Source organism: Bacillus sp. FAU18 (assembly GCF_056033885.1).
Genome location: NZ_JBVYHZ010000003.1, coordinates 570,775 through 1,032,147 on the forward strand (window position 1 = coordinate 570,775; position 461,373 = coordinate 1,032,147).

General features: G+C 43.4%; 475 protein-coding genes, 5 pseudogenes, 10 riboswitches and 2 other annotated features (2 of these 492 cut by a window edge). Of the genes and pseudogenes, 397 read left to right on the forward strand and 83 right to left on the reverse strand.

The window, feature by feature from the left end; translation table 11 throughout:
• A protein-coding gene (locus tag AC0OMU_RS03250; RefSeq protein ID WP_063335070.1) for a uroporphyrinogen-III synthase crosses the window boundary here: on the forward strand, window positions 1–163 show its end. Its footprint begins 653 nt before the window's first position; 163 of the gene's 816 nt are visible here — the last part of the coding sequence; its start codon lies off the left edge, out of view; it ends in the stop codon at window positions 161–163.
• 45 nt (window positions 164–208) lie between these two features.
• Here AC0OMU_RS03250 and AC0OMU_RS03255 read toward each other — a convergent pair whose 3' ends face one another.
• The 3 genes from AC0OMU_RS03255 to AC0OMU_RS03265 form a co-directional block, all read right to left on the reverse strand.
• Window positions 209–961 (reverse strand): ABC transporter permease, encoded by a 753-nt coding sequence (locus AC0OMU_RS03255; RefSeq protein WP_474240900.1) that lies wholly within the window; start codon window positions 959–961, stop codon window positions 209–211.
• A complete protein-coding gene (locus AC0OMU_RS03260; RefSeq protein ID WP_474240901.1) occupies window positions 961–1,713 on the reverse strand; it encodes an ABC transporter ATP-binding protein in 753 nt (250 codons plus the stop codon). The genes AC0OMU_RS03255 and AC0OMU_RS03260 overlap by 1 nt, the downstream gene beginning before the upstream one ends.
• A 119-nt stretch (window positions 1,714–1,832) precedes the next feature.
• The gene (locus tag AC0OMU_RS03265) at window positions 1,833–2,807 is read right to left on the reverse strand and encodes a DMT family transporter (protein ID WP_041337573.1); all 975 of its coding nucleotides are present in this window, start codon (window positions 2,805–2,807) and stop codon (window positions 1,833–1,835) included.
• Between the two features lie 131 nt (window positions 2,808–2,938).
• On the opposite strand from AC0OMU_RS03265, the gene AC0OMU_RS03270 reads away from it, so the two are divergent.
• The 13 genes from AC0OMU_RS03270 (at window position 2,939) to AC0OMU_RS03330 (ending at window position 18,023) form a co-directional block, all read left to right on the forward strand.
• Window positions 2,939–3,436 (forward strand): cupin domain-containing protein, encoded by a 498-nt coding sequence (locus AC0OMU_RS03270; RefSeq protein WP_273796769.1) that lies wholly within the window; start codon window positions 2,939–2,941, stop codon window positions 3,434–3,436.
• Window positions 3,437–3,824: 388 nt separating this feature from the next.
• A complete protein-coding gene (locus AC0OMU_RS03275) occupies window positions 3,825–4,247 on the forward strand; it encodes a helical membrane plugin domain-containing protein (protein WP_003220510.1) in 423 nt (140 codons plus the stop codon).
• A gap of 39 nt (window positions 4,248–4,286) precedes the next feature.
• Window positions 4,287–5,465 carry an NAD(P)/FAD-dependent oxidoreductase gene (locus AC0OMU_RS03280; RefSeq protein ID WP_015383407.1) on the forward strand — a complete coding sequence of 393 codons (1,179 nt, stop codon included), beginning with the start codon at window positions 4,287–4,289 and terminating at the stop codon, window positions 5,463–5,465.
• A gap of 197 nt (window positions 5,466–5,662) precedes the next feature.
• Entirely contained in the window at window positions 5,663–7,084 is a 1,422-nt protein-coding gene (gene uxaC, locus AC0OMU_RS03285) for a glucuronate isomerase (protein ID WP_474240902.1), read from the forward strand.
• A 66-nt stretch (window positions 7,085–7,150) separates the two neighbouring features.
• Entirely contained in the window at window positions 7,151–8,530 is a 1,380-nt protein-coding gene (locus tag AC0OMU_RS03290) for an MFS transporter (RefSeq protein WP_047182470.1), read from the forward strand.
• A 104-nt stretch (window positions 8,531–8,634) separates the two neighbouring features.
• Window positions 8,635–9,648 carry an ureidoglycolate dehydrogenase gene (allD, locus tag AC0OMU_RS03295; protein ID WP_474240903.1) on the forward strand — a complete coding sequence of 338 codons (1,014 nt, stop codon included), beginning with the start codon at window positions 8,635–8,637 and terminating at the stop codon, window positions 9,646–9,648.
• A 5-nt stretch (window positions 9,649–9,653) separates the two neighbouring features.
• On the forward strand, window positions 9,654–10,673 hold the full coding sequence (locus AC0OMU_RS03300) for a zinc-binding alcohol dehydrogenase family protein (protein WP_047182472.1): 1,020 nt from the start codon (window positions 9,654–9,656) through the stop codon (window positions 10,671–10,673).
• A gap of 24 nt (window positions 10,674–10,697) precedes the next feature.
• Window positions 10,698–11,777: a mannonate dehydratase gene (gene uxuA / locus AC0OMU_RS03305; RefSeq protein ID WP_474240904.1), complete on the forward strand. Its 1,080-nt coding sequence runs from the start codon at window positions 10,698–10,700 to the stop codon at window positions 11,775–11,777.
• Window positions 11,774–12,610: an SDR family oxidoreductase gene (locus AC0OMU_RS03310; RefSeq protein ID WP_015383413.1), complete on the forward strand. Its 837-nt coding sequence runs from the start codon at window positions 11,774–11,776 to the stop codon at window positions 12,608–12,610. The genes uxuA and AC0OMU_RS03310 overlap by 4 nt, the downstream gene beginning before the upstream one ends.
• Before the next feature lie 47 nt (window positions 12,611–12,657).
• Window positions 12,658–13,926, forward strand: coding sequence for an MFS transporter (locus AC0OMU_RS03315; protein ID WP_047182474.1), 1,269 nt, complete (start codon window positions 12,658–12,660; stop codon window positions 13,924–13,926).
• Window positions 13,927–14,013: 87 nt separating this feature from the next.
• Window positions 14,014–15,015 carry a LacI family DNA-binding transcriptional regulator gene (locus AC0OMU_RS03320; protein WP_047182475.1) on the forward strand — a complete coding sequence of 334 codons (1,002 nt, stop codon included), beginning with the start codon at window positions 14,014–14,016 and terminating at the stop codon, window positions 15,013–15,015.
• A 75-nt stretch (window positions 15,016–15,090) separates the two neighbouring features.
• Window positions 15,091–16,533, forward strand: a complete 1,443-nt coding sequence (locus AC0OMU_RS03325; RefSeq protein ID WP_474240905.1) for a tagaturonate reductase — start codon at window positions 15,091–15,093, stop codon at window positions 16,531–16,533.
• Entirely contained in the window at window positions 16,530–18,023 is a 1,494-nt protein-coding gene (locus AC0OMU_RS03330) for an altronate dehydratase family protein (RefSeq protein ID WP_327830588.1), read from the forward strand. The genes AC0OMU_RS03325 and AC0OMU_RS03330 overlap by 4 nt, the downstream gene beginning before the upstream one ends.
• Before the next feature lie 38 nt (window positions 18,024–18,061).
• Here AC0OMU_RS03330 and AC0OMU_RS03335 read toward each other — a convergent pair whose 3' ends face one another.
• Together AC0OMU_RS03335 and AC0OMU_RS03340 are read right to left on the reverse strand one after the other, a co-directional pair.
• On the reverse strand, window positions 18,062–18,826 hold the full coding sequence (locus AC0OMU_RS03335; RefSeq protein WP_014476525.1) for a sulfite exporter TauE/SafE family protein: 765 nt from the start codon (window positions 18,824–18,826) through the stop codon (window positions 18,062–18,064).
• A 224-nt stretch (window positions 18,827–19,050) separates the two neighbouring features.
• The gene (locus tag AC0OMU_RS03340; RefSeq protein WP_047182478.1) at window positions 19,051–19,515 is read right to left on the reverse strand and encodes a DinB family protein; all 465 of its coding nucleotides are present in this window, start codon (window positions 19,513–19,515) and stop codon (window positions 19,051–19,053) included.
• 148 nt (window positions 19,516–19,663) lie between these two features.
• Between AC0OMU_RS03340 and yjoB the strand changes: the two genes are divergently transcribed.
• The 3 genes from yjoB to phrA all read left to right on the forward strand — a co-directional run bounded on the left by yjoB (window position 19,664) and on the right by phrA (window position 22,340).
• The gene (gene yjoB / locus AC0OMU_RS03345; RefSeq protein ID WP_474240906.1) at window positions 19,664–20,935 is read left to right on the forward strand and encodes an ATPase YjoB; all 1,272 of its coding nucleotides are present in this window, start codon (window positions 19,664–19,666) and stop codon (window positions 20,933–20,935) included.
• A 144-nt stretch (window positions 20,936–21,079) separates the two neighbouring features.
• Window positions 21,080–22,216, forward strand: coding sequence for a response regulator aspartate phosphatase RapA (rapA, locus tag AC0OMU_RS03350; RefSeq protein ID WP_080030661.1), 1,137 nt, complete (start codon window positions 21,080–21,082; stop codon window positions 22,214–22,216).
• Window positions 22,206–22,340, forward strand: coding sequence for a phosphatase RapA inhibitor PhrA (gene phrA / locus AC0OMU_RS03355; protein WP_003245487.1), 135 nt, complete (start codon window positions 22,206–22,208; stop codon window positions 22,338–22,340). The genes rapA and phrA overlap by 11 nt, the downstream gene beginning before the upstream one ends.
• 29 nt (window positions 22,341–22,369) lie before the next feature.
• Here the strand turns inward: phrA and AC0OMU_RS03360 are convergent, their stop codons facing one another.
• Window positions 22,370–22,627 carry a YciI family protein gene (locus AC0OMU_RS03360; RefSeq protein WP_003232731.1) on the reverse strand — a complete coding sequence of 86 codons (258 nt, stop codon included), beginning with the start codon at window positions 22,625–22,627 and terminating at the stop codon, window positions 22,370–22,372.
• A gap of 119 nt (window positions 22,628–22,746) precedes the next feature.
• Between AC0OMU_RS03360 and AC0OMU_RS03365 the strand changes: the two genes are divergently transcribed.
• Window positions 22,747–23,700 (forward strand): N-acetylmuramoyl-L-alanine amidase, encoded by a 954-nt coding sequence (locus AC0OMU_RS03365; protein WP_015483118.1) that lies wholly within the window; start codon window positions 22,747–22,749, stop codon window positions 23,698–23,700.
• Window positions 23,701–23,738: 38 nt separating this feature from the next.
• Here the strand turns inward: AC0OMU_RS03365 and AC0OMU_RS03370 are convergent, their stop codons facing one another.
• Entirely contained in the window at window positions 23,739–24,116 is a 378-nt protein-coding gene (locus tag AC0OMU_RS03370) for a PH domain-containing protein (RefSeq protein ID WP_047182479.1), read from the reverse strand.
• A gap of 104 nt (window positions 24,117–24,220) precedes the next feature.
• On the opposite strand from AC0OMU_RS03370, the gene AC0OMU_RS03375 reads away from it, so the two are divergent.
• Together AC0OMU_RS03375 and AC0OMU_RS03380 are read left to right on the forward strand one after the other, a co-directional pair.
• Window positions 24,221–24,823 carry a poly-gamma-glutamate hydrolase family protein gene (locus AC0OMU_RS03375; protein ID WP_015252289.1) on the forward strand — a complete coding sequence of 201 codons (603 nt, stop codon included), beginning with the start codon at window positions 24,221–24,223 and terminating at the stop codon, window positions 24,821–24,823.
• Between the two features lie 76 nt (window positions 24,824–24,899).
• Complete coding sequence (locus tag AC0OMU_RS03380) at window positions 24,900–25,736, forward strand: manganese catalase (RefSeq protein WP_003245071.1); 837 nt, start codon at window positions 24,900–24,902, stop codon at window positions 25,734–25,736.
• 43 nt (window positions 25,737–25,779) lie between these two features.
• Here the strand turns inward: AC0OMU_RS03380 and AC0OMU_RS03385 are convergent, their stop codons facing one another.
• Window positions 25,780–26,376, reverse strand: coding sequence for an ImmA/IrrE family metallo-endopeptidase (locus AC0OMU_RS03385; RefSeq protein WP_015483120.1), 597 nt, complete (start codon window positions 26,374–26,376; stop codon window positions 25,780–25,782).
• A 162-nt stretch (window positions 26,377–26,538) separates the two neighbouring features.
• Window positions 26,539–26,880, reverse strand: coding sequence for an HTH-type transcriptional regulator Xre (xre, locus tag AC0OMU_RS03390; RefSeq protein ID WP_003232719.1), 342 nt, complete (start codon window positions 26,878–26,880; stop codon window positions 26,539–26,541).
• Window positions 26,881–27,057: 177 nt separating this feature from the next.
• Between xre and AC0OMU_RS03395 the strand changes: the two genes are divergently transcribed.
• From AC0OMU_RS03395 to AC0OMU_RS03570, 36 genes are all read left to right on the forward strand, one after another.
• Window positions 27,058–27,237: a hypothetical protein gene (locus AC0OMU_RS03395; protein WP_015383422.1), complete on the forward strand. Its 180-nt coding sequence runs from the start codon at window positions 27,058–27,060 to the stop codon at window positions 27,235–27,237.
• Window positions 27,224–28,060 carry a phage portal protein gene (locus tag AC0OMU_RS03400; RefSeq protein WP_327844305.1) on the forward strand — a complete coding sequence of 279 codons (837 nt, stop codon included), beginning with the start codon at window positions 27,224–27,226 and terminating at the stop codon, window positions 28,058–28,060. The genes AC0OMU_RS03395 and AC0OMU_RS03400 overlap by 14 nt, the downstream gene beginning before the upstream one ends.
• Window positions 27,960–28,760: an ATP-binding protein gene (locus AC0OMU_RS03405; protein WP_080030662.1), complete on the forward strand. Its 801-nt coding sequence runs from the start codon at window positions 27,960–27,962 to the stop codon at window positions 28,758–28,760. Before AC0OMU_RS03400 ends, AC0OMU_RS03405 begins: the two co-directional genes overlap by 101 nt.
• Window positions 28,760–28,927, forward strand: a complete 168-nt coding sequence (locus tag AC0OMU_RS03410) for a hypothetical protein (protein ID WP_015383425.1) — start codon at window positions 28,760–28,762, stop codon at window positions 28,925–28,927. Before AC0OMU_RS03405 ends, AC0OMU_RS03410 begins: the two co-directional genes overlap by 1 nt.
• Before the next feature lie 84 nt (window positions 28,928–29,011).
• The gene (xkdD, locus tag AC0OMU_RS03415) at window positions 29,012–29,362 is read left to right on the forward strand and encodes a phage-like element PBSX protein XkdD (protein ID WP_015383426.1); all 351 of its coding nucleotides are present in this window, start codon (window positions 29,012–29,014) and stop codon (window positions 29,360–29,362) included.
• Complete coding sequence (xtrA, locus tag AC0OMU_RS03420) at window positions 29,359–29,565, forward strand: phage-like element PBSX protein XtrA (protein WP_014476537.1); 207 nt, start codon at window positions 29,359–29,361, stop codon at window positions 29,563–29,565. The genes xkdD and xtrA overlap by 4 nt, the downstream gene beginning before the upstream one ends.
• Before the next feature lie 115 nt (window positions 29,566–29,680).
• Window positions 29,681–30,190, forward strand: a complete 510-nt coding sequence (locus tag AC0OMU_RS03425) for a sigma-70 family RNA polymerase sigma factor (protein WP_015483123.1) — start codon at window positions 29,681–29,683, stop codon at window positions 30,188–30,190.
• 117 nt (window positions 30,191–30,307) lie between these two features.
• Window positions 30,308–31,105, forward strand: a complete 798-nt coding sequence (gene xtmA, locus AC0OMU_RS03430) for a phage terminase small subunit (RefSeq protein ID WP_063335085.1) — start codon at window positions 30,308–30,310, stop codon at window positions 31,103–31,105.
• Window positions 31,102–32,403 (forward strand): PBSX family phage terminase large subunit, encoded by a 1,302-nt coding sequence (locus AC0OMU_RS03435; RefSeq protein ID WP_063335086.1) that lies wholly within the window; start codon window positions 31,102–31,104, stop codon window positions 32,401–32,403. Before xtmA ends, AC0OMU_RS03435 begins: the two co-directional genes overlap by 4 nt.
• Before the next feature lie 3 nt (window positions 32,404–32,406).
• Window positions 32,407–33,894 carry a phage portal protein gene (locus AC0OMU_RS03440; protein WP_063335087.1) on the forward strand — a complete coding sequence of 496 codons (1,488 nt, stop codon included), beginning with the start codon at window positions 32,407–32,409 and terminating at the stop codon, window positions 33,892–33,894.
• 19 nt (window positions 33,895–33,913) lie between these two features.
• Window positions 33,914–34,741, forward strand: a complete 828-nt coding sequence (locus AC0OMU_RS03445; RefSeq protein WP_181218948.1) for an XkdF-like putative serine protease domain-containing protein — start codon at window positions 33,914–33,916, stop codon at window positions 34,739–34,741.
• Between the two features lie 25 nt (window positions 34,742–34,766).
• A complete protein-coding gene (locus AC0OMU_RS03450; RefSeq protein WP_181218950.1) occupies window positions 34,767–35,702 on the forward strand; it encodes a phage major capsid protein in 936 nt (311 codons plus the stop codon).
• Window positions 35,703–35,723: 21 nt separating this feature from the next.
• The gene (gene yqbG, locus AC0OMU_RS03455) at window positions 35,724–36,107 is read left to right on the forward strand and encodes a protein YqbG (RefSeq protein WP_015383431.1); all 384 of its coding nucleotides are present in this window, start codon (window positions 35,724–35,726) and stop codon (window positions 36,105–36,107) included.
• Window positions 36,104–36,460 carry a YqbH/XkdH family protein gene (locus AC0OMU_RS03460; protein WP_015383432.1) on the forward strand — a complete coding sequence of 119 codons (357 nt, stop codon included), beginning with the start codon at window positions 36,104–36,106 and terminating at the stop codon, window positions 36,458–36,460. The genes yqbG and AC0OMU_RS03460 overlap by 4 nt, the downstream gene beginning before the upstream one ends.
• Window positions 36,457–36,942 (forward strand): HK97 gp10 family phage protein, encoded by a 486-nt coding sequence (locus AC0OMU_RS03465; protein WP_015383433.1) that lies wholly within the window; start codon window positions 36,457–36,459, stop codon window positions 36,940–36,942. The genes AC0OMU_RS03460 and AC0OMU_RS03465 overlap by 4 nt, the downstream gene beginning before the upstream one ends.
• Before the next feature lie 12 nt (window positions 36,943–36,954).
• Window positions 36,955–37,395, forward strand: a complete 441-nt coding sequence (locus tag AC0OMU_RS03470) for a phage portal protein (RefSeq protein ID WP_322839561.1) — start codon at window positions 36,955–36,957, stop codon at window positions 37,393–37,395.
• Window positions 37,396–37,398: 3 nt separating this feature from the next.
• Complete coding sequence (locus AC0OMU_RS03475) at window positions 37,399–37,614, forward strand: YqzN/YkzM domain-containing protein (protein WP_015383435.1); 216 nt, start codon at window positions 37,399–37,401, stop codon at window positions 37,612–37,614.
• Window positions 37,611–39,011, forward strand: coding sequence for a phage tail sheath family protein (locus AC0OMU_RS03480; protein WP_015383436.1), 1,401 nt, complete (start codon window positions 37,611–37,613; stop codon window positions 39,009–39,011). The genes AC0OMU_RS03475 and AC0OMU_RS03480 overlap by 4 nt, the downstream gene beginning before the upstream one ends.
• 1 nt (window position 39,012) lies before the next feature.
• Window positions 39,013–39,456 (forward strand): phage tail tube protein, encoded by a 444-nt coding sequence (locus AC0OMU_RS03485; RefSeq protein WP_003232677.1) that lies wholly within the window; start codon window positions 39,013–39,015, stop codon window positions 39,454–39,456.
• Window positions 39,457–39,548: 92 nt separating this feature from the next.
• Window positions 39,549–39,995 carry a phage tail assembly chaperone gene (locus AC0OMU_RS03490; RefSeq protein WP_003232676.1) on the forward strand — a complete coding sequence of 149 codons (447 nt, stop codon included), beginning with the start codon at window positions 39,549–39,551 and terminating at the stop codon, window positions 39,993–39,995.
• A gap of 29 nt (window positions 39,996–40,024) precedes the next feature.
• Window positions 40,025–40,174, forward strand: coding sequence for a hypothetical protein (locus tag AC0OMU_RS03495; RefSeq protein WP_003239113.1), 150 nt, complete (start codon window positions 40,025–40,027; stop codon window positions 40,172–40,174).
• 1 nt (window position 40,175) lies between these two features.
• On the forward strand, window positions 40,176–44,174 hold the full coding sequence (locus AC0OMU_RS03500; protein WP_474241183.1) for a transglycosylase SLT domain-containing protein: 3,999 nt from the start codon (window positions 40,176–40,178) through the stop codon (window positions 44,172–44,174).
• Window positions 44,167–44,826, forward strand: a complete 660-nt coding sequence (locus tag AC0OMU_RS03505) for a LysM peptidoglycan-binding domain-containing protein (protein WP_015383438.1) — start codon at window positions 44,167–44,169, stop codon at window positions 44,824–44,826. The genes AC0OMU_RS03500 and AC0OMU_RS03505 overlap by 8 nt, the downstream gene beginning before the upstream one ends.
• Window positions 44,827–44,841: 15 nt before the next feature.
• Entirely contained in the window at window positions 44,842–45,819 is a 978-nt protein-coding gene (locus tag AC0OMU_RS03510) for an XkdQ/YqbQ family protein (RefSeq protein WP_015483129.1), read from the forward strand.
• Window positions 45,819–46,085 (forward strand): DUF2577 family protein, encoded by a 267-nt coding sequence (locus AC0OMU_RS03515; RefSeq protein ID WP_015383440.1) that lies wholly within the window; start codon window positions 45,819–45,821, stop codon window positions 46,083–46,085. Before AC0OMU_RS03510 ends, AC0OMU_RS03515 begins: the two co-directional genes overlap by 1 nt.
• Before the next feature lie 58 nt (window positions 46,086–46,143).
• Complete coding sequence (locus tag AC0OMU_RS03520; RefSeq protein WP_015483130.1) at window positions 46,144–46,569, forward strand: DUF2634 domain-containing protein; 426 nt, start codon at window positions 46,144–46,146, stop codon at window positions 46,567–46,569.
• Window positions 46,562–47,608 carry a baseplate J/gp47 family protein gene (locus AC0OMU_RS03525; RefSeq protein WP_047182489.1) on the forward strand — a complete coding sequence of 349 codons (1,047 nt, stop codon included), beginning with the start codon at window positions 46,562–46,564 and terminating at the stop codon, window positions 47,606–47,608. The genes AC0OMU_RS03520 and AC0OMU_RS03525 overlap by 8 nt, the downstream gene beginning before the upstream one ends.
• On the forward strand, window positions 47,592–48,170 hold the full coding sequence (locus tag AC0OMU_RS03530) for a YmfQ family protein (RefSeq protein ID WP_015483131.1): 579 nt from the start codon (window positions 47,592–47,594) through the stop codon (window positions 48,168–48,170). Before AC0OMU_RS03525 ends, AC0OMU_RS03530 begins: the two co-directional genes overlap by 17 nt.
• Window positions 48,167–48,439: a hypothetical protein gene (locus tag AC0OMU_RS03535; RefSeq protein WP_015383444.1), complete on the forward strand. Its 273-nt coding sequence runs from the start codon at window positions 48,167–48,169 to the stop codon at window positions 48,437–48,439. The genes AC0OMU_RS03530 and AC0OMU_RS03535 overlap by 4 nt, the downstream gene beginning before the upstream one ends.
• Before the next feature lie 2 nt (window positions 48,440–48,441).
• Entirely contained in the window at window positions 48,442–50,523 is a 2,082-nt protein-coding gene (locus AC0OMU_RS03540; RefSeq protein ID WP_474240907.1) for a terminase, read from the forward strand.
• Between the two features lie 13 nt (window positions 50,524–50,536).
• Entirely contained in the window at window positions 50,537–50,866 is a 330-nt protein-coding gene (locus tag AC0OMU_RS03545) for an XkdW family protein (RefSeq protein WP_474240908.1), read from the forward strand.
• Complete coding sequence (locus AC0OMU_RS03550) at window positions 50,863–51,027, forward strand: XkdX family protein (RefSeq protein ID WP_014479563.1); 165 nt, start codon at window positions 50,863–50,865, stop codon at window positions 51,025–51,027. Before AC0OMU_RS03545 ends, AC0OMU_RS03550 begins: the two co-directional genes overlap by 4 nt.
• Window positions 51,028–51,073: 46 nt before the next feature.
• Window positions 51,074–51,913: a phage-like element PBSX protein XepA gene (gene xepA, locus AC0OMU_RS03555; RefSeq protein WP_015383447.1), complete on the forward strand. Its 840-nt coding sequence runs from the start codon at window positions 51,074–51,076 to the stop codon at window positions 51,911–51,913.
• Window positions 51,914–51,965: 52 nt separating this feature from the next.
• Window positions 51,966–52,235 carry a hemolysin XhlA family protein gene (locus tag AC0OMU_RS03560; protein WP_015252265.1) on the forward strand — a complete coding sequence of 90 codons (270 nt, stop codon included), beginning with the start codon at window positions 51,966–51,968 and terminating at the stop codon, window positions 52,233–52,235.
• A gap of 12 nt (window positions 52,236–52,247) precedes the next feature.
• Window positions 52,248–52,511, forward strand: a complete 264-nt coding sequence (locus AC0OMU_RS03565) for a phage holin (protein WP_088325695.1) — start codon at window positions 52,248–52,250, stop codon at window positions 52,509–52,511.
• A 12-nt stretch (window positions 52,512–52,523) separates the two neighbouring features.
• Complete coding sequence (locus AC0OMU_RS03570) at window positions 52,524–53,417, forward strand: N-acetylmuramoyl-L-alanine amidase (RefSeq protein ID WP_063335100.1); 894 nt, start codon at window positions 52,524–52,526, stop codon at window positions 53,415–53,417.
• 36 nt (window positions 53,418–53,453) lie between these two features.
• Here the strand turns inward: AC0OMU_RS03570 and spoIISC are convergent, their stop codons facing one another.
• The 6 genes from spoIISC to steT all read right to left on the reverse strand — a co-directional run bounded on the left by spoIISC (window position 53,454) and on the right by steT (window position 57,926).
• Window positions 53,454–53,591, reverse strand: a complete 138-nt coding sequence (spoIISC, locus tag AC0OMU_RS03575; RefSeq protein ID WP_003232648.1) for a three component toxin-antitoxin-antitoxin system antitoxin SpoIISC — start codon at window positions 53,589–53,591, stop codon at window positions 53,454–53,456.
• 85 nt (window positions 53,592–53,676) lie between these two features.
• Window positions 53,677–53,847 (reverse strand): three component toxin-antitoxin-antitoxin system antitoxin SpoIISB, encoded by a 171-nt coding sequence (gene spoIISB, locus AC0OMU_RS03580; RefSeq protein WP_003232646.1) that lies wholly within the window; start codon window positions 53,845–53,847, stop codon window positions 53,677–53,679.
• Window positions 53,847–54,593: a toxin-antitoxin-antitoxin system toxin SpoIISA gene (gene spoIISA / locus AC0OMU_RS03585; RefSeq protein WP_474240909.1), complete on the reverse strand. Its 747-nt coding sequence runs from the start codon at window positions 54,591–54,593 to the stop codon at window positions 53,847–53,849. The genes spoIISB and spoIISA overlap by 1 nt, the downstream gene beginning before the upstream one ends.
• A 109-nt stretch (window positions 54,594–54,702) precedes the next feature.
• On the reverse strand, window positions 54,703–55,704 hold the full coding sequence (locus AC0OMU_RS03590; RefSeq protein WP_003232642.1) for an inorganic phosphate transporter: 1,002 nt from the start codon (window positions 55,702–55,704) through the stop codon (window positions 54,703–54,705).
• A 12-nt stretch (window positions 55,705–55,716) separates the two neighbouring features.
• Complete coding sequence (locus AC0OMU_RS03595; RefSeq protein WP_003218470.1) at window positions 55,717–56,334, reverse strand: DUF47 domain-containing protein; 618 nt, start codon at window positions 56,332–56,334, stop codon at window positions 55,717–55,719.
• Window positions 56,335–56,609: 275 nt separating this feature from the next.
• Entirely contained in the window at window positions 56,610–57,926 is a 1,317-nt protein-coding gene (steT, locus tag AC0OMU_RS03600) for a serine/threonine exchanger (RefSeq protein WP_015383450.1), read from the reverse strand.
• 388 nt (window positions 57,927–58,314) lie between these two features.
• On the opposite strand from steT, the gene AC0OMU_RS03605 reads away from it, so the two are divergent.
• The 4 genes and pseudogenes from AC0OMU_RS03605 to AC0OMU_RS03620 all read left to right on the forward strand — a co-directional run bounded on the left by AC0OMU_RS03605 (window position 58,315) and on the right by AC0OMU_RS03620 (window position 62,606).
• On the forward strand, window positions 58,315–59,265 hold the full coding sequence (locus tag AC0OMU_RS03605) for a ring-cleaving dioxygenase (protein ID WP_015383451.1): 951 nt from the start codon (window positions 58,315–58,317) through the stop codon (window positions 59,263–59,265).
• A 101-nt stretch (window positions 59,266–59,366) separates the two neighbouring features.
• Window positions 59,367–59,474, forward strand: a pseudogene (locus AC0OMU_RS03610) (hypothetical protein); the annotation flags it as partial.
• Between the two features lie 7 nt (window positions 59,475–59,481).
• On the forward strand, window positions 59,482–61,623 hold the full coding sequence (locus AC0OMU_RS03615) for a glycosyltransferase family 39 protein (protein WP_474222005.1): 2,142 nt from the start codon (window positions 59,482–59,484) through the stop codon (window positions 61,621–61,623).
• 11 nt (window positions 61,624–61,634) lie between these two features.
• Complete coding sequence (locus AC0OMU_RS03620) at window positions 61,635–62,606, forward strand: glycosyltransferase family 2 protein (RefSeq protein WP_322839564.1); 972 nt, start codon at window positions 61,635–61,637, stop codon at window positions 62,604–62,606.
• 516 nt (window positions 62,607–63,122) lie between these two features.
• Here the strand turns inward: AC0OMU_RS03620 and htrA are convergent.
• Window positions 63,123–64,481, reverse strand: coding sequence for a serine protease HtrA (gene htrA / locus AC0OMU_RS03625; protein ID WP_041344803.1), 1,359 nt, complete (start codon window positions 64,479–64,481; stop codon window positions 63,123–63,125).
• Window positions 64,482–64,649: 168 nt separating this feature from the next.
• On the opposite strand from htrA, the gene proG reads away from it, so the two are divergent.
• From proG to AC0OMU_RS03675, 10 genes are all read left to right on the forward strand, one after another.
• Window positions 64,650–65,468, forward strand: coding sequence for a pyrroline-5-carboxylate reductase ProG (gene proG, locus AC0OMU_RS03630; RefSeq protein ID WP_474240910.1), 819 nt, complete (start codon window positions 64,650–64,652; stop codon window positions 65,466–65,468).
• 128 nt (window positions 65,469–65,596) lie between these two features.
• On the forward strand, window positions 65,597–66,421 hold the full coding sequence (gene dppA, locus AC0OMU_RS03635; RefSeq protein WP_014479576.1) for a D-aminopeptidase DppA: 825 nt from the start codon (window positions 65,597–65,599) through the stop codon (window positions 66,419–66,421).
• A 16-nt stretch (window positions 66,422–66,437) separates the two neighbouring features.
• The gene (dppB, locus tag AC0OMU_RS03640; protein ID WP_003245446.1) at window positions 66,438–67,364 is read left to right on the forward strand and encodes a dipeptide ABC transporter permease DppB; all 927 of its coding nucleotides are present in this window, start codon (window positions 66,438–66,440) and stop codon (window positions 67,362–67,364) included.
• Window positions 67,365–67,369: 5 nt separating this feature from the next.
• Complete coding sequence (gene dppC, locus AC0OMU_RS03645) at window positions 67,370–68,332, forward strand: dipeptide ABC transporter permease DppC (protein ID WP_181218967.1); 963 nt, start codon at window positions 67,370–67,372, stop codon at window positions 68,330–68,332.
• 4 nt (window positions 68,333–68,336) lie between these two features.
• Entirely contained in the window at window positions 68,337–69,344 is a 1,008-nt protein-coding gene (gene dppD / locus AC0OMU_RS03650) for a dipeptide ABC transporter ATP-binding subunit DppD (protein WP_367147864.1), read from the forward strand.
• Window positions 69,345–69,346: 2 nt separating this feature from the next.
• Window positions 69,347–70,996 carry a dipeptide ABC transporter substrate-binding protein DppE gene (dppE, locus tag AC0OMU_RS03655; protein ID WP_072174130.1) on the forward strand — a complete coding sequence of 550 codons (1,650 nt, stop codon included), beginning with the start codon at window positions 69,347–69,349 and terminating at the stop codon, window positions 70,994–70,996.
• 87 nt (window positions 70,997–71,083) lie between these two features.
• Window positions 71,084–72,043, forward strand: a complete 960-nt coding sequence (locus AC0OMU_RS03660) for a S66 peptidase family protein (protein ID WP_181218972.1) — start codon at window positions 71,084–71,086, stop codon at window positions 72,041–72,043.
• Window positions 72,040–73,140 (forward strand): L-Ala-D/L-Glu epimerase, encoded by a 1,101-nt coding sequence (gene ykfB, locus AC0OMU_RS03665; protein ID WP_474240911.1) that lies wholly within the window; start codon window positions 72,040–72,042, stop codon window positions 73,138–73,140. The genes AC0OMU_RS03660 and ykfB overlap by 4 nt, the downstream gene beginning before the upstream one ends.
• Window positions 73,137–74,027, forward strand: a complete 891-nt coding sequence (eepC, locus tag AC0OMU_RS03670) for a gamma-D-glutamyl-L-lysine dipeptidyl-peptidase (protein ID WP_015383461.1) — start codon at window positions 73,137–73,139, stop codon at window positions 74,025–74,027. The genes ykfB and eepC overlap by 4 nt, the downstream gene beginning before the upstream one ends.
• A gap of 12 nt (window positions 74,028–74,039) precedes the next feature.
• Window positions 74,040–75,029: an ABC transporter ATP-binding protein gene (locus AC0OMU_RS03675; protein ID WP_474240912.1), complete on the forward strand. Its 990-nt coding sequence runs from the start codon at window positions 74,040–74,042 to the stop codon at window positions 75,027–75,029.
• Window positions 75,030–75,071: 42 nt separating this feature from the next.
• Here AC0OMU_RS03675 and pgl read toward each other — a convergent pair whose 3' ends face one another.
• On the reverse strand, window positions 75,072–76,121 hold the full coding sequence (gene pgl / locus AC0OMU_RS03680; RefSeq protein ID WP_015383463.1) for a 6-phosphogluconolactonase: 1,050 nt from the start codon (window positions 76,119–76,121) through the stop codon (window positions 75,072–75,074).
• Between the two features lie 89 nt (window positions 76,122–76,210).
• Complete coding sequence (locus AC0OMU_RS03685) at window positions 76,211–77,071, reverse strand: dimethylarginine dimethylaminohydrolase family protein (protein ID WP_015383464.1); 861 nt, start codon at window positions 77,069–77,071, stop codon at window positions 76,211–76,213.
• A 159-nt stretch (window positions 77,072–77,230) separates the two neighbouring features.
• Here AC0OMU_RS03685 and AC0OMU_RS03690 point away from each other — a divergent pair, with 159 nt between their 5' ends.
• Together AC0OMU_RS03690 and hmpA are read left to right on the forward strand one after the other, a co-directional pair.
• A complete protein-coding gene (locus tag AC0OMU_RS03690; RefSeq protein WP_003232595.1) occupies window positions 77,231–77,749 on the forward strand; it encodes an acyl-CoA thioesterase in 519 nt (172 codons plus the stop codon).
• A gap of 239 nt (window positions 77,750–77,988) precedes the next feature.
• The gene (hmpA, locus tag AC0OMU_RS03695) at window positions 77,989–79,188 is read left to right on the forward strand and encodes an NO-inducible flavohemoprotein (protein ID WP_474240913.1); all 1,200 of its coding nucleotides are present in this window, start codon (window positions 77,989–77,991) and stop codon (window positions 79,186–79,188) included.
• Window positions 79,189–79,265: 77 nt separating this feature from the next.
• On the opposite strand, the gene AC0OMU_RS03700 is transcribed toward hmpA, so the two are convergent.
• Complete coding sequence (locus AC0OMU_RS03700; protein ID WP_032725555.1) at window positions 79,266–79,490, reverse strand: hypothetical protein; 225 nt, start codon at window positions 79,488–79,490, stop codon at window positions 79,266–79,268.
• A 148-nt stretch (window positions 79,491–79,638) separates the two neighbouring features.
• Here AC0OMU_RS03700 and AC0OMU_RS03705 point away from each other — a divergent pair, with 148 nt between their 5' ends.
• From AC0OMU_RS03705 to AC0OMU_RS03745, 9 genes are all read left to right on the forward strand, one after another.
• Window positions 79,639–80,370, forward strand: coding sequence for a DUF421 domain-containing protein (locus AC0OMU_RS03705; protein WP_041333825.1), 732 nt, complete (start codon window positions 79,639–79,641; stop codon window positions 80,368–80,370).
• A gap of 91 nt (window positions 80,371–80,461) precedes the next feature.
• Window positions 80,462–80,989, forward strand: a complete 528-nt coding sequence (locus AC0OMU_RS03710) for a DinB family protein (RefSeq protein ID WP_174616623.1) — start codon at window positions 80,462–80,464, stop codon at window positions 80,987–80,989.
• Window positions 80,979–81,497, forward strand: coding sequence for a GNAT family N-acetyltransferase (locus AC0OMU_RS03715; protein ID WP_474240914.1), 519 nt, complete (start codon window positions 80,979–80,981; stop codon window positions 81,495–81,497). Before AC0OMU_RS03710 ends, AC0OMU_RS03715 begins: the two co-directional genes overlap by 11 nt.
• Before the next feature lie 32 nt (window positions 81,498–81,529).
• Window positions 81,530–81,641, forward strand: a riboswitch (guanidine-I (ykkC/yxkD leader).
• A gap of 77 nt (window positions 81,642–81,718) precedes the next feature.
• On the forward strand, window positions 81,719–82,057 hold the full coding sequence (gene ykkC, locus AC0OMU_RS03720) for a multidrug efflux SMR transporter subunit YkkC (RefSeq protein ID WP_015383469.1): 339 nt from the start codon (window positions 81,719–81,721) through the stop codon (window positions 82,055–82,057).
• A complete protein-coding gene (gene ykkD, locus AC0OMU_RS03725; protein ID WP_014476583.1) occupies window positions 82,057–82,374 on the forward strand; it encodes a multidrug efflux SMR transporter subunit YkkD in 318 nt (105 codons plus the stop codon). The genes ykkC and ykkD overlap by 1 nt, the downstream gene beginning before the upstream one ends.
• A 70-nt stretch (window positions 82,375–82,444) precedes the next feature.
• Window positions 82,445–83,347 (forward strand): formyltetrahydrofolate deformylase, encoded by a 903-nt coding sequence (purU, locus tag AC0OMU_RS03730; protein WP_015383471.1) that lies wholly within the window; start codon window positions 82,445–82,447, stop codon window positions 83,345–83,347.
• A gap of 87 nt (window positions 83,348–83,434) precedes the next feature.
• Window positions 83,435–83,645 (forward strand) — a binding site (T-box leader).
• 52 nt (window positions 83,646–83,697) lie between these two features.
• Entirely contained in the window at window positions 83,698–84,795 is a 1,098-nt protein-coding gene (gene proB / locus AC0OMU_RS03735; RefSeq protein WP_014479591.1) for a glutamate 5-kinase, read from the forward strand.
• An 11-nt stretch (window positions 84,796–84,806) separates the two neighbouring features.
• Window positions 84,807–86,054, forward strand: coding sequence for a glutamate-5-semialdehyde dehydrogenase (proA, locus tag AC0OMU_RS03740; RefSeq protein WP_015383472.1), 1,248 nt, complete (start codon window positions 84,807–84,809; stop codon window positions 86,052–86,054).
• Between the two features lie 127 nt (window positions 86,055–86,181).
• Window positions 86,182–86,607 (forward strand): organic hydroperoxide resistance protein, encoded by a 426-nt coding sequence (locus AC0OMU_RS03745; RefSeq protein ID WP_003232574.1) that lies wholly within the window; start codon window positions 86,182–86,184, stop codon window positions 86,605–86,607.
• 30 nt (window positions 86,608–86,637) lie between these two features.
• On the opposite strand, the gene ohrR is transcribed toward AC0OMU_RS03745, so the two are convergent.
• Complete coding sequence (ohrR, locus tag AC0OMU_RS03750) at window positions 86,638–87,081, reverse strand: organic hydroperoxide resistance transcriptional regulator OhrR (RefSeq protein ID WP_014476587.1); 444 nt, start codon at window positions 87,079–87,081, stop codon at window positions 86,638–86,640.
• Between the two features lie 142 nt (window positions 87,082–87,223).
• On the opposite strand from ohrR, the gene ohrB reads away from it, so the two are divergent.
• The gene (gene ohrB / locus AC0OMU_RS03755; RefSeq protein WP_015383474.1) at window positions 87,224–87,634 is read left to right on the forward strand and encodes an organic hydroperoxide resistance protein OhrB; all 411 of its coding nucleotides are present in this window, start codon (window positions 87,224–87,226) and stop codon (window positions 87,632–87,634) included.
• A gap of 332 nt (window positions 87,635–87,966) precedes the next feature.
• Here ohrB and guaD read toward each other — a convergent pair whose 3' ends face one another.
• Complete coding sequence (guaD, locus tag AC0OMU_RS03760) at window positions 87,967–88,437, reverse strand: guanine deaminase (protein WP_015483143.1); 471 nt, start codon at window positions 88,435–88,437, stop codon at window positions 87,967–87,969.
• 134 nt (window positions 88,438–88,571) lie between these two features.
• On the opposite strand from guaD, the gene AC0OMU_RS03765 reads away from it, so the two are divergent.
• Entirely contained in the window at window positions 88,572–89,198 is a 627-nt protein-coding gene (locus AC0OMU_RS03765) for a histidine phosphatase family protein (protein ID WP_474240915.1), read from the forward strand.
• A 40-nt stretch (window positions 89,199–89,238) separates the two neighbouring features.
• Here AC0OMU_RS03765 and metE read toward each other — a convergent pair whose 3' ends face one another.
• Together metE and isp are read right to left on the reverse strand one after the other, a co-directional pair.
• Entirely contained in the window at window positions 89,239–91,527 is a 2,289-nt protein-coding gene (metE, locus tag AC0OMU_RS03770) for a 5-methyltetrahydropteroyltriglutamate--homocysteine S-methyltransferase (protein WP_003232565.1), read from the reverse strand.
• A 127-nt stretch (window positions 91,528–91,654) separates the two neighbouring features.
• Window positions 91,655–91,810: riboswitch (SAM riboswitch) on the reverse strand.
• Window positions 91,811–91,942: 132 nt separating this feature from the next.
• Window positions 91,943–92,902, reverse strand: a complete 960-nt coding sequence (gene isp, locus AC0OMU_RS03775; RefSeq protein ID WP_003232562.1) for a serine protease Isp — start codon at window positions 92,900–92,902, stop codon at window positions 91,943–91,945.
• A gap of 222 nt (window positions 92,903–93,124) precedes the next feature.
• On the opposite strand from isp, the gene rsbRB reads away from it, so the two are divergent.
• Complete coding sequence (rsbRB, locus tag AC0OMU_RS03780) at window positions 93,125–93,958, forward strand: RsbT co-antagonist RsbRB (protein WP_003232560.1); 834 nt, start codon at window positions 93,125–93,127, stop codon at window positions 93,956–93,958.
• A 32-nt stretch (window positions 93,959–93,990) separates the two neighbouring features.
• Here rsbRB and thiX read toward each other — a convergent pair whose 3' ends face one another.
• The 4 genes from thiX to thiU are packed head-to-tail and all read right to left on the reverse strand — an operon-like array spanning window position 93,991 to window position 97,563.
• Window positions 93,991–94,755, reverse strand: coding sequence for an HMP/thiamine ABC transporter permease ThiX (gene thiX, locus AC0OMU_RS03785; protein ID WP_015483146.1), 765 nt, complete (start codon window positions 94,753–94,755; stop codon window positions 93,991–93,993).
• A complete protein-coding gene (locus AC0OMU_RS03790) occupies window positions 94,730–96,373 on the reverse strand; it encodes an ABC transporter ATP-binding protein (protein WP_181218977.1) in 1,644 nt (547 codons plus the stop codon). The genes thiX and AC0OMU_RS03790 overlap by 26 nt, the downstream gene beginning before the upstream one ends.
• Complete coding sequence (locus tag AC0OMU_RS03795) at window positions 96,360–96,959, reverse strand: ECF transporter S component (protein ID WP_181218979.1); 600 nt, start codon at window positions 96,957–96,959, stop codon at window positions 96,360–96,362. Before AC0OMU_RS03795 ends, AC0OMU_RS03790 begins: the two co-directional genes overlap by 14 nt.
• A gap of 1 nt (window position 96,960) precedes the next feature.
• Window positions 96,961–97,563 carry an HMP/thiamine ABC transporter substrate-binding protein ThiU gene (thiU, locus tag AC0OMU_RS03800; protein ID WP_181218982.1) on the reverse strand — a complete coding sequence of 201 codons (603 nt, stop codon included), beginning with the start codon at window positions 97,561–97,563 and terminating at the stop codon, window positions 96,961–96,963.
• Window positions 97,564–97,659: 96 nt separating this feature from the next.
• Window positions 97,660–97,772: riboswitch (TPP riboswitch) on the reverse strand.
• 101 nt (window positions 97,773–97,873) lie between these two features.
• Here thiU and ykoG point away from each other — a divergent pair.
• The 7 genes from ykoG to mgtE all read left to right on the forward strand — a co-directional run bounded on the left by ykoG (window position 97,874) and on the right by mgtE (window position 103,289).
• Window positions 97,874–98,560, forward strand: a complete 687-nt coding sequence (gene ykoG / locus AC0OMU_RS03805; protein ID WP_038428855.1) for a two-component system response regulator YkoG — start codon at window positions 97,874–97,876, stop codon at window positions 98,558–98,560.
• A gap of 3 nt (window positions 98,561–98,563) precedes the next feature.
• Window positions 98,564–99,928, forward strand: a complete 1,365-nt coding sequence (gene ykoH, locus AC0OMU_RS03810) for a two-component system sensor histidine kinase YkoH (RefSeq protein ID WP_474240916.1) — start codon at window positions 98,564–98,566, stop codon at window positions 99,926–99,928.
• Window positions 99,925–100,605, forward strand: a complete 681-nt coding sequence (locus AC0OMU_RS03815; RefSeq protein ID WP_474240917.1) for a PepSY domain-containing protein — start codon at window positions 99,925–99,927, stop codon at window positions 100,603–100,605. The genes ykoH and AC0OMU_RS03815 overlap by 4 nt, the downstream gene beginning before the upstream one ends.
• 91 nt (window positions 100,606–100,696) lie before the next feature.
• The gene (locus AC0OMU_RS03820; protein ID WP_474240918.1) at window positions 100,697–101,209 is read left to right on the forward strand and encodes a PepSY domain-containing protein; all 513 of its coding nucleotides are present in this window, start codon (window positions 100,697–100,699) and stop codon (window positions 101,207–101,209) included.
• 82 nt (window positions 101,210–101,291) lie between these two features.
• Window positions 101,292–101,429, forward strand: coding sequence for a transcriptional regulator SplA domain-containing protein (locus AC0OMU_RS03825; RefSeq protein WP_003218541.1), 138 nt, complete (start codon window positions 101,292–101,294; stop codon window positions 101,427–101,429).
• Between the two features lie 107 nt (window positions 101,430–101,536).
• Window positions 101,537–101,702, forward strand: a riboswitch (M-box (ykoK) riboswitch).
• Between the two features lie 91 nt (window positions 101,703–101,793).
• Window positions 101,794–101,916 carry a hypothetical protein gene (locus AC0OMU_RS03830; RefSeq protein ID WP_009967087.1) on the forward strand — a complete coding sequence of 41 codons (123 nt, stop codon included), beginning with the start codon at window positions 101,794–101,796 and terminating at the stop codon, window positions 101,914–101,916.
• A gap of 17 nt (window positions 101,917–101,933) precedes the next feature.
• Window positions 101,934–103,289 carry a magnesium transporter gene (gene mgtE / locus AC0OMU_RS03835; RefSeq protein ID WP_003232543.1) on the forward strand — a complete coding sequence of 452 codons (1,356 nt, stop codon included), beginning with the start codon at window positions 101,934–101,936 and terminating at the stop codon, window positions 103,287–103,289.
• Between the two features lie 42 nt (window positions 103,290–103,331).
• Here mgtE and tnrA read toward each other — a convergent pair whose 3' ends face one another.
• Window positions 103,332–103,664, reverse strand: coding sequence for a MerR family transcriptional regulator TnrA (tnrA, locus tag AC0OMU_RS03840; RefSeq protein ID WP_003232541.1), 333 nt, complete (start codon window positions 103,662–103,664; stop codon window positions 103,332–103,334).
• Between the two features lie 193 nt (window positions 103,665–103,857).
• Between tnrA and AC0OMU_RS03845 the strand changes: the two genes are divergently transcribed.
• The 3 genes from AC0OMU_RS03845 to AC0OMU_RS03855 all read left to right on the forward strand — a co-directional run bounded on the left by AC0OMU_RS03845 (window position 103,858) and on the right by AC0OMU_RS03855 (window position 104,880).
• Window positions 103,858–104,013: a hypothetical protein gene (locus AC0OMU_RS03845; RefSeq protein ID WP_327830052.1), complete on the forward strand. Its 156-nt coding sequence runs from the start codon at window positions 103,858–103,860 to the stop codon at window positions 104,011–104,013.
• A gap of 87 nt (window positions 104,014–104,100) precedes the next feature.
• Window positions 104,101–104,283: a stress response protein YkoL gene (gene ykoL / locus AC0OMU_RS03850; RefSeq protein ID WP_003245766.1), complete on the forward strand. Its 183-nt coding sequence runs from the start codon at window positions 104,101–104,103 to the stop codon at window positions 104,281–104,283.
• Window positions 104,284–104,415: 132 nt separating this feature from the next.
• A complete protein-coding gene (locus AC0OMU_RS03855; protein WP_003232536.1) occupies window positions 104,416–104,880 on the forward strand; it encodes a MarR family winged helix-turn-helix transcriptional regulator in 465 nt (154 codons plus the stop codon).
• Window positions 104,881–104,921: 41 nt separating this feature from the next.
• Here the strand turns inward: AC0OMU_RS03855 and AC0OMU_RS03860 are convergent, their stop codons facing one another.
• Entirely contained in the window at window positions 104,922–106,016 is a 1,095-nt protein-coding gene (locus AC0OMU_RS03860) for an MGDG synthase family glycosyltransferase (RefSeq protein WP_474240919.1), read from the reverse strand.
• A 91-nt stretch (window positions 106,017–106,107) separates the two neighbouring features.
• Here AC0OMU_RS03860 and AC0OMU_RS03865 point away from each other — a divergent pair, with 91 nt between their 5' ends.
• Window positions 106,108–106,659 carry a YkoP family protein gene (locus tag AC0OMU_RS03865; RefSeq protein ID WP_031314982.1) on the forward strand — a complete coding sequence of 184 codons (552 nt, stop codon included), beginning with the start codon at window positions 106,108–106,110 and terminating at the stop codon, window positions 106,657–106,659.
• Window positions 106,660–106,686: 27 nt separating this feature from the next.
• Here the strand turns inward: AC0OMU_RS03865 and AC0OMU_RS03870 are convergent, their stop codons facing one another.
• The gene (locus AC0OMU_RS03870; RefSeq protein ID WP_041850906.1) at window positions 106,687–107,499 is read right to left on the reverse strand and encodes a metallophosphoesterase; all 813 of its coding nucleotides are present in this window, start codon (window positions 107,497–107,499) and stop codon (window positions 106,687–106,689) included.
• 192 nt (window positions 107,500–107,691) lie between these two features.
• Here AC0OMU_RS03870 and AC0OMU_RS03875 point away from each other — a divergent pair, with 192 nt between their 5' ends.
• Entirely contained in the window at window positions 107,692–109,386 is a 1,695-nt protein-coding gene (locus tag AC0OMU_RS03875; protein WP_327830054.1) for a DUF6044 family protein, read from the forward strand.
• Window positions 109,387–109,398: 12 nt separating this feature from the next.
• Window positions 109,399–110,412 (forward strand): glycosyltransferase family 2 protein, encoded by a 1,014-nt coding sequence (locus AC0OMU_RS03880; protein WP_015483153.1) that lies wholly within the window; start codon window positions 109,399–109,401, stop codon window positions 110,410–110,412.
• Window positions 110,413–110,437: 25 nt separating this feature from the next.
• Here the strand turns inward: AC0OMU_RS03880 and AC0OMU_RS03885 are convergent, their stop codons facing one another.
• The 3 genes from AC0OMU_RS03885 to AC0OMU_RS03895 form a co-directional block, all read right to left on the reverse strand.
• Window positions 110,438–112,273, reverse strand: coding sequence for a DNA ligase D (locus AC0OMU_RS03885; protein ID WP_474240920.1), 1,836 nt, complete (start codon window positions 112,271–112,273; stop codon window positions 110,438–110,440).
• A 3-nt stretch (window positions 112,274–112,276) separates the two neighbouring features.
• Complete coding sequence (gene ku / locus AC0OMU_RS03890) at window positions 112,277–113,161, reverse strand: non-homologous end joining protein Ku (RefSeq protein WP_047182526.1); 885 nt, start codon at window positions 113,159–113,161, stop codon at window positions 112,277–112,279.
• Between the two features lie 87 nt (window positions 113,162–113,248).
• On the reverse strand, window positions 113,249–115,651 hold the full coding sequence (locus AC0OMU_RS03895; RefSeq protein WP_047182527.1) for an EAL domain-containing protein: 2,403 nt from the start codon (window positions 115,649–115,651) through the stop codon (window positions 113,249–113,251).
• A 180-nt stretch (window positions 115,652–115,831) separates the two neighbouring features.
• Here AC0OMU_RS03895 and AC0OMU_RS03900 point away from each other — a divergent pair, with 180 nt between their 5' ends.
• From AC0OMU_RS03900 to rsgI, 4 genes and pseudogenes are all read left to right on the forward strand, one after another.
• Window positions 115,832–116,497, forward strand: a complete 666-nt coding sequence (locus AC0OMU_RS03900) for a DedA family protein (RefSeq protein WP_041518224.1) — start codon at window positions 115,832–115,834, stop codon at window positions 116,495–116,497.
• Window positions 116,498–116,544: 47 nt separating this feature from the next.
• Window positions 116,545–116,648: riboswitch (yybP-ykoY riboswitch) on the forward strand.
• 105 nt (window positions 116,649–116,753) lie between these two features.
• Window positions 116,754–117,549 (forward strand): annotated as a pseudogene (locus tag AC0OMU_RS03905) (TerC family protein).
• A 263-nt stretch (window positions 117,550–117,812) separates the two neighbouring features.
• Window positions 117,813–118,568 (forward strand): RNA polymerase sigma factor SigI, encoded by a 756-nt coding sequence (sigI, locus tag AC0OMU_RS03910; RefSeq protein WP_003245855.1) that lies wholly within the window; start codon window positions 117,813–117,815, stop codon window positions 118,566–118,568.
• Window positions 118,565–119,710 (forward strand): anti-sigma-I factor RsgI, encoded by a 1,146-nt coding sequence (gene rsgI, locus AC0OMU_RS03915; protein WP_327830056.1) that lies wholly within the window; start codon window positions 118,565–118,567, stop codon window positions 119,708–119,710. The genes sigI and rsgI overlap by 4 nt, the downstream gene beginning before the upstream one ends.
• A 10-nt stretch (window positions 119,711–119,720) precedes the next feature.
• Here the strand turns inward: rsgI and sspD are convergent, their stop codons facing one another.
• Both sspD and htpK read right to left on the reverse strand, forming a co-directional pair.
• Window positions 119,721–119,915: an acid-soluble spore protein SspD gene (gene sspD, locus AC0OMU_RS03920; protein WP_003218568.1), complete on the reverse strand. Its 195-nt coding sequence runs from the start codon at window positions 119,913–119,915 to the stop codon at window positions 119,721–119,723.
• A 130-nt stretch (window positions 119,916–120,045) separates the two neighbouring features.
• Window positions 120,046–120,747, reverse strand: coding sequence for a transcriptional regulator HtpK (gene htpK / locus AC0OMU_RS03925; protein WP_015483158.1), 702 nt, complete (start codon window positions 120,745–120,747; stop codon window positions 120,046–120,048).
• A gap of 170 nt (window positions 120,748–120,917) precedes the next feature.
• On the opposite strand from htpK, the gene htpX reads away from it, so the two are divergent.
• The 4 genes from htpX (at window position 120,918) to AC0OMU_RS03945 (ending at window position 123,831) form a co-directional block, all read left to right on the forward strand.
• Entirely contained in the window at window positions 120,918–121,814 is an 897-nt protein-coding gene (htpX, locus tag AC0OMU_RS03930; protein WP_474240921.1) for a protease HtpX, read from the forward strand.
• 173 nt (window positions 121,815–121,987) lie between these two features.
• A complete protein-coding gene (gene ktrD / locus AC0OMU_RS03935) occupies window positions 121,988–123,337 on the forward strand; it encodes a Ktr system potassium transporter KtrD (protein ID WP_015383499.1) in 1,350 nt (449 codons plus the stop codon).
• 153 nt (window positions 123,338–123,490) lie between these two features.
• On the forward strand, window positions 123,491–123,646 hold the full coding sequence (locus AC0OMU_RS03940; protein ID WP_003232510.1) for a hypothetical protein: 156 nt from the start codon (window positions 123,491–123,493) through the stop codon (window positions 123,644–123,646).
• Window positions 123,647–123,648: 2 nt separating this feature from the next.
• Window positions 123,649–123,831 (forward strand): hypothetical protein, encoded by a 183-nt coding sequence (locus tag AC0OMU_RS03945; RefSeq protein WP_474240922.1) that lies wholly within the window; start codon window positions 123,649–123,651, stop codon window positions 123,829–123,831.
• A gap of 41 nt (window positions 123,832–123,872) precedes the next feature.
• Here AC0OMU_RS03945 and AC0OMU_RS03950 read toward each other — a convergent pair whose 3' ends face one another.
• Entirely contained in the window at window positions 123,873–124,895 is a 1,023-nt protein-coding gene (locus AC0OMU_RS03950; RefSeq protein WP_015252222.1) for an acyltransferase family protein, read from the reverse strand.
• A gap of 252 nt (window positions 124,896–125,147) precedes the next feature.
• Here AC0OMU_RS03950 and kinE point away from each other — a divergent pair, with 252 nt between their 5' ends.
• From kinE to AC0OMU_RS03965, 3 genes are all read left to right on the forward strand, one after another.
• Window positions 125,148–127,364: a sporulation two-component system sensor histidine kinase KinE gene (kinE, locus tag AC0OMU_RS03955; RefSeq protein WP_015383501.1), complete on the forward strand. Its 2,217-nt coding sequence runs from the start codon at window positions 125,148–125,150 to the stop codon at window positions 127,362–127,364.
• Window positions 127,361–127,858 carry a methylated-DNA--protein-cysteine methyltransferase gene (ogt, locus tag AC0OMU_RS03960; protein WP_309529641.1) on the forward strand — a complete coding sequence of 166 codons (498 nt, stop codon included), beginning with the start codon at window positions 127,361–127,363 and terminating at the stop codon, window positions 127,856–127,858. Before kinE ends, ogt begins: the two co-directional genes overlap by 4 nt.
• Window positions 127,859–127,948: 90 nt before the next feature.
• On the forward strand, window positions 127,949–128,074 hold the full coding sequence (locus AC0OMU_RS03965; RefSeq protein ID WP_003232500.1) for a hypothetical protein: 126 nt from the start codon (window positions 127,949–127,951) through the stop codon (window positions 128,072–128,074).
• Window positions 128,075–128,107: 33 nt separating this feature from the next.
• Here the strand turns inward: AC0OMU_RS03965 and mtnA are convergent, their stop codons facing one another.
• The 3 genes from mtnA to AC0OMU_RS03980 all read right to left on the reverse strand — a co-directional run bounded on the left by mtnA (window position 128,108) and on the right by AC0OMU_RS03980 (window position 131,482).
• Window positions 128,108–129,169 carry an S-methyl-5-thioribose-1-phosphate isomerase gene (gene mtnA, locus AC0OMU_RS03970; protein WP_021479417.1) on the reverse strand — a complete coding sequence of 354 codons (1,062 nt, stop codon included), beginning with the start codon at window positions 129,167–129,169 and terminating at the stop codon, window positions 128,108–128,110.
• 7 nt (window positions 129,170–129,176) lie between these two features.
• Window positions 129,177–130,370 (reverse strand): S-methyl-5-thioribose kinase, encoded by a 1,194-nt coding sequence (gene mtnK, locus AC0OMU_RS03975; RefSeq protein WP_474240923.1) that lies wholly within the window; start codon window positions 130,368–130,370, stop codon window positions 129,177–129,179.
• A 92-nt stretch (window positions 130,371–130,462) separates the two neighbouring features.
• Window positions 130,463–130,619: riboswitch (SAM riboswitch) on the reverse strand.
• Between the two features lie 83 nt (window positions 130,620–130,702).
• A complete protein-coding gene (locus tag AC0OMU_RS03980; protein WP_047182533.1) occupies window positions 130,703–131,482 on the reverse strand; it encodes a carbon-nitrogen family hydrolase in 780 nt (259 codons plus the stop codon).
• 94 nt (window positions 131,483–131,576) lie between these two features.
• Here AC0OMU_RS03980 and mtnE point away from each other — a divergent pair, with 94 nt between their 5' ends.
• The 5 genes from mtnE to mtnD all read left to right on the forward strand — a co-directional run bounded on the left by mtnE (window position 131,577) and on the right by mtnD (window position 136,056).
• Window positions 131,577–132,773 (forward strand): methionine-glutamine aminotransferase, encoded by a 1,197-nt coding sequence (mtnE, locus tag AC0OMU_RS03985; RefSeq protein WP_474240924.1) that lies wholly within the window; start codon window positions 131,577–131,579, stop codon window positions 132,771–132,773.
• A 38-nt stretch (window positions 132,774–132,811) separates the two neighbouring features.
• A riboswitch (SAM riboswitch) is annotated at window positions 132,812–132,912 on the forward strand.
• 84 nt (window positions 132,913–132,996) lie between these two features.
• Complete coding sequence (mtnW, locus tag AC0OMU_RS03990; protein ID WP_181219013.1) at window positions 132,997–134,214, forward strand: 2,3-diketo-5-methylthiopentyl-1-phosphate enolase; 1,218 nt, start codon at window positions 132,997–132,999, stop codon at window positions 134,212–134,214.
• Complete coding sequence (gene mtnX / locus AC0OMU_RS03995) at window positions 134,211–134,918, forward strand: 2-hydroxy-3-keto-5-methylthiopentenyl-1-phosphate phosphatase (RefSeq protein WP_327844339.1); 708 nt, start codon at window positions 134,211–134,213, stop codon at window positions 134,916–134,918. Before mtnW ends, mtnX begins: the two co-directional genes overlap by 4 nt.
• Complete coding sequence (locus AC0OMU_RS04000) at window positions 134,876–135,505, forward strand: methylthioribulose 1-phosphate dehydratase (protein ID WP_029726989.1); 630 nt, start codon at window positions 134,876–134,878, stop codon at window positions 135,503–135,505. Before mtnX ends, AC0OMU_RS04000 begins: the two co-directional genes overlap by 43 nt.
• 14 nt (window positions 135,506–135,519) lie before the next feature.
• Window positions 135,520–136,056, forward strand: a complete 537-nt coding sequence (gene mtnD, locus AC0OMU_RS04005) for an acireductone dioxygenase (RefSeq protein WP_015383508.1) — start codon at window positions 135,520–135,522, stop codon at window positions 136,054–136,056.
• Between the two features lie 47 nt (window positions 136,057–136,103).
• Here mtnD and AC0OMU_RS04010 read toward each other — a convergent pair whose 3' ends face one another.
• Window positions 136,104–136,424 carry a YkvA family protein gene (locus AC0OMU_RS04010; protein WP_181219017.1) on the reverse strand — a complete coding sequence of 107 codons (321 nt, stop codon included), beginning with the start codon at window positions 136,422–136,424 and terminating at the stop codon, window positions 136,104–136,106.
• 202 nt (window positions 136,425–136,626) lie between these two features.
• On the opposite strand from AC0OMU_RS04010, the gene spo0E reads away from it, so the two are divergent.
• Together spo0E and AC0OMU_RS04020 are read left to right on the forward strand one after the other, a co-directional pair.
• Window positions 136,627–136,884: an aspartyl-phosphate phosphatase Spo0E gene (gene spo0E / locus AC0OMU_RS04015; RefSeq protein ID WP_003218598.1), complete on the forward strand. Its 258-nt coding sequence runs from the start codon at window positions 136,627–136,629 to the stop codon at window positions 136,882–136,884.
• 85 nt (window positions 136,885–136,969) lie between these two features.
• Window positions 136,970–137,401 carry a hypothetical protein gene (locus tag AC0OMU_RS04020; protein WP_015383510.1) on the forward strand — a complete coding sequence of 144 codons (432 nt, stop codon included), beginning with the start codon at window positions 136,970–136,972 and terminating at the stop codon, window positions 137,399–137,401.
• Window positions 137,402–137,428: 27 nt separating this feature from the next.
• Here AC0OMU_RS04020 and kinD read toward each other — a convergent pair whose 3' ends face one another.
• On the reverse strand, window positions 137,429–138,949 hold the full coding sequence (gene kinD / locus AC0OMU_RS04025) for a sporulation kinase KinD (protein ID WP_072557174.1): 1,521 nt from the start codon (window positions 138,947–138,949) through the stop codon (window positions 137,429–137,431).
• 192 nt (window positions 138,950–139,141) lie between these two features.
• Between kinD and mhqR the strand changes: the two genes are divergently transcribed.
• On the forward strand, window positions 139,142–139,579 hold the full coding sequence (mhqR, locus tag AC0OMU_RS04030) for a MarR family transcriptional regulator MhqR (RefSeq protein WP_015383512.1): 438 nt from the start codon (window positions 139,142–139,144) through the stop codon (window positions 139,577–139,579).
• 39 nt (window positions 139,580–139,618) lie between these two features.
• Here mhqR and motB read toward each other — a convergent pair whose 3' ends face one another.
• The 3 genes from motB to clpE form a co-directional block, all read right to left on the reverse strand.
• Window positions 139,619–140,404 (reverse strand): flagellar motor protein MotB, encoded by a 786-nt coding sequence (gene motB, locus AC0OMU_RS04035; protein ID WP_003232473.1) that lies wholly within the window; start codon window positions 140,402–140,404, stop codon window positions 139,619–139,621.
• Entirely contained in the window at window positions 140,376–141,188 is an 813-nt protein-coding gene (gene motA / locus AC0OMU_RS04040) for a flagellar motor stator protein MotA (protein WP_003238984.1), read from the reverse strand. The genes motB and motA overlap by 29 nt, the downstream gene beginning before the upstream one ends.
• Window positions 141,189–141,570: 382 nt before the next feature.
• Window positions 141,571–143,670, reverse strand: a complete 2,100-nt coding sequence (clpE, locus tag AC0OMU_RS04045; RefSeq protein WP_047182535.1) for an ATP-dependent protease ATP-binding subunit ClpE — start codon at window positions 143,668–143,670, stop codon at window positions 141,571–141,573.
• Between the two features lie 365 nt (window positions 143,671–144,035).
• Here clpE and AC0OMU_RS04050 point away from each other — a divergent pair, with 365 nt between their 5' ends.
• From AC0OMU_RS04050 to AC0OMU_RS04090, 9 genes are all read left to right on the forward strand, one after another.
• Complete coding sequence (locus AC0OMU_RS04050; protein ID WP_015383514.1) at window positions 144,036–145,079, forward strand: YkvI family membrane protein; 1,044 nt, start codon at window positions 144,036–144,038, stop codon at window positions 145,077–145,079.
• 126 nt (window positions 145,080–145,205) lie between these two features.
• A riboswitch (PreQ1 riboswitch) is annotated at window positions 145,206–145,250 on the forward strand.
• A 129-nt stretch (window positions 145,251–145,379) separates the two neighbouring features.
• Window positions 145,380–146,039, forward strand: coding sequence for a 7-cyano-7-deazaguanine synthase QueC (queC, locus tag AC0OMU_RS04055; protein WP_014476630.1), 660 nt, complete (start codon window positions 145,380–145,382; stop codon window positions 146,037–146,039).
• Window positions 146,032–146,481 carry a 6-carboxytetrahydropterin synthase QueD gene (gene queD, locus AC0OMU_RS04060; protein WP_474240925.1) on the forward strand — a complete coding sequence of 150 codons (450 nt, stop codon included), beginning with the start codon at window positions 146,032–146,034 and terminating at the stop codon, window positions 146,479–146,481. Before queC ends, queD begins: the two co-directional genes overlap by 8 nt.
• The gene (gene queE, locus AC0OMU_RS04065; protein WP_003232460.1) at window positions 146,474–147,205 is read left to right on the forward strand and encodes a 7-carboxy-7-deazaguanine synthase QueE; all 732 of its coding nucleotides are present in this window, start codon (window positions 146,474–146,476) and stop codon (window positions 147,203–147,205) included. The genes queD and queE overlap by 8 nt, the downstream gene beginning before the upstream one ends.
• Before the next feature lie 17 nt (window positions 147,206–147,222).
• The gene (queF, locus tag AC0OMU_RS04070; protein WP_003218613.1) at window positions 147,223–147,720 is read left to right on the forward strand and encodes a preQ(1) synthase; all 498 of its coding nucleotides are present in this window, start codon (window positions 147,223–147,225) and stop codon (window positions 147,718–147,720) included.
• Between the two features lie 320 nt (window positions 147,721–148,040).
• Complete coding sequence (ykvP, locus tag AC0OMU_RS04075; protein ID WP_474240926.1) at window positions 148,041–149,240, forward strand: spore protein YkvP; 1,200 nt, start codon at window positions 148,041–148,043, stop codon at window positions 149,238–149,240.
• A gap of 15 nt (window positions 149,241–149,255) precedes the next feature.
• On the forward strand, window positions 149,256–149,483 hold the full coding sequence (locus AC0OMU_RS04080) for a LysM peptidoglycan-binding domain-containing protein (RefSeq protein ID WP_015483167.1): 228 nt from the start codon (window positions 149,256–149,258) through the stop codon (window positions 149,481–149,483).
• A 95-nt stretch (window positions 149,484–149,578) separates the two neighbouring features.
• A complete protein-coding gene (locus tag AC0OMU_RS04085) occupies window positions 149,579–150,514 on the forward strand; it encodes a glycosyl hydrolase family 18 protein (RefSeq protein WP_474240927.1) in 936 nt (311 codons plus the stop codon).
• A 689-nt stretch (window positions 150,515–151,203) separates the two neighbouring features.
• Window positions 151,204–151,494, forward strand: coding sequence for a YkvR family protein (locus AC0OMU_RS04090; protein WP_015483168.1), 291 nt, complete (start codon window positions 151,204–151,206; stop codon window positions 151,492–151,494).
• A gap of 120 nt (window positions 151,495–151,614) precedes the next feature.
• Here AC0OMU_RS04090 and AC0OMU_RS04095 read toward each other — a convergent pair whose 3' ends face one another.
• Window positions 151,615–151,800 (reverse strand): YkvS family protein, encoded by a 186-nt coding sequence (locus tag AC0OMU_RS04095; protein WP_003232446.1) that lies wholly within the window; start codon window positions 151,798–151,800, stop codon window positions 151,615–151,617.
• Window positions 151,801–151,965: 165 nt separating this feature from the next.
• On the opposite strand from AC0OMU_RS04095, the gene AC0OMU_RS04100 reads away from it, so the two are divergent.
• The 5 genes from AC0OMU_RS04100 (at window position 151,966) to pfeT (ending at window position 157,237) form a co-directional block, all read left to right on the forward strand.
• Entirely contained in the window at window positions 151,966–152,160 is a 195-nt protein-coding gene (locus AC0OMU_RS04100; RefSeq protein WP_015383518.1) for a hypothetical protein, read from the forward strand.
• 298 nt (window positions 152,161–152,458) lie between these two features.
• Entirely contained in the window at window positions 152,459–153,085 is a 627-nt protein-coding gene (locus AC0OMU_RS04105; protein WP_003232442.1) for a cell wall hydrolase, read from the forward strand.
• 117 nt (window positions 153,086–153,202) lie between these two features.
• The gene (gene ykvU, locus AC0OMU_RS04110) at window positions 153,203–154,540 is read left to right on the forward strand and encodes a sporulation protein YkvU (RefSeq protein ID WP_003245552.1); all 1,338 of its coding nucleotides are present in this window, start codon (window positions 153,203–153,205) and stop codon (window positions 154,538–154,540) included.
• Between the two features lie 50 nt (window positions 154,541–154,590).
• Window positions 154,591–155,088: a sporulation thiol-disulfide oxidoreductase StoA gene (gene stoA / locus AC0OMU_RS04115; RefSeq protein ID WP_181219036.1), complete on the forward strand. Its 498-nt coding sequence runs from the start codon at window positions 154,591–154,593 to the stop codon at window positions 155,086–155,088.
• 235 nt (window positions 155,089–155,323) lie between these two features.
• A complete protein-coding gene (gene pfeT / locus AC0OMU_RS04120; RefSeq protein ID WP_047182538.1) occupies window positions 155,324–157,237 on the forward strand; it encodes a metal-transporting ATPase PfeT in 1,914 nt (637 codons plus the stop codon).
• Window positions 157,238–157,274: 37 nt separating this feature from the next.
• Here pfeT and AC0OMU_RS04125 read toward each other — a convergent pair whose 3' ends face one another.
• Entirely contained in the window at window positions 157,275–157,478 is a 204-nt protein-coding gene (locus tag AC0OMU_RS04125) for a hypothetical protein (RefSeq protein WP_014476643.1), read from the reverse strand.
• A gap of 165 nt (window positions 157,479–157,643) precedes the next feature.
• Here AC0OMU_RS04125 and papB point away from each other — a divergent pair, with 165 nt between their 5' ends.
• The 8 genes from papB to splB all read left to right on the forward strand — a co-directional run bounded on the left by papB (window position 157,644) and on the right by splB (window position 166,755).
• Window positions 157,644–158,738 (forward strand): di/tri-peptidase, encoded by a 1,095-nt coding sequence (gene papB, locus AC0OMU_RS04130; RefSeq protein WP_327844343.1) that lies wholly within the window; start codon window positions 157,644–157,646, stop codon window positions 158,736–158,738.
• A gap of 282 nt (window positions 158,739–159,020) precedes the next feature.
• Window positions 159,021–159,986, forward strand: coding sequence for a LacI family DNA-binding transcriptional regulator (locus AC0OMU_RS04135; protein WP_041344834.1), 966 nt, complete (start codon window positions 159,021–159,023; stop codon window positions 159,984–159,986).
• A 62-nt stretch (window positions 159,987–160,048) separates the two neighbouring features.
• Complete coding sequence (gene glcT, locus AC0OMU_RS04140; RefSeq protein ID WP_015383525.1) at window positions 160,049–160,915, forward strand: glucose PTS transporter transcription antiterminator GlcT; 867 nt, start codon at window positions 160,049–160,051, stop codon at window positions 160,913–160,915.
• Window positions 160,916–161,143: 228 nt separating this feature from the next.
• Entirely contained in the window at window positions 161,144–163,243 is a 2,100-nt protein-coding gene (ptsG, locus tag AC0OMU_RS04145; RefSeq protein ID WP_474240928.1) for a PTS glucose transporter subunit IIABC, read from the forward strand.
• 97 nt (window positions 163,244–163,340) lie between these two features.
• The gene (locus AC0OMU_RS04150; RefSeq protein WP_003154654.1) at window positions 163,341–163,607 is read left to right on the forward strand and encodes a phosphocarrier protein HPr; all 267 of its coding nucleotides are present in this window, start codon (window positions 163,341–163,343) and stop codon (window positions 163,605–163,607) included.
• Window positions 163,607–165,319: a phosphoenolpyruvate--protein phosphotransferase gene (ptsP, locus tag AC0OMU_RS04155; RefSeq protein ID WP_003218638.1), complete on the forward strand. Its 1,713-nt coding sequence runs from the start codon at window positions 163,607–163,609 to the stop codon at window positions 165,317–165,319. Before AC0OMU_RS04150 ends, ptsP begins: the two co-directional genes overlap by 1 nt.
• A 90-nt stretch (window positions 165,320–165,409) precedes the next feature.
• Entirely contained in the window at window positions 165,410–165,649 is a 240-nt protein-coding gene (splA, locus tag AC0OMU_RS04160) for a splAB operon transcriptional regulator SplA (protein ID WP_003218644.1), read from the forward strand.
• Window positions 165,650–165,726: 77 nt separating this feature from the next.
• Complete coding sequence (gene splB, locus AC0OMU_RS04165) at window positions 165,727–166,755, forward strand: spore photoproduct lyase (protein WP_003232425.1); 1,029 nt, start codon at window positions 165,727–165,729, stop codon at window positions 166,753–166,755.
• On the opposite strand, the gene AC0OMU_RS04170 is transcribed toward splB, so the two are convergent.
• Complete coding sequence (locus AC0OMU_RS04170; RefSeq protein ID WP_474241184.1) at window positions 166,748–167,449, reverse strand: GNAT family N-acetyltransferase; 702 nt, start codon at window positions 167,447–167,449, stop codon at window positions 166,748–166,750. The two genes, splB and AC0OMU_RS04170, sit on opposite strands and share 8 nt — an antisense overlap.
• Window positions 167,450–167,583: 134 nt before the next feature.
• Between AC0OMU_RS04170 and mcpC the strand changes: the two genes are divergently transcribed.
• The gene (gene mcpC, locus AC0OMU_RS04175) at window positions 167,584–169,551 is read left to right on the forward strand and encodes a methyl-accepting chemotaxis protein McpC (RefSeq protein ID WP_474240929.1); all 1,968 of its coding nucleotides are present in this window, start codon (window positions 167,584–167,586) and stop codon (window positions 169,549–169,551) included.
• 137 nt (window positions 169,552–169,688) lie between these two features.
• Window positions 169,689–170,555, forward strand: coding sequence for an NAD(P)-dependent oxidoreductase (locus tag AC0OMU_RS04180; protein WP_047182541.1), 867 nt, complete (start codon window positions 169,689–169,691; stop codon window positions 170,553–170,555).
• A 38-nt stretch (window positions 170,556–170,593) separates the two neighbouring features.
• Here the strand turns inward: AC0OMU_RS04180 and AC0OMU_RS04185 are convergent, their stop codons facing one another.
• Window positions 170,594–171,367 (reverse strand): CAP domain-containing protein, encoded by a 774-nt coding sequence (locus AC0OMU_RS04185; protein ID WP_015383529.1) that lies wholly within the window; start codon window positions 171,365–171,367, stop codon window positions 170,594–170,596.
• Between the two features lie 336 nt (window positions 171,368–171,703).
• On the opposite strand from AC0OMU_RS04185, the gene AC0OMU_RS04190 reads away from it, so the two are divergent.
• A complete protein-coding gene (locus AC0OMU_RS04190) occupies window positions 171,704–173,827 on the forward strand; it encodes a peptidoglycan D,D-transpeptidase FtsI family protein (protein ID WP_043857405.1) in 2,124 nt (707 codons plus the stop codon).
• Between the two features lie 163 nt (window positions 173,828–173,990).
• Window positions 173,991–175,811 (forward strand): sporulation histidine kinase KinA, encoded by a 1,821-nt coding sequence (gene kinA / locus AC0OMU_RS04195; protein ID WP_015483173.1) that lies wholly within the window; start codon window positions 173,991–173,993, stop codon window positions 175,809–175,811.
• 9 nt (window positions 175,812–175,820) lie between these two features.
• Here kinA and AC0OMU_RS04200 read toward each other — a convergent pair whose 3' ends face one another.
• Window positions 175,821–177,002 carry an aminotransferase A gene (locus AC0OMU_RS04200; protein ID WP_014476653.1) on the reverse strand — a complete coding sequence of 394 codons (1,182 nt, stop codon included), beginning with the start codon at window positions 177,000–177,002 and terminating at the stop codon, window positions 175,821–175,823.
• A 201-nt stretch (window positions 177,003–177,203) separates the two neighbouring features.
• The gene (locus tag AC0OMU_RS04205; RefSeq protein WP_003245246.1) at window positions 177,204–177,365 is read right to left on the reverse strand and encodes a hypothetical protein; all 162 of its coding nucleotides are present in this window, start codon (window positions 177,363–177,365) and stop codon (window positions 177,204–177,206) included.
• 203 nt (window positions 177,366–177,568) lie between these two features.
• Between AC0OMU_RS04205 and cheV the strand changes: the two genes are divergently transcribed.
• Window positions 177,569–178,480, forward strand: a complete 912-nt coding sequence (cheV, locus tag AC0OMU_RS04210; protein WP_014476655.1) for a chemotaxis protein CheV — start codon at window positions 177,569–177,571, stop codon at window positions 178,478–178,480.
• Window positions 178,481–178,523: 43 nt separating this feature from the next.
• Here the strand turns inward: cheV and AC0OMU_RS04215 are convergent, their stop codons facing one another.
• The 4 genes from AC0OMU_RS04215 to AC0OMU_RS04230 all read right to left on the reverse strand — a co-directional run bounded on the left by AC0OMU_RS04215 (window position 178,524) and on the right by AC0OMU_RS04230 (window position 181,893).
• Window positions 178,524–178,988: a YkyB family protein gene (locus tag AC0OMU_RS04215; protein WP_003232406.1), complete on the reverse strand. Its 465-nt coding sequence runs from the start codon at window positions 178,986–178,988 to the stop codon at window positions 178,524–178,526.
• Window positions 178,989–179,113: 125 nt separating this feature from the next.
• A complete protein-coding gene (locus AC0OMU_RS04220; RefSeq protein ID WP_014479656.1) occupies window positions 179,114–180,406 on the reverse strand; it encodes an MFS transporter in 1,293 nt (430 codons plus the stop codon).
• Between the two features lie 75 nt (window positions 180,407–180,481).
• Window positions 180,482–180,976 (reverse strand): L,D-transpeptidase family protein, encoded by a 495-nt coding sequence (locus AC0OMU_RS04225; protein ID WP_072174092.1) that lies wholly within the window; start codon window positions 180,974–180,976, stop codon window positions 180,482–180,484.
• A 56-nt stretch (window positions 180,977–181,032) separates the two neighbouring features.
• On the reverse strand, window positions 181,033–181,893 hold the full coding sequence (locus AC0OMU_RS04230; RefSeq protein ID WP_047182545.1) for a metallophosphoesterase: 861 nt from the start codon (window positions 181,891–181,893) through the stop codon (window positions 181,033–181,035).
• A 142-nt stretch (window positions 181,894–182,035) separates the two neighbouring features.
• On the opposite strand from AC0OMU_RS04230, the gene fadH reads away from it, so the two are divergent.
• The 13 genes from fadH (at window position 182,036) to AC0OMU_RS04295 (ending at window position 191,801) form a co-directional block, all read left to right on the forward strand.
• The gene (fadH, locus tag AC0OMU_RS04235; protein WP_015383534.1) at window positions 182,036–182,800 is read left to right on the forward strand and encodes a 2,4-dienoyl-CoA reductase; all 765 of its coding nucleotides are present in this window, start codon (window positions 182,036–182,038) and stop codon (window positions 182,798–182,800) included.
• A 63-nt stretch (window positions 182,801–182,863) separates the two neighbouring features.
• Window positions 182,864–184,087 carry an EAL domain-containing protein gene (locus tag AC0OMU_RS04240; RefSeq protein WP_047182546.1) on the forward strand — a complete coding sequence of 408 codons (1,224 nt, stop codon included), beginning with the start codon at window positions 182,864–182,866 and terminating at the stop codon, window positions 184,085–184,087.
• A gap of 646 nt (window positions 184,088–184,733) precedes the next feature.
• Window positions 184,734–184,973, forward strand: coding sequence for a YkuJ family protein (locus AC0OMU_RS04245; protein ID WP_003218671.1), 240 nt, complete (start codon window positions 184,734–184,736; stop codon window positions 184,971–184,973).
• A gap of 110 nt (window positions 184,974–185,083) precedes the next feature.
• Window positions 185,084–185,602, forward strand: coding sequence for a ribonuclease H-like YkuK family protein (locus AC0OMU_RS04250; protein WP_003232389.1), 519 nt, complete (start codon window positions 185,084–185,086; stop codon window positions 185,600–185,602).
• Window positions 185,603–185,735: 133 nt separating this feature from the next.
• Window positions 185,736–185,933 carry an AbrB antirepressor AbbA gene (abbA, locus tag AC0OMU_RS04255; RefSeq protein ID WP_010886502.1) on the forward strand — a complete coding sequence of 66 codons (198 nt, stop codon included), beginning with the start codon at window positions 185,736–185,738 and terminating at the stop codon, window positions 185,931–185,933.
• A 137-nt stretch (window positions 185,934–186,070) separates the two neighbouring features.
• Window positions 186,071–186,514: a cyclic-di-AMP-binding protein CbpB gene (gene cbpB / locus AC0OMU_RS04260; protein ID WP_003218674.1), complete on the forward strand. Its 444-nt coding sequence runs from the start codon at window positions 186,071–186,073 to the stop codon at window positions 186,512–186,514.
• 146 nt (window positions 186,515–186,660) lie between these two features.
• A complete protein-coding gene (ccpC, locus tag AC0OMU_RS04265) occupies window positions 186,661–187,542 on the forward strand; it encodes a transcriptional regulator CcpC (RefSeq protein WP_003232387.1) in 882 nt (293 codons plus the stop codon).
• A gap of 112 nt (window positions 187,543–187,654) precedes the next feature.
• Entirely contained in the window at window positions 187,655–188,131 is a 477-nt protein-coding gene (locus tag AC0OMU_RS04270) for a flavodoxin (protein WP_181219059.1), read from the forward strand.
• Window positions 188,121–189,014, forward strand: coding sequence for an exo-alpha-sialidase (locus AC0OMU_RS04275; RefSeq protein WP_181219061.1), 894 nt, complete (start codon window positions 188,121–188,123; stop codon window positions 189,012–189,014). Before AC0OMU_RS04270 ends, AC0OMU_RS04275 begins: the two co-directional genes overlap by 11 nt.
• A gap of 15 nt (window positions 189,015–189,029) precedes the next feature.
• Window positions 189,030–189,485, forward strand: a complete 456-nt coding sequence (locus tag AC0OMU_RS04280; RefSeq protein ID WP_181219063.1) for a flavodoxin — start codon at window positions 189,030–189,032, stop codon at window positions 189,483–189,485.
• A gap of 104 nt (window positions 189,486–189,589) precedes the next feature.
• Window positions 189,590–190,300 (forward strand): 2,3,4,5-tetrahydropyridine-2,6-dicarboxylate N-acetyltransferase, encoded by a 711-nt coding sequence (gene dapD / locus AC0OMU_RS04285; protein ID WP_003218680.1) that lies wholly within the window; start codon window positions 189,590–189,592, stop codon window positions 190,298–190,300.
• A 69-nt stretch (window positions 190,301–190,369) separates the two neighbouring features.
• The gene (locus AC0OMU_RS04290; RefSeq protein ID WP_015383541.1) at window positions 190,370–191,494 is read left to right on the forward strand and encodes an N-acetyldiaminopimelate deacetylase; all 1,125 of its coding nucleotides are present in this window, start codon (window positions 190,370–190,372) and stop codon (window positions 191,492–191,494) included.
• Window positions 191,495–191,555: 61 nt separating this feature from the next.
• Window positions 191,556–191,801: a YkuS family protein gene (locus AC0OMU_RS04295; protein ID WP_003232382.1), complete on the forward strand. Its 246-nt coding sequence runs from the start codon at window positions 191,556–191,558 to the stop codon at window positions 191,799–191,801.
• A gap of 36 nt (window positions 191,802–191,837) precedes the next feature.
• Here the strand turns inward: AC0OMU_RS04295 and mscT are convergent, their stop codons facing one another.
• Complete coding sequence (gene mscT / locus AC0OMU_RS04300) at window positions 191,838–192,641, reverse strand: small-conductance mechanosensitive channel protein MscT (protein WP_003244994.1); 804 nt, start codon at window positions 192,639–192,641, stop codon at window positions 191,838–191,840.
• Window positions 192,642–192,877: 236 nt separating this feature from the next.
• Here mscT and ahpA point away from each other — a divergent pair, with 236 nt between their 5' ends.
• The 3 genes from ahpA to rok all read left to right on the forward strand — a co-directional run bounded on the left by ahpA (window position 192,878) and on the right by rok (window position 194,978).
• Window positions 192,878–193,420 carry a biofilm-specific peroxidase AhpA gene (gene ahpA / locus AC0OMU_RS04305; RefSeq protein WP_003245371.1) on the forward strand — a complete coding sequence of 181 codons (543 nt, stop codon included), beginning with the start codon at window positions 192,878–192,880 and terminating at the stop codon, window positions 193,418–193,420.
• 70 nt (window positions 193,421–193,490) lie between these two features.
• Window positions 193,491–193,937, forward strand: a complete 447-nt coding sequence (ykuV, locus tag AC0OMU_RS04310; protein WP_181219065.1) for a thiol-disulfide oxidoreductase YkuV — start codon at window positions 193,491–193,493, stop codon at window positions 193,935–193,937.
• A gap of 465 nt (window positions 193,938–194,402) precedes the next feature.
• Window positions 194,403–194,978, forward strand: a complete 576-nt coding sequence (rok, locus tag AC0OMU_RS04315; RefSeq protein ID WP_003232378.1) for a transcriptional regulator Rok — start codon at window positions 194,403–194,405, stop codon at window positions 194,976–194,978.
• A gap of 40 nt (window positions 194,979–195,018) precedes the next feature.
• Here the strand turns inward: rok and cse15 are convergent, their stop codons facing one another.
• The gene (cse15, locus tag AC0OMU_RS04320) at window positions 195,019–195,984 is read right to left on the reverse strand and encodes a spore protein Cse15 (RefSeq protein ID WP_100506091.1); all 966 of its coding nucleotides are present in this window, start codon (window positions 195,982–195,984) and stop codon (window positions 195,019–195,021) included.
• 136 nt (window positions 195,985–196,120) lie between these two features.
• Between cse15 and AC0OMU_RS04325 the strand changes: the two genes are divergently transcribed.
• The 16 genes from AC0OMU_RS04325 to sipT all read left to right on the forward strand — a co-directional run bounded on the left by AC0OMU_RS04325 (window position 196,121) and on the right by sipT (window position 212,504).
• Window positions 196,121–196,720, forward strand: coding sequence for a molybdenum cofactor guanylyltransferase (locus AC0OMU_RS04325; RefSeq protein WP_063336155.1), 600 nt, complete (start codon window positions 196,121–196,123; stop codon window positions 196,718–196,720).
• A gap of 50 nt (window positions 196,721–196,770) precedes the next feature.
• The gene (locus AC0OMU_RS04330; protein ID WP_181219068.1) at window positions 196,771–197,790 is read left to right on the forward strand and encodes a molybdopterin-synthase adenylyltransferase MoeB; all 1,020 of its coding nucleotides are present in this window, start codon (window positions 196,771–196,773) and stop codon (window positions 197,788–197,790) included.
• A gap of 17 nt (window positions 197,791–197,807) precedes the next feature.
• Window positions 197,808–199,100: a molybdopterin molybdotransferase MoeA gene (locus AC0OMU_RS04335; RefSeq protein WP_181219070.1), complete on the forward strand. Its 1,293-nt coding sequence runs from the start codon at window positions 197,808–197,810 to the stop codon at window positions 199,098–199,100.
• Window positions 199,061–199,582 (forward strand): molybdopterin-guanine dinucleotide biosynthesis protein B, encoded by a 522-nt coding sequence (gene mobB, locus AC0OMU_RS04340; protein ID WP_003232370.1) that lies wholly within the window; start codon window positions 199,061–199,063, stop codon window positions 199,580–199,582. The genes AC0OMU_RS04335 and mobB overlap by 40 nt, the downstream gene beginning before the upstream one ends.
• Window positions 199,582–200,055: a molybdenum cofactor biosynthesis protein MoaE gene (locus tag AC0OMU_RS04345; RefSeq protein ID WP_181219072.1), complete on the forward strand. Its 474-nt coding sequence runs from the start codon at window positions 199,582–199,584 to the stop codon at window positions 200,053–200,055. The genes mobB and AC0OMU_RS04345 overlap by 1 nt, the downstream gene beginning before the upstream one ends.
• On the forward strand, window positions 200,048–200,281 hold the full coding sequence (gene moaD / locus AC0OMU_RS04350) for a molybdopterin converting factor subunit 1 (protein ID WP_181219074.1): 234 nt from the start codon (window positions 200,048–200,050) through the stop codon (window positions 200,279–200,281). The genes AC0OMU_RS04345 and moaD overlap by 8 nt, the downstream gene beginning before the upstream one ends.
• A gap of 223 nt (window positions 200,282–200,504) precedes the next feature.
• Window positions 200,505–202,262 carry an ABC transporter ATP-binding protein gene (locus AC0OMU_RS04355; RefSeq protein ID WP_181219076.1) on the forward strand — a complete coding sequence of 586 codons (1,758 nt, stop codon included), beginning with the start codon at window positions 200,505–200,507 and terminating at the stop codon, window positions 202,260–202,262.
• An 11-nt stretch (window positions 202,263–202,273) separates the two neighbouring features.
• The gene (locus tag AC0OMU_RS04360; RefSeq protein ID WP_474240930.1) at window positions 202,274–204,088 is read left to right on the forward strand and encodes an ABC transporter ATP-binding protein; all 1,815 of its coding nucleotides are present in this window, start codon (window positions 202,274–202,276) and stop codon (window positions 204,086–204,088) included.
• 109 nt (window positions 204,089–204,197) lie between these two features.
• Window positions 204,198–204,893: a YknW family membrane protein gene (gene yknW, locus AC0OMU_RS04365; protein ID WP_474240931.1), complete on the forward strand. Its 696-nt coding sequence runs from the start codon at window positions 204,198–204,200 to the stop codon at window positions 204,891–204,893.
• Between the two features lie 4 nt (window positions 204,894–204,897).
• On the forward strand, window positions 204,898–206,031 hold the full coding sequence (locus tag AC0OMU_RS04370; protein WP_063336149.1) for an efflux RND transporter periplasmic adaptor subunit: 1,134 nt from the start codon (window positions 204,898–204,900) through the stop codon (window positions 206,029–206,031).
• A complete protein-coding gene (gene yknY / locus AC0OMU_RS04375; RefSeq protein WP_100506084.1) occupies window positions 206,032–206,724 on the forward strand; it encodes an ABC transporter ATP-binding protein YknY in 693 nt (230 codons plus the stop codon). It abuts the gene before it with no gap.
• Window positions 206,721–207,914, forward strand: a complete 1,194-nt coding sequence (skiZ, locus tag AC0OMU_RS04380; RefSeq protein ID WP_077670695.1) for a sporulation-delaying-protein transporter subunit SkiZ — start codon at window positions 206,721–206,723, stop codon at window positions 207,912–207,914. The genes yknY and skiZ overlap by 4 nt, the downstream gene beginning before the upstream one ends.
• Window positions 207,915–208,192: 278 nt before the next feature.
• Complete coding sequence (locus AC0OMU_RS04385) at window positions 208,193–208,948, forward strand: DeoR/GlpR family DNA-binding transcription regulator (RefSeq protein ID WP_014476685.1); 756 nt, start codon at window positions 208,193–208,195, stop codon at window positions 208,946–208,948.
• Complete coding sequence (pfkB, locus tag AC0OMU_RS04390) at window positions 208,945–209,856, forward strand: 1-phosphofructokinase (RefSeq protein ID WP_474240932.1); 912 nt, start codon at window positions 208,945–208,947, stop codon at window positions 209,854–209,856. The genes AC0OMU_RS04385 and pfkB overlap by 4 nt, the downstream gene beginning before the upstream one ends.
• Before the next feature lie 14 nt (window positions 209,857–209,870).
• The gene (locus AC0OMU_RS04395) at window positions 209,871–211,778 is read left to right on the forward strand and encodes a PTS fructose transporter subunit IIABC (RefSeq protein ID WP_181219082.1); all 1,908 of its coding nucleotides are present in this window, start codon (window positions 209,871–209,873) and stop codon (window positions 211,776–211,778) included.
• Window positions 211,779–211,922: 144 nt separating this feature from the next.
• Window positions 211,923–212,504 carry a signal peptidase I sipT gene (gene sipT, locus AC0OMU_RS04400; RefSeq protein ID WP_003232348.1) on the forward strand — a complete coding sequence of 194 codons (582 nt, stop codon included), beginning with the start codon at window positions 211,923–211,925 and terminating at the stop codon, window positions 212,502–212,504.
• Window positions 212,505–212,537: 33 nt separating this feature from the next.
• On the opposite strand, the gene AC0OMU_RS04405 is transcribed toward sipT, so the two are convergent.
• Window positions 212,538–212,807 carry a hypothetical protein gene (locus AC0OMU_RS04405; RefSeq protein ID WP_003232345.1) on the reverse strand — a complete coding sequence of 90 codons (270 nt, stop codon included), beginning with the start codon at window positions 212,805–212,807 and terminating at the stop codon, window positions 212,538–212,540.
• A gap of 180 nt (window positions 212,808–212,987) precedes the next feature.
• Here AC0OMU_RS04405 and AC0OMU_RS04410 point away from each other — a divergent pair, with 180 nt between their 5' ends.
• Both AC0OMU_RS04410 and AC0OMU_RS04415 read left to right on the forward strand, forming a co-directional pair.
• Window positions 212,988–214,610, forward strand: coding sequence for an ATP-binding cassette domain-containing protein (locus AC0OMU_RS04410; protein ID WP_327830076.1), 1,623 nt, complete (start codon window positions 212,988–212,990; stop codon window positions 214,608–214,610).
• Window positions 214,611–214,667: 57 nt separating this feature from the next.
• The gene (locus AC0OMU_RS04415) at window positions 214,668–215,579 is read left to right on the forward strand and encodes a ketopantoate reductase family protein (protein ID WP_251218379.1); all 912 of its coding nucleotides are present in this window, start codon (window positions 214,668–214,670) and stop codon (window positions 215,577–215,579) included.
• Between the two features lie 33 nt (window positions 215,580–215,612).
• On the opposite strand, the gene AC0OMU_RS04420 is transcribed toward AC0OMU_RS04415, so the two are convergent.
• From AC0OMU_RS04420 to mreBH, 3 genes are all read right to left on the reverse strand, one after another.
• Window positions 215,613–216,845 (reverse strand): aminopeptidase, encoded by a 1,233-nt coding sequence (locus AC0OMU_RS04420; RefSeq protein WP_181219086.1) that lies wholly within the window; start codon window positions 216,843–216,845, stop codon window positions 215,613–215,615.
• A 108-nt stretch (window positions 216,846–216,953) separates the two neighbouring features.
• Window positions 216,954–217,088 carry a protein YkpC gene (locus AC0OMU_RS04425; RefSeq protein ID WP_003238865.1) on the reverse strand — a complete coding sequence of 45 codons (135 nt, stop codon included), beginning with the start codon at window positions 217,086–217,088 and terminating at the stop codon, window positions 216,954–216,956.
• A gap of 100 nt (window positions 217,089–217,188) precedes the next feature.
• Window positions 217,189–218,196 (reverse strand): cell shape-determining protein MreBH, encoded by a 1,008-nt coding sequence (mreBH, locus tag AC0OMU_RS04430; protein ID WP_003245743.1) that lies wholly within the window; start codon window positions 218,194–218,196, stop codon window positions 217,189–217,191.
• A gap of 283 nt (window positions 218,197–218,479) precedes the next feature.
• Here mreBH and abhA point away from each other — a divergent pair, with 283 nt between their 5' ends.
• The 5 genes from abhA to ade all read left to right on the forward strand — a co-directional run bounded on the left by abhA (window position 218,480) and on the right by ade (window position 223,694).
• A complete protein-coding gene (gene abhA / locus AC0OMU_RS04435) occupies window positions 218,480–218,758 on the forward strand; it encodes a transcriptional regulator AbhA (RefSeq protein WP_003244728.1) in 279 nt (92 codons plus the stop codon).
• 189 nt (window positions 218,759–218,947) lie between these two features.
• A complete protein-coding gene (gene kinC, locus AC0OMU_RS04440) occupies window positions 218,948–220,234 on the forward strand; it encodes a two-component sensor histidine kinase KinC (RefSeq protein WP_003232333.1) in 1,287 nt (428 codons plus the stop codon).
• A gap of 15 nt (window positions 220,235–220,249) precedes the next feature.
• On the forward strand, window positions 220,250–221,077 hold the full coding sequence (locus AC0OMU_RS04445) for a gamma-glutamylcyclotransferase family protein (protein ID WP_309529626.1): 828 nt from the start codon (window positions 220,250–220,252) through the stop codon (window positions 221,075–221,077).
• Between the two features lie 62 nt (window positions 221,078–221,139).
• Complete coding sequence (ktrC, locus tag AC0OMU_RS04450) at window positions 221,140–221,805, forward strand: Ktr system potassium transporter KtrC (RefSeq protein WP_003222311.1); 666 nt, start codon at window positions 221,140–221,142, stop codon at window positions 221,803–221,805.
• Between the two features lie 155 nt (window positions 221,806–221,960).
• Entirely contained in the window at window positions 221,961–223,694 is a 1,734-nt protein-coding gene (ade, locus tag AC0OMU_RS04455) for an adenine deaminase (protein WP_474240933.1), read from the forward strand.
• A 33-nt stretch (window positions 223,695–223,727) separates the two neighbouring features.
• Here ade and rnjA read toward each other — a convergent pair whose 3' ends face one another.
• Both rnjA and rnpZA read right to left on the reverse strand, forming a co-directional pair.
• Window positions 223,728–225,395: a ribonuclease J1 gene (gene rnjA, locus AC0OMU_RS04460; protein WP_003245660.1), complete on the reverse strand. Its 1,668-nt coding sequence runs from the start codon at window positions 225,393–225,395 to the stop codon at window positions 223,728–223,730.
• Window positions 225,396–225,400: 5 nt separating this feature from the next.
• The gene (gene rnpZA / locus AC0OMU_RS04465; protein ID WP_003222303.1) at window positions 225,401–225,610 is read right to left on the reverse strand and encodes an RNA polymerase subunit omega 1; all 210 of its coding nucleotides are present in this window, start codon (window positions 225,608–225,610) and stop codon (window positions 225,401–225,403) included.
• 385 nt (window positions 225,611–225,995) lie between these two features.
• Here rnpZA and AC0OMU_RS04470 point away from each other — a divergent pair, with 385 nt between their 5' ends.
• Together AC0OMU_RS04470 and AC0OMU_RS04475 are read left to right on the forward strand one after the other, a co-directional pair.
• Window positions 225,996–226,769, forward strand: coding sequence for a Cof-type HAD-IIB family hydrolase (locus AC0OMU_RS04470; RefSeq protein ID WP_015483182.1), 774 nt, complete (start codon window positions 225,996–225,998; stop codon window positions 226,767–226,769).
• Window positions 226,770–226,897: 128 nt separating this feature from the next.
• Window positions 226,898–228,250, forward strand: a complete 1,353-nt coding sequence (locus AC0OMU_RS04475; protein WP_015483356.1) for an IS1182 family transposase — start codon at window positions 226,898–226,900, stop codon at window positions 228,248–228,250.
• A gap of 134 nt (window positions 228,251–228,384) precedes the next feature.
• On the opposite strand, the gene def (AC0OMU_RS04480) is transcribed toward AC0OMU_RS04475, so the two are convergent.
• Both def (AC0OMU_RS04480) and AC0OMU_RS04485 read right to left on the reverse strand, forming a co-directional pair.
• The gene (gene def, locus AC0OMU_RS04480; protein ID WP_003245474.1) at window positions 228,385–228,939 is read right to left on the reverse strand and encodes a peptide deformylase; all 555 of its coding nucleotides are present in this window, start codon (window positions 228,937–228,939) and stop codon (window positions 228,385–228,387) included.
• A gap of 109 nt (window positions 228,940–229,048) precedes the next feature.
• Window positions 229,049–229,207 (reverse strand): YjcZ family sporulation protein, encoded by a 159-nt coding sequence (locus AC0OMU_RS04485; protein ID WP_003232317.1) that lies wholly within the window; start codon window positions 229,205–229,207, stop codon window positions 229,049–229,051.
• A 213-nt stretch (window positions 229,208–229,420) separates the two neighbouring features.
• Between AC0OMU_RS04485 and AC0OMU_RS04490 the strand changes: the two genes are divergently transcribed.
• The 5 genes from AC0OMU_RS04490 (at window position 229,421) to lpdA (ending at window position 235,472) form a co-directional block, all read left to right on the forward strand.
• On the forward strand, window positions 229,421–230,092 hold the full coding sequence (locus AC0OMU_RS04490) for a YkyA family protein (RefSeq protein ID WP_014476698.1): 672 nt from the start codon (window positions 229,421–229,423) through the stop codon (window positions 230,090–230,092).
• Between the two features lie 423 nt (window positions 230,093–230,515).
• Complete coding sequence (gene pdhA / locus AC0OMU_RS04495; RefSeq protein WP_003222294.1) at window positions 230,516–231,631, forward strand: pyruvate dehydrogenase (acetyl-transferring) E1 component subunit alpha; 1,116 nt, start codon at window positions 230,516–230,518, stop codon at window positions 231,629–231,631.
• Between the two features lie 3 nt (window positions 231,632–231,634).
• Entirely contained in the window at window positions 231,635–232,612 is a 978-nt protein-coding gene (gene pdhB / locus AC0OMU_RS04500) for a pyruvate dehydrogenase complex E1 component subunit beta (RefSeq protein ID WP_014113660.1), read from the forward strand.
• A gap of 114 nt (window positions 232,613–232,726) precedes the next feature.
• Window positions 232,727–234,055, forward strand: a complete 1,329-nt coding sequence (gene pdhC, locus AC0OMU_RS04505; RefSeq protein WP_003232311.1) for a pyruvate dehydrogenase complex dihydrolipoyllysine-residue acetyltransferase — start codon at window positions 232,727–232,729, stop codon at window positions 234,053–234,055.
• Between the two features lie 4 nt (window positions 234,056–234,059).
• On the forward strand, window positions 234,060–235,472 hold the full coding sequence (gene lpdA, locus AC0OMU_RS04510; RefSeq protein ID WP_003232309.1) for a dihydrolipoyl dehydrogenase: 1,413 nt from the start codon (window positions 234,060–234,062) through the stop codon (window positions 235,470–235,472).
• A gap of 44 nt (window positions 235,473–235,516) precedes the next feature.
• On the opposite strand, the gene slp is transcribed toward lpdA, so the two are convergent.
• Window positions 235,517–235,891: a peptidoglycan-associated lipoprotein Slp gene (gene slp / locus AC0OMU_RS04515; RefSeq protein ID WP_003245672.1), complete on the reverse strand. Its 375-nt coding sequence runs from the start codon at window positions 235,889–235,891 to the stop codon at window positions 235,517–235,519.
• 417 nt (window positions 235,892–236,308) lie between these two features.
• Here slp and AC0OMU_RS04520 point away from each other — a divergent pair, with 417 nt between their 5' ends.
• Window positions 236,309–236,428 carry a GapA-binding peptide SR1P gene (locus tag AC0OMU_RS04520; protein ID WP_015383564.1) on the forward strand — a complete coding sequence of 40 codons (120 nt, stop codon included), beginning with the start codon at window positions 236,309–236,311 and terminating at the stop codon, window positions 236,426–236,428.
• 38 nt (window positions 236,429–236,466) lie between these two features.
• Here AC0OMU_RS04520 and speA read toward each other — a convergent pair whose 3' ends face one another.
• A complete protein-coding gene (gene speA, locus AC0OMU_RS04525) occupies window positions 236,467–237,939 on the reverse strand; it encodes an arginine decarboxylase (protein WP_014479695.1) in 1,473 nt (490 codons plus the stop codon).
• A gap of 184 nt (window positions 237,940–238,123) precedes the next feature.
• On the opposite strand from speA, the gene AC0OMU_RS04530 reads away from it, so the two are divergent.
• Window positions 238,124–238,390 carry a UPF0223 family protein gene (locus tag AC0OMU_RS04530; RefSeq protein ID WP_003245382.1) on the forward strand — a complete coding sequence of 89 codons (267 nt, stop codon included), beginning with the start codon at window positions 238,124–238,126 and terminating at the stop codon, window positions 238,388–238,390.
• A 32-nt stretch (window positions 238,391–238,422) separates the two neighbouring features.
• On the opposite strand, the gene AC0OMU_RS04535 is transcribed toward AC0OMU_RS04530, so the two are convergent.
• Window positions 238,423–239,061 carry a YktB family protein gene (locus AC0OMU_RS04535; protein ID WP_015252167.1) on the reverse strand — a complete coding sequence of 213 codons (639 nt, stop codon included), beginning with the start codon at window positions 239,059–239,061 and terminating at the stop codon, window positions 238,423–238,425.
• A gap of 239 nt (window positions 239,062–239,300) precedes the next feature.
• Here AC0OMU_RS04535 and AC0OMU_RS04540 point away from each other — a divergent pair, with 239 nt between their 5' ends.
• From AC0OMU_RS04540 to AC0OMU_RS04550, 3 genes are all read left to right on the forward strand, one after another.
• Window positions 239,301–239,489, forward strand: a complete 189-nt coding sequence (locus AC0OMU_RS04540) for a hypothetical protein (protein ID WP_009967148.1) — start codon at window positions 239,301–239,303, stop codon at window positions 239,487–239,489.
• Between the two features lie 139 nt (window positions 239,490–239,628).
• The gene (gene suhB / locus AC0OMU_RS04545; protein ID WP_015383566.1) at window positions 239,629–240,426 is read left to right on the forward strand and encodes an inositol-1-monophosphatase; all 798 of its coding nucleotides are present in this window, start codon (window positions 239,629–239,631) and stop codon (window positions 240,424–240,426) included.
• Between the two features lie 25 nt (window positions 240,427–240,451).
• Window positions 240,452–240,880: a GNAT family protein gene (locus tag AC0OMU_RS04550; protein ID WP_080030727.1), complete on the forward strand. Its 429-nt coding sequence runs from the start codon at window positions 240,452–240,454 to the stop codon at window positions 240,878–240,880.
• A 77-nt stretch (window positions 240,881–240,957) separates the two neighbouring features.
• Here the strand turns inward: AC0OMU_RS04550 and AC0OMU_RS04555 are convergent, their stop codons facing one another.
• Both AC0OMU_RS04555 and nprE read right to left on the reverse strand, forming a co-directional pair.
• Window positions 240,958–241,872, reverse strand: a complete 915-nt coding sequence (locus AC0OMU_RS04555; protein ID WP_015483184.1) for a class I SAM-dependent methyltransferase — start codon at window positions 241,870–241,872, stop codon at window positions 240,958–240,960.
• Between the two features lie 350 nt (window positions 241,873–242,222).
• Window positions 242,223–243,788 carry a neutral metalloprotease NprE gene (gene nprE, locus AC0OMU_RS04560; RefSeq protein ID WP_003245026.1) on the reverse strand — a complete coding sequence of 522 codons (1,566 nt, stop codon included), beginning with the start codon at window positions 243,786–243,788 and terminating at the stop codon, window positions 242,223–242,225.
• 284 nt (window positions 243,789–244,072) lie between these two features.
• Between nprE and AC0OMU_RS04565 the strand changes: the two genes are divergently transcribed.
• The 4 genes from AC0OMU_RS04565 to ylaD are packed head-to-tail and all read left to right on the forward strand — an operon-like array spanning window position 244,073 to window position 247,083.
• Entirely contained in the window at window positions 244,073–246,013 is a 1,941-nt protein-coding gene (locus AC0OMU_RS04565) for a hypothetical protein (protein ID WP_474240934.1), read from the forward strand.
• Window positions 246,003–246,272, forward strand: coding sequence for a hypothetical protein (locus AC0OMU_RS04570; RefSeq protein WP_322839600.1), 270 nt, complete (start codon window positions 246,003–246,005; stop codon window positions 246,270–246,272). Before AC0OMU_RS04565 ends, AC0OMU_RS04570 begins: the two co-directional genes overlap by 11 nt.
• Window positions 246,272–246,793, forward strand: a complete 522-nt coding sequence (gene ylaC / locus AC0OMU_RS04575) for an RNA polymerase sigma factor YlaC (RefSeq protein WP_322839634.1) — start codon at window positions 246,272–246,274, stop codon at window positions 246,791–246,793. The genes AC0OMU_RS04570 and ylaC overlap by 1 nt, the downstream gene beginning before the upstream one ends.
• A complete protein-coding gene (gene ylaD / locus AC0OMU_RS04580; RefSeq protein ID WP_015383572.1) occupies window positions 246,790–247,083 on the forward strand; it encodes an anti-YlaC sigma factor ylaD in 294 nt (97 codons plus the stop codon). The genes ylaC and ylaD overlap by 4 nt, the downstream gene beginning before the upstream one ends.
• A gap of 38 nt (window positions 247,084–247,121) precedes the next feature.
• Here the strand turns inward: ylaD and AC0OMU_RS04585 are convergent, their stop codons facing one another.
• A complete protein-coding gene (locus tag AC0OMU_RS04585; protein ID WP_047182566.1) occupies window positions 247,122–247,733 on the reverse strand; it encodes a hypothetical protein in 612 nt (203 codons plus the stop codon).
• Window positions 247,734–248,005: 272 nt separating this feature from the next.
• Window positions 248,006–248,194 (reverse strand): YlaF family protein, encoded by a 189-nt coding sequence (locus AC0OMU_RS04590; RefSeq protein WP_003245500.1) that lies wholly within the window; start codon window positions 248,192–248,194, stop codon window positions 248,006–248,008.
• A gap of 112 nt (window positions 248,195–248,306) precedes the next feature.
• Here AC0OMU_RS04590 and typA point away from each other — a divergent pair, with 112 nt between their 5' ends.
• Window positions 248,307–250,145, forward strand: a complete 1,839-nt coding sequence (gene typA, locus AC0OMU_RS04595; RefSeq protein ID WP_003232278.1) for a translational GTPase TypA — start codon at window positions 248,307–248,309, stop codon at window positions 250,143–250,145.
• 56 nt (window positions 250,146–250,201) lie between these two features.
• Window positions 250,202–250,519 (forward strand): YlaH-like family protein, encoded by a 318-nt coding sequence (locus AC0OMU_RS04600; protein WP_003232274.1) that lies wholly within the window; start codon window positions 250,202–250,204, stop codon window positions 250,517–250,519.
• 55 nt (window positions 250,520–250,574) lie between these two features.
• Here the strand turns inward: AC0OMU_RS04600 and AC0OMU_RS04605 are convergent, their stop codons facing one another.
• Both AC0OMU_RS04605 and AC0OMU_RS04610 read right to left on the reverse strand, forming a co-directional pair.
• Window positions 250,575–250,784: a YlaI family protein gene (locus AC0OMU_RS04605; RefSeq protein ID WP_003232271.1), complete on the reverse strand. Its 210-nt coding sequence runs from the start codon at window positions 250,782–250,784 to the stop codon at window positions 250,575–250,577.
• Between the two features lie 82 nt (window positions 250,785–250,866).
• A complete protein-coding gene (locus AC0OMU_RS04610; protein ID WP_003232269.1) occupies window positions 250,867–251,496 on the reverse strand; it encodes a YhcN/YlaJ family sporulation lipoprotein in 630 nt (209 codons plus the stop codon).
• A gap of 154 nt (window positions 251,497–251,650) precedes the next feature.
• Between AC0OMU_RS04610 and AC0OMU_RS04615 the strand changes: the two genes are divergently transcribed.
• Entirely contained in the window at window positions 251,651–252,979 is a 1,329-nt protein-coding gene (locus AC0OMU_RS04615) for a PhoH family protein (protein ID WP_003245272.1), read from the forward strand.
• Between the two features lie 2 nt (window positions 252,980–252,981).
• On the opposite strand, the gene AC0OMU_RS04620 is transcribed toward AC0OMU_RS04615, so the two are convergent.
• The gene (locus AC0OMU_RS04620; RefSeq protein WP_015383578.1) at window positions 252,982–253,467 is read right to left on the reverse strand and encodes a hypothetical protein; all 486 of its coding nucleotides are present in this window, start codon (window positions 253,465–253,467) and stop codon (window positions 252,982–252,984) included.
• A gap of 102 nt (window positions 253,468–253,569) precedes the next feature.
• On the opposite strand from AC0OMU_RS04620, the gene glsA reads away from it, so the two are divergent.
• From glsA to pyc, 4 genes are all read left to right on the forward strand, one after another.
• Window positions 253,570–254,499 (forward strand): glutaminase A, encoded by a 930-nt coding sequence (gene glsA, locus AC0OMU_RS04625; RefSeq protein WP_003245206.1) that lies wholly within the window; start codon window positions 253,570–253,572, stop codon window positions 254,497–254,499.
• Between the two features lie 97 nt (window positions 254,500–254,596).
• Window positions 254,597–254,878 carry an Fpa/YlaN family protein gene (locus AC0OMU_RS04630; protein ID WP_003245286.1) on the forward strand — a complete coding sequence of 94 codons (282 nt, stop codon included), beginning with the start codon at window positions 254,597–254,599 and terminating at the stop codon, window positions 254,876–254,878.
• Window positions 254,879–255,083: 205 nt separating this feature from the next.
• On the forward strand, window positions 255,084–256,295 hold the full coding sequence (ftsW, locus tag AC0OMU_RS04635) for a cell division protein FtsW (protein ID WP_128992788.1): 1,212 nt from the start codon (window positions 255,084–255,086) through the stop codon (window positions 256,293–256,295).
• A gap of 74 nt (window positions 256,296–256,369) precedes the next feature.
• Window positions 256,370–259,816: a pyruvate carboxylase gene (pyc, locus tag AC0OMU_RS04640; RefSeq protein WP_322839601.1), complete on the forward strand. Its 3,447-nt coding sequence runs from the start codon at window positions 256,370–256,372 to the stop codon at window positions 259,814–259,816.
• Between the two features lie 413 nt (window positions 259,817–260,229).
• On the opposite strand, the gene ctaA is transcribed toward pyc, so the two are convergent.
• Window positions 260,230–261,150, reverse strand: a complete 921-nt coding sequence (ctaA, locus tag AC0OMU_RS04645) for a heme A synthase CtaA (protein WP_015483190.1) — start codon at window positions 261,148–261,150, stop codon at window positions 260,230–260,232.
• A gap of 354 nt (window positions 261,151–261,504) precedes the next feature.
• Here ctaA and cyoE point away from each other — a divergent pair, with 354 nt between their 5' ends.
• From cyoE to ctaG, 6 genes and pseudogenes are all read left to right on the forward strand, one after another.
• Entirely contained in the window at window positions 261,505–262,422 is a 918-nt protein-coding gene (gene cyoE, locus AC0OMU_RS04650) for a heme o synthase (RefSeq protein WP_003232250.1), read from the forward strand.
• Between the two features lie 239 nt (window positions 262,423–262,661).
• Window positions 262,662–263,732, forward strand: a complete 1,071-nt coding sequence (gene coxB / locus AC0OMU_RS04655; RefSeq protein WP_014663859.1) for a cytochrome c oxidase subunit II — start codon at window positions 262,662–262,664, stop codon at window positions 263,730–263,732.
• A gap of 32 nt (window positions 263,733–263,764) precedes the next feature.
• Window positions 263,765–265,633, forward strand: coding sequence for a cytochrome c oxidase subunit I (gene ctaD, locus AC0OMU_RS04660; RefSeq protein ID WP_003232245.1), 1,869 nt, complete (start codon window positions 263,765–263,767; stop codon window positions 265,631–265,633).
• Window positions 265,633–266,256, forward strand: coding sequence for a cytochrome c oxidase subunit III (ctaE, locus tag AC0OMU_RS04665; RefSeq protein ID WP_003232244.1), 624 nt, complete (start codon window positions 265,633–265,635; stop codon window positions 266,254–266,256). The genes ctaD and ctaE overlap by 1 nt, the downstream gene beginning before the upstream one ends.
• A gap of 2 nt (window positions 266,257–266,258) precedes the next feature.
• Window positions 266,259–266,592 (forward strand): annotated as a pseudogene (gene ctaF, locus AC0OMU_RS04670) (cytochrome c oxidase subunit IVB).
• A 26-nt stretch (window positions 266,593–266,618) separates the two neighbouring features.
• Entirely contained in the window at window positions 266,619–267,512 is an 894-nt protein-coding gene (gene ctaG, locus AC0OMU_RS04675) for a cytochrome c oxidase assembly factor CtaG (RefSeq protein ID WP_046664162.1), read from the forward strand.
• A gap of 31 nt (window positions 267,513–267,543) precedes the next feature.
• Here the strand turns inward: ctaG and AC0OMU_RS04680 are convergent, their stop codons facing one another.
• Entirely contained in the window at window positions 267,544–267,903 is a 360-nt protein-coding gene (locus tag AC0OMU_RS04680; RefSeq protein WP_003245228.1) for a YugN family protein, read from the reverse strand.
• A 142-nt stretch (window positions 267,904–268,045) separates the two neighbouring features.
• On the opposite strand from AC0OMU_RS04680, the gene AC0OMU_RS04685 reads away from it, so the two are divergent.
• The 8 genes from AC0OMU_RS04685 (at window position 268,046) to coaD (ending at window position 272,760) form a co-directional block, all read left to right on the forward strand.
• Complete coding sequence (locus AC0OMU_RS04685; RefSeq protein WP_003221362.1) at window positions 268,046–268,492, forward strand: CBS domain-containing protein; 447 nt, start codon at window positions 268,046–268,048, stop codon at window positions 268,490–268,492.
• Window positions 268,493–268,575: 83 nt separating this feature from the next.
• Entirely contained in the window at window positions 268,576–269,616 is a 1,041-nt protein-coding gene (locus AC0OMU_RS04690; RefSeq protein WP_015483195.1) for a CAP domain-containing protein, read from the forward strand.
• A 231-nt stretch (window positions 269,617–269,847) separates the two neighbouring features.
• A complete protein-coding gene (gene ylbD, locus AC0OMU_RS04695; RefSeq protein WP_003232233.1) occupies window positions 269,848–270,246 on the forward strand; it encodes a YlbD family protein in 399 nt (132 codons plus the stop codon).
• A 15-nt stretch (window positions 270,247–270,261) separates the two neighbouring features.
• Complete coding sequence (locus tag AC0OMU_RS04700) at window positions 270,262–270,501, forward strand: YlbE-like family protein (RefSeq protein ID WP_003232231.1); 240 nt, start codon at window positions 270,262–270,264, stop codon at window positions 270,499–270,501.
• A 115-nt stretch (window positions 270,502–270,616) separates the two neighbouring features.
• A complete protein-coding gene (gene ricF / locus AC0OMU_RS04705) occupies window positions 270,617–271,066 on the forward strand; it encodes a regulatory iron-sulfur-containing complex subunit RicF (protein WP_003221370.1) in 450 nt (149 codons plus the stop codon).
• A gap of 54 nt (window positions 271,067–271,120) precedes the next feature.
• Window positions 271,121–271,393 (forward strand): YlbG family protein, encoded by a 273-nt coding sequence (locus AC0OMU_RS04710; protein WP_009967171.1) that lies wholly within the window; start codon window positions 271,121–271,123, stop codon window positions 271,391–271,393.
• A 322-nt stretch (window positions 271,394–271,715) separates the two neighbouring features.
• Window positions 271,716–272,270, forward strand: a complete 555-nt coding sequence (gene rsmD, locus AC0OMU_RS04715; RefSeq protein ID WP_015483196.1) for a 16S rRNA (guanine(966)-N(2))-methyltransferase RsmD — start codon at window positions 271,716–271,718, stop codon at window positions 272,268–272,270.
• 4 nt (window positions 272,271–272,274) lie between these two features.
• Window positions 272,275–272,760, forward strand: a complete 486-nt coding sequence (coaD, locus tag AC0OMU_RS04720; protein ID WP_003245283.1) for a pantetheine-phosphate adenylyltransferase — start codon at window positions 272,275–272,277, stop codon at window positions 272,758–272,760.
• Between the two features lie 10 nt (window positions 272,761–272,770).
• On the opposite strand, the gene spoVV is transcribed toward coaD, so the two are convergent.
• Window positions 272,771–273,997, reverse strand: a complete 1,227-nt coding sequence (gene spoVV, locus AC0OMU_RS04725; RefSeq protein WP_015383588.1) for a dipicolinic acid transporter SpoVV — start codon at window positions 273,995–273,997, stop codon at window positions 272,771–272,773.
• A gap of 180 nt (window positions 273,998–274,177) precedes the next feature.
• Between spoVV and AC0OMU_RS04730 the strand changes: the two genes are divergently transcribed.
• Both AC0OMU_RS04730 and ddcP read left to right on the forward strand, forming a co-directional pair.
• The gene (locus tag AC0OMU_RS04730; protein ID WP_015383589.1) at window positions 274,178–274,960 is read left to right on the forward strand and encodes a patatin family protein; all 783 of its coding nucleotides are present in this window, start codon (window positions 274,178–274,180) and stop codon (window positions 274,958–274,960) included.
• 1 nt (window position 274,961) lies between these two features.
• A complete protein-coding gene (gene ddcP / locus AC0OMU_RS04735; RefSeq protein ID WP_014476730.1) occupies window positions 274,962–275,987 on the forward strand; it encodes a protease DdcP in 1,026 nt (341 codons plus the stop codon).
• Window positions 275,988–276,003: 16 nt separating this feature from the next.
• Here the strand turns inward: ddcP and AC0OMU_RS04740 are convergent, their stop codons facing one another.
• Window positions 276,004–277,251, reverse strand: coding sequence for a nucleotidyltransferase (locus AC0OMU_RS04740; protein ID WP_474240935.1), 1,248 nt, complete (start codon window positions 277,249–277,251; stop codon window positions 276,004–276,006).
• Window positions 277,248–277,433 carry a hypothetical protein gene (locus AC0OMU_RS04745; protein WP_003232215.1) on the reverse strand — a complete coding sequence of 62 codons (186 nt, stop codon included), beginning with the start codon at window positions 277,431–277,433 and terminating at the stop codon, window positions 277,248–277,250. The genes AC0OMU_RS04740 and AC0OMU_RS04745 overlap by 4 nt, the downstream gene beginning before the upstream one ends.
• A 27-nt stretch (window positions 277,434–277,460) precedes the next feature.
• Between AC0OMU_RS04745 and AC0OMU_RS04750 the strand changes: the two genes are divergently transcribed.
• The 3 genes from AC0OMU_RS04750 (at window position 277,461) to gerR (ending at window position 278,907) form a co-directional block, all read left to right on the forward strand.
• Window positions 277,461–277,979, forward strand: a complete 519-nt coding sequence (locus tag AC0OMU_RS04750) for a YceD family protein (RefSeq protein WP_014479718.1) — start codon at window positions 277,461–277,463, stop codon at window positions 277,977–277,979.
• Window positions 277,980–278,000: 21 nt separating this feature from the next.
• Window positions 278,001–278,180, forward strand: a complete 180-nt coding sequence (rpmF, locus tag AC0OMU_RS04755) for a 50S ribosomal protein L32 (protein ID WP_003154457.1) — start codon at window positions 278,001–278,003, stop codon at window positions 278,178–278,180.
• A 145-nt stretch (window positions 278,181–278,325) separates the two neighbouring features.
• Window positions 278,326–278,907, forward strand: a complete 582-nt coding sequence (gene gerR / locus AC0OMU_RS04760) for a sporulation specific transcriptional regulator GerR (RefSeq protein ID WP_015383592.1) — start codon at window positions 278,326–278,328, stop codon at window positions 278,905–278,907.
• Window positions 278,908–278,963: 56 nt separating this feature from the next.
• On the opposite strand, the gene AC0OMU_RS04765 is transcribed toward gerR, so the two are convergent.
• A complete protein-coding gene (locus AC0OMU_RS04765) occupies window positions 278,964–279,446 on the reverse strand; it encodes an N-acetyltransferase (RefSeq protein ID WP_474240936.1) in 483 nt (160 codons plus the stop codon).
• Window positions 279,447–279,605: 159 nt separating this feature from the next.
• Here AC0OMU_RS04765 and AC0OMU_RS04770 point away from each other — a divergent pair, with 159 nt between their 5' ends.
• The 53 genes from AC0OMU_RS04770 to sirC all read left to right on the forward strand — a co-directional run bounded on the left by AC0OMU_RS04770 (window position 279,606) and on the right by sirC (window position 338,285).
• Window positions 279,606–280,502 carry a 2-dehydropantoate 2-reductase gene (locus AC0OMU_RS04770; RefSeq protein WP_474240937.1) on the forward strand — a complete coding sequence of 299 codons (897 nt, stop codon included), beginning with the start codon at window positions 279,606–279,608 and terminating at the stop codon, window positions 280,500–280,502.
• Window positions 280,503–280,572: 70 nt separating this feature from the next.
• Window positions 280,573–282,192 carry a bacillithiol biosynthesis cysteine-adding enzyme BshC gene (gene bshC, locus AC0OMU_RS04775; protein WP_327830085.1) on the forward strand — a complete coding sequence of 540 codons (1,620 nt, stop codon included), beginning with the start codon at window positions 280,573–280,575 and terminating at the stop codon, window positions 282,190–282,192.
• A gap of 125 nt (window positions 282,193–282,317) precedes the next feature.
• On the forward strand, window positions 282,318–282,749 hold the full coding sequence (gene mraZ / locus AC0OMU_RS04780) for a division/cell wall cluster transcriptional repressor MraZ (RefSeq protein WP_003221402.1): 432 nt from the start codon (window positions 282,318–282,320) through the stop codon (window positions 282,747–282,749).
• 69 nt (window positions 282,750–282,818) lie between these two features.
• Window positions 282,819–283,754 carry a 16S rRNA (cytosine(1402)-N(4))-methyltransferase RsmH gene (gene rsmH / locus AC0OMU_RS04785; RefSeq protein WP_015383596.1) on the forward strand — a complete coding sequence of 312 codons (936 nt, stop codon included), beginning with the start codon at window positions 282,819–282,821 and terminating at the stop codon, window positions 283,752–283,754.
• Between the two features lie 39 nt (window positions 283,755–283,793).
• Window positions 283,794–284,147, forward strand: coding sequence for a cell division protein FtsL (gene ftsL, locus AC0OMU_RS04790; protein WP_003232200.1), 354 nt, complete (start codon window positions 283,794–283,796; stop codon window positions 284,145–284,147).
• 5 nt (window positions 284,148–284,152) lie between these two features.
• On the forward strand, window positions 284,153–286,297 hold the full coding sequence (pbpB, locus tag AC0OMU_RS04795; protein WP_474240938.1) for a penicillin-binding protein 2B: 2,145 nt from the start codon (window positions 284,153–284,155) through the stop codon (window positions 286,295–286,297).
• A gap of 115 nt (window positions 286,298–286,412) precedes the next feature.
• Window positions 286,413–288,353, forward strand: coding sequence for a stage V sporulation protein D (locus AC0OMU_RS04800; protein ID WP_015483201.1), 1,941 nt, complete (start codon window positions 286,413–286,415; stop codon window positions 288,351–288,353).
• Between the two features lie 175 nt (window positions 288,354–288,528).
• Window positions 288,529–290,013, forward strand: a complete 1,485-nt coding sequence (locus tag AC0OMU_RS04805) for a UDP-N-acetylmuramoyl-L-alanyl-D-glutamate--2,6-diaminopimelate ligase (protein ID WP_003245326.1) — start codon at window positions 288,529–288,531, stop codon at window positions 290,011–290,013.
• Window positions 290,014–290,124: 111 nt separating this feature from the next.
• Window positions 290,125–291,099, forward strand: coding sequence for a phospho-N-acetylmuramoyl-pentapeptide-transferase (mraY, locus tag AC0OMU_RS04810; protein ID WP_003232192.1), 975 nt, complete (start codon window positions 290,125–290,127; stop codon window positions 291,097–291,099).
• Window positions 291,100–292,455: a UDP-N-acetylmuramoyl-L-alanine--D-glutamate ligase gene (gene murD / locus AC0OMU_RS04815; RefSeq protein WP_003232189.1), complete on the forward strand. Its 1,356-nt coding sequence runs from the start codon at window positions 291,100–291,102 to the stop codon at window positions 292,453–292,455.
• Between the two features lie 60 nt (window positions 292,456–292,515).
• Entirely contained in the window at window positions 292,516–293,616 is a 1,101-nt protein-coding gene (gene spoVE / locus AC0OMU_RS04820) for a stage V sporulation protein E (RefSeq protein WP_003244810.1), read from the forward strand.
• A gap of 120 nt (window positions 293,617–293,736) precedes the next feature.
• On the forward strand, window positions 293,737–294,828 hold the full coding sequence (gene murG / locus AC0OMU_RS04825; RefSeq protein ID WP_015383602.1) for an undecaprenyldiphospho-muramoylpentapeptide beta-N-acetylglucosaminyltransferase: 1,092 nt from the start codon (window positions 293,737–293,739) through the stop codon (window positions 294,826–294,828).
• Between the two features lie 31 nt (window positions 294,829–294,859).
• A complete protein-coding gene (murB, locus tag AC0OMU_RS04830) occupies window positions 294,860–295,771 on the forward strand; it encodes a UDP-N-acetylmuramate dehydrogenase (protein WP_021479336.1) in 912 nt (303 codons plus the stop codon).
• 129 nt (window positions 295,772–295,900) lie between these two features.
• On the forward strand, window positions 295,901–296,692 hold the full coding sequence (divIB, locus tag AC0OMU_RS04835; protein ID WP_021479335.1) for a cell division protein DivIB: 792 nt from the start codon (window positions 295,901–295,903) through the stop codon (window positions 296,690–296,692).
• Window positions 296,689–297,384: a DUF881 domain-containing protein gene (locus AC0OMU_RS04840; RefSeq protein WP_015483203.1), complete on the forward strand. Its 696-nt coding sequence runs from the start codon at window positions 296,689–296,691 to the stop codon at window positions 297,382–297,384. The genes divIB and AC0OMU_RS04840 overlap by 4 nt, the downstream gene beginning before the upstream one ends.
• A 22-nt stretch (window positions 297,385–297,406) precedes the next feature.
• Window positions 297,407–298,114 carry a DUF881 domain-containing protein gene (locus tag AC0OMU_RS04845; protein ID WP_009967184.1) on the forward strand — a complete coding sequence of 236 codons (708 nt, stop codon included), beginning with the start codon at window positions 297,407–297,409 and terminating at the stop codon, window positions 298,112–298,114.
• A 17-nt stretch (window positions 298,115–298,131) separates the two neighbouring features.
• The gene (locus AC0OMU_RS04850) at window positions 298,132–298,497 is read left to right on the forward strand and encodes a small basic family protein (RefSeq protein WP_003238683.1); all 366 of its coding nucleotides are present in this window, start codon (window positions 298,132–298,134) and stop codon (window positions 298,495–298,497) included.
• Between the two features lie 173 nt (window positions 298,498–298,670).
• Window positions 298,671–299,993: a cell division protein FtsA gene (gene ftsA, locus AC0OMU_RS04855; RefSeq protein WP_015483204.1), complete on the forward strand. Its 1,323-nt coding sequence runs from the start codon at window positions 298,671–298,673 to the stop codon at window positions 299,991–299,993.
• Window positions 299,994–300,028: 35 nt separating this feature from the next.
• Window positions 300,029–301,177: a cell division protein FtsZ gene (gene ftsZ / locus AC0OMU_RS04860; RefSeq protein WP_021479331.1), complete on the forward strand. Its 1,149-nt coding sequence runs from the start codon at window positions 300,029–300,031 to the stop codon at window positions 301,175–301,177.
• A 302-nt stretch (window positions 301,178–301,479) separates the two neighbouring features.
• Window positions 301,480–305,781, forward strand: coding sequence for a bacillopeptidase F (locus AC0OMU_RS04865; protein WP_474240939.1), 4,302 nt, complete (start codon window positions 301,480–301,482; stop codon window positions 305,779–305,781).
• Window positions 305,782–305,975: 194 nt separating this feature from the next.
• Entirely contained in the window at window positions 305,976–306,905 is a 930-nt protein-coding gene (gene spoIIGA, locus AC0OMU_RS04870; protein ID WP_014479729.1) for a sigma-E processing peptidase SpoIIGA, read from the forward strand.
• A gap of 62 nt (window positions 306,906–306,967) precedes the next feature.
• Entirely contained in the window at window positions 306,968–307,687 is a 720-nt protein-coding gene (gene sigE / locus AC0OMU_RS04875) for an RNA polymerase sporulation sigma factor SigE (protein WP_003221446.1), read from the forward strand.
• A 139-nt stretch (window positions 307,688–307,826) separates the two neighbouring features.
• A complete protein-coding gene (gene sigG / locus AC0OMU_RS04880) occupies window positions 307,827–308,609 on the forward strand; it encodes an RNA polymerase sporulation sigma factor SigG (protein WP_474240940.1) in 783 nt (260 codons plus the stop codon).
• 147 nt (window positions 308,610–308,756) lie between these two features.
• Complete coding sequence (locus tag AC0OMU_RS04885) at window positions 308,757–309,551, forward strand: ABC transporter ATP-binding protein (RefSeq protein ID WP_014479731.1); 795 nt, start codon at window positions 308,757–308,759, stop codon at window positions 309,549–309,551.
• Between the two features lie 12 nt (window positions 309,552–309,563).
• Window positions 309,564–309,665: riboswitch (TPP riboswitch) on the forward strand.
• A gap of 87 nt (window positions 309,666–309,752) precedes the next feature.
• Window positions 309,753–311,036 carry an N-formyl-4-amino-5-aminomethyl-2-methylpyrimidine deformylase gene (gene ylmB / locus AC0OMU_RS04890; protein WP_474240941.1) on the forward strand — a complete coding sequence of 428 codons (1,284 nt, stop codon included), beginning with the start codon at window positions 309,753–309,755 and terminating at the stop codon, window positions 311,034–311,036.
• Window positions 311,037–311,113: 77 nt separating this feature from the next.
• Complete coding sequence (locus AC0OMU_RS04895) at window positions 311,114–311,359, forward strand: YlmC/YmxH family sporulation protein (RefSeq protein ID WP_003232153.1); 246 nt, start codon at window positions 311,114–311,116, stop codon at window positions 311,357–311,359.
• Between the two features lie 162 nt (window positions 311,360–311,521).
• Complete coding sequence (gene pgeF, locus AC0OMU_RS04900; RefSeq protein ID WP_015483207.1) at window positions 311,522–312,358, forward strand: peptidoglycan editing factor PgeF; 837 nt, start codon at window positions 311,522–311,524, stop codon at window positions 312,356–312,358.
• 6 nt (window positions 312,359–312,364) lie between these two features.
• The gene (locus AC0OMU_RS04905) at window positions 312,365–313,057 is read left to right on the forward strand and encodes a YggS family pyridoxal phosphate-dependent enzyme (protein WP_014476752.1); all 693 of its coding nucleotides are present in this window, start codon (window positions 312,365–312,367) and stop codon (window positions 313,055–313,057) included.
• Window positions 313,054–313,509, forward strand: a complete 456-nt coding sequence (sepF, locus tag AC0OMU_RS04910; RefSeq protein ID WP_015483208.1) for a cell division protein SepF — start codon at window positions 313,054–313,056, stop codon at window positions 313,507–313,509. Before AC0OMU_RS04905 ends, sepF begins: the two co-directional genes overlap by 4 nt.
• Window positions 313,510–313,515: 6 nt before the next feature.
• Window positions 313,516–313,788 carry a YggT family protein gene (locus AC0OMU_RS04915; RefSeq protein WP_014479736.1) on the forward strand — a complete coding sequence of 91 codons (273 nt, stop codon included), beginning with the start codon at window positions 313,516–313,518 and terminating at the stop codon, window positions 313,786–313,788.
• A 60-nt stretch (window positions 313,789–313,848) separates the two neighbouring features.
• Window positions 313,849–314,622, forward strand: a complete 774-nt coding sequence (locus AC0OMU_RS04920) for a YlmH family RNA-binding protein (RefSeq protein WP_015383612.1) — start codon at window positions 313,849–313,851, stop codon at window positions 314,620–314,622.
• A 93-nt stretch (window positions 314,623–314,715) separates the two neighbouring features.
• Window positions 314,716–315,210 (forward strand): septum site-determining protein DivIVA, encoded by a 495-nt coding sequence (divIVA, locus tag AC0OMU_RS04925; RefSeq protein WP_003221468.1) that lies wholly within the window; start codon window positions 314,716–314,718, stop codon window positions 315,208–315,210.
• Window positions 315,211–315,272: 62 nt separating this feature from the next.
• Window positions 315,273–315,499: a binding site (T-box leader), on the forward strand.
• Between the two features lie 52 nt (window positions 315,500–315,551).
• A complete protein-coding gene (ileS, locus tag AC0OMU_RS04930; protein ID WP_015483209.1) occupies window positions 315,552–318,317 on the forward strand; it encodes an isoleucine--tRNA ligase in 2,766 nt (921 codons plus the stop codon).
• A 143-nt stretch (window positions 318,318–318,460) separates the two neighbouring features.
• A complete protein-coding gene (gene ylyA, locus AC0OMU_RS04935) occupies window positions 318,461–318,835 on the forward strand; it encodes a sporulation-related RNA polymerase-binding protein YlyA (protein WP_015383614.1) in 375 nt (124 codons plus the stop codon).
• A gap of 102 nt (window positions 318,836–318,937) precedes the next feature.
• Entirely contained in the window at window positions 318,938–319,402 is a 465-nt protein-coding gene (lspA, locus tag AC0OMU_RS04940; RefSeq protein ID WP_003245047.1) for a signal peptidase II, read from the forward strand.
• Between the two features lies 1 nt (window position 319,403).
• Window positions 319,404–320,315, forward strand: a complete 912-nt coding sequence (locus tag AC0OMU_RS04945; protein ID WP_015383615.1) for an RluA family pseudouridine synthase — start codon at window positions 319,404–319,406, stop codon at window positions 320,313–320,315.
• 182 nt (window positions 320,316–320,497) lie between these two features.
• Window positions 320,498–321,043, forward strand: coding sequence for a bifunctional pyrimidine operon transcriptional regulator/uracil phosphoribosyltransferase (gene pyrR, locus AC0OMU_RS04950; protein ID WP_003232127.1), 546 nt, complete (start codon window positions 320,498–320,500; stop codon window positions 321,041–321,043).
• Window positions 321,044–321,216: 173 nt separating this feature from the next.
• The gene (pyrP, locus tag AC0OMU_RS04955; RefSeq protein WP_015483210.1) at window positions 321,217–322,524 is read left to right on the forward strand and encodes a uracil permease PyrP; all 1,308 of its coding nucleotides are present in this window, start codon (window positions 321,217–321,219) and stop codon (window positions 322,522–322,524) included.
• Between the two features lie 145 nt (window positions 322,525–322,669).
• Window positions 322,670–323,584, forward strand: a complete 915-nt coding sequence (locus tag AC0OMU_RS04960; protein WP_015383617.1) for an aspartate carbamoyltransferase catalytic subunit — start codon at window positions 322,670–322,672, stop codon at window positions 323,582–323,584.
• Window positions 323,568–324,854, forward strand: a complete 1,287-nt coding sequence (locus AC0OMU_RS04965) for a dihydroorotase (RefSeq protein ID WP_474240942.1) — start codon at window positions 323,568–323,570, stop codon at window positions 324,852–324,854. Before AC0OMU_RS04960 ends, AC0OMU_RS04965 begins: the two co-directional genes overlap by 17 nt.
• On the forward strand, window positions 324,851–325,945 hold the full coding sequence (locus AC0OMU_RS04970) for a carbamoyl phosphate synthase small subunit (RefSeq protein ID WP_003232115.1): 1,095 nt from the start codon (window positions 324,851–324,853) through the stop codon (window positions 325,943–325,945). Before AC0OMU_RS04965 ends, AC0OMU_RS04970 begins: the two co-directional genes overlap by 4 nt.
• Window positions 325,930–329,145: a carbamoyl-phosphate synthase (glutamine-hydrolyzing) large subunit gene (gene carB / locus AC0OMU_RS04975; protein ID WP_327830092.1), complete on the forward strand. Its 3,216-nt coding sequence runs from the start codon at window positions 325,930–325,932 to the stop codon at window positions 329,143–329,145. Before AC0OMU_RS04970 ends, carB begins: the two co-directional genes overlap by 16 nt.
• Entirely contained in the window at window positions 329,142–329,912 is a 771-nt protein-coding gene (pyrK, locus tag AC0OMU_RS04980; protein WP_015383619.1) for a dihydroorotate oxidase B electron transfer subunit, read from the forward strand. Before carB ends, pyrK begins: the two co-directional genes overlap by 4 nt.
• Window positions 329,912–330,847, forward strand: a complete 936-nt coding sequence (locus AC0OMU_RS04985; RefSeq protein WP_181219127.1) for a dihydroorotate dehydrogenase — start codon at window positions 329,912–329,914, stop codon at window positions 330,845–330,847. The genes pyrK and AC0OMU_RS04985 overlap by 1 nt, the downstream gene beginning before the upstream one ends.
• On the forward strand, window positions 330,816–331,535 hold the full coding sequence (gene pyrF / locus AC0OMU_RS04990) for an orotidine-5'-phosphate decarboxylase (protein WP_181219129.1): 720 nt from the start codon (window positions 330,816–330,818) through the stop codon (window positions 331,533–331,535). The genes AC0OMU_RS04985 and pyrF overlap by 32 nt, the downstream gene beginning before the upstream one ends.
• Window positions 331,532–332,164 (forward strand): orotate phosphoribosyltransferase, encoded by a 633-nt coding sequence (pyrE, locus tag AC0OMU_RS04995; RefSeq protein WP_322839610.1) that lies wholly within the window; start codon window positions 331,532–331,534, stop codon window positions 332,162–332,164. Before pyrF ends, pyrE begins: the two co-directional genes overlap by 4 nt.
• A gap of 144 nt (window positions 332,165–332,308) precedes the next feature.
• Window positions 332,309–332,414: riboswitch (SAM riboswitch) on the forward strand.
• Between the two features lie 161 nt (window positions 332,415–332,575).
• Entirely contained in the window at window positions 332,576–333,277 is a 702-nt protein-coding gene (locus AC0OMU_RS05000) for a phosphoadenylyl-sulfate reductase (protein ID WP_003221498.1), read from the forward strand.
• Window positions 333,278–333,288: 11 nt separating this feature from the next.
• On the forward strand, window positions 333,289–334,353 hold the full coding sequence (gene cysP, locus AC0OMU_RS05005) for a sulfate permease (protein ID WP_047182589.1): 1,065 nt from the start codon (window positions 333,289–333,291) through the stop codon (window positions 334,351–334,353).
• Window positions 334,354–334,401: 48 nt separating this feature from the next.
• Window positions 334,402–335,550 carry a sulfate adenylyltransferase gene (gene sat / locus AC0OMU_RS05010; RefSeq protein ID WP_003245745.1) on the forward strand — a complete coding sequence of 383 codons (1,149 nt, stop codon included), beginning with the start codon at window positions 334,402–334,404 and terminating at the stop codon, window positions 335,548–335,550.
• A 12-nt stretch (window positions 335,551–335,562) separates the two neighbouring features.
• On the forward strand, window positions 335,563–336,156 hold the full coding sequence (cysC, locus tag AC0OMU_RS05015; protein WP_015252120.1) for an adenylyl-sulfate kinase: 594 nt from the start codon (window positions 335,563–335,565) through the stop codon (window positions 336,154–336,156).
• Window positions 336,157–336,254: 98 nt separating this feature from the next.
• Window positions 336,255–337,028 carry a uroporphyrinogen-III C-methyltransferase gene (cobA, locus tag AC0OMU_RS05020; protein WP_474240943.1) on the forward strand — a complete coding sequence of 258 codons (774 nt, stop codon included), beginning with the start codon at window positions 336,255–336,257 and terminating at the stop codon, window positions 337,026–337,028.
• Window positions 337,029–337,030: 2 nt separating this feature from the next.
• Entirely contained in the window at window positions 337,031–337,816 is a 786-nt protein-coding gene (sirB, locus tag AC0OMU_RS05025) for a sirohydrochlorin chelatase (protein ID WP_327830095.1), read from the forward strand.
• A complete protein-coding gene (sirC, locus tag AC0OMU_RS05030) occupies window positions 337,797–338,285 on the forward strand; it encodes a precorrin-2 dehydrogenase (RefSeq protein WP_327830096.1) in 489 nt (162 codons plus the stop codon). The genes sirB and sirC overlap by 20 nt, the downstream gene beginning before the upstream one ends.
• A 39-nt stretch (window positions 338,286–338,324) precedes the next feature.
• Here sirC and rqcH read toward each other — a convergent pair whose 3' ends face one another.
• On the reverse strand, window positions 338,325–340,037 hold the full coding sequence (gene rqcH / locus AC0OMU_RS05035) for a tRNA modification protein RqcH (RefSeq protein ID WP_015383626.1): 1,713 nt from the start codon (window positions 340,035–340,037) through the stop codon (window positions 338,325–338,327).
• A 121-nt stretch (window positions 340,038–340,158) separates the two neighbouring features.
• On the opposite strand from rqcH, the gene AC0OMU_RS05040 reads away from it, so the two are divergent.
• From AC0OMU_RS05040 to spoVM, 17 genes and pseudogenes are all read left to right on the forward strand, one after another.
• Complete coding sequence (locus AC0OMU_RS05040) at window positions 340,159–342,831, forward strand: calcium-translocating P-type ATPase, SERCA-type (protein ID WP_181219137.1); 2,673 nt, start codon at window positions 340,159–340,161, stop codon at window positions 342,829–342,831.
• A gap of 82 nt (window positions 342,832–342,913) precedes the next feature.
• Complete coding sequence (locus AC0OMU_RS05045; protein WP_009967215.1) at window positions 342,914–343,789, forward strand: YicC/YloC family endoribonuclease; 876 nt, start codon at window positions 342,914–342,916, stop codon at window positions 343,787–343,789.
• A gap of 76 nt (window positions 343,790–343,865) precedes the next feature.
• Entirely contained in the window at window positions 343,866–344,135 is a 270-nt protein-coding gene (gene remA / locus AC0OMU_RS05050; protein WP_003154355.1) for an extracellular matrix/biofilm regulator RemA, read from the forward strand.
• 7 nt (window positions 344,136–344,142) lie between these two features.
• Complete coding sequence (gene gmk / locus AC0OMU_RS05055) at window positions 344,143–344,757, forward strand: guanylate kinase (RefSeq protein WP_003232083.1); 615 nt, start codon at window positions 344,143–344,145, stop codon at window positions 344,755–344,757.
• A 3-nt stretch (window positions 344,758–344,760) separates the two neighbouring features.
• Window positions 344,761–344,964 (forward strand): DNA-directed RNA polymerase subunit omega, encoded by a 204-nt coding sequence (gene rpoZ, locus AC0OMU_RS05060; RefSeq protein WP_003221520.1) that lies wholly within the window; start codon window positions 344,761–344,763, stop codon window positions 344,962–344,964.
• Window positions 344,965–345,044: 80 nt separating this feature from the next.
• Entirely contained in the window at window positions 345,045–346,265 is a 1,221-nt protein-coding gene (gene coaBC, locus AC0OMU_RS05065; RefSeq protein ID WP_181219141.1) for a bifunctional phosphopantothenoylcysteine decarboxylase/phosphopantothenate--cysteine ligase CoaBC, read from the forward strand.
• Window positions 346,262–348,679 (forward strand): primosomal protein N', encoded by a 2,418-nt coding sequence (priA, locus tag AC0OMU_RS05070; protein ID WP_327830097.1) that lies wholly within the window; start codon window positions 346,262–346,264, stop codon window positions 348,677–348,679. The genes coaBC and priA overlap by 4 nt, the downstream gene beginning before the upstream one ends.
• Before the next feature lie 26 nt (window positions 348,680–348,705).
• Window positions 348,706–349,188: a peptide deformylase gene (def, locus tag AC0OMU_RS05075; protein WP_015383630.1), complete on the forward strand. Its 483-nt coding sequence runs from the start codon at window positions 348,706–348,708 to the stop codon at window positions 349,186–349,188.
• A gap of 4 nt (window positions 349,189–349,192) precedes the next feature.
• Window positions 349,193–350,146, forward strand: coding sequence for a methionyl-tRNA formyltransferase (gene fmt, locus AC0OMU_RS05080; RefSeq protein WP_181219145.1), 954 nt, complete (start codon window positions 349,193–349,195; stop codon window positions 350,144–350,146).
• Window positions 350,133–351,476 carry a 16S rRNA (cytosine(967)-C(5))-methyltransferase RsmB gene (gene rsmB / locus AC0OMU_RS05085; RefSeq protein ID WP_047182597.1) on the forward strand — a complete coding sequence of 448 codons (1,344 nt, stop codon included), beginning with the start codon at window positions 350,133–350,135 and terminating at the stop codon, window positions 351,474–351,476. Before fmt ends, rsmB begins: the two co-directional genes overlap by 14 nt.
• A gap of 3 nt (window positions 351,477–351,479) precedes the next feature.
• Complete coding sequence (gene rlmN / locus AC0OMU_RS05090; protein ID WP_014476780.1) at window positions 351,480–352,571, forward strand: dual-specificity RNA methyltransferase RlmN; 1,092 nt, start codon at window positions 351,480–351,482, stop codon at window positions 352,569–352,571.
• 6 nt (window positions 352,572–352,577) lie between these two features.
• Entirely contained in the window at window positions 352,578–353,342 is a 765-nt protein-coding gene (gene prpC, locus AC0OMU_RS05095) for a protein-serine/threonine phosphatase PrpC (RefSeq protein WP_123373564.1), read from the forward strand.
• Window positions 353,336–355,282, forward strand: coding sequence for a serine/threonine protein kinase PrkC (gene prkC, locus AC0OMU_RS05100; protein WP_014476782.1), 1,947 nt, complete (start codon window positions 353,336–353,338; stop codon window positions 355,280–355,282). The genes prpC and prkC overlap by 7 nt, the downstream gene beginning before the upstream one ends.
• Before the next feature lie 14 nt (window positions 355,283–355,296).
• Window positions 355,297–356,193, forward strand: coding sequence for a ribosome small subunit-dependent GTPase A (gene rsgA / locus AC0OMU_RS05105; protein ID WP_015383635.1), 897 nt, complete (start codon window positions 355,297–355,299; stop codon window positions 356,191–356,193).
• Between the two features lie 4 nt (window positions 356,194–356,197).
• A pseudogene (gene rpe / locus AC0OMU_RS05110) lies at window positions 356,198–356,852 on the forward strand (ribulose-phosphate 3-epimerase).
• A gap of 72 nt (window positions 356,853–356,924) precedes the next feature.
• Window positions 356,925–357,569 carry a thiamine diphosphokinase gene (locus AC0OMU_RS05115; protein ID WP_015483217.1) on the forward strand — a complete coding sequence of 215 codons (645 nt, stop codon included), beginning with the start codon at window positions 356,925–356,927 and terminating at the stop codon, window positions 357,567–357,569.
• Between the two features lie 72 nt (window positions 357,570–357,641).
• On the forward strand, window positions 357,642–357,722 hold the full coding sequence (gene spoVM / locus AC0OMU_RS05120) for a stage V sporulation protein SpoVM (RefSeq protein ID WP_003221545.1): 81 nt from the start codon (window positions 357,642–357,644) through the stop codon (window positions 357,720–357,722).
• Window positions 357,723–357,794: 72 nt separating this feature from the next.
• Here the strand turns inward: spoVM and rpmB are convergent, their stop codons facing one another.
• Window positions 357,795–357,983, reverse strand: a complete 189-nt coding sequence (rpmB, locus tag AC0OMU_RS05125) for a 50S ribosomal protein L28 (RefSeq protein WP_003221548.1) — start codon at window positions 357,981–357,983, stop codon at window positions 357,795–357,797.
• A 276-nt stretch (window positions 357,984–358,259) separates the two neighbouring features.
• Between rpmB and AC0OMU_RS05130 the strand changes: the two genes are divergently transcribed.
• The 13 genes from AC0OMU_RS05130 (at window position 358,260) to ftsY (ending at window position 373,324) form a co-directional block, all read left to right on the forward strand.
• Window positions 358,260–358,622 carry an Asp23/Gls24 family envelope stress response protein gene (locus AC0OMU_RS05130; protein WP_003232054.1) on the forward strand — a complete coding sequence of 121 codons (363 nt, stop codon included), beginning with the start codon at window positions 358,260–358,262 and terminating at the stop codon, window positions 358,620–358,622.
• 15 nt (window positions 358,623–358,637) lie between these two features.
• Window positions 358,638–360,299, forward strand: coding sequence for a DAK2 domain-containing protein (locus AC0OMU_RS05135; protein WP_015483218.1), 1,662 nt, complete (start codon window positions 358,638–358,640; stop codon window positions 360,297–360,299).
• Window positions 360,300–360,437: 138 nt separating this feature from the next.
• Window positions 360,438–361,100: an L-serine ammonia-lyase, iron-sulfur-dependent subunit beta gene (gene sdaAB / locus AC0OMU_RS05140; RefSeq protein ID WP_003232050.1), complete on the forward strand. Its 663-nt coding sequence runs from the start codon at window positions 360,438–360,440 to the stop codon at window positions 361,098–361,100.
• A gap of 24 nt (window positions 361,101–361,124) precedes the next feature.
• Entirely contained in the window at window positions 361,125–362,027 is a 903-nt protein-coding gene (sdaAA, locus tag AC0OMU_RS05145) for an L-serine ammonia-lyase, iron-sulfur-dependent, subunit alpha (protein ID WP_003232049.1), read from the forward strand.
• Window positions 362,005–364,053 carry an ATP-dependent DNA helicase RecG gene (recG, locus tag AC0OMU_RS05150; RefSeq protein ID WP_014479767.1) on the forward strand — a complete coding sequence of 683 codons (2,049 nt, stop codon included), beginning with the start codon at window positions 362,005–362,007 and terminating at the stop codon, window positions 364,051–364,053. The genes sdaAA and recG overlap by 23 nt, the downstream gene beginning before the upstream one ends.
• A 108-nt stretch (window positions 364,054–364,161) precedes the next feature.
• Window positions 364,162–364,728, forward strand: coding sequence for a transcription factor FapR (gene fapR, locus AC0OMU_RS05155; RefSeq protein WP_003232044.1), 567 nt, complete (start codon window positions 364,162–364,164; stop codon window positions 364,726–364,728).
• Between the two features lie 13 nt (window positions 364,729–364,741).
• Window positions 364,742–365,743, forward strand: coding sequence for a phosphate acyltransferase PlsX (gene plsX / locus AC0OMU_RS05160; protein WP_047182603.1), 1,002 nt, complete (start codon window positions 364,742–364,744; stop codon window positions 365,741–365,743).
• 18 nt (window positions 365,744–365,761) lie between these two features.
• Window positions 365,762–366,715, forward strand: a complete 954-nt coding sequence (fabD, locus tag AC0OMU_RS05165; RefSeq protein WP_015383644.1) for an ACP S-malonyltransferase — start codon at window positions 365,762–365,764, stop codon at window positions 366,713–366,715.
• Complete coding sequence (gene fabG, locus AC0OMU_RS05170; protein ID WP_474240944.1) at window positions 366,708–367,448, forward strand: 3-oxoacyl-[acyl-carrier-protein] reductase; 741 nt, start codon at window positions 366,708–366,710, stop codon at window positions 367,446–367,448. The genes fabD and fabG overlap by 8 nt, the downstream gene beginning before the upstream one ends.
• An 83-nt stretch (window positions 367,449–367,531) precedes the next feature.
• A complete protein-coding gene (gene acpP / locus AC0OMU_RS05175; RefSeq protein WP_003154310.1) occupies window positions 367,532–367,765 on the forward strand; it encodes an acyl carrier protein in 234 nt (77 codons plus the stop codon).
• Between the two features lie 139 nt (window positions 367,766–367,904).
• On the forward strand, window positions 367,905–368,654 hold the full coding sequence (gene rncS, locus AC0OMU_RS05180) for a ribonuclease III (protein ID WP_003232030.1): 750 nt from the start codon (window positions 367,905–367,907) through the stop codon (window positions 368,652–368,654).
• A 100-nt stretch (window positions 368,655–368,754) separates the two neighbouring features.
• Window positions 368,755–372,315: a chromosome segregation protein SMC gene (gene smc, locus AC0OMU_RS05185; protein ID WP_474240945.1), complete on the forward strand. Its 3,561-nt coding sequence runs from the start codon at window positions 368,755–368,757 to the stop codon at window positions 372,313–372,315.
• Window positions 372,316–372,334: 19 nt separating this feature from the next.
• The gene (ftsY, locus tag AC0OMU_RS05190; RefSeq protein WP_015383647.1) at window positions 372,335–373,324 is read left to right on the forward strand and encodes a signal recognition particle-docking protein FtsY; all 990 of its coding nucleotides are present in this window, start codon (window positions 372,335–372,337) and stop codon (window positions 373,322–373,324) included.
• Window positions 373,325–373,359: 35 nt separating this feature from the next.
• Here ftsY and AC0OMU_RS05195 read toward each other — a convergent pair whose 3' ends face one another.
• Window positions 373,360–373,845: an Ig-like domain-containing protein gene (locus AC0OMU_RS05195; RefSeq protein WP_003245834.1), complete on the reverse strand. Its 486-nt coding sequence runs from the start codon at window positions 373,843–373,845 to the stop codon at window positions 373,360–373,362.
• 177 nt (window positions 373,846–374,022) lie between these two features.
• Here AC0OMU_RS05195 and AC0OMU_RS05200 point away from each other — a divergent pair, with 177 nt between their 5' ends.
• The 90 genes and pseudogenes from AC0OMU_RS05200 to yfmH all read left to right on the forward strand — a co-directional run.
• The gene (locus AC0OMU_RS05200; protein ID WP_003238590.1) at window positions 374,023–374,355 is read left to right on the forward strand and encodes a putative DNA-binding protein; all 333 of its coding nucleotides are present in this window, start codon (window positions 374,023–374,025) and stop codon (window positions 374,353–374,355) included.
• Window positions 374,356–374,368: 13 nt separating this feature from the next.
• Window positions 374,369–375,709, forward strand: coding sequence for a signal recognition particle protein (ffh, locus tag AC0OMU_RS05205; protein ID WP_014113771.1), 1,341 nt, complete (start codon window positions 374,369–374,371; stop codon window positions 375,707–375,709).
• A gap of 105 nt (window positions 375,710–375,814) precedes the next feature.
• Window positions 375,815–376,087 (forward strand): 30S ribosomal protein S16, encoded by a 273-nt coding sequence (gene rpsP, locus AC0OMU_RS05210; protein ID WP_003220815.1) that lies wholly within the window; start codon window positions 375,815–375,817, stop codon window positions 376,085–376,087.
• Window positions 376,087–376,332, forward strand: coding sequence for a KH domain-containing protein (locus AC0OMU_RS05215; protein ID WP_014476792.1), 246 nt, complete (start codon window positions 376,087–376,089; stop codon window positions 376,330–376,332). Before rpsP ends, AC0OMU_RS05215 begins: the two co-directional genes overlap by 1 nt.
• 121 nt (window positions 376,333–376,453) lie before the next feature.
• Complete coding sequence (locus tag AC0OMU_RS05220) at window positions 376,454–376,840, forward strand: YlqD family protein (RefSeq protein ID WP_015383649.1); 387 nt, start codon at window positions 376,454–376,456, stop codon at window positions 376,838–376,840.
• A gap of 4 nt (window positions 376,841–376,844) precedes the next feature.
• Window positions 376,845–377,369, forward strand: coding sequence for a ribosome maturation factor RimM (gene rimM, locus AC0OMU_RS05225; protein WP_003232013.1), 525 nt, complete (start codon window positions 376,845–376,847; stop codon window positions 377,367–377,369).
• Window positions 377,366–378,097, forward strand: a complete 732-nt coding sequence (gene trmD, locus AC0OMU_RS05230) for a tRNA (guanosine(37)-N1)-methyltransferase TrmD (RefSeq protein WP_015383650.1) — start codon at window positions 377,366–377,368, stop codon at window positions 378,095–378,097. The genes rimM and trmD overlap by 4 nt, the downstream gene beginning before the upstream one ends.
• Before the next feature lie 139 nt (window positions 378,098–378,236).
• Window positions 378,237–378,584 (forward strand): 50S ribosomal protein L19, encoded by a 348-nt coding sequence (gene rplS, locus AC0OMU_RS05235; protein ID WP_003220825.1) that lies wholly within the window; start codon window positions 378,237–378,239, stop codon window positions 378,582–378,584.
• 142 nt (window positions 378,585–378,726) lie between these two features.
• Entirely contained in the window at window positions 378,727–379,575 is an 849-nt protein-coding gene (gene ylqF / locus AC0OMU_RS05240) for a ribosome biogenesis GTPase YlqF (protein ID WP_015383651.1), read from the forward strand.
• 70 nt (window positions 379,576–379,645) lie between these two features.
• On the forward strand, window positions 379,646–380,413 hold the full coding sequence (gene rnhB / locus AC0OMU_RS05245) for a ribonuclease HII (protein WP_003245658.1): 768 nt from the start codon (window positions 379,646–379,648) through the stop codon (window positions 380,411–380,413).
• 31 nt (window positions 380,414–380,444) lie between these two features.
• A complete protein-coding gene (locus AC0OMU_RS05250; RefSeq protein WP_015383652.1) occupies window positions 380,445–382,175 on the forward strand; it encodes a hypothetical protein in 1,731 nt (576 codons plus the stop codon).
• Window positions 382,172–382,453 carry a FlhB-like flagellar biosynthesis protein gene (locus AC0OMU_RS05255; RefSeq protein WP_003232001.1) on the forward strand — a complete coding sequence of 94 codons (282 nt, stop codon included), beginning with the start codon at window positions 382,172–382,174 and terminating at the stop codon, window positions 382,451–382,453. Before AC0OMU_RS05250 ends, AC0OMU_RS05255 begins: the two co-directional genes overlap by 4 nt.
• Before the next feature lie 172 nt (window positions 382,454–382,625).
• Complete coding sequence (gene sucC / locus AC0OMU_RS05260; RefSeq protein WP_003244732.1) at window positions 382,626–383,783, forward strand: ADP-forming succinate--CoA ligase subunit beta; 1,158 nt, start codon at window positions 382,626–382,628, stop codon at window positions 383,781–383,783.
• 28 nt (window positions 383,784–383,811) lie between these two features.
• The gene (gene sucD / locus AC0OMU_RS05265; protein WP_047182609.1) at window positions 383,812–384,714 is read left to right on the forward strand and encodes a succinate--CoA ligase subunit alpha; all 903 of its coding nucleotides are present in this window, start codon (window positions 383,812–383,814) and stop codon (window positions 384,712–384,714) included.
• A 60-nt stretch (window positions 384,715–384,774) separates the two neighbouring features.
• The gene (dprA, locus tag AC0OMU_RS05270; protein ID WP_474240946.1) at window positions 384,775–385,668 is read left to right on the forward strand and encodes a DNA-processing protein DprA; all 894 of its coding nucleotides are present in this window, start codon (window positions 384,775–384,777) and stop codon (window positions 385,666–385,668) included.
• A 187-nt stretch (window positions 385,669–385,855) separates the two neighbouring features.
• Window positions 385,856–387,931 (forward strand): type I DNA topoisomerase, encoded by a 2,076-nt coding sequence (topA, locus tag AC0OMU_RS05275; RefSeq protein WP_003245599.1) that lies wholly within the window; start codon window positions 385,856–385,858, stop codon window positions 387,929–387,931.
• 75 nt (window positions 387,932–388,006) lie between these two features.
• Window positions 388,007–389,314, forward strand: coding sequence for an FADH(2)-oxidizing methylenetetrahydrofolate--tRNA-(uracil(54)-C(5))-methyltransferase TrmFO (gene trmFO, locus AC0OMU_RS05280; RefSeq protein ID WP_474240947.1), 1,308 nt, complete (start codon window positions 388,007–388,009; stop codon window positions 389,312–389,314).
• 67 nt (window positions 389,315–389,381) lie between these two features.
• Window positions 389,382–390,296, forward strand: a complete 915-nt coding sequence (xerC, locus tag AC0OMU_RS05285; RefSeq protein ID WP_003231988.1) for a tyrosine recombinase XerC — start codon at window positions 389,382–389,384, stop codon at window positions 390,294–390,296.
• A gap of 12 nt (window positions 390,297–390,308) precedes the next feature.
• Window positions 390,309–390,854 (forward strand): ATP-dependent protease subunit ClpQ, encoded by a 546-nt coding sequence (clpQ, locus tag AC0OMU_RS05290; protein ID WP_003238555.1) that lies wholly within the window; start codon window positions 390,309–390,311, stop codon window positions 390,852–390,854.
• Between the two features lie 16 nt (window positions 390,855–390,870).
• Window positions 390,871–392,274, forward strand: coding sequence for an HslU--HslV peptidase ATPase subunit (gene hslU / locus AC0OMU_RS05295; RefSeq protein WP_014476801.1), 1,404 nt, complete (start codon window positions 390,871–390,873; stop codon window positions 392,272–392,274).
• A gap of 39 nt (window positions 392,275–392,313) precedes the next feature.
• Window positions 392,314–393,093: a GTP-sensing pleiotropic transcriptional regulator CodY gene (codY, locus tag AC0OMU_RS05300; protein WP_003220850.1), complete on the forward strand. Its 780-nt coding sequence runs from the start codon at window positions 392,314–392,316 to the stop codon at window positions 393,091–393,093.
• Between the two features lie 379 nt (window positions 393,094–393,472).
• Window positions 393,473–393,862, forward strand: a complete 390-nt coding sequence (gene flgB, locus AC0OMU_RS05305) for a flagellar basal body rod protein FlgB (RefSeq protein ID WP_003245656.1) — start codon at window positions 393,473–393,475, stop codon at window positions 393,860–393,862.
• Window positions 393,862–394,314 (forward strand): flagellar basal body rod protein FlgC, encoded by a 453-nt coding sequence (gene flgC / locus AC0OMU_RS05310; RefSeq protein ID WP_014479779.1) that lies wholly within the window; start codon window positions 393,862–393,864, stop codon window positions 394,312–394,314. Before flgB ends, flgC begins: the two co-directional genes overlap by 1 nt.
• Before the next feature lie 10 nt (window positions 394,315–394,324).
• Window positions 394,325–394,645 (forward strand): flagellar hook-basal body complex protein FliE, encoded by a 321-nt coding sequence (gene fliE / locus AC0OMU_RS05315; RefSeq protein WP_474240948.1) that lies wholly within the window; start codon window positions 394,325–394,327, stop codon window positions 394,643–394,645.
• Window positions 394,646–394,690: 45 nt separating this feature from the next.
• The gene (fliF, locus tag AC0OMU_RS05320; RefSeq protein ID WP_015483223.1) at window positions 394,691–396,301 is read left to right on the forward strand and encodes a flagellar basal-body MS-ring/collar protein FliF; all 1,611 of its coding nucleotides are present in this window, start codon (window positions 394,691–394,693) and stop codon (window positions 396,299–396,301) included.
• Between the two features lie 12 nt (window positions 396,302–396,313).
• Complete coding sequence (fliG, locus tag AC0OMU_RS05325; protein ID WP_003231981.1) at window positions 396,314–397,330, forward strand: flagellar motor switch protein FliG; 1,017 nt, start codon at window positions 396,314–396,316, stop codon at window positions 397,328–397,330.
• On the forward strand, window positions 397,323–398,075 hold the full coding sequence (gene fliH, locus AC0OMU_RS05330) for a flagellar assembly protein FliH (RefSeq protein WP_015383659.1): 753 nt from the start codon (window positions 397,323–397,325) through the stop codon (window positions 398,073–398,075). The genes fliG and fliH overlap by 8 nt, the downstream gene beginning before the upstream one ends.
• Window positions 398,072–399,388: a flagellar protein export ATPase FliI gene (gene fliI, locus AC0OMU_RS05335; protein WP_015483225.1), complete on the forward strand. Its 1,317-nt coding sequence runs from the start codon at window positions 398,072–398,074 to the stop codon at window positions 399,386–399,388. The genes fliH and fliI overlap by 4 nt, the downstream gene beginning before the upstream one ends.
• A 2-nt stretch (window positions 399,389–399,390) precedes the next feature.
• Entirely contained in the window at window positions 399,391–399,834 is a 444-nt protein-coding gene (gene fliJ / locus AC0OMU_RS05340; RefSeq protein ID WP_003231977.1) for a flagellar export protein FliJ, read from the forward strand.
• An 11-nt stretch (window positions 399,835–399,845) separates the two neighbouring features.
• The gene (locus tag AC0OMU_RS05345) at window positions 399,846–400,460 is read left to right on the forward strand and encodes a MotE family protein (protein WP_015483226.1); all 615 of its coding nucleotides are present in this window, start codon (window positions 399,846–399,848) and stop codon (window positions 400,458–400,460) included.
• A gap of 12 nt (window positions 400,461–400,472) precedes the next feature.
• Window positions 400,473–401,936 (forward strand): flagellar hook-length control protein FliK, encoded by a 1,464-nt coding sequence (locus tag AC0OMU_RS05350; RefSeq protein ID WP_474240949.1) that lies wholly within the window; start codon window positions 400,473–400,475, stop codon window positions 401,934–401,936.
• The gene (gene flgD / locus AC0OMU_RS05355; RefSeq protein ID WP_015383663.1) at window positions 401,933–402,355 is read left to right on the forward strand and encodes a flagellar hook assembly protein FlgD; all 423 of its coding nucleotides are present in this window, start codon (window positions 401,933–401,935) and stop codon (window positions 402,353–402,355) included. The genes AC0OMU_RS05350 and flgD overlap by 4 nt, the downstream gene beginning before the upstream one ends.
• A 21-nt stretch (window positions 402,356–402,376) precedes the next feature.
• Window positions 402,377–403,171: a flagellar basal body rod protein FlgG gene (gene flgG, locus AC0OMU_RS05360; protein ID WP_015383664.1), complete on the forward strand. Its 795-nt coding sequence runs from the start codon at window positions 402,377–402,379 to the stop codon at window positions 403,169–403,171.
• Window positions 403,172–403,210: 39 nt separating this feature from the next.
• Complete coding sequence (swrD, locus tag AC0OMU_RS05365; protein WP_015383665.1) at window positions 403,211–403,426, forward strand: swarming motility protein SwrD; 216 nt, start codon at window positions 403,211–403,213, stop codon at window positions 403,424–403,426.
• Window positions 403,423–403,845 (forward strand): flagellar basal body-associated protein FliL, encoded by a 423-nt coding sequence (gene fliL / locus AC0OMU_RS05370; RefSeq protein WP_015383666.1) that lies wholly within the window; start codon window positions 403,423–403,425, stop codon window positions 403,843–403,845. Before swrD ends, fliL begins: the two co-directional genes overlap by 4 nt.
• A gap of 33 nt (window positions 403,846–403,878) precedes the next feature.
• Window positions 403,879–404,877, forward strand: coding sequence for a flagellar motor switch protein FliM (gene fliM / locus AC0OMU_RS05375; RefSeq protein ID WP_003220879.1), 999 nt, complete (start codon window positions 403,879–403,881; stop codon window positions 404,875–404,877).
• Window positions 404,867–406,003, forward strand: coding sequence for a flagellar motor switch phosphatase FliY (fliY, locus tag AC0OMU_RS05380; protein WP_349612087.1), 1,137 nt, complete (start codon window positions 404,867–404,869; stop codon window positions 406,001–406,003). The genes fliM and fliY overlap by 11 nt, the downstream gene beginning before the upstream one ends.
• Before the next feature lie 25 nt (window positions 406,004–406,028).
• On the forward strand, window positions 406,029–406,391 hold the full coding sequence (cheY, locus tag AC0OMU_RS05385) for a chemotaxis protein CheY (protein WP_014476812.1): 363 nt from the start codon (window positions 406,029–406,031) through the stop codon (window positions 406,389–406,391).
• 14 nt (window positions 406,392–406,405) lie between these two features.
• Window positions 406,406–407,065, forward strand: coding sequence for a flagella biosynthesis regulatory protein FliZ (fliZ, locus tag AC0OMU_RS05390; protein ID WP_017694876.1), 660 nt, complete (start codon window positions 406,406–406,408; stop codon window positions 407,063–407,065).
• A complete protein-coding gene (gene fliP, locus AC0OMU_RS05395) occupies window positions 407,058–407,723 on the forward strand; it encodes a flagellar type III secretion system pore protein FliP (protein WP_003245692.1) in 666 nt (221 codons plus the stop codon). The genes fliZ and fliP overlap by 8 nt, the downstream gene beginning before the upstream one ends.
• Before the next feature lie 14 nt (window positions 407,724–407,737).
• Window positions 407,738–408,007 (forward strand): flagellar biosynthesis protein FliQ, encoded by a 270-nt coding sequence (gene fliQ / locus AC0OMU_RS05400; protein WP_003220888.1) that lies wholly within the window; start codon window positions 407,738–407,740, stop codon window positions 408,005–408,007.
• Window positions 408,008–408,014: 7 nt separating this feature from the next.
• A pseudogene (gene fliR, locus AC0OMU_RS05405) lies at window positions 408,015–408,795 on the forward strand (flagellar biosynthetic protein FliR).
• Entirely contained in the window at window positions 408,795–409,877 is a 1,083-nt protein-coding gene (flhB, locus tag AC0OMU_RS05410; RefSeq protein WP_474240950.1) for a flagellar biosynthesis protein FlhB, read from the forward strand. The pseudogene fliR and the gene flhB overlap by 1 nt, the downstream one beginning before the upstream one ends.
• Window positions 409,878–409,909: 32 nt before the next feature.
• Window positions 409,910–411,943, forward strand: a complete 2,034-nt coding sequence (gene flhA, locus AC0OMU_RS05415) for a flagellar biosynthesis protein FlhA (RefSeq protein WP_003231947.1) — start codon at window positions 409,910–409,912, stop codon at window positions 411,941–411,943.
• Complete coding sequence (gene flhF / locus AC0OMU_RS05420; protein ID WP_322839620.1) at window positions 411,943–413,043, forward strand: flagellar biosynthesis protein FlhF; 1,101 nt, start codon at window positions 411,943–411,945, stop codon at window positions 413,041–413,043. Before flhA ends, flhF begins: the two co-directional genes overlap by 1 nt.
• Window positions 413,034–413,930, forward strand: a complete 897-nt coding sequence (gene flhG / locus AC0OMU_RS05425; protein ID WP_327844409.1) for a flagellum location/number ATPase FlhG — start codon at window positions 413,034–413,036, stop codon at window positions 413,928–413,930. The genes flhF and flhG overlap by 10 nt, the downstream gene beginning before the upstream one ends.
• Window position 413,931: 1 nt before the next feature.
• Entirely contained in the window at window positions 413,932–415,005 is a 1,074-nt protein-coding gene (cheB, locus tag AC0OMU_RS05430; protein WP_014476816.1) for a protein-glutamate O-methylesterase CheB, read from the forward strand.
• A 5-nt stretch (window positions 415,006–415,010) separates the two neighbouring features.
• Window positions 415,011–417,029, forward strand: coding sequence for a chemotaxis protein CheA (gene cheA, locus AC0OMU_RS05435; RefSeq protein WP_474240951.1), 2,019 nt, complete (start codon window positions 415,011–415,013; stop codon window positions 417,027–417,029).
• A gap of 21 nt (window positions 417,030–417,050) precedes the next feature.
• Window positions 417,051–417,521, forward strand: a complete 471-nt coding sequence (gene cheW / locus AC0OMU_RS05440; RefSeq protein ID WP_003231938.1) for a chemotaxis protein CheW — start codon at window positions 417,051–417,053, stop codon at window positions 417,519–417,521.
• An 18-nt stretch (window positions 417,522–417,539) separates the two neighbouring features.
• Window positions 417,540–418,169, forward strand: a complete 630-nt coding sequence (gene cheC / locus AC0OMU_RS05445) for a CheY-P phosphatase CheC (RefSeq protein ID WP_003231935.1) — start codon at window positions 417,540–417,542, stop codon at window positions 418,167–418,169.
• Window positions 418,166–418,666 carry a chemoreceptor glutamine deamidase CheD gene (gene cheD, locus AC0OMU_RS05450; protein ID WP_003244852.1) on the forward strand — a complete coding sequence of 167 codons (501 nt, stop codon included), beginning with the start codon at window positions 418,166–418,168 and terminating at the stop codon, window positions 418,664–418,666. The genes cheC and cheD overlap by 4 nt, the downstream gene beginning before the upstream one ends.
• 22 nt (window positions 418,667–418,688) lie before the next feature.
• The gene (sigD, locus tag AC0OMU_RS05455; protein WP_003220911.1) at window positions 418,689–419,453 is read left to right on the forward strand and encodes an RNA polymerase sigma-28 factor SigD; all 765 of its coding nucleotides are present in this window, start codon (window positions 418,689–418,691) and stop codon (window positions 419,451–419,453) included.
• Window positions 419,454–419,481: 28 nt separating this feature from the next.
• Window positions 419,482–419,985 (forward strand): swarming motility protein SwrB, encoded by a 504-nt coding sequence (gene swrB / locus AC0OMU_RS05460; protein WP_014476819.1) that lies wholly within the window; start codon window positions 419,482–419,484, stop codon window positions 419,983–419,985.
• 143 nt (window positions 419,986–420,128) lie between these two features.
• Window positions 420,129–420,869 carry a 30S ribosomal protein S2 gene (rpsB, locus tag AC0OMU_RS05465; RefSeq protein WP_003220918.1) on the forward strand — a complete coding sequence of 247 codons (741 nt, stop codon included), beginning with the start codon at window positions 420,129–420,131 and terminating at the stop codon, window positions 420,867–420,869.
• A gap of 101 nt (window positions 420,870–420,970) precedes the next feature.
• Complete coding sequence (tsf, locus tag AC0OMU_RS05470; protein WP_003231929.1) at window positions 420,971–421,852, forward strand: translation elongation factor Ts; 882 nt, start codon at window positions 420,971–420,973, stop codon at window positions 421,850–421,852.
• 145 nt (window positions 421,853–421,997) lie between these two features.
• Window positions 421,998–422,720 carry a UMP kinase gene (gene pyrH / locus AC0OMU_RS05475; protein WP_003220923.1) on the forward strand — a complete coding sequence of 241 codons (723 nt, stop codon included), beginning with the start codon at window positions 421,998–422,000 and terminating at the stop codon, window positions 422,718–422,720.
• Between the two features lies 1 nt (window position 422,721).
• Window positions 422,722–423,279 carry a ribosome recycling factor gene (gene frr / locus AC0OMU_RS05480; RefSeq protein ID WP_003231927.1) on the forward strand — a complete coding sequence of 186 codons (558 nt, stop codon included), beginning with the start codon at window positions 422,722–422,724 and terminating at the stop codon, window positions 423,277–423,279.
• Window positions 423,280–423,409: 130 nt separating this feature from the next.
• Window positions 423,410–424,192, forward strand: coding sequence for an isoprenyl transferase (locus AC0OMU_RS05485; RefSeq protein ID WP_003231925.1), 783 nt, complete (start codon window positions 423,410–423,412; stop codon window positions 424,190–424,192).
• Between the two features lie 3 nt (window positions 424,193–424,195).
• Complete coding sequence (cdsA, locus tag AC0OMU_RS05490; RefSeq protein WP_003231924.1) at window positions 424,196–425,005, forward strand: phosphatidate cytidylyltransferase; 810 nt, start codon at window positions 424,196–424,198, stop codon at window positions 425,003–425,005.
• A 61-nt stretch (window positions 425,006–425,066) separates the two neighbouring features.
• Window positions 425,067–426,218 (forward strand): 1-deoxy-D-xylulose-5-phosphate reductoisomerase, encoded by a 1,152-nt coding sequence (gene dxr / locus AC0OMU_RS05495; RefSeq protein WP_003245155.1) that lies wholly within the window; start codon window positions 425,067–425,069, stop codon window positions 426,216–426,218.
• Window positions 426,219–426,224: 6 nt separating this feature from the next.
• Window positions 426,225–427,493, forward strand: a complete 1,269-nt coding sequence (gene rseP, locus AC0OMU_RS05500) for an RIP metalloprotease RseP (RefSeq protein ID WP_010886508.1) — start codon at window positions 426,225–426,227, stop codon at window positions 427,491–427,493.
• 32 nt (window positions 427,494–427,525) lie between these two features.
• Window positions 427,526–429,220: a proline--tRNA ligase gene (gene proS, locus AC0OMU_RS05505; protein ID WP_015383678.1), complete on the forward strand. Its 1,695-nt coding sequence runs from the start codon at window positions 427,526–427,528 to the stop codon at window positions 429,218–429,220.
• A 108-nt stretch (window positions 429,221–429,328) separates the two neighbouring features.
• Complete coding sequence (locus AC0OMU_RS05510; RefSeq protein WP_015483232.1) at window positions 429,329–433,642, forward strand: PolC-type DNA polymerase III; 4,314 nt, start codon at window positions 429,329–429,331, stop codon at window positions 433,640–433,642.
• Between the two features lie 329 nt (window positions 433,643–433,971).
• The gene (rimP, locus tag AC0OMU_RS05515; RefSeq protein WP_003231915.1) at window positions 433,972–434,442 is read left to right on the forward strand and encodes a ribosome maturation factor RimP; all 471 of its coding nucleotides are present in this window, start codon (window positions 433,972–433,974) and stop codon (window positions 434,440–434,442) included.
• 34 nt (window positions 434,443–434,476) lie between these two features.
• Complete coding sequence (gene nusA, locus AC0OMU_RS05520) at window positions 434,477–435,592, forward strand: transcription termination factor NusA (protein WP_003231912.1); 1,116 nt, start codon at window positions 434,477–434,479, stop codon at window positions 435,590–435,592.
• Window positions 435,593–435,605: 13 nt separating this feature from the next.
• Window positions 435,606–435,881, forward strand: a complete 276-nt coding sequence (rulR, locus tag AC0OMU_RS05525; RefSeq protein WP_327844410.1) for a glucose-induced regulator RulR — start codon at window positions 435,606–435,608, stop codon at window positions 435,879–435,881.
• Between the two features lies 1 nt (window position 435,882).
• Entirely contained in the window at window positions 435,883–436,185 is a 303-nt protein-coding gene (locus AC0OMU_RS05530; protein WP_003220946.1) for a YlxQ family RNA-binding protein, read from the forward strand.
• 19 nt (window positions 436,186–436,204) lie between these two features.
• Complete coding sequence (infB, locus tag AC0OMU_RS05535; protein ID WP_014479801.1) at window positions 436,205–438,355, forward strand: translation initiation factor IF-2; 2,151 nt, start codon at window positions 436,205–436,207, stop codon at window positions 438,353–438,355.
• Complete coding sequence (locus AC0OMU_RS05540; RefSeq protein ID WP_003231905.1) at window positions 438,352–438,630, forward strand: DUF503 domain-containing protein; 279 nt, start codon at window positions 438,352–438,354, stop codon at window positions 438,628–438,630. Before infB ends, AC0OMU_RS05540 begins: the two co-directional genes overlap by 4 nt.
• Window positions 438,631–438,646: 16 nt before the next feature.
• A complete protein-coding gene (gene rbfA, locus AC0OMU_RS05545; RefSeq protein WP_009967251.1) occupies window positions 438,647–439,000 on the forward strand; it encodes a 30S ribosome-binding factor RbfA in 354 nt (117 codons plus the stop codon).
• Between the two features lie 81 nt (window positions 439,001–439,081).
• Window positions 439,082–440,011 carry a tRNA pseudouridine(55) synthase TruB gene (gene truB / locus AC0OMU_RS05550; RefSeq protein ID WP_327844411.1) on the forward strand — a complete coding sequence of 310 codons (930 nt, stop codon included), beginning with the start codon at window positions 439,082–439,084 and terminating at the stop codon, window positions 440,009–440,011.
• An 18-nt stretch (window positions 440,012–440,029) separates the two neighbouring features.
• A complete protein-coding gene (ribF, locus tag AC0OMU_RS05555; protein WP_160243908.1) occupies window positions 440,030–440,980 on the forward strand; it encodes a bifunctional riboflavin kinase/FAD synthetase in 951 nt (316 codons plus the stop codon).
• 156 nt (window positions 440,981–441,136) lie between these two features.
• A complete protein-coding gene (rpsO, locus tag AC0OMU_RS05560) occupies window positions 441,137–441,406 on the forward strand; it encodes a 30S ribosomal protein S15 (protein WP_003220957.1) in 270 nt (89 codons plus the stop codon).
• Between the two features lie 172 nt (window positions 441,407–441,578).
• A complete protein-coding gene (pnp, locus tag AC0OMU_RS05565) occupies window positions 441,579–443,696 on the forward strand; it encodes a polyribonucleotide nucleotidyltransferase (protein WP_003231897.1) in 2,118 nt (705 codons plus the stop codon).
• 116 nt (window positions 443,697–443,812) lie between these two features.
• The gene (locus AC0OMU_RS05570; RefSeq protein WP_015383683.1) at window positions 443,813–444,772 is read left to right on the forward strand and encodes a polysaccharide deacetylase family protein; all 960 of its coding nucleotides are present in this window, start codon (window positions 443,813–443,815) and stop codon (window positions 444,770–444,772) included.
• A 39-nt stretch (window positions 444,773–444,811) separates the two neighbouring features.
• Complete coding sequence (locus AC0OMU_RS05575) at window positions 444,812–446,041, forward strand: M16 family metallopeptidase (protein WP_003245717.1); 1,230 nt, start codon at window positions 444,812–444,814, stop codon at window positions 446,039–446,041.
• A gap of 77 nt (window positions 446,042–446,118) precedes the next feature.
• Window positions 446,119–446,376, forward strand: coding sequence for a YlmC/YmxH family sporulation protein (locus AC0OMU_RS05580; protein ID WP_003231890.1), 258 nt, complete (start codon window positions 446,119–446,121; stop codon window positions 446,374–446,376).
• Between the two features lie 185 nt (window positions 446,377–446,561).
• Window positions 446,562–447,455, forward strand: coding sequence for a dipicolinic acid synthetase subunit A (gene dpaA / locus AC0OMU_RS05585; RefSeq protein WP_003231888.1), 894 nt, complete (start codon window positions 446,562–446,564; stop codon window positions 447,453–447,455).
• A 2-nt stretch (window positions 447,456–447,457) separates the two neighbouring features.
• Window positions 447,458–448,060 carry a dipicolinate synthase subunit B gene (gene dpaB / locus AC0OMU_RS05590; protein ID WP_003231884.1) on the forward strand — a complete coding sequence of 201 codons (603 nt, stop codon included), beginning with the start codon at window positions 447,458–447,460 and terminating at the stop codon, window positions 448,058–448,060.
• A 125-nt stretch (window positions 448,061–448,185) separates the two neighbouring features.
• Window positions 448,186–449,226, forward strand: a complete 1,041-nt coding sequence (gene asd / locus AC0OMU_RS05595) for an aspartate-semialdehyde dehydrogenase (protein ID WP_003244674.1) — start codon at window positions 448,186–448,188, stop codon at window positions 449,224–449,226.
• 91 nt (window positions 449,227–449,317) lie between these two features.
• Window positions 449,318–450,532, forward strand: coding sequence for an aspartate kinase (dapG, locus tag AC0OMU_RS05600; RefSeq protein ID WP_015483233.1), 1,215 nt, complete (start codon window positions 449,318–449,320; stop codon window positions 450,530–450,532).
• 30 nt (window positions 450,533–450,562) lie between these two features.
• A complete protein-coding gene (dapA, locus tag AC0OMU_RS05605; protein WP_014476832.1) occupies window positions 450,563–451,435 on the forward strand; it encodes a 4-hydroxy-tetrahydrodipicolinate synthase in 873 nt (290 codons plus the stop codon).
• Between the two features lie 177 nt (window positions 451,436–451,612).
• Window positions 451,613–453,280 carry a ribonuclease J2 gene (rnjB, locus tag AC0OMU_RS05610; RefSeq protein ID WP_003231875.1) on the forward strand — a complete coding sequence of 556 codons (1,668 nt, stop codon included), beginning with the start codon at window positions 451,613–451,615 and terminating at the stop codon, window positions 453,278–453,280.
• Between the two features lie 115 nt (window positions 453,281–453,395).
• The gene (gene tepA / locus AC0OMU_RS05615) at window positions 453,396–454,133 is read left to right on the forward strand and encodes a translocation-enhancing protein TepA (RefSeq protein WP_003245712.1); all 738 of its coding nucleotides are present in this window, start codon (window positions 453,396–453,398) and stop codon (window positions 454,131–454,133) included.
• The gene (locus tag AC0OMU_RS05620) at window positions 454,130–454,342 is read left to right on the forward strand and encodes a YlzJ-like family protein (protein WP_003231871.1); all 213 of its coding nucleotides are present in this window, start codon (window positions 454,130–454,132) and stop codon (window positions 454,340–454,342) included. The genes tepA and AC0OMU_RS05620 overlap by 4 nt, the downstream gene beginning before the upstream one ends.
• A 130-nt stretch (window positions 454,343–454,472) precedes the next feature.
• A complete protein-coding gene (spoIIIE, locus tag AC0OMU_RS05625; protein WP_015483234.1) occupies window positions 454,473–456,836 on the forward strand; it encodes a DNA translocase SpoIIIE in 2,364 nt (787 codons plus the stop codon).
• A 143-nt stretch (window positions 456,837–456,979) separates the two neighbouring features.
• The gene (locus AC0OMU_RS05630) at window positions 456,980–457,705 is read left to right on the forward strand and encodes a GntR family transcriptional regulator (RefSeq protein ID WP_003245732.1); all 726 of its coding nucleotides are present in this window, start codon (window positions 456,980–456,982) and stop codon (window positions 457,703–457,705) included.
• A gap of 138 nt (window positions 457,706–457,843) precedes the next feature.
• Window positions 457,844–459,055 (forward strand): bacillibactin exporter BcbE, encoded by a 1,212-nt coding sequence (gene bcbE / locus AC0OMU_RS05635; RefSeq protein ID WP_327844415.1) that lies wholly within the window; start codon window positions 457,844–457,846, stop codon window positions 459,053–459,055.
• Window positions 459,056–459,234: 179 nt separating this feature from the next.
• Window positions 459,235–460,515 carry an EF-P 5-aminopentanol modification-associated protein YfmF gene (gene yfmF / locus AC0OMU_RS05640; protein WP_327844416.1) on the forward strand — a complete coding sequence of 427 codons (1,281 nt, stop codon included), beginning with the start codon at window positions 459,235–459,237 and terminating at the stop codon, window positions 460,513–460,515.
• Window positions 460,512–461,373, forward strand: the 5' portion of a protein-coding gene (gene yfmH, locus AC0OMU_RS05645) for an EF-P 5-aminopentanol modification-associated protein YfmH (RefSeq protein WP_015383690.1). Its footprint extends 425 nt past the window's final position; the window shows 862 of its 1,287 coding nt (coding positions 1–862); it begins with the start codon at window positions 460,512–460,514; its stop codon lies off the right edge, out of view. The genes yfmF and yfmH overlap by 4 nt, the downstream gene beginning before the upstream one ends.

The window sequence follows — 461,373 nt, forward strand, 5'->3', positions numbered from 1 at the left end:
AGTGAAGAAGGTATTCGAAGAACGTGCCATCGCAGCTGCTGTCGGAAAAGTGACTGCTGAAGCACTGCGGGAAGAGGGCATTACGAGACTGCTTGCGCCAGAGATTGAGCGGATGGGTGCGATGATTGTTGAGCTGGCCAAGTATTATGAAGAAAAGGAATAACAAGTACAAAAAGCCGCTTTTCCCTTGGAAAGCGGCTTTTGTCTGTCATTCATTCTGCTTCAGCTGCTGATGAACGGTGAATAATGATGGGTATGTCAGCACGCTTAAGATTACACAAGTCAGCGCGGCTGAAGCCATCGTTGTAAACACGATTAAGAGCTGAAAGCGTACTGCCTGAATCGGGTCCGCGCCGGCTAGAATCTGGCCTGTCATCATGCCGGGAAGCTGAACAAGACCCAGTGTTTTCTGGCTTTCGAGCGTCGGGATCATACTCATTTTCATCGCTGACGTAAGAATGCGCTGTATGGATTGCTTCGGTGTGCCGCCAAGTGACAATATTAATTGAATTTCTTCTTTGCGAACGCCGACTTCTGAGTTGAGCCGGTTTAGAAACAAACTTGAGAGCACCATCGAATTTCCGATGACCATCCCGCTGATCGGAATGACATATCGTGCCGTAAGCGGAATGATATGAAGAGACAGCAGAATTCCCTGCGTCACAATTTCTACGATTGCTAACGCGGCAAACACCCTCCAAAACGAACCGATTGTATTTTTCTTTCGCTTGATGACATTTTGCGCCGCCACCGCGAGCATTAACATCACCATCAGCAGGATAAAAACAGGGTGGTCTCCGCGAAAAATCAGCGACAAAACATAACCGATGATAAGCAGCTGCACCGCGGCCCGGATGGTGGCGATGATCATGTCTTTTTCTACACCGGCTTTAAAGGATTTTGATAAAAACAAGGCGATCAAAACAAAGATCATCGTTAAAGAGAGAGAAAGGTAATTCATTACCGAGTGCCTCCCTTCAAAAATTCTTTCGCTGCTTCATGCTGCGGAGCGGAGAAAAATGTTTCGGTTTCAGCGATTTCAAGCAGCCGGCCATCTGCCATAAACCAAATGGTATCGGCTACTCGTTTTGCCTGCTCCATATTATGAGTGACCCACATGACTGTCCATTTTTTCTCTTGATGCTGACGTTTGATCAGTTCTTCAATCTCAAGAGCAGAAACCGGGTCCAAGGCCGACGTGATTTCGTCCAACAATAGAATGGAGGAAGGATTTGAGAGCGTTCTGGCCAGTGACAGTCTTTGCCGCTGCCCGCCCGATAAGTCTCTGGCGCTTCTGTCTAACAGCTCTGGCGGCAGCCCTGCAAGAGAAGCCAGCTTTTCAGGAGAGTACAGCTGGGATTGATGCAGCCTTTGTACAAGATTTAAATTGTCACGCACTGTCCCGTCGAGCACGGGAGCCGATTGAAATGCGAGGGCTGCCGTTCGCCTCAGCTCATTGACATTCCATTCTCTGATTTCCTTTCCATATATGTTGACTTCGCCGCTGTCAGGCGTTCTCATTAAATTACACATAGAAAGGAGGGTGCTTTTGCCTGAGCCGGAAGGACCTAAAACGGCTACGATTGCACCCTGTTGAATGTCTCCGGTGACATCCTGCAGCACATCATAGGTTTGTCCATCTTGTTTATAGCTTTTTCTGACTGATCTGAAGGAGATGGCTGGTATGTTTTGTGTTTGATCGTTTGCTTCCATTACAATAATCACCTTTCAATATAAGTAGGCTGACATTATATTTAACTATAACGTGAAACAGATCCCTTTTGGTAGCACAAATAAAGGAGAACAGGTTTTCACCCATTCTCCTGCAGATGCTACGCAGTCAGATTTGACTGTGCTTTCTTTTTCGGTTTTCTCGGCTGTGAAGCGAAGGTATGTAACATCATCCCCGCTATTATAATGAATAAACCGGCAAATGATAAAAGAGATGGGAAAACGCCTGACAGCAGAACAATTTCACCAAGCAGCGCGAAAATCACTTCACCGGATTGAGTGGCTTCAACAGCTGCGAGTTTTTGCGGATTGTCTCTTACCATATCAGTGGCCCAGAAAAATAAAACCGTCGCAATGATGCCTGAGCTGACGGCAACGATAAAGGATTGAACGGTTTGACTTGCTGATGGAAGGCCATCTGACCACCAGCCGTAAGCTGCTAATATAAGCCAGAATGGAAGGCTTGCCAATGTCATTCCAAGCACGCGCTGAAATGTATCAAGCCGGCCTCCGTATTCTTCAAGCATTCTCCTGTTTCCTAACGGATAGGCAAAAGCCGCAATGACAACCGGCAGCACACTGAAAAGCAGCATCCTCCCAGAAAGCGACTCTGCATGCTGAAGCTGAATCAGAGCCGCTCCAATCAGGATGATCATGGAAGTGCCAAGTGAAACCAGGGGAATCTTTTGGCGAACGAGCTGCGGACCGCCCGGCATATCTTGTTTGACATAAAACAAAGGAGATAAGAGCACCCCGGCTACAATTGTAATTTGCCAGGTTCCGGCTATGAGCCACCCCGGACCGTATGCAGCCGCAAATGTAATCGGCGCGTAAAAAAGCACGAAGCCGACGAAGCTCCATTTGATCCAATAAAACGGCTTTTTCCTCATCTCTAGTAAGAGAGGCGTGAATGTCCCTCTCATGATGACAATCAAACATAAAAATGGCACCATAAAAATAAAGCGCAGCGAAGAGCTCCAAAGCCAGCTGCCTCCTGATAACTCCATCGCTCTGTTTAATATAAAGGTAACGGCGAAAAAGAGTGAAGCCAATATTCCGATAACGATAGCTTTCATGATATCCCTCATTCTGGCATTATTTTTTTATACTATACTATTCGGTATCATGCAGATCAATGGAATCATGAGAAAAACATCATGTTTTATAAACCACTATATGTGGAAGACAAAAAAGGGAGGTGAAATTGATGGAAAGAGAGACACAGACATACTTCTTTCCGGATGACGGCAGGATTCCGAATCACCCTGATTTTCCGCTCGTGGTGTATCAAAACGCGCTTAAGGACACCGGACTGGCAGAGCGGATCGTCACCCGGCATGGCTGGTCAAACAGCTGGTCAGGGAGTGTTTTTCCATACCATCATTATCACAGCAATACGCATGAAGTCCTGATTGCCCTTAGGGGAGAGGCTGTGATTCAGTTTGGGGGAGAAAAAGGGGCTGCCATCCCTTTCAAATCAGGCGACGCAGTCGTGATTCCAGCCGGAGTCGGACATAAAAAGCTCAGCTCAAGCCCCGATTTTACTGTCCTTGGCGCCTATCCCGGTGGCATTCAGTATGATATGAAGACGGGAAAGCCGAATGAGCGAGAGGAAGCGGTCAAACAGATTAAGCAGGCGGCGTTGCCGGCGAATGATCCGATCACAGGAAAAAGAGAGCCTCTATTGGAAATATGGGTAAAGTGAAGGGGAGAAATTGCTGGATTGTCAATAACTAGTGCCGCAGAAACGATATGACATGAGCTCCATATAAATTAATTTCATAATCGAAGCAATTCACGTTCAAATTTTGTTCAAAAAGTGTTATCATATAGAAGGTAATCGAATTGGAGTTTTTTGTGTTTGCTATTTTCAGAGAGAGTAAAGGATTTTGACTTATTCAATTGTTTATTTTTAGATAAAAATAATACTGAATATGGCAAGATGAAAAACTGGGTAGTAAACATTTATTTTTGTAAATGATTGTGCACGAATTCACAATCCTTATTCTTATGCCTTAAAAGCGTGAGACAGGGAGAGGCACTACCCTTTCCAAAAAAATCAGCAAACTGCTTATAGTAAAGGAGAATTGGATATGCCAGAAACAATCGATCAAACAAATGCGTCTGTCAGCCAAAGCCAGCAAGATCTTATTGATCAGCTATTAAAGCCAGAAGTTCAAGAATCATTGACTGTTTTAGTTGACCAGCTTCCGAAGCTGACTGAGTTAGTGAATATTTTAACGAAGTCTTATGATTTCGCTCAGTCTGTAGCGACTGACGAAGTGTTAAAGAGCGACACAGTCGGTGCGATCACTGAAATTCTTGAGCCTGTAAAAGAAACAGCGAAAGAAGTAGCTGCGACTGCGATCGAAGCAAAAGACCGCGCGGAAGCAAGCAACGAAACAATTGGACTTTTCGGCCTTCTTCGCATGCTGAAAGATCCTCAAGCTCAAAAGCTGTTCCGTTTTGCTAACAGCTACCTTGAAGTCATGAACGAACGCGAAAACCAAAAATAATCTCAGATTCAAATTGATATAAAGGACGGAGGATATACGATGTCAAAACATATTGTCATTCTAGGCGCTGGTTATGGCGGAGTTCTTTCTGCTCTAACAGTTCGCAAACATTACACAAAAGAACAAGCACGCGTGACAGTGGTAAACAAATACCCTACTCACCAAATCATTACGGAATTACACCGCCTTGCTGCAGGCAACGTGTCTGAAAAAGCGGTTGCAATGCCATTAGAAAAACTTTTCAAAGGTAAAGACATTGATCTTAAAATTGCGGAAGTAAGCTCTTTCTCTGTTGATAAAAAAGAAGTTGCGCTTGCTGACGGTTCTACATTAACTTACGATGCGCTTGTTGTAGGTCTTGGTTCTGTAACGGCTTACTTCGGCATCCCAGGTCTTGAAGAAAACAGCATGGTATTGAAATCTGCTGCTGATGCGAACAAAGTCTTCCAGCATGTTGAAGATCGTGTGCGCGAGTACTCTAAAACGAAAAACGAAGCAGATGCAACAATCCTTATCGGCGGCGGCGGCTTAACAGGTGTTGAGCTTGTTGGTGAGCTTGCTGACATCATGCCGAACCTTGCGAAAAAATACGGCGTAGACCATAAAGAAATCAAATTAAAACTTGTTGAAGCAGGTCCGAAGATCCTTCCTGTTCTTCCGGATGATCTTATCGAGCGTGCGACTGCAAGCCTTGAAAAACGCGGCGTTGAGTTCTTAACAGGTCTTCCTGTTACAAATGTAGAAGGAAACGTAATTGATCTGAAAGACGGATCTAAAGTTGTTGCCAACACATTTGTTTGGACTGGCGGCGTACAAGGTAACCCATTAGTCGGTGAATCAGGCCTAGAAGTGAACCGCGGACGCGCGACTGTAAATGACTTCCTGCAATCTACATCTCATGAAGATGTATTCGTTGCTGGAGACAGCGCAGTTTACTTCGGTGCAGACGGCCGTCCATACCCGCCAACTGCACAAATCGCATGGCAAATGGGTGAGCTGATCGGTTACAACCTATTCGCTTACCTGGAAGGCAAAACGCTTGAAACATTCAAGCCAGTAAACTCTGGTACACTTGCAAGCCTTGGACGCAAAGACGCGGTTGCCATCATTGGTGCAAATTCTACACCGCTTAAAGGTCTTCCTGCTTCCTTGATGAAAGAAGCAAGTAACGTACGCTACTTAACACACATTAAAGGACTTTTCAGCCTGGCTTACTAATCCTTTTTATGAATCTGACATTGCCAAAAGCGTTCCTTTCCGAGTGCTTTCTGGCAATGTCTTTTTTTGTTTATATGCCAACGTTAACATTTCATTTTCAAAAAAGAGATTGATCCCAGAGGAATATAAAGGTAAAATGAAAACAAATCAAAATGTTAACGTTAACATTTTGAAATAGAATGAAAGACGGTGAGGACATGGAACCCTTCATGGGCGAAAACTTTTTATTGAAAAATGAAACCGCTGCCAGCCTCTATCACAATTATGCGAAAGACATGCCAATTATTGATTACCACTGCCACTTAAGTCCGAAAGAAATCTATGAAAATAAGACATTTCAAAACATCACGGAAGCCTGGCTGTATGGTGACCATTATAAATGGCGCATCATGAGAGCCAATGGAATTGAGGAGACATACATCACCGGAGATGCGCCTGATGAGGAGAAATTTATGGCTTGGGCAAAAACCGTGCCGATGGCGATTGGCAATCCGCTCTACAACTGGACTCACTTAGAATTGCAGCGTTTTTTTGGCATTTATGAGATTTTAAACGAGAAGTCCGGGCCGGCTATATGGAAACGGACAAATGAACTGCTCAAAGGGGAAGGCTTCGGGGCAAGGGATTTAATCGTGAAATCAAATGTAAAGGTTGTGTGCACCACAGATGACCCTGTCGATTCTCTTGAATACCATCTATTATTAAGAGAAGACAAAGACTTTCCTGTCAGCGTGCTGCCTGGATTTCGGCCGGATAAAGGACTTGAGATCAATCGTGAAGGCTTTCCTGACTGGGTGCAGGCGCTTGAAGATGCCGCCGCCATATCCATTACAACCTATGATGAGTTTTTAAAGGCGTTGGAAAAACGAGTGCGATTCTTCCACTCAGCCGGCGGCAGAGTTTCTGATCACGCGATAGATTCAATGGTATTTGCCGAAACAACAAAAGAAGAAGCTGGACGGATTTTTTCTGACAGATTACAAGGAACAGAGGTTTCTTATGAAGATGAGAAGAAATTTAAGACATATACGCTTCAGTTTCTTTGCGGTTTGTATGCGGAGCTCGATTGGGCGATGCAGTTTCATATCAACGCTTTAAGAAACACGAATACAAAAATGATGAAAAGGCTCGGACCTGATACAGGCTATGATTCAATGAACGATGAAGAAATTGCTAAGCCTTTATACAAGCTGCTGAACTCAGTTGAGATGAAGAACCAGCTGCCGAAAACGATTTTATATTCACTGAATCCAAATGATAACTATGTCATCGCCAGCATGATTAACAGTTTTCAGGACGGTATTACCCCGGGAAAAATACAATTCGGTACAGCCTGGTGGTTTAACGATACTAAAGACGGAATGCTCGACCAAATGAAAGCGTTATCAAACGTTGGCCTTTTCAGCCGTTTTATCGGCATGCTCACCGATTCCAGAAGCTTTCTTTCGTATACGCGTCACGAATATTTCAGGCGGATCGTCTGCAATTTGATTGGAGAATGGGTGGAAAACGGCGAAGTGCCGCGCGATATGGAGCTTCTGAGAAGCATCGTTCAGGGGATTTGCTATGACAATGCGAAACACTACTTTCAATTTCAAGAAGAGAAAGCAAACGTGTAACAAAGTGTCCGCTCAGTATCGCTGAGCGGATCACTATCCGAAAATTCTTAAGACACGAGGTGGAACATGCGAACTGAACTGGCAAATAAGGTTGTGTCGGTCGAAACGGAAAAAAGGCTTTCATTGAAAGAGAAAATGTCCTATGGTTTTGGTGATTTTGGCAACGGTTTTATGTTTGATCTCGGCCAGATTTATTTATTGAAGTATTTCACTGATGTAGCGGGAATCCCCGCTGCGATGGCCGGCGGCATTTTTTTAGTCAGTAAGCTGTTTGCGGCGATAACAGATCCAATTGTCGGCTCATCAATCGATTATCGCAAAAACATCGGCAAACGGGGGAAATTCAGGCCTTATCTATTAATCGGCAGCATCGTGCTTGCGGTGCTTACTGTTCTTATTTTTCTGTCTCCCAATGTATCAACGACCGGAAAACTGATATATGCATATGCATCCTATATGATTTGGGGCATCGGCTATTCGTTTGTGAATATTCCGTACGGCTCATTAGGGGCAGCGATGACTCAAAATTCTGAGGACCGGACCTCCATTTCGACGTTCCGCCAAATCGGATCACTTGGCGCCTTGTTTATTACAAGTGTGGCCGTGATGCCGCTGCTCGTCAAGTTTGATAATCCGAAGGTCGGCTACCCGGTGGTCATGGGCTTATTCGCCGCGCTCGGTGTGTTTTGGTTTTATATTTGCTACCGCAACTGCAAAGAGCGCATTGTCATATCGGAAGCACCCAAAGAAAAATTAACACTCTCATCTGTCGTCAAAACATTTATTACAAATAAACCGCTATTAACCCTTGTCCTGATGACGATTTTTTCAATTTCCGCATACAACATTAAATCCGCCATGCTCGTCTATTTCGCACAATATAACTTGGGCAATGTTGAATTAATGGCTTATATGAACTTCATCATTATTGGTTCTTCCTTTTTGGGCGTCGTATTCCTACCAAAGCTCGTCAAGATGTTTGGAAAGAAACGAACGGCAATGATCGGCTTCGGCATCAGTGTGGCCGCGGATCTGATCAACTTTATGCTTCCATCTAACGTTTATATGTTTACAATTCTCGCCAGTATCGCCTTTATCGGAATCAGTATCCCAAATGGCATCACGTGGGCTCTTGTCTCCGATATTATCGACTATGGCGAATGGAAATCCGGTGAACGGAAGGAAGCAACGACATATTCACTTTTCAATTTCTCAAGAAAGCTTGCTCAATCTTTGTCTGGCTTTCTCTCGGGGATCGGTTTGGGGATTATCGGCTATGTGCCGAATGCAGTCCAGACAGCACAGGCGCTGATTGGCATCAAAGCGCTGCTTCTTCTGTATCCGGCCATTGCTTTGGCATTAGCGATGATCATTATCGGCTTTCTTTATAAACTCACAGACCAGCAGCATGCTCAGATCGTTCAGGATCTTCATCAAAAGATCTGACAATATAATATATAGAATATTTAAAATAATTTGTAAATAAAATGTGTTTGTAGGGGGTTCGCTAGGAGAGTGCCCAAAAAACTGAAAAGGAAGGAGGCACTTACTTGAAAACGATAACAATTGCAGCTGAAGAAGCAAAGGAACTCGTTCGGCAAAAGCTGGCCGGTGCCGGTTTGAATGAACGAGATGCTGAAAAAGTAGCAGATGTTCTCGTGCACGCTGATTTGCGCAATGTACATTCGCATGGCGTGCTGCGCACAGAACACTATGTGAACAGGATTTTAGCGGGAGGGATCAATCCTGGGGCACAGCCTGTTTTTAAAGAAACGGGGCCTGTGACCGGGGTGCTTGACGGAGACGATGGTTTCGGTCATGTGAATTGCGACATGGCGATGGACCATGCAATTGACATGGCGAAGAAAAAAGGAGTCGGCATGGTCACGGCAGTAAACAGCAGCCATTGCGGAGCGCTAAGCTATTTTGTGCAAAAAGCGGCTGACGAAAAGCTGATCGGAATGGCAATGACGCATACAGACAGTATCGTTGTCCCGTTTGGGGGGAGGACTCCTTTTTTAGGGACAAATCCGATTGCTTACGGTGTTCCGGCTAAGCATAAAAAACCGTTTATCCTAGATATGGCGACATCCAAAGTGGCTTTTGGGAAGATTCTGCAGGCCCGTGAAGAGGGCAAAGAAATTCCTGAAGGATGGGGAGTCGATGAAAACGGAGAAGCAGTAACTGATCCTGACGAGGTCGTCTCACTTTCAACATTCGGCGGCCCGAAAGGCTATGGACTATCGATTATGGTGGATGTGTTTTCCGGATTGCTGGCGGGCGCGGCTTTTGGCCCTCATATTGCCAAAATGTACAGCGGCCTTGATCAAAAAAGAAAGCTGGGGCATTATGTTTGCGCGATCAATCCATCCTTTTTTACTGACTGGGATACGTTTTTAGAGCAGATGGATGCCATGATTGATGAACTGCAGCAATCACCGCCGGCTGTTGGATTCGAAAGAGTGTATGTGCCCGGCGAGATCGAGCAGCTGCATGAAGAAAGAAATAAGAAAAACGGAATTTCTATTGCCCGGAGCGTGTATGAATTCTTAAAAAGCAGGTGAGCAAAATGAAAGCGGTTCAAGTGCGAAAAGCGTATGATCTGGTGACAGCGGAGGTGAAGAAGCCAGTTCTTTCAAAGGATGATGAAGTGCTCGTGAAAGTCAAGCGAGTCGGCATTTGCGGTTCAGACATGCACATTTATCATGGAACGAATCCGCTTGCTACCCTCCCGAGAGTTATCGGACACGAGGTAACGGGACAAGTGGAGGTAGTTGGTGCGAATGTACAGAGCCTAAAACCCGGTGATCATGTGGTGATTGAGCCGATTTCTTATTGCGGATCGTGCTATGCCTGCCGCAAAGGGCGGCCGAATGTTTGCGCCAAGCTTTCTGTATTTGGCGTACATGAGGACGGAGGCATGCGGGAATATATTGTGCTTCCGGAAAGGCAGCTTCACGCGGTCTCAAAGGACTTGCCTTGGGAGGAAGCAGTCATGGCCGAGCCTTATACGATAGGCGCCCAGGCAGTGTGGAGAGGCCAAGTGGAAAAAGGTGATACCGTCCTGATCCAGGGAGCGGGGCCTATCGGGATCTGTGTGTTAAAAATGGCAAAGCTGGCGGGCGCTGCTGTCATGATGACTGACTTGAACAACGAGCGGCTGTTATTTGCGAAAGAAAACGGCGCCGATGCTGTTGTAAATGTCCAAGCAGAACATGTTGCCGAGCGGGTCCTTGAATGGACTGGGAATGAAGGAGCAAACGTGGTCATTGATGCTGTTTGCCTGCCGGAGACTTTTGCACTTTCAATTGAGGCCGTTTCACCGGCGGGACATGTGGTTGTGCTTGGATTTGATGAAAGAGCGGCTCAGATTTCTCAGCTGCCGATTACAAAAAAAGAAGTCACGATAACCGGATCCCGATTGCAGACCAATCAGTTTCCAAAAGTGGTAGAGCTTTTGAATGGAGGCCGGTTAGTGCATAACGGGCTGGTGACCCATACATTTTCAGTTGATGACGTTCATCATGCATTTCAGTTTATTAAGGAGCATCCAGATCAGGTGCGAAAAGCCGTCATCACGTTTGATTAAATGACTGAATCCGGAGGTGCGAGCATGAATATGACATTCCGATGGTATGGACGAGGCAACGATACAGTCACACTTGAACACGTGAAGCAAATTCCCGGTGTCAAAGGCATCGTTTGGGCCCTCCATCAAAAGCCTGTTGGCGACGTGTGGGAAAAAGAAGAAATCAGAGCCGAGACCGAATATATTCAATCCTATGGTTTTCATGCTGAAGTTGTAGAAAGCGTGAATGTTCACGAAGCGATTAAACTTGGGAACGAAGAACGCGGCCGATATATTGAAAACTACAAGCAAACGATCCGCAACCTTGCCGGATTTGGCGTGAAAGTGATCTGCTATAATTTTATGCCGGTTTTTGACTGGACACGCACGGACATGTTCCGGCCGCTAGAAGATGGATCGACCGCTCTGTTTTTTGAAAAGGCCAAGGTGGAAAGCCTTGATCCTCAAGAGCTGATTCGGACGGTGGAGGATGCATCTGACATGACACTGCCGGGGTGGGAGCCCGAAAAATTGGCTCGGATCAAAGAGCTTTTTGCTGCCTACAGAACGGTCGATGAAGAAAAGCTATGGGACAATTTATCATTCTTTTTGCAGGAAATTCTTCCTGTTGCTGAGGCCTATGGTGTTCAAATGGCCATTCATCCGGATGACCCGCCGTGGCCGATTTTCGGACTGCCGCGCATTATCACAGGAGAGGCAAGTTATAAGAAACTGCGGGCGATATCAGATTCACTGTCTAATTGTATCACCCTTTGTACAGGTTCAATGGGAGCCAATCCCGCTAACGACATGGTGGAGATCGCTAAAACGTATGCCGGCATCGCTCCATTTTCACATATTCGCAATGTGAAAATTTATGAGAATGGTGATTTTATTGAAACATCTCATTTAACAAAGGATGGTTCAATCAACATTCAAGGCGTGATGGAAGAACTGCATAAGCAGGATTACGAAGGATATGTCAGACCGGATCATGGGCGCCATCTTTGGGGCGAGCAATGCCGCCCGGGATATGGCTTATACGATCGGGCACTTGGCATCATGTATTTGAACGGGCTGTGGGACGCCTATGAAGCAATGGCAAAAAAAGAGGTGGGCGTATGATCCCGCTGCATGAGAACCTGGCTGGTAAAACGGCTGTCATCACTGGCGGCAGCGGCGTGCTTTGCTCTGCGATGGCCCGGGAGCTAGCCCGTCATGGCATGAAGGTGGCGATTTTGAATCGGACGGCTGAAAAAGGCCAAGCGGTCGAGAAGGAGATAACGGCGGCTGGCGGCACAGCGTGCGCTGTTGCTGCGGATGTGCTGGACAGGATGTCACTGGAGCGGGCAAAGGAAGACATCCTTGGCCAATTTGGCGCTGTTGATCTGTTAATTAACGGGGCTGGCGGCAATCATCCTGCCGCGATAACCGATGTGGAGACATATGAAGAAGCGGGAGAAGGCCAATCCTTTTTTGATATGGATGAGAGGGGCTTTCTAACTGTATTCTCCACCAATTTCACCGGTGCGTTTCTGGCCTCGCAAGTGTTTGGAAAAGAGCTGCTGAAAGCCGATTCACCGGCGATTATCAATCTTTCTTCGATGAGTGCTTATTCACCTATGACGAAGGTTCCGGCATACAGTGCCGCCAAAGCATCGATCAATAATTTTACGATGTGGATGGCTGTTCATTTTGCAGAAACCGGGCTGCGGGTCAATGCGATTGCCCCAGGCTTCTTTCTGACAAAACAAAATCATGATCTGCTGATCAACCAAGACGGAACGTTCACCAGCCGATCTCACAAAATTATTGCGGGAACACCGATGAAGCGCTTCGGAAAACCCGAGGATTTGCTCGGTACGCTTCTTTGGCTGGCGGATGAATCCTATTCCGGTTTTGTCACTGGGATCACCGTTCCTGTCGATGGAGGATTTATGGCTTATTCAGGTGTGTAACGAAAGCGATGCAACAGAAACTGAACCAACATAGGGGTGAGGTTGAGATGTTTTCAAAAGATAAGCTTCCCGTTATCCTTTTTTTGTTCCTGGCAGGGGTGATTAATTACCTGGATCGCTCGGCGCTTTCCATTGCAGCTCCTTTTATTCAGGATGATCTCACATTGTCTGCAACGCAAATGGGCTTGATTTTCAGCAGTTTTTCGATTGGTTATGCGATTTTTAACTTTCTTGGGGGCGTGGCATCCGACCGCTATGGGGCAAAGCTGACCTTGTTTGTCGCGATGGTTGTTTGGTCGCTGTTTAGCGGAGCAGTCGCCCTTGCTTTTGGCTTTGTCAGTCTGCTGATTATACGCATTCTCTTCGGAATGGGAGAAGGCCCGCTTTCGGCGACCATCAACAAGATGGTGAACAACTGGTTCCCGCCGACCCAGCGGGCGTCTGTTATCGGTGTAACCAACAGCGGCACGCCGCTCGGGGGAGCCATTTCCGGCCCGATAGTCGGCATGATCGCAGTGGCGTTCAGCTGGAAGGTATCCTTCGTTCTCATTATGATTATTGGATTGATATGGGCAGTGCTCTGGTTCAAGTTTGTCAAAGAAAAGCCGCAAGAGACGATCAAGGAAGCACCGGCAATCAAAGCAGAAACGTCTCCCGGAGAAAAAATTCCGCTTACCTTTTACCTGAAGCAAAAAACGGTCCTGTTCACGGCGTTCGCTTTTTTCGCTTACAACTACATCCTCTTCTTCTTTTTGACGTGGTTTCCGAGCTATCTAGTCGACGAGCGGGGATTAAGTGTTGAATCGATGAGTGTCATCACGGTCATACCTTGGATTTTAGGCTTTATCGGGCTGGCTGCGGGGGGATTTGTTTCTGACTATGTGTACAAAAAAACGGCCCGAAAAGGTGTGCTGTTCTCGCGCAAGGTTGTGCTTGTCACGTGTTTGTTTTCATCAGCTGTCCTGATTGGTTTTGCCGGGCTTGTGGCAACGACTGCGGGGGCTGTCACTCTTGTCGCTCTGTCAGTGTTCTTTCTTTATTTGACCGGTGCTATCTATTGGGCTGTCATTCAAGATGTGGTTGATCAAAACAATGTCGGTTCTGTTGGCGGCTTCATGCATTTCCTCGCCAACACGGCAGGAATTATCGGTCCGGCTTTAACCGGATTTATTGTTGACCAAACAGGCACGTTTTCTGGAGCATTTTTGCTTGCCGGAGGGCTGGCTGTCTTCGCTTCACTTGCTGTGATTCGTTTTGTCCGTCCAATCATTGGCAAGCCAGCGGGAACAGGAGCGGAGAATCCTGTGTCTTATTAATCTGGAAATACAGTGGGAGAGGCGGTATGTTTGATGATACAATATACAGTAAATAATCGCAGCCGGTATGATAAGGAAGGGAATTAGATGGTAACCATAAAAGATATCGCAAAACTCGCAAACGTATCCCACACAACCGTTTCCAGAGCACTCAACAACAGCCCTTACATCAAAGAACATACGAAGAAAAAAATATTAGAGCTAGCAGAGCAGCTCAACTATACACCAAATGTAAATGCGAAAAGCCTGGCGATGCAAAAGTCGCATACGATCGGGCTGTTCTTTACAAGCATTACAAACGGAACCTCACACAGCTTCTTTGCGGACACAATCAAAGGCGTCAATCAAGCCATAAGTGAGGATTACAATCTGTATGTGCGGGGCATTGATGATCTGAAACACTATGACTCCGTTACACCGATGAGATATGACGGCATCATTTTAATGAGCCAAAGTGACATTGATAATTCTTTCATTTACCATATTCGCGAAAAAAATATTCCGCTTGTCGTGCTGAATCGTGATATTGATGATCGCACCATCACGAATATTTTGTCTAATGACAAGGAAGGCTCTCAAGAAGCTGTAGAATACTTCATTCAGTCCGGCCATCAAGACATCGCCATCATCGAGGGGATCGAAGGCTTTAAATCCTCCCAGCAGCGAAAGGAAGGCTACTTATCTGCACTGATTCAACATCATATTCCGATCAAGCATGAATACAGTGTCAAAGGACAGTACGATATGGAAAGCGGCTTTCAAGCGATGGAGCGGCTGCTGGCGCTGCCGAATCCTCCAACCGCTGTTTTTTGTTCGAATGATGACATGGCAATCGGAGCGATGAATGCGATATTCGCAAAGGGCCTGCGCGTTCCTGATGATGTTTCGGTGATCGGGTTTGATGATATTGGGTTTTCACAGTACATCACGCCAAGACTTACAACAGTAAAGCGCCCAGTGGAGAAAATCAGCGTGCTCGGTGCGCAAAAACTCTTGTCTCTGATCAGCGAGCCCGAAACAAAAGCAGAAAAAATCTTGGAAAACACAGAATTCATGGTGCGTGATTCAGTCAGACGATTGACGACGTGATGCCCCGTTTTTCAGCGGGCATTCTTTTATAAAGAAAAATGTTAACGTGTGCATAAAAAGAGGGAGGCAATAAGGATGCAGAAACTGAATAAAAATGTGTACGATCACTATACTCGGTATCCAGAAAAAATTCTCCAATTCGGAGAAGGAAACTTTCTTCGGGGATTTGTTGATTGGCAGATTGATCAATTGAATCAACACGCTAATTTTAATGGGAGCGTGGCAGTTGTCCAGCCAAGAGGCTCAGAAAAAATCAAACGATTAAATCAGCAAGATGGATTATATACGCTTTTTTTACAAGGAATGAAAGACGGAGAAGCGGTAAACGAGCATATGATTATCAACTCAATCAGCCGGGGAATTGACCTGTTTTCTGATTATGAAGCATACAAAGAATTGGCATCAAGCGAAAGGCTTCGGTTTATTATCTCCAACACCACTGAGGCTGGGATTGTATGTGATGAAAAAGATCGTTTAGAGGATAGGCCGCAAAAAACATTCCCTGGGAAATTAACTGCATTTCTCTACTTCCGCTATCAGGCTTTTAAAGGAGATCAGACAAAAGGGTGTGTCCTAATCCCATGTGAACTGATTGAGAACAACGGCGAAAAGCTGAAGGAAACGGTTCTTCATTATGCAGGTCTGTGGAAGCTGGAGGAAGGATTTACACAGTGGATTCATGAGGCCAATACATTTTGTAATAGTTTAGTAGACCGGATTGTTCCGGGTTTTCCCGTCGACAGCATTGATGAGATCACGGCGGATCTTGGCTATCAGGATGATTTGATAGTTGTGGGAGAGCAATATTATTTATGGGTTATCGAGGGGCCTGATTGGATTGGAAAAGAACTTCCCTTTGCGGCTGCAGGGCTCCATACAAAGATCGTCAGCGACCTCACCCCATACCGGACTAAAAAAGTAAGAATTTTAAATGGCGCTCATACAGCAATGACGCCAGTGGCTTTATTATACGGCTTAAAAACTGTTAGGGATGCTGTCGAGCATCCGGAAGTTGGGCGATTTATAAGAGAGCTGATTGACGACGAAATTCTTCCTGTTTTAAAAATGGAAGGTCTTTCTCAGTATGCTGACGATGTGCTGAACCGTTTTAAAAACCCGTATATTAAGCATTACCTGGAAAGCATTGCATTGAACGCCATTTCCAAATTCAAAACGAGAAACCTGCCGACTCTTAAGGAATATGCTGAACAAAAGGGACAGCTTCCAGAACGCTTGGTGTTTTCTTTCAGCGCTCTTCTGTATTTTTATCATAATAATGAGACATTGCAGGATGATCCGGCAGTGCTTCAATTTTTCAAAGAGGTTTGGTGTCAGGAGGATGGCGACATGCTTCGGATTGCATCAAGAGTGTTAGGCGAACAGCGGCTGTGGGGGGCAGATCTCAATGAGATACCGAAGCTGACTGATAGAGTCGCTGTTTACTTGAATCATATTCATGAGCTGGGCATGCAGCGGGCTCTTGAACAATACTGCATACAAGGGGGAGAGGTACGTTGAAGTCGTTTATAAAGATTCATAAGCAAGATAATGTCCTTCTTGCTCTGCGGGATATCCAAAAGGGAGAGAGGCTGCATGCGGACGGCGTGTCGATTGAAGTAAAGGATGATATAAAAAGAGGCCATAAGATTGCATTGCAGTCTATCAAAGAAAACGACAGCATCATTAAATACGGGTTTCCAATCGGTCATGCATCACAAGATATCTCGATCGGAGAGCATATTCATGTCCATAATACGAAAACAAACCTGTCTGATATCCAATCATACAGCTATACACCGAGATTTGATGAAAATCCGTATTCTAATGAGAACCGGACGTTTAAAGGTTTTAGAAGAGAAAACGGAGATGCGGGTGTACGGAATGAATTGTGGATTGTCCCAACTGTCGGCTGTGTCAATGGAATAGCAGAAAAAATGCTGCAGCGTTTTGTCAGAGAAACAGGGGATATTGCTCCATTTGATAACGTACTGGTGTTAAAGCATCAATACGGATGCTCGCAGCTTGGCGATGATCATGAAAATACGAAGCAGATCCTGCTGAATGCCATTCGCCATCCAAATGCCGGCGGCGTCTTGGTGTTAGGGCTTGGCTGTGAAAACAATGAGCTGGCAAGAATGAAGGAAGCACTGCAAGATGTGAACTTGAAGCGGGTGAAGTTTCTGGAATCCCAGTCGGTGACCGACGAAATGGAGGCAGGCGTTGCTTTGCTGATGGAAATTCATGAAGCGGCCAAAGGAGATAAGAGAGAAGACATTCCGCTGTCTGAACTGAAGATCGGGCTGAAATGCGGAGGTTCGGACGGTTTTTCCGGCATAACCGCAAACCCGCTGCTTGGACGTTTTTCAGATTATCTCATTGCACAGGGAGGGAGTACTGTGCTGACGGAAGTACCGGAAATGTTCGGCGCAGAAACCATCCTGATGCAGCGGGCTGCCAATGAAGAAGTGTTTCATAAGATAGTCCAATTAATCAATGATTTTAAACAATATTTTATCAAACATGATCAGCCGGTGTACGAAAATCCTTCACCGGGCAACAAAGCGGGCGGCATTTCTACACTTGAGGATAAATCGCTGGGCTGTACGCAAAAAGCGGGGAGTTCTCCTGTCACGGATGTCTTGAAATACGGGGAAGTGCTCAAGACAAGAGGGCTGACGCTTTTGAGCGCGCCAGGCAATGATTTGATCGCCTCCTCCGCATTGGCGGCTGCCGGCTGCCAAATTGTCCTCTTTACAACGGGAAGAGGCACGCCGTTTGGCACCTTTGTCCCGACGGTGAAAGTAGCGACAAACACCGAGCTGTATGAGGCGAAGCCGCATTGGATTGATTTTAACGCAGGCCTTTTAGCAGAGGATGATGTTCATGAGGAATATGTGCTGCGTGAGTTTATCCACTATATGATTGAGGTGGCAAGCGGCCAGCTTGTGAACCATGAAAAAAATGATTTCAGAGAACTCGCCATTTTTAAATCGGGTGTGACGCTATAATAAGAAAAGGCTATCCTTCAAGCGGATAGCCTTCTTCATTAAATCAATTTTAAACCGCTGACTAAAATAATGGACGCCATAATAAATTGCAGTGGACGCGGGGAGAATCGAGGCGAAAGATGGCTTCCGATCAGCACGCCGGGAATTGAACCAATGAGCAGATTAGCTGCCAGCATGTAATCCACGCTTCCGAAGCTTGCGTTCAAAATGCCTGCTGCCGTAACAAGAAGAAATGCATGCGCGATATCGGTTCCGACAATCTGTGACGCTTTCATGTTAAATAAGTAAATCATGGCAATTGCAAATAATGAGCCGGAACCGATTGATGTTAATCCGACGATAAACCCAAACACAACACCAATAAGAATTGTCAGAGCCCTCTTATTTTCAAGCGGCATCAGCTGCCAGCGGTTGGGACGAAGTTTTCTATCCAAAAACAAACGAACGATGATTGAAATGGCAACCAGCGTTAACACATATCCTAGAGCGTGCTTAATAATTTCTTCCTGATGCTGGTGAAAGGCGGGGAACAAATGCAATATGCCAATGGCTAGCGAAGCACTCGGAATACTGCCGATGGCTAAGTATTTTACCAATTTAAAGTTAATCGTTTTCTGCCGCCAATGGGAGGCAACGCCAAACAGCTTTGTGATCGAGTTATATACAAGATCTGTACCGACCGCGATGGAAGGATTAATTCCAAGCACAATTAAAAGGGGAGTTAATAAGGCCGCTCCACCCACTCCCGTCAATCCGACTAAGGCTCCGACAAACAAACCCATCAATATGATGCTTACACTCATGATAAAGGCCTCCTGAAAACCCGACTATTTTTATCAGATTATATATGATTAGGACGCGTTAATCAATTAAATTTTTTGAATTTTTGCACGTTAGTTGCTTGAAATTTTGGTATGCTCAATATCTCTATTCATTTGCCCTATAATGAGTGTCTGGACGAAATCGAGAAGTACTAAAGGCGCAAAAAAAAGATACCTCTTAACAGGTATCTTTTTTCTTGTTTACGCTACATGCGCTGCTGATAGAAAGGAAGCTCAGTGTGGCCCATTTCCCGCACATACACGAACAGGTTGCCTTTATGGTGAATTTCATGCTCCATTGCAAGCTGAAGCAGCGCGCGGCCTGTGACTTTTCTGCCGAAAGCGGATGTCAGATCAATTTCTCTGTTCAGCTGCTCTTCAGTCAGCTGTTCAAGGATAGCGACCGTTTTTTCTGTATATGTTTTTGCCAGAACATTGAGATCTGTTTCTGTTTCTTCCTGCTTGTTTTGAAATGGTGAGGCATTGCCTTCCTTAATGACATTTGCGAACAAGTGGAAAGACGTAAGAATGTGTTTGACCAGCTCTTCTGCTGACATTGATGTTTCTGCCGGTTTGTAGCTGTAATGGTCTTTGCTGATTTTTTCGGCAAGCTCATTGGTCACGTTTCGATGGGATAAAAAATGGCTGACAATTTGATTGGATTGGCTCATTATGATCTCCTCCATATGTAAAAATAAATGGTGCAATGAAATCCTATATCAACGGTTATGAATTCACAAGTAATATGCTGTGGGATGAAACAAAATGCTATGTCAATCGTATATATAACGTTCACAATACATGAAATGGAGTATAAACATGACTAACATACCTTTCATTTATCAGTACGAAGAAAAAGAGAATGAAAGAGCTGCGGCGGGCTACGGCACTTTCGGTTACCTTATCACACGGATTGAAGAAACGCTTTATGATCAATACGGTGTATTCTATGAGCTCTATGCCAGTGATGATCCAAATACGGAATACTGGGAGCTTCTTGTAGAAGATGTCCGCAGCGGTTCATTGGAGCCTGAGCATGTGGCATATATATTTGAAAAGCTTGAAAAGAAAACCTTTGCTTACGATGAAGATGAGAAAGAACCGGATTATACCGTCCATAAGTCTATAAGAAACAGTGTATACGCGTATCCTGAAAAGGGAGTTGCTTTTGTCAGAATTCCATATTTTCAAGATGGGAGCATTATGAGTTTTGATTGTCTGTTTGCGGTTAACGATGAAAAGATGCGTGCATTTCTGGAGGGAGTCAGACCGCGTCTTTGGGAAAAAAGCAAGCGGAAAGTGACCGTGTTTACGGATGGAGATGGAGGGATTTCAAGAGAGCAGGAAGCCATTGTCAGAGAGGTTCAGCGGAGTCAAGTCATCATGAATCCGCTATTGAAAAAAGAGATATACAGATCAATTGATCAGTTTTTTCATAGTGATAAATCGTTTTATCAAACATATGACATCCCTTACAAGCGCGGCATTCTGTTATATGGACCTCCTGGAAACGGAAAGACGACGTTAGTGAAGTCGATCGCAGGCAGTATCGATGCACCTGTTGCTTATTGGCAAATTACTGAATTTACGTCGAGCGAGACAATAGAAGAAGTCTTTCAGGCAGCGAGACGCCTCGCTCCTGCAGTTCTGGTCATCGAGGATATAGATTCGATGCCGGAAGATGTGCGGTCCTTTTTTCTCAATACGCTGGACGGCGCGACATCAAAAGAGGGGCTATTTCTCATCGGTACGACAAACTATCCCGAAGAGATCGATCCAGGTTTGATGAATCGTGCAGGGCGATTTGACCGTGCCTATGAAATCGGGCTTCCGGATGAAGAGTTGCGGCTGGAATATATGAAAATGAGAGGCTTTGGCATCTTTTTGAGTGAAGGAGAAATAAAAAACGCCGCAAAACTTACAGAAGGCTTTTCCTTTGCACAGCTGGGAGAATTATATGTATCTTCAGCCCTTCAATGGCACCAAGAAGGGAATCACCATATTGAAACCATGGTGAAAGACATGACAGGAGAGCAAAGAAAAAGCCAGCGGGGAAGCTGGATGGAAAGAAACAAAGTCGGTTTTCACTAAAAGAAAGCACGGGTGTTTGAAAAACCCGTGCTTTTTTGTTGCGGTTAGCCGAAATTCGACAATTGCGGTTATTTTGCGTTCTTCTTTTTCTTGTAAATATGATAAAATATGACATATCTCGGGTAATTCAAAAGGGGGGATTAATTGAGGATGAAGCAGACGATTCCGTCCTCTTATGTCGGGCTTAAAATTAATGAATGGTATACTCATATCCGGCAGTTCCACGTCGCTGAAGCCGAACGGGTCAAGCTCGAAGTAGAAAGAGAAATTGAGGATATGGAAGAAGACCAAGATTTGCTGCTGTATTATTCTTTAATGGAGTTCAGGCATCGTGTCATGCTGGATTACATTAAGCCTTTTGGAGAGGACACGTCGCAGCTAGAGTTTTCAGAATTATTAGAAGACATCGAAGGGAATCAGTACAAGCTGACAGGGCTTCTCGATTATTACTTTAACTTTTTTCGAGGAATGTATGAATTTAAGCAGAAGATGTTTGTCAGTGCCATGATGTATTATAAACGGGCAGAAAAGAATCTTGCTCTCGTCTCGGATGATATTGAGAAAGCCGAGTTTGCTTTTAAAATGGCCGAGATTTTTTACAATTTAAAACAAACCTATGTTTCGATGAGCTACGCCGTTCAGGCATTAGAAACATACCAAATGTATGAAACGTACACCGTCCGCAGAATCCAATGTGAATTCGTTATTGCAGGTAATTATGATGATATGCAGTATCCAGAAAGAGCATTGCCCCACTTAGAACTGGCTTTAGATCTTGCAAAGAAAGAAGGCAATCCCCGCCTGATCAGTTCCGCCCTATATAATCTCGGAAACTGCTATGAGAAAATGGGTGAACTGCAAAAGGCAGCCGAATACTTTGAGAAATCTGTTTCTATTTGCAAGTCGGAAAAGTTCGATAATCTTCCGCATTCTATCTACTCTTTAACACAAGTTCTGTATAAACAAAAAAATGACGCCGAAGCGCAAAAAAAGTATCGTGAAGGATTGGAAATCGCCCGTCAATACAGTGATGAATTATTTGTGGAGCTTTTTCAATTTTTACATGCGTTATACGGAAAAAACATAGACACAGAATCAGTCTCACACACCTTTCAATTTCTTGAAGAACATATGCTGTATCCTTATATTGAAGAGCTGGCGCATGATGCTGCCCAATTCTATATAGAAAACGGACAGCCCGAAAAAGCACTTTCATTTTATGAGAAAATGGTGCACGCACAAAAACAAATCCAGAGAGGAGATTGTTTATATGAAATCTAAATGGATGTCAGGTTTGTTGCTCGTTGCGGTCGGGTTCAGCTTTACTCAGGTGATGGTTCATGCAGGTGAAACAGCAAACACAGAAGGGAAAACATTTCATATTGCGGCACGCAATCAAACATGATGCATAAAAAAGACCCTTAGGGGTCTTTTTTATTTCTTCAGCTTCCATTCTTTTATCGTCAGCTCAGAAGATCCACTTGCCACCAGCGGATCCGCATGCCCGATTTCCGCTGCCTCTTCCAGTGAATCTGCTTCGATGACATACGCTCCGCCTGTGGCGTCGCTGAATGGCCCAAACATTTTTAAACGTTTTTCTGCCTGTAAACGATCCAGAAATTCATAGTGCCCAGCCACATGCTCCTGATTAAATTTCTCCGTTCTCATTGTCAGCATTAAATATGTATACATATTCAGACCCTCCGTGAACTTCAATTTAACACATTTATCCATATTACGGTGATAGATATATGAGCTTTTCGTCCTACGAATGCCACCTATTTATGAAAAAAGAAAAGGAGAGATGATAGGTGAGCATTCCAGTAAAGAAAAATTTGGTTTCTGAGGCGAAATACGCGTTGAAGTGTCCTAATGCGATGTCCGCTGAATACATTACCATTCACAACACGGCAAACGATGCGTCAGCGGCCAATGAAATCAGCTATATGATCGGGAACACAAGCTCGACAAGCTTTCATTTTGCAGTCGATGATAAAGAGGTGATTCAAGGTCTGCCGCTTAACCGAAACGCCTGGCACACAGGTGACGGCACAAACGGTCCGGGAAACCGCAAATCAATCGGCGTTGAGATTTGCTACAGCAAATCGGGAGGCCCGAAGTATGAGGCAGCTGAAGCCTTGGCGATTTCATTTGTTGCACAGCTGTTGAAGGAGCGCGGCTGGGGCATCGATCGGGTGAGAAAACATCAGGACTGGAGCGGAAAGTATTGCCCGCACCGCATTTTATCAGAGGGGCGCTGGGATCAAGTGAAGGCGGCGATTGAAAAGGAATTAAACGGTGGCGTATCAGCGAAAAAAGCTGCAGTCTCTTCTTCGGCGTCTGAATATCATGTAAAAAAAGGCGACACACTGTCAGGGATTGCCGCATCACACGGGGTCAGTGTGAAAACGCTGCAAAGCATAAATCATATCTTTGACCCGAACCACATCAAAATCGGACAGGTGATCAAACTGCCTCAGACGGCATCTGCTTCTAAAAGCCATGCCGCATCCTCATATCCGCTCCCATCCGGCGTGATCAAAGTGACAAGCCCGCTGACGAAAGGGACAAAAGTAAAGCAGGTGCAGACCGCTTTAGCCGCTCTTTATTTTTATCCTGATAAAGGAGCGAAAAATCACGGCGTTGACGGCGTTTATGGCCCGAAAACAGCAAATGCAGTGAAACGTTTTCAGTCTGTCAGCGGTTTAACGGCTGATGGGATTTACGGTCCGAAAACGAAAGCGAAGCTGGAGGAAAAGCTGTAATAAAAAGACGGAAGCTGTAAAGCTTCCGTCTTTTCACCTTACATACAAACTGCGGCAAGCACCTTTTGAATATCATAAATGCTTTCATCTTTTTTAAACTGCTTTGAGACGGCGGGAAGTTCCGCGCCGGAGATCCAAATTTTCAGCTCTGAATCAAGATCAAAGCGGCCGGCGGTTTCCACGCTGAATCTGGAAATGCTTTTGTACGGAATCGATTGAAATTCCGTTTTCTTGCCTGTGATTCCCTGTTTATCTACAAGGATAAGCCGCTTGTCAGTAAAGACAATCAAATCGCGAACCAGCTTAAACGCGGCTTCAACATTCTCACTCTCCAGCAAAATATGGGCAAGCTCTTCTTTCACAGCAGCCGTTGAAAGTGTTGACGCATTGCCGAGTAATCCATCAATAAACCCCATCATATACCTCCTCTGCGTATTCTATCAAATCATACTATAAAAAAGGTTTTCATTCATAGATGAGTAGAGTAAACTGGTGCTGACTGGTAAAGGGGGCGTTCAAAATGGAAGATATGTATGACAGCTTTGCGGCCCTTTCTGCTTCTGAGTCGGAGTACCGGATTATTTATGAGGAGAAAAACGGAAGTGAGCTTATCGTCCTCGGTCCTCACGGCGGCAGAATTGAGCCTGGCGTCAGTGAACTGGTGCGGGCATTTTCTGATCGATGTTCCATCTATTTGTTTGAGGGTCTAAAGCAGCGAAACAACCGTTCCTTGCATCTCACTAGCATTCGTTTTGATGAGCCGCTGGCTTTAGAAAAAGTGAATGACCACCATTACGCATTAGCGTTTCACGGGTATTATGATCCGAAAATCCCGCATACATTGGTCGGCGGGGCGGATCGTAAAAAAGCCAAGCTCATTTGTGAGCGTCTGAATGAAGCGGGTTTTAGCGCCGAGCTCACTAATGAGAAAGACCGCCTGGCAGGTGTACACCCAAACAATATTGTCAATCGGACGAAAAGAGAAATGGGACTGCAATTGGAGGTAAGCACGGCGCAACGAAACGCGCTATTCCGCAATTTTGGGTGCCGTGATAAAAGCTACATACAAAACGATTTGTTTGATCGATATGTGGAAGCCGTCAAGCTTGGCTTTTATAAATAAAACTAGACGGGACCTGCACGGTGGGCCTATTCCTTCATACGCTGGGGTTGTGCGAAAGTGTGGGGAGGAATGATTCATGTTTTATCATATAAAAGAGCTTCAATATCAAGCAAAGCCAGCTCATCCCGATCCGGTTTATGCGAAAAAACTTCAAGAGGTGCTCGGCGGCCAATTCGGTGAAATTAGCGTCATGATGCAGTATTTGTTTCAAGGGTTTAACTGCAGGGCGGATGCTAAGTATAAAGATTTGTTATATGATGTGGGGACCGAAGAGATTGGCCACGTAGAAATGCTGGCAACGATGATTTCCAGGCTTCTGGACAATGCACCCGCGGATGTACAGGAGGATGCTTATAAAAGCAATCCCGCTATCGCAGCAGTCATGTCAGGGATGAATCCTCAGCACGCGATTGTGTCCGGATTGGGGGCGATGGCATCAGATAGTGAGGGCTATCCGTGGAATGCAAAATACATTATCTCAAGCGGAAACCTGCTGGCCGATTTTCGCGCTAACTTAAATGCGGAGGCCCAAGGACGCCTTCAGGTGACACGGCTTTATGCCATGACCGATGATCCAGGGGTAAGAGATATGCTGTCATTTTTGATTGCAAGGGATACCTATCATCAAAATATGTGGTACGCTGCCATTAAAGAGCTGGAGGAAAGAGAACGGGATATTGTCGTCCCGACGACGTTTCCGCGTGAGCTCGAAAAGCAGGAAGTCTCCTATGACCTGTTTAACTTTTCCAGGGGGGATGAAAGCTCACAAGGAAGATGGGCACATGGGGAAGCCTTTGACGGCCGGGGTGAATTCAGGTATATCCCGGCTCCGATTGCGTTCGCATCTGCGCCTCATCTTAAACCGGCGCCCATGTGGCTGCATAATACAGTTCCCCCAATGTCGAAATGTTAGGTTCTCTTCTGGGCTGAGGAATATATCCTTAGCCCGTATTTGATCAGATGTTTTTGCCAATATGATATAACGCTTTTTCCTCAGCAACATGCAAGTGCTGCTGATCGCCTTCCTCGTACGCATGTGGCCGCTTGTGGGATAATAAATAAGCGAGCCGCTTCTGAAATTGAATACCTGCTTTACGCCGTTCAAACATGTCAAGCCTTTTATCAGCAAATTCCTTTGTTACCCGGAATACCGCCGAAATTGTGGCGAGTGCCTGGCTTCTCCATTGCGGCAGTTCCATCTGCAACAGCATAAAGGTTGGCACACAGAAGTGGTACATAAATTGATTTGCCTGAAATTCCTGAAGCTCTCTGAAGAGCTTGTTCATCTGAAAATGATTGCCTGCATGCTTTAACACGTGGCACAGCTCATGGCCAAAATCCTCCCATTGCTCTTCCCGTGACTTTTTTTGGTTCAATACGATACTGTACATGCCGTCGTATTTCACCATCATGCTCCCCATATCCTCAAAATGCACCCAAATATCCAGATCCTTTGCGATTTTCAGCATGTCAATGTGATGAGGGGATGTGATGCCCAGCCGGCCGTATAAATTTTTAACGTATTCCTCCAGATGTGATAAGTAATCGCCCAATTGAATACTCCCTTTCGAACATTTGTTCTGTTTTTAGCGAGAAAGAAAAGCCCGTATAGGACTGGAAAGTAGTGTAGAAATCTTTCCCTTTTCTTTAAAAAATAAACACTTTTTTCTTTATATCGGTCTACTTTTTATATGTTTTAGAGAACAGAGAACGATTTATTTATTTTTCGGTTTGCGGTTTTTCTCTTTTTCTTTTAAATAGTTGATAAATTCGATGGCCTGCTGTTTGCTTTCTGGGGAAAAATCCTGCATATCGCGGTATGCAAGCTGCAGGTCCGGATCTGAGAACATATCGTCATCGGATTTTTTGTCTTTTCCCGTTAATAAGTAATCAGTCGTTACTTGAAAGTAATCAGCCAGCTTTTGGAGTGTGTCGTAATCAGGTTCGCTTCGCCCGTTTTCATAGTGGGAATATCGTGCCCGTGACACACCGATGTGTGATGCGATTTCTTCCTGTGTCCTTTTCCCTCTGAGACTCTTCAATCTGCCGCCTATCATACTATGACCTCTCTTTTTTAAACTCCCTAAGTTACTTATGATTATAGATACAATATGTATCAAAATAAAGTTATGATAAAAAAAGTATCAAAAATAACTTGATGATACAGTTTGTATCGTTTATACTTGGTAACATCCGATACAAAATGTATCAAAAAAGATCAGGAGAGTGATCACATGTATCCGATCCAAATCGTTTTTAGTGAAAATCCCATAGATCAGCGCCATCTCGTACAATCCGGCGGCACCATTTCGTTCACCGCTTGCGGACTTCCGGTGTTTCACTTTGAAACGCAGGAACAGTTTCAAGCATACATGATGTTAAAAGGAGAAGCGGCGTACAATGAAAAACGATAAAAGCTATCCTTTTCCGACGTATTCAGGGTTACTGAATTCAGAACATTATGACAAAATCGGCCCGGCGCTATGGCTGTTTCTCTGGTTTATCAGCTCAACAACAAAAGAAATCGAAAAAGACGGCGTAAGCTGGGGCATCGTCCTTGGCCATAAGCCGTTAAAAGCGAGAGAAATGGCGGCAGTCTTCGGCGTAAGTGAAAAAACCGTCAGAAGATGGCTGGAGCTTCTCGAAAACCATGATTACATAAAGGCCGTCCGTGCGCCATACGGACTGATGATTTCGGTAAAGCATTCCAAAAAATTCAGCTTCAGATCGGACAATACTGTACACGGGAGTCTAAAAGAACGGCCATTTTCGCCGCAGACACCGGACACAAACGACCGTACAGATATAGATAAAACAAACAAATATACTGCTGCTGATGATGCAGTGGATCACATTGCGAAGCGGTTTACACAATTACGGTCGGCTCAAGAAGGACGCACCGTGTATCCTTCCTCAAGAGATTATCAAGCCATCGCCCGCATTGTTGCCATCGGCGTTCCTGTCACGCAAACAATCAAATGGCTTGAAGAATGCTTTCAGGCTTTTGAAAACCGGCGGACCGCCGCTTCTGAAACAATCAAGGCTTTTCGCTACTGCTCGAAATTCATTGAAGATCGATTTTTCGTGCAGCAAGCCAAAAAGAATGCCGCAATTCAGAATGAGAGGATGAAAAAACATGACAAAACGAACAATCGAACAGATTTTGGACGAGCTGAGAAGAGGGAGACGTCCATTACTGGTGGACAAACCGGCCGAATCAGACGTAAGCAGGTATGATTGCCTGCGCTGCAAGGATCAGGGAGGTTATCTCGTCAGGCAGAATGGCCTGGAAGTTTGGACGATGTGCAGCTGCATGGCAGAACGGAAAGTGAAGCGGCTGCTGGGTGCAAGTGAGATTACCCACGCTTTCAGACAGCTGGGCTTCAAGGAATTCCGCACGGAGGGAAAGCCGCAGGCCATAAAAGACGCATTTGAGTGTACAAAAGAGTATGTTGCCGATTATGAACAAATCAAGGATTGCCGAAAAAACAGCATTGCTCTTTTAGGACAGCCTGGATCAGGGAAAACACACCTTTTGACTGCCGCTGCCAACGAATTAATGAGAACATGCTATGTGCCTGTCATTTATTTTCCGTTCGTGGAAGGCTTTACTGATCTGAAAAATGATTTTGCCCTATTAGAAGCGAAGCTGAACCGGATGAAGCAGGCGGATGTGCTGTTCATTGATGATCTGTTTAAACCGGTTAACGGCAAACCCCGCGCTACAGATTGGCAATTAGAGCAAATGTATTCGGTACTCAATTATCGCTACTTAAATCATAAACCGATTTTGCTTTCGAGCGAGCTGACAATTGAAGCACTTGTACGGGTCGATGAAGCGCTCGGCACGAGAATCTATGAGATGTGCAGTGACTATTTAGTGATTATCAAAGGAGCAGCCTACGAGCTTAACCATAGATTGGAGGGCATCAGATAATGTGCAAGCTTTGTCAAACAAAGAAAGTCATTGTGGAACATACCGGTATTGGAGTCGTTTTTCATCCATGTCCGAACTGCCGGTCCGGCACTGATTTAACGCCTGTCATTCAAAAGCTGGAGCAAATGCTGACAGCGGGAAAAGCGAGGCTGAATGTCTATGATTAAACAGCTGACTGCACTAATCGCTTTGCTGTTTCGGGCAAAGCGAACAGAAAAAAACATTGAACAATGGTATAAGGACGACGGGAAGTGAAAGTGTTGGCAAAGACAAAACAGGCAGAGAAAAGCCCTGCACCGTGGCGTGCTGTCCCGTGCGGGGATACGAAACCGATCTATATTTATTCAGCTTACAGTGAAGAAGAAAAAGAAAGATTCCCATATTCAAACGGACGGCTGATTGCCGCTGTATTTGACCTCAGCTCTTATTCGCAAAAAAGCAATGCCGCTTTGATGGCCGCTGCGCCTGAATTGCTGGAAGCGTCTAAAGCAGCACTTGATTTTCTGAAGGGAAATTCTGTTCATTCAAAGGAGCGCATCATTCAGCTATTAGAAAAAGCCGAAGCAAGCGCTGCACCGAAAAAGGGAGGAAAAGAAACATGATTCATCCTAAAAAACTGCTACATATCGATTCCATCACGCTTAAGAGCCAGCTGGAGGAAGGGAAAATCCGTGTCATTATTGTGGATGGCATCAAGCAAGAAGCATGGATCACAGAAGCGCCCGAGCATGGAAAAACGCTCGTCGAAACAAGAAAGGGCGATCTTGCCCGTGTGGAATTTGAAATCGGCTACAAATTAAATTAAAGCGAAAACAGAATACGTCCAAGACGGAAAGCCTGCGGACACTGATCAACTGCACAGCATTTGTGCGTTGATTGGTGTCCGTTTTTTATTTGCCAAAAATAAGGAGGATCATAGAATGCAAGACTTACTATTTGAATATAAACGAACGCTCAAACAAACAAGAATGCAATATAAACCGCTCGCTGAGGCAGATGAATCCGCACTCTCAGCTGAAGAGCTGAAGGATAAAAAAATCATCAGAAATATGATTACTGATCTTGAATATGTAACAGAATGGCTTGAAAAAGGAAGGCAGCCCGGCATCAGACGGGCGATTGACCGACGTGATGCCTACCAGCGGCTGATGATCAAGGACCCAAGAATTATCGAATCATTTTCCAGCGCTATGATGTTTGAGCCGGACGGACAGGTATCAGAAGAAGACAGAGAGAGAATTCGAGAAGCATTAGCCCTGTTAACGGACAGAGAAAAGGAAATGTTTTTGCTGCATAAGGTAGAATGTTTTTCTTATGAACGGATCGCCGATCTTCTCGGCGTGAAAAAATCAACAGTGCAAACGACGATTAAACGGGCGAGTTTAAAGATGCAAAGACAGCAGGAAGAAATGAATCGATCACTTGCCTGAAAGCTTGTCATACGTTTGCCACCTATAAGTGAATAGAGCATGACACATAAGCGGCTGGAATGATCAGCCGCTTTTATGAATAAACAACCATGCTGGAGGTGGCGGTGATGCCGTAGCATGAAAACACAACAGCGCGAACAAGCATTAGCAATCTATCAACAACATCAAGGAAAGATCACAAATCGGGCGATTGCGGACACAATCGGTGTTTCCGCGAAAACAATCGGCATCTGGAAAAAACAAGACAAATGGAAAGAGGCCGTGTTTTCTGCGTCCAAAAACGAACAAAAACAGCGACCTATAGACAACGACGAATTAAATGAACGCCAGCGGCTGTTTTGCCTGTATTACGTCAAAAGCTTCAATGCCACACAGTCAGCAATCAAAGCGGGCTATTCTCCGGACAGCGCTCATGTGACGGGCAGCCGGCTCTTAAAAAACGAAAAGGTCGCTGCTGAAATCAGGCGCATAAAAAAAGAAATGGTCAATGAGATGTTTATTGAAGCGATGGATGTGCTGCAGGTTTATATCAAGATCGCGTTTGCGGATATTACGGACTATGTGACCTTTGGAAAAAAAGAGGTCCAGGCTGTCGGGAAATCGGGTCCGCTGTTTGATGAAGATGATAACCCGATTATGAAGGAAATCAGCTTTGTCGATGTCAAAGACTCCGGGCTCGTTGATGGCACCATTGTAACGGAAGCAAAGCTTGGCAAAGAAGGCATTGCCATCAAGCTTGCAGATAAAATGAAGGCGCTTGAGAAGCTATCCTTATATTTTGATTTGTTTCCAGATCAATTTAAACAAAAAATTGAAAGTGAGAAATTGAAGCTTGCCAAACAAAAAGCGGAGAAAACAGATGACAGCCAAGAGCCGATTGAAATTATGATCAAACGAAAAGAGGGCAAGTCATGAATGTAAAAGAAATCAACCCTCATTTCGAAGATTACGTGTTCAATTGGGAGCAGACGTACCAATTTCTTGTCGGCGGCTACGGCTCATCCAAAAGCTATCATACCGCATTGAAAATCGTGCTAAAGCTGCTGAAGGAAAAACGGACGGCCCTTGTGATCCGGGAGGTGTTCGATACCCATCGGGATTCGACCTTCGCCTTGTTTCAAGAGGTGATCGAAGAGCTCGGTCTCACAAAGGCTGTGGTATCTCTTTCTTCCCCGCTGCAGCTGCGATTTTACAATGGCAGCCGGATCATGTTCAAAGGAATGGACAATCCGGCAAAATTAAAATCGGTTCATAACATTTCATTAATATGGATTGAAGAGTGCTCAGAGGTGAAGTATGAGGGGTTCAAGGAGTTAATCGGACGTCTTCGCCATCCTGAGCTAAAGCTTCATATGATCTGTACCACCAATCCCGTCGGCACCTCCAATTGGACGTACCGGCATTTTTTTCGGGATGAACGCAAGAAACGGTTTGTGCTGGATGACAGCGAGCTTTACGAAAAGCGGACGATTGTGAAGGGAGATACGTATTACCATCATTCTACCGCTAACGACAATCTTTTTCTCCCGTCAAGCTATGTGAAACAGCTTGACGGACTCAAAGAGTATGATCCCGACCTGTACCGGATTGCCCGCAAAGGACGATTCGGCGTCAACGGGATCAGGGTGCTGCCGCAGTTCGAGGTACTCCCGCATGATCAAGTGAAAAAATGTATCGCAGCCATCAGCAAGCCAATCTTTCGTACAGGCATGGATTTTGGATTTGAGGAATCCTATAATGCCGTCGTCCGGCTTGCTGTAGATCCTGAAAAAAAATACCTCTACATTTATTGGGAGTATTATCAAAACAAAATGACAGATGACAGGACGGCTGAGGAGCTGCGTGAGTTTATTGAGACACAGGAATTGATCAAAGCCGACTCGGCTGAGCCGAAAAGCATTCAATATTTCCGCCAGCAGGGCTTTCGGATGGTTGGAGCCAGAAAGTTTCCCGGCTCCAGGCTTCAATATACCAAAAAGGTAAAACGGTTCAAAAAAATCTTCTGTTCGGACCGCTGTGAAAATGTCATCTATGAGCTCAAGACACTTACGTATGCCAAAGATAAAAACGGAGCTCTGATTGAGGATGAATTCACAATTGACCCGCATACGCTTTCTGCCATTTGGTATGCGCTTGATGATTATGAGGTTGCTGATATGAAAGAGACAGCACACAAACGAATCCGGCCGAACCGAGAAAGGAGGAGGTCATAAATCATGCACAATCAAACAGTCAGAGCAACTGTATTTAAAGCCAATGCCGCGGCTCCTCAGACAAAGCAAATCTATGAAGATGACTTTTCTGAGCTGTACGGAGAGGACATTATCGCTCCGCCCTACAATATCATCGAGCTCAAAACCATTGCCGAATACTCGACCATTCTTCAGCAATGCATTGATGCGTATAGAGTGAATATTACAGGCTTTGGATTCGATGTTGAGTACACATTTGATGTCAACGCAAGTGATGTCGATCAGGCAAAAAAGAAAAGAGCGGAAAAAGACTGGGCCAGACTCGAAGCCTTTTATAAATGTCTTCACTTTGATGAATCAGCTGAAATGATTTTAGGCTATGCCATCGAAGACAGAGAAAAAACAGGCAACGGATTTATGGAAGTGCTTCGCGACGGGGCGGGAAAACCTGCAGGCATCGAATATTTAGATGTGAAATATATGCGCGTATGCGGAGCAGGCGAGCCTGTAGAGGTCTCATTTGTATATGAAGAAAACGGGAAAATGAAAAGGATCAAAAGGCAAAGACGCTTCCGAAAATATGTGCAGATGATCAATGGAAAGAAAGTATTTTTTAAAGAATACGGCGATCCGCGAAAAATGGATATGCGTACAGGTGAATATGTAAACACATTGGCAGAGAAGTATCAAGCAAATGAAGCCATTCACCTCAAAATTGGAAGCGGCGTATACGGTGTACCCCGCTGGATCGGCAATATTGTCAATTTATACGGAGCCCGAAAAGCAGAAGAGCTCAATTTTATGTATTTTAAGCAGGGGCGTCACGTCCCCGCTGCGATTACAGTGGAAAACGGGATGCTGTCTGAAGCTTCTTACCGGGAGCTGCAGGAATACATGAATGATCTTGAAGGCGTGGAAAACGCCCATAAATTTCTCCTGATCGAAGCGGAAGGAATCGCAAAAGAAAAGGATCTCCATGGAGGCGAGGATATTACGCCGGTTTCCGTGGAAATCAAATCCTTGGCGGAAATTCTCCAAAACGACGCCCTGTTTCTTGAATACGATGAAAAAAGCAGAAATAAGCTGCGTTCCGCGTTCCGTCTCCCGCCGCTGTATACAGGCGAGGCCCAGGAATACAACCGGGCGACAGCGGATACTGCTAGAAAAATTACGGAGGAGCAGGTTTTTCAGCCGGAGCGAAAAACGCTTGTGAATAAACTGAACACGCTGCTTTTGCCGGAGCTGAATATCCATGACGTCAGGCTGACATTAAAAGGACCGGACTTTCGTGATCCGCTTGAGATTGCGAAGGTGCTCGGTCCTTTTATTACAGCCGGAGCAGTCTCGCCGAATGATTTACGCGACCTTGCCGGACGGGTGCTTGGCAAAACACTTGAGGAGTGGCCGGAGGACATTTATAAACGGCCTGCAGGACAGGATGCGGAAAAGACAAACCTGGCTGCGCTCATGGAGGAGTTGAAAGAAAGCATCGAAGCTATCAAAACGTCCTGAAGGGAGGTGAATCAAGCAGGTGGCGCGAGAATTAAGAAATGCCAAAATCAGCTTTGTCAGTTATGTGGACAAGGCGGCTAACCAGACAGAATTTTTCTTTACGAAGTCAGCCGAACCTCCGTCATTTGAAAAAAAGGTTCGGCTGTTTACAAAAAGTGAGCAGGATGAACAAAAGCTCGTGTACGGAATCGTATATGAGCCTGATGTTCCTGATGCCCACGGCGATTTTATGACCGCCGAGGAAATTGAAAAAGCAGCGCACGGTTTTCTCGCGGAGGCACGGGAGATTGATATCAATCACAGCTTTGAGGGCGGGACCGGCGTCGTGGTCGAGTCCTATGTGGCGCCCGATGATTTTATGATCGGGTCAAAGCGGATTACAAAGGGCTCATGGGTACTCGTGACAAGAGCGTCTGACGAGGTGTGGGAACAGATTAAGGCTGGAATTATCACCGGCTACAGCATGGCGGGCACTGCAGATGTGTATGAAGAAGAACCGGTCGAAAAAGCAGGGTTCTTCAGTGTATTCAAGCAAATGCTTGCTGACAAAACAGGGAAGGAGACTGAAGAAATGAGAAAAGAAGACATGAGAGAATCATTCGAGCATGCGCTTTACCCTCTGCTCAAACGGCTTGAACGGATTGAAAAAAACACAGACACGGAGGAAAAGCCGGAGCAGACGGGTGATGACGAGCGTCTGAAAAAGCTCGTTGAAGACATGCTTGCCCCGCTGATCGAACGCATTGAGGCTTTGGAAAAAGCGCGAGGCGCGTCTAAGCAGACAGCGGACGATACGGGCGGCAATACAGAGCAAGTCAAAAAAACAATCTGGAGCGGACTGCTGTAAAACCAGTCAAGGAGGAGGAAATCAATTGAGAAATCAAGAGATCATTCGGAAAGCGGAAATGTCGCTTTCTGCTTTAAAAAGCGGCGGGCTTATGAACCCTGCGCAAGCATCGGCTTTTATCCGCATGGTGCAAAACACGCCGACCATTTTCAGTGAATCCCGCGTGATTCAAATGGAAAATGACTCGCAAAAATTTGAGAAAATCGGCTTCGGCCAGCGTATTCTGCGGGCTGCGCAAGAAGGAAAAGCACTGTCAAACGACGAGCTGACAGTTCCAACGACAAGCACTGTCCAGCTGAACACGAAGGAAGTCATTGCGGAAATTAATATTACGTATGACACACTTGAAAACAATATTGAAAAAGACGGCCTGCAGCAGACAATCATGCAAATTTTAGCAGAGCGCGCAGCCGTTGATATTGAAGAGCTGATCGTTAACGGTGATATAGCATCAGCTGATCCGTATCTGGCACAGCTGGACGGCATCCGTAAACAGGCAGTTTCCCATATCGTTGACATGAACGGTGAAGAACTGTCCAGAGCGACATTCAAGAAAGGCTTAAAGGCAGTTCCGCCGAAATATTTGCGCATCCCTCAGGAATTCAGATTCTATACGTCTCACGGCTTAGAAGTTGAATGGAAGGACCGCGTGGCAGACCGCCAGACAAACCTTGGGGACCAGGCTGTTCAGGGCGGCTTGTCAACAGCATTCGGCGTACCGGTCAAAGGGGTATCCAATATTCAGCCGTACACAGTCGGTGAGGGAGACGCGCAATATGACGCTTCTGATATCATTCTCACACATCCGAAAAATATCATTCTCGGCTTCTCCCGCAATATCCGAATTGAAGTCGACAAAGACATCCGCTCCCGTAAATTCATTATTGTCTTAACGGCCAAGCTGGACAGCAAGTTCGAGGAAGAGGATGCCTGCGCGAAATTAATTAACGTAAAAGAATAATAGAAACGAGGTGGTCAGCTCATGCTCATTGAACCGACTGACGTAGCCTCCTATTCGGTCTATAATCGGGTGAAAAACAGGCCGGAAGAGCTGCTGGCGCAGGATATCATCGAGGCGGAAGCAGAAGCGGCTCTCATCACGGGCCACCGCTTTGAAGACAGCTTGTATGATCCGCTGCCCGGTAAGGTGAAGTTGGCTTTAGTAAAGCTTGCCCAGTATTTTGCGCTTGTCAACAGCGATGAATCTGCCTCATCAAGCTATCAGTCTGAGAAAATGGGGGATTATTCCTACACGGTTTCCGGAGAAGGCGGGATTCAGCGGCCTGAGGTGTATCATTTGCTCGAAGAGTTTATCAAGCCGGGCTACGTCCCTGAATCCTCCAGACTGAAGGTGAGATCTTTATGAGCTACAAGCAGATGCTCATTCACCGTTGCGATATTTATCATGAAGCAGCGCAAGCGCCGTCTGCAGGCCGATTTGGGATTCCGGCAGACAGGCTGCAGCCGGTGATTTCATATCCGGATACACCCGATGAACAAGATGTCCCTTGTTATTTTACCGAAAAAACGCAGCAGCTGATTCAGGAGGAGCCGGATCAAACTGTATATCATAGCTTTCTCGTCCATTTTCCGTTGTCAGCGGACATCCGCGTGAACGATAAAATCATTTGGGAGAATCATAAATATATACTAAAGCTGCCGAAAAGGATCAGACATCATCATTGGGAGGTCATCGCAGTCAGGGATGAAAGCCTATGAAAATAGCGGGATTGAAACAGCTGAACACGGCATTAAAAGAAGCGGCTTCAGGCGGTTTTTCCAGACAGGCGTCCCGGTGGCTTGAGGAGTGCGGGCAAGATTTTCTGGAGATCGTCCAATCTGAACTCATCAGCACACAAACGATTGATACAGAAAAACTGCTCAGTTCCTTTAAGAAAGGCGCAGAGGACAATCTCTGGATTGTGCAAAGCGGCGGGCTTTCGCTTGAGGTGGGGACACAGCTTGATTACGCCTCATTTCTTAATGACGGCCATTGGACGTCAAAACAAGATGTGAGATGGGTGCCGGGGCGTTTTCAAGGCTCACGGTTTATTTATGATCCAGCGGCTTCAACGGGAATGGCGCTCAAGAGAAAATGGATACCGGGCACGGGCTACTGGGATCATGCACTGCTTTTATATGAACAGCTGTTTGAAAAATCGCTGGAAAGCAAACTGGGCCAGTGGCTGAAGAAGCTGTAAAGGAGGAGCAGGATGAACAGTGAAACAGGATCGATCATGGCGTTTTTGTACAGCCGGTGGTCTGTTCCCATTTATGAACGCGAGCTTCCTGATCGCTTTCAGGTGCCGTCGTTATACGTCCCGTCACCATCTGTTTTCGAGGAAACAGATACGGTTTCCACATTTAAAAAAACCTACAGTCTCAATGTAAAACTGTTTCATCTGGACTCCGTTCAGGCGCTGGATGAAGCGGACAGGCTCGCGGATGCCATCAGAGAAGCGAGAAATATGATTCCGCTGCTGAGTGAATCCGGCGAGAAGACGGGGGATATGGTTCGCATCTCCCAAATCGAGACAAGGGTAGGAGACAGAGGCGAGGCGGCCATGGTGATCAGGTGGAGCAGCCGATATTATTATCACAAAACAGAACAGCCTGTCTTACAGGATATCGACATGAACAGCGGGGTGAAATAAACGGTGAAGGACAAACAACAGAAGAAGGCTGTACATACAAAGAGCCGGGAAGCTCTATTTGATACAGCGGATTTGATTAAGCACGCGAAGGAACTGTTCGGCGTTAAGCCGGATATTCTTCAGGGGGCTTTATTTGGCGTGGATCAACCACGTATGACGAAATCAGAAGCCAACCAATTGATTCAAACATTTCTAACCAAGGAGGTCATGTCATCATGAATGGCGGAACATTTACAACAGGCAAAGAAAAAGAACGAGCAGGCATTTATTTTAACTTTAAAACGACGGCACAGGAGCGGGTATCACTCAGTGAACGGGGAACAGTCGCACTTCCGGTCGCATCAAGCTGGGGCGAAGCGAAAACGTTCGTCTCCATTTCCAGCATTGAAGACCTGAACAAAAAAGTAGGCCTCAGCATTGATGACCCGTCTTTATTGCTGCTGCGTGAAGCGAAGAAAAATGCGAAAACGGTATTGATGTACCGTCTAACCGAAGGTGTCCGAGCGTCTGCTGATATTGCTGAAGGCGTCAAAGCAACTGCAGTATATGGCGGAACAAAAGGAAATGACATTATCATCCGCATCAATCAAAATGTGCTGGATGCTAATTCTTTCGATGTGACAACATATATGGACGAATCAGAGGTTGATAAACAGACTGTCAAAAAGGCTGAAGAATTAACAGCTAACGGCTATGTCACTTTTACCGGAACAGGCGATCTTTCTTCAACGATTCCTCTCACTGGATCAGAAGGAGACACTGCAGCTGAGACGCTGAATGCATCCGCGGGCATCCGTTTATCCGGCGGTACGGATAAAGCCCCTGTCAACTCCGACTATACAGATTTCTTAGCCGCGGCTGAAACGGAGAGCTTTGATGTGATTGCGCTGCCTGTTGCAGAAGGTGACCAGTTGAAGGCGACGTTTGCTGCTTTCATTAAACGCCTGCGCGACGGCCAAGGACAAAAAGTGCAAGGCGTCACAGCCAATTATGCCGGTGATTATGAAGGCATCATCAACGTAACTGAGGGTGTGCTGCTTGAAGATGGCACGGAAGTTACACCGGACAAAGCAACAGCTTGGGTAGCCGGAGCGAGTGCAGGAGCAACCTTTAACCAATCACTTACATTTGTAGAGTACGAAGGCGCAGTTGATGTGTTACACCGCCTTGACCACGATACGATTGTTGAACGTTTGGGTAAAGGTGAATTTTTATTTACATTCGACGCCCGCGATAAATCCGTCAGCGTAGAAAAGGACATTAACTCACTCGTGACGTTCACAGCTGAGAAAAACAAGAAATTTGCAAAGAACAAAATCGTTCGTGTCCTGGATGCTGTGAATAATGATTTAACACGCGAGCTGAAAGCCTTAATTAAATCAAGAAAAGGCAGCGGAAGCGATATCCCGGCATCTGAAGACGGACTGCAGTATGTAAAAACGATGATCACGCAATACATGACAACGCTTCAGGATGCGGGCGGCATCACTGGCTTTGATTCCGATGAAGATATCACAATTTCAATGAATGAAGATCGTGACGGCTTCTTGATTGACCTGGCTGTACAGCCTGTCGATGCAGCAGAAAAATTCTACTTTAATGTGGAGGTAAACTAATATGGCATTAAAAGCACAAAACACAATCTCAGGAAAAGAAGGCCGCTTATTTCTCGATGGTGAGGAAATGGCGCACATCAAAACATTTGAAGCAAACGTTGAGAAAAACAAATCTGAAGTCAACATTATGGGCCGCCGCATGACAGGCCATAAAACAACAGGGGCAAATGGAACAGGGACCGCAACGTTCTACAAAGTCACATCAAAATTCGTGCTATTGATGATGGACTATGTCAAAAAAGGCAGCGACCCTTATTTCACACTCCAAGCCGTGCTGGATGATCAATCCTCCGGCCGAGGCACAGAGCGAGTCACGCTGTACGACGTCAACTTTGACTCTGCCAAAATCGCAAGCCTTGATGTCGATTCAGAAGCGTTAGAGGAAGAAGTTCCATTTACATTCGAAGATTTCGACGTCCCTGAAAAGCTATCTGACACGTTTTAATAAAACATGAATCAGCCCATACGCAGACCTTTCTCAGAAAGGTCTGTTTTTTTACAAGATGAAACTAAACAATAGACAAGGGAGTTTTTTACATGAGCGAGAAGAACGAAAACGTATATGATCTTTCCTTTTTTATGCCGGGAAAAACAATTGAAGCTGAGGAAATCAAAGTGCCGATCTCAAAGCGTTTTGTTGATAAAAAAGGGAATGTCATTCCGTTTATTTTAAAACCAATTACTACTGAACGTATTGATGAATTAGAGAAAGAAAACACCACATTTAAAAATGTGAAAGGCCGCGGCCGTGTCAAAGATTTAGACTCTCAGCGCTTTTATGCGAGAATTGCCATCGAATCTACTATTTATCCTGATTTTCGTTCAAAAGATTTAAGGGAAGCATACAAAACTGCGGATCCGGTAGAAGTTGCCAAACGTGTATTATCTGTTGGGGGAGAGTATGCGAACTGGCTGAATAAAGCAATTGAAATCAATGGTTTTGAAGATGATCTTGAAGATCTAGAAGAAGAAGCAAAAAACTAGTAAAGGATGGCGATAAGGAAGCTGTGTATTTGTACTATGCAATGCATGAGCTTCATTACTCGCCATCCCAACTTCTTGAATTATATGAAGCACCAAAACATTTTAAAGCTCTTTTATTTGGGTTGATAGGTTATAAGCTAGATCTATTAGAAAAAGAATCAAGGAGAGGAGGGAACTAATATCGCAAAATTAACAGCCCGTTTTGATCTCGAAGACAAGGTATCTAAAAAACTAAAACGGATACATAAAGGATTCCAAGAGGTCGAAAAAAAAGTCAAAACCATTAATCGGCAAATCAAAATCAGTATCAGAGCGGAAGATCAGGCATTTTACCGGCTGAGAAAAATAAACGACTATATCATTTTGAAATTCGCGAAATCGCTTGAAATTAAAGTTGTACTTGATGACCAAGTCACTTCAAAGCTTGATGCAATTGAAAGAAAACTTAAACGGCTGCCGAAAGAAACGAAGCTGACTGTCTCTTTGGTAGACCGGACAGCAGCTGCGTATAAAAAAATAAAGAAGATGCTTTCTAATCAAAAGCTATCATTCCTTTTGATTCCAGATGACAAGGTTACTTCTACAGTTAAAAGGATTATCGGTTATATTAAGAAAAATTTGAAAAACGGATACACAGTAAAACTAAAGGTCATCGATGAAATCACCAAAACAGTTAATCGATTAACAGCCCTTCTAAGGAAATTTGAAAAAACCTATTATGTAAAAGTGGTTGTTAAGACAAAAATATCAGACAAAATCAATAAAAAAGAAAGCCCGATTAACAAAGAAACTTCTAAGAAAGAATCAGACAAATCCTCAGATAAAGGCTCTGATAAAAACTCAGATCAAAAACCTGGATGGGTCGGAAAAATAAAAGGCTGGCTGAAGGATTGGTGGACAAAATCAGCTTGGCCTTGGATTAAAGATACACTCAATGAAATAGGCAAAGCTTTTTTGGATCGTTTCAAAGAGAGATTGATAGAAAAGCTGAAAAATGACGTGTTTGATAAGATCATTGATAAAATTCTAGGACCACAAAAAAAGGACGATTCTGGTGAAAATTCTGACACGGATAAAAAAGTCCTTAACCGTAATACAGGAGGAAATTGTTGCTGTGACTGCTGTGAAGGCGGTATCAGTCCGGGCACTAAAAATAAAAAAACTTATAGAAAAAAGAAAAGTCCCACAAAGGCTCCAAACAGAACACTCAAGGTTCCTGGAGAGGTGATAAGAAGACGCCAAAGCGGCACACCTGCTGAAAGTGCACCTAGGACCTCGGGTTCCAAGTTAAAGAACTGGCTTGGAGGCTTAAAATCGCTAGGGAAAGATTCATCCAAACTAGGTAAAGCGTTCAGAGGAATGGGAAAGGCTGTTCCATACGTAGGATCTGCTTTAGCGGTGTTTGATTTAGCTGGAATCAATAAAGATAATGCTGGCGAAAAGGTTGGTTCAATTGGAGGACGCATTGCCGGAGCGGAAGCTGGTGCAACAGCCGGAGCGGAAGCTGGTGCAACGATTGGATCTTTCGTTGGTCCGGAAGGTACAGCAATCGGCGGGGCAATCGGCGGAATTGGCGGCGGATTAGTAGGCGGAATTGGCGGCGAAGAAGCAGGTAAGAACATTGGTAAGATGTTTGATACTTCTAACTTAAAGGAGAGCATAAGCAATTCACTATTTAACAAAGAGTGGTGGAGTGGAAAATGGAACTCCATTTCTGATACTGCCAATGGGGCTATTACTTGGATTGAAGATACATGGAGTAAAGTTTCAACTTGGTTTGACCAGTATGTGTTTACACCTATTTATAATGTTGCTGTACCTGTAATTAATTTTATAGTAGGATTGTTTGCCTATGCATGGGATGGCATATTGGCAGTATGGAACATTGTCTACCCGTGGTTTAAGGATAACGTGTGGGATCCAATAAGCGGAGCAGTTACTAATGTTGCTACAACGATATGGACTGGGTTGTGCAACGCCTGGACGGTTATTTCAGGCATATGGTCTACTGTTTCAACATGGTTTATGGACAATGTGTGGAATCCTGTAAGTGAAGCCGTAACCACTGCGGCAACATGGATTTGGAGTAAGATCAATGATGCATGGACAATGATTTCCAATATTTGGACAGGGGTATCGAATTGGTTTTATGATAATGTATGGAACCCAATCGTCAAAAAAGTAGAAGATATTAAAACTTCAATAAAAGAAAAATTCGATGATGCAAGGAAATTTTTTGAGGATGCATGGGATGGAATTGAAACTTGGTTTAATGAACATGTGAAAGATCCATTGGTTAAAGTATCAGAGAAAATTGCTGAGAAATTTCAATGGCTATTCGATTTAAAAGATTCAGTTGGTGGTTTCGTTGCAAAAGTAATACACAGGGGGGAAGAAGTTACTCACCTCAAGAAAAAACCAAGCAAAAAGGATTCGAAAGAGAAAAAAACTAGTTCCAAACCAACTACTAATAACATTTTTGCTCAATCTCCATCAAATAATAATATGACTGTTTTTCAACAAGCACTAGATCAGAACGCCACAGGCGGCTACATCACCAAACCAACCATCTCTTGGATCGGTGAAGCCGGCAAGGAATTCGTTATCCCGGTTGATAACAACCGAGGCCGGGGGAAGATGCTTCTTTCACAAGCGGCGTCTAAGCTGGGTATGCAAGTTGTAGACGACATGGGCGCAGCTTCGTCTTCTGGCGGAAGTCCAGGATCTGTTTCAGGAGGAGCAGCTGTCAGTCCTCTATCAGGCTCAGCCTCCCCAGTAATGAACACTGCAAATCTTACAGGCCAAGCGTCCACACTCGGACAGCAATTTTCAGAAGGCTTTGGTAAAGGCATCAGCGATCAGCCGGTCAAAATGGAAGACTGGAAAAAGAAAAACATCAATACGCCATTTACACAAATGATTTCTGCTTCACCAAATTACGGTAAACAAATGGTAAGCGGGTATGCCAAGGGCCAAAACGGTACAGCAACCGGAACGGACGGCTTTTTGCAATCAAAAGTTAAAACGCCGTATCAAGCCACTGTGAACAAATCGTCTTCATGGGGCACAGGAACGGTCAAAGGCTTTGCGCAAGGACAAAACTCAACCCAAACAGGGACTGCACAGTATGTGAGTACACATGTTGACAAACCGTTCCTGCGTTCAAAAGACACATCGAACAGCTGGGGCTCCGGTTTGATCGGAAACTTTGTGACAGGCATGAATTCTAAATCCAGTGAAGTAAAACAAGCAGCAAAGGATATGGCCAAGAGAGTGGAGCAGGCTTTCCGTGAGGAGCTAGATATTCATTCACCTTCCCGTGTCATGATGAGCTTGGGGCGTTTTGCTTCTATTGGTGTTGTCAAAGGCCTTGGCTCAGTAGATGTAAAGAAATTTGCTGAAAAACAAGCCGGATCACTGGCGGCTGCCTATTCCGGAATGGGAGCCATGGGCGGGAACGTAAAACAATGGATTATGGCTGCTCTCATGGCCACCAAGACACCGGTGAGCTGGCTTCCGGGACTCATGACGATTGCGCAGCATGAATCCGGAGGCAATCCGAATGCAATTAACTTGTGGGACAGCAACGCAAAAGCGGGGCATCCGTCACAAGGGCTGATGCAGACCATCCCAAGCACCTTTAATGACCATAAAGCACCGGGGATGGGTAACATTAAAAATCCGATTCACAACGCAGCTGCTGCGATCGGCTACATTAAAAGCAGATATGGATCAATCAACAATGTGCCGGGTATTAAAAGCTTGAATCATGGCGGACCGTATGTTGGTTACGCAAACGGCGGGCTGATTACAAAAGAACAAATTGCCCGTGTCGGAGAAGGAAACAAGCGGGAATGGATCATTCCGGAGGAGCGAGGCATCCGCGGCCGCTACCTCCTTCAGAGAGCCGCGCAAGCTCTTGGTATGGAAGTGACAGATCCGTCTCAATCCCAGCAGTCTGAGCTTTCTTCAGGACAAGTTTCCGCTGTTACTTCAGCTAGCCAGCCAACCGCAACGGTTTCCGGATCAAAAGAGATTTATATTCAATTTAACGGAGACCAGCACTTCCATAATGGACAGGACGCTGAAACCCTTGCAGCGAAAATCAAGCAGGCACTTATAGACGAACTGCAAAAGGATATCAATATTGGAACGAAGGGAGTCGTTGCATTTGACTAAATCCGTATATGAATTTTGGATTTCACAAGGGAAGGACAAGCTGCGGCTCCCCGTTCTTCCCGACCAGCTGAATATTTCAAATACGGTTCAGAATGAGACGGTTAAAGTAGCCAAGTTCGGTGACCTTACATTTATTGACGAACAAGGAGCGAAAGAAATTTCGTTCTCTTCGTTTTTCCCGAAGAAATACAGCCCAATAGCTGAATATCAAACCTTCCCGTCGCCGGAAAATGCGATATCAAAAATTGAGAAATGGATGAATGCCAAAAAACCGGTCCAGTTTTTGATTACGGGAACTAAAGTGAATTTAACATGCAGCATTGAAGGTTTTTCCTATAGCGAAGGCCAGCAGGATATAGGTGATCGCACCTTTGATATTCAATTAAAAGAATACAAAACCGCTTCCCCGCGGAAAATCAAGCAGAAGAAAAAAACAAAGGCAAAACGTCCGTCGAAGGCTGCGCCGAAGACGTACACAGTGAAAAAGGGAGACACGCTATGGGACATTGCAGGCAGATTTTACGGGAACAGCACTCAATGGCGCAAAATTTGGAACGCCAATAAAACAGCAATGATCAAACGAAGCAAACGGAACATCAGGCAGCCGGGCCACTGGATTTTTCCCGGCCAAAAATTAAAGATACCGCAATGAAACAGGTGATGTATGATGATAGAACTGTTCGTCATTAAAGACACAGAGTGGCTTGAGCTGGTTGCAGAAAGCGTATCGCTTGAGGGCCATCGTTATCAGGCGCCGCGCTCCATTGAAGCGACCATCGTCACCAAACAGGGCGACCAGACGTATTACAGTGTCTCAGAAGGAGATACGGTCTTGTTTAAATGGAAGGGAAAAGAGCTTTTTCGGGGCATTGTTTTTGCAAGAACCCCGGACGAGCATACGCTTGCCTTCAGCGCTTATGACATGCTTCAGTACCTGGTCAAAAACCAGGATATGTACGTGTTTTTCAATCAGCGGGCCGACCAGATCATCAGAAGGATTGCTAGTGACTTCCAGATACCGACAACCTCGATCGCAAACACAGGCCATACGATCAAAAGTCTTGTCATTAAAAATGATACGACATTGTATGACATCATATTAAAAGCGCTGAAACAGACGAAAAGCCAGACAGGACGACATTACCAGCTGTATTCGGAAAAAGGAAAGCTCGGTCTGCGCGCTTGGCCAGATCCGTCAGAAGTATGGGTGCTTGAAACGGGCGTCAATATCACGGGCTACCAATACAGCACTTCTATAAACGACACTGCTACTCGGGTGGTGCTTCGCCGGCAGAAGGACAATAAGACATATAAAGCCTCTGCCAAGGACAGTTCAGGCTTAAATAAATACGGTGTGCTTCAATATACGGAAACGGTCACAGATGACATCAACCAGGCACAGCTTCAGCAGCGGGCAGATGTACGCCTTGCTGAAAAAAAGGGCGTGAAAAAAGAACTGAAAAATATTCAGGCAGTGGGCATCCCGGAAGTGCAGAGCGGCTTGCCCGTCTATATTTCGATTCCGGAGGCCGGCATCAAGAAAACCTATTGGGTAGATACGGACCGGCATGAATTTAAAGGAACGAAACATACGATGACGATCGATGTTGTGGAAAAGAATACGATGCCGGAAGGAGTTTCCTGATGAGATTAAGTGAGGCTATAAAACATTTGGCAGTCGGCGCAGTTGACGCTGAGTCTCCGGTAGAACTGCTCCCGGCTGAAGTCGTTTCGGTTTCTCCTGTGGAAATCAAATTAAAAGAAAACAGCAAACTGATCATACCGGCTGACGCCATCATTATCCCAAAACGGATGCAGTCCGGAGGAGACGATGCACTCGAACCGGGGGATCGCCTCATGACCGCGGCTCTGACTGGCGGGCAATCGTTTTTTATTTTAGATAAGGTATAGACAAAACCGCTTCAATACGAAGGGGTTTTTATTTAGCATGTAAAAAGGAGTGGGCATCATGGCCCTGACACCAGAAGTGGAGTTTGAGGATTTTGAAGATGAGAGCGAAGTCATTGAAACCTCGCAAACGTACAAAATAGATTTTGAAAACGGAAGAATTACGAATGAGCTGATTACAGGGCTTGAAGCGATCAGGCAGTTCGTGTATATCGCCTTACAGACAGAACGCTATGCGTATTCCATATACAGCCATAATGTCGGAAACGAGCTTCAGGACGTGCTGACAGATCATGAGACGACTGATGCCTATAAAAAGATGGAGATCCCGAGACTGATAGAAGAGGCGCTGGTTTATGATGACCGGATATCGGCTGTAACAGATTTTGAGATTGAAAAACAAGGCGACGCGTTTCATGTGTCCTTCGTGGTGGAGACGGATGAAGGAACGCTTGAGATTGAGGAGGTGATTGGCGAAGATGTTTGAAGATCAGACTTTTGAAGCGATTATGGAGCGTATGCTGAACAGCATTTCCGCAGATATTGACACAAGAGAAGGCAGCGTCATTTATAATGCGTTAGCCCCGGCGGCGGCCGAGCTTGCGAAGTCTTATATATGGATGGATACTGTGCTTGAGCTAGTTTTTTCTGATACCGCACAAGGCGAATTTTTAGACAGGCGTGCAGCGGAAGCGGGAATTGAAAGAACTGCCGCGACAAAGGCTGTCAGAGCGGGAGAGTTTACGTCTGGAGTAACCATTCCTGTCGGCTCCCGTTTCTACGTGGATAATCTTTATTTTCAATATACGGCAGACGGGACGCTCATCTGTGAAACACCTGGTGAAGCGGGAAATGCCAATCTGACCGGACGCAATTTACTATCATTGGATACCATTCCCGGTTTAGAAACGGCCATTGTCAAAGAAATCCTGATTCCGGGACGCGAGGAAGAAGGAGATGACAGCTTGCGGGAACGGTATTTTACAAGGGTTCGGCGTGAGGCCGTCAGTGCCAATAAAATGCATTATAAGGAGTGGGCTGAAGAAGTGGACGGTGTGGGGAAGGCAAAGATCTTCCCGCTTTGGAACGGTGAAGGCACGGTCAAAATTGTCGTCACGAATGCAAATCTTGAGCCCGCTTCTCAAATTTTAATTCAAAAAGTGAAAGATTATATCGACCCTGAACCAGGACAGGGAGAGGGACAGGCGCCAATCGGAGCCGTTGTCACAGTGGAAAGCGCGGTCTGGAAAGAAGTTGAGATTTCTGCCGAAGTGCTGCCTGAGATCAATCACTCAATTGATGAAGTGAAGTCAGAAATTGAGGAAGGCGTTTTAAATCTCTTTAAGAAAATGGCGTTTGAAGATAACGTCATCCGCCTTTCTCAAATTAACAATATCGTCTATAATTCACCATCAGTCAGTGACTACTCCAATATTCAAATCAACGGCACGTCTGAAAATCTGGTGCTGAGCGACGTGGAAATTCCTAAGCTTGGGCAGGTGAAGATCATTGAGCAAACAAGATGACATGACAGCGTATCTGCCTCCGTTTCTCACCAGCCTTAAAGAAATGGCCGAGCTGCTGAAAGCGGAAGCGCCTGAGTTTGATAAACAAAATGACAGCATATTTGATCTGACGGATCAGTTATTCGTACCGACGGCGACATGGGGGCTCAGCCGCTGGGAAAAGATTTTAAACGTACCGCGGGAATCAGGCGACACTGATGAGATCAGACGATTGCGGCTCATTTCCAAAATGTCGAACATCCCGCCCATCACATACAGGGCCATTGAGCAGGCGGTAAACCGTTTCTTGAAAAACCCGTCTGCACAGGTCCGCCTGCTTCCCGGCGAATACCGATTTAACGTCGATATCAATGTTGATGACCTCCAGCACATGAATGAGCTGATCGAAGCGATAGAAAACATGAAACCCGCTCATTTGGCGTATACGCTCAGAGGAGGATTGAATGAGACGCTGCAAATCAAAGATACAGTCATCCTGAATCACCGCAGATACCGAACAGCCAGTGAGCTCAAGGTCGGTTATTCTGTCACTCTTAACAACAATGAGGTGGTCTTAACTTGATTTCAACCATATACAGAGAACGCACAGCGGCTGATCTGAAAAGCAGAATCGATCACGTGCTGCTCAACGGCCAAAAAACAGAAATAGTAGAGCTCGCCATTGACGGTGCGACCGTCACCGTTCTGACAAAACGTGAGGAAGACATCAAGCATATCGAAATGGTACAAATTTTTGACGAGCTGGGCAATGTGATCATAGAGAGAAAGACTGACCTGGACGTTAGCGAAAACAGAACACTCGATTTCAGATTTACTTTTGAGGTGGTGTAAACATGGCATACGAAGAAAAAACAGACTGGCTTCCGGACGACCCCATCAACGAAGATGACGTCAACCGCTGGGAAAAAGGCATAAAAGACGCCCACACCGACCTGGCCGCCCACAAAAACGACATGAACAACCCCCACAACACAACAAAGGCGCAAATCGGGCTGGGGAATGTGGATAATGTGCAGCAGGCGGCGAAGAAGGATTTTGACAAGCATATTTCAGATGAAACCATACACATTTCATCCAGTGAGAGGACAAAGTGGAACAACGCACAATTAACTAAGTTAACTGATGAAAACGGAAAATATCTAGCAAGCATCCAAAATGGTCTGGATTTTCACAAAATTGTGGAAGAATTGGATCAAACCTTTTTCTTTTATACTGATAAGACGGGAATCAATACCCCACCGTTTGCCACTAGAGGATTGTATATTGGCTACAAATCTTATGGAGAAGCTTTGGCAATGGATTATGAAGGAGGTACATGGCGAAAAAGCCTGAATGATTCCGGCTGGACTGATTGGGTTCAATTAGAAACTTCAGAAGGCGCTCAATTTAAGGTGAGGAGCCATGAAGAAAAAACTGAAATACATGTAAATAAAAGCGATAAAGACAAATGGAATTCTGGACAGTTATTTAAAGTAACTGCCGATAACGGGACACAAAAGATTAACCTGTCATCTGGATCTTTTTATGATTCGCTCAAAGATGTTGGGACTGTTACTTTCTATGGAACAAACGCGGTCACAGATAACCCGTCAAACACAAGTCTTCGAGGTATGCAATTGGTCGGTCAGCTAGGAATAGGCATGGGGTATGCTGTGGATGTGGGAGGTAATGCTTGGTGGTTTTTCTATAACGCTAACGATAGTGCGATCAATTGGTATCAAATTGAGTCTATAACGGGAGTGCAGTCAAAGATAGATGCACATGCCAATAAAACAGATATCCATGTAACAACATCCGATAAGGACAAATGGAATAATGCACAACTATATAGATTAACTGATACTCAAGGTTGCCGAACTAAAATCCCAGATGGAACTGACTTATTAACGCTGCCCTCTGGCTTTTATTATGCAGTAGGGAATGTCATAATAAACAATCCTGTTTTGGGAGATGGATCATGGTATAACTATGATGTTATTGAAACAGGAGGTGGCGGCCGAAAAACAATTTTGGCCTCTAGAAGTTTCGACGGAACCTTTTGGATGGCAACGATTCATACAGATGGCGTGTTTAAAGGATGGAATAAGATCGAGACCGAGGCAAGTGCTCAAACTAAAGCAGATAAAGCCTTAGATGATGCTAAAAACTATGTTGATGCAAATTATTCTAATCAAAAATTAACTGTTTTAACAGGAACAAATGTAATCCAAGATGCGAGAATAAGCGGAAATGATTACCCAGCTGGTATCACATTCATGGATATAGGAGCTAATAACGCTACCGGTTACCCACTTACCTATGGCATTGTAAAAAATGAAAAGCATAGTAATTATCGCTTTACTCAGTATTTTTATGGAAATGCAGACACAACTAGTGGAAGCTATGATCATGTTGGGACTTGGATCCGCCATTGGTGGGCTGGTACAGGCTGGACAGCTTGGCATAAAATTTCTGGATTTGCACATGCCAATATTCGGGCTAACAGCATACAATATTTAAATAAAGCTAACCATACAAAAATTCAGTTTAAACGCAAAATAAAAGATAGTCATAATGCTTTTGACACAAATAATAGTAGATTCGTTGCCCCTAATGATGGAATGTTTTTAGTGGGAGTTGGACTGTATATGATAAATACACCGGCTTACATCAATTTTCATCTGAAACTCTATCTAAATGGATCATTGTATAAACCAATTGACCATAAGAGAGGGGACTTTGTTGATAAGCAAAATGAAATGTACCTTGGATTAAATGGTAATGTAACCGTTCCTATGAACAAAGGTGACTATATAGAAATCTATTGTTATTGCAATTATAGCGGTGATGATAGAAGAGGTGTATCAGATTTTAACGAGCTATACAACTATATAGACATCCAAGAACTTGGAGGACTTAACTATCCTACGGTATAAGATAGGAGGCAAAATGATGATCGCAGAAGCAATCATGTTTAAATACCCCAGTGCAGACCCAACAAGAGATTTTATCGTTCAAAATGACGGGGAAGGGTCTTATATAGCCGAGTGGAACCTGCGCGCCCCCATCCCAACCCAAAAAGAACTCGAATCCTGGTGGGAAGAGCTGCAAAAAAATCCGCCGTATGAGCCGCCTGATCAAGTAGAGCTTCTCGCTCAGGAGTTGTCGCAGGAAAAGCTAGCACGCAAGCAGCTTGAAGAACTGAACAAAACATTAGGGAACGAGTTGTCAGATATAAAGCTATCATTACATTCCTTGAAAGGAGATCTTGCTGAATGAATTATTGGGTGCTTGCCCTCTATTATGAGTGGGCGACAGCAGATATGGTAAAACAAGCATTAGCATATAAAGACTGTTCAATTGAGGATCTGGCAGAGGGTGTGAACAAAAAGCTGATCACAGCTGACCAGTATAAAGAAATTACCGGTAAAGCCATGTAGTAAGGCTTTTTTATTTTGCCTGTTTTTAGATCAAAGGAGGATGAAGATGGTGAAGTATCAATATGAATTTCCTCTCGATAGGACTGGAAAAGCCGGCGCTGTAAAGCCCTATCGAGGAGGAAAAAATGATTTTGTGACACCTGTTTCGAATTTGTCAGGCGTAGCGGAGATTTTAACAAATGCTTCCTTAAAGGCGACTGAGGCATACAGTCAGCTCGGGCAGGACAGGCTTGGCGCAGTTCTGATTTCGAAAGTGAAGGGCTGGGCGTATGCAGATCGTGAAGGTACGCTCTTTATAGAAGAAAGCGACAACAACAATGTTTGGACAACGACAGCAACAGTTAATGTCGCAGCAGGTGTCCTGACAGCGACGGACTGGGTATACCTTTCTAAACGCTATTACCGTTTCCGTTATGTGAACGGGAATCTTCAGCAATCTGAGTTTGTATTATACCAATCAGTCGGTGCGGGTGAGATGGATGTGCGTGTCAATGGAAAAACGCCTTTACAGATTGACTTTGCGGATAATCAAACACACGATGGACGGCTGAAAGTCGAGGCTCGCAAAACATTTGACTTTGTCTTTCATGAAAATGCAGAGTCCGCCGGCGAGGGTGCTTCTTTACCTGTTGACGGCGCCGCGCATTTACTCGTTGAAGTATATGGCACAGCGGAAATGAGCGAAGTCAAATTTTGGGGCAAATCGGTGTCAGGACAGAAACTGCCGATCAGAGGCGTGAAAACTGATGATGCTACCACTGCCTCCAGTACATTAGGAAAAGCTGAGGCATGGGCCTTTGATATTAAAGGGTTTAAGGAGATCATCATGGAGATTATCAGTATCACCGGCGGTACTCTCTCGGTAAAAGGGACCGCTGTTTCATAACAGTTTTGGCTCTCGGAAGGGAGGTGATCTGCATGTGAAGGAGGAGTGAATAATGCAGCAAGAGGCAGATGTGAATGTGTTTCAGCAGGACTTAGCAGACATAAAAGGCGAGCACAAAGCGCTTGAGCAGAGGGTTTCCGCATTAGAACGCGTGTCTGACCGGCAAGACCAGCAAATCATGACGCTGAACGAAAAATTAAACAAAATTGAAGAAAACACAACGTGGATTAAACGCACCATCACAGGTGCCATCATTACGGCAGTGTCTACAGGCATCATTGGCGGAGCCATCGCCATTATGTACAGCCTGCTGCAGCATTAAAGGGGGATTTTCATGAACACGTTTGACAAGGGCACGGTCATCAGGACGGTGCTTCTTTTAATTGCTTTAATCAACCAGACCATGCTGATGCTCGGCAAATCACCATTGGACATTCAGGAGGAGCAGGTCAATCAGCTCGCTGACGCTCTTTATTCAGCCGGTTCCATTACCTTTACAATTGGAACGACACTTGCCGCTTGGTTTAAAAACAACTATGTAACAGAAAAAGGGAAAAAACAGCGCGACTTGTTAAGGGACAATAATCTGACGAAATAAGGAGAGATGAAAATGGTAAACATTATTCAAGACTTTATTCCGGTTGGCGCAAATAACCGTCCAGGCTACGCAATGACGCCGCTTTACATTACGGTGCACAATACAGCGAATACCGCAGTAGGAGCAGATGCTGCAGCGCATGCCCGCTATTTGAAAAATCCTGATACGACGACAAGCTGGCATTTTACAGTTGATGATACAGAAATTTATCAGCATCTGCCTTTAAATGAAAACGGCTGGCATGCGGGAGACGGAAATGGCAGCGGCAACCGGGCTTCTATCGGAATTGAAATTTGCGAAAATGCCGATGGCGATTTTGCAAAAGCAACAGCAAATGCCCAGTGGCTCATCAAAACATTAATGGCTGAACATAATATCAGTCTCGCCAATGTCGTCCCTCATAAGTATTGGTCAGGGAAGGAATGTCCGCGAAAATTGTTAGATACGTGGGATTCGTTCAAAGCAGGAATTGGGGGAGGCGGCAGCCAAACTTACGTCGTGAAACAGGGCGACACACTTACATCGATAGCGAGAGCATTTGGTGTTACGGTTGCTCAGCTGCAAGAGTGGAACAATATCGAAGACCCGAATCTTATTCACGTTGGTCAAGTATTAATTGTAAGTGCTCCATCGTCCGCTGAAGAACCCGAGTTGTATCCGCTCCCAGATGGTATCATTCAATTGACAACACCATATACCTCAGGAGAACACGTCTTTCAGGTGCAACGAGCACTTGCAGCTCTGTATTTTTACCCTGATAAAGGCGCTGTTAACAACGGAATTGACGGCGTTTACGGACCGAAAACAGCTGACGCAGTTGCCCGTTTTCAGTCTGTTAACGGTCTAACTGCTGACGGTATCTACGGGCCTCCGACGAAAGCGAAGATCGCAGCGCAATTAAGCTGATCAAAGACCATAAAAATCCCGGAGCTGCTCCGGGATTTATTTTTTCTTCTTCAACTTTTTAATAATTCCAGCACTGCGCTCCCTCACCCGAAGCGAGTACCCGGAAAGCCCAAACCTTCCGTAATCAACAAACTTCACACGCCTCACCAATTTTTTCACTGTATCACCTGACATTATCCTCTGTTTGTATTTATTATATGTAACCCTTTAAGAAAAGGAATAAGGACAAGAGCTGTTTTCCCTTGTCCTTTTAGTGTGATCATGCTTTTTTTCGTTTATACTCGTCAATCAGCCGTTCGTTTTCTTTGAAGATTCTTGCTGTATGCGGACTGACTTGATAGCTTGCGACACTGGTGGTTGAACGTTTTTTCAGGATTTTAAACGGCTTCGCCGCTCTGGGCTCGCATCTGTTTTGAAACGCACGTTCCATTATCCTTCACCTTCCTCCTCAATTGGCAGCACCAAATCATATATGCTCGTTAATGACGTAAATAGCAAATAATCAAATTCCGTGACAATGCTGTCAGACGTCAGCTTGATGACATAGTTCTGTGTCTCGATGGTAAAAGGGATGAGAACCACTTTTCCGTATTGGTCGTAATAAACGTCCTTTCGATCGAGCCGTGTTTGTACATCTGCCGGATCATCCATATGCTCGGTTAACCGGTCTTTATCAGCCTGTGTCGAATAGTGGCAAAGAGAAGCCGTTAAGTTCATTTTATCAGCATAGGTTTTCAGCAGCTTATCAATACCTTCAGCATAAGCATCTATACTTCCATAATAAACATGGATCGGTTCGTTTTTCAATAGGTATTGGTATGTTTTCAGCCGATTGAGATACATGTGGAGCATTTCGTTGTTTTCTTCAAGAATTTCTCTTGTGTCTGTTTCAAGCTCGCTGCCGGCCAGTTTTTTGACGTATGCACTTAAGAAGATAAAAGCATCAATCAAAGCAAAACTGACTGCGACAATGAGATACCGTTCCCAGTTGGTAAATAGGGAAGTGGGCTCATATGTCCAGTATACCATAGCACCCAGAACAAACAGCAAATACCAAGTTTTCCGGATGGCGGACATTTTTTCTTTGACCTTCGCTTCGAAACGCCACGTGGCATATACGTATAACCCCAGTCCGGCCACGATGCACCAGACCATGATCTGAAAGAATAAAACCATATTCGAATCCCTCACATCTGAAATAGGTTCTGCTTATTGTATTCGAGAGATCCGGATGGTTTTCCTGTTCCATCAAAAAAACCGCTCCTTTGACAGAAGCGGTGTGACATTAAAATATCATATTTAAAATAAAGTAGGCGATGGCACCAAGCGTAGCTGAAATCGGAAGCGTGATGACCCATGTAATGAGCATTCGCTTGGCCGTACCCCAGTTTACGCCTTTTACCCGGTGTGACGCACCGACGCCAAGAATTGATGAAGAAATGACGTGGGTTGTACTGACCGGCAAATGAATAAACGTGGCACCGAAAATAATGGCTGCTCCGGTTAAGTCAGCGGAAACACCGTTTACCGGACGGATTTTCATGATCTTTCCGCCAACGGTTTTGATGATTTTCCAGCCGCCGATTGATGTTCCGAGACCCATGGCTGTCGCGCAGGCGAATTGCACCCAGGTAGGAATATCATTAGCAGAAGTATGTAAATTCGCTGTGATGAGAGCCATTGTGATAATTCCCATTGCTTTTTGCGCATCGTTTGTTCCGTGTGTATACGATTGCAGGGCAGCTGTTACAATCTGCACTCTGCGGAATTGCTTATTCGTTTTCGCCAAGTTGCTGTCTTTGAAAATCAGCTTAACGATGCTATAAAGAATAAAACCAAGGACAAAGGCAATAATTGGTGATAGGATCAGTGCTTCAATGATTTTAATGAAGCCCTTATAGTTTAACGCTGCAAATCCGGCTGCCGCAATGGCTGCACCGGCAATAGCGCCGATGATGGCATGGGATGAGCTGCTTGGGATACCGTAGTACCATGTGATAAGGTTCCAGGCAATTGCAGCGAGTAGCGCAGCCAAAATGACAACAGAGCCATTTTCCAGCGTATAAGGATCTACGATGTCTTTCGTAATGGTTTTGGCAACACCTGTAAACGTCATTGCTCCGACAAAGTTCATCACAGCCGCCAATATAATGGCATGGCGCGGTTTCAACGCTTTTGTTGATACTGAAGTCGCAATTGCGTTTGCCGTATCATGAAACCCGTTGATGAAATCAAACGCCAGAGCACAAATGACTATTAGTATCGTTAATATTAATAGAATATCCATTTTTACCCCTCGTTACGCGTTTTTCATAATGATGGTTTCAAGATTATTGGCAACACTTTGACAAGAGTCGGCGATTTCTTCAAGCGTTTCGTAAATTTCACGATATTGAATGACTTTGATTGGGTCTGTTTCATTTCCGAAAAGATTCTTTAATGATTTTCTGTGCAAGTTGTCACAGCTGTGCTCATACTCTTTAATTTTGATTGCGTGAGGCTGAATATCCTTTAAGCGATTTTCTGCCAGCAGCTCGATCGTAATCAAAATCTCTTTCGCACATTCTCTGATGTATCCGCTGAATTTATCGATATGCTCGTCTGATGAAGTAATTGAGAAAATCTCCATCATGGCAGAGAAATGTTCGATTCCGTCAAGCACATCATCCAAGCTGTTTGTCAGCTGAAGGATATCTTCGCGCTCAATAGGAGTGATGAACGCTTTGTTAAGCTCTTTAATCATGACATGAACATGATTGTCACCTTTTGTTTCATATTCCTTTAACGTATCTGCAAATTCTTTAAGCGTCGTTTGGTTAGTGACCTTAAAATTCACAAAATATTCTGCAGTTTCGTCTATGTTCTTTGCAATTTCTGTTAAAAGGAGTGAGAACTTATCTTTTTTTCTTCTTATCATTAAAAACCCTCCATAGTTTGAATGAACAATGCACACATCAAATTATTATATAGCCTTTTGTCGAAAAAAAACAGGTAAAGTCGAAAAAAACGTATCTTGACTTTTTTGATAAATCGTGTCTCCTTATTTTGACCTACTTCGCTTTAAAAAAACGACCCAAGTTTGCAAAAACTTTCTGCTTAACGTAAAAAGTATATCAAAAGTTGTGTTTTTCCTGTCAACTTTTATCTTCTGTTTCACCAAAAAACGGTTCCCTAAACAAGGGAACCGTTTTATCAGCTTGCTTTTCGTTTTTTCATCCCGTAATAAACAGGCAGTCCGGCAAGGCCGATGAGAATGGATAATCCGCAGCTCATTGTATCTGTAATGAGTGTGTTGCCTAACACAAAGAAGGAGCCCGCGATTGCCAGAATTGGCATAAATGGATAAAGCGGAACACTGTAGGCGCGCTTTTCTCCCTTTGCTCGCTTGCGGAGAATAAACACTGCAAAAAAGGCCATCACATAAAAAATGTAGATCATGAAAATAGAGATTTCTGAGAGCTTATCAGGGTTGCTGATCAGCATCATAATCAAAGCCAAAGCAATTTGAAAAGAAATCGCAATCCATGGTGTACGGAACGACGGGTGTACATGTGACAGTTTTTCAGCAAATGGAAGCTGTTTGCGTTCCGCCATTGCAAATGAAACACGCGGGAAAGAAAGCACCTTTCCATTTAAGCACCCAAAGATGCTGACGATAATCCCGACACTGATCAGCTTTCCGCCAATTGAACCGAACAGCATGGTTGCAGCGGTGCTTGTCGCATTTTCACCAAGCGTGACAATTTCGTTCGCTGACAGGATGTGAAGCAATGCAAAATTAATGAAAATATAGATCGCCGTTACAATTAATAATCCGCCCGTCATAGCGCGTGGCAGCAGCTTTTCGGGATTTTTCATTTCTCCGCCGAGAGCGGCAAGGAGAATCCAACCGTCATAAGCAAACAATGTAGCTAAAATAGCCGCCCCGAAGTTCATATCGGAAATGCTTTCGTTTACTGCTGTGAAGATGTGCTGATCGCCTTTCCAAAGGCCAAAGATGATGATGCAGGCAATCGGAATCAGTTTTCCAATCGTTGTCAGCGTTTGGACAAAACCGCCGTATTTTGTACCGATAATATTAATGACGCATAAAAAGAGAACTGCTATAATTCCAATGACTTTTGATAGTCCAGATCCCCAGCCGAAAAGATTCGCCATTAAAGATCCAAAATATAAACCAAGCGCGCCAATAATCGCCGGGCCGTAAATGATAATCTGCACCCAGCCGCACAAAAATCCCCAAAACTCGCCGTACACTTCTTCAAGGTACGTATAAAGACCGCCGGTTTTTGGAATCTGCGTTCCGATTTCCGCGATTGTCAAACCGCCCGCCAGTGTTAAAATACCGCCTAACAGCCAGGCGAAAAGCGCCGTTTTTGAATCACCTGAATAAGCAAGCACAGCGCCGGGCTTCATAAAAACACCAGAACCGATAATGGTTCCGATGACAAGAGTAAGGGCAAACAAGAGGCCTATCTCTTTTTTTAAACCGTTGTCTTCAGTATGCATGTCCTTAACCTCCTATGATGTTGAAGCTTCATGTTGAAGAATCTATTTTTTCATATTGTAAACCCTATTTTAGAAAAGTGAAATAAAATAAATTTTCTGATTTTCGAAATTTGCTTTGTGTACAGCAGATAAAACTGTGGAAATACCTGTTTTAACAATCTATAAACGAATAAACTTCATGATTTTTATTTGTAAAGTTCGTGTTTTATGTATTGGGATTTTAGCCGATACGGAGGGGAGGTGAGAATTCAAAGAATGAACGAACCTTCGGTGAAGCTGATATGTTGACTTTCTCATGCGAATAAAATACTTTGTTATTAGAACAATAAATATACAACTATGATATAATATCTCGAAATCGAGATAAAATAACCTGGAGGGACAGCATATGAAAGTTAACGGCATTCACCACGTATCGGCATTAACGGCCGATGCACAAAAAAACTTGGATTTCTATAAGAAAGTATTAGGATTAAAGCTCGTCAAAAAATCCGTCAATCAGGATGAACCGACAATGTACCATCTATTCTACGGAGATGAAGTGGCAAACCCGGGAACTGAGCTGACGTTTTTCGAGATTCCCCGCATTGCACCGTTTCATGCGGGAACAAACAGTATTTCTTCTATTGGATTGCGCGTTCCAAGCACAGAAGCCCTGCATTACTGGAAAGAACGTTTTGAAGAGCAGCAAGTAACGCACAGCGGCATCTCCAAAAGAGCCGGACGTGACATATTGGCATTTCAAGATCATGAAGGGCAGCGACTTGTGCTGACTGCTGATGAGGAAGGAAAAGGATATGGTCTGCCTGTTAAGCAGAGCGGCATTCCGGAAGAATTTTCGTTTCGCGGGTTAGGGCCGGTTGAACTGACTGTGCCATATGCTGAACCAACCTTACACGTATTGACGAATATTCTTGGATTTACAGAAATCAGCCGTGAACCAGTCGAAGGGCAAGGAACTGCCGTTATTCTGGAATCAGGAGAAGGCGGTGCTGCAACGGAAATCCATTTAATAGAAAGAAACGATCTTCCGCGCGAGCGTCAAGGCAAAGGAAGTGTTCACCACGTCGCATTTCGGGTAAGAGATGAAGAAGAACTTGCCGGGTGGCACCGGATCATCAGCCGGGAAGGCTTTAGCAATTCCGGCATTGTGGAGCGCTACTATTTCAAGGCGCTGTATTTCAGAGAACCGAACGGCATTTTGTTCGAGTTATCAACGGACGGACCGGGCTTTATGGTAGATGAAAATCTTGATGAGCTTGGCCAAACGATCGCTCTTCCGCCGTATCTTGAGCATCGAAGAGCTGAAATTGAAGAAAAATTGAAACCGATCCAATAAAATTGTAATTCGTTTGCCTTCCGGTATGCCGGAAGGCTTTTTTATTTTGCTGAAGCAGCATCGCTCAATGGGAAGGAAGTATCGGATTCCGGTTAAGGGAAATGGATGATTGGCATGAAATGACCTCGGCAAAAATATTGTCTTTGTTTATTAATAGTTTATTCATATTTGCTTGTTACACTATTTCAAAGTTAGACAAAAAGGAGTGAAAAATAAGTGGAAAAGAAAAAACGCGAGCTGGATATTTTCCTCATCCTCATTTTGCTCGCATCTGCATTCTTAAATATCTATAACATCTGGAATGATGATACGGTGAATCCTTATTACACCGCTGCAGTCACAAGTATGATGCAAAGCTTTCATAATTTCTTTTATGCTTCGTTCGATGCTGCCGGCTTTATAACAGTGGATAAACCGCCTGTTACATACCAAATCCAAACGATCAGCGCACTGATATTCGGTATGCACGGGTGGAGCGTCATTCTGCCTCAGGCATTGGCGGGTATAGGTTCAGTCCTTCTGATGTACTTGCTGATAAAACCGACATTCGGAAAAACGGCGGCGCGCATTGCCTCATTTGTTATGGCATGTACGCCGATAGCTGTAGCTGTGGCACGTACAAACAATGTTGATGCATTACTTGTATTTTTCTTATTGCTGGCTACATGGCTTCTCTTTAAAGCGATCAGAAAAGGAAAAATGATCTGGCTGTTAGCGGCGTTTTTCGTTGTTGGAGTAGGTTTCAATACAAAAATGCTTCAGGCTTACATGATTTTACCGGCCTTCCTATTGTTCTATTTGATTGCGGCAAATGCCGCGATGAAGAAAAAAATCATTTCGCTGGTAAGTGCGTTAGCTGTATTAGCAGCTGTTTCGTTATCGTGGCCGCTCATTGTCGACAATATCCCTGCAAGCAAGCGGCCTTATATCGGAAGCAGCCAGACCAACTCTGTTTTGGAATTGGCTTTCGGATATAACGGGATTCAGCGGCTGACAGGCCAAAATTCCGGCGGCGGCCAGGGTGCACCAAACAAAGACGCTTCAAAAGAAATGTCTTCTTCTGATAACACTCAAGCACCGCCTAATCAGTCATCAAGCAGCAGCTCATCAAATGATGACAAATCTTCAAATGGCAATATGGCGGCGCCTCCATCCAATGGCCAAATGCCAAGCGGCGGTCAAGAAGGCCCTCCAAGCGGCGGAGATGGCGGCCGAGGCGGACCCGGCGGGAAAGGCGGTACAGGAACCGGTTCGAAAATGCAATCGGGTTCAGGGATGTTTGGAACGGGAACACCTGGTCCACTGCGGCTTTTCCAACAAGAGTTATCTGATCAAATCAGCTGGCTTCTGCCATTTGCAATATTTGGAATCTTGGGCTTACTGATCGCTGGCGCGAGAGAAAGAAGAAGATTATCTATAGAGCAGAAGGAAACGGTGTTCTGGGTTGCGTGGCTTGTACCGATTGCCGGATTCTTCAGTGTCGCAGAATTTTTCCATCATTATTATCTCATCATGCTGGCACCGCCGATTGCGGCTCTTGTCGGTGCGGGATGGGTTGCCCTTGTTCATCTGTATCGCAATCAGACAGGCTGGAAAGCATGGCTTTTGCCGGGATCAATTATTGCGACAACTGGATTTGAATTGTTTATTCTCAGAAACTACAACGATCAAATCGGTGCAGGCTGGAGCATCGGTGTAGGTGTTATCGGCGTGTTGTCAGCGATTGCTTTGCTGCTGTTTAAACAGCGCCAAAAACCGTTCAGTTATTATGTTTCACTTGCAGCTCTCCTCGCATTGCTGGTGATGCCGATTTATTGGGCAAGTACACCGCTTCTGTACGGAGGCAACAGCTCACAGCCTGAAACAGGCCCTCAGCTCGCATCAATGAGCGGAAAAGGCATGGGAATGTCTGATGCCGCTGTAAATGAAAAACTGATCAAATATCTGGAAAAGAATAACTCCGGAGCTGAATACTTATTCGCCACAACCGATTCGAACACAGCGGCGCCATATATTATTAAAACGAAAAAAGCTGTCATGGCTATTGGCGGATTCAGCGGTTCTGACCCGGCTATCACGCTGACTCAATTCAAAAAGCTTGTAAAAGAAGGAAAAGTGAAATACTTCTTGGCTTCTGGAATGGGAAGAGGCGGAAACAATGACATTGTTGAATGGGTTGAGAAAAATGGAAAAGAAGTAACATCAGAAAAATGGCAATCAAGTTCTGATCAAAAAACAGAAAATACTGATTCAGCTGATACATCAAGCAGCAAGGCTTCAGGTGAAAAAGGCAAAATGGGCGGACCTGGCGGAATGAATCAGTCAGCAACATTATACGAATTACATGCTGATGAATAGGAGGCAAAAACATGAGCAGACATATTCAATATTCAATTGTTGTACCTGTGTATAACGAAGAGCTTGTCATTCATGAAACCTATCAGCGCTTAAAAGAGGTCATGGATCAAACGAAGGAAAACTACGAGCTGCTTTTTGTCAATGATGGCAGCAAAGACCGCAGTATTGAGATTTTAAGAGAGCGCAGCCTGATCGATCCGAGAGTGAAAATTATTGATTTTTCAAGGAATTTTGGACACCAGATCGCCATTACGGCGGGTATGGATTATGCACAGGGGAATGCAATCGTCGTCATTGACGCCGATTTGCAGGATCCTCCTGAACTGATTTTAGATATGATTGAAAAGTGGAAGGAAGGCTATGAGGTCGTGTACGCCGTGCGGACTAAACGAAAAGGGGAAACCTTTTTCAAAAAACAAACCGCGGCTATGTTTTACCGGCTTCTCAGCGGTATGACAGATATTGATATCCCGGTTGATACGGGGGATTTTCGCCTCATGGACAGAAAAGTCTGTGATGAAATGAAGAGATTAAAAGAAAAAAATCCATTTGTAAGAGGGCTAGTCAGCTGGGTGGGCTTTAAACAGACAGCGGTCGAGTATGTACGTGATGAAAGGCTCGCCGGAGAAACAAAGTACCCGCTCAAGAAAATGTTGAAGCTGTCAATGGACGGCATCACGACATTTTCACATAAACCGCTGAAGCTGGCAAGCTATGCGGGGATTTTAATGTCAGGTGCTGGATTTCTGTATATGTTTATCGTGCTGTATCTGAAGCTATTCACAGACAGCACGATTACCGGCTGGTCATCACTTATTGTGATCCAACTCCTGTTCAGCGGCATTGTCCTTCTGATTTTGGGCGTGATCGGCGAATATATCGGCAGAATCTACGATGAAGCCAAAGACAGGCCGCTTTACATCGTCCAAAAATCGTATGGAATTGAAAATAAAAGACTCTATAGAGACCAGCATATGTCATAACCTCAAACCCCCTGTCCGTAACGGACAGGGGGTTTTTATGCTCTGAGCACGATCTAAAGCAAAAGATGCTGATAGATATATGGAGATTGGGTAAAGAAGAGATTGTGAGCTTGTAATGCGGTTCAGTCATGCTGAAATAAAAACAGCAAAACTTAAAGATTTCGTCATCGGCTTTGCTGCATATCAGCTGTTATATTGGGGGGCTTGTAAGAAACGCAGATTAGAGCCGTACCAGTTATGTTTAATAGAATACTGGTACCCAATACAATTCCCCACGTCAACGTCGATTCAGAGAGAAGAAAGCTCAGCAAAAGAAAAGCCAATCCTGGGCAGATCATACTCAGTCCAACGGTTTTCATGTTCATGCCTCCTGGTAAACGATGTTTCTAGCATCTGATGAGAATGATGTCAATCTGTATGATATACGGATATCTCGTCTGAAAGTTTCATAGAGCAATTAGGTCTTTTATCTAATAAAAAGCCTCAGACCGCTTTTGCGGCCTGAGGCGTTATGTCTTACGAAGTTTTCTCTTCTTTTTGATCCAGTTTAATTTTTTTCGTCATTTCTTTGCCGTTTCTGAGAATTTTCACTTCAACGGTATCACCGATCTTTGCGTCTTTATATAAGATATTGCGCAATTCACTGCCTGTATCAATTTCTTTACCTTTTAGGCCGATGATAATATCCTCTGCTTTTAATCCGGCCTTTTCAGCAGGAGAGCCTGAAGCGACTTCACGGATGTAAACACCTTTATTCAGCTGGCTGCCGAACAGGCCGAGTGTGCCTTCTTGGTAATTTTGCGGCACTTGTTCTAGATCAAGCATGCTGACACCGATATATGGACGTTCAATTTGACCTTTTGACAGCAGTTCTTCAGCAATCGGTTTTACGTCATTGCTTGGAATGGCAAATCCGATACCCTCAACATCATCCTCACTGATTTTCATACTGTTAATGCCGACAATTTTGCCGTCTGTATTTAACAAAGGACCGCCGCTGTTACCGGGGTTAATTGCTGCGTCAGTCTGAATGACGTTAATGCTCGTTTCGCCGGCTGATGTAGACATTGAAACCGTTCTGTCCACGCCGCTTACAATTCCTTGTGTTACTGTGCGGGACAGATCTTTTCCAAGCGGATCCCCAATCGCAATAACGGTCTCGCCTGTTCTGAGATCAGATGAATCACCGAAGTTTGCCACTTTTGTGACGTGGTCATCACTGATTTGGAGGACGGCTAAATCAGTTAACGAGTCACTGCCTACCAGCTTTGCAGTAACCTCAGTGCCGTCATATAAAGATACCTTCAGTGATGATGCCCCTTCTACGACGTGGTTATTTGTAATGATATAAGCCTTGCCATTCTCTTTTTTGAAAATGACACCTGACCCTGAACCGCTTTCTGTATCTTCGCTGGAATCAGAAGAACTAGAGCCGAACAAAGAGCTGTTTGATTGTGCCTGAAGATTTGTAATACCGACAATCGCTGGTGAAAGGTCTTCTACCATATCTGAGATTTTAGAAGAGTCCTCGCTCTTGAATGCAGATGAGCTGCTTGAGCTTGATGAGCTTTTTTTAGATTCAGAGGAGGTGCTTGTTGCTGTAACAGATTGCGTTTGCTGCTGGCTGGATGATTGTTTTGCAGTGTCCTGAGAATCATGGTCGCCAAGCGGTGTAAACGTATAGATGCCAAGGGCAAGACTGCCGCCGATCACTCCGCCAAGCAACGGTCTGAACCATCCGAATCCTCGTTTTTTCTTCTCCTGATCATGAATGACATTGCGGGCCGAGTAGGAGGCGCTCTGATCGTTCTCTTTCGTTAAAAAGACCTCATTCTCATTACCTTTCGTTCTGTTTTCATCACGATAGTTATCCATCATGTTCACTCCGTTTCTCTATTTTCACATGTTTATTTATATTGATAGGTTTATGACTTGAGTTTATCATAAACAAAAACTGTGGGATAAAAATGAAAAGATTATGGGAAATTGTGAAAAAGTGCGGAAAACGGTACACTTCATATTGTATATGAAAGGACTGAGTCGATGGAACAGATTGGATTGATTGGATATGGCAGCATGGCGGATATGATCGCCAGACAGCTGTTGAAACATGAACAAATAAAAGAGAATGAGCTATTTATTGAGACGAGAACGAAGGGGGAGCGGCTGCGGGCACTCATGTCAGATTATCCAAACGTATCGGCTGATCCGTTGGAGAATTGGGCAAATAAGTGCCAATTGATTTTGATATGCGTCCCGCCGCTCCATGTCATCGAAACAATGCGCCGTCTGCACCCGTATGTGAACAGAAATACTCACATCGTATCCATAGCTGCCGGTGTGCCGCTGCGTCTTTTGGAGGCAGAAACAGAAGCGGGTATCTCACGTGTTATTCCTGCCATTACGTCCGAAGCAGAAGCTGGCATCTCACTTGTCGTTCACAGTGAAGCACTGGCTGCGGAGAAGAAAGAGCATCTGAATGAATTGTTATCGGTTTTCAGCCGTGTACGAGAAATCAAAGAATCGAATTTAGATGCGGCCAGCAATTTAACGAGCTCGGCACCGGGATTCATAGCGGCAATCTTTGAAGAGCTGGCACTGTCTGCCGTCAGAAACAGCAGCCTGTCCAAAGAAGAAGCCTTTGATTTTCTGATTCATTCGCTATACGGAACTGGCAAGCTGCTGATCGAAAAAAATATGTCTTTCGAGGAGACGCTGGAACGTGTCGCAACCAAAGGCGGAATAACGGGAGAGGGAGCTGAGGTGATACGTGCCTCTGTGCCGGACGTTTTTGATGAGGTGTTTGAAAGAACCCTGAAAAAATATGAACTGCTTACAGAACTGGTTGGTAAACAGACATGAATCCTTGAAAAAGGATTCTTTTTTTATCACTGAGTGGTTGAGATTTTCCCCAGTTATATTGCATTTTTCCTCTTTTTTTAATATAATCTGTTAGAATATTCATAATTTAGTAAAAAAGGAGGAGCGTTATGAAATTGTACATGTCAGTAGATATGGAAGGTATTTCGGGTCTTCCGGACGATACCTTTGTGGATTCCGGCAAGCGGAATTATGAACGCGGACGGCTTATCATGACTGAAGAAGCCAACTACTGTATTGCTGAAGCATTTAACAGCGGGTGTACCGAGGTGCTGGTCAATGACAGTCATTCGAAGATGAATAATCTGATGGTTGAAAAGCTTCACCCTGAAGCAGACTTGATTTCTGGTGACGTCAAACCATTTTCAATGGTGGAGGGACTGGATGATACGTTTACAGGCGCTTTGTTTCTCGGTTATCATGCGAGAGCCTCGACTCCCGGTGTCATGTCACACAGCATGATTTTCGGCGTCCGTCATTTTTACATAAACGATCGGCCTGTCGGTGAGCTTGGATTAAATGCATACGTTGCCGGTTATTATGATGTCCCGGTATTAATGGTTGCCGGGGATGACCGGGCGGCGAAGGAAGCAGAAGAGCTTATCCCGAACGTGACGACAGCCGCAGTCAAACAAACCATTTCAAGATCCGCAGTGAAGTGCTTGTCCCCTGCGAAAGCCGGACGGCTGTTGACAGAAAAAACCGCGTTTGCCCTGCAAAACAAGGACAAAGTCAAGCCGCTCACACCGCCTGACAGGCCGGTTCTGAGCATTGAATTCGCCAATTATGGCCAAGCAGAATGGGCGAATCTGATGCCGGGAACGGAAATCAAGACGGGAACTACAACCGTTCAATTTCAGGCGAAGGACATGCTTGAAGCCTATCAGGCGATGCTTGTCATGACTGAGCTTGCGATGCGGACATCATTCTGCTAAAGGGGTGTTTTAGGCTTTGGCGCGATACATGATAAAGCGTTTTTGGGCAATGGCAGCTACGATTTTGGTGATTACCACCCTGACTTTTGTTCTCATGAAGGTCATTCCCGGATCTCCTTTTAACGAGGAGAGAGGCACAAATGAAGCCGTTCAAAAAAATCTCGAAGCCTACTATCACTTAGACGATCCTCTCATTTTCCAATACATTTTCTACTTAAAATCCATCATTACATTCGATTTCGGACCTTCAATTAAAAAACCGTCGGACAGTGTAAATGATATGCTGGAACGCGGATTTCCCGTTTCCTTTGAGCTTGGGATGACAGCGATTGTCATTGCTGTGATTTCTGGGCTGGTGCTGGGCGTAATCGCTGCACTCCGTCGCAATGGCTTTTTGGACTACGCCGCGATGAGTCTTGCAGTACTCGGCATCTCCATCCCGAATTTTATTCTGGCAACATTGCTCATTCAGCAATTTGCTGTCAATCTCAAACTATTTCCTGCTGCCACATGGACGAGCCCGATTCATATGGTGCTTCCGACCGCAGCGCTTGCTGTAGGGCCAATGGCGATCATTGCCAGGCTGACACGGTCGAGCATGGTCGAAGTTCTGACACAGGATTATATCCGCACAGCAAAAGCAAAAGGGCTTTCTCCGTTCAAAATTATTGTAAAACACGCACTCAGAAATGCACTCATGCCCGTCATTACCGTCCTGGGCACACTCGTCGCCAGCATCTTAACAGGAAGTTTTGTCATTGAAAAAATCTTTGCCATTCCGGGAATGGGAAAATATTTTGTTGAAAGCATTAATCAGCGGGACTATCCCGTGATTATGGGAACGACCGTTTTTTACAGCGTCATTCTGATTATCATGCTGTTTTTGGTCGATTTGGCCTACGGTCTCTTAGACCCGCGCATTAAACTGCATAAGAAAGGGTGAGGCGTGTGAATCTCCCTGTACAAACGGATGAACGCCAGCTAGAACAGCACAATCAGGTGCCTGATGAGTGGTTTGTCTCGAATCAGGAAAAAAATCGGGAAGCCGATTCGGTCAAGCGGCCGAGTTTGTCATACACGCAGGATGCCTGGAGGAGGCTGAAGAAAAATAAATTAGCGATGGCCGGACTCTTTATTCTTTTATTTCTTTTTGTCATGGCAGTTATCGGGCCCTTTTTATCGCCCCATAGTGTCGTACGCCAATCGCTGACAGAACAAAATCTTCCGCCCTCAGCCGATCATTGGTTCGGCACCGATGAACTCGGCCGGGATGTGTTTACCCGAACATGGTATGGCGCGAGAATTTCGTTGTTTGTCGGCGTGATGGCAGCACTGATTGATTTTTTGATCGGTGTCATTTACGGAGGCGTTGCCGGCTATAAAGGCGGCAGGATTGACAGCATTATGATGCGGATTATCGAAGTGCTGTACGGACTGCCGTACCTGCTTGTTGTCATTTTGCTGATGGTGCTCATGGGACCGGGACTGGGCACGATTATTGTGGCACTAACTGTGACCGGATGGGTCGGCATGGCGAGAATTGTAAGAGGCCAAGTGCTTCAGATTAAAAATTATGAATATGTACTCGCCTCGAAAACCTTTGGCGCGAAAACCTTTCGCATCATCCGGAAGAATTTGCTGCCGAATACTATGGGAGCCATCATCGTACAAATGACATTAACCGTACCTGCCGCTATATTCGCAGAATCATTTCTAAGCTTTCTCGGCCTCGGCATACAGGCTCCGTTTGCAAGTTGGGGCGTGATGGCGAATGACGGCCTGCCTACGATTTTGTCTGGGCATTGGTGGCGCCTGTTTTTTCCGGCCTTTTTCATATCTCTGACGATGTACGCGTTTAATGTGCTGGGGGACGGATTGCAGGATGCGCTTGACCCTAAGCTGAGGAGGTAGCTGTATGGAAAAAGTTCTGTCAGTCAAAAATCTGCACGTGTCTTTTACGACTTACGGCGGGACGGTTCAGGCGGTCAGAGGGGTGAGCTTTGATTTGTATAAAGGAGAAACCTTTGCGATCGTTGGCGAATCCGGCTGCGGCAAAAGCGTTACCTCCCAAAGCATCATGGGCCTGCTTCCGCCTTATTCGGCGAAGGTGACAGAAGGAAGCATTCTATTTAAAAACAAAGACCTTTGCCGTCTCTCTGACAAAGAAATGAGAAGTATAAGGGGAGCCGACATTTCTATGATTTTTCAAGACCCGATGACGGCGTTAAACCCTACGCTGACTGTCGGCGACCAGCTGGGGGAAGCGCTATTGCGCCACAAAAAAATGAGCAAAAAAGCGGCACGGAAAGAGGTGCTTTCCATGCTGTCATTGGTTGGTATTCCAGATCCCGAAGAGCGCCTAAAGCAATATCCCCACCAATTCAGCGGCGGCATGAGACAGCGGATTGTCATTGCAATGGCGCTGATTTGCGAGCCTGACATCTTAATTGCGGATGAACCGACCACCGCCCTGGATGTAACCATTCAGGCACAGATTTTAGAGCTGTTTAAAGAGATTCAGAGAAAAACGAATGTGTCTGTCATCCTGATTACACATGATTTAGGGGTCGTTGCCCAGGTAGCTGACAGAGTCGCAGTCATGTATGCCGGGAAAATGGCGGAAATCGGCACGAGAAAAGATATTTTTTATCAGCCGCAGCACCCTTATACAAAAGGACTGCTAGGTTCTGTCCCGCGGCTAGATTTAGATGGCGCGGAGCTGATCCCGATCGACGGAACACCGCCGGATTTATTTTCGCCTCCGCCGGGCTGCCCGTTTGCCGCCCGCTGTCCGAACAGGATGGTTGTGTGTGACAGGGTGTACCCGGGCCAGACGATCAGATCTGACTCGCACACCGTCAACTGCTGGCTGCAGGATCAACGAGCAGAGCATGCGGTGCTGTCAGGAGATGCGAAGGATTGAACATGAAAAGGGGGAAGAGGATGAAACGAGTGAAAAAGCTATGGGGCATGGGTCTTGCATTAGGACTTTCGTTTGCACTGATGGGGTGCACAGCAAATGAACAGGCCGGAAAAGAAGGCAGTCATGATAAGGCAAAAACCAGTGGAGAAAAGGTGCTGTATGTAAATAATGAAAATGAACCGACTTCATTCGATCCGCCGATCGGCTTTAATAATGTGTCATGGCAGCCGTTAAATAACATCATGGAGGGGCTGACGCGTCTTGGCAAAGATCATGAGCCCGAGCCGGCAATGGCGGAGAAGTGGTCTGTTTCGAAAGATAATAAAACCTACACATTTACGATTCGGGAAAATGCGAAATGGACAAACGGAGATCCTGTAACAGCCGGAGACTTCGAATACGCGTGGAAGCGGATGCTTGATCCGAAAAAAGGCGCTTCATCGGCATTCCTAGGTTATTTTATTGAAGGCGGCGAAGCATATAACAGCGGGAAAGGGAAAAAAGACGATGTGAAGGTGACGGCAAAGGATGATCGAACCCTTGAAGTTACACTGGAAGCACCGCAAAAATATTTCCTGAGCGTTGTGTCCAATCCTGCGTATTTTCCGGTAAATGAAAAGGTCGATAAAGACAATCCGAAGTGGTTTGCTGAGGCGGATACATTTGTCGGAAACGGCCCGTTTAAGCTGACGGAATGGAAGCATGATGACAGCATCACAATGGAGAAAAGCGACACGTATTGGGATAAAGATACAGTGAAGCTTGATAAGGTGAAATGGGCGATGGTCAGTGACAGAAATACAGATTACCAGATGTTTCAATCAGGGGAACTTGATACCGCTTATGTCCCTGCTGAGCTGAGTGATCAGCTGCTTGATCAGGATAACGTCAATATTGTTGACCAGGCGGGTCTCTATTTCTATCGATTTAATGTCAACATGGAGCCGTTTCAAAATGAAAACATCAGAAAAGCCTTTGCGATGGCTGTGGATCAAGAGGAAATTGTAAAGTACGTCACGAAAAATAATGAAAAACCGGCGCGTGCCTTTGTATCGCCTGGGTTTACGCAGCCTGACGGCAAAGATTTCCGTGAAGCAGGCGGAGACCTGATCAAGCCTAACGAAAGCAAAGCGAAGCAGCTGCTCGAAAAGGGCATGAAGGAAGAAAACTATAATAAGCTTCCTGCGATCACGCTTACTTACAGCACAAAGCCGGAGCATAAAAAGATTGCCGAAGCTATCCAGCAAAAATTGAAAAATAGCCTCGGAGTCGATGTGAAGTTGGCCAATATGGAATGGAACGTATTTTTGGAGGATCAAAAAGCGCTGAAGTTCCAATTCTCTCAAAGCTCATTTTTGCCTGATTACGCGGACCCTATCAGTTTTCTGGAAGCCTTTCAAACGGGAAATTCGATGAACCGCACAGGCTGGGCCAATAAAGAATACGATCAGCTGATCAAACAGGCGAAAAATGAAGCCGATGAAAAAACACGGTTCTCTCTTATGCATCAAGCTGAAGAGCTGCTCATCAATGAAGCGCCGATCATTCCGGTTTATTTTTATAATCAGGTTCACCTGCAAAATGAACAAGTAAAGGGAATTGTCCGTCACCCTGTCGGCTATATCGATTTAAAATGGGCAGATAAAAACTGATGGCGGTGATTGAGGAAATACTGCTTCTTTATGCGAAGGAGCGGTATTTTTTCTCTTTCTTGCACGTATACGTAGGGTGCAGAGCAAATGAAAGGAGTGTTTTCGTTGAATTACAAGCCGAAAGCGCTGAAAAAGGGTGATACAGTCGGAGTGATCGCGCCCGCAAGTCCGCCGGATCCAAAAAAGCTTGACACCGCGCTTTTATTTTTAGAAGAGCTCGGTCTTCAGGTGAAGTTGGGCAAGGCGCTGAAAAATCAGCACGGCTATTTAGCGGGACAGGATGATGAGCGGCTGGCGGATCTCCATGAGATGTTCAGAGACGAGGAGGTAAAAGCGGTGTTGTGCGCATGCGGGGGTTTTGGGACAGGACGTATCGCCGCCGGCATTGATTTCAGCTTGATCCGCAAACACCCTAAAATTTTTTGGGGATACAGCGATATTACGTTTTTACATACTGCCATTCATCAAAACACAGGTCTTGTCACCTTCCATGGCCCGATGCTCAGCTCGGATATTGGCCTTGACGACGTTCACCCGCTGACAAAAGCGTCATATAAGCAGCTCTTCCAGGAGACGGAATTCACCTATACAGAAGAGCTTTCTCCGCTGACCGCGCTTGTTCCCGGCAAAGCGGAAGGCGAGCTTGTCGGGGGGAATCTGTCTTTGCTGACGTCTACACTGGGCACGCGATTTGAAATTGATACGAGAGGAAAGCTTCTGTTTATTGAAGATATTGATGAGGAGCCTTATCAAATCGACCGGATGCTGAATCAGCTGAAAATGGCGGGGAAGCTGACGGACGCGGCGGGAATTCTAGTTTGTGATTTTCACAATTGTGTCCCGGTGAAGCGAGAGAAGTCTCTCTCACTTGAGCAGGTGCTGGAAGACTATATTATTTCTGCGGGCAGGCCTGCTCTGAGAGGATTTAAAATCGGCCACTGCTCGCCAAGTATTGCCGTTCCGATCGGTGCGAAAGCTGCTATGAATACAGCAGAAAAAACAGTCGTAATAGAGGCGGGCGTTTCAGAAGGGGCGCTGAAGACATGAAAATCATTCGAATCGAAACAAGCCGAATCGCCGTTCCGCTGACAAAGCCGTTTAAAACCGCACTTCGCACTGTGTATACGGCTGAATCAGTCATAGTAAGGATTACTTATGACAGCGGTGCAGTCGGATGGGGAGAAGCGCCGCCGACGGTCGTGATTACAGGTGACAGCATGGATAGCATTGAAAGTGCCATCCACAATGTGTTGAAGCCGGCATTGCTTGGAAAAAGCCTGGCGGGCTGTGAGGCCATTCTGCACGACATCCAGCATCTTCTTACAGGAAATATGAGCGCGAAGGCTGCTGTAGAAATGGCGCTATACGACGGCTGGGCGCAGATGTGCGGGCTGCCGCTTTATCAAATGCTTGGCGGATATCGAGATACGCTGGAAACAGATTATACCGTCAGTGTCAACTCACCTGAAGAGATGGCAGCTGATGCCGAGAATTATCTCAAACAAGGCTTTCAAACGCTGAAAATAAAGGTCGGAAAAGATGATATTGCGACTGATATCGCCCGTATCCAGGAAATCAGAAAACGTGTCGGATCAGCTGTGAAACTGCGTTTAGACGCTAATCAGGGGTGGAGGCCGAAGGAAGCGGTAACTGCCATTCGGAAAATGGAGGATGCGGGTCTAGGCATTGAGCTTGTCGAGCAGCCTGTCCATAAAGATGATCTCGCTGGGCTTAAAAAGGTGACAGATGCAACAGATACGCCGATTATGGCTGATGAAAGTGTTTTTACACCGCGCCAGGCGTTCGAAGTTCTGCAAACCCGGAGCGCAGACTTGATCAATATTAAATTGATGAAAGCGGGCGGCATCAGCGGAGCAGAGAAAATTAATGCCATGGCGGAGGCCTGCGGGGTGGAGTGTATGGTCGGCAGCATGATCGAAACGAAGCTGGGCATTACGGCCGCGGCGCATTTTGCGGCAAGCAAGAGAAACATCACACGCTTTGATTTTGACGCGCCGCTGATGCTGAAAACAGATGTATTCAAAGGCGGCATAACATATAGCGGCAGCACGATTTCGATGCCTGGCAAACCGGGTCTCGGAATCACCGGGGCTGCGCTTTTGAAAGGGGAAAAAGAGCAATGATGCACACTGTCATATCAGCAGTGGCCAACATCTGGACAGCGCCTGATTCACCGCGTCCGTCTGATCAATTCATGCTTCAACCGACTGTAATGATCAGAGACTGGCTGAAGCGCATGACGTATGATGAACGGCTTAGATTATGTACAGACAATGTAATCCAAACTCAGGTTCTCTTTGGCGAAAAGGTACTTGTGACAGCGGAACAGGGGGAATGGGTTTCTGTGATCGTGCCTAGCCAGCCATCCCGAAAGGATCCACGCGGATACCCAGGCTGGATGAAAAAGAACCAGCTGGAAAAAACAAAGCCCATCCATACACAACACGATGTGATGATCAGCAAACCTGCTGCCTTTTTGTACAGAAGCAATGGGGAAAAGGAGATCGAATTAAGCTTTTTGACGGTTCTCCCCTTCATTGCAAAAGAAAACGGATATTTTAAGGTTTCGACTGTTTTGGGAGAAAGGTTTGTGAAGCAAAGTGATGCAGTGCCTGTCAGCGAACAGAAAGGGACTGCTGAAGACATCATTCAAACGGGAGCTTTTTTTCTCGGACTTCCCTACCTATGGGGAGGAATCAGCGGGTTTGGGTTTGATTGCTCCGGTTTTATGTACAGTATATTTAAGGCGAATGGATACAGCATCCCCCGTGATGCGGGAGATCAGGCTAAGGCGGGGGAGGATGTCCTGCTTGATGATATGAAGGCTGGTGATCTGCTGTTTTTTGCTTATGAGGAAGGAAAAGGAGCGATTCATCACGTCGGTCTCTCCGTTGGCGGCGGGAAAATGCTGCATTCTCCAAAGACAGGGAAGTCAATCGAAATCCTCACATTAAAAGAGACAATCTATGAAAAAGAATTATGTGCGGTGCGCCGCTGTTTTTCAGAATAAGGAGGGAGACAAATGAGGCGACTGCCTTTGTTAGAGGTCAGCCAGCTGAAAATGCATTTTGACGCAGGGAAAAAGCGGACAGTCAAAGCCGTCGACGGGATCACCTTTCAGATTCATGAAGGAGAAACGTTCGGGCTAGTCGGGGAATCAGGGTGCGGGAAATCAACCTTGGGGAGAGTGCTGATGCGCCTTTATCAGCCGACAGAAGGAAGCGTGACATCCCGCGGCACAAATCTTCATGCACTGAGTGAAAAAGAGCAGTTTGCCTTCAACCGCAAACTGCAGATGATTTTTCAGGACCCTTATGCTTCATTGAACCCGCGCATGACCGTTCGAGAAATTATTTTGGAGCCGATGGAGATTCACAATCTCTACAATACCCATAAAGCGCGGCTTCTCGTCGTAGACGAGCTGCTTGAGGCAGTTGGGCTTCATCCCGATTTTGGCAGCCGTTATCCGCATGAATTCAGCGGCGGGCAAAGGCAAAGAATCGGGATTGCGAGAGCACTGTCGCTGAATCCTGAATTTATCGTGGCGGACGAACCGATTTCTGCTCTTGATGTCTCAGTCCAGGCACAGGTGGTCAACCTGCTGAAGCGGCTTCAAAAAGAGAAAGGGCTTACGTTTTTATTCATTGCCCATGATCTTTCGATGGTGAAGCATATCAGTGACAGGATCGGTGTTATGTACTTAGGACACATGATGGAAATTACAGAGAGCGGCACCTTGTATCGTGAACCGCTCCATCCCTATACAAAGGCGCTTTTGTCCTCGATTCCGATTCCAGATCCTGAATTGGAGGACAAGCGTGAGCGTATTCTCTTGAAAGGAGAGCTGCCGAGCCCGGTCAATCCGCCAAGCGGCTGCGTGTTTCGAACCCGCTGTCCGGAGGCGATGCCTGAATGTGGGGAATCTCGTCCCCAGCTTCAAGAAATCGAACCCGGCCGTTTTGTCGCTTGCCATTTGTATCGAAATGCTGAAACGAAGGAAAAAGTGAGATAAATAAAAAGAGTGGCTCCTTTTTACTAGAGCCACTCCATTTGTTTATAGTTGATGTAAAAACTTTACACAAACCGGGTAAGGGACAGAAACCGTTGATGGGAGGAGTGTCAATCGGCCGGTTTCTTTGTCTCTTTCAAACAAGACGAGGTTGCCTGTTTCTTCATTTGAAGCAACGAGGAACCCTTCCGTTGGGTCAAATACAAAGTCACGAGGCCAGTTGCCTTCAGTCGACACTCTTTCTACGAAAGCCAGCTCTCCTGAATATTGATTCACTTCAAATACGGCGATACTGTCATGGCCGCGGTTTGCGACATAAACAAAACGTCCGTCCTCTGTGACATGAATTGCGCTTCCCTGGCTGTTATCTGTAAAATCATCAGGGATGGCAGAAACGACTTGGATTTCTCTAAATTCGCCGGCTGTCGGGTTGTATTCAAGCGCAATCACTTCATTGCTTAATTCTGTCATGACATAAGCGTATTTTTCTTTCGGATGAAAAGCGATATGGCGAGGTCCTGCACCGGGGGCGAAGGAATGGCTTCCGGATTCAGTCAATACGCCGTCTTTCAGCTTATAGGTGTAGAGCTTATCTATACCTAAATCAACCGCTACCACATAATTGTGTTCAGGTGTGAACCCCGCGTAGTGTGTATGCGGTTTTTCTTGTCTTTCGTGCGGCCCTTTTCCTGTGTGAGCGGCCTCTGAAACAGGTGATTGCAAGCTGCCGTCTTCCTGAACCGGAAAAACGTGTACCTTCCCGCTGTGATAATTGGCAGTCAGGACGAATTGATTTTGATCATCAACGCTTACGTGGCATGGCGAAGGGCCATCAATTAACTGATGATTCAGAAATGTCAATTCGCCGCTGTTTTTATCGATTTGATAGGCAGCAACTCCGCCTTGGCCGTCTGCTTTTTCGATGGAATAAAGGATGGTGTTGTTTTTATTCGGCGCCACATATGTCGGGTTGCCCAGCTTAGCGGCCAGCTTTGGCTCGCTGAGTGCTTTTTTCTCAGTATCAAGCTCAAATGAATAAATTCCTTCGCTTCCGCCTTTTGTATATGTTCCCACATATCCTATGTATTTTGTCATGCGATTTCCCCCTTAAAAATGATGTCACCTCTATATTAACGTATCTTGATAAAATAAGCTGTTCAAAACATGAAAAAGGGGAAGTTTCTTCAATCGCCTCGAATCAGCGGCATTGTGCAGCACCTGAAGGAGCCGCCTGATTTAATAATTTCTGACAGGTCAATTTCGATAATGTGATAGCCTCTTTTCGATAGCTGTTGATTGACATGGCGGTTGCCAGGGAGACTGATGATCGTTTTTTTTCCGATTGAAAGGACGTTGGTGCCAAGCGTAAATTGTTCGTCCTCGGGCACCTCAATAAGATCATAACGTTTCGCCAGCATATCGGCTGCCGTTGGCTCAATGGCCTGTGGATAAATTAACGCTTCGCTTTCAGATACAATGTTAAATACGCAGTCCAAATGCAAAAATTTTTCATGAAGCTTCACTGGAACGATCGTATATTCAGAAAGTGCCTCTTCCAGCTGGCCGATAGCTGAAATGTCGGTGCGCTGGCTGATTCCGACATAGACAATGTCATCATCGATAATGACGTCTCCGCCTTCAATACTCGTATCAAGCATACGGGTGTAAGAGATACCTTGGCTGTGAAAAAAATCTTTTATAACGGCTTCTTCTCCTTGGCGAATCGGTTCAGTCATGCTCGACAGGAAGGCTTTCTCTCCGATGACAAATCCTATGTCCCTAGTAAAAACCTGTTCCGGGAGTCCGTCGCGAACGGGCAAAAGGACGACCTCAACGTTATGTGACCTAAGTGCCTCCACTAAGCGGCTGTGCTGGTCGTTGGCGGTTTTTACATGAATATTGTCATCTTCAAAATGTTTTTGTGTTTCGTTTATAACATCTTTTATGGTCATGTGCTCAGGTTTGCATAAGATCACTTTCTGAAGTGTGCCGTATTCCGTTCGGCATACCGTTTTGTGCTGAGATTTCGGGATGGATACGTCCATTTGTTTTTCCTCCTAAAGTGTGAAGAATACATTTATTATTCCCTCATCATGAAAATCATTAAACCATTTTAAATTTTAGACAAATGGAAGAGAATATTGTTTAATAGGAGAATATAAGTGCATTTAGCTAAAAGATCAGACATCAAAGGGGAGAAAGGTATGGAAACACCGGAAACAAGATTTTGTAAAGAGTCAAAGGTTGTGAAAACCAGCAGGGTGTTCCCGCTTGACACGAACAACCATAATACGCTGTTTGGCGGAAAATTAATGAGCTACATAGACGACATTGCCTCTATTTCAGCGGCGCGCCATTGCAGACGTGAAACGGTAACAGCTTCAATGGATTCTGTAGATTTTTTAAAGCCGATCGGGCAAAAGGATTCTGTCTGCCTAGAGTCATATGTGACATGGGTCGGCACATCTTCCATGGAAGTATTTGTGAAAGTTATTAAGGAGCATTTGATGACTGGCGAACGGGAACTCGCTGCCACATCCTTTTTGACATTTGTCGCATTAGATTCAAATGGCAAGCCGGTGCCTGTACCGAGGGTTGTACCGGAAACAGAAGAAGAAATCATGCTGCATAATACAGCTGTACAGCGTGCTAATGAACGTAAGAACCGCAAGAAACACAGCCAGGCGCTTGCAAATGCGCTCGGAACTGATAAGCCTTGGTGAACGTTAAACCCAAAACATAAGTTGTTTTGGGTTTTTTTTGTGCTTTTCAATGGTGATTATTACAATGGTTAGTCCGTTTTTGCTAGGGGATTCTATAAAAAAGCAACAAATGTCATGTTAAATTGATAATTTTGTGACAACTTTATTAAAGATTCATTTTAGATATATCTTTTATTCGTGAGATCATGTATTTTAAAGATATATTCTGAATACATCTTTTCGAAAGGATTGTTTATAAAATGTTAGATAACAAAACAATCGAAATTATTAAAAGCACTGTACCCGTATTGCAACAGCATGGAGAAACAATCACTGGCCATTTTTACGATCGGATGTTTCAAGACCATCCAGAGCTTTTGAACATTTTTAATCAAACAAACCAAAAGAAAAAAACACAGCGAACTGCACTGGCAAATGCCGTTATTGCAGCTGCGGCAAACATTGACCAATTAGGAAACATCATTCCGGTTGTCAAACAAATCGGCCACAAGCACCGCAGTATCGGAATTAAGCCTGAGCACTACCCAATCGTCGGTAAATATTTGCTGATTGCGATTAAAGATGTATTGGGAGATGCTGCAACTCCTGACATTATGCAGGCATGGGAAAAAGCGTACGGAGTCATTGCTGAAGCGTTCATCGGAATTGAAAAAGACATGTATGAACAGGCTGAAGAGCAAGCCGGCGGCTGGAAGGAGTATAAGCCATTCGTTATCGCAAAAAAAGAACGGGAAAGCAAAGAAATTACATCCATCTATTTGAAACCGGAAGACGGCAAGCCGTTACCTGAATTCCAAGCAGGGCAATATATCAGCATCAAAGTGCGGATTCCTGATTCTGAATATACGCATATCCGCCAGTACAGCCTGTCTGATATGCCGGGAAAAGACTATTATCGAATTTCAGTGAAGAAAGATGGTGTCGTGTCTTCCTACTTACACGATGGGCTGCAGGAGGGAGATTCAATAGAGATTAGCGCACCGGCAGGGGACTTTGTTTTAGATCCTGCATCACAAAAAGATCTCGTTTTGATCAGTGCCGGAGTTGGCATTACACCAATGATCAGCATGCTGAAAACATCTGTTTCCAAACAGCCTGAACGGCAAATTCTGTTCATTCATGCGGCGAAAAACAGTGAATATCATGCATTGCGCCATGAGGTAGAAGAAGCAGCAAAACATTCTGCTGTTAAAACAGCATTTGTGTATCGCGAGCCGACAGAGGAAGACCGTGCAGGTGATCTGCATTTTCATGAAGGACAGATTGATCAGCAATTCCTCAAAGAACTGATTGCCAACACAGATGCGGATTACTATATTTGCGGTTCACCGTCGTTTATTACGGCAATGCATAAGCTTGTATCAGAGCTCGGATCAGCGCCGGAGTCTATCCATTACGAGCTATTCGGTCCGCAATTAAGTTTGGCGCAGTCCGTTTGAACACATACATGAAACTCTTCTCCTTTTTAGAGAAGAGTTTTTTATTGAGATATAAGAAGGTAGACAAACGCCGGTTTCTACATCCGGACAATCACAGACCCGCCGCCATTTGTGCATACACGGTTTTGCTGTTCTTGCATTGTTCTCAGCAATTCATTGTTTACCTCAATCGCTCTAATTAGTTGCTCCATCCTTAGCTCCAAACCGGCCAGCCTGTCGATTGTTTGCTGCTGGTAGCCCGCGGGTTGGGGAGCCAATGGCAGATCAAAGGGCCAATGGGTATTCGACTTCTGATTTTTCATATTGCGTATTGCGCCTCCAATCGGTGTCACTTTCTATTATGTTATGTTCAGGCGATGTGCACGTTCGCCTATTTAGACACTGATGCATAGCGGGCCTGCCACGGGGCACAATAGGCTCAATATGACCAGCGGATGGAGGTAAAGATCGGTGTTATGGATGGTATGGGTATTTTTACTGAAGCCAGTTATCGTATTTTCGATTGCGTATATTTTGTTTCGGCTTGCCGGTAAAAAAGCTGTGTCACAAATGAACAATTTTGATCTGCTTTTGACCTTCGCAATCGGAACCATTATCAGTGAGCCGATCCTTACATCCAAGCTGCCGATGTCTATTTATTATGCGGGTGCTTTTTTGGTGCTTTATCTTATCATGAGCAAGCTCTCTTTATCTAATAAATGGCGATGGCTCCTGGTCGTGAGCCCGACTGTCCTAATCCGAAACGGGGATATTGATGAACGCGGCCTTCGTAAAGAAAGGCTGACTGTTAATGAACTGCTCGGAAAGCTGAGGGAAAAGGGCTATGCCGACCCGGCTGACATTGATCTTGCTATCATTGAAGAAACGGGAGAAGTAAGCGTCATCCCGAAAGAGGAAGCGAGAGCGGTGCAGGTGCGGGATTTGAATATGGAAGCTGAACGGAACTTTATCCCGATTCCGCTCATACTGGATGGCGAAATCCTTGATCATAATTTGAAATATCTCCAAAAAAACCGATCCTGGCTGTTTGAGAAGCTTGAGGAAAAAGGGTACAGCCCTAAATTGCTGTCTTCGATCACCCTAGGCACGATGAATGCGCGAGGTGATATATCCCTTGATTTAAATACCTCTAATGATCCGCAGCATGATCCTTACTTATATAAACCGGGAAATAACAATTAAGATGGCTCTCTCTTGTAGTGAGGGCTTTTTTCTTTTTTAAAGGAAATTTTTGTTTGGTGTCAAATGTACCTAGTTAGGAGGGGAACTGAACATGAAGGACTTATCCATAAGAAACGACATGGCGCCAACGGTCAGTCTGCTGTATTCCGCAGTGGAAGAAAACAGTCTCCGTCTGGCTTCTATCGTAAGCCATATGACACACAGTGAACTTTACTATAAGGGGCGCTGCCAAACAAAAAACAGCACGGCTCAGCTTTTGCACCATATCACAAATGTTGATATCAGATGGGTCTGGCGTATCAAGGAAAATCGGATACCGGACCATATTGAACAGGCATACGGCCCGATGACAGATAAAAGCGGACGGCTGCCTGAACCGTTGAATCAGCCAGACTTAGATGAACTCCTGAAAAGACATCAGCATGTAGTAGACGAGCTGAAATCGGTATGCTTCACTTTAACTGAACATGCTTTGAACCAGCCGCTTTCCTTCGAAGGTGACACCGCGACGATACGATGGGGAATTTGGCATATGGCAGATCATAACCGCTATCATCAGGCACATATTGAAGCTCTCAAAAAAGAATGGAAGCAGGATGTGGCGAAGTATGAACGCTAAAACGAAGCTTGTGACCGATCGAATTCGTTTGCGCTGTATGGAAGATCGGGATCAAGCCACTTTGTTTGGGCTGCTTTTTAATGATCCTGACGTCATGAGATATTATTCCGGTTTAAAAGATAAGAGGCAAACCCGCGAGTGGATCAATTGGAACCAACGAAATGAAAAAGGGTACGGCGTTAGTCTGTGGATCGCCGAAGATAAGCGGACAGGGGAGTTTTTGGGGCAATGCGGCATCGTTCCCCAGCAGATCGAAAATCAAACCGTAATGGAAATTGGCTATATGTTTGCCCGCCGCCACTGGGGGAACGGCTATGCGCAAGAAGCGGCTCGGGCCTGTCTGGACTATGGCTTTAACGAGCGGCAGTTCGGCAAAATGGCGGCTTTGATTGACCCGGGTAATAAAGCGTCCATACGGGTAGCGGAGAAAATCGGCATGCATTACAGCAAAACGATCAGAAAATGGAATAAACCGATCGCGGTATATGAAAGAAAATCTTACAATTGAAAGATAGAGCTGAGTTTAGTATGATGATATCATGTAAAGTTTTCTAGGGTTCCGCATGTCAATTGACATGGACTGGTCCGAGAGAAAACACATACGCGTAAATAGAAGCGCGTATGCACACGGAGGGAAAAAAGCCCGGGAGAGTCAATCTCATGTGAGACGACTGTCCGGGGTTTTTTTGTTTTCGGAGAATCTTAAAAGATAGAAAGGAATGACTCAAAATGAAATGGGGATTGGTCGTGCTTGCCGCTGTTTTCGAGGTTGTTTGGGTGATAGGCTTAAAGCACGCTGACTCAGCCTTAACATGGAGCGGCACTGCCATCGGCATCATATTCAGCTTTTATCTTCTAATAAAAGCAACTCACAGTCTGCCTGTTGGTACCGTATATGCCGTCTTTACCGGACTCGGCACAGCGGGAACAGTACTTAGTGAAATTGTTCTGTTTCATGAACCGGTTGGATGGCCGAAGCTATTGTTAATTGGCGTGCTCTTAATCGGTGTAATCGGATTGAAGCTTGTGACACAGGATGAGACAGAGGAAAAAGGAGGCGAGGCATAATGCTGCACTGGATCAGTTTATTGTGCGCGGGCTGTTTAGAAATGGCCGGCGTGGCCCTTATGAATCAATATGCGAAAGAAAAAAGCGTGAAATGGGTGCTGTTGATCATTGTTGGTTTTGCCGCTTCGTTTTCCTTGCTGTCGTACGCAATGGAAACCATTCCGATGGGAACGGCTTACGCGGTCTGGACAGGGATTGGCACCGCCGGCGGGGCGCTTGTCGGCATCCTCTTTTACAAGGAGCAGAAAGACGCCAAACGGATCTTCTTTATCGCGTTGATTTTATGCTCAGCGGTTGGTTTAAAAATTCTGTCATAAATTGATTTTTATCAAATCTTCAGTATAATGGATAAATAGTTTAGACTTACAAAGATAAGAGGGATTATTCATGAAATCATATATGACTCAGCGGTTGGACGAATACCGTGACGGAAATGAGGATAAAGGGCGGCTCTTGGTCAGCTGCCCCGATCAGCCGGGTATCGTCTCTGCCGTTTCCGCGTTTTTATTTGAACACGGTGCCAATATTATAGAATCAAATCAATATACGACAGACCCTGAAGGCGGCCGGTTTTTCCTGAGAATCGAATTCGACTGCGCGGGCATTCGTGAGAAAAAAGCATCTCTTCAGGCGGCGTTTGCCTCTGTTGCGGATAAATTCGACATGACATGGAGCTTAACTTTGGCAAGCGAACTGAAGCGTGTCGCTATTTTCGTTTCAAAGGAGCTCCACTGCCTGCATGAGCTGATTTGGGAATGGCAAACCGGCAACCTGATGGCGGAGATCGCTGTTGTCATCAGTAACCATGAGGAAGCGAGAGAGCTGGTTGAGCGCCTGAACATTCCATTCCACTATATGAAAGCGAACAAAGACATCAGAGCGGAAGTCGAAAAGAAGCAGCTTGAACTGCTGGAGCAGTACGATGTTGATGTCATCGTGCTCGCACGCTATATGCAGATTCTAACTCCTGATTTTGTTTCGGCTCATCCGAATCGCATCATCAATATCCACCATTCATTCCTGCCTGCTTTTATCGGTGCGAATCCGTACAAACGGGCTTACGAGCGCGGCGTGAAACTGATCGGTGCGACATCTCACTATGTGACAAACGATCTTGATGAAGGGCCGATCATTGAACAGGATATTGAGCGCGTGGACCACCGTGATAATACGGAAGCGCTGAAAAACATCGGAAGAACAATTGAACGCAGCGTGCTTGCCCGTGCTGTGAAATGGCATTTGGAAGACCGTGTCATCGTTCATGAAAATAAAACAATCGTCTTTAACTAGACTGCAAGAGGCCCGCGCAATGCGGGCTATTTTTGATGACAAAAAACCTTGACAAGTGTCTTTTTTCTTTGCATAATATAAAAAAATCATTGAGCGTTGAAGAGGATTAGTAAGCAGACCTTTCTGTGACAGAGAGCAAAATGAATCGCTGAAACATTTTGCCGCATGAAACCTGCCGAACCTGCCTTGGAGTCCTAGGGGGAAAACCTAGGCGCATAACCTGGCGTTACAGGAGAGCGGAGCGTGCACAAGCACGTTCAATCAAGGTGGTACCACGGAAACCCATTTCGTCCTTATGAATCAGGATGAAATGGGTTTTTTTATTGTAGAAGAGCCGCGGAGGAGAATAAATGAAAAAACAAAGAATAGTAGTGAAAATAGGAAGCAGTTCGCTCACGAATAGCAAAGGAAGCATTGATGAGGCAAAAATCAGAGAGCATGTTCAGGCGATTTCCGTGTTAAAAAAAGCGGGGCATGAAATGATTCTGATTACCTCGGGTGCCGTTGCGGCGGGGTTTTCCAGCCTCGGTTATCCGTCCCGCCCCGTTACCATAAAAGGAAAACAGGCGGCGGCCGCGGTCGGACAAACACTGTTAATGCAGCAATATATGAATCAATTTAAACAATACTCACTGACTCCGGGACAAATCCTTTTAACGAGAAATGATTTTTCGAAAAGAGAACGGTACCGAAACGCGTATGCTACGATAATGGAATTATTGGAACGCGGCGTCATTCCGATTATCAACGAGAACGATTCTACATCTGTTGAAGAATTGACATTCGGAGATAATGATATGCTTTCTGCGTTAGTCAGCGGATTGATTCACGCGGACCAGCTCATGATTCTCACCGACATCAACGGACTGTATGATGCAAATCCGAATGAAAATCCTGAGGCGAAACGATTTGATTATTTGCCGGAGATCACGCCTGAATTGCTTGGATATGCAGGTTCAGCCGGATCAAAGGTCGGCACCGGCGGAATGAAATCAAAGCTGTTAGCCGCACAAACCGCGCTGTCTCTGGGAGTGAAAGTATTCATTGGAACAGGCAGCGGAGAGCAAAAACTTGCGGATATTTTGGACGGCAGGGGAGACGGCACTTATATCGGAGACAAAGAACTATCTTCGGTTAACAACACAAGGCAGTGGATTCAGTTCCACTCGCCGATATCGGGAGAAATTATCATTGATGCGGGTGCCGAAGAGGCGATGATCCATAATGGAAGCAGTCTTTTGCCCGCTGGCGTTGTGGGTGTGAACGGGAGCTTTCCGAAAGGGGCGGTTGTGGAAGTCAGGGGACCGGGCGGCGTGATCGGCAAAGGCCAAACTCATTACTCCTCTGAGGAGATTATGGAGGCCAAAGGCAAACGCAGTGACGAACTTGATTTTGAGAAAACGTTTGAGGTTATTCATAGGAATGACTGGGTCAATGTAAAAGACTAGGAGGCGGAAAAATGAGTGAAGTTTCTGTAAAAGCGAAGCTGGCGAAAGAAGCAGCAGCCGAAATGATCATGAAAACAACAGCCGAGAAGGATGAGGCGCTCAGCCTCATTGCAAACGGACTCCGTAAAGAACTGGATTTTCTCTTGGCGGAGAATGCAAAAGACATTGAGAACGGAAAAGAGAATGGTTTAACACCGGACATCATTGACCGTCTCACACTGGATGAGAAACGGATACGCGATATCGCGGACGCGGTGGAGCTCTTAATCGACTTAGCGGACCCAATCGGCGATTCTCTTGAAACGATTGAAAAAGAAAACGGCCTGTTTATTGAAAAAGTCCGTGTGCCGCTCGGTGTCGTAGGAATGATTTATGAGGCGAGGCCAAACGTCACAGTTGATGCGGCTACCCTTTGCCTGAAGACAGGGAACGCGGTTGTGCTGCGGGGGAGCTCCTCAGCCATCCACAGCAACAAAGCGCTCGTCAGTGTCATTCACAGAGCACTTGAGCAATCAGCGCTTCCGATTCACGCTGTGCAGCTGATTGAGGATACGAGCAGAGAGACAGCAAAAGAGCTCTTTACGTTAAATGATGGCTTAGACGTATTGATTCCGCGCGGAGGCAAGAAACTGATTGATCTCGTTGTGAGAGAATCAACAGTTCCTGTATTAGAAACGGGAGCAGGAAACTGCCACATATTCATTGACGAAACAGCCAAACCGCAAATGGCAGAAAAGGTTGTCGTAAATGCCAAAACGCAGCGCCCTTCCGTATGCAACGCGATTGAATCATTGCTGATTCACAAGGCTTGGGCAAGACAGCACGGGAAAGAATTGCTGAACCAGCTGGAAAACGCGGGAGTTGAAATTCGCGGTGATGAATTGGTATGTGAACTTCATCCTTCAAGCAAACAAGCATCAAAAGAAGATTGGGAAACCGAATTTTTAGCGCCTGTCCTCAGCGTAAAGACGGTTGAAAACGTCCAAGAAGCTGTGAAGCATATCCAACAATACGGCACCAATCATTCTGAAGCGATTTTAACTGAAAATGACAAAAACGCGGCATATTTTCAAACGGCTGTCGATGCTGCCGCTGTCTATCATAACGCGTCAACCCGCTTTACCGACGGCTTTGAATTCGGCTACGGAGCCGAAATCGGCATCAGCACGCAAAAGCTTCATGCAAGAGGACCGATGGGGCTTCCTGCACTTACTTCTACAAAATACATCATTAAAGGAACTGGGCAAATCCGTGAATAGCGGGGCAATGTTCAATGAAAAAGCTAATCTCGTAACGAGATTAGCTTTTTTTTATACGAGAAAAATTGACATATCAAATTTAATTGTGTACAATTCAATTGTATAAAATATATTGGGGGAATGAAAAATGAGTCAGCCATTATTTACAGCAACTGTTTCAGCGGTAGGAGGAAGAGAAGGAAAGGTCATTTCATCAGACCGCGTTCTTGAGCTTGATGTCGCAATGCCGGGGACACCGAGAGCCAAGAAATTAGAAAAAGCGACAAATCCAGAGCAGCTGTTTGCAGCAGGTTATGCAGCTTGCTTTGACAGCGCCCTGCAGCTTGTCGCAAGAACAGAACGGGTAAAAGTAGAGACAGAGGTTACGGCGAATGTAAGCCTGTTAAAGGATGAAGCAGACCAGGGCTATAAGCTGGGTGTGACGCTGCAAGTAAAAGGAGAAGGAGTCAGTGCATCAGAATTGGAGGCGCTTGTGAAAAAAGCGCACGGCGTCTGCCCGTATTCAAAAGCAACCTCCGGAAATATTGATGTGACACTTGAAGTTGCTGAATAAATAAAAAGAGGATGCCTGTACAAGGCATCCTCAATTTTTTTGATGAAGTGTTTCCAGCAATGTATATAGAGCGGATTTTAACTGTTTGAGATCCTCCCCAGACTGCTTTGAGAGCCCCAGAATTGTCTCTGGAATATCAACCGCTTTTTCTTTTAATAACGCTCCGTCCTCTGTCAGGCTGATCAACACGGACCGCTCATCCTCTTCAGATCTTTTTCTCGTAATCAAACCCTGTTGTTCCATTCGTTTAAGCATCGGAGTGAGCGTCCCTGAATCTAAATACAGCTGTTCGCCCATTTTTTTGACAGTAAGCGTTTCATGTTCCCATAACAATAGCAAAGCCAAATATTGAGGGTATGTTATATTCAGCTTATCAAGCAGCGGCTTGTATTGCTTTGTCATTTCCCGCGAACTCGCATATAGCAAAAAACAAAGCTGATTCTCCAATTTCATATGATCAAATTTATTTTCCATTTTGTTCACCAACTCTTTTTTGTCATTCGATTCTATTGTATCTGAAAAACCTCACTTTTCCTATTCTCGGCAAACTTAGCATGTTTAAAAAGATCAGAAAGGGAAATATAACAACTAGATACAAATAAGGAGGTTGGGAAATATGTCACTATTTACAGCAAAAGTAACCGCGCGAGGCGGACGGGCAGGACATATTACATCAGATGACGGTGTTCTTGATTTTGATATTGTCATGCCAAATGCCAAAAAAGAAGGACAAACCGGCACAAATCCGGAACAGCTCTTTGCGGCAGGGTATGCTGCATGCTTCGGCGGCGCGCTCGAACACGTAGCCAAAGAGCAGAATATCGAAATTGATTCGGAGATTGAAGGGCAGGTCAGCCTCATGAAGGATGAGAGCGACGGCGGGTTTAAAATTGGTGTCACACTTGTTGTGAACACGAAAGATTTAGATCGGGAAAAGGCACAAGAGCTTGTCAACGCCGCTCATGAATTCTGTCCTTACTCAAAGGCAACCAGAGGAAATGTTGATGTAAAACTAGAATTAAAATAATGACCGGCATCCTGAGGGTTCTCAGGATGTTTTTTTGTGTCGGAGCGGGTGTGATCTTTTCGAGGTCTGAGACATTTCTTATAAATGGATTCAGACTTATATCCATTATGAATTGACGCGGAACGGGGTAGGAGTGGGCACAGATTATTGATAAAACGTCAGATAAGCGATCACAGCGTTTAAAGCCTGCAAAAGTTACAGATGAAGGGGGCGGCTGGCTCGGTGTCTGCCAAGCTGAATTCCGGCTCGTATGATTGCTGTTTTGTATTTGCACAGGGCAAAGCGGCTACTTGGAGAAATAACTAGGACCAGGCCGCACATGCCTGATCCTTTTAATATTCTTTCTTGTTGGCAAAATCCCGCCATGCCTGAAACGGGGATAAATGCTCCATAAGAGTCACTTGATAAAAGGGGATCGTTCTTTCTTCAGCAGGTTTATCAATTTCTTTATAAATGAATGAATCATCAAACCCGGCTTCGGCAGCGTCAGTGTGCTCAGCTGCATAGAAAACGGCTTTAGGCCGGGCCCAGTAGATGGCGCCCAAGCACATTGGGCATGGTTCACAGCTCGTATACAAAATGCAGTCATCAAGCTGGTATGCTCCTAGCACCTTACAGGCTTTCCGAATAGCAGTGACTTCCGCGTGGGCAGTCGGATCATTGCTTGTTGTGACGTTGTTCTGTCCCTCGGCAATAATGACTCCGTCTTTCACGATAACGGCTCCAAAAGGCCCGCCGATTCCTGCATTCACTCCTTCACATGCGAGAGTGACAGCCCGTTTTAAGAACGTTTCATGATTCATCCCAATCCCTCCTGTCAATAGAGTGTTATTAGTATAGCCGAAAAAAGGGCAAAGAACATTCTCAAAAAAGTGTAAAATAAACAAAGTTTTTGGGGGATTTGCTAAGATAAGAGGAGAAAAGAGGAGGGGTAATCATGCTGCATTTATATATTGCCAGACACGGACAGACCCAATGGAACGTAGAAAAACGGATGCAGGGCTGGATGGATTCTGATTTAACAGAACTTGGGCTGTACAATGCCCGTGCTCTTGGGGAGCGTCTGAAGGATATTGAAATGAATCAGGTATACATCAGCCCGAGCAAGCGGACAGAAGAGACAGCAAAAACCGCACTAGGGTCGCGCAGGCTCCCGCTGGTGATAGATCATATGTTCAGAGAAATGTCACTGGGCTCATGGGAAGGGAAAAAACAAGAGGATATTGAAAGGGACGAACCAGATCTTTTTCACGCTTATTTTCATTATCCTGAAGCTTATCGCCAGCTGGGAAGTGAAACGTTTTTTGACTTTGAAAACCGGGTAAGGCTGGCTCTCCAAACGATTTTAGACAGCCATTCTTCCGGTAATGTTCTCTTGGTTACCCATTCTGTCTTTATATTAATGCTGTTAAATATCATAAAGGGAAGACGCGTTAATGACATATGGAATTCTGCTTACATACATGATACATCATTGAGCCTTGTGGAATTTGATGAAAATGGAACTGCCGAAATAATAATAGAAGCGGACGGGAAGCATCGGAAACCGATTTCCGCTTTCTAATAGAAAAAACCATCTGCCAAATGCAGATGGTTTTTTCAAATTATACTAGCTGTGTCTGCTGTGCTCTTGCCTGTTTTGCGGCTTCAACCATGTTTTTCAATGCTGCAACCGTTTCTTCCTGCTGTCTTGTTTTCAATCCGCAGTCCGGATTTACCCAGAAGCGGTCAGTCGGACAGACGGCAAGCGCATCAACGATAATATTGTACATTTCTTCAGTTGACGGCACACGAGGGCTGTGAATGTCATATACACCAAGGCCAAGCCCTTTCAAATACGGGTGGTTTTTTAAGTAATCTAAAAATCCTCCGTGGCTTCTGCTATGTTCGATTGTAATCACATCGGCATCAAGATCATTGATTGTATCAACGATATCTTCGAAGTTGCTGTAGCACATATGTGTATGAATTTGTGTCTCGTTTTTCACGGAAGAAGTGGTTAATCTGAATGCTTCTGCCGCCCAAGTCAAATACTCATCCCAATCGCGGGTTTTCAATGGAAGGCCTTCACGCAGCGCTGGTTCATCGACTTGAATGATTTGAATGCCTGCGTCTTCAAGCGCTTTAACTTCTTTGCGAAGGGCAAGCCCGATTTGGAAGGCGATTTCTTTCCTCGAGATGTCGTTTCGAGGGAAAGACCAGTTTAAGATTGTAACCGGGCCCGTCAGCATTCCTTTCACATGCTTGGAAGTCAATGACTGTGCGTAGACTGTGTCTTTCACTGTCATCGGTTCAATAAATTCAACATCTCCGTAAATGACTGGCGGGCGGACACAGCGTGAGCCGTATGATTGAACCCAGGCATATTTAGTGAAGGCGAAACCGGCCAGCTTTTCACCGAAGTATTCGACCATGTCTGTCCGTTCAAATTCGCCGTGAACAAGGACATCAAGCTCCAATTCTTCCTGAATATCAATCCATCTTTTTGTTTCCGCATTGATAAAGTTTTGATACTGTTCATCGGACCACTCAGCTTTCCGCCATTTTTGGCGTGCGCTCCGCACTTCAGCAGACTGCGGGAAGCTGCCGATCGTTGTCGTCGGCAAAAGCGGAAGGCCGAGAGATTCATTTTGCAGGGCTAAACGTTCTTCAAACGGAATCGGACGCTTGAAGTCTTTATCAGTTAATTGCTCAAGCTCTTTCTTTTGTTCAGAATTGGCGCCTGTTGCAAACTGTTTAAGCGCCTGGATATCAGCCTTAGCCTGCTGAATCTCTTCGCTGATCGCCGCTTTTCCTGATACTAAACCTTCTTTCAAAGCTGTCAGCTCGGCCAGCTTCTCTTTTGCGTAGGACAATCCGTTCAATAGGTCTTTTTCCAAATGCTCATCAGGGTGTTTCGCTACCGGAACATGTAGCAGGCTGCTGGAAGGCTGAATCCACAGTTCATCAACTTTTGCAATGCTGAGAATATCAAGAACGGCATCGAGACGCTCTTCAAGGTCCGCTTTCCAAATGTTGCGTCCGTCGATAACGCCGGCTGCCAGCACTTTGTCTGTCGGAAAACCATGTGTTTTAAGCTGTTCTAGGTTTCTGCCTTTGTCGTGAACGAAATCAAGGCCAATTCCCTGAACCGGGTAAGAGATCAGCTCTTCATACGCATCAACAGAATCAAAATACGTCTGCAAAAGCACATTCAAGGATGAAAGCTCACTTGTAATGCTTTCAAATAACTCTTTTGCGCCGCGGACATCTTCACTAGAGGCGGTAACGAGCGCCGGCTCATCGATTTGAACCCATTTTACGCCTTCTTCTTCAAGCTCTTTCAAAAGCTGTACATATAATGGCACAAGGCGTTTTTGGATCGCTTTTGCTTCGGACGGTTCATAGCCTTTAGCGAGCGTAACGAACGTATAAGGGCCGACAATCACAGGCTTTGTTTCCACACCGTATTCCTGTTTGATCCGGCGATAATCTTCGAGTTGTTTGTTTCTTGTCAGACGGAACTCAATGCTCTCGTCATATTCCGGAACGATGTAATGGTAATTTGTATTAAACCATTTTGTCATTTCACTAGATACAGCGTCTTTGATTCCGCGGGCGATAGCGAAGTATGTATCGGTAGCGTCAGTCAAATGTCTGAACCGTTTCGGGATCCAGTTGAAGCTGACTGCTGTGTCGAGTACATGGTCATACTGTGTGAAATCAGAAACAGGCACAACATCAATCTGCTGGTCAATTTGTGTTTTTACTGCGGATAAAAATAGTTCGTCGATTTGCTTTAAAAACGTATCTTTATCAGTACTGCCTTTCCAATACGCTTCAAGTGCTTTTTTCCATTCCCGGTTCAGTCCGATTCTCGGAAATCCTAAATTCGATGTTTTGATGGTTGTCATTGTTTCTCCTCCTTTATATGTAAAACACTCTCTTTAACCCGCGGATACAGGCTGCTAAGAGGTTTTCTCACAACAAAAAGCCTCTTTCCCATGAGAGAAAGAGGCTTTTCTACGTAAAACACTGCCTCTCTCATCTCTCAGACACAATCTGATGGAATTAGCACCGTGCCTTATGAGACATCAGTCTCGGCGCGAAAAGCAGTGCGCCCCATTTCACAATGGCATTACGGTCGGTTGCTGTTGGGGTCAAAAGGCCAATCCCTCGCCCAACTCTCGATAAGAGAAAATGTTATTAATTTTTTGAAAAGTTGAATCATTTGTTGGTAATCTTAACAGTAATTCAAATTCATTGTCAACATAGAATTTGAAATTTTTATTTACATGATGTGGTGTATATTATATAAGAAAAATAATCTTATAGGGTCAACAAATGTGATTGCTCTGCTTTTTCTGCGAGCTCATCAGGAGCTGTTAAATACAGGAATCCATTGCCTGCCAGCGTTTTTGCAATATCAAGAGGAAGTGTCCTGCGGATTAGCTGTGCGAAAACCTCAGATTCAGAAAGCTTTCTTTGAAATGATTCTTCTTCATAGCTTTTGATTAAAGCAAGCGCACCGCTGACATGAGGGGCAGCCATTGAAGTGCCGGTCAGCTTACCGTACTTCTTGTTGGGAAGGGTGGATAAGATGTTTTCTCCTGGTGCCACAAGGTCAATCTCTTTATTTGCGTTAGAAAATTCTGACAATTCTCGCGCTACAGAAACAGATCCAACTGCAATCACTTCATTATAAGCTGCGGGGTAGGAAAGCTCTTCTGTGCGTTCGTCGCCGTCACCTTCATTTCCCGCTGCACAAACGACAAGCACTCCGTTTTTCACTGCGTTTTTCACTGCTTCTTTTAGCTCTGGCACATCGCTTGGCCCTCCAAGGGACATTGAGATGATGTCGACTTTCTGTTCCACCGCGTAGTTGATGCCGTTAATTATCCATTCGTATTGTCCGCTGCCGTTCTCGCCGCCAAGAACCTTCACAATCAATAGGCTTGCCTCAGGCGCGACTCCGGCAATGCCTCCGTTTGAATCATTAGCTGCAATTGTTCCGGCGACGTGTGTGCCGTGTCCGTTGTAGTCGGAAATCGCATCTTCCTTGCCGCCGTCGTCATCCGTGAAGTTCTTTCCGCCGATGATTTGATTTTTTAAATCAGGGTGGCTTGTGTCGCAGCCCGTGTCTAATACAGCAACTTTAATATTTTTGCCTTTTACCCCTTTTGCCCACATTTCTGGCGCCTTAATCACTTTAATGCCCTCAGGAAGCTCGTTTACATCCATGATCTGCTCATTCGTCACATACGGGATCAAGCGGATTTCACCATTCATAAAAAAGCCCTCCTTTTTTATGCTTTCAAGTGGATTCAAGGGTGTTGCCTCATATTATATGAAAAAAGCAAGCGCTCGGACAGAGCCATTTGAAGCATTTTGAAAAAATAGGATACACACCAAAGAATTAGTAATCTTCAAAATATTGGATGGCTTCGGCGTGTATGACTGGGATTCAACTGTAAGTCAAGTTATAATAGTGTTGGGGAAAGGAGCAGTGTCATGAAACTGAATGAAAAATTATATGCATTTTTTTCAGAGCATGTGGAACAAATGGCCGAGGAATGGATTGAAACGATGGAGGAAAGTGATCCGAATTCGCTTTACGCCCTACATAATGCAACAGTAACGGAAGAATTGAAAGAGCAGGACAGAGAATTTTACCGGCATCTGAATTACATGTATGTTTTACCGGAAAAACAATTTCTCGAAGAGTTTCAAGAGTGGGTCATTGAGCTGACCAACGATCAAAAACATCTCGACACACCGGTTCAGTATGTCATTCGGGAGTTTATGAGAAACAGGAGATTATATACGAAGTATTTTGAGAAGTTCGCAGAAGAAAATGAATCAGCGTTTGAACCGGGAGAGAAGCAAAAATGGGCAGATTTGATTGTAAAAGTATTTGATTTCACCATTTATACATTCGTTGATCACGCTGAAATGAATGCCAAGCAGCAATTAAACGCCCAAAGAGAAATGATATTGGAATTAAGCTCACCTGTCATTACCCTGAGCAAATCAACAGCTCTGCTGCCGCTTGTCGGTGACATTGATACCGAACGGGCGAAGTTTATTCTGGAAAACACGCTTCAAGCTTGTGCGAAAAGACGTGTGGAGCATCTGTTAATCGATCTGTCAGGTGTTGTTGTGGTGGATACGATGGTGGCGCACCAGATCTTTAAATTGATTGAGGCGCTTAATCTGATCGGTGTCCGGTCAACCCTGTCAGGAATCAGGCCTGAAATTGCGCAAACTGCTGTACAGCTGGGGATTGACTTTTCGAATATTACTATTAAAACCAACCTTGCCCAAGCATTAAATTATCATCAATAAGAAAAAATCCGCTATCGTCGATAGCGGATTTTTTATGAGGCAAAACAGAAAGATACGAGAAAAGATCCTGCGAATAACAAGAGAACGAGGCAAAAGAACAGCCAGTCGCGCCGGTTCACGCTCAATGTCCTGTAATATGTCCGGTTTCTGCTTCCTGTAAAACCTTTCGATTCCATCGCAAGCGCTGTCCGTTCCGCTTTTCTGATGGCGCTTGCCAATAGCGGTATGGTATATCGTTTTAACGCACTGATTTTATTAATGATGCCGCTCTCCGCCGCTCCTCCTCTGATTTTATGAGCCTGCTGAATCAGCTGGACCTCATCCTTTAGCAGCGGAAGAAAGCGAAAGCCTGCAATGACACCGTACGCGAGCTTTGGTGAGAGCCTGCACTGCTGGACAAGGCTCAGCATAAATAAAATCGGATCGGTTGTAAAAACAAACATCATCGATAAGGCGGAGAAGCATAAAATACGAAACCCGAGAGAGATGCCGACAGACACATTATCGCTGTTAATTGAGATAGGGCCTGCTTGAAACAAAAAATTATCCGGTGTTGTCGGCACCTTTCCAAAAACTGCGGCTGTCCACACGCATCCGAATGCTAAAATCAAAAACGGAATCGTAAACAACAGCCATTTTTTCAATGGGATTCCGGCCGCCAGTAGAACGCCCGCAACGATGATGATATAAAAACATGCCGGAGTGTAAGGGTTGTAAATAAACGACAGCATGACGACACAACAAAAAACCGCCGCCGCTTTCACAGTCGGATTAATGAGATGTAACGGCTGCTTCATCACGCACCTCCTCTTGATATGCCATCCATTCATATAGAAGGGGAAGGGTGAGCTTTGCTTTTTGGACAAGCCCTGTTTCTTGAGAAAACAACTGCGCTGGAGATCCGTCAAAGGCCAGGCCCGTATCGTGAAGCACAAGCACGCTGTCAGCATACGAAGAGACTAGCTCCATATCGTGTGTAATTATAAGGACAGCGGTTCCCTCTGCCTTGATACGCTGAATCATTTCCATGCATTCAGCCGCTGTGCGGGCGTCCTGGCCAAAGGTTGGTTCGTCTAATAATAAAACCTTTACGTCATGCATGAGCATAGTAGCAACGCTCAGTCGCCGTTTTTGCCCTTGGCTGATCGCAAACGGATGATGATCAGCCAAATGCGCAAGACCAAAACGCTGCAGCAGGTGTTGCGCTTTTTTCTCAGTTTCAGCATTTGCTTTCTGGCCGAACAGAAGCTCGTCATACACCGTATCGGTGACGAATTGATGCTCAGGGTTTTGAAAAACAAATCCCATCCGTTTACGCAATTCTTTTTCTTTATATTTCTGCAGCGGCTGGTCATTAAGAAGGATTTTGCCGCTTTGCGGTTTCATGAGACGGGCCAAAACTGATAGGAGCGTCGATTTTCCAGTTCCGTTCGGACCGACAAGCGCCGTTAAAGAACCTTCGCGCAACGAAAAGCTGATGTCTTTGAAAATCGCCTGCGGTCCTCTCGCGAACGAAAGGCTGCTGACTTCAAGCACACTCTCCCCAGAAGGGGCTTTCTTCTTTTTGGCATGCCCGGCAGGAATAGGCTCTTTGAACAGCATCTCTTTTGATAAAGTAAACGGCATACTCAGCTTTTCCTGCAGATGACAGACCTTTGGAATGGCGATGCCCAATTTCTTTAGTGTCTCCGCTTCATGCTGAAATAGATTTTTCGTCAGGCCATCCAGCGCCTTTTTGCCTGATTTGTCGAGCACGATCGTTCTCTCAATCCAAGGCGCCCATTCATCAAGCTGGTGCTCAATGACGAGGAGGCTGAAACCTTTTTCCCGCTGAAGATCTTTCATCAGATGAACGAACTCCCGTGCTGAGAAAGGGTCTAAAAGAGAGGTCGGCTCATCTAAAATAATAAGCTCAGGCTCCATCGCCAAAATACAGGCGAGAGCCACTTTCTGCTTTTGTCCTCCTGAAAGGGTTGAGATCGTTTTTTCTTTTAAATGGGTAATGCGTAATTTTTCTAATACGGCGTTGATTTTCTCTGTCATTGCTTCTTTTGGAACTTGCAGATTTTCCAGCCCGAACGCTATTTCGTCCTCCACCGTCAGCATGCAGAACTGCTGATCAGGATCCTGAAAAACGACCCCGGCATGCTGAGCAATCGTTTCGGAGGTTTCAGCATCTGTGACCGGCTTTTGAAATAGAAATGCATGTCCGGACTGAATGCCGTCGCAAGCCTCCGGATATAGACCGTTTAAACAAAGGGCGAGCGAGCTTTTACCGCATCCGCTCGGTCCTAATAATAAAACACATTCTCCTTTTTGAAGCTCAAACGAAATGTCTTGAAAAACCGGTTTCTCGTCTTCTTCATAAGAGAAGCTGAGCTGCTCAACCGTCAGAAGCTCATCAAAGGCTTGCATGTTCTGACGCCCGCTTCCGTTTCTTTTTCAGTTCCTTTCCGAGTGCCATTCCGTTTAACACACCTGTATAAGCGAGAGAGTCGCTGACAGCTTTTCCGAGAAGCCCCGCCAAAAGCGCGCCGGAAATGAGGCGGATCACAAGCATAATGAGCAGATAACCTGGTGAATAGGCTGCATAGCCAGAAACAAAGAGATCATAGATAAAGCTGGCTACTGAAGACCCCATACCGGCCAGCATAAGGACAGGGAGAGAGTATGCTTTCCAGCGTGTTGCAAGAAACACAGCCTCAGCCCCGAGTCCTTGAACAATGCCAATGACGATGACCATCGGGCCAGACGGATTTCCCAGCAGGCACTCAACGAGAGCGGCAATGATTTCAGAAACGAGCGCCGCACCCGGTTTTCGAATCATGTACGCGGCGATCACAGAAACGATAAACCAAATGCCGTAAATCGGTTCATAGGCGATTGCCCCAAACATACCTGCAAGCACGTTTCCGAAATGTGTAAATAATAAATAAACAACGGCAAATACGATACTGATAACCGACATGATGACAATTTCTTTTACTTTCCAGCTTTTCATGTTATCCCTGCTTTCTGTTTTTTCTTGATGGACTGTTAGCCGAAAGATTCACAGTCATGGTGATGTGGTTTGTTTGCTGCTCGGCCATGCGGAAAACGGCTTCCAATGTGCTGAATACGTCATGCGCATCCCCGTCAAGCTCGCTCGCGTAATGGACACCCTGTACGAAAGTGCCTTGGGCTTTTGCAATGTCGACAGCCTTCATAATCAATCCCATATAATCCGGCTCGTTCATTGGATAAAGGGCAAATTGGCACGGCGCTTCCGCCTTCAAGCCTTGGACAGCATCTTCATTGACACGCTTATCACCTTTGGAAAGATATGTATCCCCCTGTGTGTCACCCGGGCATCCAATGGAAAACGTGCCGTTCATGACGATGTGTTGTTCGCTGTTTGCTGCATGAAGGTAAATGGCTTTTGCAGCATCGAATACATGATCAATCGATCCGCGTAACACCGTGCTGATATGGTCGGTTTTCGTCCAAACCTTGGATGTATCTGTTTTTTTCAGCGCAGACTTGATCACACTGATAAAATCATCCGTCATCGGATATAAAGAGAAGCGAAAACCGGCGATTCTGCTTGTACCGCAAATATGCTCCATTTCTCCGACCTCCTGTTTTTTTGGTAAAATAAAAAACTGCATATCCTAAGGGAATATGCAGTCATAGATCGATTAAGCGCACAAAAAAATACACCATTCGGTCAACCTGCACTTCCCCACGCTGGTATTATCCAGATCGGGTCATAAGGGATCAAAGCGCGTTTCTTTCGCGCTTTATCTCAGCCAAAACAGCACCCCTAGTGCTTTCCGTATACAATTTTTTATTTTGACATCATAATAGATGATAAGAATCATTTTGTAAACAACGAAATCATTTTTTTCATATAGGGACGGGAGAGGATGATCAAATTTGGAAAAAGGACACATATTAATTGTGGAAGATGAAGAAAAAATCGCCAGGGTTCTACAGCTTGAATTGGAATATGAAGGATACAGCGTCACCATCAAACACAATGGCACAGAAGGTCTGGATGCGGCAGCGGAAGGCGGGTATTCCTTGGTGCTTCTTGATGTCATGCTTCCGGGGCTTAGCGGACTGGAAGTGCTGCGCCGCTTGAGAAAAACGGATCCGCAGACACCGGTCATATTATTAACGGCGCGAGACAGTATTCCTGATAAGGTAACAGGTCTGGATATCGGTGCGAATGACTATGTCACCAAGCCGTTTGAAATCGAGGAATTGCTTGCGAGAATCAGGGCGGCGCTGCGACAAAATGGAACAAAAACGGAAGATATCGGCACCTTTCTTACATATGACGATTTGCGGGTGAACGAAAAAACCCGTGAAGTGAGACGCGGAGACAAAGAGGTGGAATTAACGCCGCGGGAATTTGATTTACTCGTCTATATGCTAAAGCATCCGCAGCAAGTGCTGACACGGGAGCAAATTCTAAGCTCGGTATGGGGATTTGATTATATCGGTGATACAAATGTCGTGGACGTCTACATAAGATACATCAGAAAAAAACTGGACTATCCTTACGAAAAACAGCTGATCCATACGATTCGCGGGGTCGGCTATGCCATTAAGGGGTAAACGATGAAGCTGAAGACCAAGATTCATCTATACACATCAATATCACTGTTGATTTTATTAATTTTGGTTCATACCGCAGTATATCTCATTTTTTCGTCTGCGCTGACATCAAAGGATGCGGCCCGGCTTGCTGATGAGACGGATAACATTGCCGAAGCGCTGCGTGCCGCTGAAACAGAAGGAGTGGCTTTGCAGGATATGCTGCAGGCCTATCTTCCGGCAAATGGCATGGTGCGTGTAGTGAATGGTGATCAAAAAGCCGTTATGACGATCACAAAAGAAAAAGCCTATAAAGATTTTCCTCTCTCTTTTCATAGCGGAGAAACGGCAGATGTGAGGAAACATGACGGCAAGCTGTTTGCCGAGGCTGCTGTTCCGGTGATTTGGACCGATGGACAAGTGGTGTCTCTTCAGCTGGTTGAAAGACTGGAGAACACAGAAGAGAGTCTGTTTCTGTTGAAAATCATCTTAATCGCTGCAAGTGCTGCTGTCTGCATTGCTTCTTTTTTTGCCGGCAGCTTGCTAGCCCGCCGAATCATCAATCCGATCAGACGATTAATGATCACAATGAAAGACATACAGCGAGACAAAGAATTTAAAACGATTTCTTTAGAAGGACAGTCCAACGATGAATTGTATCAAATGGGGCTGACATTTAATGAAATGGCAATGATGCTGAAGGAGCACTATGATAAACAGCAGCAATTTGTTCAAGATGCTTCACACGAATTGAAAACCCCGCTCACTATTATAGAAAGCTACAGCAGCCTGATGAAGCGGTGGGGGGCAAAAAAGCCGGAGGTGCTTGAGGAGTCGATAGAAGCCATTCACTCAGAAGCGGTGCATATGAAAAAACTGACCAATCAGCTTTTGGCGCTGGCCAAAAGCCATCAAGGACTCGAGCTTGATCTGAAAACAATCGATCTGATTGGAGCGACGCGCGCGGTTATGCAAACGCTCCAGTCCGTTTATCAGCGTGACATATTGCTTGAAACAGATAAAGAGAGCCTGCTTGTAAAGGCTGATGAAGAACGCATCAAGCAGCTGTTGACCATTTTGCTTGATAATGCAATCAAGTATAGTGAAAAGCCTATTGAGATGTCAGCCGGAACGAGGAATGGACGGCCGTTTCTATCAGTGAGGGATGAAGGCATCGGAATACCTGATGAGCATATCCCGCATTTGTTCGAACGGTTCTACCGGGCAGATGAGGCACGAAACAGAAAAACAGGCGGAACGGGTTTAGGCCTTTCCATTGCCAAGCAAATCGCTGATGAGCATGGCATTGAGCTGTCTGTCAAAAGCAAGCCGGGACAAGGAACAGCTGTCACCATGCAATTCAGCGAACAGAATGGGGGAGGCCGATGACGAAAACAATAAAAACAGTATCTTTTGCTGCAGCAGCCATTTTAGTTGTCATCATCTGTACGTTTCTCATCATTCGGCAAACCCATGAGAACATACTGTCAAAGGAGACTGTCGTAAAAAAAGTCGAAGCCTCCTATGAAGGCAAGGTCACGAAAGCAAAACAATCAAAGGATAAAAAAACATATGATATAACCCTTGAAAATCCAAAGGGAACTTACTTTGTAAAAGCAGATGCAATATCGGCTGACATTCTTTCAATGAATAGAGTAAAAGCAGTGAATCCATCTGCCATGACAGAAAAAGAAGCTGAGCATCTTGCGCTTGAGCGGGTGCCGGGAACGATCAAAAAACAAACACGGCAAAGTCAAGTTGCCACTTATACCATACAAAAAGAAGACGGGAAAACATACGAAGTGAAGGTAGACATGCAGGCAAAAACAGTCTTGTCTGCCGATCAAATCAGCAGCAAAGATCAACAAAAAACGCCGATTACGAAAAAAGAAGCCAAAACAATTGCAGAGCGAAAAACGGGCGGAACAGCGGATGACGTAGATCTCGAAGAAAGTGAGGGCACTCTCATCTTTGAAGTGGACGTTGATCTTCCTGATAATAAGGAAGCGACAGTGAAAATCAATGCCTACACAGGAAAGATAGCTAACATTGTGTATGAAGACTGACGGTTTCTCATCAAATTCTCATCTTGCTCTCGTTTTCCTTTCATGTTGAGTGTGTAAACTGTACTCATACAAAACAAAGGAGGACTCACAAATGCTCAAGAAAAAATGGATGGTTGGTCTTTTAGCAGGGTGCCTAGCGGCCGGAGGATTCAGCTACAACGCGTTTGCCACAGAAAACAATGAAAACAGACAGGCTTCTTCTAAGACGGATGCACTCACTGAACAAGAAGCAGAAGCAATTGCTAAAACAGTTGTTGACGGCACAGTAGAAGACATTGACAGAGACCTTTACAACGGCAAAGAAGTCTATGAAGTGGAGATTGAAAAAGAAGGTGAAGACTACGATGTATATGTAGATATTCATACAAAACAAGCGCTTAATGACCCGCTAAAGGAGAAAGCAGAACAAGTCGCCATAACAAAAGAAGAAGCTGAAGAAATTGCATTAAAGCAAACAGGTGGAACCGTAACGGAAAGTAAGCTTGACGAAGATGACGGTACTTACATCTATGAAATGGAAATCCAAACGAAACAAGGAACTGAGACAGAATTTGAAATTTCCGCAAAAGATGGACGCATTATCAAACAGGAGATAGATGACTAATCAAAACCCCCGCTGCAGCGGGGGTTTTTCATGATAAGAAACCTTCTTTTGGACAATCTAAGTAGAAAAGGAGGCGAAACGCATGGAAAAGAAAGAGGAGCAATACATCAATCAGGCTGAATATGTCCCTCATCCGACGAAGGAAGGAGAGTACGCCTTATTTCTTCATGAAACGTATCATTTGCTTTCTGAAGATGACGAGACACAAACAACAGAATAAGGGCTTAGGCCCTTGTTTTGTTCCGTAATTGTGATGTAAGCGCATTTATTACTTTTTTGAGTTGACACAGCTTGTTTTTTTCTGTAATCTCAGTGTGTCAATTCAATTAGGAACTTCGTTAGGTGAGGCTCCTGTATGGAGATACGCTGCTGCCCAAAAATGTCCAAAGACGCCAATGGGTCAACAGAAATCATCGACATAAGGTGATTTTTAATGCAGCTGGATGCTTGTCCTATGCCATACAGTGCTAAAGCTCTACGATTGAAGGCGCCCGCACGCTTTTTTTGCCGTGCTTCTTTCACCTTCAATCCCGAAGGCTTTTTTTATGCCTTTAAAACGAAACCAATCAAAGGAGGTGCGGAGTATGGATTCTCCCCATTCGAGTCAATCTGAAGAAGTACCCATATACTATGACAGCAAGACAATTGATTACACGATGAGGAGACGAACAGCCGCACCTTCTGGCGAGGCCGGCACGTCTCCGTAGAGGAGGTACGAGTCCCGATGGTTCAAAACATGACCTATGACGAACTCATTTTACGCATCATTATTTTACTGCGAGACGGGAAAATCAGGGATTTCAGAAGTGTTATTGATGAGCTTCAGCCCTATGACATGGCATTTATTTTTAAAGAAATGCCGGAAAAACACCGCGCCCGCTATTTATCTTATTTAACTGTAGACGATATCACTGATATGATCGGGGAGCTGGAACGCGAATTTCAGCTTGTCGTCTTAAATAAAGTCGGAAAAACAAAAGCAACACTAGCGATGAACAAAATGGACAACGATGACCTCGCTCAATTGCTTGAAGAAATGGATGAAGAACTGAAGGAACAGCTTTTGTCCAGCATGGAAGCGTCAGAGTCAAAAGCTGTACAGCTCTTGATGAATTATCCAGCTGATTCAGCGGGACGCATGATGACAAACCGGTATGTGTGGATTCCTCAGCATTACACGGTAAAAGACGCGGTCGTCAAACTGAAAAGCTTCGCTGAAATAGCTGAATCGATCAACTACTTATATGTTATTAATGAAAGCAAACAGCTGGTTGGGGTTCTTTCCTACCGCGATTTGATTCTGGGTGAACCTGAAGAAAAGGTGCAGGATTTAATGTTTACCCGCGTCATATCAGCAGATGCTCTTCAGGACCAGGAAGAAGTTGCCCGCCTGATTGAACGTTACGATTTTTTGGCAATACCGGTTGTAGAAGAAAACAACGTGCTTGTCGGCATTGTGACGGTCGATGATATTATCGACGTCGTTATTCGGGAAGCTGATGAGGATTACGAAAAATTTGCCGCTTCCGGTAAAGACATCACCTTTGACACAAAAGCTTACGTGGCGGCATACCGGCGCCTGCCATGGCTGATTTTACTCTTGTTTATCGGACTGATTTCAGGAAGCATTATCAGCTATTTTGAAGACGCGCTGAAGCAGGTTGTCGCGCTTGCGTTTTTCATGCCGATGGTGTCAGGGATGACAGGAAATACGGGAACACAATCTCTTGCGGTTGTCATCAGAGGTTTGTCTAAAGAAGAAATGAACAAAAAAACGATTGTGCGCCTGATCTTCCGGGAGTTCAGAACAAGCATTTTTATCGGAGCGGTTTGTTCTGTGCTGATTGCGATTGTTTCTATCATATGGCAGGGGAATGCGCTTTTGGGATTTGTTGTCGCCTCTTCACTGTTCTTAACCTTAATCATCGGAACGATGTCAGGAACGATTATCCCTATTATTTTGCACAAACTGAAAGTAGACCCGGCGATTGCTTCTGGACCGCTGATTACAACGTTAAACGATATTTTATCTTTATTAATCTACTTTGGCATTGCCACTGCATTCATTCACTCATTATAAACATAAAAAGTCCGTCTCAACTGCGAGCCGGACTTTTATTATTTAACGGTTTTTGTACCGAAAGTGAGCATTAAGCTGCCCCTCCAGCATTTTTTTCCGCACTTGCGGATCGTTTTTTAACATCTGTTCTTTTTTGCGCATATCCTTTAAAATCTCTGCTGTCTGTACGCCGTCTTCACGCTTATTGGCGATATCCATCAGCCGCTCCACATCGGCAAAGGAGTATTTTCTTGTCCCCCTTGAAGAACGCTGCGGGTAAATGAGCTTTCGTTCCTCATAATACCTGATCTGTCTTACGGACAATCCTGTCAATTCACTCACAATTCCGATTGAAATCACTTTTTTGTCTTTATAAGAATGATCTTCTGTGGTCATTTTTCCACCCCTGGATGTCTTTTGATAATAGTATATAAAAAACAAAGAGAAAAAACCTGACGCTTGTCATATTTTCTAACATCAAATAGAAGATTTTTGAAAAAACACGGAAGAAAAATTAACAAGAATAATGCGTAACACCCAAGCGCGTTTTATCCTTTATGTAACAAACAAACGAGGAGGAAGGATAATCATGGAGGAAGAAAAAGCGGTCTCACTGGCAAAAGAAATTATAGAGTTGGATATCAAGCGTGATGAAATGCTGGAGACGTTTATGCAGCTTGCCGGAGAACAGGCTTTTCAATTATTAAGATTGGTTCAAAACGGACAATACCGAAAATCTTCGTAAACATAAATTCTTTACATTAGATTCATACCACGTTCATTTAAAAAGAGTATCTTTTGTATAGGATACCTCAAAATGAAGGAGGACGCTATGAGTAATTTATTGAAATCCGCTTTAGAAAAAGAACGACGCCATTATTCTGAAAAACTCTATCAGATTGGGGTTTATAATAAAGAGGTTATGAACAAAATGACGATTTCAGAGCTTCGGAAAGAATATGCTTATTTCTTTCGAAGCATTACAAATCATAAAAATTATCCTTATACAAGATAATGTATAAGGATTTTTTTGCTTTTAGAAGGAATTTCTCGAATTATAGCGAATACGTATAGTAAGGGACTGAACTCTTATTATATGTAAGGGTTTTCATTATTTTTTTATAAAAATCCTATATACGAGGTAGATATGATGAGATTATCGTTTAACGAAGAAGAAGTTGAGCGTGCGATGAATTTGTACAGAGTTTTTGCAAGGGCTTTCAAAAGTGTGTCCGAACATAGTATCCGTGATAGCAAAGAGCACGGTTTTAATCCCACTGAATTTGCTGTACTGGAGCTCCTGTACACAAGAGGCCCGCAAAAATTACAGCAAATTGGGTCGAGACTTCTGCTTGTAAGCGGAAACGTCACATATGTTATTGACAAACTAGAAAGAAACGGGTTTTTAGTAAGGGAGCAGGACCCGAAAGATAAACGCTCTGTTTACGCACATTTAACTGACAAGGGAAATGAGTATTTGGATAAAATTTATCCGATTCATGCACTGCGTATTGCGAGAGCGTTTTCAGGCCTTTCGCCTGATGAACAGGACCAGCTGATCGTCCTGCTCAAGAAAGCAGGCATACACAGCCAGCATTTGCTGTTTCGTTAACTATTCTACACTCTCTGTTTCAGGAGAGTGTTTTTTTTGTTTTATAAGATTCTTTTTAAAACATCTTCAATCTTCCTATCAGACATTTCGCCAAGGTATCCATTGACGTGTTTTTTATACTCCTTCATCTGTTCGTTCGATTGAAAAAATGCCGCGATATACTCTTCTGCTTTCTGCATGTCCCAGTTTCTCATATCTGTGACGAGCTTCCTTTCATGTAGAAGGTTTAAATTCATTTCTTCCTGTCCCGGCAGTGCATGATAAATAAATACCGGAAGCCGTTTCTGTAAGCATTCACTGATGGTCACGCCTCCGGGTTTAGTCATGATGCCTGTCGACTGTTCGTACAAACGGTTCATCTCTGCTTTGCTGTGAAGGTAAGGAATCGCCTCAATCAAGGGGTGGTGTAAACTTTTGACATAGCAGTAGAGCTTTTCGTTTCTGCCGCATAATATTTTGTATAAGATCTTTCCGCCTGGCGACAGTTCCTGCACCCATTTTAAAATTCCACCGACCCCCATACTGCCCCCAGTGATGATGATGGTATATGGCGGATGGTGCTGCAAGGTATCTGCTGATTCCATTTCAAAATTTCGGTGAACTGGAATGCCGGTCAAGTATATGTTGTTCTGATCGATCCCCTCTGATATTAGCTGCTTCTTTACTTCCGTGCTCGGAACAAAATGGTAATCAATGTTCTTCCGTCCCCATAATTGATTCACGAAAAAATCAGTGTATACATTCACAACCGTCAGATTCGGATATTCAGGCTTTAGTCGGTTCAGCAGATAAGAAGGCAGCGCATGTGTGCAGAAGGCGATATCAGGCTGTTTTTCTTGGAGGATGTGCCTCATTTGCTGTGTGAACAGCCATTCGTACATGAAATAGCGTTTATCATGCTGAAATTCTCCGCAGGCGAGGAGCCTATAAATGCCGCTGTACGTTTTCGGGAAATATTGAATCCATTTTAAATAAGCCACGGAGGACAATTTTTCTAACCGGCTATACGCATGTGAAAAGATATCAATCTTTTCAGCTGCCATCCCTTGAGACTCTAATTCAGCCTGCAATGCATCAGCCACATGATGATGGCCGGTGGAAATGCTTAAAAAAGGAAAAATGAGAATGTTTTTCATGACAGTCCTCCTAAAAAAATATGGCAACTATATTTTGAGGAGAACGTTCACAAAATATAAGGGTGTTTTTGATCATAAGGAAGGTGAAAAGATGAAAACTTGTTTCCTTTCCATATGGAGAGTGGTTGACCCGATTTATTTCTTTTTTTCAAGGCTGACCTTGGTTGACAAAGATCGTAAAAGCGTCTTTCGAGTCAGGCTGACGAAGTACAAAGGACATCATGTCGTGCTTAGCGACGGAACGCATATAAGAAAAAATGATGTGCTCGTTAAAATCCACCTGCATAACATAAAGCTGATCAGGGAGCTGCAAAGCATTGAGAGCGCAGTCAGAAAGGGAATCATTATTTATCAGAAAGTATATCAATCGATGCCGCTTCTTCTTGACTATATTAACAATCATAAAAAAAGCGAGAAAATCAAAGGAATCATTGGGATTACAATGCTTGACAAAGGTGTGGAAAGGCTCGGCTTTGATGTGATCACCCCGGTGAATCCTTTTTACAGATGTTTTAAAAAAGTGTCCCATGTGCCGATTTTATATTTGACTTCAAAGCCTGTGAGCTTGCGGCATTTACCGAATTCATCCTATTTGTTTATCTCAAAAGAAAAGCTGCAGAAAACCTATCAAAAAAAAGACTGATGCCTCGGTCAGCACAGTCTTTTTTGATTAAATCTGATGAAATGTCACTTCAGGACGGCTTCCGACACGGATATTTACGCCGGTTTGTCCCAAGCCCTCGCTGATATAAAATGGTTTATCGTGATGATAATGAAGACCTTTAATCATGTTCATTCGCACGAGCTTTCCCATTTTCACCAAATGATACGGTTTTGGCCAGTGAATTTGCCCGCCGTGAAAATGCCCTGACAGCAGGTAATCATAATGAACATCTTTCATATCCAGAATAATATTTGGGTCATGTGTTAAGACAAGATGATAGCCATTTTCCAGACTTTGATAAGAGCCGTTGATATTACTCCGATTCGTACTGTAATCATCAATGCCAATAATATTGACTGGCCCTGCAGCCGTCTCGATTCGAACATGTTCATTTTGCAGCGTGATACAGCCGTTTTCCTCTAAAACTCGCTTCAATCTCTGAAAGTCCTCTTCTTTCAATACATAATCGTGGTTACCGAACACCGCGTACATTCCATATGCAGGCTTTAGCTTTTGCAAGGCGTTCAAGTAACCTGCCAGCTTCGGAATATTACGTTTCCGATCAAGAAAATCCCCGGTAAGAGCAATGATGTCCACAGGCTGATCTTTTGTTAAATGATACAGCTCCTCAGGTGAGACTGAAATGTTTTCCAAGTGAAGATCTGATAAATGAAGGATATTTAATTTTTTTCTGGCTGGAAGGCCGTCTTTTTGGTCGATTGAAATGGTGTTGACTTTCACATCTTTTGTATTGCGGTTCGCTTTATATAGAAATGGCACAAATACGAGTATGGCCAATGAAAGTAAGATTGTAAACAAAATATATCCCCTCCCTCCTATCAGTATAGTAAGTGATCAAGCCCTATGGATAGCGGGAATTAATGGGTAGAGACAGGTTGAAAAACGGATTGTCATATGATGAATGATTTGGAAGGGAAAAGGGATAATAAATTTTGACACATGAGGCAGAACATGCCGACGGAGTCAGAATAACAAATGGATGTGTAAGCAATGTTACGGTTGATGAGACAACAAAAAAAAGAAACATATTATCTCTGGATCGCATTATTTCTTCTTTTATTGTATGTATCCCCGCTTTTTATTTTAAAGGAAGATGCCCATATCCGGGTCCACGATAATTTAGATTCCAACATCGCTTGGTACAAGGTTCTGGCCGATAGCGGAGAAATCGTCGGCAAGGTTGACGCTGCCATTCCGCAAATCATTAACGGGCTGCCCCGGGATGCCTTTGGCACCGAGTGGAGCGGAATTGTTTGGCTCCATGCTTTCTTTTCTTCCATGACCGCCTATGCAATAAGCCAGACGGTTACAAGAGTTGTCGCTTTTTTTGGAATGTATGTGCTGCTGAAGAAACATATAATCCCGGAACCAAAAGCGGCTTTCATCCGAATTGGCGTATCGCTTGCATTTGCCTTAACACCTTTCTGGCCTTCGGGAATGCTGAGTACGCTTGGGTATCCTTTGGCACTGTGGGCTTTTTTAAATATCCGAAAAGGGGATAGCTCATGGAGAGAGTGGCTGACGCTGGGCTTGCTTCCTCTATACTCAAGTTTTGTTCTAGGCTTCTTCTTTTTCCTGGCAGGGATGGCGTGTTTTTGGCTGTATGATGCCATTACAAAAAGAAGATGGAATTTGATGTTCTTAGGCAGTATTGCATTTATGACGAGTATCTATCTTTTCGTTGAATATCGGCTTGTCTATTCGATGCTCTTTGAACACGCACCGATGCATCGTATCGAATTTATCTCATCCAGGCATGACGTTTGGCATTCTCTTCGGCTATCCGTAAAAAACTTTGTCTATGGCCATAATCATGTGATGACCGTTCATACCGTTGTCATCCTTCCGATCCTGCTGGTCGTATTTGCTGCTCTGCTGTTCAAACGAAATCGGACAAAGCCAGAAAATGTTTATCTGTTTTTATGTGTGCTTAATTACGGGTTGTCATTATGGTATGCGTTTTGGTTCAACAAAATTTGGGCTGTTCCAAAGCAGAAGTTTGCCTTTTTAGCAGAATTTAATTTTGCCCGTTTTCATTTTCTTCGGCCGCTTGTTATATACGTGAGCTTTGCGCTTGCTTTATATCTCATTTGGCGGATGGGGAAAGGATGGAAATGGCTTGTGTACGCCGCAGTCGCTGCACAGCTAATGGTGTTGGCGCCTTTTAATGAAGAATATACGTATGGCGTTCATTACAACGCGCCGACATTCAAGGAGTTTTATGCATCGGAGCAATTCAAAGAGATTAAGGAATATATCGGACGTCCGCAAGATTCGTACAGGGTGGCGAGCATCGGACTGCATCCGTCTATCGCCCAATATAACGGGTTTTATACGTTAGATACGTATAACAATCTGTATCCGCTCTCATATAAATATGAATTTAGGAAAATCATCGAAAAAGAGCTGGAAAAAAATTCTCGGCTGAAACAATATTTTGATGAATGGGGCAGCCGCTGCTACCTTTTTGTCGATGAACTCGGTAAACGATATGATTTCAAAAAGAACTCGAAGAAAACGATCAACAACCTTCAATTAAATACAGATGTATTTAAAAAAATGGGCGGCCGGTACATTTTTTCTTCAGTTCCGATCATGAATGCTGAACAAAACCATCTCGCGCTCGTAAAGACGTTTGACCATAAAGATTCCGCCTGGCGCATTTATTTATATGAAACAAGATAAGGAGGATTTCGATTGAAACAGTCACAGCCAGTATTAACCATCGTCGTCCCGTGTTTCAACGAAGAGGAAGTGTTTCAAGAAACAAGCCGTCAGCTGACAGAGGTTGTAGATGATTTAATTGAAGAAAAATTAATTGCTGAAGACAGTAAAATTCTGTTTGTCGATGATGGCAGCAAAGACCGCACTTGGGCTTTGATTGCTATGGAGAGCATAAGAAACAAGAAGGTTACCGGCTTAAAATTAGCCTGCAATGTCGGCCACCAAAAAGCGCTTTTAGCCGGACTCCATAAAGCGAAGAATAGGTCAGACTGCGTCATTTCGATCGATGCTGATCTTCAGGACGACATCTCTGTGATCCGGGATTTTATGCTGAAATATCATGAGGGCTGCGAGATCGTTTACGGTGTACGCCAGAGCAGAAAAACCGATACCTTTTTCAAGCGCACGACCGCGTTAGGGTTTTATCGTCTCATGAATAAGCTTGGGATTAAATTAATTTATAATCATGCTGATTTTCGTTTAATGAATAAAAGGTCTCTTGAAGAGCTTGAGCGTTATCCGGAAGCGAATCTGTTTTTAAGAGGTATTGTCCCTATGATCGGCTTTAAATCGGCCGAAGTTTTGTATGACCGCAAGGAACGCTTTGCCGGCAAAACGAAATATCCGCTGAAAAAGATGCTATCCTTCGCTTTTAACGGGATTACTTCATTCAGTGTCGCACCAATTCGATTCTTTACGCTTTTAGGGTTTGTTTTGTTTTTCCTCAGCGCTGTGGCAGGGGTTGGCGCGTTTATTCAAAAGATGCTCGGACATACGAATGCAGGCTGGGCGTCTCTCATCATATCCATTTGGTTTTTGGGCGGGCTGCAATTGATGGGAATTGGAATCATCGGAGAGTATATTGGAACGATTTTTTCTGAAGTGAAAAGACGGCCGAAATACGCGATTGATATTGATTTGTATAATGAGCAGCTGAGCCCGCTTCAGCGCCAGGAAAAAGAGCGGTTAGATAAAAAGTACAGTTAAACACGGAAAGAGCTGACTCCATTAGTCAGCTCTTTTTCTTCAACTGATGTAAAATAGCGCTAAGCGGTTCGTCTTGCGGGTTGCGGTAAAAATCAAAAAATGGGCAGCCCTGCTTCTTAATTCGATCGATGACCGTATCAATTGTAAACAGAGCGGGTGTTAAAGATGATTGCACCTCATGCCAGTAGAGCGGGGCTGCGACAGTCCCAAGCTCATTTCCTCTCGTCGAATAGGGACAGATAATCGTTTTTCCTTCTGCATGCTGCAAATAATCAAGATACAATTTGCCGTGTCTGTTTTTAATCAAGCGTTCAGTGGTAAATAGCTCGGGAAATGCATTGGTGCAGTACTCTGCGATCAGCTGCGTAAATTGGCGTGTTTCTTCATACGTAAATGCCTCGGGAGACAAGGGAATATAAAGCTGGATGCCTTTGTTGCCGGACAGCTTCGGATACGATGTGATGCCAAAGGAATCCAACAGCCGCTTCAGTTCATTTGCGGCCTGCACGGCCATAAGAAAGTCATCTCGCGAAGGCGGGTCTAAATCAATGACAATCTCAGCCGGACGCCTGCTTTTAATGGTTTGAAAAGGAACGTGAAACTCCAAAGCAAGCTGGTTGCAAAGCCATAGCAATGTAGACATATCCTCACAGACAATATGTTCATGGCTTCCATCATAGAAAGATTGAACAAAATCCGGCGCATAGTCCGGCTTGTTTTTTTGGAAAAATGATTCGCTCCTAGATCCATGCGGATAGCGGATGACGGTGACAGCCCGGTTTTTCAGAAATGGGAGCAGGTAGTCACTGACTTCAATCATATACTGAATAAAATCTTCTTTTGTTTTTTTATTCTTTTCAAATATGATTTTATCCAGGCTTGTGAACTGCAGCTTTGGGTGAACCGGTTTGGAGTGTCGTATGACTTGCGCATACGTGCATTCGGTCCAGTCCATTTGGAATTCGAAACCGACAAACGATACCTCTCTTAATGTGCCTTGGAGAATTGTTAAGTATTGAACAGCTGCACAAATCGAAGGTTCAAGCGTAAATCCGCCTGAGGGTGTTTGATGTCCGTGCTGTTCCATAATCTCGCGTATAGCGCTTTTTTCCTCATCGCGCATTCCGTGCGAAACAGAGGCAATCGGTGTCATTATTCCGTTTTTTAACACTGATACCGTCAGAAACCCGTTGTTAGGGTTGAACCCTGTTATGCAAACATAAGCTTGTTTAAAGTTTTTATATTTGAGCCAATCGGACGACCGCTTCTTTTCAAGCCATTTGCTGTTTGTTTTCTTCGCTACAATTCCTTCTCCGTCATATTTTATTACCATCTCCCAGAGTTGATCAAAATGATCATAACAGGGAATGGATTGAATGGTTTCTTTTGCGTAAGGATCTGGAGATGCAGGAAGCTTTGCTGCGGATATGAGTTCACGCAGCGATTTTTTGCGGTCCAAATACGAAAGAAGCGTTACATCTTCTCCGCTTCGCTCTAACAAATCAAAGGCGAGAAAGCAGCACGGCCGCGCGTTTGCCGATTCCTGAATCTTGTCTGGCCTTTTCAAACGCCCCCGCACTTGAAGGTGTTCAAAATCTGCACGACAAGGATTCACCAAACATACGATTTCACCATCAAGTGTCAGCGGAAGCTCTTTTTCCATGTGCTGAAAGGCAGTTTTGGCGAATTGTGTGATTTCAGGGAAGGTGCTGCTGAGCTCCACACCATTTCTGCTGGTTAAGGTCACACCTGAAGAATGGATGCGGAGAATACAGCGGTACCCATCATATTTTACTTCGTAACGCCATTCTGCTCCGATTGGCGGTGACGAAGTTAGGACCGGCTGCATGGTAAACGCCATGGGCTATGACGTGCCGGAGGCTTTTTTTCTAGTTGTTTTTTGTTTTTTATCTCCGGCTCCTTTCGGTTCAGCAGCTTGTGCAGGTGTGGCAGCCGGTGTCTCCCGGTTCGGCCTTCTGGTTCTGTCAATGCTGGCTTGCAGAGCGCTTACCAGGTCAATGACATCTTCACGAGGTGGCGCTTTATCAGGAGTGACGGCCGTTTCTTTATTTTCTAGCTTGTCGTTGACTCTTTGCAGCAGCGCCTGTCGGTACGTGTCTTCATATTTCTCAGGCTCAAACTCAGCAGTCAGTTGATCTATTAATGTGATAGCGGTTTGCAGTTCCTTATCGTTTACATTCGATTGATCAGGTACACCTGGGACATGAGCGGCGCTTCTGACCTCATCGGGATAATGGATAGACTCCATGACGATACAATTTTCATACACACGGAGAATCGCCAGCTGCTGCTTTGACCTGATTGTCATATTGGCGATACCGATCTTTCCGGTTGAGCGCAGCGCCTCACGCAGCAGGGTATAGGCCTTCGTCCCATTATCCCCGGGGCCGACAAAGTAGGAGCGGTTAAAATAAATCGGATCAATTTCCTGGAGCTGAACAAAGTCAACAATCTCAACCGCTTTCTCCTCATGCTCCTGTTTTAAGCTTTTTAAATCTTCGTCCGTCAGCACTACATATTTCCCTTTTACATATTCATATCCCTTCACAATTTCATCAGGACTAAGAGTTTTTTCGCAATTTGTGCAAACTTTCTCGTATTTGATTGGTGCGTGATCCTCTTTATGGAGGCTGCGCAGTTTAATATCTTTATCTTCTGTGGCCGCATATAGCTTGATGGGGATGTTTACTAATCCAAAGCTGATCGATCCCTTCCACATTGTATGCATATCGATAAACCCCTTTTTTTCTTTAGTGTGAAGAGAAGGAGTACGATTCATGTGTAGTAACTTATGGGTGAAAAAAAGCCAGCGCACTTATTGCGACGGCTGTTCAGTAATGAATTGTTCGAGCTGTTCCGGAGGTATTGGCCTGCTGAAAAAGAAGCCCTGCAAATGGTCGCAGCCTTTTTCAAAAAGAAGCTGCTTTTGAGCTGCATTTTCCACACCTTCGGCAATCACCTGCAAAGACAGCTGATGCCCCATGGCAATAATAGCTCCGGTAATTTGCTCTGATTTAGGATGGGTCTGAATATCGTCAATAAATGATTTGTCAATCTTCAGCCTGTGAATCGGGAAGTCCTTCAAATAGCTAAGAGAGCTGTGACCAGTACCGAAATCGTCAATACTGATTCTGATTCCTAATTCTGTTAGGGATGACAAAACCTTTTTGGAGTGATCGAGATTGTCCATTGTCATGCTTTCCGTCACCTCCACTTCAAGAAGCTGCGGAGGAAGCTGGTATTTATTAAGCGTATCCTTGATGAGGGGAATCAGATCTTTAGATTGGAACTGTCTGGCGGAAATATTAATGGCGACAGAAAGATCATAGCCTTTGTCATGCCAAATCCTTGCCTGCTTGCATGCTTCATCTATAATCCACTTTCCGATATCAATAATAAGTCCCGTTTCTTCTGCAACACCGATGAATTCTCCGGGCGGACGCAGCTGCCCGTCTGGTGTCACAAGGCGTATCAGTGCTTCTGCTCCTGTCATTTTTTGTTTTTTCACACTGAATTGCGGCTGATAATGCAAGACAAATCTATCGTTTTCGATTGCTTCTCTGAGTACCATCTCTTGGTTAAGCTTGACGGTTTCTTTGTTGCCGATTGAAAAAGAATAGTATCTGTATTTGCTTTTGTTTCGTTCTTTAGCCGCATACATCGCCATATCAGCCTTTTTCATCAATTCAAGGCCATCCGTCCCGTCTTTTGGAGATATCGCAATCCCGATACTGACAGATGTGACAAGGGTATGATCTTGAATTTTGAAAGGTTTTTTGAATTTTTGGATAATTTTTCTTGCTAAAACATCTGCTTCGCCTGTTCCTGTATTGGCGTCTGTTAATATAATAATAAATTCATCACCGCCAAGACGGGCAATAAATCCGTTATCAGGGACTACAGATGACAGGCGTTTAGCTGCAAACTGAAGCAGTTGATCACCGACATTATGCCCTAATGCATCGTTAATCACTTTAAACCGGTTTAAGTCGAGAAAGAATACAACGGTGTTATAATGCAAGGAATGCTCGCGATTCAGCACCTTTGTTAGATGAGAGATGGCATGCCTTCTGTTAGGTAAGTCTGTAAGCGAATCATAATGAGCCATTCTATGGATTTCTTTTTCTGCTTTGTACTGCTTCGTCATGTCTTTGCAAATGACATAAATGCTGTCTAGTTCCTGATTGACCTCAACAGGTATAAGCGTAATATTTAAGTGAAACTGGCCTTTTTCAGTGATAAGATCGCTATCGCTGTTCATCGCTTGTTTATCTTTTTTAACTTGCTCAAAAAGGCGCTTAATCTTCTGTGATGTGTAATTCCTCCAGTCATGCATGCTGAAGCCAAATTTGCTGATCATTTCCTCACCAGCGTGATTGGAAGATATTATGTCTCCTTCTAATGATAAAATAAAGATTGCATCAATATTGTGGACGATTAAAGACTGAAATCGCTGTTCGTTATCCTTTATGCGTTCGCTCTGTTTAATAAACTTTCGATCTGCATGGGAACTGAATAACAATAACGTTTGGATACAAAAAATAATTAAAGTAACAAAAATTGACCAATGAAACGTTTGTACCTCCATAGGGCTTCCGGGCGGAGCCATGTCCTTATGGAAAGTTGCCGCAAGCATCCCTGTGTAGTGCATGCCCGAAATCCCAATACCCATTACAATTGAACTGATGACTTTATAGAATATAAGATGCTCAGAATGTTTTTTCACGGCCAAGTCAAAGAATATTTTTAACGAGACGAAAGAGGCTGCAATCGCAATGATAATTGAAACTGTAAATAAAATCGGTTCGTAAATAATCATTACCCGGGAAATGGCAGACATTCCGATATAGTGCATAGAAGCAATAGATGCGCCAAGCACAACTGATCCGGTAAGCAGTCTGTAATATGTAAGAATGTGCCGGCTGACAAAATATAATGACACAAATGATCCCGAAACAGATGCGCCAATGGCTGCCATTAAAGGCATGAATTCATATTCCATCGGCATTTCCATATGGACGGCCATCATCCCTACAAAATGCATTGACCAAATACCGAATCCCATAATAAGTGAGCCGCCGATCAGCCAAATTTTACTTTTTAAGCCTGTATTGATGGTGACTTTCCTGGAAAGTTCAAGGGAAATATACGAGGCGGTACAGGCAATTAGAATAGATAAACATATGAGCGTCGTATTATATGTAGCGTGTATTTCCAAATGGAGATTCCCCCCGTATCGTGTGTTCCAGTCTTGTTGACTCTCTTTATTATCGGCTGCTTAACCGCAGAGTTTCAGCCTTCAAAACGATAGAAATACGAGGGAGATCTATTTTTAGTTCAACTGACCGTGAAAAATGTGTTAAAATCATCTTGACGTTTTCCGAAAAAACAAAAATGTATGATACATAAACATGAAACAAGGGAGTTGGTGGCTATCGAAGAGCTGGTTATGTCATGGATAGAAGCATTTAAAAGCTTATCTTATTTTGGAATATTTCTAGCGCTCAGTATTGAGTTTATCCCGGCCGAAGTCGTTTTGCCGCTTGCGGGCTATTGGGTATCTAAAGGCGATATGACACTTGCCGGCGTTGTTTTGGCAGGATCGCTTGGGGGAGTGGCCGGTCCGCTTACGCTGTATTGGATAGGCCGGTACGGAGGAAGGCCGTTTCTTGAACGTTTTGGAAAGTATCTCTTTATTAAACCTGAAGCGCTTGATAAATCAGATAAATTTTTCAAAAAACATGGGGGCTTTGTCGCGTTCAGCGGGCGTTTCTTGCCTGGCATCAGGACATTGATTTCCATACCGTGCGGAATTGCAAAAATGAATGTTTGGGTGTTTTCGCTTTATACATTCATTGCTATGCTTCCGATTACATTTGTATATGTTTATCTCGGTGTGAAGCTCGGTGAAAATTGGAAGGAAGTCGGCTCTATTCTTGATCAATACATGCTTCCGATCGGGATAGCGATTTTGGCACTGTTCCTACTCTACTTACTGTTGAAAAAGAGGAAGAAACGCACGCATTCCGAACAATTATCTGTATTTTTAAAAAATAAACGTTGACAAATCATTGCGCTGCGCATATCATTGACGTATAAAATCATATTTCTTGAAATCCCAAAGGGGAGTAGCGTCCGGAATGTATTCCGGAAACAAAGTCGTCATTTCATGGATTGTATCCATCGGCTTTGTTGGCATGCCTGAATTCATGTCTAGCAAGACCTTTGCCTTATGTCGGCAAAGGTCTTTTTTGCATGGTCCGGCCGGCATAAGATCGGATGAAGAGAAAGAAAACAACTTTTTTGGGAGGGTATCATTTATGGATGCAGCATTATTATTAGAGTATGGTTGGGTTCTTCTCGTCTTGATCGGGCTGGAAGGGATTTTAGCCGCCGATAACGCGCTGGTTATGGCGGTAATGGTAAAACATTTGCCGGAGGAAAAAAGAAAAAAAAGCGTTATTTTATGGATTGGCAGGGGCTTTTGTTCTGCGATTTGGCTCTTTATTCGCCATTTCATTTTTGGTCAACGTTTGGCAGGTTCAAGCGATTGGCGCGATCTATTTGCTGTATATCTCAGCAAGCCACTTATTGAAAAGATATGTATTTAAGAAAGAAGACACACATAAAGAGACGAAGCAAAGCGGTTTTTGGCCGACTGTTTTAAAAGTTGAACTGGCAGATATCGCGTTTGCTGTTGATTCCATCTTAGCAGCAGTAGCGCTGGCGGTTACGCTTCCTGGGACAACACTCCCGAAGATCGGCGGACTTGACGGAGGACAATTTCTCATCATTTTGGCCGGCGGTATCATCGGACTGGTGATTATGCGGTTTGCGGCTTCCATGTTTGTGAAGTTATTAAAGGAACGTCCAAGCCTAGAAACAGCAGCCTTTGTGATTGTCGGCTGGGTCGGAGTGAAGCTTGCTTTATATACGCTTGCCCATCGCGACATAGCGGTTGTTTCTGAGCACTTTATTCATTCTGGAATATGGAAGCTGATATTCTGGGGTGTCTTAGCAGCAATCGCGGTTTGCGGCTGGTTTATGTCAGGTGGGAAAAAACAGCCGGAGGGCGCACAAAACGAACAAAAAAACAGCACCCGTGAACGGGCGTAATCTGAAAGACTCTGCTTAAAAGCAGAGTCTTTTTGTGTTTGAAGCGTTTTCATAAGCGAAATAAAATAACATTTTTATAACATCTTTGTTACAAAAAACACGCATAAAACCCCCTTAATTCTTTAGAAAGGCACGAAATCATGTATAGGACGTCAGAATGGTTTGTCATAATTGAGACATTGGAAATCAATATTTCTTTTTCTCCTTTGCGAATCCCTATCAAATTAGCTATCATTAATGAGTAGTTATAGGGAGGAACTGAGGTGAAACCAGTGCTTAGCCTTTTGTTTAAATTGGGAAAAAAGAAGCAAACACTTGAAAAAGCTGTTGAGAGTATACAAAAAGGCAATAAAGATCTGCAAAATGAATTAATACAGCAATATAAGCCATTTATCGCAAAGACGGTTTCATCCGTTTGTAAACGATATATAGATGAAAAAGACGATGAGTTCAGTATTGGACTGATCGCGTTTAATGAAGCTATAGAAAAATATTCACCTGAAAAAGGAAATTCTCTGCTCGCATTTGCTGAGCTTATTATAAAAAGAAAAGTCATTGATTACATTAGAAAAGAAGCCAGAAGCGCACAAAATATAAATATTGATTTACAGGAAGGAGACGATCAGGAGTCATCACAAAGCCTGATTGAAGCCGAGCTTTCCATAGATGAATACCGCCGTCAGATTGAACAGGAGCAGAGGCGGGAGGAAATCCTCTATTTTCAAAAGCAGCTCAAGGATTATGGTTTATCGTTTAAAGAACTGCTTGAAAATTCTCCAAAGCACACGGATGCAAGACAAAACGCCATAAAGGTGGCAATGACGCTTGTTGAACATGAAGAATTGGCCGCTATCCTGTATACAAAGAAGCAGCTTCCAGTCAAACAGCTTGAACAGCTTGTCTCTGTAAGCCGAAAAACGATTGAGAGAAACAGAAAATATATTATTGCGATGTGTATTATCATTACGGGTGATTATATTTATTTAAAAGATTATCTTAAAGGGGTGCTGCACTCATGAGAAGAGGGATTATAGTAGAGAAAAATAAAAAATTCGTCACGTTGCTGACCCCTGACGGACAATTTTTAAAAGCCAAAAATGATCGACACAGCTATGAAATCGGAGAAGAAATCATGCTTCCGAGTGAAACACGCATGGGCAGAAGGGCCAGCTTTTTTGATTTTTTTAAACTGCGCCCTTTCAAAATGGGGATTTTTACGATGACTGCTATTATGCTCTTTATTTTTATAGTTCTCCCCGTTTTTTCTAATAATAAGGCCTATGCGTATATGACAATCGATATCAATCCAAGCGTCGAAATGGCGTTAAACAGCGATTATGAAGTGATTGAACTGACGCCTCTAAACGATGAGGGACAGAAAGTCGTGAATGATATAGATGATTGGGAGAAGACTGATTTTAAAAAGGTGATTGACGATATTATAACCGACTGCAGTGAACACGGGTATGTAAAGAAATCGAAAGAAATATTGATTTCCACTGTTTATGAAAACACAGAAGACAATACATATAAAAAGGCTGTGAAAAAACAGCTGAATGATGTGACTGAAAAATATAAAACGACATACCGCATGGAATCTCTGGAGTCAGATATGCAAACGAGGGAAAAAGCGAAGAAAGAAGGCGTCTCAACAGGCAGCTACATCAAATCAAATGAAAAGAATGACAATAAAGATTTAAAAGATGACTCCAGCAAACCATCCGGGGAAGAGGATCAAAAGAGTGATGAAAATGAGGATGAAAACACCGATCAAACTGACACCCAGGACAGCAAGCAAGGAGATAATGAACAGCTGAATGATGCGGATTCCGGAGACCAGAAAGAAGATAAAGCGGATGACCAGATTGATGATAGTGACAAAGATAAAAAAATAAAGGAATCAGATGAAAATACAAATACCGAAAAAGATGGGGACCATGAGCAAACCCCAATACAAGATCCTCAAGATAAAGGAAATGAAAATAACGGCGCTGACAAGGGTCAAAGCCAATATCACAGGGACTGGAACAATGGTGAACAAGGCAAGAACCGTTCTTCGTCCAAAAGGGATAACGCTTCAGACCGACGTAATCCAAACGGCTACAGCAGTGATAATAATTCAGCTCAAAATGAAGATTCGCCGAGTGCCCCCGGCGAATAAAGACCTGAATTTATTTAGTTGTGCCATTTAATTGTGATTGTGCTTGCTGTACCAGCCGCTTTGTCATTTCTCCGCCTACAGAGCCGTTAGCGCGTGCGACTGTATCAGAACCAAGGTTCACACCGAATTCTTGAGCCACTTCGAGTTTAAATTGGTCGAGTGCCTGCTCCACCCCTGGAACAACGAGTTTATTTCTGCTCGCCATCTTTTTCATCTCCTTTTTCGATAAAGAAATTCTTAACGCGTATTTAGTTTGAAATATACGGGGTTTATTTATGCTGGCAATTGTTGTGGAGAAAAATAAAACCCCGGCCTCTGAGCCGGGGTGACGCAGACTATAGAATGTCTGCTGTCATTTTATGTGCGGTTGCCTGAATATGGAACGTCAAAATGGAGAGGACTGTAATGGCGATAATTTGTCTGATTTTAAGCCATTGGCTGTGATTCAGTTCTTCAAAACGGTGACGGAGACGCTCTGTCTCCTGTTCGGCGATCTCCTGCAGATTTGATTCTTTCATAGAAGGAGTTTCTTGGTGATGGATGGCATCAAGCACATATGCGCAGCTTTCATAATAAGCAATCGGGCTGATGACATCATCAGATCTGTCTGAGATTGTGTTAAAGGCCACTTTTAAAATAGCCCGTATGTGTTCAAAGTCATAAATGGATTTTAAATCACGTACAATTAAAAGAATAACTGCCTGTTCAACTGAGTATTTTTTGCCCAGCTCAGGGTGTCCGATCAGATCCTTGATATCACGCTTTACCCAGTTTTGAATCGCGGTTGACTTTAACGAAGTCAGCTCGCATAAGTTGCCAAGCTCTACGATTTCATTTGTAGAAAGACCGTATTCTTTTTTCTGTTTTTTTCGTTCGTATCTTGTAAGAAATTCAGGAATTTCTAGATGATTGGCTGCTTTTTCTGCTGACATATTCGCTGATTGGACGAGAATGTCGAGCGGGCTATGTTCTCCTTGTCCTTTTAGGGAATAGAGCAGCCGCACCATATCGGTTCGAGAGAGTTTAAAAATGTTCATTGTTCACCTCGTTAGACAATTTGACGCGGATATAGGTCTATGTATAAATTCAAAGTTCAAGCGTCAGCAAATTACATTAACATCATACGTCGAATTCCTTGCATTTTCAAATGGATGTTTTATAATTTAAATATACGGGTTCTTTTGAACTTAAAATAACGGAGGTTGTTATGGCGAAAAGAATTTTTCTGTTTATTCTAACGAATATTTTGGTGCTTACAACAATCGGGATCGTTTTGTCTGTTTTAAGCTCTGTTACAGGAGTCGGGACGTACTTTACAGCTGATGGCGGTATCGATCCAATGGCGCTTCTTGTGTTCAGTTTAGTTGTTGGATTTGTCGGTTCCTTTACATCTCTTGCGATGTCCAGATGGATGGCAAAGACGATGATGGGCGTCAGAGTGCTGAATCCGAAAAAACACTCGGTCAGCTATGAGGAGCAGCAATTGGTTGATCGTGTTCACAGATTAAGCCGCTCTGCCGGTTTAACGAAAATGCCGGAAGTCGGGATTTACCGTTCACCTGAAGTAAACGCGTTTGCGACTGGACCGTCAAAACGCCGTTCACTTGTCGCAGTATCGTCAGGGCTGCTGGAGCAGATGGATGACGCGGCGGTTGAAGGTGTGCTTGCCCACGAGGTCGCGCATATCACAAATGGTGATATGGTAACAATGACGCTTTTACAAGGTATCGTTAATACTTTTGTCGTATTTTTATCGCGTATCGCCGCTTGGATAGCAAGCCGTTTTGTAAAAGAAGATCTAGCGCCGATCGTTCATTTTATTGCAATGATTATTTTTCAGATTGTCTTTTCGATACTTGGCAGCCTGGTTGTGTTTGCGTATTCACGCCATCGTGAATTCCATGCTGACAGGGGAGGAGCGGATCTTGCCGGCAAGGATAAGATGATTCATGCGCTTCGGACGCTTAAAAGCTATTCTTCCCGGATTATGGAAGATGATCAGACAGCTGTCCAAACGTTAAAGATTAATGGCAAGAAGCGCTCTTCACTTTTCTCTACTCACCCTGATTTAGATGAGCGAATCAGACGGCTGGAAGCTAAATAATACAAACACATTGTTCCTCTGAGAGAATTCTCAGAGGTTTTTTATTTTATCCATTGACTAAAATCATAAAAAAATAAGCAAGTTAAGAAAATGTTTCGTAAAAGCCTTTAAAAATGGACCTAATATCTTTAGAATAATTACCGTACTTAAAAAGAGAGGCAGAAGGATTTTACATGAGATTAAAGTTTGGAAAATTGATACAGGCCTTGTCACCGGCCCAGCTGATCGCATTATATTATTTTCTTGCAGTTACTGTGGCCGTTATATTGCTGAGTTTGCCGGCGGCCCATAAACCGGGGGCGGATTGGACGTTTATTGATGCGCTTTTTACAGCTGTCAGTTCAGTCAGTGTAACGGGGCTGACGGTAGTTGATACAGCTGATACATTCAGCACAATAGGGATTTTTATATTAGCATTTGTTCTGCAATTTGGCGGAATCGGAATTATGACGCTCGGAACGTTCATTTGGCTGATCATGGGAAAACGAATCGGGCTGAAAGAACGGAAGCTGATTATGGTTGATCAAAACCAATCCCAGTTTTCAGGAATTGTCAATCTGATGAAGCAGGTACTGTTTCTGATCTTGTGGATTGAATTTTTTGGCGGGCTGATTCTCGGCACATATTTCTTAACCTACTATGACTCCTATCAGGAAGCTTATTTACACGGATTTTTTGCCAGTATCAGTGCAACGACAAACGGCGGATTTGATATTACCGGTAATTCGATGATTCCATTTCGCCACGATTACTTTGTGCAGTTTATTACAATGCTTTTAATTATATTTGGAGCGATTGGATTTCCCGTGCTTGTTGAAGTAAAGGATTTCCTGTTTTCAAAGCATCGGCGTTATCCATTTACGCTTTTTACAAAGATCACGACGATTACGTTCGGCTCACTTGTCTTGTTTGGAGCCATTGGCATCTTTGCCCTGGAAGCAAACCATGCGTTCGCAGGAAAATCATGGCATGATATTTTGTTTTTGTCCCTGTTTCAATCAACGGCAACCCGAAGCGGGGGACTGGCAACACTCGATATCAGCCAATTATCAGATTCCACACTCTTTTTTATTTGTGCGCTGATGTTTATTGGAGCGTCGCCAAGCTCAGTTGGGGGAGGCATACGTACAACGACTTTTGCTTTGAACCTTCTTGCGCTGTTTCATTTTGCCCGCGGCAATAAGGCCGTAAAGGTATTCAAACGGGAGCTTCACCCTGCTGACTTGATGAAGTCGCTTGTTGTCACGATGATGGCGATCCTGCTCGTTTTTGGCGCGACACTCATTCTGACCATTACAGAAAAACATTCCCTGCTGGAGCTTTTGTTTGAAGTGTGCTCGGCATTCGGTACAACCGGTCTGTCGCTTGGAATTACGGCAGATTTGAGCAGTGTTGGAAAATGTGTCATTATGATTGTCATGTTTATCGGGCGAATCGGCATCCTGACCTTCCTGTATCTGATCGGAAGAAAGGAAATTGAAGCGAATTATCACTATCCGAAGGAAAGAGTGATTATCGGATAGGCAAAACACCGCATATTTTGCGGTGTTTTTTGATTGCCAAAAAAAAGATGTGTGCCTTCTGTTCAGTTGGAGAACCTAACTTCGACAGGTGCAATTTACGCTCCTGCATCTTGAAGCGAGTAAAATGTCTGAAAATTGGCGAGGAGGATTCGTATGAAGCGTAAAGCTGAAGTGAATGAAGCCATTAAAAATAACAATACACCTACCGAGAGCATGGACCCCAATTCATATAAGACACAATATCATGACGACCCCAATTTTAGAGGGGCAAACCGCAATTCCAAACAGGGCCAGCAGGGAGGCATGTAATTGTGAAGAAAAACCGTCATAGCAGAGACATGCAAAATCATAAAAAGCCTATGAATAAAAAGGTGCTGGAGGAAGAGTTCTCAAGTGAACTTGGGGATTACAATGCCGGAAAGATCATCGAAACGCTGGAAATCACCAAGCCTGAAAAGAAAAAAGAAAAAAACAAAAATAAAAAACAACAATAAAAAAGACCTCTTAGGCGGCGTCCCGCTTAAGAGGTGCTTTTCTATTTTAAATAAGCATTTTTGCCCGTTCCTCTGACAAATTGCAATAAGCTGGTCATCCTCAGCTCAATGAAGGGCTGAGCGACTGTCTTAACAAAGTTGCTGGAGAGGACTGATGTCAGGGCTGCTGTTAAAAGCAAGAGGATCACTAAGCTTTGATAGTCAGTAAGCCAATCCTCAAGCCCGACCTGCCGTAATGTTTTAATAATAAACCCGTGAAGCAGATACACGTAAAATGTCCGGGTTCCCCATCTGGTAAAGAAATACCGTTTTTGCGGAACAAGCGCTAAAAAGCTGAAGGTTGCCCCAAAGGCGAGTACATACCAGCCGATTCGGGATAGTCCGCTTACCAGGGTAACGTCTCCAAATGAAGAATACGGTTTTGAACCAAACAGAAAAGAATAGTCAAAATCAATGCCCCAGCAGATGACGAATACGGCGGCAAGCACTCCGAGCGCAATTTGTTTGCCGCGTTTTGATCTCAATAAATCAAAATGATGTTTATTTAAATAAAAACCGACAAGGAACATCGGTAAGAATACGAATGTCCGTGACAAGCTCAGCGTGCTGCTGACAAAGTCCAGATAACCGATCAGCACGGCGATTCCGCAGCTGACAAACAGCGCCCACTGCTTTGAAAGCTTTGAAAAAGGATATAGGAGCAGGTTCCAAAAGAATAAGCTTACAAGAAACCATAACGACCATTGCGGATCAATCGGGTTCACATTTGCCATGCTTTCATCTTGCATAATGTAATAAAAGACGGAATAAATGATTTGGAAAATCAAATACGGAATAATCAGCTTGACCGCCAGCTTTTTTACATATCCCGCCCGTTTAAAGCCTTTCGCGAAATAACCGGATACAAGAATAAATGCAGGCATATGGAATGTGTAAATGAACTTGTAGAGGTAGAGCATAAAATGATTATCATTAATAAAGGAACGAAGGATATGACCGAATACAACAAGGAATATCAATAAAAATTTTGCGTTATCAAAATAACTGTCCCGCGATTTACTCATAGCATCACCTTCTCTTTCATCAGTCACTAAGAGATTATTCCCTGCTGGTACATATTTTAAAATAAAAGATGAAAAAGGAATCTAAATAAATGCTGATTGTTAGGTCGATGTAAAGTGACGGTAAGGATCGTAGAAAATGTCTTCGTAATGTAATGGCGCTGAAATTTTCTGAAATTTATAGGGCAAATGAAGGAAGTTCCCGCATTTTGTAGAAATATTGAGGGATAGGTTTTGAAGAAGGAGTGTACATGCATGGAAACTCTTGGTGTCCAGACAAACTCGGAGCTGCGAGAGGAACTGAATCGCCTCAAAGAAGAAAACGCGCGACTGAAAAAGGAATTGAATCAGCATCAAGTGATTGTCAACAATACGCTCGATGCTATTTTTATTTGTGATAACGAAATGCGGATTGTTCAGGCAAATGAAGCAACAGAAAGGATGCTTCAAGTTGACTCGGAAGATTTGAAAAAGCGTTCTGTTTTGGATTTTTTGTTTTCAATCCCAAAGGATGAACTGAATCTTTCCGTAAAGAAGTTTTTTAAAAAAGGCTTTCTGTGGAAGGAGGTTCCGATCAGGCTTGATTGCGGGGCAACAAAATACATAGAGTTTCTGGCCAAAAGAGGTATTGGCGAGGATTTCTTTTTTGTTGTCATGAGGGACATATCTTCTAAGAAGATTCTCGAGCGGGAATTCTCTATGAATGAACAGCTTTTTAAGGACTTGTTTGACAGAGCAGTTGACGGAATCGTCCTGTTTGATAAAGATGGCGGTTTTATTGATGCCAATTTGTCCTTTTGTAAAAGCTTTGAAATCAATCATAATGAGCTGTCTCATTTATCTTTGTATGAGTTTATAGACAGCGGCTCACGAAAAGATTTCGACAATATCTGGAAGGCGCTCAACCGCAAGGGAAAAGCGAAGGGGGAGCTGCCTGTCAAGCTTCGTTCAGGAGTTCAAAAACTATTTGAATTCACGATTACATCAAACATCATCAGCGGTTTTTATATGTCCATTATGAGGGATATCACAGAGAAGCGGTCTATGGAGCTGCAGCTCTTTAAAAGTGAGGAGCGCTTCAGAGAAATCTTTGAAAATGCAATGGACGCCATCATCATCTGGTCGAATGACGGAAGAATCGTAAAAGCGAATCAATCAGCCTGTAAAATTTTTGAGCTGCCGATGAATTTGCTGTTGAAAAGAAAGCTGTGTGATTTTCTCGTTGACTCGCAGCAGAAATACAGCATAACGAAAAGGAAATACGCAAAATACGGAGAGATCAGAGAAGAGCTGCTGTTTCAAATGGGGAACGGGCAATTCAAAGAGCTTGAATTTACTTCAAAACGGACAATCCTTGAAAATCAGCATTTGACGATCTTAAGAAATGTAAGCGACAGAAAGCGGATGGAAAAGGAGCTTCGGGAAAGCGAGCTGAAATTCAGAAAAGTGTTCAACGGCTCAATGGACGGCAATGTATTGTTCGACAATCAATACAGGATCATCGACGCCAACCCGTTAGCAAGCCATATTTTGGGACTGTCACATGAAGAGATAAAACAGCACAGCCTGTTAGATATTATTTCTGCTTATGAAATAGAAAATCTGGCATCACCGGCAAGGCAGATTAATTTTGATGAAATGGACAACGAAATTCCATTTTTGCTGAGCAGCGGTGATAACAGAAAACTCGAATTCTCTTTTAAACGGAATATTATTCAAAATATGAACTTGGCTATCTTTAAAGACGTAACAGAGCGAAAAGAATTGGAGGAACGCCTGCGCAAATCAGATACCCTTCATGTTGTCGGCGAACTCGCAGCCGGCATTGCTCATGAAATCAGAAATCCGATGACTGCTCTTAAAGGCTTCATTCAGCTTCTGAAAGGGAGTGTCGAGGGAGACTACGCCCTTTACTTCAACGTGATCACCTCAGAACTAAAGCGCATCGAATCCATCATCACCGAATTCTTGATTTTAGCCAAGCCCCAGGCCATTATGTATGAGGAAAAACATGTTACCCAAATTATGAGGGACACGATAGACCTTCTAAATGCGCAAGCCAATCTCAGCAATGTACAAATGCAACTTGATTTAATTGACGACATTCCCCCGATTTACTGTGAACCGAATCAGCTGAAACAGGTTTTTATCAATATATTAAAAAACGCCATCGAAGTGATGCCTGACGGCGGAAATATTTTTGTAACGATAAAGGCATTGGATCCAGATCATGTTCTTATCTCCTTAAAAGACGAGGGAATCGGAATGACAGAAGATAAATTAAAGCGACTTGGTGAACCGTTTTATACGACAAAGGAACGGGGTACTGGACTTGGGCTTATGGTAAGCTATAAAATTATTGAAGAACATCAAGGCGAGATTATGGTAGAAAGTGAAGAAGGGAAGGGCACCGTTTTCCATATTACGCTTCCTGTCAGACAGAATGCTGAAGAAAGAAGGAATGATGAATGAACTACTATACGACAGCCGAAACGCCGCTCGGTGAACTTATCATTGCCGAAGAGGAGGACCGGATCACTCGTCTATTTCTCAGTCAGGAAGATTGGGTGGATTGGAAAGAAACGGTTCAGAATACTGAGCACAAGGAAACACCTAATCTTGCAGAAGCGAAACAACAGCTTCAAGAATATTTCGAAGGCGAAAGGAAGACATTCTCCCTGCCGCTCAGCCAAAAGGGCACTCCTTTTCAGCAAAAAGTGTGGCAGGCACTGGAGAGGATTCCATATGGTGAATCCCGAAGCTATGCGGATATTGCCGCTGCGGTCGGCAGTCCGAAAGCGGTGCGGGCTGTCGGACAGGCTAATAAACGTAACGACCTGCCGATTTTTATCCCGTGCCACAGAGTGATCGGCAAAAACAGTGCGTTAACAGGATACGCCGGAAGCAAAACCGAGATCAAAGCATTTTTGCTAAACATCGAGCGAATCTCCTATAAAGAAAAATAAAACATATGGCACGTTCCCTTTTTTTCACGGCCGACATATCATTTTATTAAGTTAAAAAAGTTGGTCTGATGAAAAAGGAGGACAAAGCAATTGAAGCCGAGCCGCTCTGAGAAACTTGCCGTTTTTGCCGAACTGTTTGTGAAACTGCATATCTTATCAAGCGCTCAAAAAGATGAAATCATCAATGTTAACAAAAAGAAACAAAAAAACCGCTGACTCGGCTCCAAATGAGCAAAGTCCAGCGGTTTTTTAATGCACCTTTTCTCCTCTAAACAGCTGTTCAATCTCTTCTTCATAGTTTCCGGTCATAATCCCTTTTTCTGTGATGATTCCTGAGATGAGATCATGAGGTGTAATGTCGAAAGCGGGATTAAAGACAGGCACATTGGATGGAGCGGTCCGAACTCCGGAAATCTGCCTGACTTCCTCGGGATCCCGTTCCTCTATCGGGATATCAGCGCCGCATTTGACCTTTGTATCAAATGTAGATAAAGGTGCGGCGACAAAAAACGGAATATCAAAGGCGTTTGCTAAAATAGCAAGACCGTATGTGCCGATTTTATTTGCCGTATCACCGTTCTTTGCAATTCGGTCGGCTCCGACGATAACAGCGGAAATTTGTTTTTCCTTCATCGTATGGGCGGCCATGCTGTCTGTGATCAGAGTGACATCAATGCCCCCTTGCATCAGCTCCCAAGCAGTAAGGCGTGAACCTTGCAGGACAGGCCTTGTTTCACAGGCATAAATGTGCAATCCCAAATCTTTTTGTTTGGCCAAGTAAAACGGAGCTAGCGCCGTTCCATAGCGGCTTGTCGCGATTGAGCCGGCATTGCAGATTGTCATGATCCTGTCGCCTTTTTTGAAAAGCTGCAGGGCGTTTTGGCCGATCAACCGGCACGTTTCCTCATCCTCGACCTGAATCTGAATGGCTTCATGGACAAGGTTTGTTTTTGCTTCATTTACGGAAATCGCGTTTTCGACCGAATGACTCAGTCTCTCAAGCGCCCATGACAAATTAATGGCGGTAGGCCGTGAGCTGTTTAAATATTGTTTGATGTCTTCCAGTCTGCGGCGGAATTCCGTGACATTATCTGTTTCAATGTTTTTGGCAGCAAGCGCTAGTCCGAAGGCAGCCGTAATGCCGATCGCCGGAGCGCCCCTTACTTTGAGCGTGACAATCGCATCAAATACATCCTCTTTCGTCGTCAGCTCTAAATATTCCGTCTCATCAGGAAGCTTTTGCTGATTTAAAATGGTAATAGCTGTTTCTTTCCATTCAACAGAACGTGGAACAGCAAATGAATGGGTCATGAATGGATCATTCCTTTACAAGTAACTTAAATAATTCAATAACATCTGTTATCGTTTTGAATTCCGAACGTTTTTCGATAAAGGCTGTGCCGGTTTCGAGCGCCAGGCGTTTTCTGCCGATTCGTTTATCAAACGGCACGATCGTATCCAGGTCAGCTACATGGGCAAGGCCGATCGTGCGTCGTATCAGCTCACAGCCCGCAAATCCGATTGCTTCTTCAAAAATATGGCTGAGCGTATCAGTGAGGTAACCGTCGATGTTGGCGTAAACATCCAGACTGTCCTTCTGCCAGGCTTCACTAAACGTCTCTTCAAACGTTTCCCAGACCTGGTTGACATGTTCATATAACGGCTCTCTGTCAGCCCCGTCACGGCTGAGTGCGTTCAAAAATAAGTTGGCGATAAATTGCCCTACATCAAAGCCGATCGGTCCGTAAAAAGCAAACTCAGGATCAATCACCTTTGTTTCGTGTTCACTTGCGAAAATGCTTCCTGTATGCAAATCACCATGAATCAACGTTTCTGCAGACGTTAAAAATGACTTTTTCAGCTTAGCGGCTTCGATTTTAACGCTATCATTATTCCAAAGCTTTTCGACAAAAGGACGGAGCTCTTCTTCAAAATCATTTGTGTCATGGTCGAAGAAAGGATCTGTAAAAACAAGTCTTTCCGTAATGTCGCATAGCTCTGGATTTGTAAACTGTTTAACAAGCTGTTTTTTCACCTTAGGTTCAAGCGCGTAATCTGATGAGTAGAAAAGTGTTTTTCCTAAAAATTCACCGATGTGCTGTGCCAGATGAGGATAGTTTTCACCCTCAATGAGTCCTTTTCTTGCGATCTTGAGGTGAGAGAGATCCTCCATGACGGTAACCGCCATTTCCGTATCAGAATAAAACACTCTTGGAACCAGGTGAGGCACATGCTCGCCCTGACGGATGAGAGCGCTGCTTTCGATTCTTGCACGGTCGATTGTCAGCGGCCAGCTTTCTCCCACCACTTTTGCATACGGAACCGCCTGTTTAATGATCAATGCTCTGTCATGTTCTTGATCATAAATATGAAAAACGTAATTTAAGTTGCCGTCTCCGATCTCCTGGCATGTCAGCGTGCTTTTGCTTGGAAAAAGGCCAAGCTTCACCGCCAACGCCACAGCGGAGCTTTCATTTAACGTTTCGTATAAAGGTGTTTTTGTGACTCCCATCATCATAACCTCCAATTATGTAATCACTTAATATGTGGCCGTAAAAAAGCCTCCTTCTCAGAGAGAAGGAGGCTTAACATCTATGTCCGCCTCTCTTATCTCTCAGATCAGATCTGAATGGAATTAGCACCGTGCCTTAAGAGACTAGCGTCTCGGCGCGAAAAAGATGCGCCCCATTTCACAATGGAATTACGGTCGGTTGCTGTTGGGGTCAAAAGGCCAAATCCCTCGCCCAACTCTCGATAAGAGAATATATTCACTTGTTTGACAATTCTAATTTATCAGTTGATGAACATGGTAACAGGTAATTTAGTTAGTTGTCAATATATTTTTTAATATAAATCTTTTCTGATATCATCGAAAACAGGAATGCTCTCCCGAACTTCTGCGCTTTCTTGAAGGTCAATTTCCGCTCGGACTATGCCTTCTTCCCGGCCGCCTTCAGCAAGTACACGCCCCCATGGATCAATAATCAGACTATGACCTGCAAATTCATTATCCGGATTTGAACCGGTACAATTGCAGGCTGCGACAAAGCATTGGTTTTCAATGGCCCGCGCAATAAGCAGGCTTTTCCAATGATCAAGGCGGGGAAGAGGCCATTCCGCAGAAATAAACAGCACGTTGGCGCCTTTTGTCGTATGTTTTCTGATCCATTCCGGAAAACGGATATCGTAACAGATCAATCCTGAGCTTTTGACGCCGTCAAGCTCAAAGTATCCGTCTTCGGAACCGGCTGATAAATACAGATGCTCATCCATCAGCTGAAAAAGATGGGCTTTTCTGTACTCTTTAATGATTTGCCCTTCCTTATCCGCGATGTACATTGTATTATAAACATCAGAATTCTCCCTGACAGCGACCGATCCGGCGACAATATGAACACCATGTTTTTTTGCCGTTTTCTTCAGCCAGCTCTGAGCGGAGCGGCCGTCTTCGTCAGCGAGTTCATCAAGATTGGCCAGATCATATCCGGTCGTCCATAATTCAGGCAGAACAAGAACATCAGCATGTTTGCTTTCTTTTTCGATGAAAAATTCAGCTTTTTTTATATTTTCCGAAGGTTTTCCGTATGAAATATCAAATTGAAGACAAGATATCGTCCATTTCATCTTTTTAACACCCCAAATTTTTCTTTACTTTTTTCATTTAACCATATATGATGATGGACTATCATTTCAAGATTTTTTTAGAAGGTGAGAATAGATGAAATTTGAACAGTCTCATGTATTGAAGGAATTGCCTAAACAATTCTTCGCTTCTCTGGTGCAGAAAGTGAACCGAAAGCTCGCAGAAGGACATGACGTAATCAATCTAGGACAGGGAAATCCAGATCAGCCGACTCCTGAACATATTGTCGAGGAGATGAAACGAGCTGTTGCTGATCCTGAGAATCATAAATATTCGTCTTTTCGCGGCTCATACCGTCTGAAGTCAGCGGCTGCTGAATTTTACAAAAGAGAATACGGCATTGATCTGGATCCGGAAACCGAAGTCGCTGTATTATTCGGCGGAAAAGCCGGTCTAGTCGAGCTCCCGCAATGCTTGTTGAATCCCGGTGATACGATTTTGGTTCCCGATCCGGGTTATCCTGATTACTGGTCGGGTGTCACACTTGCAAAAGCAAAGATGGAAATGATGCCGCTCGTAAAGGACAGGGCGTTTCTCCCTGATTACAGCAGCGTAGCCGCTGAAGCAAGGGAACAGGCGAAATTGATGTATTTAAATTATCCGAATAATCCGACCGGAGCTGTTGCTACTTCCGAGTTCTTTGAAGATACCGTGCGTTTTGCGACTGAAAACGGAATCTGCGTCGTTCACGATTTTGCTTACGGCGCTGTAGGATTTGACGGCTGCAAGCCTTTAAGCTTTTTGCAGACTGAAGGTGCGAAGGATATCGGAATTGAAATTTACACGCTGTCAAAAACGTATAACATGGCAGGATGGCGGGTTGGCTTTGCCGTCGGAAACGCTTCGGTCATTGAAGCGATCAATCTTTATCAAGACCATATGTTTGTCAGTCTTTTCAGAGCGACTCAGGAGGCTGCAGCAGAGGCACTGTTAGCCGATCAGACGTGTGTGGCAGAGCAAAATGCCAGGTATGAGAGCAGGAGAAACGCTTGGATCACGGCATGCCGGGAAATCGGCTGGGATGTAACAGCTCCTGCAGGTTCTTTTTTTGCATGGCTGCCTGTGCCTGAAGGCTATACTTCTGAGCAGTTCTCAGATCTTTTGCTGGAAAAAGCGAATGTGGCGGTTGCGGCTGGAAACGGCTTCGGTGAATATGGCGAGGGCTACGTCAGAGTCGGACTTTTAACAAGTGAAGAAAGACTTAAGGAAGCTGCTTATCGAATTGGCAAACTGAACCTGTTTACCCAAAAAAGCATTGACAAGACCTTATAACGATGGGATAATTCAAAATAATTTATAAAATCTATATTTTCTTATCAAGAGCAGGCAGAGGGACGAGCCCGATGAAGCCCGGCAACCGACTTATAAAGCACGGTGCTAATTCTTGCAGCTAGCGGCTGAGAGATAAGATTCGGACGAGAAACGAAACCTCTTTAGACGCGATTGCAGTTTGAAGAGGTTTTTTGATATGGATGAAAATGAAAGGAGCTCTGGCATGAGTGAGTTATTAGCGACATATCTCCTGACCGAACCGGGAGCCGATACAGAGAAGAAAGCAGAACAAATCGCAACAGGATTGACAGTAGGCTCCTGGACTGATCTGCCCCTTGTAAAACAGGAGCAAATGCAAAAGCACAAGGGGCGGGTGATAAAAGTTGAGGAGAGAGAGGGAACTGCTGCATCAGAAAAACAAGCGGTCATCACAATTGCCTATCCTGAAATCAATTTCTCTCAGGATATTCCGGCTTTGCTGACAACAGTGTTTGGCAAGCTGTCGCTGGACGGAAAAATCAAATTAATCGATCTTCACTTCTCTGAAGCATTTAAGCGTGCACTGCCGGGACCGAAGTTTGGCGTATACGGCATCCGGAAGCTGCTGGGAGAGTTTGAGAGACCGCTGTTAATGAGCATATTTAAAGGCGTAATCGGAAGGGACCTGAGTGATATTAAAGAACAGCTCCGGCAGCAGGCGCTTGGGGGAGTTGACTTGATTAAAGACGATGAAATTTTCTTTGAGACAGGTCTAGCACCTTTTGAAACAAGAATTGCAGAAGGAAAACAAATATTGAAAGAAACGTATGAGCAAACCGGACATAAAACGCTGTATGCGGTGAATTTGACCGGACGTACGACTGATCTGAAAGACAAAGCGAGACGCGCCGCCGAGTTGGGAGCGGATGCGCTTTTGTTTAATGTCTTCGCTTACGGCTTGGACGTTATGCAAGGCCTTGCGGAAGATCCTGAAATCCCAGTTCCGATTATGGCGCATCCAGCAGTCAGCGGGGCGTTTACGTCTTCTCCGTTTTACGGTTTTTCTCACGCTCTTTTACTCGGAAAATTAAACCGATATTGCGGTGCTGACTTCAGCCTCTTTCCGTCTCCATATGGTTCGGTTGCGCTTCCAAGAGCGGACGCACTGGCGATTCATGAAGAATGTGTGAGAGAGGATGCTTTTAACCAAACATTTGCGGTTCCGTCAGCAGGCATTCATCCCGGCATGGTTCCGCTATTAATGCGTGATTTCGGCATAGACCACATTATTAACGCCGGAGGAGGCGTACATGGACATCCGAACGGTGCCCAAGGCGGGGGGCGAGCCTTCAGAGCCATTATTGATGCAGTCCTAGAGGCCCAGCCGATTGATGAAAAAGCCGAACAATGCAAGGATCTTAAGCTTGCGCTAGATAAATGGGGAAAGGTTGAAGCCGTATGACGACTCGAAAACCTTTTATTATTTGTGATTTTGACGGAACCATCACGATGAACGACAACATTATAAATATCATGAAAACATTTGCTCCCCCAGAGTGGGTGGCATTAAAAGACGGCGTGCTTTCCAAAACGCTGTCGATCAAGGAAGGTGTCGGGCGGATGTTCGGCCTTCTGCCCAGCCGTTTAAAAGAAGAGATTACAAGTTTTGTATTGGAAGATGCAAAAATCAGGGAAGGCTTTCGGGAATTTGTAGCATTTATCAATGAGCACGAGATTCCGTTTTATGTCATAAGCGGTGGAATGGACTTTTTTGTATATCCTTTGCTTGAAGGCATTGTGCAGAAAGACCGCATTTATTGCAACCATGCTTCATTTGACAATGACTATATCCATATTGACTGGCCTCATTCCTGCAAGGGCACCTGCAGCAATCAATGCGGGTGCTGTAAGCCGTCGGTCATCCATGAACTTTCTGAACCGAATCAATATATCATCATGATCGGTGATTCGGTTACAGATGTGGAGGCAGCAAAGCTGTCTGACCTATGCTTTGCAAGGGATTATTTATTAAACGAATGCCGAGAGCAAAACCTCAATCATCTTCCGTATCAAGATTTTTATGAGATCAGAAAGGAAATTGAGAATGTAAAGGAGGTACAGGAATGGCTGCAAAACAAGAACGCTGGCGAGAGCTCGCTGAAGTAAAACGGGAATTGGCAGAGAGAGATTGGTTTCCGGCGACTAGCGGCAACCTGTCAATTAAGGTTACAGATGAGCCTTTAACATTTCTCGTCACTGCAAGCGGAAAAGATAAACGCAAAGAGACGGTTGAAGATTTTCTGCTGGTTGATCAAAACGGAGAGCCTGCTGAAAGCGGGCATTCTCTGAAACCGTCAGCAGAAACGCTTTTGCATACACATTTGTACAATAAAACCAATGCCGGATGCTGCCTGCATGTCCATACGGTAAACAATAATGTGATTTCAGAGTTATACGGAGACCAAAAGAAAATCACATTCAAAGGCCAGGAAATTATAAAAGCACTCGGCTTGTGGGAAGAGAACGCAGAAGTGACCATTCCGATTATAGAAAATCCAGCACATATCCCGACGCTTGCGGCACTGTTTGCGGAAGAAATTTCAGAAGATTCAGGAGCTGTTCTGATCCGAAATCATGGTATTACGGCTTGGGGGAAAACAGCATTTGAGGCAAAAAGAGTGCTTGAAGCGTATGAATTTTTGTTCAGCTACCATTTGAAATTGAAAACACTCCAGCATCAGCTGGTTAAATAAAAGGAGGAATTGAAATGGCTACAATTCAAATTCATGATGAGGCAAATACAACGATTGAAAATCAAGAGGAAGTAGCAAGCTTTCTGGACAGTCAAGAGGTTATTTATGAGCAATGGGATATCACGAAGCTTCCGGAACATCTTTCAGAGAAGTATGACCTGACAGAAGAAGAAAAACAGCAAATTCTTGATACCTTCGAAACTGAAATTAAGGATATCTCAACCCGCCGCGGCTATAAAGCACAGGATGTTATTTCATTGTCAGACAGCAATCCGAAACTTGATGAACTGCTTGAAAACTTTAAAAGAGAGCATCACCATACAGACGATGAGGTTCGTTTTATTGTAAGCGGACACGGTATTTTTGTCATTCAAGGCAAGGACGGCACGTTTTTTGATGTCCGTTTAAACCCTGGAGATTTAATCTCTGTGCCTGAGAATATCCGCCATTACTTCACGCTTCAGGAGGACCGCAAAGTTGTCGCGGTGAGAATTTTTGTCACAACTGAAGGCTGGGTTCCGATTTATGAAAAAGACAGCGTGAATCAATAAGCGTGAGAAAGCCCCGTTCATCGAACGGGGCTTTTTATATTTATTGTTTATTGCAAACGCCACTTTTCATACTGTGACAGTTCTTTTTTAATCAGTGTCCAAATCAAACCTAAAACAGCTGCATCGTCAATGAACCCAATACCGAGGATTACGTCTGGAATGATATCGAGCGGCATGACGATATACAGAATTGCGGCAGTTAACAGCAAAAGTGTTTTAACCTGTGAACGAGGGTAGTCGCCATTTCGCCAATCGCGAAGCATCTGAAAAAAAGTAGTGATGTGCTGAATACATTTTTTTCGGTTTTTCCTTTTCAAAATTGCTTTTCCGCCTGCCGCTCCGAGCATAATTGCTTTCTTTTTCTTCATTGGGCATACCTCCTGCCTGGCGGCGTGTTTAAGATATTCTTCTCCTGGGTATTGTTCTTCTAATCCTATCAATATATCTATTATACCTGAAAAATTAACTTATTTAATGAAAATATGTTTACAAATAAAGTATAATCTGTAATAATGCACAATAACCCAATCAAACTTGTTTCCTATTTCTTAGCGGCGAGGGGTGAAGTGAATGGGCGGTTCTTCTGAACAAGAAAGATTGTTGGTGTCTATTGATGAAAAAAGAAAGTTAATGATAGATGCCGCTAGAAAGCAGGGATTTACAGGGCATGACACGATCAGGCACAGTCAGGAGCTGGATTGTTTAATAAATGAATATCACCAGCTTATGCAAGAAAACGAACATTCCCAAGGGATTCAAGGCCTTGTAAAGAAATTAGGCTTGTGGCCCCGCAGAGATGTTATGCCAGCATATGATGCAAATAAATAGCGGCCTATCAGATGCATATATAAAGAGAGAGCTTTTCGGAAGCGCTCTTTTTTTCTGGGAAAAATTCATATGAAAGAGGGAACTAATGAAAGAACTGGCGATTCTCATTACCGAAATGGTCAATCAATTTCATGATGCTTTTATTTCCTTATGCGGAATATTTGGCATTGATTTAACTGACAAAGAAATGCATTTTTGGGTGATCGGCATTTTTGGCATATTCTTTTTCGGCGTCACTCACGCTGTGTTTACATGGCTTTCTAAATGGAGTATGACAGCCTTGTCCTTTATCTATACCGTTACAGTCATCATTGTCATCGTATTTGCGATTGAGATTCAGCAAAAGGTGACGGGGAGAGGGAATATGGAGTTTTTAGATGCCACGGAAGGTATAAAGGGTTTTTTAGTGTTTTTTATGTTTTTTTTGCTTTTGAAAATGCTGTTGGGTTTCATCAAAATCCTTTTTTCTGGCAGACCAGAAAGCAAATCGAATGGCAATGCCCGGTCACGAAGATAAAAAACCCTCCTGACATGGTCAGGGGGGCTATGAAGCGGATACGGGGAGGGTGATTGTCACCTCTGTGCCTCTTCGCACTTCACTTTCAATATGAATAGAGCCTCCGTACATCAGCACGATCCGTTTACAAACGACAAGGCCGAGACCGGTCCCTTTTTCTTTAGAAGTAACAAAGGGGAGGAAGATGTGATCCAACATTTCCTGAGAAATCCCTTCACCGTTATCCACAACTTTGATTATGGCTTTTTTATCTAAAGCTCCCAGGGAGATCGTCAGTTTGCCTCCTTCAGGCATTGACTCGAGGCCATTTTTTGCTACATTTAAAATCACTTGTTTAATATGATCTTTTGTACATTTTACGAGTAAGGGCTGCTCGGTTAAATACTGTAATTCGACTTCAACATTGTATAGATTGCCCTCAGAATAAATGATCGGCATAATTTCTCCGATAATGTCCTGAAGTGAGTTCAGCTCCCATTTTTCAGCTGTCGGCTTGCCGAGAACAAGAAACTCACTCACTATTTGATTGATGCGCTTTATCTCCTGTTCGATAATGGAGAAGTAAAGCTGATCTTCCTCACCTTTATATTTCTTTTGCAACAGCTGAATAAAGCCGCTTATGCCGGTGAGGGGATTACGGATTTCATGGGCTGTGCTGGCAGCAAGCGTCCCGATCAGCTCTAATTTTTGCGCCTCATTTTCTGAGCGCTCCAGCTGGGTCTGCCGCTTCAGCAAATAATACAGCACGAGAATAAATAGGATATTCAGCAGAACAATAATACATGAAAGCGGAAGCACTAGGCTTTTCGTCAGTTCTTCTATTGTGACCGGGTTCGGATAGACTTTCATATTCCAGCTGATATCATCCAGATATCCGCTGACAGGTTTCTGATCCTCTGCATGAGAGGCTTGTCCGCTCGCAAAAATCATTTTCCCGTCTTGGTTCACAACTTCAATATAAACATCAGGGCTCAGTAAGTTAATGAGATTTTTTAAATAATCAATTTGAATTGCTGCGACAAGATAATCTGTCACATTACGTTTTGAGTCCAAAACAGGCACACAAATTGTGAAAATTGGCTGACCAGTAATTCTGCTCGAATAACTATCTGAAATGACTGTCTTTTTAGTTTCCTTTGCTTTTGTAAAAAAAGATCTGTCGGCCAGGTTTACTTTCGTTTTTAATTCGGTTGTGCTTGCGGTGACGTCTCCTTTGGCATTGAGAAAATAGAGACCGGAAAATCTCGGCTCTGAATCAAAGGTCTTTTCCAAAATTGACTGCATTTTCTTTATATCAACCGGTCTGTCGATGGCGATGGACAAGGAGGTCATTCTCGCCATTGTTTCTCCGATTAAATAATTGATTTTGTTGCGGTGAAGGTTTAGCAGGACACTTGCTTCTTGTTTATGTTCTGCAGCTATTGTATCTTTTTCTTTTTCATATACGAAAAAGCTGATGACGATTGCCGGAATCACGACTAGTATGATATAAAGTTTGACTCTCCCGCAGGCGCCTTTTAGTATTTTCAATTTGCATCGCTCCAACATACACCTGATTAGAGGTATTATATCATTGTTTCTTCTTCTTTAATAAGAAAAAATAACCAAAAAAATTAGAAAAAGGTGTTGGCAAGCTTACATTTTAAAAAAGAAGAGAAATATTGGAAAGATTTTTATTGACATTTTGGTCTTTGTTTATTAATGTTTCTCTGTAACGGTTTCTAAAAGGATGATTGAGACATGACAGAAAAATCACTGAAGTTATTTATCGTGCTGTCGCGCGCGTATCGGTCTATTAACGATCATATGAATAAGCATATTCATAAGCATGGGCTGAATCCGACTGAATTTGCTGTGCTAGAGCTTTTGTACCATAAAGGCGATCAGCCGCTGCAGCAGATAGGAGATAAAATTCTCTTGGCTAGCGGGAGCATCACATACGTTGTAGATAAGCTGGAGCAAAAAGAACTTCTCATTCGGAAAGCGTCTCCTACAGACAGACGAGTGACATTTGCACAAATTACTGAAAAAGGCATCGGTCTTTTGAACGATATTTTCCCTGATCACGCTGCTGAAATTGATGAAATGATCAGCGTATTAAGCGAAGAAGAGGTAGACATGTGCACCGAAATGTTAAAAAGAGTAGGATTAAACGCAAAACAGTTTCATAATAAGTAAAAAAAGGAAGCCTGATATGTCACAAGGCTTCCTTTTTTGCTATTTTTCATTTGTTTCCGCTGCGCCTCTCGGCAAAATGAGAACTTCAACCCGCCGGTTTTTGCTTCGGCCTTCCGCAGTTTTATTGGAAGCCACCGGTTTATACTCGCCATAACCCTTGGCGCTGAACACTTTTGCATCGAGCTTGGGGTTTTCAATCAGGAGCCCCATAAAGTTTACCGCTCTCATGACGCTTAAATGCCAGTTTGATTGGAATTCAGAATTTTTAATTGGCATATTATCAGTATGTCCGCTGATAATGATATTTCTTGGCGGGTTAATCACAAGAAGATTTGAAATTTCTTTTGCAAGCGGCACATCTTCCTTACGGATGGTCGCTTTTCCAGAATCAAAGAAGATGCTGTCTTTAATCGTAATCAGAAGGCCTTCACTAGTCATCTTCGTCTCCAGCTGATGTTCCAGCTTTTTATCTTTGATGAACTTTTCCACCTGGCTCTTCACGTTTTCAAGTTCTTCTTGATCAGCTGCTTTTTCTTTTTCTTTCTTGTTTTTCTCTTTCTCTTCTTTTTCCTTTTTCACTTCATCGATGCCGTCTGACTCGTTTTCAGGAGGAGTGACACTGGAGTAGTCCAGTACACCGGTGCCGCCTGTAAAAACTTCATTAAATGATTTTGAGAGCATTTGAAACTTAGCTGCGTCAATCGAGCTGCTCGCGTACAGCACAATAAACAATGCCAGGAGAAGAGTAAGGATGTCGGCGTAAGGAACGAGCCATGATTCATCAACGTGCTCGTCCTCATGCTTCTTCTTCTTTTTTCTCGCCATTTTGCGCCTCTCCTTGTTCTGCAAATTTCAAGCGGTCCTTCGCAGGAAGATACATTAAAAGCTTTTGTTCGATGACTTTCGGTGCTTGTCCTTCTAAAACGGATAAAACACCTTCAATCATGACCTCACGCAGTTTTACTTCTTGTTTTGATTTTCGTTTTAATTTATTTGCGAAAGGATGCCATAACACATACCCTGTAAAGATACCGAGAAGTGTGGCAACAAAGGCAGCACTGATAGCGTGTCCAAGCTCATCTGTGTTATCCATATGAGAGAGAGCGGCAATCAGCCCGATTACAGCACCGAGTACTCCAAGTGTCGGGGCGTACGTTCCCGCTTGTGTAAAAATAGCGGCTCCGGCTTGGTGCCTGTCCTCCATTGCTTCGACTTCCTCTGTCATAATATCTCTGATAAATTCCGCGCTTTGCCCGTCAACAGCCATGCTGAGCCCGTTTTTCAAGAAAGCATCATCTACATCCTCAATGCTTGCTTCTAAAGCAAGCAGACCTTCGCGGCGTGCAAGCTGAGCCCATTCAGAGAACATAGGAATGAGTTCCTCTATTGTGAGCTGTTTATTTTCCTTAAATAACACTCGAAACAGCGCAGGCACTTTTTTAATTTCTTTTGTTGGGAACGCAATAACGACTGCTGAGATTGTCCCGGCGATAATAATTAAAATCGCAGCGGGGTTTGCAAGGGCGCTGAAACTGACGCCTTTCAGAACCATCCCGACGCTCAATGCCACAAAAGCAAGAATAATACCGATTAACGAAGTTTTATCCATAGTTTTCACCAAATCCTTTTTTACTAGCTTGTCTATGGTTAATATCGGTTTTGGTGCCCGGAACTTTAGGGACATTGTGAATTTGTTCATGAAATATTCAAGGAAGAGGCATAGAAGGGAGAAATAAACAAAAACGGGCTCTCCAAAATTGAAAAGCCCGGGGATCTACTGAAATTGGCAGCTTGCTTGCAAGCTGTCCTTCAGATGGTATTCATATAATAGTAGAAATACATATTCACTGTATATAAACATGTTCCATCCCTCCTTAAAAAAAGTGTAAAGGATGAAGGGAAGTAGCGCTTCAGGGGAAGGGACGGTATTTTCTAAGTCAAGAGTATGAAAGCATAAAAAAAGCGGCTTCCTAAAAGGAAACCGCTGATTGTTATTTCGCTCGCACTTTGATTTTATCATCTTCTAAAATCACGTGAAAACTTGTGATCTCGCCATTATCAAGCAGCAGATCGGTCATTTCATCCTCAACCCATTCTTGGATGGTTCTTCTAAGCGGACGTGCACCGAATGAAGGGTGATAGCCCAGCTCAGCGATTTTTTCTTTCGCTTCATCTGTCACATTCAAGCTGATGCCCCGTTCAGCCAATGTTTCTTCAAGTTCTCCAAGAAGAAGGCTGACGATTTTGACAAGATGTTCTTTTTCCAATGAGCGGAACTCAATAATGCTGTCAAAACGGTTGAGAAACTCAGGTTTAAAGAACATGCTCAGTGAATCAATCAATGTTTGTTCTTCGATGACACTGTCATCTGATTGGAAACCGACTTTCGTTTGTTTCTCACCAGCACCCGCATTACTTGTCATGATGATCACAGTGTCTTTGAAGCTTACGGTTCTGCCTTGGCTGTCTGTCAGACGGCCATCCTCCATAATTTGCAGGAACATATGCTGAACGTCTGGGTGTGCTTTTTCAATCTCATCCAGCAACACAATGCTGTAAGGATTGCGGCGCACTTTCTCAGTTAATTGTCCAGCTTCCTCATGGCCGACATATCCAGGCGGTGAACCGATAATTTTAGATACGGCGTGTTTCTCCATGTATTCGCTCATATCGAGTCGGATAATAGCGTCTTTTGTCCCGAATAATTCATCTGCCAGTGTTTTAGAAAGCTCTGTTTTCCCTACGCCGGTAGGACCGACGAAGAGGAAGGAGCCGACTGGTCTGTTTTTGGATTTTAATCCGGCGCGGCTTCGTCTTACCGCTTTTGCCACTTTTTGAACAGCGGCTTCTTGTCCGATCACGCGTTCATGAAGTTTTGCTTCAAGCTCTTTCATTTTCGTTTGTTCGTCTGCCTGCAGTTTGCCGACAGGGATGCCTGTTTTTTGTTCAACAATTTCCTGAATGTGCTCAGCTTCCACAGTGACAGCGGTATGAGCGGAGGAGCTGTTCAGTTTTTTCTCCAATGCGAGTTCTTCATCACGGAGTTTTGCCGCCAGTTCGTAATTTTCTTCTTCCAGGGCTTTTGTTTTTTCGGCTTCAATTGCAGTTAAGCGTTCAGCGGCATCCTCATCATTCAATTCATCAATTAACAGGTTGGCTTTTGAACCTGCTTCATCTAATAAATCAATTGCTTTATCCGGCAGGTGTCTGTCCTGAATGTAGCGGGAAGATAAAGTGACACACGCTTTGATTGCTTCATCACTGAATGTTACGCCATGGTACGCCTCGTATTTGTCTTTAATCCCTTGCAGAATGAGGATAGCCTGTTCAATTGAAGGCTCCTGCACCATGACAGGCTGAAAACGTCTTTCCAGTGCGGCATCTTTTTCGATTTGACGATATTCTTTCAGTGTTGTCGCGCCAATGACTTGCAGTTCGCCTCTGGCTAGGGCCGGTTTGAGAATGTTGCCGGCGTCCATTGATCCTTCTGCAGAGCCTGCGCCGACGAGAAGGTGAATTTCATCAATGAACAGAATGACATTTTTTCGTTCCTTCAACTCAGTGATCAGCTGTTTCATTCTCTCCTCAAATTGGCCTCTGATCCCTGTGTTTGCAACAAGGGATGCAACATCAAGCAAATACAGCTCTTTGTTTTTCAGTTTGTTTGGAACATCACCTTCAGCAATTTTTAAAGCGAGCCCTTCAGCGATGGCAGTTTTCCCTACACCCGGCTCACCAATAAGAACCGGATTGTTTTTGTTCCGGCGGTTTAGAATTTCGATCACTCGCGCCACTTCATCATCACGGCCGATGACGGGGTCAATGAGACCGGCTTTTGCACCGTTTGTAATATTTTGAGCCAGCTCATCAAGCAACCCTTTTTTTCCGCTTTGTTTTGCTGCGCTCTGTTCTTTCGGCTGGAATGCCTGTTCAAACGGAAATCCGAAAGATTGAGGACCCATACTCATTGAAGGTTTACGGGTCAGTTCGTTATAGCAAGTTTCACAAAGAACCATCTGTTTATGAACGGAATTTATTTGCATGTTAAGGCGAATCGTCGCCTCGTTTTGATGACAATGTTGACAACGCATTTGCCAAAACCTCCTTAATAATTTGATCTTCTTTGACCAATGAAAGTGAATAAAAAGGTCTATTGGATTTGACCTTCTTTGACTATTAGTATACGGCAAACTTAACGGCATTTAAACCAATATGCTCAAAGCAGACTGAATATTTGACTATCTTTGACCAATTGATTTTTAAAAAAGGCCGGTTTGTTTGACCAACTTTGATTAATAGTATACTCTGACTATCTTTGACTTTCAAGTCTTATGCACAAAAAATTTTTGATTTGTTACAAAGTAAAACATGTTTTCTTCGTCTTTTCAAGGAACTTGTCTCATAGGTTATAAAAAGGCATATATGGACAAAACTGCGGTTCGTTCGGAGGGAAGAAATGGAACAATCAAAAGGGTCTGCAAGTCAGCTTGCTTTTGTGTATGTCGGCACAGTAGTCGGAGCTGGATTTGCGACTGGGAGGGAAATTGTTGAGTTTTTTCTGAAGTTCGGCTGGTTCGGTTTATTCGGCATTCTCGTCAGCGGCGGAATGTTTACGTTACTGGGGGCCAAGCTGATGATCATTTCAAAGCGAATCAATGCCAAGTCATATCAAGAAATGAACATATTTTTGTTCGGGGCGACGGCTGGGCGGATTATCAATGTATTTATGCTGTTTGTTCTCCTTGGAGTTACATCTGTTATGCTTTCAGGGGCAGGGGCGCTTTTTGAGGAACAGTTGGGGATGTCCGCTCAGATTGGGATGCTCATTACAATCGGTCTGAGTTTAATTGTAATGACTAGAGGAGTAAAAGGCATTTTCGGTGTCAATGTGTTTGTTGTTCCTCTTTTAATCATCTTTTCAATGATTGTGGTGGCCGACTCTTTTATATTCAGCGAATCACGAAACGCAGCTCAGTGGGTCTGGCCGCATCGCTGGGATTGGCTGTTATCAGCTGTTTCTTACGGGGCTTTGAATTTATCGCTTGCCCAAGCGGTTTTGGTTCCGCTGGCGAATGAAATGTCATCGGAGAAAGTGATAAAAAAAGGCGCTTTAATCGGAGGCACGATGCTGACGATTGTGCTGTCCGCGAGTTTTCTGTCTTTGTCGACTCTTCCGGATGTATTTTTGTATGATATACCGATGGCGCAAGTGGTTTATCTCTTTGCACGATCTGTCCATTTGATTTATTTACTCATTATTTTCGGAGAAGTGTTCACATCAGTTATCGGTAATCTATATGGATTAGAAAAACAAGTGCAAAGCTTTCTTCCAGTGAAAAGCAAATATATCTTTGCGGCCATTATGATCACGGCTTATATTACGAGCCAAATAGGGTACGGCAGGCTTATTTCAACGATTTATCCCTTGTTTGGCTATGTGAGCCTGGCCTTCATAGGCGCTTTGCTTTGCAAAAAAGCTCCTCGGCGGCGCAGTTTATAAATATATATAATGAAACAAACCGTCACTATAGAGCACGAACCGGGGACTGACTTTTTTATTGTCAAGAAAAACAACATTATGGTAAGATAGCAGAAGTGAAAAAATTGAAGAAAATCCGTGCGATATGCGGGAGAGGTTCTAGCTACACCCTCTATAAAAAACTAAGGACGAGCTGTATCCTTGGATACGGCCTTTTTTATGTTTTTCTAGAGCACCTTCCGAAAAAAGGTGTTTTTTTGCGTGAATTAGCTGTAGCGATGTCTCTCGCCGACGTTTTTATTGCGGAGAAGGAGAGGAATCATGAAAAAAGAAAAAGCAATTGTCGTATTTAGCGGCGGCCAAGACAGCACCACATGCTTACTGTGGGCCTTAAAAGAATTCGAAGAAGTCGAAACGGTGACTTTTCATTATAATCAGCGACATTCGCAGGAAATTGAAGTGGCAAAATCCATTGCGGAAAAGCTTGGTGTGAAAAATCATTTGCTTGATATGTCACTTTTAAATCAGCTTGCACCGAATGCCCTGACTAGAAATGATATTGAGATAGAAGTAAAAGACGGCGAACTGCCATCCACATTCGTTCCAGGCCGCAATTTGGTTTTCTTATCCTTTGCGTCTATCCTGGCTTACCAAATTGGCGCGCGCCACATTATTACAGGAGTTTGCGAGACAGACTTCAGCGGTTACCCTGATTGTCGTGACGAATTCGTGAAATCTTGCAATGTAACGGTAAATCTGGCGATGGAGAAGCCGTTTGTGATTCATACGCCTCTCATGTGGCTCAATAAGGCGGAAACGTGGAAGCTTGCAGATGAGCTTGGCGCGCTGGAGTTTGTGAAAAACAACACGCTGACATGCTATAACGGCATCATCGCCGACGGCTGCGGCGAATGTCCGGCATGTCATCTTCGTTCAAAAGGTTATGAAGAATATATGGTGATGAAAGGAGAGCGTGCATAAATTGTTATCTCAAATTTATCCGCAGGCCCAGCATCCTTATTCGTTTGAACTGAATAAGGACATGCATATCTCAGCCGCTCATTTTATCCCTAGGGAAAGTGCGGGAGCGTGCAGCAGGGTTCACGGGCATACGTATACCGTAAATATAACCGTTGCCGGCGACGAAATTGACGATTCCGGCTTCCTCGTCAATTTCAGCGTACTCAAAAAACTGGTGCACGGAAACTATGATCACACGCTATTAAATGATCATGAAGATTTTTCTCAGGACGACCGGTATTCGCTGCCGACAACTGAAGTCGTGGCGAAAACGATTTATGACAACGTACAGGCTTATTTAGACACTTTGGAGAATAAGCCGACCTGTGTACAGGTGTTTGTCCGTGAAACACCGACAAGCTACTGTGTCTACCGTCCGAAAAAGGGTGGTTTGAATGGCTAAAGGAATTCCTGTATTAGAAATTTTCGGCCCGACGATTCAAGGAGAAGGCATGGTGATCGGACAGAAAACGATGTTCGTCCGGACAGCCGGCTGCGATTATTCCTGCAGCTGGTGTGACTCCGCTTTCACTTGGGACGGGTCTGCAAAAAAAGATATTCGCTGGATGACGGCGGAGGAGATTTTTGCGGAGCTTAAGGACATTGGGGGAGACGCGTTTTCTCATGTGACGATCTCAGGCGGCAACCCGGCCCTGTTAAAACAGCTGGATGCTTTTATTGAACTGCTGAAGGAAAATAACATCCGTGCAGCGCTTGAAACTCAAGGGACCGTTTATCAGGATTGGTTTACGCTGATTGATGACCTGACAATTTCTCCAAAACCGCCAAGCTCAAAAATGGTAACGAACTTTCAAAAGCTTGACCACATTTTAACTTCACTTCAAGAGAATGATAGACAGCATGCTGTCAGCTTGAAGGTTGTCATCTTTAATGATGAAGATCTGGAATTTGCCAAAACTGTGCACAAGCGGTATCCGGGAATCCCGTTTTATTTACAAGTCGGAAATGATGACGTGCATACGACAGATGATCAGTCACTGATTGCACATTTGCTTGGAAAATATGAAGCGCTTGTTGATAAGGTAGCTGTCGATGCAGAGCTGAATCTCGTCAGAGTGCTCCCGCAGCTGCACACCCTGTTATGGGGCAACAAACGCGGAGTATAATAGAAAGGAAGATGAACATGACGACAAGAAAAGAATCAGAATTAGAAGGTGTAACATTGCTAGGCAACCAAGGTACAAATTATTTGTTCGAATATGCACCGGACGTGCTGGAATCCTTCCCGAATAAACATGTAAACCGTGATTACTTTGTAAAATTCAATTGTCCGGAATTCACATCTTTATGTCCTAAAACAGGGCAGCCTGACTTTGCGACAATCTACATCAGCTACATTCCTGATGAAAAAATGGTGGAAAGCAAATCATTAAAGCTGTATCTATTCAGCTTCAGAAACCATGGTGACTTCCACGAGGACTGCATGAACATCATCATGAATGACTTGATCGAATTAATGGACCCGCGCTACATTGAAGTATGGGGCAAATTCACGCCAAGAGGCGGAATTTCCATTGACCCGTACACAAACTACGGAAAGCCTGGCACGAAGTATGAGAAAATGGCCGAATACCGTATGATGAACCATGATTTGTATCCGGAGACAATTGATAATCGTTAATCACTATACAAGCGTGCCTATTATGACTTTTATGCAAATAAATTGCTATTGCAGAGGTAATGTAAGACGTACAAATGTGTACGTCTTTTTCTTTTAAGCACAAAAACAATTTATTAACGAAAGTATTTTGGCAGAAAGGCTAGCAAAATCATAGGAAAATATGTTGTAGGTTGCTTTCTTTTTTTGTGGGGCATCCCACACAAGCTATCACGTGATCTCACACCTGAACGTTTTTTTATAGACTAGTACCGCGACAAGTTATATTACATATACATACCAATAAAGTAGACATTAAAAAGTGAAAGAGAGGATGGAAATGTGTGAAAATTCTTTTCCTTGAGAGTCATCCCATGTGGCTCTATGGTTTACCGAATGGGTTTAGGGAAGCAGGACATACCGTAATGATTTCCGGTCCTGTAAGTCGGGAAAATATCACTGAAATGATAGACGAATTTAAACCAGATCTAATAGTATCTATGGGATGGACACCAGAGCATTCAAGGGAAAAGCAGGCCTGGATTCGCAACGCTATTAAAAAGGTGAATATCCCTCTCGTTTATTGGGCAACTGAAGACCCGCTGCACACTCAAAACTTTACTATCCCGTTAATTAAAAAGATGAAACCAGATTTTGTTTTCACGGTTACGCCTTCTCTGTGTAAAACTTATGAAAGCATGGGGATTAAAGCAGCTCACTTAGACTTTGCATTTCACGAAAGTATACATCACCAGATTAAACCATTAGCAAAATACAGTTGTGATATAGCAGTGGTGGCTAATGCTTACCCTAATTTTCTTGAAGAACATCCGGAAGTGTTCCGTTCGTCCTCTTTAAAAACGCTGATTCGTCCTCTTATACGGAAGGGTATTCGCATTGATTTTTGGGGGAGAAACTGGGAAAAAATGAGTAAATATATAGGAAGAGAAATTCCCCGCAATTGGATCCATGGATACCTTGATTATACTGAAGCATATAAAGTTTACAGTTCAGCAAAAATCATTATCGGTTTGCAAAACTGTGAAAGCCAACTTACGCAACGCACCTATGAGATTCTTGGTTCCGGGGGGTTTTTATTGACATCGGATACACCAGCAGTTCGAGGTAAATTCAAACCTGGCCGCGATCTCATCGTTTCTTCCTCCCCAAAAGAAACATTGGAAAAGGTGAAATACTATTTGAATCATGATAGCGAGAGAAAAAAGATTCAGATAAACGGTAAAAAGGCTGTAAAGAATGATTCCTATCTGCATAGAGCCGAGAGAATGCTTGAGGTGCTAAAAAGCAGAGGAATTATAAGAAACTTAGGGGAAACCATTCATTATGTAGATGTTCTCAAAGAAAAATACGTGATCCATCATGTTACTCCTGGTGAAACATTATCAATAATTGCCAGGAAGTATAATGTTTCCCTGCAGCAGCTCATGGAGCTTAATCATTTCAAATCAGATCAAATATATGCTGGACAAATCATTAAGATTAGAGAGAAACGGTTTAGAAATATTGATAACAAATTTTTCTAAAGGAGAGTAATATGAATGAAGGGGAAAATACCTAAAATAAGAAATCAAGCGAATAAAGTAAAAAGAACGCCTCGTTATATGGAATTTCCCGTGACATACGAAGTATATCATGTGGAATCCGGCGATACATTATGGACGATTTCTAAATCCTTCAATATCCCGGTACAACAACTTATGAATCTTAATAAGCTTTCTTCAGATAGAATTTATCCTGGACAAATTATAAAGATAAAAGAAAGGTAATCTTTGAGGTTTCGGAAACGAAACAAATTGAAACGATAATCCTCATTTTTTTATTTGTAGGGAATTGATATTTTTGAGGATGAAGGGGTTATGAGATGTTTCAAATGAGCTATTTCTATTCTGGATTAGGATGGGATTTTATTCAACACGTTGATCAAACGAACGGAGTATTAAATGTTGTGTCTCCTGATTTTTTCTATATCAGAAAAGATGGATCATTACTTCTCCGTTCAGCTAATCCCGATGTGATTAAAGCTCTTCATAGAAGGAAATTAAAAGTAGTTCCTTTTCTAAGCAATCATTGGGATCAGGATTTGGGACGATTTGCATTAATGAACCGAGTTCTTTTAGCTAAACAAATTTCTCATGCAATAGAAGAACTGGATTTGGACGGAGTTAATATCGATATAGAAAACCTTACAGAAAAAGATCGGAATCTATTTATAGATTTTGTTAGACTGGTAAGAAAAAGTATTCCTAGACATAAAGAAGTATCAGTTGCAGTGGCGGCAAATCCTTTTGGCTGGACGAAGGGCTGGCACGGATCATATGATTACGAGTATTTAGCTAAATATGCAGATTACCTTATGATTATGGCCTACGATGAAAGCCACCTTGCTGGGCCTACTGCAAGTGTAGGATGGGTGGAAAAGTCCATTCAATATGCTCTGACCCAAAAAATCTCTCCTCAAAAACTAGTTTTAGGATTGCCATTCTATGGCCGCTGTTGGATGAAAGGCCAATCTGCCTCTCAAGCCATTCCCCTTTACCTTGTTGACTCATTAGTAAACAGGCATAACGGGACAATTATTTTTGACACAAAGAGTCAATCTCCAAAAGCTATTTTTACTGTCAATCACGATAACAAGGGGCTGTTGCCTTCGGGAACATATACATTATGGTTTGAAAATGAACAGTCACTCAGAGCAAAAATAAAACTCGCTCAAAAATATAATCTGAAAGGTCTTGGCAGCTGGAGTCTTGGACAAGAGGATGCGTCAGTCTGGAATACAGTGTTTAAAAATATATAATGATTTATAGTTCAAAGCAAAATTCGAAGATAATTGCAATGAATCTCTAAATCTTGGACATACTGAAAGGTGTTTATTACGAGTGCGGGTAAAACAGTGAGGGCATTCCATAGACCCTTGTCCCGAAATGTTCTATACGAGGCCTTGAAATACACATTCAAACTTATGTTATAGAACGCATTTCAAGTAATTACGGATGACTTGAATTTATTCTGCTTCCATGATTTATGTCATACACACGCTACCTTGATAGCGGGATTATTGCATTTCATTCAGAATTGTTCAGGATCGATATGGAAGCGCACGAATAACTAGAACTTTAAAAACTTACCTCATATACTTCCTGAATGGATGCGGGGTTATCTCATTAAAGGATGGGGAATTCGGCGCCAAGGTACGCATGGAGAACCATGACTTGTTGATAATCGACCATATAGTTTCTCCACAGAAATGAGGGGGGTTTTACATAAAAAAGACGAGCGAATCCGGGGGGAATTCCACTCGCCGCTTTCTAATGAAAAGACGGGATGCTGGATGGCAGCTCGTCTGTTTTATTATAATTTAACGAACATACGTTTGTAAAGATGTCTTTTCGAATGAATTGGTTCATATAACCGTTAAGAACAGATTCATTGTAAATATTCGCTAAGGTATGCTAAGATGCATGGACTATAAAGGAGTGATATGAAGTGAAGACATTGCGGTTAAACAATGTAACGTTAGAAATGGCTGCATATCAAGAGGAGAGCGAGCCGAAGCGTAAAATTGCATTTACCTTAAACGTTACGAGTGAGACTTACCATGATATCGCTGTCCTGTTGTATGAAAAAACGTTTAATGTCGAGGTTCCGGAACGCGATCTTGCCTTCCGGGGGGAAATGACAAATTATTCAACATCTTTGACCAACCTGTACGAACCAGGGTCCGTCAGCGAGTTCTATATAGAAATAACGGAAATAGAAAAAAACGCCGATTCATGATCGGTGTTTTTTATGTAAAAAAGCTGCCGGCCGGCAGCTTTTGAGAAAGCGAATTTCATATGTAAGGTGTTAAATTGTCCGTCTTGCAGTTTTTTGAATAAATGTGGAAATAAGGAGGTTTTAATAGGAGTCTCTGATGATCTTATAATTTTTATGATTAACAACTGTCAATGAATCTAACTCAAGATCCCGATAGTTATCCATGATTGTCACATCAACGATAACAGAATTCTCATTTACTTTTTCAACAACACCGGTTAATCCGTTTTTAAATTCAATGACATTCCCAACCTTAGCGATTTTCACAAGCTTCCTCTCCTTTAAACATAATAATGCCTTTTGAAAGTATTTTGCAGTATTTTCATTGAGAAGTAAAGCGATAAGGAGTTTTATCTCCCTTATGAATTGTTCTGTCGCTATAAAGATGATATATTGATTTTCGTCAATAGAAAGAAAAGGGGGGAATTTTCGTTGCGTCCCGAAGAAATAACAGAAATGATTGAACAGCTGCGCACCGGCGCCATAACCGAACTGAGAGTCCAGAAAGAGCATTTTCTTAATTTCAGGGCCGTGTTATCTAAACAAGATGATTTTAAACATTTCCGAGGAATTGCCCAGCAAGGCGGAGATGTTATCTTTCAATACTTAGAACAGCCAAGAAGCTGAAGGTTTCTCATACGTGAGAAGCCTTTTTATCATATATGACAGAATACAAGCCTTTTATTACAGCTGTCTGTAACAGGTGTAAATAAAATGTAAAGTGCCAAAGATGGATAAACATGTTTTAATTTGACAATATTTATAGAATTTCAGACTGTTTTTTTGCCATTAAGCAGTGAGTCATCCTCTTTATTCCATCCTGATACCTCCTTGGGAGAGTTGGAAAATCTTTTTCCGTGAAAATGAATGGATCTCTTGTTAAGGTTATGAAGTGTTTTTTGGAGCACTTTAAGGAGGAAACTGTATGACAACGAAATTCACTGCTCTGGCTGTTTTTCTTCTTTGTTTCATGCCTGCAGCCAAAATTGAGCATACACAAGCTTCACTACTGAGCGCAAAGAAGACAAAACATGAAGAAGCGAAATGGCTTACACATATAGATCGAAATACGAATGAATCTTTCCCTTCACTGTCTGCTGATAAGGACAAGAAAATAAAACCGATTAAGCTATCAGCACACACTGAAAAGAAAGAGAAAGATAAACCCGACAAAACAAATGATGAGAAAGAAACATATACACAGTCTGAAAAAGAGTTGCTGTCCCGTCTCGTTCACGCAGAGGCCAAAGGAGAATCATATAAAGGCAAGGTCGCTGTAGCAAGCGTTGTACTGAACAGGACGGAGAAAAAAGGTTTTCCTGATACGATAAGAGGGGTTATTTATCAGAAAAACGCCTTTGAACCGGTCGCAAACGGGAGCATTAACCAAAAGCCTGATAAAGAATCGATTGAAGCTGCCGAAGAAGCGCTGTCCTCAAAAAATAGAGAAACAGATGCCATATTCTTTTATAATCCGAAAACAGCGTCAGATAATTGGATTCGTTCAAGAAAAATCGTAGAAAAAATCGGCAGACACGTTTTTGCCGTCTAAGCATAGAAGAGACAATTTGTCTCAGCTGTGCTTTTTTTCATATAAAGAGTAAAAATAAAATAATTTTTGAACTTGTCTCATATGATGTTGGTAGTACAAGAGACAAGGAGAGACATCATGAATCGATTTGTGAAAGGGATCATTCTTTTATCCATTGCCGCCTTTTTCGCTGAATGCCTTGAATTTGTCGTCAATATGATTTTGGCGCGGGAGCTTGGCGAGCATGGGATGGGGCTTTACATGAGTATTTTGCCCACGATCTTTTTAATTATTGTCATCGCGAGCCTGGAACTGCCGATATCCATTTCTAAATTCATTGCCGAGTCAAATCCTAAGCTTCATGAAAGCATGCTGAGGCACGCTTTCAGAATGACAGCCATTTTTACTGCTTTTTCTACTGCCGCCGCTAGTATTGCGCTTCCGTTTATACCGGTATTTGATACATACCACCCGTTTATTAAAGGGATTGTCATCGGCTTAATTCCTGTTGTCGCCTTTACTTCAATCGCCAGGGGCTACTTTATGGGTGTGCAGAAAATGGGGAAGATCGCAATTGCCAATGTGCTGAAAAAAATCATCCAGCTCTTGTGCTTATTCCTCTTTTTTCAATGGTACTCATTTGAATTGGACATGGCTGTGCTGATTTCCTTGTTTGTTCTAGTTGTGAGTGATGTGGTCGTGCTTGTTTATTTATATTCACAATTTATCATGGCAAGGCGGGCGTTATCCGGCCAGCAGCACATTCATTTGCGCGGAAAGGATGTAAGGAAAAGGCTGCTTGCTGTTTCAATTCCTACAACAGGACTGCGCATTTTTCATGCGGTTGTCAATGCAATTGAACCCTTTTTAGTAAAAGGAGCTCTTTTGGCTGCGGGCGTTGCCGGGACAGCGGCGATCGATCAATACGGAATGCTGGCAGGAGTGGCTGTGACGATAGGGTCGTTCCCTGCTTTTATTGCCCATTCGTTAATGGTCGTCATGATACCGAGTATTTCGGAAGCTTATGCACTTTCTCAGTATGACATCGTGTTAAAAAGGCTGAAGCAGTCGATTTTCATTACATTAGGTTACGGTATACCTGCCGTCTGGGTCATGTTCCAGTTTGCGGGACCTCTCACGCATTTGTTTTTTCACTCTCCTGAAGCGCAGTATTACCTGCAGCTGTTGTGGCCTTACTTTCTCTTTCATCTGTTTGTCATGCCGCTGCAGGCGTGCTTAATCGGGATGGGTTTTGTGAAAGAGGCTTTTTATCACAATGTATGGAGCCATATCGTTGCGCTAAGTATGATGTATGTACTGGGATCAATGGAGAATCTGCAAATGCTCGGGATCATCCTTGGAATGAACACTGGCATGATTCTTTTGACGAGCCTGCACTATGCCACGATCTGCAAAGCATTGAAGGTATCCGTATTCCTTACGGGAGGGACCAGAACGCCGCGAATTGAAGGATGATATAGGAACTGCAGGGGCAAGCTAATTGAAAAGCATGAAAGGAAGATTCCATGTTGACGAAGCGCTTGCTTACTATATACATTATGTTATTAGGGTTGATTGCATGGTTTCCAGGTGCGGCACAGGCTGAGGAAAAACAGCCTGCTGTTCCCGCTGTTTTTCTTATGAAAACGATAGAAGGGGAGGACATCTCGATTCCGAAAAAAGGGCAAAAAACAATTCTCCATTTTTGGACGTCATGGTGTCCGCCCTGCAAAAAGGAGCTTCCCCAGTTTCAATCGTTTTATGATGCCCATCCATCCGACAGTGTAAAGCTGGTAACGGTGAATTTAGTGAATTCGGAACAAAATCAGCAAGTCGTTGAAGACTTTATTAAAGCAAACAAGCTGACGTTCCCGATTGTTCTTGACTCAAAAGGGGAATTGATGAAGGAGTATCATATCATTACGATCCCAACATCATTTTTGCTGAATGAAAAGGGAGAAATTGAAAAAACAAAAATTGGCCCGATGACAGCGGAACAACTGAAGGAATGGACGGAAGAATAGCTGAGAGCATAGACTCTCAGCTTTTTTCATATAGAGAAGAAGTGAATAAACATTAATGATAATTATTATCAAAAAGAAATTAAAATAATTATAATTGAAATTCTCTTCGTGCGTGCTATAATAAAGGAAGACATCAAGAAATAACTGACGATAAAGCTGCCTTTTGGGCAGCGATTTTGTTTTTATAAGAGAAATGAAGATGATTTACGTTCTCAATTAGAGAGGAGAATTCGATATGAATGAACAAGTTATCGTTCAACGTGACCCGCATGAGCCATTGAAAACAGACAAGAGGGAAAAAAACTGGGCACAGCACGCGGAGCTTATTGCAGCACTTGTATCAGGCGCTCTTATTTTGGCAGGCTGGCTCTTATCCGGATATCAGGTTTTATCCATAATACTTTTCTTGCTGGCTTTTGTGATCGGCGGATTTGCTAAAGCAAAGGAAGGAATCGAAGAAACACTCGAATCCAAAACGCTGAATGTAGAACTTTTAATGATTTTCGCTGCCGTTGGTTCCGCCTTGATCGGATACTGGGCAGAGGGTGCTATTTTAATATTTATTTTTTCCTTAAGCGGAGCTTTAGAAACATACACGATGAATAAAAGCAGCAGAGATTTAACGTCTTTAATGCAGCTTGAGCCTGAAGAAGCGACATTGATGGTCAATGGTGAAACCAAAAGAGTTCCGGTTTCAGACTTGCAGGCCGGTGATATGATTGTGATCAAACCTGGAGAACGCGTAGCGGCAGACGGTATCATTGAATCGGGCTCGACAAGCCTTGACGAGTCGGCTTTAACAGGTGAATCAATGCCTGTAGAAAAAAACACAGGCGACACTGTATTCACAGGAACGGTGAATCGCAATGGCTCCTTGACTGTCCGAGTCACGAAAGCAAATGAAGATTCGTTATTCAGAAAAATTATCAAACTGGTTGAATCAGCGCAAAATAGTGTTTCACCTGCGCAGGCTTTCATCGAACGATTTGAAAATGCTTATGTGAAAGGTGTGCTAATTGCGGTGGGGCTCCTTTTATTCGTCCCGCACTTTGCGCTGGGCTGGAGCTGGAGTGAAACCTTCTACCGCGCAATGGTGTTTATGGTTGTCGCGTCACCTTGTGCGCTTGTCGCCTCTATTATGCCGGCGGCGCTGTCCCTGATTTCAAATGGCGCCCGCAACGGTATGCTTGTGAAAGGAAGCGTCTTTCTTGAACAGCTGGGCTCAGTGCAAATGATCGCCTTTGATAAAACCGGCACTGTAACAAAAGGCCAGCCTGCCGTAGAGACGATCAGAATAGCAGAAGGATTCAGTGAAGCGGAAGTTCTTGAGGCTGTCTATGCCATCGAAACGCAATCAAGCCATCCGCTCGCCCAAGCCATAACGGCGTACGCGGAAAGCCGCGGCGTGAATCAGTCTGGCTACATATCTATAGAAGAAACCTCAGGGTTTGGCGTTATGGCAGAAGTGTCGGGTGCGAAATGGAAGGTCGGTAAAGCAGGTTTTATCGGCGAGGAAATGGCAGCACAATTTTTGAAACGAACAGCATCAGATGTCATTCAAAGCGGTCATACAATTGTATTTGTGAAAAAGGATGATCAAATAGCAGGCTGTATCGCACTGAAGGACCAAATCAGGCCTGAAGCAAAAGAGGTCATGGAAGAACTGAACCGACTTGGGATTAAAACGGCCATGCTGACAGGAGATCACGAAGACACGGCTCAAGCGATTGCTAAGGAAGCCGGCATGACAACTGTCGTGGCAGAATGCCTGCCTGACCAAAAAGTGAATGAAATCAAACGGTTAAAAGAAGAATTCGGAACGATTGCAATGGTGGGTGACGGAATCAATGATGCGCCGGCACTCAAAGCGGCGGATGTCGGCATTGCGATGGGCGGCGGAACAGATGTAGCACTTGAGACCGCTGATATGGTCCTCATGAAAAACGATTTGAAAAAGCTCGTAAACATGTGCCGCTTGTCTCGGAAAATGAACAGGATCATCAAACAAAATATCGTGTTTTCTCTAGCTGTAATCTGCCTGCTGATTTGTGCAAACTTTTTGCAGGTGATGGAATTGCCATTTGGCGTGATTGGTCATGAGGGAAGTACGATTTTGGTCATACTAAACGGATTAAGACTCCTAAAATAAAACCAGCAGCCCCATCAGGCTGCTGGCTTTTTATGTATCAAGCTTTCCCTTCATTTTTGTCTTTATCAGATCTTTTCATAACCAGGATGAGAGCGAGGATGCAGCAAAGGAAACCCGCTGCACAGCCTATGATAGAGCTGTAATAATAAAAGCCCACCATCTTCATCCCGATAAAAGGAGCGGAAATTCCCAAAACCGTTAAGAGCATAACTGCTTTTCGTCTGAAAAAATTCATCAGCAAACGGAACAACCCCCCTGCGATTGAACGTTACTGTCAGTATACAGGAAGAGGAGCAGGAAATAAAATGCATTAGAAAATGAAGGCGTCGTGAAAGGCAAACACCGGTAAAACCTGTTACAATGGAAGACAGAACAATGCATTGCAAATGGCAGGGAGGAACAAGAAGTGAATAGAATACAACGCGTCTCTTCATGGCTGAAGGAAGCGGGGCATACTGCCGCATTTATTCATACAAAAGAAAATGTTTTTTACTTAACCGGTTTTTACACAGAGCCGCATGAAAGATTAATGGGGTTATTTATTTTTCAAGAAGAGGAGCCTTTCTTTGTTTGTCCAGGAATGGAAGCAGGACAGGCCCGCAACGCAGGCTGGAATCATGAAATCATTGGCTATGCGGATCACGAAAATCCGTGGGAGCTGATAGAGAAAGCCTTGAAAAAGCGAAATATCAGCATACATACGCTTGCGGTAGAAAAGGATTCAATCTCGCTATCACGTGCAGAACAGCTGAAGCATGCGACGGGCGGGGCTCAATTTGTTTCAGCAGAAGAAACACTCAATCAATTTCGCCTGATTAAAGATGACAATGAGATTCGTTTGCTGAAAGAGGCGGCAAAGCTTGCAGATTACGGTGTTGAAGTTGGCACAGCCGCTTTGCGTGAAGGCATCAGTGAAGTGGAAGTGCTCGCTCAAATTGAGTATGAGCTGAAGAAAAAAGGAATTCAGGGCATGTCTTTCTCTACAATGGTTTTATTCGGAGAAAAATCTGGCCAGCCTCATGGAAATCCTGGTACAGCCACGTTGAAGAAAGGTGATTTTGTTTTATTTGATCTCGGTGTTATTCTTGACGGCTATTGCTCTGATATTACAAGAACGTTTGCATACAAAACCATCAATCCGAAGCAGGAGGCCATTTACGAGACTGTGCTTCAAGCGGAAAAAGCCGCGATTGAGGCAAGCAAACCCGGTGTGAGAATCGGAGATCTGGATTTAACAGCCCGCGGAATCATTGAAAAAGCGGGATACGGTGACTATTTTCCTCACCGGCTTGGGCATGGACTCGGAATTTCTGTCCATGAGTATCCATCCATGAGCCAGGCCAACGATATACTGCTGCAGGAAGGCATGGTCTACACGATCGAACCGGGGATTTATGTGCCTGAAATCGGCGGCGTGCGCATTGAGGATGATGTTCACGTAACAAAGGACGGGGCAGTTGCTCTGACCCAATATCCAAAGGAATTAATCATACTGCCGTAATAAGAAATAAAAAAGGACTTTGTTCTCGACATCGTCCTTTTTTATCTGCATTAAATAAAAAAATCATCAAATGTTCGAAAGGGTTTAATTTCATGTTTTTGGTTGAGAGGTTTTACAGCAAGACAGCTGCCACCGAGAACAGTGAGACATAACCCAATTAAAATGAAGAAACCCATGTGATCTTCTCCTTTCAGCTAAAAATACAAAAAGATATCTGGTACGTCCATATCATATTGTATGAAACGCATTCCAGATCAAGGGGATTTAGAAAGAAGGGAATCTATGGCTAATATTAAAGACATTGCAGAGAAAGCCGGTGTCTCTGTTACAACGGTTTCCCGAGTCATAAACAATCATCCATACGTCAGTGAAGACAAACGAAAAAGAGTGTTTGAGGCAATGGAATCATTGGAGTACACGAGAAATATTCACGCTGTACATTTGTCGAAAGGATTTTCAAACATGATTGGTGTTGTCTTGCCGACGGTTAATCTGCCATATTTTGCAGAGCTGATTGCAGGAATAGCCGACGCAGCCGCGGAATCCGGGGTTCACCTCTCTTTATTCCAAACAAACTATGAGGTACAAAAAGAAATCTTTGCGCTGTCCCAATTAAAGCAGCGCCAGGTTGACGGCCTGATTTTTTGCTCAAAGGCGCTTGCTGATGAGAAACTCATGGAATGGGAGGGCCCGATTTTGCTTTGCCAGAATTCAGATAATGCCCGCTTCCCAACCATCAGTATTCCTCACCAAGAAGCATTTCGGAACGGCTTGGACTATTTAATTGCCAAAGGGCACAAAAAAATAGCCATCTGTTTGGCAAGAAAAAAAGGCATGAACAGCCATTTTCGAATCAAAGCCTACAAAGAGGCATTGGAAGAGATCGGCGAGGTATTTCGTGAAGACTGGGTAATCGAGAAAGCGATTACAATCAATGATGGGAAGGCGCTTTTTCATAAATGGAAAACGTGGAAGGAAAAGCCGACGGCTATTTTTGTTGCCAATGACCAAGTCTCAGCAGGGCTTTTTCTTGAAGCAAAGAACCAGCGGGTGTCAGTGCCGGATGAGCTTGCAATCTTAAGCGTTGATAACCACGAAATCAGCCAAGCGCTTGGAATCACAACGATCGATATTCAGACAAGGGAAATGGGAAAGCAGGCATTTGCTATACTGGAAAAAAGAATTCAAGGACAGCCGATTGAAAGGAAAGTTCTGGATTACCGTCTCATCGAAAGATCGACTGTTTAGTGAATGCATTGAAAAAAGGTTTGACGTGCATTCTGTTCGTTATGTACGATATGAGGTATTGAATGACAAAGGAGCTGAGGATCGTGAATGGGTCCTTCACAGTGAAAAAGGTACTGAATAATAACGTATTAATTGCTTCTCATCATAAATACAGCGAAGTCGTTTTAATCGGAAAAGGTATTGGTTTCGGAAAAAAACAGGATGATGTCATTGAAGATAAAGGCTACGATAAAATGTTCATTTTAAAAGACGAGAAGGAACAAAAGCAGTTTAAAAAGCTCCTTGACTATGTTGATGAAAAGCTCGTTGATATTTCAAACGATGTCATCTATCACATCAGCAATAGGACTAATCACTCATTAAATGAACATATTCACATTGCGTTGACAGACCATATCGCATTTGCGATCAAAAGGCAGCAGCAGGGATTTGATATGAAAAATCCATTTTTAATGGAGACTCAGTCACTATATCCTGAGGAGTACCAAATTGCCAAAGAAGTCATAGATATGATCAATGAAAAAGCGGGAATCTGTCTTCCTGAAGGGGAGATTGGTTTTATCGCTCTGCATATCCATTCAGCGTTGACAAATCGTCCGCTGTCCGAGGTCAATCAGCACTCTCAGCTCATGGCGCAGCTTGTCGAGGTGATTGAAGACTCATTTCAAATGAAAGTAAATAAGGAAAGTGTCAACTATTTGCGGCTGATCAGGCATATCAGATTTACAATAGAAAGAATTAAAAAAGAAGAACCGACTAAAGAACCAGAAAAATTAATGTTGTTATTGAAAAATGAATATCCGCTATGCTACAATACAGCTTGGAAATTGATTAAAATCTTGCAGCAAACATTGAAGAAACCAGTTCATGAGGCGGAAGCGGTTTATCTGACGCTTCATCTGTACCGATTAACCAATAAAATGTCATAAATTCAGTTTATCCTTATAACGTGTTACTGATTCGATCAGGCATGAGTGATTGAGGGAAAAAAACGGGAAGTTCATTCTCGTTCTTTTGCGCACCCAATTTTGCTCATGCCTTTTTGTTGTGTAAAAGGGCAAATGTAAACGGTTAAACTGGAAGACTTACGCCTGTGAATTCGTTGTCATGATTTTTAGCTGTAAGGTCAGACTAGTAAAAAGAGGAGGTCAATTCTTATGTTTAAAGCATTATTCGGCGTTCTTCAAAAAATTGGGCGTGCGCTTATGCTTCCAGTTGCGATCCTTCCGGCTGCGGGTATTTTGCTTGCGATCGGGAATGCGATGCAAAATAAGGACATGATTCAGGTCCTGCATTTCTTGAGCAATGACAATGTTCAGCTTGTAGCAGGTGTGATGGAAAGCGCTGGGCAGATTGTTTTCGATAACCTTCCGCTTCTTTTCGCCGTAGGTGTAGCAATCGGGCTTGCCAATGGTGATGGAGTTGCAGGGATTGCAGCAATTATCGGTTATCTTGTAATGAATGTATCCATGAGTGCGGTTCTTCTTGCAAACGGAACCATTCCTTCGGATTCAGTTGAAAGAGCCAAGTTCTTTACGGAAAACCATCCTGCATATGTAAACATGCTTGGTATACCTACCTTGGCGACAGGGGTGTTCGGCGGTATTATCGTCGGTGTGTTAGCTGCATTATTGTTTAACAGATTTTACACAATTGAACTGCCGCAATACCTTGGTTTCTTTGCGGGTAAACGTTTCGTTCCAATTGTTACGTCAATTTCTGCACTGATTCTGGGTCTTATTATGTTAGTGATCTGGCCTCCGATCCAGCATGGATTGAATGCCTTTTCAACAGGATTAGTGGAAGCGAATCCAACCCTTGCTGCATTTATCTTCGGGGTGATTGAACGTTCGCTTATCCCATTCGGATTGCACCATATTTTCTATTCGCCGTTCTGGTATGAATTCTTCAGCTATAAGAGTGCGGCAGGAGAAATCATCCGCGGGGATCAGCGTATCTTTATGGCGCAGATTAAAGACGGCGTACAGTTAACGGCAGGTACGTTCATGACAGGTAAATATCCATTTATGATGTTCGGTCTGCCTGCTGCGGCGCTTGCCATTTATCATGAAGCAAAACCGCAAAACAAAAAACTTGTTGCAGGTATTATGGGTTCAGCGGCCTTGACATCCTTCTTAACGGGGATCACAGAGCCATTGGAATTTTCTTTCTTATTCGTTGCTCCAGTCCTGTTTGCGATTCACTGTTTGTTTGCGGGACTTTCATTCATGGTCATGCAGCTGTTGAATGTTAAGATTGGTATGACATTCTCCGGCGGTTTAATTGACTATTTCCTATTCGGTATTTTACCGAACCGGACGGCATGGTGGCTTGTCATCCCTGTCGGCTTAGGGTTAGCGTTCATTTACTACTTCGGATTCCGATTTGCCATCCGCAAATTTAATCTGAAAACACCTGGACGCGAGGATGCTGCGGAAGAAACAGCAGCACCTGGGAAAACAGGTGAAGCAGGGGATCTTCCTTATGAGATTCTGCAGGCAATGGGTGACCAGGAAAACATCAAACACCTTGATGCTTGTATCACTCGTCTGCGTGTGACTGTAAACGATCAGAAAAAGGTTGATAAAGACCGTCTGAAACAGCTTGGCGCTTCGGGAGTGCTGGAAGTCGGCAACAACATTCAGGCTATTTTCGGACCGCGTTCTGACGGGTTAAAAACACAAATGCAAGACATTATTGCGGGACGCAAGCCTAGACCTGAACCGAAAACATCTGCTCAAGAGGAAGTAGGCCAGCAGGTTGAGGAAGTGATTGCAGAACCGCTGCAAAATGAAATCGGCGAGGAAGTTTTCGTTTCTCCGATTACCGGGGAAATTCACCCGATTACGGATGTTCCTGACCAAGTCTTCTCAGGGAAAATGATGGGTGACGGTTTTGCGATTCTCCCTTCTGAAGGAATTGTCGTATCACCGGTTCGCGGAAAAATTCTCAATGTGTTCCCGACGAAACATGCGATCGGCCTGCAATCCGACGGCGGAAGAGAAATTTTAATCCACTTTGGTATTGATACCGTCAGCCTGAAGGGCGAAGGATTTACGTCTTTCGTATCAGAAGGAGACCGCGTTGAGCCTGGACAAAAACTTCTTGAAGTTGATCTGGATGCAGTCAAACCGAATGTACCATCTCTCATGACACCGATTGTATTTACAAACCTTGCTGAAGGAGAAACAGTCAGCATTAAAGCAAGCGGTTCAGTCAACAGAGAACAAGAAGATATTGTGAAGATTGAAAAATAAGGGTGTTAGTACGCCGTGCTTGTCAGATGACAAGTACGGTTGTATGATATAATATTGTGAAGTAATAAAGCTTTAAGTTAAAAGGAGAATGATAAAAATGGCACAAAAAACATTTAAAGTAACTGCAGATTCTGGAATCCATGCTCGTCCTGCGACAGTTCTTGTACAAACTGCTAGCAAATACGACGCTGACGTTAATTTAGAATATAACGGCAAAACAGTTAACCTTAAATCTATTATGGGTGTTATGTCTTTAGGTATCGCTAAAGGCGCTGAGATCACAATCTCTGCTTCCGGAGCTGACGAAAACGATGCTCTTAACGCTTTAGAAGAAACAATGAAAAGCGAAGGACTCGGCGAGTAATGCAAGAATTAAAAGGGATTGGCGCTTCAGCCGGCATCGCGATTGCAAAAGCATACCGGCTTGAAGAGCCAGATTTAACGGTTGAAAAGAAAAACATCTCTGATTCTGAAGCGGAAGTAAGCCGTTTTGATGAAGCGATTGCACGTTCAAAAGAAGAGCTCGAAAAAATCAAAGAGCACGCTTTGAAAGAACTGGGTCAGGATAAAGCTGATATTTTTTCTGCTCACCTTTTAGTTCTCAGTGACCCTGAGCTTCTGAACCCTGTGAAAGAAAAAATCAGCACTGATTCAGTGAACGCTGAATTCGCTTTAAAAGAAACGTCTTCTATGTTCGTTACTATGTTTGAATCTATGGATAACGAATATATGAAAGAGCGTGCGGCAGATATCCGCGATGTAACAAAACGCGTAACCGGCCACCTGCTTGGCGTCGAAATTCCAAACCCAAGCATGATCTCAGAAGAGGTTATTATTGTAGCTGAAGACTTAACACCGTCTGACACAGCTCAATTAAACCGTGAGTTCGTAAAAGGATTCACTACTGATATCGGCGGACGCACATCTCACTCTGCCATCATGGCACGTTCTCTTGAGATTCCAGCAGTTGTTGGAACGAAAGCGGCTACAGGCACGATCCAAAACGGCGTGACTGTTATCGTTGACGGTATCAATGGCGATGTCATTATTGACCCATCTGCGGAAACTGTAAAAGAGTATGAAGAAAAACATAATGCTTATTTGGCTCAAAAAGCTGAGTGGGCGAAGCTTGTCAATGAACCGACTGTCTCAAAAGACGGACATCATGTAGAGCTTGCAGCGAACATCGGTACTCCTGATGATGTAAAAGGTGTTCTTGAAAACGGCGGAGAAGCAGTTGGCCTTTACCGTACAGAATTCCTTTACATGGGAAGAGATCAGCTGCCTACAGAAGATGAGCAGTTTGATGCTTACAAAACGGTTCTTGAGCGTATGGAAGGAAAATCAGTTGTCGTGCGGACACTTGATATCGGCGGAGACAAAGAGCTTCCTTACCTGCAGCTTCCTAAAGAAATGAACCCGTTCTTAGGATACAGAGCGATTCGTCTTTGCCTTGAAGAGCAAGAAATCTTCAGAACACAGCTTCGCGCGCTGCTTCGTGCAAGTACATACGGAAACTTGAAAATCATGTTCCCTATGATTGCGACAGTTAACGAATTCAAAGAAGCAAAAGCGATCCTTCTTGAAGAGAAAGAAAAGCTCGTAAAAGCGGGACAGGCTGTATCTGATGATATTGAAGTCGGTATGATGGTTGAAATTCCGTCAACTGCAGTCATCGCTGATCAGTTTGCTAAAGAGGTTGATTTCTTCAGTATCGGAACAAACGATTTGATCCAATACACAATGGCAGCTGACCGTATGAATGAACGTGTATCTTATCTGTATCAACCATACAACCCGGCAATCCTTCGCTTAATTACACTCGTAATTGAAGCAGCACACAAAGAAGGAAAATGGGTTGGCATGTGCGGAGAAATGGCAGGAGACGAGATTGCGATTCCTATCCTTCTCGGCTTAGGCTTAGATGAGTTCTCAATGAGCGCAACGTCTATCCTTCCGGCAAGAACACAAATCAGCAAATTGTCTAAACAAGAAGCTGAGTCATTCAAAGAGAAAATCTTATCTATGAGCACGACAGAAGAAGTTGTCGCGTTCGTAAAAGAAACATTCAAGTAATGTACAAAAACCAGACGGCCTCCGGCCTGTCTGGTTTTTTTCATAAGTAAGGGTATAGAAGGACACAATAACATGGCTAGGAGGGATAGTATGTCAAACCAATTTAACGCAGGAGATACTGTTTATGTGATCTACAGAAATCCGCACGCCGCCAATGTAGCCCACATAAAGGAAGCCGAAATTGTGCACCATCCATACCATGAAGGCGAGCTTTCCCTGTTTATTTATGAAACCTATCATCCGTTCGCAGAGGACGATGCTGTGTTTGCAAGCTATGAAGAAGCTAAATCGCTTTACAAAGAACTTTTTGATATTGATCCGTATGAGTAACAAGGAAATCATTACAACTCATATCCTTTCCGTCTAGTGAGAAAAGTAACGTTAGTAAAGGAAAAGGATGTGGCATCATGCAGAACCCATTTGTTCCGCAGCTTGTATATATAGAACCGAGGGCACTGGAATATCCGCTAGGTCAAGAATTACAAGAAAAATTTGAGAATATGGGCATTGAAATCAGAGAAACAACATCCCACAATCAGGTGCGTAATATTCCTGGGAAAAATCATCTTCAGCAATATCGCAATGCGAAATCAACTTTAGTTATCGGTGTCCGGAAAACATTAAAGTTTGATTCATCCAAACCCTCGGCCGAATATGCCATTCCGTTTGCAACAGGTTGCATGGGGCATTGTCATTACTGCTACCTGCAAACAACCATGGGATCAAAGCCGTATATCAGAACTTATGTAAACGTCGAAGAGATTTTGGATCAGGCAGATAAGTATATGAAGGAGCGCGCACCAGAGTTCACAAGGTTTGAAGCATCATGTACGTCAGACATTGTAGGAATTGATCATCTGACACACACGCTGAAGCGCGCCATTGAACATTTTGGCCAAAGTGATCTCGGAAAGCTCCGATTTGTAACGAAATTTCATCATGTCGATCACCTATTAGACGCAAAGCATAACGGGAAAACGAGATTCAGATTCAGTATTAATGCCGACTATGTGATTAAAAACTTTGAGCCGGGAACTTCACCTCTTGATAAGCGGATAGAAGCGGCAGTAAAAGTTGCAAAAGCAGGCTACCCGCTAGGCTTTATTGTTGCTCCGATTTATATTCATGAAGGCTGGGAAGAAGGATACAGACATCTGTTTGAAAAGCTTGATGCTGCTTTGCCGCAGGACGTTAGACATGACATAACGTTTGAATTAATTCAACACCGTTTTACAAAACCGGCCAAACGAGTGATAGAGAAAAATTATCCGAAGACGAAGCTCGAATTAGATGAAGAAAAGCGCCGTTATAAATGGGGCCGTTACGGGATCGGAAAATATATTTATCAGAAAGATGAAGAGCATGCACTTCGAGAAGCACTTGAATCCTATATTGATACCTTTTTCCCTAACGCGAAAATTGAATATTTCACTTAAACGGGCTGTTGTGATCAACAGCTCTCTTTTTATAAAAAGGATTTTTCCATTCCATCAAAACGCCGTAATTCAATGATTCTTTATCCTCTATATAATTGCTGACTACACGAATAGGTGAACGACCGCAACGGAGGAGAAAGGACAGCACAGGGTCGTTTATCCTGCCTTCCATCACATCTTCAACGTACTGAACAGCGCTGATCTCGTGTGCGTATTTATGATATAAAGGAATGCGGCCGCCGCCGAGAAGGCGCTCCAGTCTCTTATCAATAGTCAGCTCATACATCGTATTCATCAGCCATTTTCCGATTCCAAGCTTTCGATAATGAGGAGAAACAGAAATATCCACTACATATAAAGTATTTCCTTGAGGTTCATGGTTTTTAATCGATCCGTTGTCTGTTGCTTGTGCCCATGTATGATCAGGAGATTCAGGCTCAAATTGTACAATAAGAGCAGTCATGGAACCGACAATTCTGCCATTGATAAACGCGCATAATGCGCCTTCCGGAAAGGATTTGATATGGCTGTCAAGCTGGTCCTCTGACCACAGCAATTCCTGGGGAAACGGAGGAGGGAAACATTCTTTTTGAAGAGAAATCAGCCTCTCGATGTCAGTCTCAGTGTAGTTTCTGATGGTCAGAGCCTCAAATTTTCTGCCGTTGTGCACATACATTTGTTTTAGTATGATCATCACTCTCCTTATGTTGTTTCATTATAAAAAAGATTGAATTTTCAGTAAATATATTCCGATTTTCTTATAATTTATTTTTTGATTATTCATTTTTCAAACGAAAGGGCCGATATAGAAATTAGGAGGGGATTGGTTTGTTTAAAAAACTTCACATGAAGATTGCTGTTTTTGTTTCGATTATGTTAATTCTCACAGTTGTTCTTTTAATGCTGTCTTCTTATTTGACGCTAAAACCGATGATTACAGAGGATGGGAAAAATACAACTCAAAACGTGACGCAGTCACTTGAACAAAATATTGAATTGCAATTAAAGAGTTATGCCATTTCGTTATCAAGATTGGCTAATGGGGAATTAACGCATACATTTGTAACGAAACCAAGTAAAGAAGCTGCTCGGCTGTTTCACGATGACATTAAGCAAATCAAAGATAACGATGATTATGTTGCGATGGCTTACATAGGCACCGCAAAAAAAGAAATGTTTACATATCCAAAAGCGGATTTCGCTGAGGATTATGATCCAACATCAAGACCGTGGTATAAGCTTGCAGCTGAAACCCCGGATCAAGTTGTTTGGACGGAACCTTATAAAGATGTCGTGACTGGAGATATGATTGTTACTGCATCGAAAGCAATCTTAGACGGGCAAAAAGTGATAGGGGTTGCCAGCTATGACTTGAAACTCTCTGCTATCCAGAGTATGGTCAATAAACAAAAGGTGCCTTACAATGGATTTGCCTTTTTAGCTGATGAGAGCGGCAATCTTTTAGCCCATCCGTCAAATCAAGGAAAAAATATATCAAAGGATCAAACACTGCAAACCATCGCATCCGAGAAACAAGGGATACAAGATGTGAATGGGAAAATGGTTGTGTACCAAACGATTGGCGAAACGGGCTGGAAGGTCGGAACGCAATTTGATACCGATCAATTAATGTGGATTTCAGATAAAATGAATCGGGCAAATCTTTGGATATCATTGATTGCGCTTATCATAACAATTATTCTCAGCTACCTCCTGGCCAAAACGATAACCGGTCCGATACAGCAGCTGATCGCAAAAACGAAAGCTGTTTCCGCAGGCGATTTAACAGTGCGCGCGGAATCAAAATCCAAGGATGAAGTCGGTATTTTAACAAGAGACTTCAATCTGATGGTTGAAAATATGAAGGAGATGGTTGAGCAAGTGAGACTCTCTTCAGGGAAAGTATCTGACACCTCTGAACAATTAACGGCTGTCTCTGCCGAAACAAATGAAACAAGCGGACAAATTGCAAAAGCGATTGAAGAAGTAGCCGCAGGGGCATCGGAACAGGCTTCTGAAGTTGAAACCATTAATGAAAAATCGGAAAGCCTGTCAACGAAAATCAGGCAAATCGCTGAGGAGGCAGGCGGAATTAAAGAACGCTCAAAATCGTCCGAGGATGCAAGCTATAAAGGACTTGACGCGCTCGGCCAGCTGCTGATGAAATCAAACGAAGCCAATATGGAAACGAAAAAGGTTGAAACGATGCTGCTGGATTTGGAAAATCAAACTAAGAATATTGAAGAAGTCGTTACAGCGATTTCAAACATATCTGATCAAACCAACTTGCTTGCCTTAAATGCCAGTATTGAGGCAGCCAGAGCCGGAGAAAGCGGGCGCGGTTTTGCCGTCGTAGCCGATGAAGTGCGGAAGTTAGCTGAGCAATCAGCCCTTTCTACAAAGCATATCAGCGAGACTGTGAAGCTTATCCAGCTTGAGACAAAAGAGGCCTCTCACGCGATGGTTGAGGCAAGCAGAATGAATGATGAACAAAACAGTGCAATTCACGAAACTGGAGAGGTATTAAATACGATAACTGCAGAAATGCAGTCACTGGTACAAGGTATTGATCACATTTACGCGGAAATTCAAAGAATGAGTGAAGAACAGCTTGCGATTTCTGAAGCTATTCAAAGCATTTCAGCCATATCACAGGAATCAGCTGCCGCAGCAGAGGAAGTGAACGCATCAACCGATGAACAGCTAGTCACCCTTGATAAAGTCAAACACTCAACGGAAACACTAAAACATGCAAGCCAAGAGCTTATGAACACAATTGCAAAATTCACATTGTAATCCAATTACATCCCCAAACATCATTTGTTTTGGGGATTTTTTATTTTATAAGATGAATAGATATGGTAGTCTAAAAAATGAAGGAAAAATGATAAATTTTAACTAAAATCAAAACGAAACATCTGGGAGGAATGACCTTGAAAAAAACAATTGGTTTTATCGGTCTTGGAGTGATGGGAAATAGCATGGCATCACATATTCTGAATGACGGCCACCCTGTTTTGGTGTACACCCGGACAAAAGAAAAAGCAGAAAGCATACTTCAAAAAGGCGCGATCTGGAAAGATACGGTCAAAGATCTTTCGAACGAAGCGGATGTTATCATCACAATGGTCGGCTATCCCAGTGATGTTGAAGAAGTGTATTTCGGAAGCAATGGAATTATTGAAAACGCAAAAGAAGGCGCATATCTTATTGATATGACGACATCTAAGCCTTCGCTTGCGAAGAAGATTGCTGAAGCGTCCAAAGAAAAAGCATTGTTCGCTTTAGACGCTCCTGTTTCCGGTGGAGACGTCGGTGCACAAAACGGAACACTCGCGATTATGGTCGGTGGAGAAAAAGAAGCTTTTGAAGCCTGCATGCCGATTTTCTCTTTAATGGGAGAGAACATTCAGTATCAAGGACCGGCTGGAAGCGGACAGCATACCAAGATGTGCAATCAGATTGCAATTGCAGCCGGTATGATCGGTGTTGCTGAAGCGATGGCTTATGCCCAAAAATCAGGCCTAGAGCCGGAAAATGTTCTGAAAAGCATCACAACGGGCGCAGCCGGAAGCTGGTCATTGTCAAATCTTGCTCCCCGTATGCTGCAAGGCAACTTTGAACCGGGATTTTATGTGAAGCATTTTATTAAGGATATGGGAATTGCACTAGAGGAAGCAGAATTAATGGGGGAAGAAATGCCAGGCTTGTCGCTCGCAAAATCCTTATATGACAAGCTCGCTGCACAAGGTGAAGAAAACAGCGGTACACAGAGTATCTATAAGCTCTGGGTGAAATAAAAAAAGATTGCCTGTACGAAACAGGCAATCTTTTTTTATTATTTTCCGATGAATTGTTGTGTCCAGATGCTTCCAGACTCAACGTAGCCAACACCGATGTGAGTAAAGTTAGGGTTTAGAATGTTTTTTCTGTGTCCTTCACTGTTCATCCAAGCTTTTACTACTTCTTCAGGTGTCTTTTGGCCCTTAGCAATGTTTTCACCTGCTGTTTTGTAGCTGATTCCGAAAGATTTCATCATATCAAACGGTGAGCCGTAAGTTGGGCTTTGGTGATCAAAGTAGTTTTTGTCTTTCATATCCTGAGATTTTGCGCGTGCGGATTTGCTTAACGTTTCATCAATTTGAAGCGGTTTTAAGCCTTGTTTTTGTCTTTCTGCATTTGTAAGCTCAACAACTTTTTTCTCATATGCACTTACAGATGAAGGTGCAGATGTTGTTGTGTTTGTTTTTTCAGCAGTTGCGGGTGCTTTAGAAGCAGTGTTTTGATCAGCAGCTGCTTTTTCAGTAGTCTTTTGTGCAGGTTTTGCCGTTTCTGTCTTTTGAACATCCTGAACTTTCACGTTAGATTGCTTCGCATGTTTTTGAAGAAGCTGTTTAATCTCTTTTTCGTTTGCAGCGTTTAACGTTTTGACATTTGTGTTAATATGCAGTTTTTTCACTGCATCGTTAAGTGACATGTTTTGTACTGTGTTCCCCGTTTTTACTGTAACCACAGGCTGGCAGGAGAGTTCTTTCGCTGATGCTTGCTGTACGCCCCCGAATGTGAATAATCCAACCGCAGCGGCAGCAGATAAAATAAATGCTTTCTTCATTAGTTCGTAACCTCCTAGAGTTGTTTGTTTCTACAGAAAAATCATAACATAGCTTTTTTGTCATAAAGATTCCAGCACTTTCCTTTGACAAATAGAGATTGTCATTTTCGTAAAGTAAATCCGTTGAATCACTAAGAATAAGGGAATCATCGGTATATATGATTTTATCGTACCGTTACATAGCTTCCTTTTTTTTGAACCGTTAGTTATATTTTAATGTGTTTTTATATTGACAGCTTTTTTTACTCCTTTTCGCTGTAACAACTATTACAAAGGTGTTACAATTAATCTCAGTATATGTAAATATATTGAATGATTTGAGAGGGGTAACCAGAAGTGACTGAAATAGGACGTGAACCAAAGAAAAAGAGCAAAGGAAACAGAGCAATCAGAATGAATCTTTTTTTCCTAGCTGTCTTTGTTCTATTCACTGCATTAATTTTTAAGCTCGGGGTTGTTCAAATTGTTGAAGGCGAACAGCATGAAGAAGACGCTGAGAAATCAAATGCAAAAACAGCTTACTATCCTGCGCCTCGCGGGAAGATGTACGACAGAAACCAGAAAGTTGCTGTCGACAACCAGAGCGTTCCAGAAATTGTGTATGTATCAACATCTAGCACAAAAACAGAAGATAAAATCAAAACAGCGAAGCGGCTTGCTTCTTTCATTCATATTGATACCGAATTTTTGAAGGAAAGGGATCTTCGTGATTACTGGATCGCAGCTCATCCGAAAAAAGCCGCCGCTCTGCTTAAGGAATCAGAAAGCAATCTGAAAGGAGACCAGGCATACAAGCTTCAAATAGAGCGTGTTCCGGATCAAGAATTAAAGGCTATTCAGCAAGATGACGAAGAAATGGAAACTGCTGCGATATATACAAGGTTTTCAAGCGGAAATGCTTACGAACCTCAAATCGTAAAGGCAATGAATCCAAATAAGAGCAATAGCAATGGAAAAAACGGAGCGCTGCTTGATGAGAAGAAAAACTCCTCGCAAAGACCAAAAAATGACTTAACATATGATGAAATTTCCATTGTTTCTGAGCATTTAGAAGAACTTCCGGGAATCGATATCGTAAACGATTGGACACGAAAATATCCTTATGACAAAACCCTTTATTCTGTTTTCGGGGGCGTCACGACACCTGATCAGGGCCTGCTGAGCGACCGGAAAGATTTCTACTTAACAAGAGGCTATGCGAATAATGACAGGGTGGGAAAAAGTTATTTAGAGTATCAATATGAAGAATATTTAAATTCGCATAAAGAAAAAGTGGAATACGTAGAAGATAATAAAGGAAATGTCGTCAGCCAAAAAACCATTGATAAAGGCAGCAGGGGATACGATCTTCAGCTTTCTTTTGACATGGAGCTTCAGGCAAAGGTAGAAAAGATCATTGAAGAAGAAGTAAGAAACAGCCGTGCACGCGGAAATTACATGCTTGACAGAGCCTTTGTCGTGATGATGGACCCGAATAACGGCGATATTTTATCGATGGCAGGGAAAAAGATAGATTTAAAAACCAACAAAATTGAAGATTATGCGATAGGGGCATTTACCACCCAATATGAAATGGGATCAGCAGTAAAGGGGGCCACCGTGCTAGCCGGCTATCAGGACGGGATCCCGCATTATAAATATTTTGTTGACATGCCACTGTATTTTGCAGGAAACGGTAATAAGCCTAAGAAGTCGTATATGAATATGGGAACTATTAATGAATTAACGGCATTGCAAAAAAGCTCAAACGTATACATGTTTAATGTCGCCATGCACATTGCCGGTGTCACATACAAGCCGCATGGACCTCTTCCTGCTGACCAGAAGGATTTAAACAAAATGAGAAATTACTACAGCCAATTTGGCCTGGGAGTAAAGACAGGTATTGATCTTCCGCAGGAATCAGCCGGAATGCAAACTACACCTGATGCGGTAGGGGGGTTAATTTTAGACTTGGCCATTGGACAATACGATACATATACACCGCTTCAAATGGCACAGTACATCTCATCAATTGCCAATGGGGGCTACCGTGTGCAGCCAAGAATTGTTACAAGTATCCATGAGCCCAGCAAAAAAGAAGGCCTTGGGAAGACCATTGAACAAAGAAAGCCAAACATTCTCAATAAAATTAATAACTCAGAAAGTGACATTCAGCAGGTGAAGACTGGAATGAAGCTAGTTACCACTTCGGGAACAGCTAGAAATACGTTTGCAGAGGATGTTTCCGGAAAAACTGGAACTGCTCAAACATTTTATTACGGAACAAATCGTAATTGGTGGGGAAAAAGCACGTACAATCTAACATTTGTCGGCTATTATCCATCAAAAAATCCAAAAGTGGCATTCAGTGTTGTTGTCCCTTCTGTAGCGAACGACCACGACCCGATCAACAAACTCATTGCCAAAAGAGCTATCCACGCCTACGCAGAGCTCGAAAAAAAACACAGTAAAAAATAAAAAACAGGGTGCACAACTAAAAGATTGTGTGCCCTTTCTTTTATTCAAAAATTGACGTTCACCATAAGAATAGAAGGAGAATACTCATTTTCTAGCGAATCATACTAGGTAAAAGTCAATCTGTATATGTCGAAACACGATGATCATGCAAAGGAGGGATTCTGTGGAACAGGATACGCAGCATGTTAAACCACTTCAAACAAAAACCGATATTCATGCAGTCTTGGCCTCTAATGGACGCATCATTTATATATCTGCCAACTCCAAACTGCATTTGGGCTATCTCCAAGGAGAGATGATCGGATCATTCCTCAAAACGTTTCTGCATGAGGAAGACCAATTTTTGGTTGAAAGCTATTTTTATAATGAACATCATCTGATGCCGTGCACCTTTCGTTTTATTAAAAAAGATCATACGATTGTGTGGGTGGAGGCTGCGGTAGAAATTGTTACGACAAGAGCTGAGCGGACAGAACGGGAAATCATTTTGAAAATGAAGGTTCTTGAAGAAGAAACAGGCCATCAATCCCTAAACTGCGAAAAACATGAAATCGAACCTGCAAGCCCGGAATCGACTACATATATAACGGATGATTATGAACGGTTGGTTGAAAATCTCCCGAGTCCGCTATGCATCAGTGTCAAAGGCAAGATCGTCTATGTAAACAGCGCGATGCTTTCAATGCTGGGAGCCACAAGCAAGGATGCTATTATTGGTAAATGGTCCTATGAATTTATTGAAGAAGAATATCATGATATCGTGAAAAACAGGATTATACGAATGCAAAAAGGAATGGAAGTCGGAATGATTGAACAGACGTGGAAAAGGCTTGATGGCACACCTGTTCATTTAGAAGTGAAAGCATCCCCGACCGTCTACAAAAACCAGCAGGCTGAGCTGCTGCTGCTGATCGATATCTCTTCAAGGAAAAAATTCCAAACCATCCTGCAAAAAAGCCGTGAACGATATCAGCTGCTGATTCAAAATTCCATTGATACCATTGCGGTGATTCACAATGGAAAATGGGTGTTTATGAATGAGTCTGGAATTTCCCTGTTTGAAGCGGCTACCTATGAGGACTTAATTGGCAAAAACATATACGATCAGCTGCATCCTTGCGATCACGAGGATGTAAAAGAGAGAATCCAAAATATCGCTGAGCAAAAAACAGAATCAGAAATTGTCAAGCAATCCTGGTTCACCTTTCAGAACAGGGTCATCTATACGGAGATGGTCTGCATTCCGACGACCTTTTTTGGTGAAGCGGCCGTCCAGGTCATTCTTCGGGACATCTCAGAGAGAAAGCAAACAGAAGAATTGATGCTGAAATCGGAAAAATTATCAATCGCAGGCCAGCTCGCGGCGGGAATCGCCCACGAGATCCGCAACCCGCTTACAGCGATCAAAGGATTTTTACAGCTGATGAAACCGACAATGAAAGGAAACGAGCATTACTTTGATATTGTGTTTTCTGAACTCAGCCGCATTGAATTAATACTCAGTGAACTGCTCATGCTGGCGAAGCCTCAGCAAAATGCTGTCAAAGAATATTTGAACTTGAAAAAATTAATTGGTGAGGTCTCAGCCCTGTTAGAAACACAGGCAAATTTAAATGGCATTTTTATCAGAACCAGCTATGAAAAAGACAGCATTTATATAAACGGGGATCAAAACCAATTAAAGCAGGTATTCATTAATTTAATCAAAAATGCAGTTGAATCAATGCCTGATGGGGGAACAGTAGACATTATCATAACCGAAGATGAGCATTCTGTTCATGTTACTGTCAAAGACGAAGGGGAAGGTATACCTGAAAAGGTACTAAACCGGATTGGAGAGCCATTTTTAACAACAAAAGAAAAAGGTACGGGGCTTGGATTAATGGTGACATTTAATATCATTGAAAACCATCAGGGAGTTATACATGTGGACAGCCATCCTGAAAAAGGCACAGCGTTTAAAATTTCATTTCCAAAAAAATAAAACAACGGCTTAAACGCCGTTGTTTATCGTCTGCATTGCTTCACGTTTTTTTAATACAAATAATTCTAAACGGTCCAGACCTTCTCTCAGCGTGTCCAGCGAGTACGCAAAAGACAATCTTACATATCCTTCACCATATGTTGAGAACGAGCTGCCCGGCACGAGTGCCACACCAGCGTCTTCCAAAAGAGCCATACTAAAATCAAATGAAGTCATTCCAAATGATTTAATAGAAGGGAAGATATAAAACGCACCGGACGGTTTAACTACGTCAAGTCCCATGGAAACAAGACGGTCATAAACATAGTCCAGACGTTTTTTGTATTGTTCTCTCATAATCAATGCGTCGTCAAAGCCGTTTGTGACAGCTTCAAGCGCGGCTTTTTGAGAAATGGATGAGGCGCACGACACATTGTATTGATGAACCTTTAAAATGTGCTTTGCAATGTCTTTCGGTGCGAATAAAAATCCAATTCTCCAACCAGTCATGCTGTGTGATTTTGACAAGCCGTTAATGACAATTGTTTGATCCCGCAAATGGTTTGCGATGGAGTAATGCGGTCTGTCATATGTTAATTCACTGTATATTTCATCGGACAATACGAAGACATTTCTGCCTTTTAAAAGGGCTGCGATGCTTTTCAGTTCTTCTTCAGATAAAGTCACGCCGGTAGGATTTGACGGATAAGGAAGCACGACACACTTAGTGTTGGGTGTCAGAGCATCTTCAATCAGCCGGGCGGTAAGCTTAAAGCCGTGTGACGTAGTATCAACAATGACAGGCTTGGCCCCGCACAAATTGATAATAGGTTCATAGCCCGGATAAATAGGCCCTGGCATAATGACTTCATCACCGGGAGATAAAATCGTCCGGAATGCAGCATCAATGGCTTGGCTTGCGCCTGTTGTGATGATAATTTCAGATTCAGCATCATAGTTGAAATCCGCTTTTTTCTTCATATAAAGCTGCACAGCTTGTCTCAGCTCCAGGTAGCCGGCATTCGGAGTATATGACGTCACGTTTTCATCAATGGCTTTTTTTGCGGCAGCTTTCACATGATGCGGTGTGAAAAAATCAGGCTGGCCGATTGTAAGTGAAATGACGTCTTCGTGTTGGGCTACAAGATTCGAGAATTTGCGTATTCCTGAAATTTCGATCTCTCTTGCTTTCGGATTCAGCAAATGTTCCATAATTCATCACCTTAACAAATATAATGAGTTTATCCTATTTTACCACTAGCTGATCATTTGTCACCTTTTTAACTGATATATTTCGATTGTATGCGCCTTTTTTCTAAACATACCTTTCTTTTCAGAAAAAAAGAAGACAACCAGCGATTTGATTGTCTTTATTGTATCATGTTCTATTATTGTTTATATGTGCCAATTTCATTAATAGCCATAATCAAAATGAAGGTCTTCGTGCCAAATCAGATACGGAGGATGCTCTTCTTGAAGGTCAGCTGATTCTTTCTTCATATTCAGGTAAGTTTCTTCACTGATATCCTCTAAAACAGTCATTTCGTTTTCTTTAAATATTACTAAGGTACCCATTATTTACACCCTTCTTTGGAAAAATCCTTGACTATTTTATCACTGTTAGTTGGAAAGTCAATGGTTATTAGGAAAAAAGTTTCTTTTTTGAGGAACTCAGTTTGCTGCCTTCGGAATTTGATTTTGAGGAGCTGCCATTCACTTTTTACAAATTACGCCGATATATACAGTACAATACTGAATGCGAATAGCGAGGGATTGAATTGTCGTTACAACAATACGAAATTTTATTGGATTCTGGTACAAATGAATTAGAAATTGTGAAGTTTGGTGTGGGTGAAAATGCTTTCGGAATTAACGTCATGAAGGTAAGAGAAATTATTCAGCCTGTCGAGGTGACATCAGTGCCTCACTCCCATCAGCATGTAGAAGGAATGATTAAACTCAGAGGAGAAATCCTCCCTGTGATCAGTCTCTTCTCATTTTTTGGAGTAGAGCCTGAAGGATCAAAAGATGAGAAATATATCGTGACTGAATTTAATAAACGGAAAATTGTTTTTCATGTCGGCTCTGTGTCTCAAATTCACAGAGTATCCTGGGAAGCGATTGAAAAGCCGACATCGTTAAATCAAGGAATGGAGCGGCACCTTACCGGGATTATTAAGCTTGAAGACCTGATGATCTTTTTGCCTGACTATGAAAAAATTATTTATGACATTGAATCAGATTCAGGTGTTGACACGTATAATATGCATACCGAGGGCTTCGATGAAAGAAGAACTGATAAAAAGCTAATCATTGTAGAGGACTCACCGCTTTTGATGCGCCTCTTGCAGGATGAATTAAAAGAAGCAGGGTACAACAATATCGCTTCGTTTGAAAATGGAAAAGAGGCATATGAATACATTATGAACCTTGCTGAAAACGAAACTGATTTATCAGAACAGATTGATATGATCATCACTGATATTGAAATGCCAAAAATGGACGGACACAGGCTCACAAAGCTGTTGAAGGAAAATCCGAAAAGCTCAGATGTGCCGGTTATGATTTTCTCATCGTTAATTACGGATGATCTGCGTCACCGCGGTGAAGTTGTAGGGGCAGATGAGCAAATCAGCAAGCCTGAGATCAGTGATTTGATTAAAAAAGTGGATACGTATGTTATCGAATAAATAAAAACAGCCGTTGCCAGAAAGAGGCACGGCTGTTTTTATTTTAAAAGTAACTCTCGCCAAGTTTTTTAAAGACCGGTTTATGGTAAGCTGGCTGCTGGCGATTTGGCACTAGCGGCTTTTCTTTCATGCCGACATATTCTTGCAATAGGTGTTTCGCTTTTGTTAAAGACATTTGAGCTTTAGGATTTCGGTACGATTGATTAAGTGTACCTAAATGCGGAAGATGTTCGAAGTCTTCTTTAGTTGGAGGCATGTGAAAATAGTAGTCTCCGATTGAGATAAGCACGTCCGATTGCTGTTGGCTGAACCTTGGATTTTTTGAAAAATGAAGCCCTATTTTCTTTCCTTTACCTTCTTTGACAAGCTTTTGCAAAGCCCGTTTTTTCAGCAGATATAGGTATTTAGGGTTGGGGGCGGTTTTTGCATGGCGGTTCACAGTGTAAACTGCTTTTGAAAGATTTTCTACGGTTGGCTGCAGATCTTTCGTATATGCATGGTCGTCCATTATTTCTCTCCTTTGCTCTTATCAATTTCTATATGATTAGATTATACTTTTTTAAAGTTGAAATGCAAATATTGAATGTAAAAATGCGCTTTTTTCTAAGAAAAAAAGCGCATTTTTAACCTGCATTATACAGATCTTGCCTTCTTTTTCGGCTGTTCTTGAAATGCTTCCTGAACATTCACTTCCACAGCCTGAGCACTGTATTTTGGCAGTGCAATAAAATAAAAAATAAAAACGAGCAGGATAATAACACCCATGCCGTAATAAAGATAATCAATGTTTGAAACAAACTTAGGGAATAACAGCGCGACTAAGCCAAGTGTCAAAGACTGTGCAAACATCATAAAAGGGTCCTGCATGCCGCTTACACGTCCCATCAGTTTTGGATGAACAATTTTTGGCATCCACCCTCCGATTGCAATGTTGATCGGTCCGATACACATTCCCAGTGCAAAAGCTGCCGCGTAATACACCCATAAAATATTGGTGTAGCCGAGTACGAAGATCAGCAAACCTGCAATGAAAATCGGTATCGACATTAAAAAGTGCGGCTTCACTTTTTTAGAGATGATCGTGCCGATTACGCTTCCTGCCAGAAGCCCAAACCCGAGTGCGATCGTAAATACAGACGTATGCCACTCATATCGGTCAGGAGCCAATCCATATTTCATTGTAAACATCGGCAATACGGCGAATCCTCCGTTGACAAATCCAAAAATGAAGAAGCCGAAAATAAGAGATGCCAGCAATTTGTTTTTTAAAATATAGAGGATGCCTTCTCTAAAGTCATTTATTGAATCCTTAACAGAAGTCTTTCTCCAGCTGAATGCACCGTTTGGCTGTCGGGCTTCTTTTGGAATCCGGCAGCTGCGGATCAGCAGCCCGGAAATGATAAAGCTGACAAAATCAAGAATAATGGCGCCTTCAATACCGATGGTGTTGTACATAAACGCGCCTATACCGACTCCAAACACCATAAAAATGCTAAAAAGCATCTGATTAAGCCCTGCCGCTTTCGCATAATGCTCCTTCGGCAGAATGGCTTGTACCAAACTGTTTTCTGCCGGAAAGAAAAACTTTGTTACAGCGCTTCTGATAAATAAGATACAAAAAACAAGAGGAATATTGCCGGTAAATAAAGTGAAAAAAAGCACGACAGTCAGGCCTGCTCTGATCCAATCACAATTTTCTGCCACCTTTTTTCTGTCAAACCGGTCCGCGACGACTCCCACGATCAGAAATACAAATATGGTCGGAAGAGAATACATTAGCTCCGCCAAGGTCGTATATGAAGGCTGGCTGCTGAATCGGTCCAGCAAAAAAAAAGCAAAGGCCATGTTGCCTACTGTCGTGCCCATTTGAGAAGCGAGTGCTGCGAAAAATAGACGAACAAAATTACGATTTTTAAATATATCCATAAAAACGCTCCTTACCCTAAAGGTCCCACTTTATCATATTATAAACCGCCTGTTTTTGAAACAAATAAGAAAACATTACCGGTTAATCGTGACTCTTGTTCCGTTTGGCACAATTGAAGCAAGTTCGATCACGTCTTTGTTATGCATGCGAATGCAGCCTTTAGAAACAGCCTTACCAATCGAAGCGGGATTATTCGTCCCGTGTATTCCGTAGTGCTGCTTTGAAAGGCTCAGCCAATAAGCGCCAAATGGGCCGCCGGGATTGCGCTGGCGGTTAATAATGTAAAACTCGCCAGTAGGCGTTTGCGTTAGTATTTTACCAACGGCGATGGGATAGGTTTTCATTACCCGATTATTTAGGAACAGCGTAAGGGTCTTTGCTCCGATTGAGACTGCGATATGATACGGAATTGTATAAGGGTCCGGCAGTCCGGGGATGACTATGGACTGTCCCGCGGTGAGCCCTGCCTGCAGTGACGGATTAGCCTGGAGTAATGCAGCCGTGCTGATTCTGAAATCAGCCGCGATGCTGTTCAGTGTATCACCTTGCTTCACCTGGTACGTAAGCAGTTTCCTCATCCTCCTTTTTTACTTATAAGTATTGATGAGGAGCCCATCCTGCTACATTAATTTGTGCTTTTTAAGGTGAAGACAGTGATTTCAGGCTTGGCCAGAAACCGCAAAGGCAGCCTGGTCATCCCGAGGCCTCGGTTTACGTAAATATGAGTGCTGCCCGTTTGATACATTCCCTCTGTGTAGACTTTTCCATATGGAGGCGTAATAATCGGTCCGTAAAAAGGCAGCTGAATCTGGCCGCCGTGTGTATGGCCGGAAAGCTGAAGGTTCACGGGATAATCTGTTGTTTTCAAGGCCGCATCAGGTTCATGGACGAGAAGAATGGAAAAAAGTCTGTCGCTCAGCCTTGAAAGGGTGCCTTCATAATCTGGGTTTCCCAGCATTAAGTCATCAAGCGAAGCAATCTCGATTTTGCTGCCATCTGCGAGTGACAATGTTTGATAGCCATTGCGATATACCGTGAAACCGCCGGCCGTCATCAGGCTTTTGTAAACGGCAGTTCCATAGCCTCCGTGATCATGATTGCCGTAAATACAAAGCTTGCCGAAGGGAGCATTAAGCTTTCTCAATAATGGAATGACTGCCTGGTGGTGCTGGTACGTATCAGGATTATCGATGATATCACCTGTAAAAACAATGAGATCAGGTTTAGATTCATTAATTGTAAAAATGACAGTTTTTAAATCTTCGAGAGTAAAGTAATCACTCAAGTGTGTATCACTGAACTGCACGATTTTAAAACCGTCAAATCCGTGCGGAATGAGAGAGCTTTTTATTGTGTGTTCGGTTGTCTCGATCATATGCGGCTCGAGATACCTGGCATAGCCATATCCCCCGCCGGCCGTTAAAGCCCCGGCAGCAAGAGCGCCGAACATTCCTTTTAGAAATTGTCTTCTGGACATCTTTTTCATTTCAAACCAACCTTTAATAGAGTTTTTCTATTATATCATCTGTATCTGATAAAAATCTCATATGAGCATGTGCTGACAGAGGCAGGGATATAATGATAGAATATTATTGAATGAATACTCATTCACAATTGGAGGGATAAACATGGAAAAAAAGGCGGTAATTATTACCGGCGGGTCAAGCGGCATGGGAAAAGCGATGGCAAAAAAACAGGCTGAATTAGGGTGGCACGTTATGGTGACAGGGAGGAACCATGAGGCACTTGAGGAAACAAAAAAAGAAATTCAGACCTTTGAGGGACAGGTCGCTTGTTTTCAAATGGATGTCCGTTCCGATTCCGCCGCTTCAGACATGATTAAAGAAGCGATAAAAGCCTTTGGCCGGCTTGACGCGCTGATTAACAACGCAGCCGGAAACTTTATTTGTCCGGCAGAAAAGCTGACGCCCAATGGATGGAAAGCCGTTATTGAGATTGTTTTAAACGGCACATTTTTTTGCAGCCAGGCAGCGGCAAGGCATTGGATTGACCAGAAGCAGCAGGGTGTCATTTTAAATATGGCAGCCACTTACGCTTGGGGAGCGGGAGCGGGGGTCGTTCATTCCGCTGCAGCCAAAGCGGGGGTATTGTCATTGACAAGAACGCTGGCCGTTGAATGGGGGAGCAAATACGGCATTCGCACAAACGCTATAGCCCCCGGACCGATTGAACGAACAGGCGGTGCGGAGAAGCTCTTTGAATCGGAAAAAGCGATGGCCCGCACGATGAACAGTGTGCCGCTCGGCCGATTGGGCACACCGGAGGAAATCGCCGCTTTGGCAGCGTTTTTGCTTTCTGATGAAGCATCCTATATAAACGGGGATTGTATCACAATGGACGGGGGACAATGGCTGAATCCTTATCCGTTTTAAAGAATATTAATCTTTGGATTCAATGTGGTATAATCAGACAAAGATAGAGAAGCAGGTGATAACATGTTGGATCCACTTGATATTTTAACGAACATTGATGATGTCCTTCCATATTACCAGGCGATTTTTAGTGCCGAGGAACAGAAGGTCGTCGGATATGAGGTGCTTGGACGAATTTTGGCAGATTCAGAAATCCAAAGTCTCGGGCCCTTCTTTTTAGATGCAGGGATACCCGAAGAATATAAATTAGAGGTTGATAACAGGATTATTCGCCAGGCTCTTGACCGCTTTTTAGAGGCCGATTCTGATCTGCTGATTTTTATGAATCAGGATGCCAATCTGCTGATGCTGGATCATGGTGAAAGCTTTCTGGAGCTTCTGAAAGAATATGAAGCGAAGGGAATCGAACTCCACCGTTTTGTGCTTGAAATTACAGAGCACAATTTTGAAGGGGATATTGAGCAGCTCTACCATATGCTTGCATACTATCGTACATACGGAATTAAAATCGCAGTTGACAACATCGGAAAAGAAAGCAGCAACTTGGACAGAATCGCGCTGCTCTCACCAGATCTGTTAAAAATCGATTTGCAGGCGCTGAAAGTATCACAGCCGTCACCGTCATATGAGCATGTGCTGTACAGCATCTCTTTATTAGCGAGAAAAATCGGTGCGGCGCTGCTGTATGAAGACATTGAGGCGAACTTCCAGCTTCAGTACGCCTGGAGAAACGGAGGCCGCTATTTTCAGGGCTATTACTTGGTGTCCCCATCTGAAACGTTTCTAGAGAGAGATGTATTGAAACATAGACTTAAAACTGAATTTCACCAATTTATCACACATGAGAAAAAGAAACTGGAAACAGTCTATGAGCACTCCGAACAGTTTTACAAACGAGTGCATCAGGCTGTGACTTCTTTGAGAAAAAACAATCTGTCTTCTGATGATGACTTTATTAAAAAGCTGGCGGAAGAGCTGACAGATTGCAGCTTCAGGATTTACATGTGTGATGAAGAAGGCGATCAGCTGACGGGAAATGTGTTTAAGCAAGATGGAGAATGGATTTATCAGCCGGAATATGCGGAGAAAAACTGGAGCTGGCGCCCTTATTTTCTAGAGAACATTATGAGAATGAGAAATCTCAGAAAAGGTTTTTTCAGTGATCTGTATAGTGATTTGGAAACAGGTGAAATGATTAGAACGTTTTCGTATCCGATGGAGGATCAGGTGTATTTATTTATAGACTTGCCTTATTCATATTTATATGAGCAGGATGGATTGATTTAACGGCTGAGAGGCCGTTTTTTTTATGAATTGAAAAAAATATCAAAAAACGATTGACATTGATACTGAGAATCATTATCATTTAATTATAGAGAGAAGCTACTCTCTGTTCCCCAACCCCTCTATCAGATCAAGATCCGAAAAAACTTGGCGCTACCCCCGCCAAGTTTTTTATTTGTCAAAGCATAGGACAATCCAATGAAACAATAAACCTAACTAGTGGTAAACGTTTAACACGGGGAGAAACATTCAGTGCCGAACACCCCTGACACTGCTGCACGGGTGAGGAGGAAAATTCGTTCTGAAATGATTATTTATTTCAGGTCCGTGTTTACTCTATCCAGCATGACTCCCATTGATTATGGCCACGCGGGACTTCACCAGAAAATTCAAAAGAAGGTTTTGACAAAGTTGCAAAAAGGCATTCTTAATGCTGCAAAGATTCGAAAAAAATTATAATTGTGTGCATGACATTCAAAAAAAGCCTCAAACTAAAGAAAAATAGTTTTTTTCACTTTTTTTCTTTGCTTAAATTCAGCAGTGAAAATGCCATCCTGTCCGACTTTATGGTATGATGCTCAATAGAACTTGTATTATAATAAATACTTGTTGATTTGAAGTTGCTTTTTGAAAGGAGTCTTTTTTTAGAATGTCACAATTAATGGGTATCATCACACGGCTGCAAAGTCTGCAAGAAACAGCGGAAGCGGCTAACGAGCCAATGCAACGCTATTTCGAAGTGAATGGTGAGAAAATATGCAGTGTTAAATATTTCGAAAAAAATCAAACGTTTGAACTGACGGTTTTCCAAAAAGGTGAAAAACCTAACACATATCCGTTTGATAATATCGACATGGTTTCCATCGAAATCTTTGAACTTCTTCAGTAAGATTCCTGAAATAGGGGGGAACAAGCTTCCGCCTTTGCAAAAGTAATCGAAATAAACGGTAAGGAACATACTTGTTTCATGGTTGTAAATCCTTGAAAAGGAGTGTCGTGATGGCTGATTCTTTTCTGTTTTATAATCTTTCAGAAGCACAGATGACCTTTCAAGATGTGATGGAACGGCTTAAAGCCTTTGTTCAAAAGGACCCCCGTTCTTCTTATGTGTTATCGATCGGAACCGATTCACAGGTTTACCGCGATTACACAAAGTTTATTACCGCATTGCATTTGCATCGTACAGGCAAGGGAGCTTGGGGCTGCTTGAAAAATCATACAGTCGACAGACCCATACATAGCCTTCGGGAGAAGATTTCGTTAGAAACGGCGTACAGCCAAGAAACGGCCGCTCATATTCTTGATGGACACTTAATGGATATTACCGATCTGCTCCTGCCCTTTACCGGTGAGGGGGCGGATCTTACCTTTGAAGTTCACTTGGATATTGGGAAAAAAGGGCTTACAAAAGATCTGATCCAAGAAATGACTGGACGTATTACCTCCATGGGGATTGAGGCCAAAATAAAGCCGGATTCATACACTGCCTTCAGCTATGCAAATCGTTTCACAAAATAATTTGGCTGGAAAAGCCAAGGTAAATGTCGAATTATGCGGTTGACGTTTGTTATCTGATTACTTATTCTAGCGGTAGAGCTGAAAGTAAGTTGTCTTGCTTTCAGAGGTATTCAGTATAAAACAGGGGGCCTGATTGCGAATGAGTCTTATCGGTGAACGATTTACAGAAGAAGAACAAAAACTTCTGCTGAATATCCTGATCAACCATGAGTATGCCATCGAGCTATTAAGCAGTGAGATCAACGATATAGAGACAGGGACCAAAAACGTTGACGGAACCACCTACAAAAAACTTGTAACGCTATACGACCGATTTCGATTTGAAAATTAATGGGACACCCTATAATTGATACTCCACAAAGAGTATCTTTTTTATTGAAAGGAAACTTTTCGACAAATACTGATAAAGTTTATATTATTGCAATATAGGGAATGTATTGATGATGAAAATGAAAAGGGGTCGAAAACATGATAAGCTTACAATCAGATCAACTTCTTGAGGCAACAGTCGGACAATTTATGATTGAGGCAGACAAAGTAGCGCACGTGCAAGTCGGAAATAACCTTGAGCATGCATTATTAGTATTGACAAAAACCGGATACACAGCCATCCCGGTTCTGGATCCTTCCTATCGTTTACATGGCTTAATCGGGACAAATATGATCATGAACAGTATTTTTGGGCTTGAGCGAATTGAGTTTGAAAAGCTTGACCAAATCACTGTTGAGGAAGTCATGCTGACTGACATTCCGCGCCTGCATATCAATGATCCGATTATGAAGGGATTCGGCATGGTCATTAATAACGGATTTGTCTGTGTTGAAAATGACGAGCAGGTTTTTGAAGGGATTTTTACGAGAAGAGTCGTTTTAAAGGAATTGAATAAGCATATACGCTCATTGAATAAGTAGGCTGTACAGCCTATTTTTATTATATAGGCAGAGTGAAAAAGAAAGCGCATACATAATTTAAACGAGAATAGGGCTTGAATAAGAAACTAAGATTTTATTAGAATGGGAGATAAGAAAAACTTATTGATAACAAAAAGGAGGACGACATGCAGCTTCAAGAGCTTCATATGCTCGTAGTTTTAGCTGAGGAATTAAATATGAGAAAGGCGGCAGAACGGCTTTTTGTATCTCAGCCGGCTTTATCTCAGCGCTTACAAACCATTGAAAAGGCGTGGGGAACAAAAATCTTTTTAAGATCCCAAAAAGGATTAACGGTAACGCCCGCCGGTGAGAAAATCATTCAGTTTGCGAATGATGTGACATTAGAGCAGGAAAGAATAAGAGAAAATATTGACGAGCTTGAAGGTGAAATTCACGGCACGTTGAAGCTTGCCGTCGCCTCCATAATCGGTCAGCATTGGCTCCCTAAAGTCCTGAAGACGTATGTGGAAAAGTATCCGAATGCAAAGATCTCGCTCATAACCGGGTGGAGCAGCGAAATGCTGAAAAGCTTGTATGAGGATCAGGTTCATATCGGCATTATAAGAGGCAACCCTGAGTGGAAGGGGCGCAAAGATTACTTAATGACAGATCATCTGTATTTAGTGGATACTGAAATTTCCTGCATCGAAGATATTGCCCATACAGAACGGCCGTTTATCCAGTTTAAAAGTGATAGCACTTATTTTCAGGAAATTCAGCACTGGTGGCATCAAAAATTTAAAACGTCGCCGAAACAGACGATATTGGTTGATCAGATTGAAACGTGCAAACAGATGGCGCTGCACGGAATCGGTTATGCTATTTTGCCGTCTGTTACCCTTCAAAATGAAGATAAAGTGAATAAAATGCCTCTTTTAGACATGAAAGGGCATCCGATCGGTCGGGATACATGGTTATTAGGCTATGAGCCTGCCTTTGAACTGAAACAAGTTCAAGCTTTTGTACAAGTGATAAAGGATATGCTGGATCAGGAAAATCCATTTTAAAGACAGCGAGGTGCTGTCTTTTTTTTTATTTATCTGTTGACAATGAAAATCATTATCATTTAAAGTGATACATATGATATTGAAAATCATTATCAATTAATGGGGTGATAACATGGCTAAAGCCTTGATTACATATGCCAGCATGTCAGGAAATACAGAAGACATTGCCTTCATAATAAAAGATACGCTTCAGGAATATGAGTTGGATATCGATTGTGTCGAGATAGATGATGTGGATGCGTCTTGTTTAACCTCCTATGATTATGTACTGATTGGCACCTATACGTGGGGGGACGGCGATTTGCCCTACGAAGCGGAGGATTTTTTCGAAGAGGTCAAACAGCTTCAGCTTAATGGTTTAAAAACAGCCTGCTTCGGGTCTGGCGATTATTCTTATCCACAGTTTTGCGAAGCGGTGAATTTGTTCAATGCCATGCTGCAAGAGGCGGGAGCTGCTGTTTACCAGGAAACACTAAAAATTGAATTAGCGCCTGAAACAGATGAAGATGTGGAAAGCTGCCGAGCGTTTGCGAGAGGTTTTCTTGCATGGGCAGATTATATGAACAAGGAAAAAAGCCATGTTTCATAAAGGAGCAACTGCTGTTACGGCATCGGCGTTTTCTGGATATTTTGTGGCGGTACAAAGAGAAGGCATTTTTCATTATTCTTTGGAGCGGGGCTGGAGAAAGCTTTTTCGTTTGAAAAGTAAGATACACTGTATCAGCTACATAGGGCCTTACTTATTTGGCGTCGGTGAAAAGGGAACAGTCATTCGTTCGGCTGATGAAGGGAAAACCTGGACGATGTCGAGCTTTCCGACAAATGCAACAGTGTGGGCGATTACCGGCAGAAACAACGGGTTTGTCTGCGCCCACGGTAAGCATTGTATTTATGTATCGGATGATTTTGGTGTCTCATGGCGCGTAGCCAAACCTTTTGCCGAATTTCATAATCCCCCTGTTATCCGGTCGCTATGCCTTCACGGGGGCAATCTTTTTATCGGCACGCAAATACACGAATATTTTGGCGGCATTTGGGCTTACGACATTAAGCGTGACAATGTCCAAGTTGTCAAAAAAGAAAAAAACCGGATGACGGCATCCATGCTCGTGTTCAATGAAGATTGGCTGGTGGCGGCGATGGGTTCTGTGAAAGGAAAGCACGGTGCTGTCACTGTACGGAATCTTTTGAATGGTGAAGAATTCATCATTCAATCCAGCATGATCAGAATAGAAGAATCATTTCTTGATCTTTCAGAGGATGATGGCATTATATATGTCACTACAACACAAGATGAAAATGGTTTTTCGAGAATTTACCAGGCTGATCTCGAAGCCCGGTCGTTAAAATGGTTCGATACCATTAAGGGGCATGGATGGAGAGTGGCCAATCAGAAAGAGAATTTCTTTTGCGCAGGCTTGTATGAATGTAAATTTGTCCAGCCGTACGAGGTTTCAGCAATGATTCATTAGAGGAGGAACAAGGAATTGGCGAAGATTTTGCTCGTTTATGCAACAATGTCAGGCAATACTGAAGCAATGGCAGATTTGATTGAAAAGGGGCTTCAGGAGGCGGAAGCAGAAGTAGACCGTTTCGAAGCAATGGATATTGATGATGCCCAGCTGTTTACCGATTATGACCATATCATAATGGGAACCTATACGTGGGGAGACGGAGATCTGCCTGATGAATTTTTAGATCTGGCTGAAGACATGGAGGAGATTGATTTTTCCGGCAAAACATGCGCTGTATTCGGTTCCGGTGATACAGCATATGAATTTTTCTGCGGAGCGGTTGATACGCTAGAGGCAAAAATAAAAGAACGCGGTGGAGACATTGTGCTGCCTTCGGTAAAAATCGAAAATAATCCAGAAGGTGAAGAAGAGGAAGAATTAATAAACTTCGGGAGACAATTCGCAAAGAAAAGCGGGTGCGCTGTCTGATCACTCACTGGGAACTGCTAAAACGGCTGTTCCTTTTTTTCTTGTCTTTGTATCTTTCCTTTGATACAGTAATGAGGTAGAAAATCAGGAGGAGGACTATACATATGAAAATGATGGACGCAAATGAAATTATTTCATTTATTCAAAATAGTACAAAATCTACACCTGTAAAGGTTTACGTGAAAGGTGAGCTGGAAGGAATCAATTTCGGCGAATCTGCGAAAGCTTTTATCAACGGAAACACTGGTGTCGTTTTCGGTGAGTGGAGCGAAATCCAAACAGCAATCGAAGAAAACCAAAGCAAAATCGAAGACTATGTGGTTGAAAATGACCGCCGCAATTCTGCGATCCCAATGCTTGATCTTAAAAACATCAAAGCGCGGATTGAGCCGGGCGCGATCATCCGCGACCAAGTTGAAATCGGTGATAACGCAGTTATCATGATGGGTGCTTCTATTAATATCGGTTCAGTCATCGGCGAAGGCACAATGATTGATATGAACGTTGTGCTTGGCGGACGAGCTACTGTTGGAAAAAACTGCCATATCGGCGCGGGTTCTGTACTTGCGGGCGTTATTGAGCCGCCATCCGCTAAACCGGTTGTGATTGAAGACGACGTCGTAATCGGCGCAAATGCTGTTGTGCTTGAAGGTGTAACAGTAGGTAAAGGAGCTGTTGTTGCTGCGGGAGCGATCGTGGTAAATGACGTTGAGCCATACACTGTCGTTGCAGGCACACCAGCTAAAAAAATCAAAGACATTGATGAAAAAACAAAAGGCAAAACTGAAATCAAGCAGGAATTACGCCAGCTGTAAGGAAAAGTTTGATAAAAAAGGCGTGGATAATGTATCCACGCCTTATTCGTATAGGCAGGAGGAATAGAAATGAAGAAAGAGGAGCTCATCGCAATTCGCAGAGATCTGCATCGTATACCGGAGCTTGGATTTCAGGAGTTCAAAACCCAGCAGTATTTATTACATGTCTTGGAACAATATCCCCAAGACAGAATTGAAATTGAGAAATGGCGAACAGGGCTTTTTGTAAAAGTGAACGGGACGGCGCCGAAAAAAATGCTGGCGTACAGAGCGGATATCGACGCGCTTTCTATAGAAGAGCAAACTGGTCTTCCATTCGCATCAGAGCATCACGGCAACATGCACGCCTGCGGCCACGATTTGCATATGACGATTGCACTCGGCATTATTGATCATTTTGTTCACCACCCAGTCAAACATGATTTGCTTTTTCTGTTTCAGCCGGCAGAGGAAGGGCCTGGCGGTGCGGAACCAATGCTTGAGAGCGATGTATTAAAAAAATGGCAGCCTGATTTCATCACTGCGCTTCATATTGCTCCAGAGCTTCCGGTAGGCACCATTGCGACAAAAAGCGGCCTTCTATTTGCGAATACATCAGAGCTAGTCATCGATCTGGAAGGCAGAGGGGGACATGCGGCATATCCGCATTTGGCGGAGGATATGGTTGTAGCGGCAAGTACACTTGTCACCCAGCTGCAAACGATTATCTCTAGAAACACAGATCCGCTAGACAGTGCTGTTATTACAGTTGGTACCATTACCGGAGGCTCGGCACAAAATATCATTGCGGAAACGGCCCACCTGGAAGGCACGATCCGCACGCTTTCTGAAGAATCGATGAAACAGGTAAAGGAACGGATTGAAGATGTGGTGAAAGGAATCGAAATCGGATTTCGCTGCAAAGGAAAAGTGACATATCCGTCTGTTTATCACCAAGTTTACAATACGAGCGGATTAACAGAAGAATTTATGTCTTTTGTTGCTGAACATCAACTGGCAACAGTAATTGAAGCAAAAGAAGCTATGACTGGAGAGGATTTTGGCTACATGCTGAAAAAATATCCCGGCTTCATGTTCTGGCTCGGCGCTGATTCTGAACATGGGCTTCATCATGCTAAGCTGAATCCCGATGAAAATGCGATAGAAACAGCGGTTAATGTCATGACAGGTTATTTTTCTGTTTATGCCAATTAAGTACAAATGAAAGAATAAAATTCCATAAAATGAGCACTCTAGTAAACGGAGGTGTTCAAAAATGGCTAAAAAAATTGGAATTGAACAATCGTTATCAGATGTAGAAGCTGCTTTAAAAGAAAAAGGATATGACGTTGTAATGATGAAAAGCCCTGCTGATGCTCAAGGCTGTGACTGCTGTGTCGTAACAGGTCTTGATAATAATGTGCAAGGGATAGCCGATACGGTAACACAAGCACCTGTCATTACAGCTTCCGGGATGACGGCTGAAGAAATTTGCAGCGAAGTTGAAAGCAGAATTCAGTAATATAAAAACCGAAGCAAAAAGCTTCGGTTCTTTTATTTATTCTGTTTCTTTAGGGAAAGCGCGGTCGAACGCGTTCTTTATTTCTTTTCTCAACACTCGTTCGACTCGCCACTGTTCCATATTTTCTGTTTTGGCAATGACCCTGATTACAATTTCGGAAGTCCCCAGTTCTTGAATCCCGATGACATTTGGGCCTTCTTTTATTTGTGGAAGAGCCGCTGCCGTTTCATCACAAACCTGCTGTAAAATATGAATCATTTCATCAATGTTTCTTTCAGCCGGCACTTTAATATCAACAAGAGCCTGCATGGTACCACGAGAATGATTACTCACGTTTGTGATGTTTCTGTTGGGGATGTAATGCAATGTTCCGTCAAAGCTGCGGATTTGAGTTGTTCTTAAGCCAACCTGCTCGACAATTCCGTCAAAGGTGGAAACGGTAATATAGTCTCCGACATCCAATTGTTTCTCAAGCAAAATAAAAAAACCTGTCACGATGTCACTGACAAGCCCTTGGGCGCCAAATCCGACAGCCAGGCCGACGATTCCTGCCCCCGCTAAAAGAGCGCTTGGATCATAATGAAACAAATCTAGAACCATGACGAAGAATATAAAAATCAAAGTATAAGCAAATATGTTAAGAGTCAGGCTTCGGAGCGTATGTGCACGTCCGATAGACAAGCTATTCTGCTCCTCGAATTTTGCAAACAGATGTTTAATGATTTTCATGCCTAATGATCGAACGATAAAATAGAGCAATATCATAATGGCGAGTTTAATGAGCAGAACACCGGCATTTGTAATCAGTCCCGCCCAATCATATTGTTTAATAAAGTCCATGTTGAGCTCCTTTTCTAATTGATTGCTGCACACTGAGGCTAGTTACCCTGTACATGACCATGTTAAACGTTTTATTCAAAAATGTCGAAGCCAAAGACATGCATGATTTGTTAAAAATTGACTCAGGAAATCTACTTTTATATAATGGCATTGCAATATAACTAAAAATGGTTAATCACCCTTTATTTTCAAGCTATTTCGACCTTTAAGCCAAACAATAAATTGGAGGGATACATATGGCAGAACGTATGGTAGGTAAACAAGCTCCTCGTTTTGAAATGGAAGCAGTCCTTGCAAGCAAAGAATTCGGCAAAGTAAGTCTTGAGGAAAACATGAAAAACGACAAATGGACAGTGCTGTTCTTCTATCCAATGGACTTCACTTTTGTTTGTCCGACAGAAATTACAGCAATGTCCGACCGCTATGACGAGTTCGAAGATCTTGATGCAGAAGTCATCGGAGTTTCAACTGATACCATCCATACTCATTTAGCTTGGATCAATACAGACCGCAAAGAAAACGGTCTTGGCCAGCTGAAATACCCGCTTGCTGCTGATACAAACCATGAGGTATCCCGGGAATATGGCGTCTTAATCGAAGAAGAAGGTGTGGCTTTGCGCGGATTGTTTATTATTAATCCTGAAGGGGAGCTTCAATATCAAACTGTTTTCCACAACAACATTGGGCGTGATGTTGATGAAACGCTTCGTGTTCTCCAGGCGCTGCAAACTGGCGGACTCTGTCCGGCTAACTGGAAACCAGGCCAAAAAACACTTTAATTCTTTCCAAGAACGAAAAGCGGTCTAGCATATTCGTTAGGCCTTTCTGTTAAATAGGAGGGAAAAAGCAATGAAATTACGTCAGCCCATGCCGGAATTGACGGGAGAAAAAGCTTGGTTAAATGGTGAAGTGACGAGAAGGCATTTGATTGGGGAAAAGCCGACGCTTATTCATTTCTGGTCCATCAGCTGCCACTTGTGCAAAGAAGCGATGCCGCAAGTGAATGAATTTCGTGATAAATATCAAGATCAACTGAATGTTGTAGCTGTGCATATGCCTCGTTCCGAAGATGATCTTGACCTTGGTAAAATTAAAGAAACAGCTGCTGAACACGATATCACTCAGCCGATTTTTGTTGACAGTGACCATGCTTTAACCGATGCATTTGAAAATGAATATGTACCTGCATATTATGTGTTTGATAAAACAGGACAGCTCCGTCACTTCCAAGCCGGCGGGAGCGGTATGAAAATGCTTGAAAAACGTGTGAACCGCGTTCTGGCTGAAACGGAATAGGTATCTGACTAAATAGTATTTCCTAAAAACCTGATCACATCAGGTTTTTTATTTGTGCAAAAAGCAATGGAAGAAGAGTAAGAAGCTTATTTTTCCAAATTTGGGTATAGGAATTGATGATTTGTTTGATTGATACGCTAAAAAACACAGCTGATTTTTGATGTTTTTCCTCAATTTTAGATAAATCTCATATCTCATAACTCGAAAATTGTAGATATTACACTAAATTTCTTTAAAGAAGTAAGTAAAATATATATTTTCAACATTATACCAAATAAACTAGAAAGACCCTTGACCCCTTGAGAATAAAGGACTCTTTTGAAAAATAAAACTTTTTCAGAAAATAAGGAATTTTTCATAGAGTAAATATAATAGTAAAATGCTAAAATAATAGTTGATAAAATTACTTTTGTAATCTAATATCTTAATTAAAGATGTTAATTTTGATAGGGGGTACATTGAGGAATGTTTAATGAAAGAGAAGCTTTGCGCTTGCGGTTAGAACAATTAAATGAAGCTGAAGTGAAAGTCATTCGTGAATATCAAATTGAACGTGATAAAATATACGCAAAATTAAGAGAGCTGGACAGAAATGGAAGCCCTTCCGAAATCAAAAAGGATTTCCGTTCTGAAAAAAAACCTGACTCTCTGCCGGTTCTCGCTGAGCTTGCGGCTCAGGAAATCAGAAGCTATCAGCCGCAATCACAGCAGCAGTCTGTTCAGCCTCAGCTTCAATCTATTTCCTCTCTTCCTGCCGGTATACCAGACGGAACAACACGAAGAAGAAGAGGAACGGCAAGACCGGGATCAAAAGCAGCTAAGCTGCGTGAAGCTGCTATTAAAACATTAAAACGCCACAACGCGGCGATTAAGAGCTCGGAGCTTCAAAAAGAGATTGAAAAAGAAAGCGGTCTTGAAATCCCTAATATGACAACGTTTATGCAAAGCTTAATTAAAATGTACCCGGAAGTGAAAAAGCCATATCGCGGGCAGTACATTTTAGAGGGTGAAATCGAATCTGCAGAATCAGCAAATGAATAAATATAAAGAAAAACTGCTTGGCATCGCTCAAGCAGTTTTTTTATTGAGGTTTTTTCTGTGAAGGTTTGTTTTCTTTTTCAAGATTAAGCTTATACACCCACTTTTGATAAGGTTTTTCTTCAGCGGCTCTGTTTTTCAGCTCTTCAATTGTATGGCTCTTGGCCTGGTCTGATGATTGGGCGCGGGCAAGCTGTTTTTGAAGCACATGTATCTGTTTGGTGACATCTTCAAGGATGGTCTCTACATGATTTGGCTGCGCGTAGACCGCTGGAGCTTCTTCTTCCGTTTTTTCTTTTTGTGTCGTGCCGCCATCAATATCAGCAAAATGAGAAGCAATCCAGGCATCGCTTTCATCAAGCTGCCGTTTATACGATATAATAGTTTCGTGAAATAATTTTTCTTTCGTTTTTTCTATGTCTAGCAGTCTTTCTTTCGTTTCTATGATTCGATCTTTCATATGATCAACTTCTATTTTAATATGTTTTAGCTGATATTCTTTTTCTACCATTTGCTCTTTAAGACGCCCATTTTCGGCTTTTATCAATTCGGCTTGCTGTTTTGCCTGAAGCAGTGCATTTTGTTCCTGCTCAATTGAGGCTTGAAGTTCGCTGATCCGTTTATGAAGATTTTTATTTTCTTCTTCGATTTTGACTTTAGCAATATGAAGTTTATGTTTTTCTTCGATTTCGGCTCTGCGTTTATAGGTTTCAGCAGATAGAAGCTCCTGCAAAACAACGATTTTATCAAGCAATTCAGCTCTTATTTGGTGCAGGGTTTGGCTGGTGTGGGAGGCATGTTTTTCTTTTGTTGACATATGTGTTAATTCGGCAGACAGCTGCTGGAGTTTTTCTTTCATATCGTTATTTTCTTTGAGCAGTTTGTTATTTTTCTGATGAAAGTAGCTTGCTTCAAGTTCAGAAATCAGCTTATGGCACCTTGAAAGCTCGGATTTTAAATAAAGGTTCTCCTGAGACACGTCGTGGAAAAAAGGACCTGATCTTTTCATTCGAACCATCTCCCTCATGATGTTAACACTACAATATGCAAATACTGAACAGCTATTCCTCTTTAATAAACAGACAAGCAGTAGCGTGGAGCCTTTGCTTTTGCTATGCTTTTAACGAAACTAGAGGTGAGATGATTTGAAGCATGTAAACGTACTGCTGGCAGGGGGAGCCTCGCGGCGATTTGGAGAACCGAAGGCGTTTGTCAAATGGAAGGGCAGGATGCTTTATGAATGCGCTAAAGAGGCACTTGGAGAACATACGGTTATCATCAGCCGTCCCGAATTTATTGATAGATTTCAAGAAAACGGTGAAAATGAAGTGTATCAAGATGCTGAGCCATTTCAAGGCATGGGGCCATTGGCTGGTATATATACCGCTTTTAAAAAGACAGACGGTGATCTTTATACTGTTCTTTCCTGTGACACACCGCTGATACAAAGAAGGACGATGCTGGAGCTCAAACGTCTGATGACTGCCGGTGCGGACGCGGTAGTCCCAATTTCAGACGGACAAGTGCAGCCATTGATTGCGATTTACCACAAACGTATCATGCCAGTTCTATACGATCAGCTTTCTGAGAAGAGGTTGAGAATATCAGATTTATTAGGCAGAATTTCGGTTTGTTACGTACAGGCTGAAAATATCGGAGCAAACCCGGCAGAGTTTATCAACATTAATACACGTGATGATTTTAGCTGTTTGGAAGAAAAATCGAACTCCCTCAAGCGGGACTGACGGGGCAATAACATGATAAGATGACATAAAAGATAAGGAGAACAGGTTTGATGGAGGAACGTTATTCACGGCAAATCAGATTTAAGCAAATTGGGGAAGAGGGTCAGAAAAGACTGGCAGACAGCCATGTGCTGATTGTCGGAGCGGGAGCGCTCGGCACTGCAGGAGCTGAAGGGCTTTCGAGAGCGGGAGTCGGTACTATTACCATTATTGACCGTGACTATGTGGAGTGGACCAATCTTCAAAGACAGCAGCTTTATACAGAAAGCGATGCCAAACTCCGCATGCCAAAAGCCATGGCTGCCAAAGAGCATCTATCAGCGATTAACAGCGAAATACATATTGATGCGTATGTTACCGAAGGAACAGCCGAAACGCTTGAGCCGCTGATTGAAAAAGCAGATGTCGTGATCGACGCGACAGATAATTTTGAAACCCGCATGCTGATAAACGATCTTGCCCAGAAAACAAAGACACCTTGGGTCTATGGCGCCTGTGTAAGCAGCCAGGGAATGTTCATGACGGTCATTCCCGGAGAAACCCCTTGTCTGTCTTGTTTGTTTGAGCAAATTCCTGTCGGCGGGGCGACGTGTGATACTGCCGGCATTATTCCGCCTGCTGTGCATATCGTTTCAGCATATCAGCAGGCTGAGGCATTAAAGCTGTTAACCGGCCAAATAGAAGCAATACAGCGGGGTTTTGTGACATTTGATGTCTGGAACAATTCGCATATGAAGATTAACGTTAATCATGTACGCCGTGAGGAATGCCCATCTTGCGGAGCTAATGCGATATATCCTTATCTTCAGGATTGGAACACACCAAAAGCTGCTGTATTATGCGGCCGTGATACAGTGCAGGTAAGGTCAGAATCATTAAAAAGAATCCCGAAACAGGAGCTCATTAAGCGGCTGAAAACAATCGGCAAGGTCGAGGCTAATGCGTTTTTGCTGCATATTTTTTACGAGGATTTCAGAATTGTCATTTTCAATGACGGACGGGCACTGGTGCATGGAACAAATGATGTGAAAGAAGCCAACTCCGTGTTGGCAAGAGTGATTGGACTGTAACAACAGGAGGGGTCAGAATGCTGGAGAAAAGAACACCGATACCGGTAGAGGAGGCAGTTCGGCGTGTCTGCCATTTTCAAAAACAAGGTGAAACAGAATGGGTGGCGCTTGAAGACAGCCTTCATCGGTTTTTAGCCGAAGATATAACTGCGGATCACCACGTACCTGCGTTTGACCGTTCGCCATACGATGGTTTCGCTGTCAGAGCGTGCGATACGGCAGAAGCTTCACGTGAAAACCCAGTTCGGTTTGAAGTTATTGACCATATTGGAGCGGGAGCAGTATCTGAAAAAGAACTTGGCCCGTTTCAGGCCGTGCGGATTATGACTGGCGCGCAAATCCCTGAAGGGGCAGATGCAGTCGTCATGATTGAACTGACTCAAACCTTTGAGGAGAATGGGAAGTCATTTATGTCTTTAAAACGCCGCTTTCAGACGGGGGAAAATATTTCAAAGACAGGTGAGGACGCTCAAAAAGGGAGTGTTTTACTGAGAAAGGGCACCCGGGTGACACCAGGAGTGACGGCTCTTTTGGCAACATTCGGATACGCATCTGTGCCTGTCGTGAGAAAGCCTGTAGTCGGGATTATCGCAACCGGTACCGAATTGCTGAATGTCAGTGATCCGCTGGAACCGGGAAAAATCCGCAACAGCAATGCGAGTATGGTATATGCGCAAGCGATAGAAGCAGGCGCAACACCGCTTTATTTAGGGAAAATCTCTGATGAACTGGATAAAAGCTTTGCTGCAGTTAAAGAAGCGATGAAAAAGGTGGATTTCCTGATCACAACTGGCGGTGTGTCAGTCGGTGACTTTGACTTTTTGCCTGCGATCTATGAAAAACTCGGAGCGGACGTGCTGTTTAATAAAGTTGCCATGCGCCCGGGCAGCGTGACAACGGTGGCGCATGCAAACGATATGCTGCTGTTTGGCCTTTCAGGTAATCCGTCGGCATGCTATGTCGGTTTTGAACTGTTTGTCAAACCGATAATCCAGACATGGCTGCTCAATGAAACACCGCATTCAATTTGTGCGGAAGCTGTTTTGATCAAGGATTTTCCGAAGCCGAACCCATTTACCCGATTTGTTCGTGCGTTCGTGCACCATCAGGAAGGGAAGCTGTTGGCGACACCCGTTGGCTTAGATAAGTCGAGCTCTGTCACATCACTTGCAGATGCCAATGCATTTATTATCCTGCCGGGCGGCACGCGAGGCTACGAATCTGGCAGAACGGTTCAAGTGCTGCTCATCAGAGAAGAGAATGGAAGTGAATGGCCTTGGTCCGTCCTTTCCCGATCGTCCAAGTTGTAGGATTTCAAAACAGCGGGAAAACAACGTTTATTGAGCGCATTCTTGAAAAAGCCTCTGAACAGGGAGTCCATTTGGGCTGCCTGAAGCATCATGGTCACGGCGGTGAACCGCAAACGCTCACGGAAGGAAAAGACACGGACCGTTACAAGGCGGCAGGTGCTGATGTAACAGCGGTAGAAGGTGCTGGTGTGTTACAGCTGACTGCCCGCCGCAATTGGGATTTGGCACGGCTGATCGAGTTATACCAATTTCTCGAAACAGACTGTCTTCTGATTGAAGGCTTTAAAAAAGCCCCTTATCCTAAAGTGGTTATCCTAAGTGAAAAGGAAGATCTGGAAGCGCTGCAAGCAGTAAATATAATCGCCATCATCTATAGAAAAAAAGAGCATATGACAGAGCATCAGGGATTACCCGTTTTTCATGCGGATGATCCGGTTGCCGTGGATTTTGTGCTTTCACAGCTGAAGGGGGAATCTGCATAATGGAACGGTTTGAGATTACGAAAACACCCATTAATACTGAAAACATCATCAAAAAAGTGGAGAAACGGGAAGCAGGAGCCATTACAACATTTATTGGTACGGTTCGGGAATGGACAAACGGAAAAAGAACGGTTCGGCTTGAATATGAGGCATATGAACCGATGGCCGTGCAAATGCTTGCTCAAATCGGCGCTGAAATCGAAGAAAAATGGGAAGGTGCCTCAGCTGCGATCACGCACCGTATAGGTGTGCTCGATATCGGTGAAGCAGCGGTAGTGATTGCTGTATCTTCTCCACATCGAAATGCCGCATATGAAGCCAATGAGTATGCGATTGAACGAATTAAACAGATTGTGCCGATTTGGAAAAAAGAAATTTGGGAAGACGGTGAGCAATGGATCGGCGACCAGCTAGAAACAACAGCTTATCCGAACGGAAAACCAGACCTAAGCGAGGGAGAGCAGCATGATTAAAATTCTTTTATTTGCAGGACTGGCTGAACAGGCCGGTACACAAGCAATAGAAATAGATATGGAACAAGCAACCACAGATGAAATAAAAGCGAGTCTAAAAGAACAATACGGTCTTGAATCTATTGATACGGCTATGATTGCCGTCAACGAAAGCTATGTAAAAGAAAATACCTCTTTATCTTCAGGTGACACGGTAGCCATCATACCGCCGGTCAGCGGGGGATGAAAACCGGACGGCATTTCAGCCGTCCGGTTTTTCTGTATTTCATTGGCATATCCCCAAGTATCCCCAGCATACAATGATTTTCTGTAAGCGTTTATTCTACATATGTTACTCCCTATAAAGTAAGAGACTCATTCCATAATTAGACTGAAATTTTGAAAAATAATAGAAATTTATTTCGGGTATCGATATAGTAAAGATGATAAATGTTGGAAAGGTGCTGGATATGGAGACATTTAAAAGATTAAAAATGTATTATTGGACGTACAGAAAAGTGTTTATGTGGTCGCTTCTAGCCATGCTTTTGATGACTGCAATTACTGTCGTTTATCCGATTATCCTGCAAATTACGATTGATGAGATCGTGTTGGGACGGCAGTATCAGCTTGCGGCGTGGGTCAGCTTAGGATTTATTGCGGTAATGGTTTTGAAAGGAACGGCTACCTTTTTTCATCAGTATTTAGGTGATATGTTCGGGATCAAATCCGTTTATAGGCTGAGAAATGGTCTGTATGAAAAACTGCAGCGGCTTTCTTTTTCTTACTATGATAACGCGAAAACAGGAGATTTGATGTCCAGGCTGACTGCTGATGTTGAAGGGCTTCGTTTTTTCTTATCATACGGTCTCGCTGAGCTCATTCGATTCGGCCTGCTGGTAGCCATCAGCCTGTCGGTTATGTTTTACTATTCTGTTCCTCTCACGCTTGTGACAATAGCTGTTCTGCCATTTCTCGCGGTTGCGGTATACCGGTTTGACAAAAGAGTCCATCCCGCCTTCAGAGGCATCCGCAAATCGTTTGCGAAACTCAATACAAAAGTCCAGGAAAATATCAGCGGCATTAATACGGTTAAATCTCTTTCCAGGGAAGATTTTCAGATCAGCACTTTCAATAAAGCCAATGCAGAATACAGGGCGCAGTATTTACAAACATCATCCATCTGGTCTGCGTATTTCCCTTTAATGGAGTTCATTGGTAACATTTGTATTGTAGCTCTCCTCTCATACGGCGGTTACTTGGTTATGCAAAATCAGCTCAATCCCGGCGAGCTTGTTGCTTTCTTCAGCCTTGTCAATTATATGATGTGGCCGATTATGAACTTAGGTTTTGTCATCAATATGTTCTCTCAAGCAAAAGCGTCAGGGGAACGCCTGCTCGACATTCTGGAAAAAGAAGAAGACATTACAGATCATCCTCATGCTTTGCATAAACAAAAATTAACCGGAGATGTCCATTTCAAAAATGTTTCTCTTGCATACGGGAAAGAACAAACAAACGCGCTGTGCAATGTAAGCTTTGAGGCAAACAGCGGGAAGGTAATCGGACTGTTGGGCCCGACAGGTTCAGGCAAAAGCTCAGTGACACAGCTTCTCACCAGATTTTACAGTCCTGTTAGCGGAATGATTACCATTGATCACAAACCCATCACAGATTATTCGTTAAAAACCCTTCGTTCCAATATCGGGGTCGTACTTCAAGAATCCTTCCTGTTTTCATCTACGATCAGATCAAATATTTCGTATGGGCGGCCGGATGCCTCAATGGAAGACGTCATCGAAGCGGCAAAAAGGGCGCAGGCTCATAACTTTATTATGGAGCTTCCTGATGGGTATGACACCATGCTGGGAGAGAGGGGAATGGGACTTTCCGGCGGACAGAAACAGCGTATTGCCATTGCGAGGGCCATCTGCTTGAACCCGAGCATTTTAATATTGGATGATGCCACAAGTGCAGTAGATATGCAAACGGAGCACAACATACAGCTTGCCTTAAAAGAAGTAATGAAAAACCGCACAACCTTTATCGTCGCACACCGCATTTCTTCACTGAAACACGCCGATGAAATTCTCGTTTTTAATAAAGGACGCATTCGTGAAAGGGGAACACATCATGAGCTTCTTGAAAAAGGCGGCTACTATAAAAAGATTTACGATTTGCAATACCGTGATGTCAAAATGATTAATGAGCCGCATGAGGTCGGATAGGGAGGGGCCAAATGAAACAAGCGAAAAAACAGGGGATTTTAGAGCGTTTCTATTACTCTTCAGATGAAATCATTGAAAAGCCGTTTAACTGGGCTCAAATGTGGCGGCTGCTGAGCTATGTCAAACCATATCGAAAAACAATTTTGCCGCTTTCTTTTCTCACCGTATTGATTGGCACTGCTGTGAAGCTTGTGATCCCCATTCTGATCGGCGTTTATGTTCTTGATCAAGCGATTACAGGGAGAAACTCGGAGCTGCTGATTCAGCTCATTTTTATTATTAGCGGTTTATATGTCCTCAATTACGCCGCCAATGTGTTAAGAATCAGGTGGATGAATCAGCTTGGCCAGCATGTCATTTACGATTTGCGACAGCATTTATTTACCCATGTGCAGCGCTTATCCCATCGATTTTTTGATCAGCGGTCGGCGGGTTCGATCTTAGTCAGGATCATGAATGATATTAACTCTCTTCAGGAGCTCTTTACAAGCGGAGTCATCAATTTGTTGACCGACTTGTTGCTTCTGGCCGGCGTGATTATCATTTTGTTTACGCTGAGTCCTGAGCTGACTATAGCCATCATGGTGACATTGCCGATTATGTTTTTTATTTCAACAAGTCTCAGAAAAAAAATACGCCGATCCTGGCAAACGGTACGGCTGAAGCAATCGAAGCTCAACTCTCATCTAAATGAAAGCATTCAGGGCATCCGGGTCACACAGGCATTTACGCAGGAAGAAGAAAACATGGCGTATTTTGACGGTGTCAATCAGGAGAACTACGAATCATGGCGGGAAGCAACTAGAAAAAATGCCATGTTCCGTCCGCTGGTAGAAATGACGAATGCGATTGGGACGGCTGTCTTGATTTGGTATGGAGCCACACTCATCATGAATGAAACCATTACGATTGGCGTCTTCGTTTCTTTTGCTTTCTATCTGGGGATGTTTTGGGAACCTATTTCGAGACTGGGTCAGGTCTATAATCAGCTGTTAATGGGGATGGCATCATCAGAACGGATTTTTGAGTTTCTGGACGAACAGCCAAATGTCAAGGAGAAGCCGAATGCCATTCATAATGAAAAGATAAAGGGGGAGATCAATTTTGAAGAGGTTGAATTTTCGTATGATGAAAAACGAAAAGCCCTTCACGCCGTTTCTTTCTCTATTCCGGCGGGCTCGACGCTTGCCCTTGTCGGGCATACAGGGAGCGGGAAGACGACGATTGCGAATTTAATCAGCCGTTTTTATGATGCGACCGGAGGCACCATTAAAATAGACGGTATACCGATTAAGGATCTTTCCCTTGCCAGTCTGCGCTCTCAAATCAGCATTGTCCTGCAAGATACATTTATTTTCTCTGGGACCATCATGGAAAATATTCGTTTTGGAAGGCCAAATGCTTCGGATGAAGAGGTGATGAAAGCGTCCCAAGCGGTCGGAGCGGATGAGTTTATTTCTGATTTAGCAGAAGGATACGCAACAGAGGTGGAGGAAAGAGGCAGCGTACTGTCTGCCGGTCAGCGTCAGCTTATTTCCTTTGCAAGAGCATTGCTCGCCGATCCGGCTATTATCATCCTTGACGAAGCAACGGCAAGCATTGATACAGAGACAGAAGTAAAAATTCAGCAAGCGTTAAAAACGCTTCTGAAAGGGCGTACAGCAGTGATGATCGCTCACAGATTGTCTACGATCCGCGACGCCGACCGCATCATTGTTCTTGATCACGGCAGGAAAATAGAAGAAGGGAACCATGATCAGCTGATCGCTAAAGGAGGCATTTATGCCGGGCTTGTGAAAGCGCAATACAGCACAGCGATAGAATAATATGAAAAGCCTTCAATATTGAAGGTTTTTGGAAATTTATTAGAAAAACATGAAACTTTTTGATATCCTTCCCGTACTATTTGTTAGATATTCTCAAGGAGGTTTTGAAATGGAAACGAATGTAGAAAAAAACAGCGGAACGGCGACTGAAAAGCCTTCATTTTTCGGAGTAATCACAAGTCCGTCCGTTCAATTTGAAAGAATAAGAGAAAGGCCGGCTGTATGGGGACCGCTTTTGATTGTTGCAGCAATTATCATCGTCGGTGCCGTGCTGCAATCACTCGGTACGGATTATAGTGAGCTTTTGAAAAGCCAGGATACGCAAGGGCTATCTGCTGAACAAATGGAAACTGTCGCAACAATAACCAAATTTGGCGGAATGGCAGGCGCTATTATCGGCGGTATCGCAGCATTATTTATTGCCCCTCTTATTTATTGGCTCTGTGTAAAAATATCAGGCGGAGTTACGACATATAAAAAAATGCTTTCTCTCGGTCTGTTTGTCTCTTTAATTAGCAGTCTCGGATTATTGGTTAATGGAATCGTTGCTTTTACGACTGACGTGAATCCTCTTTACAGCACGACGTCACTGGCAGGGATTATCCCATCTGACGGGGCTCTCGCCAGTGTGTTAAATACCTTTGAAATTTTCAGCATCTGGAGTTTTGTATTATTAGCAATCGGACTTCACAAAACGGGAGGCATCTCCAAAAAAGCCGGGTGGATTTCAGCAATCATTCTATTCGGAATTTTAGTTGTATTTTCGCTTTTTTCAGGTTTAATCAATTCTGTGGCGGGTGCATAAGCTCATGAAAAAAGTCTGGATCGGAATTGGAATCGCAGTTATAGTCGCTCTTTTTGTTGGAATCAATATATACCGGTCTGCCGCTCCGACAAGCGGCAGCGCCGGCAAGGAGATACAGACGGGGAGCGTTGAAGAAAATGAAATCTCATCAACGGTTATGGTTCCTGGCACGCTAAAATTTTCAAATGAACAGTATGTCTTTTATGAAGCGGATAAAGGGACATTAGAAGACATTAAAGTAAAGGAAGGCGATAAAGTTAAAAAGGGCACGCCTTTAGTCACCTATACAAATGAGCAGCTGAGCCTGGAAAAAGAACAGAACCAGTTAACGTCTGAATCCAATCGGCTTCAAATTGACCAAATTCAAGAAAAGTTAAAAGCCTTAGACAGCAAAGAAAGAGAACTGGAAAAACAGGTAGGAAAGAAAGAAGCAGAAAAACAAATCGAATCTGAACGGACAGAGCTTCAAATGCAGAAAAAAACAGCGGAGATCGAATTAAAACAAACCGAGCTTCAGCGACAGTCACTTGCCAACCGGGTATCAGATCTTGAAGTGAAAAGCGAAATTGAAGGCACCGTTATTTCTGTCAACCAAGAAGCAGCATCCAAAAAGTCAGATATTCAAGAGCCTGTCATACATATCGGCAACCCAAAAGACCTTGTCGTCTCAGGGAAATTGTCTGAATACGATACATTGAAAGTCAAAAAAGGCCAGAAGGTCACACTCACTTCAGATGTAATACAGGGTAAAACATGGAAAGGCACGGTTTCCGCAGTCGGGCTTGTTCCGGATCAGCAGGAGAGCGCTGCGGCACAAGGAACAGAACAGGCGGTCCAATACCCGCTTCAAGTGAAAATAAAAGGAAATCTTCCAGAAGGAAAGCCAGGCTTTAAATTTATTATGAATATTGAAACAGATAAACGGAAAGTAAATACGCTTCCTTCAAAGGCAGTCAAAAAAGAAGATGACCAATATTATGTGTATACAGTAAAAGACGGAAAAGCAAAGCGAGTAGATGTCAAAATCGGCGAAGTGACAGATGACCTGACAGAAATTAAAGAGGGGCTTTCCCAAGATGATCAAGTCATTTTGAATCCATCTGATCAGGTGACTGACGGAATGGAAGTGAAATCTTAAATGATTCAGCTTTCTAATGTGCGAAAAAGCTACCAGATCGGAAAGGAAACGTTTGATGTTCTCCATTCTATTGATTTGGACATTCATCAAGGTGAATATGTCTCGATTATGGGGCCGTCAGGATCAGGAAAATCCACGATCATGAATATTATCGGCTGTCTTGATCGGCCGACTTCCGGTACATATCAATTGGACGGCGAAGACATTTCTTCATATAAAGATAAAGAACTGGCGGCAGTCCGTAACCGGTCCATCGGTTTTGTATTTCAGCAATTTCAGCTTCTTCCGCGGCTGAACGCAAAAAAAAATGTCGAGCTGCCGATGATTTACTCCGGGATAGGCAAAAAGGAACGTCAAGAGCGGGCTGAGAGAGCATTGGAAAAGGTTGGGTTAGCCGATCGAATGCTCCACATGCCCAACGAGCTGTCGGGCGGGCAAAAGCAGCGGGTGGCGATTGCGAGGGCGATCGTGAATGAGCCGAAATTGATTTTAGCTGATGAACCGACCGGCGCGCTGGATACGAAAACAAGCGAGGCGATTATGGATCAGTTTACAGCATTAAATGCCGAGGGAACGACAATCGTTCTGGTTACTCACGAGCCTGAAGTAGCAGATTGCACGAATCGGATCGTCATGGTGCGTGACGGAAACATTATTCCTGCCAGCTCCGGGCAAAGGAGTGTGGGAGAATGAGCCTGTTAGAAAACATCAGAATGGCTCTAAGCTCTGTTCTTGCCCATAAAATGCGTTCGATCTTAACGATGCTCGGCATTATCATTGGTGTAGGCTCTGTCATTGTTGTCGTTGCGGTAGGACAGGGCGGCGAGCAAATGCTGAAGCAGTCGATCAGCGGCCCGGGAAATACTGTGGAGCTGTACTATATGCCTAGCGACGAGGAGCTTGCAAGCAACCCGAACGCCGCAGCTGAATCTACGTTTACAGAAAACGATATTAAAGGTTTAAAAGGAATAGAAGGCATTAAACAAGTCGTTGCTTCGACTTCTGAAAGTATGACAGCGCGTTATCACGAAGAAGAAACCGATGCTACGGTTAACGGAATAAATGATGGATACATGAATGTCAATTCTTTAGAAATCGAAAGCGGCAGAACATTTACCGACAATGACTTTCTCGCGGGGAATAGAGCCGGAATCATCTCTCAAAAGATGGCTGAAGAACTGTTCGATAAAACCTCCCCTTTAGGTGAAGTTGTCTGGATAAACGGACAGCCCGTTGAAATTATCGGCGTGCTGAAAAAAGAAACAGGCTTGCTTTCTTTCGATTTAAGTGAAATGTATGTGCCATTTAATATGATGAAATCCTCTTTTGGCACAAGTGATTTCAGTAACGTATCATTGCAGGTCGAATCAGCAGATGACATAAAATCGGCAGGAAAAGAAGCGGCACAGCTGGTAAATGACAATCATGGCACAGAGGATTCATATCAAGTGATGAACATGGAAGAGATTGCGGCCGGAATTGGCAAGGTAACGGCAATTATGACGACGATTATCGGCTCAATTGCAGGTATTTCCCTTTTGGTCGGCGGAATCGGTGTCATGAATATTATGCTCGTATCAGTCACAGAAAGGACGCGGGAAATCGGAATCAGAAAATCACTTGGTGCGACGAGGGGACAGATTCTGACTCAGTTTTTAATTGAATCAGTCGTATTGACGCTGATTGGCGGACTGATCGGGATTGGTATTGGATACGGAGGGGCCGCGCTTGTTTCAGCCATTGCGGGCTGGCCGTCACTCATATCCTGGCAGGTTGTATGCGGGGGCGTGCTGTTCAGTATGCTCATTGGTGTTATTTTCGGCATGCTTCCTGCAAATAAAGCCGCAAAGCTTGATCCCATTGAAGCGCTGCGTTATGAGTAGCCTCATGCAACATGCATGAGGTTTTTTATGTTTAGTGATTTCTACTATGAATATAAAAGACTTTTTTCATTAAAATAAGAAGAAAATGTCGTACAATTGTCCTTATTTTTGTCGAATTTACAGTTTACAAACCCTATAGACATACGTTAATATGGAGAAACGTGAAAGATTTTGATAGTTATTGAATGAATTTGAATGATTTTAGTTGCCTAAACCGAAAATAGCGTTTACAATGAAATTGTATTCAAAATGAATACGTTTTCATTAGGAGGTGAAGCATGCTAACTCCTGAACGGCATCAATTGATTATTGATCAAATAGAAAAGCATGATGTGGTAAAGATTCAAGAGCTTATAAATCTGACTAATGCTTCTGAATCAACAATCAGAAGAGATTTATCGACACTTGAAGAACGCGGTTTTTTAAAGCGCGTTCATGGTGGAGCGGCCAAGCTTTCCGATATCAGACTTGAACCCGATATGCTTGAAAAATCATCCAAAAACCTTCACGATAAACTGAAGATTGCTGAAAAAGCAGCTTCTCTTTTAGAAGAAGGGGATTGCATTTACCTTGATGCAGGCACGACGACATTGCACATGATTGATTTTATGGATAAAACCAAAGATATTGTCGTTGTCACAAACGGGGTAATGCATATCGATGCATTAATAAGGAAAGAAATTTCTTTTTATCTGCTTGGAGGATACGTAAAGCACAGAACGGGCGCGATTATTGGAGGCGCTTCATTGATTGCTATGGACCAGTACAGATTTGACAAGAGTTTTCTGGGGACAAACGGTGTCCATACAGAGGCTGGATTCACAACGCCGGACCCTGATGAGGCCCTTTTAAAACAGAAAGCGATCAAACAGGCAAAACACGCTTACGTCTTAGCAGACCCTTCGAAGTTCGGAGAAATTTCATTTTCGGCATTCGCCGGAATAGGCGACGCAACAATCATTACGACTGACGCTGAAGAGCTTACATTCGATAATTACCAAGAAAAAACTGTCGTAAAGGTAGTGAAACCATGATTTACACTGTAACACTTAATCCATCTGTCGATTATATTGTTCACGTTGAAGATTTTACTGTAGGAGGCCTGAACCGTTCTTCGTATGATACCAAGTATCCAGGGGGCAAAGGCATCAACGTATCGAGACTGCTGAAAAGACATCATGTGGCGTCTAAAGCGCTCGGATTCGTCGGCGGATTTACCGGAGAATATATCAAAACATTTTTACGGGAAGAAAACCTGGAAACAGCTTTTTCTGAAGTAAAAGAGGATACCCGTATCAATGTAAAGCTGAAAACTGGTGATGAAACTGAAATTAACGGGCAGGGACCGACAATTTCGGATGAAGATTTCAAAGCCTTTTTAGAACAGTTCCAATCTTTGCAAGAGGGAGATATCGTCGTTCTTGCAGGAAGCATTCCATCTTCACTCCCTCACGATACTTATGAAAAAATCGCAGAGGCCTGCAAACAGCAGAACGCACGAGTTGTTCTGGATATCTCAGGCGAGGCTCTTTTGAAAGCAACAGAAATGAAACCATTTTTGATGAAGCCAAATCATCATGAGCTTGGAGAAATGTTCGGCACGACCATTACATCTGTTGAGGAAGCCGTTCCTTATGGGAAAAAGCTTGTAGAACAAGGCGCTGAACATGTAATCGTATCAATGGCCGGAGACGGAGCGCTTCTGTTTACGAACGAAGCTGTTTATTTTGCTAACGTGCCAAAGGGGAAATTGGTAAACTCAGTCGGAGCAGGGGATTCCGTTGTTGCAGGTTTCCTTGCCGGAATTTCCAAACAGCTGCCGCTTGAAGAAGCATTCCGCTTAGGAGTTACTTCAGGCAGTGCTACCGCGTTCTCTGAAGAACTTGGAACAGAAGAATTTGTCCAGCAGCTTCTTCCTGAAGTTAAGGTCACACGTCTATAGAGGAGGAAACACAAGTGAAAATAACTGAGCTTTTAACGAAGCATACGATAAAGCTTAATATTGAGAGCAAAGAAAAAGAAAATGTTATTGACGAAATGGTCACTGTTCTTGATAAGGCTGGAAAGTTAAATGACCGACAAGCCTATAAAGAAGCCATTTTAAATCGCGAAAGCCAAAGCTCCACGGGTATCGGTGAAGGAATCGCTATCCCCCATGCGAAAACGGCAAGCGTTATCAACCCGGCGATCGCGTTCGGACGTTCAAAAGACGGCGTCGATTATGAATCATTAGACGGTCAGCCGGCTCACTTAGTGTTCATGATTGCGGCGACTGAAGGCGCAAACAACACTCACCTTGAAGCATTGTCAAGGCTTTCAACACTGTTAATGCGTGAAGAAATCCGCAAGCAGCTCCTTGAAGCTGAGTCTGAAGATGCCATCATCGACATTATTAATCAGCACGATAAAGATGATGACGAAGAGGAAGAAGAAGAAGAAGCGGCACCAGCACCTGCCGGAAAAGGAAAAATTTTAGCGGTTACTGCATGTCCGACAGGTATTGCCCATACATTCATGGCTGCGGATGCCCTTAAAGAAAAAGCGAAAGAGCTTGGTGTGGACATTAAGGTCGAAACAAATGGGTCAAGCGGCATTAAGCACAAGCTCACTGCCCAAGAAATCGAAGATGCACCTGCAATCATTGTCGCAGCGGACAAGCAGGTTGAAATGGAACGTTTTAAAGGCAAGCGCGTACTTCAAGTTCCTGTAACGGCGGGTATCAGACGTCCGCAAGAGCTTATCGAAAAAGCGATGAATCAAGATGCGCCGATTTATCAAGGCAGCGGCGGCGGTTCAGCAGCTTCAAACGATGATGAAGAAGCGAGAGGCAAGTCTGGAAGCGGTATCGGAAACGCGTTTTATAAGCACCTGATGAGCGGTGTCAGCAACATGCTTCCGTTCGTAGTCGGCGGCGGTATTCTCGTTGCGATTTCATTCTTCTGGGGAATTCACTCTGCTGATCCGAATGATCCTAGCTACAACACGTTTGCAGCAGCATTAAACTTTATCGGCGGCGACAATGCATTAAAACTGATTGTTGCAGTTCTGGCCGGTTTCATTGCGATGAGTATTGCAGATCGTCCTGGTTTTGCGCCTGGTATGGTCGGAGGATTTATGGCTACTCAAGCGAATGCTGGATTCTTAGGCGGCTTAATTGCCGGATTCCTTGCCGGTTATGTTGTGATTTTACTGAAAAAAGTATTTACGTTTATCCCTCAGTCACTTGATGGATTAAAACCTGTTTTGATTTACCCGCTGTTCGGTATTTTTATCACTGGCGTATTAATGCAATTTGTCGTCAATACACCTGTAGCGGCATTTATGAATTTCTTAACAAACTGGCTTGAAAGCCTTGGTACTGGAAACCTTGTGTTAATGGGTATTATCTTGGGCGGCATGATGGCGATCGATATGGGCGGCCCGCTTAATAAAGCAGCCTTTACGTTCGGTATCGCCATGATCGATGCAGGCAACTATGCGCCTCATGCAGCTATCATGGCCGGCGGTATGGTTCCTCCGCTTGGTATCGCACTTGCAACAACCATTTTCAGAAACAAATTCACTCAGCGTGACCGTGAAGCTGGTATTACATGCTATTTCATGGGAGCTGCTTTCGTAACAGAGGGAGCGATCCCATTTGCTGCGGCTGATCCGCTTCGCGTCATACCAGCTGCTGTAGTCGGTGCAGCTGTTGCCGGCGGATTAACTGAATTCTTCCGAGTAACGCTTCCGGCCCCTCATGGAGGAGTATTCGTAGCTTTCATTACAAACCATCCGATGCTTTACCTTTTAAGTATCGTGATCGGTGCTGTCGTGATGGCAATTATCCTCGGTATCGTCAAAAAACCTGTTACAGAAAAATAAGAAAAAAAGCGTCCTTGGTTCGAAAGGACGCTTTTTCTTATCCGGCCGGCAGGGAGCGCGGTTAAGTTATGTATTTTATTCTTTTTTATGATAAAGTAAAAGAAGAGAAACAACTGACATAGCAATTGTCTAGGAGGAAACACTTTGACCGAGGAAAAAAATACGAATACTGAGAAAACGGCGAAGAAAAAAACCAATACGTACCTGGAATGGGGTAAAGCGATTGTCATCGCTGTTCTGCTGGCTCTCCTGATCCGTCACTTTTTGTTTGAACCGTATTTAGTTGAAGGTTCATCTATGTATCCCACATTACATGACGGAGAAAGGCTGTTTGTGAATAAAACAGTCAACTATATCGGCGAGCTGAAGCGCGGAGATATCGTTATTATCAACGGTGAAACTTCTAAAATCCATTATGTAAAAAGATTGATCGGAAAGCCTGGAGAAACCGTTCAAATGAAGGATGACACGCTTTATATAAACGGTAAAAAAGTAGCCGAGCCTTACTTGTCTAAAAACAAGAAGGAAGCAGAAAAACTTGGTGTCAGTCTGACAGGAGACTTTGGACCGGTTAAGGTTCCGAAAGGCAAATACTTTGTCATGGGAGATAACCGGCTGAATTCTATGGACAGCCGAAACGGGCTGGGACTGATCGCGGAAGATCGAATTGTCGGCACATCGAAGTTTGTCTTTTTCCCGTTTAACGAAATGCGTCAAACAAAATAAAAACGCCTTGCTGGCCTAGGACAGCAGGCGTTTTTATTTTGAAAAAGAAGCGACCAATGCAATGCATAAAACCGTGATGAACACTGAACCGATAATAGCTAGCACACTGAAGAAAAGGTGAACCTGTTTGTTCTCTTTTCCGCGCTTTTCTAAAAGCCGTTTAGAAAAAATGTGCGAAAATATGTAAATAAGGGCTATGCCTATATATAAGCCGATATCTTTGGCGGTAAAGCCTGTTACGGCAAGGTAAAAGCCCGTAAAAAAGATCAGTAAGCAATATTCAGTAAGTGTTAAAAGCCTCAACGTGTTCCTCCATGAGAGTGTGTAATTTTCCGAGCGGATGCATTCTCTCTCTTTAATTGTAACACAGCTGGCTGGTTTGGGTGTATAAGTGTTTTCTCTCTGTTTTATCATGGAATCATTTCTCTTGCCCTGCATTCATGGTATACTTTTATTGATGATAGACATGATGGAGGATAATAAATGATTGCTGTAAATAATGTAAGCTTGCGGTTTGCGGATCGCAAGTTATTTGAAGATGTTAATATTAAATTTACCCCAGGCAACTGCTATGGGTTAATTGGTGCAAACGGTGCCGGTAAATCAACGTTTCTAAAGGTGCTGTCAGGCGAAATCGAGCCTCAGACAGGCGACGTGCATATGAGTCCTGGCGAGCGTCTTGCCGTCTTGAAGCAGAACCATTTTGAGTACGAAGAGTATGAAGTGCTGAAAGTGGTCATTATGGGCCACAAACGCCTGTATGAAGTCATGCAGGAGAAAGACGCTATTTACATGAAGCCTGATTTCTCAGATGAGGATGGGATTCGTGCTGCTGAGCTAGAAGGTGAATTCGCGGAACTGAACGGTTGGGAAGCGGAAAGTGAAGCTGCGATCCTGTTAAAAGGCCTTGGTATCTCAGAAGATCTACACACAAAAAAGATGGCAGACCTCGGCGGTTCGGAGAAGGTAAAAGTTCTCTTGGCACAGGCATTATTCGGCAAGCCGGATGTTCTGCTGCTCGATGAGCCAACGAACCACCTGGACCTTCAGGCAATCCAGTGGCTTGAAGAGTTTCTAATTAACTTTGAAAACACAGTTATTGTCGTGTCCCATGACCGTCACTTCTTAAATAAAGTATGTACGCATATTGCCGACCTTGATTTTAACAAAATTCAAATCTATGTCGGAAACTATGATTTCTGGTACGAGTCAAGCCAGCTGGCGTTAAAGCTTTCTCAAGAAGCGAACAAGAAAAAAGAAGAGCAGATTAAACAGCTTCAAGAGTTTGTCGCTAGATTCAGCGCCAATGCGTCTAAATCTAAGCAGGCTACATCAAGAAAGAAACTTCTTGAAAAAATCACGCTGGATGATATTAAACCGTCTTCCCGCCGCTATCCTTATGTTAACTTCACGCCGGAACGGGAAATCGGAAATGATGTTCTTCGCGTGGAAGGTTTAACAAAAACAATCGATGGCATAAAGGTGCTTGACAATGTCAGCTTTATTATGAATCGAGAAGATAAAATTGCTTTCACTGGCCGAAACGAACTTGCTGTGACTACGCTGTTTAAAATCATTTCCGGGGAAATGGAAGCTGACAGCGGAACGTTTAAATGGGGTGTTACCACATCTCAAGCGTATTTTCCAAAAGACAACAGCGAATATTTCGAAGGCAGTGATCTGAACCTTGTAGACTGGCTTCGCCAATATTCTCCGCACGACCAAAGTGAGAGCTTTTTACGCGGTTTCTTAGGACGCATGCTGTTCTCTGGAGAGGAAGTCCACAAAAAAGCAAACGTACTCTCCGGGGGAGAAAAGGTCCGCTGTATGCTGTCGAAAGCGATGCTTTCTGGCGCCAATATTTTAATTTTGGATGAGCCGACCAACCATTTAGACCTAGAATCCATTACAGCGCTCAATAACGGCTTAATCAGCTTTAAAGGCGCTATGCTGTTTACTTCCCATGACCATCAGTTTGTGCAGACCATTGCCAACAGAATTATAGAAATTACACCTAACGGCATCGTCGATAAGCAAATGAGCTATGACGAGTTCCTTGAAAATGCTGATGTGCAGAAAAAATTGACTGAACTATACGCGGAATAAAAAAAGCAGAGATTTCTCTGCTTTTTTTGATACCTAAATATGAAAGGAGATCACAACATGAAATTTTTGGTTGTCGGAGCAGGTGGAGTAGGCGGGTATATTGGCGCACGGCTTTCGGAGAAAGGAAATGATGTGACATTTCTTGTGCGCCAAAAAAGAGCTGAGCAGCTGAAAGAAACCGGGCTTGTCATCCATAGTGAAAAAGGGAATGTATCATTTCAGCCCGAACTAATCAGTGCAGGAGAAACAGGGCAATTTGATGTCGTTATCATTGCTTCTAAAGCATACTCGCTTGGCCAAGTGATAGACGATGTCAAACCATTTATCCATCAGGAATCTGTCATGATCCCTTTCTTAAATGGGTACCGCCACTATGAGCAGCTATTTGCGGCATTTTCAAAAGAACAGGTGCTGGGCGGCCTGTGTTTTATAGAAAGTGCTTTAGACAACAAAGGAGAAATTCATCATACGAGCGCATCGCATCGTTTTGTATTTGGAGAATGGAACGGCGAGCGTACGGAGCGAATAAGAGCGCTTGAAGAGGCATTTTCAGGTGTGAAGGCTGAAGTCATCATTAGCGGGCATATCGAGAAGGACATTTGGAAAAAGTATCTCTTTATTGCAGCGCAAGCGGGGATCACAACGTTATTTCAACGACCGCTTGGCCCAATCCTCGCCACAGAAGCCGGACGTCACACGGCCCAAACTCTTATTGGGGAAATTTGCGCTGTTTTACGAAAAGAAGGTGTTCCGGCTGATCCGGATCTTGAGGAAGAGAGCTTTCGTACGATGACCAGCATGTCTTACCATATGAAGTCCTCCATGCTTCGGGATATGGAAAACGGCCAAACGACAGAAGGCGACCACCTGCATGGATTTTTGCTTGAAAAAGCAAAACGTTTATCTCTCGCAGCACCAGTATTAGAAACCGTTTATGCGAATCTGCAAATGTATGAAGCAGAAAAATAAAAAAAGGAGGCGGAAAAGCCTCCTTTTATTTGCTTAAAAAGCCCAATTTCCGTTTCTGAAGATAGGCTCTCTTTTTCCGTCTGCCGTAATTCCGTCAATATTCATATCCTTAGAACCGATCATAAAGTCCACGTGTGTAATGCTTTCATTTAGGCCTTCTTTGACAAGCTCTTCACGAGACATCTGCTTTCCGCCTTCAATATTAAAGGCATAGGCGCTTCCGATCGCCAAATGATTTGACGCGTTTTCATCAAACAGCGTGTTATAGAAAAGAATGTTTGATTGTGATATAGGTGAATCGTAAGGAACAAGTGCCACTTCACCTAAATAGTGAGAACCTTCATCTGTTTCCACCAGTTCTTTTAAAATATCCTCACCTTTTTCAGCTTTAATGTCGACTATACGGCCATTTTCAAACGTCAGGGTGAAATTTTCAATAATATTTCCGCCGTAGCTTAATGGTTTTGTGCTTGATACCACTCCGTCAACCCCGTCTTTTTGCGGCAGCGTGAACACTTCTTCTGTCGGCATATTGGCCATAAACTCATGGCCGCTTTCATTCACGCTTCCCGCACCTGCCCAAACATGCTTCCTAGGCAGCTTAATTGTTAAATCAGTTCCTTCAGCTTGATAATGTAAGGCAGCGTAATGTCTCTCGTTCAAATGGTCAACTTTTTCATGAAGATTTTGGTCATGATTGATCCACGCCTGAACCGGGTTGTCTTCATTTACGCGCGTCGCTTTAAAAATTTCTTCCCACAGAAGGTGGATCGCTTCCTCCTCTGATTTGCCAGGAAACACCTTGTGAGCCCAGCCTGCTGAAGCCGCACCTACGACAGTCCAGCTGACTTTGTCTGATTGAATATATTGTCTGTATGTATGTAATGCTTTGCCTGCTGCTTTTTGGAATGCCGCAATCCGTTTGGAATCTATACCTTTTAGCAAGTCTGGGTTTGACGACACAACAGAAATGAAAGCAGCTCCATTTTTGGCAAGCTCTTCTCTGCCTTTTGCTTCCCATTCAGGATATTCTTCAAATGATTCAAACGGCGCTAGTTCGTATTTTAATTTGGCGACTTCGTCATCCTGCCAATTCACGGTGACGTTTTTTGCGCCTTTTTCATATGCGTGTTTTACAATTAAACGGACAAAATCCCGAACGTCTGTTGAAGCATTTACGACTACATACTGGCCTTTTTGGACATTAACGCCGACTTCTACCGCCAGCTGTGCATATGTATTTAATTTCTGTGAAAATGAATCCATGAATCATTCCTCCAAGCTTTTTTCTCATCATATCAAATATGATCCTATAAAGGAAAGAAGGAGCCCAAAGTGAAAAACCCAAAACGACACGTCTTGGGTTTTTCAATATTATGGATGATTCAGTTTTACAGTGCCGCCTGCAGGCGAATGAGGCATATTTGCCAAAGAAATGCTCATGCCTCCAAGAATAATTCCGCTTAAAATGGCTGCGATCGCTACTCTTCTTCCTAAATCTCTTAGCATCTGTTTCCTCCTTAACGTTTCTCCATTTCCCACAATATGAAGGAAGTGAGGAAAAAAGAAGCAAGAAATTCGCCGCGTGTGAGAATTTTGCGGGTAAAGACTATTTAATTGCCTTTTGAAGCTTATCAATCACTTCTAAAGAACGGCCTGTGCCAATTGCTACAGATTCAAGCGGGTTTTGCGCCACGTGTACAGGCACGACAATCTCTTCTGTGAGCCATTCTTTAATTCCATTAAGGAGCGCGCCGCCGCCTGTTAAAATAACGCCGCGATCAACAATATCTCCGCTCAATTCAGGCGGACAGTCCTCAAGTGTCGCTCTGATGGCTTCAAGGATATGCAGGAGGGATTCACGCATTGCATCTTGAATTTCGTTGGATTGAAGCATAATGGTTTTTGGAAGACCTGTCACGAGGTCGCGTCCCCGAATTTCCATTGCCTCTGGTATATGTTCAATCAGAGCATGGCCAATTTCCATTTTTACCTGCTCAGCTGTGCGTTCGCCGATCAGCAAATTGTATTTTTTACGGACGAAAGAAACGATATCCTCATCAAGCTGGTCTCCGCCGATCCTGATAGAATGGCAGGAAACAACGCCGCCGAAGGAAATAATAGCGACCTCTGTCGTCCCTCCGCCGATATCTACTACCACATTGGCAACCGGCTCATCAACCGGTAAATCCGCTCCGATGGCGGCTGCGACTGGCTCTTCGATTAAATGAACGTTTTTCGCGCCGCAATTTTTCACCGCGTCACTGATGGCGCGGCGTTCTACTGCTGTTGAGCCTGACGGTGTGCAAACGACTACGTTCGGTTTTCTGAACGACATGCCGATGCTTTTTGCGGCTTTTTTCATAATGTGCTTTAACAGATCAGTTGTCATATCATAGTCTGCGATCACGCCATCTTTCATCGGTCTGACAGCGACAATTTTTCCCGGTGTTTTACCGATCATGTTTTTCGCGTCAGCTCCGATTGCAAGCACTGCTTTTGTCGTCGTATCCACTGCGACAACAGATGGTTCATTTAGGATAATCCCTTTATTTTTGCTGTAAACAAGTATATTAGCTGTTCCTAAGTCAATCCCGATTTCAGTTGATTGAAACATGTTTTCACCCAATCTCTATCCTAATTTAATATGATTCTACATTTAAAGTTTCTCAGAAATACTGCGATTTTTGGGGGTGTGCGTCGGTAAAGAAATGTTTTTGTAAAAAATCAAGGAACTGTGTAACAGAAGTAATACATTTTTCGGTTTTATGGAAAAAATATCTTGTAATTCTTATAGAAAGCGGGAAACTTTTTCAAAGTTTCATTCGTCTACGATATATTGAGGTACATCCTTAAAACATTACATGAGAAAAGAAACATTTAAAGGAAGAAGGGTTTTTATGAAATCAATAGGTGTTGTGAGAAAAGTAGATGAATTAGGCCGCATTGTCATGCCGATTGAGTTGAGACGGGCATTGGATATTGCCATAAAAGACAGCATTGAGTTTTTTGTTGACGGAGATAAAATTATCTTGAAAAAGTACAAACCTCATGGCGTTTGTTTAATGACTGGAGAAATCACTTCAGAAAATAAAGAATACGGCAACGGTAAAATTACGCTAAGCCCTGAGGGTGCACAGCTGCTTCTCGAAGAAATTCAAGCCGCTTTAAAAGAATAAAATCATGCTAAAAAAGGCGGAGCGATATCATCTCCGCCTTTTTTGCGTGCCAATTTTTGATTACCGCCGCCTAAGATAAGACATCAAGATATTTGGTAATGAATGATTTGGGATACTTTACATATTTTACTCAATTATTTGTCGAAGAATGGTACAATAAGTAGAGAAACACAAGCGGCAGGTGGTCATATGAGAAAATATCAAGCTCGTATCATTTCCATCATTTTGGCAATGATTTTTATAATGTTTTGGGATTATTTATTTTATTTTATAGGCAAAAACCCGATTAATTGGCCTGTTGATATTGTGTATACTGCAGTCACGCTGGTAAGTGTCTGGATGCTGGCTTATTATATTGATGAGAAACAGCAGCTGGTTAAGAAAATGAAGGATAACGAATGGAAGTATAAACAGCTTTCTGAAGAAAAAAACCGCATCATGGATAATTTGCAGGAAATCGTATTTCAAACGAATGCAAAAGGCGAAATTACATATTTAAACCAAGCGTGGGCATCAATAACCGGCTTTTCAATCAGTGAATGTATGGGAACAATGTATAACGATTACTTCATAAAAGAAAAGCATGTAGCCGACCACATTAACACCCAAATCCAAAACAAAGCGTCTTCTGGCATGTTTACGGCAAAATACGTGACAAAAAACGGCACGATTTTTTGGGGAGAAGTTCATTATAAACTTTACTATGATCGGGATGATCAATTTACAGGCAGCCTGGGTACAATGTCAGATATCACTGAGCGGAAAGAGGCTGAAGATGAGCTCATTGAGATTAATGAACGGCTGGCGAGGGAATCCCAGAAACTATCAATCACAAGTGAACTTGCCGCAGGTATTGCTCATGAGGTCAGAAACCCTTTAACATCTGTCAGCGGTTTCCTCCAGATTATGAAAACACAATATCCGGACAGAAAAGACTATTTTGACATCATCTTTTCAGAGATTAAAAGAATCGATTTAGTGCTCAGCGAGCTGCTGCTGCTTGCAAAACCGCAGGCAATCACATTTAAAACACACCAGCTTAATGAGATCTTGAAACAAGTCACGACATTGCTTGATACCAATGCAATTCTGTCTAATATCGTCATAGAGAAAAATTTCAAAGAGACAGATGGCTGTATGATTAATGGAGACGAAAATCAGCTGAAGCAGGTCTTTATCAACATCATTAAAAACGGAATTGAGGCAATGCCAAAGGGCGGTGTCGTAACCATTTCAACTGCTAAAACCGCCTCTCATGCAGTGATAAGCGTAAAGGATGAAGGAAACGGTATGCCGCAAGAAAAGCTGAAGCAGATTGGCAAACCTTTTTATTCAACAAAAGAAAAGGGCACTGGACTCGGACTTCCCATTTGTTTGAGAATCCTGAAGGAACATGACGGGGAATTGAAAATCGAAAGTGAAGCTGGAAAAGGCAGCGTCTTTCAAGTGGTTTTGCCTTTAAAATCAGACAGCTGAGAGGAGAAAAATAAAGTGAACTCGCTTCTGTTTGTATACGGGACATTAAGAAAGCATGAAAAAAACCATCATTTGCTGGCACAATCGGCATGTATCAATGAGCAGGCGAGAACAAAGGGAAGTTTGTTTGCTGCAAAAGAGGGGCCCACAGCTGTTTTAAATGGTGAAGGCTATATATACGGCGAAGTATATGAAGCAGATGAATTGTGTATACATAAGCTCGATCAATTTTTTCAAGGATATCATAAACAAACGGTGTTTGTAGTAACGGATGTCGGGATTAAAAATGCACTTATTTATTTTATGAACAAAGAAGGGTGTGCCGGTTTTACGAAAATAAGCAGCGGCGACTGGAAAGAACATCAGATGATCAGCAAATCGAAAAATCCCATTTATTATTTTGCCTATGGATCATGCATGGATAATGCCCGCTTTCAAAAAGCGGGAGTCGATCACTATTTTCAAGATCCAGTAGGAAGAGCTGTTTTAAAAGGATACACAACCCGCTTCACGCTAAAAAGGGATGACGGTTCAAGAGCGGACATGTTGGAAGATGGAGGAACAACAGAAGGCGTTTTATACCGTATTCCTTATTCTGCTCTCTCCTATCTATATAAAAGGGAGGGCGTCGAATCTCTTACGTATCGGCCGGCATTTGTAGACGTTGAAGCTGGTGGTAGGCACTATAAAGACTGCTTAACCTTTCTCGTTCTCCAAAAAGAAGCGGAAATTGCCCCGCCTCAGCACTATCAGATTGAAATCGAACGCGGAGCGGAGCTGTATTTGTCGCCTGAGTTTACTGAAAAGCTCAAGCGGCATATGAATTCGCTGCCAAAAGGATAACACTGTAACAAAAGAATATGATAAAATTTGATCAATATCATGTCATATAAAGGAGCACCACGATGAAAAAAGAATTTGCGGTAATTGGGCTGGGCCGTTTTGGTGGCAGTATTTGCAAAGCATTAAGCGAAGAAGGCGTCGAGGTTATGGCAATGGATATCGATGAAGATAAAGTCAACGAGTATGCCAAGATTGCATCTCACGCAGTTATCGGTGATTCGACAGACGAATCTGTCCTGAAAAATTTAGGCCTGCGAAATTTTGACCACGTTATTGTAGCAATCGGGGAAAATATTCAAGCGAGTATTTTAACGACACTCATTCTGAAAGAACTTGGCGTCCATACGATTACAGTTAAAGCGCAGAACGATTATCACGAAAAAGTGCTGTCTAAAATTGGTGCGGATCACATCGTCCACCCGGAACGCGATATGGCAAAACGAATTGCGCATAATATCGTGTCCAACAATGTACTTGACTATTTGGAGCTGTCTGAAGAGCATAGTCTTGTTGAAATCGTAGCTAACAGCCGCCTGGCTGGAAATACGCTTCTCGATTTAGATATTCGCGCAAAATACGGTATTAACATCGTAGCCATAAAAAGGGGCAAGGAAGTCATCGTATCACCGCTTGCAACCGAAGTCATCCACCAAGAAGATATACTCATTGTTATTGGATCAGTTACAGACATCTCCCGTTTCGAAAAAAGAGTTCTTCATACAAAATAGCAGCCAAATAAGCCGTCCTCAAAGGGCGGTTTTTCATATTATCAGAATATAACAACTTTAATGAACTGAGCGTCAATTTCTTAAAATTTCATTGACTAAGCACAGGCGTTCCGATAGCATATTGTACCATATAATAAAAAAGAGGAGGGGCCTATTTGAATAAAGAAGCGCTAGTCAATAGGCTGAATGCTTCAGCCAAAAGACAAAAAGCTGATATCGTCATTAAGAACGGAAAAATCATGGACGTATATAATCAAGAATGGATATATGAAGATATTGCGATTACAGATGGAGTTATTGTAGGCCTCGGTGAGTATGAAGGCGAAAATATCATTGATGCAGAGGGACAAATGATTGTTCCGGGTTTTATTGATGGACATGTACATATTGAGTCATCAATGGTTACACCGATTGAGTTCGCTAAAGCAGTGTTGCCTCATGGCGTGACGACGGTTGTTACAGATCCTCATGAGATCGCGAATGTGTCTGGTGAAAGAGGGATTGTGTTTATGCTTAAACAAGCTCGGCATACACCGCTGAATATCCATTTTATGCTTCCTTCCAGTGTGCCTGCCGCAAGTTTTGAGCGATCAGGCGCAATTCTCAAAGCTGCCGATCTCAAGTCTTTTTATGAAGAAGAAGAAGTATTAGGGCTGGCTGAAGTTATGGATTATGTGTCGGTTCATCAGGCTGAAGAAGACATGGTTCAGAAACTGCTCGATGCCCGTGTTGCAGGAAAAAGGATAGACGGTCATTTAGCTGGTTTATCAACAGACCTCATTAACATTTACAGAACCGCATTTGTCTTAAACGACCATGAAGTAACATCGAAGGAAGAAGCCCTTGATCGTATCAGAAGAGGCATGTATGTCATGATGCGTGAAGGATCAGTCGCCAAAAACACGCTCAATGTGCTGCCGGCGGTAAATGAAAAGAACGCACGCCGGTTCTTTTTCTGTACGGATGATAAGCATGTGGATGATTTATTGTCAGAGGGAAGTGTAAACCATCAGGTAAAAATGGCGATTCAAGCCGGACTTAATCCGTTTTTAGCCTATCAGCTAGGAAGCCTCAATGCAGCCGAATGCTACGGATTAGATACAAAGGGAGCGATTGCCCCGGGTTTTGACGCTGATTTGCTCTTTGTATCTGATCTGGAAAATGTCACTGTCACAATGACGATGGTAAAAGGGCAGACTGTTGCTGAAGACAGCAAAGCGGTCTATCAGGATCATGCTTCAACTGCAGCACCAGATCAGGCACTGCTTGATTCTGTTAAGCTTGCTGCTCCTCTTAACAAACAGGATTTTCATATGCCAATCAATTCAGAGCAGCAGATCAATGCCATTCAAATCATACCAAATCAGCTTGAAACACGATTAGTACAAGTTCCGGCTCCTGATGCCCGTGAATTTGAGCCTGACACTGAGCTTGATTTGTTAAAGATTGCAGTTGTCGAGCGGCATAAAGGATTAAAAGAAACCGGACTTGGTGTTGTGAAAGGTTTTGGATTCAAGAGCGGAGCGATTGCCACAACCATTTCACACGACTCCCATAATATTATTGCCGTCGGAACGGATGATGAGGATATCGCAGCGGCAGTTAATAAGCTGCAGGAAATTGGCGGAGGATTAACGATTATAAAAAATGGGGAAGAGCTCCATTCAGTACCGCTGCCGATTGCAGGGTTATTATCCGACCAATCTGCAGAGCAAGTGAATCAAAGCTTGCTGACGCTGCATGATAAATTGCCGTTAATCGGTTTCACAGGCGGATTTAATCCATTTTTGACATTGTCGTTTTTAGCGTTGCCTGTCATTCCTGATATTAAAATGACGACTAAGGGATTATTCGATGTAAAATCATTTCAACACATATCACTGCAATAAAAAGAGGCACTCCCTTAGGGAGTGCCTCTTTTTTTAAACCTCCATAATGATCGGCAGGATCATTGGACGGCGCTTTGTTTTTTCGTACAAGAAAGGCGCAAGAGTGTCTGTAATCTCGTTTTTGATTTCAGACCATTGAGTCGTTTTTCGTTCCATTACTTTTTGTAAGTGATTTGAAATGAGCTCTTGAGCGTCGTTGATCAAGTCGCCAGATTCTCTCATGTACACAAATCCTCTGGAAATCAAATCTGGACCCGCTGAAATCTTGAAGTCGTCCATGTCAATGCTGACAACAACGATGACAAGTCCTTCTTCAGAGAGAATTCTGCGATCACGAAGTACGATATTGCCAATATCACCGATACCGCTTCCGTCAATGTACACTGAACCGGACGGGATTTTTCCTGCAACTGAAGCCTCATCGCCTTTAAGCGCTAATACTTCACCATTATCCATGATAAAGCAGTTTTCCTCTGGGATGCCACAATCTGTTGCAAGCTTGACATGCATCTTTTGCATTCTGTACTCACCGTGAATCGGCATGAAGAATTTAGGCTTGATTAAACGAAGCATCAGCTTCTGTTCTTCCTGTCCGCCGTGACCGGATGTATGGATATCGTTAAGAGGGCCGTGAATAACCTCAGCACCCGCACGATACAGCTGGTTGATTGTTCGACTCACGCTGATTGTGTTGCCTGGAATAGGGGATGAAGAAAATACGACTGTATCCCCAGGATTGATTGAAATTTGGCGGTGTGTGCCGTTTGCAATTCTTGATAACGCCGCCATTGGTTCCCCTTGGCTTCCTGTACATAAAATTGTTACTTTATTAGCAGGCATACGATTGATTTCGTTATGCTCAATAAACGTATTTTTAGGACAGTTAATATAACCGAGTGTCTGTCCAATTTCGATAGCCGATTCCATACTGCGTCCAAATACGGCAACTTTTCTTCCATTTTGTACAGCAGCTTCAATTACCTGCTGCAAGCGGTGAATATTCGACGCAAATGTAGCGAAGATAATTCGGCCGTCCACCTTGCGGAAAATGTCATGAATGCTTTCTCCTACACGGCGCTCAGACATGGTAAACTCCGGATTTTCACTGTTTGTGCTGTCTGAAAGAAGGCACAAAACGCCTTCTTTACCGATTTCGGCCATTTTCGTTAAGTTTGCCGGCTCGCCGACTGGAGTAAAATCGAATTTGAAATCCCCAGTATGTACGATGTTTCCGGGCGGCGTTTTTACAACAATGCCGTAGGAATCCGGAATACTGTGTGTTGTTCTGAAGAATGACACAGCCGTTTTGCGGAACTTTACAATATCATCCTCGCCGATAATGTTCAGTTTCGTCTGTCTCAATAAACCATGCTCTTCAAGTTTATTCCGAAGTAAGCCGATCGCGAGTTTTCCGCCGTATACAGGAATATTCACTTGTCTGAGCAGGTATGGAATACCGCCGATGTGGTCTTCGTGCCCGTGGGTGATAAAAAGCCCTTTAATTTTATCTTCGTTTTTGACTAAATACGTATAATCAGGGATGACGTAGTCAATTCCGAGCAGTTCGTCCTCGGGAAACTTGATCCCCGCATCAATCAGCACAATTTCATCCTGGAATTGCACCGCGTACGTATTTTTACCGATTTCGCCCAAACCTCCGAGGGCGAAAACAGCAGTCTGATCATTTTTTACAAATTTCATACCGCTCATAACTCCAATACTTTAAAATTTTCGCTCTGTTGTTCATATTCTAAGAATGCACCATCAACAGGTGTAATAAACTCAATATTAAATTTCTTTTCTTTCAGCTTTGTTCTGACGTCACGCTCAGATACGCCTTCAATATAAAGTGAATCTGTCTTTTCCCGAACAGGTACTTCGTCAGCCTTCTCTTGATAAAATACCTTATAAATCATTCCAAATCTCTCCTTAAATGCCGTATGTTAGACTCGCTCATTCTATTATATTCGAAAACGGAATATAAGGAAAGCCTTGAGCAAAATAAGGATCTCTCAAAAAGTGAAAGATCCCTTGTCAGGCAATTGCTTTCTTGCGGAGCATTCCGTTCCATTGTCTTCTGAGTTTTTTTCTTAATTTACGCAGCATTAGCCAGTTCCTCCTTTATTAAAATATTTGTCCCAGAGTTCTTTTATACAAATAGTATACGGAGATTGAGGAAGACTTTTCGTGGTTATTAATGGAATTTAATATGATTTTTGAACGAAATTGTTTGCTGAATGACAATCTTTTTGTATGATGAGGGTGGGAATTGCAGACCAAGACGATAAAGGGGAAGTTGCGATGGATTCTAAATTAATCTTTTTTGATATTGACGGCACAATATATGATCATGATAAGAATATACCGGAAAGTACGAGAAAAACCGTGGCGGAGCTGCAGCGCCAAGGGCATCATGTGTTTATTGCCAGCGGCCGGTCTCCATTTTTGGTTAAGCCGATTTTGGAGGAGCTGGGCATCCACTCATTTATTTCCTACAATGGACAGTTTGTTGTCTTTGAAAATCAAGTGATTTATAAAAATCCGCTGTCTGAAGATGCAATTAGGCGATTATTAAAGCAGGCGGATGAAGGCAAGCATCCTGTTGTGTTTATGGCTGAGGACACGATGAAAGCGACTGTTGCGGATCACCCTCATGTTCTCGAGGGAATCGGCAGCCTTAAAACCGATTACCCAGAGACCGATGACCTTTTTTATGAAGGAAAAGAAATTTTTCAGCTTCTTTTATTTTGTCAGGATGAAGAAGAAAAAGCCTATGCCGCTTTTCCTGAGTTTGATCTAGTTCGCTGGCATGAGCTATCGACTGATGTTCTGCCGCACGGAGGTTCTAAGGCAGAAGGAATCAAAAAAGTGATTGAGCGTCTTCCGTTTGATATCGGCGATACATATGCTTTCGGCGACGGATTAAATGATCTGCAAATGATTGAATATGTAGGGACAGGCGTTGCTATGGGAAATGCTGTTCCCGAACTGAAAGAAATCGCGGACTTTGTAACAAAGCCGGTGGACGAGGATGGAATTACATACGCTGTCAAAGAATTGGGCCTTTTAAAATAAAGAAACGGCTGGCATTGTGCCAGCCGTCAGGCTGTCGAGAAAATCTCGACAGCCTTTATTTTTTCTTAAAATATCCATTCTTCTGTAATAAAATAAAAGAAAGACTTCAAAAGGACGGTGTCTTTCCCATGTTCCACACAAGAAATTCTTCTCAAAACGCAGCCGAATTTGTTCTTCTCGACCAACTTGTCGAAGAGGATCATCTGCTTCGAAAAATCGATAAATACATAGACTTCTCTTTTATCATTGAAAAGGTTAAGCCTTACTACAGTGAAAACAAAGGCCGCCCCTCACTTGATCCGCTGATTTTATTCAAAATGATGTTTATCGGATACCTCTATGGTATCCGTTCAGAAAGACAGCTCGAAAAAGAAATTTACTACAATATGGCGTACAGATGGTTTCTCGGATTGAACATAAACGATCCAGTTCCGCACCACTCCACCATCAGCTGGAACAGACGCACACGTTTTAAAGATACAACCATCTTCCAAGATATTTTTGATGAGATCGTTCTTCAGGCCATCAATCATGACATGGTGGGCGGACGTGTCCTATTCACCGATTCCACTCACCTTAAAGCCAATGCCAACAAGCATAAATACACAAGAAAAACGATTGAACAGGATACACAAAACTATATCAAAGATTTAAATGAAGCCATCCAAGAAGATCGAGAGGAACACGGAAAAAAGCCACTAATAGTCAAAGAGGAGGTGAAAGCTGAAAAAGAGATCCGCCACAGTACAACTGATCCCGAAAGTGGATATCTGTATCGCGAAAACAAACCAGAAGGTTTTTTCTATTTAGATCACCGCACAACGGATATGAAATACAACATTATCACCGATGCCCACGTCACACCGGGAAATCTCCATGATTCTGTGCCTTATCTTGACCGATTAGATCACCAAATCGCACGATTTGGTTTTCAAGTAGAAGCTGTCGCCCTTGATTCCGGATATTTAACAGCTCCTATCTGTAAAGGATTATCTGACCGTCATATTTTTGGCGTCATTGCCCACAGACGATATCACCCTACTAGAGGCTTGTTTCCAAAATGGAAATTTCATTACGACATTGAAAAAGACAGGTACATTTGCCCGAACCAGCAAACACTCACATACTCAACAACTGACCGAAAAGGATACAGGTCATATAAATCAAATCCTGAAACATGTTCCTCATGCCCTTTTCTTGAAAACTGCACAAAATCAAAAAAACATCAGAAAGTCATCACCCGGCATGTATGGGAAGACCACAAAGAAAAGATCAGGCAAAATCGCTTGTCTGTTTCAGGAAAAAACCTCTACAAAAAAAGAAAAGAAAAAATAGAGCGAAGCTTTGCAGATTCAAAACAACTGCACGGGCTTCGCTATTGCAGGTTGAGGGGAAAACGGAATGTGAGCGAACAAGTTCTCCTCACAGCCGCATGCCAGAACATGAAGAAGATTGCCACATACCTAGCCAAGCAGAGCTAGGTATGTGGGAGCTCTTTTTCTGTTTTTGAAATCAGCTGAAAATCTAAAGAAACAGCACACAACAAAAAAGCTTGTAGAAAAAACATCGTTTTCTCTACAAGCTGACGGCTGGCATTGTGCCAGCCGTTTTTCTATTAGCGCTCAATTGCGATTGCATTTTCAGGTTCTTTGAAAGGATTTTCCTTATCAATATGATCATAGAACATAACGCCGTTCAAATGATCGATCTCATGCTGAAACACAATAGCCGGAAATCCTTTTAAACGAATATCAATATTTTCGCCTTCTAGTGTTGTTCCTTTTACTCTGATGCGAGCATAGCGGGGAACATAACCGGGAATGGCTTCATCTACAGAGAGGCAGCCCTCGCCGCTTGTTAAGTAGCTTTTTTCAACTGAATGGCTGACGATCTTAGGATTAAACAGAGCATAGCTGTATAATTTACCGGAAGCATCTTCCGCATGAACGGCGATCATTCGTTTTTTGATATTAATTTGAGGAGCTGCGAGCCCTACGCCAGGGCGCAGCTTGTATTTTTCGGCTAATTCCGGATTTTGGCTGTTTTTAACAAATTCGATCATGTCGGCCAGCTGCTGTTTTTCTGCATCAGTTGGAGGCAGCTCAACAGGTTCGGCAGTCTCTCTGAGGGCTGGATGGCCGTCACGTACGATGTTTTCCATAGTAATCAAGAAACTTCACTCCTAAAGCTTAATATGTAAATTATATCGGATTTCTTCACAAAGGTGCAACGAAACGAATGACCAGCCGTATATGGCTGGTCAATTTCATGCTGTGTGGTTAGCAACAGCCTCCGCCTAAATAAGCAGCTCCGACAATGATTAACAGAATGAATAAAACAACGATTAGCGCAAAGGTGCGGCCGTAGCCATATCCGCAGCCACCATATCCGTAACCACCATAACTGCAGCAGCCTCCGCCGTAACCATATCCATACATATTACATAACCTCCTCTTTTAATTACGCCAGAGCCTTTATAAGTAGGCATAGCGTCTAATATAACCTATGTAAAAACAAAAAAATTGTATGGTCATCTGTCCTGATTTTTCACTTTTTTGATTTAATTTCAGTATTGCATTAATACAGCACGACTATTGCCAAATGTCCCCATGGATTCTATAGTAGAAATTGTCAAGATTGGGGGATTTAACGTGAAAGACGCAATAAAACGGCGGCCTGGAATGAAGATCGGAGCTTTTTGTGCCATGGCACTGATATTAACAGGATGCATGGGACAGGACCCGGTTGATTCACTTCATCATTCATTAGAAAAAGCCGCGGAATCGGAAAAGCCGTTTCAAGAAGAACAAAAAACACTCAAAGAATTAGAGGCCAAAGAAAATCAGCTTTACGATAGTGTTATGAAGCTCAATATGGATGATTATAAAAAAATTGTTGCTTTATCTAATAAGGCGCTTGAAAATGTCAGCAAGCGCGAAGAACACCTAAAGCTTGAAAATGACAGCATGAAAAAATCGGAAACAGAATTTGAGGAAGCAAAAACGTCAGCGGAACATATTAAGGAAAAAGACATAAAAGAAAAGGCCGATGCCGCAGCAAACCATATGGAGAAAAGATATACATCATATGGCACTATGTATAAAGAGTATAAAAAAGCGCTTGAGCTTAATAAAAAACTGTATATGCAGCTGAAAGACAAAGATTTGACAAGAGATGATCTGGATCAGCAGATCGATAAAGTCAATGCTTCTTATGAAAAGATCCTTAAATATAGCGGAGAATTTAATGAACAAACCGAAAAATATAATAAAGCCCGGGAAGATTTATATGATGCTGCAGGCTATCGTGTGAAAAAGAGCTGACTCGATCAGCTCTTTTTTTGAATGAAATGCGATTCGGATTTCGTTCAAAATTTTCATTTCTATTGTAGTACAGTATAGTAAGGTATACTAGTACAGTTTTGGGTGCGGTTGGCATCTGTTTTTTTGTTGAAAATGTAAAGCGAATACATTTATTGAAAATCAGCGATGAAAACGATTGACGGTTCTTCTTTATTTGGTGTAAACTAATCCATGTTAAGCGGTGTTGTATTAGTTTTTTACAACTTCGAAATAATACAGTTCAAAGCAGAGTGTAACTATCCTACATAAAAGGTTTTGGCAAACTGGGGATCGGCTAAAATATAATACGACTTACTGCTGATACTTTAGGGTACCCTAAGTTTGTATGTATAAAAGGAATGCACGTCTAATGACTGTTTAAAAGAAAGGAAGAGGTGACTTAGTATGGCTGCAAAAACGAAAAAAGCTATCGTTGACAGTAAGAAGCAATTTGATGCCATTAAAAAGCAGTTCGAAACGTTCCAAATTTTAAATGAAAAGGGAGAAGTCGTGAATGAAGCGGCGATGCCTGATTTAACTGATGATCAATTAAAAGAGCTAATGCGCCGCATGGTATTTACGCGTGTGCTTGACCAACGCTCTATCTCATTAAACCGTCAAGGACGTCTCGGATTTTACGCTCCTACTGCGGGTCAAGAAGCTTCTCAGATTGCAACGCATTTCGCGCTTGAAAAAGAAGACTTTGTTCTTCCTGGATACCGTGATGTGCCTCAGTTAATTTGGCACGGCCTTCCATTATATCAAGCGTTTCTTTTCTCTCGCGGACATTTCAGAGGAAACCAAATGCCTGATGATGTGAATGCCCTTTCTCCACAAATCATTATCGGTGCTCAATACATTCAAACTGCCGGTGTTGCGCTAGGTCTTAAAAAACGCGGTAAGAAAGCTGTCGCAATCACTTACACTGGTGACGGCGGAGCTTCTCAAGGGGACTTCTACGAAGGAATTAACTTTGCCGGAGCTTATAAAGCACCTGCAATCTTCGTGGTGCAAAACAACCGTTACGCGATTTCAACTCCTGTTGAAAAACAATCTGCAGCTGAAACAATTGCACAAAAAGCTGTAGCTGCCGGTATTGTCGGCGTACAAGTAGACGGAATGGATCCGCTTGCTGTATACGCAGCAACTGCTGAAGCACGCGAGCGCGCAATCAACGGCGAAGGTCCAACACTAATTGAAACACTTACATTCCGTTATGGCCCGCACACAATGGCTGGTGACGATCCTACTAAATATCGTACAAAAGAAATCGAAAATGAGTGGGAACAAAAAGATCCGCTTGTACGTTTCCGTGCGTTCCTTGAAAACAAAGGCTTATGGTCTGAAGAAGAAGAAGCAAAAGTAATTGAGGATGCGAAAGAAGAAATTAAGCAAGCGATCAAAAAAGCTGATGCTGAACCGAAGCAAAAAGTAACTGATTTAATGAAAATCATGTACGAAAAAATGCCTCACAACCTTGAGGAGCAATTTGAAATTTATACACAGAAGGAGTCGAAGTAAGCCATGGCGCAAATGACAATGATTCAAGCAATCACGGATGCGTTACGCACAGAACTGAAAAATGACGAAAATGTCTTAGTTTTCGGAGAAGACGTTGGTGTAAACGGCGGCGTATTCCGTGCGACAGAAGGATTGCAAAAAGAATTCGGTGAAGACCGTGTGTTTGACACGCCACTTGCTGAATCTGGTATCGGCGGTCTTGCCCTTGGTTTAGGCTTAAACGGCTTCCGTCCGGTAATGGAAATCCAATTCTTCGGATTTGTTTATGAAGTAATGGATTCAGTTTCTGGCCAAATGGCTCGTATGCGCTACCGTTCTGGCGGACGCTGGACTTCACCTGTAACAATTCGTTCTCCTTTCGGCGGCGGTGTTCATACTCCTGAACTTCACGCTGACAGCTTAGAAGGTCTTGTTGCACAACAGCCTGGTATCAAAGTTGTTATTCCATCAACTCCTTACGATGCCAAGGGACTTTTAATTTCTGCGATCAGAGACAATGATCCTGTTGTCTTCTTAGAGCACATGAAGCTTTACCGTTCTTTCCGTCAGGAAGTTCCTGAAGAAGAATACACAATTGAGCTTGGAAAAGCTGACGTGAAACGTGAAGGTACTGATCTTTCAATCATCACTTACGGCGCAATGGTTCATGAATCATTAAAAGCTGCTGAGGAGCTTGAAAAAGACGGCATTTCTGCTGAAGTTGTCGACCTTCGTACAGTAAGCCCACTTGATATCGATACTATTATCGCTTCTGTAGAAAAAACAGGACGCGCGATTGTCGTTCAAGAGGCACAAAAACAAGCCGGTATTGCTGCAAACGTAGTAGCAGAAATTAATGACCGTGCGATCCTGAGCTTGGAAGCACCTGTACTTCGCGTTGCAGCGCCAGATACAGTATTTCCTTTCTCTCAAGCGGAGAGCGTATGGCTTCCAAACCATAAAGACGTTCTTGAAACAGCAAGAAAAGTGCTTGAATTTTAATCAAACTGCATAATCGAGAGGGAAGCTGAACGTTTTCCCTCTATTATATATCTGTTTTCAATGCTTACGATGTAAACTTTAAAATTGCTTAATCAAACTAGGAGGTCGAGAACTGTGGCATTTGAATTTAAACTTCCAGATATCGGGGAAGGTATCCACGAAGGCGAAATCGTAAAATGGTTTGTCAAGCCTAACGACGAGGTAGACGAAGATGATGTACTGGCTGAAGTCCAAAATGATAAAGCAGTAGTAGAAATTCCTTCACCTGTTAAAGGAAAAGTATTAGAATTAAAAGTTGAAGAGGGAACGGTTGCAACTGTTGGACAAACGATTATTACGTTTGATGCACCTGGTTACGAAGATCTTCAATTTAAAGGCAGCGATGAGTCTGACGATGCGAAAACTGAAGCACAAGTTCAGTCAACTGCAGAAGCTGGACAAGACGTTGCGAAAGAAGAGCAAGCTCAAGAGCCTGCTAAAGCTACGGGCGCAGGACAGCAGGACCAAGCTGAAGTTGACCCGAACAAACGCGTGATCGCTATGCCTTCCGTACGTAAATATGCTCGTGAAAAAGGTGTAGACATCCGTAAGGTTACTGGTTCAGGCAACAACGGACGTGTTGTAAAAGAAGATATCGACAGCTTTGTAAACGGAGGAGCGCAAGAAGCTGCGCCGCAAGAAACAGCTGCACCACAAGAAACAGCTGCTAAACCGGCTGCTGCACCAGCTCCAGAGGGCGAATTCCCAGAAACACGCGAAAAAATGAGCGGTATCCGTAAAGCAATTGCAAAAGCGATGGTTAACTCTAAACACACTGCTCCTCACGTAACGTTAATGGACGAAGTGGACGTAACAAACCTTGTTGCACATCGTAAACAGTTCAAACAGGTTGCTGCTGATCAAGGAATCAAGCTGACTTACTTGCCTTACGTTGTAAAAGCTCTTACATCTGCACTGAAAAAATTCCCTGTTTTAAACACGTCAATTGACGATAAAACAGATGAAGTCATCCAAAAACATTACTTCAACATCGGTATCGCTGCTGACACTGAAAAAGGCTTGCTTGTACCGGTTGTGAAAAATGCAGATCGTAAATCTGTCTTTGAAATTTCTGATGAGATCAATGGCCTTGCAACAAAAGCTCGTGAAGGCAAGCTTGCTCCAGCTGAAATGAAAGGCGCATCTTGCACAATTACAAACATCGGTTCTGCCGGCGGACAATGGTTCACTCCGGTTATCAACCATCCAGAAGTTGCGATTCTTGGTATCGGACGCATTGCAGAAAAAGCGATTGTTCGTGATGGCGAAATCGTAGCAGCTCCAGTCTTAGCTCTTTCTCTCAGCTTCGACCACCGTATGATCGACGGAGCAACTGCGCAAAATGCATTAAATCACATCAAGCGTTTACTGAACGATCCACAATTAATTTTAATGGAGGCGTAATGTTATGGTAGTAGGAGATTTCCCTATTGAAACAGATACTCTTGTAATTGGTGCGGGACCTGGCGGCTATGTAGCTGCCATCCGCGCTGCACAGCTTGGACAAAAAGTAACAGTCGTTGAAAAAGCAACTCTTGGAGGCGTTTGTCTGAACGTTGGATGTATCCCTTCAAAAGCGCTGATCAATGCAGGTCACCGTTATGAGAATGCAAAACATTCTGATGACATGGGAATCACTGCTGAGAATGTAACAGTTGATTTCACAAAAGTTCAAGAATGGAAAGCTTCTGTTGTCAACAAGCTTACTGGCGGTGTAGCAGGTCTTCTTAAAGGCAACAAAGTAGATGTTGTAAAAGGTGAAGCTTACTTTGTAGACAGCAATTCAGTTCGTGTTATGGATGAGAACTCTGCTCAAACATACACGTTCAAAAACGCAATCATTGCTACTGGATCTCGTCCTATCGAATTGCCAAACTTCAAATATAGTGAGCGTGTCCTGAATTCAACTGGCGCTTTGGCTCTTAAAGAAATTCCTAAAAAGCTCGTTGTTATCGGCGGCGGATACATCGGAACTGAACTTGGAACTGCGTATGCTAACTTCGGTACTGAACTTGTTATTCTTGAAGGCGGAGATGAAATTCTTCCTGGCTTCGAAAAACAAATGAGTTCTCTCGTTACACGCAGACTGAAGAAAAAAGGCAACGTTGAAATCCATACAAACGCGATGGCTAAAGGCGTTGAAGAAAGACCAGACGGCGTAACAGTTACTTTCGAAGTAAAAGGCGAAGAAAAAACGGTTGATGCTGATTACGTATTGATTACAGTAGGACGCCGTCCAAACACTGATGAGCTTGGTCTTGAGCAAGTCGGTATCGAAATGACGGACCGCGGTATCGTGAAAACTGACAAACAGTGCCGCACAAACGTACCTAACATTTATGCAATCGGTGATATCATCGAAGGACCGCCGCTTGCTCATAAAGCATCTTACGAAGGTAAAATCGCTGCAGAAGCTATCGCTGGAGAGCCTGCAGAAATCGATTACCTTGGTATTCCTGCGGTTGTTTTCTCTGAGCCTGAACTTGCATCAGTTGGTTACACTGAAGCACAGGCGAAAGAAGAAGGTCTTGACATTGTTGCTGCTAAATTCCCATTTGCAGCAAACGGCCGCGCGCTTTCTCTTAACGAAACAGACGGCTTCATGAAGCTGATCACTCGTAAAGAGGACGGTCTTGTGATCGGTGCGCAAATCGCCGGAGCAAGTGCTTCTGATATGATTTCTGAATTAAGCTTAGCGATTGAAGGCGGCATGACTGCTGAAGATATCGCGATGACAATTCACGCTCACCCAACATTGGGCGAAATCACAATGGAAGCTGCTGAAGTGGCAATCGGAAGTCCGATTCACATCGTAAAATAATTTTCATATCAAAAACAGCCCTCGCTCAAAGCGGGGCTGTTTTTTTATTTTGACAGCACATGCTGTAATGGTTTAATGATGTCTTCTTTCTTTTTCACACATCCCTCGATTTTCACCACGACATGGCGCTGATCAACAACCATAAGGGTAGGGACAGTTTCAATCTCATCTTCCCAGCCTTCTTTTTTATCATAGACCTTCATTTTATCTATTTGCTCGGGATAATCTTTTTCTAAATCAAGCAGTGCATCGTAATAAGGCGCTTCCTGGTCTATTTGGTTCTCATCAGAAAAAAACAGGATTTGTGTATGATGAATGTTGTCAATCCGGCTTTTTTTCATCGGATTGATGGTGGAAAGCGTACAGCCCGATAAAGCAAATACTATTATCAGCATGGGGAATACCGCGCGATATCGCATCTATCTTCTCCTCTGTATAAACAGTAGTAAACTAGCTTTAGTTTATCACGAGAGGCGGCTTAATCTGCTTCTTGTTACCTAATTGTTATATAATTGAAACCGTTTTTAAAGTGAGATTACATATTATATCAATCGTTTAAAATAGCACCTGGGGTATATTAAATTTTTTGCTGCATTCTTGGATGAAAGTTCAAGAAAACGTGAAATTACATTATGTGCTGTGGCATATATATCGAGTAAAGCTTCTGTATGAATAAGATAGTGTATGAGGGAAAATGGAAAAGAACGGTCTATATGATGATCTAAAATCAAATGTGTTATACAGTTTGTTGTTGACATTTTAAATGTGACATATTAATATAATAACAACAAAAGAAATTAAGCGTTTTCAAATTTCAAAGAAATGGGGAATAAGAGATGGGTACGATTGTTTGCCAAGATTGCAACGAAGCCATTCATTACTTTGAAGATGAGAAAGTGACAACATTATACGGAACATGCTGCGGACAATGTCAATGTCCTGTTGAAGAAGAGTAAAAAAAGCATGCGGCTTAAAGCCGCATGCTTTTTATTTTTTATTGAATTGCTTTTTGTTCTTTGATGACTCGGATCATATGTAAAGTCGAGTCCTCAGGTCCTTGAACAGGGAGGCCTGCGTCAAGGTTTTTAAAAATGTAGCTGATGTTTTCTTCTGTAATAATTTCTCCTGGAATGAAGATTGGAATACCAGGCGGATATACCATGACAAATTCAGCAATAATCCGTCCGGATGCTTCTTTTAATGGGATGACTTCCGTATTTGCATAGAAAGCATCACGCGGAGTCATTGCCAATAAAGGTATTTCTGGAAGCAGAACCTCAGTTTGCTGATGTGTTACATCTTGTTCTGACATTTGCTGTGCGATCTCAGTTAAAGCCTCTACAAGCCGGTCTGCATCATTTTGGCTGTCACCAGGAGTGAAAATACACAAAATATTGTACAGATCAGAAAGCTCAACCTCAATATTAAAGGATTCACGAAGCCATTTTTCCACGTCATGTCCTGTCAGGCCCAGACTTTTCACAGAGATAATCAATTTTGTCGGATCATAGCTGTAAGCTGCTTTCGACCCAAGAATCTCAGAACCGACACAATAAATGCCTTCAATCTGGTTGAGGCGATCTCTCGTCTGATTGGCAAGCTTTAGTGTTTCCTCAGCAAGCTGGTGGCCTTCTGTTGCAAGGCGTTTTCTGGCAACATCCAAAGAAGCGAGAAGCAAGTAAGAAGTTGACGTAGTTGTCAGCATGCTCAGTATGGATTGCACTCTGTCTTTTGATACAAGGCCCTCTCTCATGTTTAAAATCGAACTTTGCGTGAGTGATCCGCCCAGCTTGTGTACACTTGTCGCTGCTATGTCCGCTCCTGCCTGCATAGCCGATAGCGGCAATTCGTCGTGAAAATGAATGTGAACGCCGTGTGCTTCATCCACAAGCACTGGCACATCAAACGAATGAGCGAGTTCTACGATGCTTTTTAAGTCGGCTGCAACACCGAAATATGTCGGGTTGATGACGAGAAGCCCTTTTGCATCCGGATGTTCGGTAAGCGCCCGTTTAGCAGATTCAAGTGTAATGCCGTGAGAGATGCCCAATTCATTGTCAATTTCAGGATGAATAAAAATTGGAACCGCTCCGGAAAATACAATAGCTGTCATAATTGATTTATGAACATTTCTTGGAATAATAATTTTATCGCCAGGTCCGCAAACAGCCATTACCATTGTCATAATGGCGCCGCTTGTTCCTTGAACAGAAAAAAATGTGTGATCCGCGCCAAATGCTTCAGCAGCCAGATCTTGTGCTTGTTTAATAATGCCTTTTGGCGCGTGCAGATCGTCTAATGGTTCAATGTTAATCAAATCTATGCTTAACGCGTTTTCACCGATAAATTGTCTGAATTCTGGGTCCATTCCTGCCCCTTTTTTGTGGCCGGGAATGTGGAATTGAACAGGCTGTCTGCTTGCATGCTTTTTCAGTCCTGTATATAAGGGTGTTTCATGTTGCGACAATTGTTTTCCCACCTTTGTAATCATACCTATGCATAATAGTGTGTATTAAAATCAGTTTCTCAACCGTTTTTTAGACGTAAAACAAATGAATTATATTATGAACTTGAAAGAATGTAAAGAACAATTTATGATCAAATGAAGATGCTTTCTCTTAAGGGAAGTAAATCTACAAGGAGTGAAGAAAATGGAGTATCAATATCCGATGAATGAAGATTGGACAACCGAAGAAGCAGTGGATGTGATTGCATTTTTCCAGCAGGTTGAGCTTGCATATGAAAAAGGGGCGGATCGTGAAGAACTGCTTAAAGCTTACCGCCGTTTCAAGGAAATTGTACCGGGGAAGGCCGAGGAAAAAAAGCTATGCGGCGAGTTTGAGGAACAAAGTACATATTCTCCTTATCGCACGGTCAAACAGGCGAGAGAATCTGATCACGCGAAGATTAAAATGTAAGAAAAAGAGCCGGGGGATATCCCGGCTCTTTTTTATGCTTGTGATACTTTTTGGGTGAGACGGTACAGAAAAGCAAGCTGCTTAAAGGCATCGTCGATACGCTGAAGGAATTCCTGGTTATTCATATTCAGCACTTCTTCTTTTTGGAGCTGGATGCCGCATAACAGCTCAGCTTTCTTTACAGTCTGCAAACGCTCAAACAGTGTCTTCAGCTGTTCCTTGTCCATTTCAGACTGTTTATGTACTCCCGGTTTTGTGTGATCTGCAGACCAAACGAAGCTGTCAGGGATATTTTTCGTAATGGTTTCTTGGTTCACTTCAAGCAATTTGCCGTATTCTTCTTTGATAGGGGATTCATAAATAATCGCGAACCACACAAAAACGTGGCTTTCCCATAAACCAATTTGGAAATGCGGCAGTTTTTTATAGCCTCTTTTGCTGTTTGCGAACGCCACCCAGCTGTCAGCCGGGGGATTGACGGATCTTCTTGCGTGCTTTGCCACATGCGGAAACATTTCATCTCCGGTTAAAGCTGATAAAGTTGGGGCAAAATGTTCGCCTAGAGCTGTAAGCTTCGGACGGACCGTCTCTTTTAATACTTCCATGCGCGCGTCTAAGCCTTCTATTGTAAAAGTGTTAAAGTCCTCTTCAGTGAAACGCATTTGTGTCATGATTTTCCTCCTTCATGCTAAGTATACATATTTTATCACAGTTCATACGAGCTTCAAAAAGATTGAGTGCGTTTGAAGTAAGGGGAAATGTGGTAATAAACGAATAGGTAAACACACAATTTTCAGAATCATGTTGCGCGTAAATAGAACAATCATACGATATAAGAAGTAATCATTGTTGAATGGCAAAATGGGATGCTTTTTTACAAACAAATGATCTCTGGAAGGGGCGAAAGACAATGAGGCAAGTTGTAAAAGAGGGATTTAAGGAAGAGAAAAACAATCGTGTTGCTGTCTGGAGACTAGAGGTTGATTATGAATTGGCAACCCTATATGAAGCAATGCAGAAAGAAAATGAAGAGCAGATTGAACAAAGCAAAAACAAACTTGAGCGACTTAGAAAAGAATGGATTCGTCTTAACGGGTAAAAAAGCGATAGTGAAAACGAACCGCATGAATGGTTCGTTTTTACGTGAGAAGGGATATTTTTCATTTTCCTTGCTTTTTCATTGCCGTTATCAGTATCCTATAAAATAAAAGGTCTACATAGAAGAGAGGTACGAACGAATGACAAATTGGACGGAAATTGATGAGATTGCAAAGAAGTGGATAAGAGAAGCAGGCGCGAGAATTACACAATCCATGCATGAAAGCCTGACAATTGAAACGAAATCAAATCCGAATGATTTAGTCACCAATATTGACAAAGAAACCGAAAAGTTTTTCATTGATCGAATTCAAGAAACTTTTCCGGGACATCGGATACTCGGTGAAGAGGGGCAAGGAGACAAAATCCACTCACTTGAGGGAGTCGTATGGATTATTGATCCGATTGATGGGACGATGAATTTTGTGCACCAGCAAAGAAATTTTGCGATTTCCATTGGGATTTTTGAAAACGGTGAAGGGAAAATCGGTTTAATTTATGATGTGGTGCATGATGAGCTGTATCACGCATTTAGCGGCAGAGGGGCTTATATGAATGAAACGAAGCTGGCTCCTTTAAAAGAAACCGTCATTGAAGAAGCGATTCTTGCCATTAATGCAACATGGGTAACGGAAAACAGAAGAATTGATCAAAGTGTGTTAGCGCCACTTGTGAAAAGAGTCAGAGGCACACGCTCCTACGGTTCTGCCGCTTTAGAGCTGGCAAATGTCGCGGCAGGAAGAATAGATGCTTACATCACGATGCGGCTTGCGCCATGGGACTACGCAGCCGGCTGTGTGCTGTTAAATGAAGTAGGAGGCATCTATACGACCATTGAAGGAGAGCCGTTTACCTTTTTAGAAAACCACAGTGTGCTAGCCGGAAACCCATCTATACATAAAACGATATTTGAAGAGTATCTTCATGCTGGGAAGTAGGCCATTTGAGCAGGATGATCTCAGCTTGTTAGAAAAGCTCGCGGAGGCTCATCCTGTATGGAAAGAGGAGGAGTTTGGAGATAAAGATGCAGAAGACTATATCATCTCCTATTCCATGTACAACGGGTCATGGCTTGTATGGGAAAAAGACGGTCTGCCTGTTGCCGTCAGCTACCATCTCGAGTGGTCTCCTTCAAACGGTAAGCCGTGGCTCGGAACGGTCCTGATTGACCCGGCTGAAGAAAAAAAGGGACATGCGAAGATGATCATTGAACAGATCAGCAAATTGCTTAGAGCCAAACACAAAGCGATGTTTGCGGGAGTTCCCATTGAGCGCAGTGAATGGATACTGTTTTTAAGCCAATGCGGCTTTGAACAGCTGAAAACGGAAAAAGATGAGAAAGGCAAATCATTTATGATCTTGGTGAAGCCTTTAGCAGAAGATTCCATATGATAACGGCAGCTTATTTGCTGCATACAGGTTCAATAAAAAGCCTCTCAAACATTGAGAGGCTTCTGATGATTTGAAAATTATTTTTTTACCGCATGAATATAATGAATCGTTTCAAACGCTGACAAATTGTCTTTTCGATTACTAAAGAAAAGGTCATTGATGTCGTCTGGTGATAGATGTTCATAGATCAGTAAACCAGATGACTCTAACAGATGTTCAATCTCTTGATAAGTGAAACATGATTTCATCGGTTCTCCGCTTGCGGCAGCCATCTTCACCATATGTTCAACTCGATTCGACGTCCCTTTTGCTGTAAAAAGTGTTTCGTCTGCATAATCAAAAACAATAGAGCTTCCAGGCGGGACATGAGAAAATAAATTGCTGATCAAGCTTGCATTTTCTTCCCGTGTTACATAATAAGACACTCCGAGAAGGCTGAAGAATGTTTTTGTGTTCTTAAATCCTTCATCTAAGAGAGGATCATACGAAAACGTATTGGTGAAATCCATAGGAACAAAATGAAGATGATCCGGAATTGTCAGATTTGCATCCTTCAGCTTATTTTTTTTCAATTGCTGTGTAGCCGGATGGTCAACCTCGAAAACCTGTAAGCTGTTTTCTAATTCTGGATGCCGAAAGCAGAAAGTATCCAGCCCTGCTCCAAGAATGACATACTGTTTTGCTCCCAGCATTAATTCGTTGTGCAAGACTTTTTCACAATAAGAAGCACGTGCTAGGGGCGTGGGAGACAGCTGGATTTGTGCAACCCATTTTAATATTTTTTCAGGATCATTTTGGAAACGTTCGGCGATCTCTTTGTTGAAAAACGATATTCCTTGAATCATATTTTTACTGATGTCGATAAACTCTTTTTCGTTAATGAGATCTTTTGCGATAAAATCATCAAAAATAAGTGGTGTGTCATATCGGCTGTGATATGCACGGGCAAAAGCTGAAATCAAAGACGTTAAGCTGGACTCATTTTTCCTCATGAAATGATCCTCCACAAAAAATAAGATTCCCCTGGCCAGGAGAATCTTATTATACATACAAATATATTAATAGTAAATTTTAGCATAAATAAATTTTTTTGTCAATGTTTTTGCTCTTAATTGGACGCGCGATCCTTTACATAGCCACGTGACCTGGAGCAGAATTCGTCTATCAATTATGTGGACTGAATCATTAGCTTTTATAAAATGCGTACTTGCGGCTGCATCCCTCTTTTTGCAAATCAGGAGCGGTTTCTGTCTCATGGCAGCATCTTTTCGTCGTTTCTGCTGAGAGAGAAATCAAGATATGTAACAAAAAAAGCCTGAGAAATCTCAGGCTTTTCCTAATATTACAATCCAACAGCATTCCAGGCTGCTTCAACTTTAGCGGCATCAGTTGAGCCGTAGAGGTCACGGGCAGACTGAATGAGAGCTGCCTTGGCATCTTTGAACGTGGAAGAAGGCGTGAGGTACGTTGTTAACGCACGGTAATAGATTTGCTGTGATTTAGATACACCAAGTTTTGTGATGGTGTTGTAAGCGGCTTTGTTTGGAATTCCGCTGTTTGTGTGTACACCGCCATAATCGCCTTCATCTGTGTTTGGAAGGTTTCTGTAATTGGCGTAATTGTCAGGCTGGTTGTATTTTGTAGGGTTGGACAGGCTGCGAAGAGCAGGCTGGCTGACCGTAATGTCTTCACCGATGTCCCAGTCTTCTGTATCGTTAAAATACCCGAATACGTCAGAGAAAGACTCGTTTAATGCACCTGGCTGATTTTCATAAATCAAGTTGGCTGTTTCTTGGGTGACGCCATGTGTCATTTCATGCGCTGTCACATCTAATGAGCCGGAAAGCGGAGAGAAGAATGAACCGTCGCCATCACCGTAAATCATCTGGTCTCCTGTCCATGCAGCGTTATTGTATTGAGTGCCGTAGTGAACGGAAGAAACGATTTTACTGCCTTTGTTATCATAGCTGTTTCGTTTAAAGTTTGAATAAAAATAATCGTACACTTTACCGAGGTTATAGTGTGCGTCAACGGCTGCCCGCTGTGATGAAGATGTAAATGTTTTCGTTGTGCTTGAGACAAGCGTGCCCGGAAGGCGGCTTTGTCTGTTTTGCAAATCATATGTGATGATTTGGGTGCCTGTTGGTTTTGAAAGATCTCTTAGAACATATTTTCCGCCTTCATAAGAGATGTTCAAAGGAACAGTTGCGCCCTTTAGAGTTGTTCCGCTTCCAGTGGCGGCGGCATGTTCTACTTTATTTTGCTGTTTTAAAATGCTGCCTGTTTCGGCGTCAACTAAGACTTCCCAGTTTGCAGGTTCAGGCTCGACATAGCGAATCGTCACGTCGTAAGCAAGACGATAGCTGCCGTCTTTTGTTTCTATCGCTTTCAATTCGGCTTTATTGCTGTTTTTGGCCGCTCCGTTAGAAACAGCGTCTGGTGATTTGCCGATAGCTTTGAAAGCGAGTGCCAGCGCTTTTTCAGAAGAGACTTTTTGGCTGTTATCTGTTTTTGCAGCAGATTGATTGTGTAATTCACCATTGACCGCATAGACATTATCGGATTTATCGACGTGAACGATCACTTGCGAATCTTTAATTGGCACTCCGTTAACGACAGGCGCATATCGAAAGTGCTTGTATCCAAGGGCATCAGTCGTGCTTTCAACAAGCTTCAGCCTTTTGGAAGGGTCACCTTTAAAAATGTTGCTGTTCTTTTTCAAAAACTGCTTGACAGCCTTGTCATTTGGTGCAGAGAGTTCTGATTGCGCAATCGCGTTTTTGGAGAGGAAATTTGTTTGATTCTCTTTAAGCTGATGACCTTCAGCAGCCTGAACACCAGGCAGGCTGATTGATAAACTCATAAACGAAGCAGCGACAGCAACAGACAATTTCTTACCTAAACCCACAATAAATCCCCCTTTTTGAAAATACTGAAAACTTTATATTGTTATATTAAACTAGCATTCTGGAATACTCAACAAAAACTAACATAACTAGACAAAATTGATAGTATTGTCCTGTGTTTGTTTTTGTTGAATAATATCAAGATGAGTCAAGTGTCATGTGATGGTTCATTCAAGAGTTCTGTTTTTTACATATCAAGGGGAAGATGAGATATTTTTGTTTCATCTTGAAACTTTTTGAAAAGTCCGCTGTCTAACCGAATGAGGCCTTAATAAGAAGTAAAGGATTGTTGTTTGTGTTGGAGTTATTCAGTCATTATGTATTGCATTTCGAACGTTATTTTATATTAAGCAGACAAAGCACTTTGCTGATTCAATGGTCAATTGTTGTTCTGGCGGGCTTATATCTTTTGGTGCATCATCCCAAAATAAACCGGCAGCGCACAATGTTCTTGGCGGGTGTTATATTGCGGATTGTGCTGCTGGCGGGAGTGTCTGTTGAACTTATTCACCAGGTGCAATCAACAAACTTCACCAGCGCTTACTTAAGAGAGGACGGAAAAGAACTGCTGCCGCTGCTGCATTTTTTGTTATACGGATATGTGCTGCTGACGGCTTTTCACTATATGCTGATGCCGCGTGATCATGGCGGAAAGGGTATGTTTTATACGTTCGATCTGGCCGTTGTCAGTTTGCCAATCGTACAAATGATATTCAGTTTCTTTTCGTATTGGAAGAAATACCCGGATGGGATGGAGCCGATTGCATTCGTGTTTCTGTTTTTCATCATCACTCTTCCCATTGCGTTGAATGTTGTGTTTTTCAAGCTGTATTGGAGAACAAATAAGATTTTACTAGGCATATTTTATACGCTGATTATCGGACTGCTTGTCTTGCTGCTTGCGCCATATCCAAATCAAATCTCAAAAGATTATGGTGCAGTAATGCCATATACGATTTATTTGACAATGGCGGGATTTTTGATGAGCTATCATCTGTTCCAAAAGTCAGGAAAGGTTTATGTGCGTGTGAATAAGTGGCTGACGATGGCTGTCATGGTGTTTTTTGTCCTGCTGTTAAATCCGATATATAACATAGGAACGGCTGCTTTCGCTGTATCAAAACCGATAAATGTCCATGATTCATTCAATTATGTCGGGGAGCACATTTCATCAGAAAAAGCGGAACAGATACTAAAGTCATTTTTTCCTACGGATGAAACACTTTATTTGCATGGTACAAACATGGATGTGCATTATTTCTACTCATTTGAAAGCAAAGGTTATAAAGCTGAGGTAGATGAAGTATCGCAGCTGATTCGTAATTATGAATACTTACAAAAAGCACATGGAAAAAAGCTAACGAATCAGGAGTACAAGCGAAAGTCCATCGCATTCCTTGAGCGACACGGACGTGTGTTACATAAGGATCATATCGAAACAAAGGTATCTCAAGAAGACGGCCAAACAGTCGTACGTATTTACCTGAAAAATCAACTTCATAAAAAAGATCATGCTGATGATGGCGCGGTATTTTATTGGGAAAAGGAAACCTTAATGGGTTTTAGTGAAGATCCTTCGATTTATCAGCTTGACTCTCTTCTGCATGTTCATATAACAGAACAAAACATTCACGACAAAGTGGAACAAATGTTTAGAGCGCTGAACATATTGAAACAGCCTTATCAGATCACTGATATTGAAAGCAATAGCCTGCTCGGAAGCATGGTGAGAGTGGAAACAAAAGGTGGAATTGTTTTGGAATTTGAGGGCGAATCCGGTTGTTTACATAGTCTTTCGCTTCCGATGAAAAAGAATATCTCAATGGCTAACAGCCGACTGCAGCATCAGATATTATCGATCTTCGATGCTCGTGGATCAGAAAAGAAGAAAAAAAGCAGTCAGGGTGACATGGTGATGTATACTGATTCTTCTAAAACATATGAGTTTTTTGAAGATCAAGGTCAGCTAAACGTTTATGTATACAGCGATACACCTGATCAGTCATTCCCCTATACGTATCGTAATGGAACATTGGCTTACGAAAAAGTAGCTTCTCTATATCAGGATGTCATTTACAAAAAGCGTATGCGTCCGATTATCGTTCAAAGAGGGGATGAACGGCATTATGCATGGCTGATCATTATTCAGCCGTTTGATTCAAATCGCCATGATGCCTATGTAGTGGATGGAGAAACACAAGAGGTGAAATGTCTTTATGAATCATAAAGAAAAAGAGTCTGTTTTTGTAGACTTATACGACCTGTATAAAGAAGGAGAGCTAGAGGATGAATCAATGGAATGGATGAAACAGCATGAATCCCTATTTCAAAAGAATGCGGAAGACTTAAAGAGTAAAACTTGTTTAAAGAGAAGTCCCGGTGCTGAAGAAGAAAGCCAAATCAGATATATGAAAGTATACCTGTCTTCCATGTATATCTGTTTCATTTTATTGGCCATTTGGATGACGGTGTGGTTTCACTTTTAATGAAGCATAAGGATTCCATTGAGGACTTGTATCGGCAGTATTATCAAGAAATTTTAAATTATTTATTCAGAAGGACTCATCACCTTGAAACAGCCAAGGACTTAGCGCTGGACACGTTTGTGAAAGCTCTTAACGGTCTGGCTTCGTTTAGGGGGCATTCTTCCATCAGAACATGGCTCTACACCATTGCGCATCATACCTTTATCAATTGGTACCGCAGGGATGTCAAATACCAATTTATTGATATCAGCAAAAATGAAGGGTTAACGCAAACAACTTATGAGCAGCCTGAACAGTATCTGTCACGGACGGTGAAAAGCGAAACACTGCGGCAGGAGTTCCTGAAGTTAAAAGATCAGCATCAATCCGTTTTGATTTTAAGAGAATTCCAAGAGCTTTCTTATGAAGAAATCGCTGAGATATTAGGATGGAGTCTTTCTAAGGTGAAAACCACATTGCACCGGGCTAGATTAGAGCTAAAGAAAAACATGACGAAAAGTAGAGAGGAGGAGCGGATATGACCTGCTTTCTAGTAAGAGACCTGCTTCCTCTGTATCTTGAAGGTGATTGTAAAAGAGAAACGGAACACGTTATAGAAGAGCATTTAAAAATGTGCAGCAGCTGCAGAGACATGTATGACACGATGGCTGAGCCATTTGAATTGGAAAGCGAACAGGCCGTTGAGGAGGCTTTTCTGCCGGAAGAAGAACTGCGTTTTAAACAGAGGTACTATGGTTTACTGATCATGAAAGCTGCCTGCTGGTTTGGAGCGGCGGTTGCCATGATGCTGATCATCAAACTGCTGATATAAAAAAGCGCTTGTCCGATTCCGGCAAGCGCTTTTTTACATTAAGCCTGGGGATGAATCATATCGTAAATAGCGGCAAGCTGTTCTTGTGACAGGGCACTGAAGAGTTTTTCATAAACGTCAGCTTGCAGTGGCGTTGCACCTGCTTGTAGCGCTGCGTCTTTATCATAGCTGTACACATCATCTTGTAGCACAATGGCTGCTTGTAGAATGTGAATCTTGAGAGAAACAGCGGAGAAAAATTGTTCAAGTGCAAGTGCTTCTTTTTCTGTGAAGCCAAGTTCAACTGCTTTTTCTGTATCAAATTTGTAATTTCCATCCTCGAGATACACACATTGTGAAACAATGCCGAAAAATTCTGATGTCGATTCCCAGAGTGTAGCAATTACCTGAGCCTCTTCTTTTGTCATTCCTAACTCGACAGCTTTTTCGCTGTCAAAATAATATACACCGTCTTGTTCGTAAATACATTGATTTAATATATCAATGAATGTATTGAGATCTTCGTTAGTGCTCGCCTGATGCTGGAGTTGAACAGCAGTGTTATCAACCAGTGTTTTTGCGCTGGCTGCATCAGGACCGAACGTTAATAGAGCAGCTGATGTCATTGCGGCAGTCGTTAACATAGCTTTTTTTACAAATGTTTTCTTCATGTTTCTTCTCTCCCTTTTATGAATTGTGCTACAAATTCCATTATAGGGAGTAGTTTCCGGTGGAGGAATAGGCGCTATGGTATTTTATGTGTATCGTTGCCGAACTACTTTTTGAAGGCTGCACGTGTGATCGTTAGAACGATTGTCTATGTATGAAGGATGATTTGCATCTTCCTGACTAAGAAACAGGGGAGATAAGGCTTAAAGAAATGAAAAACACCGCTTTCTTTGCGGTGTTTTTTGATTACAATGTCGCCGGCGGGGCAATGCTTTTAATCAAGCAAGCCTTGTTCGCGCATTTTCTTTTTTAATGTAAATCCGCCGCCCATGACAGCGCAAACAAGTACAATGCTGGCGATAATGCCTGCAGGGCTTTTTTCAGCGATAAAGACGCCGATCAGCATAATGCTGAAAACCGCTGCAAATGCAAATAATAGTAAAAGCCAATTCATTTTTTTCATAAATTCCATCCCCTTTTACGTCTTATATTAAGTTTACAGAAAAACGTGACGCTTTTAAAGAGGATGTGTGATATAATATGAAAGTTATCTAATTTTTTTAGGAGATGAAAAAGTGAAACTTCGAAATGATCTTCGCAACATCGCGATTATTGCCCACGTTGACCATGGGAAAACGACTTTAGTCGATCAGCTTTTACATCAGGCTGGTACGTTCCGTGCCAACGAACAGGTTGCTGAACGCGCAATGGACTCAAATGATCTTGAACGCGAACGCGGCATTACAATTTTGGCGAAAAATACTGCGATTAACTATAAAGATACACGTATCAATATTTTGGACACCCCTGGACACGCAGACTTTGGGGGAGAAGTAGAACGGATTATGAAAATGGTAGACGGCGTAGTGCTTGTCGTTGACGCATATGAAGGCTGTATGCCTCAAACTCGTTTTGTTCTGAAAAAAGCTCTTGAGCAAAACCTGAACCCTGTTGTTGTTGTAAACAAAATTGACCGTGACTTTGCTCGTCCAGAGGAAGTTATCGATGAAGTTCTTGATCTGTTCATTGAGCTTGATGCCAATGAAGAGCAGCTCGAGTTCCCAGTGGTATATGCTTCCGCGATTAATGGAACAGCGAGTCTTGATCCGAAACAACAGGATGAAAACATGGAAGCTTTATATGAAACCATTATTAAGCATGTTCCGGCACCTGTTGATAATGCAGAGGAGCCGCTTCAATTCCAAGTTGCCCTTCTTGACTACAACGACTATGTAGGCCGTATCGGAATCGGACGCGTATTCCGCGGCACAATGAAAGTCGGACAGCAGGTTTCTCTTATGAAGCTTGACGGAACGGCTAAGTCATTCCGTGTTACAAAGATTTTTGGTTTCCAAGGCTTAAAGCGTGTGGAAATTGAAGAAGCAAAAGCGGGAGACCTCGTTGCGGTTTCCGGGATGGAAGATATCAACGTTGGTGAAACGGTATGTCCTGTAGACCATCAAGATCCGCTTCCGGTCCTTCGCATTGATGAGCCGACACTTCAAATGACATTTGTCGTGAATAACAGTCCGTTTGCAGGCCGTGAAGGCAAATATGTAACAGCCCGCAAAATCGAAGAGCGTCTTCAATCACAGCTTCAGACGGATGTGAGCTTGCGTGTTGAGCCAACAGCTTCTCCTGATGCTTGGGTTGTTTCAGGACGCGGTGAGCTGCACTTGTCAATTTTAATTGAAAATATGCGTCGTGAGGGCTATGAGCTTCAAGTGTCAAAACCTGAAGTTATTATCAAAGAAATAGACGGCGTACGCTGTGAGCCTGTTGAACGTGTGCAAATTGATGTTCCTGAAGAGCATACTGGCTCTGTCATGGAATCAATGGGTGCCCGCAAAGGCGAAATGGTTGATATGATCAACAACGGAAACGGCCAAGTCCGTCTCATCTTTACAGTTCCTTCCCGCGGATTGATCGGTTACTCTACAGAATTCCTATCATTAACACGCGGATTCGGTATTTTGAACCATACGTTTGACAGCTACCAGCCGATGCAGGCAGGCCAAGTCGGCGGACGCCGTCAAGGTGTACTTGTGTCAATGGAAAACGGAAAAGCAACATCATACGGAATTCAAGGAATTGAAGACCGCGGTGTCATCTTCGTTGAGCCAGGTACTGAAGTATACGAAGGAATGATCGTTGGAGAGCATAACCGTGACAATGACCTTGTTGTTAACGTCAGCAAAATGAAACAGCAAACAAACGTCCGTTCTGCGACAAAGGATCAGACAACTACAATTAAAAAAGCGCGCATCATGTCTCTTGAGGAGTCTCTAGAGTACTTAAACGAAGATGAATATTGTGAAGTAACGCCTGAATCCATCCGTTTAAGAAAGAAGATCCTCAATAAGAACGAACGTGAAAAAGCAGCTAAAAAGAAAAAAACAGCAGGATTGTCTTAATCTCGTGCAGAATTTGAAAAGATAGAACCCGTACGTTTACAGGGGAGGGAATCTTTTTGAATGACGTAAGCGAACGTCTGTCGTTCTTCGCCGCTCTATATCAAGTAGACCGGCAGCCTGCGGCAGGCATGTGGCTGCTGTACGGCACGATTTTTGTGTTGGCCGTTATTGTATTTAAGCTTGGATTTGCTAAACGGCTTCCTGTATTAAAATCTGCAGTGGTGTATGTATTTTTGGCGTTGGGCTGCACTGTTTTGACTTTTTTAGGGGTGTTTTTGCCCGTGGCAGAAGGATTGGTCGTCGCTGCGCTGATTTTAATCATTTACAAAATCCGGCTGTATCAGTCGAAAAAAGGACAGTCTGCAAAATCATAAAAGACTCAGCTGAAAGCTGAGTCTTTTTTGTGTTCTGTATGGTTAAGCGGCCGCTTTATTTTTTGACTTTTTCTTTTTTCTGCTGTCCCGGGTGAAAAGTAAATTTTCCCGTTTTCAGCCGTTCCTCTGTTTTTTTGGCAATCCGATCGTGGCATTCCTGGCACATATATGTATGGATCGGGCGGTTTCGAAGCCGTTTCGCGATCAGGGTATCATCATCAATTGTTTCAATTTTATCGCAAATAGAACATTTGACCCTCATCATATCACCTCTTTCACTAACATGTATTATAGCACGGATCAGAAGCTGTCCAAAATAAGAAAAAGCTAAAGCGCAAGGCTATAGCTTAGTCATTGTTGTTCTTTTTCATATGATGATCAGATTGATCGTTTTGCTCCTTCTCCATTTCCTGCTGCTGTTTTCTATTTAATTGGTCATTTTGCTGCTTTGTTTGCGGTTCGTCTTCATTGTCAATCACATCGTTAGGCACTTCGGGAAGCACTCGGCCGACAATTGCAGCTAATTCATCCAGTATACCTGTTACCGGATGGCCCTCGCTGATTTCTCTGCTCATTTCGCGAAGGCGGCTGACCGTATCGGGATCAGCAATGACTACTGCGTTGGCGCCATATCGATCATTCTTTAGCGCCTGGGCTACAGAATATTTAATGGTTTCCACTTTGCTTCTGTCCAAAGTATCATCGACATCAATCCCAACAACAGCATAACCTCCCAGCACAACGGCTGTTGCATCCTTGACGTCGGGGTTTTTTTCAGCAACGCTGACAAGATGCTTGGCAATATCCGTTCTTGTTCCATTGTCTTTTGTTTCTTGAGTTGTGTCCTTTACGTGAATCGGTTTAGTCTCCTGCTGTCTTGTTGATTCTTTTTCAACATTCTGGCCCTGTTTTCCTTGTTGATAGGCACAAGCGGACAGGATAAGTGTCAGCTGTATGATAATGAAAAGAATTCGCACTTGCGGGTTCCCTCCTTGAAATGCTTTCATTAATTTTATTGTTGAATTAACCTTCTATCTTTATGCACAAAAACATATATTTTAGCAGGCATTCACCTTTTTCATCAAAAGAGAAGCAGGAAGAACTTTGACCCTTATATCAGGAGGCTGAGACTTGAGTAAAATTTATGTGTTAGATACGAATGTGTTATTACAGGATCCTAACGCGATATTTTCTTTTGAAGAAAATGAGGTTGTCATCCCTGCTGTCGTTTTAGAAGAGGTTGATTCAAAAAAACGGTATATGGACGAAGTTGGGAGGAATGCAAGGCACGTATCTAAGCTAATCGATGCGCTAAGACAAAAGGGCAGGCTGCATGAGCATGTCCCGCTTGACACCGGCGGCACACTGAGAATTGAACTGAATCATCGTTCGTTTCACCAGCTGCAAGAGATCTTTATTGAAAAGACGAACGATAATCGCATATTAGCCGTTGCGAAAAACTTGAGCCTCGAGGAAGAAACCAAGGAAAATGGCAGGCCGGTTATCCTCGTCAGTAAGGATGTACTGGTCAGGGTTAAAGCCGACGCAATCGGACTGCTTGCTGAAGATTTCTTGAATGACCGGGTTGTGGACAATGATGAAATGTACAGCGGCTATAAAGATTTATATATCAGCCAGCAGCTGTTCAGCTCTTTTTACGGAAAAAATCAAATTTCAGTAAACGATGTGAAACAGCATGCGTTTTATCCGAATCAGTTTGCTTTAATGAAGGATGAGCTAGGAGGGTCCTCCTCGGCAGTCGGAATTGCAGATAAAACCGGAACGGTATTAAAAAGACTCGTATTTGATGATGAACATATATGGGGAATCAGGCCGAAAAATGTACAGCAGACAATGGCATTAGAGCTTTTGCTGCGGGAAGATATTCCGCTTGTCACCCTGATCGGAAAAGCGGGAACCGGAAAAACGCTCTTAGCTTTGGCGGCAGGGCTATTACAGACAGAAGACTTGGGAATATATAAAAAGCTGGTCGTCGCAAGGCCGATTGTTCCTGTTGGCAAGGACATCGGGTATTTGCCAGGCGAAAAAGAGGAAAAGCTAAAGCCTTGGATGCAGCCGATTTTTGACAACTTAGAGTTTCTGTTTAATGCGAAAAAACCAGGGGAGCTTGATGCTATTTTGGCGGGAATTGGCTCAATTCAGGTAGAGGCGCTGACTTATATCAGAGGGAGAAGCATTCCAGATCAATTTATTATCATTGATGAAGCGCAAAATTTGACCAGGCATGAGGTGAAAACTTTGCTGACGAGAGTCGGTGAGGGCAGTAAAATTGTCTTAATGGGTGACCCTGAACAAATTGATCACCCATATTTAGACAGTCTGAACAATGGTTTAGCCTATGTGGTTGAGCGGTTTAAAGGACAACCCATCTCAGGCAGCGTGAAGCTGTTAAAAGGTGAGAGATCAGGTCTCGCCCAGCTCGCAGCTGATTTGCTGTAACATTAAATGATTTCGATCTCTTTTACGTCGGTAATCGGCTGTTTGTGATGAATCGGGTCTTCAAAGTAAATATGCACGGGGCCGCCTTCTTGAATCGGCTTGCCTGCCTCACTGAAATGGACAATACTGTTCAGAGCGGTTTCCAGAGAAACGGCGGCCTTTCCCGAACTTGTGACAAATACACATTGTGTCGCAGAGCTGTTCGGCTCAGCATTTTTCAGGACAGTCCCAAGTCTCATTGCGAAACTGCCGTTCATCAGTTTTTGCTTCTCATATTGCTTTTCCGTCTTTAATGTAGGCGGGGCGATTCGCCCCTCTCTGATGACGCGTTCCGGATCAAGGTCGGATTCATCCCCGGCTGATTGTAAATATGTGTCTTGACTGTCCCCTTTGCGGTCAAACGAAAATTTGCGATCATCAAAAATCCATACGCTTGGATCAATGGTAATTGGATATGTAACATTGCCTTTTACTTGGATAACGCTCATGATATGACCCCCTTCTCTCAAAATTATAAAAGTTTTCGCATGAATTGTCACTTTGTGTACAAATTATGTGTATTGAAATGCTGAGGGAACGAGGGTGTTTGCATGGTATGCCAGCATAATGATGAGCTTGAAGCCTTAGTGAAAAAGGCGAAAAAAGTAACAGACAAGGGGGAGGTAGCCAGCTATATTCCCGCCTTGGCAAAAGCTGATAAACACGACCTGTCAGTGGCGATTTATTATTCCAATAATGTTTGTCTGTCAGCAGGTGACGTAGAAAAAACATTTACGCTTCAAAGTATATCGAAAGTCCTTTCCCTTGCTTTGGTGTTAATGGAATACGGCAAAGATAAGGTCTTCAGTTATGTTGGACAGGAGCCGACCGGTGATCCGTTTAATTCAATTATCAAGCTTGAAACAGTGAATCCGAGCAAGCCGTTAAACCCTATGATTAATGCCGGGGCATTGGTAGTGACAAGTCTGATAAGAGGAAGAACGGTGAAAGAGAGACTTGATTATTTGCTTTCTTTTATCAGAAGGCTGACAAACAACCAAGAGATTACATACTGCCGGGAAGTGGCTGAATCTGAATACAGCACTTCAATGATTAATCGGGCGATGTGTTATTATATGAAGCAGTACGGCATTTTTGAAGATGATGTAGAAGCAGTAATGGATTTATACACGAAGCAATGCGCGATTGAGATGAACAGCTTGGATTTAGCGAAAATCGGATCTGTATTTGCATTGAACGGCAGACATCCAGAGACTGGGGAGCAAGTCATCTCAAAAGATGTCGCTAGAATTTGCAAAACGTTTATGGTGACGTGCGGAATGTACAATGCAAGCGGGGAATTCGCAATTAAGGTCGGAATTCCTGCGAAAAGCGGCGTATCCGGCGGGATTATGGGCATTTCGCCTTACGATTTCGGGATCGGCATATTCGGCCCCGCATTAGACGAAAAAGGGAACAGCATTGCAGGTGTAAAGCTTTTGGAAATAATGTCTGAGATGTACAGGCTGAGTATTTTTTAATTTATGTCATATGCTTAAATCCTCTTGCATTTTCTGTTGATACCCTTTATGATAAATAGAAGAATTAGGTACTCGCCTGGGGAACGGAGGGATACTTTTGGCTTCAGAGATGATAGTTGACCATCGGCAAAAAGCTTTTGAACTCTTAAAAGTGGACGCTGAGAAGATTTTGAAGCTGATCCGAGTACAAATGGATAACTTAACGATGCCTCAATGTCCTCTATATGAAGAGGTTTTAGATACTCAAATGTTCGGGCTTTCGAGGGAAATCGATTTTGCTGTCCGCCTGGGATTGGTTGATGAAAAAGACGGTAAAGACCTTTTATACACATTGGAGCGCGAATTGTCTGCTTTGCATGACGCGTTTACAGCTAAATAAATGATAAAACTCAAACTTATTAACAGTTTGGGTTTTTTTATAACTGCTATTTTTCTCTCATCTCATAAAAGACGGTCTTTTTTTACACATTCCTTCCGAATCGTATAGAGATTCTTCGTCTCGTTTGATAAATTGTAGTAAAATAAAAAAGATAAATACATAAAAACCATAGATAATGGAAGTTAGAAGCAGGGAAGAGGATGTTATGTTAAAAAAAATGCTAAAATCTTATGATTACTCACTGATATTCGCAATTGTTTTATTATGCGGATTCGGTTTAGTAATGGTATACAGCTCAAGTATGATTACGGCTGTCTCCCGGTATGGTGTAAGCAGTAATTTTTTCTTCATGCGGCAGCTGTTTGCTTTAATTGCGGGTGGCGCTCTATTTATTCTCATGGCGTTGTTTCCTTATAAAGCACTGGCCCATCAAAAGTTTCAGAAGGGGATACTGCTTGTATCTGTTCTTGCGCTTATCTCACTGTTTGTTTTCGGGCATGTTGCCGGCAACGCGCAGAGCTGGTTTAAAATCGGCGGAATGAGTATTCAGCCGGGGGAGTTTGTGAAACTGGTCGTGATTTTATACCTTGCAGCCGTATATGCAAAAAAACAAAGTTATATCGACCATCTGTTAACGGGAGTAGCCCCTCCGGTAGTCATGACGCTTATAATTTGCGGGTTAATTGCCATGCAGCCAGATTTCGGTACAGCCATGATTATAGGGTTAATTGCGACGTGCATGATCTTGTGCTCCGGATTCAGCGGAAAGACGCTGGTGAGGCTGCTTTTGCTCGGCGGAATTGTTTTCATTTTAGTCAGCCCGATTCTCTATTTAAATCAGGATCAAATTTTAACTAAAGGCCGTTTGGCGCGTTTTGAGAGTCTTGAAGACCCATTTAAGTATGCAAATTCATCAGGTTTGCAAGTGATCAATTCTTATTATGCGATCAGCTCAGGCGGCATTTTCGGCCTGGGGCTCGGTGAAAGTATCCAAAAATACGGATATCTGCCTGAATCACACACTGACTTTATTATGGCTGTCATTGCTGAAGAGCTCGGCATTTTTGGGGTATTGTTTGTGATTTTCTTATTGGGTTTTGTCGTCATAAAAGGTTTTTATATTGCCAGAAAATGCGAGGACCCGTTTGGAAGTCTTCTGGCGATCGGCATTTCAAGCATGATTGCCATCCAGTCGTTTATTAACCTTGGCGGTGTCAGCGGATTAATTCCGATTACAGGGGTTACGCTGCCATTTATCAGTTACGGGGGCTCTTCTTTGGTGCTGCTGCTGGGGAGTATGGGGATATTAGCGAATATCAGCATGTTTGTGAAATATTCAGAGAATAAGAAAAAGAAAGAGCCCTTGGCGCCGAAGGGAATGAAAAAGAAACAGCTCAAAAAAACTGTTTATCAGTAAAAAACAAGTGTGTACAGGGGAAGGATATTCCGCTATGATAGATTATATTCCATTCGGGTAAGGGGGAGAAAAGTTTGTCTCAGCAATCGATACAAAAAGTATTAGTAGCAAACAGGGGAGAAATTGCAATCCGAATATTCCGGGCGTGTACCGAGTTGAATATTCGTACAGTTGCGGTCTATTCAAAAGAAGATTCCGGTTCCTACCATCGGTACAAAGCGGATGAAGCATACTTGGTCGGTGAAGGGAAAAAACCGATTGATGCTTACCTGGATATTGAAGGTATCATTGATATTGCGAAAAGAAACAAAGTCGATGCAATTCATCCGGGATACGGTTTCTTATCTGAAAATATTCATTTTGCGAGACGATGTGAAGAAGAAGGCATCGTTTTCATAGGGCCAAAATCCGAGCATCTCGATATGTTTGGTGACAAGGTAAAAGCGCGTGAGCAGGCAGAAAAAGCGGGAATCCCCGTGATTCCCGGAAGCGACGGTCCTGCCGAAACGCTTGAAGCCGTCGAACAATTTGGACAAACTAACGGTTATCCGATCATCATTAAAGCCTCGCTTGGCGGCGGCGGCCGCGGTATGCGGATTGTCAGATCTGAAAGTGAAGTTAAAGAAGCATATGAGCGTGCTAAATCAGAGGCGAAAGCAGCTTTTGGCAATGATGAAGTTTATGTAGAAAAATTAATTGAGAATCCGAAACATATTGAGGTTCAGGTCATTGGAGACAAGCAGGGAAATGTCGTCCATCTTTTTGAGAGGGATTGCTCCGTTCAAAGACGCCATCAAAAAGTCATTGAAGTGGCGCCGAGTGTCTCGCTGTCACCTGAATTAAGGGACCAAATTTGTGAGGCGGCAGTTGCGCTTGCCAAAAATGTAAACTATATAAATGCGGGGACGGTCGAATTCCTTGTTGCAAACAACGAGTTCTACTTTATTGAAGTAAACCCTCGCGTACAAGTTGAACACACGATAACAGAAATGATTACTGGTGTCGATATTGTTCAAACTCAGATCCTTGTTGCCCAAGGGCACAGCCTTCACAGCAAAAAAGTAAATATTCCTGAGCAAAAGGACATTTTTACAATCGGCTATGCCATTCAGTCACGGGTTACGACTGAAGATCCGCAAAATGATTTCATGCCTGATACAGGAAAAATCATGGCTTACCGCTCAGGCGGCGGTTTTGGTGTCCGTCTTGATACCGGAAACAGCTTCCAGGGTGCCGTGATCACACCATACTATGATTCACTTCTCGTTAAGCTTTCAACTTGGGCTTTAACGTTTGAACAGGCAGCTGCCAAAATGGTGCGAAACCTTCAGGAGTTCAGAATCAGAGGCATAAAAACGAACATTCCGTTCCTTGAGAACGTTGCAAAACATGAGAAGTTCCTGACAGGGCAATATGATACATCTTTCATTGATACAACGCCTGAATTATTTAATTTCCCTAAACAAAAAGACCGCGGAACGAAAATGCTCACTTACATCGGCAATGTGACAGTAAACGGCTTCCCTGGAATCGGGAAAAAAGAAAAACCGGCGTTTGACAAACCGTTAAGCGTAAAGGTAGACGTTGATCAGCAGCCTGCCAAAGGAACAAAGCAAATTCTCGATGAAAAAGGTGCAGAAGGGCTTGCAAATTGGGTTAAGGAGCAGAAATCTGTCCTTTTAACTGATACGACATTCAGGGATGCCCACCAATCGTTATTGGCAACTAGAATCAGATCGCATGATTTGAAAAAAATCGCAAATCCGACGGCTGCGTTATGGCCTGAACTATTCAGTATGGAAATGTGGGGAGGCGCGACCTTTGATGTAGCCTACCGATTCCTAAAAGAAGATCCGTGGAAGCGTTTGGAAGATCTTCGCAAAGAAGTGCCAAATACCTTATTCCAGATGCTGCTTCGCTCATCAAATGCGGTCGGCTATACTAATTATCCGGACAATGTGATTAAAGAATTTGTGAAGCAATCAGCTCAATCCGGTATTGATGTTTTTCGTATTTTCGACAGCTTAAACTGGGTAAAAGGGATGACGTTAGCCATTGATGCCGTTCGGGATACCGGAAAAGTGGCAGAAGCTGCGATTTGTTATACGGGAGATATCCTTGACAAGAACCGGACGAAGTACGATCTTGCTTATTATACATCGATGGCGAAGGAGCTTGAGGCGGCCGGAGCCCATATTCTCGGGATTAAAGATATGGCAGGGCTGTTAAAACCGCAGGCTGCATATGAACTCGTTTCTGCGTTGAAAGAAACGATCGACATTCCGGTTCACCTTCATACGCATGATACGAGCGGAAACGGTATTTATATGTATGCGAAAGCTGTTGAAGCCGGCGTTGATATCATAGACGTGGCGGTCAGCTCAATGGCGGGATTAACGTCACAGCCTAGCGCGAGCGGATTTTATCATGCGATGGAAGGCAACGACCGCCGTCCGGAAATGAATGTCCAAGGCGTTGAATTGCTGTCCCAATATTGGGAGTCGGTACGTAAATATTATAGTGAATTTGAAAGCGGAATGAAGTCTCCGCATACTGAAATTTATGAGCACGAAATGCCAGGGGGTCAATACAGCAACCTGCAGCAGCAAGCCAAGGGAGTAGGCCTTGGCGACCGCTGGAACGAAGTCAAGGAAATGTACAGACGCGTGAACGATATGTTCGGTGACATCGTCAAGGTAACGCCTTCCTCAAAAGTAGTCGGAGATATGGCACTCTACATGGTGCAAAACAATCTGACTGAAAAAGACGTTTACGAAAGAGGCGAATCTTTAGATTTCCCTGATTCTGTCGTGGAGCTTTTCAAAGGAAATATCGGCCAGCCTCATGGCGGATTCCCGGAAAAACTGCAAAAGCTGATCTTAAAAGGGCAGGAGCCGATTACAGTCAGACCGGGCGAACTGCTTGAGCCGGTGTCATTTGAAGCGATCAAACAGGAATTTAAAGAGCAGCATAACTTGGAAATTTCAGATCAGGATGCTGTGGCGTATGCCCTTTATCCTAAAGTCTTCACTGATTATGTGAAAACGACAGAAAGCTATGGAGACATTTCGGTATTAGATACACCGACATTCTTCTACGGTATGACATTAGGTGAAGAGATAGAAGTTGAAATTGAGCGCGGCAAAACGCTGATCGTTAAGCTGATTTCAATCGGTGAGCCTCAGCCTGACGCCACTCGCGTCGTTTATTTCGAACTGAACGGGCAGCCGCGTGAAGTAGTCATTAAAGATGAAAGCATTAAGTCTTCCGTTAAGGAAAGGCTGAAAGCAGACCGGACAAATCCAAGCCACATCGCAGCTTCCATGCCTGGAACCGTTATTAAGGTATTGGCTGAAGCAGGTACAAAAGTCAATAAAGGTGATCATTTGATGATTAATGAAGCGATGAAAATGGAAACAACGGTTCAGGCGCCTTTCTCAGGAACAATCAAGCAGGTTCATGTGAAAAATGGCGAGCCAATCCAAACGGGAGATCTGCTTCTCGAAATTGAAAAAGCATAAAAAACAAGAGTGTATGTCATTTGATATACACTCTTGTTTTTTTATAAAGAAAATGTGGAGTGAATCAGATGGTTAGAAGAGATATAAGGGGACTTCAGAGATTATACAGTACTGTCACAAGCCCAAAATAAAAAGAGGCTTATATACCACCCATTTTTTAGATGCTTTGTAGTAGTCCATGCATATTTCTTTAAGCACTATCTGATTTTCCAATGGCCAAAAGGCTTTAATACTTATGTTCGCGGGCTATAGATCCATATGAAATTTCTATAATACGATGAGAAAGGGACAGACTGAAGTGAGCCGCTCACTGATCATCAAGTTCAGCGAAGGCTGGCGATTAAAACGCATAAAGTTCCAAAAAACAAGACATTAAAAAGACCAAAGCCGCCTAAGGCTTTGGTCTTGAGTCCTTATGATTGCCTGGATTCATAACGGAAACGAGCAATCAATAATAAGAAGTAGCATAGAACGCCAAACAGACAGGCAATAAAGAACGAGTGGGCAAGTGCAAAGCCCAGAGCCAGTTCAGAGTATACGATCATAATACCGGACAGTGCCTGTAATGTAATGAAAATAAGACATGAGATCCATCCCCAAAAGATCTGTTTTTGATCTTTATAGGAAGTAATAGCATGAACAGCGGCAACAATAATCCATACAAATAACAGTAAGGCTGCTGCTCTGTGGCCCATTTGCACCCATTCATGGAATTGGGTCGGAAGTCCATTGTTCAGCGGGCTGCACAGCGGCACATCAGGACATGCCAGACTTGATTCAGTGTGTCTTACATATGCGCCTGTATACACAACGATATAGGAATATATCAAAATTCCTATCATGTGAAATTGCATCTTTTTGCCGATTTGAAGCGGCTTAACCAGTGTTCTGACTGATTTATCAGCTTCAAATATGAGCAATGTCAAAATAAGCACTGAAGCAAAAGAAATTAATGAGATGCCGAAGTGAAGCGCCATAATCAGCGCGTTCGAACCGAATACGACAGCCAATGCGCCAAGCAATGCCTGAAGAAATAAAAAGATAATTGACATGATCGCGAGAAACGTTGTTTCACGGAAAATCGGCGTGATTTTTCTCCATGACCAAAACGCAAGGCTTAGCACAAGGATAATAGAGATTCCGCTTGCGAATCGGTGGCTCCATTCAATAATTGAAGCCGGATTCAGTTCAGGGAAAAAACGGCCGTGACACAGCGGCCACTGTCTGCCGCATCCTTGGCCGGAACCTGTTTTTGTAACGAGGGCACCCCCGATTAAAACAATTAGCATGACAAATGTCGTCAGAACACCGAGAGCTTTTAATGCTTTATTCATACAATATTCACCTTCTCAACATACTGCTGCAATTTTATATACGTTCCAAGTGTAAGCGAATATGTGTTTTGTGGCAATTCCCAGAGCCTTTTGTTCACAAAAATATAATAGAATGACGGCTTCTGGAAAATGTACACTTGATTATTCATGCCGGGTCTGATAGAAATAAGGTAAACGCAATGACGATTTGGAGATTGCCTTCATCTTTGGTAAAATTCATAAAAAGTTCACAAATAAATTCCTGTTTGTCGTTTAATATTTAATAGGATGTTTTTTTACAAGATGTTATCTTGTATGATAGAGTTGCAGGTTATTTTATTTTCCTGCGTTAGGTTTGTAAGGGAGGTTTACGTTATGGCTAACTCCAGAATCTTAAATGATACAGCTATAGACGGACAAATTGAAGAAACAACGGCATGGAAAGATTTTCTGTCCCTTATTAAAATAGGGATCGTCAATTCTAACCTCATCACGACTTTCACTGGAATGTGGCTTGCACTGCATATTTCCGGTTTAAGTTTTTTAGGCAATATAAACACCGTTCTTCTTACGTTAATCGGGTCTTCACTGATTATTGCGGGCTCCTGCGCGATCAATAACTGGTATGACCGGGACATTGACCATCTTATGGAGCGTACGAAAGTAAGACCGACGGTTACGGGTAAAATTCAGCCGAGTCAGGCGTTATGGTCTGGAATTTTGCTGGTTGCTTTAGGATTGATCATGCTGCTGATGACAACTGTCATGGCTGCTGTTATCGGTTTTATCGGAGTCTTTACGTATGTTGTATTGTACACAATGTGGACGAAACGCCGCTATACGATTAACACAGTAGTAGGAAGCGTTTCCGGTGCAGTGCCGCCGCTTATTGGATGGACGGCAGTGGAAGGGAATATCGGTGTCGTAGCATGGGTGTTATTCATGATTTTATTTATTTGGCAGATTCCTCACTTCTTAGCATTGGCTATTAAGAAAACTGAGGATTACAGAGCTGCAAATATTCCGATGCTTCCTGTCGTATACGGATTTGAAGTGACAAAAAGACAAATTATTGTGTGGGTTGCGTGCCTGATGCCGCTTCCGTTTTTCCTTGGTAGCCTGGGTCTTCCGATTGTCATTCTCGGCTTGCTGTTAAATATCGGCTGGCTGATTCTTGGCTTAATGGGATTCCGCTCCAAGAATATCATGAAGTGGGCAACGCAGATGTTCGTTTACTCGCTTAACTACATGACAATCTATTTCGTTGCCATGGTTGTCTTGACGCTTTTCTAAAAAATAGATATGATGCTTGTTTTATCGCTTCAAAATAAACGATGACAACTAGTAAATGCCGCCTTGACCTCTTGTTTAATCAGGCGGCTTTACTTTTATACATAGATGGCATTTTGAGTAAAAAAACTCATAATTTAAGAGAAGAGGAAATGTAAGTGCTTTATTGGTGATAGGTTGGATGGCGATAGATTTCGATCCGCTTTCCGCCTTTGTATTGACCAGAAAAGGGGTTGGGTGAAATGGTAAAGCATTGGCGTCTTATTTTATTATTAGCCTTAGTGCCGCTTCTATTAAGCGGATGTGGAAAACCTTTTTTATCCACGCTCAAGCCTGCTGGCGAGGTGGCTGATAAACAGTATGACCTGACAGTGCTCAGCACATTGATTATGGTGGTTGTTGTTGCAGTAGTATCTGTTATCTTCTTTTATGTGATTGTGAGATTCAGAAGATCACGGGTCGGTGAGAACACGATACCGAAACAGGTAGAGGGGAATAAATTTTTAGAAATCACATGGACCGTGATCCCGATTTTGCTGCTCATTATTCTTGTGATTCCTGTTGTATTATATACGCTGGAGCTAGCGGACACATCACCAATGGATAAAAAAGGCCGCAAAGCTGAGGATGCTCTTGTAGTCAATGTTAGGGCAAATTTATACTGGTGGGAGTTTGAGTACCCTGATTACGGCATTATCACAAGCCAGGAGCTGATTGTACCGACAGATCAGCGTGTATATTTTAATTTAAAAGCCTCTGATGTAAAACATTCCTTCTGGATTCCTTCAGTTGGAGGAAAACTTGATACGAATACGGATAATGAAAATAAGTTCTTCCTGACATTTGATTCAAAACGAAGCAAAGAGGCAGGAGATATGTTTTTTGGGAAGTGTGCAGAGCTTTGCGGCCCTTCACATGCGCTGATGGATTTTAAGGTGAAGACGATGTCTGCAAAAGAATTTCAGGGCTGGACAAAAGAAATGAAGAACTATAAATCTACAGCAGAGAGCGATTTGGCTAAGCAGGGTGAAGAACTGTTTAAAGAGAAAAACTGCCTGAGCTGCCATGCGGTAGAGCCGAATGATAAGCGTGCAGAAGCCGCTAGAACGGCACCCAACTTGGCGACCTTCGGTGAAAGGACAAAAGTGGCAGGGGTGAAAGAGGCCAACAAAGAAAATGTGAAGGCTTGGCTGAAGGACCCTGACAGCATAAAGCCGGGGAACAAAATGACAGGCACATATCCAAAGCTCTCAGACAGCGAAACAGATGCGCTTTATGAATACTTAAAAGGCTTAAAAGCGGAAAGCAAGTAGGGAAGAAAGGGAGATATTGGGGGAGGTCACATATGTTGAATGCGCTTACAGAAAAGCGGACGCGCGGATCTATGCTTTGGGATTATTTGACGACGGTGGACCATAAAAAAATCGCGATTCTTTATTTAGTGGCAGGGGGATTCTTCTTTCTTGTCGGGGGAATTGAAGCGATGTTTATCAGAATTCAGCTTGCAAAGCCGGAAAATGCGTTTCTCAGTGCTCAAGCATACAATGAAGTAATGACTATGCACGGAACGACGATGATCTTTCTGGCTGCGATGCCGCTCTTATTTGCCTTGATGAATGCGGTTGTGCCTTTGCAGATCGGGGCTCGGGACGTTTCGTTTCCATTTTTAAACGCGCTTGGTTTTTGGCTCTTCTTTTTCGGGGGCATTTTCTTAAATCTAAGCTGGTTTTTGGGCGGAGCGCCAGATGCGGGCTGGACGTCATATGCCTCACTTTCGCTTCATTCTAAAGGGCACGGCATAGACTTTTTCGTCCTCGGACTCCAAATATCGGGGCTCGGGACGCTGATAGCCGGGATTAACTTTTTGGCCACGATTATCAACATGAGGGCTCCGGGCATGACGTATATGAGGCTGCCTTTGTTTACATGGACGACATTTGTGGCCTCGGCATTGATTTTGTTCGCGTTTCCGCCGCTTACGGTTGGATTGGCTCTCATGATGCTGGATCGACTGTTCGGAACCAATTTCTTTAACCCGGAGCTTGGCGGAAATACGGTCATTTGGGAACATTTATTTTGGATCTTCGGCCACCCGGAGGTTTATATCCTAATTTTGCCTGCATTCGGTATTTTTTCTGAGGTCATCCCTGTGTTCGCCAGAAAGCGTTTGTTTGGCTATTCTTCAATGGTTTTTGCAATCGTGCTCATTGGCTTTCTGGGCTTTATGGTTTGGGTGCATCACATGTTCACGACTGGTCTCGGCCCGATTGCAAATGCGATTTTTGCGGTTGCAACAATGGCTATCGCGATTCCGACCGGGATTAAGATTTTTAACTGGCTGTTGACGATTTGGGGAGGAAATGTGAAGTATACAACCGCTATGCTGTATGCTGTCTCATTTATTCCATCCTTTGTGCTCGGCGGTGTGACGGGAGTCATGCTGGCAGCTGCTGCGGCTGATTATCAGTTCCATGATACGTATTTTGTGGTTGCGCACTTCCACTACGTCATTATTGGCGGCGTTGTATTCGGCCTTTTAGCCGGTGTTCATTTCTGGTGGCCGAAAATGTTCGGTAAAATTCTGCATGAAACGATGGGGAAAATTTCATTTGTATTGTTTTTTATCGGCTTTCACCTCACGTTTTTCATTCAGCATTTTGTCGGCTTAATGGGGATGCCGCGCCGGGTTTATACGTTTTTGCCAGGACAGGGTCTGGAAACCGGCAACTTGATCAGTACAATCGGGGCGTTTTTTATGGCGGCAGCTGTTATTCTTCTGCTGGTCAATGTCATATGGACATCGGTAAAAGGTGAATATGTAGGTGCTGATCCATGGCATGACGGACGTACGCTGGAATGGACCGTTTCTTCACCGCCGCCGGAGTATAACTTTAAACAGCTTCCTTTTGTCAGAGGACTTGATCCGCTTTGGATTGAGAAGCAGGCAGGGCACAAATCAATGACGCCGGCGGAACCAGTTGATGATATTCATATGCCAAACGGCTCAATCCTGCCGCTCATCATTTCCTTCGGCCTTTTTGTCGCAGCGTTCGGGCTGCTGTACAGAAGTGATTATGCTTGGGGCCTGCCAGTGATCTTTATCGGGCTTGGCATCACATTTATTACGATGCTGCTTCGTTCAGTAATTGATGATCACGGCTATCATATTCATAAAGAGGAACTGCCGAACGATGATAAAGGGGTGAAGGCATAATGCAAGTTCAAGAAAAATTCACCGCAGAAACCTTTCCAGCTTCTCCCGAAAAAGTAACCCTGGAAGGGAAAAATAAATTTTTAGGCTTTTGGCTTTTTCTTGGCGGAGAGACTGTTCTGTTTGCGTCTCTCTTCGCCACGTTTCTTGCGCTTCGGAATTCAAATGCCGGTGATCCGCCTACGACGGAAATGTTCGATGTGACACTTGTATTCATAGCCACAATGCTTCTATTAACGAGCAGTTTAACGAGTGTGTACGCGATGTACCACATGAAGAACTTTTCCTTCGGCAAGATGCAGCTTTGGCTGGGAATTACGATTTTATTGGGGGCGGGCTTTTTAGGACTGGAAATCTATGAGTTCAAGCATTACACCCATGAATTTGGCTTTACCATCACAAGCTCTGCCCTTGGTTCTGCGTTTTACACGCTTGTCGGTACACACGGCGCCCACGTGGCATTTGGGCTTATGTGGATCAGCACGCTTATGATCCGCAATGCCAAGAGAGGGCTGAATCTGTATACGGCGCCTAAGTTTTACGTTGCCAGCCTTTATTGGCACTTTATTGATGTCGTGTGGGTCTTCATCTTTACCGTTGTATATTTAATGGGGATGGTGGGATAAACATGGTCGATAAAAAAAGCAGAGGGCATATCAATAGCGACCTTGAATTTAAGAAAAAAAAAGCATGCCCGAGAGATGAAATATCAAGTCCTGTCTTTTGGTTTAATGATCGGTCTTACGATTGTTGCATTTCTGACTGTGGCCACGGACGGTGTCGGCAGCTGGTTTACGATTCCTTTCATTATTTTGCTAGCTGCTATTCAAGTCATCTTTCAGCTGTATTATTTCATGCATATGAATCAGAAAGGGCATGAGGCGCCGGCACTGTTTTTGTATTCAGGGGTGTTTGTCGCGTTTATCACTGTGCTTGCGTTTGTGACAATTATATGGTGGTAATTTGAACAGCCGCCGGAGGTGAAGAAATGAACCAGTTGGAGATATTTGGGTTTCGCGCGATGTGGAGCCCTTATCTTTTTTGTATCCTGTTAGGCATTACGGCGCTTTATCTCTATTTTTACAGGCGAATGTCTTCAAAGCCGAATCGAATAACTGGTAAAGAGATGGTGTGCTTTCTGTCGGCGATGCTGTTTTTATATGCAGCCGAGGGAAGCCCGGTTGATCTGCTCGGACATATTATGTTCAGTGCGCATATGGTGCAAATGGCCGTCCTATATTTGGTTGTCCCGCCACTTTTGATCGCGGGAATTCCTGCATGGCTCTGGGAAAAAATCATTTTCAGGCCTTCAATCAAACCGGTTTTTTCCTTTTTTACAACGCCTTTAATTGCTTTGCTTTTGTTTAACGGCATTTTTTCTTTATATCATGTACCGCTTATATTTGATACTGTCAAAACCGATCCGTTTTACCATACATTAATCACTTGGCTTATCTTTGTGCTTGCGTTCTTCATGTGGTGGCCGCTTGTTCATAAGGTTGAGCGTCTACGGCAGCTCAGCGGCTTGATGAAGCTGGGTTATATTATGGCGGATGGTATGCTGCTCACACCTGCTTGCGCCTTGATCATGTTCAGCGGTGCACCGTTATACGCCACCTATACAGATCCGGCTGTATGGGCTGAGGCAATGAGGCTTTGCGTGCCAGCGGATATGATGGGGCAGGTCCCATTAACAGGGCCAGAGATGTTGAATACACTGCCTTTGTTAGAGGATCAGCAGCTCGGAGCAGTCATGATGAAAATCATTCAGGAAATTGTGTACGGTACTTTTTTGGCCATTATTTTTTTCCAATGGGTGAAGAAAGAAAGGGAAAAGGACGGGCAGGAGGAGCCGCCGTATATTCAGCAGACGATATCATAAAAGGTACAGCGAAATATGCTGTACCTTTTCGTTACATTTGAACTGTTTTTAACATGTTGGCTATGTCCTGAATCAGTGCCTTGCTTTTTGTCACAACCTGTACGGGAAACTCTTCCGTTTCTCCATATTCTACTCCATGCGGGTAGTAATGCTTTCCTAGGAGAGGGGACATTAATTGAATCACGGCGCGCCCGCTTCCGACATCGCCTTCTGCCGCAATGCCTTGTATCCGCAGGTAAAACGTACCCTCAATCGTCGAAAACTTCTTGTCATAGGTGACTCTCTCGTAATCCCATTGACCCGCTCTGATGAGACCTTTGCTTTCCATTAAGTCGTCTAGCCAGCTGAGCTCAGCCTTAACCCCTTCAAGTCCGCTTTCAGTAAACTTCAACTCTGACCCCTCCTTATAAAAATTACCTTTCCTGACAATCATAGTATGAAAGCGTTAAACTTTCAATGAATCTTCTTCTTTTGAAAGTATGCAAAAATTAAATTTTGACGACAATAGCACTAGACTAAAGGAGGTTAAACGGATGACAAAAATAAAAGATCTGATGACAGCCGACTTGCAATATTGCACGGTATTAGATAATGTATATGAAGCTGCTGTAAAGATGAAGGACGCAAATGTAGGAGCGATTCCGGTAGTTGATGAGGACGGGGAAACATTGGTCGGCATCGTAACCGACCGCGATCTCGTATTAAGAGGAATCGCCATCAAAAAACCGAACTCGCAAAAAATCACTGACGCGATGACCGAAAAACCTGTCAGTGTGGAGGAAGATGCTTCAGTCGATGAGGTTCTTCATTTGATGGCATCGCATCAGCTCAGAAGGATACCAGTTACAAAAAATAAAAAACTGACTGGAATTGTCACGCTTGGTGATCTTTCTTTATCTGAGCAAACGAATGAACGTGCCGGCAGCGCTTTATCGGATATTTCCGAGGGTGATAATAGAGAAGAAGGCTTTTTTCATTAACACATAAATCTTTGACATGTTAAATAGGCTGTATTGTAATGGGATGTAAACAAGAGATTGTGAATCGCCACGGGGGTGATAGATTGAAAAATATATTGAGAGCAATGGTTATCCTTTTGATTATCTGCGGAACCTATGTTCTGTTTATTCAATATGGATCTGTTCCTGAAAAGAAATCAAATGACAGCGAGCCTCAGGTGTCGAATGAGGAAGCGCAAAGCGGCAAACGAATACATATGCCGACTTCAGGGTTATTGTCCTTCATGGGCAAGCCCGCCGATGAAGTAACGAAAAAGCTTGGGGAACCTGAACGTATTGACCCTTCGGCTTATGATTACGATTGGTGGGTATACAATCAAGGTAAGGATCAATATATCCAAATCGGGGTATTAAACAATAAAGTGGTCACATTATTCGCTGCGGGTAATGATATTAACGCCAAGCCTTTCAAAATTGGAGAATCAACTGGCGAAGTATTCAAGACCACCCAGGTGGCACCATTTGTGAATGTAGAGTATAAAGGAAATTCCTATCGGTTTGAATTTTCTGAAGAAGATATCAATACAAGACCGACTGTAAAGGTAGGAAAGATGTATGTCCAGCTGTATATGGACAAATTTGAGGGGAAGCTATCCAGCATCAGGGCGTTTGATGCGCAAACCTTTGTAAAGCAAAGACCTTATGAGGTAGTGTACCGCGGGGAATTAATTAAACCGAAAGCCGTTTCAGATGAGAAATGGAAAAAGATCCAAACAACGAGCGAAAAGCAAATCCTTGATTTGACGAATGTCATACGCGTTAAACATGGACTTGCGAAGCTTGAGTGGGATCAGCCAACGGCGGAAGTGGCATTTGGACATAGTGAGGATATGAAGGAAAATAATTATTTCTCCCATGTCTCTAAAAAATACGGCTCGCTGAAAGACCGCTTAGAAGAAGGGCATGTTGACTTTCAGCAAGCTGGAGAAAATATCGCATACAATTATGTGGACGGTCCGGCTGCTGTAGAAGGCTGGCTGAATAGCGAAGGCCATCGAAAAGCGCTTCTGAATTCAGATTATACGCATCTTGGTGTCGGAGTAGACCGGAAATATTACACCCAAAATTTTATTAAGCGATGGTAATGAAAGCCGCGGACGAATGGTTCCCGGCTTTTTCTATTTCCATACAAGCTGGTCTGAATGAATGTGCTGATAGCTTACAGATAAGGCCGTTTCCCATCCCTTCAATCAGGCTTTTTCACCAGTGTATAGGGCTATCGCTAAAAATTCATTTGGGAATGAATATAGGCGAACACAATGCCCGACAAAACGATACATTGTAGTAGGTAACGATTTTCGGAGGGGGTGAGGATTGTGGCGAATCAACATGCCAATCATTCAATCAATGACTTTAAACAATTCGTCAAGAAGCATCCCAAGCTGATAAAAGAAGTGCGCAAAGAACAAAGAAGCTGGCAGGACGTATATGAAAATTGGGTCCTCTTCGGGGAGAGCGACCCGATTTGGGATCCTTATCGGGAACCGGAAGAAGCTTCTGAAGCTGTGCCTGAAACACCGCAAAAAAATGATTTTGTCTCGAAAATGGTGACAGCGGTGAAAAAGATGGATGTCAATCAAATGAACGAACAAATCAATAAAATGAGCCAGTCGATCTCATCGTTGCAAAGCCTTCTTAATACATTTTCCGGAAGCGGACAGAAGCATTCTCAGCCAGGCTCTGGACAGCATCCTTTTTCTTTTCGAAAGGATTAAAAAAGGGGAGCTCATATGCGCAAAGAGGTTCAGGAATATATTTTAGCAAACGAAGAACGGAAACGATTCATCAGAGAACAGCCGATATGGTACCGCAGGCTTTCAAGAAAACCGGATGATCTGTCCTCCTTTCAGCTTGAAATGATGAATTTTTATGAAAAAACCATTCCGCATCGGGTGAATCAGTTTACGAACGGGATTCAAATGGCGCAAATGATGATGCAAATGTTTCAAGCGATGCGGACAAAAGATTAAAAGGCCCCGAAAAAGGGTCTTTTTTCATGCGGACATAAGGTTTTGTATACGGCTGCGGTTAAGCATTTTCCAATTGGCTGGTTTCATGGTAAACTAACAACTGGAGGTGCATGTTATGTATGCGACGATGGAATCCGTGCGGCTTCAAAGTGAAGCTCAGCAGCTTGCCGAGATGATTCTGCAGTCGGAGACGGCTGAGAACTACCGCAATTGTTACAAGCGTCTCCAGGAAGATGAAGAGGCAGGTCGGATTATTCGTTCTTTTATCAAAATAAAAGAGCAGTATGAGGATGTACAGCGTTTTGGCAAATATCATCCTGACTATAGAGAAATATCCCGGAAAATGAGGGAGATCAAACGTGAGCTGGACCTGAACGATAAGGTGGCTGACTTCAAGAGAGCTGAAAATGAGCTCCAGTCTATTCTTGATGAGGTCAGCGTTGAGATTGGGACAGCTGTTTCGGAGCATGTGAAAGTTCCGACTGGGAACCCTTATTTTGACGGTTTGTCTTCATGCGGAGGCGGCTGCGGTTCAGGTGGAAGCTGCGGATGTAAAGTGTCCTGACGAGACTGGCCGTCTCGTCTTTTACATATAAGAGAAAACAGGCAGGTGATTGTATTGGAGAATAGGCGCCAGGGCATGGTTGTGTATCTGCACTCCCTAAAGCAGAGCAAAATGCTGAGGAAGTTCGGGAATGTGCACTATGTATCAAAACGATTAAAATATGTCGTACTGTACTGTGATATGGACCAAATTGAAAAAACAATGGACAAGATTGCGTCTTACTCATTTGTGAAAAAAGTGGAGCCTTCTTATAAACCGTTTTTAAAATTGGAATTCGAGTCAAAGCTTGATAAGGCAAAAGAATACGATTATAAAATCGGCATATAGCTATAAAAAAATCCCCGCAGGCATCTGCGGGGTCCTTCTATTCCTTAATATGTTAAGGAGAAGGCAAAGGGAGAGGAGAAACCGGAGGAAGAACTTATGGGGAAACGTAAGTCTTCTCCGCGGTTGGCAACAACATCCTCTAGATGCTGTTGCTTATAGTATGGTCAAGGATCTTGCTGCCTATACACCTGTTTATCAAGATTAGCGTTCATTGTTTGGAAGAATGCTTTATGTTAAGATAGGATTGATTTTTTTCTATGTACATAGCGGCGTCCGGCCGAATAAAGAAACAAAATAGCTTTTAGAAAAAGTGGTGTGGAACATGAGAGTAATTTCTGGATCAAAAAAAGGCCGTTCACTAAAGGCTGTACCCGGAACATCAACAAGACCGACAACCGACAAAGTGAAGGAATCCATTTTCAATATGATCGGCCCTTATTTTGACGGGGGCAGGGGACTTGACTTATTCGCAGGGAGCGGAGGTCTTGGAATCGAAGCGCTTTCACGCGGGTTTGAGCATTGTATATTCGTTGACCGTGATTTTAAAGCGATTCAAACGGTAAAATCTAATTTGAAAACGCTGGAGCTTACAAAACATGCACAGGTATACCGCAATGATGCGGAACGTGCTTTGCACGCTGCTGCTAAAAGAGAAACCGGCTTTCGCGGAATTTTTCTCGATCCGCCGTATAAGGAACAAAAGCTGAAAGCACTTTTAACTTTGATTGACGAATATCAAATGCTGGAAGAAGACGGCTTTATCGTCGCTGAGCATGACAGAGAGGTCGAGCTTCCCGAAACCGTAGGAGATCTTGTGATGACAAGAAAAGAAACCTATGGGTTAACAGGTGTGGCGATTTATAAAAAGAGGGGGTAGTGAGGTGGCGAGTATAGCTGTCTGTCCCGGCAGTTTTGATCCGGTGACCTACGGGCATCTGGACATCATCAAGCGCGGGGCGCATATTTTTGAACAAGTGTATGTATGTGTGCTGAATAATTCTTCAAAAAAGCCTTTGTTCAGTGTGGAAGAACGGTGTGAGCTTCTGAGAGAAGTGACAAAAGACATTCCGAACATAACAGTTGAAACATCGCAAGGCCTGTTAATTGATTATGCAAAAAGAAAAAATGCGAAAGCCATTTTAAGAGGCTTGAGAGCTGTATCTGATTTTGAATACGAGATGCAGGGGACATCAGTAAACCGTGTGCTTGATGAATCTATTGAGACATTTTTTATGATGACAAACAATCAATATTCGTTTCTAAGTTCAAGCATCGTAAAAGAAGTGGCGAGATACAACGGCTCGGTATCAGAGTTTGTACCGCCGGAAGTAGAGCTGGCGCTTCAGCAAAAATTCAGACAAGGATGAGGGTTTTGACTCATCCTTTTTTTGTTCCGTTTGTCAGTCTGTAAGAAAAAATGATAATGTACGTAAACAGCGCGCATAGTGTGACAGCAGGTCCGATCTGCACAAGCAGATTCCAGCCGTTTATGAAGGCAGTTGGCAGTTCACTGCTGTTAAGAGATTTAAATACATACTGATACGGATCATGCCATGCCGTGTAAAGAGGTTTCCATAAAAGCATGACGAAGACAGCGGCATAAACGCCCTGCAGCAAACGTGCGATAAAGAATGGTTTAAATCTAATGTCGGTTTCCGATAAAATACCTGCCACCTGAGCTTGTACGGAAAAGCCGCTAAACCCGAGAATAAAGCTGACGATAATGGCTTTTTGCAGAAGAGAAACATCTGTCTCGCTGACAAGCTTGCTGCCTAATGTAATTTCAAACATCCCTGATAAAAGCGGAATGTCCAATTGAGTCGGAAGCTGAAACAAAGTTAGTGCTCCTTTTGTGAAAACAGACAAAACATCAGTCAGCTGGACCACTGACAACAGCCGATTGAAGACAGAAAATAAAATAATAAAGCCGCCTACCATAAGAAGCGTTTGAACAGAAGACGTCACGGCGTCGCCTAAAATTTTACCCAAGGGCCGTTTTTCTGCAAGTCTGGCGGTATGAAGAGCGTGTAAAGCATCTTTGACTGAAGGGAAAGGTATCGTTTTCTTTCTTCTGAGATGCTGCTCTTCCTTGCGGCCATAGGAACGCATTGTTAAACCGACAGCCAGATTCCCCAAATAGTGTGCAGAAGCTAATAAAATGCCTAGTGACGCGTTTTGAAAGAAACCGACGGCAACAGCGCCGAAAATAAAGAGTGGGTTTGAAGAATTGGTAAACGACGCGAGCCGTTCTGCTTCTACTCTTGAAATCTGATTTTCCTGCCGCAGACGGGCAGTGAGTTTTGCTCCCGCTGGGTTTCCTGATGCCATTCCCATAGCAAGAACGAAGCCGCCGACACCCGGCACGCGAAAGATCGGCCGCATAAAAGGCTCGAGCAAAACACCGACAAACCGCACAATGCCAAAGCCGATTAAGAGTTCGGACAGAATGAAAAATGGCAGCAATGACGGAAACACAACCTCCCACCACATAGACAGCCCGGTTTTAGAGGCTTCGAATGAAGCCTGTGGATGTGAGATGACAGTCGCTGTTAAAAAAAGAAAAAACGAGGCAATCAAAAGTGTATTAATCTTCGACAAGTTCATTCTTACCTCCCCGATGCTAAAAATGCCCAATGACATGTATATCATGATAAAATAATGTATGATGTAAAACGGCCAAGCAGTACCTGTCCTCTTGATTCTTTGTACTAATATACGAGCATAGGGGTTCAGTTTAGACCATAGAATTCGGTATACAGGGAATTCAGGCAGGAGGTTAACGCTTTGGCCAAACCTAAAATCGGGTTAGCGTTAGGATCGGGAGGGGCCAGAGGGCTTGCTCATCTCGGTGTGCTTTCCAGTTTACATAAGCACCAAATTGAAGTGGATATGATTGCAGGAAGCAGCATGGGCGCTTTGGTGGGCAGTTTTTATGCCGCCGGACATGACGTGGCAACGATGAAAAAAGTAGCCAAAGCCTTTAAACGAAGGCTTTATGCTGATTATACGGTGCCGAAGCTCGGTTTTTTAAAAGGTGACCGCGTCAGACAGCTTGTGCATGCTTATACATTCGGAAAACCGATTGAAGAGCTCCAAATCCCGCTGGGCATTGTTGCGTGTGATCTACAGACGGGAGAAAAGATTGTGTTCCGAAAAGGATCAGTGTCAGATGCAGTGAGGGCCAGCATCAGCATCCCGGGTATCTTTATTCCGCAGCGGCTGGACGGACGCCTTCTTGTAGACGGCGCGGTCGTCGATCGAATTCCGGTTTCTGTTGTGAAAGACATGGGAGCTGATATTATCATCGCTTCGGATGTTTCCAGGGTTCGAAAAACTGAGACAGCAGTGCATATTTTTGATGTGATTATGCAAAGTATGGATATACTGCAAAATGAATTAGTGCGGCATCAAACAATTGCCGCAGATATCATGATTCGCCCTTCCCTTGAAACATACAGCTCAAGCTCGTTTGCCAATATTGAAGAAATGATATCGGCAGGCGAAGAGGCGACAAACCGAATGATCAGCAAGATAAGAAATGAAATAGAGAATTGGGAGGGCTCATAATTTGCTACGTAAAAAACATTTTAGCTGGATGCTCGTCATCCTCATACTGATCGCCGTTTTATCATTTATAAAACTTCCATACTATATTACAAAACCGGGAGAAGCGACAGAGCTTGCTTCATTGATAAAAGTGGAGGGAGGCTACCCGGAAAAAGGAAGCCTGTCCTTAATGACTGTTAAAGTGGGACCGGCTAATCCGTTTACATATGTGTGGGCAAAGATGCACCCTTATTATGAAATTGTTCCTGATGAGAGTATTAAGGAGGAAGGCGAGTCAGATAAGGAATATATGAAAAGACAGCTCCAAATGATGAAAAGCTCGCAAGAAAATGCGGTTATAGCCGCCTATCAAAAGGCAGGAAAAAAAGTCAGCTATTCCTTTAACGGCATATACGCAAGCTCAGTTGTAGAAAACATGCCGGCAAAAGGGAAAATAGAAGTCGGTGATAAAATCATCAGCGCAGACGGCAAAAACTATCAGTCTGCTGAAAAGCTGATTGATTATATCAGCAGCAAAAAAGCGGGAGATAAAGTCACGTTAAAGATCGAAAGAGAAGAAAAAGAAAAGCGTGTCACCCTTACGTTAAAACAATTTCCTGATGAGCCGGATCGGGCAGGAATCGGAGTTTCACTTTATACAGACAGAAACGTGAAGGTAGAGCCTGATATTGATTTTGAAATCGAAAATATTGGCGGCCCGTCAGCAGGGTTAATGATGTCCCTTGAAATCTATAATCAGCTGACAAAACCAGACGAAACAAAAGGCTACGATATTGCGGGAACAGGTACGATTGATGTTGACGGAAAAGTAGGCCCGATCGGCGGCATTGATCAAAAAGTCGTCGCCGCAGACAAAGCCGGAAAAGACATTTTCTTCGCGCCAAATCAAAACGGCGCCAGCAATTCCGATTATAAGAACGCAGTAAAAACAGCAAAAGATATTGATTCAGATATGAAGATTGTGCCTGTTGATACCATGCAGGATGCGATTGATTATTTGAATAAGCTGAAAGCGAAAAGCACCTGATTCTCAGGTGCTTTTTCTATACATTTAAAAAGTGTTGTTCATCTTCGTCATATCGAATCGGTGCATGTCCGTATTCCTGCAGGTCAAACTCAGTTCTCAGCGGCTCTTCTATCGGCAGGCTGTAAATCCTGCTTGCTTTTACGTCCAGATCGAGAGCTGGATGGGCGAAAGAGGACAGTTTGCTGACAAGCGGAACAGACAGTGCTTTTTTCTTTTCGGATAAATAAGCCTGTCCTTTTTTCGTCATGCCGAGAAGCCTGATATACGGCACCTTATCGTCATCAAGCAGCTTTTGCATATCCTGTTTTTTTGTTCTGGTTAAAATGTGTGTATTCATCCGCTGGAGCCTTGTCCACGTATAGCGTTTTGTTTTCAGCAGCTCCATAAATTCCTGATAGGAGCTGGATTTTCTGATCGAACGAAGAATTCTGTGCTCTAAACCTTCCTCCACCTCGTATACTTGTTGTAATTCCTGTGCTGTTACAGTTGAAAGGCTGTATTTTAAGTAAGAAAAGTAGCTCTCAGGTGTATGCCACAATCCGAAAGATTTGCGGTAAGCTGCTAATTCACGTGCAGATGCAGCAGGGAGAAAACGAAAGCAAGCTTCGAGATTCTGGCCAGTCATCGCTTTTCTAATGCTTGTGGCGCTTGCGATATGGTTTTCGCCTTCAGGGAGATCGGCATCATGATAGTTCGAAGAGATGCGTGCCGTAGTATAAGGTTTCATAGGATATCCCCCGGTTAGAATCGAGGTCACATACTGGCATCCCAAAATGTTATTTGGTTTTGACAAGTCAAGTGCACTTTCAGTATGCAAAATGGAGCTGAAGGCGCTAGCCGCCGCTGCTGGGTAACTGGCCCCCTTTTTAAGTTCTTCTTTAATTCGGTCATTTAATATATGTTTATGCTCATCAATAAGCTGTGCTGTTTCTAAAAAAGGCTTGATATCCCCATTTTCACTCCCGAAAAACAGCGCCTCACATTCAAGTTCGTTCAGGATGGAAACACTGCCGCGTGCAAAAATGTCTGCTTTTTGCACGGCATAAAGATAAGGCAGCTCAATGACAAGATCAACTCCGCTTTGCAGCGCCATTTTTGTTCGGGCCCATTTTGATACAACAGCGGGTTCCCCGCGCTGTAAAAAATGCCCGCTCATGACCGCGACAGCCGTGTCACATCCGGTTTGCCGCTTTGCTGTTTGGGCATGATAAAGGTGACCGTTATGAAAGGGATTATATTCAACCACCAATCCGACAGCTTTCATATTTTTTCCGCCTTTCTTGCTATGTTTAAAAACGTATGGTACATTTGCAAATGAAAACTCTTACGCCTTATTTTTGTTTTAAGTGTATGCATAGCATATTCCGCTGTCAACGATACTTCAATGGCAGCATTATGCTGTAAAGAAAAAATATTGACAAAAACAATCTTAAAAGCTATAATCATGTTTGTTGCTTTCCTGAGGTGATACAAATGAAATGGACGATTTATCAGCTGCATCAAATGCCAAAACAAAGTTTTGAGTTTGATGAAACAGTTGAGTTAAATGAGCTGACAAAGCTGAATTCTGACATTCGCCGCATTTCTCCCGTCCGGGTGAAGGGCAGAGCGGATATCAAATCTAAACAGGTTTCGTTTGATTTTACAATTTCAGGCGAAATGATTTTGCCATGCTCAAGAACACTCGTTGATGTCCCGTATCCATTTGAAATTTCAACAAAAGAACTGTTTATATTTCATCACACGGATGATATAGAAGATGATGACGTTCACATTGTTGAGGACGATACTATCGACTTAACTCCGATCGTGAAAGAAGAAATTCTTTTAGAAATCCCTATGCAAATCTTTTGTGAATCTGAACAAGAAAAAGGAGCTGCTCCTCAAGAAGGAAAGGATTGGCAAGTCATTTCGGAAGAAGACAAGAAGAATCAAGTTGATCCGAGACTTGCAGCCCTCGAAAAGCTCTTAAAACAAGATGATGAATCTTAACTCTTTAAGGAGGTGGGAATAATGGCTGTACCTTTTAGAAGAACTTCTAAAATGAAGAAAAGATTGCGCCGTACACATTTCAAACTTAATGTACCTGGTATGACAGAATGTCCGTCATGCGGAGAGATGAAGTTGTCTCACCGTGTATGCAAAGCATGCGGATCATACAACGGCAAAGACATAAATGTAAAAAGTAACTAATAAGAAAAGCGCGGGGTGAAAGCCCTGCGCTTTTTCTTTTTCTCTTCCTGTCAGCTTGCGGAAAATTTGTGAGTGCAAATAGTCTATCTAATCTATTACCGGCATATGTATGAGATAAATAAGCTGACATGGAGGGAGATTGAATTTGACCATTACAAGACAAGATGCTTGGACTCAGGATGAGGATTTGCTGCTGGCAGAAGTGGTGCTTCGTCATATTCGAGAGGGAGGAACACAGCTTTCAGCCTTTGAGGAGGTTGGAAGGGCGCTGACCAGAACCGCGGCAGCCTGTGGTTTCAGGTGGAACTCGTATGTGAGAAAACAATACCAGTCAGGTATAGAGCTTGCAAAAAAGCAAAGGAAAGAACTGAGAAAGCAAATCGGCGTTCATTCGGTCAATATGCCGAATTCCATGAAGCAGACTGCCTCGGCATCGTCAGAAGGAAAACGAGATTTGTCCATTCAGGATGTCATTCAATTTCTCGAACAATTCAAAGAAGCACCGTCTGCACAAGAATTTCAGCTTGAAAGGGAAAAATTGAAGGAGCAAATCCAATCGCTGCAAAAAGAGCTTGAGGATTTGCGGAGTGAAAATCAGACATTGCGGAATCAGCTAGAGATGACAGAAGAGGATTACAAGGCACTGATCGATATCATGGATCGGGCCAGAAAAATGGTTGTTTCGAAGGAAGACGGAAGAATGAAAAAAGCGGCTCAAGAAACGTAAAGAAACGCCTGAAATGAACCGGCCCTATAGTAAGAATAGGCCGGTTGTTTTGATTTCTATGCAGACTCTCCCGGTGTCATTTCGTGATCCATATCAGGATGCCAGATGAGCGGGTTTTCCCCTTTGTCCCGCGCCATATCATACTTAACAGTTTTAAAGTTCATTTTATTCCAAAATTCCGCTGATTTCATTCTCGGATTTGTCCGGATCGGCATTTTGAATGATTTTGCAAATTCAACCAAGGCTCTCCCGTATCCCCTGTTCTGGTAGCCCGGAAGAACCTCAAGCTTCCACAGCTCCAAATAATCCTGGCGGTTGTCAAAATAGGAATTCGATTTGCCGTTAACTTGATACAGACTCATTCGTGCTACAAGTTTATCGCCAAAATAAATCCCATAAAAAGGCGAGGTGCTGTCATTTTCAATAATATTATCCTGAAGTTCTTCAAGCATTGAAAGCTCCTGAATGCCGTATTCTTTGAATTTCTTGAATTCTTCCAGCGTTTTATAGTTGATAAGCAGACGTTCTACCTTTGTCAAACAAATCTCCCCCTTTGTTGTTACTACATATATTGTAAACGCTTTATTTAAAAAATCCAAATATTTAAACTTTAATTTTAAGCACATGGGATCTTTGAGAAGTAATTTCTTCTTACTTCTGCTATGATAATACGTAAATGCTAAATTGGGTGTGACATCATGAAAATTGGAATTATCGGCGGAGGCTCCGTCGGTCTTTTATGCGCCTATTATTTGTCACTTTATCACAACGTGACTGTTGTGACGAGGCGGCAAGAACAGGCTGCGGCCATTCAGTCTGAAGGAATCCGGCTTTATAAAGGCGGGGAGGAATTCAGGGCTGATTGCAGTGCGGACACGAGTATCCATTCGGACTTTGATCTGCTTGTCGTGACAGTGAAGCAGCATCAGCTTCAGTCTGTTTATTCGTCGCTTGAACGGATCGGGAAGACGAATATATTATTTTTGCAAAACGGCATGGGGCATATCCACGACCTAAAAGACTGGCACGTTGGCCATTCCATTTATGTTGGAATCGTTGAGCACGGAGCTGTAAGAAAATCGGATACAGCTGTTGATCATACAGGCCTAGGTGCGATAAAATGGAGCGCGTTCGATGATGCTGAACCAGACCGGCTGAACATCTTGTTTCGACATAACCATTCGGATTTTCCGATTTATTATGAGACGGATTGGTACCGTCTGCTGACGGGCAAGCTGATTGTAAATGCGTGTATTAATCCTTTAACTGCATTATTGCAGGTGAAAAATGGAGAACTGCTGACAACGCCAGCTTATCTGGCTTTTATGAAGCTGGTATTTCAGGAGGCATGCCGCATTTTAAAACTTGAAAACGAAGAAAAGGCTTGGGAGCGGGTTCAGGCCGTTTGTGGGCAAACGAAAGAGAATCGTTCATCAATGCTGGTTGACGTCATTGGAGGCCGGCAGACGGAAGCTGACGCCATTATCGGATACTTATTGAAGGAAGCAAGTCTTCAAGGTCTTGATGCCGTCCACCTAGCGTTTTTATATGGCAGCATCAAAGCATTGGAGCGAAATACAAACAAAGTCTTTTGAGCTTTTTCGGTAACATGCTATACTCATTTCGGATCACTAACTATTTATTGGAGAAAGGAAGTTCTAGAAGATGCAGCTAACTGAACTTTCCATCAAAAATCAGAATGTGTTTGTACAGCACTATATAGATGGCAAAGAAGAAATGTCTTCTTTTTTTGATTACAGTATTCATCATAAGGACATGTGGCGCGAAAGACTGGAAGACTTATCTTCCCGGTTTTTCGCAAGAGAGGAATTGGCGGCGTACTTAACCTCTTACCATAATAAATTCGGTTCAAGTGCGATGCAGTCTGCTATTGAGAAGCTGAAGGACCCGTCAAGTGCCGCTGTAGTCGGCGGACAGCAGGCTGGACTTTTAACAGGACCGCTTTACACCATACATAAAATCATTTCAATCATTGTTTTAGCAAAGCAACAAGAAAAGGAACTGCAAGTGCCTGTCATACCAATCTTCTGGGTGGCTGGAGAAGACCACGATTTGGATGAGATTAATTTTGTTCATACATCTGAAGAGAATGGGCCTGTGAAAAAAAAGCTGCCTCAGTCTTATTGGAAGAAATCATCAGCAGCGAGTACATCGCTTGATCAGGAAAAGTGTGCCGCGTGGATAGATGATGTTTTTGCCGCTTTTGAAGAAACAGACCATACGAATACACTTCTCGACAATGTGAAACGATGTTTAAGGGAATCTGTTACGTTTACTGACTTCTTTGAACTGCTGATAGCGGATCTGTTCCAAGAAGAGGGCTTAGTTTTATTAAATTCTGGAGATCCGGGGATTAAAAAGCTGGAAACGGCCATGTTCCAAAAGATTCTTCGAGAAAATGATGAACTCGCCCGCGCTGTATCAGATCAGCAGGCCTTCATGCGTCAAGCAGGCTACAAACCGATTATCGAGTCCGGAAAAGAGCAGGCGAATCTGTTTTATGAATACGAAGAAGAGCGTTTTTTAATTGAAAAAGATAACGGCCGATTTGTCATCAAAGAGCTTGATCTAGGATGGACGATGGATGAACTTCATACACATATGGAAGAACATCCAGAGCGTTTCAGCAACAATGTTGTAACGAGGCCGTTAATGCAGGAATTTCTCATTCCGACTTTAGCATTTATTGCAGGGCCTGGAGAAATCAACTATTGGGGCGAGCTCAAACAGGCTTTTGCGGTGATGGGCTTCAAAATGCCTCCTGTCATGCCAAGGCTGAACATTACGATACTTGAGCGGCATATTGAGAAAAAACTGGCTGAACGGAATATCTCGTTACAAGACGCGATTGAGCTTGGAACGGAGAATCAAAGAGAGACATACTTCGAGCGCCAGATTCCGGAAGAGTTTACGGCGGTGATGGATCAGGCGAAAAGCCAAATTGAAGCGATTCACAAAACGGTCCGGCAGGAGGCGTTAAAGGTTGATCAAAGCTTGGAACCTTTACTCCTGAAAAATGCCGCTTTTATTCAGGATCAGCTTCAATTCTTAGAGCGCACGGTGACGAAGCGAATTGAAGAAAAAGAAGGCTACGTCTTAAAGGATTATGAAAGAATTCAAAATAGCATTAAGCCGCTTCTTGCGCCGCAAGAACGGATTTGGAATATCATGTATTATTTGAACAGGTACGGTCCAAAATTCTTCACGACATTCAAGAATCTGCCATTTTCTTTTCAAAATCAACATCAAGTTGTCAAACTTTGAAATAAAGTTTTAAAGAACCCTGAATAGTTCAGGGTTTTTTTTTATGGGTAAACAGTGTAAAATGAAGTTGTGGAGCGAAGTGGTGGATAGTGGTGAGTTAAGGAGAGAAAGTGGGGCAAGAGATCATGTTTATGGGTGAATATCAGCATACCATCGATGCGAAAGGCCGCATGATCGTACCCGCTAAATTCAGAGAAGGCCTAGGTGAGCAATTTGTGCTGACTAGAGGACTTGACCAATGTCTCTTCGGCTACCCTATGCACGAATGGAAACAAATTGAAGAAAAACTAAAAGCTCTTCCTCTCACAAAGAAAGATGCCCGCGCGTTTACCCGTTTCTTCTTTTCAGGGGCGACTGAATGCGAACTGGACAAGCAAGGCAGGGTAAATATCGCATCATCTCTATTGAATTACGCCAAACTGGAAAAAGAATGTGTTGTTATCGGGGTTTCTAATCGAATTGAATTGTGGAGTAAAGTAATTTGGGAACAATACACAGAAGAGCAAGAAGATTCATTTGCTGAAATTGCTGAAAACATGATTGGGTTTGATATATAATGATTCTTCGTGTATAACACTCTAAAAACAATTTCAATTCATCCTGATAAAAGGTGGGACCAACACAATATGTTTCAACACAAGACAGTACTTCTTCGTGAAACCGTAGACGGACTTAATATTAAACCAGACGGTACATATGTAGACTGCACACTCGGCGGAGCTGGGCATAGTACATACTTATTGCAGCAGTTATCCGAGAAGGGGCGTTTAATCGCTTTTGACCAAGATGATACGGCATTACAGCATGCTAAAGAAATGTTGTCCGATTATAAAGGACAGCTCATTCTGATTAAAAGCAATTTCAGGTATTTAAAAGAATGTTTGAATGAACAAGGCATTACAGAAGTAGACGGCATTTTATTTGATTTAGGGGTGTCCTCTCCGCAGCTGGATACACCGGAGCGCGGATTCAGTTACCATCATGACGCACCGTTGGACATGAGGATGGACCAGTCGGCTACGCTTTCGGCGAAAGAAGTCGTTAATGAGTGGCGCTATGAGGATCTCGTCCGTATTTTCTTTAAATACGGAGAAGAGAAGTTCAGTAAACAGATCGCCAGAAAAATTGAGGAGGCAAGAATGAAGTCTCCTATTCAAACTACGGGCCAACTGGTCGATCTAATAAAAGACGCGATTCCCGCTCCAGCGAGAAGGAGCGGCGGACATCCCGCTAAACGCGTGTTTCAGGCAATCAGAATTGCCGTAAACGATGAACTTAGGGTGTTTGAAGAAGCTTTGGAGCAGGCAATTGAGGTTCTGAAGCCAGGGGGCAGGGTATCGGTCATTACCTTCCACTCGCTAGAAGACAGAATTTGCAAAACCACTTTTAAAGAAAAGTCGTCGCTTCCGGAACTTCCTCCGGGGCTTCCTGTTATACCGGAAGAGTTTGAACCGGAGCTGAAGCTCATCACTCGAAAACCGATTACGGCATCTCAAGAAGAGCTTGAAGAGAACAACCGGGCTCGTTCTGCCAAGCTTCGGATTGCTGAAAAAAGAAAATAACGAAACGCGAACGCAAAATTAAAAGGAGGTCATCAGCCTATGAGCAATTTAGCTTACCAACCAGAGAAACAGCAGCGGCATGCGATCAGTCCTGAGAAAAAAGTGATTGTCAAGAAAAGGGCTTCCATTACTCTCGGAGAAAAAGTGCTTCTTGTCCTCTTTGCTGCGGCGGTGCTCAGCGTATCGCTTTTGATCGTATCGAAGGCGTATGCGGCATATCAAACCAATATTGAGGTGCAAAAGCTTGAGGAGCAAATTTCATCCGAAAATAAGCAAATTGGTGACCTCGAAAAAAGCGTTGCTGATTTAAGCAAACCGCAGCGCATTATGGACATTGCGAAAAAGAACGGCTTGAATTTAAAAGATAAAAAAGTGAAAAACATACAGGAATGATTCAAATGCCAAAAAAGAATAAATTTATGAATAGAGGAGCAGCGATTCTAAGTATTTGTTTCGCTCTCTTTTTCTTTGTCATCCTGGGGAGAATGGCATATATTCAAATAACCGGAAAAGCGAACGGCGAAGTGCTTGCGACAAAAGCGACAGAGCAGCATGAAAAGAAACGGACCATCGAAGCGAGCCGCGGCTCGATTTTAGACCGAAAAGGAAAAGTCATTGCAGAGGACACAGCGACGTATAAACTGATTGCGATTCTCGATAAAAAAATGACCACTGATGTCAAGCATCCTCAGCATGTTGTAAACAAAGAAAAAACGGCAGAAGCATTGTCTAAAGTGATAAACTTGGACAAGGCCGACATCCTTGATATCTTAAATAAGGAGGATGCAAAACAAGTCGAGTTTGGCTCAGCTGGCCGGGATATTACGTATTCGCAAAAGCAAAAAATCGAAAAGCTGAAACTCCCGGGCATTTCATTTTTACGGGATACAAAACGCTATTATCCAAACGGTGTTTTTGCATCCAATTTAATCGGCTATGCCGAGGTTGATCAAGAAACAAATGAAATTTCCGGCGCGATGGGATTAGAAAAAGTGCTGGATAAGTATTTGAAGGAGCGCGACGGATATGTGACATATGAAAGCGACAAATCCGGCTGGGAGCTTCCGAACAGCAAAAATAAAATTAAAGCGCCAAAAAATGGTGACAATGTATATTTAACCATTGACCAGAAAATTCAAACCTTTTTGGAAGACAGCATGACAAAAGTAGCGCAAAAGTATAATCCGAAAAAAATCATGGCCGCAGTTGTCGATCCGAAAACGGGCAAAGTCCTTGCTATGGGACAGCGCCCAAGCTTTGATCCGAACAAGCGCGATGTGACAAACTACTATAATGATTTGATTTCATATGCGTATGAACCCGGATCAACGATGAAGATTTTCACACTCGCTGCTGCAATGCAGGAAAATGTGTTTAATGCGAACGAACAATATAAATCAGGAACATTTGAAGTTGGCGGAGCACCTGTTAAGGATCACAATAACGGAGTAGGCTGGGGTCCGACAACATATCATGACGGCGTCCTTAGGTCGTCGAATGTCGCTTTTGCGAAACTGGCGAAAGAAAAGCTGGGATATGACCGCCTCAATCAATATTTGCACAAATTCAATTTTTACCAGAAAACAGGTATTGATTTACCAGGAGAAGTCTCCAGTAAAATCAACTTTAAATATGAATTTGATAAGGCGTCAACTGCATACGGCCAAGCGTCTGCGGTCACACCAATTCAGCAGCTTCAGGCTGCGACGGCAATTGCGAATGACGGTAAAATGATGAAACCTTATGTGATTGACCATATCGTTGACCCAGATAAAGATAAAACTATTTATCAAAATAAGCCGGAATCAGCCGGAACTCCGATTTCTGCAAGCACTGCGAAAAAGGTGCGGGATATATTGGGAGAAGTCGTTACATCGAAGATCGGAACAGGGCAAGCTTATAAAATCGAAGGTTTTGATGTTGCCGGGAAAACAGGTACTGCGCAAATAGCCGGTAAAGGCGGATATTTAGACGGCACAGATAACTATATCTTTTCGTTTATGGGTATGGCACCAAAAGATGATCCTGAGCTTTTAATTTATGTTGCTGTACAGCAGCCGCAGTTAAAAGCAGGACAGAGCAGTTCAGAACCAGTATCTGAAATCTTCAACCCAACAATGAAAAACAGCCTGCACTACCTGAACATTGAACCAACTGAAAAATCTGACTCAGATAAGGAAGAAACAAAAGCGCAGACAATGCCTGATTTAACAGATCAAACGGTAGCTGCTGCTCAAAAGAAAGCAAAAGAGGAGAATCTCACACCAATTGTCATCGGCAGTGAAGTCGCTGTAAAAGAACAGTATCCCAAAGCGGATGAGGAAGTTCTCACCAATCAAAAGGTCTTCCTGAAAACGGGCGGCAAAATCAAAATGCCTGATATGACAGGCTGGTCGAGAAGAGAGGTTCTTCAGTACGGCGAGCTCGCGGGAATTCATATTGAAGTAAACGGGCAAGGCTACGCTGTCAGCCAAAGTGTTAAGAAAGACAAAGAAATCAAAGACAAAACCGTAATCAAGGTTAAGTTTAAAAATCCTGATTAAAAAGAAAGCTTGCGTTATGCAGGCTTTCTTTTTTTTATGCCTAGAGGAGCATCGTTCTACCTGTCCAATTTCAGGCATAAAATGAAACAAGCCTAAATAAGGAGTGAACGGTCTCTTGCGCGTCTCGAATGTAACGGTTAGAAAACGTTTATTATTTGTTTTGCTTTTTGGCGTGATCGTGTTTCTGATCATTGATACAAGGCTGGGGTATGTTCAGTTTGTGATGGGCGAAAAACTGACTTCGCTGGCGAAAGATTCCTGGAGCCGGAACTTGCCGTTTGAGCCGGAGAGAGGCGAGATTCTGGATCGGAATGGTGTGAAGCTCGCAACAAATAAAAGTGCGCCGACCGTATTCGTCGTGCCGCGCCAAGTTCAGAATCCGATGAAAACGAGCAAGCAGCTTGCGGCGGTGCTCAACATGTCAGAAGAAAAAGTATATAAACATGTGACTAAAAAAGCGTCAATCGAAAAGATCACTCCTGAAGGGAGAAAAATTTCAAATGAGAAGGCGAAGGAAATCAAAGCGCTTGATTTAAAAGGTGTGTATGTTGCGGAGGACAGTATCCGTCATTACCCGTTCGGCAGCTTTTTATCTCATGTGCTTGGATTTGCAGGAATTGACAACCAAGGGCTCCTTGGACTGGAAGCCTATTACGACGATGATTTAAAAGGGGAAAAAGGTTCTGTTAAGTTTTATACAGATGCCAAGGGTAAAAAAATGCCTGATGAAGCGGATGACTATACGCCGCCTAAGGATGGGCTTGATATGAAGCTGACGGTTGATTCAAAGGTCCAGACGATAATGGAAAGAGAGCTTGATAACGCTGAGGCCAAATATCATCCGGACGGCATGATTGCCGTAGCCATGAATCCGAAAAACGGAGAAATTTTGGGGATGTCTAGCAGGCCTGACTTCGACCCTGCTGATTACCAATCTGTTGATCCGTCCGTCTACAATCGAAATCTGCCAGTATGGAGCACGTATGAACCGGGATCTACCTTTAAAATTATTACACTTGCAGCAGCCCTTGAAGAGCAAAAAGTAAATTTGAAACGGGATCAATTTTATGATAAAGGGCATGCGGAAGTGGACGGAGCGAGACTGCGCTGCTGGAAAAGAGGCGGGCACGGGCTGCAGACGTATCTGGAAGTTGTGCAGAACTCCTGCAACCCGGGGTTTGTTGAATTAGGCGAGCGCTTAGGAAAGGAAAAGCTTTTCAAATATATCAAAGACTTTGGTTTTGGACAAAAAACGGGGATTGATCTCCAAGGCGAGGGAACAGGCATCTTATTCCCGCTTGAGAGAGTGGGCCCTGTGGAGCAAGCAACTACGGCTTTCGGACAGGGAGTATCCGTCACACCGATTCAGCAGGTTTCAGCAGTATCCGCCGCTGTAAACGGAGGAACGCTCTACACACCTTATATTGCAAAGGAATGGATCGATCCTGTTACGAAGAAAACGGTCAAAAAACAATCACCAATCGCAAAGAAACAAGTCATTTCTGAGGAAACATCCAAACAAATCCGCTATGCTCTAGAAAGCGTCGTCGCAGAAGGCACCGGCCGCAATGCATTTGTAGAAGGATATCGTGTCGGAGGAAAAACGGGAACTGCACAAAAGGTTAAAGATGGAAAATACCTTGAGAACAACCATATTGTATCATTTATCGGTTTCGCGCCAGCTGATGATCCGAGTCTAGTCGTCTACGTTGCGGTGGATAACCCGAAAGGCACGATTCAGTTTGGCGGAACGGTTGCAGCGCCTATTGTCGGAAATATTATGAGAGACAGTCTGCCGGAACTTGGTGTGAAGCCCCGGAAAAATCAAATCGAGAAAAAATACCAATGGAACGACACAAAAACAATAGAAGTTCCGAATGTTGTAGGGATGTCTGTCTCAGATCTTGAGTCACTATTGGTGAATCTCAATGTGGATGCTTCCGGGAAAGGGAGCAAAATCGTTAAACAATCGCCAGCTGCCGGAACGAAAGTAAAAGAAGGCTCAAAGATACGCGTGTATTTGACTGAAGAAGATGAAAAGGAGGCAGCCGATTGATTCGGGCTGCCTATTCTTTTATTGCAGAAAAAATGCTGATATCTTTCAAGATTAGCTGGATGTATCCTTTTATTTACGCTAAAATATGAACTGTATGCTTAAAATCATTACCACATCATTTGATGTGACTTCAATGATAAAAAGAACGAATTAGAATGTTGAGAGGTTTGATACGATGAAACTTACAAAGCTGCTTACATACTTAACAACCGAACCTTCTGTAAACGACTCACAAGACCCTGAAATAACTTCAATTGAGATGGACTCCAGAGAAGTAAAGAAAGGGAGTCTTTTTGTATGTGTAAAAGGGTATACGGTGGATGGCCACGATTTTGCGCAAAAAGCAGTAGAAAACGGCGCAGCGGCTATTGTGGCAGAAAGAGAGGTCGATGTGAATGTTCCTGTTATTATTGTCCGGCAGTCACTTCGCGCGCTCAGCGTTTTGTCTGATGCGTTTTACGGACAGCCGACGAAGAAGCTTCAGCTGATTGGGATAACAGGGACAAACGGCAAAACATCAACGACCCACATGGTTGATGAGATTCTGAAAAAAGCGGGAAAACGCACAGGCTTGATCGGTACAATGTACATGAAAATCGGAGACGAAACACTTCCTGTTAAAAACACGACTCCGGAAAGCGTCACGCTGCAGAAAACGTTTAAGAAAATGAATGACAAGCACGTTGACACTGCTATCATGGAGGTTTCTTCCCACGCTTTATCTTTAGGACGCGTCCATGGCTGTGATTATGATATTGCCGTGTTTACGAATTTAACACAGGACCATCTGGACTATCATAAAACGATGGATGAGTATCGGCATGCAAAAAGCTTGCTCTTTTCCCAGCTTGGCGGGGCTTTCAACCATGAACATCCAAAGCGTGCCGTACTGAATGCTGACGATGAGGCGAGCGCTTATTTTGAAAAGGTAACAGCTGCGCATATCTCTACATACGGAATTAAAAACGATGCTGATGTGATGGCGAAGAACATCAGTATCACTGCACAGGGCACAAGCTTTGATCTCGTGACAAACAAAGGCACGAAGCACATCACGATGTCTCTCGTCGGACAATTTAATGTGTATAACGTGCTGGCCGCTGTTGCGACATGTATTGCAGCAGGCATACCGTTTGAAATCATCACTGAGGCTGTTGAAGAATTGCATGGTGTAAGAGGACGTTTTGAATTGGTCAATCAGCAACAGGAGTTTCCTGTCATTGTAGACTACGCGCACACACCGGACAGCCTTGAAAATGTGCTGGAGACATGCAGAGATATGACAGAAGGAAAGCTATTTGTCGTTGTCGGCTGCGGAGGAGACAGAGATAAGACGAAGCGCCCGAAAATGGCTAAAATTGCTGTGGAGCTGGCTGACGAGCCGATTTTCACGTCAGATAACCCGAGAAGCGAAGATCCTCGCGCGATTTTAAGAGATATGGAAGCCGGAGTAGAGAACGCATACTATCACAGTATTGCAAACCGCGAGCAGGCGATCTTTTTCGCAATTGCCAATGCCAAAAAAGGCGACGTTGTCCTCATTGCCGGAAAAGGACATGAAACCTATCAGCAGATCGGAAATGAAACTTTCGATTTTGATGATGCTGAAGTAGCGGCGAGAGCCATTGTTGAACTCAATAAGAATAAGACGAATTCATAGGAAAGAGATGTTACTGAATAATGAAGCTTGAAAAGATTTTTCATATGGGAAAAAATCATGAATATGATAACTACGTATGTCGTTTGAAAGAAACAGGAGGAGAAAAGGACAATGCTTGAGCAAGTCATTCTGTTTACAATTTTAATGGGGTTTTTAATTAGTGTTCTGCTCTCTCCGATTCTTATTCCGTTTTTAAGAAGATTAAAATTCGGCCAGAGTATTAGAGAAGAAGGACCGAAATCACATCAGAAAAAATCAGGGACACCGACAATGGGCGGGGTCATGATCATACTTTCTATCATAGTGACAACAATTGTGATGACACAGAAGTTCTCAGAAATAAGCCCCGAAATGGTGCTGCTTCTGTTTGTTACGCTAGGCTACGGTTTGCTTGGCTTTTTAGATGATTACATCAAGGTTGTCATGAAGCGCAATCTTGGGTTGACATCAAAGCAAAAGCTGATCGGACAAATTATTATTGCAGTTGTATTTTACGCTGTGTATCATTACTACAATTTTGCGACGGATATTCGCATTCCTGGAACTGACTTATCATTTGATCTTGGCTGGGCTTACTTTATCCTTGTGCTCTTTATGCTTGTCGGCGGATCAAACGCAGTTAACCTGACTGACGGCCTTGACGGGTTATTATCCGGTACTGCGGCGATTGCCTTTGGCGCCTTTGCCATTCTGGCATGGAATCAGTCTCAATATGACGTAGCGATTTTCTCAGTTGCCGTTGTCGGTGCAGTTCTGGGCTTCCTTGTATTTAATGCTCATCCGGCCAAAGTTTTTATGGGAGATACGGGATCGCTTGCATTGGGAGGAGCCATCGTTACCATTGCCATTTTAACGAAATTAGAGATCCTGCTGGTTATCATCGGCGGTGTATTCGTTATCGAGACATTATCCGTTATTTTGCAGGTCATCAGCTTTAAAACGACAGGTAAACGAATCTTTAAAATGAGTCCGCTTCATCACCATTATGAGCTTGTCGGCTGGTCTGAATGGAGAGTAGTCGTGACGTTTTGGGCTGCGGGACTTTTGCTTGCCGTTTTAGGAATTTACATCGAGGTGTGGTTATAAGTGGAAAATGATCAATTTTTACAGAAACAGCATTTTTTAATCCTTGGGCTTGCGAAAAGCGGATATGCGGCGGCCTCCATTCTTCATGAAAAAGGCATTTATGTTGCAGTCAATGATCAAAAGCCTTTTGAAGAAAATGAACCGGCACAAAAGCTTTCTGAAAAAGGAATCGAAGTTGTTTGCGGAGAGCATCCAGTTTCTCTGTTCGATCAGCATCAAATCACGATTCTGATCAAAAACCCGGGAATTCCTTATGAAAATATTATGGTTCAGGAAGCGGAGAAACGAGGCATTCCGGTTTGGACGGAAATTGAGCTCGCTTACTACCTGACAAGCGCCAAGTTTATCGGGATTACCGGATCGAACGGTAAAACGACCACAACAACGCTAATTTACGAAATGCTCAAAGCTGACTCGCAAAAAGCACTGATTGCCGGAAACATCGGCACAGTCGCAAGTGAGGTTGCCTATCATGCTGATGGAGATGAATGGATCGTTACTGAACTGTCTTCGTTTCAGCTGATGGGAACACACGCTTTCAGACCGGAAATCAGCCTGATTTTAAATGTATTTGACGCCCATCTGGATTATCACCATACGCGCGAAAACTATGAAAAAGCGAAACAGAAAGTGTACCTTCATCAGACTGCTTCAGATAAAGCCATTGTCAACCAGGATGATGAAACCGTCGTACGTCTTGCTGAAGCCGGAAAAGCCGAAATCGTCCCATTTTCAGTCAGCAAAACGCTTGAACAGGGCGCATATGTAAAAGACAGTATGATTATGTTTAACGGCGAAGCCATTCTTCCTCTGGAAGAGGTTGTGCTGCCCGGTGCTCATAACCTGGAGAACATTTTAGCAGCTATTGCAGTTGTGAAAACGGCAGGAGCATCCAATGAGGCGGTTAAAAAGGTGCTGACAAGCTTTACTGGTGTGAAACACCGCCTCCAATATGTCACAACTGTGAATGGCCGCAAATTTTATAACGATAGTAAAGCAACAAACATTCTGGCGACAAGCAAGGCGCTTTCAGCTTTTGATAAGCCGGTCATTCTGCTTGCGGGCGGACTGGATCGCGGAAATGGTTTTGATGACTTGAAACCTTATATGAAGCATGTCAAAGCAGTGCTTACATTTGGCCAGACGGCGCCAAAACTCGAGAAACTCGGCAATGAACTGGGAATACAACATGTCAAACGTGTCGATAATGTTGAACAAGCAGTATCTGCGGCGTTTGCGCTCTCAAATGAAGGAGATGTCATCCTGCTGTCACCCGCGTGTGCGAGCTGGGATCAATTCAAAACATTTGAAGAACGCGGTGACATGTTTATAGATGCCGTGCATATGCTTAAGTAAGGGCTTGTCTTGAAGTAAATCGGCAGCCCTAATGACTTTAAGCTTGGGGTGTCGATTGCTTTGACTACTAAAAAAACATCGCCTGATTTGTTATTGGTCATCATTACGTTATTATTATTAACAATCGGATTAATTATGGTGTACAGTGCGAGTGCGGTATGGGCGGATTATAAATTTGACGACTCATTCTTTTTCGCGAAACGGCAGCTTTTGTTTGCGGGAATCGGTGTCATTGCTATGTTTTTTATCATGAATGTTGATTATTGGACTTGGAGGACATGGTCCAAATTGCTGATGGTTATCTGCTTTTTCCTTCTGGTGCTTGTTTTGATACCGGGCGTCGGAATGGTGCGGAACGGTTCAAGAAGCTGGATCGGAGTCGGAGCATTCAGCATACAGCCTTCAGAGTTTATGAAGCTTGCGATGATTGCATTCCTTGCTAAATTTCTCTCTGAAAAACAAAAAAACATCACATCGTTCAGACGGGGGTTCGTCCCCGCACTTGGCATCGTGTTTTCAGCATTTTTGATTATCATGTGCCAGCCTGACCTCGGAACGGGGACAGTAATGGTCGGAACTTGTATTGTCATGATTTTTGTAGCCGGCGCGCGGATCGCCCATTTCGTCTTTCTCGGGCTGATCGGCCTCAGCGGATTTGTCGGGCTCGTACTATCGGCTCCATATCGAATTAAACGGATTACCTCATACTTAAATCCATGGGAAGATCCGCTCGGAAGCGGATTTCAGATCATTCAATCGCTTTATGCAGTGGGGCCCGGCGGGTTGTTCGGAATGGGGCTCGGACAAAGCAGACAGAAGTTCTTTTATCTGCCTGAGCCGCAAACAGACTTTATTTTCGCCATCTTGTCAGAGGAGCTGGGCTTTATCGGGGGAACACTTATTTTGCTCCTCTTCAGCGTCCTGCTGTGGAGAGGAATCAGAATTGCGCTTGGTGCGCCTGATCTGTACGGAAGCTTTGTCGCAGTCGGCATTATTTCAATGATTGCCATTCAAGTCATGATCAATATCGGCGTAGTCACGGGCCTGATTCCTGTAACAGGCATCACGCTCCCGTTTTTGAGCTACGGAGGCTCTTCATTGACTCTAATGCTGATGGCAGTCGGTGTGCTGCTGAATGTAAGCCGCTACTCGAGGTATTAACGAATGTATTTCTAAGCTTCCTGTCTAACATGAAGCTTGGAAACAATTGATGCGATAACCCTGTCCAACAAAACAGGGTTATCGTTATGTTATAGAGAAACTTAGACTGGGGGAAAAGAAATGCGAATTGCAATAAGCGGAGGCGGTACAGGGGGACATATTTATCCTGCGCTTGCTTTTATTAAAGAAGTGCAAAGACGTCATCCTAATGTGGAATTTTTATATATCGGAACAGAAAACGGGCTGGAGAAAAAAATTGTTGAGCGGGAGAATATACCGTTTCGTTCAATTGAAATTACAGGATTTAAAAGAAAATTGTCATTTGAAAATGTCAAGACTGTGATGCGTTTTCTGAAGGGCGTCAAAAAGAGTAAATCGTATTTAGCGGAATTTAAGCCCGATGCCGTAATTGGCACGGGCGGTTATGTATGCGGGCCGGTTGTCTATGCCGCTGCGAAAATGGGAATTCCGACTATTGTCCATGAACAAAACAGCCTGCCGGGCATCACGAATAAGTTTCTTTCAAAATATGTTAATAAAGTAGCGATTTGTTTTGAAGAAGCGAAATCACATTTTCCTAGCGAGAAAGTTGTATTTACGGGAAACCCGAGAGCCTCTGAAGTCGTCTCAATAAAGACGGGACGATCAATGGCTGAATTTGGGCTTTCTGAAGACAAAAAAACGGTCTTAATTTTCGGCGGTAGCCGAGGCGCTGCACCGATTAACCGCGCTGTCATTGACATGCAGGATGCGCTGAAAACAAGAGACTATCAAGTGCTGTATATCACCGGTGAAGTTCACTATGAAAAAGTAATGAATGAGCTGAAAAGCAAGGGTGCCGCTGATAATATGGTCACAAAACCGTTTCTTCATCAAATGCCTGAGTATTTAAAGGCCATTGATGTCATTGTGGCCAGAGCCGGTGCGACAACGATTGCCGAAATTACTGCTCTCGGAATCCCAAGTGTTCTGATCCCGAGTCCATATGTGACAGCGAATCACCAGGAGGTCAATGCGAGATCTCTCGGCCAGCATGATGCGGCGATTGTACTGAAAGAAACAGAGCTCAGCGGGGAGAAGCTGATTGAAGCGCTAGACCGGATTGTACTGAATGAGCAAACGTTAAAGGAAATGAGCGAACGAACAAAGTCACTCGGTGTTCCTGACGCGGCTGCCCGTTTATACAGCGTACTCGAGGAATTAAAAAAATAATAGAAAAGCAAATGGAATGCGGAGGTTTACGATGGAGAAAGTGATACAGGAATTAAAAGAACGCGAAGTCGGCAAGGTTCTTGCAAATGAACCGCTCGCGAATCATACAACGATGAAAATCGGCGGACCTGCGGATGTATTGGTCATTCCAAGCAGTGTAGATGCTGTTAAAGACATCATGGACGTGATTAAAAAATATGATGTGAAGTGGACAGTCATCGGCCGCGGATCAAATCTTCTTGTTTTAGATGAAGGAATTAGAGGCGTAGTGATCAAGCTGGGTGCGGGTCTTGACCATTTGGAGCTTGAAGGGGAGCAAGTAACAGTCGGAGGCGGTTATTCAGTGGTCCGCCTTGCTACATCATTGAGCAAAAAAGGCCTGTCCGGTTTGGAATTTGCTGCCGGCATTCCAGGATCAGTCGGCGGAGCGGTTTATATGAATGCCGGTGCTCACGGTTCTGATATGAGCGAGATCCTCGTCAAAGCGCATATTTTGTTTGAAGACGGAACGATTGAGTGGCTGACAAATGAGCAGATGGATTTCAGCTACAGGACATCTGTACTGCAAAAGAAACGCCCGGGCGTTTGCCTTGAAGCTGTTTTGCAGCTGGAGCAGAAGGATAAGGAATCAATCGTTCAGCGAATGCAAAGCAATAAAGACTATAGAAAAAATACACAGCCGTATTCAAGCCCTTGTGCGGGAAGCATATTCAGAAATCCGCTTCCGAATCATGCCGGGAACCTTGTAGAAAAAGCAGGCTTGAAAGGATATCAAATCGGCGGTGCAAAGATATCGGAGATGCACGGAAACTTCATCGTCAATGCGGGGGGAGCATCAGCAAAAGATGTGCTTGATCTCATTGACCATGTGAAAAAGACAATCCGTGAAAAATACGAGATTGATATGCACACAGAGGTTGAAATCATCGGCGGAAATCGCTGATTCAAGTTCTGACTGAAGCTGTTCATATGATATACTGTAAGCAAACGACAAACGGCATCATAGTATGCCGTTTGTTTTGGAATAGACAGACTTTTAACAGCTGTTTCATTTGAATGAGGTGAACAGGCAATGAACCCGGGTCATGACCGAGAAAAAATCGTTAACATTGAAGAGCGGATCCCTAAAATTAAAGAGCAGAGGAAACAAAAGGCAAACCGCCGTCTCATTTCATTTATTATGCTCTTTTTTATTATGGTGCTGATCATTGTGTACCTGCAAACACCAATCAGTAAAGTATCAACAATCTCTGTTACAGGGAATGAAAATGTATCAAAAAAGGAAATTATCGACCTTTCCGATATTAACAGCGGAGATACTGAGTTTTGGAGTTTGGACAAGCAAAAAACAGAAAAGAAGATTCAGCAAAATAAATTAGTGAAAAAAGCGGAGATCAGCAAATCGCTTCCTAATAAAATCAACATTGCAATCGAAGAATATAAAGCGATTGCTTATTTAGAAAAAGACGATGTGTACTATGAAGTGCTTGAAAACGGCTCAGTTCTGCCAAACGAAGTAACGCCGGATGATGCCGGACCGATTTTAGTGAATTGGACAAACGCGAAGAAGCGGTCTCAAATGGCCAAGCAGCTCGATGCGTTGTCAAATTCGTTAAAACAGTCGATTTCAGAGATTTATTATACGCCTGTAAAAATGGATGAAAACCGTATTAAGTTGTACATGAACGACGGTTATGTTGTCACTGCATCTATTAAAACGTTTGCAGACCGAATGAAGACGTATCCTTCTATCATTTCTCAGCTAAGCAGCAATAAAAAAGGAATCATTCATTTAGAAGTTGCCACCTATTTTGAAGAGTTTGGGAAAAACGATAAAGCTGCTAAAAAGGAAGATGAAAATTGAGGGGCAAATCAGCAGTCCTTCTTTCCTTGATTATGCTTATCGCAGGCTTTTTGATTTCATTTTCTTTTCAAATGACAAAAGAAAACAACAAAAGCGCGGCTGAGACGGAAGAGTGGAAAAAAGAATATGCGCTGAGAGATGAACTTCTGAAACAAGAGAAAGAAAATAAGAAGCTTGAAAAAGAATTATATCAAAAGCAAAACAAAGTCCGCCAGGCGGAAAATAAGCTGAAGAAAGAGAAGTCGGAATACTATAATGTCCTCGAAGATACAGAAAAATACAGGATGTATATTGGGGAAGTCGGTGTGCAGGGAGAAGGCGTTGAGGTGACATTGGAAGATGCGTCATACATACCGGAAGGGGAGAATGTGAATAGTTACATCGTTCACGAAAGCCATATCTTCCAAGTAGTAAACGAACTGTATATCTCAGGAGCGGCAGCTGTCGCCGTTAATGGACAGCGTTTGACGCATGATTCGTATATCAAATGCAATGGTCCTGTGGTAACAGTAGACGGGGTGCAGCATCCCGCTCCGTTTACGGTATCCGCTATTGGAGATCCAGATGTCCTGCTGCCCTCGTTAAATATCGCAGGAGGCCTAATTGATCAGCTGTCAATGGATCATATTTCTGTGTCGGCAGAAAAAGAGAAAAACGTACAAATGAAACCGATTCTGAAAACGAAGGAATGACTGAAAAAGCGGGTGAAATAGATTGAAAATAAAGCGTTCCTTCATAAGCATCAGTGTGCTTATGGTCATCTTCGGCCTGATGATATCTGTTCAGTTTAATTCGTTAAAGCACCCCAAAGTCCGGGATACAAGAGATATGTGGGATATTAGGGAAGAGCTGACATCAGAGCAGAAGAAGCAGGAAAAGCTGCTGGCTGAAATAAACAAATATGACAAACTGCTGAATAGCTATTCGCAAACGAAAGAAATGACAAAAGAAACCGCGCTAAATAATACCTTGCAATCCTTAAAAAAAACAGCCGGCATGACCGATATAACAGGTAGCGGAATTGTCATTACGATTTCCCCGCTTTTTTCTGAAAGCTTAACAGGAGAGCCGATCGAAAATCCGCCTCCGGATTTGCTGAAAAAGCTGATTAATGAACTCAACTCCTACGGTGCAGAGCATATCTCGATTAACGAGCGAAGAGTTGTGAATCATACAGTCATCAGAGATATAAACGGCACTACAAAAATAGACGGATACGCCCTTGACGATTATCCTTTAACAGTAAAAGTGCTTGCCAAAGATCCGGACATGTTACACAGCAGAGTGAAGGGGTCAGGCCTCGAGGATCTTTTTGCATCTGAAAATTTAGCATTAAAAGCCGGTAAATCTGAAAGCAAACTAACATTAAAAGCATATGACAGACCACTGGACGTACAACAGCTGAAACTGCTTAAAGACTGAAAAGGAGGAGAATTGTCATGTGGCTGCCCGTGTTGGGACTGGTGCTCGGAATAGCGATTGGACTAATGACAAACTTAACGATACCGAGTGAATACTCAAACTATTTATCGCTTGCGGTGCTTGCCGCACTTGATACATTAATCGGCGGAATCAGGGCGCATTTACAAGGTACATATGATGAAATGGTATTTGTTTCCGGTTTCTTTTTTAATATTATATTGGCAATAAGTTTAGCTTTTCTGGGAGTCCATCTTGGTGTAGACTTGTATTTAGCAGGTATATTCGCATTTGGAGTCAGATTATTTCAGAATATAGCCGTTATCAGAAGAAATCTACTAACAAAGTGGACTCTTTCTAAAAAAAATAAAAAAAATGTGATATAAAAGAGGATATACATAGGATATAACGAATATTTTCAATAAACATAAAATGTGAAAAGCACATAAAAATATTCTGTTGTTATTTTTTGTTACACACTTGTAAAGCCACATTCATTGTATTGTTGTTCCGCAAATAATAGAATAGAAATGATCGAAATGTGAGGAGGTGCCATAGAATGAACAACAATGAACTTTACGTCAGTCTTGACATCGGTACGTCCAATACAAAAGTGATCGTCGGAGAAATGACAGATGATTCCCTTAATATTATCGGTGTGGGAAATGTACCGTCTGAAGGGTTGAAAAAAGGCTCAATCGTTGATATAGATGAGACCGTTCATTCTATAAGAAAAGCGTTTGACCAAGCTGAAAGAATGGTAGGTTTTCCGCTTAGAAAAGCTATTGTCGGCGTTAATGGAAATTATATCAATATTCAAGATACAAACGGTGTTGTAGCAGTTTCCAGTGAAAATAAAGAAATTCAGGTTGAAGATGTACGCCGTGTCATGGAGGCGGCACAGGTTGTTTCAGTACCGCACGAACAGCTGATTGTCGACGTCATTCCTAAACAGTTTATCGTAGATGGAAGAGATGAAATCACCGACCCGAAAAAAATGCTGGGTGTGCGTTTAGAAGTAGAGGGCACCTTGATCACCGGTTCAAAAACAATCTTACATAACTTACTCCGCTGCGTTGAAAGAGCTGGTATTGAAATAACTGATATTTGCCTTCAGCCGCTGGCAGCCGGTTCTGCTGCATTATCAAAGGACGAGAAAAGCCTTGGTGTGGCTCTCATTGATATAGGGGGAGGGTCAACAACCATTGCCGTATTCCAGAACGGACATCTCACTTCTACCCGTGTCATTCCTCTTGGGGGCGAAAATATCACCAAAGATATCTCCATCGGATTGAGAACGTCAACAGAAGAAGCAGAACGCGTGAAAAAGCAATTTGGACATGCGTACTATGACGAAGCCTCGGAAGATGAAATATTTGAGGTAACCGTTATAGGCACCAATCAAAAACAAACATTTACACAGCAAGAAGCAGCAAATATTATTGAAGCGAGAGTAGAAGAAATTCTTGAAATTGTTTCAGAAGAGCTTCGCAGTATGGGAATTACCGATCTGCCGGGAGGCTTCGTGCTGACAGGAGGACAAGCAGCTATGCCGGGTGTCATGTCTTTGGCACAGGATGTGCTGCAAAACAATGTCAGAGTGGCAAGCCCGAATTATATCGGTGTAAGAGATCCTCAATATATGACGGGAGTGGGCCTGATCCAATTCGCCTGCCGGAATGCAAGAATCCAAGGCAGAAAAATAGGCTTTAAGATGCCTGAAGAAGCGATACAGGAAATCGCAGTCTCATCATCTGAGGAACAAGAGCAGCATCATCACCAAAATGAGGTGCAGCAGCGGCCAAAAGGAAAACAAAAAACACAAGCCGAACATAATAAACAGAGCAAAATGAAAAAACTATTAAGCATGTTTTGGGAATAGATAGATAGTCATTCGGCAGATTAGGAGGATTTAGCATGTTGGAGTTCGAAACAAACATAGACGGCTTAGCATCAATTAAAGTAATCGGAGTAGGAGGCGGCGGTAACAACGCCGTTAACCGAATGATTGAAAATGAAGTGCAAGGAGTAGAGTATATCGCGGTAAACACGGACGCTCAAGCTCTTAACCTGTCAAAAGCAGAAGTGAAAATGCAAATCGGCGCAAAGCTGACTAGAGGATTGGGAGCAGGTGCGAATCCGGAAGTCGGGAAAAAAGCCGCTGAAGAAAGCAAAGAGCAGATTGAAGAAGCACTTAAAGGTGCTGACATGGTATTCGTGACAGCTGGTATGGGTGGCGGAACAGGAACAGGTGCCGCACCGGTTATCGCACAAATCGCGAAAGACTTAGGCGCATTAACAGTCGGCGTTGTGACAAGACCGTTTACCTTCGAAGGACGCAAAAGACAGCTTCAGGCTGCAGGCGGAATCTCGGCAATGAAAGAAGCGGTGGATACACTGATCGTGATCCCGAACGACCGTATCCTTGAAATTGTTGATAAAAACACACCGATGCTTGAAGCATTCCGTGAAGCGGATAACGTACTTCGCCAAGGGGTTCAAGGTATTTCTGACTTGATTGCCACACCTGGTCTTATCAACCTTGACTTTGCTGATGTGAAAACAATCATGTCAAACAAAGGATCTGCTTTGATGGGTATCGGTATTGCTACTGGGGAAAATCGCGCGGCAGAGGCAGCAAAAAAAGCAATTTCCAGCCCGCTTCTTGAAGCGGCCATTGACGGTGCGCAAGGCGTCCTCATGAACATCACTGGAGGAACAAACCTCAGCCTATATGAGGTTCAGGAAGCAGCAGACATTGTCGCTTCGGCGTCTGATCAAGACGTAAACATGATTTTCGGTTCTGTTATTAATGAAAATCTAAAAGATGAGATTGTGGTGACAGTGATTGCAACCGGCTTTATCGAACAAGAGAAGGACGTGACGAAGCCTCAGCGTCCAAGCTTAAATCAAAGCATCAAAACACACAATCAAAGTGTTCCGAAGCGTGAGCAAAAACGTGAGGAGCCTCAGCAACAGAACACAGTAAGCCGTCATACTTCACAGCCGGCTGATGATACGCTTGACATCCCGACATTCTTAAGAAACCGTAATAAACGGGGCTAATGTAAAGGACAAAATCGTTTTCGATTTTGTCCTTTTTTGTTTTTCTCTTCACACTTTCCTTCTTATAAAGTCTTTTTCCCTATTGCTTCCTTCGCTTAGTAACAAAACAGATAATTAGACCTATTTATTTTTGTGACATTTTTATCATTTTCATATATATGGAAATTGAATGACATGAAACGACAATATCTGTAATTCAGATTGTCTACAGTTAATATACAGCGATGTTCTGACAAACCATTCATTATTAAAAGGAGGGACGACACTTTTTTTAAAAAGCATGTTGAAAAAGGGGGATGAAAATGAAGAAAAAAACGAAAAACAGACTCATCAGCTCTGTTTTAAGTACAGTTGTCATCAGTTCACTGCTGTTTCCGGGAGCAGCCGGGGCAAGCAGTAAAGTCACCTCACCTTCTGTTAAAAAGGAGCTTCAATCTGCGGAATCCATTCAAAACAAGATTTCGAGTTCATTAAAGAAAAGCTTTAAAAAGAAAGAAAAAACTACTTTTCTGATTAAATTTAAAGATCAGGCTAACACAGAAAAAGCAGCAAAAGCGGCTGTTAAAAAAGCGAGATCGAAGAAGCTGTCTGCCGCTAAGACGGAATATCAAAAGCGTTCTGCTGTTGTGTCATCTTTAAAAGTCACAGCCGATGAATCCCAGCAAGATGTCCTAAAATACTTGAACACCCAGAAAGATAAAGGAAATGCAGACCAAATTCATTCTTATTATGTGGTGAACGGGATTGCTGTTCATGCCTCAAAAGAGGTTATGGAAAAAGTGGCGCAGTTTCCCGAAGTGGAAAAGGTGCTTCCTAATGAGAAACGGCAGCTTTTTAAGTCATCCTCCCCATTTAATATGAAAAAAGCACAGAAAGCTATTAAAGCAACTGACGGTGTGGAATGGAATGTAGACCAAATCGATGCCCCAAAAGCTTGGGCACTTGGATATGATGGAACTGGCACGGTTGTTGCGTCCATTGATACCGGGGTGGAATGGAATCATCCGGCATTAAAAGAGAAATATCGCGGATATAATCCGGAAAATCCTAATGAGCCTGAAAATGAAATGAACTGGTATGATGCCGTAGCAGGCGAGGCAAGCCCTTATGATGATTTGGCTCATGGAACCCATGTGACAGGCACGATGGTGGGCTCTGAACCTGATGGAACAAATCAAATCGGTGTAGCGCCTGGCGCAAAATGGATTGCTGTTAAAGCGTTCTCTGAAGATGGCGGCACTGATGCTGACATTTTGGAAGCTGGTGAATGGGTTTTAGCACCAAAGGACGCGGAAGGAAATCCCCACCCGGAAATGGCTCCTGATGTTGTCAATAACTCATGGGGAGGGGGCTCTGGACTTGATGAATGGTACAGAGACATGGTCAATGCCTGGCGTGCGGCCGATATTTTCCCTGAGTTTTCAGCGGGGAATACGGATCTCTTTATTCCCGGCGGGCCTGGTTCTATCGCAAATCCGGCAAACTATCCGGAATCGTTTGCAACTGGAGCGACTGATATCAATAAAAAGCTCGCTGACTTTTCTCTTCAAGGGCCATCTCCATACGATGAAATAAAGCCAGAAATATCTGCACCGGGCGTTAATATTCGTTCATCCGTTCCCGGTCAGACATATGAGGATGGATGGGACGGCACATCAATGGCAGGGCCGCATGTATCCGCTGTTGCTGCACTGCTGAAACAGGCGAATGCCTCACTTTCTGTTGATGAGATGGAGGATATATTAACCAGCACGGCTGAACCGCTCACGGATTCAACATTTCCTGATTCACCGAATAACGGATATGGCCATGGTCTGGTGAATGCTTTTGATGCTGTATCCGCTGTTACAGATGGTTTAGGGAAAGCGGAAGGACAAGTTTCTGTAGAGGGGGATGACCAAGAGCCTCCTGTCTATCAGCATGAGAAAGTAACTGAAGCTTATGAAGGTGGCAGCCTGCCATTGACTTTGACAGCTGAAGACAATGTGAGTGTGACATCTGTAAAGCTGTCCTACAAGCTTGATCAAGGTGAATGGACAGAAATAACGGCTAAACGAATCAGCGGTGATCATCTAAAAGGAACGTATCAGGCAGAGATCCCAGACATAAAAGGAACTAAACTAAGCTATAAGTGGATGATTCACGATTTTGGCGGTCATGTCGTTTCGTCTGACGTATACGATGTAACAGTGAAACCAAGCATCACGGTGGGATATAAGCAGGACTTTGAAACTGCACCCGGCGGCTGGGTTGCGAGCGGAACAAATAATAACTGGGAATGGGGAGTTCCGTCAACTGGCCCAAATACAGCAGCATCCGGAGAAAAAGTATATGGAACGAATTTGACAGGAAATTATGCCAACTCAGCAAACATGAACCTTGTTATGCCTCCTGTTAAAGTACCTGATTCAGGAAGTCTGTTCCTTCAATTTAAAAGCTGGCACAATTTAGAGGATGATTTTGATTACGGCTACGTTTTTGTTTTGCCTGAGGGTGAAAAGAATTGGGAGCAGGCTGGTGTCTATAATGGAAAGACATCAAGCTGGACGGACGAAGAAATTGATTTATCGGCTTATAAAGGTCAAAACATTCAAGTGATGTTTAACCTTCAATCAGATGAAAGTATTAACAAAGAGGGCTGGTACATTGATGATGTAGTGCTTTCTGACAAATCAGCCGGAAAAACAGTCAAAAAGAATAAGCTAGGCGTCGAAAAGCCGTCTGGAAAGCAAAAGAAAAAGCCAGTGAATCCGAAAAAAGCTAAGCCATCTCTAAATACAGCTGTAAAAATGGAGAGTAAAGATATGCAGCCTCAAGTTTTGCCGCTCAGGGCACAAGTCAGTGTAGTGGAAACAGGAAAATCAACATATTCAGATCAATCCACAGGGCAGTACACGCTGAAGCACAAAGCGGGAGACTATACGCTTATGGCAGAAGCATATGGTTATCAGTCGAAAACACAAAAAGTATCTTTAAAGACGGATCAGACGACACAAGCTAATTTTACGTTAGAAGAGATGAAGAAGGGCACATTAAAAGGCACGGTCATCAATAAAACGACAGGAGAGCCGGTAAAAGGCGCTTCCGTTTATGTTGTAGAGGATGCTGCGGTGGAACCGGCTATGACAAACGACAAAGGCGAATATACGCTTGAAGCCTATGAAGGCGCTTATACGATTAAAGTCGCTGCACCGGGTTATTACAGTGATGAATTTTCCGTTGAGTTAAAAGGTGATGTAACAAAAGAAACTGCATTGAAGCCTTTTGTCGGTTATCCGGGTGAAATTGCATATGATGACGGAACGGCGGAGAATGCCAATTCCTATTTTGCTGCCGGTAACGGATGGGCGGTCAAAATGACGCTCGCTGACGGCAAGGACAAAGGCATGCTTACAGGAGGGCTGTTCAGATTCTGGGATACAGAGTTCCCTGATCCCGGCGGCACAGAGTTTAAGGTTGAGGTATACGATGCTACAGGAAAAGACGGAGCACCGGGCAAGAAAATTGCAGGGCCATTTAACGCGGAAGCTCTTCGCAATGGCGAGTGGACTAAGGTAGACCTCAGTTCAAAAGGGATTATGGTCGATAGAGACTTTTATCTCGTATATATCCAGTCAAAACCTGATCCGTATTCACCTGGATTGGCAATGGATGAAACCGGCCAGAATTCCGGCCGCAACTGGCAGTATATAGGTGGACAATGGGAGCCGGGTGACGAAGCAGACGGCAACTATATGATTCGCGCATTAGTTAATTATGAAGCTGCTGTACCTGAGATTACTTCACCGACAGACAAATCATACACAAATAAGGATAGCGTCACTGTAAAAGGAAAAGCTTCTCCTGGTACAACGGTACACATTTATAATGGAGAGAAAGAAGCAGGAGAAACGAAAGCTGCTGCGGATGGCACGTTCCATGCAGGCATCACACTCAACAAGGGTGAAAATGAGCTGACGGCAACTGCATCAACAGATAACGGAATAACGGATGCCTCCAGCCCGATCACGGTCACGCTTGATCAAGAAAAGCCTGAATTAACGCTGGACACTCCAAAGGATGGCGGGAAAACAAATAAAGAAACGCTGACTGTCAAAGGGGCTGTATCCGATGACAATCTGAAAGACGTCAAGGTGAATGGCAAAAAAGCAACAATAACTGATGGTTCATACTCAGCCCGTATTCTTTTGGAGAATGGAAGCAATGAAATCAAGGTGATTGCTACAGACTTAGCAGGCAACAAAACGACGAAAAAGGCTGTCATTGATGTCAACTTTGACAAGCCTATCATTTCCGGCCTAATTCCGGGAGAGGATAAAAACTTAAAAGCCGGTGAATCTGTGAAAATCGCTTTCTCAAGTGCTGAGGATTTAGATGCAACGTTTATCATTCGTATGCCGCTGACAAATGCAAGAGCGAGTGTGCAAAACGCCACCGAACTCCCGTTAAGAGAAATTTCTCCGGGAAGATATGAAGGCTATTGGACAGCCACTTCTTCTATTAAAGCAAAAGGAGCAAAAGTAGAAGTGATCGTACGAGATGATTATGGAAATGAAACAAGAAAAACTGCGAATGGAAAACTTAATATCAACACAGAAAGTTAAGTGGAAAAAAGCTGCCGTCATTGGCAGCTTTTTTATATATCCTCTCATTACAATTCCTCGACAAATTAAGCAGATTTCCCTGAAAAATTGTATTTTCCTCTCAACATTAATTGACAGACTTTCCCACAGAGCTTGCTTTATACTTATGAAGCAAGAAGGGGAACAGCGTGAGGCAAGAAAGAAAGGAGTCAGATGTGAAAATCTATTTAGATGTCATTTGGCTGTTAAACTTTTGTTTTGATGCACTTTTGCTTTTGCTCACGGCATTTATTTTAAAACGGCATGTGAAAAAAAGAAGACTGGTAGGCGGAGCGTTCATCGGTTCCAGTATTGTCCTTTTGATGTTTACTCCTTTTTCGCCGATTGTTGAACATCCGGCTGGGAAGCTAGCTTTTTCAGTTGTGATTGTGGTGGTGACATTTGGCTTTAAAAGATTTCGGTTTTTCTTTCAAAATTTGTTTTCCTTTTATTTTGCCACTTTTTTAATGGGGGGAGGAATTATCGGAGCCCATTCTTTGCTGCAGTCAAATTCTATTGTTCAAAACGGTGTCATGATTACCAATCAAACAGGGTTTGGAGACCCGATCAGCTGGTTGTTTATTGTTGCTGGCTTTCCAGCATTATGGTTTTTTTCTAAAAGAAGAATTGAAGATATTGAAACAAAAAACATTCAATATGAGGAACGAGTCAGCGTGCAGGCAGATTTGGGCAGCCAAACACTTCATGTCAGAGGCCTGATTGATTCCGGTAATCAGCTGTACGATCCTCTTACAAAAACGCCGGTAATGATCATTTACATTGATAAACTGGAGCCGATTTTCGGAACAGCCGAAACGATGATCATTCGAAACACAGACCCATTGGAAGCCATCGAACAGCTCGATGATTCCTTTCGCTTTTTAGATAAAATGAGGTTGATTCCATACAGGGGAGTTGGTCAGCAAAACCAATTTTTATTATGCGTTAAACCGGATCACGTAACGATTATGACAAAAGAAGAAATGATTTCTGCAGATAAATGTTTAATCGGCATCAGCACAACAAAGCTGTCGGCAGATGGAGAGTTTGACGCGATTATTCATCCGAAAATGCTTTCGGGCAAGGCTGTCAAACACGTTTCATAATGTTCGCAAATGTCCGTTACTTATCATACTCAAACGGCGTGACATTTAGAAGGGAGAGGAAGATGAAAAAACTGAAATTACGGTTGACGCACCTCTGGTATAAGCTGCTGATGAAACTTGGGCTGAAAAGTGATGAAGTCTATTACATAGGTGGGAGTGAAGCCTTGCCGCCTCCATTATCTAAAGATGAGGAGCAGGTTTTGTTAATGAAGCTCCCAAACGGCGATCAGGCGGCGCGCGCCATTCTAATTGAACGCAATTTGCGTCTGGTCGTATATATCGCCCGTAAATTTGAAAATACGGGAATTAATATAGAGGATTTAATCAGCATCGGTACCATCGGTCTAATCAAAGCTGTGAATACATTCAATCCAGAAAAGAAAATCAAGCTTGCTACCTATGCCTCCCGGTGTATAGAAAATGAAATCCTGATGTATTTAAGAAGAAATAACAAAATCCGTTCAGAGGTTTCCTTTGATGAACCGCTTAATATTGATTGGGACGGCAATGAGCTTTTGCTTTCTGATGTGCTCGGCACTGACGATGACATCATCACTAAAGACATAGAAGCTAACGTCGATAAAAAGCTTTTGAAAAAAGCGCTTGAACAGCTTAATGAGAGAGAAAAGCAAATCATGGAGCTGCGGTTTGGGCTTGTCGGTGAAGAAGAAAAAACCCAAAAGGATGTAGCGGATATGATGGGGATTTCTCAGTCTTATATTTCGCGGCTTGAGAAAAGAATTATAAAAAGGTTGAGAAAAGAGTTCAACAAAATGGTGTAAAAAATTTTATGGTTAGAACCCCTTGATTTTACAGGGATTTCCTGATTTCGACAGTTTTTCGGTCTGAGTGCAGTGCATATTTTTCCCACCCAAGGAGATACTTAACGTTGTACAGCAGCTCCTGTAGGGAGGGAAAAAAGTGTCGAGAAATAAAGTCGAAATCTGCGGGGTGGATACCTCCAAATTACCAGTACTCAAGAATGAAGAGATGAGAAAGCTGTTTAGGCAGCTGCAGGATGAAGGCGATGATTCAGCAAGAGAAAAGCTTGTAAACGGGAACTTGCGTCTTGTCTTAAGTGTCATTCAACGATTTAATAACAGAGGGGAGTATGTTGATGACTTATTTCAAGTCGGCTGCATCGGACTAATGAAATCCATTGATAATTTTGACCTAAGCCACAATGTTAAGTTTTCAACATACGCTGTACCTATGATTATCGGAGAGATCCGCAGGTATTTACGCGATAATAACCCGATCCGTGTATCAAGATCACTCCGGGACATCGCTTACAAGGCGCTTCAGGTAAGAGAGCGGTTAATCAGTGAGACAAGCAAGGAGCCGACTGCAGAAGACATCGCAAAAGTTCTTGAAGTACCGCATGAGGAAATTGTATTTGCGCTTGATGCCATCCAGGATCCGGTTTCTCTATTTGAACCGATCTATAACGACGGCGGAGACCCGATCTATGTGATGGACCAAATCAGTGATGAGCGCAATACAGATTCACAATGGATTGAAGAGCTGGCTTTAAAAGAGGGCATGAGAAGGCTGAACGATAGGGAAAAAATGATTTTGAGAAAGCGGTTCTTCCAAGGGAAAACCCAAATGGAAGTCGCCGAGGAAATCGGAATTTCTCAAGCGCAGGTGTCCAGACTTGAAAAAGCGGCTATCAAACAAATGAATAAAAATATTCTTCAATAATGAAAAGCCTTTAAAACGATGTTGTTTTAAAGGCTTTTCTATTGATTACGGATGGTTTACGTTTTGGAAAAAGTAAGGTATCCTAGTTCGTACAAAGTTTTATGAAAATTAAAACAATTATAAAAGGCAATAAAGAGGAGGACCACGATGATTTTGCAGCTTGACAATGTCTCACTAAAACGGAATGGGAAATGGATACTGAGAGATATTCATTGGAAGGTGGAAGAAAAGGAAAATTGGGTGCTTTACGGCCTAAATGGCGCCGGGAAGACAGCGCTGTTAAATATGCTTTGCTCATATTATTTTCCAACATCAGGCGAGATGCAGGTGCTTGGTCATGAATTTGGCAAAACAGAGCTTGGGGAAAAGCTCAGACGTAAAATTGGCCTCGTCTCAGCAGCTCTTCAGCAAAAATTGTATCCGGCAGATTCAGCCTTTGAAATTGCTTTGAGCGGAGCTTACGCTTCGATTGGGTTATATGAAACGCCAAGTAAGGAAACCAGGGAAAAAGCGATTGGTTTGTTAGAGGACTTGGGAGCAATTGAATATGCCGATCGCCGCTATGAAACCCTTTCTCAAGGGGAAAAACAAAGAGCGTTGATTGCTAGAGCACTAATGGCCGATCCGGAGTTGCTGATACTGGATGAACCAGTCACAGGGCTGGATTTTATTGCCCGGGAAAAGTTGTTAGATACGATTACATACATTGCAAACAAAGAAAATGCACCATCTATCCTTTATGTGACTCATCATGCTGAAGAAATTTTGCCTGTCTTTGATAAAGCCCTTTTATTAAAACAGGGAGAGGTCTTTGGATCCGGAGAAATAAAGGAAATGCTTACTGATCAAGTACTTTCCGCTTTTTTTGATACGCCAATCCATGTATTATGGAATCAGGATCGGCCGTTTTTAACAAGAGCTGAGCCGATAACGAATGCCTGACAAACATATATAGATTCATCCTAGGGGTGCTTTGCGAAGCTGAGAGAGACTTTGTCTCAACCCTTTTGACCTGATCTGGATCATGCCAGCGGAGGGAAGCGGTGAAAAGCGGAGTACATCGGACTCCGTTTGTTTTTATTAAGCCGTTTCATCACTTTTGAAACGGCTTTTTTGATTTTAAAGAATAGGAGCGGATTTACATTGGACCAACAAATAGACTCTTTGCAAAAAAAAGTGGAAGAACAAAAGGAGGAGCTTATTCAGCTTGCTAAAACACTGATTTCTTATCAAACACCCGCCCCGCCTGCAAGAAATACAGAGGGCATTCAGTCATGGATTGCGGGATTTTTAAATGAATTGGGATTCTCGATCGACAAATGGGATGTGTACCCTGGAGATCCCAATGTTGTAGGGAAGCTAAAGGGAACAGATTCAGCAGATTATTACAGCCTGATCATTAATGGTCATGTAGATGTGGCAGAGGTAAAAGAGGATGAAGGATGGGAGCACAATCCGTTTCATCCAATTGAAAAAAACGGTCTCTTAATCGGGCGAGGCGCTTCCGATATGAAGGGCGGAATGGCTTGTGTGCTGTTTGCTGTCAAATTAATTCGTGAAGCCGGCATTGAGCTTCCCGGTGATCTGATTCTGCAATCGGTTATTGGAGAGGAAGTTGGAGAAGCTGGCACACTTGAATGCTGCAAGAGGGGCTACCACGCTGATTTTGCAATTGTCGCGGATACGAGCGATATGCATATTCAAGGCCAAGGCGGTGTCATTACAGGCTGGATCGAAATCAAAAGCAGTCAAACATTTCATGATGGAACGAGACGGAATATGATCCACGCAGGCGGAGGAACATTCGGAGCAAGCGCAATTGAAAAAATGGCGAAAATCATTGCGGGGCTCGGTGAACTTGAGCGCCACTGGTCTATTATGAAAAGTTATCCCGGTTTTAAACCAGGCACAAATACGATTAACCCGGCTGTTATAGAAGGCGGCAGACATGCGGCTTTTATAGCGGACGAATGCCGGCTGTGGATCACAGTCCATTTTTATCCGAATGAAACCCATGACCAAGTGGCAGCGGAAATAGAAGATTACGTCAATCGGCTGAGTGACAGTGATATTTGGCTTAGGGAAAACCGCCCTGTATTCAAGTGGGGAGGCTCATCTATGATAGAAGACAGAGGAGAAATTTTTCCGGCATTGGAAGTTGACCCTGGCCACCCAGGCGTCTTAGAGCTAACTGCCTCTCATCAGAAAGTGAAACGGGAGTGTCCAATTATTGACGTTTCTCAATCAGTTACAGATGGCGGATGGCTGTATGATGCCGGTATTCCATGCGTAATATACGGTCCTGGAGATCTGCACAATGCACACTCTGTGAACGAGAAGGTATCGATTGAGCAGCTAGTAGAGTATACAAAAATTATACTCGATTTTATCATCAGCTGGTGCAGCCGGAAAAAAGCAATGACATGAAAATTTCTTCTTGCTGACAAGGTTCAGCCTGCCCGTTCATATACTTGAACAAAAGGACGGAAAAAGGACGTGATGGAATGATCAGCATTTCAGAATTTCAGGTAAAGGATGTCGTCAATGTCTCAAACGGAAAAAAGCTGGGGAGTATTGGTGATATTGATATCAATGTGACTACTGGAAAAATTCAGGCGATCATACTCGGAGGAAATGGGAAAGTTCTCGGATTTTTTGGAAAAGAAGAGGAATTGGTCATTCCATGGCGAAATATAGTAAAAATCGGGGAAGATGTAATCTTGGTCCGATTAAGTGAACCGCATGCATAAACCTGCTTGTCTGCCGCAGATTGGCAAATGCCGGAAGTCTCGATTCTTCCGGCACATTTCATTTAGAAATATGCAAATCGGCGCTCAACGAATGCAGTAAGATGTGGTAAAATAAGTGGGAAATTCCGCTTTTTTAAATGTTTGTCGAAAGGTTGGATCATCATGAATACATATCACCCATTCAGTCTTACCACACCCTCGACACTCATGATACAAGACTGGGCTCAAACGAATCAAAACAACAAAGAGGTCATTGCCGGATTTACGACAAAAAACGGCGGTGTCAGCCAAAAGCCTTTTGAATCGTTAAATACAGGATTGCACGTTCATGACAAAGATGCAGATGTAGTTAAAAATCGTGAATATATTGCCGATATGTTTAATACTGATTTGCAGTCTTGGGTATTCGCTGATCAGACACATGATAATCGCGTTCAGAAAGTGACGCAGAGGGATAGGGGAAAAGGCGCCCGTGAGTATCACACGGCTCTAAAAGCAACGGACGGGCTCTATACAAATGAAAAAAATGTATTTTTAGCATTATGCTTTGCTGATTGTGTGCCTCTTTTCTTTTATGATCCGGTTAAGTCGCTTGTCGGAGTCGCCCATGCCGGGTGGAAAGGCACCGTCAAACAGATTGGCAGAGAAATGGTGAAGCAATGGACTGAGAAGGAAGGTTCAAATCCCTCAGATATTTACGCTGTTATTGGCCCGTCTATCAGCGGTGCATGCTATACGGTAGACGACCGCGTCATGGATGCTGTCCGCGCATTGCCGGTTTCAGCAGACCTTGCCGTTAATCAGACGGCAAAGGCACAATATCAGCTTGATCTGAAAGAGCTGAACCGTCTTATACTGATGGACAGCGGTTTGGCAAGTGAACAAATTTCTGTCAGCGGTTTATGCACGGAAAGCGAGCCGTCTCTTTTCTATTCTCACCGCCGCGATCAGGGGAAAACTGGACGGATGATGTCCTTTATCGGAATGAAGGAGGCATAAAAGATCTTGCGTGTTGTTGATAATTTACGACATATAAACGAACGAATAAACGAAGCATGTAACAGATCGGGCCGCAGCTCCGATGAAGTTACGGTTATTGCAGTCACTAAATATGTATCGCCTGAAAGAGCACAGGAGGCAGTAGATGCTGGCATCACCTGCCTCGGAGAGAATCGGGATGCGGAACTGCTCCGCAAACAGGAATTGATAAAAGGGAATCCGGAATGGCATTTTATCGGCAGTCTGCAATCAAGAAAAGCAAAATCTGTCGTCAATTCGGTTTCCTATATCCATTCCCTAGACCGGCTCTCATTAGCGAAAGAAATTGAAAAACGGGCTGAAGGTACTGTACGATGCTTTGTGCAGGTCAATACCTCTCTTGAGCCTTCTAAACACGGCATGAAAAAAGAAGAAGTCATTCCATTCATACAGGAGCTTTCCGGTTTCGAACATATCCTTGTTGCCGGGCTGATGACAATGGCTCCGCTGACTGATGATCAAGATCAGATCAGAAGCTGTTTCAGGTCGCTGAGAGAACTCCGTGACCAGGTTCAGAAGCTGAACCAGCCGAACGCTCCGTGTACTGAACTGTCGATGGGCATGTCAAATGATTTTGAAATTGCAATTGAAGAAGGAGCTACTTATATTAGAATCGGCTCATCGTTAGTCGGAAATGAAACAGGGGGTGTACAGCAATGAGTATGAAAAATAAACTGAAAAACTTTTTCTCAATGGAAGATGAAGAATACGAATATGAATATATTGAGACAGAGCGGGAATCTCATGAGGAGCATGAGCAAAAAGAAAAGCCGCCTTACAACGGGAATAAACCAGCGGGCAAACAGAATGTAGTGAGCTTGCAAAGTGTTCAGAAATCCTCTAAAGTGGTGTTGAGTGAGCCGCGCGTTTATGCGGAGGCGCAGGAAATAGCCGACCATTTGAAGAACCGGCGGGCAGTTGTCGTCAATCTTCAGCGGATACAGCATGACCAGGCGAAGCGGATTGTTGACTTTTTAAGCGGAACCGTTTATGCCATTGGCGGCGATATTCAAAGAATCGGCTCAGATATTTTCCTCTGCACGCCTGACAACGTAGATGTATCAGGCACAATTTCTGAGCTCATATCTGAAGACGAACATCAGAGGTGGTAAAGCGAGATGATCCTTTATCAAGTTTTTTCGGTTTTAAACTTATTAATCACAATATACTCATTTGCCCTGATCATATATATTTTTATGTCATGGGTGCCGAGTACGAGGGAAACAGCAGTCGGGCGTTTTTTGGCTTCGATTTGTGAACCATATCTCGAACCATTCAGAAAAATCATTCCTCCGATTGCAATGCTGGATATTTCACCAATCGTAGCAATACTTGTGCTTCGGTTTGCGACAACCGGCTTGTGGGGACTTTATCGCATGATTGCGTTTTAATGTGACAGTTTGATAGGGGCTTGGCAGCAGCCAAGCCTCTTTACATAGAAGGGAAAGACGATGAGCGATATATATCAGCACTTCAGAAAAGACGAGCGGGCCTTTATTGACCAGGCGCTCGAATGGAAAAGAATTGTCCAGGAGCAGTACCGGATGAAGCTGACCGACTTTTTAGACCCCCGAGAGCAGGTCATCCTCTCTGCTGTTACGGGACAGGCTGATGTCGGGCTTGCTTTTTCCGGCGGCTATGACAGAGCGGAGCGAAAACGGGCGATTCTGTATCCAGAGTACATTACTCCGGAAGAATCGGATTTTGAACTGCAGGCGTTTAACGTCCGTTATGCTGACAAGTTTGTCTCAGTAGATCATCGTTCTCTGCTTGGTGCATTAATGGGCATAGGATTAAAGCGGCAAAAATTCGGTGACATCGTGTTTTCTGAGACAGCAGTGCAATTGATTGTCTCAGCCGATACCGCTGATTTTGTGGCTGCACAGCTGACCCAAGCAGGCAAAGCGGCGGTCAGCCTAGAGAAAATCGACTTGTCAGACCTTAACATTCCAGCAGTGGATGTCGAAATAAGAGATGACACGGTTTCTTCTTTAAGGCTTGACGCCGTCTGCGCCTCTATGAGCAGGCAATCCCGCCAGAAATCACAGACGCTTGTGAAAAACGGCCTTGTGAAAGTGAACTGGAAGGTGGTTGAAGATCCTTCATACATAGTCGCGGAAGGGGACATGCTGTCAATCAGAGGTTTTGGCCGGTGCAGCTTAACAAAAATCGAAGGGAAAACCAAAAAAGACAAATGGAGAGTTACGTTTGAACGACAAAAATAGTCGGTTTTTCAGTTTTTTTCTCCATCTGTGCGAAATTTGTTTTATAATGTGAACTAGATAACCGTACTGAAATGTAAAAATGGAGGTGGCATCATGCCATTAACGCCAAATGATATTCACAACAAGACGTTTACAAAAAGTTTTCGCGGATATGATGAAGATGAAGTAAATGAATTCCTAGCCCAAGTCAGAAAAGATTACGAAATTGTTCTCCGCAAGAAAACTGAGCTTGAAGCGAAAGTCAATGAGCTTGATGAAAGAATCGGACACTTTGCCAATATTGAGGAAACATTGAATAAATCCATTTTAGTTGCTCAAGAAGCGGCTGAAGACGTAAAACGCAATTCTCAAAAAGAGGCAAAGCTGATCGTTCGGGAAGCGGAGAAAAACGCTGATCGCATTATCAACGAATCGTTATCAAAATCAAGAAAAATTGCAATGGAAATTGAAGAGCTGAAAAAACAGTCTAAAGTGTTCAGAACACGTTTCCAAATGCTGATTGAAGCGCAGCTTGATCTTCTGAAAAATGACGATTGGGATCATCTCCTTGAGTATGAAGTCGACGCTGTATTTGAGGAAAAGGAATAAATTCTCTGATTATCTTGACATTTTCTTAGCATGTCGAATATAATACGTTCATAAATTCAGATGAAAAAACGGTTGAAAGGGACAGTCATGTTTCCTTCAGGCCTTCATAGCGACCCGGAGATGGTGAGAGTCCGGGATGGCCGGAATCATGTAGATCAGCCCTTTAGTTTCCTTGCTGAACTCACAGTAGGTTAGGACGTTCATCACGTTACGATGCTCAAGAGGAAAAAGTGTATGCTTGCTTTTTCTAAAAGGGTGGTACCGCGAGATAAGCTTTCTCGTCCCTTATGGGATGAGAGGGCTTTTTTTATTTTCTGAAAAAATGCAGTGGAGGAATGAAAATGGATTTTAAAGACACGCTCTTAATGCCGAAAACAGATTTCCCGATGCGTGGAAATTTGCCAAACCGTGAGCCTGACATTCAAAAAAAATGGGAGGAAGAAGATATCTACCGTCTTGTTCAGGAACGGACGAAAGACCGCCCGAAATTTGTTTTACACGACGGACCTCCGTATGCAAACGGCGACATCCATATGGGCCATGCGCTTAACAAGATTTTGAAAGACTTCATTGTCCGCTATAAATCAATGAGCGGCTACAACGCACCGTATGTGCCGGGCTGGGATACACACGGATTGCCAATTGAAACAGCTCTGACAAAAAACAAAAAGGTCAACCGCAAAGAAATGTCAGTAGCGGAATTCCGCAAACTATGCGAAGAGTACGCTTGGAAGCAAATCGAGGGACAGCGTGAGCAATTCAAACGTCTTGGTGTCCGCGGTGACTGGGAAAACCCATATGTGACATTAAAACCGGAATACGAAGCGCAGCAAATCCGCGTATTTGGTGAAATGGCAAAACGAGGCTACATTTACAAAGGCCTTAAACCGGTTAACTGGTCACCTTCAAGTGAGTCTGCTCTGGCTGAAGCCGAGATCGAATATCAAGACAAACGTTCAGCATCTATTTACGTCGCTTTTGGTGTAAAAGACGGAAAAGGCGTTCTTGAAAACGGTGAGCGCATCATCATTTGGACAACAACGCCTTGGACAATTCCGGCGAACCTCGGAATCTCAGTGCACCCTGATCTTGAGTACAGCGTGATTGCAGTAGGTGAAGACCGCTTTGTCGTAGCAAGTGCCTTAGTCGAAAATGTTGCATCGGCATGCGGATTTGATCAGTATGAAGTGACAAGAACGGTCAAAGGGAAAGACCTTGAGAACATTATCGCTGAACACCCGCTATATGGCAGAGACTCTCTCGTTATGCTTGGTGAACACGTAACAACTGATGCCGGAACAGGCTGTGTTCATACAGCTCCAGGACATGGGGAAGATGACTTTATCATCGGCCAAAAATACGGTTTAGATGTGCTTTGCCCGGTCGATGAAAAAGGTGTAATGACAAGCGAAGCTCCTGGCTTTGAAGGCATGTTTTATGATGATGCAAACAAAGCGATCACACAGCAGCTTGATGAAAAAGGCGCACTTGTGAAGCTTGAATTCATTACTCACTCTTATCCGCATGATTGGAGAACAAAAAAACCAACCATTTTCAGAGCGACAGCGCAATGGTTTGCGTCTATTAAAGATTTCAGATCAGACCTGCTGGATGCCATTAAAGAAACCAAATGGGTTCCTGAATGGGGCGAGCAGCGTTTGCACAACATGGTTCGGGACCGCGGAGACTGGTGTATTTCCAGACAGCGTGCGTGGGGTGTGCCGATTCCGGTATTTTACGCTGAAAACGGAGAACCGATTATTACAGATGAAACCATTGAACATGTTTCTGAATTGTTCAGACAGCACGGATCAAACATTTGGTTTGAAAAAGAAGCAAAGGATCTTCTTCCGGAAGGCTTTACGCATCCTGGCAGCCCGAACGGCACATTTACAAAAGAACAGGATATCATGGATGTTTGGTTTGATTCAGGCTCTTCACATCAAGCAGTGCTTGAAGAACGTGAAGACCTCGTTCGCCCGGCTGATTTATACCTAGAGGGATCTGACCAATATCGCGGCTGGTTTAACTCTTCTCTTTCTACAGCAGTAGCCGTAACAGGGAAAGCGCCGTATAAAGGTGTGCTCAGCCATGGGTTCGCACTGGATGGAGAAGGACGCAAGATGAGTAAATCAATCGGTAACGTTGTTGTTCCGGCTAAAGTCATGAAACAGCTTGGTGCCGACATCTTAAGATTATGGGTATCTTCAGTGGATTATCAGGCGGACGTTCGCGTGTCTGACGCCATTCTAAAGCAGGTTGCGGAAGTATATCGTAAAATCCGCAACACGTTCCGTTTCCTACACGGCAACCTTTTCGATTTTGATCCAAAAACAAATGCGGTGGCTGTCGAAGATCTTCGTGAAGTCGATCAGTATATGCTGATTAAGCTGAACAAGCTGATTGATAAAGTGAAAAAAGCGTATGATGAGTACGAATTTGCGGTTGTGTATCATAGCATTCATAATTTCTGCACAATCGAATTGAGCTCATTCTACCTTGATTTTGCAAAAGATATTGTCTACATCGAGCATGCGGATCATCCGGATAGACGCAGCATGCAGACAGTATTCTACGAAACGCTTCTTGCATTAGTGAAGCTTTCAGCGCCTATCCTTCCACATACGGCAGACGAATTGTGGTCTCATTTAACATTTGTTGAAGAGCAGAGCGTTCAGCTGACCGATATGCCGGAAACAATCGCGGTTCCAAACAGTGAAGCGACTGAAGAAAAATTTGACCGCTTTATGGCTCTTCGTGATGACGTGCTAAAAGCATTAGAAACTGCGCGAAATGAAAAAATTATCGGTAAATCTTTGGAAGCAAACCTGAAATTGTATCCAAACAAAGAAAACAAAGAGCTCTTGGCTTCCATAAAAGAAAACCTTTCTCAGCTGTTTATTGTGTCTGAACTGACAATCAGCGAAGAAAATGATGCGCCGAACGATGCGCAAAGCTTTGCGACGGGTAAAATCGCTGTCGAGAAAGCGGAAGGCGAAATGTGTGAGAGATCACGTGTGATTTCAAAAGATGTAGGTGCAAATCCGAAATATCCTACACTTTCATTACGCAACGCTGAAATCGTTGAAAAATACTATCAAAAATAATGAAAAGGGCCCGGCGTAAAAGCCGGGCTTTTTTTGTGCCAAGAGTGACATCCTTTAGAACGGCAGGAAAAATCTTATGGGCTTTAGATCATCATTCATAGGCAACAATAAAGGTACTACGTTAAGAGCAGGAGTTGTGAAGAATGAATGATCAACTGACCGCAATTTATACGGAACTTCTTCTGATGAAAGAAGAATTACAGTCTAGATTATTTGAGTATTCTTGCTTTCAGGTTTCTACAAGCCCGCAAGCAGCAATCAATCATAAACAAAAAGCAACTCTGATCTATCACATTAAAGAAGAGCTTCAAGACGTTCTCCTTGCATTGTCAAAAATCGAAAGCGGCACATTCGGATACTGTGAAGAAACCGGGGCCCCCATTCCTCTTGCAAAGCTGGCGGTGCTGCCGACGGCCCGAACAGCAAACGATTTTCTTTATTCTGTCCAATTTGAGAAAAAAACGCTTCCAATATGGAAATCAACGGATATCGAATATGGTCAGGCACTGTATGAATAACAGTGTCTGGCCGGTTAATATGCCTGATATTTCTTTACTCCAGTGCTTTTTATTGATAAAATGCATAATGGATTAAAGTAACCGTAAACTGGAGGAACGTTTGTGCTGTATTATATGATTGCACTACTTATTATTGCAGCCGATCAATTGACAAAATGGCTAGTTGTTAAGAACATGGAACTTGGCCAAAGCATTCCGATCATTGATCAGGTATTCTATATCACCTCCCATCGCAATACGGGTGCTGCATGGGGGATATTAGCGGGTCAGATGTGGTTTTTCTACCTCATAACAACCGCTGTTATTATTGGTATTGTTTATTACATACAGCGTTATACAAAAGGACAAAGGCTTCTTGGCGTTGCCCTCGGACTTATGCTTGGCGGTGCCATCGGCAACTTTATCGATCGGGCTGTCAGACAGGAAGTTGTGGATTTTATCCATGTTATTATTGTCAATTACAATTACCCGATATTTAACATCGCGGACTCTTCACTATGTGTCGGCGTAATGCTTTTATTTATACAAATGCTGTTGGACAGCGGGAAAAAGAAAAAGGAGCAATAGCATGAATCAAATTGATATAACCGCTTCAGAAGAACAAAAAAGTGAGCGGATTGATAAATTTTTGGCATCGACTGAGAATGATTGGTCAAGAACCCAGGTTCAGCAATGGGTAAAAGACGGACAGGTTGTCGTGAACGGAAGCGCGGTGAAAGCGAATTATAAAATTCAGCCGGGTGATCAGGTGACCGTCACTGTACCCGAACCGGAAGCGCTCGACGTCCTGGCAGAGCCTATGGATCTGGATATTTATTATGAGGACCAGGATGTGCTGGTCGTCAACAAACCTCGCGGAATGGTTGTTCACCCAGCACCCGGGCATCTTACGGGCACACTTGTAAACGGCCTTATGGCTCATTGCACGGACCTTTCCGGTATAAATGGCGTGATGCGTCCGGGCATTGTTCACAGAATCGATAAGGACACGTCCGGGTTATTAATGGTGGCGAAAAATGATATGGCACACGAGTCACTCGTAAACCAATTGGTCAACAAAACGGTCACCCGAAAATATACGGCCGTTGTCCACGGGCTTATTTCTCACGATGACGGAACAATTGATGCGCCGATCGGACGAGATAAGAAAGACCGTCAAAGCATGACTGTGACACGTGATGGCAAAAGCGCTGTCACTCATTTTCATGTGCTTGAGCGTTTTCAGGATTTTACGTTAGTGGAATGCCAGCTTGAAACAGGGAGAACCCATCAAATTCGTGTTCATATGAAATATATCGGATTCCCATTAGCAGGCGATCCGAAATACGGCCCAAGAAAAACAATCGACTTTAATGGCCAAGCGCTTCACGCGGGAGTTTTAGGTTTTGACCATCCGCGAACAGGAGAATATGTCGAATTTGAAGCGCCGCTTCCTGAGGATATGGCAGAATTAATCGAAAACCTCAGAAAAAACGGTTGACAGCGTGTTTCTTTTCTGAAATAATAAACGAAGCTGAATAGATTCTTTAAAACAGTCCAGAGAGGCTGAGAAGGATAACGGATAGACGGGATGCGTGTATATGCGCGCACCTTGTCCTAAAACCCCTCTATGCTCTGGCAGGAGGGTTTTTTTCTTCTATATGAACTGTGAGGTGTCACACATTGAATCAAAAAGCTGTCATTCTCGACGAACAGGCAATCAGACGGGCGCTGACCAGGATTGCTCACGAAATGATCGAACGCAATAAAGGAATGAATAACTGCATTCTTGTCGGCATTAAGACCAGAGGGATTTACCTGGCAAAACGCCTTGCGGAACGCATTGAACAGATTGAGGGAAATCCTGTTACAGTCGGTGAAATTGATATTACTCTTTACAGAGACGATCTTTCTAAAAAAACGAGCAACGATGAACCGCTTGTAAAAGGTGCAGATATTCCGGTAGATATTACAGATCAAAAAGTCATTCTCGTTGATGATGTTCTGTATACCGGAAGAACAGTCAGAGCAGGAATGGATGCGCTTGTTGATGTAGGCAGACCTTCCTCCATTCAGCTTGCAGTGCTTGTGGACAGAGGACACCGGGAGCTGCCGATCCGAGCGGATTATATCGGGAAAAACATCCCGACATCAAAGTCAGAAAAGGTTATGGTTCAGCTTGATGAGGTAGACCAAAACGATCTCGTCGCCATTTATGAAAACGAATAATAGATCACCTTTTTAAGGGCAATCCAGTGAGGTTGCAAAGAGGTGCACAACAAAGGCCCAAAAAGGATTCGGCAGGTCTTTGTATGCCTCTTTGCGTAAAAAAGCAAAGAGGTTTTTTTATTCAGTCATTGAGTCATCCTAAAATGAAAGTCAACAATCAGGGGGAAATCATCATGAGTAAGAAAAAAGTAAATTTAGGGGTCAGGGATGTCCCGACACCTTTCTCTTGGGTTTCATTCAGCCTTCAGCATTTGTTTGCCATGTTTGGCTCAACCATTTTGGTTCCGAAGCTCGTCGGAATGAGTCCTGCTGTGGCGTTGGTGACAAGCGGCATCGGAACACTGGCGTACCTTCTTATTACGAAAGGGCAAATTCCGGCGTATCTCGGTTCGTCCTTCGCCTTTATTTCTCCGATCATTCTGGTAAAAGCGACCGGCGGGCCGGGAGCGGCAATGGTTGGAGCGTTTCTTGCAGGGCTGGTGTACGGGCTGATTGCCTTATTGATTAGGCAGCTTGGAACAGGATGGCTGATGAAGATTCTCCCGCCTGTAGTCGTAGGGCCTGTTATTATCGTCATCGGGCTGGGACTGGCAAGCACTGCGGTAAACATGGCGATGTATGCTGATCCGAACGCGAGTGAGTTGGTCTACAGCTTAAAGCACTTTAGTGTCGCAGGAGTTACGCTGGCAATCACGATCATTTGTGCGATTTTCTTACGAGGATTTTTAAGCCTGATTCCGGTTCTGATCGGAATCATCGGCGGATACCTGTTCGCCCTTACTCAAGGGATTGTTAACTTCCAGCCGGTGCTTGACGCGAAATGGTTCGCAGTGCCTGAATTTATTATTCCGTTCAAAGATTATTCACCGTCAGTTACACTCGGCATCGCAGCCGCAATGGTTCCTGTCGCATTTGTCACAATGTCAGAGCATATCGGCCACCAAATGGTGCTGAGCAAGGTTGTCGGACAAGATTTCATTAAAAAGCCAGGTCTTCATCGCTCTATTATGGGTGACAGTGTGGCGACAATCCTCGCTTCCCTGATCGGCGGTCCGCCGACAACGACTTACGGAGAAAACATTGGCGTGCTGGCCATCACAAGAGTATTCAGCGTCTTTGTCATCGGAGGAGCGGCAGTGATTGCTTGTTGCTTCGGCTTTATCGGCAAAATTTCAGCGCTGATCAGTTCAGTGCCGTCAGCGGTCATGGGAGGCGTCTCCTTCCTGCTGTTCGGAATCATTGCTTCAAGCGGCCTGCGAATGCTGATTGACAACAAAATTGATTATGAAAACAACAGAAACCTCATTATTACATCAGTTATCCTTGTCATCGGTGTAGGAGGCGCTTTTATCCAAGTGTCTCAAGGCGGATTCCAAGTGTCAGGAATGGCGCTTGCCGCAATTGTCGGTGTCATCTTAAACCTGATTCTTCCGCAGGCGAAGGAAGAGCAGGCAGACACATCTGAACAACATCATATTTAAAACCTTTTAATGAAAGTCCAGAGAGGCTTGGAAGGGTTATGAAGAGAAGGAAGCTTCAATGCTGCCCTCTATTTAACCATACCCCGAGTCTATCTTAGACCGGGGTTTTTTTTCAGCCTTAAGTTGAAAAGAGAGGGGAAAGAACATGAAGCATTTAACGACGATGAGTGAACTTAGCACTGAGGAAATCAAAGATTTGCTTCAAACAGCACAAGAGCTCAAAAGCGGAAAAACAGACAATCAGCTTACAGGAAAGTTTGCCGCAAACCTGTTTTTCGAACCGAGCACGAGAACGCGGTTCAGCTTTGAGGTCGCAGAAAAAAAGCTGGGCATGAATGTGCTCAACCTTGATGGAACAAGCACAAGCGTGCAAAAAGGCGAAACCTTATATGACACGATCCGGACGCTCGAATCAATCGGTGTGGACGTCTGCGTCATCAGGCACAGTGAGGATGAGTATTATGAAGAGCTTGTCAGCCAGGTGAACATTCCGATTCTGAATGCGGGAGACGGGTGCGGCCAGCATCCAACACAATCACTGCTTGATTTAATGACGATTTATGAAGAGTTCAATACGTTCAAAGGGCTTACCGTCTCCATTCACGGCGACATCAAGCATAGCAGAGTGGCAAGGTCAAATGCGGAAGTGTTGACAAGATTGGGTGCCCGGGTCCTATTTTCCGGCCCTTCGGAATGGCAGGATGAAGAAAATACATTCGGCACGTATGTCTCAATGGATGAAGCAGTTGAGTCTTCCGATGTTGTCATGCTGCTGCGCATTCAAAATGAACGGCATCAGTCCGCTGTCAGCCAGGAAGGCTATTTAAACAAATACGGCTTGACCGTAGAACGGGCTGAGCGTATGAAGCGGCATGCGATCATCATGCATCCTGCTCCGGTAAACAGAGGAGTGGAGATTGATGACAGCTTAGTAGAAAGCGAAAAATCAAGAATCTTCAAGCAAATGCAAAATGGCGTATTTATCAGAATGGCAGTGATACAGCGTGCCTTACAAACCAATGTGAAAAGAGGAGAAGCAGCGTATGTCATATCTCATTAAAAACGGCTGGATACTAAACGAAAATGGTGAAAAAACACAAGCGGATATCCGAGTGACTGGAGAAACCATCACCGCAATCGGCAAGCTTGATGCAACGGATAATGAAACGGTAATTGATGCAAAAGGTTTGCTCGTTTCACCTGGGTTTGTTGATCTCCACGTGCATTTCAGAGAGCCGGGCGGAGAGAAAAAAGAAACTATTGAAACCGGGGCAAAAGCAGCGGCACGCGGCGGCTATACTACAGTAGCAGCAATGCCGAATACGCGGCCGGTTCCTGATACAAAGGAGCAGATGGAATGGGTGCAAAACAGAATTAAAGAAACATCATGCGTCAGAGTTCTTCCATATGCATCCATTACGATCAGACAAATCGGCGATGAAATGACAAACTTTGAAGCGTTAAAAGAAGCCGGGGCATTTGCTTTTACAGATGACGGCGTTGGTATACAGACAGCAGGAATGATGTATGAAGCGATGAAACGGGCAGCCGCAATTGACAAAGCGATTGTTGCACATTGCGAGGACAACTCCTTAATTTACGGAGGGAGCGTACATGAGGGGACATTCTCCAAAGCGAACGGGCTAAACGGCATTCCTTCTGTGTGTGAATCGGTTCATATTGCTCGCGATGTGCTGCTGGCTGAGGCGGCAAACTGCCATTATCATGTATGCCATATCAGCACGAAAGAATCTGTCAGAGTTGTACGCGATGCGAAAAAAGCGGGAATCAGAGTGACAGCAGAAGTATCGCCGCATCATTTGCTGCTTTGTGATGAGGACATCCCGGGGCTGGACACAAACTATAAAATGAATCCTCCGCTCCGCAGCCCAGAAGACAGAGCTGCTTTAATTGAAGGTCTTTTAGACGGAACAATTGATTTTATCGCAACAGACCATGCACCGCATACGGAAGAAGAGAAGAACACAGAAATAAAGCTGGCGCCATTCGGAATTGTCGGCTTAGAAACAGCATTCCCGCTTCTTTACACACACTTTGTCAAAAATGGCAAATGGTCGCTGAAGCAGTTGATTGACTACATGACAATCAAGCCATGCGAAGCGTTCGGTCTCCCATATGGAACATTACAAACGGGGCAAGTTGCGGACATTACGTTAATCGATTTAGAAAAAGAAGCAGTTATAGACAAAGAGACATTTTTATCAAAAGGAAAAAATACACCATTCAACGGCATCAGCTGCACCGGCTGGCCGGTCGCTACAATTGCGGCAGGGAAGCTTGCTTATGAAGAGGGGAGACTTGTCAAATGAAGAGACGATTAGTACTGGAAAACGGAGCGGTATTCGAGGGAGAAGCCTTTGGAAGCTTAGAACACAACATGGGAGAAGTCGTTTTTAATACTGGGATGACAGGCTATCAGGAAATTTTATCTGATCCTTCTTACTGCGGACAGATCGTAACATTAACATACCCGCTTATCGGAAATTACGGCATTAACCGTGATGATTTTGAATCCATTACCCCTTTTGTCAAAGGGCTGATCATCAAAGAATTATGTGAGCTGCCTTCCAACTGGCGTTCAGCATACACCTTAGACGAGTATTTAAAAATGAAAAATATTCCCGGACTCCAGGGGATTGATACAAGGAAGCTGACAAGAATGATCCGCACGGCAGGCGCGCTAAAAGGAACATTCGCTTCATCTGATGAAGATATCGAAGCAGTGCTGAAAAGACTGAACGAAACGGAATTGCCAAGAAATCAAGTATCCCAAGTATCAGCAAAAACAGCATATCCGAGCCCGGGAAGAGGCAAACGCATCGTCTTGGTTGACTTCGGCATGAAACACGGGATTCTAAGAGAGCTGAACAAACGGAAATGTGACGTCATCGTTGTGCCTTACAACATTACAGCGGAAGAGGTGCTTCAGCTGAAACCGGACGGTATCATGCTTTCTAACGGACCTGGAGACCCAAAGGATGTGCCTGAAGCGATTGAAATGATTAAAGGTGTTCTTGGAAAAGTGCCATTATTCGGAATATGTCTTGGCCACCAATTATTCGCGCTGGCGTGCGGGGCGAATACCGAAAAAATGAAATTCGGCCACAGGGGCTCAAACCACCCGGTAAAAGAGCTGGCTACAGGAAAAGTTGCCTTAACATCTCAAAACCATGGATATACAGTTTCGTCTATCAGTAAAACAGAACTGGAAGTGACGCATATCGCAATTAACGACGATACGATTGAAGGGCTGAAGCATAAAACATTGCCGGCATTTACGGTTCAATATCATCCCGAAGCCTCACCTGGTCCTGAGGATGCCAACCACCTATTTGACAGATTCATCGAAATGATCGAAACAACAGAGAAAGAAGGGGAAGCGGTATGCCAAAACGCGTAGACATTAACAAAATTTTAGTAATCGGATCTGGACCGATCATCATCGGCCAAGCAGCAGAATTCGACTATGCGGGAACACAAGCCTGTCTTGCTTTGAAAGAAGAAGGTTATGAAGTCATCCTTGTCAACTCAAACCCTGCCACGATCATGACAGATACAGAAATGGCTGACCGGGTTTATATCGAACCGCTCACACCTGAATTCCTGACAAGAATCATCAGAAAAGAGCGACCAGATGCCATTCTTCCTACACTCGGAGGCCAAACCGGTTTGAATCTTGCGGTTGAGCTTTCTGAAAGAGGTGTTCTGGCAGAATGCGGCGTCGAAGTGCTTGGCACAAAACTGTCTGCAATTCAGCAAGCTGAAGACCGTGACTTGTTCAGAACATTAATGAATGAACTGAATGAACCGGTGCCTGAAAGTGAGATTATCCACTCCCTTGAAGAAGCAGAAAAATTCGTCAGTCAAATTGGATTCCCTGTCATTGTCCGCCCGGCATATACATTAGGCGGAACAGGCGGAGGCATCTGCTCGAATGAGACAGAGTTAAAAGAAATCGTTGAGAACGGCTTGAAATTAAGCCCGGTACACCAATGTCTGCTTGAAAAAAGCATCGCCGGCTATAAAGAAATCGAGTATGAAGTCATGAGAGACAGCCAGGATCACGCCATTGTCGTTTGTAACATGGAAAACATTGATCCGGTTGGAATCCATACTGGAGACAGTATTGTTGTCGCGCCGAGCCAAACGCTCAGCGATCGCGAATATCAGCTCTTGCGGAATGTATCGTTAAAACTGATTCGCGCGCTTGGAATCGAAGGCGGATGTAACGTGCAGCTCGCTTTAGACCCAGACAGCTTCCAATATTACATTATTGAAGTAAATCCGCGTGTCAGCCGTTCATCTGCCCTTGCATCAAAAGCAACGGGATACCCGATTGCAAAGCTCGCTGCTAAAATTGCAGTCGGCCTTTCATTAGATGAAATGATGAACCCGGTGACAGGAAAAACATACGCAGCATTTGAACCTGCTCTTGACTATGTCGTATCCAAAATTCCGCGCTGGCCGTTTGATAAGTTTGAATCAGCAAACAGAAAGCTTGGCACGCAAATGAAAGCGACAGGTGAGGTCATGGCAATCGGCCGCACGCTTGAAGAGTCATTGCTGAAGGCAGTGCGATCACTGGAAGCGGATGTGTATCATCTTGAATTGAAGGACGCCGCTGACATTTCAGATGAGCTTCTTGAAAAGCGAATTAAAAAGGCCGGTGATGAACGCTTATTCTACTTAGCTGAAGCGTACAGAAGAGGCTACACGGTAGAAGACCTCCATGAATTTTCCGCTATCGATGTCTTCTTCTTGCATAAGCTGTTCGGAATCGTACAGTTTGAAAAAGAATTGAAGGCCAATGCGGGCAATACGGATGTGCTGAGACGGGCAAAAGAACTCGGCTTCTCTGATCAGTACATTAGCCGCGAGTGGAAAATGAAAGAATCTGAGCTTTACAGCTTGAGACAACAAGCGGGGATTGCGCCGGTATTCAAAATGGTAGATACATGTGCGGCGGAATTTGAGTCAGAAACGCCATACTTCTATAGCACATATGAAGAAGAAAATGAATCTGTCGTTACAGATAAGAAAAGTGTGATGGTGCTTGGTTCGGGTCCGATTCGAATCGGTCAGGGTGTCGAGTTCGACTATGCGACGGTTCACTCTGTATGGGCAATTAAACAAGCAGGCTATGAAGCCATTATTGTCAATAACAACCCGGAAACCGTTTCAACAGACTTCAGCATCTCAGACAAGCTGTATTTTGAACCGCTTACGATTGAAGATGTTATGCACATCATTGACCTCGAACAGCCAATGGGCGTTGTCGTACAATTTGGCGGACAAACTGCGATTAACCTTGCTGACGAGCTTTCTGCACGCGGAGTGAAAATCCTTGGAACTTCATTAGAAGATTTAGACCGTGCAGAAGACCGGGATAAATTTGAACAAGCGCTTGGAGAACTTGGTGTTCCTCAGCCGCTTGGCAAAACAGCGACATCAGTTGATCAGGCGGTAAGCATCGCAAGTGATATCGGTTACCCGGTATTGGTACGCCCTTCCTATGTACTTGGCGGCCGGGCGATGGAGATTGTGTATCATGAAGAAGAGCTGCTTCATTACATGAAAAACGCAGTTAAAATCAATCCACAGCACCCTGTATTAATTGATAGATACTTGACTGGAAAAGAAATTGAAGTCGATGCAGTATCGGATGGTGAAACAGTCGTCATTCCGGGAATTATGGAGCACATTGAACGTGCGGGCGTTCACTCCGGAGACTCAATCGCTGTTTATCCGCCTCAGTCTCTCACAGAGGACATTAAGAAAAAAATTGAACAATACACGATCGCATTAGCTAAAGGGCTGAATATTGTCGGTTTGCTCAATATTCAATTCGTCTTGTCGCAAGGCGAGGTGTACGTGCTAGAAGTGAACCCGAGATCAAGCAGAACCGTACCGTTTTTAAGCAAAATTACGGGTATCCCAATGGCAAATCTCGCAACTAAAATCATTCTTGGTCAAAAGCTGGCTGCGTTTGGCTATACAGAGGGCCTTCAGCCTGAACAGCAAGGTGTATTTGTAAAAGCGCCGGTCTTCTCCTTTGCCAAGCTGAGAAGAGTGGACATTACGTTAGGGCCTGAAATGAAATCAACAGGTGAAGTCATGGGGAAAGATTCGACACTTGAAAAGGCGCTCTACAAAGCCTTGATTGCTTCAGGTATTCAAATCCCGAACTACGGTTCCGTGCTTTTAACAGTAGCTGATAAGGACAAAGAAGAAGGGCTTGCCATTGCTAAGCGGTTCCACGCAATCGGCTACAACATTTTAGCGACGGAAGGAACGGCAGGCTACCTGAAAGAAGCTTCCATTCCAGCAAAGGTCGTCGGAAAAATCGGTCAGGATGGCCCGAACTTGCTTGACGTCATCAGAAACGGAGAAGCGCAGTTTGTCATCAATACGCTGACAAAAGGAAAGCAGCCGGCAAGAGATGGTTTTAGAATCAGACGTGAATCAGTAGAAAATGGTGTTGCCTGCCTAACATCTTTAGATACGGCAGAGGCGATATTGCGAGTGCTGGAAAGCATGACATTCCGTGCTGATCAAATGCCGGCAGTCAACACAAATCAGGAGGCGGCAGTCACTATATGAAAAAAGCGTATTTGACAGTATGTTCTAACCAGCAAATTGCAGACCGGGTGTATCAAATGGTTCTGAAAGGGGAGCTTGTCCAAGGGTTTACAACCCCTGGACAGTTCCTTCATCTTAAAGTGAGCGAAGCGATTACGCCTCTTTTGAGAAGACCAATCAGCATCGCAGACGTCAACTTTGAAAAAAATGAAGTCACCATCATTTATCGGGTAGATGGGGAAGGGACAAGACTCTTGTCACTGAAGCAGCAGGGAGAACTTGTGGATGTCCTCGGGCCTTTGGGAAATGGCTTTCCTGTTAATGAAGTTCAACCCGGAAAGACGGCTTTGCTGGTAGGAGGCGGAGTAGGTGTGCCGCCTCTCCAAGAGCTGTCGAAACGCTTGAATGAAAAAGGGGTTAATGTCATCCACGTTTTAGGATTCCAATCGGCAAAGGATGTTTTTTACGAGGAAGAATGCCGGCAGTATGGAGACACGTATGTGGCAACAGCTGACGGAAGCTACGGGGAAACCGGATTTGTCACAGATGTGATTAAACGGAAAAATCTAGAGTTTGATATCCTCCTCAGCTGCGGGCCGACACCGATGCTCAAGGCGTTAAAACAGGAATATGCCCATAAAGAAGTATATCTGTCGATGGAGGAACGAATGGGCTGCGGAATCGGCGCATGCTTCGCGTGTGTGTGCCATACAAACGAAAGTGAGACATCCTATGTAAAAGTATGTCTCGACGGGCCTGTATTTAAAGCTCAGGAGGTGGCGCTGTAATGCTAGAGGTGAAATTGCCGGGACTTGATTTGAAAAACCCAATCATTCCTGCATCAGGCTGCTTCGGTTTTGGAAAAGAATTTTCACGTTTTTATGATTTGTCTTGTCTTGGAGCCATCATGATTAAGGCTACGACAAAGGAGCCACGCTTTGGGAACCCGACGCCGCGGGTAGCTGAGACTGGTGCTGGAATGCTCAATGCGATCGGTCTCCAAAATCCGGGGCTGGATAGCGTGTTGCATAATGAGCTGCCGTGGCTTGAGCAGTTTGATATGCCGATCATTGCCAATGTCGCAGGTTCTCAAGTCGAGGATTATGTTGAAGTCGCAGAGCATATCAGCAAAGCGCCTAATGTTCATGCTCTTGAATTAAATATTTCCTGCCCGAATGTGAAAACAGGCGGAATCGCTTTTGGCACGAATCCTGAGATGGCTGCCGATTTGACAAAAGCGGTGAAAGAGGTTTCGGATGTACCCGTTTATGTGAAGCTTTCCCCGAACGTGGCTAATATCACAGAAATTGCATTAGCGATCGAGGAAGCGGGAGCGGACGGTCTTACGATGATCAACACACTAATCGGCATGAGACTCGATTTAAAAACTGGCAAACCGATATTAGCGAATAAAACAGGGGGACTTTCAGGCCCTGCTGTGAAGTCGGTTGCCATTCGCATGGTGTATGAAGTCAGCCAGGCGGTCAACATCCCGATTATCGGAATGGGAGGCGTGCAGACGGCTGAAGATGCCCTGGAATTTCTTCTCGCGGGAGCAAGCGCAGTCGCTGTCGGAACAGCAAACTTCGTGAATCCTTTTGCATGTCCAGAGATTATTGAACAGCTCCCATCTGTTTTGCGCCAATACGGCTATCAATCAATTGAAGAATGCATCGGAAGGAGCTGGAATCATGAAAAACAACCTGCCCATCATCGCGCTTGATTTTGCATCAGCTGAAGAAACACTTGCGTTCTTAGCGCCTTTTCAGCAAGAACCGTTATTTGTAAAGGTTGGAATGGAGCTTTTTTATCAAGAAGGGCCATCGATCGTGAAACAATTAAAAGAAAGAAACTGCGAGCTGTTTTTAGATCTCAAGCTTCATGACATCCCGACTACTGTAAACAAAGCGATGAAGCGCCTTGCCAGTCTTGGAGTAGACCTCGTCAATGTTCATGCGGCCGGGGGCAAAAAAATGATGCAGGCAGCTCTCGAAGGCTTAGAAGAAGGTACGCCGACTGGAAAAAAACGTCCGTCACTTATCGCGGTAACCCAGCTGACAAGCACATCTGAACAAATCATGAAAGATGAACTGCTGATTGAAAAGTCTCTGATTGATACGGTTGTGCACTACAGCAAACAGGCGGAAGAAAGCGGACTGGATGGAGTGGTCTGCTCTGTTCATGAAGCAAAAGCCATTTACCAAGCGGTGTCGCCTTCATTTCTGACTGTCACTCCGGGGATCAGAATGTCAGAGGACGCTGCGAATGACCAAGTCCGCGTAGCGACGCCTGCCATTGCAAGAGAGAAAGGTTCATCAGCGATTGTAGTAGGACGCTCGATTACAAAAGCGGAAGACCCGGTAAAAGCCTATAAGGCTGTCAGACTTGAATGGGAGGGAATCAAATCTTGAAACAAATCATCGCAAAACATCTATTAGACATCCAAGCTGTATTTTTACGCCCGAACGAGCCGTTCACATGGGCAAGCGGCATTTTATCACCAATCTACTGTGACAACCGCCTTACGCTATCTTTCCCAGAGGTCAGAAACGAAGTTGCCTCAGGTATCAGCAAGCTTGTCAAAGAGCATTTTCCTGAAGCTGAAATGATTGCGGGAACAGCAACTGCCGGTATTCCTCATGCTGCTCTTGCGGCTGACCGTTTGAATCTTCCGATGTGTTATGTGAGGAGCAAGCCGAAGGCGCACGGAAAAGGCAATCAGATTGAGGGAGCTGTGCAAGAAGGGCAAAAAACAGTCGTCATTGAAGACTTAATTTCCACAGGAGGCAGCGTGCTTGAAGCTTGTGCAGCTCTACAAGCGGCCGGCTGTGAAGTGCTTGGTGTCGTCTCAATCTTTACGTACGGACTTCCAAAAGCGGAGGAAGCCTTCGCAAAGGCAGAACTGCCATACTACTCATTAACTGATTATGATACGCTCACAGAGGTCGCGCTTGAAAACGGAAATATTCATTCAGATGATCTAAAAAAGCTGCAAACATGGAAACGAAATCCCGAGTCAAAAGATTGGTTTAAAAAATAAAAAATAAATTCAAATGATGTAAAGAGGCTTCAAAGCCTTGCTGTACTTGAAAACAGGCTATGAGGCCTGTTTTTTTATTAATCCTATAAAAAAAGTCGGGTTGACTTATGTTAGAATTGTGCTAAAATTTACTACAAATCTAAAAACTTATCAAGAGCGGCTGAGGGACTGGACCTATGAAGCCCGGCAACCTGCATAGTTTGTAAGGTGCTACTTCCAGCAAAATGAATTCCATTTTGAAAGATAAGGGCTGCATGCTGTTCCTGTCTTTCTTTCCGCCGGATTGAAAGTTTTTTATTTTAAGAGGTAAAAAGGCTATCTGTATATCAGCAGCCGCGAATCACATTACATGGGAAAAGACAACCGGCAGAAAGCTACTGTTTGTTTGTCTCCGAAAGGAGGAAAGAAGAAATGTTAACGTATGATAATTGGGAAGAACCAACGATTACATTTCCGGAAGACGATCCTTATAAAGGAGCGCTGTCAGTTTTAAAATGGGCATACGGCCATTACGGCAATCAGCTTGTTTATGCCTGCAGTTTCGGAATTGAGGGAATCGTTCTGATTGACTTAATTTATAAAGTGAAAAAAGACGCAGAGATTGTGTTTCTTGATACAGGACTTCATTTTAAAGAAACCTATGAAACAATTGAACGAGTGAAAGAGCGTTATCCGGGTCTTAATATCATCCTGAAAAAACCAGACCTCACCCTTGAGGAACAAGCCGAAGAACATGGTGACAAGCTGTGGGAAAGAGAGCCGAATCAGTGTTGCTATCTTAGAAAGGTCGTTCCTTTAAGAGAGGCGCTTTCAGGACATCCAGCCTGGCTTTCCGGCCTGCGCCGTGATCAAGGGCCAAGCCGTGCCAATACGAATTTCTTAAACAAAGATGAAAAATTCAAGTCAGTAAAAGTTTGCCCGCTTATCCATTGGACTTGGAAAGACATTTGGAGATACACATCCCGGAATGAACTGGACTACAATCCGCTTCATGACCAAGGATATCCAAGTATTGGCTGTGCGCCTTGCACTGCTCCCGCTTTTACAGCAGAGGATTTGCGCTCAGGCAGATGGAATGGTATGGCGAAAACAGAATGCGGACTGCATGAATAAGGAGCTGCAAAATGGAATTAGCCGCTATTTTATTTAGCTTGTTTTTTGCGATGAATATTGGTGCAAGCGGCGCTGCAGCTTCGATGGGGGTTGCTTACGGCTCCGGAGCCATCAAAAAGAAAACCTACGCTTTGATCCTATGCGCAGTCGGTGTCTTTGCCGGGGCGGTCATTGGCGGAGGCGAGGTTGTAAAAACAATCAGCTCCGGCATTATTCCTGAGCAGACGATTACACTGACGATTGTTTGCATCATTATTGGAGCTGCTGCCCTGTCGCTCTTTACTGCTAATCTGCTCGGCATTCCTTTGTCGACAAGTGAAGTAACAGTCGGGGCGGTTGTCGGCGTGGGAGTGGCTTATAAAGTATTGTTTGTGAACAATCTTCTGATCATTGTGTCATTTTGGGTTTTTGTCCCGCTGTTCGCTTTCGGCTTCACCTATTTCGTATCTAAGCTGTTTCGTTATTTTAAGATTGAAGTAAAATCTTCTAAAAAACAAAAAATCCTCGGCATTGTTTTGTTAGTTGCCGGATTTTTCGAAGCATTCTCTGCCGGCATGAATAACGTGGCGAATGCTGTTGGCCCGTTAGTAGCTGCCGGTGTGCTTGATGTCGGAAAAGGAACCTTGTATGGAGGAGCTTTTGTTGCTCTTGGCGCACTGTTATTAGGCCGGCGTGTGCTAGAAACAAACGGGAAGAAAATTACGAGATTCTCCAAAGGGGAAGGCATTCTCTTATCCGGTACAGGAGCAGGACTTGTGATCATCAGTTCTGTATTTGGGATGCCGGTGCCCTTGGCGCAAGTCACGTCATCGTCTATTATCGGAATAGGCATGGCAAAAAACGGTCCGAACGTGTTCCATAAACAAGTTGTTCAAACGATGCTGAAGGTATGGATCGCATCGCCGTTTTTATCTTTATCGATTTCTTATCTGCTTGTATCCTTGTTTTTAAAAGCAGATTATTATTCGATCTTTATCATGGTAAGTGTGCTTTTAGCGGCGGGCGGTGCCGTCAGCCTGACAAAGGCCATTCGTAAAGAGAGACGCTCAGTCCACGAACAAGGCGGGGGAATCTGATCATTAATCTGAGTAATTTTATAAGTTAACTAGGAGGAGATGGATATTATGAGCTTAGCACCACACGGAGGAACATTAGTAAACAGGGTAGATGAATCATATGATGTGAGCGGCATTCAAAAAGAAATTGAACTTGATTTAATTTCTTTCGCGGATTTGGAATTGATCGGTATCGGTGCATACAGCCCGATTGAAGGTTTCTTTAATGAAAAAGATTACGTATCTGTAGTCGAAAACATGCGTCTTTCTTCCGGCGTTGTCTGGTCTCTTCCGATCACGCTTCCGGTCGATGCGCAAAAAGCAGCGGAACTGTCACTTGGTGAAACGGTAAAGTTAACGTATGAAGGAGAAACATACGGCGTTATCCAAATCGAAGACCTGTACGTGCCTGACAAACAAAAAGAAGCTGTCAATGTGTACAAAACAGATGAACAGGAGCATCCTGGTGTTAAAAAGCTGTTCAGCCGCGGCAATACATATGTCGGCGGACCGATTACGTTGATTAAAAAAGCTTCAAAACAGTTCCCTGAATTTACATTTGAACCGTCAGAAACGAGACGCCAGTTTGCGGAAAAAGGCTGGGAAACCATTGTCGGTTTCCAAACAAGAAACCCTGTTCACAGAGCGCATGAATACATTCAAAAAACGGCTCTTGAAACAGTAGACGGCTTGTTCTTGAATCCGTTAGTAGGCGAAACAAAATCTGATGACATTCCAGCTGATGTACGGATGGAAAGCTACCAAGTGCTTCTTGATCATTATTACCCGAAAGATCGCGTTTTCCTTGGTGTCTTTTTAGCGGCGATGCGTTATGCAGGCCCGAGAGAAGCAATTTTCCACGCGCTTGTCAGAAAGAACTACGGCTGCACACATTTCATCGTCGGCCGTGATCATGCAGGTGTAGGTGACTATTACGGAACATACGAAGCACAGGAGCTGTTTGACACATTTAAACCTGAAGAACTCGGGATTACGCCGCTGAAATTCGAGCACAGCTTCTTCTGTAAAAAATGCGGAAATATGGGAACAGCGAAAACATGCCCTCATGGCAGAGAGCATCACGTCATTTTATCAGGCACTAAGGTAAGAGGCATGCTGAGAGACGGTGTGCTGCCGCCTGCTGAATTCAGTCGAAAAGAAGTCGTAGAAGTGTTAATCAAAGGGATGAAGAAAAAAGAAGAAGTAGGCGTATCTTAAGGAGGACTGGCAGTGACAAATCGCGATATTGTATGGCATGAAGCCTCTATCACAAAAGAAGAGTACCAGCAAAAAAACAAGCATAAAAGCTCCATTCTCTGGCTGACAGGGTTAAGCGGCTCAGGCAAATCAACGATTGCCAACGCCGCTGCGAGAGAATTGTTTGAGCAAGGCTATCAAGTGATTGTGCTTGACGGGGATAATATCCGTCACGGCTTAAATAAGGATCTTGGTTTTTCTGATGAAGACCGAAAAGAAAACATCCGCCGAATCGGAGAGGTGGCGAAGCTTTTTGTTCAGCAGGGAACCATTGTGATTACTGCTTTTATCTCTCCTTTCCGCGAGGACAGACAACAGGTTCGCGAGCTTGTGGAAGCGGGCGAATTTAATGAAGTCTACATTAAATGCGACCTTGATATTTGTGAACAAAGAGATCCGAAAGGGCTTTACAAAAAAGCAAGAAACGGCGAGATTCCGTTCTTTACAGGAATTGATTCTCCTTATGAAGAACCGGAAGCTCCAGAGCTCGTTCTTGATTCAGGACAGCATGACCGTGAAGCGTGTAAAAATCAGCTGATCGAGTTTGTTAAACAAAAATTGAGCTGAATATGATCTGCTGCGTTCTTCTCAGGTGCCGGAATGCAAGCGAGAACATCATCACAGCGAATGCTCTGGAAGAACTCGAATAGATCGGGGGAAATACGATGGGGAAAGTATATATTGTAGGAGCGGGTCCCGGTGACCCTGATCTGCTGACAATTAAAGCGCTGAAAGCCATTGAAAAAGCTGATGTCATCTTATATGACAGATTAGTAAATAAAGAGATTTTACAATATGCCAAAGAGCAAGCAGACCTGATCTACTGCGGGAAGCTTCCGGATTTTCATACGATGAAGCAGGAAACCATCAATCGATTTCTTGTGAAGTATGCGCAAAAAGGGAAAATGGTTGTCAGACTGAAAGGCGGAGACCCTTTTGTGTTCGGCAGAGGAGGGGAAGAAGCGGAATGCCTCTCTGAAAATGGAATTCCGTTTGAAATCATCCCCGGCATTACGTCTGGAATCGCGGCAGCCGCTTATGCCGGGATTCCTGTTACTCATCGGGAGGCGGGCTCTAACGTCGCTTTTGTAACGGGTCATTATAAAAAAGAAGAAGATTTTGAGGAAAAGTGGAAAGCGCTGGCTACAGGAATTGATACACTTGTCATCTATATGGGTATCAAAAACGTGCTGCAGATTGAAAGAAAACTCCTTGAAAACGGCCGGGATGGTTCTACGCCGGCAGCCTTTATTCATTGGGGAACAACGGACAAGCAAAAATCTGTTTTTTGTACAGTTGACACCCTTTCAGAAACGGTGGTAAAAGAAAACATTACAAATCCGAGTTTAATTGTCATTGGAAATGTTGTAAATTATCACTATAAGCTGGAATGGTTTGAATCTGAATTGAAAAAACAAGATTTAAGCGAGGCGTTGTAAAAATGAAACAAGCAATTTTATATGTCGGCCATGGCAGCCGGGTCAAAAAAGCGCAGCAAGAAGCCGCAGCCTTTTTGGAAGGATGCAAGGCCCACATCTCTGTGCCAGTACAAGAAATCAGCTTTTTAGAGCTTCAGGAGCCGGCAATTGAGACAGGATTTGAAGCATGTGTGAAGCAAGGCGCCACTCATATCGCAGTGGTGCCTCTGCTTCTTTTAACAGCTGCGCATGCAAAACATGATATTCCGGAAGAAATTGCCCGTGCTGCATCCCGATATCCGTCAGTCCGCATTTCATACGGAAAGCCGATCGGGATTGACGAAGAAGTAGTCAAGGCTGTATATCACAGAATGAAAGACATAGGTGTTCCATATGAAAATGCCAGAGTGGTACTCATCGGAAGGGGAAGTTCAGATCCAGATGTCAAAAGAGACGTAACCGGTATTGCTAATCTTCTTCAGGTAATGATTCCAGTCAAGGAAGTCATTCCGTGCTTTTTGACAGCATGCGGCCCGAATTACAAAGAGGTTTTTTCAGAACTTAAAAAAGATGACGGCATAACAACCTTTATCGTTCCATATTTGCTTTTTACGGGTATGCTGATGAATGAAATCGAACGAGAGGTTCAGAAATTAAAAGCTCATAATCCGAACGTCTACCTCTCTTCCTATATCGGTTTTCATCCTCATGTGAAAAACGCATTTTTGAACCGTGTAAGAGAAACTGCGGCAAATTCTGAGGGACAATTTGATTTTGATGGAGGTTCATATGCTTCCGCTGCACATTAGCCTGGAAAAGAAGAAGGTTGTCATTGCGGGGGGCGGCAGCATCGCTCTCAGAAGGCTGAAAACGGTGATTTCTGAGGGAGCTGATATAACGCTCGTCAGTCCGGATGTTGAACCGGAAATCAAGCAAATGGCAGAAGAGCGACGTATCAAATGGGAAAAACGGACAATTGAAAAAGAAGATTATCTCAATGCTTTCTTAATTATTGCTGCGACGGATAATGCGGAAGTGAACAAAGAAATTGCCCAATCCTCTTCGCCTTTTCAGCTTGTTAATTGTGTCAGTGACGCTGAGCTTGGCAATGTATATATGCCGAAAATCGTAAAAAGAGGGCATGTCACTGTGTCTGTTTCTACAAGCGGAGCCAGTCCAAAGCACACAAAAGAGCTTGCCGAAAACGTGGATAAGCTGATTGACGGCGATTTTGTTGCTGAAGTGAACAGGCTTTATCAGGTGAGGAGAAAGAAATAAGCCAGAGCATTTGTATGCTCTGGCTTTTCTTTATGCGGCTCAGCTTTTTTTGAGCTTGATGACAGTATCAGCATCAGGCGTGACAAAGACGGTATGCTGGCTGTCATAGGTGACGAAACCGGGTTTCGCGCCGTTTGGTTTTTTGACATGCCTGATTTTTGTATAATCTACAGGCACTGAACTTGAATCTTTAGCTTTTGAAAAATAAGCTGCAATTGTCGCGGCTTCCATGATTGTTTGCTCATCCGGTTCACTGCTTCTGATCACAACATGGGAGCCGGGAATGTCCTTCGTGTGAAGCCAGATATCGTCTCTGGCCGCCGCTCTGGTCGTTAAATATTCATTTTGACGATTGTTCTTACCCACTAAAATTGTCAGGCCTGAGGTGGATTCATATGTTTCTAACACCGGATTGTGCGGTTTTTGCTTTTTCTGGCCTTTTTGCTGCTTAGGGCGCAAATATTTGCCCTCAACAAGCTCTTCCCTGATTTCGCTGATATCCCGGGGAGAAGCGGACGAAAGCTGCTGAATCAGCTGATCGAAATATTCGATCTCTTCCTGTGCCAGCCTGATTTGCTCCTCGACAACTGCGACCGAGTTTTTCGCTTTCTGATACTTCGTGAAATAGGCCTGTGCGTTTTCAGAAGGCGTTTTGTTTGGGTTTAAAGGAATCGTGATTGTCGGGCTTTCTTCATCATAATAATTGATGACCTCAGCCTGTTTATCACCTTTTTTCAACATATATAAATTAGCGGTTAAAAGCTCCCCGTAAAGCTGAAATTCCTTCGCGTTTTCCGAATACTCCAGGGTTTTCTCTAATTTTTTGATTTTGTTGGCATTCTTCTTCCGTTCGTTCACAACAAAACGCTCAAGATCCTGAGCCTGCTGTTTGACTCGGTCTCGTTCAGCTTTTCCGAAATAAAAACGGTCGAGCAGTTCGCTTAATGAATCAAAACGGCGCGCTTCGCCCTTTAGATGAGTCAGCTCCAGCAGATAAAAATATTCCTTTCCGTTTACAGTCGTAATGTTGGGAATGAAACGGTGCTCTTTCACTTCGGCAAACAGTGCCAGCAACGCTTTTGGCAGTGTGACTTTGTTGGCAAGGCCTGCTCTGTGAACCGCTTCTTTGGCGAAAAGCGGAGACACGCCTGAAAAGTGGTCGACAATTTGTTTATCAAGCCTTCCTTCTTGAAAACTGAGGTGACGCAAAATATCATCTTCTGACGCCTCAAGAGGCGATATTTTGTCCTGAGCAGGCGGAAGCTTATAATCTTGGCCGGGCAGTACTGTACGGTAGCTGTTCATTGACGGCGATAAATGCTTAAGTCCGTCGATAATCACATTTTCTGCTGCGTCAGTCAAAATGATATTGCTGTGGCGGCCCATAATTTCTACATAAAGCTTTCGTACGGTTTCATCGCCAATTTCGTTTCGGCTTTTGATATGAAAAATCATAATGCGGTCTAAGCCCGCTTGTTCAATTTTCTCAATGAATCCGCCTTCGATATGCTTTCTCAGCAACATGCAAAACATTGGCGGTTCGCTTGGATTTTCATAAGCTTGTGTCGTGATATGCACCCGTGAATAGCTCGGATGTGCCGATAATAATAGTTTTTGGTTTTTTCCCTTGGCACGGATGTGGAAAATCACATCGTGCTTATATGGCTGATGGACTTTTGTAATTCGTCCGCCCATTATTTTCTCGTTAAGTTCGTGTGTCATTCCGTATGTAAACATGCCATCAAACGACATATGCAATACACCCTCTCATTCTTCCTGCATTCGATAATTATAGCATGAAATGGGACGAGTCAGAATAAGCATGCTTATAGAGTGATATCTCTATAAGAGAGCAGGGGAGTGGACGAGCGGAATGAAGTTTCATGAAATGGGACAAACAGATTTACTAGAGGCAACCAATACGTCCATGAAACAAGGATTAACAGAAAAAGAAGTAAAAAAACGCCTTGACAAGCATGGGCCAAACGAGCTGCAAGAAGGGAAAAAAACTTCAGCGCTTCTCTTGTTTTTCGCGCAGTTCAAAGATTTTATGGTGCTTGTGCTTCTGGCGGCAACGTTAATCTCAGGTTTTCTTGGTGAATATGTAGATGCGGTTGCGATTATTGCGATTGTGTTTGTGAATGGCATACTCGGTTTCTTTCAAGAAAGGCGTGCTGAGCAATCCCTTCAGGCTTTAAAAGAGCTTTCAACACCGCATGTCATGGCACTCAGGGAAGGAAGCTGGACAAAGATTCCTTCTAAGGAACTTGTGCCGGGGGATATTGTGAAATTTACGAGCGGGGACAGAATTGGCGCAGACGTTCGAATTGTTGAAGCGAGAAGCCTTGAAATAGAAGAATCAGCGCTGACCGGTGAATCAATCCCGGTTGTGAAGCATGCTGATAAATTGAAAAAACCGGATGTTTCGCTCGGCGATATTACCAATATGGCATTTATGGGTACGATTGTGACCCGCGGCAGCGGTGTCGGGGTTGTCGTCGGGACAGGAATGAATACGGCTATGGGGAAAATTGCCGACATGCTTGAATCGGCAGGGACATTGTCAACCCCGCTGCAAAGAAGACTGGAGCAGCTCGGGAAGATTTTGATTGTTGTTGCATTGCTTCTGACCGTACTTGTCGTTGCTGTCGGTGTTATTCAGGGGCATGATCTGTACAGTATGTTTTTAGCAGGTGTCTCATTAGCGGTAGCCGCTATTCCGGAGGGACTGCCGGCGATTGTGACAGTGGCGCTTTCGCTTGGTGTACAGCGGATGATTAAACAAAAATCCATTGTTAGAAAGCTTCCTGCTGTTGAAACGCTTGGGTGTGCGTCTATCATTTGTTCAGATAAAACAGGGACAATGACCCAAAACAAAATGACGGTGACACATGTCTGGTCCGGAGGGAAAACATGGAGAGTGGCAGGGGCCGGCTATGAACCGAAAGGAAGCTTCACACTGAACGAAAAAGAGATCAGTGTCAATGAACATAAGCCGCTTCAGCAGATGCTTCTGTTCGGAGCGCTTTGTAACAACTCCAATATTGAGAAAAGAGACGGCGAATATGTGCTTGACGGAGATCCGACAGAGGGAGCGCTGCTCACCGCGGCAAGAAAAGGCGGTTTTTCAAAGGAGTTTGTTGAATCAAACTACCGGGTGATCGAAGAATTTCCGTTTGATTCTGCACGGAAAATGATGACTGTCATCGTAGAGGATCAAGACAGAAAGCGCTATATCATTACAAAAGGTGCACCGGATGTACTGATGCAGCGATCTTCCCGTATTTATTATGACGGCTCAGCGGCTCTTTTTTCAAATGAAAGAAAAGCAGAAACAGAGACGGTATTAAGACATTTGGCATCACAGGCGCTCAGAACGATAGCGGTCGCCTACAGGCCGATAAAAGCAGGCGAAACACCGTCAATGGAGCAGGCGGAAAAAGATCTGACCATGCTTGGCCTTTCAGGTATCATTGATCCCCCGCGGCCGGAAGTCAGACAGGCGATAAAAGAATGCCGTGAAGCAGGAATTAAGACCGTTATGATAACAGGTGATCATGTAGAAACCGCTAAAGCGATAGCGAAAGACTTGCGCCTCCTTCCGAAAAGCGGCAAAATCATGGACGGCAAGATGCTGAATGAACTTTCTCAAGAAGAGCTTTCTCATGTGGTGGAGGATGTGTATGTATTTGCCCGCGTTTCCCCTGAACATAAACTAAAAATCGTAAAAGCCTATCAGGAGAACGGGCATATTGTGGCGATGACGGGAGACGGCGTCAATGATGCTCCTGCCATTAAACAAGCTGATATCGGCGTCTCTATGGGCATTACCGGGACAGATGTGGCCAAAGAAGCATCATCTCTTGTTCTCGTAGATGATAATTTTGCGACGATTAAATCAGCGATAAAAGAAGGCAGGAACATCTACGAAAATATCAGGAAGTTTATCAGATACCTGTTGGCGTCTAACGTCGGAGAAATCCTTGTCATGCTGTTTGCGATGCTGCTCGCCCTTCCTTTACCGCTCGTTCCGATTCAGATTTTGTGGGTCAACTTGGTGACGGACGGGTTGCCGGCAATGGCGCTCGGCATGGATCAGCCGGAAGGAGACGTCATGAAGCGCAAGCCCCGTCATCCGAAAGAAGGGGTATTTGCCCGCAAGCTAGGATGGAAGGTCGTTTCCAGAGGATTTTTAATCGGAGTTGCCACTATTTTAGCGTTTATCATTGTGTACCACCGCAATCCGGAAAACTTGGCTTATGCCCAGACGATCGCGTTTGCCACATTGGTGCTCGCTCAGCTTATTCACGTGTTTGACTGCCGCAGCGAAACTTCTGTTTTCTCTAGAAATCCGTTTCAAAACCTGTATTTAATCGGCTCGGTATTGTCATCTATTTTGCTGATGCTTGTAGTAATCTACTATCCGCCGCTTCAGCCGATTTTCCATACTGTAGCCATCACGCCGGGGGACTGGATGCTCGTCATCGGTATGTCCGCCATCCCTACTTTTTTGCTGGCGGGGTCACTTTTAACAAGAAAAAAATAAATTCATATGATATAATCTTAGGGGTAATAGCGTGTCTATTGCCCTTTTATTATGAGAACAGGGAAGAATTGGGTGTTTTAAAATGATACGAAGTATGACAGGCTTCGGCAGTGCAAGCAAAACACAAGACGATCTCTCTGTAAGCGTTGAACTTAAATCTGTGAACTACAGATTTAAAGAAGTGAACGCTCGTTTGCCAAGGCCTTTGCTATATTTTGAAGATAAGCTGAAACAGACCATTCTGCAGCATATTCAGCGCGGAAGAATTGAGCTTTTCGTATCCGTTGACAGCGATATGCTTGTTGAGAAAAGGCTTGAAATTGATTGGCCGCTGCTCGATGAGTTTGTCGCAGCCGCGAGAGATATGAAGAAGCGGTATCAATTGTCTGCAGAGCCCGATGTAATGGATTTCTTTAAGCTTGATCATGTCGTCCAGGTTCATGAAGAACAGACGCAAAATGACAAGCTGGAGGCGTTGATCATCGATGCTGCAGAAGAAGCGGTAAAAGGTCTCTGTGAAATGCGTGAAAAAGAGGGGCTGCTCTTAGCGAAAGACTGCCTGATGCATATTGATCAGCTTGAAGAGCTGGTGAGAGAAACTGAATTGCTGGCTGCAGATGTCGTATCTCGTTATCGGGAACGGCTGTACGCCAGAATCAAAGAATGGACTGAAGACGTATTAGACGAGAGCCGGCTTGTAACAGAATGCGCTATTTTTGCAGACCGCTCTGATATCACTGAAGAGATTACAAGGCTGAAGAGCCACTTCGCTCAGTTTCGTGATATATTAGCTAGTGGCGGAGCTGTCGGGCGCAAACTCGACTTTCTTGTTCAGGAGCTCAATCGGGAAGCAAATACGATCGGCTCAAAAGCAAATGATCATCAGATCACAAAGCTTGTCGTTGAAATGAAAAGTTCTATTGAAAAAATAAAAGAACAAGTGCAAAATATAGAATAGTGACTGTGCGTATTGTTTACAGACGGTCTTACTAGGCTAAACTAGAGACGTCTATCTTACAGGGGGAACGTAGAAGATGACGATTAAACTGATTAATATCGGATTTGGCAATATCATCTCCGCCAATCGGATGATTTCGATTGTCAGCCCGGAGTCTGCGCCAATCAAACGGATGATTCAGGATGCAAGAGACCGCGGAATGCTAATTGACGCTACATACGGACGAAGAACCCGTGCAGTTGTCGTCATGGATAGTGATCACATTATCTTATCTGCCGTCCAGCCTGAGACAGTTGCACACAGACTTTCTGTTAAAGAAGAAATTATGGATGAAGGGCAGGGGTAATTGCCGCATGAAAGAAAGAGGGTTATTAATCGTTCTCTCAGGTCCCTCAGGAGTTGGTAAAGGAACGGTTCGACAAGCGATCTTTTCGCAGGAAGACACAAAATTTGAATATTCGATTTCAGTAACCACAAGAAGTCCAAGAGAGGGCGAAGTGAACGGAGTCGATTATTTTTTCAAAACAAGAGACGAATTCGAGCAAATGATTGCAGACAACAAGCTGCTTGAATGGGCAGAGTATGTCGGCAATTATTACGGCACGCCAGTCGATTATGTTGAACAGACGCTTCAAGATGGAAAAGACGTCTTTTTAGAAATTGAAGTTCAAGGGGCTCTTCAAGTGAGAAATGCTTTCCCGGAAGGCCTGTTTATTTTCCTTGCGCCTCCAAGCCTTTCTGAACTGAAAAACAGAATCGTGACACGAGGCACAGAAACAGACGCTCTGATTGAAAATCGAATGAAAGCCGCAAAAGCTGAGATCGAAATGATGGATGCTTATGACTATGTCGTTGAAAACGATAATGTCGAAACGGCTTGCGATAAAATCAAAGCAATCGTTCTTGCTGAACATTTGAAGCGTGAACGCGTTGCACCAAGATATAAGAAAATGCTGGAGGTTGAATAATCAATGTTAGATCCGTCAATTGATTCTTTAATGAATAAATTAGATTCAAAGTATACGCTGGTGACTGTTTCTGCGAGACGCGCACGTGAAATGCAAATCAAAAAAGACCAAATGATTGAACATACGATTTCACACAAATATGTAGGCAAAGCTTTAGAAGAAATTGATGCAGGCCTGCTTTCGTTTGAAAAGGAAGACCGCGAATAGTAGCACAAGTAGCAACCTATATCATGTAGGTTGTTATTTTTTTCCGTGCGGTTTTGTAAAGTGCAGAGGGGGAGAATTCATTGCTAAACAATCGAAATGTGTTACTTTGCGTGAGCGGAGGCATCGCAGTTTATAAAGCCTGTGCGTTAACGAGCAAGCTGGTTCAGGCAGGAGCAAATGTCAAAGTGATTATGACTGAATCCGCTTGCCGATTCGTTTCACCGCTGACATTTCAGGCATTGAGCCGCCACGAAGTCTATACAGATACATTTAAAGAACAAAATCCAAGCGTTATTTCTCATATTGATGCCGCAGACTGGGCCGACTTGATTATTGTAGCGCCGGCTACGGCTAATGTGATTGGAAAACTGGCAAACGGCATCGCTGATGATATGCTGACGACAACATTGTTGGCAGCAACGGCTCCCGTTTGGATCGCGCCGGCAATGAACGTTCATATGTATGACCACCCGGCAGTCAAACGAAACATTTCTGTTCTTTATCAGGACGGTTATCGTTTTATTGAGCCAAGTGAGGGCTATTTAGCATGCGGTTACGTAGGAAAAGGCAGATTGGAAGAGCCGGAAAACATCGTAAAGCTGGCCGAAAAACATTTTGCTGAAGAAACATCCGCTCCTTTAGAAGGCAAGCATGTGGTCATTACAGCCGGCCCAACGCGGGAAGCGGTTGATCCTGTCCGGTTTTTTACCAATAAATCGACGGGCAAAATGGGCTACGCATTAGCGGAGGCTGCTGTTCAGCTCGGCGCACGGGTAACCTTAATTTCTGGGCCTGTTTCACTTGATCAGCCTAAGGGCCTTGCTGAGTTTATCCCTGTTCAATCGGCTGCGGATATGCGCGAAGCTGTGCTCTCTGTGTATGACGCAAGCGATATAGTCATTAAAACAGCTGCGGTAGCCGATTTTACGCCGAAAACAGTATTTGACCATAAAATGAAAAAACAAGACGGCGGCATGACCTTAGAACTGAAAAGAACAGTCGATATTTTGAAAGAATTGGGCGAGAAAAAGAAAGAGCAGATGTTGGTCGGATTTGCTGCTGAAACACAAGACATTGAACACTATGCACGTAAAAAGCTCGCCGCTAAAAACCTTGATTTGATTGTGGCAAATGATGTGAAGGCAAATGGGGCCGGTTTTGGTGCTGATACGAATATCGTGACAATCTTTTTCAAAGACGGGCATAAACGCGAACTTCCGATCATGTCTAAGCTCGATGTTTCTTTTGAAATCCTTCAGGAGATCGCAGCCCTCTCAAAACAAACCGGAGAGCGCTCATGAATTTTGCCGAAGTCATCGTTGATGTCAGCACCAAAAATATAGACAGGCCTTTTGATTATAAAATCCCAGACCATCTGAAGGGCATGATCAAAACGGGGATGCGGGTCATTGTTCCGTTTGGCCCCCGTAAGATTCAAGGGTTTGTGACAGCAGTCAAAGAAGCATCTGACCTATCGGGAAAATCTGTCAAGGAGGTAGAGGATTTATTAGATCTTACACCTGTTCTGACAGAGGAGCTTATGGATCTGTCATCATGGCTGTCAGACAAAACGCTGTCTTTTAAAATAACGGCGCTTCAAGCAATGCTGCCTGCCGCCTTAAAGGCGAAATATGAAAAAGAATTAAAAATTGCACACGGCGCCGATCTTCCGCCGCAAGTGGAACGGCTGTTTTCTGAAACAAAGACGCTGCTGTATTCAGATATACCCGATCATGATACGCTGAAACTGATTCAAAGGCATGTTCAAAAAGGGGCCATTGACGTGACGTATAAAGTCGCGCAAAAAACCAATAAAAAAATGGTCAGGCATATTCAGGCAAATGCGAGTAAAGAAGAGCTTGCTAAGCAGGCTGAGGGATTGTCCCGACAAGCAGCAAAACAGCAGGCGATTCTTCACTTTCTCATCTCTGAGCCGGAAGGTGTGAAAATTCCTGCGGCAGAATTGTGCAAAAGAACGGACACGAGCTCTGCAACCATCAAAACCCTTATCCAAAAAGGGCTTTTGAAGGAAAGCTATGAAGAGGTTTACAGAGATCCCTATCAGGACAAAATGTTCAAAAAAACAGAGCCCCTGCCGCTGACAGACGAACAGAGGGCTGCCTTCGAGCCTATACGCGAGACATTGGACAGCGATGAGCATAAAGTGTTCCTCCTTCACGGCGTGACAGGAAGCGGAAAAACGGAAATTTATCTGCAATCAATTGAAAAAGTACTGGCGAAAGGAAAAGAAGCCATCGTCCTCGTACCGGAAATATCGCTGACGCCGCAAATGGTCAACCGCTTCAAGGGCCGCTTCGGCTCCCAGGTGGCAGTCATGCACAGCGGTTTATCCACAGGAGAAAAATATGACGAGTGGCGTAAAATCCACCGGAAGGAAGTACGGCTTGTCGTCGGTGCCAGATCCGCCATTTTTGCTCCGTTTGAAAATCTCGGAATGATAATCATCGATGAAGAGCACGAGTCTTCCTATAAACAGGAAGAAATGCCGCGCTATCATGCGAAAGAGGTGGCAATCAAGCGGGCTGAGCATCACAGCTGCCCGGTTGTATTAGGGAGTGCTACGCCGACATTAGAGTCATATGCAAGAGCGCAAAAGGGCGTGTACGAGCTTCTTTCACTGAAGCACCGTGTTAACCATCGGGTGATGCCTGAGGTTTCGCTTGTCGATATGAGAGAGGAGCTTAGAAACGGCAATCGCTCGATGTTTTCAGTTGAATTGATGGAAAAGCTTGAAGAAACGATTGCCAAGGGTGAGCAGGCGGTGCTGTTTTTAAATAAGAGGGGCTATTCTTCCTTTGTGATGTGCAGGGATTGCGGCTATGTCCCGCAATGCCCGCACTGCGACATTTCCATGACGTATCATCGTTACGGCCAAAGGCTGAAATGCCATTATTGCGGACATGAAGAGCCTGTTCCGCACACTTGTCCTGAATGCGCAAGCGAGCATATCCGCTTTTTCGGAACGGGAACACAGCGAGTGGAGGAAGAGCTGACAAAAGTGCTGCCAAGTGCGAGAGTGATTCGGATGGATGTTGACACGACATCACGGAAAGGCGCTCATGAAAAATTACTGTCAGCTTTCGGAGAAGGAAAAGCGGATATTCTTCTCGGAACGCAAATGATCGCGAAAGGGCTTGATTTTCCTAATGTCACGCTTGTCGGAGTGTTAAGTGCTGATACAACACTTCATATTCCTGATTTCAGAGCGGCTGAAAAAACATTTCAGCTGTTAACGCAAGTCAGCGGCCGGGCAGGCAGGCATGAAAAGCCCGGCCATGTCATCATTCAAACGTATACACCGTCTCATTACAGTATCCAGCTGACGAAAACACACGATTATGAAACGTTCTATCAGCATGAAATGGCGCACAGGAGAGAGCAATCCTATCCGCCATACTACTATTTGGCTCTTGTGACTGTTTCTCATGAGGAAGTGGCGAAAGCAGCGGTTACAGCTGAAAAAATCGCTCATTTTTTGAAAGCAAACTGCGGAGCTGACACGAAAATTCTCGGACCAAGCGCGTCGCCGATAGCCAGGATCAAAGATAGATATCGCTATCAATGCGTGATAAAATACAAACAGGAAACCCAGTTATCCGCTTTATTGAAGAAGATACTGGAACATTATAAACGCGAAATTGAACAAAAACATGTAATGATTTCAATTGATATGAATCCTTATATGATGATGTAAGATCTCACGTCTTGGAGGGTAACAAATTGGCAGTAAAAAAGGTCGTCACACATCCTGCGGAGGTTTTGGAAACACCTGCGGAAACCGTGACTGTTTTTGATAAAAAGCTAAAAAAACTGCTTGATGATATGTACGACACCATGCTTGAAATGGATGGTGTCGGACTGGCAGCGCCGCAAATCGGCATTTTAAAAAGAGCGGCCGTTGTAGACATCGGGGATGACAGAGGGAGAATTGATCTTGTTAATCCTGAAATTTTAGAAAAAAGCGGCGAGCAAACCGGAATTGAAGGATGCTTGAGCTTTCCTGGCGTCTATGGTGATGTCACACGTGCCGATTATGTCAAAGTGCGTGCGTTTAACCGTCAGGGAAAACCGTTCATTCTGGAAGCGCGAGGCTTTTTAGCAAGAGCCGTGCAGCATGAAATGGACCATTTAGACGGTGTGTTGTTTACATCTAAAATAAGTAAATACTATACAGAAGATGAACTAGCGGATATGGAAGGATGATTTGATGACGAGAATCGTATTTATGGGAACGCCGGATTTTTCAGTTCCTGTTTTAAGAACCCTGATTGAGGACGGATATGAAGTAGTGGGGGTCGTCACACAGCCGGACCGTCCGAAGGGCAGAAAAAAAGTACTGACACCTCCTCCGGTCAAGGAAGAGGCATTGCGCCACGGCATCCCGGTTCTTCAGCCGGAAAAAGTTAGATTGACAGAAGAAATTGAGAAAGTGCTGGCATTAAAGCCTGACCTGATTGTAACGGCGGCATTCGGACAAATTTTGCCTAAAGAGCTTCTCGACAGTCCAAAATACGGCTGCATTAACGTTCACGCATCCCTTTTGCCGGAACTGCGCGGCGGTGCTCCGATCCATTATTCCATTCTGCAGGGAAAGAAGAAAACCGGGGTTACCATTATGTATATGGTAGAAAAATTGGATGCCGGAGACATGATCTCAAAAGTGGAAGTGGATATTGAAGAAACCGACAATGTCGGAACGCTGCACGATAAATTAAGCGCGGCTGGCGCGAAGCTGTTGTCTGAAACGGTTCCAAACGTCATTGCCGGCAGCATTTCACCTGAAAAGCAGGATGAAGAGAAAGCGACGTACGCGCCTAACATTAAAAGAGAGCAAGAGCTGCTCGATTGGTCCAGAACGGGCGAAGAGCTTTACAACCAGGTCCGCGGCTTAAATCCTTGGCCTGTTGCCTATACGACGCTTAATGGACAAAACTTGAAAGTGTGGGAATCGAAAAAAACACCCGCACGAACAACAGCTGAGCCAGGCACAGTCGTTGCGGTTGAAAAGGAAGGGATTATCGTTGCCACAGGTAACGAGACGGCTCTGTTATTAACCGAACTCCAGCCGGCAGGCAAAAAACGAATGAAAGGCGAAGACTTTGTGCGAGGCGCTCATGTTGAAGCCGGTGATGTGTTAGGAGTAAACAATGAAAAAAACTAGTGTTCGTGACATCGCCCTTGAGGCGCTGATCAAATTAGAACAAAACCAGGCATACAGCAACCTGCTGCTGAAATCGGTCATTAAATCAAATGAACTGAGTGATCAGGACAGAGGGCTTTTGACTGAACTTGTCTATGGTACATTACAAAATAAGATCGCGCTTGATTATATGCTTAAACCGTTTATCAATAAGCCTCAAAAGGTAAAGCCGTGGGTGATTCAGCTTCTTCGCCTATCCTTATATCAAATGGAGTATTTAGAGAAGATTCCAGACAGGGCAGCCATCCATGAAGCGGTTGAGATTGCTAAAATCCGCGGACACAAAGGCATTGCTTCATTTGTCAACGGCGTGCTCCGTTCTATTCAGCGCGAAGGTGTTCCATCCTTTGACGCGATCGAAGATCCTGTACGCCGGCTGGCGACAGAAACAAGCCATCCGGAATGGCTTGTGAAAGAGTGGGCGGATGCGTATGGATTTGAAGCTGCGGAAAAGATTTGCCGCATCCATCTCATTCCGCCGAAGCAGACGCTGCGTGTCAATCAAATGAAAGCAGACAGAGCTGAGCTGCTTGACCAAATGGCTGCTGAGGGAATCGAAGTTGAAAAAGGCGACCTCGCTGAAGATGCTGTGAAGCTCTTAAAGGGAACAATTGCCGGAACTCATTTCTTCCAAAACGGCGAAGTTTCCATCCAGGATGAGAGCTCCATGCTCGTCGCCCGCGCCCTTGACCCTAAGTCAGATGAAACAGTGCTTGACGCGTGTGCGGCGCCTGGCGGAAAGTCGGCTCATATCGCAGAATTAATGAAGAACAAGGGGAGCGTTACGTCGCTTGATCTTCACAAACATAAAGTGAAGCTGATCAAAGAAGCGGCAGACCGGCTTGGCCTGACAATCATTCATGCGGATACAATGGATGCGAGAAAAGCGGGGGAAACGTTTGAAAACGAACAGTTTGACCGAATATTGGTCGATGCCCCGTGCTCAGGTTTCGGTGTTATCAGAAGAAAGCCGGACATGAAATACACGAAAAAGCCTGACGACAGCGCCCGTCTAGCTGAAATCCAGCTGTCGATCTTGAGGGAAATCGCACCATTAGTAAAAAAAGGTGGCACTCTTGTCTACAGTACGTGTACAATGGACCGGACAGAAAATGATGAAGTAATACATGCGTTTATACAAGAACATCCTGATTTTGAACCCGATTTGTCTCTTGAAAAGCGGCTGCCTGAAAAGGTGAGACCCTTTGTTCGGGATGGAAGGCTTCAAATCCTTCCTCATTATTTCGGAACAGATGGTTTCTTTATTTGCAGCATGAGAAAGAAGGGATAAGCAATGGCAGAACTTAATAAAACAAAAGTAAGAAAAGAATTGCGGACAGAGCGTCCGTCTATTTATTCTTTTGAATTAGATGAAATTAAACAATGGCTGACAGACAACGGAGAGAAACCGTTCCGTGCGGCTCAGATTTTTGAATGGCTATATGAAAAACGCGTATCTTCTTTTGAAGAAATGACAAACCTCTCAAAGGATCTGCGTGAGAAATTAAACACTCACTTTGTGTTAACAACGCTGAAAACGGCTGTTAAACAAACCTCTCAAGACGGTACGATGAAGTTTTTGTTTGAGCTTCATGACGGTTATACCATCGAAACCGTTTTAATGAGACACGAGTATGGCAATTCTGTATGTGTAACGACACAAGTCGGCTGCCGTATTGGCTGTACATTCTGCGCGTCAACGCTTGGAGGCTTAAAACGAAACCTTGAAGCGGGGGAAATTGTCGCTCAAGTAGTCAAAGTGCAAAAAGCTCTTGATGAAACGGATGAACGCGTCAGCTCTGTCGTGATCATGGGAATCGGTGAACCTTTTGATAACTTTAACGAAATGCTCGCTTTCTTGAAAATCATTAACCATGACAAGGGCCTGAATATCGGTGCTCGCCATATTACGGTCTCTACGAGTGGAATCATCCCGAAAATTTACGAATTTGCTGATCAGCAAATGCAGATTAACTTTGCAATTTCTCTGCACGCGCCGAACACAGAAATCAGAAGCCGTTTGATGCCGATTAACAGAGCATATAAACTGCCTGATCTAATGGAAGCCGTTAAATATTATATTAATAAAACAGGACGCCGTATCAGCTTTGAATACGGGCTGTTCGGAGGCGTAAACGACCAGGTGGAACACGCCGAAGAGCTTGCCGACTTGCTGGAAGGAGTCAAATGCCACGTGAACTTGATTCCGGTAAACTACGTGCCTGAACGGGACTATGTGCGCACACCGCGTGATCAGATTTTTGCTTTTGAAAAAACGCTGAAATCCCGCGGAGTAAATGTCACAATCCGAAGAGAGCAAGGACATGACATTGACGCAGCCTGCGGTCAGCTTCGCGCGAAGGAGCGTCAAGACGAGACGAGGTGATGAGGGTTGTTAACAGCCTTAAAAACAGATACAGGAAAAATCCGCCAGCATAATGAAGATGATGCGGGGATATTCAAGGGGAAAGATGAATTTATATTAGCGGTTGTCGCTGATGGCATGGGCGGCCATCTTGCTGGAGATGTTGCGAGCAAGATGGCTGTGAAAGCCATGGGGGAGAAATGGAATGAAGCAGAGACGATTCCAACTGCGCCCTCGGAATGTGAAAAATGGCTCATTGAACAGATTCTTTCGGTAAACAGCAAAATATACGATCACGCTCAAGCCCACGAAGAATGCCAAGGCATGGGGACGACGATTGTATGTGCACTTTTTACGGGGAAAACGGTTTCTGTTGCCCATATCGGAGACAGCAGATGCTATTTGCTTCAGGACGATGATTTCGTTCAAGTGACAGAAGACCATTCGCTTGTAAATGAACTGGTTCGCACTGGAGAGATTTCCAGAGAAGACGCTGAACATCATCCGCGAAAAAATGTGTTGACGAAGGCGCTTGGAACAGACCAGTCAGTCAGCATTGACACCCGTTCTTTTGATATAGAACCCGGAGACAAACTGCTTCTATGTTCTGACGGACTGACGAATAAAGTGGAAGGCACTGAATTAAAAGACATCCTGCAAAGCGATTCAGCTCCTCAGGAAAAAGTAAACCTGCTTGTGGACAAAGCCAACCAGAATGGCGGAGAAGACAACATAACAGCAGTTTTGCTTGAGCTTGCTTTACATGTTGAAGAGGGTGAAGATCAGTGCTAATCGGCAAGCGGATCAGCGGGCGTTACCAGATTCTCCGCGTTATAGGCGGCGGGGGAATGGCCAACGTGTATTTAGCTGAGGATATCATTCTAGACCGTGAAGTCGCAATTAAAATCCTGCGGTTTGACTATGCAAATGACAATGAATTTATCAGACGTTTCCGCAGAGAAGCCCAATCCGCATCAAGCCTCGATCACCCGAATATTGTCAGCATTTACGATTTGGGCGAGGAAGATGATATTTATTATATTGTCATGGAATACGTTGAAGGCATGACGCTTAAAGAATACATAACAGCAAATGGGCCGCTTCACCCTAAAGAAGCGCTGAACATCATGGAGCAAATTGTCTCAGCCATCGCTCATGCCCATCAAAACCAGATTGTTCACAGAGACATCAAGCCGCATAACATTTTGATTGATCATATGGGAAATATCAAAGTAACGGATTTTGGAATTGCGACGGCACTAAGTTCGACCACAATCACCCATACCAATTCAGTTCTGGGCTCGGTCCATTACTTATCACCTGAACAGGCCCGGGGCGGCTTAGCCACAAAAAAATCGGATATTTATGCGCTTGGAATCGTTCTATTTGAGCTTTTAACCGGCCGTATTCCGTTTGATGGAGAGTCAGCAGTCAGCATCGCCTTGAAGCATCTTCAAGCGGAAACTCCTTCGACAAAAAGGTGGAATCCATCGGTCCCCCAAAGCGTTGAAAACATCATACTCAAGGCAACTGCCAAAGATCCTTTTCATCGCTACGAAACGGCTGAAGACATGGAAGCAGACATAAAAACAGCTTTTGATGCCGACAGACTCAATGAAAAGAGATTTACGATTCAAGAAGATGAAGAAATGACAAAAGCGATACCTATCATTAAAGATGAAGAACTCGCTAAAGCTGCTGGCGAAAAAGAAGCTGAAGTGACAACCGCACAAGAAAACAAAACAAAGAAGAACGGCAAAAGAAAAAAGTGGCCGTGGGTTTTGCTCACGATATGCCTCGTTTTTATCACAGCTGGAATTCTTGCTGTCACTGTTTTTCCGTCGCTTTTCATGCCTAAGGATGTCAAAATACCTGATGTCTCCGGAATGGAATACGAAAAAGCCGCAGGGCTCTTGGAAAAAGAAGGTTTACAGGTTGATTCCGAGGTGTTGGAAATCTCAGATGAAAAAATTGAAGAGGGCCTGATGGTAAAAACGGACCCTAAAGCGGATACCACAGTCAAAGAAGGCGCCACGGTCACCCTTTATAAGAGCACCGGAAAAGCAAAAACGGAGATCGGTGATGTGACAGGCCAAACGGTCGACCAGGCAAAAAAAGCGTTGAAGGACCAAGGGTTTAAACATGTAACGGTAAATGAAGTGAATGACGAGAAAAATGCGGGCACTGTCATTGACCAAAATCCTTCAGCAGGGACTGAGCTTGTCCCGAGTGAAGATCAAGTCAAACTTACAGTCAGTATCGGACCCGAAGACATTACGCTTAGAGACTTGAAAACCTACAGTAAAGAAGCAGCGTCTGGATATCTGGAAGACAACGGATTGAAGCTTGTAGAAAAAGAAGCATACTCAGATGATGTTCCAGAAGGACAGGTTGTCAAACAAAAACCAGCAGCAGGTACGGCAGTAAAGCCGGGAAACGAAGTTGAAGTGACATTCTCTCTCGGACCAGAGAAAAAACCTGCGAAAACAGTGAAAGAAAAGGTCAAGATCCCCTACGAACCAGAAAATGAAGGGGACGAGCTTCAAGTGCAAATCGCGGTTGACGATGCGGATCACAGCATCTCTGACACTTACGAAGAATTTAAGATAAAAGAGCCGACTGAACGAACGATCGAACTAAAGATTGAACCCGGCCAAAAAGGGTACTATCAAGTAATGGTAAACAATAAAGTTGTCAGCTACAAAACCATTGAGTATCCGAAAGATGAATAACAAGGAGGGAAAATATGCCTGAGGGCAAAATTATTAAGGCGCTAAGCGGCTTTTACTATGTACTGGATGAATCAGAGGATTCAGATAAAGTAATACAATGCAGAGGAAGAGGCATTTTCAGAAAAAACAAAATTACCCCTCTTGTCGGTGATTACGTTGTGTATCAAGCTGAAAATGACAAAGAAGGATATCTAATGGAAATTAAAGAAAGAACCAACGAGCTTATCAGGCCGCCAATTTGCAACGTTGATCAAGCGGTCCTGGTTTTCTCAGCGGTTCAGCCTTCTTTCAGCACGGCATTGCTCGACCGCTTCCTGGTTCTCGTTGAGGCCAATGATATTCAGCCGATTATATGCATTACTAAAATGGATTTGATTGAAGATCAAGATACAGAAGATAGGATACAAGCTTATGCAGAAGACTATCGGAATATTGGTTATGACGTATACCTTACCTCCTCTAAGGACCAAGACAGTTTAGCGGACATCATCCCACATTTTCAGGATAAAACAACGGTATTTGCCGGTCAGTCCGGTGTTGGAAAATCCTCGCTTCTCAACGCGATCAGTCCGGAGCTCGGATTGAGAACAAACGAGATTTCCGAGCATTTGGGCCGCGGGAAACACACAACCCGCCACGTGGAGCTGATTCACACGTCCGGAGGCTTGGTTGCAGATACACCGGGATTCAGCTCGCTTGAATTTACAGACATTGAGGAAGAAGAGCTGGGCTATACCTTCCCTGATATCAGAGAAAAAAGCTCTTCATGCAAATTTAGAGGCTGTTTACATCTGAAAGAGCCGAAGTGTGCGGTGAAACAAGCTGTTGAAGACGGGGAATTAAAGCAGTATCGCTATGACCATTATGTTGAATTTATGACGGAGATAAAAGACAGAAAGCCGAGGTATTAGCATAATGATAAAGGTTGCACCATCTATTCTTTCCGCTGATTTTGCCGCTTTAGGCAATGAGATTAAAGATGTAGAAAAAGGCGGAGCCGATTGTATTCATATTGATGTTATGGACGGCCATTTTGTCCCGAATATCACAATCGGTCCGCTGATTGTAGAAGCAGTCCGGCCGGTAACGGATCTGCCGCTCGATGTCCATTTAATGATAGAAGAGCCGGATCGTTATATCCCGGCTTTTGCGAAAGCAGGCGCAGATATCCTGTCTGTGCATGCTGAGGCATGTCCGCACCTGCACCGTACCATCCAGCTCATTAAAGAGCAAGGAGTGAAGGCCGGAGTAGTTCTAAACCCGCATACCCCTGTACAAGTCATCGAGCATGTTTTCGACGATCTCGATCTTGTTCTTTTAATGACGGTGAACCCGGGCTTCGGCGGGCAGAAATTTATTCATTCAGTCCTTCCTAAAATAAAAGAGGTTAAGCGAATGGCGGATGAAAAAGGAAAAAAAAGATCTGTTAATTGAAGTAGACGGCGGCGTCAACAAAGAAACCGCTCCGCTCGTCATTGAAGCGGGCGCAAATTTACTCGTTGCCGGTTCAGCTGTTTATGGCCAGTCTGACCGCAAAAAAGCAATTTCTGAAATCAAAGGAAGTAAATAAGCAGCTTTAGAAAAGAGCTGGGCATACAATAGCCTAAGCTCTTTTTCCTGTATGCAGAGAAAGGAATCAGAGATGAAAACAATTAATATCGTTGCGGGAGGCCCGAAAAATCTCATTCCCGATCTAACCGGCTATACGGATGAACACACGCTTTGGATCGGTGTTGACAAAGGCACCGTCACTCTCTTAGATGCCGGGATCATTCCTGTTGAAGCCTTCGGAGATTTTGACAGCATAACAGAGCAAGAACGCCGGCGAATAGAAAAAGCCGCTCCCGCCCTTCATGTGTATCAAGCAGAAAAAGATCAAACAGATTTAGACCTCGCCCTTGATTGGGCGCTGGAAAAGCAGCCGGATATTATTCAGATTTTCGGCATTACAGGCGGCAGAGCTGATCATTTTTTAGGAAACATTCAGCTTCTGTATAGAGGTGTAAAAACGAACATAAAAATTAGGCTGATAGACAAACAAAATCATATTCAAATGTTCCCTCCTGGTGAATATGATATTGAGAAGGATGAAAATAAGCGATATATCTCCTTCATACCGTTTTCCGAAGACATACATGAGCTGACCCTGACCGGTTTTAAATATCCTCTAAATAATTGTCATATTACGCTCGGTTCAACACTATGTATTAGTAACGAACTCATTCATTCACGAGGTACTTTTTCGTTTGTAAAAGGCATATTAATAATGATAAGAAGCACGGATTAAGCATGTGCTTTCATTCAATTGCTGAAAACAATGAACAAGGCGGTTACGGGACGTTATAGGAGGGGACAAAAAATGAAATTTTACACCATTAAATTGCCGAAGTTTTTAGGAGGAATTGTCCGGGCGATGCTGGGCTCATTTAGAAAAGATTAATGCCCAGGGGTTCAAAGCCCTCTTTCACCACATAAAAACGCCTGCCACATATCGGGGCAGGCGTTCATTTTGTTATACACGCTCAACTTTACCGGATTTCAAAGCTCGAGCAGATACATATACTTTTTTAGGTTTTCCGTTCACAAGGATACGAACCTTTTGAAGATTCGCGCCCCAAGTGCGCTTAGAAGCGTTCATTGCGTGAGAACGGTTATTCCCAGCTGTTGTTTTTTTACCTGTGATAACGCATTTACGTGCCATTTGTTTCCCTCCTCACTTGCACAAAACATCTACTTTTTAACATTCATATAATCTTAGATGCTTTCGATATGGATACTTTAAATAATTTACCACAGCTAAAAAACGTTTGCAACTATTGTTTCATCATCTTTCAAGAAAATTCACTTGACATCTTGCGGAAACAGCAGCGCTATAGTATATGTAGAGGTACGGCCAGCGATTATTGCCTGGTCTTTTCATAATGGAAACCATATAGTAGAATAGCTGTAACTCTATGCATTCGAAGGAGGAACTAGTGTGTCCATTGAATTAAGAACGAAGTACGGACAGATTGATATATCTAATGAAGTCATTGCGATGGTTGCAGGAGGCGCGGCGGTTGACTGTTACGGCATTGTCGGCATGGCTTCTAAAAACCAGATTAAAGACGGACTGACTGAAATCCTTCGGAAAGAGAATTTCAGCAGGGGTGTCCAAGTTCGCCAAGAAGGAGAACAGATACATATCGACATGTATATCATTGTCAGCTACGGCACGAAAATTTCTGAAGTGGCACATAATGTCCAAACAAAAGTAAAGTACACAGTAAATCAAACCATCGGACTGGCAGTGGATTCTGTCAATATTTATGTCCAAGGCGTACGAGTGACGAACCCGTAGTTAGGAGGAGTAGGATTGTCTATCAGAACATTAGACGGCAGAACCTTTGCCGAGATGATTCTTGCGGGAGCGCAGAATCTGTCTCAAAACGCCAGTGCAGTTGATGCACTGAACGTGTTTCCGGTGCCGGACGGTGATACGGGAACTAATATGAACCTGTCGATGACTTCCGGAGCAAGAGAAGTTGAACAAATGGATACGGATGATATCGGGAAGGTGGGCTCCGCGTTATCTAAAGGGCTGCTCATGGGAGCACGCGGAAATTCAGGAGTTATCCTATCCCAATTGTTCCGCGGATTTAGCAAAAGCATTGAAACGAAAAAAGAAATTAATGCACTTGAGTTTGCCGCTGCGCTGCAAGCAGGTGTAGACATGGCGTATAAAGCTGTCATGAAACCTGTAGAGGGCACCATTTTAACAGTTGCAAAAGACGCTGCAAAAAAAGCGATGATCTTAGCAGAAAAAGAAACCGATATCACTGCGCTGATGACTGCAGTGACAGAAGAAGCAGAGGCGTCTTTAAACCGCACCCCTGAATTGCTACCTGTCCTAAAGGAAGTAGGAGTTGTCGATAGCGGGGGCAAAGGCCTGCTCTGTGTGTATGAAGGTTTCCTTGCTTCATTAAAAGGTGAAACTGTACCTCAGAAAGCAGTTCTTCCGTCACTTGACGACATGGTCAGCGCAGAGCATCACAAGAGCGCGCAAAGCATGATGAATACCGAAGATATTGAATTTGGATTCTGTACCGAAGTGATGGTTAGGCTTGATCAGACAAAAAGAGAGTTCGACGAAGGCACTTTCAGGCAAGACCTCAGCCAGTTCGGAGATTCTCTGCTTGTGATTGCGGATGAATCGCTGGCGAAGGTTCATATTCATGCTGAAGAGCCGGGAAACGTGTTAAACTACGCCCAGCATTACGGTGAATTGATCAAAATAAAAATAGAAAATATGAGAGAACAGCATACCTCTATCATCAGTCAAGAAAGCAAACCTGCAGACAACGAAACACCGCCGGCAAAACAGCCGTATGGCATTGTGACTGTAGCGATGGGAGAAGGAATTTCAGACCTATTCAAAAGCATTGGAGCTTCTGTTGTGATTGAAGGCGGCCAGACCATGAACCCAAGCACTGAGGATATTGTTGATGCCGTGAAGTCTGTAAATGCAGATACGGTATTTATCCTGCCTAACAACTCCAACATTATCATGGCTGCTAACCAAGCGGCCAGCGTAGTGGATGAAAAGGTTTTTGTCATTCCTGCTAAAACGGTTCCGCAAGGGATGTCAGCTCTGCTGGCTTTTAACCCGGATCAAGAAGCTGAAGCGAACGAGGCCAATATGCTAAGCGCCATTCAGCAAGTAAAAAGCGGACAGGTGACGTTCTCAGTCAGAGATACTCATATTGACGGTAAAGATATTAAAAAAGGCGACTTTATGGGCATTCTGAATGGAACGATTATCGGCACTTCTGAAAATCAGCTGTCAGCCGCGAAAATGCTGCTGTCAGAAATGATCGGAGAAGATGATGAAATCGTGACCATTCTATATGGTGAGGATGCGTCTCAGGAAGAAGCTGAGCAGCTTGAAGCGTTTCTCAGTGAAAAGTACGAGGAGATTGAGGTTGAGATCCACAATGGGAAACAGCCTCTGTATTCGTATATAGTTTCTGCAGAATAGAAGGGCAATTTGCCCTTCTATTCTTATGTCTGCTTTTAAGTGCGGCAGCGCTGTAACGCGCCCGCTTGCCATTTTATATCTGATCAATTAGTCTAGAAGCAAAGCGCTAATAAGCTCTGGTTCATAAGGAGGAATAGCATGAAATACAGAAGCGTTTTTGATATTATCGGCCCGGTTATGATCGGTCCGTCCAGCTCTCATACAGCGGGAGCTGCTAGAATCGGGAGAGTGGCCAGAAGTTTATTTGGCAGAGAGCCTGAGCGCATCATTGTATCTTTTTACGGGTCGTTTGCGGAAACGTATAAGGGCCACGGGACAGATGTCGCGATTATCGGCGGATTGCTTGATTTTGATACATTCGACGAACGGATTAAAACCGCTATACAAATTGCAGAAGCTAAAGGAATTGATATAGAGTTTCGGGTAGAAGACGCAGTCCCGGTCCATCCGAACACAGCAAAAATCACCATTTCTGATGAAAAGGGTGAGCTGGAACTGACGGGTATTTCGATTGGCGGAGGAAAGATTGAAATCACAGAATTGAATGGTTTTGAGCTCCGGCTGTCAGGAAATCATCCGGCCATATTAGTTGTTCATAATGACAAATTTGGCACAATTGCCGGTGTTGCCAATGTTCTGGCGAAATTTTCAATCAACGTAGGACATATGGAAGTAGCCCGGAAAGATATCGGCCAGCTTGCGCTGATGACAATAGAGGTCGATCAAAATATTGACGACCACATTCTCGACGAGCTGTCGAAGCTGCCGAATATTATTCAAGTGACAAAGATTGCTGACTAGCGAAAGGGTCAGGAGGAGCCAGTTATGTTTCGTAATGTAAAAGAATTAATTGAGATTACTAAAGAAAAACAAATATTGATCTCTGATGTGATGATAGCTCAAGAAATGGAAGTAACAGAAAAAACAAAAGAGGACATTTTTCAGCAGATGGATCATAACCTGTCTGTTATGGAAGCGGCGGTTCAGAAAGGACTCGAGGGGGTTACGAGCCAAACGGGCTTAACAGGCGGAGATGCCGTTAAATTGCAGGCCTATATTCGATCAGGAAAAAGCCTGTCTGGCCCGCTGATTTTAGATGCTGTATCGAAAGCCGTTGCAACAAATGAAGTAAATGCAGCAATGGGAACCATCTGTGCGACACCGACTGCAGGTTCTGCCGGTGTGGTGCCCGGTACGTTATTTGCTGTAAAAGAAAAGCTGAATCCAACAAGAGAACAAATGATCCGCTTTTTGTTTACAGCCGGGGCTTTCGGATTTGTCGTGGCTAATAACGCAAGTATTTCCGGCGCCGCCGGAGGATGTCAGGCAGAGGTTGGATCAGCTTCAGGCATGGCGGCTGCGGCCATTGTTGAAATGGCAGGAGGAACACCCGAACAAAGCGCGGAGGCCATGGCCATTACATTAAAAAATATGCTAGGCCTCGTGTGCGACCCTGTTGCAGGGCTTGTTGAGGTGCCTTGCGTGAAACGGAATGCGATGGGCGCGTCAAATGCGATGATTGCCGCTGATATGGCATTGGCGGGCATTACAAGCCGTATTCCATGTGATGAGGTTATCGATGCCATGTATAAAATAGGCCAAACGATGCCAACTGCACTTAGAGAAACAGGCCAGGGCGGTTTAGCGGCAACACCGACAGGAAGAGAATTAGAGAAAAAAATTTTCGGAGGAGCGCTAGGTTCACGTGAAACAACATCAGCAAACTAGTATAGCTAACATTAAGGGTATTGGGCCGGAAACAGAAAAAACGTTACACGAACTCGGTATTTATGACATTTCTGATCTTCTGAATTATTTCCCTTATCGCTATGATGACTACGAGCTGAGGGATTTAGAAGAAGTAAAGCATGATGAAAGAGTCACAGTCGAAGGGAAGGTTCATTCAGAGCCTTCTCTTACCTATTACGGAAAAAAACGAAACAGGCTGACATTCAGGCTTCTGGTCGGCCACTATTTAATCACAGCCGTATGTTTTAACCGGCCTTATTTGAAGAAGCAGCTTTCGCTCGGCTCTGTGGTGACGGTTTCAGGTAAATGGGACAAGCACCGCCAAACCATCTCTGTTCAGGAGTTGAAAAACGGGCCGCATCAAGAAGACAAAAGCATTGAACCAGTGTATTCTGTGAAAGAAAATGTTACCGTCAAAATGATGAGGCGCTTTATTCAGCAGGCGCTGACCCAATATGCAGACTCACTTCCTGATCCTCTTCCGGAAAAGCTAAGAAAAAGCTATAAACTGCCTGACTATTATCAGGCGTTAAAAGCAATGCACCAGCCTGAAACAAGGGAAGCATTAAAGCTTGCCAGACGGCGGTTTGTTTATGAAGAATTTTTGTTGTTTCAGTTGAAAATGCAGGCGTTCCGAAAGGCGGAAAGAGAGCAGACACAAGGGATACGGCAGCGTTTTTCAAACGAAGAACTCATGAGATTTATCAAAAGCCTCCCGTTTCCCCTCACAAACGCCCAGTCACGCGTTCTTCGCGAAATAACAGCAGACATGTCTTCTCCATACAGAATGAACCGTCTTCTTCAAGGGGACGTTGGATCAGGAAAAACGGCAGTCGCCGCCATTGCACTGTATGCCGCGATCCTATCCGGATACCAAGGAGCGCTCATGGTGCCGACAGAAATTCTGGCCGAGCAGCATGCTGATTCGCTCGTTTCGCTATTTGAAAAATGGGACGTCAGCGTTGCTCTTTTGACAAGCTCTGTTAAAGGGAAGCGGCGAAAAGAACTGCTTGAACGTCTTGCGGCGGGTGAGATTGATATTCTTGTAGGAACCCACGCTTTAATCCAAGACGAGGTGGAGTTTAAGGCGCTGAGTCTCGTTATTACTGATGAACAGCACAGATTTGGAGTTGAGCAGCGCAAAAAGCTTCGGAACAAAGGGCAGGATCCCGATGTTCTCTTTATGACAGCCACTCCAATCCCAAGAACATTAGCGATCACAGTGTTCGGTGAAATGGATGTATCTGTCATTGATGAGATGCCGGCTGGACGAAAGCGAATTGAAACCTATTGGGTAAAACATGACATGCTGGATCGTATTTTGGCATTTGTCGAAAAAGAATTAAAGCAAGGCAGGCAGGCTTATATCATCTGTCCGCTGATTGAAGAATCAGACAAGCTTGATGTGCAAAACGCCATTGACGTGTACAATATGCTTTCTGATATTTTTCGGGGAAAATGGAATGTCGGCCTTATGCATGGGAAGCTGCATTCCGATGAAAAAGACCAGGTCATGAGAGAATTCAGCGCAAATCACTGTCAAATTCTCGTATCAACTACTGTTGTTGAGGTTGGCGTGAATGTTCCGAATGCAACGATTATGGTGATTTATGACGCCGACCGTTTCGGACTATCACAGCTTCACCAGCTGCGCGGCCGTGTTGGACGGGGTGAGCATCAATCTTTCTGTATTCTGATGGCTGATCCAAAATCAGAAACAGGGAAAGAACGGATGAGGATCATGTCGGAGACCAATGACGGTTTCGAGCTGTCTGAAAAGGATCTGGAACTGAGAGGTCCCGGTGATTTCTTCGGAAAAAAACAAAGCGGAATGCCGGAATTTAAAGTGGCGGACATGGTTCATGATTACAGAGCGCTTGAAACGGCAAGGCAGGATGCTGCGAATCTTGTGGCTTCTGACGCGTTCTGGAAGGAGCCGGAATACGCTGTGTTAAGAGATGAATTGCTGAAGAGCGGAGTAATGGACGGGGAAAAATTAAGCTGAGTATCAGAAGTTTTTGGTGTTCAGCCAGAAACAATCGTTGCATTCCAATCTATGAAATTATATACTACTATTAGTACCTAGTCTTAATTGTCCGGATGGTGTTTAGATATGAGAAGAAATAAGAGAGAACGCCAGGAATTACTTCAGCAGACGATTCAAGCAACCCCCTTTATTACAGATGAAGAATTAGCGGGTAAATTTGGGGTGAGCATCCAGACGATACGTTTGGACCGCTTAGAGCTTTCCATACCTGAACTGAGAGAAAGAATTAAGAACGTGGCAGAGAAAACACTTGAGGACGAAGTGAAGTCCCTGTCACTTGATGAAGTTATCGGAGAAATTATTGACCTTGAGCTGGATGATCAGGCGATATCTATTTTAGAAATAAAACAGGAGCACGTGTTCAGCCGGAATCAGATTGCGAGAGGACACCATTTATTTGCACAGGCGAATTCTTTGGCCGTTGCAGTCATTGATGACGAGCTGGCGCTGACTGCAAGTGCAGACATCCGCTTTACAAGACAGGTAAAGCAGGGAGAACGTGTCGTAGCAAAAGCGAAAGTGACGGCTGTCGAAAAAGAAAAAGGAAGAACGGTTGTCGAAGTGAACAGCTACGTTGGCGAAGAAATTGTTTTTTCTGGACGCTTTGACATGTATCGTTCAAAACATTCATAAAGGTGGAGCATGCATGAGAATAGCTGTAGATGCAATGGGAGGAGACCACGCTCCCAAAGCTGTTATTGACGGAGTTATAAAAGGTATAGAGGCATTTGATGATCTCCATATCACACTTGTCGGTGACAAAACAACGATAGAATCACATTTAACAACTACATCAGATCGCATCACGGTGCTGCACGCAGATGAAGTGATTGAGCCTACGGATGAACCGGTCCGTGCCGTGCGAAGAAAAAAGAACTCATCTATGGTTCTTATGGCGCAGGAGGTTGTGGAAAACAGAGCTGACGCCTGCATTTCAGCAGGAAATACCGGTGCATTAATGACAGCCGGTCTCTTTATTGTCGGAAGAATTAAAGGAATTGACCGTCCGGCGCTTGCTCCGACACTTCCGACTGTTTCGGGAGACGGATTTCTTCTCCTTGATGTCGGCGCCAATGTCGATGCCAAACCGGAGCACCTCGTTCAATATGCCATCATGGGTTCTGTTTATTCTCAGCAAGTGCGCGGTGTCACTTCACCGAGAGTCGGACTTTTAAATGTCGGAACAGAAGATAAAAAAGGAAACGAACTGACGAAGCAGACGTTTCAAATTTTAAAAGAAACAGCAAACATCAATTTTATCGGAAACGTGGAAGCGCGAGACCTTTTAGATGATGTGGCTGATGTTGTAGTAACAGACGGCTTTACCGGGAATGTTACACTCAAAACGCTGGAAGGCTCTGCGTTGTCTATTTTTAAAATGATGAGAGACGTAATGACGTCTACTTTGACATCAAAGCTTGCAGCAGCTGTGCTGAAGCCAAAATTGAAAGAAATGAAAATGAAAATGGAGTATTCGAATTATGGCGGAGCAAGTCTTTTTGGCTTAAAAGCCCCTGTGATAAAGGCGCACGGCTCTTCAGATTCAAATGCTGTATTCCATGCGATTCGGCAAGCAAGAGAGATGGTCAGCCAAAATGTGGCTGCGCTCATTCAGGAAGAAGTGAAAGAAGAAAAAACAGATGAGTAGTCTGGAGGTTTTTACATCATGAGTAAGATTGCATTTTTATTCCCGGGTCAGGGATCACAATTTATCGGCATGGGGAAAGAGCTTTATGAGCAGGTGCCTGCTGCAAAGCGTCTGTTTGATGAAGCCGATGAAACGTTGGAAACAAAACTCAGCTCGCTTATTTTTGAGGGTGCTGCTGAAGAATTAACACTTACATACAATGCGCAGCCTGCTTTGCTTACGACAAGCATCGCTGTTCTTGAGAAATTTAAAGAATCTGGCATTACACCTGATTTCACAGCAGGACACAGCCTTGGTGAATATTCTGCACTGGTTGCGGCTGGCGCTCTGTCTTTCAAAGATGCTGTTTATACCGTCAGAAAGCGCGGAGAGTTTATGAATGAAGCGGTGCCGGCTGGCGAAGGAGCAATGGCTGCGATTCTCGGCATGGATGCTGAAGCATTAAAGCAAGTAACCGATAAAGTCACAGAGGAAGGCAACCTTGTACAGCTTGCGAATCTCAACTGTCCTGGCCAAATCGTCATTTCCGGAACAGCTAAAGGGGTTGAGCTTGCATCTGAACTGGCAAAAGAGAACGGAGCAAAACGCGCAATTCCGCTTGAAGTAAGCGGTCCGTTCCATTCTGAACTGATGAAACCGGCTGCTGAAAAGCTGAAAGAGGTATTGGACGCCTGTGACATAAAAGACGCTGACGTTCCGGTCATCTCAAATGTTTCTGCTGACGTGATGACTGAAAAAGCAGATATCAAAGAAAAACTTATTGAGCAGCTTTATTCTCCGGTTCGTTTTGAGGAAAGCATTAACAAGCTGATCGCAGAGGGTGTTACGACTTTTATCGAAATCGGTCCCGGAAAAGTGCTTTCAGGCCTTGTGAAAAAAGTAAATAGACGGTTAAAAACAATTGCTGTATCAGATCCGGAAACGATCGAGCTGGCAATTCAAACGCTTAAGGAGGAGAATGATAATGCTTAATGATAAAACGGCTATTGTCACTGGCGCATCCCGCGGAATCGGCCGCTCAATCGCCCTTGATCTGGCAAAAAGCGGAGCAAATGTTGTCGTGAATTACTCCGGCAATGAAGCGAAAGCAAATGAAGTGGTAGTTGAAATCAAATCTATGGGCAGAAACGCAATTGCTGTCAAAGCGGATGTATCAAATCCCGAAGATGTACAAAACATGATAAAAGAAACGCTGTCTGTTTTTTCTACAATTGACATTCTGGTTAATAATGCCGGGATTACAAGAGACAATCTCATCATGAGAATGAAAGAAGACGAATGGGATGACGTTATTAACATTAACCTGAAGGGTGTTTTCAACTGCACAAAAGCTGTTACAAGACAAATGATGAAACAGCGTTCAGGCCGCATTATTAACGTATCGTCTATCGTCGGCGTCAGCGGAAACCCTGGACAAGCCAACTATGTGGCTGCAAAAGCCGGCGTCATCGGTTTAACCAAGTCTTCTGCTAAAGAGCTCGCCAGCCGAAATATTACGGTAAACGCAATAGCGCCAGGATTTATCTCAACTGATATGACAGATAAACTTGCAAAAGACGTTCAAGACGAAATGCTGAAACAAATTCCGCTCGCGCGCTTTGGTGATCCTAGCGATGTCAGCAGTGTTGTCACATTCCTAGCTTCAGAGGGAGCTCGTTATATGACAGGCCAAACGCTTCATATTGACGGCGGAATGGTGATGTAAGTTTTTTCTCGAAAATTTCATCATAGTTTCTCTAGTTTTTTAAAAACGAATCCACTATAATACTTGAGGGGAGGTGAATTGCTATGGCAGACACATTAGAGCGTGTAACGAAAATCATCGTAGATCGCCTTGGCGTTGATGAAGCAGACGTCAAACTTGAAGCTTCTTTCAAGGAAGACTTAGGTGCTGATTCCCTAGATGTAGTTGAGCTTGTTATGGAACTTGAAGACGAGTTTGATATGGAGATTTCTGACGAAGATGCTGAAAAGATTGCAACAGTCGGCGACGCTGTGAACTACATACAAAACCAGCAATAAGCTGATGCTAAAAGTCCCGCCGAAACGCGGGGCTTTAGCCCTTTATTCGTGCAGTTATTACAGCATGCCGCTTTTACGCGCGCTGTATCCGGTTTAGTCAGAGAAGCGCGGTGAACCTGATGTGCCTATGGAGGTTACTATGTCAAAACACTCACATTATAAAGATAAAAAAAAGTTCTATAAAAAAGTAGAACAATTTAAAGAGTTTCAAGAACGGATTTCGGTTCACTTTCAAAATGAAAAGCTTTTGTATCAAGCATTTACACATTCATCTTATGTGAATGAGCATCGGAAAAAGCCGTATGAAGATAATGAAAGGCTTGAATTTTTAGGTGACGCTGTTTTGGAACTGACGATCTCCAGATTCTTATTTGCCAAATACCCGGCTATGAGTGAAGGAGATTTGACGAAATTGAGAGCCGCAATTGTTTGCGAACCGTCTCTCGTTTCATTGGCTCACGAGCTGTCATTCGGCGATCTTGTCCTGTTGGGTAAAGGCGAGGAAATGACAGGCGGAAGAAAGCGTCCTGCTCTATTGGCGGATGTTTTTGAGGCATTTATCGGAGCCTTGTATCTTGACCAGGGATTAGAGCCGGTCGAAAGTTTCTTAAAAGTTTATGTGTTCCCTAAAATTAACGATGGTGCTTTTTCTCATGTGATGGATTTCAAAAGCCAGCTGCAGGAATACGTGCAGCGGGACGGCAAAGGCTCTCTGGAGTATAAAATCTCCAACGAAAAAGGACCTGCGCACAACCGTGAATTTGAAGCCATCGTATCTCTAAAAGGTGAACCACTCGGAGTCGGAAACGGCCGTTCAAAGAAAGAAGCCGAACAGCACGCTGCTCAGGAAGCTTTAGCTAAATTGCAAAAACACCATACGAAACAATAAAATCCCCCTTATGACTCAGGGGGATTTCAGTATGTATGCCGTCTTATTTCACCAATGTTTATGATAGAATTGAAATACTTATTACATAAGGAGGATCGCTATGTTCCTCAAACGTTTAGACGTTATAGGATTTAAATCATTTGCAGAACGGATTTCCGTAGACTTCGTTAAAGGCGTGACAGCGGTTGTCGGGCCGAACGGAAGCGGAAAAAGCAACATCACGGATGCCATTCGCTGGGTTCTCGGCGAACAATCGGCACGCTCTCTTCGCGGCGGAAAAATGGAGGACATTATTTTTGCCGGGAGTGATTCAAGAAAGCGATTAAATCTAGCTGAAGTTACGCTTACTCTTGATAATGATGATCATTTCTTGCCAATTGACTTCCACGAAGTGAGTGTCACAAGACGTGTGTACAGATCAGGTGAGAGTGAGTTTCTGATTAACAATCAGCCGTGCCGGTTGAAAGATATTATTGATTTATTTATGGACTCTGGCCTTGGTAAAGAAGCATTTTCTATTATCAGCCAAGGGAAAGTGGAAGAGATCCTGAGCAGCAAAGCGGAGGATCGCCGCAGTATCTTTGAAGAAGCGGCCGGGGTGCTTAAATATAAAACGAGAAAGAAAAAAGCAGAAAATAAACTGTTTGAGACACAGGACAATCTAAATCGGGTAGAAGATATATTACATGAGCTTGAAGGACAGGTTGAACCTCTTAAAATTCAAGCTTCAATAGCGAAAGACTACCTTGAGAAAAAGAAAGAGCTGGAGCATGTTGAAATTGCGCTGACTGCCTATGATATCGAAGAGCTGCATGGTAAATGGTCGACTCTTAAAGAGAAAGTGCAGATGGCAAAAGAAGAAGAGCTTGCTGAATCGTCTGCTATTTCTGCGAAAGAAGCAAAGATTGAGGATACAAGGGACAAAATACAAGCGCTTGATGAGTCAGTAGATGAGCTCCAGCAAGTTTTACTGGTAACTAGTGAAGAGCTGGAAAAGCTTGAAGGCCGTAAAGAAGTCCTGAAAGAACGAAAGAAAAACGCTGTGCAAAACCAAGAACAGCTTGAAGAAGCCATCGTTCAGTTCCAGCAAAAAGAAACGGTTCTGAAAGAAGAGCTTTCGAAGCAGGAAGCTGTCTTCGAAACGCTTCAGGCTGAGGTGAAGCAGTTAAGGGCGCAAGTAAAAGAAAAACAGCAGGCTCTCAGTCTTCACAATGAAAATGTCGAAGAGAAAATCGAGCAGCTGAAAAGTGATTATTTTGAGCTGTTAAACAGCCAGGCTTCGATACGCAACGAACTCCAGCTTCTTGATGACCAGATGTCCCAATCCGCTGTCACATTGCAGAGACTCGCGGACAACAATGAAAAGCACCTGCAGGAACGGCGTGATATTTCTGCGCGTAAAGCCGCATGTGAAACGGAATTTGCTCGAATTGAGCAGGAGATTCACAGTCAAGTCGGTGCATATCGTGATATGCAGACAAAATATGAGCAGAAAAAGCGCCAATACGAAAAAAATGAATCCGCTCTGTATCAGGCATACCAATACGTTCAGCAAGCGAGATCAAAAAAGGACATGCTTGAGACGATGCAGGGAGATTTCTCCGGCTTTTATCAAGGTGTTAAAGAAGTGCTGAAAGCGAAAAAGCGCCTTGGTGGAATTCGCGGAGCGGTTCTTGAGCTGATTTCTACAGAACAGAAGTATGAAACGGCCATTGAAATAGCGCTCGGCGCTTCTGCTCAGCATGTCGTGACCGACGATGAACAATCTGCCCGAAAAGCGATTCAATATTTAAAGCAGAATTCCTTCGGCCGGGCGACGTTTCTGCCTCTTTCTGTTATTAGAGACCGCCAGCTTCAAAGCCGTGACGCGGAAACAGCCGCCCGGCATTCATCATTTCTCGGGGTTGCCAGTGAACTTGTCACATTTGATCCTGCGTATCGAAGCGTCATCCAGAATCTTCTTGGAACCGTTCTGATCACAGAGGACTTAAAGGGTGCAAACGAGCTTGCGAAGCTTCTCGGGCACCGGTACCGCATCGTAACCCTTGAGGGAGATGTTGTGAACCCCGGTGGTTCAATGACGGGCGGCGCGGTTAAAAAGAAAAATAACTCCCTCCTTGGAAGAAGCCGGGAGCTAGAAGATGTGACGAAACGGCTCGCTGAAATGGAAGAGAAAACAGCACTGCTTGAACAAGAGGTCAAAACCCTTAAGCAATCCATTCAGGATATGGAGAAAAAACTGGCTGACTTAAGAGAAACCGGGGAAGGCTTAAGGTTAAAGCAGCAGGATGTGAAAGGCCAGCTGTACGAACTTCAAGTTGCCGAGAAAAATATCAATACCCATTTAGAGCTCTATGACCAAGAAAAATCTGCTCTGTCAGAAAGCGATGAAGAGAAAAAAGCGCGCAAACGCAAGCTTGAAGAAGAGCTCTCTGCCGTTTCTGAAAAGATGAAACAGCTTGAAGAGGACATAGACAAACTGACAAAACAAAAACTAACGCAATCCTCAACGAAAGAGTCTCTCTCCAACGAGCTGACTGAGCTGAAGATCGCTGCGGCCAAAAAAGAGCAGGCATGCAAGGGGGAAGAGGACAACCTTGCCAGATTAAAGAAAGAGCTCACTGAAACAGAGCTTGCGTTAAAAGAAGCAAAAGAAGACTTAAGCTTCTTAACGTCAGAGATGTCATCTAGCACCAGCGGCGAAGAAAAGCTGGAAGAAGCAGCAAAACATAAATTGAATGACAAAACGAAAACGATCGAACTGATTGCATTAAGGCGCGATCAGCGCATCAAGCTTCAGCATGGGCTTGATACGTATGAGCGTGAGCTGAAAGAAATGAAACGCCTGTATAAACAAAAAACAACGCTCTTAAAAGACGAAGAAGTCAAACTCGGACGGATGGAAGTCGAGCTTGATAATTTACTTCAATACTTACGGGAGGAATACAGCTTGTCCTTTGAGGGGGCAAAAGAGAAATATCAGCTTGAAACTGATCCAGAGGAAGCCAGAAAGCGCGTGAAGCTGATTAAACTCGCAATTGAAGAGCTGGGTACCGTGAACCTCGGAAGCATAGATGAGTTTGAGAGGGTCAACGAACGGTACAAGTTTCTGTCGGAACAAAAAGAAGATTTAACAGAAGCGAAAAATACCTTGTTCCAAGTGATTGAAGAAATGGATGAAGAAATGACGAAGCGCTTTAACGACACATTCGTCCAAATCCGCTCACACTTTGATCAAGTTTTCCGCTCCTTATTCGGAGGAGGGCGAGCTGAACTGAGGCTCACCGATCCTAACGATCTGCTTCATTCAGGAGTCGAGATTATCGCTCAGCCGCCGGGGAAAAAGCTGCAAAACTTAAACCTCCTGTCAGGCGGAGAGCGTGCGCTTACTGCTATAGCGCTCTTATTCTCAATCCTAAAGGTTCGTCCAGTGCCGTTTTGCGTCCTTGACGAAGTAGAGGCTGCGCTCGACGAAGCGAATGTGTTCCGGTTTGCGCAGTATTTAAAAAAATACAGCAGTGATACCCAGTTTATTGTGATTACCCACAGAAAAGGAACGATGGAGGAAGCGGATGTGCTTTATGGCGTAACCATGCAGGAATCCGGTGTTTCCAAGGTAATCTCCGTTAAGCTGGAAGAAACAAAAGAATTCGTTCAGTAACGAGGAAAGAGGTTAAAAGATGAGCTTTTTTAAAAAATTAAAAGAGAAAATCACAAAACAGACAGATTCCGTATCTGAAAAGTTTAAGGATGGCCTTGAAAAAACAAGAAACTCCTTTCAAAACAAAGTGAATGATCTTGTATCCCGTTACCGTAAAGTGGATGAGGATTTCTTTGAAGAGCTTGAAGAGGTTCTTATCAGCGCGGATGTCGGTTTTACAACCGTTATGGAATTAATAGATGAGCTGAAAAAAGAAGTCAAACGCAGAAATATTCAAGATCCAAAGGAAGTCCAGTCAGTGATTTCTGAGAAACTGGTCGAGATTTATAACAGCGGAGATGAGCAAATTTCAGAACTGAACATCCAAGATGGGCGTTTAAACGTAATCCTTCTGGTAGGTGTAAACGGCGTCGGGAAAACAACAACGATCGGAAAGCTTGCTCATAAAATGAAACAAGAAGGAAAATCTGTCGTACTTGCCGCCGGAGACACTTTTAGAGCGGGAGCCATTGAACAGCTGGAAGTATGGGGAGAGCGTACAGGAGTGCCTGTCATTAAGCAGACGGCAGGAAGCGATCCGGCGGCTGTCATCTACGATGCTGTTCATGCTGCGAAAGCAAGAAATGCCGATATATTAATTTGTGATACGGCAGGTCGTCTCCAAAACAAAGTAAATCTCATGAAAGAGCTTGAAAAAGTAAAACGTGTTATCGAAAGAGAAGTTCCTGAAGCTCCGCATGAGGTGCTGCTTGCCCTTGATGCCACGACCGGCCAAAATGCAATGGCTCAGGCAAAAGAGTTCTCTAAAGCAACAAATGTTACCGGCATTGCTTTAACGAAGCTTGACGGTACGGCAAAGGGCGGTATCGTCCTTGCGATTCGCAACGAGCTTCACATCCCGGTTAAACTAGTCGGTTTAGGAGAAAAAGTTGATGATCTTCAGGAATTTGATCCAGAATCCTATGTGTACGGACTCTTTTCAGATTTAGTGGAAAAAGCCGACGATTAAGAAAAAGGCCCCTACATCTTGGGGCCTTTTCTTTTTTATCTTCTTACTTGATAGGCGAAATGATAAAGACTGTTATCAGTGGATACCAGTCTTGACTCACCAGAAAATACTCTGAATGGGATGATGTCATAGTAATGAACAGAAACAGATGTGTAATACGTGTAATACCCAGCAGCTGGCCCCAAATACATTGGAACCTCAAATGTTCCGTTTGCATCAGTCGTTCCTGAAGCAGTTTGTGTTGTGTTTCCGACCTTCGTGTCCGCTTCAAATCTTACGGGCGCGTTTGGCACTGGCTGTCCGTTTTGGTCGAGTAATTTGCCGCTTACTGTAATATTGTACTTGACTCGCCAATATTGACCTTGTCCGTAATTGATTTTACCGTATACCCCTCCATCTGTGCTGATATTTGTGATTGAGGCCTTATAAGGTGCCTCAGCAGCGTCTGCTTGCTGTGCCGGGAAACCTATTGTAAACAGGGCTGCCAGACATAACATAAACAATAAACCGATTTTTTTCATAAAAATCCTCCTTAAAATAGGGTTCATATACAATATCGGAATAAATTGGATGATATTTAGCGTATTTTGGAAAAAGTTAATCGCCGCTTTGACAAGATAAAAACTTGACAGTGTCAATAAAACCGTGTAAACTAAGTTATCGTAAAGGGATTTGACTTAACAAAGGGGAGAGCTCAAATGTCACTCGAAAAGACAACGAGAATGAATTATCTGTTTGATTTTTATCAGTCGTTGTTGACGTCAAAACAGAAGAGCTATATGTCGCTTTATTATTTGGACGATTTCTCCCTAGGCGAAATAGCCGAAGAATATGAGGTTTCAAGACAAGCTGTTTATGATAACATCAAACGAACAGAAGCGATGCTTGAACAATATGAAGAAAAGCTGCTCCTTTTGAAAAAGTTTCAGGAGCGTAAAGAGATGTTTAATAAGCTGAAGGAGCTTGCTTCCGGTTCAAAAGAAGAGGAAGAAATTACAGCTCTGATTGAAGCGCTTGAGAAATTAGATTAGGAGGCGGCAAACTATGGCATTTGAAGGATTAGCCGACCGACTGCAGCAGACGATTTCTAAAATCCGCGGAAAAGGGAAAGTCAGCGAACAAGATGTAAAAGATATGATGCGTGAGGTTCGTCTTGCGCTGCTTGAGGCTGACGTTAACTTTAAAGTAGTCAAAGATTTTGTCAAAAAAGTAAGTGAACGCGCTGTAGGCCAAGACGTCATGAAAAGTCTGACGCCCGGCCAGCAGGTCATTAAAGTTGTTAAAGAGGAACTGACTGAGCTGATGGGCGGCGAAGAGAGCAAAATCGCCGTCGCAAAAAGGCCGCCGACTGTTATTATGATGGTCGGTCTCCAAGGTGCCGGTAAAACGACAACAAGCGGTAAGCTTGCGAATCTGCTGCGCAAAAAGCATAATCGCAAACCGATGCTGGTTGCTGCCGATATTTACCGCCCAGCCGCAATTAAGCAGCTGGAAACACTCGGCAAACAGCTTGATATGCCTGTTTTCTCTCTTGGCGATCAGGTCAGTCCTGTAGAAATAGCTAAACAGGCTATTGAGAAAGCCAAGGAAGAACATTATGACTATGTCATTTTGGATACGGCAGGCCGCTTGCATATCGACCATGAACTGATGGATGAACTGACCAACGTCAAAGAAATCGCGAATCCGGAAGAAATTTTCCTGGTTGTCGATTCAATGACCGGTCAGGACGCTGTGAATGTTGCCAAAAGCTTTAATGAACAGCTCGGTTTAACCGGTGTTGTGTTAACTAAGCTGGATGGAGACACACGCGGCGGGGCTGCGCTTTCTATTCGCGCTGTCACAAACACGCCAATTAAGTTCGCAGGTTTGGGCGAAAAGCTTGATGCGTTAGAGCCGTTCCATCCTGAACGCATGGCATCAAGGATTCTCGGCATGGGCGACGTGCTGACATTGATTGAAAAAGCACAGGCCAGCGTTGATGAAGACAAAGCCAAAGAGCTGGAACAAAAAATGAGAACGATGAGCTTCACATTGGACGATTTTCTGGAGCAGCTCGGGCAAGTCAGAAACATGGGGCCGCTTGATGAGCTTCTACAAATGATGCCGGGTGCAGGTAAAATGAAAGGCCTGAAAAACATCCAAGTTGATGAAAAACAGCTGAATCATGTGGAAGCAATCATCAAATCAATGACTGTTCTTGAAAAAGAACAGCCGGATATTATCAATGCCAGCCGGCGGAAGCGGATTGCAAAAGGAAGCGGGACATCCGTACAGGAAGTCAACCGTCTGCTTAAGCAGTTTGATGAAATGAAAAAAATGATGAAGCAGATGACAAACATGTCAAAAGGCAAGAAAAAAGGGTTTAAGCTACCTTTTATGTAATCGGTTATACATGATAAAACCGTTGTTAAGAAAAAACACTTTACAAACACTTTTATCATTGTTAATATACTATCTTGTTGAAATATTTTCGGAGGTGCTAGTAAAATGGCAGTAAAAATTCGTTTAAAACGTATGGGAGCAAAAAAATCTCCTTTCTATCGTATTGTTGTAGCAGATTCTCGTTCACCACGTGACGGCCGTTTCATCGAAACAGTCGGAACTTACAACCCGGTTGCAAAACCAGCGGAAGTAAAAATTGACGAAGAGCTTGCTCTTAAATGGCTTCAAACTGGAGCGAAACCATCTGATACAGTTCGCAACTTGTTCTCTAGCCAAGGAATCATGGAAAAATTCCACAACGCTAAACAAGGCAAGTAATGACTGATCAACACTTGGAAGATTTGATTGTCCACATTGTGACGCCGCTTGTTGATCATCCAGATGACATTCGCGTCATAAGAGAAGAAACCGATCAAAAGATTGCGCTGCGCTTATCTGTCCATAAGTCAGATACCGGTAAAGTTATCGGAAAGCAAGGCCGGACTGCAAAAGCGATTCGAACAGCTGTATTTGCAGCTGGCGCACAGTCTTCTAAGAAAGTTCAATTTGAAATATTTGACTAAAAGGGAGAGGGCCGGCACCTCCCCTTTTTTTACACGCAAAAAAAGGGTAAACTGATAGAAGCTTAGGCAAAATAGAAAAGCCTGGGCGAGAAAAAGTTTTAAAAGCGGGGAGCTTGGTGCGATGCAAATTATTCACCGTGTAGCCGTTATGCAAGTCTTAACCGAGCGCAGTAAAGAAAAGCTTTTAGCTTCTTTTGCCGAGAAGAAACAAATGCTTGAACGAGAATGCAGCCAGCTCTATTTTCAGCTTAGAAAACATGAGAAAGAACAGCAAAACCCTGATATGATTGAACAATTTAAAAAGGCAATAGGAAAGCGAAAAGATGATATAAAAATCATTGATTTTCAAATTGCTCAAGTACATACATTGCCGCTTGGCAGTGAGTTGAAAGAAAAGGAAGTCGATGCGCTGCTGACGATTGAAGCCGGGGATGACTGGCATGAGAAAACAGCAGCGAACACCATCGTCATAAAAGACGGAAAAGTAATTGAAATTCGCCAGAGGTGATCATATGACAAAGCGATGGTTTAATGTAGGCAAAATCGTAAATACCCACGGAATCAAAGGCGAAGTGCGGGTGATTTCAAAAACAGACTTTGCCGAAGAACGATACAAGCCGGGAAACACGCTGTATTTGTTTATGGACGGCCGTAACGAACCAGTGGAGGTAACGGTAAACACACATAGACTGCATAAGCAATTTCATCTCCTGCAGTTTAAAGAAAGACAAAACCTAAATGAAGTAGAAGAGCTGAAAAACGCAATCATTAAAGTTCCTGAAGAAGAATTAGGAGAGCTGAATGAGGGTGAATTTTATTTCCACGAAATTATTGGGTGTGAAGTATTTACTGAAGAAGGCGAACTCATCGGAAAGGTCAAAGAAATTTTGACGCCTGGAGCCAATGACGTTTGGGTCATCGGAAGAAAAGGAAAAAAAGACGCACTCATTCCTTACATTGAATCAGTGGTCAAACATATCGATGTCAGGGAAAAGAAAATTGAGATTGAACTCATGGAAGGGTTAATAGACGAATGAAAATCGACTTTTTGACGCTGTTTCCCGAAATGTTTGAAGGCGTGCTCGGCTCATCGATTCTTCAAAAAGCCCAGGAAAAAGATGCGGTGCAGTTTCAAGTCGTAAATTTCCGGAAGTACTCTGATAACAAGCACAATACTGTTGATGATTATCCTTATGGCGGCGGGGCAGGCATGGTTCTCAAGCCTCAGCCTGTTTTTGACGCGGTCGAGGACCTGACATCAAAGGCAGCCGCTGCTCCGCGTATTATCCTCGTATGCCCGCAAGGTGAGCGCTTTACTCAAAAAAAAGCCGAACAATTAGCAAAGGAAGAACATTTGCTGTTCATTTGCGGCCACTATGAAGGCTATGATGAACGCATTCGCGAGCACTTGGTAACGGATGAAATATCAATTGGCGACTTTGTTCTGACGGGCGGTGAGCTCCCTGCAATGATGATCGCAGACAGTGTAGTCAGACTGCTTCCGGGTGTACTGGGTAAAGAGGCTTCCCATATTGAGGATTCCTTCAGCACCGGACTTTTAGAGCACCCGCATTATACAAGACCGGCAGATTACAAAGGTTTAAAAGTGCCTGAAACACTCTTGTCAGGAAACCATGCAAAAATTGAAGAATGGCGAAATAAAGAATCGATCAGAAGGACCTACCTAAGACGTCCGGATCTGTTGAAAGACTACCCGCTTACAGAGCAGCAAAGAAAGTGGATTTCTGAATGGGAAAAAGAATAGATTTTATTGCATAGGCTATGAAATTGTGATAAGATACTACTTGTGGCTTAAGCGGGCTTATCCGCTGCAAGCTTGAAAACGATGTTCCGCTGTGCCGGTTTTTGTGGCCAAGAGCATCTGTTGGAAGGAGTTGAAAACGATGCAAAAACTAATTGAAGATATCACAAAAGAACAGCTTCGTACTGATCTTCCTGCGTTCCGTCCTGGTGACACTTTACGTGTACACGTTAAAGTTGTTGAGGGTAACCGTGAGCGTATCCAGATCTTTGAAGGTGTTGTGATTAAGCGTCGTGGTGGTGGAATTAGCGAAACGTTCACAGTTCGTAAGATTTCTTACGGTGTTGGCGTTGAACGTACTTTCCCTGTACACACACCAAAAATCGCGAAAATCGAAGTTGTACGTTACGGTAAAGTACGCCGTGCTAAACTTTACTATCTGCGTGAACTTCGCGGAAAAGCGGCTCGTATTAAAGAGATCAGACGATAATGATAACGAACGAAAAGAGCTTGTTACCTGTAACAAGCTCTTTTTTTATACAGAATTTGAAAATGCCGGACAGGCATCGTAAAATACATAAAGGACAACAATGAATCATGCATACTGAAGATAAAGGCGGTGTTCGTGTCACATGACAATTCAATGGTTCCCGGGCCATATGGCAAAAGCAAGAAGGGAAGTAACCGAAAAATTAAAATTAATCGATATCGTATATGAATTGGTAGATGCCAGAATTCCAATGTCATCAAGAAACCCAATGATTGAAGATATTCTAAAAAACAAGCCGCGAATTATGCTGTTAAACAAGGCTGACAAAGCAGATGCGGCAGTTACACAGCAGTGGAAAGAGCACTTTGAGAAGCAGGGGATCCGCTCTCTGTCTATTAATTCTGTAAATGGACAAGGGTTAAATCAAATTGTGCCTGCATCAAGAGAGATCCTCCAAGAAAAATTTGACCGGATGCGTGCGAAAGGTGTGAAGCCGAGAGCGATTCGCGCTTTGATTATCGGCATTCCAAACGTCGGAAAATCAACGCTCATCAACCGGCTTGCAAAGAAAAACATAGCAAAAACGGGAGACAGACCTGGTATTACGACTTCTCAACAGTGGGTCAAAGTTGGGAAAGAATTAGAGCTATTAGATACACCGGGAATTTTGTGGCCTAAATTTGAGGATGAACTTGTCGGTTTGAGACTGGCAGTCACCGGGGCTATTAAAGACTCGATTATCAATTTGCAGGATGTGGCCGTGTTTGGTCTTCGTTTTCTCGAAGAACATTACCCAGAACGGCTTAAAGAGCGTTATGGCCTTGAGGAGATCCCAGAGGACATTGCCGAGCTGTTTGATGCAATAGGTGAAAAGCGGGGCTGTCTCATGAGCGGTGGGCTCATTAACTACGATAAGACGACTGAAGTCATCATTCGCGATATTCGCACTGAAAAGTTCGGCAGGCTGTCATTTGAACAGCCGACGATGTAAAGGCGCGCAGAAATGCGGGTCTTTATTTTTTCTTGGCTGAACCGATACATACAGTAAGGGAGAAGAGAAAGTGAATACATTAACCGTAAAGGACATTAAAGACCGTTTGCAGGAAGTGAAGGATGCACAAGACCCATTTATTGCCCAATGCGAAAACGACCCGAGAAAAAGCGTTCAAACGCTTGTAGAGCAATGGCTTAAAAAGCAAGCGAAAGAAAAAGCGCTGAAAGAACAATGGGTGAATATGACTTCCTATGAAAGGCTGGCAAGAAACAAAGGATTTCGCTTGATTGCAGGTGTTGACGAGGTCGGCCGGGGGCCATTGGCAGGACCAGTTGTCGCCAGCGCAGTCATCCTTCCAGAGGAATGTGAAATACTTGGGCTGACAGACTCCAAAAAGCTTTCAGAGAAAAAACGCGAGGAATATTACGAGCTTATTATGAAGGAAGCACTGGCGGTCGGGATAGGAATTGTAGAAGCTACTGTGATTGATGAGATCAATATATATGAAGCTTCAAAAATGGCAATGGTGAAAGCGATACAGGATTTGTCGGATACACCTGATTATTTGCTTGTTGACGCAATGACACTTCCGCTCGACACGGCTCAGGCGTCAATTATAAAAGGAGATGCCAAAAGCGTGTCTATTGCGGCAGGTGCGTGTATCGCAAAAGTGACGAGGGACCGAATGATGAGCGCTTATGCCGAAACGTATCCCATGTACGGCTTTGAAAAAAATAAAGGCTATGGGACAAAAGAACATTTGGAAGCTCTTGCTGCATACGGCCCAACTGAATTGCACCGCAAAACTTTCGCTCCTGTTCAATCTTTCAGATAAATCACCATGGACAAGGAGGCACCTTTTTAAAATGAACATACGAAATGATGTGCAAAAGGCGCTGCAGCACCTTTTCGGGCGTACAGCCGTCCCGCAGGAAACATCAAAAGTAAACGAAGCGCTAAACGGGGAGAAGCGTCTCCTCTTAGGAAAAGTGCTTCGTTTACTAGGAGATCAGCATGCCCTGATCCAAGTCGGCAATCAAACTGTTCAGGGAAAACTTGAAACCCAGCTTCGTCCTCAGGCATACTATTGGTTTTCCTACGAAAAAAAAACGGCAGAACAAACAGGCCGTCTTCAGGTCGTTCAAAGCTTTGATCAAAATCCTAAAACCATTCAGGATGCAGCTGGCAAACTTTTAAATGCCATTTCAGTGAAGACGTCAAACGCAGCTCTCATGATGACAGGAGCGATGCTGAAAAGCAAAACACCCGTAACAGAAAATGATATCAAAACAGCTGTCCGCTGGATGGACACGCTGCCTTCGCAAGACACAAAAAAAGCAGTTGAAACGGTTCTCTTCGCTTTAAAGCGTGATCTTCCCATTCACTCCGAGATTTTGAATGGTGTTCATGCTGTGAAATCGCCTGTTCCGTTGCATCAGCACGTATCCCAGCTGCTTCGGGCAATCGACCAAAACCCTCAGCAGAGCCAAATGATATCAAAGCTAAAGGAAGCAGTTACGGTGCTTTTAAATAGTGAAATCGATGTCCATGCAGAACGGCTGATTGATAAGCTTATTTCTTTAACCGACAATACGAAAGCACCTTCTCCGGCGAATACAGCTGGAAGCAGGGAGCTTAGCACACCAGCTGGCTCCCCCGGAAAAGCCAGCCTGCCGATTGCAAATCACACAGCAGAACAGAGAAGCATACAAGAAGAGCCTGTTAAAACAGCAGCAGACATTCCAATTAAAGAAGCCCGCCAGCTGCTGGTGAAGCTGACGGAATCTGCTGAAAAAAACAGTCTCCAAATTGTGAAAGAGGCAGCAAATTGGATTAAAGCGGCTGCTTCATCGGGTGATAGTAAGTCACTTGCAGCTTCAGCTGTTTTACAGGCGGCACAAGTCACAGACCAGGAAGCCGAAGTCTTTTTAAAGGCTGTTCAGCAGACAGCACCCCATTTGGCGGATAAGGCAGATGTTCTTTCTTTCTTATCCAAAGTGAAAACGGCAATCGGCGCAAGGGACGAGGTTGCGTTCATTAAAGCGTTTGAACAAGGAAGCGCAGTCACATCTGGCGAAATGCAATCCATCAAGCTGGCTCTTTCTGCTTTAAGAGCATCGCATGAGGTAGCCGAACCAGTCAAACAAGAAGCCGATCAGCTTTTTCATAAATTAAATGGCCAGCTTTTCATGCAGCAGGACCATCCGTCATACAGCCAAATTGTAATGTCATTTCCGATGTTTTCGAAGTCAGGGGTTCAGGACATGACTGTTCTGTTTAAAGGAAAGAAGGAAGCAGATGGAAAGCTTGATCCTTCCCATTGCCGCCTTTTGTTTTTGCTGCAGCTTGATACACTAAAAGAAACCGTCGTTGATTGCTTGGTACAGCAAAAAGTCATGACGATTACAATAGAGACTGATTTCGAGCTGCAGGCTGCGATCGATCCGATGGTGCCCGCGCTTAAACAGGGGCTAAAGGAAATGGGGTACAGCCTTTCAGGGGTAAACGCTAAAAAAAGGGATCACACCGAAGAAAAGGCTTCAATCGATCAATATATAACAAGTATCAGTGATCAGGAAGTGGATGTGAAAATATGAAAGAGCAGACACCGATCAGAAAAGCTGTTGCTCTCCATTATGACGAACAAAAAGACAAGGCGCCGAGAGTGATTGCCACAGGGAAGGGCCATGTAGCCGACAACATTATCAAAGAAGCGAAAAAAGCAGGGGTCCCGATTCAAGAAGATCGGACCCTTGTCGAATTAATGCGCCATTTGACGGTAGATGATCAAATTCCTGAAGCTCTTTATGAAACGGTAGCCGAGATTTTTTCATTCATTTACAAATTGGACGAAAGCGTAAAAAACAAAAAATAGCTAAAATATTCCCCACCCTCCTTTGAAATTTATGTTTTTAATAAAGTAAAAGTTTGAATGTTTAGAAGGATTAAAAGATTTTGCATCGAACTGTAGACAATTCTTCCAGTATTATTATAGAATGAAAGCGCAGTCTATTTTAGTTTTGTTACATAAGTTAGGAGGATGGGAAATGAATATCCATGAGTACCAGGGAAAAGAAGTCCTCAGAAAATATGGGGTATCTGTTCCTGAAGGTAAAGTGGCTTTTACAGCAGAAGAAGCAGTTGAGAGTGCAAAGAGCTTATCCAGCTCGGTTTATGTCGTAAAGGCTCAAATTCATGCTGGCGGTCGAGGCAAAGCTGGTGGGGTAAAAATAGCAAAATCATTAGACGAAGTAAAAGCGTATGCCGAAGAACTATTAGGGAAGACCCTAGTTACACATCAGACGGGTCCGGACGGCCAAGTAATAAAACGCTTACTTATTGAAGAAGGCTGCGATATTAAAAAAGAATATTACATCGGTCTAGTGCTTGACCGCGCCACTTCAAGAATCGTTTTGATGGCTTCTGAAGAAGGCGGAACGGAAATTGAAGAGGTTGCGGAGAAAACACCGGAAAAAATCAAAAAAGCTGTCATTGATCCGGCTGTTGGCCTTCAAGGCTATCAAGCCAGAGAAATTGCATTCGCTATTAATATTCCAAAAGAGCTCGTGGGAAAAGCTGCTAAATTTATGCTTGGACTATATAAAGCGTTTGTTGAGAAAGACTGCTCAATCGCCGAAATCAATCCGCTTGTTGTGACCGGCGACGGAAATGTGATGGCGCTTGATGCAAAATTGAATTTTGACAGCAATGCGTTGTACCGACAAAAGGACATTATGGAATACAGAGATTTGGATGAAGAAGATCCGAAAGAAATTGAAGCGTCCAAATATGATCTAAGCTACATTTCCCTTGATGGAAATATCGGCTGTATGGTAAACGGCGCGGGGCTTGCAATGTCTACGATGGATATTATCAAGCATTATGGAGGAGAACCGGCCAACTTCCTTGATGTGGGCGGCGGTGCAACCGCGGAAAAAGTCACGGAAGCATTTAAAATCATTCTTTCTGATCAAAACGTTAAAGGGATTTTTGTCAACATTTTCGGCGGTATTATGAAATGTGATGTCATCGCAGAAGGGGTTGTTGAAGCGACTAGACAAGTTGGTTTGACATTGCCGCTTGTCGTCCGTCTTGAAGGCACAAACGTAGATTTAGGGAAGAAAATTCTTAGTGAATCAGGATTAAACATTACATCTGCGGAATCAATGGCTGACGGCGCGCAGAAAATCGTATCCTTAGTTTAAGAAAGAATGAAAGGCAGGGGACCAAATAATGAGTGTTTTCATTAATAAAGATACAAGAGTTATTGTGCAAGGGATTACAGGTTCTACCGCTTTATTTCATACGAAGCAGATGCTCGAATACGGCACAAATATCGTTGGCGGTGTAACACCTGGAAAAGGCGGAACAGAAGTGGAAGGTGTTCCTGTATTTAATACAGTGGCTGAATCAGTTCAAACGACCGGCGCTAACGCGTCTGTTATATATGTGCCCGCACCGTTTGCAGCTGATGCGATTATGGAAGCGGTAGATGCGGAGCTTGATCTCGTGATTTGTATCACAGAACATATCCCGGTTTTGGATATGGTGAAGGTCAAACGCTTCATGGAAGGCAAGAAAACGAGACTGATAGGGCCGAACTGTCCTGGTGTCATTACGCCTGAAGAATGTAAAATCGGCATTATGCCCGGATACATCCATAAAAAGGGTCATGTAGGCGTTGTATCACGTTCAGGAACATTAACATACGAAGCGGTGCACCAGCTCTCAGAAGCGGGTGTAGGGCAATCTACAGCTGTTGGAATCGGCGGCGACCCTGTAAATGGAACAAACTTTATTGACGTTTTAAAAGCGTTTAACGAAGATCCTGACACACACGCAGTCATCATGATTGGCGAAATCGGCGGTACTGCCGAAGAGGAAGCGGCAGAGTGGGTAAAAGCCAACATGACAAAACCGGTAGTCGGTTTTATCGGCGGTAAAACAGCACCTCCTGGGAAGCGCATGGGGCATGCAGGCGCCATTATTTCCGGTGGAAAAGGGACAGCTGATGAAAAAATCAAAACCCTTAATGCATGCGGAATCGAAGTTGCAGAGACACCTTCTGTCATGGGTGAAACCTTAATTAAGGTGCTGAAAGAGAAGAACTTGTTCGAAACTTGTAAAACGCATTAATAAAAAAGGGACAGCCGTCAAGGCTGTTCCTGCTTTTTCTAACAAAAGGAGGTCAATCTATTGGATCAGGCCGCTGCCTGCTTAACGATTTGCAGAATCAATCAATTATTATCCCCATCCCTTCTATTAAAATGGTGGAAAGCCGATCCGTCTATGTCGCTGACATCACCCGTGTTACAAACGGTTACTCGTGATCAAATAAAAGCAGCTGCATTAAAAAACGAAATAGAACAACTTTATCCAAAGCTCCAGCGTGTACTTACTGCTTATCGTGAGCAAGGCATTAACACCATCCCTATTTCTTCAAAGCAATATCCTATCTGGCTTAAAAGCATTTATGATCCCCCCGCCGTACTGTTTGCAAAAGGTGATATGACTCTTCTTTCGAAAGGGAGAAAAATTGGAATTGTAGGGACAAGAAATCCAACAGCTTATGGGAAACAAGTTGTCAATCATCTTACAAAAGAGATCTGTCGTAAAGGTTGGGTGATTGTCAGCGGACTGGCGTCTGGGATAGACGGAATGTCCCATGCTGCAAGTATTAAGGCGAAGGGGCGGACAATTGGCGTCATTGCAGGCGGATTTCAACACATTTATCCCCGAGAAAACCTTCAGTTAGCAGATCACATGGCTAAACACCATATCCTGCTGTCAGAGCACCCACCTGAAACTAAACCCCAAAAATGGCATTTCCCTATGAGAAACCGTATTATCAGCGGAATAAGTGAAGGCGTTATTGTCGTTCAGGGCAAAGAAAAAAGCGGTTCGCTGATTACTGCCTATCAAGCATTGGAACAAGGGAGAGAGGTATTTGCCGTACCCGGTTCATTATTTGACCCTTACGCCGGAGGGCCTATAAAACTGATCCAGCAGGGGGCTAAAGCCATATGGTCAGCAGAGGATATTTTCGAGGAACTTCCTGAGAGAAACGTTCAATATACGGAACCCTTTTGAATTATCGTTTGACAAACGGTATTGTAATATTTAATAATAGTGAGGATTTAAAGTTGCATATTGTTTTCTATTTAATTAATGACGTTCATGATAAAGAATGAAATGTTGAAAGCCAAATAAAGACAGCTGCAAAAATAAAATTGAAATATCTTGAAAAGAGAGAGAACACCTCTTGAGGGGGATGAAAATGTCTGATTATCTAGTCATCGTGGAATCGCCCGCTAAGGCGAAAACGATTGAACGTTACTTAGGTAAAAAATATAAAGTAAAAGCATCAATGGGACATGTCCGGGATCTTCCAAAAAGTCAAATGGGAGTTGACATAGAACAGAATTTTGAACCGAAATATATTACCATTCGAGGTAAAGGACCGGTATTAAAAGAGCTGAAAACGGCTGCGAAAAAAGCCAAAAAAGTGTATCTCGCAGCCGACCCCGACAGAGAAGGGGAAGCGATTGCATGGCATTTGGCACACAGTCTTGATTTAGATCTCAACTCTGACTGCCGTGTGGTGTTTAACGAAATTACAAAAGACGCTATTAAGGAATCGTTTAAGCATCCCCGCATGATCAATATGGATTTAGTGGATGCACAGCAAGCGAGACGTATTTTAGACAGGCTTGTCGGATATAAAATCAGTCCAATCTTATGGAAAAAAGTCAAAAAAGGGCTTAGCGCAGGACGCGTGCAATCCGTTGCCCTCCGTTTGATTATTGACCGTGAAAAAGAAATTAACGACTTTAAGCCTGAGGAATATTGGACAATTGACGGTACGTTCTTAAAAGGTCAAGAAACCTTTGAAGCGAGCTTTTTCGGGAAAAACGGCAAAAAACTTCCTTTAAATAGTGAAGCTGATGTAAAAGAGATTCTTTCTCAGCTCAAAGGGAATCAATATACAGTTGAAAAAGTAACCAAAAAGGAACGCAAACGTAATCCTGCTTTGCCTTTTACCACTTCTACCCTGCAGCAGGAAGCGGCTCGCAAGCTCAATTTCAGAGCGAAGAAAACGATGATGATTGCACAGCAATTATATGAAGGAATTGATTTAGGAAGAGAAGGAACGGTTGGTCTGATCACGTATATGAGAACGGATTCAACCCGTATTTCGAATACGGCTGTTGATGAAGCAGCTGCATTTATTGATCAGACATATGGAAAAGAGTTCCTAGGCGGAAAACGGAAGCCTGCGAAAAAGAATGAAAATGCCCAGGATGCCCACGAAGCAATTCGACCGACATCAGTTCTTAGAAAACCAAGTGAATTAAAAGCAGTCCTCGGCAGAGACCAAATGAGACTGTATAAATTAATTTGGGAGCGTTTTGTTGCCAGCCAAATGGCACCGGCTGTTCTCGATACAATGAGTGTCGACCTGACAAACAACGGTTTGACATTTCGTGCAAATGGAAGTAAAGTCAAGTTTTCCGGGTTTATGAAGGTGTATGTTGAAGGAAAAGACGATCAAATGGAAGAAAAAGACCGGATGCTGCCTGACTTACAAGAAGGCGACACGGTATTATCAAAAGATATAGAACCTGAGCAGCATTTTACCCAGCCGCCTCCGCGATATACTGAGGCCCGGCTTGTTAAAACCCTTGAAGAACGCGGTATCGGCCGTCCATCCACATATGCTCCGACACTTGATACTATTCAGCGGCGCGGCTACGTGGCATTGGATAATAAACGTTTCGTTCCGACTGAATTAGGTCAGATCGTTCTTGACTTGATCATGGAGTTTTTCCCCGAGATCATTAACGTTGAGTTTACAGCTAAAATGGAGAGAGATCTTGATCATGTTGAAGAAGGAAATACCGAATGGGTCAAGATTATCGATAATTTCTACACCGATTTTGAAAAACGCGTCAAAAAAGCCGAATCGGAAATGAAGGAAGTTGAGATTGAACCAGAGTATGCTGGAGAGGATTGTGAATTGTGCAGTTCTCCAATGGTATATAAAATGGGACGGTACGGTAAATTCTTAGCTTGCTCCAACTTCCCTGACTGCCGGAACACGAAACCGATTGTGAAACAAATCGGTGTGAAGTGCCCGAGCTGCGGAGAAGGAAACATTGTTGAGCGAAAATCGAAAAAGAAACGGGTGTTTTACGGCTGTGACCGTTATCCGGACTGTGAATTCGTATCATGGGACAAACCAATTGAACGAAAATGCCCGAAATGCGGAAAAATGCTCGTCGAGAAAAAACTCAAAAAAGGCATACAAGTCCAATGCGTGGAATGCGATTATAAGGAAGAACCACAGAAGTAGCGGTGAGCAGGGTCTTGCTCACCTTCTTTGTGTGTTAAAAGAAGGCCTTGAATAATAAACTAGGAGATGTGAAAGATGAACCAACAAACAGTGAATGTAATCGGAGCCGGACTCGCAGGAAGTGAAGCGGCATGGCAGCTTGCCAAACGGGGGATTCAAGTCAAATTGTATGAAATGCGGCCAGTTAAACAAACGCCTGCGCACCATACAGATAAATTTGCAGAGCTTGTCTGCAGCAACTCTCTTCGCTCTAATACACTTGCTAACGCTGTCGGTGTATTAAAGGAAGAAATGCGTGCGCTTGATTCAGCCATTATCGCGGCGGCTGACGAATGTTCGGTGCCTGCCGGGGGCGCTCTTGCAGTAGACCGTCATGAATTTGCCGCAAGTGTGACAAATCGGGTGAAAAATCATCCAAACGTAACCGTTATTAATGAAGAAGTGACTCAAATTCCTGAAGGCCCTACTATCATCGCAACGGGTCCGTTAACATCTGAATCGCTGTCCGCCCAGCTGAAGGAGCTGACTGGAGAGGACTATTTATATTTTTATGACGCAGCGGCGCCAATTGTAGAAAAAGACAGCCTTGATATGGATAAAGTGTACCTGAAATCCCGTTATGATAAAGGTGAAGCAGCATATTTGAACTGCCCGATGACAGAAGAAGAGTTTGACCGTTTTCATGAAGCATTAACATCAGCAGAAACAGTGCCGTTAAAAGAATTTGAAAAAGAGATTTTCTTTGAAGGCTGCATGCCGATTGAAGTCATGGCAAAACGGGGTAAGAAAACAATGCTTTTCGGTCCGATGAAACCGGTTGGTCTAGAGCATCCTGTTACAGGAAAACGCCCTTATGCCGTCGTTCAGCTCAGACAGGATGATGCTGCGGGAACACTTTATAATATTGTAGGATTCCAGACTCATTTAAAATGGGGAGACCAAAAGGAAGTTCTCAAGTTGATTCCAGGACTTGAAAATGTAGAAATCGTCAGATATGGCGTGATGCACAGAAACACATTTATTAACTCTCCAAGCCTGTTAAAGCCGACTTATCAATTTAAAAACCGCAGTGATCTGTTCTTTGCAGGCCAAATGACGGGAGTAGAAGGATATGTGGAATCAGCTGCCTCAGGACTTGTAGCAGGCATTAATGCGGCGAAGCTTGTATTGGGAGAAGAGCTTGTTATTTTCCCTCAGGAAACAGCAATTGGCAGTATGGCACATTATATTACAACAACAAACCAGAAGAACTTCCAGCCGATGAATGCAAACTTTGGGCTTTTAAAAGAATTGCCAGTTAAAATTAAAAATAAAAAAGAACGAAATGAACAATACGCGAACCGTGCGATTGAAACAATTCAAACAATTTCGAAAACAATATAGGTATTGATTGCAACCTGAGCGCGATTTGTGATACCATTTAAAAGCCCTTCCTAGGGAGGTTTTAGGCATGGAGAATGTTAAGAATTTCGTAAAGTTATTCGTTGAATATTTACAAATTGAAAAAAATTATTCACAATATACTATTGTGAATTATGTGGATTCAATTGAAGAATTCGAGACTTTCCTGCGCGTTCAAGGTATAAATGGATTTGAAGAAGCTGCATATCAAGATACTAGGATTTTTTTGACAGAAGCCTATGAAAAAGGTTTATCGAGAAGAACAATAAGCAAAAAGATATCTGCATTAAGAAGCTTTTATAAGTTTCTGATGCGGGAAAAGCTTATTGAAGAAAATCCGTTTCAGCTTGTTCATCTGCCAAAACAGGAGAAACGGATACCGAAGTTTCTATATCAAAAAGAGCTTGAGGAGCTGTTTGAAGTTTCAGATATAAGCCAGCCGGCCGGAATGAGGGATCAAGCGCTGTTAGAGCTGCTCTATGCCACCGGAATGAGGGTCAGTGAATGCTGTTCCATAACTATTAACGACGTTGATTTATTTATGGACACTGTGCTTGTTCACGGTAAAGGCAAGAAGCAGCGCTATATCCCCTTTGGGTCTTATGCCCGCGAAGCGTTGAAGGTATACATGAATAGCGGAAGACAGTGCTTGCTGATGAAGGCAAAAGAACCTCATGATCTATTATTCGTAAATCAAAGAGGCGGACCGCTTACAGCCCGTGGCATCAGACATATTTTAAGCGGGCTTGTTCAAAAAGCGTCAAGCACTTTACATATCCATCCGCATATGCTTCGACATACGTTCGCCACGCATCTGTTAAATGAAGGAGCGGATTTGAGAAGCGTTCAAGAACTGCTCGGGCATTCCAATCTGTCTTCTACACAGATATACACGCATGTTTCGAAGGAAATGTTGAGAAACACATATATGTCTCACCATCCAAGAGCATTTAAGAAAAATTAAAGGAGGCCCTTTATGTCATCTTTTCATGCGACCACAATATTTGCCGTACAGCATAAAGGACGAAGCGCTATGTCCGGAGACGGCCAAGTAACATTTGGTCAGGCTGTTGTCATGAAACACACGGCACGGAAAGTGAGAAAACTGTTTAACGGCAAAGTTCTTGCTGGCTTTGCGGGATCTGTTGCAGACGCTTTCACTTTATTCGAAAAGTTTGAAGCTAAGCTTGAAGAATATAACGGCAACTTAAAACGTGCGGCTGTTGAGCTTGCGAAGGAATGGCGCAGCGATAAAGTGCTAAGAAAGCTCGAAGCCATGCTGATTGTTATGAATCAGGATACTTTGCTTCTCGTATCGGGAACAGGCGAGGTGATCGAACCAGATGACGGCATTCTCGCGATTGGATCAGGAGGCAATTACGCTTTGGCAGCGGGAAGAGCATTGAAAAAGCATGCCGGTGAAAGCATGTCCGCAAGTGAGATTGCCAGAGCCGCGTTAGAAACAGCAGGCGAAATTTGTGTTTACACGAACGATCAAATCATACTGGAAGAGCTTGAATAGAAAGGACTTGAGGCGCATGGAAAAAAAACCGTTAACTCCTAGACAGATTGTAGATCGGTTAGACCAATATATTGTCGGTCAGCAAAATGCGAAAAAAGCTGTCGCCGTGGCATTAAGAAACCGCTATAGAAGAAGTCTTCTGGATGAAAAGCTGAAGGACGAGGTCGTTCCGAAAAACATTTTAATGATGGGTCCTACCGGCGTCGGGAAAACTGAAATTGCCAGACGAATTGCCAAGCTTTCAGGTGCGCCATTTATCAAAATTGAAGCTACTAAATTTACCGAAGTCGGCTATGTAGGCAGAGATGTTGAATCAATGGTCAGAGATCTTGTGGAGACTTCTGTTCGGCTTATCAAAGAAGAGAAAATGAATGAAGTAAAGGAACAGGCAGAAGAAAATGCAAACAAACGCATTGTTCGTCTGTTAGTTCCTGGGAAGAAAAAACAATCTGGCGTTAAAAATCCGTTTGAAATGTTTTTTGGAGGCAGCCAGCCGAATGGTGAAGATGAGGCGGAGAGCCAGGAAGAAGCAAACATCGAAGAAAAAAGAAAACGAATGGCGCATCAGCTGGCTTTAGGAGAGCTCGAAGACTACTATGTAACAGTAGAAGTCGAAGAACAGCAGCCTTCTATGTTTGACATGCTGCAGGGCTCGGGTATGGAGCAGATGGGTATGAACATGCAGGATGCGCTGAGCGGATTAATGCCAAAGAAAAAGAAACGGCGCAAAATGACAGTCAGAGAAGCCAGAAAAGTCCTGACGAATGAAGAAGCAAGCAAACTCATCGATATGGATGAAGTCAGCCAGGAAGCTGTTCAGAGAGCAGAAGAGAGCGGGATTATCTTTATCGATGAGATTGATAAAATCGCAAAGAACGGCGGTGCATCTTCTTCTGCCGATGTTTCAAGAGAAGGCGTTCAGCGGGATATCCTGCCGATTGTTGAGGGTTCTACTGTTGTCACAAAATATGGTTCTGTAAAAACAGACCATGTATTATTTATTGCAGCAGGAGCGTTTCATATGGCCAAACCGTCTGATTTGATTCCCGAGCTGCAGGGGCGTTTCCCGATTCGTGTAGAACTGAACAAACTCACGGTAGACGACTTCGTGAGAATTTTGGTTGAGCCGGATAATGCGCTGCTGAAACAATATCAGGCATTATTGCAGACAGAAGGTATATCTCTTGAATTTTCTGACGAAGCTATTCATAAGATTGCTGAAGTTGCTTATCATGTGAACCAGGACACAGATAATATCGGTGCGAGACGCCTTCATACAATACTTGAACGCCTATTAGAAGATTTGTCGTTTGAAGCTCCAGATGTAACGATGGAGAAAATAACGATTACACCACAGTATGTCGAAGAAAAGCTCGGAACGATAGCCAAAAACAAAGATTTAAGTCAATTTATATTGTGAAAAATTTAATATGAGGAATGTTTAGGAGGATTATTTATCATGGCTTTATTACAAAAAACAAGAATTATTAACTCCATGCTGCAAGCTGCGGCAGGGAAACCGGTTAACTTCAAGGAAATGGCGGAGACGCTGCGGGATGTAATTGATTCCAATATTTTCGTTGTAAGCCGCAGAGGGAAACTCCTTGGGTATTCTATTAACCAGCAAATTGAAAATGATCGTATGAAAAAAATGCTTGAGGATCGTCAATTCCCTGAAGAATATACGAAAAATCTGTTTAATGTCCCTGAAACATCTTCTAACTTGGATATTAATAGTGAATATACTGCTTTTCCTGTTGAGAACAGAGACCTGTTCCAAGCTGGTTTAACAACAATTGTGCCGATCATCGGAGGCGGGGAAAGATTAGGAACACTTATTCTTTCACGTTTACAAGATCAATTCAATGACGATGACTTAATTCTAGCTGAATACGGCGCAACAGTTGTCGGAATGGAAATCCTAAGAGAAAAAGCAGAAGAAATTGAAGAGGAAGCAAGAAGCAAAGCTGTCGTACAAATGGCTATCAGCTCGCTTTCTTACAGTGAGCTTGAAGCAATTGAGCACATTTTTGAGGAGCTTGACGGAAACGAAGGTCTTCTTGTTGCAAGTAAAATCGCTGACCGTGTCGGCATTACCCGTTCTGTTATTGTGAACGCACTCAGAAAGCTGGAGAGCGCCGGTGTTATCGAGTCTAGATCATTAGGAATGAAAGGTACTTATATCAAGGTGCTAAACAACAAATTCCTAATTGAATTAGAAAATCTAAAATCTCATTAATCACAAAAAGAACCCTTTTTGAGGGTTCTTTTTTTATTTCAAATAAAGGAAATCAATAAGCTTTATTTCCTGGGTTGAAAGTCTTTCTATGTAATAATTTTAATAAATTTTGCATTTTTCTTCAAAAAGTTTCAAAAATGCCGAAAAGAAAGGAGAAAAAACAGAAATTCTGCTATTTTCAGGCTTATATCAAGGCGAGAAATGTAGTTCTAACAATCTAGGACTTTATACCTAGTTACAAAATAGATAATTGTGAGGACATTTTTTTACACGAACTTCATAGACTTTATGCCTGTTATTTCTTACAATAAGCATATAGTTTTACAATTCTCGACAAGGATATTGAGGGTGAAAAAAACTGAAATGGAGGTAAGTGGATTTGAGCTTATTTTCTGGAACGATACAAAATCTTGAAAATGCCTTGAGCAGAGCGGATATTAAGCAAAAAGTCATAACTAATAATATCGCCAATATAGATACACCGAACTATAAGGCAAAAAAAGTCTCTTTCCAAAATTTATTAGATCAAGAATCCTCGCGTCTTGAAGCGATAAAAACAGACTATCGTCATGTTGATTTTTCTGATACTGATTCGAATTATTCAATTGTTGCGAGCGGAGATACATCGTATCAGCAAAACGGAAACAATGTTGATGTTGACAAAGAGATGACAGAATTGGCGCAAAATCAAATCAACTATCAAGCTTTGGTTGAAAGAATGAACGGTAAATTTAATTCGCTGAAGACCGTATTAACAGGAGGGAAATAATGACAGCTTTTCATAGCTTAAATGTTTCAGCATCGGCTTTAACAGCTCAGCGAGTCAGAATGGACGTTGTATCATCTAACTTAGCAAATATGGATACGACAAGAGCTAAGCAGGTGAATGGAGAGTGGGTGCCTTACAGAAGAAAAATGGTCTCCCTTCAGTCAAAAGGTGAATCGTTCTCTTCCATTCTCAATTCTCAAATGAGCGGAAGCGGGAATGCTGGAAACGGTGTGAAGGTTTCAAAAATTACAGAGGATGATTCGGATTTTAATCTTGTCTATGATCCGACAGACCCTGATGCAAACGCTGATGGATATGTACAAAAGCCTAATGTTGATCCATTAAAGGAAATGGTTGATCTTGTCAGCAGCACCAGATCATATGAGGCGAATGTCACGGCGATGAATGCCACAAAGGGAATGCTGATGAAGGCGTTAGAAATCGGAAAGTAGGTGAATGAATGTGATTAATGCAATTTCTCATTTTCAGGTTCAAAATACTCAAAACACTCAAAATGCAACAAATCAAGTAAACAATAGCCAAAAAACAGATTCTTCAAATCAAACAAGCTTTTCGGAGCTTTTAAAAAACTCTATTAGTTCGTTAAATGAGTCCCAAGTAGCTTCTGACAACATGACTAATGCCTTGGCTGCAGGAAAAGATGTAAATCTTGATGAGGTCATGATCGCTGCTCAAAAAGCTAGCATCTCTCTAACTGCAGCAACAGAGTTCCGCAATAAAGCTGTGGAAGCTTATCAGGAGATTATGAGAATGCAAATGTAGGGGGTCTGACGATTTAGAGAAAGAGTGGAATGACCGGGGGTTAACATGAATCGTACTCTAATGCAAATGAAAAACAAAACGAGTGAGTTTTGGAAAAATAGATCTAAATTACAAAAGATTTTAATGGTTAGTGCTTTAGCGGCAATTATTATTATTGGAATTATTATTAGTGTTTTTGCTTCAAATTCTAAAATGGCGCCGCTGTACAAAGATTTGTCTGCCGAAGAAGCAGGACAAATCAAAGAAGAATTGGATGCAAAAAAAGTGCCAAACGAACTTTCGAATGGCGGTACAGTGATTAGTGTTCCGGAGGATCAGGTTGATTCTTTGAAAGTGCAGATGGCTGCAGAAGGACTTCCTAAAACGGGATCAATTGATTATTCATTTTTTGGACAGAATGCCGGCTTTGGTTTGACAGACAATGAGTTTGATATGGTGAAAGTAAAAGCTACACAGACAGAACTGTCAAACTTGATCAATGAAATGGACGGTATTAAAAGCTCAAAAGTAATGATTAATCTCCCGAAAGACGCGGTGTTTGTCGGTGAAGAGCAATCTGCAGCATCTGCATCAATCGTTTTGCAGATTCAACCGGGTTATACACTTGATCAAAGCCAGATCAACGGATTATATCATCTGGTATCTAAAAGCGTGCCGAACCTAAAAGAAGATAACATCGTCATCATGGATCAAAATTCTACATACTACGACAAATCAGACAGCGATGCAGGGTCCTACGCGGATAGTTATTCTTCTCAGCAAGGAATTAAGTCTCAAGTTGAAAAAGACATTCAAAAACATGTACAGTCACTTCTTGGTACGATGATGGGCCAAGATAAAGTCGTTGTCTCCGTTACAGCAGACATTGATTTCACAAAAGAAAATCGGACAGAAGACATTGTCGAACCTGTGGATAAAGAAAACATGGAAGGCATTGCAGTCAGCGCTGAAAAGGTATCTGAAACATATCAGGGCGACGGTGCAGCCAACGGCGGAACTGCCGGAACCGGTGAGGAAGATGTAACAAATTATAAGGCTGACGGTGAAAATACCGATAGCGGGAACTACGAAAAAAACAGCAACAAAATCAATTACGAGGTTAACCGAATTCATAAAGAAATCGCCGAAAGTCCTTATAAGGTCAGAGATTTAGGGATTCAAGTAATGGTAGAGCCGCCTGATGCCAAAAACACAGCGTCGCTATCAACTGAAAGACAGGATGATATACAAAAAATCCTTTCAACTGTAGTCAGAACATCTTTGGATAAAGATGAAACGCAAAACCAGAATTTATCTGATGCTGATATCAATAATAAGATTGTTGTCTCCGTTCAGCCATTCGACGGAAAAGTCAATTTGGATACAAATACGGAAAATTCCTCAGGTATCCCGCTGTGGGCATATATTGTAGGCGGTGTTTTAATCGCAGCGATCATTGTTCTAATCATTATGCTTATCAGAAAGAAACGGGCGCAAGAGGATGAATTTGAGGAATATGAGTATGAGGTTCCTCAAGAACCAATCAATTTGCCTGATATCAACGAAGAGGAAAATGAAACAGCGGAATCAGTCAGACGAAAACAGCTTGAAAAGATGGCGAAAGACAAGCCGGAAGATTTTGCAAAACTGCTGAGAAGCTGGCTGGCCGAGGATTAGGAGGAATTAGAAATGGCGAGACGTGATCAAGATAAGCTTACAGGAAAACAAAAAGCAGCCATTCTCATGATTTCCTTGGGGTTAGATGTGTCAGCTTCTGTCTATAAGCACTTAACCGATGAAGAAATTGAAAGGCTTACTCTGGAAATATCAGGTGTTCGAAGCGTCGATCATCAAAAAAAGGATGAAATCATAGAAGAATTTCATAATATAGCCATTGCGCAAGATTATATTTCTCAAGGCGGTTTAAGCTATGCAAGACAAGTTCTGGAAAAGGCGCTTGGAGAGGATAAGGCGGAGAACATTCTAAACAGGCTGACTTCTTCTTTGCAGGTTAAACCATTTGATTTTGCCAGAAAAGCGGAGCCTGAACAAATTTTGAATTTTATCCAGCAAGAGCATCCGCAGACGATGGCGTTAATCTTGTCTTATTTAGATCCTGTGCAGGCCGGGCAAATTTTATCCGAGCTGAATCCTGAAGTACAGGCTGAGGTTGCGAGAAGAATCGCGGTCATGGATAGAACGTCTCCAGAAATAATTAATGAGGTAGAACGGATTCTGGAACAAAAATTATCTTCTGCATTTACTCAGGATTATACACAAACAGGCGGAATTGAAGCTGTTGTGGAAGTGTTAAACGGGGTAGACAGAGGGACAGAGAAGACGATCTTGGATTCATTGGAAATTCAGGATCCCGATCTTGCTGAAGAGATTAAAAAGCGGATGTTTGTCTTCGAAGATATTGTCACACTTGATAACCGTGCCATTCAGAGAGTCATTCGCGATGTTGAGAACGACGATTTGCTCCTTTCATTAAAGGTTGCAAGCGAGGAAGTCAAAGAAATTGTATTCAACAATATGTCACAGCGTATGGTTGAAACCTTCAAAGAAGAAATGGAATTTATGGGCCCTGTACGCTTGAAAGATGTAGAAGAAGCTCAATCGAGAATTGTAAGCATCGTCAGAAAGCTTGAAGAAGCCGGTGAAATTGTGATAGCAAGAGGCGGAGGGGATGATATTATTGTCTAATATCATTAAACAAGAATCATCTATTTCTCCACAAAAGGAAAAAAGAAAACTTTCTATACAAGAGGTGCGTATTGATCATTCTCACCTTTTGCAGGCTGAAGAGAACCCGGAGGCGCTTATGGCCCGAGTGAAAGAGGAAGCTGACCGGATTTCTGAGCAGGCAAACAGTCATATAGAAAATATTCGCCGTCAAATTGAGCAGGAGAAAAACGATTGGGCGGCTGAAAAACAGAAGCTTATTGAGGAAGCTAAAGCCGAGGGGTTTGAACAAGGAGTAGCATTGGGCAAAGCTGAGGCAATGCAACAGTATGCCGAACTGATCGGCCAAGCGAACAGAATTACTGAAATGTCCAGAAAAGCTGTTGAGGACAAGCTTGAAGACGCTAATGAAGAAATCGTTGAGCTTGCCGTTGCCCTAGCAAAAAAAGTTTGGCAGCAAAAGTCTGATGATAAAGAGGCTTTCCTCCTGCTTGTACAACAGGTTATAAACGAAGTGAAGGAATATGACGATATATCAATTTATGTTGATCCATATTACTATGAGACAATCTTTCAGCAAAAAGATGAAATCCAGCAGCTTCTTTATAAAGAATGCCGGCTTGGCATATATGCTGATGAAAAAGCTCAAAAAGGAACCTGTTATATTGAAACTCCTTTTGGCAGGGTAGATGCGAGTGTTGACACACAATTGATGCAATTGAAAGATAAACTTCTGACAGCGCTGGAAGCGGGTGCAGCTGAATGAAGACACAGAGTCTGATAGATTGTATAGAAATGACAGACTCGTATAAACGGTACGGAAAAGTCAAGCGGGTAATCGGCCTGATGATTGAATCAAAAGGGCCTGCAAGCTCAATTGGCGACGTGTGCCTGATTTATGCAAAAGGACAATCTGGGAAAGTCATTAAAGCTGAGGTAGTCGGCTTCCAGGAAGAAAATATTTTGCTTATGCCTTATTTAGAGGCTGCGAGCATTGCACCTGGCAGCATTGTAGAAGCTACTGGGGAATCACTTCGGGTTAAAGTTGGAGCCGGACTGATCGGACAAGTCATCGATGCTTTTGGAGAACCGCTTGACGGAAAACTTCTGCCGAAAGGGCTTTCGCCTGTATCGACTGAGCAATCACCGCCCAACCCGATGAAACGGCCGCCTATCCGTGAAAAGATGGGTGTTGGAGTCAGATCAATTGACAGCTTGCTGACAGTCGGTAAAGGCCAGCGGATTGGAATTTTTGCAGGAAGCGGTGTCGGAAAAAGCACCTTAATGGGGATGATCGCCAAGCAGACAGAGGCTGACTTAAACGTCATTGCACTTGTCGGAGAACGCGGACGAGAGGTTCGGGAGTTTATTGAAAAAGATCTTGGGAAAGAGGGGCTGAAACGATCGATTGTAGTCGTTGCCACCTCAGACCAGCCAGCATTAATGAGATTGAAAGCGGCATATACAGCGACTGCAATTGCCGAGTATTTCCGAGATAAAGGCCAAAATGTCATGTTTATGATGGATTCTGTTACAAGGGTGGCAATGGCGCAGCGAGAGATTGGACTGGCTGCCGGAGAGCCTCCGACGACAAAAGGCTATACACCTTCAGTGTTCGCTATTTTACCTCGTTTACTAGAACGAACAGGTGCAAACGAGCATGGAACCATTACGGCATTTTATACAGTGTTGGTAGACGGGGATGATATGAATGAGCCGATTGCCGATACTGTACGCGGAATTTTAGACGGACATATTGTGTTGGACAGGGCGCTTGCCAATAAAGGCCAGTTTCCTGCAGTTAACGTACTAAAAAGCATCAGCAGGGTGATGTCAAACATATCAACAAAACAGCACATGGATGCGGCAAATAAATTCCGTGAACTTTTATCAACATATCAAAATTCGGAAGATCTCATTAATATCGGAGCTTATAAAAGAGGATCCTCAAGAGAAATTGATGAAGCGATACAATTTTATCCGCAGCTTATTCAATTTTTAAAGCAGGAAACAGACGAATCGGCTTTATTGGAAGAAAGCATTGCTGCATTAACTAGTTTGACAGGAAATGAGGAATAAACGTGGCTTATCAATTTAGATTCCAAAAGCTGCTGGAACTAAAAGAAAATGAAAAAGACCAATCCTTATCCGAGTATCAGCAATCAGTTTCTGAATTTGAAAACGTTGCTGAAAAATTATATGAGAATATGAGCAAAAAAGAATTGCTGGAACAAAATAAGGAAAAGAAATTAAAAAGCGGCATGAGTGTACAAGAAATGAGGCACTACCAACAATTTGTCTCAAATCTTGATAATACGATCTATCACTATCAAAAGCTTGTCATTATGAAAAGAAATCAAATGAATCAAAAACAAGAAATTTTGACAGAGAAAAACATTGAAGTGAAAAAGTTTGAAAAAATGCGTGAAAAACAGTTTAAAATGTTTGCTCTTGAAGATAAAGCTGCAGAAATGAAAGAAATGGACGATATTTCGATTAAGCAGTTTATGATTCAAGGCCATTAGGAGCGAATGTAATGTCCGGCAAAAAGAAAGAATCAGGTAAGTTCCGTTCGGTTTTGCTTATCATTATCCTCCCGCTGATGTTTCTATTAATCGCAGGGGGGATTGTTCTTTGGGCTGCTGGTATCGATGTCTTAAAGCCGATACAGGATGCTGCGGCAAAAACGCCGGTTCTTAAAGAATTGGTCCCTGAAACCGAAAATAAAAAAGGTGCAGCATCAAGTAAGGATAGCAGTAATACGGCAGCTCTGGAAAAGACCATTAAGGATCAAAAAAGTGAAATCAGTATATTGAATAAAGATTTAGAAACAAGTAAATCAGAAATCGATAGGCTCAATCAAAAGATCCGTTCACTTGAAAAGACGGCTGAGGATCAAAAAAAGTCATCAGAAGATCATACTGAAGGATCAGCAGACTCGAAAGCTTCTTCAAAAAATGACAAAGTGATCAGTGTATACAAAAGCATGGACAGCGGAAAGGCTGCTAAAATTATTGCCCAATTAAAGGAGCAAGAAGCACTGAAAATATTGAATGGCCTAAGCAAAAAGCAGCTTGCTGACATATTGGCGAAAATGACTCCTGAGCAAGCAGCAACCTATACAGAAAAAATTGCTGCCAGCCAAGAATAGGGGGAATGAAAGGTGAAGCTGCTTGAATTAGCCGGACCTTTGCTGCAAACCACAACGGGTTCTGCCGCTAAAAACATGAAAAGTAGCCAGGGAGTTTTTCAAAACTGGCTTATGTCTGAGGCTGGATTGAAGGAACTTTCAGAACAAGGAAAGGGTACTCCTAATTCCGAAGATCAGCTTTTAGCAGATGCGCTTAAAAAGATCGGTGAATGGCTAAATGCAAATCCTGAAGACCAAGACAAACAAAATGCGGATCTTTTGCAAACATTAAGCAAACTGACAGGGAAGCAATTGGATGCGAATGCTCTGCAAATGTTGCAAAATCTTTTGCAAGCAGTTGAATCAAAAATGTCAGGCGGGACGGATCATTTGCTCACAGAAACGGAGAAAATCATTTCAGAAGCTAAAACGGCTCTGAGTGCCAATGATTCTGCTTCTGACATTAATGGAGCACTGAAGTCTGATACAGAGCAATCAAATCAGGAAAATGAAGTATCCGAGGCTGCTAAAGAGCTTATCTATATCCAGATGTTCATTAGCCAGCTCGTAGAAGGGAATAAGCTGACTGATCGCGGGAATGGCAATGAAGCTCATGCTATTTACCAAAATGGAGATCAATTCCTTTCTGCATTAGAAAAGAAGGGTGTATCTCAACAACTAATTCAGGATCTTAAACAGCAAATATTCACTAAAGCTGAGTCAAGTTCAAAACTTTACTCGATGACAGCGTCAGAGCTGAAAAGTTTTCAAAGCTTAATGGATCAAATGTCTATGCTTCCTCAAAAAGGGACCAAAGAATGGAGTTTAGCTGAAAGCCAGCTGAAAGCCTTCTTGTTATCGAAATCATCCGAATCATCACAAGACTTTGGGAAGCGTGTTCTCACACCGCTCTCGCAGAGTTCATCCAGCAAAAATGCATCGGAGGTTTCTGGAAGTATTCAGCCTGTAGATAGTAAATCAGGACTCCAAATGCTGTTTTCGGGGTATCGGGGCATAGGAGGAGTTCAAACACTTGATCTGCAGCAGATGTCATCTGATATACCAAATGCCGAAACAAAAACGGTGGCTGATCAAGTGATTAATGCGTGGAAGCAGATGAAATATACGCCTTTCGGCAGATCGACGGGAAGTTTCACTATTCGGCTGAACCCTGAACATTTAGGATTTGTCACAATCAAGCTGACAAATGAAAATGGAATGTTTCAGAGTAAAATCATTGCATCTAGTCAATCAGCAAAAGAATTGCTTGAACAGCATCTTCCTCAGCTGAAGCAATCATTGCCGAATATGGCCGTCCAAATTGACCGTTTTACTCTTCCAGTCCAAAGCGGGGATCAGCCGGTATACGGCCAGCTTGCTGATGAACAGAAACAGCAGCAAGAGGGGCAGAGACAGCAAAGGCAGAAAAAGCAATCAAATGATTTTGGCGATCTGCTCGATGAAGTGTCGATGGTTGAAATGGAGGAAGAAGAATGACTTCTATAAGTTCAGAATATAAACTGCCTGAAAAAACGAATACTGTGTCGACGAACAACAGCAGCTTGGGGAAAGATGAGTTTTTAAAAATATTAATGACTCAAGTCCAAAACCAAGATCCGCTCAATCCGGTTGACGATAAAGAATTTATCAGCCAGATGGCAACTTTTTCAAGTTTGGAGCAAATGATGAATCTGAATACGACAATGACTCAATTTGTCGAAAAACAAGATCCGTTTACAACGTATGTTGATTGGATGGGAAAAGAAGTATCTTGGACTGATGGTAAAAGTGCAACAGATAAAACAGGCACAGTAAGCTCTGTTAAACATTTTAAAGGAAATTATTATCTCGTTCTTGATGATGGGACCGAGATCAGTCCTGCGAATGTCATGTCTGTGGGACAATCATCTAAATAAAAACATCTGGGGGAATATATTATGTTACGTTCACTTTATTCTGGAATCAGCGGTATGAAAAACTTTCAAACAAAGCTTGACGTAATCGGTAACAACATTGCCAACGTGAATACAGTAGGATTCAAAAAAAGCCGTGTGACCTTTAAAGATATGGTAAGCCAAACGATTGCCGGCGGTTCTGCGGCTGGTGCAACTATCGGCGGTACGAACTCTAAGCAGATCGGTTTAGGTTCATCTTCTGGCACAATTGATACAATTCATTCAACAAGCGCAACACAAAGCACAGGGCGAACACTTGATTTAGCGATTGACGGCGATGGTTACTTTAGAATTGATACAGGCGACGGAACAGCTTATACAAGAGCAGGAAACTTCTATTTAGATAATACCGGAACACTGGTTACTGGTGATGGCTATCATGTGTTAAATATGACTGGTGGAACAATTAAAATCCCTCTTGATGCACAAAGCTTCAGCATTGGTTCTGATGGAAAGGTCTCAATTGTTGATGCTGACGGGAAAACACAAGACGGGGGACAAATCGGGATTGTTACTTTTGCCAACAGTGACGGTTTGGATAAAATCGGAAGCAACTTATACCGTGAGTCTTTAAACTCTGGGACTGCCAGTGCAGCCAACCAGCCTGGTGATGGCGGTACAGGTTCCCTTAAATCAGGTTTTCTCGAAATGTCTAACGTTGATTTAACTGACGAATTTACTGAAATGATTGTTGCCCAGCGCGGATTCCAATCAAACTCGAAAATTATTACAACATCTGATGAAATCCTTCAAGAACTGGTTAACCTTAAACGTTAAGGAGGGAGGGGAGGCGAGTAATCGCTTCTCCGCTGTTTTATGATTAAAGTAACCCGTTTGAATGGGCAGCCCTTTACACTGAATGCGCTGTTTATTGAACAGATTGAATGCTTTCCGGATACTACAATCACTCTGTCAAATGGTAAGAAGTTTGTAGTAAAAGAAGATGAAGAAGCTGTTCTGGAAAAGATCGCATCTTTCTACCGGAAAATACAAATATTTGCAATGGATCAAGGAATAGAGGAACCGGAATGAAGAAAAAGTTAATGATCATCTTACTAATTATTCTTATCGTAATTGGTGCTCTCGGGGCGGCGGCTTATTTTGTTTTAGGCGGAAAGTCCGAAAAAAGTGAAGCGAAAAAAAGTATTGATGAAATCGTTGCGTCTTCTGTGGATGTAGAAGAGATCACAACAAATTTAAAGTCTGATAACATTATCCGTCTTGCTATTAAACTTGAAACTGATTCTGATAAATCAAAAGAAGAACTTGAGAAACGTGATTTCCAAGTGAAAGACGCTGTTATATCACTGCTGGCTGATACGAATGCTGATCAGATTGAGGGAGACAAGGGAAAAGAAACCTTTAAGAAGGAACTAAAAGATAAAATAAATAGCTACCTCCAAAAAGGAAAAGTAGAAAAAGTGTATATTACCTCCTTTAATCTGCAATAAAGCATAATTTGACAGAATACGGAGGTGAGGAAAATGTCAGGAGAAGTTCTCTCCCAAAATGAAATAGATGCACTGCTTTCTGCAATATCAACTGGTGAAATGGACGCTGAAGAGCTGAAAAAAGAAGAAAAAGAGAAGAAAGTCAAGGTTTATGATTTCAAACGTGCGCTGCGGTTTTCTAAGGATCAGATCCGCAGTTTAACGAGAATTCATGACAATTTTGCAAGACTTCTTACCACTCATTTTTCTGCTCAGCTCAGAACCTATATTCACATATCTGTCAGTTCTGTTGATCAGGTTCCGTATGAGGAATTTATCAGATCGATTCCAAACATGACGATTCTAAATCTATTTGATGTTCATCCGATGGAAGGCAGAATTATGATGGAGGTCAACCCCACGATAGCTTATACGATGATGGATCGAGTCATGGGCGGGATTGGAATCAGTCATAACAAGGTTGACAGTTTGACAGAAATTGAAACAAAAATCATTTCTAATTTATTTGAAAATGCACTGGGTAATTATAAAGAAGCTTGGCAGTCAATTGCTGATATTGAACCGGAAATGACTGAGTTTGAAGTGAATCCGCAATTTGTTCAGATGGTATCTCCTAATGAAACAGTCGTGGTGATCTCGCTCAATACTCAAATTGGTGAAATCAGCGGTGTCATTAATCTCTGTATCCCGCATATCGTACTCGAGCCGCTCATACCGAAGCTTTCAGTCCACTATTGGATGCAATCAGACCGAAATGAGCCAAAGCCTGAGGAAACAAAGTCGCTTGAAAAACGTATCATGACAGCACAAATACCTGTCGTGGCCGAGCTCGGCACATCTGAACTGACGATAGAAGAGTTTTTAAGTTTAGAAGTCGGAGACTGCATAACTTTGGACAAATCAGTCACGGATCCTCTTACTGTATTGGTCGGAGATAAGCCGAAATTTTTAGGACAAGCCGGCCGGGTGAATCGAAAACAGGCAGTGCAAATTTTAGATCACGACATAAGAGGTGAACAAGATGGAGAATAATAGATTATCTCAAGATGAGATTGACGCGCTTCTTAACGGTACTGGCAGCACGCTTGATGAGCCAGAGGTTCCGGAAGTAGATGATTTATCGGAAATGGAGCGTGATGCGATCGGTGAAATCGGTAATATTTCATTCGGCAGTTCTGCGACAGCACTGTCAACGCTTTTAAATCAAAAGGTCGATATTACGACTCCAAGCGTAACGGTCATTCCAAGAAGTAAAATCAGCGATGCGTTTCCTGAACCGTATGTAGCGATTGAAGTGAATTATACGGAGGGCTTCAGCGGGAGCAACCTGTTAGTCGTGGAACAAAGTGACGCGGCGATCATTGCTGACTTAATGATCGGGGGAGACGGAAAAGGTGCGGACCCTTCACTGGGTGAAATCCATCTAAGTGCGGTTCAAGAAGCAATGAACCAAATGATGGGATCGGCTGCCACATCAATGTCTACTGTATTCAGTAAAAAAATTGATATTTCACCTCCTCGGGTTGAATTGTTGGATGTTACTGAAGAAAAGGGTACAGACCGTATTCCTGATGATGAAATGCTGGTGAAAGTTTCTTTCAACTTAAAGGTGGGAGAATTAATAGACTCCAGCATTATGCAGCTTTACCCATTGACATTTGCGAAAGATTTAATTTCAAGCCTTATGAACTCAGAAAGTGCAGAGGAAGAAGAAACGGTGCAGCCTGAAGTTACATACGAACAGCCGAAAGAGCCTGTGACGCCAGAGCCGCGTATTGAACCGAAGCAACAGCAGCAGCCGCCAAAAAGGCAGGGAACAGCAAAAAAAGCAGCGTCAGTTCAGGTTTCACCGGTGGAATTTTCCGCGTTTGATCCAAACGAAGCTGTACAAGCCCCTATTCATAATCTGGATATGCTTTTGGATATCCCGCTTTCGATTACTGTTGAGCTTGGCAGAACGAAGAGAAGCGTAAAAGAGATTTTAGAGCTTTCTGCCGGAAGTATTATCGAGCTTGATAAATTAGCCGGTGAGCCTGTAGATATTTTAGTTAATCAGCGTATCGTTGCCAAAGGCGAGGTCGTTGTCATTGAAGAAAACTTCGGAGTGAGAGTCACTGACATTTTAAGCCAGGCAGAGCGCATTAATAATTTAAAATAACGAAACACAAGGAGAGAGATAGATTATGGCACATAGAATTTTAATTGTAGATGACGCAGCATTTATGCGAATGATGATTAAAGATATTTTGGTTAAAAATGGTTTTGAAGTTGTAGCGGAAGCTGAAAATGGAGCACAAGCGGTAGAGAAATATAAAGAGCATTCACCTGACCTTGTTACTATGGATATCACGATGCCAGAAATGGATGGTATTACAGCATTAAAAGAAATTAAACAAATTGATGCGCAGGCAAGAATCATCATGTGTTCTGCTATGGGACAGCAATCAATGGTTATTGATGCCATTCAGGCCGGCGCTAAGGATTTCATTGTGAAACCTTTCCAGGCTGACCGTGTGCTTGAAGCAATCAACAAAACATTAAGTTAAAGGGTGTACGACTGTTGAAAAAGAGTCAATATTTTATCGTTTTTATTTGTTTTTTCGTTTTATTCAGTGTACATCCGATTGCTGCTGCCGCGGCAGACTCTGATAATTCAACTGTAAACGAATGGTTTCAAAAGAAAGATGAAAAAACTGCAGATAAGTCAGAGCAAAAGAAAGAAAAAACAACAAAAACTGCTGATGAGACGGAGGGAGCGGCTGCTCCTTCTGTCTCAGCTTTTGATTTTGTAAAGATGATTTTCGCTTTACTGTTTGTTATCGTGCTGATTTACGGGCTGGTTAAACTCATGAACAAAAGAAATCGGCTCCTAAAGCCTTTTCAATATGTTGAAAATATTGGCGGCACATCGGTCGGCCAGAACAGATCCATACAATTGATCAAGGTCGGGAAAAGTGTGCTCGTCGTCGGTGTAGGAGAGACGATCCAGCTGCTGAAAGAAATTGAGGATGAAAAAGAGATTGAAGTCATTCTCAGTCAGCATGAAGAGGCAATGTCAAGCAAAATAGAGTGGCAAAAGTTTGTGAAGCCGCTTAAGAGTTCTGAACATCAGCCGCAGCAAAAACTGCCTTCATTTTCAAAAGCATTAAAAGAGCAACTTGAAGAGTTAAAACAAAACCGTTCTGAAGGAAAGAAGAAAGGCCCACGTCATCATGAATGAGTTTATAAATATTTTCAGTTCAAGCGATCCGGAAAACGTAAGTTCAACTGTTAAATTACTATTATTGTTAACTGTATTTTCAGTGGCGCCTGGAATATTGATTCTTATGACTTGTTTTACTCGCATCGTCATTGTTCTGTCATTTGTCAGAACTTCACTTGCGACGCAATCTATGCCCCCAAACCAGGTTCTTATCGGGCTTGCGCTGTTTTTAACATTTTTTATTATGGCTCCTACTTTTTCAGAAATTAATAAAGAAGCGCTGACCCCATTAATGGACAACAAAATCAGCTTGGATGAAGCGTATACGAAAGCTGAGGAACCGATTAAAGAATTTATGAGTAAACACACAAGGCAGAAGGATCTGGCGCTGTTTATGAATTACGCAAAAATGGATAAACCTGAATCATTAAAGGATATTCCGCTAACAACAATGGTTCCGGCTTTTGCCATATCGGAGCTTAAAACAGCATTTCAAATAGGTTTTATGATTTTTATCCCTTTTTTAATTATAGATATGGTAGTGGCGAGCGTCTTGATGTCAATGGGAATGATGATGCTGCCTCCAGTTATGATTTCTCTGCCCTTTAAAATATTACTTTTTGTTTTGGTAGACGGCTGGTATTTAATTGTGAAATCTTTGCTTCAGAGCTTTTAGGGTAGGTGCTAAACGTGAGTTCAGAATTTGTAATTTCTATGGCGGAAAAAGCCGTATACGTAACGCTGATGATCAGCGGGCCATTATTGGCTATTGCTTTACTGGTCGGTTTAATTGTCAGCATATTTCAGGCGACAACTCAAATCCAGGAACAGACTTTGGCGTTTATTCCGAAAATCGTGGCGGTTCTCCTGGCTCTCATTTTTTTTGGTCCGTGGATGCTGTCGACGATTCTTTCATTTACAACAGAGCTGTTTTCTAATTTAAATCGTTTTGCAGGGTAATGTAGAGATGAATTCAATTATTGACTTATTTCCTGCTTTTTTATTGGTTTTTATTAGAATCTCTGCTTTTTTTGTAACGATTCCGCTATTTGGACATCGAAATGTGCCAGCTGTTCATCGCATAGGATTTGCTTTTTTTTCTTGCGGTCATTTGTTTCAGCACCATTGATAAACCGCCCTCTTTGGAGATAGGTGAGCACTATATGCTCTTGGCGCTTAAAGAAGCTTTGGTCGGCCTTTGTCTGGGTTTAATTGCTTATATGATGATTGCTGCAGTGCAGATTGCCGGCTCGTTTATTGATTTTCAAATGGGATTTTCAATAGCAAACGTTATTGATCCGCAAACCGGTGCACAAAGTCCGTTGATTGGCCAGTTTATCTATACGATGGCACTTTTGTTTATGCTGAGTGTCAATGCCCACCATTTGCTGCTGGACGGTATTTACTACAGCTTTCAGTATATTTCAGTTGATCAGGCATTTCCGAATTTCGGCGATGAAAAGTTTGCCTATTTTATCGCGAAAAGCTTTAATGCAATGTTTATTATCGCTTTTCAAATGTCAGCGCCGGTTGTGGCCAGTTTGTTTCTAGTTGATTTAGCATTAGGTATCGTGGCTCGAACTGTTCCGCAGTTAAATGTATTTGTGGTCGGTCTGCCTTTAAAGATCGCTGTCAGTTTCATCATGCTCATTGTATGTATGTCCGTTATCTTCGTCGTTGTCCGGAATGTTTTCAGTTTAACGATTGAAACGATGCGGAATCTTTTAGCATTGGTCGGTGTTTCTTAATGAAGCTTAGAGTTGACCTGCAGTTTTTTGCGGGAGAGAAGACAGAAAAAGCCACTCCGAAAAAACGGAAGGATACGCGAAAAAAAGGGCAAGTAGCCAAAAGCTCGGATGTCAATACCGCCGTTTCTTTACTGGTAATATTCCTTTCGCTTATTGCAATTGGTCCGTATATGAGAGACAGGCTGCTGTCATTCATAGAAACATTTTATACCGAATCGCTCACAATGAAGCTCTCAGAATCAAATGTGCATACATTGTTTGTCAGCTTATTAAAGGATATGGGCATGATACTCGCACCGATCTTGCTTGTTGCTCTTGTTGCAGGAGTCGTAAGCAACTATATGCAGGTTGGGTTCTTATTTTCTGCTGAAGTGATACAGCCTAAGCTTGAAAAACTGGATCCGATCAAAGGCTTTAAACGAATATACAGTATGAGGGCGATTGTAGAGCTGATTAAATCAATTTTGAAAATCGTAGTCGTCGGTTTTGCGGCTTTTGCTGTGCTTTGGCTGCATTATGGAGAAATTCTCCGGCTTCCTCTCCTGACACCCGAAGAGGCACTTTCTTTCGTTTCAAAACTCACTTTGTGGATGGGACTAAGCGGTGCAGGTGCATTGTTGATTCTTGCTGGTCTCGACTATTTATATCAGAGATTTGACTATGAGAAAAATATCAAAATGTCAAAACAAGATATAAAAGATGAGTACAAAAAATCTGAAGGAGACCCGATTATCAAGTCTAAAATTAAACAAAGACAGCGGGAAATGGCGATGAGGCGGATGATGCAGGAAGTTCCAAAAGCAGATGTCATTATCACAAACCCGACTCACTATGCGATTGCTCTGAAATATGATGAAGAAAAAATGGACGCTCCTTATATTGTTGCAAAAGGCGTCGATCACCTTGCGTTAAAAATCAGGAAAATTGCTAAAGAGCATGATGTCATGATGGTAGAAAACAGACCGCTTGCCCGTGCGTTATATGATCAGATAGAAATTGACCAGGCAGTGCCGGAAGAATTTTTTAAAGTTTTAGCAGAAATTCTGGCTTACGTATATAAAACAAAACAAAAAGTATATTGAATTTTTCGATTTAAAAGGAGAGAAAAAACAGCATGTCAACAAGAGATTTATCCGTTTTAATAAGTGTTGTCCTCATTGTGGCGATGCTGGTGATTCCATTTCCTCCATGGCTGTTAAGTATTTTGATCATTATTAATATTTCTCTTGCGTTGATCGTGCTTCTCACCACAATGAATATGCAGGAAGCGCTTCAGTTTTCGATTTTTCCGTCACTGTTGCTGCTTTTGACCCTATTTCGTTTGGGCTTGAACGTCTCAACTACCCGTTCAATTCTTTCACACGGTGAAGGAGGGAAAGTCGTCGAGACTTTCGGAAATTTCGTTGTCGGCGGAAATGTATTAGTTGGACTCGTTGTATTTATCATCCTTATTATTATTCAGTTTATCGTCATTACAAAAGGTGCTGAACGTGTTTCCGAGGTTGCAGCAAGGTTTACGCTGGACGCAATGCCAGGGAAGCAGATGAGTATTGATGCTGATTTAAACGCAGGGATGATTACCGAACAGGAAGCGAAGCATCGCCGCGAAAAAGTGGCAAGAGAAGCAGACTTTTATGGAGCAATGGACGGTGCCAGTAAATTTGTAAAAGGTGACGCCATTGCCGGAATCATCATTGTGATGATCAATATTATTTTCGGAATCGTGATCGGAATGCTTCAGCAGGGCATGTCCATTCAAGAAGCTGCTTCACACTTTACGATGCTGACTGTAGGGGATGGAATTGTTTCGCAAATCCCGGCACTGTTAATTTCTACGGCTACGGGTATTGTGGTCACAAGAGCTGCCTCTGAAGGAAACTTAGGGCATGACATTACAGGCCAGCTGTTTGCGTATCCAAAGCTTTTATACGTCGCAGCAGCTACGATCATGCTTTTAGGTATCTTCACTCCGATCGGCATCCTTCTGACGGGGCCGCTTGCGGGATTGCTTGCTTTTGGCGCATATACACTATCTAAATCAGGTAAGGAAAAAGAAGAAGTGGATGAGATTCTTGAGGAAGAGGCTGAGGTGGACGAGCTTAAAAGCCCTGAAAGTGTTGTTCAGCTTCTGCATATAGATCCGATAGAATTTGAGTTTGGATATGGCCTGATACCGCTTGCTGATGCCAATCAAGGCGGTGATTTATTAGACCGAATTGTTATGATACGCCGTCAGTTGGCTTTGGAACTCGGGCTTGTCATTCCTGTCGTGCGAATCAGAGATAATATAGCGTTGCAGCCTAATGAATACCGATTGAAAATTAAAGGAAACGAAGTAGCAAAAGGCGAGCTGTTGCTTGATCATTATTTAGCGATGTCGCCTACTCCTGAGGACGATCTCATTGAAGGGATTGAAACAGTGGAGCCTTCATTCGGACTGCCGGCTAAATGGATTAGCGAAGCGGTAAAGGATGAAGCCGACATGCTTGGTTATACAGTAGTTGATCCTGCATCAGTCGTTTCAACGCATATTACGGAGAAAATTAAGCAGCATGCCCACGAATTGATCGGAAGGCAGGAGACAAAACAGCTGATCGATCACTTGAAAGAATCGTATCCAGTCCTGGTTGAAGAGGTTACGCCGAATCCATTGTCTGTCGGTGATATTCAGAAAGTGCTTGCTAAGCTTTTAAAAGAGAAAGTTTCAATTCGAAACTTAGTAACGATTTTTGAAACACTTGCTGATTATGGGAAATTAACAACAGATTCTGATCTTTTGACAGAGTATACAAGACAAGCGCTTGCTAAACAAATTACAGCCCAGTTTGCCAAAGAAAATGAAGTGTTGAAGGTTGTTACTTGTTCGGGCCGTGTAGAAAAAGCAATAGCAGACGGTGTGCAGCAGACGGAACACGGGAACTATTTATCACTTGAACCAGATATTTCAGAAAGTATAGTGCGCTCTGTCGCTAAAGAAGCTGAACAGCTCTCATTACGTCAGGAAACCGCGATCCTTCTTTGCTCGCCGCCTGTCAGAATGTATGTGAAGCAGCTTCTGGAACGATACTTCCCTGATCTTCCGGTACTCTCTTATAACGAACTTGAGGCGAATGTTGAGGTACAAAGCATTGGAGTGGTGGATATTTAATGAAAATAAAAAAATTTACTGCTGCTTCAATGCAAGAAGCGGCACTTCTCATCAGAAAAGAGTTAGGTAATGAAGCGGTCATATTAAATTCGAAAAAAATTAAAAAGCGAAAATGGTTTGGCCTCGTCAACAAGCCTGCTGTTGAAGTAATCGCCGTATTGGATCAGGACTTTCTTGAGAAAAAAACGCCTCAGAAGGCAGCTGAACCGAAACAAACATTAAAAACTCCGGTCAGCAGTCCGAAAATAGAGGAGAGAACATCTCCCCCTCAAATTCCGGCGCAACAGGAGCTAGGTGATTTTTCAGCATATCAATCTGTACTTCCTGAGCCGCTGCGAAAAGCAGAAAAGCTTTTGCAAGAAACAGGGATCAAAGAGTCTACGAAAACGAACACTCTGAAAAAATTGCTTCGCTTCTCTGTTGAAGCAGGCGGCTTGACTGAAGAAAATGTTGTCGGCAAACTTCAGGAAATACTATGCGATATGCTGCCCTCAGCAGACAAGTGGCAGGAGCCAATTCATTCAAAATATATCGTTCTCTTTGGTTCAACAGGGGCTGGTAAAACAACTACACTGGCTAAACTCGCAGCCATATCTATGCTTGAAAAACATAAAAAAATCGCTTTTATTACAACAGATACGTATCGTATTGCAGCTGTTGAACAGTTGAAAACATACGCTGAACTGCTGCAGGCTCCTCTGGAAGTTTGCTATACAAAAGAAGAATTTCAGCAGGCGAAGGAGTTATTTTCTGAGTATGATCATGTGTTTGTTGATACAGCCGGAAGAAACTTCAAGGACCCGCAATACATTGATGAACTAAAAGAAACGATTCCTTTTGAGAGCAGCATTCAGTCATTTCTTGTTTTATCCGCGACTGCAAAATATGAAGATATGAAGCATATTGTCAAACGGTTTTCATCCGTCCCTGTCAATCAGTATATTTTTACGAAAATAGATGAAACGACTTCCTTAGGTTCTGTATTTAATATACTGGCAGAATCAAAAATAGGTGTTGGGTTTATGACAAACGGACAGAATGTGCCTGAGGATATACAGACCGTATCTCCACTTGGTTTTGTGAGGATGCTGTGCAGATGAACAGATATGACCAAGCAGCAACTTTACGGGCGAAAATGGAAAAACGTGAGCGCGTTCTGCCGATGGTTTATTCACAAAAAGCGAAGACACTTGCTGTCATCAGCGGCAAGGGCGGTGTCGGAAAATCCAATATTACCTTAAATATGGCACTTGCGCTGCAGGATAAAGATAAGAAGGTGCTGCTCATCGACCTTGATATCGGGATGGGAAACATTGATATATTAATGGGAAATTCATCGTCTGCCACGATAATCGATGTTTTAACCGATCGTAAGCCTTTGCTGCAGTCATTATCCGTTGGCCCAAAGGGTTTGCGGTATATATCAGGGGGAACCGGTCTGGATGTGATGTTTCAGCTCGATCAGAGAAAATGGACGTTTTTTGCCAATGAACTTTCTCATGCATTAAGCCAGTTCGATTATGTGCTGTTTGACATGGGAGCAGGCTTATCAAAAGATCAACTGCCTTTTATTTTATCAGCAGAAGATATTTTGATTATAACAACTCCCGAGCCGACGGCCATTATGGACGCATACAGCGCTGTCAAGCACTTGGTTTTGACAGAAAATAAGCTTTCAATGAAGGTGGCTGTCAATCGGTGCCGTGACCAAAAGGAAGGGCTTGACGCTTTTGCCCGCCTCTCCCGTACAATTCATATGTTTTTGGATGTTCAGGTTCAGTTTGCCGGTTCCGTTTCTGACGATGTGATCGTGAGCAAAGCGGTTGTCGAACAGGTTCCTTTTTTCATAAAAAGCCCTCAGGCAAAAGCCAGCCGGTCAGTCCGTATTTTAGCGGACGCCTTGTTTGAAAGAGAAGAAAAGAGACACAAAGAAGACAAACAGACATTTATTGAGAAATTATCTTCTTTTTTAATGAGGAGGGCTTAATTTGATTCGTGTGCTTGTAGTTGATGATTCAGCTTTTATGAGAAAAATGATAAGTGATTTTCTGACCGAGGAAAAGCAGATAGAAGTAATCGGAACTGCGAGAAACGGAGAAGAAGCGCTTAAGAAGATTGAATTATTAAAACCGGATGTTATTACTCTTGATGTTGAAATGCCGGTCATGAATGGGACAGATACGCTCCGCAAAATTATTGAGATTTATAACTTGCCGGTCATTATGGTGTCGAGCCAGACCGAGAAAGGTAAAGAATGCACAATTAATTGTTTGGAGATCGGTGCCTTTGACTTTATCACAAAGCCATCAGGCTCAATATCTCTGGATCTATACAAAATTAAAGAACAATTAGTTGAGCGTGTCGTCGCGGCAGGACTTTCCGGCAAGCGGAAACGTCCTGTTTCCCAGACAGTTCGGCCCGAACCTATTGTGCGTGCTGTCGTTAAGCCTGAATTAAGCAAACCGAAACCTGGCACGGGCAGACAAATTGTGTGTATCGGCACATCAACAGGCGGTCCACGGGCGTTACAAAAGGTGATACCGAAGCTCCCTAAGGATTTGAACGCACCAGTGGTTGTCGTACAGCACATGCCTGAAGGGTTTACTGCTTCTTTGGCTGATCGGCTGAATCATTTATCTGACATTCAGGTAAAAGAAGCAAAAGATGGTGAAGCAGCTCTTAACGGTTGTGTTTACATAGCACCAGGCGGAAAAAACATATCCGTTATTAAAAACAGCGAAGGACTCCAGATTGTGCTTGATAACCATGACACACCAAGCCGTCATAAACCATCTGCTGATTATTTATTCCGTTCTGTCGGGAAACTGACAGATTATGAAAAAGTAGCGGTTATCATGACCGGAATGGGCAGTGACGGCACTGCTGGGCTAAAGGACATGCTAACAGCCGGCAATGTGAAAGCCATTGCGGAGTCTGAAGAATCTTGTGTCGTATACGGGATGCCAAAAGCTGCTGTTAAAGCGGGTCTCATTCATGAGATTAAACATGTGGAAGATATCGCAGCATCCATCACAAGCTGTGTGAAAAAAGAGAGGGTGTGATTCAAATGGATATGAATCAGTATTTAGATGTCTTTATTGATGAGAGTAAAGAACATTTACAAACATGTAATGAAAAGCTTCTCCTTTTAGAGAAAGACCCGACTGATCTTCAGCTCGTACATGATATATTCAGGGCTGCCCATACATTAAAAGGAATGAGCGCAACGATGGGCTACACGGATTTAGCACATCTAACCCATCTGCTTGAAAACGTGCTGGATGCAATCCGAAACGGAGACATGGCAGTCACCTCAGACTGGCTGGATATTTTGTTTGAAGCTCTGGATCACCTGGAAGCAATGGTTCAGTCTATTATTGATGGCGGGGATGGTAAAAGAGATATCTCAGAAGTGAGTGCCAAGCTTGATGTGAATGGTGCGCACGCTGAATCCGCCGCCTCCGAAGAACCTGCAGAAGCACAGAGTTCAGCATCTGATTGGGAATATGATGAATTTGAACGCACAGTTATACAAGAAGCGGAGGAGCAAGGCTTCAAACGATATGAAATCAAGATTTCTCTGAACGAAAACTGTATGTTAAAAGCAGTTCGTGTCTATATGGTGTTTGAAAAACTAAGTGAAGTCGGAGAAGTAGCCAAAACAATTCCAAGTGCTGAAGTGCTTGAAACAGAAGATTTTGGAACTGATTTTCAAGTTTGTTTCTTAACACATCAATCAGCGGAAGACATTGAACAATTAATCAATGGCGTGTCGGAAATTGAGCATGTTGAAGTCATTCAAGGGGCTCCTTTAACATCAGCTGAAAAGCCTGAAGAATCTAAGCAAGAAGATTCACCAGCAGCAGCTGTACCTGCGAAGCAGGAGAAACAAAAACAGCCTGCTAAAAACGATGAACAGGCGAAGCATTCAGCCGGCGGATCTAAAACAATTCGTGTCAACATTGACAGGCTTGATTCTTTAATGAACTTATTTGAAGAGCTTGTCATTGACCGTGGGCGTCTCGAGCAGATTGCGAAAGAGCTTGAGCACAATGAACTGACTGAAACGGTTGAACGAATGACGAGAATTTCCGGAGATTTGCAATCGATTATTCTGAATATGAGGATGGTCCCGGTTGAAACTGTTTTTAACAGATTCCCGAGAATGATTCGCCAGCTTCAGAAAGAGCTGAATAAAAAAATTGAACTCTCGATCATCGGTGCGGAAACTGAACTGGATCGTACAGTAATTGATGAAATCGGAGATCCACTCGTTCACTTGATCAGAAACAGTATTGACCATGGTATCGAGGCGCCGGAAACACGTTTGCAAAAGGGAAAACCGGAATCAGGAAAAGTTGTGCTTAAAGCTTATCACAGCGGCAACCATGTCTTTATCGAAGTAGAGGATGACGGCGCAGGCCTTAATCGCAAAAAAATTCTGGAAAAAGCGCTTGAGCGCGGGGTCATAACGGAAAAAGAAGCTGAAACCTTAGAAGACAACCAAATTTACGAATTGATTTTTGCTCCGGGGTTCTCAACTGCTGACCAAATTTCTGATATTTCCGGCCGCGGTGTAGGACTTGACGTTGTAAAAAACAAACTGGAGTCTCTTGGCGGTTCAGTCAGTGTGAAATCAGCCGAGGGTCAAGGCTCTCTATTCAGCATCCAGCTGCCGCTTACCTTGTCTATTATTTCAGTTCTGCTCATTAAGTTGGAAGAAGAGACATTTGCCATTCCGATTTCTTCAATCATTGAAACAGCAGTTATTGACAGAAAAGACATTTTGCAAACGCATGACCGTGAAGTGATTGACTTTAGAGGGCATATTGTCCCTGTCGTTTATTTAAAAGAAGAGTTTAAAATAGAAGATACAAGAAAAGATGCGGAACAGCTCCATATCATTGTCGTGAAAAAAGGCGACAAACCTACTGCATTTGTGGTGGACTCCTTTATTGGCCAGCAGGAAGTTGTGCTGAAATCACTCGGAGATTATTTAACAAACGTCTTTGCAATTTCCGGAGCTACTATTTTAGGAGACGGAGAAGTAGCGCTCATTATTGATTGTAATGCACTGATTATTTAACCATTCGAGGAGGTGTCTCACATGACTGCAGAAATTAAAACAGGCGAAAAAATGATAGTCTTTATGGTAAATGGCAAAGAATATGCCATTTCCGTCACTCAGGTGAAATCAATTGAAAAATGGCAAAAGCCAACGAGGGTACCTGGCGTCGAACCATATATTTGCGGGGTAATCAATTTACGCGGGGTGGTGACTCCGGTTATTGATTTAAGAAAACGCCTGAATTTGCCAGAGTATGAAATTACCGATGAAACACGAATTATCATTATTGCTTATCGTGATATTGAAGTCGGCTGGATTGTGGATGAAGCGAATGATGTGATTACCGTACACGAAAGTGAAATAGAATCTGCTCCAGAAGGCGTTCAGAAAGATACGGATGTGTCGATCGAACAGATTGTGAAACAAGAGAACAGACTCTTAAATATTATTGATGCGAACGCGGTTTTGGATAAAGAATCATCTCAGTCCGCTGTGCCCGATCAAGCTTAATCTTAAAGGGGTTATGACATGAGTATTTTTAATGGAATCAAAGAAGAGCAGATGGACATTTTGCGGGAAGTCGGCAATATAGGCGCCGGCCACTCCGCCTCTGCAATGGCCCAGCTGTTAAATAGAAAGATAGATATGGAAGTCCCATTTGCAAAGCTGCTGTCTTTTGATGAGCTTGTTGATTTTTTCGGCGGCGCCGATGTCCCGGTTGCCAGCATCTTTTTAAGAATGGAAGGCGATTTAACGGGTTCAATGTTCTTTATAATGCCTTTTTTTCAGGCGGAGCAGTTTATCAGAGAGCTGATTGGAAACCCCGATTTTGACATAGAGGACTTAGGTGAAGACCACATGAGCTCATCCGCTTTGCATGAACTGGGCAATATTTTAGCGGGGTCATATTTAACAGCTTTGGCGGATTTGACGAAACTCCAGCTCTATCCAAGTGTTCCTGAAGTCTCTTTGGACATGTTCGGAGCAGTGATCAGCGAAGGGCTGATGGAGCTCAGTCAGGTTGGAGAACACGCCATTGTTGTCGACACGTCAATTTTTGACCAAAGCCATCAGCAGGAGCTGAAAGCGCATATGTTTATGCTGCCGGACTATGATTCATTTGAAAAGCTCTTTGTCGCCTTAGGTGCATCATTATGAGTACAACTGAGGCTGTTGTTATAAAGGTTGGGATTGCTGACGTGAAGATCGCCCGCTTCCCGGATACCATCCGGACCTCTGGTTTGGGCTCATGTGTGGGGCTGGTGCTTTATGATAAAGAAAAGCAAACGGCGGGTCTTGTTCATGTCATGCTTCCGGATTCGACGTTATCGAAAACTGCCGAGCTCAACCGGGCTAAGTACGCTGACACCGCCGTACAGACCACGATTGATATGCTAATAGAAGCGGGATGCCGGAAATTTGCATTAAAAGCAAAGCTGGCCGGCGGATCAGAGATGTTTAAATTTAAATCGACAAATGATTTGATGAAGATCGGACCGAGAAATGTATTAGCGATAAAAGAACAGCTGTCTTTATTTAATATTCCTATTATTAGTGAAGATACGGGCGGCTCAAGCGGCCGGACGATAGAATTTGAACCGAAGTCCTGCATGCTGCATATTCGAACTGTTAAACAAGGTGAAAAAACGATTTAATTAAGGTATTAGGGGGATAACAATGCAATCCTTGAATTATGAAGATCAGGTGCTTTGGACGCGCTGGAAAGAGTGGAAAGATCCTAAAGCCGGTGACGACTTAATGCGCCGTTACATGCCGCTTGTCACATATCATGTAGGCAGAATTTCTGTCGGGCTGCCGAAATCAGTGCATAAAGACGATCTTATGAGCCTTGGTATGCTTGGTTTATATGATGCCCTTGAAAAATTTGACCCCAGCCGGGACTTAAAATTTGATACCTACGCCTCGTTTAGAATTCGCGGCGCAATCATAGACGGGCTTCGTAAAGAAGATTGGCTGCCCAGAACCTCACGCGAAAAAACAAAGAAGGTTGAAGCGGCAATTGAAAAGCTTGAACAGCGGTATCTTCGGAATGTATCGCCCGCGGAAATTGCAGAGGAACTCGGAATGACGGTACAGGATGTCGTGTCAACAATGAATGAAGGTTTTTTTGCAAATCTGCTGTCAATTGATGAAAAGCTCCATGATCAAGATGACGGGGAAAACATTCAAGTCATGATCAGAGATGACAAAAATGTTCCGCCTGAAGAAAAGATTATGAAGGATGAACTGATTGCACAGCTTGCGGAAAAAATTCACGAACTCTCTGAAAAAGAACAGCTGGTTGTCAGTTTGTTCTACAAAGAGGAGTTGACACTGACAGAAATCGGACAAGTATTAAATCTTTCTACGTCCCGCATATCTCAGATCCATTCAAAGGCATTATTTAAATTAAAGAATCTGCTGGAAAAAGTGATACAATAATGAATTTCATGGTTAGCGAGTGAAAAACATGTCAACACTATTATGGCTTTTAAGCTTTACGCTCCACGGCGTTCTTCTGTACGCTGTCATTATCCTGTATACGAGGCTCGCTGCAGTGAAAGAAACAGAAAAACAGCAAAAACAGATACTTGAAGAGACGGAAAACACCTTGGCGGCATTTCTGCTTGAATTAAAAGAAGAAAATGAGAAACTGATAGAAAATAAAGCTTCATCTGCAAGTCAATCAGATGAAGAATCCCAAAAGCCAGGCCTTCAGCCCTCTGAAACATATCAAGAGCGGGATCCAGTCCAAGAGGCAGAGAATCTTCCTGAACATATTGAAGGTCTGATTACAGAGGTTGACCGTCGGGAAGAGATCGTAAACAGTGAGGTCCAATCATTTGAAGACCAGGTCATAGAATTATATGAACAGGGATATTCGGCAAGTCAAATTGCCCAGAAAATGAAGAGCGGAAAGACAGAAATCGAGCTATTTTTAAAATTTCGCTCCAAAGGTGTAAAGGATTCTTGATTGTCGGATAAAGCTGTGTTATATTATGTCTTGGTGTTAAATACACACGCTTAACGATTTATGCAGAGGGTGCTGCAGGCGGCAGTTCTGCACAAAAATGACCTAAGCGGAGGAAAAAAACCATTATATTAGGAGGAAATAACATGTCAGTCATTTCTATGAAGCAATTGCTTGAAGCTGGTGTTCACTTCGGTCACCAAACACGCCGTTGGAACCCAAAAATGAAGCGTTACATTTTCACGGAGCGTAACGGAATCTACATCATTGACCTTCAAAAAACAGTCAAAAAAGTAGAGGAAGCTTACAACTTCACTAAAAATCTTGCTGCTGAAGGCGGAAAAATCCTTTTCGTCGGAACAAAAAAACAAGCTCAAGATTCTGTTAAAGAAGAAGCTCAACGCTCTGGCATGTACTATGTTAACCAACGCTGGTTGGGCGGTACATTAACAAACTTTGAAACAATCCAAAAACGTATTAAACGTCTTAAAGACATTGAAAAAATGCAAGAAAACGGTACGTTTGATGTACTTCCTAAAAAAGAAGTCGTTCAATTGAAAAAAGAATTAGAGCGTCTTGAAAAATTCCTAGGCGGAATTAAAGATATGAAGGATCTTCCTGATGCATTATTCATCATCGATCCTCGCAAAGAGCGCATCGCTGTTGCGGAAGCTCGCAAATTAAACATCCCTATCATCGGTATCGTAGATACTAACTGTGATCCAGATGAAATTGATGTTGTTATCCCAGCGAACGATGACGCTATCCGCGCTGTTAAACTTCTAACTTCTAAAATGGCAGATGCAATCTTAGAAGCGAAGCAAGGCGAAGAAGAAGCGGAAGTTGCTGAAGAAACTGCACCAGAAACAGAAACAACAACTGCGTAACCTATTCAAAAGGTGATAAGAGGGACTGCCTTTTATCACCTTTTTTCAAGAAAAATGTGTAATATACATACTCTTGTTTAAACATATAAGGAGGAATACAAATGGCAATTACTGCACAGCAAGTAAAAGAACTGCGTGAAAAAACTGGCGCGGGCATGATGGATTGTAAAAAAGCGTTAACTGAAACTGACGGAGATATGGACAAAGCAATTGACCTTTTAAGAGAAAAAGGGATTGCAAAAGCAGCGAAAAAAGCTGACCGTATCGCAGCAGAAGGTTCTACTCTTATTAAAACTGACGGCAACAAAGGCGTTATCCTAGAAGTAAACTCTGAAACTGATTTCGTTGCGAAAAACGAAGGCTTCAAAGAGCTTCTTAACACTTTAGCTGACCACCTTCTTGCAAACACGCCAGCAGATGTTGAAGAAGCAATGGGTCAAAAAATGGAAAATGGCTCAACTGTTGAAGAGTACATCACAAGCGCAGTTGCTAAAATCGGTGAGAAAATCACTCTTCGCCGCTTTACAGTTCTTACAAAAGACGACAGCTCTGCATTCGGTGCGTACCTTCACATGGGCGGCCGCATCGGTGTATTAACTGTTCTCAACGGTACAACTGATGAAGAAACTGCGAAAGATATCGCAATGCACGTTGCTGCAGTTAACCCTCGTTACATTTCTCGTGATCAAGTATCTGAAGAAGAAACAAATCATGAGCGTCAAATCTTAACTCAGCAAGCCCTCCAAGAAGGCAAACCTGAAAACATCGTAGCGAAAATGGTTGAAGGCCGTCTGAACAAATTCTTCGAAGAAATTTGTCTATTAGACCAAGCGTTCGTTAAAAACCCAGATGAAAAAGTGAAGCAAGTTATTGCAGCGAAAAACGCTACTGTTCAAACTTTTGTCCGCTATGAAGTTGGAGAAGGCATCGAAAAACGTCAAGAAAACTTTGCTGAAGAAGTAATGAACCAAGTGAAAAAATAATGGTGAAAAGATTTCGCGGCTAAGTCGCGTCTTTTCAGGCAGTATAGGGGACACATTTTGTGTTCCCTATTTTTAAAACTATATTTACAAACCTTTTTTTCTCTTGCATAATAGAAAACGGCAATGTTTACACTTGGAGGTTATCATGGAAAAACCAAAATACAAACGTATCGTATTAAAGCTTAGCGGAGAAGCATTGGCAGGAGAACAGGGAAATGGAATTAACCCGACTGTCATTCAATCCATTGCAAAGCAAGTGAAAGAAATCGCTGAGCTTGAAGTCGAAGTGGCTGTTGTAGTAGGCGGCGGCAACTTATGGCGCGGAAAAACAGGAAGTGACCTGGGCATGGACCGCGCGACTGCTGACTATATGGGAATGCTGGCGACAGTAATGAATTCGCTTGCTCTTCAAGACAGCTTGGAAACACTCGGAATCCAGTCCAGAGTGCAAACATCCATTGAAATGAGACAAGTTGCTGAACCGTACATAAGAAGAAAAGCGATACGCCACTTAGAGAAAAAACGTGTCGTTATTTTCGCTGCGGGCACAGGAAACCCATATTTCTCAACTGATACGACAGCTGCACTGCGGGCTGCTGAAATTGAGGCAGACGTTATTTTAATGGCTAAAAATAACGTTGACGGTGTGTATAATGCTGATCCTAGAAAAGATGAATCAGCTGTTAAGTATGAATCACTTTCTTATCTTGACGTTCTTAAAGACGGCCTGGAAGTCATGGATTCAACAGCTTCCTCTTTATGCATGGACAATGACATTCCGCTTATCGTCTTTTCTATTATGGAAGAAGGAAATATCAAACGTGCCGTTATCGGTGAATCAATCGGAACGATCGTGAGGGGGAAATAACGTGTCAAAAGAAGTATTAACTCAAACAAAAGAAAAAATGGAAAAAGCAATTGCTGCTTATCAGCGCGAATTGGCTACTGTACGCGCAGGCCGTGCAAATCCATCATTATTAGATAAAGTAACGGTTGAATATTACGGAGCGCAGACACCTTTAAATCAGTTGTCTTCTATTAACGTGCCTGAAGCTCGTATGCTCGTTATCACGCCATACGACAAAACAGCAATCGGCGATATCGAAAAAGCGATTTTAAAAGCTGATTTAGGTCTTACACCAACAAGTGACGGCAATATGATTCGAATTGCAATTCCGGCACTAACAGAAGAGAGACGGAAAGAATTAGTGAAAGTTGTAAAAAAATATGCTGAAGAAGCAAAAGTAGCTGTTCGTAACGTTCGCCGTGATGCTAACGATGATCTCAAAAAACTTGAGAAAAACGGAGACATTACTGAGGATGAACTGCGTGCTTCCACTGAAGACGTTCAAAAACTGACAGATGAATATGTGTCAAAAATTGACAGTGTCACAAAAGACAAAGAAAAAGAAATCATGGAAGTTTAATGAAAAACTATGTACAATAGATAATAGTGAAAAGACCCTCTCATGTTTACAGGGGGTTTTTTTGTTAATACTGTTGATTACATTGATTATCAGCAGGGAATGTAACCTTTTTGGGTGACGGAGGAATCTCATGCTCAACATACTCAAAAATTGGAAGAATCAGCAAACTGCGGCTTCCAACTTAGAACGTTATACAAAAGAAGACATACTTAAGGGAGAAATTCCCGAACACATCGCCATTATCATGGATGGAAATGGCCGTTGGGCTAAAAAACGCTCTCTTCCCAGAATTGCAGGCCACCATGAAGGGATGAAGGTGGTAAAAAGGACCACGAAGCTCGCAAACGAATTAGGTGTCAAAGTACTGACATTGTATGCATTTTCAACAGAAAACTGGAAAAGACCGAAAATGGAAGTCGATTTTTTAATGAAGCTTCCGGAAGAATTTTTGAATACGTATCTTCCAGAGCTTGTTGAGGAAAATGTACAGGTTCGGATCATTGGGGATGAAACGGCTTTGCCGGCGCACACATTACGTGCAATTGAAAAAGCGGTACAGGACACGGCGCAAAACGACGGAATGATCCTTAATTTTGCTCTTAACTATGGAGGCCGTACTGAAATTGTCAGTGCTGCAAAATCACTCGCGGAAAAAGTGAAGGAAGGCTCTTTGAATATTGAAGACATTGATGAATCGCTTTTTTCTACTTATTTGATGACTGAATCTTTGCAGGATCCTGAACTTTTAATTCGAACGAGCGGCGAGATAAGGCTGAGTAATTTTATGCTATGGCAGGTTGCCTACAGTGAATTTGTCTTTACTGACGTCTTGTGGCCTGACTTTAAAGAAGATCACTTCTTGCAGGCGTTAGGAGAGTTTCAGCAGAGAGGCCGGAGGTTTGGCGGAATTTAGAGGATGGTGGACATGAAACAAAGAATTTTGACAGGTGTTCTGGCAGCAATTGTATTTTTATTTTTGGTTATTGTCGGGAAATTGCCGTTCACCATATTAATTTATGCTATGGGCAGTGTGGCGCTTTTTGAACTTTTACGGATGAAAAAGCTGAAGCTGGTTTCACTGCCGGGTTTGATCGGCCTTTTATTATTGTGGATGTTCTTATTGCCAAGCCAGTATTCGTTTTTTGAAGCGGACGGAATTTCCAAAATGGAAATCGCTTTATTTGCGGTACTGCTATTGCTGACTTACACAGTGTTGGTCAAGAACACCTTTACTTTTGATGAAGTCGGGTTTATTACGCTTGCAGCAATTTACATCGGAATGTGTTTTCATTATTTTATCGAAATCAGAAATCTTGACCAATACGGATTAACATACATTTTTTATGCGTGTGTTGTCATTTGGTCCACCGATTCCGGTGCCTATTTTGTCGGTAAATCGCTTGGGAAGCGGAAACTGTGGCCTGAAATCAGTCCGAATAAAACAGTGGAAGGGTTTGCAGGCGGAATTGTCATCGCACTTGTATTGGCGACGATTTTTCAGCTTGTTGCACAACTTCCGATCCCGTATATCTATCTGCTGTTGATCACGCTGTTTTTGTCTGTTTTTGGACAACTGGGAGATTTAGTGGAATCCGCGTTGAAAAGACATTACGATGTAAAGGATTCTGGGAATATTCTTCCCGGGCATGGCGGTATATTAGACCGTTTTGACAGTTTCTTGTTTGTCATGCCTTTCTTGTACTTTCTGCTTGCCCTTTTTTCATAAAAAAGTCTAATATGAATATGAGACTGATCATGCAGCAATAAGAATAGGAGTAGTGGCAACTTTGAAAAATATTTGTCTTTTAGGAGCAACAGGATCAATCGGCGAACAGACTCTTGATGTACTGCGTGCACATCAAGATCAATTTCAGCTGGTATCTATGTCGTTTGGCAGAAATATTGATAAGGCCGTTCCAATGATTGAGGTCTTCCAGCCGAAGTTTGTCTCTGTCGGTGATCTGGATACATATCATAAATTAAAACAAATGTCTTTTTCTTTTGAATGCCAAATCGGGCTGGGAGAAGAAGGACTGATAGAAGCAGCAGTGATGGAGGAGGTTGACATTGTTGTCAACGCTTTGCTTGGAAGCGTTGGTCTTATCCCGACGTTAAAGGCAATTGAACAGAAAAAAACAATTGCGCTTGCAAATAAGGAAACTCTTGTCACTGCAGGGCATATAGTAAAAGAACATGCTAAGAAATATGATGTTCCGCTGCTGCCTGTTGACAGTGAGCATTCAGCCATTTTTCAAGCTCTTCAAGGCGAACAGGCTAAAAACATTGAACGCCTCATCATTACGGCATCCGGCGGAAGTTTTCGGGACAAGACACGGGAGGAGCTCGAATCAGTAACAGTTGAAGATGCATTAAAACATCCAAACTGGTCAATGGGTGCAAAAATTACAATTGATTCGGCTACAATGATGAATAAGGGATTAGAGGTGATCGAGGCACACTGGCTTTTCGATATACCTTATGAACAAATTGATGTGGTTTTACATAAGGAGAGCATCATCCATTCAATGGTTGAGTTCCATGATAAAAGTGTGATCGCACAGCTCGGAACTCCGGATATGAGAGTCCCCATTCAATATGCGCTCACTTATCCTGACCGATTGCCATTACCAGATGCGAAAAGGCTTGAATTATGGGAAATCGGCAGCCTTCATTTTGAGAAAGCTGATTTTGACAGGTTCCGATGCTTACAATTTGCTTTTGAATCAGGTAAAATAGGAGGAACAATGCCGACAGTGCTAAATGCGGCAAATGAAGTAGCTGTCGCTGCCTTTTTAGCTGGCAAGATACCGTTTTTGGCTATTGAAGACTGTATCGAAAAGGCACTAACCCGCCATCAATTACTGAAAAAACCGAGCCTGGCGGACATTCAAGAAGTGGACAAAGATACCCGGGGATACGTCAATTCAATACTCACATAAGGTGGTATGTTCGTGAATACAGTTATAGCGTTTATCATTATTTTCGGAACGCTCGTTTTCTTCCATGAACTGGGCCATTTATTGCTAGCCCAAAGAGCGGGAATTCTCTGCCGTGAATTTGCGATCGGCTTCGGTCCAAAGATTTTTTCTTTCAAAAAAAATGAAACAGTTTATACGATCAGGCTGCTTCCGGTCGGCGGATTTGTTCGTATGGCCGGCGAAGATCCGGAAATGATTGAGGTGAAACCCGGATACACGGTCGGGCTTCTGTTTAATAAAGAAGATCAAGTTGAGAAAGTCATCATCAATCAAAAGGAAAAATATCCGGATGCTTTAGTCATTGAAGTGGAAACAGCTGATCTAGAGCATGACATGAAGATCACCGGTTATGAACAGGGGAAAGAGGACGAACTTTCCAGCTTTACTGTCAGCGAAACATCCTTTTTTATTGTAGACGGAGAAGAAGTGCAGATTGCGCCGTATAATCGCCAATTTGGTTCCAAACCTGTGTGGCAGCGGATTAAAGCAATTGCTGCAGGGCCGATTATGAACTTTATTTTAGCTTACGTCATTTTAGTGATGCTTGGGCTGATTCAAGGCGTACCGTCAAATGAACCTATGCTCGGGCAGCTGACAGACAATGGACGGGCGGCTGAAGCAGGGCTAAAAGAAGGGGATTATATCCAAAGCATTAACGGAGAGAAAATGAGGTCTTGGACTGACATTGTCTCCGCTGTAAAAGAAAACCCGGAGAAAGAAATGGACGTTGCAGTAAAAAGAGATAACAAAACGCTTCATATTTCAGTGACTCCGGAAGCTGTTAAAGATGAGAACAAAAAAACAATCGGACGTTTCGGTTCCTATGCGCCGACTGAAAAAGGCGTACTCTCAGCGGTTGCTTACGGCGCGACATCAACAGTTGATGTCACCAAAGCGATTTTAACCAATCTGAGCAAATTAGTAACAGGCCAATTTAAACTCGATATGCTGTCAGGTCCTGTCGGCATATATGATATGACAGACCAAGTGGCGAAAACAGGGATCGTGAACTTATTTCAGTTTGCGGCGTTTTTAAGCATTAACCTTGGGATTGTCAACCTGCTTCCGATTCCGGCACTTGACGGAGGAAGACTGTTGTTTCTATTTATTGAAGCAATTCGGGGCAAACCGATTAACAGGGAAAAAGAAGCATTTGTTGTGTTTATCGGAGTAGCTTTTCTAATGCTTCTTATGCTGGTTGTCACATGGAACGATATCCAGCGGCTGTTTTTGTAAACGAAAAGTAAATCAATCAGAGGTGCGAAGAAATGAGACAAAGCTTGACGCTTATTCCTACGCTCCGTGAAGTTCCAGCTGATGCCGAAGCAAAAAGTCATCAGCTTCTTCTGAGAGCAGGATTTATCAGACAGAATACGAGCGGGGTATACAGCTATATGCCTCTTGCGTATAAGGTGATTCAAAACATTCAGCAGATTGTTCGAGAGGAAATGGAGAAAATTGATGCCGTAGAAATGCTTATGCCCGCATTGCAGCAGGCAGAGACATGGCAGGAATCAGGCAGATGGTATACGTATGGTCCCGAACTGATGAGACTAAAAGACCGTCATGGCCGTGAATTTGCTTTAGGGGCAACGCATGAAGAGGTTATCACTTCGCTTGTTCGCGATGAGGTTAAATCTTATAAGCGTCTCCCTCTGACTCTTTATCAAATTCAGTCTAAGTTCAGAGATGAAAAACGTCCTCGCTTCGGTTTGTTAAGAGGCCGCGAATTTATTATGAAGGATGCGTACTCTTTCCATGCATCTGCAGAGAGCCTGGATGAAACGTATCAAAAAATGTACGAGGCCTATTCTAATATTTTTGCCCGCTGCGGCATTAATGTAAGACCTGTTATCGCTGATTCAGGCGCAATGGGAGGAAAGGATACGCACGAATTTATGGCACTTTCTGCGATCGGAGAGGATACGATTGCGTATTCTGATGAATCACAGTACGCGGCTAATATCGAGATGGCTGAAGTTCTTCACCAGGAAGTTCCTTCAGATGAAGAGCCTAAAGCTCTAGAGAAGGTTCATACGCCTAACGTGAAAACAATCGAAGAACTGACTGCGTTCTTGCAGGTTTCGGCTGAAGCGTGCATTAAGTCAGTATTGTTTAAAGCTGATGACCGTTTTGTCTTAGTGCTTGTAAGAGGGGATCATGAAGTTAACGATATTAAAGTGAAAAACTTGCTTCATGCAGAAGTTGTAGAGCTTGCCACACATGAAGAGGTCATTCAGCAGCTCGGAACAGAGCCAGGCTTTGTAGGCCCTGTCGGTATTCATCAGGATGTGGAAGTATATGCTGATCAAGCTGTGAAAGCAATGGTCAATGCTGTTGCCGGGGCAAATGAAGGAGATTATCATTATAAAAATGTCAATGTGAATCGTGACGCGCAAATTAAAGAATTTGCTGATCTTCGTTTTATTAAAGAAGGTGATCCTTCACCAGACGGCAAGGGAACGATCCGTTTTGCTGAGGGAATCGAAGTCGGACAAGTCTTTAAACTCGGAACACGCTATTCAGAAGCGATGAATGCGACATATTTAGATGAAAACGGACGCGCGCAGCCAATGCTGATGGGCTGTTACGGAATCGGTGTGTCAAGAACGCTTTCTGCTATTGCTGAACAGCATCACGACGAAAAAGGATTAATATGGCCAAAAAGCGTTGCGCCGTACGATCTTCATATTCTTGCATTGAACATGAAAAACGATGGGCAAAGAGAGCTTGCTGAAAAGCTGTATGCCGATTTAAAAGCAGAAGGCTATGAAGTGCTCTATGACGACCGTGCTGAGCGTGCCGGCGTAAAATTCGCTGATTCAGATCTAATCGGCCTTCCAATCCGCATCACTGTCGGAAAACGGGCTGACGAAGGAATTGTCGAAGTGAAAATTCGTCAAACAGGTGAGTCAACTGAGATTTCAGTAGACGAATTATCTGCGTTTATCAGCAAGCAGTAATCACCATAACGATTTATCAAAAAACATGTTAAAATAGAAATAATAGAAGGTACCTCATTGCCTGAGGTACCTTCACTTATGATGTTTTTAGGGAGGGATACTGTCTTAATGGAACAGTTATCAGTAAACAGAAGGCAGTTTCAAATTCTTCTGCAGCAGATTAATATGACAGATGATACCTTCATGACCTACTTTGAACATGGCGAGATTAAAAAGCTGACAATTCACAAAGCTTCTAAGTCTTGGCATTTTCATTTTCAATTTAAATCTTTGCTGCCTTTTCAAATATATGACACATTAACAACGAGGCTGACGCAATCGTTTGCCCACATAGCAAAAGTGACATCTTCAATTGAAGTTCAGGATGCCGAGGTCAGTGAAAGTATTGTTCAAGACTACTGGTCACGCTGCATTGAAGAACTGCAGGGCATTTCGCCGCCGATTATCAGTCTTTTAAACCAGCAAAAACCGAAGCTGAAGGGCAATAAACTGATTGTCAAAACCAAAACGGATACAGAAGCGGCTGCGCTAAAGAATAAATACAGTTCCATGATACAAGCAGGCTACCGTCAATTTGGCTTTCCGGATCTTCAGCTTGATGCTGAAATATTTGTATCCGAGCAGGAAGTTCAAAAGTTTCGGGAGCAAAAGCTTGCAGAAGACCAAGAGCGGGCTATGCAGGCCTTGATTGAAATGGAGAAGAAAGATAAAGAAAGTGATGAAGACCAAGCACCATCTGGTCCTCTTGTTATCGGTTATCAAATTAAAGATAACGAAGAAATCCGGACACTTGACAGCATCATGGACGAAGAACGGAGAATTACGGTCCAAGGTTATGTGTTTGATGTGGAGACGCGCGAGCTGAAGAGCGGGCGCACGCTGTGTATCTTCAAAATTACAGACTATACAAATAGTATTTTGATCAAAATGTTTGCACGTGAAAAAGAAGATGCGGCACTGATGAAGTCTCTGAAAAAAGGAATGTGGGTAAAAGCACGCGGAAGCATTCAAAATGATACATTTGTCAGAGACCTTGTCATGATCGCAAATGACGTAAACGAAATAAAAGCAAAAATCCGTGAAGATTCAGCACCTGAAGGAGAAAAAAGAGTGGAATTGCATCTTCATTCCCCAATGAGCCAAATGGATGCTGTTACGGGTATCGGAAAGCTTGTCGAACAGGCGAAAAAATGGGGACATGAGGCCATCGCTTTGACTGACCATGCTGTCGTTCAATCCTTCCCTGATGCGTATTCTGCGGCCAAAAAGCATGGAATTAAAATGATTTACGGGATGGAAGCGAATCTCGTGGATGATGGCGTGCCAATTGCTTATAATGCCGCACATCGTCTGCTCGAAGAAGAAACATATGTTGTTTTTGACGTTGAGACGACAGGATTGTCTGCTGTATACGATACCATTATTGAGCTGGCTGCAGTAAAAGTAAAAGGCGGAGAAATTATTGATAAATTTGAGGCGTTTGCGAACCCGCATCGTCCGCTTTCCGCCACAATCATAGAGCTGACAGGGATCACTGATGATATGCTACAAGACGCTCCGGATGTCGTAGATGTAATAAGAGATTTCAGAGAATGGATTGGCGATGATATCCTTGTCGCTCATAATGCAAGTTTTGATATGGGATTCTTAAATGTAGCCTATAAAAAGCTTCTTGAAGTCGATAAAGCTAAAAACCCAGTCATTGATACGCTTGAACTTGGACGTTTTCTCTATCCGGAATTTAAAAATCACCGGTTGAACACACTTTGTAAAAAGTTTGATATCGAACTCACACAGCATCACCGTGCGATCTATGATACTGAGGCAACCGCTTATTTGCTTCTGAAAATGCTGAAAGACGCAGCTGAAAAAGGAATTCAGTACCATGATGAGTTGAATGAAAATATGGGTCAGTCCAATGCTTATCAAAGATCAAGACCGTATCATGCAACATTACTTGCCGTGAACAGCACCGGACTTAAAAATTTATTTAAGCTTGTGTCACTTTCTCATATTCATTATTTTTACAGAGTGCCGCGTATTCCGAGATCTCAGCTTGAGAAATACAGGGAAGGGCTTCTGATCGGTTCTGCCTGTGACAGGGGAGAGGTTTTTGAGGGAATGATGCAAAAATCGCCTGAAGAGGTGGAAGATATCGCGTCATTCTATGATTACCTTGAGGTTCAGCCGCCTGAAGTGTATCGTCACTTGCTGGAGCTCGAACTGGTCCGTGATGAAAAAGCGCTGAAAGAAATTATTGCGAATATCACGAAGCTGGGGGAAAAGCTTAATAAACCGGTTGTTGCTACGGGAAATGTTCATTACTTGAATGATGAGGATAAAATCTACAGAAAGATTTTAATATCCTCACAAGGCGGGGCAAATCCGCTGAACAGGCATGAACTGCCGAAAGTGCATTTCAGAACGACAGACGAAATGCTTGAAGCTTTTTCTTTCTTAGGTGAAGAAAAAGCGAAGGAGATCGTAGTCACCAATACCCAAAAGGTTGCTTCTTTAGTTGATGACATCAAGCCGATTAAAGATGATTTATATACGCCGAAAATCGAAGGCGCCGATGAAGAGATCAGAGAAATGAGCTATCAGCGTGCAAGAAGCATTTACGGGGAAGAGCTGCCTGAAATTGTCGAAGCGCGGATTGAAAAAGAGTTAAAGAGTATTATTGGCCACGGATTTGCTGTTATTTACTTGATCTCTCACAAACTTGTAAAACGTTCACTAGATGACGGGTATCTCGTTGGTTCCCGTGGTTCCGTAGGATCTTCATTAGTTGCGACACTTACTGAGATTACTGAGGTAAACCCGCTGCCGCCGCACTATGTTTGTCCTGAGTGCCAGCATTCTGAGTTCTTTAATGACGGTTCTGTCGGTTCCGGTTTTGACCTGCCTGACAAGACATGCCCTCATTGCGGAACGCCTTTGAAAAAAGACGGCCATGATATTCCATTTGAAACGTTCTTAGGATTTAAAGGGGACAAAGTACCTGATATCGATTTGAACTTCTCAGGGGAATATCAGCCGCAAGCACACAATTACACAAAAGTATTGTTCGGAGAAGACAATGTATATCGTGCGGGAACAATAGGCACGGTGGCAGAAAAAACAGCCTACGGTTATGTAAAAGGCTATGCCGGAGACAACAATCTTCATATGCGCGGTGCCGAAATAGATCGGCTCGTGCAGGGATGCACGGGTGTAAAACGTACAACTGGACAGCACCCTGGCGGTATTATCGTAGTTCCGGATTATATGGATATTTATGATTTTTCACCGATCCAGTTCCCGGCAGATGCCACAGGTTCAGAGTGGAAAACGACTCATTTTGATTTCCACTCCATCCATGACAACCTGTTAAAACTTGATATTCTCGGACACGATGACCCGACTGTTATTCGGATGCTTCAAGACTTAAGCGGAATAGATCCGAAAACAATTCCGACGGATGATCCTGAAGTGATGAAGATCTTCCAGGGAACCGAATCACTCGGTGTGACTGAAGAACAGATTGGCTGTAAAACGGGCACTCTTGGAATTCCTGAATTCGGAACCCGATTTGTCCGGCAGATGCTTGAAGATACAAAGCCGACCACTTTTTCTGAGCTCGTTCAGATTTCAGGCTTGTCTCACGGAACTGATGTATGGCTTGGCAATGCACAGGAGCTCATCCACAATAATATTTGTGAGCTGAGTGAGGTTATCGGCTGCCGTGATGACATTATGGTTTATTTAATCTATCAAGGCCTTGAGCCGTCCCTTGCCTTTAAAATCATGGAATTCGTGCGTAAAGGAAAAGGATTAACGCCTGAATGGGAAGAAGAAATGAAAAATAACAATGTCCCAGACTGGTATATTGATTCTTGTAAAAAGATTAAATACATGTTCCCGAAAGCCCACGCCGCGGCATATGTCTTAATGGCAGTCCGCATTGCTTACTTTAAAGTGCATCATGCTCTTTTGTATTATGCGGCTTATTTTACCGTTCGTGCAGATGACTTTGATATCGATACAATGATCAAGGGCTCTACAGCAATCAGAGCGGTAATGGAGGATATAAACGCTAAAGGACTTGACGCTTCACCGAAGGAAAAGAACCTTCTGACTGTTTTAGAATTAGCGCTTGAGATGTGTGAGAGAGGCTATTCATTCCAAAAAGTCGATTTATATCGCTCCAGCGCCACAGAGTTTATTATTGACGGCAACAGTCTAATTCCGCCGTTTAACTCTATCCCTGGGTTAGGGACGAACGCTGCTTTGAACATTGTAAAAGCTCGCGAAGAAGGCGAATTCCTCTCAAAAGAAGATTTGCAAAAGAGAGGGAAAGTATCAAAAACGATTTTAGAGTACTTAGATCGCCATGGCTGTCTGGAGTCACTGCCTGATCAAAACCAATTGTCACTGTTCTAATATGGAAAGCAGAATTTCTCAGAAATTCTGCTTCTATGCATACATAAGCGCAAAAAGTGCCATCGTAATATTAGAGTTTCTGTCACTTGCTTAGGTATGAAGGTAAGCGTATATCCATTTGCAATAAAAATATGGTTATGGTATAGTTTTATTGGAAATGCTAACGATTACCGAGGCAAAGAGTGGGGAAACCCGCTCTTTTGTATTGAACAGGAGAATTTTGTCTCGACATGTTCATCGTTTACTTTTTAGCCCCTGCTCTTTTGAAGCAGGGTTTTTATGCAGAGTGACGAGACGAATATGAGATCGACAGCACAAGGAGGAAGAACATGAGCAAAAAAGTGACTGACACCGTTCAAGAAATGGCTCAGCCAATCGTAGACAGCCTTCAGCTGGAACTCGTTGACATTGAATTTGTCAAAGAGGGCCAAAGCTGGTTCCTTCGCGTGTTTATTGATTCCGATGACGGTGTGGATATTGAGGAATGTGCCAAAGTAAGCGAAGCTTTAAGCGAAAAGCTTGATGAGGCAGACCCAATCAGCCAAAATTACTTTCTTGAAGTCTCATCTCCAGGAGCTGAGCGTCCGCTAAAGAAAAAAGCCGATTTCGAAAAATCACTAGGAAAAAACGTATACATTAAGACGTATGAGCCTATTGACGGCGTAAAAGTGTTTGAAGGTGAACTGGCTGAATTTGATGGACAAACAGTGACAGTTGAGATCACGATCAAAACAAGAAAGAAACGGATCAATATTCCGTATGAAAAGATAGCTAATGCAAGATTAGCTGTTACATTCTAATGAATACAAATGTTTTAAGGGGGGAGACCGTTAAATGAGCAGTGAATTATTAGATGCTCTCACGATTCTTGAAAAAGAAAAAGGCATCAGTAAAGAAATTATCATCGAAGCAATCGAAGCTGCGTTAATTTCTGCTTATAAGCGGAATTTTAATCAAGCGCAAAATGTACGGGTGGATCTAAACCGTGAAACTGGCTCCATCCGTGTATTTGCAAGAAAAGATGTCGTTGACGAAGTATACGACCAGAGATTAGAGATCTCAATTGAAGAGGCACAGGGCATCCATCCGGAATATATGGTCGGCGATGTCGTCGAAATCGAAGTTACACCTAAGGATTTCGGGCGCATAGCTGCTCAAACAGCGAAGCAGGTCGTCACACAGCGTGTGCGCGAAGCTGAGCGCGGTGTGATTTATTCTGAATTTATCGACCGTGAAGAAGACATCATGACAGGGATCGTCCAGCGTCTGGACAATAAATTTATCTACGTGTCTTTAGGCAAAATAGAAGCCTTGCTGCCGGTTAATGAGCAAATGCCGAATGAAAGCTACAAGCCCCATGACCGCATTAAGGTATATATCACAAAAGTAGAAAAAACAACGAAGGGCCCGCAGATTTATGTGTCAAGAACACATCCAGGCCTGTTAAAGCGTTTGTTTGAAATTGAAGTGCCTGAAATTTATGATGGAACTGTCGAGCTAAAATCTGTTGCCAGAGAAGCCGGCGACCGTTCAAAAATTTCTGTTCGCACAGATGATCCTGACGTGGATCCTGTCGGTTCATGCGTAGGGCCTAAAGGCCAGCGTGTGCAAGCAATCGTCAATGAATTAAAAGGTGAAAAAATTGACATTGTCAACTGGTCCAGTGATCCTGTAGAATTTGTCGCGAATGCGCTCAGCCCTTCCAAAGTGCTTGATGTCATTGTTAATGAAGAAGAAAAAGCGACAACTGTTATTGTTCCTGATTACCAGCTATCTCTGGCAATTGGCAAAAGAGGACAAAACGCACGCTTAGCTGCTAAACTGACAGGCTGGAAGATTGATATTAAGAGCGAAACGGACGCAAGAGAACTTGGAATCTATCCGAGAGAACTTGAAGAAGATGATGAGCCGCTCTTTACGGAGCCTGAAACTGCTGAATCGGATGAATAAGAGGTGACTTTAGGTGAATAAACACAAAAAGATCCCATTACGCAAATGTGTAGTGACTGGTGAAATGAAGCCTAAAAAGGAACTGATCCGAGTTGTACGGTCAAAAGAAGGCGAAATCTCAGTAGACCCGACCGGAAAAAAGAACGGGCGGGGTGCTTATTTAACGCTGGATAAAGATTGCATCTTAGCAGCAAAAAAGAAAAACACTTTGCAAAATCAATTTCAATCACAAATCGATGACCAGATTTTCGATGAATTGCTGGAACTGGCGGAAAAGGTGAAAAAATAAAATGTCTGGAATGGAATGGTTTCCCTTGCTGGGTCTGGCCAATCGAGCTCGTAAGGTCGTGTCAGGCGAAGACTTGGTAATAAAAGAAATCAGGAATGCGCGTGCAAAGCTTGTCCTGCTTACAGAGGATGCATCATCTAACACAGCAAAAAAAGTAACTGACAAGTGCAATTATTATAAAGTCCCTTATAAAAAAGTCGAGAGTCGCGCGGTTCTTGGACGCTCTATCGGTAAAGAAGCCCGTGTCGTTGTCGCCGTCACTGACCAAGGTTTTGCGAATAAGCTGATCAGCTTGCTCGATTAATATTTTTGGGGGTGAACGAATGGCTAAAATGAGAGTATACGAATATGCAAAAGCGTTAAATGTTTCAAGTAAGGAAATTTTGACCGCACTGAAGAACATGGATTTAGAAGTGAATAATCACATGGCCATGCTTGAAGAAAAGGCCATTAAAAAGCTTGATGCCAAATATAAAAAAGGCGGCGCAGCTGCTAAATCTCAAAAGCCAGCAGAAACGAACAAAAACAAACAGCCACAAGGGGTTAATCAGCAATCAGCTGGAAATCAACCAAATAAAATTCGAGACGGAAAGAAGAATGACGTGCAGAATAATCAATTTAACAAAAACAAGAAGAATAACAACAACAAAAAAAATAAACGCAACAACAACAACAATAAAAACCAACATCAGCAAAAGCCTGTAAAACCGAAAAAAGAGCTTCCTGAGAAAATTACATTCTCTGGCACTTTAACAGTTGGCGCACTTGCTGAAGAGCTTGGCAAAGAGCCTTCAGAAATCATTAAAAAGCTGATGCTTCTTGGCGTAATGGCAACCATTAACCAAGAGCTTGATAAAGACACAATCGAACTCATTGCATCAGAATATGGTGTTGAAACAGAAGAGGTCATTGTGCTTGAAGAAACAGAGCTGGAAAAATACGAAGAGCCTGATAATGAAGAGGATCTTGAAATTCGTCCTCCTGTCGTGACAATCATGGGCCACGTTGACCATGGGAAAACAACGCTTCTTGACAGCATCCGTAAAACAAAGGTTGTTGAAGGAGAAGCAGGCGGAATCACTCAGCATATCGGCGCTTATCAAATTGAAGAGAACGGCAAGAAAATCACGTTTTTGGATACACCGGGCCACGCCGCATTTACAACAATGCGTGCACGCGGTGCAGAAGTAACTGATATTACGATTCTTGTCGTAGCTGCCGATGACGGTGTCATGCCGCAAACAGTTGAAGCGATTAACCATGCAAAAGCAGCAGAGGTTCCAATCATCGTAGCTGTGAATAAAATAGATAAAGAATCCGCAAACCCTGACCGTGTGATGCAAGAACTGACGGAATACGGACTTGTCCCTGAAGCTTGGGGCGGAGAAACCATTTTTGTGCCGCTTTCTGCTTTAACTGGAAAAGGCATTGATGAGCTCGTTGAAATGATTTTGCTTGTCAGTGAGGTAGAGGAACTGAAAGCGAATCCGAACCGTCAGGCAAAAGGAACGGTTATTGAAGCTGAACTCGATAAAGGCAGAGGGTCAGTTGCGACGTTGCTCGTACAGACTGGAACACTGCATGTCGGTGATCCGATCGTAGTCGGCAATACATTTGGCCGTGTCCGTGCAATGGTCAACGACATTGGCCGCCGTGTGAAAACTGCCGGCCCGTCAACTCCGGTTGAAATTACCGGTTTGAATGATGTCCCTCAAGCGGGAGACCAATTCCTTGTCTTTAAGGATGAAAAAACAGCTCGTTCTGTCGGTGAAGCCCGTGCTTCGAAACAGCTTGAAGAGCAGCGCAGCGATAAAGCGAAGCTCAGTCTTGATGATTTATTCGAGCAAATTAAGCAAGGTGATGTAAAAGACATCAACCTCATCGTAAAAGCTGACGTTCAAGGATCTGCTGAAGCTTTAACGGCTGCGCTTCAAAAAATTGAAGTAGAAGGCGTTAAAGTGAAAATCATCCATACAGGCGTTGGTGCGATTACTGAATCTGACATTATCTTGGCATCTGCTTCCAATGCAATTGTTATCGGGTTTAATGTGAGACCGGACGGAAATGCTAAGAGTACGGCTGAAGCTGAAAATGTAGATATTCGACTTCACCGTATCATTTACAAAGTAATCGACGAGATTGAAGCTGCCATGAAAGGTATGCTTGATCCTGAATATGAAGAAAAAGTAATTGGTCAAGTAGAAGTACGCCAAACATTCAAAGTATCTAAAATCGGTACAATTGCCGGCGGATATGTTACTGAAGGAACCATTACGCGCGACAGCGGCCTCCGTTTAATTCGTGACGGCGTCGTCATCTTTGAAGGCGAAGTAGATGTTCTGAAACGCTTTAAAGACGATGTGAAAGAAGTTTCACAAGGCTATGAATGTGGTATTACAATTAAGAAATACAATGACATTCGTGAAGGTGACATCCTTGAAGCGTTTGTCATGCAAGAAATTGAAAGAACGTGATCGGATTTGCGGAGTGTGAATGCATCATTTATGATGCAGGATCGCTAAAAGAAAAGCGTGCCGTTCTGAAGCGGGTTTTAACCAGGGTTCAAAACAAGTTCAATGTTTCGATTTCGGAGATTGGCTATCAGGACACCTGGCAGAGAACCAGCTTCGGAATCGCCGCTGTTTCTTCCTCTCGCGTTCAAACAGAAAAAGAACTGCAGCGCGTCCTAGCGTTTATCGATTCTTTTCCTGAAATTGAACGGACGATCACTAGGACAGAGTGGTTTTAACTTAGAGGTGATTGAATTGAGTATGAGAGCAAACCGTGTCGGCGAGCAAATGAAAAAAGAACTCGGTGATATTATCAGCCGCAAGCTGAAAGACCCGAGAATTGGTTTTCTGACAGTAACGGATGTACGTGTATCAGGTGATTTGCAAATTGCAAAGGTGTATATCTCGGTTCTCGGTGACGAGAAAAAACGGGAAGAAGCGCTGAAAGGGCTGGCAAAAGCGAAAGGATTTATCCGATCCGAAATCGGCAGCCGCATCAGACTTCGAAAAACGCCTGAAATTGAATTTGAGTTCGATGAATCAATCGATTACGGGAATCGGATCGAAACACTGATTCACGAATTACATTCAGAGAAACCATCTGAATAAAAAAAGAGAGGATAGGCGTATATCGTCTGTCCTCTTTCTTCGTTTAAAAGAAAAAAGCTCAAAAGAAGGAGTGAAAGGCAAATGGTTAACGGAGTTCTCCTTTTACATAAACCTGTTGGCATGACATCGCACGACTGTGTCATGAAGATCCGAAAGCTGTTAAAAACAAAAAAAGTAGGACATACAGGAACGCTCGATCCGGAAGTGTCAGGCGTGCTTCCGATTTGTGTAGGAAGAGCGACAAAAATAGTCGAATACTTAACTGAAAAATCTAAAACGTATGATGCAGAAATAACGCTTGGCTTTTCAACCACAACAGAGGATCAAACCGGAGAAACGGTGGAAACAAAGCCTGTCAATCACGACATTGATAAAGCGGATGTAGAAAAGGTTTTAAGCAGTTTAAAGGGGAAACAAGAACAAATTCCGCCCATGTATTCCGCTGTAAAAGTAAACGGCAAAAAATTATACGAATACGCAAGAGCAGGGATTGAAGTAGAACGTCCAAAACGTATGATAACCATTGAAGACATTGCCCTGACGACAGAGATTAAACATCATGGAGAAACCGCAAGCTTCCGGTTTACAGTGACTTGCTCCAAAGGGACCTATGTAAGGACGCTGGCGGTCATGATCGGAGAAAAGCTCGGATATCCGGCTCATATGTCTCATTTAATCCGTACGGCATCCGGAGATTTTTCTCTCGACGAATGCTTTACTTTTGATGAACTCGAAGCACAGGCCCAATCCGGAACCGTGGAAGAGCATACAGTTCCTATTGAACGTGCGCTCAATCATTTGCCGAAATGGATCATAAGTGATACATTAGCTAAGAAAGTAGAAAATGGGGCTTTGCTTGAGACGCCCGAGCAGTTTTCTGAAATGACAAGTGAAGACCGTATTGCCGTCTTTACTGAATCCGGAACCTGCTTGGCGATCTATTTCCCTCATCCTGCAAAAAAAGGGCTGTTAAAGCCCGCAAAAGTATTGATGCAAAAAAGCGAACAATAGAAAAAAGGTGACCGTTCTGTGAAGACGATACATATGACACATCCTCATCATTTAATAAAAGAGGAGCAGGCAAAATCAGTGATGGCGTTAGGATATTTTGACGGCGTTCATCTCGGGCATCAAAAGGTAATCGGCACAGCGAAGCAAATAGCCGAAGAAAAAGGTCTGACATTGGCTGTGATGACCTTTCATCCCCATCCTTCTCACGTGTTGGGCAGAGATAAGGAACCTAAGGATCTGATTACGCCTCTTGAAGACAAAATAAATCAAATTGAACAATTAGGTACAGAAGTTCTGTATGTCGTTAAATTTAATGAAGTGTTTGCTTCTCTTTCTCCTAAGCAGTTTATAGACCAGTATATTATCGGTCTTAATGTGCGGCACGCAGTGGCAGGCTTTGACTTTACGTACGGCAAATACGGCAAGGGAACAATGGAGACCATGCCAGATGATTTAGACGGAAAAGCTGGGTGCACAATGGTAGAAAAATTGACGGAGCAAGATAAAAAAATCAGTTCTTCGTATATCCGTACCGCGCTTCAAAACGGAGATGTTGAATTGGCGAATGTCTTGCTTGGACAGCCTTATTTTATTAAAGGAATTGTCATTCATGGTGATAAAAGAGGACGGACCATCGGGTTTCCGACAGCAAATGTCGGTTTGAATAACAGCTATATCGTTCCGCCCACAGGTGTATATGCCGTAAAAGCGGAAGTGAACGGCGAAGTTTACAATGGCGTTTGCAATATCGGCTATAAGCCGACGTTTTATGAAAAGCGCCCTGAGCAGCCTTCCATCGAGGTCAATCTGTTTGATTTCGATCAGGAGGTATATGGAGCCGCTATAAAAATCGAATGGTATAAACGGATTCGGAGCGAGCGGAAATTCAATGGCATCAAAGAATTAACTGAGCAAATTGAGAAAGATAAGCAGGAAGCCATCCGTTATTTCAGCAATTTGCGGAAATAACTTGCAACGCACACAAATTTTATTCTAAAATATTTGCATATAGGCGCGATTTTTAGTATGATAGTTTTCGTAGTCTTAAAACCATTGCTTGGCAATCCGAAGTCACCGACGGTTGCTAGGTAACTGGGGCTAAATATGATTTGGAGGTGAAACAGGATGGCAATTACTCAAGAGCGTAAAAACCAACTCATCAATGAGTTCAAAACACACGAATCTGATACTGGATCTCCAGAAGTTCAGATCGCTATCCTAACTGACTCAATTAACAACTTGAACGAGCATTTACGTACTCACAAGAAAGACCACCACTCACGTCGCGGTCTTCTTAAAATGGTAGGTAAGCGTCGTAATCTTCTTACGTATCTGCGTAATAAAGACGTAACTCGTTACCGTGAGTTAATTAACAAACTAGGCTTACGTCGATAATCGTAAAAAGCGGGAGGATTCCCGCTTTTTTATCGTATTAAAGCGAAATTTTTTATAACAAATCATTGAAATCCTTTTACATACTACTTTGACATTGATATGTTCAATTCATTTCGTTCATAATAGGAGTAATTGATTATTTCACACAACGAAGAGAGGAGTTCGTAATTGTATGGGACAAGAAAAACATGTCTTTACCATAGATTGGGCCGGAAGAACGCTAACTGTTGAAACCGGCCAGCTTGCCAAACAGGCAAATGGTGCTGTGATGATCCGCTACGGTGATACAGCAGTACTTAGTACAGCAACCGCTTCAAAAGAACCTAAACCGCTTGATTTCTTCCCTCTTACTGTAAACTATGAAGAAAGATTATATGCGGTAGGGAAAATTCCGGGCGGATTTATTAAAAGAGAAGGACGTCCAAGTGAAAAAGCGGTTCTTGCCAGCCGTTTAATTGACCGTCCGATCCGTCCTTTGTTTGCCGATGGATTCCGTAATGAAGTTCAAGTCATCAGCATTGTCATGAGTGTTGACCAAAACTGCTCTTCAGAAATGGCTGCCATGTTCGGTTCATCTCTTGCACTTTCTGTATCGGATATTCCGTTTGAAGGACCGATTGCAGGGGTTACTGTCGGACGCATTGATGATCAATTTATCATTAACCCGACAGTCGATCAGCTTGAAAAAAGCGACATCAATCTTGTCGTTGCCGGCACGAAAGATGCGATTAACATGGTAGAAGCGGGAGCGGACGAAGTTCCTGAGGAAATCATGCTTGAAGCCATTATGTTTGGCCATGAAGAGATTAAACGCCTGATTGCATTCCAAGAAGAAATTGTTGCAGCAGTCGGCAAAGAGAAATCTGAAATTAAGCTCTTTGAAATTGATGAAGAGCTTAATGAAAAAGTAAAAGCTTTGGCAGAAGAGGATCTGCTGAAAGCCATCCAAGTTCATGAAAAGCATGCCCGTGAAGATGCCATTAACGAAGTGAAGAACGCAGTTGTGGCAAAATTCGAGGATGAAGAACATGATGAAGACACAATCAAGCAAGTGAAGCAGATTTTATCCAAGCTGGTGAAAAATGAAGTTCGCCGTTTGATTACTGAAGAGAAAGTAAGACCGGACGGCCGCGGTGTCGATCAAATCCGCCCGCTCTCTTCAGAGGTTGGCCTCTTGCCAAGAACGCACGGTTCAGGCCTATTTACAAGGGGACAAACTCAGGCCCTCAGCGTATGTACGCTAGGTGCTCTGGGAGATGTGCAAATCCTTGACGGCTTAGGTGTCGAAGAGTCGAAACGTTTTATGCATCATTACAACTTCCCGCAATTCAGCGTTGGGGAAACAGGACCGATGCGAGGACCGGGACGTCGTGAAATCGGACACGGAGCACTGGGTGAGCGTGCGCTTGAGCCAGTTATTCCGTCTGAAAAAGACTTCCCTTATACTGTCCGTCTTGTTTCAGAAGTGCTTGAATCAAACGGTTCTACATCTCAAGCAAGCATTTGCGCAAGCACACTTGCAATGATGGATGCCGGTGTACCGATTAAAGCGCCAGTTGCTGGTATTGCGATGGGTCTTGTCAAATCAGGCGAACATTACACTGTCTTGACTGACATCCAAGGCATGGAAGACGCGCTCGGGGATATGGACTTTAAAGTAGCGGGAACTGAAAAAGGCGTAACGGCCCTGCAAATGGACATTAAAATTGAAGGCCTTTCCAGAGAGATTCTTGAAGAAGCGCTTCAGCAGGCGAAAAAGGGCAGAATGGAAATCCTCAACAGCATGCTTGCAACATTAAGCGAATCAAGAAAAGAGCTTTCTCGATATGCGCCTAAGATCTTAACAATGACCATTAATCCTGATAAAATCCGCGATGTCATCGGACCAAGCGGAAAACAAATCAATAAGATCATCGAAGAAACCGGTGTTAAAATTGATATTGAGCAGGACGGCACAATCTTTATTTCCTCTACAGATGAAAGCGGCAACCAAAAAGCGAAAAAAATCATCGAAGACCTTGTTAGAGAGGTTGAAGTCGGCCAACTTTACCTAGGTAAAGTGAAACGGATTGAAAAATTCGGGGCTTTCGTTGAAATTTTCAGCGGAAAAGACGGTTTGGTGCACATTTCAGAGCTTGCGCTTGAACGCGTAGGGAAAGTTGAAGATGTTGTAAAAATCGGAGACGAGATTCTAGTCAAAGTCACTGAAATCGATAAACAAGGACGAGTGAATTTGTCCCGCAAAGCGGTGCTCCGTGAAGAGAAAGAAAAAGAAGAACAACAATCTTAAATGAAAACATAAAAGGAGCCTGGGAGACCCGGCTTCTTTATTTTGAAGCTTTTCAAAAGCAGGCGGGTTCTACCTTGTCCTTCTCCTTCATAATGTGAGGTGAGGGGGGACAGAACATGTACAAAAAATTTGTACCGTTTGCCGTTTTTTTATTTCTTTTTTTTGTCTCATTTGAGATGATGGAAAATCCGCATGCACTTGATTATATAGGGGCAATGAAAAAAGATACGGTGACTGTCACGGCGTCAAAAGATCCGTTATATGAAGAATTGCTTCAAAAAGCGCCGGAGTATGAAGTTAAGCCCCAGAATGCAAGAATTGATAAAGTGTGGAAAAGCATTCCAGGCTATAATGGATTAAAGGTCAATATTGAACAATCATATAAAAAAATGAAACAGCATGGTGAGTTTCGGGAAAAAGATTTGGTGTACAGTCAAGTAAAACCAAGTGTTCATCTTGAGTCACTTCAGCCTGAGCCTATTTATAAAGGAAATCCTGACAAACCGATGGTGGCTTTTTTAATCAATGTGGCATGGGGAAATGAGTATTTGGAAAAAATGCTTCCTATTCTGCAAAAGCACCAGGTTAAAGCTACGTTCTTTTTAGAAGGCAATTGGGTGAGAAACAATGTACAGCTCGCTAAGAAGATTGCAAAAGACGGACATGAAATCGGAAATCATTCATACAATCATCCGGATATGAGCAAACTGACTACAGGAAGAATTTCCGAGCAGCTCGACAAGACTAATGAACAAATAGAACAAACGATCGGTGTTAAGCCAAAGTGGTTCGCTCCGCCGAGCGGAAGTTTCAGAAAAGCGGTTATCGACATTGCAGCTGAGAAACAGATGGGAACAGTCATGTGGACAGTTGATACAATCGATTGGCAAAAGCCGGCTCCGTCTGTACTTCAGACGAGAGTGTTAAGCAAGATACATAATGGTGCCATGATTTTAATGCATCCGACTGACCCTACGGCGGAAAGTCTTGAAGCGCTGATTACACAGATAAAAGACAAAGGATATGCGCTTGGAACAGTCACTGAACTAATGGATGAAACAAGACTATTGAAGTAACAGATGAAGGCAGCTTGTCTTTGAATAGGAGGAACAAATTTGATTAAACGATATACGTGTCAAAATGGTGTAAGAATTGTGCTGGAAAATAATCCGACAGTCCGTTCTGTTGCGATCGGCGTATGGATCGGCACAGGTTCGAGACATGAAACGCCGGAGATAAACGGAATTTCTCACTTTTTAGAGCACATGTTCTTTAAAGGGACGAGCACAAAATCTGCACGCGAGATAGCAGAATCTTTTGATCGTATTGGCGGACAGGTCAATGCGTTTACTTCAAAGGAATATACCTGCTACTATGCAAAGGTGCTTGACGAGCATGCGAATTACGCGCTGGACGTATTAGCAGATATGTTCTTTCATTCAACGTTTGATGAAAACGAGCTGAAAAAAGAGAAAAATGTAGTATATGAAGAAATTAAAATGTACGAAGATGCGCCGGACGACATTGTACATGATTTATTGAGCAAAGCCACTTACGGCAATCATTCTTTAGGCTACCCAATTCTAGGCACGGAAGAAACGCTCGCTTCCTTTAACGGTGACTCTCTCAGACAATACATGCATGATTATTATACGCCGGACCGAGTGGTGATTTCGGTAGCGGGCAATATATCTGACAGTTTTATCAAAGATGTAGAAAAATGGTTCGGGTCATACGAGGCGAAAGGCAAAGCGACAGGCCTTGAGAAGCCTGAGTTCCACACGGAAAAACTGACGAGAAAAAAAGAAACAGAGCAGGCTCATTTGTGCCTTGGATTTAAAGGCTTAGAGGTTGGCCATGAACGTATTTATGATTTAATCGTCCTCAACAATGTGCTCGGAGGCAGCATGAGCAGCCGGCTGTTCCAAGATGTGCGTGAAGATAAAGGACTTGCTTATTCTGTTTACAGCTATCACAGCTCATATGAGGACAGCGGAATGCTCACTATTTACGGCGGAACGGGTGCAAATCAGCTTCAGCAGCTGTCGGAAACAATTCAAGAAACCCTTGCCACATTAAAACGTGACGGCATTACCTCGAAAGAACTGGAAAACAGCAAAGAGCAAATGAAGGGAAGCTTAATGCTGAGCTTAGAAAGCACAAACAGCAAAATGAGCCGAAACGGAAAAAATGAACTGCTGCTCGGCAAACATAAAACATTAGATGAAATCATCAATGAATTAAACGCCGTGAACTTAGAGCGTGTTAACGGCCTTGCCAGACAATTGTTTACCGAAGACTATGCATTAGCACTTATCAGCCCTTCCGGCAATATGCCGTCTTAAAAAGGAAAGCCTGCCCCATAATGGAGCAGGCATTTTTTAATCCCTTTCATCATACATAGTACAAGGGGGTGACAGACATGCGGCTCAGTGAATTATCAGGAAAGGAAATTGTAGACATCAAAAGAGCTGAACGGCTCGGAGTGCTCGGCCAGACCGATTTGGAAATCAATGAACAGGATGGACAGATTACAGCACTCCTCATTCCCACAGTTAAGTGGTTTGGTTTGAGAAAGCAAGGTCATGATATTCGTGTCCCATGGCACCATATTCAAAAGATCGGTTCAGATATGATTATATTAGATGTACCTGAGGAAATGCCTCCTCGACAAGAGTAAATAGCCCAATTGACTGTGTAGCGGGCTCTAAAGAAAACATCTGAAACATCGGCTGCCGGAGCCGATGTTTTTTTATATGGAAAAAGCGCATCTTTTATATTCACCGGTATTTCCTTTTAATCATAAGATGAAGGGGAGCTTAACAACTAGAGATCCAGTATATACAAAGAAGGTGAACGTTTAGAATGTTAACCGGATTGAAAATTGCAGTTATCGGCGGTGACGCAAGACAGCTCGAAATTATAAGAAAGCTCACTGAACAGCAGGCTGACATCTATCTTGTCGGTTTTGACCAATTGGATCACGGTTTTACCGGGGCAGTAAAATGCAATATTGATGAAATTCCTTTTCAGCAAATAGACAGCATCATTCTTCCAGTATCCGCGACAACAGGAGAAGGTGTCGTATCGACTGTATTTTCGAATGAAGAAGTTGTGTTAAAACAGGACCATCTCGACAGAACGCCTGCACATTGTGTCATTTTCTCAGGAATTTCTAACGCCTATTTAGAAAACATTGCAGCTCAGGCAAAAAGAAAACTTGTTAAACTGTTTGAGCGGGATGACATTGCGATATACAACTCTATTCCGACAGTAGAAGGAACGATCATGCTGGCTATTCAGCACACGGATTATACGATACACGGATCACAGGTGGCCGTTCTCGGTCTGGGGCGCACCGGGATGACGATTGCCCGTACATTTGCCGCGCTCGGGGCGAATGTAAAAGTGGGGGCAAGAAGTTCAGCGCATCTGGCACGTATCACTGAAATGGGGCTCGTTCCTTTTCATACCGATGAGCTGAAAGAGCATGTAAAAGATATAGATATTTGCATTAATACCATACCGAGTATGATTTTAAATCAAACGGTACTTTCTAGCATGACACCAAAAACCTTAATATTGGATCTGGCCTCACGTCCCGGGGGAACGGATTTTAAATATGCCGAGAAACAAGGGATTAAAGCACTTCTTGCTCCCGGGCTTCCAGGGATTGTCGCTCCTAAAACAGCTGGGCAAATCCTTGCAAACGTCTTGAGCAAGCTTTTGGCTGAAATACAAGCTGAGGAGGGGAAATAAGGATGTCGTCATTAAAAGGAAAAAGAATCGGGTTTGGACTGACCGGGTCACATTGCACATATGAAGCGGTTTTCCCGCAAATTGAGGCGTTGGTCAACGAAGGAGCTGAAGTCCGTCCGGTTGTCACATTTAATGTAAAATCCACAAATACCCGATTTGGAGAGGGAGCAGAATGGGTTAAAAAAATTGAAGACCTGACTGGATATGAGGCCATTGATTCGATTGTAAAGGCAGAACCTCTTGGGCCGAAGCTGCCCCTTGACTGCATGGTCATTGCGCCTTTAACAGGCAATTCAATGAGCAAGCTGGCAAATGCCATGACGGACAGCCCGGTGCTGATGGCGGCAAAAGCGACAATCCGAAACAATCGGCCTGTCGTTCTGGGTATCTCGACAAATGATGCTCTTGGTTTAAACGGAACAAATTTAATGAGGCTCATGTCAACAAAAAATATCTTTTTTATTCCATTCGGGCAAGATGATCCATTTAAAAAACCGAATTCAATGGTAGCCAAAATGGATCTGCTTCCGCAAACGATTGAAAAGGCACTCATGCACCAGCAGCTTCAGCCGATTCTAGTTGAGAATTATCAGGGAAATGACTAAATTTACAGAAAATCTTTCCCAAACTAAAAAATTCGGTCATCACCCGCATATTCTATGGTAAAATAAAACGTAAAATCATAGTCAAATCAATTCAATGAAGCTGATTGGCGGAAGGAGTTTTACAGATGGGAAGAGGTTTACACGTAGCTGTTGTCGGAGCGACAGGGGCTGTGGGACAACAAATGCTTAAAACACTTGAAGACAGAAACTTTGAAATGGACACACTTACATTGCTATCTTCAAAACGCTCTGCGGGGACAAAAGTCACGTTTAAAGGCCAAGAGCTGACTGTTCAGGAAGCTTCTCCTGAGAGCTTTGAAGGGGTAAATATTGCTTTGTTCAGCGCCGGCGGAAGCGTATCACAAGCATTGGCACCAGAAGCTGTAAAACGCGGCGCTATTGTTATAGATAATACGAGCGCGTTCCGCATGGATGAAAATACACCGCTTGTTGTGCCAGAAGTGAATGAGGCAGACTTGCATGAACACAACGGCATTATTGCCAATCCAAACTGCTCTACAATCCAAATGGTTGCGGCACTTGAACCGATCCGCAAAGCATATGGCTTAAACAAGGTCATCGTATCAACTTACCAGGCAGTATCAGGAGCGGGTAATGAAGCTGTAAAAGAGCTTTACAGCCAAACACAGGCGATTTTAAATAAAGAAGAAATAGAGCCTGAGATCATGCCGGTAAAAGGTGACAAAAAACACTATCAAATCGCCTTCAACGCGATTCCGCAAATCGATAAATTCCAAGATAACGGCTATACGTTTGAGGAAATGAAAATGATAAATGAAACGAAAAAAATCATGCACATGCCTGACCTTCAAGTAGCGGCTACATGTGTGAGACTGCCAATCCAAACTGGGCACTCAGAGTCCGTCTACATCGAAATAGACCGTGATGACGCTACAGTTGAAGATATTAAAAATCTATTGAAAGAAGCTCCGGGCGTGACACTTCAGGATGATCCAAGCCAACAGCTTTATCCGATGCCTGCTGATGCTGTCGGCAAAAACGATGTGTTTGTAGGCCGCATCCGCAAAGACTTGGACAGAGCAAACGGTTTTCATTTATGGGTTGTTTCTGATAACCTATTAAAAGGCGCGGCATGGAACTCTGTTCAAATTGCAGAAAGCCTGAAAAAACTAAACCTCGTATAAAAGAGAGAATTTTCTAAAGACGAATAGAAGAGAGTAAGGCGCTATCAGCCTGCTCTCTTCTGTTACGTCCGAATAATTTGGAGTGAAAACAGTGAAGATAATTGTTCAAAAGTTCGGCGGAACATCAGTAAAAGATGATAAAGGCCGCAAACTGGCTTTAGGGCATATTAAAGAAGCAATCAGTGAAGGATATAAGGTTGTCGTTGTCGTTTCAGCGATGGGCCGAAAAGGAGACCCGTATGCAACAGATTCTTTGCTCGGGCTGCTTTACGGCGATCAGTCAGCGATTTCTCCTAGGGAACAGGATTTGCTTTTATCTTGCGGAGAGACTATTTCCTCTGTCGTCTTTACAAGCATGCTGCTTGATAACGGTGTGAAAGCAGCTGCGCTGACAGGGGCTCAGGCTGGCTTTTTAACGAATGATCAGCATACCAATGCGAAAATCATTGAAATGAAACCGGAGCGTTTATTCAGTGTGCTCGCCAATCATGATGCGGTAGTCGTCGCAGGCTTCCAGGGCGCAACCGAAAAGGGTGATACAACAACAATCGGCAGAGGGGGCAGCGATACGTCTGCAGCCGCACTCGGAGCAGCTGTTGATGCGGAATACATCGATATTTTCACCGATGTAGAAGGCGTAATGACTGCTGACCCAAGAGTGGTGGAAAATGCAAAACCGCTTCCTGTTGTGACGTATACGGAAATCTGCAACCTGGCGTATCAGGGGGCCAAGGTCATTCATCCGCGTGCTGTGGAAATCGCAATGCAGGCCAAGGTTCCGATCCGCGTCCGTTCGACTTATTCGAATGATAAAGGTACATTGGTGACATCACATCACTCTTCCAAGGTCGGCAGTGATGTTTTTGAAAGGCTGATTACGGGAATCGCCCATGTCAAAGATGTCACGCAGTTCAAAGTGCCTGCGAAAATCGGCCAGTATAACGTTCAGACTGAAGTGTTCAAGGCTATGGCAAACGCTGGAATCAGTGTCGATTTCTTTAACATTACACCTAGTGAAATCGTCTATACGGTAGCCGGAAATAAAACAGAAACAGCTCAGCGTATTTTAATGGATATGGGCTATGATCCAATGGTGACGAGAAACTGCGCGAAGGTATCGGCGGTCGGCGCGGGCATTATGGGTGTTCCCGGTGTTACGTCTAAAATTGTATCGGCTCTTTCAGAAAAAGAAATTCCGATCCTTCAGTCGGCTGACAGCCATACGACGATATGGGTGCTCGTCCATGAAGCGGATATGGTTCCTGCTGTAAACGCTTTGCATGAAGTGTTTGAACTTTCGAAGTAAATGTGATTGAATCATGATGAGGTGAATAAAATGAATTTCGGAAATGTGTCTACAGCGATGATTACACCCTTTGACAATAAAGGGAACGTAGACTTTCAAAAACTGTCTACACTGATTGATTACTTGTTGAAAAACGGAACGGATTCTTTAGTAGTAGCGGGAACAACTGGAGAATCTCCGACCCTTTCAACTGAAGAAAAAATTGCGCTTTTTGAATATACGGTAAAAGAAGTAAACGGACGGGTGCCCGTTATCGCTGGTACTGGAAGCAACAACACGAAAGATTCCATTAAGCTGACAAAAAAAGCTGAGGAAGCGGGCGTGGACGCTGTTATGCTTGTTACCCCGTATTACAATAAACCTTCTCAAGAAGGAATGTACCAGCATTTTAAAGCAATTGCGGCAGAGACATCTCTTCCGGTTATGCTCTATAATGTTCCTGGCCGTACGGTTGCTTCTCTTGCTCCTGAAACGACGATCCGTTTGGCGGCGGACATTCCGAATGTGGTTGCGATTAAAGAAGCGAGCGGAGACCTAGAAGCGATTACAAAAATTATTGCTGAAACACCGGAAGACTTCTATGTCTATTCAGGGGATGATGCTCTGACGCTTCCTATTCTTTCAGTTGGAGGAAGAGGAGTTGTATCAGTGGCGAGCCATATTGCAGGCTCTGATATGCAGCAAATGATTAAAAATTATACGAATGGGCAAACAGCTAATGCGGCACTGATCCATCAGAAACTGCTGCCGATTATGAAGGAACTGTTTAAAGCGCCTAATCCTGCTCCAGTCAAAACAGCGCTTCAGCTGAGAGGTCTTGATGTCGGTTCTGTGCGTCTGCCTCTAGTCCCGTTAACTGAGGATGAACGTCTGAGCTTAAGCAGCACGATCAGCGAACTGTAAGAAAATTTCATACAGTGAAACAAACGCGGTCATTCTCACATTCAGCTGAGTTTGACCGTTTCTTTTACATATTGGTTTTCCCTAAACCTTCTGCTTTATCTTGTTTTCTAAATTTACTTTCAGTTATAATAGGAACAAGTGATGATGGACGGGTATGAGACTAGGAGGATATAGATTTTGAAAAAGAAAAATACAGAAAACGTTAGAATTATCGCCCTTGGCGGTGTCGGAGAGATTGGGAAGAACCTTTATGTCATTGAAATTGACTCAGACATATTTGTCGTTGATGCCGGCCTTATGCATCCAGAAAACGAAATGCTCGGTATTGATGTAGTGATTCCTGACATATCATATTTGATTGAACGGGCTGACCGCGTCAAGGCAATCTTTTTAACGCACGGGCACGATGAAAATATCGGCGGCGTTTTTTACTTATTAAACAAGCTGTCCGTTCCAGTGTACGGAACAAAACTGACGCTTGCACTGTTAAGAGAGAAATTAAAACAATACGGACATAACCGAAAAACTGATTTAAGAGAAATTCACTCAAAATCTGTCATTACATTTGAATCAACAAAAGTATCGTTCTTTAGAACGATTCACAGCATTCCTGATTCTGTAGGTGTGAGCTTTAAAACATCACTTGGATCTATTGTATGCACGGGAGACTTCAAATTTGACCAAACACCTGCACTTAATCAGACGTGCGACATTGGCGAGATCGCCAAGATCGGCAATAGCGGCGTGCTCGCTCTGCTTTCTGACAGTGCAAATGCAGAACGGCCGGGTTACACCCCTTCGGAAGCGGCTGTCAGCGGAGAAATTTCGGATGCGCTGTATAATTCACAGAACCGGGTGATTATTGCTGTTTTCGCATCCAATATTAACCGGATTCAGCAAGTCATTCATGCAGCGGCTCAAAATGGCAGAAAGATTGCCGTAGCCGGAAAAAATCTTCAATCTGTCCTGCAGCTGGCGAGAAAATTAGGATACATTGAAGCAGATGATGAATTGTTTATTTCTGTACAGGATGTCAAAAAATATCCGAAGCGCGAAGTGGCTATTATTACAGCCGGAAGCCAAGGTGAACCATTAGCTGCTTTGACAAGAATGGCAAACAAAGCTCACAAACAGCTGAACATTGAAGAAGGGGATACGGTGGTCATTGCGTCAACTCCGATTCCCGGGCAGGAACTCATTTACTCTAAAACAGTAGATCTTCTTGCGAGAGCCGGTGCACAAGTCATCTTTGCCCAAAAGCGTGTTCATGTATCAGGCCACGGCTCACAAGAAGAGTTAAAGCTGATGATCAACCTGCTTAAACCAAAATATTTGATCCCTGTAAACGGCGAATACAGAATGCAAAAAGCTCATTCAAAAATCGCTGAAGAAACCGGCATGAAGCGCAGTGACATCTTCTTAATTGAAAAAGGAGACGTCGTTGAATTCCGCGGCCAAAACGTAAAAATTGGGGATAAAGTTCCTTACGGCAATATTTTAATTGATGGTTTAGGTGTCGGTGATATCGGCAATATCGTATTGAGAGACCGCCGCTTGCTTTCACAGGACGGAATTTTAATCGTTGTCATTACACTTGATAAACAAAAGAAACATCTTGTATCAGGACCAGAAATTATCACTCGCGGCTTTGTTTATGTAAGAGAGTCTGAAGGTCTTATCGTACAGGCTACTGAGCTTGTCCGGTCCATCGTGACAGAAGCGACTGAAACATCAAATGTCGAATGGTCAACGCTGAAGCAGGCAATGCGGGATGCTTTGAACCAATTCCTTTATGAAAAAACGAAACGTAAACCGATGATCATCCCAATTATTATGGAAGTATAATGACTGACTAAAGACCGGAGCTGCTCCGGTCTTTATTTTTTGTCCTTCAAGCCGGGATTGAATGAAGTATCTTTGTTCATAATACAAAGAGAAACTCGGAAAGGATGAAAGCGAGATGGATCATCGTATGGAAAACACAGAAGAAGAGCGTCCTGAAAAAAATGATGCGAAGGACAGCATTATGAATAAAATACAGCAGCTTGGTGAAACGACGCTTCCGCAGCTGCCCCAAGATACAAATATTCATTGTCTGACCATTATCGGACAAATTGAAGGCCATGTTCAGCTTCCTCCGCAAAACAAAACAACAAAATATGAACATGTCATCCCGCAGATTGTGGCAATTGAACAAAATCCCAAAATTGAAGGCTTGCTGATCATATTAAATACTGTCGGAGGAGATGTTGAAGCTGGTCTTGCCATAGCGGAAATGCTTGCATCTTTATCGAAACCGACCGTTTCTATCGTGCTTGGCGGGGGGCATTCCATCGGCGTTCCGATTGCTGTATCCTGTGATTACAGCTATATCGCCGAAACAGCAACGATGACGATTCATCCAGTTAGGCTCACCGGGCTGGTCATCGGGGTGCCGCAAACGTTTGAATACCTGGATAAGATGCAAGAAAGAGTTGTTAAATTTGTGACAAGCCATTCCAATATAACCGAAGAGAAGTTTAAAGAGCTAATGTTTTCAAAAGGAAACTTAACACGCGATATCGGAACAAATGTAGTCGGTAAGGATGCAGTTAAATATGGATTGATCGATCACGCAGGCGGTGTCGGACAGGCAATCAATAAACTGAATGAGCTCATCGATGAAGCAAGGAAAGAAGAAGGACGGATGATTCAATGATTCTTTATACCGTGATGCCGCAGGAAATTGTGTTTGCAGAACAGAACCAAGAGACAAGCGCACATGAGCAAATTGAATATAAAGGTGTACCGCTTCTAGTCGAAATGAAAGGGAATGAAGCGGAAGTCATTCAAATCATGAGCACCAATCCAATGCATTTTCTGCATCCGGACATTTCACCGGGACAAAAGCTGAAATTAAACGTATAAGAATCCAACCCTTTTTTAAGGGCAAAATATGCTATAATAGGGGAATCCTACAGAAAAAACGCAGCCTGTAAACGGCTGCTTTCTTCATTATGTATGAACTTACATTTTTTAACGCAGTAAGGTGATGAGTGTGGCAAAGAAAAAACGAAAATCAAGAAAAAAACAGGCGAAACAGCTCAATATAAAATACGAGCTCAACGGATTGCTGTGTATAGCCATTTCAATTATCGCAATCTTGCAGCTGGGGGTAGTCGGGCAAACGTTTATCTATTTGTTCCGCTTTTTTGCTGGAGAGTGGTTTATTTTATGCTTGTTAGGTTTATTGGTGTTAGGAGTCTCACTGTTTTGGAAGAAAAAAACCCCAAGCCTTTTAACGAGACGAAAGGCCGGGTTGTACTGTATCATCGCAAGCATATTGCTGCTTTCTCACGTGCAGCTATTTAAAAATTTGACGCACAAAGGGTCTATTGAGTCTGCAAGCGTGGTGCGCAATACGTGGGAATTGTTTTTAATGGACATGAATGGCAGCTCTGCTTCACCTGATTTAGGCGGAGGAATGATCGGTGCGCTGCTGTTTGCGGCTTCACACTTTTTGTTTGCGTCGACTGGTTCTCAGATCATGGCAATTGTCATGATTTTGATCGGAATGATTTTAGTAACAGGGCGCTCACTGCAAGAAACGCTAAAAAAGTGGATGAGCCCGATTGGACGTTTTATAAAAGAACAATGGTTAGCATTTATTGATGATATGAAATCCTTCAAATCAAATATGCAGTCATCGAAAAAAACGAAAGCGCCAAGCAAAAAACAAAAACCGGCCCGCAAAAAACAGCAAATGGAACCGGAGCCTCCTGATGAAGAGGGGGATTATGAAACAGTATCGCCTCTTATTCATTCAGAGCCGATTATCTCAAGCTTTTCTGATCGTAATGAAGAGGAAGAGTCTCCAGTTATAGAAAAGCGCGCCGAACCTGTGTCGAAGCCGCTTCAGGACATCCAACCGGAGACAGGTGATCAGGAAACTGTTTCTGCTCCTCCTATGACCTTTACAGAGCTCGAAAATAAGGATTACGAGATGCCGTCACTGGATTTGCTGGCAGATCCGAAGCATACCGGCCAGCAGGCTGATAAAAAGAATATTTATGAAAATGCGAGAAAGCTTGAACGCACATTCCAAAGCTTTGGCGTAAAGGCGAAAGTCACACAGGTTCATCTCGGACCGGCCGTAACAAAATATGAAGTATATCCTGATGTCGGAGTGAAGGTTAGCAAAATTGTCAATTTAAGCGATGATTTAGCGCTTGCGCTTGCTGCGAAGGATATCAGGATCGAAGCGCCTATACCAGGAAAATCAGCAATCGGAATTGAAGTTCCAAACGCAGAAGTGGCAATGGTTTCGCTGAAGGAAGTGCTGGAGTCTAAATTGAATGACAGACCGGATGCGAAGCTGTTAATTGGACTCGGCCGCAATATTTCAGGTGAAGCTGTATTGGCTGAGTTAAACAAGATGCCCCACCTTTTGGTCGCAGGCGCAACCGGTAGCGGGAAAAGTGTCTGTGTCAACGGCATTATTACAAGTATTTTAATGCGCGCGAAACCGCATGAAGTGAAAATGATGATGATCGATCCTAAAATGGTAGAGCTAAATGTCTACAACGGGATTCCGCATTTGCTTGCTCCGGTTGTAACCGATCCGAAAAAAGCGTCGCAGGCTTTGAAAAAGGTTGTCAATGAAATGGAGCGGCGGTACGAATTATTTTCTCATACGGGTACAAGAAATATTGAAGGATACAATGATTATATAAAACGCGCCAACAATGAAGAAGGAGCGAAACAGCCAGAGTTGCCCTATATTGTTGTCATTGTGGACGAGCTTGCCGATCTCATGATGGTCGCTTCATCTGATGTGGAAGATTCGATTACGAGATTGTCCCAAATGGCGCGGGCTGCCGGCATCCATCTTATTATTGCGACACAGCGGCCATCGGTGGATGTTATCACAGGGGTGATCAAAGCGAACATTCCGTCACGAATCGCGTTCAGCGTATCTTCACAGACGGATTCAAGGACCATTCTTGACATGGGTGGCGCTGAGAAGCTTCTTGGCCGCGGCGATATGCTGTTTTTACCTGTGGGGGCTAACAAACCTGTCCGTGTGCAGGGAGCATTTTTGTCGGATGACGAAGTGGAGAAGATCGTCGACCATGTGATTACGCAGCAGAAAGCGCAATATCAAGAAGAAATGATTCCTGAGGAGACAACAGAAACTCATTCCGAGGTTACTGATGAACTTTATGATGAAGCTGTTGAATTAATTGTCGGCATGCAGACGGCATCTGTTTCAATGCTGCAAAGAAGATTCAGAATCGGCTATACGAGAGCTGCGCGCCTGATTGACGCAATGGAGGAACGCGGTGTTGTCGGACCGTATGAAGGCAGCAAACCTAGGGAAGTATTATTATCAAAAGAGAAATATGATGAGCTCTCTTCTTAATGAAGGGAGTTCCGCTTTCTATAGTTGTCAATAATAACATTATGTAAACTGATCACCTTTCTATTTATTTTTTCGACAAAACATGATATAGTTGTCCCAATTGTTCAATAATTTTTATCGAAAGTGGTTTACGGAGGGGAAACATGTCTACAAAAGCTGATAATCGGCACTTGTATTTGAAAGTAATTGAACGAATTAAAGAGGATATAAAAAATGGGATCTACACTGAGAAGGAAAAGCTGCCTTCTGAATTTGAGCTTTCCAAAAAGCTTGGTGTCAGCAGAGCGACGCTAAGAGAAGCCTTGCGGATACTGGAAGAAGAGCATGTGATTATCAGAAGGCATGGTGTAGGCACTTTTGTCCATTCTAAGCCGTTATTTCTTTCGGGCATTGAACAGCTGAACAGTGTAACCAAGATGATAGAACAGGCGAATATGACCCCTGGCACGATTTTTCTATCATCACAAGTGCTTATGCCGTCTGAAGATGATACAAAGAGATTTCATTTGGCAGAAGGGCAAGAACTTTTTTACCTTGAACGAGTCAGGACAGCTGACGGACAGCCGATTGTGTATTGTATAGACAAAATTCCGATGAATATTTTGCCGAATTCTTTTTCTCATCAGCAAGAATCTATGTTTGACCTGCTTGAGAAAAATTCAGGCTCCGTTATCAGCTATGCAGTAACTGATATAGAACCGATCGGCTATCACGATACCATTTCTCCAGTGCTTGAATGCGATCCGGAAACAGCTCTTTTGCTGTTAAAACAAACCCATTACGATCAGCATGATAAACCGGTGCTTTATTCTTTAAATTATTTTAGAGCGGATAAATTCAGATTTCATGTTTTGCGTAAACGATTCTAAAAACGGACGCCTGTATGTGTCTGTTTTTTTATTTGCACTGATTCATGTTTCTTTGTACATACTTTCATTCCGGTTAACGCAATATATAAGGGATGACAAGAAAGTGAATGGGTGAAAATGTTGAGAGAGAAAAATGGAATGAAAAATATTATTGCATTGTCTTCCGTCCCGCTTGTGATGACACTCGGGAACTCCATGCTGATTCCTGTTCTTCCGATGATGGAGAAAAAGCTGTCGGTGACTTCATTTCAAGTATCTTTAATCATTACTGTATATTCAGTAGTAGCAATTATTTGCATTCCGATTGCCGGATATTTGTCGGATCGTTTCGGAAGAAAAAAAATATTGCTTCCATGCCTCCTCATTGCAGGATTGGGGGGAGCGGTAGCTGCTTTTGCCTCGACCTATATGAAAAATCCTTATGCTATGATCTTGGCGGGGCGGGTTCTTCAAGGCATTGGTTCTGCAGGTGCCGCTCCGATCGTCATGCCGTTTATCGGCGACCTGTTTAAAGGAGACGATGAAAAGGTCAGCGCTGGTCTTGGCGATATTGAAACCGCCAACACGTCAGGGAAGGTATTAAGCCCGATACTTGGGGCCTTACTGGCTTCTTGGTACTGGTTTGTCCCATTTTGGTTTATTCCGTTTTTCTGTTTGATCAGCTTTTTACTCGTATTGTTTTTGGTGGCTAAGCCTGAAGAAGATGAAGATGCGCCTGCTGTTTCTGAGTTTATTAAGAGTGTGCGGAAAATCTTTAAACAGGATGGTCGCTGGCTTTATACGGTCTTCATTATCGGGTGTGTCATTATGTTTTTGTTATTTGGCGTATTATTTTATTTATCAGATACGCTGGAGAACAAGTATGCCATTGACGGAGTAGCTAAAGGCGGATTATTGGCAATCCCACTTTTGTTTTTGTCAACCAGTTCTTTTATAGCTGGCAAAAAGATCGGTAAAGATAAAGGCCGGATGAAATTTTGCGTTGTTACAGGAATGATTCTGTTAACCCTTTCGTTTATTGCCTTGTGGTGGAACCACAGTTTTTATTTTTTATTTGTCTTTTTAAGCTTTGGCGGGATTGGGATTGGAATGGCTCTTCCTGCTTTAGATGCATTGATAACCGAAGGGATTGAAAGTGAACAATGCGGAACCATTTCCTCCTTCTACAATAGCATGCGCTTTATAGGAGTAGCTCTCGGTCCACCTGTTTTTGCTGCATTAATGTCTAATGCAAACTGGATTATTTTCATACTCTCGGCGTTTTGCAGCATCGTTTCTTTATTTTTAGTGCTCTTTACTGTAGATGCTAAAAAAAGTGAAGAAGAAGAAAAAAACTTAGGGACGGTCTAGCCAGCCGTCTTTTTTTGCGCTTCCTTGCACAGTTTACACCTGTACCTATACAGCATGCGGAGGTTATTGTTTCCTTATAAATCCTACAGTTGCTATAATTACATGAAAGAGTGTTTCTGCGAATGCTGAAAATTGGTCATAATACATACTAATTAAGAAATGAACGAAGGAGGTTCCATATGTCATATGTTAATGAACTCAAATCAAAGCACGGCGGTTTAACCGCACACATTGTAGAAACAGAAAAATTCAAAACCGTCTCGCTTATTTTTAAGATGCTTGCGCCGCTGACAAAGGATCAAGTCACCAAAAGAGCGCTGCTCCCGCATGTGCTTCTTCGCGGAACGAAAAGCCATCCGAAAACCGCAGAATTGCGTTCATACCTGGATGAGCTGTACGGCACGTCAGTATCGGCTGATCTTACGAAAAAAGGAGAGCGGCACGTCATTACGTTCAGGCTTGAAATCCCGAATGAAAAATATTTAAAAGACCAAACGCCGCTACTTGAGAAAGGGCTCCAGCTTCTCGCAGAAATCGTCTTTTCACCTGCTTTAGAGGGAGACGCTTTTCAGTCACAATATGTGGCTCAAGAAAAACGGACGCTTAAACAAAGAATCCAAGCCGTCTATGATGATAAAATGCGCTATTCGAATTTAAGGCTGATACAGGAAATGTGCAAAAATGAGCCTTACGCGCTTCATGTCAATGGTGAAATCGACGATGTCGATGACATTACAACAGAGCAATTATACGAAACATACCAAAGCGCTATCCAAAAAGACCAGCTTGATTTATATGTTGTTGGTGATGTGGACAGTAACCAGGTACATTCGGCAATTGATAAGTATTTCAAAACAGAAGAGCGCACTCTTGGCACGATTGAAAACAATCACGCTGATGAAAAAGTGCAGCCAAAAGAAGTAATTGATGAAGAGGATGTTAAGCAAGGAAAGCTGAATATCGGCTACCGCACCAGCATCACTTATACAGATCAGGATTATCCTGCTTTACAAGTGTTTAACGGATTGTTCGGCGGATTCTCTCATTCTAAACTTTTCATTAATGTTCGGGAAAAAGCCAGTCTTGCTTACTACGCGGCTTCGCGTATAGAAAGTTTTAAAGGCTTGTTAATGGTGATGTCAGGCATTGAAGTGAAAAATTTTGAACAGGCTGTTTCGATTATTGCTGAGCAATTCCAGGCAATGAAAAACGGCGATTTCAGTGAGCAGGATATAGCACAGACAAAGGCCGTCATTCGAAATCAAGTGCTGGAAACGATTGATACAGCATACGGTTTATCTGAATTTTTATATCAGCAGGCCGCTGCTCAAGTCGAGATTCCTATCGAAGACTTTCTTGCCAATATTGATAATGTCACAAAAGAGGATATCATTAAAGCTGGCGAAAAGATTCAACTTGATACGACTTATTTCTTAAAAGGGACGGAGGGTGCATCTTGATCAAACCAATCGAATATGAACAGCTTCAGGAGACGCTGTATCATGAAAAAATGTCCAACGGCCTTGATGTTTACGTTTTGCCGAAAAAAGGCTTCAACAAGACATATGCGGTCTTTACAACAAAGTACGGCTCGATAGATAACCGGTTTGTCCCTTTAGGTAAAAACGAGATGGTTCACGTGCCGGACGGGATTGCTCACTTTCTTGAGCACAAGCTGTTTGAGAAAGCGGACGGAGACGTTTTTCAAGATTTCAGCAAACAGGGGGCTTCTGCCAATGCGTTTACGTCATTTACAAGAACAGCTTACCTTTTCTCAAGCACATCAAATGTTGAACGCAATTTAGAGACGCTTATCGATTTCGTACAGGACCCATATTTTACTGAAAAAACGGTTGAAAAGGAAAAAGGGATTATTGGGCAGGAGATTAATATGTACGACGATAACCCTGATTGGAGGCTTTACTTCGGGGTCATTGAAAACATGTACAAAGAGCATCCTGTCAGAATTGACATAGCGGGAACAGTGGAAAGCATTTCACATATTACAAAAGACCTTCTTTATGAATGCTATGAAACGTTTTATCACCCGAGTAACATGCTCCTTTTCATTGTCGGACCTGTAGATCCTGAAGCGATTATTTCTCAGGTAAGAGAAAACCAGGGGAAAAAGCCGTATACTGATCAGCCGGAGATCAAACGGGAAGAAGTGAAAGAGCAAGAAGCGGTTTTCAGAAAAGAAAAAGAGATCAAAATGAACGTGCAGGGACCGAAATGCCTTGTCGGGCTGAAATCCAAAAAGCCGTTTAAATTAGGCAAAGAGCTCTTAAAGCATGAACTTTCAATGAACTTATTGCTTG

Excerpts from the sequence above, each read along its gene's own strand:
- sdaAA (WP_003232049.1), top strand. The coding sequence starts at position 361,125 with ATGTTTCGTAATGTAAAAGAATTAATTGAGATTACTAAAGAAAAACAA.
- AC0OMU_RS03310 (WP_015383413.1), top strand. The coding sequence starts at position 11,774 with ATGATCCCGCTGCATGAGAACCTGGCTGGTAAAACGGCTGTCATCACT.
- AC0OMU_RS04220 (WP_014479656.1), bottom strand. The coding sequence starts at position 180,406 with ATGGATATATTTAAAAATCGTAATTTTGTTCGTCTATTTTTCGCAGCA.
- steT (WP_015383450.1), bottom strand. The coding sequence starts at position 57,926 with ATGCATACTGAAGACAACGGTTTAAAAAAAGAGATAGGCCTCTTGTTT.
- AC0OMU_RS03560 (WP_015252265.1), top strand. The coding sequence starts at position 51,966 with ATGCAGCAAGAGGCAGATGTGAATGTGTTTCAGCAGGACTTAGCAGAC.
- pfeT (WP_047182538.1), top strand. The coding sequence starts at position 155,324 with ATGAATGAACAAGTTATCGTTCAACGTGACCCGCATGAGCCATTGAAA.
- AC0OMU_RS04555 (WP_015483184.1), bottom strand. The coding sequence starts at position 241,872 with ATGAGGAAAAATGAGTCCAGCTTAACGTCTTTGATTTCAGCTTTTGCC.
- ricF (WP_003221370.1), top strand. The coding sequence starts at position 270,617 with ATGTATGCGACGATGGAATCCGTGCGGCTTCAAAGTGAAGCTCAGCAG.
- AC0OMU_RS03280 (WP_015383407.1), top strand. The coding sequence starts at position 4,287 with ATGTCAAAACATATTGTCATTCTAGGCGCTGGTTATGGCGGAGTTCTT.
- cyoE (WP_003232250.1), top strand. The coding sequence starts at position 261,505 with ATGGCTAACTCCAGAATCTTAAATGATACAGCTATAGACGGACAAATT.
- AC0OMU_RS03545 (WP_474240908.1), top strand. The coding sequence starts at position 50,537 with ATGATGATCGCAGAAGCAATCATGTTTAAATACCCCAGTGCAGACCCA.
- priA (WP_327830097.1), top strand. The coding sequence starts at position 346,262 with ATGAATTTTGCCGAAGTCATCGTTGATGTCAGCACCAAAAATATAGAC.
- ctaG (WP_046664162.1), top strand. The coding sequence starts at position 266,619 with ATGAACCAGTTGGAGATATTTGGGTTTCGCGCGATGTGGAGCCCTTAT.
- rpsP (WP_003220815.1), top strand. The coding sequence starts at position 375,815 with ATGGCAGTAAAAATTCGTTTAAAACGTATGGGAGCAAAAAAATCTCCT.
- AC0OMU_RS03675 (WP_474240912.1), top strand. The coding sequence starts at position 74,040 with ATGAGGCGACTGCCTTTGTTAGAGGTCAGCCAGCTGAAAATGCATTTT.
- AC0OMU_RS03335 (WP_014476525.1), bottom strand. The coding sequence starts at position 18,826 with ATGAGTGTAAGCATCATATTGATGGGTTTGTTTGTCGGAGCCTTAGTC.
- AC0OMU_RS03265 (WP_041337573.1), bottom strand. The coding sequence starts at position 2,807 with ATGAAAGCTATCGTTATCGGAATATTGGCTTCACTCTTTTTCGCCGTT.
- AC0OMU_RS03745 (WP_003232574.1), top strand. The coding sequence starts at position 86,182 with ATGAGTCAGCCATTATTTACAGCAACTGTTTCAGCGGTAGGAGGAAGA.
- ohrB (WP_015383474.1), top strand. The coding sequence starts at position 87,224 with ATGTCACTATTTACAGCAAAAGTAACCGCGCGAGGCGGACGGGCAGGA.
- ktrC (WP_003222311.1), top strand. The coding sequence starts at position 221,140 with ATGAAAAAAGAATTTGCGGTAATTGGGCTGGGCCGTTTTGGTGGCAGT.
- fliM (WP_003220879.1), top strand. The coding sequence starts at position 403,879 with ATGTCAGGAGAAGTTCTCTCCCAAAATGAAATAGATGCACTGCTTTCT.
- AC0OMU_RS03620 (WP_322839564.1), top strand. The coding sequence starts at position 61,635 with ATGAGCAGACATATTCAATATTCAATTGTTGTACCTGTGTATAACGAA.
- mreBH (WP_003245743.1), bottom strand. The coding sequence starts at position 218,196 with ATGTTTCAATCAACTGAAATCGGGATTGACTTAGGAACAGCTAATATA.
- AC0OMU_RS05580 (WP_003231890.1), top strand. The coding sequence starts at position 446,119 with ATGCGGCTCAGTGAATTATCAGGAAAGGAAATTGTAGACATCAAAAGA.
- AC0OMU_RS04590 (WP_003245500.1), bottom strand. The coding sequence starts at position 248,194 with ATGAAAAAAATGAATTGGCTTTTACTATTATTTGCATTTGCAGCGGTT.
- ykoL (WP_003245766.1), top strand. The coding sequence starts at position 104,101 with ATGAGTAATTTATTGAAATCCGCTTTAGAAAAAGAACGACGCCATTAT.
- AC0OMU_RS04240 (WP_047182546.1), top strand. The coding sequence starts at position 182,864 with ATGTTGGATCCACTTGATATTTTAACGAACATTGATGATGTCCTTCCA.
- AC0OMU_RS03950 (WP_015252222.1), bottom strand. The coding sequence starts at position 124,895 with ATGAGTAAATCGCGGGACAGTTATTTTGATAACGCAAAATTTTTATTG.
- AC0OMU_RS04535 (WP_015252167.1), bottom strand. The coding sequence starts at position 239,061 with ATGACACAAATGCGTTTCACTGAAGAGGACTTTAACACTTTTACAATA.
- AC0OMU_RS03980 (WP_047182533.1), bottom strand. The coding sequence starts at position 131,482 with ATGAAATGGACGATATCTTGTCTTCAATTTGATATTTCATACGGAAAA.
- divIVA (WP_003221468.1), top strand. The coding sequence starts at position 314,716 with ATGCCATTAACGCCAAATGATATTCACAACAAGACGTTTACAAAAAGT.
- AC0OMU_RS04425 (WP_003238865.1), bottom strand. The coding sequence starts at position 217,088 with ATGCTAAGAGATTTAGGAAGAAGAGTAGCGATCGCAGCCATTTTAAGC.
- AC0OMU_RS04920 (WP_015383612.1), top strand. The coding sequence starts at position 313,849 with ATGAGCGATATATATCAGCACTTCAGAAAAGACGAGCGGGCCTTTATT.
- eepC (WP_015383461.1), top strand. The coding sequence starts at position 73,137 with ATGATGCACACTGTCATATCAGCAGTGGCCAACATCTGGACAGCGCCT.
- AC0OMU_RS03795 (WP_181218979.1), bottom strand. The coding sequence starts at position 96,959 with ATGAAAAGCTGGAAAGTAAAAGAAATTGTCATCATGTCGGTTATCAGT.
- AC0OMU_RS05510 (WP_015483232.1), top strand. The coding sequence starts at position 429,329 with ATGGAACAGTTATCAGTAAACAGAAGGCAGTTTCAAATTCTTCTGCAG.
- sucC (WP_003244732.1), top strand. The coding sequence starts at position 382,626 with ATGAATATCCATGAGTACCAGGGAAAAGAAGTCCTCAGAAAATATGGG.
- pdhB (WP_014113660.1), top strand. The coding sequence starts at position 231,635 with ATGGCGCAAATGACAATGATTCAAGCAATCACGGATGCGTTACGCACA.
- AC0OMU_RS03410 (WP_015383425.1), top strand. The coding sequence starts at position 28,760 with ATGTGCAAGCTTTGTCAAACAAAGAAAGTCATTGTGGAACATACCGGT.
- AC0OMU_RS03815 (WP_474240917.1), top strand. The coding sequence starts at position 99,925 with ATGACGAAAACAATAAAAACAGTATCTTTTGCTGCAGCAGCCATTTTA.
- rpoZ (WP_003221520.1), top strand. The coding sequence starts at position 344,761 with ATGTTAGATCCGTCAATTGATTCTTTAATGAATAAATTAGATTCAAAG.
- proS (WP_015383678.1), top strand. The coding sequence starts at position 427,526 with ATGAGACAAAGCTTGACGCTTATTCCTACGCTCCGTGAAGTTCCAGCT.
- AC0OMU_RS04020 (WP_015383510.1), top strand. The coding sequence starts at position 136,970 with ATGAAAGAACTGGCGATTCTCATTACCGAAATGGTCAATCAATTTCAT.
- AC0OMU_RS03515 (WP_015383440.1), top strand. The coding sequence starts at position 45,819 with ATGAGATTAAGTGAGGCTATAAAACATTTGGCAGTCGGCGCAGTTGAC.
- kinE (WP_015383501.1), top strand. The coding sequence starts at position 125,148 with ATGGAAACTCTTGGTGTCCAGACAAACTCGGAGCTGCGAGAGGAACTG.
- fabG (WP_474240944.1), top strand. The coding sequence starts at position 366,708 with ATGCTTAATGATAAAACGGCTATTGTCACTGGCGCATCCCGCGGAATC.
- clpQ (WP_003238555.1), top strand. The coding sequence starts at position 390,309 with ATGTCATCTTTTCATGCGACCACAATATTTGCCGTACAGCATAAAGGA.
- asd (WP_003244674.1), top strand. The coding sequence starts at position 448,186 with ATGGGAAGAGGTTTACACGTAGCTGTTGTCGGAGCGACAGGGGCTGTG.
- AC0OMU_RS04010 (WP_181219017.1), bottom strand. The coding sequence starts at position 136,424 with ATGAAGAAAAAGAAAGCAATTATGCTCGGAGCGGCAGGCGGAAAAGCA.
- infB (WP_014479801.1), top strand. The coding sequence starts at position 436,205 with ATGGCTAAAATGAGAGTATACGAATATGCAAAAGCGTTAAATGTTTCA.
- AC0OMU_RS03290 (WP_047182470.1), top strand. The coding sequence starts at position 7,151 with ATGCGAACTGAACTGGCAAATAAGGTTGTGTCGGTCGAAACGGAAAAA.
- hmpA (WP_474240913.1), top strand. The coding sequence starts at position 77,989 with ATGTTAGATAACAAAACAATCGAAATTATTAAAAGCACTGTACCCGTA.
- ykuV (WP_181219065.1), top strand. The coding sequence starts at position 193,491 with ATGAAATTACGTCAGCCCATGCCGGAATTGACGGGAGAAAAAGCTTGG.
- flhF (WP_322839620.1), top strand. The coding sequence starts at position 411,943 with ATGAAAATAAAAAAATTTACTGCTGCTTCAATGCAAGAAGCGGCACTT.
- xre (WP_003232719.1), bottom strand. The coding sequence starts at position 26,880 with ATGATAGGCGGCAGATTGAAGAGTCTCAGAGGGAAAAGGACACAGGAA.
- dpaA (WP_003231888.1), top strand. The coding sequence starts at position 446,562 with ATGTTAACCGGATTGAAAATTGCAGTTATCGGCGGTGACGCAAGACAG.
- queC (WP_014476630.1), top strand. The coding sequence starts at position 145,380 with ATGAAAAAAGAAAAAGCAATTGTCGTATTTAGCGGCGGCCAAGACAGC.
- AC0OMU_RS03855 (WP_003232536.1), top strand. The coding sequence starts at position 104,416 with ATGATGAGATTATCGTTTAACGAAGAAGAAGTTGAGCGTGCGATGAAT.
- AC0OMU_RS04385 (WP_014476685.1), top strand. The coding sequence starts at position 208,193 with ATGCTAACTCCTGAACGGCATCAATTGATTATTGATCAAATAGAAAAG.
- ku (WP_047182526.1), bottom strand. The coding sequence starts at position 113,161 with ATGCATACAATGTGGAAGGGATCGATCAGCTTTGGATTAGTAAACATC.
- ykvU (WP_003245552.1), top strand. The coding sequence starts at position 153,203 with ATGAATCGATTTGTGAAAGGGATCATTCTTTTATCCATTGCCGCCTTT.
- sdaAB (WP_003232050.1), top strand. The coding sequence starts at position 360,438 with ATGAAATACAGAAGCGTTTTTGATATTATCGGCCCGGTTATGATCGGT.
- htpX (WP_474240921.1), top strand. The coding sequence starts at position 120,918 with ATGGCGAAAAGAATTTTTCTGTTTATTCTAACGAATATTTTGGTGCTT.
- mtnK (WP_474240923.1), bottom strand. The coding sequence starts at position 130,370 with ATGGGAGTCACAAAAACACCTTTATACGAAACGTTAAATGAAAGCTCC.
- AC0OMU_RS04885 (WP_014479731.1), top strand. The coding sequence starts at position 308,757 with ATGATTTTGCAGCTTGACAATGTCTCACTAAAACGGAATGGGAAATGG.
- sirB (WP_327830095.1), top strand. The coding sequence starts at position 337,031 with ATGAAACAAGCAATTTTATATGTCGGCCATGGCAGCCGGGTCAAAAAA.
- rncS (WP_003232030.1), top strand. The coding sequence starts at position 367,905 with ATGTCAAAACACTCACATTATAAAGATAAAAAAAAGTTCTATAAAAAA.
- yknY (WP_100506084.1), top strand. The coding sequence starts at position 206,032 with ATGATTCAGCTTTCTAATGTGCGAAAAAGCTACCAGATCGGAAAGGAA.
- AC0OMU_RS04585 (WP_047182566.1), bottom strand. The coding sequence starts at position 247,733 with ATGAAGAAAACATTTGTAAAAAAAGCTATGTTAACGACTGCCGCAATG.
- AC0OMU_RS03520 (WP_015483130.1), top strand. The coding sequence starts at position 46,144 with ATGGCCCTGACACCAGAAGTGGAGTTTGAGGATTTTGAAGATGAGAGC.
- flgG (WP_015383664.1), top strand. The coding sequence starts at position 402,377 with ATGTTACGTTCACTTTATTCTGGAATCAGCGGTATGAAAAACTTTCAA.
- thiU (WP_181218982.1), bottom strand. The coding sequence starts at position 97,563 with ATGGAGCATATTTGCGGTACAAGCAGAATCGCCGGTTTTCGCTTCTCT.
- sigD (WP_003220911.1), top strand. The coding sequence starts at position 418,689 with ATGCAATCCTTGAATTATGAAGATCAGGTGCTTTGGACGCGCTGGAAA.
- sat (WP_003245745.1), top strand. The coding sequence starts at position 334,402 with ATGAGCTTAGCACCACACGGAGGAACATTAGTAAACAGGGTAGATGAA.
- AC0OMU_RS03590 (WP_003232642.1), bottom strand. The coding sequence starts at position 55,704 with ATGGATATTCTATTAATATTAACGATACTAATAGTCATTTGTGCTCTG.
- spoVV (WP_015383588.1), bottom strand. The coding sequence starts at position 273,997 with ATGAACTTGTCGAAGATTAATACACTTTTGATTGCCTCGTTTTTTCTT.
- ykoH (WP_474240916.1), top strand. The coding sequence starts at position 98,564 with ATGAAGCTGAAGACCAAGATTCATCTATACACATCAATATCACTGTTG.
- rok (WP_003232378.1), top strand. The coding sequence starts at position 194,403 with ATGTTTAATGAAAGAGAAGCTTTGCGCTTGCGGTTAGAACAATTAAAT.
- sspD (WP_003218568.1), bottom strand. The coding sequence starts at position 119,915 with ATGGCGAGCAGAAATAAACTCGTTGTTCCAGGGGTGGAGCAGGCACTC.
- cheW (WP_003231938.1), top strand. The coding sequence starts at position 417,051 with ATGACTGCAGAAATTAAAACAGGCGAAAAAATGATAGTCTTTATGGTA.
- kinD (WP_072557174.1), bottom strand. The coding sequence starts at position 138,949 with ATGTTGGAGCGATGCAAATTGAAAATACTAAAAGGCGCCTGCGGGAGA.
- AC0OMU_RS04540 (WP_009967148.1), top strand. The coding sequence starts at position 239,301 with ATGAGGCAAGTTGTAAAAGAGGGATTTAAGGAAGAGAAAAACAATCGT.
- AC0OMU_RS03765 (WP_474240915.1), top strand. The coding sequence starts at position 88,572 with ATGCTGCATTTATATATTGCCAGACACGGACAGACCCAATGGAACGTA.
- motA (WP_003238984.1), bottom strand. The coding sequence starts at position 141,188 with ATGGATAAAACTTCGTTAATCGGTATTATTCTTGCTTTTGTGGCATTG.
- xtmA (WP_063335085.1), top strand. The coding sequence starts at position 30,308 with ATGAAAACACAACAGCGCGAACAAGCATTAGCAATCTATCAACAACAT.
- AC0OMU_RS05000 (WP_003221498.1), top strand. The coding sequence starts at position 332,576 with ATGTTAACGTATGATAATTGGGAAGAACCAACGATTACATTTCCGGAA.
- AC0OMU_RS03255 (WP_474240900.1), bottom strand. The coding sequence starts at position 961 with ATGAATTACCTTTCTCTCTCTTTAACGATGATCTTTGTTTTGATCGCC.
- AC0OMU_RS05485 (WP_003231925.1), top strand. The coding sequence starts at position 423,410 with ATGCTCAACATACTCAAAAATTGGAAGAATCAGCAAACTGCGGCTTCC.
- ffh (WP_014113771.1), top strand. The coding sequence starts at position 374,369 with ATGGCATTTGAAGGATTAGCCGACCGACTGCAGCAGACGATTTCTAAA.
- cse15 (WP_100506091.1), bottom strand. The coding sequence starts at position 195,984 with ATGAAAAGATCAGGTCCTTTTTTCCACGACGTGTCTCAGGAGAACCTT.
- isp (WP_003232562.1), bottom strand. The coding sequence starts at position 92,902 with ATGAATGGTGAAATCCGCTTGATCCCGTATGTGACGAATGAGCAGATC.
- proB (WP_014479591.1), top strand. The coding sequence starts at position 83,698 with ATGAAAAAACAAAGAATAGTAGTGAAAATAGGAAGCAGTTCGCTCACG.
- mtnD (WP_015383508.1), top strand. The coding sequence starts at position 135,520 with ATGGCTACAATTCAAATTCATGATGAGGCAAATACAACGATTGAAAAT.
- AC0OMU_RS05195 (WP_003245834.1), bottom strand. The coding sequence starts at position 373,845 with ATGAAAAAAATCGGTTTATTGTTTATGTTATGTCTGGCAGCCCTGTTT.
- AC0OMU_RS03320 (WP_047182475.1), top strand. The coding sequence starts at position 14,014 with ATGGTAACCATAAAAGATATCGCAAAACTCGCAAACGTATCCCACACA.
- sirC (WP_327830096.1), top strand. The coding sequence starts at position 337,797 with ATGCTTCCGCTGCACATTAGCCTGGAAAAGAAGAAGGTTGTCATTGCG.
- queF (WP_003218613.1), top strand. The coding sequence starts at position 147,223 with ATGACGACAAGAAAAGAATCAGAATTAGAAGGTGTAACATTGCTAGGC.
- AC0OMU_RS04330 (WP_181219068.1), top strand. The coding sequence starts at position 196,771 with ATGGAGGAACGTTATTCACGGCAAATCAGATTTAAGCAAATTGGGGAA.
- codY (WP_003220850.1), top strand. The coding sequence starts at position 392,314 with ATGGCTTTATTACAAAAAACAAGAATTATTAACTCCATGCTGCAAGCT.
- tnrA (WP_003232541.1), bottom strand. The coding sequence starts at position 103,664 with ATGACCACAGAAGATCATTCTTATAAAGACAAAAAAGTGATTTCAATC.
- ylaC (WP_322839634.1), top strand. The coding sequence starts at position 246,272 with ATGAAGCATAAGGATTCCATTGAGGACTTGTATCGGCAGTATTATCAA.
- AC0OMU_RS03510 (WP_015483129.1), top strand. The coding sequence starts at position 44,842 with ATGATAGAACTGTTCGTCATTAAAGACACAGAGTGGCTTGAGCTGGTT.
- thiX (WP_015483146.1), bottom strand. The coding sequence starts at position 94,755 with ATGAAGCAGCCGTTACATCTCATTAATCCGACTGTGAAAGCGGCGGCG.
- AC0OMU_RS03860 (WP_474240919.1), bottom strand. The coding sequence starts at position 106,016 with ATGAAAAACATTCTCATTTTTCCTTTTTTAAGCATTTCCACCGGCCAT.
- skiZ (WP_077670695.1), top strand. The coding sequence starts at position 206,721 with ATGAGCCTGTTAGAAAACATCAGAATGGCTCTAAGCTCTGTTCTTGCC.
- carB (WP_327830092.1), top strand. The coding sequence starts at position 325,930 with ATGCCAAAACGCGTAGACATTAACAAAATTTTAGTAATCGGATCTGGA.
- ftsL (WP_003232200.1), top strand. The coding sequence starts at position 283,794 with ATGAGCAATTTAGCTTACCAACCAGAGAAACAGCAGCGGCATGCGATC.
- AC0OMU_RS04185 (WP_015383529.1), bottom strand. The coding sequence starts at position 171,367 with ATGAAGAAAGCATTTATTTTATCTGCTGCCGCTGCGGTTGGATTATTC.
- AC0OMU_RS04230 (WP_047182545.1), bottom strand. The coding sequence starts at position 181,893 with ATGAAAAAGATGTCCAGAAGACAATTTCTAAAAGGAATGTTCGGCGCT.
- AC0OMU_RS04215 (WP_003232406.1), bottom strand. The coding sequence starts at position 178,988 with ATGGACGACCATGCATATACGAAAGATCTGCAGCCAACCGTAGAAAAT.
- AC0OMU_RS04485 (WP_003232317.1), bottom strand. The coding sequence starts at position 229,207 with ATGTATGGATATGGTTACGGCGGAGGCTGCTGCAGTTATGGTGGTTAC.
- mraZ (WP_003221402.1), top strand. The coding sequence starts at position 282,318 with ATGTTTATGGGTGAATATCAGCATACCATCGATGCGAAAGGCCGCATG.
- AC0OMU_RS03470 (WP_322839561.1), top strand. The coding sequence starts at position 36,955 with ATGAACAGTGAAACAGGATCGATCATGGCGTTTTTGTACAGCCGGTGG.
- AC0OMU_RS03605 (WP_015383451.1), top strand. The coding sequence starts at position 58,315 with ATGAAAGTTAACGGCATTCACCACGTATCGGCATTAACGGCCGATGCA.
- AC0OMU_RS03370 (WP_047182479.1), bottom strand. The coding sequence starts at position 24,116 with ATGGGGTTTATTGATGGATTACTCGGCAATGCGTCAACACTTTCAACG.
- AC0OMU_RS04275 (WP_181219061.1), top strand. The coding sequence starts at position 188,121 with ATGTTTCATAAAGGAGCAACTGCTGTTACGGCATCGGCGTTTTCTGGA.
- AC0OMU_RS04080 (WP_015483167.1), top strand. The coding sequence starts at position 149,256 with ATGAAGGGGAAAATACCTAAAATAAGAAATCAAGCGAATAAAGTAAAA.
- cheD (WP_003244852.1), top strand. The coding sequence starts at position 418,166 with ATGAGTACAACTGAGGCTGTTGTTATAAAGGTTGGGATTGCTGACGTG.
- AC0OMU_RS03875 (WP_327830054.1), top strand. The coding sequence starts at position 107,692 with ATGTTACGGTTGATGAGACAACAAAAAAAAGAAACATATTATCTCTGG.
- AC0OMU_RS03425 (WP_015483123.1), top strand. The coding sequence starts at position 29,681 with ATGCAAGACTTACTATTTGAATATAAACGAACGCTCAAACAAACAAGA.
- fliL (WP_015383666.1), top strand. The coding sequence starts at position 403,423 with ATGAAGAAAAAGTTAATGATCATCTTACTAATTATTCTTATCGTAATT.
- mhqR (WP_015383512.1), top strand. The coding sequence starts at position 139,142 with ATGACAGAAAAATCACTGAAGTTATTTATCGTGCTGTCGCGCGCGTAT.
- dppE (WP_072174130.1), top strand. The coding sequence starts at position 69,347 with ATGAAAAGGGGGAAGAGGATGAAACGAGTGAAAAAGCTATGGGGCATG.
- clpE (WP_047182535.1), bottom strand. The coding sequence starts at position 143,670 with ATGCGTTGTCAACATTGTCATCAAAACGAGGCGACGATTCGCCTTAAC.
- stoA (WP_181219036.1), top strand. The coding sequence starts at position 154,591 with ATGTTGACGAAGCGCTTGCTTACTATATACATTATGTTATTAGGGTTG.
- AC0OMU_RS04570 (WP_322839600.1), top strand. The coding sequence starts at position 246,003 with ATGAATCATAAAGAAAAAGAGTCTGTTTTTGTAGACTTATACGACCTG.
- ctaA (WP_015483190.1), bottom strand. The coding sequence starts at position 261,150 with ATGAATAAAGCATTAAAAGCTCTCGGTGTTCTGACGACATTTGTCATG.
- spo0E (WP_003218598.1), top strand. The coding sequence starts at position 136,627 with ATGGGCGGTTCTTCTGAACAAGAAAGATTGTTGGTGTCTATTGATGAA.
- guaD (WP_015483143.1), bottom strand. The coding sequence starts at position 88,437 with ATGAATCATGAAACGTTCTTAAAACGGGCTGTCACTCTCGCATGTGAA.
- dppD (WP_367147864.1), top strand. The coding sequence starts at position 68,337 with ATGGAAAAAGTTCTGTCAGTCAAAAATCTGCACGTGTCTTTTACGACT.
- plsX (WP_047182603.1), top strand. The coding sequence starts at position 364,742 with ATGAGAATAGCTGTAGATGCAATGGGAGGAGACCACGCTCCCAAAGCT.
- AC0OMU_RS04200 (WP_014476653.1), bottom strand. The coding sequence starts at position 177,002 with ATGGAACATTTGCTGAATCCGAAAGCAAGAGAGATCGAAATTTCAGGA.
- AC0OMU_RS05045 (WP_009967215.1), top strand. The coding sequence starts at position 342,914 with ATGATACGAAGTATGACAGGCTTCGGCAGTGCAAGCAAAACACAAGAC.
- rpsB (WP_003220918.1), top strand. The coding sequence starts at position 420,129 with ATGTCAGTCATTTCTATGAAGCAATTGCTTGAAGCTGGTGTTCACTTC.
- xepA (WP_015383447.1), top strand. The coding sequence starts at position 51,074 with ATGGTGAAGTATCAATATGAATTTCCTCTCGATAGGACTGGAAAAGCC.
- AC0OMU_RS04520 (WP_015383564.1), top strand. The coding sequence starts at position 236,309 with ATGGGTACGATTGTTTGCCAAGATTGCAACGAAGCCATTCATTACTTT.
- dapA (WP_014476832.1), top strand. The coding sequence starts at position 450,563 with ATGAATTTCGGAAATGTGTCTACAGCGATGATTACACCCTTTGACAAT.
- ftsZ (WP_021479331.1), top strand. The coding sequence starts at position 300,029 with ATGTTGGAGTTCGAAACAAACATAGACGGCTTAGCATCAATTAAAGTA.
- AC0OMU_RS03395 (WP_015383422.1), top strand. The coding sequence starts at position 27,058 with ATGTATCCGATCCAAATCGTTTTTAGTGAAAATCCCATAGATCAGCGC.
- AC0OMU_RS04085 (WP_474240927.1), top strand. The coding sequence starts at position 149,579 with ATGTTTCAAATGAGCTATTTCTATTCTGGATTAGGATGGGATTTTATT.
- AC0OMU_RS04355 (WP_181219076.1), top strand. The coding sequence starts at position 200,505 with ATGGAGACATTTAAAAGATTAAAAATGTATTATTGGACGTACAGAAAA.
- proG (WP_474240910.1), top strand. The coding sequence starts at position 64,650 with ATGGAACAGATTGGATTGATTGGATATGGCAGCATGGCGGATATGATC.
- AC0OMU_RS03325 (WP_474240905.1), top strand. The coding sequence starts at position 15,091 with ATGCAGAAACTGAATAAAAATGTGTACGATCACTATACTCGGTATCCA.
- AC0OMU_RS05115 (WP_015483217.1), top strand. The coding sequence starts at position 356,925 with ATGAAAACAATTAATATCGTTGCGGGAGGCCCGAAAAATCTCATTCCC.
- ctaE (WP_003232244.1), top strand. The coding sequence starts at position 265,633 with ATGCAAGTTCAAGAAAAATTCACCGCAGAAACCTTTCCAGCTTCTCCC.
- AC0OMU_RS03820 (WP_474240918.1), top strand. The coding sequence starts at position 100,697 with ATGCTCAAGAAAAAATGGATGGTTGGTCTTTTAGCAGGGTGCCTAGCG.
- uxaC (WP_474240902.1), top strand. The coding sequence starts at position 5,663 with ATGGAACCCTTCATGGGCGAAAACTTTTTATTGAAAAATGAAACCGCT.
- cheC (WP_003231935.1), top strand. The coding sequence starts at position 417,540 with ATGAGTATTTTTAATGGAATCAAAGAAGAGCAGATGGACATTTTGCGG.
- AC0OMU_RS03845 (WP_327830052.1), top strand. The coding sequence starts at position 103,858 with ATGGAGGAAGAAAAAGCGGTCTCACTGGCAAAAGAAATTATAGAGTTG.
- AC0OMU_RS05255 (WP_003232001.1), top strand. The coding sequence starts at position 382,172 with ATGAAAGAGCAGACACCGATCAGAAAAGCTGTTGCTCTCCATTATGAC.
- pgl (WP_015383463.1), bottom strand. The coding sequence starts at position 76,121 with ATGACAAAATACATAGGATATGTGGGAACATATACAAAAGGCGGAAGC.
- AC0OMU_RS04750 (WP_014479718.1), top strand. The coding sequence starts at position 277,461 with ATGAAATGGACGATTTATCAGCTGCATCAAATGCCAAAACAAAGTTTT.
- gmk (WP_003232083.1), top strand. The coding sequence starts at position 344,143 with ATGAAAGAAAGAGGGTTATTAATCGTTCTCTCAGGTCCCTCAGGAGTT.
- mraY (WP_003232192.1), top strand. The coding sequence starts at position 290,125 with ATGCTTGAGCAAGTCATTCTGTTTACAATTTTAATGGGGTTTTTAATT.
- AC0OMU_RS04865 (WP_474240939.1), top strand. The coding sequence starts at position 301,480 with ATGAAGAAAAAAACGAAAAACAGACTCATCAGCTCTGTTTTAAGTACA.
- sucD (WP_047182609.1), top strand. The coding sequence starts at position 383,812 with ATGAGTGTTTTCATTAATAAAGATACAAGAGTTATTGTGCAAGGGATT.
- AC0OMU_RS04475 (WP_015483356.1), top strand. The coding sequence starts at position 226,898 with ATGTTCCACACAAGAAATTCTTCTCAAAACGCAGCCGAATTTGTTCTT.
- ccpC (WP_003232387.1), top strand. The coding sequence starts at position 186,661 with ATGCAGCTTCAAGAGCTTCATATGCTCGTAGTTTTAGCTGAGGAATTA.
- murG (WP_015383602.1), top strand. The coding sequence starts at position 293,737 with ATGCGAATTGCAATAAGCGGAGGCGGTACAGGGGGACATATTTATCCT.
- AC0OMU_RS03940 (WP_003232510.1), top strand. The coding sequence starts at position 123,491 with ATGAAGCGTAAAGCTGAAGTGAATGAAGCCATTAAAAATAACAATACA.
- AC0OMU_RS04945 (WP_015383615.1), top strand. The coding sequence starts at position 319,404 with ATGAATCAAATTGATATAACCGCTTCAGAAGAACAAAAAAGTGAGCGG.
- glcT (WP_015383525.1), top strand. The coding sequence starts at position 160,049 with ATGACAAAGGAGCTGAGGATCGTGAATGGGTCCTTCACAGTGAAAAAG.
- flhB (WP_474240950.1), top strand. The coding sequence starts at position 408,795 with ATGAAGCTTAGAGTTGACCTGCAGTTTTTTGCGGGAGAGAAGACAGAA.
- ftsW (WP_128992788.1), top strand. The coding sequence starts at position 255,084 with ATGTTAAAAAAAATGCTAAAATCTTATGATTACTCACTGATATTCGCA.
- AC0OMU_RS03525 (WP_047182489.1), top strand. The coding sequence starts at position 46,562 with ATGTTTGAAGATCAGACTTTTGAAGCGATTATGGAGCGTATGCTGAAC.
- sigE (WP_003221446.1), top strand. The coding sequence starts at position 306,968 with ATGAAAAAACTGAAATTACGGTTGACGCACCTCTGGTATAAGCTGCTG.
- rsmB (WP_047182597.1), top strand. The coding sequence starts at position 350,133 with ATGAAAAAAACTAGTGTTCGTGACATCGCCCTTGAGGCGCTGATCAAA.
- rsmH (WP_015383596.1), top strand. The coding sequence starts at position 282,819 with ATGTTTCAACACAAGACAGTACTTCTTCGTGAAACCGTAGACGGACTT.
- AC0OMU_RS04295 (WP_003232382.1), top strand. The coding sequence starts at position 191,556 with ATGGCTAAAAAAATTGGAATTGAACAATCGTTATCAGATGTAGAAGCT.
- splA (WP_003218644.1), top strand. The coding sequence starts at position 165,410 with ATGTCAAACCAATTTAACGCAGGAGATACTGTTTATGTGATCTACAGA.
- tsf (WP_003231929.1), top strand. The coding sequence starts at position 420,971 with ATGGCAATTACTGCACAGCAAGTAAAAGAACTGCGTGAAAAAACTGGC.
- cysP (WP_047182589.1), top strand. The coding sequence starts at position 333,289 with ATGGAATTAGCCGCTATTTTATTTAGCTTGTTTTTTGCGATGAATATT.
- AC0OMU_RS04270 (WP_181219059.1), top strand. The coding sequence starts at position 187,655 with ATGGCTAAAGCCTTGATTACATATGCCAGCATGTCAGGAAATACAGAA.
- acpP (WP_003154310.1), top strand. The coding sequence starts at position 367,532 with ATGGCAGACACATTAGAGCGTGTAACGAAAATCATCGTAGATCGCCTT.
- mobB (WP_003232370.1), top strand. The coding sequence starts at position 199,061 with ATGGCCTTGGTCCGTCCTTTCCCGATCGTCCAAGTTGTAGGATTTCAA.
- htpK (WP_015483158.1), bottom strand. The coding sequence starts at position 120,747 with ATGAACATTTTTAAACTCTCTCGAACCGATATGGTGCGGCTGCTCTAT.
- cheY (WP_014476812.1), top strand. The coding sequence starts at position 406,029 with ATGGCACATAGAATTTTAATTGTAGATGACGCAGCATTTATGCGAATG.
- rsgA (WP_015383635.1), top strand. The coding sequence starts at position 355,297 with ATGCCTGAGGGCAAAATTATTAAGGCGCTAAGCGGCTTTTACTATGTA.
- ftsA (WP_015483204.1), top strand. The coding sequence starts at position 298,671 with ATGAACAACAATGAACTTTACGTCAGTCTTGACATCGGTACGTCCAAT.
- AC0OMU_RS04150 (WP_003154654.1), top strand. The coding sequence starts at position 163,341 with ATGGCACAAAAAACATTTAAAGTAACTGCAGATTCTGGAATCCATGCT.
- smc (WP_474240945.1), top strand. The coding sequence starts at position 368,755 with ATGTTCCTCAAACGTTTAGACGTTATAGGATTTAAATCATTTGCAGAA.
- AC0OMU_RS05200 (WP_003238590.1), top strand. The coding sequence starts at position 374,023 with ATGTCACTCGAAAAGACAACGAGAATGAATTATCTGTTTGATTTTTAT.
- cdsA (WP_003231924.1), top strand. The coding sequence starts at position 424,196 with ATGGTGGACATGAAACAAAGAATTTTGACAGGTGTTCTGGCAGCAATT.
- mtnA (WP_021479417.1), bottom strand. The coding sequence starts at position 129,169 with ATGACCCATTCATTTGCTGTTCCACGTTCTGTTGAATGGAAAGAAACA.
- cbpB (WP_003218674.1), top strand. The coding sequence starts at position 186,071 with ATGATAAGCTTACAATCAGATCAACTTCTTGAGGCAACAGTCGGACAA.
- pyrF (WP_181219129.1), top strand. The coding sequence starts at position 330,816 with ATGAAAAACAACCTGCCCATCATCGCGCTTGATTTTGCATCAGCTGAA.
- AC0OMU_RS04620 (WP_015383578.1), bottom strand. The coding sequence starts at position 253,467 with ATGAGCGTTATCCAAGTAAAAGGCAATGTTACATATCCAATTACCATT.
- glsA (WP_003245206.1), top strand. The coding sequence starts at position 253,570 with ATGGTATGCCAGCATAATGATGAGCTTGAAGCCTTAGTGAAAAAGGCG.
- swrD (WP_015383665.1), top strand. The coding sequence starts at position 403,211 with ATGATTAAAGTAACCCGTTTGAATGGGCAGCCCTTTACACTGAATGCG.
- AC0OMU_RS04205 (WP_003245246.1), bottom strand. The coding sequence starts at position 177,365 with ATGGGTACCTTAGTAATATTTAAAGAAAACGAAATGACTGTTTTAGAG.
- rpmF (WP_003154457.1), top strand. The coding sequence starts at position 278,001 with ATGGCTGTACCTTTTAGAAGAACTTCTAAAATGAAGAAAAGATTGCGC.
- pdhA (WP_003222294.1), top strand. The coding sequence starts at position 230,516 with ATGGCTGCAAAAACGAAAAAAGCTATCGTTGACAGTAAGAAGCAATTT.
- AC0OMU_RS03375 (WP_015252289.1), top strand. The coding sequence starts at position 24,221 with ATGGAAGATATGTATGACAGCTTTGCGGCCCTTTCTGCTTCTGAGTCG.
- mgtE (WP_003232543.1), top strand. The coding sequence starts at position 101,934 with ATGGTTCAAAACATGACCTATGACGAACTCATTTTACGCATCATTATT.
- AC0OMU_RS05215 (WP_014476792.1), top strand. The coding sequence starts at position 376,087 with ATGACTGATCAACACTTGGAAGATTTGATTGTCCACATTGTGACGCCG.
- spoVM (WP_003221545.1), top strand. The coding sequence starts at position 357,642 with ATGAAATTTTACACCATTAAATTGCCGAAGTTTTTAGGAGGAATTGTC.
- AC0OMU_RS04850 (WP_003238683.1), top strand. The coding sequence starts at position 298,132 with ATGTGGCTGCCCGTGTTGGGACTGGTGCTCGGAATAGCGATTGGACTA.
- AC0OMU_RS03825 (WP_003218541.1), top strand. The coding sequence starts at position 101,292 with ATGGAAAAGAAAGAGGAGCAATACATCAATCAGGCTGAATATGTCCCT.
- yfmF (WP_327844416.1), top strand. The coding sequence starts at position 459,235 with ATGTCATATGTTAATGAACTCAAATCAAAGCACGGCGGTTTAACCGCA.
- fadH (WP_015383534.1), top strand. The coding sequence starts at position 182,036 with ATGGAAAAAAAGGCGGTAATTATTACCGGCGGGTCAAGCGGCATGGGA.
- AC0OMU_RS03900 (WP_041518224.1), top strand. The coding sequence starts at position 115,832 with ATGATACATAAACATGAAACAAGGGAGTTGGTGGCTATCGAAGAGCTG.
- suhB (WP_015383566.1), top strand. The coding sequence starts at position 239,629 with ATGACAAATTGGACGGAAATTGATGAGATTGCAAAGAAGTGGATAAGA.
- ykkD (WP_014476583.1), top strand. The coding sequence starts at position 82,057 with ATGCTGCACTGGATCAGTTTATTGTGCGCGGGCTGTTTAGAAATGGCC.
- AC0OMU_RS04410 (WP_327830076.1), top strand. The coding sequence starts at position 212,988 with ATGATTGCTGTAAATAATGTAAGCTTGCGGTTTGCGGATCGCAAGTTA.
- xtrA (WP_014476537.1), top strand. The coding sequence starts at position 29,359 with ATGATTCATCCTAAAAAACTGCTACATATCGATTCCATCACGCTTAAG.
- cobA (WP_474240943.1), top strand. The coding sequence starts at position 336,255 with ATGGGGAAAGTATATATTGTAGGAGCGGGTCCCGGTGACCCTGATCTG.
- AC0OMU_RS03480 (WP_015383436.1), top strand. The coding sequence starts at position 37,611 with ATGAATGGCGGAACATTTACAACAGGCAAAGAAAAAGAACGAGCAGGC.
- abhA (WP_003244728.1), top strand. The coding sequence starts at position 218,480 with ATGAAATCAATAGGTGTTGTGAGAAAAGTAGATGAATTAGGCCGCATT.
- ftsY (WP_015383647.1), top strand. The coding sequence starts at position 372,335 with ATGAGCTTTTTTAAAAAATTAAAAGAGAAAATCACAAAACAGACAGAT.
- AC0OMU_RS03660 (WP_181218972.1), top strand. The coding sequence starts at position 71,084 with ATGAAAGGAGTGTTTTCGTTGAATTACAAGCCGAAAGCGCTGAAAAAG.
- AC0OMU_RS03360 (WP_003232731.1), bottom strand. The coding sequence starts at position 22,627 with ATGTATACATATTTAATGCTGACAATGAGAACGGAGAAATTTAATCAG.
- AC0OMU_RS04105 (WP_003232442.1), top strand. The coding sequence starts at position 152,459 with ATGACAACGAAATTCACTGCTCTGGCTGTTTTTCTTCTTTGTTTCATG.
- AC0OMU_RS04335 (WP_181219070.1), top strand. The coding sequence starts at position 197,808 with ATGCTGGAGAAAAGAACACCGATACCGGTAGAGGAGGCAGTTCGGCGT.
- rsmD (WP_015483196.1), top strand. The coding sequence starts at position 271,716 with ATGAGAGTAATTTCTGGATCAAAAAAAGGCCGTTCACTAAAGGCTGTA.
- AC0OMU_RS03460 (WP_015383432.1), top strand. The coding sequence starts at position 36,104 with ATGAGCTACAAGCAGATGCTCATTCACCGTTGCGATATTTATCATGAA.
- slp (WP_003245672.1), bottom strand. The coding sequence starts at position 235,891 with ATGCGATATCGCGCGGTATTCCCCATGCTGATAATAGTATTTGCTTTA.
- AC0OMU_RS04700 (WP_003232231.1), top strand. The coding sequence starts at position 270,262 with ATGCGCAAAGAGGTTCAGGAATATATTTTAGCAAACGAAGAACGGAAA.
- queE (WP_003232460.1), top strand. The coding sequence starts at position 146,474 with ATGGCTAAAGGAATTCCTGTATTAGAAATTTTCGGCCCGACGATTCAA.
- flgC (WP_014479779.1), top strand. The coding sequence starts at position 393,862 with ATGACAGCTTTTCATAGCTTAAATGTTTCAGCATCGGCTTTAACAGCT.
- AC0OMU_RS04135 (WP_041344834.1), top strand. The coding sequence starts at position 159,021 with ATGGCTAATATTAAAGACATTGCAGAGAAAGCCGGTGTCTCTGTTACA.
- AC0OMU_RS05530 (WP_003220946.1), top strand. The coding sequence starts at position 435,883 with ATGTCTGGAATGGAATGGTTTCCCTTGCTGGGTCTGGCCAATCGAGCT.
- remA (WP_003154355.1), top strand. The coding sequence starts at position 343,866 with ATGACGATTAAACTGATTAATATCGGATTTGGCAATATCATCTCCGCC.
- AC0OMU_RS03465 (WP_015383433.1), top strand. The coding sequence starts at position 36,457 with ATGAAAATAGCGGGATTGAAACAGCTGAACACGGCATTAAAAGAAGCG.
- bcbE (WP_327844415.1), top strand. The coding sequence starts at position 457,844 with ATGAAAAATATTATTGCATTGTCTTCCGTCCCGCTTGTGATGACACTC.
- pyrP (WP_015483210.1), top strand. The coding sequence starts at position 321,217 with ATGAGTAAGAAAAAAGTAAATTTAGGGGTCAGGGATGTCCCGACACCT.
- ylyA (WP_015383614.1), top strand. The coding sequence starts at position 318,461 with ATGAATGATCAACTGACCGCAATTTATACGGAACTTCTTCTGATGAAA.
- metE (WP_003232565.1), bottom strand. The coding sequence starts at position 91,527 with ATGACAACCATCAAAACATCGAATTTAGGATTTCCGAGAATCGGACTG.
- pyrH (WP_003220923.1), top strand. The coding sequence starts at position 421,998 with ATGGAAAAACCAAAATACAAACGTATCGTATTAAAGCTTAGCGGAGAA.
- moaD (WP_181219074.1), top strand. The coding sequence starts at position 200,048 with ATGATTAAAATTCTTTTATTTGCAGGACTGGCTGAACAGGCCGGTACA.
- AC0OMU_RS03715 (WP_474240914.1), top strand. The coding sequence starts at position 80,979 with ATGAACGCTAAAACGAAGCTTGTGACCGATCGAATTCGTTTGCGCTGT.
- ktrD (WP_015383499.1), top strand. The coding sequence starts at position 121,988 with ATGAGATTAAAGTTTGGAAAATTGATACAGGCCTTGTCACCGGCCCAG.
- AC0OMU_RS03830 (WP_009967087.1), top strand. The coding sequence starts at position 101,794 with ATGGATTCTCCCCATTCGAGTCAATCTGAAGAAGTACCCATATACTAT.
- ylqF (WP_015383651.1), top strand. The coding sequence starts at position 378,727 with ATGACAATTCAATGGTTCCCGGGCCATATGGCAAAAGCAAGAAGGGAA.
- spoIISB (WP_003232646.1), bottom strand. The coding sequence starts at position 53,847 with ATGGAACGTGCGTTTCAAAACAGATGCGAGCCCAGAGCGGCGAAGCCG.
- splB (WP_003232425.1), top strand. The coding sequence starts at position 165,727 with ATGCAGAACCCATTTGTTCCGCAGCTTGTATATATAGAACCGAGGGCA.
- rsbRB (WP_003232560.1), top strand. The coding sequence starts at position 93,125 with ATGAAACTGAATGAAAAATTATATGCATTTTTTTCAGAGCATGTGGAA.
- AC0OMU_RS04745 (WP_003232215.1), bottom strand. The coding sequence starts at position 277,433 with ATGATTATAGCTTTTAAGATTGTTTTTGTCAATATTTTTTCTTTACAG.
- AC0OMU_RS04805 (WP_003245326.1), top strand. The coding sequence starts at position 288,529 with ATGAAACTTACAAAGCTGCTTACATACTTAACAACCGAACCTTCTGTA.
- AC0OMU_RS04915 (WP_014479736.1), top strand. The coding sequence starts at position 313,516 with ATGATCCTTTATCAAGTTTTTTCGGTTTTAAACTTATTAATCACAATA.
- coxB (WP_014663859.1), top strand. The coding sequence starts at position 262,662 with ATGGTAAAGCATTGGCGTCTTATTTTATTATTAGCCTTAGTGCCGCTT.
- AC0OMU_RS03300 (WP_047182472.1), top strand. The coding sequence starts at position 9,654 with ATGAAAGCGGTTCAAGTGCGAAAAGCGTATGATCTGGTGACAGCGGAG.
- rnpZA (WP_003222303.1), bottom strand. The coding sequence starts at position 225,610 with ATGATTTATAAGGTATTTTATCAAGAGAAGGCTGACGAAGTACCTGTT.
- AC0OMU_RS04170 (WP_474241184.1), bottom strand. The coding sequence starts at position 167,449 with ATGATCATACTAAAACAAATGTATGTGCACAACGGCAGAAAATTTGAG.
- AC0OMU_RS03340 (WP_047182478.1), bottom strand. The coding sequence starts at position 19,515 with ATGAGCCAATCCAATCAAATTGTCAGCCATTTTTTATCCCATCGAAAC.
- hslU (WP_014476801.1), top strand. The coding sequence starts at position 390,871 with ATGGAAAAAAAACCGTTAACTCCTAGACAGATTGTAGATCGGTTAGAC.
- rplS (WP_003220825.1), top strand. The coding sequence starts at position 378,237 with ATGCAAAAACTAATTGAAGATATCACAAAAGAACAGCTTCGTACTGAT.
- AC0OMU_RS03885 (WP_474240920.1), bottom strand. The coding sequence starts at position 112,273 with ATGGCGTTTACCATGCAGCCGGTCCTAACTTCGTCACCGCCAATCGGA.
- AC0OMU_RS04000 (WP_029726989.1), top strand. The coding sequence starts at position 134,876 with ATGGCTGCAAAACAAGAACGCTGGCGAGAGCTCGCTGAAGTAAAACGG.
- rpmB (WP_003221548.1), bottom strand. The coding sequence starts at position 357,983 with ATGGCACGTAAATGCGTTATCACAGGTAAAAAAACAACAGCTGGGAAT.
- fapR (WP_003232044.1), top strand. The coding sequence starts at position 364,162 with ATGAGAAGAAATAAGAGAGAACGCCAGGAATTACTTCAGCAGACGATT.
- sepF (WP_015483208.1), top strand. The coding sequence starts at position 313,054 with ATGAGTATGAAAAATAAACTGAAAAACTTTTTCTCAATGGAAGATGAA.
- yknW (WP_474240931.1), top strand. The coding sequence starts at position 204,198 with ATGGAAACGAATGTAGAAAAAAACAGCGGAACGGCGACTGAAAAGCCT.
- fmt (WP_181219145.1), top strand. The coding sequence starts at position 349,193 with ATGACGAGAATCGTATTTATGGGAACGCCGGATTTTTCAGTTCCTGTT.
- AC0OMU_RS04415 (WP_251218379.1), top strand. The coding sequence starts at position 214,668 with ATGAAATTTTTGGTTGTCGGAGCAGGTGGAGTAGGCGGGTATATTGGC.
- dppA (WP_014479576.1), top strand. The coding sequence starts at position 65,597 with ATGAAATTGTACATGTCAGTAGATATGGAAGGTATTTCGGGTCTTCCG.
- AC0OMU_RS03865 (WP_031314982.1), top strand. The coding sequence starts at position 106,108 with ATGAAAACTTGTTTCCTTTCCATATGGAGAGTGGTTGACCCGATTTAT.
- AC0OMU_RS03710 (WP_174616623.1), top strand. The coding sequence starts at position 80,462 with ATGAAGGACTTATCCATAAGAAACGACATGGCGCCAACGGTCAGTCTG.
- ohrR (WP_014476587.1), bottom strand. The coding sequence starts at position 87,081 with ATGGAAAATAAATTTGATCATATGAAATTGGAGAATCAGCTTTGTTTT.
- ptsG (WP_474240928.1), top strand. The coding sequence starts at position 161,144 with ATGTTTAAAGCATTATTCGGCGTTCTTCAAAAAATTGGGCGTGCGCTT.
- AC0OMU_RS03595 (WP_003218470.1), bottom strand. The coding sequence starts at position 56,334 with ATGATAAGAAGAAAAAAAGATAAGTTCTCACTCCTTTTAACAGAAATT.
- topA (WP_003245599.1), top strand. The coding sequence starts at position 385,856 with ATGTCTGATTATCTAGTCATCGTGGAATCGCCCGCTAAGGCGAAAACG.
- xerC (WP_003231988.1), top strand. The coding sequence starts at position 389,382 with ATGGAGAATGTTAAGAATTTCGTAAAGTTATTCGTTGAATATTTACAA.
- rnjA (WP_003245660.1), bottom strand. The coding sequence starts at position 225,395 with ATGAAATTTGTAAAAAATGATCAGACTGCTGTTTTCGCCCTCGGAGGT.
- AC0OMU_RS04740 (WP_474240935.1), bottom strand. The coding sequence starts at position 277,251 with ATGAAAGCTGTCGGATTGGTGGTTGAATATAATCCCTTTCATAACGGT.
- nusA (WP_003231912.1), top strand. The coding sequence starts at position 434,477 with ATGAGCAGTGAATTATTAGATGCTCTCACGATTCTTGAAAAAGAAAAA.
- AC0OMU_RS04530 (WP_003245382.1), top strand. The coding sequence starts at position 238,124 with ATGGAGTATCAATATCCGATGAATGAAGATTGGACAACCGAAGAAGCA.
- AC0OMU_RS04245 (WP_003218671.1), top strand. The coding sequence starts at position 184,734 with ATGTCACAATTAATGGGTATCATCACACGGCTGCAAAGTCTGCAAGAA.
- AC0OMU_RS04970 (WP_003232115.1), top strand. The coding sequence starts at position 324,851 with ATGAAGAGACGATTAGTACTGGAAAACGGAGCGGTATTCGAGGGAGAA.
- AC0OMU_RS04605 (WP_003232271.1), bottom strand. The coding sequence starts at position 250,784 with ATGATGAGGGTCAAATGTTCTATTTGCGATAAAATTGAAACAATTGAT.
- AC0OMU_RS03400 (WP_327844305.1), top strand. The coding sequence starts at position 27,224 with ATGAAAAACGATAAAAGCTATCCTTTTCCGACGTATTCAGGGTTACTG.
- AC0OMU_RS03685 (WP_015383464.1), bottom strand. The coding sequence starts at position 77,071 with ATGGACGTATCCATCCCGAAATCTCAGCACAAAACGGTATGCCGAACG.
- tepA (WP_003245712.1), top strand. The coding sequence starts at position 453,396 with ATGGATCATCGTATGGAAAACACAGAAGAAGAGCGTCCTGAAAAAAAT.
- dpaB (WP_003231884.1), top strand. The coding sequence starts at position 447,458 with ATGTCGTCATTAAAAGGAAAAAGAATCGGGTTTGGACTGACCGGGTCA.
- AC0OMU_RS04895 (WP_003232153.1), top strand. The coding sequence starts at position 311,114 with ATGATCAGCATTTCAGAATTTCAGGTAAAGGATGTCGTCAATGTCTCA.
- mscT (WP_003244994.1), bottom strand. The coding sequence starts at position 192,641 with ATGGACTTTATTAAACAATATGATTGGGCGGGACTGATTACAAATGCC.
- AC0OMU_RS04370 (WP_063336149.1), top strand. The coding sequence starts at position 204,898 with ATGAAAAAAGTCTGGATCGGAATTGGAATCGCAGTTATAGTCGCTCTT.
- murB (WP_021479336.1), top strand. The coding sequence starts at position 294,860 with ATGGAGAAAGTGATACAGGAATTAAAAGAACGCGAAGTCGGCAAGGTT.
- flhA (WP_003231947.1), top strand. The coding sequence starts at position 409,910 with ATGTCAACAAGAGATTTATCCGTTTTAATAAGTGTTGTCCTCATTGTG.
- ykkC (WP_015383469.1), top strand. The coding sequence starts at position 81,719 with ATGAAATGGGGATTGGTCGTGCTTGCCGCTGTTTTCGAGGTTGTTTGG.
- rsgI (WP_327830056.1), top strand. The coding sequence starts at position 118,565 with ATGAGAAGAGGGATTATAGTAGAGAAAAATAAAAAATTCGTCACGTTG.
- proA (WP_015383472.1), top strand. The coding sequence starts at position 84,807 with ATGAGTGAAGTTTCTGTAAAAGCGAAGCTGGCGAAAGAAGCAGCAGCC.
- swrB (WP_014476819.1), top strand. The coding sequence starts at position 419,482 with ATGTCAACACTATTATGGCTTTTAAGCTTTACGCTCCACGGCGTTCTT.
- yjoB (WP_474240906.1), top strand. The coding sequence starts at position 19,664 with ATGACTAACATACCTTTCATTTATCAGTACGAAGAAAAAGAGAATGAA.
- AC0OMU_RS04420 (WP_181219086.1), bottom strand. The coding sequence starts at position 216,845 with ATGGATTCATTTTCACAGAAATTAAATACATATGCACAGCTGGCGGTA.
- mtnW (WP_181219013.1), top strand. The coding sequence starts at position 132,997 with ATGAGTGAGTTATTAGCGACATATCTCCTGACCGAACCGGGAGCCGAT.
- spoIISC (WP_003232648.1), bottom strand. The coding sequence starts at position 53,591 with ATGTCAGGTGATACAGTGAAAAAATTGGTGAGGCGTGTGAAGTTTGTT.
- AC0OMU_RS03540 (WP_474240907.1), top strand. The coding sequence starts at position 48,442 with ATGGCATACGAAGAAAAAACAGACTGGCTTCCGGACGACCCCATCAAC.
- fliP (WP_003245692.1), top strand. The coding sequence starts at position 407,058 with ATGAATGAGTTTATAAATATTTTCAGTTCAAGCGATCCGGAAAACGTA.
- AC0OMU_RS04290 (WP_015383541.1), top strand. The coding sequence starts at position 190,370 with ATGAAGAAAGAGGAGCTCATCGCAATTCGCAGAGATCTGCATCGTATA.
- spoIISA (WP_474240909.1), bottom strand. The coding sequence starts at position 54,593 with ATGGTTTTATTCTTTCAGATCATGGTCTGGTGCATCGTGGCCGGACTG.
- AC0OMU_RS05040 (WP_181219137.1), top strand. The coding sequence starts at position 340,159 with ATGAAGTTTCATGAAATGGGACAAACAGATTTACTAGAGGCAACCAAT.
- trmD (WP_015383650.1), top strand. The coding sequence starts at position 377,366 with ATGAAAATCGACTTTTTGACGCTGTTTCCCGAAATGTTTGAAGGCGTG.
- AC0OMU_RS05630 (WP_003245732.1), top strand. The coding sequence starts at position 456,980 with ATGTCTACAAAAGCTGATAATCGGCACTTGTATTTGAAAGTAATTGAA.
- AC0OMU_RS03260 (WP_474240901.1), bottom strand. The coding sequence starts at position 1,713 with ATGGAAGCAAACGATCAAACACAAAACATACCAGCCATCTCCTTCAGA.
- AC0OMU_RS04960 (WP_015383617.1), top strand. The coding sequence starts at position 322,670 with ATGAAGCATTTAACGACGATGAGTGAACTTAGCACTGAGGAAATCAAA.
- AC0OMU_RS03380 (WP_003245071.1), top strand. The coding sequence starts at position 24,900 with ATGTTTTATCATATAAAAGAGCTTCAATATCAAGCAAAGCCAGCTCAT.
- AC0OMU_RS03790 (WP_181218977.1), bottom strand. The coding sequence starts at position 96,373 with ATGCAAGCCTTTGATGAGCTTCTGACGGTTGAGCAGCTCAGCTTCTCT.
- mtnE (WP_474240924.1), top strand. The coding sequence starts at position 131,577 with ATGAAATTTGAACAGTCTCATGTATTGAAGGAATTGCCTAAACAATTC.
- AC0OMU_RS05570 (WP_015383683.1), top strand. The coding sequence starts at position 443,813 with ATGTACAAAAAATTTGTACCGTTTGCCGTTTTTTTATTTCTTTTTTTT.
- AC0OMU_RS04050 (WP_015383514.1), top strand. The coding sequence starts at position 144,036 with ATGGAACAATCAAAAGGGTCTGCAAGTCAGCTTGCTTTTGTGTATGTC.
- rqcH (WP_015383626.1), bottom strand. The coding sequence starts at position 340,037 with ATGTCGTTTGATGGCATGTTTACATACGGAATGACACACGAACTTAAC.
- AC0OMU_RS03570 (WP_063335100.1), top strand. The coding sequence starts at position 52,524 with ATGGTAAACATTATTCAAGACTTTATTCCGGTTGGCGCAAATAACCGT.
- ptsP (WP_003218638.1), top strand. The coding sequence starts at position 163,607 with ATGCAAGAATTAAAAGGGATTGGCGCTTCAGCCGGCATCGCGATTGCA.
- ykfB (WP_474240911.1), top strand. The coding sequence starts at position 72,040 with ATGAAAATCATTCGAATCGAAACAAGCCGAATCGCCGTTCCGCTGACA.
- fabD (WP_015383644.1), top strand. The coding sequence starts at position 365,762 with ATGAGTAAGATTGCATTTTTATTCCCGGGTCAGGGATCACAATTTATC.
- AC0OMU_RS04250 (WP_003232389.1), top strand. The coding sequence starts at position 185,084 with ATGGCTGATTCTTTTCTGTTTTATAATCTTTCAGAAGCACAGATGACC.
- fliG (WP_003231981.1), top strand. The coding sequence starts at position 396,314 with ATGGCGAGACGTGATCAAGATAAGCTTACAGGAAAACAAAAAGCAGCC.
- uxuA (WP_474240904.1), top strand. The coding sequence starts at position 10,698 with ATGAATATGACATTCCGATGGTATGGACGAGGCAACGATACAGTCACA.
- AC0OMU_RS05620 (WP_003231871.1), top strand. The coding sequence starts at position 454,130 with ATGATTCTTTATACCGTGATGCCGCAGGAAATTGTGTTTGCAGAACAG.
- ahpA (WP_003245371.1), top strand. The coding sequence starts at position 192,878 with ATGGCAGAACGTATGGTAGGTAAACAAGCTCCTCGTTTTGAAATGGAA.
- truB (WP_327844411.1), top strand. The coding sequence starts at position 439,082 with ATGGTTAACGGAGTTCTCCTTTTACATAAACCTGTTGGCATGACATCG.
- AC0OMU_RS04770 (WP_474240937.1), top strand. The coding sequence starts at position 279,606 with ATGAAAATTGGAATTATCGGCGGAGGCTCCGTCGGTCTTTTATGCGCC.
- rimP (WP_003231915.1), top strand. The coding sequence starts at position 433,972 with ATGAGCAAAAAAGTGACTGACACCGTTCAAGAAATGGCTCAGCCAATC.
- AC0OMU_RS03405 (WP_080030662.1), top strand. The coding sequence starts at position 27,960 with ATGACAAAACGAACAATCGAACAGATTTTGGACGAGCTGAGAAGAGGG.
- AC0OMU_RS03485 (WP_003232677.1), top strand. The coding sequence starts at position 39,013 with ATGGCATTAAAAGCACAAAACACAATCTCAGGAAAAGAAGGCCGCTTA.
- divIB (WP_021479335.1), top strand. The coding sequence starts at position 295,901 with ATGAACCCGGGTCATGACCGAGAAAAAATCGTTAACATTGAAGAGCGG.
- yqbG (WP_015383431.1), top strand. The coding sequence starts at position 35,724 with ATGCTCATTGAACCGACTGACGTAGCCTCCTATTCGGTCTATAATCGG.
- AC0OMU_RS03565 (WP_088325695.1), top strand. The coding sequence starts at position 52,248 with ATGAACACGTTTGACAAGGGCACGGTCATCAGGACGGTGCTTCTTTTA.
- AC0OMU_RS03440 (WP_063335087.1), top strand. The coding sequence starts at position 32,407 with ATGCACAATCAAACAGTCAGAGCAACTGTATTTAAAGCCAATGCCGCG.
- fliF (WP_015483223.1), top strand. The coding sequence starts at position 394,691 with ATGAATCGTACTCTAATGCAAATGAAAAACAAAACGAGTGAGTTTTGG.
- fliI (WP_015483225.1), top strand. The coding sequence starts at position 398,072 with ATGAAGACACAGAGTCTGATAGATTGTATAGAAATGACAGACTCGTAT.
- fliY (WP_349612087.1), top strand. The coding sequence starts at position 404,867 with ATGGAGAATAATAGATTATCTCAAGATGAGATTGACGCGCTTCTTAAC.
- ileS (WP_015483209.1), top strand. The coding sequence starts at position 315,552 with ATGGATTTTAAAGACACGCTCTTAATGCCGAAAACAGATTTCCCGATG.
- AC0OMU_RS04345 (WP_181219072.1), top strand. The coding sequence starts at position 199,582 with ATGGAACGGTTTGAGATTACGAAAACACCCATTAATACTGAAAACATC.
- ogt (WP_309529641.1), top strand. The coding sequence starts at position 127,361 with ATGAACTACTATACGACAGCCGAAACGCCGCTCGGTGAACTTATCATT.
- AC0OMU_RS04965 (WP_474240942.1), top strand. The coding sequence starts at position 323,568 with ATGTCATATCTCATTAAAAACGGCTGGATACTAAACGAAAATGGTGAA.
- pbpB (WP_474240938.1), top strand. The coding sequence starts at position 284,153 with ATGCCAAAAAAGAATAAATTTATGAATAGAGGAGCAGCGATTCTAAGT.
- cheA (WP_474240951.1), top strand. The coding sequence starts at position 415,011 with ATGGATATGAATCAGTATTTAGATGTCTTTATTGATGAGAGTAAAGAA.
- AC0OMU_RS03690 (WP_003232595.1), top strand. The coding sequence starts at position 77,231 with ATGGAAACACCGGAAACAAGATTTTGTAAAGAGTCAAAGGTTGTGAAA.
- AC0OMU_RS03315 (WP_047182474.1), top strand. The coding sequence starts at position 12,658 with ATGTTTTCAAAAGATAAGCTTCCCGTTATCCTTTTTTTGTTCCTGGCA.
- purU (WP_015383471.1), top strand. The coding sequence starts at position 82,445 with ATGAAATCATATATGACTCAGCGGTTGGACGAATACCGTGACGGAAAT.
- AC0OMU_RS03550 (WP_014479563.1), top strand. The coding sequence starts at position 50,863 with ATGAATTATTGGGTGCTTGCCCTCTATTATGAGTGGGCGACAGCAGAT.
- lpdA (WP_003232309.1), top strand. The coding sequence starts at position 234,060 with ATGGTAGTAGGAGATTTCCCTATTGAAACAGATACTCTTGTAATTGGT.
- AC0OMU_RS04985 (WP_181219127.1), top strand. The coding sequence starts at position 329,912 with ATGCTAGAGGTGAAATTGCCGGGACTTGATTTGAAAAACCCAATCATT.
- pfkB (WP_474240932.1), top strand. The coding sequence starts at position 208,945 with ATGATTTACACTGTAACACTTAATCCATCTGTCGATTATATTGTTCAC.
- AC0OMU_RS04685 (WP_003221362.1), top strand. The coding sequence starts at position 268,046 with ATGACAAAAATAAAAGATCTGATGACAGCCGACTTGCAATATTGCACG.
- pgeF (WP_015483207.1), top strand. The coding sequence starts at position 311,522 with ATGAATACATATCACCCATTCAGTCTTACCACACCCTCGACACTCATG.
- rseP (WP_010886508.1), top strand. The coding sequence starts at position 426,225 with ATGTTCGTGAATACAGTTATAGCGTTTATCATTATTTTCGGAACGCTC.
- AC0OMU_RS03490 (WP_003232676.1), top strand. The coding sequence starts at position 39,549 with ATGAGCGAGAAGAACGAAAACGTATATGATCTTTCCTTTTTTATGCCG.
- trmFO (WP_474240947.1), top strand. The coding sequence starts at position 388,007 with ATGAACCAACAAACAGTGAATGTAATCGGAGCCGGACTCGCAGGAAGT.
- rimM (WP_003232013.1), top strand. The coding sequence starts at position 376,845 with ATGACAAAGCGATGGTTTAATGTAGGCAAAATCGTAAATACCCACGGA.
- AC0OMU_RS03275 (WP_003220510.1), top strand. The coding sequence starts at position 3,825 with ATGCCAGAAACAATCGATCAAACAAATGCGTCTGTCAGCCAAAGCCAG.
- ylaD (WP_015383572.1), top strand. The coding sequence starts at position 246,790 with ATGACCTGCTTTCTAGTAAGAGACCTGCTTCCTCTGTATCTTGAAGGT.
- htrA (WP_041344803.1), bottom strand. The coding sequence starts at position 64,481 with ATGGATAACTATCGTGATGAAAACAGAACGAAAGGTAATGAGAATGAG.
- AC0OMU_RS05345 (WP_015483226.1), top strand. The coding sequence starts at position 399,846 with ATGTCCGGCAAAAAGAAAGAATCAGGTAAGTTCCGTTCGGTTTTGCTT.
- rpsO (WP_003220957.1), top strand. The coding sequence starts at position 441,137 with ATGGCAATTACTCAAGAGCGTAAAAACCAACTCATCAATGAGTTCAAA.
- rlmN (WP_014476780.1), top strand. The coding sequence starts at position 351,480 with ATGGCAGAACTTAATAAAACAAAAGTAAGAAAAGAATTGCGGACAGAG.
- pyrK (WP_015383619.1), top strand. The coding sequence starts at position 329,142 with ATGAAAAAAGCGTATTTGACAGTATGTTCTAACCAGCAAATTGCAGAC.
- AC0OMU_RS05220 (WP_015383649.1), top strand. The coding sequence starts at position 376,454 with ATGCAAATTATTCACCGTGTAGCCGTTATGCAAGTCTTAACCGAGCGC.
- ctaD (WP_003232245.1), top strand. The coding sequence starts at position 263,765 with ATGTTGAATGCGCTTACAGAAAAGCGGACGCGCGGATCTATGCTTTGG.
- bshC (WP_327830085.1), top strand. The coding sequence starts at position 280,573 with ATGCAGCTAACTGAACTTTCCATCAAAAATCAGAATGTGTTTGTACAG.
- AC0OMU_RS05250 (WP_015383652.1), top strand. The coding sequence starts at position 380,445 with ATGAACATACGAAATGATGTGCAAAAGGCGCTGCAGCACCTTTTCGGG.
- pnp (WP_003231897.1), top strand. The coding sequence starts at position 441,579 with ATGGGACAAGAAAAACATGTCTTTACCATAGATTGGGCCGGAAGAACG.
- AC0OMU_RS03270 (WP_273796769.1), top strand. The coding sequence starts at position 2,939 with ATGGAAAGAGAGACACAGACATACTTCTTTCCGGATGACGGCAGGATT.
- flgD (WP_015383663.1), top strand. The coding sequence starts at position 401,933 with ATGACTTCTATAAGTTCAGAATATAAACTGCCTGAAAAAACGAATACT.
- phrA (WP_003245487.1), top strand. The coding sequence starts at position 22,206 with ATGAAATCTAAATGGATGTCAGGTTTGTTGCTCGTTGCGGTCGGGTTC.
- mtnX (WP_327844339.1), top strand. The coding sequence starts at position 134,211 with ATGACGACTCGAAAACCTTTTATTATTTGTGATTTTGACGGAACCATC.
- dapD (WP_003218680.1), top strand. The coding sequence starts at position 189,590 with ATGAAAATGATGGACGCAAATGAAATTATTTCATTTATTCAAAATAGT.
- AC0OMU_RS03435 (WP_063335086.1), top strand. The coding sequence starts at position 31,102 with ATGAATGTAAAAGAAATCAACCCTCATTTCGAAGATTACGTGTTCAAT.
- motB (WP_003232473.1), bottom strand. The coding sequence starts at position 140,404 with ATGGCGAGAAAAAAGAAGAAGAAGCATGAGGACGAGCACGTTGATGAA.
- kinC (WP_003232333.1), top strand. The coding sequence starts at position 218,948 with ATGAGAAAATATCAAGCTCGTATCATTTCCATCATTTTGGCAATGATT.
- AC0OMU_RS03700 (WP_032725555.1), bottom strand. The coding sequence starts at position 79,490 with ATGAAAAATCAGAAGTCGAATACCCATTGGCCCTTTGATCTGCCATTG.
- AC0OMU_RS04470 (WP_015483182.1), top strand. The coding sequence starts at position 225,996 with ATGGATTCTAAATTAATCTTTTTTGATATTGACGGCACAATATATGAT.
- AC0OMU_RS04360 (WP_474240930.1), top strand. The coding sequence starts at position 202,274 with ATGAAACAAGCGAAAAAACAGGGGATTTTAGAGCGTTTCTATTACTCT.